400 protein-coding genes, 5 tRNA genes and 26 pseudogenes (1 of these 431 running past the window's edge) are annotated in these 461373 nt (G+C 67.4%); 263 read left to right on the forward strand and 168 right to left on the reverse strand.

The features are described from left to right. Window positions 1-264: 264 nt before the first annotated feature. From BN118_RS07505 to BN118_RS20470, 3 genes are all read left to right on the forward strand, one after another. The gene (locus BN118_RS07505; RefSeq protein ID WP_010930052.1) at window positions 265-924 is read left to right on the forward strand and encodes a thiopurine S-methyltransferase; all 660 of its coding nucleotides are present in this window, start codon (window positions 265-267) and stop codon (window positions 922-924) included. Between the two features lie 93 nt (window positions 925-1017). Next, window positions 1018-1164 carry a hypothetical protein gene (locus tag BN118_RS20465; protein WP_023852837.1) on the forward strand — a complete coding sequence of 49 codons (147 nt, stop codon included), beginning with the start codon at window positions 1018-1020 and terminating at the stop codon, window positions 1162-1164. Window positions 1165-1272: 108 nt separating this feature from the next. Further along, on the forward strand, window positions 1273-1440 hold the full coding sequence (locus tag BN118_RS20470) for a hypothetical protein (RefSeq protein WP_003809770.1): 168 nt from the start codon (window positions 1273-1275) through the stop codon (window positions 1438-1440). A gap of 11 nt (window positions 1441-1451) precedes the next feature. On the opposite strand, the gene BN118_RS07515 is transcribed toward BN118_RS20470, so the two are convergent. Then, entirely contained in the window at window positions 1452-2132 is a 681-nt protein-coding gene (locus BN118_RS07515) for a DUF3313 domain-containing protein (protein WP_010930054.1), read from the reverse strand. A 281-nt stretch (window positions 2133-2413) separates the two neighbouring features. Here BN118_RS07515 and BN118_RS07520 point away from each other — a divergent pair, with 281 nt between their 5' ends. Continuing rightward, window positions 2414-3130 (forward strand): flagellar brake protein, encoded by a 717-nt coding sequence (locus BN118_RS07520; protein WP_010930055.1) that lies wholly within the window; start codon window positions 2414-2416, stop codon window positions 3128-3130. 14 nt (window positions 3131-3144) lie between these two features. Here BN118_RS07520 and BN118_RS07525 read toward each other — a convergent pair whose 3' ends face one another. Next, entirely contained in the window at window positions 3145-4446 is a 1302-nt protein-coding gene (locus BN118_RS07525; RefSeq protein ID WP_010930056.1) for a phospholipase A, read from the reverse strand. Between the two features lie 134 nt (window positions 4447-4580). After that, window positions 4581-6073: pseudogene (gene amaB / locus BN118_RS07530) on the reverse strand (L-piperidine-6-carboxylate dehydrogenase). Window positions 6074-6254: 181 nt separating this feature from the next. Here amaB and BN118_RS07535 point away from each other — a divergent pair. From BN118_RS07535 to hpaH, 24 genes are all read left to right on the forward strand, one after another. Next, window positions 6255-6331 (forward strand) — tRNA-Arg (locus BN118_RS07535). Window positions 6332-6614: 283 nt separating this feature from the next. Further along, window positions 6615-8993: a cache domain-containing protein gene (locus BN118_RS07540; protein WP_227915014.1), complete on the forward strand. Its 2379-nt coding sequence runs from the start codon at window positions 6615-6617 to the stop codon at window positions 8991-8993. Next, the gene (locus BN118_RS20745; protein WP_224019275.1) at window positions 8924-9487 is read left to right on the forward strand and encodes an HD-GYP domain-containing protein; all 564 of its coding nucleotides are present in this window, start codon (window positions 8924-8926) and stop codon (window positions 9485-9487) included. Before BN118_RS07540 ends, BN118_RS20745 begins: the two co-directional genes overlap by 70 nt. A gap of 223 nt (window positions 9488-9710) precedes the next feature. Further along, window positions 9711-11063 (forward strand): MmgE/PrpD family protein, encoded by a 1353-nt coding sequence (locus BN118_RS07545; protein WP_010930057.1) that lies wholly within the window; start codon window positions 9711-9713, stop codon window positions 11061-11063. Window positions 11064-11091: 28 nt separating this feature from the next. Next, window positions 11092-11613, forward strand: coding sequence for an acetyl-CoA carboxylase biotin carboxyl carrier protein (gene accB / locus BN118_RS07550; RefSeq protein ID WP_004568140.1), 522 nt, complete (start codon window positions 11092-11094; stop codon window positions 11611-11613). Beyond that, window positions 11610-13064: a carboxylase gene (locus BN118_RS07555; RefSeq protein ID WP_003819989.1), complete on the forward strand. Its 1455-nt coding sequence runs from the start codon at window positions 11610-11612 to the stop codon at window positions 13062-13064. Before accB ends, BN118_RS07555 begins: the two co-directional genes overlap by 4 nt. Window positions 13065-13098: 34 nt before the next feature. Further along, a complete protein-coding gene (locus tag BN118_RS07560) occupies window positions 13099-13347 on the forward strand; it encodes a DUF4286 family protein (RefSeq protein WP_023852826.1) in 249 nt (82 codons plus the stop codon). A gap of 105 nt (window positions 13348-13452) precedes the next feature. Beyond that, the gene (locus tag BN118_RS07565) at window positions 13453-14328 is read left to right on the forward strand and encodes an amidohydrolase family protein (RefSeq protein WP_019247557.1); all 876 of its coding nucleotides are present in this window, start codon (window positions 13453-13455) and stop codon (window positions 14326-14328) included. A 25-nt stretch (window positions 14329-14353) separates the two neighbouring features. After that, entirely contained in the window at window positions 14354-15409 is a 1056-nt protein-coding gene (locus tag BN118_RS07570; protein ID WP_014905679.1) for an SDR family oxidoreductase, read from the forward strand. Window positions 15410-15421: 12 nt separating this feature from the next. Further along, entirely contained in the window at window positions 15422-16213 is a 792-nt protein-coding gene (locus BN118_RS07575) for a GntR family transcriptional regulator (RefSeq protein ID WP_010930061.1), read from the forward strand. Between the two features lie 32 nt (window positions 16214-16245). Further along, a complete protein-coding gene (gene accC, locus BN118_RS07580) occupies window positions 16246-17616 on the forward strand; it encodes an acetyl-CoA carboxylase biotin carboxylase subunit (RefSeq protein ID WP_014905680.1) in 1371 nt (456 codons plus the stop codon). A 15-nt stretch (window positions 17617-17631) separates the two neighbouring features. Then, entirely contained in the window at window positions 17632-18711 is a 1080-nt protein-coding gene (locus tag BN118_RS07585) for an acyl-CoA carboxylase subunit beta (protein ID WP_023852824.1), read from the forward strand. An 81-nt stretch (window positions 18712-18792) separates the two neighbouring features. Next, window positions 18793-19743 carry an IS481-like element IS481 family transposase gene (locus BN118_RS07590; RefSeq protein ID WP_005012067.1) on the forward strand — a complete coding sequence of 317 codons (951 nt, stop codon included), beginning with the start codon at window positions 18793-18795 and terminating at the stop codon, window positions 19741-19743. After that, the gene (locus BN118_RS07595) at window positions 19743-20216 is read left to right on the forward strand and encodes a carboxyl transferase domain-containing protein (RefSeq protein ID WP_041166160.1); all 474 of its coding nucleotides are present in this window, start codon (window positions 19743-19745) and stop codon (window positions 20214-20216) included. The genes BN118_RS07590 and BN118_RS07595 overlap by 1 nt, the downstream gene beginning before the upstream one ends. A 45-nt stretch (window positions 20217-20261) precedes the next feature. Beyond that, the gene (locus tag BN118_RS07600; RefSeq protein WP_003819994.1) at window positions 20262-20483 is read left to right on the forward strand and encodes a biotin/lipoyl-binding carrier protein; all 222 of its coding nucleotides are present in this window, start codon (window positions 20262-20264) and stop codon (window positions 20481-20483) included. After that, window positions 20480-21205, forward strand: a complete 726-nt coding sequence (locus BN118_RS07605; protein ID WP_014905681.1) for an acetate--CoA ligase family protein — start codon at window positions 20480-20482, stop codon at window positions 21203-21205. Before BN118_RS07600 ends, BN118_RS07605 begins: the two co-directional genes overlap by 4 nt. 7 nt (window positions 21206-21212) lie before the next feature. Then, window positions 21213-22709 (forward strand): acetate--CoA ligase family protein, encoded by a 1497-nt coding sequence (locus BN118_RS07610; RefSeq protein WP_014905682.1) that lies wholly within the window; start codon window positions 21213-21215, stop codon window positions 22707-22709. A gap of 38 nt (window positions 22710-22747) precedes the next feature. Continuing rightward, window positions 22748-23755, forward strand: coding sequence for a TRAP transporter substrate-binding protein (locus tag BN118_RS07615; RefSeq protein WP_014905683.1), 1008 nt, complete (start codon window positions 22748-22750; stop codon window positions 23753-23755). Between the two features lie 138 nt (window positions 23756-23893). Next, entirely contained in the window at window positions 23894-24415 is a 522-nt protein-coding gene (locus BN118_RS07620; RefSeq protein WP_227915013.1) for a TRAP transporter small permease, read from the forward strand. A 17-nt stretch (window positions 24416-24432) separates the two neighbouring features. Then, window positions 24433-25719 (forward strand): TRAP transporter large permease, encoded by a 1287-nt coding sequence (locus tag BN118_RS07625; RefSeq protein WP_003809811.1) that lies wholly within the window; start codon window positions 24433-24435, stop codon window positions 25717-25719. Between the two features lie 12 nt (window positions 25720-25731). Continuing rightward, window positions 25732-26859 (forward strand): MFS transporter, encoded by a 1128-nt coding sequence (locus BN118_RS07630; RefSeq protein ID WP_041166162.1) that lies wholly within the window; start codon window positions 25732-25734, stop codon window positions 26857-26859. Window positions 26860-26959: 100 nt separating this feature from the next. After that, window positions 26960-28192, forward strand: coding sequence for an NAD(P)/FAD-dependent oxidoreductase (locus BN118_RS07635; protein ID WP_014905685.1), 1233 nt, complete (start codon window positions 26960-26962; stop codon window positions 28190-28192). A gap of 98 nt (window positions 28193-28290) precedes the next feature. Next, on the forward strand, window positions 28291-28701 hold the full coding sequence (locus tag BN118_RS07640) for a nuclear transport factor 2 family protein (RefSeq protein ID WP_014905686.1): 411 nt from the start codon (window positions 28291-28293) through the stop codon (window positions 28699-28701). Window positions 28702-28727: 26 nt separating this feature from the next. Further along, window positions 28728-29537: a 2-oxo-hept-4-ene-1,7-dioate hydratase gene (gene hpaH, locus BN118_RS07645; RefSeq protein ID WP_014905687.1), complete on the forward strand. Its 810-nt coding sequence runs from the start codon at window positions 28728-28730 to the stop codon at window positions 29535-29537. 56 nt (window positions 29538-29593) lie between these two features. On the opposite strand, the gene BN118_RS07650 is transcribed toward hpaH, so the two are convergent. After that, window positions 29594-30544: an IS481-like element IS481 family transposase gene (locus tag BN118_RS07650; protein WP_005015810.1), complete on the reverse strand. Its 951-nt coding sequence runs from the start codon at window positions 30542-30544 to the stop codon at window positions 29594-29596. 151 nt (window positions 30545-30695) lie between these two features. Beyond that, on the reverse strand, window positions 30696-31298 hold the full coding sequence (locus tag BN118_RS07655) for a YhbY family RNA-binding protein (protein WP_003809618.1): 603 nt from the start codon (window positions 31296-31298) through the stop codon (window positions 30696-30698). Window positions 31299-31316: 18 nt separating this feature from the next. Between BN118_RS07655 and BN118_RS07660 the strand changes: the two genes are divergently transcribed. Further along, entirely contained in the window at window positions 31317-31949 is a 633-nt protein-coding gene (locus tag BN118_RS07660) for an RlmE family RNA methyltransferase (protein WP_010930175.1), read from the forward strand. 44 nt (window positions 31950-31993) lie between these two features. On the opposite strand, the gene BN118_RS20400 is transcribed toward BN118_RS07660, so the two are convergent. Further along, the gene (locus BN118_RS20400) at window positions 31994-32245 is read right to left on the reverse strand and encodes a hypothetical protein (protein ID WP_162096758.1); all 252 of its coding nucleotides are present in this window, start codon (window positions 32243-32245) and stop codon (window positions 31994-31996) included. Here BN118_RS20400 and ftsH point away from each other — a divergent pair. From ftsH to BN118_RS07680, 4 genes are all read left to right on the forward strand, one after another. Beyond that, a complete protein-coding gene (gene ftsH, locus BN118_RS07665; RefSeq protein ID WP_003809623.1) occupies window positions 32187-34073 on the forward strand; it encodes an ATP-dependent zinc metalloprotease FtsH in 1887 nt (628 codons plus the stop codon). The two genes, BN118_RS20400 and ftsH, sit on opposite strands and share 59 nt — an antisense overlap. Window positions 34074-34091: 18 nt before the next feature. Then, window positions 34092-34934, forward strand: coding sequence for a dihydropteroate synthase (folP, locus tag BN118_RS07670; protein WP_014905688.1), 843 nt, complete (start codon window positions 34092-34094; stop codon window positions 34932-34934). Continuing rightward, a complete protein-coding gene (glmM, locus tag BN118_RS07675) occupies window positions 34931-36289 on the forward strand; it encodes a phosphoglucosamine mutase (RefSeq protein WP_003819875.1) in 1359 nt (452 codons plus the stop codon). The genes folP and glmM overlap by 4 nt, the downstream gene beginning before the upstream one ends. Window positions 36290-36509: 220 nt before the next feature. Continuing rightward, a complete protein-coding gene (locus BN118_RS07680) occupies window positions 36510-37304 on the forward strand; it encodes a GNAT family N-acetyltransferase (protein WP_003809629.1) in 795 nt (264 codons plus the stop codon). Window positions 37305-37534: 230 nt separating this feature from the next. Here the strand turns inward: BN118_RS07680 and ppx are convergent, their stop codons facing one another. Further along, on the reverse strand, window positions 37535-39028 hold the full coding sequence (ppx, locus tag BN118_RS07685; RefSeq protein ID WP_010930172.1) for an exopolyphosphatase: 1494 nt from the start codon (window positions 39026-39028) through the stop codon (window positions 37535-37537). Between the two features lie 235 nt (window positions 39029-39263). Between ppx and ppk1 the strand changes: the two genes are divergently transcribed. The 6 genes from ppk1 to BN118_RS07715 all read left to right on the forward strand — a co-directional run bounded on the left by ppk1 (window position 39264) and on the right by BN118_RS07715 (window position 45548). Beyond that, window positions 39264-41345, forward strand: coding sequence for a polyphosphate kinase 1 (ppk1, locus tag BN118_RS07690; protein WP_010930171.1), 2082 nt, complete (start codon window positions 39264-39266; stop codon window positions 41343-41345). A 194-nt stretch (window positions 41346-41539) separates the two neighbouring features. After that, window positions 41540-42580, forward strand: coding sequence for a phosphate ABC transporter substrate-binding protein PstS (pstS, locus tag BN118_RS07695; RefSeq protein WP_014486066.1), 1041 nt, complete (start codon window positions 41540-41542; stop codon window positions 42578-42580). A gap of 134 nt (window positions 42581-42714) precedes the next feature. Beyond that, a complete protein-coding gene (pstC, locus tag BN118_RS07700) occupies window positions 42715-43731 on the forward strand; it encodes a phosphate ABC transporter permease subunit PstC (protein ID WP_014905689.1) in 1017 nt (338 codons plus the stop codon). A 21-nt stretch (window positions 43732-43752) separates the two neighbouring features. Next, on the forward strand, window positions 43753-44610 hold the full coding sequence (gene pstA / locus BN118_RS07705) for a phosphate ABC transporter permease PstA (RefSeq protein ID WP_003809638.1): 858 nt from the start codon (window positions 43753-43755) through the stop codon (window positions 44608-44610). 44 nt (window positions 44611-44654) lie between these two features. Further along, complete coding sequence (gene pstB / locus BN118_RS07710) at window positions 44655-45431, forward strand: phosphate ABC transporter ATP-binding protein PstB (protein ID WP_010930167.1); 777 nt, start codon at window positions 44655-44657, stop codon at window positions 45429-45431. Window positions 45432-45471: 40 nt separating this feature from the next. Next, window positions 45472-45548, forward strand: a tRNA-Pro gene (locus BN118_RS07715). A gap of 95 nt (window positions 45549-45643) precedes the next feature. On the opposite strand, the gene BN118_RS20145 is transcribed toward BN118_RS07715, so the two are convergent. Further along, window positions 45644-45781, reverse strand: a complete 138-nt coding sequence (locus BN118_RS20145) for a hypothetical protein (RefSeq protein ID WP_158322903.1) — start codon at window positions 45779-45781, stop codon at window positions 45644-45646. Window positions 45782-45798: 17 nt separating this feature from the next. On the opposite strand from BN118_RS20145, the gene BN118_RS07720 reads away from it, so the two are divergent. From BN118_RS07720 to folD, 10 genes are all read left to right on the forward strand, one after another. Beyond that, entirely contained in the window at window positions 45799-46749 is a 951-nt protein-coding gene (locus BN118_RS07720; protein ID WP_005013747.1) for an IS481-like element IS481 family transposase, read from the forward strand. 531 nt (window positions 46750-47280) lie between these two features. Then, the gene (locus tag BN118_RS07725) at window positions 47281-48249 is read left to right on the forward strand and encodes a LysR family transcriptional regulator (RefSeq protein WP_014905690.1); all 969 of its coding nucleotides are present in this window, start codon (window positions 47281-47283) and stop codon (window positions 48247-48249) included. Between the two features lie 321 nt (window positions 48250-48570). Beyond that, entirely contained in the window at window positions 48571-49578 is a 1008-nt protein-coding gene (locus BN118_RS07730; RefSeq protein WP_014905691.1) for a Bug family tripartite tricarboxylate transporter substrate binding protein, read from the forward strand. A gap of 50 nt (window positions 49579-49628) precedes the next feature. Beyond that, window positions 49629-50432 carry an enoyl-CoA hydratase gene (locus tag BN118_RS07735; RefSeq protein ID WP_014905692.1) on the forward strand — a complete coding sequence of 268 codons (804 nt, stop codon included), beginning with the start codon at window positions 49629-49631 and terminating at the stop codon, window positions 50430-50432. Window positions 50433-50584: 152 nt separating this feature from the next. Then, the gene (locus tag BN118_RS07740) at window positions 50585-51472 is read left to right on the forward strand and encodes an HpcH/HpaI aldolase/citrate lyase family protein (RefSeq protein WP_014905693.1); all 888 of its coding nucleotides are present in this window, start codon (window positions 50585-50587) and stop codon (window positions 51470-51472) included. A gap of 29 nt (window positions 51473-51501) precedes the next feature. Then, on the forward strand, window positions 51502-51957 hold the full coding sequence (locus tag BN118_RS07745) for a MaoC family dehydratase (protein ID WP_014905694.1): 456 nt from the start codon (window positions 51502-51504) through the stop codon (window positions 51955-51957). 78 nt (window positions 51958-52035) lie between these two features. Further along, entirely contained in the window at window positions 52036-53268 is a 1233-nt protein-coding gene (locus tag BN118_RS07750; RefSeq protein ID WP_014905695.1) for a CaiB/BaiF CoA transferase family protein, read from the forward strand. A gap of 482 nt (window positions 53269-53750) precedes the next feature. Continuing rightward, window positions 53751-54701 carry an IS481-like element IS481 family transposase gene (locus BN118_RS07755; protein WP_014905696.1) on the forward strand — a complete coding sequence of 317 codons (951 nt, stop codon included), beginning with the start codon at window positions 53751-53753 and terminating at the stop codon, window positions 54699-54701. Between the two features lie 2 nt (window positions 54702-54703). Then, on the forward strand, window positions 54704-55657 hold the full coding sequence (locus BN118_RS07760) for a Bug family tripartite tricarboxylate transporter substrate binding protein (RefSeq protein ID WP_010930975.1): 954 nt from the start codon (window positions 54704-54706) through the stop codon (window positions 55655-55657). Window positions 55658-55684: 27 nt separating this feature from the next. Beyond that, a complete protein-coding gene (gene folD / locus BN118_RS07765) occupies window positions 55685-56536 on the forward strand; it encodes a bifunctional methylenetetrahydrofolate dehydrogenase/methenyltetrahydrofolate cyclohydrolase FolD (protein ID WP_019247213.1) in 852 nt (283 codons plus the stop codon). 5 nt (window positions 56537-56541) lie between these two features. Here folD and BN118_RS07770 read toward each other — a convergent pair whose 3' ends face one another. The 3 genes from BN118_RS07770 to BN118_RS07780 form a co-directional block, all read right to left on the reverse strand. Continuing rightward, window positions 56542-57570, reverse strand: coding sequence for an Ldh family oxidoreductase (locus tag BN118_RS07770; RefSeq protein ID WP_010929099.1), 1029 nt, complete (start codon window positions 57568-57570; stop codon window positions 56542-56544). Further along, on the reverse strand, window positions 57567-58610 hold the full coding sequence (locus BN118_RS07775; protein WP_010930973.1) for a LysR family transcriptional regulator: 1044 nt from the start codon (window positions 58608-58610) through the stop codon (window positions 57567-57569). The genes BN118_RS07770 and BN118_RS07775 overlap by 4 nt, the downstream gene beginning before the upstream one ends. Window positions 58611-58677: 67 nt before the next feature. Beyond that, window positions 58678-59703 carry a dipeptidase gene (locus BN118_RS07780; protein ID WP_014905697.1) on the reverse strand — a complete coding sequence of 342 codons (1026 nt, stop codon included), beginning with the start codon at window positions 59701-59703 and terminating at the stop codon, window positions 58678-58680. 281 nt (window positions 59704-59984) lie between these two features. Here BN118_RS07780 and BN118_RS07785 point away from each other — a divergent pair, with 281 nt between their 5' ends. Genes BN118_RS07785 through BN118_RS07820 form a run of 8 tightly spaced genes read left to right on the forward strand, consistent with a single transcriptional unit; the run spans window position 59985 to window position 69193 of the window. Further along, window positions 59985-61238, forward strand: a complete 1254-nt coding sequence (locus tag BN118_RS07785) for a sarcosine oxidase subunit beta family protein (protein WP_003821029.1) — start codon at window positions 59985-59987, stop codon at window positions 61236-61238. Between the two features lie 10 nt (window positions 61239-61248). Continuing rightward, on the forward strand, window positions 61249-61521 hold the full coding sequence (locus BN118_RS07790) for a sarcosine oxidase subunit delta (protein ID WP_003821030.1): 273 nt from the start codon (window positions 61249-61251) through the stop codon (window positions 61519-61521). Then, window positions 61518-64457, forward strand: a complete 2940-nt coding sequence (locus BN118_RS07795; RefSeq protein WP_014905698.1) for a sarcosine oxidase subunit alpha family protein — start codon at window positions 61518-61520, stop codon at window positions 64455-64457. Before BN118_RS07790 ends, BN118_RS07795 begins: the two co-directional genes overlap by 4 nt. Further along, the gene (locus tag BN118_RS07800; protein WP_227915012.1) at window positions 64450-65064 is read left to right on the forward strand and encodes a sarcosine oxidase subunit gamma; all 615 of its coding nucleotides are present in this window, start codon (window positions 64450-64452) and stop codon (window positions 65062-65064) included. Before BN118_RS07795 ends, BN118_RS07800 begins: the two co-directional genes overlap by 8 nt. Then, window positions 65065-65913, forward strand: coding sequence for a formyltetrahydrofolate deformylase (gene purU / locus BN118_RS07805; RefSeq protein ID WP_010929093.1), 849 nt, complete (start codon window positions 65065-65067; stop codon window positions 65911-65913). A gap of 37 nt (window positions 65914-65950) precedes the next feature. After that, window positions 65951-66937, forward strand: a complete 987-nt coding sequence (locus BN118_RS07810) for a Bug family tripartite tricarboxylate transporter substrate binding protein (RefSeq protein WP_010930968.1) — start codon at window positions 65951-65953, stop codon at window positions 66935-66937. A 15-nt stretch (window positions 66938-66952) separates the two neighbouring features. After that, entirely contained in the window at window positions 66953-68389 is a 1437-nt protein-coding gene (locus tag BN118_RS07815) for an MmgE/PrpD family protein (RefSeq protein ID WP_010930967.1), read from the forward strand. A gap of 12 nt (window positions 68390-68401) precedes the next feature. Further along, window positions 68402-69193 (forward strand): alpha/beta fold hydrolase, encoded by a 792-nt coding sequence (locus BN118_RS07820; protein WP_010930966.1) that lies wholly within the window; start codon window positions 68402-68404, stop codon window positions 69191-69193. Window positions 69194-69253: 60 nt separating this feature from the next. Here BN118_RS07820 and BN118_RS07825 read toward each other — a convergent pair. Continuing rightward, a tRNA-Gly gene (locus tag BN118_RS07825) sits at window positions 69254-69329 on the reverse strand. Window positions 69330-69511: 182 nt separating this feature from the next. Here BN118_RS07825 and murB point away from each other — a divergent pair. Beyond that, on the forward strand, window positions 69512-70567 hold the full coding sequence (murB, locus tag BN118_RS07830) for a UDP-N-acetylmuramate dehydrogenase (protein WP_010930965.1): 1056 nt from the start codon (window positions 69512-69514) through the stop codon (window positions 70565-70567). 36 nt (window positions 70568-70603) lie between these two features. Here murB and dapB read toward each other — a convergent pair whose 3' ends face one another. Next, the gene (dapB, locus tag BN118_RS07835) at window positions 70604-71413 is read right to left on the reverse strand and encodes a 4-hydroxy-tetrahydrodipicolinate reductase (protein ID WP_010930964.1); all 810 of its coding nucleotides are present in this window, start codon (window positions 71411-71413) and stop codon (window positions 70604-70606) included. Further along, window positions 71414-71962, reverse strand: a complete 549-nt coding sequence (locus tag BN118_RS07840) for an outer membrane protein assembly factor BamE (RefSeq protein ID WP_010930963.1) — start codon at window positions 71960-71962, stop codon at window positions 71414-71416. 150 nt (window positions 71963-72112) lie between these two features. On the opposite strand from BN118_RS07840, the gene fur reads away from it, so the two are divergent. Further along, window positions 72113-72532, forward strand: coding sequence for a ferric iron uptake transcriptional regulator (fur, locus tag BN118_RS07845; protein ID WP_003814098.1), 420 nt, complete (start codon window positions 72113-72115; stop codon window positions 72530-72532). A gap of 74 nt (window positions 72533-72606) precedes the next feature. Here the strand turns inward: fur and recN are convergent, their stop codons facing one another. Both recN and BN118_RS07855 read right to left on the reverse strand, forming a co-directional pair. Then, entirely contained in the window at window positions 72607-74268 is a 1662-nt protein-coding gene (recN, locus tag BN118_RS07850; RefSeq protein WP_010930962.1) for a DNA repair protein RecN, read from the reverse strand. 15 nt (window positions 74269-74283) lie between these two features. Beyond that, window positions 74284-75183, reverse strand: coding sequence for an NAD kinase (locus tag BN118_RS07855; RefSeq protein ID WP_010930961.1), 900 nt, complete (start codon window positions 75181-75183; stop codon window positions 74284-74286). A 114-nt stretch (window positions 75184-75297) separates the two neighbouring features. On the opposite strand from BN118_RS07855, the gene hrcA reads away from it, so the two are divergent. The 7 genes from hrcA to dnaJ all read left to right on the forward strand — a co-directional run bounded on the left by hrcA (window position 75298) and on the right by dnaJ (window position 82094). Beyond that, window positions 75298-76302, forward strand: coding sequence for a heat-inducible transcriptional repressor HrcA (hrcA, locus tag BN118_RS07860; protein ID WP_003814090.1), 1005 nt, complete (start codon window positions 75298-75300; stop codon window positions 76300-76302). A 57-nt stretch (window positions 76303-76359) separates the two neighbouring features. Next, window positions 76360-77448: a ferrochelatase gene (hemH, locus tag BN118_RS07865; RefSeq protein ID WP_023853055.1), complete on the forward strand. Its 1089-nt coding sequence runs from the start codon at window positions 76360-76362 to the stop codon at window positions 77446-77448. An 81-nt stretch (window positions 77449-77529) separates the two neighbouring features. Then, window positions 77530-77772 carry a hypothetical protein gene (locus BN118_RS07870; RefSeq protein WP_003814085.1) on the forward strand — a complete coding sequence of 81 codons (243 nt, stop codon included), beginning with the start codon at window positions 77530-77532 and terminating at the stop codon, window positions 77770-77772. A 141-nt stretch (window positions 77773-77913) separates the two neighbouring features. After that, the gene (gene grpE, locus BN118_RS07875) at window positions 77914-78468 is read left to right on the forward strand and encodes a nucleotide exchange factor GrpE (RefSeq protein ID WP_003814083.1); all 555 of its coding nucleotides are present in this window, start codon (window positions 77914-77916) and stop codon (window positions 78466-78468) included. 7 nt (window positions 78469-78475) lie between these two features. Beyond that, the gene (locus BN118_RS07880; RefSeq protein WP_010926991.1) at window positions 78476-78856 is read left to right on the forward strand and encodes a thioredoxin family protein; all 381 of its coding nucleotides are present in this window, start codon (window positions 78476-78478) and stop codon (window positions 78854-78856) included. Window positions 78857-78946: 90 nt separating this feature from the next. Beyond that, complete coding sequence (gene dnaK / locus BN118_RS07885) at window positions 78947-80872, forward strand: molecular chaperone DnaK (protein WP_003814079.1); 1926 nt, start codon at window positions 78947-78949, stop codon at window positions 80870-80872. Between the two features lie 100 nt (window positions 80873-80972). After that, window positions 80973-82094 carry a molecular chaperone DnaJ gene (gene dnaJ, locus BN118_RS07890; RefSeq protein WP_014905700.1) on the forward strand — a complete coding sequence of 374 codons (1122 nt, stop codon included), beginning with the start codon at window positions 80973-80975 and terminating at the stop codon, window positions 82092-82094. Window positions 82095-82262: 168 nt separating this feature from the next. On the opposite strand, the gene BN118_RS07895 is transcribed toward dnaJ, so the two are convergent. Then, entirely contained in the window at window positions 82263-85013 is a 2751-nt protein-coding gene (locus tag BN118_RS07895; RefSeq protein WP_010930957.1) for a M16 family metallopeptidase, read from the reverse strand. Window positions 85014-85345: 332 nt separating this feature from the next. On the opposite strand from BN118_RS07895, the gene BN118_RS07900 reads away from it, so the two are divergent. After that, on the forward strand, window positions 85346-85720 hold the full coding sequence (locus BN118_RS07900) for a hypothetical protein (protein WP_003814072.1): 375 nt from the start codon (window positions 85346-85348) through the stop codon (window positions 85718-85720). Window positions 85721-85757: 37 nt separating this feature from the next. Beyond that, window positions 85758-86300, forward strand: a complete 543-nt coding sequence (locus tag BN118_RS07905) for a GNAT family N-acetyltransferase (RefSeq protein ID WP_010930956.1) — start codon at window positions 85758-85760, stop codon at window positions 86298-86300. 3 nt (window positions 86301-86303) lie between these two features. On the opposite strand, the gene BN118_RS07910 is transcribed toward BN118_RS07905, so the two are convergent. Both BN118_RS07910 and BN118_RS07915 read right to left on the reverse strand, forming a co-directional pair. Beyond that, complete coding sequence (locus BN118_RS07910; protein WP_010930955.1) at window positions 86304-87476, reverse strand: vWA domain-containing protein; 1173 nt, start codon at window positions 87474-87476, stop codon at window positions 86304-86306. Window positions 87477-87497: 21 nt separating this feature from the next. Continuing rightward, the gene (locus tag BN118_RS07915) at window positions 87498-88385 is read right to left on the reverse strand and encodes an AAA family ATPase (RefSeq protein ID WP_014905701.1); all 888 of its coding nucleotides are present in this window, start codon (window positions 88383-88385) and stop codon (window positions 87498-87500) included. A 160-nt stretch (window positions 88386-88545) separates the two neighbouring features. On the opposite strand from BN118_RS07915, the gene BN118_RS07920 reads away from it, so the two are divergent. Next, window positions 88546-88899 carry a c-type cytochrome gene (locus BN118_RS07920; RefSeq protein ID WP_003814065.1) on the forward strand — a complete coding sequence of 118 codons (354 nt, stop codon included), beginning with the start codon at window positions 88546-88548 and terminating at the stop codon, window positions 88897-88899. A gap of 12 nt (window positions 88900-88911) precedes the next feature. Beyond that, the gene (locus tag BN118_RS07925) at window positions 88912-89274 is read left to right on the forward strand and encodes a c-type cytochrome (protein ID WP_003814063.1); all 363 of its coding nucleotides are present in this window, start codon (window positions 88912-88914) and stop codon (window positions 89272-89274) included. 41 nt (window positions 89275-89315) lie between these two features. On the opposite strand, the gene BN118_RS07930 is transcribed toward BN118_RS07925, so the two are convergent. After that, window positions 89316-89741 carry a DUF1841 family protein gene (locus tag BN118_RS07930; protein ID WP_003814061.1) on the reverse strand — a complete coding sequence of 142 codons (426 nt, stop codon included), beginning with the start codon at window positions 89739-89741 and terminating at the stop codon, window positions 89316-89318. A gap of 202 nt (window positions 89742-89943) precedes the next feature. Between BN118_RS07930 and icd the strand changes: the two genes are divergently transcribed. The 3 genes from icd to BN118_RS07945 all read left to right on the forward strand — a co-directional run bounded on the left by icd (window position 89944) and on the right by BN118_RS07945 (window position 93770). Then, window positions 89944-91200 (forward strand): NADP-dependent isocitrate dehydrogenase, encoded by a 1257-nt coding sequence (gene icd, locus BN118_RS07935; RefSeq protein WP_003814059.1) that lies wholly within the window; start codon window positions 89944-89946, stop codon window positions 91198-91200. A gap of 198 nt (window positions 91201-91398) precedes the next feature. Further along, window positions 91399-92379 carry a glycosyltransferase family 9 protein gene (locus BN118_RS07940; RefSeq protein WP_003814057.1) on the forward strand — a complete coding sequence of 327 codons (981 nt, stop codon included), beginning with the start codon at window positions 91399-91401 and terminating at the stop codon, window positions 92377-92379. Between the two features lie 149 nt (window positions 92380-92528). Further along, window positions 92529-93770, forward strand: a complete 1242-nt coding sequence (locus BN118_RS07945) for an O-antigen ligase family protein (RefSeq protein ID WP_005015028.1) — start codon at window positions 92529-92531, stop codon at window positions 93768-93770. Here the strand turns inward: BN118_RS07945 and BN118_RS07950 are convergent. The 7 genes and pseudogenes from BN118_RS07950 to kdpF form a co-directional block, all read right to left on the reverse strand. Further along, the gene (locus BN118_RS07950; RefSeq protein ID WP_005012067.1) at window positions 93767-94717 is read right to left on the reverse strand and encodes an IS481-like element IS481 family transposase; all 951 of its coding nucleotides are present in this window, start codon (window positions 94715-94717) and stop codon (window positions 93767-93769) included. The two genes, BN118_RS07945 and BN118_RS07950, sit on opposite strands and share 4 nt — an antisense overlap. Before the next feature lie 110 nt (window positions 94718-94827). Further along, a complete protein-coding gene (gene kdpE / locus BN118_RS07955) occupies window positions 94828-95523 on the reverse strand; it encodes a two-component system response regulator KdpE (RefSeq protein ID WP_003814052.1) in 696 nt (231 codons plus the stop codon). Window positions 95524-95529: 6 nt separating this feature from the next. Beyond that, a pseudogene (locus BN118_RS07960) lies at window positions 95530-98279 on the reverse strand (DUF4118 domain-containing protein). A gap of 65 nt (window positions 98280-98344) precedes the next feature. Further along, entirely contained in the window at window positions 98345-98944 is a 600-nt protein-coding gene (kdpC, locus tag BN118_RS07965; RefSeq protein WP_003814050.1) for a potassium-transporting ATPase subunit KdpC, read from the reverse strand. 10 nt (window positions 98945-98954) lie between these two features. After that, window positions 98955-101120: a potassium-transporting ATPase subunit KdpB gene (kdpB, locus tag BN118_RS07970; protein WP_010930950.1), complete on the reverse strand. Its 2166-nt coding sequence runs from the start codon at window positions 101118-101120 to the stop codon at window positions 98955-98957. 23 nt (window positions 101121-101143) lie between these two features. After that, the gene (gene kdpA / locus BN118_RS07975; RefSeq protein WP_014905703.1) at window positions 101144-102922 is read right to left on the reverse strand and encodes a potassium-transporting ATPase subunit KdpA; all 1779 of its coding nucleotides are present in this window, start codon (window positions 102920-102922) and stop codon (window positions 101144-101146) included. Beyond that, window positions 102922-103011 (reverse strand): K(+)-transporting ATPase subunit F, encoded by a 90-nt coding sequence (gene kdpF / locus BN118_RS19445; RefSeq protein WP_017685545.1) that lies wholly within the window; start codon window positions 103009-103011, stop codon window positions 102922-102924. Before kdpF ends, kdpA begins: the two co-directional genes overlap by 1 nt. Before the next feature lie 694 nt (window positions 103012-103705). Between kdpF and BN118_RS07980 the strand changes: the two genes are divergently transcribed. Then, window positions 103706-103978, forward strand: a complete 273-nt coding sequence (locus BN118_RS07980; RefSeq protein ID WP_003814042.1) for a DUF4212 domain-containing protein — start codon at window positions 103706-103708, stop codon at window positions 103976-103978. Continuing rightward, on the forward strand, window positions 103978-106044 hold the full coding sequence (locus BN118_RS07985) for a sodium:solute symporter family protein (RefSeq protein ID WP_003814040.1): 2067 nt from the start codon (window positions 103978-103980) through the stop codon (window positions 106042-106044). Before BN118_RS07980 ends, BN118_RS07985 begins: the two co-directional genes overlap by 1 nt. Here BN118_RS07985 and BN118_RS07990 read toward each other — a convergent pair. The 4 genes from BN118_RS07990 to mdeB form a co-directional block, all read right to left on the reverse strand. Further along, the gene (locus tag BN118_RS07990) at window positions 106041-106991 is read right to left on the reverse strand and encodes an IS481-like element IS481 family transposase (RefSeq protein ID WP_005012067.1); all 951 of its coding nucleotides are present in this window, start codon (window positions 106989-106991) and stop codon (window positions 106041-106043) included. The genes BN118_RS07985 and BN118_RS07990 overlap by 4 nt on opposite strands. Before the next feature lie 98 nt (window positions 106992-107089). Then, window positions 107090-107722, reverse strand: a complete 633-nt coding sequence (locus tag BN118_RS07995) for a fimbrial protein (RefSeq protein WP_010930199.1) — start codon at window positions 107720-107722, stop codon at window positions 107090-107092. Between the two features lie 169 nt (window positions 107723-107891). Further along, window positions 107892-110174, reverse strand: coding sequence for an NADP-dependent malic enzyme (locus BN118_RS08000; RefSeq protein WP_014905704.1), 2283 nt, complete (start codon window positions 110172-110174; stop codon window positions 107892-107894). A gap of 154 nt (window positions 110175-110328) precedes the next feature. Further along, the gene (mdeB, locus tag BN118_RS08005; protein ID WP_014905705.1) at window positions 110329-113025 is read right to left on the reverse strand and encodes an alpha-ketoglutarate dehydrogenase; all 2697 of its coding nucleotides are present in this window, start codon (window positions 113023-113025) and stop codon (window positions 110329-110331) included. A gap of 122 nt (window positions 113026-113147) precedes the next feature. Here mdeB and BN118_RS08010 point away from each other — a divergent pair, with 122 nt between their 5' ends. The 7 genes and pseudogenes from BN118_RS08010 (at window position 113148) to zapE (ending at window position 124072) form a co-directional block, all read left to right on the forward strand. Next, the gene (locus BN118_RS08010; protein ID WP_010930202.1) at window positions 113148-113636 is read left to right on the forward strand and encodes an Lrp/AsnC family transcriptional regulator; all 489 of its coding nucleotides are present in this window, start codon (window positions 113148-113150) and stop codon (window positions 113634-113636) included. Window positions 113637-113671: 35 nt separating this feature from the next. Continuing rightward, a pseudogene (locus tag BN118_RS08015) lies at window positions 113672-115722 on the forward strand (OPT family oligopeptide transporter). Between the two features lie 98 nt (window positions 115723-115820). After that, entirely contained in the window at window positions 115821-116771 is a 951-nt protein-coding gene (locus BN118_RS08025) for an IS481-like element IS481 family transposase (protein ID WP_014905706.1), read from the forward strand. A gap of 324 nt (window positions 116772-117095) precedes the next feature. Then, the gene (locus tag BN118_RS08030; RefSeq protein ID WP_003813631.1) at window positions 117096-119966 is read left to right on the forward strand and encodes a 2-oxoglutarate dehydrogenase E1 component; all 2871 of its coding nucleotides are present in this window, start codon (window positions 117096-117098) and stop codon (window positions 119964-119966) included. A gap of 45 nt (window positions 119967-120011) precedes the next feature. Beyond that, complete coding sequence (odhB, locus tag BN118_RS08035) at window positions 120012-121226, forward strand: 2-oxoglutarate dehydrogenase complex dihydrolipoyllysine-residue succinyltransferase (protein WP_010930204.1); 1215 nt, start codon at window positions 120012-120014, stop codon at window positions 121224-121226. A gap of 229 nt (window positions 121227-121455) precedes the next feature. Further along, window positions 121456-122883, forward strand: coding sequence for a dihydrolipoyl dehydrogenase (gene lpdA / locus BN118_RS08040; RefSeq protein ID WP_003813626.1), 1428 nt, complete (start codon window positions 121456-121458; stop codon window positions 122881-122883). 97 nt (window positions 122884-122980) lie between these two features. Beyond that, window positions 122981-124072, forward strand: coding sequence for a cell division protein ZapE (zapE, locus tag BN118_RS08045; protein ID WP_023853245.1), 1092 nt, complete (start codon window positions 122981-122983; stop codon window positions 124070-124072). A 12-nt stretch (window positions 124073-124084) separates the two neighbouring features. On the opposite strand, the gene BN118_RS08050 is transcribed toward zapE, so the two are convergent. After that, the gene (locus BN118_RS08050; protein WP_010930206.1) at window positions 124085-124843 is read right to left on the reverse strand and encodes an SDR family oxidoreductase; all 759 of its coding nucleotides are present in this window, start codon (window positions 124841-124843) and stop codon (window positions 124085-124087) included. Between the two features lie 87 nt (window positions 124844-124930). Between BN118_RS08050 and BN118_RS08055 the strand changes: the two genes are divergently transcribed. After that, window positions 124931-125833: a LysR family transcriptional regulator gene (locus tag BN118_RS08055; RefSeq protein ID WP_003813621.1), complete on the forward strand. Its 903-nt coding sequence runs from the start codon at window positions 124931-124933 to the stop codon at window positions 125831-125833. On the opposite strand, the gene BN118_RS08060 is transcribed toward BN118_RS08055, so the two are convergent. Beyond that, complete coding sequence (locus tag BN118_RS08060) at window positions 125830-126780, reverse strand: IS481-like element IS481 family transposase (protein ID WP_014905707.1); 951 nt, start codon at window positions 126778-126780, stop codon at window positions 125830-125832. The genes BN118_RS08055 and BN118_RS08060 overlap by 4 nt on opposite strands. 17 nt (window positions 126781-126797) lie before the next feature. On the opposite strand from BN118_RS08060, the gene BN118_RS21035 reads away from it, so the two are divergent. After that, on the forward strand, window positions 126798-126920 hold the full coding sequence (locus BN118_RS21035; RefSeq protein ID WP_255033595.1) for a hypothetical protein: 123 nt from the start codon (window positions 126798-126800) through the stop codon (window positions 126918-126920). On the opposite strand, the gene BN118_RS08065 is transcribed toward BN118_RS21035, so the two are convergent. Genes BN118_RS08065 through BN118_RS20755 form a run of 4 tightly spaced genes read right to left on the reverse strand, consistent with a single transcriptional unit; the run spans window position 126910 to window position 129643 of the window. After that, the gene (locus BN118_RS08065; RefSeq protein ID WP_010930207.1) at window positions 126910-127893 is read right to left on the reverse strand and encodes a Bug family tripartite tricarboxylate transporter substrate binding protein; all 984 of its coding nucleotides are present in this window, start codon (window positions 127891-127893) and stop codon (window positions 126910-126912) included. The two genes, BN118_RS21035 and BN118_RS08065, sit on opposite strands and share 11 nt — an antisense overlap. A 54-nt stretch (window positions 127894-127947) precedes the next feature. Continuing rightward, window positions 127948-128670, reverse strand: a complete 723-nt coding sequence (locus tag BN118_RS08070) for an SDR family oxidoreductase (RefSeq protein WP_003813618.1) — start codon at window positions 128668-128670, stop codon at window positions 127948-127950. After that, window positions 128667-129128: a TauD/TfdA dioxygenase family protein gene (locus tag BN118_RS20750; RefSeq protein WP_230306713.1), complete on the reverse strand. Its 462-nt coding sequence runs from the start codon at window positions 129126-129128 to the stop codon at window positions 128667-128669. The genes BN118_RS08070 and BN118_RS20750 overlap by 4 nt, the downstream gene beginning before the upstream one ends. After that, complete coding sequence (locus BN118_RS20755; RefSeq protein WP_230306714.1) at window positions 129080-129643, reverse strand: TauD/TfdA dioxygenase family protein; 564 nt, start codon at window positions 129641-129643, stop codon at window positions 129080-129082. Before BN118_RS20755 ends, BN118_RS20750 begins: the two co-directional genes overlap by 49 nt. A 117-nt stretch (window positions 129644-129760) precedes the next feature. Between BN118_RS20755 and BN118_RS08080 the strand changes: the two genes are divergently transcribed. From BN118_RS08080 to BN118_RS08120, 9 genes and pseudogenes are all read left to right on the forward strand, one after another. After that, window positions 129761-130294 carry a sigma-70 family RNA polymerase sigma factor gene (locus BN118_RS08080; protein ID WP_010926922.1) on the forward strand — a complete coding sequence of 178 codons (534 nt, stop codon included), beginning with the start codon at window positions 129761-129763 and terminating at the stop codon, window positions 130292-130294. After that, the gene (locus tag BN118_RS08085; protein WP_003813612.1) at window positions 130287-131249 is read left to right on the forward strand and encodes a FecR domain-containing protein; all 963 of its coding nucleotides are present in this window, start codon (window positions 130287-130289) and stop codon (window positions 131247-131249) included. Before BN118_RS08080 ends, BN118_RS08085 begins: the two co-directional genes overlap by 8 nt. A 93-nt stretch (window positions 131250-131342) precedes the next feature. Continuing rightward, on the forward strand, window positions 131343-133820 hold the full coding sequence (locus tag BN118_RS08090) for a TonB-dependent siderophore receptor (protein WP_003813609.1): 2478 nt from the start codon (window positions 131343-131345) through the stop codon (window positions 133818-133820). Window positions 133821-133936: 116 nt separating this feature from the next. Next, entirely contained in the window at window positions 133937-134245 is a 309-nt protein-coding gene (locus BN118_RS08095; protein ID WP_003813607.1) for a DUF3649 domain-containing protein, read from the forward strand. Then, window positions 134242-135876: pseudogene (locus tag BN118_RS08100) on the forward strand (PepSY-associated TM helix domain-containing protein). The gene BN118_RS08095 and the pseudogene BN118_RS08100 overlap by 4 nt, the downstream one beginning before the upstream one ends. Before the next feature lie 4 nt (window positions 135877-135880). Further along, a complete protein-coding gene (locus tag BN118_RS08105) occupies window positions 135881-136207 on the forward strand; it encodes a DUF3325 domain-containing protein (protein WP_003813603.1) in 327 nt (108 codons plus the stop codon). A gap of 148 nt (window positions 136208-136355) precedes the next feature. Further along, a complete protein-coding gene (locus tag BN118_RS08110; RefSeq protein ID WP_005013747.1) occupies window positions 136356-137306 on the forward strand; it encodes an IS481-like element IS481 family transposase in 951 nt (316 codons plus the stop codon). A gap of 9 nt (window positions 137307-137315) precedes the next feature. Next, window positions 137316-138671 (forward strand): tryptophan--tRNA ligase, encoded by a 1356-nt coding sequence (locus tag BN118_RS08115; protein ID WP_010930211.1) that lies wholly within the window; start codon window positions 137316-137318, stop codon window positions 138669-138671. Window positions 138672-138769: 98 nt separating this feature from the next. Continuing rightward, on the forward strand, window positions 138770-139720 hold the full coding sequence (locus tag BN118_RS08120) for an IS481-like element IS481 family transposase (protein ID WP_010930742.1): 951 nt from the start codon (window positions 138770-138772) through the stop codon (window positions 139718-139720). An 80-nt stretch (window positions 139721-139800) separates the two neighbouring features. Here the strand turns inward: BN118_RS08120 and tex are convergent, their stop codons facing one another. After that, window positions 139801-142176: an RNA-binding transcriptional accessory protein Tex gene (gene tex, locus BN118_RS08125; RefSeq protein WP_014905708.1), complete on the reverse strand. Its 2376-nt coding sequence runs from the start codon at window positions 142174-142176 to the stop codon at window positions 139801-139803. Between the two features lie 164 nt (window positions 142177-142340). On the opposite strand from tex, the gene BN118_RS08130 reads away from it, so the two are divergent. Then, the gene (locus BN118_RS08130; RefSeq protein WP_014905709.1) at window positions 142341-144416 is read left to right on the forward strand and encodes an ATP-dependent DNA helicase; all 2076 of its coding nucleotides are present in this window, start codon (window positions 142341-142343) and stop codon (window positions 144414-144416) included. Window positions 144417-144477: 61 nt separating this feature from the next. On the opposite strand, the gene BN118_RS08135 is transcribed toward BN118_RS08130, so the two are convergent. After that, on the reverse strand, window positions 144478-145278 hold the full coding sequence (locus BN118_RS08135) for an outer membrane protein assembly factor BamD (RefSeq protein WP_003813594.1): 801 nt from the start codon (window positions 145276-145278) through the stop codon (window positions 144478-144480). A 101-nt stretch (window positions 145279-145379) separates the two neighbouring features. Here BN118_RS08135 and BN118_RS08140 point away from each other — a divergent pair, with 101 nt between their 5' ends. The 11 genes from BN118_RS08140 (at window position 145380) to BN118_RS08190 (ending at window position 155657) form a co-directional block, all read left to right on the forward strand. Then, complete coding sequence (locus BN118_RS08140) at window positions 145380-146342, forward strand: RluA family pseudouridine synthase (protein ID WP_010930214.1); 963 nt, start codon at window positions 145380-145382, stop codon at window positions 146340-146342. Further along, a complete protein-coding gene (gene pgeF, locus BN118_RS08145; RefSeq protein WP_019247742.1) occupies window positions 146330-147085 on the forward strand; it encodes a peptidoglycan editing factor PgeF in 756 nt (251 codons plus the stop codon). Before BN118_RS08140 ends, pgeF begins: the two co-directional genes overlap by 13 nt. Before the next feature lie 107 nt (window positions 147086-147192). Next, entirely contained in the window at window positions 147193-148830 is a 1638-nt protein-coding gene (locus BN118_RS08150) for a PHA/PHB synthase family protein (protein WP_014905710.1), read from the forward strand. 67 nt (window positions 148831-148897) lie between these two features. Continuing rightward, window positions 148898-149635, forward strand: coding sequence for an acetoacetyl-CoA reductase (phbB, locus tag BN118_RS08155; RefSeq protein WP_003813586.1), 738 nt, complete (start codon window positions 148898-148900; stop codon window positions 149633-149635). 102 nt (window positions 149636-149737) lie between these two features. Continuing rightward, complete coding sequence (gene phaR / locus BN118_RS08160) at window positions 149738-150313, forward strand: polyhydroxyalkanoate synthesis repressor PhaR (RefSeq protein WP_003813585.1); 576 nt, start codon at window positions 149738-149740, stop codon at window positions 150311-150313. 172 nt (window positions 150314-150485) lie between these two features. Next, window positions 150486-151022, forward strand: a complete 537-nt coding sequence (locus tag BN118_RS08165; RefSeq protein ID WP_010930217.1) for an iron transporter — start codon at window positions 150486-150488, stop codon at window positions 151020-151022. Window positions 151023-151024: 2 nt separating this feature from the next. Further along, window positions 151025-151369: a cupredoxin domain-containing protein gene (locus BN118_RS08170; RefSeq protein ID WP_003813580.1), complete on the forward strand. Its 345-nt coding sequence runs from the start codon at window positions 151025-151027 to the stop codon at window positions 151367-151369. A gap of 15 nt (window positions 151370-151384) precedes the next feature. Further along, entirely contained in the window at window positions 151385-152230 is an 846-nt protein-coding gene (locus BN118_RS08175) for an FTR1 family iron permease (RefSeq protein WP_014905711.1), read from the forward strand. Between the two features lie 38 nt (window positions 152231-152268). Beyond that, window positions 152269-153648 carry a 4Fe-4S binding protein gene (locus BN118_RS08180; protein WP_003821443.1) on the forward strand — a complete coding sequence of 460 codons (1380 nt, stop codon included), beginning with the start codon at window positions 152269-152271 and terminating at the stop codon, window positions 153646-153648. Window positions 153649-153725: 77 nt separating this feature from the next. Then, window positions 153726-154607 carry a PhzF family phenazine biosynthesis protein gene (locus BN118_RS08185; protein ID WP_003813574.1) on the forward strand — a complete coding sequence of 294 codons (882 nt, stop codon included), beginning with the start codon at window positions 153726-153728 and terminating at the stop codon, window positions 154605-154607. A 99-nt stretch (window positions 154608-154706) separates the two neighbouring features. Next, on the forward strand, window positions 154707-155657 hold the full coding sequence (locus tag BN118_RS08190) for an IS481-like element IS481 family transposase (RefSeq protein WP_005015810.1): 951 nt from the start codon (window positions 154707-154709) through the stop codon (window positions 155655-155657). Here the strand turns inward: BN118_RS08190 and BN118_RS08195 are convergent. Continuing rightward, window positions 155654-156604, reverse strand: a complete 951-nt coding sequence (locus BN118_RS08195; RefSeq protein ID WP_014486105.1) for an IS481 family transposase — start codon at window positions 156602-156604, stop codon at window positions 155654-155656. The genes BN118_RS08190 and BN118_RS08195 overlap by 4 nt on opposite strands. An 86-nt stretch (window positions 156605-156690) precedes the next feature. After that, window positions 156691-157641 carry an IS481-like element IS481 family transposase gene (locus tag BN118_RS08200; RefSeq protein ID WP_005013747.1) on the reverse strand — a complete coding sequence of 317 codons (951 nt, stop codon included), beginning with the start codon at window positions 157639-157641 and terminating at the stop codon, window positions 156691-156693. A 442-nt stretch (window positions 157642-158083) separates the two neighbouring features. Between BN118_RS08200 and BN118_RS08205 the strand changes: the two genes are divergently transcribed. Next, window positions 158084-158491, forward strand: a complete 408-nt coding sequence (locus BN118_RS08205; RefSeq protein ID WP_004568536.1) for a M15 family metallopeptidase — start codon at window positions 158084-158086, stop codon at window positions 158489-158491. Between the two features lie 154 nt (window positions 158492-158645). Here the strand turns inward: BN118_RS08205 and BN118_RS08210 are convergent, their stop codons facing one another. Continuing rightward, complete coding sequence (locus BN118_RS08210; protein WP_004568533.1) at window positions 158646-159044, reverse strand: RidA family protein; 399 nt, start codon at window positions 159042-159044, stop codon at window positions 158646-158648. Between the two features lie 149 nt (window positions 159045-159193). On the opposite strand from BN118_RS08210, the gene BN118_RS08215 reads away from it, so the two are divergent. Continuing rightward, the gene (locus BN118_RS08215) at window positions 159194-160423 is read left to right on the forward strand and encodes an NAD(P)/FAD-dependent oxidoreductase (RefSeq protein ID WP_014905712.1); all 1230 of its coding nucleotides are present in this window, start codon (window positions 159194-159196) and stop codon (window positions 160421-160423) included. On the opposite strand, the gene BN118_RS08220 is transcribed toward BN118_RS08215, so the two are convergent. From BN118_RS08220 to BN118_RS08260, 8 genes are all read right to left on the reverse strand, one after another. Beyond that, window positions 160399-161001 carry a TetR/AcrR family transcriptional regulator gene (locus BN118_RS08220; protein ID WP_003810741.1) on the reverse strand — a complete coding sequence of 201 codons (603 nt, stop codon included), beginning with the start codon at window positions 160999-161001 and terminating at the stop codon, window positions 160399-160401. The genes BN118_RS08215 and BN118_RS08220 overlap by 25 nt on opposite strands. Before the next feature lie 239 nt (window positions 161002-161240). Next, on the reverse strand, window positions 161241-161942 hold the full coding sequence (locus BN118_RS08225; protein WP_003810743.1) for an ABC transporter ATP-binding protein: 702 nt from the start codon (window positions 161940-161942) through the stop codon (window positions 161241-161243). After that, a complete protein-coding gene (locus BN118_RS08230) occupies window positions 161936-162718 on the reverse strand; it encodes an ABC transporter ATP-binding protein (protein WP_003816696.1) in 783 nt (260 codons plus the stop codon). Before BN118_RS08230 ends, BN118_RS08225 begins: the two co-directional genes overlap by 7 nt. Before the next feature lie 184 nt (window positions 162719-162902). Continuing rightward, the gene (locus BN118_RS08240; protein ID WP_005012808.1) at window positions 162903-163853 is read right to left on the reverse strand and encodes an IS481-like element IS481 family transposase; all 951 of its coding nucleotides are present in this window, start codon (window positions 163851-163853) and stop codon (window positions 162903-162905) included. A 98-nt stretch (window positions 163854-163951) separates the two neighbouring features. Beyond that, complete coding sequence (locus BN118_RS08245; RefSeq protein ID WP_014905713.1) at window positions 163952-164689, reverse strand: TerC family protein; 738 nt, start codon at window positions 164687-164689, stop codon at window positions 163952-163954. 189 nt (window positions 164690-164878) lie between these two features. After that, on the reverse strand, window positions 164879-165637 hold the full coding sequence (locus BN118_RS08250; protein ID WP_010926609.1) for an SDR family NAD(P)-dependent oxidoreductase: 759 nt from the start codon (window positions 165635-165637) through the stop codon (window positions 164879-164881). A gap of 46 nt (window positions 165638-165683) precedes the next feature. After that, window positions 165684-166673, reverse strand: a complete 990-nt coding sequence (locus BN118_RS08255) for a Bug family tripartite tricarboxylate transporter substrate binding protein (protein ID WP_014905714.1) — start codon at window positions 166671-166673, stop codon at window positions 165684-165686. 177 nt (window positions 166674-166850) lie between these two features. Further along, window positions 166851-167819 carry a SphA family protein gene (locus tag BN118_RS08260; protein WP_014905715.1) on the reverse strand — a complete coding sequence of 323 codons (969 nt, stop codon included), beginning with the start codon at window positions 167817-167819 and terminating at the stop codon, window positions 166851-166853. A 343-nt stretch (window positions 167820-168162) separates the two neighbouring features. Between BN118_RS08260 and BN118_RS08265 the strand changes: the two are divergent. The 11 genes and pseudogenes from BN118_RS08265 (at window position 168163) to BN118_RS08310 (ending at window position 179927) form a co-directional block, all read left to right on the forward strand. Further along, window positions 168163-169304 (forward strand): annotated as a pseudogene (locus BN118_RS08265) (formylglycine-generating enzyme family protein). Window positions 169305-169359: 55 nt separating this feature from the next. Further along, window positions 169360-170328 carry an AAA family ATPase gene (locus tag BN118_RS08270; RefSeq protein WP_014905716.1) on the forward strand — a complete coding sequence of 323 codons (969 nt, stop codon included), beginning with the start codon at window positions 169360-169362 and terminating at the stop codon, window positions 170326-170328. Window positions 170329-170336: 8 nt separating this feature from the next. Further along, entirely contained in the window at window positions 170337-171278 is a 942-nt protein-coding gene (locus BN118_RS08275) for a DUF58 domain-containing protein (protein WP_010930479.1), read from the forward strand. Next, window positions 171275-171765, forward strand: a pseudogene (locus BN118_RS19465) (DUF4381 domain-containing protein). The gene BN118_RS08275 and the pseudogene BN118_RS19465 overlap by 4 nt, the downstream one beginning before the upstream one ends. Next, window positions 171752-172762: a vWA domain-containing protein gene (locus BN118_RS08280; RefSeq protein ID WP_010930478.1), complete on the forward strand. Its 1011-nt coding sequence runs from the start codon at window positions 171752-171754 to the stop codon at window positions 172760-172762. Before BN118_RS19465 ends, BN118_RS08280 begins: the two are co-directional and overlap by 14 nt. Continuing rightward, window positions 172753-174267 carry a VWA domain-containing protein gene (locus BN118_RS08285; protein WP_010930477.1) on the forward strand — a complete coding sequence of 505 codons (1515 nt, stop codon included), beginning with the start codon at window positions 172753-172755 and terminating at the stop codon, window positions 174265-174267. The genes BN118_RS08280 and BN118_RS08285 overlap by 10 nt, the downstream gene beginning before the upstream one ends. Continuing rightward, on the forward strand, window positions 174264-175610 hold the full coding sequence (locus tag BN118_RS08290; protein WP_010930476.1) for a BatD family protein: 1347 nt from the start codon (window positions 174264-174266) through the stop codon (window positions 175608-175610). Before BN118_RS08285 ends, BN118_RS08290 begins: the two co-directional genes overlap by 4 nt. A 2-nt stretch (window positions 175611-175612) precedes the next feature. Further along, entirely contained in the window at window positions 175613-176647 is a 1035-nt protein-coding gene (locus tag BN118_RS08295; protein WP_010930475.1) for an HAD family hydrolase, read from the forward strand. Window positions 176648-176696: 49 nt separating this feature from the next. Then, entirely contained in the window at window positions 176697-178322 is a 1626-nt protein-coding gene (locus BN118_RS08300; RefSeq protein WP_041166167.1) for an arylsulfatase, read from the forward strand. Window positions 178323-178400: 78 nt separating this feature from the next. Then, on the forward strand, window positions 178401-178895 hold the full coding sequence (locus BN118_RS08305) for a hypothetical protein (protein WP_322746509.1): 495 nt from the start codon (window positions 178401-178403) through the stop codon (window positions 178893-178895). An 81-nt stretch (window positions 178896-178976) separates the two neighbouring features. Continuing rightward, complete coding sequence (locus BN118_RS08310) at window positions 178977-179927, forward strand: IS481-like element IS481 family transposase (protein ID WP_014905499.1); 951 nt, start codon at window positions 178977-178979, stop codon at window positions 179925-179927. Here BN118_RS08310 and BN118_RS08315 read toward each other — a convergent pair. Then, window positions 179924-180397 (reverse strand): Lrp/AsnC family transcriptional regulator, encoded by a 474-nt coding sequence (locus BN118_RS08315; RefSeq protein ID WP_010930538.1) that lies wholly within the window; start codon window positions 180395-180397, stop codon window positions 179924-179926. The genes BN118_RS08310 and BN118_RS08315 overlap by 4 nt on opposite strands. A gap of 140 nt (window positions 180398-180537) precedes the next feature. Between BN118_RS08315 and BN118_RS08320 the strand changes: the two genes are divergently transcribed. Next, window positions 180538-181497, forward strand: coding sequence for a nucleoside recognition domain-containing protein (locus BN118_RS08320; RefSeq protein ID WP_010930539.1), 960 nt, complete (start codon window positions 180538-180540; stop codon window positions 181495-181497). 1 nt (window position 181498) lies between these two features. Here the strand turns inward: BN118_RS08320 and coaBC are convergent, their stop codons facing one another. From coaBC to BN118_RS08340, 4 genes are all read right to left on the reverse strand, one after another. Next, window positions 181499-182707 (reverse strand): bifunctional phosphopantothenoylcysteine decarboxylase/phosphopantothenate--cysteine ligase CoaBC, encoded by a 1209-nt coding sequence (gene coaBC, locus BN118_RS08325; RefSeq protein WP_010930540.1) that lies wholly within the window; start codon window positions 182705-182707, stop codon window positions 181499-181501. 104 nt (window positions 182708-182811) lie between these two features. Continuing rightward, window positions 182812-183318 (reverse strand): signal peptidase II, encoded by a 507-nt coding sequence (gene lspA, locus BN118_RS08330; protein WP_014905718.1) that lies wholly within the window; start codon window positions 183316-183318, stop codon window positions 182812-182814. A gap of 2 nt (window positions 183319-183320) precedes the next feature. Beyond that, window positions 183321-186182, reverse strand: a complete 2862-nt coding sequence (ileS, locus tag BN118_RS08335) for an isoleucine--tRNA ligase (RefSeq protein ID WP_014905719.1) — start codon at window positions 186180-186182, stop codon at window positions 183321-183323. Continuing rightward, window positions 186172-187137 (reverse strand): bifunctional riboflavin kinase/FAD synthetase, encoded by a 966-nt coding sequence (locus BN118_RS08340; RefSeq protein ID WP_010930543.1) that lies wholly within the window; start codon window positions 187135-187137, stop codon window positions 186172-186174. Before BN118_RS08340 ends, ileS begins: the two co-directional genes overlap by 11 nt. A gap of 59 nt (window positions 187138-187196) precedes the next feature. On the opposite strand from BN118_RS08340, the gene purN reads away from it, so the two are divergent. Both purN and BN118_RS08350 read left to right on the forward strand, forming a co-directional pair. Further along, window positions 187197-187874 (forward strand): phosphoribosylglycinamide formyltransferase, encoded by a 678-nt coding sequence (gene purN / locus BN118_RS08345; RefSeq protein WP_014905720.1) that lies wholly within the window; start codon window positions 187197-187199, stop codon window positions 187872-187874. 98 nt (window positions 187875-187972) lie between these two features. Further along, window positions 187973-188923: an IS481-like element IS481 family transposase gene (locus BN118_RS08350; RefSeq protein ID WP_005012067.1), complete on the forward strand. Its 951-nt coding sequence runs from the start codon at window positions 187973-187975 to the stop codon at window positions 188921-188923. On the opposite strand, the gene BN118_RS08355 is transcribed toward BN118_RS08350, so the two are convergent. Further along, a complete protein-coding gene (locus BN118_RS08355) occupies window positions 188920-189294 on the reverse strand; it encodes a hypothetical protein (RefSeq protein ID WP_010930545.1) in 375 nt (124 codons plus the stop codon). The two genes, BN118_RS08350 and BN118_RS08355, sit on opposite strands and share 4 nt — an antisense overlap. A 261-nt stretch (window positions 189295-189555) precedes the next feature. Here BN118_RS08355 and BN118_RS08360 point away from each other — a divergent pair, with 261 nt between their 5' ends. Then, the gene (locus BN118_RS08360) at window positions 189556-190764 is read left to right on the forward strand and encodes a DesA family fatty acid desaturase (RefSeq protein WP_003812548.1); all 1209 of its coding nucleotides are present in this window, start codon (window positions 189556-189558) and stop codon (window positions 190762-190764) included. Next, window positions 190761-193061 (forward strand): UvrD-helicase domain-containing protein, encoded by a 2301-nt coding sequence (locus BN118_RS08365; RefSeq protein WP_003812546.1) that lies wholly within the window; start codon window positions 190761-190763, stop codon window positions 193059-193061. Before BN118_RS08360 ends, BN118_RS08365 begins: the two co-directional genes overlap by 4 nt. A gap of 52 nt (window positions 193062-193113) precedes the next feature. Here BN118_RS08365 and BN118_RS08370 read toward each other — a convergent pair whose 3' ends face one another. From BN118_RS08370 to dapC, 6 genes are all read right to left on the reverse strand, one after another. Further along, window positions 193114-195726: a TonB-dependent receptor gene (locus BN118_RS08370; RefSeq protein WP_010926400.1), complete on the reverse strand. Its 2613-nt coding sequence runs from the start codon at window positions 195724-195726 to the stop codon at window positions 193114-193116. Window positions 195727-196085: 359 nt separating this feature from the next. After that, window positions 196086-198011 carry an ABC-F family ATP-binding cassette domain-containing protein gene (locus BN118_RS08375; RefSeq protein ID WP_003812542.1) on the reverse strand — a complete coding sequence of 642 codons (1926 nt, stop codon included), beginning with the start codon at window positions 198009-198011 and terminating at the stop codon, window positions 196086-196088. Further along, the gene (prmB, locus tag BN118_RS08380; protein WP_010930547.1) at window positions 198008-198904 is read right to left on the reverse strand and encodes a 50S ribosomal protein L3 N(5)-glutamine methyltransferase; all 897 of its coding nucleotides are present in this window, start codon (window positions 198902-198904) and stop codon (window positions 198008-198010) included. The genes BN118_RS08375 and prmB overlap by 4 nt, the downstream gene beginning before the upstream one ends. 6 nt (window positions 198905-198910) lie before the next feature. Beyond that, on the reverse strand, window positions 198911-200050 hold the full coding sequence (gene dapE, locus BN118_RS08385; protein WP_010930548.1) for a succinyl-diaminopimelate desuccinylase: 1140 nt from the start codon (window positions 200048-200050) through the stop codon (window positions 198911-198913). Continuing rightward, window positions 200050-200871, reverse strand: coding sequence for a 2,3,4,5-tetrahydropyridine-2,6-dicarboxylate N-succinyltransferase (gene dapD, locus BN118_RS08390; RefSeq protein WP_014905721.1), 822 nt, complete (start codon window positions 200869-200871; stop codon window positions 200050-200052). The genes dapE and dapD overlap by 1 nt, the downstream gene beginning before the upstream one ends. 25 nt (window positions 200872-200896) lie before the next feature. Continuing rightward, window positions 200897-202093: a succinyldiaminopimelate transaminase gene (gene dapC / locus BN118_RS08395; protein ID WP_014905722.1), complete on the reverse strand. Its 1197-nt coding sequence runs from the start codon at window positions 202091-202093 to the stop codon at window positions 200897-200899. A 45-nt stretch (window positions 202094-202138) separates the two neighbouring features. On the opposite strand from dapC, the gene BN118_RS08400 reads away from it, so the two are divergent. Next, a tRNA-Leu gene (locus tag BN118_RS08400) sits at window positions 202139-202225 on the forward strand. Window positions 202226-202443: 218 nt separating this feature from the next. Here the strand turns inward: BN118_RS08400 and BN118_RS08405 are convergent. Further along, window positions 202444-202773 carry a DUF4148 domain-containing protein gene (locus BN118_RS08405; protein WP_010930549.1) on the reverse strand — a complete coding sequence of 110 codons (330 nt, stop codon included), beginning with the start codon at window positions 202771-202773 and terminating at the stop codon, window positions 202444-202446. A 382-nt stretch (window positions 202774-203155) separates the two neighbouring features. On the opposite strand from BN118_RS08405, the gene phg reads away from it, so the two are divergent. The 5 genes from phg to BN118_RS08430 all read left to right on the forward strand — a co-directional run bounded on the left by phg (window position 203156) and on the right by BN118_RS08430 (window position 206290). Beyond that, complete coding sequence (gene phg / locus BN118_RS08410; RefSeq protein ID WP_010930550.1) at window positions 203156-204412, forward strand: autotransporter Phg; 1257 nt, start codon at window positions 203156-203158, stop codon at window positions 204410-204412. A gap of 74 nt (window positions 204413-204486) precedes the next feature. Beyond that, on the forward strand, window positions 204487-204768 hold the full coding sequence (locus BN118_RS08415) for a membrane protein (RefSeq protein ID WP_003812526.1): 282 nt from the start codon (window positions 204487-204489) through the stop codon (window positions 204766-204768). Window positions 204769-204809: 41 nt separating this feature from the next. Beyond that, a complete protein-coding gene (locus BN118_RS08420; protein WP_003812524.1) occupies window positions 204810-205130 on the forward strand; it encodes a hypothetical protein in 321 nt (106 codons plus the stop codon). 306 nt (window positions 205131-205436) lie between these two features. Continuing rightward, on the forward strand, window positions 205437-205640 hold the full coding sequence (locus BN118_RS08425; protein ID WP_010930551.1) for a cold-shock protein: 204 nt from the start codon (window positions 205437-205439) through the stop codon (window positions 205638-205640). An 83-nt stretch (window positions 205641-205723) separates the two neighbouring features. Next, window positions 205724-206290 carry a DUF924 family protein gene (locus BN118_RS08430; protein WP_003812519.1) on the forward strand — a complete coding sequence of 189 codons (567 nt, stop codon included), beginning with the start codon at window positions 205724-205726 and terminating at the stop codon, window positions 206288-206290. Window positions 206291-206562: 272 nt separating this feature from the next. Here the strand turns inward: BN118_RS08430 and BN118_RS08435 are convergent, their stop codons facing one another. Further along, window positions 206563-207513 (reverse strand): IS481-like element IS481 family transposase, encoded by a 951-nt coding sequence (locus BN118_RS08435; RefSeq protein WP_005012067.1) that lies wholly within the window; start codon window positions 207511-207513, stop codon window positions 206563-206565. Between the two features lie 17 nt (window positions 207514-207530). Between BN118_RS08435 and BN118_RS21040 the strand changes: the two genes are divergently transcribed. Next, the gene (locus BN118_RS21040) at window positions 207531-207665 is read left to right on the forward strand and encodes a hypothetical protein (protein ID WP_257792203.1); all 135 of its coding nucleotides are present in this window, start codon (window positions 207531-207533) and stop codon (window positions 207663-207665) included. 19 nt (window positions 207666-207684) lie between these two features. After that, entirely contained in the window at window positions 207685-207885 is a 201-nt protein-coding gene (locus tag BN118_RS08440; protein WP_010930553.1) for a cold-shock protein, read from the forward strand. 111 nt (window positions 207886-207996) lie between these two features. Here BN118_RS08440 and BN118_RS08445 read toward each other — a convergent pair whose 3' ends face one another. Further along, window positions 207997-208557 carry a TIGR00645 family protein gene (locus BN118_RS08445; RefSeq protein ID WP_010930554.1) on the reverse strand — a complete coding sequence of 187 codons (561 nt, stop codon included), beginning with the start codon at window positions 208555-208557 and terminating at the stop codon, window positions 207997-207999. Window positions 208558-208753: 196 nt separating this feature from the next. On the opposite strand from BN118_RS08445, the gene tig reads away from it, so the two are divergent. The 4 genes from tig to lon all read left to right on the forward strand — a co-directional run bounded on the left by tig (window position 208754) and on the right by lon (window position 214771). After that, a complete protein-coding gene (gene tig, locus BN118_RS08450) occupies window positions 208754-210064 on the forward strand; it encodes a trigger factor (RefSeq protein ID WP_014905723.1) in 1311 nt (436 codons plus the stop codon). A gap of 2 nt (window positions 210065-210066) precedes the next feature. Continuing rightward, the gene (gene clpP, locus BN118_RS08455; protein WP_003812508.1) at window positions 210067-210720 is read left to right on the forward strand and encodes an ATP-dependent Clp endopeptidase proteolytic subunit ClpP; all 654 of its coding nucleotides are present in this window, start codon (window positions 210067-210069) and stop codon (window positions 210718-210720) included. 104 nt (window positions 210721-210824) lie between these two features. Further along, window positions 210825-212129 (forward strand): ATP-dependent Clp protease ATP-binding subunit ClpX, encoded by a 1305-nt coding sequence (gene clpX, locus BN118_RS08460; protein ID WP_010930556.1) that lies wholly within the window; start codon window positions 210825-210827, stop codon window positions 212127-212129. 188 nt (window positions 212130-212317) lie between these two features. Further along, window positions 212318-214771: an endopeptidase La gene (lon, locus tag BN118_RS08465; RefSeq protein WP_010930557.1), complete on the forward strand. Its 2454-nt coding sequence runs from the start codon at window positions 212318-212320 to the stop codon at window positions 214769-214771. Window positions 214772-214894: 123 nt separating this feature from the next. On the opposite strand, the gene BN118_RS08470 is transcribed toward lon, so the two are convergent. After that, complete coding sequence (locus BN118_RS08470) at window positions 214895-215794, reverse strand: LysR family transcriptional regulator (protein WP_014905724.1); 900 nt, start codon at window positions 215792-215794, stop codon at window positions 214895-214897. A gap of 278 nt (window positions 215795-216072) precedes the next feature. Between BN118_RS08470 and BN118_RS08475 the strand changes: the two genes are divergently transcribed. The 15 genes and pseudogenes from BN118_RS08475 to BN118_RS21045 form a co-directional block, all read left to right on the forward strand. Further along, on the forward strand, window positions 216073-217296 hold the full coding sequence (locus tag BN118_RS08475; protein ID WP_014905725.1) for a CaiB/BaiF CoA transferase family protein: 1224 nt from the start codon (window positions 216073-216075) through the stop codon (window positions 217294-217296). A gap of 65 nt (window positions 217297-217361) precedes the next feature. Further along, window positions 217362-218333, forward strand: a complete 972-nt coding sequence (locus BN118_RS08480; RefSeq protein ID WP_014905726.1) for a Bug family tripartite tricarboxylate transporter substrate binding protein — start codon at window positions 217362-217364, stop codon at window positions 218331-218333. Between the two features lie 4 nt (window positions 218334-218337). Continuing rightward, complete coding sequence (locus BN118_RS08485) at window positions 218338-218802, forward strand: MaoC family dehydratase (protein ID WP_003812496.1); 465 nt, start codon at window positions 218338-218340, stop codon at window positions 218800-218802. A 13-nt stretch (window positions 218803-218815) separates the two neighbouring features. Beyond that, complete coding sequence (locus BN118_RS08490) at window positions 218816-219619, forward strand: enoyl-CoA hydratase/isomerase family protein (RefSeq protein ID WP_080019429.1); 804 nt, start codon at window positions 218816-218818, stop codon at window positions 219617-219619. Further along, entirely contained in the window at window positions 219616-220047 is a 432-nt protein-coding gene (locus BN118_RS08495; RefSeq protein WP_003812491.1) for a Zn-ribbon domain-containing OB-fold protein, read from the forward strand. The genes BN118_RS08490 and BN118_RS08495 overlap by 4 nt, the downstream gene beginning before the upstream one ends. After that, a complete protein-coding gene (locus BN118_RS08500; protein ID WP_010930563.1) occupies window positions 220044-221201 on the forward strand; it encodes a thiolase in 1158 nt (385 codons plus the stop codon). The genes BN118_RS08495 and BN118_RS08500 overlap by 4 nt, the downstream gene beginning before the upstream one ends. A 21-nt stretch (window positions 221202-221222) precedes the next feature. Further along, on the forward strand, window positions 221223-221999 hold the full coding sequence (locus tag BN118_RS08505) for an SDR family NAD(P)-dependent oxidoreductase (RefSeq protein ID WP_014905729.1): 777 nt from the start codon (window positions 221223-221225) through the stop codon (window positions 221997-221999). A gap of 2 nt (window positions 222000-222001) precedes the next feature. Further along, a pseudogene (locus BN118_RS08510) lies at window positions 222002-223151 on the forward strand (acyl-CoA dehydrogenase family protein). 21 nt (window positions 223152-223172) lie between these two features. Next, window positions 223173-224167 (forward strand): annotated as a pseudogene (locus BN118_RS21360) (acyl-CoA dehydrogenase family protein). A 44-nt stretch (window positions 224168-224211) separates the two neighbouring features. Beyond that, window positions 224212-224880 (forward strand): 3-oxoacid CoA-transferase subunit A, encoded by a 669-nt coding sequence (locus BN118_RS08520; RefSeq protein WP_014905730.1) that lies wholly within the window; start codon window positions 224212-224214, stop codon window positions 224878-224880. Then, a complete protein-coding gene (locus tag BN118_RS08525) occupies window positions 224873-225514 on the forward strand; it encodes a 3-oxoacid CoA-transferase subunit B (protein ID WP_003812478.1) in 642 nt (213 codons plus the stop codon). The genes BN118_RS08520 and BN118_RS08525 overlap by 8 nt, the downstream gene beginning before the upstream one ends. Window positions 225515-225548: 34 nt before the next feature. Next, the gene (locus BN118_RS08530; RefSeq protein WP_019248063.1) at window positions 225549-226280 is read left to right on the forward strand and encodes a tripartite tricarboxylate transporter substrate-binding protein; all 732 of its coding nucleotides are present in this window, start codon (window positions 225549-225551) and stop codon (window positions 226278-226280) included. After that, window positions 226277-226510 (forward strand): tripartite tricarboxylate transporter substrate-binding protein, encoded by a 234-nt coding sequence (locus tag BN118_RS08535; protein WP_019248761.1) that lies wholly within the window; start codon window positions 226277-226279, stop codon window positions 226508-226510. The genes BN118_RS08530 and BN118_RS08535 overlap by 4 nt, the downstream gene beginning before the upstream one ends. A gap of 564 nt (window positions 226511-227074) precedes the next feature. Next, window positions 227075-228025, forward strand: a complete 951-nt coding sequence (locus tag BN118_RS08540) for an IS481-like element IS481 family transposase (protein ID WP_010930179.1) — start codon at window positions 227075-227077, stop codon at window positions 228023-228025. Next, window positions 227935-229017, forward strand: a pseudogene (locus BN118_RS21045) (BP1793/BB2270 family autotransporter); the annotation flags it as partial. The gene BN118_RS08540 and the pseudogene BN118_RS21045, both read left to right, overlap by 91 nt. On the opposite strand, the gene BN118_RS08555 reads toward BN118_RS21045, so the two are convergent. Continuing rightward, window positions 229014-229964, reverse strand: coding sequence for an IS481-like element IS481 family transposase (locus BN118_RS08555; RefSeq protein ID WP_014905731.1), 951 nt, complete (start codon window positions 229962-229964; stop codon window positions 229014-229016). The pseudogene BN118_RS21045 and the gene BN118_RS08555 overlap by 4 nt on opposite strands. 84 nt (window positions 229965-230048) lie before the next feature. Here BN118_RS08555 and BN118_RS08560 point away from each other — a divergent pair, with 84 nt between their 5' ends. Beyond that, entirely contained in the window at window positions 230049-230405 is a 357-nt protein-coding gene (locus BN118_RS08560) for an autotransporter outer membrane beta-barrel domain-containing protein (RefSeq protein ID WP_257792205.1), read from the forward strand. A gap of 226 nt (window positions 230406-230631) precedes the next feature. Here BN118_RS08560 and lexA read toward each other — a convergent pair whose 3' ends face one another. Both lexA and BN118_RS08570 read right to left on the reverse strand, forming a co-directional pair. Next, complete coding sequence (gene lexA, locus BN118_RS08565; protein ID WP_010930566.1) at window positions 230632-231282, reverse strand: transcriptional repressor LexA; 651 nt, start codon at window positions 231280-231282, stop codon at window positions 230632-230634. Window positions 231283-231410: 128 nt separating this feature from the next. Next, a complete protein-coding gene (locus tag BN118_RS08570) occupies window positions 231411-232613 on the reverse strand; it encodes an amino acid aminotransferase (RefSeq protein WP_010930567.1) in 1203 nt (400 codons plus the stop codon). Window positions 232614-232690: 77 nt separating this feature from the next. On the opposite strand from BN118_RS08570, the gene uvrB reads away from it, so the two are divergent. The 11 genes from uvrB (at window position 232691) to BN118_RS08625 (ending at window position 242267) form a co-directional block, all read left to right on the forward strand. Beyond that, window positions 232691-234727 carry an excinuclease ABC subunit UvrB gene (uvrB, locus tag BN118_RS08575; RefSeq protein WP_014905732.1) on the forward strand — a complete coding sequence of 679 codons (2037 nt, stop codon included), beginning with the start codon at window positions 232691-232693 and terminating at the stop codon, window positions 234725-234727. A 252-nt stretch (window positions 234728-234979) separates the two neighbouring features. Beyond that, window positions 234980-235471 (forward strand): low molecular weight protein-tyrosine-phosphatase, encoded by a 492-nt coding sequence (locus BN118_RS08580; RefSeq protein WP_010930569.1) that lies wholly within the window; start codon window positions 234980-234982, stop codon window positions 235469-235471. A 215-nt stretch (window positions 235472-235686) separates the two neighbouring features. Further along, window positions 235687-236199: a Fe-S cluster assembly transcriptional regulator IscR gene (gene iscR / locus BN118_RS08585; RefSeq protein ID WP_003812463.1), complete on the forward strand. Its 513-nt coding sequence runs from the start codon at window positions 235687-235689 to the stop codon at window positions 236197-236199. A gap of 17 nt (window positions 236200-236216) precedes the next feature. Beyond that, window positions 236217-237428: an IscS subfamily cysteine desulfurase gene (locus BN118_RS08590; protein ID WP_003812462.1), complete on the forward strand. Its 1212-nt coding sequence runs from the start codon at window positions 236217-236219 to the stop codon at window positions 237426-237428. Window positions 237429-237461: 33 nt separating this feature from the next. After that, window positions 237462-237872, forward strand: coding sequence for a Fe-S cluster assembly scaffold IscU (gene iscU / locus BN118_RS08595; RefSeq protein WP_003812460.1), 411 nt, complete (start codon window positions 237462-237464; stop codon window positions 237870-237872). 1 nt (window position 237873) lies between these two features. Then, window positions 237874-238197, forward strand: a complete 324-nt coding sequence (gene iscA, locus BN118_RS08600) for an iron-sulfur cluster assembly protein IscA (RefSeq protein ID WP_003812458.1) — start codon at window positions 237874-237876, stop codon at window positions 238195-238197. A 2-nt stretch (window positions 238198-238199) separates the two neighbouring features. Further along, window positions 238200-238712: a Fe-S protein assembly co-chaperone HscB gene (gene hscB / locus BN118_RS08605; RefSeq protein WP_003812456.1), complete on the forward strand. Its 513-nt coding sequence runs from the start codon at window positions 238200-238202 to the stop codon at window positions 238710-238712. A gap of 129 nt (window positions 238713-238841) precedes the next feature. After that, window positions 238842-240704 carry a Fe-S protein assembly chaperone HscA gene (gene hscA / locus BN118_RS08610; RefSeq protein WP_014905733.1) on the forward strand — a complete coding sequence of 621 codons (1863 nt, stop codon included), beginning with the start codon at window positions 238842-238844 and terminating at the stop codon, window positions 240702-240704. 9 nt (window positions 240705-240713) lie between these two features. Next, complete coding sequence (gene fdx, locus BN118_RS08615) at window positions 240714-241055, forward strand: ISC system 2Fe-2S type ferredoxin (RefSeq protein ID WP_003812453.1); 342 nt, start codon at window positions 240714-240716, stop codon at window positions 241053-241055. Next, complete coding sequence (gene iscX / locus BN118_RS08620; protein ID WP_003812452.1) at window positions 241055-241249, forward strand: Fe-S cluster assembly protein IscX; 195 nt, start codon at window positions 241055-241057, stop codon at window positions 241247-241249. Before fdx ends, iscX begins: the two co-directional genes overlap by 1 nt. 124 nt (window positions 241250-241373) lie before the next feature. Further along, complete coding sequence (locus BN118_RS08625; protein ID WP_010930572.1) at window positions 241374-242267, forward strand: methylglyoxal synthase; 894 nt, start codon at window positions 241374-241376, stop codon at window positions 242265-242267. Window positions 242268-242289: 22 nt separating this feature from the next. Here BN118_RS08625 and BN118_RS08630 read toward each other — a convergent pair whose 3' ends face one another. Next, window positions 242290-243099: an enoyl-CoA hydratase/isomerase family protein gene (locus BN118_RS08630; RefSeq protein WP_010930573.1), complete on the reverse strand. Its 810-nt coding sequence runs from the start codon at window positions 243097-243099 to the stop codon at window positions 242290-242292. Window positions 243100-243299: 200 nt separating this feature from the next. Here BN118_RS08630 and BN118_RS08635 point away from each other — a divergent pair, with 200 nt between their 5' ends. From BN118_RS08635 to BN118_RS08680, 10 genes and pseudogenes are all read left to right on the forward strand, one after another. After that, entirely contained in the window at window positions 243300-244250 is a 951-nt protein-coding gene (locus tag BN118_RS08635) for an IS481-like element IS481 family transposase (RefSeq protein ID WP_005012067.1), read from the forward strand. A gap of 248 nt (window positions 244251-244498) precedes the next feature. Further along, window positions 244499-245522 (forward strand): annotated as a pseudogene (locus BN118_RS21205) (2-keto-3-deoxygluconate permease). After that, window positions 245523-246740, forward strand: coding sequence for a D-threonate kinase (gene dtnK / locus BN118_RS08645; protein WP_014905734.1), 1218 nt, complete (start codon window positions 245523-245525; stop codon window positions 246738-246740). Continuing rightward, a pseudogene (pdxA, locus tag BN118_RS08650) lies at window positions 246737-247792 on the forward strand (4-hydroxythreonine-4-phosphate dehydrogenase PdxA). The gene dtnK and the pseudogene pdxA overlap by 4 nt, the downstream one beginning before the upstream one ends. A 4-nt stretch (window positions 247793-247796) precedes the next feature. Next, on the forward strand, window positions 247797-248699 hold the full coding sequence (locus BN118_RS08655) for a GntR family transcriptional regulator (RefSeq protein WP_003818670.1): 903 nt from the start codon (window positions 247797-247799) through the stop codon (window positions 248697-248699). A gap of 76 nt (window positions 248700-248775) precedes the next feature. Then, complete coding sequence (locus BN118_RS08660; RefSeq protein ID WP_014905736.1) at window positions 248776-249648, forward strand: MOSC domain-containing protein; 873 nt, start codon at window positions 248776-248778, stop codon at window positions 249646-249648. A gap of 130 nt (window positions 249649-249778) precedes the next feature. Next, complete coding sequence (gene panD / locus BN118_RS08665) at window positions 249779-250147, forward strand: aspartate 1-decarboxylase (protein ID WP_003818672.1); 369 nt, start codon at window positions 249779-249781, stop codon at window positions 250145-250147. A 57-nt stretch (window positions 250148-250204) separates the two neighbouring features. After that, the gene (locus BN118_RS08670; RefSeq protein WP_010930577.1) at window positions 250205-251251 is read left to right on the forward strand and encodes a CDP-6-deoxy-delta-3,4-glucoseen reductase; all 1047 of its coding nucleotides are present in this window, start codon (window positions 250205-250207) and stop codon (window positions 251249-251251) included. Between the two features lie 195 nt (window positions 251252-251446). After that, window positions 251447-252703 (forward strand): D-amino acid dehydrogenase, encoded by a 1257-nt coding sequence (locus BN118_RS08675; protein ID WP_010930578.1) that lies wholly within the window; start codon window positions 251447-251449, stop codon window positions 252701-252703. Between the two features lie 4 nt (window positions 252704-252707). Next, a complete protein-coding gene (locus BN118_RS08680; RefSeq protein WP_003810623.1) occupies window positions 252708-254045 on the forward strand; it encodes an extracellular solute-binding protein in 1338 nt (445 codons plus the stop codon). 149 nt (window positions 254046-254194) lie between these two features. Here BN118_RS08680 and BN118_RS08685 read toward each other — a convergent pair whose 3' ends face one another. After that, entirely contained in the window at window positions 254195-255151 is a 957-nt protein-coding gene (locus BN118_RS08685; protein WP_003818676.1) for a LysR family transcriptional regulator, read from the reverse strand. A 96-nt stretch (window positions 255152-255247) separates the two neighbouring features. On the opposite strand from BN118_RS08685, the gene BN118_RS08690 reads away from it, so the two are divergent. The 19 genes and pseudogenes from BN118_RS08690 (at window position 255248) to BN118_RS08780 (ending at window position 277045) form a co-directional block, all read left to right on the forward strand. Next, window positions 255248-256624 carry an acyclic terpene utilization AtuA family protein gene (locus BN118_RS08690; protein WP_014905737.1) on the forward strand — a complete coding sequence of 459 codons (1377 nt, stop codon included), beginning with the start codon at window positions 255248-255250 and terminating at the stop codon, window positions 256622-256624. Continuing rightward, window positions 256617-256976: an AtuA-related protein gene (locus BN118_RS08695; RefSeq protein WP_019247553.1), complete on the forward strand. Its 360-nt coding sequence runs from the start codon at window positions 256617-256619 to the stop codon at window positions 256974-256976. The genes BN118_RS08690 and BN118_RS08695 overlap by 8 nt, the downstream gene beginning before the upstream one ends. Before the next feature lie 47 nt (window positions 256977-257023). Beyond that, window positions 257024-258598, forward strand: a complete 1575-nt coding sequence (locus BN118_RS08700) for an ABC transporter substrate-binding protein (protein ID WP_014905738.1) — start codon at window positions 257024-257026, stop codon at window positions 258596-258598. Between the two features lie 58 nt (window positions 258599-258656). Further along, window positions 258657-259595: an ABC transporter permease gene (locus tag BN118_RS08705; RefSeq protein WP_370511778.1), complete on the forward strand. Its 939-nt coding sequence runs from the start codon at window positions 258657-258659 to the stop codon at window positions 259593-259595. A 17-nt stretch (window positions 259596-259612) separates the two neighbouring features. Next, entirely contained in the window at window positions 259613-260443 is an 831-nt protein-coding gene (locus tag BN118_RS08710) for an ABC transporter permease (protein WP_010930582.1), read from the forward strand. Next, on the forward strand, window positions 260436-262070 hold the full coding sequence (locus tag BN118_RS08715; RefSeq protein WP_014905739.1) for a dipeptide ABC transporter ATP-binding protein: 1635 nt from the start codon (window positions 260436-260438) through the stop codon (window positions 262068-262070). Before BN118_RS08710 ends, BN118_RS08715 begins: the two co-directional genes overlap by 8 nt. Beyond that, entirely contained in the window at window positions 262067-263422 is a 1356-nt protein-coding gene (locus BN118_RS08720) for an amidase (RefSeq protein WP_014905740.1), read from the forward strand. Before BN118_RS08715 ends, BN118_RS08720 begins: the two co-directional genes overlap by 4 nt. A 177-nt stretch (window positions 263423-263599) precedes the next feature. After that, window positions 263600-264332: pseudogene (locus tag BN118_RS08725) on the forward strand (TrbG/VirB9 family P-type conjugative transfer protein). Beyond that, the gene (locus BN118_RS08730) at window positions 264329-265906 is read left to right on the forward strand and encodes a hypothetical protein (RefSeq protein ID WP_014905741.1); all 1578 of its coding nucleotides are present in this window, start codon (window positions 264329-264331) and stop codon (window positions 265904-265906) included. The pseudogene BN118_RS08725 and the gene BN118_RS08730 overlap by 4 nt, the downstream one beginning before the upstream one ends. A gap of 3 nt (window positions 265907-265909) precedes the next feature. Further along, on the forward strand, window positions 265910-267184 hold the full coding sequence (locus BN118_RS08735; protein WP_010930586.1) for a type 4b pilus protein PilO2: 1275 nt from the start codon (window positions 265910-265912) through the stop codon (window positions 267182-267184). 98 nt (window positions 267185-267282) lie between these two features. Continuing rightward, on the forward strand, window positions 267283-268233 hold the full coding sequence (locus BN118_RS08740; RefSeq protein ID WP_005013747.1) for an IS481-like element IS481 family transposase: 951 nt from the start codon (window positions 267283-267285) through the stop codon (window positions 268231-268233). A gap of 97 nt (window positions 268234-268330) precedes the next feature. Then, on the forward strand, window positions 268331-268705 hold the full coding sequence (locus BN118_RS08745) for a hypothetical protein (RefSeq protein WP_010930587.1): 375 nt from the start codon (window positions 268331-268333) through the stop codon (window positions 268703-268705). Then, window positions 268702-270417 (forward strand): ATPase, T2SS/T4P/T4SS family, encoded by a 1716-nt coding sequence (locus tag BN118_RS08750; protein ID WP_014905742.1) that lies wholly within the window; start codon window positions 268702-268704, stop codon window positions 270415-270417. Before BN118_RS08745 ends, BN118_RS08750 begins: the two co-directional genes overlap by 4 nt. Then, complete coding sequence (locus tag BN118_RS08755; RefSeq protein ID WP_014905743.1) at window positions 270410-271543, forward strand: hypothetical protein; 1134 nt, start codon at window positions 270410-270412, stop codon at window positions 271541-271543. The genes BN118_RS08750 and BN118_RS08755 overlap by 8 nt, the downstream gene beginning before the upstream one ends. A gap of 37 nt (window positions 271544-271580) precedes the next feature. Then, entirely contained in the window at window positions 271581-272186 is a 606-nt protein-coding gene (locus tag BN118_RS08760) for a type 4 pilus major pilin (RefSeq protein ID WP_003810661.1), read from the forward strand. Then, complete coding sequence (locus BN118_RS08765) at window positions 272183-273001, forward strand: hypothetical protein (RefSeq protein WP_010930589.1); 819 nt, start codon at window positions 272183-272185, stop codon at window positions 272999-273001. Before BN118_RS08760 ends, BN118_RS08765 begins: the two co-directional genes overlap by 4 nt. Window positions 273002-273072: 71 nt before the next feature. Continuing rightward, complete coding sequence (alaS, locus tag BN118_RS08770) at window positions 273073-275697, forward strand: alanine--tRNA ligase (RefSeq protein ID WP_014905744.1); 2625 nt, start codon at window positions 273073-273075, stop codon at window positions 275695-275697. Then, window positions 275684-275938: a sulfurtransferase TusA family protein gene (locus tag BN118_RS08775; protein ID WP_004568544.1), complete on the forward strand. Its 255-nt coding sequence runs from the start codon at window positions 275684-275686 to the stop codon at window positions 275936-275938. Before alaS ends, BN118_RS08775 begins: the two co-directional genes overlap by 14 nt. 156 nt (window positions 275939-276094) lie before the next feature. Next, entirely contained in the window at window positions 276095-277045 is a 951-nt protein-coding gene (locus BN118_RS08780) for an IS481 family transposase (protein ID WP_014486105.1), read from the forward strand. On the opposite strand, the gene BN118_RS08785 is transcribed toward BN118_RS08780, so the two are convergent. From BN118_RS08785 to BN118_RS08800, 4 genes and pseudogenes are all read right to left on the reverse strand, one after another. Continuing rightward, complete coding sequence (locus tag BN118_RS08785; RefSeq protein ID WP_005012067.1) at window positions 277042-277992, reverse strand: IS481-like element IS481 family transposase; 951 nt, start codon at window positions 277990-277992, stop codon at window positions 277042-277044. The genes BN118_RS08780 and BN118_RS08785 overlap by 4 nt on opposite strands. Before the next feature lie 221 nt (window positions 277993-278213). Then, window positions 278214-279165 (reverse strand): annotated as a pseudogene (locus BN118_RS08790) (IS481-like element IS481 family transposase). Window positions 279166-279263: 98 nt separating this feature from the next. Next, window positions 279264-280229, reverse strand: coding sequence for a Bug family tripartite tricarboxylate transporter substrate binding protein (locus BN118_RS08795; RefSeq protein WP_003816666.1), 966 nt, complete (start codon window positions 280227-280229; stop codon window positions 279264-279266). A gap of 137 nt (window positions 280230-280366) precedes the next feature. Further along, a complete protein-coding gene (locus tag BN118_RS08800; RefSeq protein ID WP_230306699.1) occupies window positions 280367-281185 on the reverse strand; it encodes a LysR family transcriptional regulator in 819 nt (272 codons plus the stop codon). Window positions 281186-281380: 195 nt separating this feature from the next. Here BN118_RS08800 and BN118_RS08805 point away from each other — a divergent pair. The 5 genes and pseudogenes from BN118_RS08805 to BN118_RS08825 all read left to right on the forward strand — a co-directional run bounded on the left by BN118_RS08805 (window position 281381) and on the right by BN118_RS08825 (window position 288832). Next, a pseudogene (locus tag BN118_RS08805) lies at window positions 281381-283632 on the forward strand (DUF3604 domain-containing protein). A 241-nt stretch (window positions 283633-283873) separates the two neighbouring features. After that, entirely contained in the window at window positions 283874-285361 is a 1488-nt protein-coding gene (locus tag BN118_RS08810; RefSeq protein ID WP_014905747.1) for a 3-oxoacyl-[acyl-carrier-protein] synthase III C-terminal domain-containing protein, read from the forward strand. Between the two features lie 10 nt (window positions 285362-285371). Further along, window positions 285372-286568 carry an acetyl-CoA acetyltransferase gene (locus BN118_RS08815; protein WP_014486081.1) on the forward strand — a complete coding sequence of 399 codons (1197 nt, stop codon included), beginning with the start codon at window positions 285372-285374 and terminating at the stop codon, window positions 286566-286568. Window positions 286569-286640: 72 nt separating this feature from the next. Continuing rightward, window positions 286641-287960, forward strand: a complete 1320-nt coding sequence (locus BN118_RS08820; RefSeq protein WP_003816680.1) for a phenylacetate--CoA ligase family protein — start codon at window positions 286641-286643, stop codon at window positions 287958-287960. After that, entirely contained in the window at window positions 287957-288832 is an 876-nt protein-coding gene (locus BN118_RS08825) for an alpha/beta hydrolase (protein WP_014905748.1), read from the forward strand. The genes BN118_RS08820 and BN118_RS08825 overlap by 4 nt, the downstream gene beginning before the upstream one ends. Before the next feature lie 30 nt (window positions 288833-288862). On the opposite strand, the gene BN118_RS08830 is transcribed toward BN118_RS08825, so the two are convergent. The 6 genes from BN118_RS08830 to BN118_RS08855 are packed head-to-tail and all read right to left on the reverse strand — an operon-like array spanning window position 288863 to window position 293699. Beyond that, window positions 288863-290011, reverse strand: a complete 1149-nt coding sequence (locus BN118_RS08830; protein ID WP_014905749.1) for a CaiB/BaiF CoA transferase family protein — start codon at window positions 290009-290011, stop codon at window positions 288863-288865. Between the two features lie 17 nt (window positions 290012-290028). Then, entirely contained in the window at window positions 290029-290343 is a 315-nt protein-coding gene (locus BN118_RS08835; RefSeq protein WP_010930735.1) for a 2Fe-2S iron-sulfur cluster-binding protein, read from the reverse strand. Between the two features lie 21 nt (window positions 290344-290364). Continuing rightward, a complete protein-coding gene (locus BN118_RS08840; RefSeq protein ID WP_003816687.1) occupies window positions 290365-291087 on the reverse strand; it encodes an SDR family NAD(P)-dependent oxidoreductase in 723 nt (240 codons plus the stop codon). Further along, window positions 291087-291905: an enoyl-CoA hydratase/isomerase family protein gene (locus BN118_RS08845; protein ID WP_003816690.1), complete on the reverse strand. Its 819-nt coding sequence runs from the start codon at window positions 291903-291905 to the stop codon at window positions 291087-291089. Before BN118_RS08845 ends, BN118_RS08840 begins: the two co-directional genes overlap by 1 nt. Window positions 291906-291909: 4 nt before the next feature. After that, window positions 291910-292437 (reverse strand): aromatic-ring-hydroxylating dioxygenase subunit beta, encoded by a 528-nt coding sequence (locus BN118_RS08850; RefSeq protein ID WP_003816691.1) that lies wholly within the window; start codon window positions 292435-292437, stop codon window positions 291910-291912. Between the two features lie 5 nt (window positions 292438-292442). After that, a complete protein-coding gene (locus BN118_RS08855) occupies window positions 292443-293699 on the reverse strand; it encodes an aromatic ring-hydroxylating oxygenase subunit alpha (protein WP_010930733.1) in 1257 nt (418 codons plus the stop codon). Window positions 293700-294057: 358 nt separating this feature from the next. Between BN118_RS08855 and BN118_RS08860 the strand changes: the two genes are divergently transcribed. The 4 genes from BN118_RS08860 to BN118_RS08875 all read left to right on the forward strand — a co-directional run bounded on the left by BN118_RS08860 (window position 294058) and on the right by BN118_RS08875 (window position 297968). Further along, complete coding sequence (locus BN118_RS08860; RefSeq protein WP_010930732.1) at window positions 294058-295197, forward strand: ABC transporter substrate-binding protein; 1140 nt, start codon at window positions 294058-294060, stop codon at window positions 295195-295197. Between the two features lie 77 nt (window positions 295198-295274). Further along, window positions 295275-296147: a branched-chain amino acid ABC transporter permease gene (locus BN118_RS08865; protein ID WP_010930731.1), complete on the forward strand. Its 873-nt coding sequence runs from the start codon at window positions 295275-295277 to the stop codon at window positions 296145-296147. 3 nt (window positions 296148-296150) lie between these two features. Continuing rightward, window positions 296151-296936, forward strand: coding sequence for a branched-chain amino acid ABC transporter permease (locus tag BN118_RS08870; protein ID WP_227915008.1), 786 nt, complete (start codon window positions 296151-296153; stop codon window positions 296934-296936). Window positions 296937-297017: 81 nt separating this feature from the next. Then, complete coding sequence (locus BN118_RS08875; RefSeq protein WP_005013747.1) at window positions 297018-297968, forward strand: IS481-like element IS481 family transposase; 951 nt, start codon at window positions 297018-297020, stop codon at window positions 297966-297968. Here the strand turns inward: BN118_RS08875 and BN118_RS08880 are convergent. Continuing rightward, on the reverse strand, window positions 297928-298341 hold the full coding sequence (locus BN118_RS08880; protein WP_047122784.1) for a helix-turn-helix domain-containing protein: 414 nt from the start codon (window positions 298339-298341) through the stop codon (window positions 297928-297930). The genes BN118_RS08875 and BN118_RS08880 overlap by 41 nt on opposite strands. Window positions 298342-298625: 284 nt before the next feature. Here BN118_RS08880 and BN118_RS08885 point away from each other — a divergent pair, with 284 nt between their 5' ends. Next, entirely contained in the window at window positions 298626-298925 is a 300-nt protein-coding gene (locus tag BN118_RS08885; protein ID WP_014905750.1) for a hypothetical protein, read from the forward strand. A gap of 321 nt (window positions 298926-299246) precedes the next feature. Here BN118_RS08885 and BN118_RS08890 read toward each other — a convergent pair. Both BN118_RS08890 and rpoD read right to left on the reverse strand, forming a co-directional pair. Further along, window positions 299247-299325 (reverse strand) — tRNA-Ile (locus BN118_RS08890). 9 nt (window positions 299326-299334) lie between these two features. Continuing rightward, entirely contained in the window at window positions 299335-301617 is a 2283-nt protein-coding gene (gene rpoD / locus BN118_RS08895; protein WP_010930783.1) for an RNA polymerase sigma factor RpoD, read from the reverse strand. 465 nt (window positions 301618-302082) lie between these two features. Between rpoD and BN118_RS19885 the strand changes: the two genes are divergently transcribed. Next, window positions 302083-302277: a hypothetical protein gene (locus BN118_RS19885; RefSeq protein ID WP_124740709.1), complete on the forward strand. Its 195-nt coding sequence runs from the start codon at window positions 302083-302085 to the stop codon at window positions 302275-302277. 25 nt (window positions 302278-302302) lie between these two features. Here BN118_RS19885 and dnaG read toward each other — a convergent pair whose 3' ends face one another. The 18 genes from dnaG to ndk all read right to left on the reverse strand — a co-directional run bounded on the left by dnaG (window position 302303) and on the right by ndk (window position 320997). Then, window positions 302303-304354 carry a DNA primase gene (dnaG, locus tag BN118_RS08900; protein ID WP_014905751.1) on the reverse strand — a complete coding sequence of 684 codons (2052 nt, stop codon included), beginning with the start codon at window positions 304352-304354 and terminating at the stop codon, window positions 302303-302305. Between the two features lie 19 nt (window positions 304355-304373). Then, entirely contained in the window at window positions 304374-304586 is a 213-nt protein-coding gene (gene rpsU, locus BN118_RS08905; protein WP_006218592.1) for a 30S ribosomal protein S21, read from the reverse strand. A 277-nt stretch (window positions 304587-304863) separates the two neighbouring features. Beyond that, window positions 304864-305403, reverse strand: a complete 540-nt coding sequence (locus BN118_RS08910; RefSeq protein WP_003810720.1) for a phosphoribosyltransferase — start codon at window positions 305401-305403, stop codon at window positions 304864-304866. A gap of 113 nt (window positions 305404-305516) precedes the next feature. After that, window positions 305517-306812, reverse strand: coding sequence for an adenylosuccinate synthase (locus BN118_RS08915; protein ID WP_023852902.1), 1296 nt, complete (start codon window positions 306810-306812; stop codon window positions 305517-305519). Window positions 306813-306888: 76 nt separating this feature from the next. Further along, complete coding sequence (locus BN118_RS08920) at window positions 306889-308046, reverse strand: ATP phosphoribosyltransferase regulatory subunit (protein ID WP_010930786.1); 1158 nt, start codon at window positions 308044-308046, stop codon at window positions 306889-306891. Between the two features lie 183 nt (window positions 308047-308229). After that, window positions 308230-309129: a protease modulator HflC gene (gene hflC / locus BN118_RS08925; RefSeq protein WP_010930787.1), complete on the reverse strand. Its 900-nt coding sequence runs from the start codon at window positions 309127-309129 to the stop codon at window positions 308230-308232. An 18-nt stretch (window positions 309130-309147) separates the two neighbouring features. After that, a complete protein-coding gene (gene hflK / locus BN118_RS08930) occupies window positions 309148-310452 on the reverse strand; it encodes an FtsH protease activity modulator HflK (protein ID WP_014905752.1) in 1305 nt (434 codons plus the stop codon). Continuing rightward, window positions 310418-311524, reverse strand: a complete 1107-nt coding sequence (gene hflX / locus BN118_RS08935) for a GTPase HflX (RefSeq protein ID WP_010930789.1) — start codon at window positions 311522-311524, stop codon at window positions 310418-310420. The genes hflK and hflX overlap by 35 nt, the downstream gene beginning before the upstream one ends. Window positions 311525-311611: 87 nt before the next feature. Next, window positions 311612-311848 carry an RNA chaperone Hfq gene (gene hfq, locus BN118_RS08940; protein WP_003810707.1) on the reverse strand — a complete coding sequence of 79 codons (237 nt, stop codon included), beginning with the start codon at window positions 311846-311848 and terminating at the stop codon, window positions 311612-311614. Window positions 311849-311986: 138 nt separating this feature from the next. Beyond that, window positions 311987-313057 (reverse strand): histidinol-phosphate transaminase, encoded by a 1071-nt coding sequence (gene hisC / locus BN118_RS08945; RefSeq protein WP_010930790.1) that lies wholly within the window; start codon window positions 313055-313057, stop codon window positions 311987-311989. 3 nt (window positions 313058-313060) lie between these two features. Next, window positions 313061-314416: a ribosome biogenesis GTPase Der gene (gene der / locus BN118_RS08950; protein ID WP_003810703.1), complete on the reverse strand. Its 1356-nt coding sequence runs from the start codon at window positions 314414-314416 to the stop codon at window positions 313061-313063. Window positions 314417-314442: 26 nt separating this feature from the next. Next, a complete protein-coding gene (bamB, locus tag BN118_RS08955) occupies window positions 314443-315603 on the reverse strand; it encodes an outer membrane protein assembly factor BamB (RefSeq protein ID WP_003810701.1) in 1161 nt (386 codons plus the stop codon). Window positions 315604-315605: 2 nt separating this feature from the next. Next, window positions 315606-316244: a YfgM family protein gene (locus BN118_RS08960; RefSeq protein WP_010930791.1), complete on the reverse strand. Its 639-nt coding sequence runs from the start codon at window positions 316242-316244 to the stop codon at window positions 315606-315608. A 1-nt stretch (window position 316245) separates the two neighbouring features. Then, window positions 316246-317532: a histidine--tRNA ligase gene (gene hisS / locus BN118_RS08965; protein ID WP_003816726.1), complete on the reverse strand. Its 1287-nt coding sequence runs from the start codon at window positions 317530-317532 to the stop codon at window positions 316246-316248. A 58-nt stretch (window positions 317533-317590) separates the two neighbouring features. After that, window positions 317591-318886, reverse strand: coding sequence for a flavodoxin-dependent (E)-4-hydroxy-3-methylbut-2-enyl-diphosphate synthase (ispG, locus tag BN118_RS08970; RefSeq protein ID WP_014905754.1), 1296 nt, complete (start codon window positions 318884-318886; stop codon window positions 317591-317593). A gap of 6 nt (window positions 318887-318892) precedes the next feature. After that, window positions 318893-319399, reverse strand: coding sequence for a helix-turn-helix domain-containing protein (locus BN118_RS08975; RefSeq protein WP_003810693.1), 507 nt, complete (start codon window positions 319397-319399; stop codon window positions 318893-318895). Beyond that, window positions 319396-320544, reverse strand: a complete 1149-nt coding sequence (gene rlmN, locus BN118_RS08980; RefSeq protein WP_014905755.1) for a dual-specificity RNA methyltransferase RlmN — start codon at window positions 320542-320544, stop codon at window positions 319396-319398. Before rlmN ends, BN118_RS08975 begins: the two co-directional genes overlap by 4 nt. A gap of 27 nt (window positions 320545-320571) precedes the next feature. Next, window positions 320572-320997 (reverse strand): nucleoside-diphosphate kinase, encoded by a 426-nt coding sequence (gene ndk / locus BN118_RS08985; protein WP_003810689.1) that lies wholly within the window; start codon window positions 320995-320997, stop codon window positions 320572-320574. Window positions 320998-321319: 322 nt separating this feature from the next. Here ndk and BN118_RS08990 point away from each other — a divergent pair, with 322 nt between their 5' ends. Further along, window positions 321320-324202 (forward strand): valine--tRNA ligase, encoded by a 2883-nt coding sequence (locus BN118_RS08990; RefSeq protein ID WP_010930794.1) that lies wholly within the window; start codon window positions 321320-321322, stop codon window positions 324200-324202. 92 nt (window positions 324203-324294) lie between these two features. On the opposite strand, the gene BN118_RS08995 is transcribed toward BN118_RS08990, so the two are convergent. Continuing rightward, window positions 324295-325050 (reverse strand): MipA/OmpV family protein, encoded by a 756-nt coding sequence (locus tag BN118_RS08995; protein ID WP_023852900.1) that lies wholly within the window; start codon window positions 325048-325050, stop codon window positions 324295-324297. Window positions 325051-325179: 129 nt separating this feature from the next. Between BN118_RS08995 and BN118_RS09000 the strand changes: the two are divergent. The 5 genes and pseudogenes from BN118_RS09000 to BN118_RS09020 all read left to right on the forward strand — a co-directional run bounded on the left by BN118_RS09000 (window position 325180) and on the right by BN118_RS09020 (window position 329995). Further along, window positions 325180-325819: pseudogene (locus BN118_RS09000) on the forward strand (response regulator transcription factor). Next, window positions 325816-327165 carry an ATP-binding protein gene (locus BN118_RS09005; RefSeq protein ID WP_014905756.1) on the forward strand — a complete coding sequence of 450 codons (1350 nt, stop codon included), beginning with the start codon at window positions 325816-325818 and terminating at the stop codon, window positions 327163-327165. Before BN118_RS09000 ends, BN118_RS09005 begins: the two are co-directional and overlap by 4 nt. Window positions 327166-327263: 98 nt before the next feature. Further along, window positions 327264-328214 carry an IS481-like element IS481 family transposase gene (locus BN118_RS09010; RefSeq protein WP_014905674.1) on the forward strand — a complete coding sequence of 317 codons (951 nt, stop codon included), beginning with the start codon at window positions 327264-327266 and terminating at the stop codon, window positions 328212-328214. Between the two features lie 73 nt (window positions 328215-328287). Continuing rightward, entirely contained in the window at window positions 328288-328761 is a 474-nt protein-coding gene (locus BN118_RS09015; protein WP_010930594.1) for a RidA family protein, read from the forward strand. 25 nt (window positions 328762-328786) lie between these two features. Further along, window positions 328787-329995 (forward strand): aminotransferase class V-fold PLP-dependent enzyme, encoded by a 1209-nt coding sequence (locus BN118_RS09020; protein WP_010930593.1) that lies wholly within the window; start codon window positions 328787-328789, stop codon window positions 329993-329995. On the opposite strand, the gene trmD is transcribed toward BN118_RS09020, so the two are convergent. The 3 genes from trmD to rpsP all read right to left on the reverse strand — a co-directional run bounded on the left by trmD (window position 329992) and on the right by rpsP (window position 331814). Beyond that, a complete protein-coding gene (gene trmD / locus BN118_RS09025; RefSeq protein ID WP_003816734.1) occupies window positions 329992-330765 on the reverse strand; it encodes a tRNA (guanosine(37)-N1)-methyltransferase TrmD in 774 nt (257 codons plus the stop codon). The two genes, BN118_RS09020 and trmD, sit on opposite strands and share 4 nt — an antisense overlap. After that, window positions 330765-331388 carry a ribosome maturation factor RimM gene (rimM, locus tag BN118_RS09030; RefSeq protein WP_014905757.1) on the reverse strand — a complete coding sequence of 208 codons (624 nt, stop codon included), beginning with the start codon at window positions 331386-331388 and terminating at the stop codon, window positions 330765-330767. Before rimM ends, trmD begins: the two co-directional genes overlap by 1 nt. Before the next feature lie 165 nt (window positions 331389-331553). Beyond that, the gene (rpsP, locus tag BN118_RS09035) at window positions 331554-331814 is read right to left on the reverse strand and encodes a 30S ribosomal protein S16 (RefSeq protein WP_010926757.1); all 261 of its coding nucleotides are present in this window, start codon (window positions 331812-331814) and stop codon (window positions 331554-331556) included. A 303-nt stretch (window positions 331815-332117) separates the two neighbouring features. Here rpsP and BN118_RS09040 point away from each other — a divergent pair, with 303 nt between their 5' ends. The 3 genes from BN118_RS09040 (at window position 332118) to BN118_RS09050 (ending at window position 334798) form a co-directional block, all read left to right on the forward strand. Beyond that, complete coding sequence (locus BN118_RS09040) at window positions 332118-332699, forward strand: hypothetical protein (RefSeq protein ID WP_014905758.1); 582 nt, start codon at window positions 332118-332120, stop codon at window positions 332697-332699. A gap of 99 nt (window positions 332700-332798) precedes the next feature. Continuing rightward, the gene (locus BN118_RS09045) at window positions 332799-333749 is read left to right on the forward strand and encodes an IS481-like element IS481 family transposase (protein ID WP_005012067.1); all 951 of its coding nucleotides are present in this window, start codon (window positions 332799-332801) and stop codon (window positions 333747-333749) included. Window positions 333750-333847: 98 nt separating this feature from the next. Continuing rightward, entirely contained in the window at window positions 333848-334798 is a 951-nt protein-coding gene (locus BN118_RS09050; RefSeq protein WP_005013747.1) for an IS481-like element IS481 family transposase, read from the forward strand. Here the strand turns inward: BN118_RS09050 and BN118_RS09055 are convergent. Further along, window positions 334795-335130: a tetratricopeptide repeat protein gene (locus tag BN118_RS09055; RefSeq protein WP_003811313.1), complete on the reverse strand. Its 336-nt coding sequence runs from the start codon at window positions 335128-335130 to the stop codon at window positions 334795-334797. The two genes, BN118_RS09050 and BN118_RS09055, sit on opposite strands and share 4 nt — an antisense overlap. A gap of 175 nt (window positions 335131-335305) precedes the next feature. Between BN118_RS09055 and BN118_RS09060 the strand changes: the two are divergent. From BN118_RS09060 to BN118_RS09110, 11 genes and pseudogenes are all read left to right on the forward strand, one after another. Beyond that, window positions 335306-336734 (forward strand): annotated as a pseudogene (locus tag BN118_RS09060) (DUF1800 domain-containing protein). A gap of 23 nt (window positions 336735-336757) precedes the next feature. Beyond that, the gene (locus BN118_RS09065; RefSeq protein ID WP_003811311.1) at window positions 336758-337936 is read left to right on the forward strand and encodes a DUF1501 domain-containing protein; all 1179 of its coding nucleotides are present in this window, start codon (window positions 336758-336760) and stop codon (window positions 337934-337936) included. Between the two features lie 82 nt (window positions 337937-338018). Further along, the gene (locus BN118_RS09070) at window positions 338019-338519 is read left to right on the forward strand and encodes a glutathione peroxidase (protein WP_003811310.1); all 501 of its coding nucleotides are present in this window, start codon (window positions 338019-338021) and stop codon (window positions 338517-338519) included. 109 nt (window positions 338520-338628) lie between these two features. Further along, on the forward strand, window positions 338629-339330 hold the full coding sequence (locus tag BN118_RS09075; protein ID WP_010930296.1) for a glutathione binding-like protein: 702 nt from the start codon (window positions 338629-338631) through the stop codon (window positions 339328-339330). An 11-nt stretch (window positions 339331-339341) separates the two neighbouring features. Further along, window positions 339342-339806, forward strand: a complete 465-nt coding sequence (locus tag BN118_RS09080) for a GNAT family N-acetyltransferase (RefSeq protein WP_010930295.1) — start codon at window positions 339342-339344, stop codon at window positions 339804-339806. Window positions 339807-339820: 14 nt separating this feature from the next. Continuing rightward, the gene (locus BN118_RS20530; RefSeq protein WP_023852802.1) at window positions 339821-340096 is read left to right on the forward strand and encodes a hypothetical protein; all 276 of its coding nucleotides are present in this window, start codon (window positions 339821-339823) and stop codon (window positions 340094-340096) included. Beyond that, entirely contained in the window at window positions 340093-340869 is a 777-nt protein-coding gene (locus BN118_RS09090) for a lipoate--protein ligase family protein (protein ID WP_003811306.1), read from the forward strand. The genes BN118_RS20530 and BN118_RS09090 overlap by 4 nt, the downstream gene beginning before the upstream one ends. A 28-nt stretch (window positions 340870-340897) precedes the next feature. After that, entirely contained in the window at window positions 340898-341725 is an 828-nt protein-coding gene (locus BN118_RS09095) for an RsiV family protein (protein ID WP_010930294.1), read from the forward strand. A gap of 125 nt (window positions 341726-341850) precedes the next feature. Further along, window positions 341851-342321, forward strand: coding sequence for a hypothetical protein (locus tag BN118_RS09100; RefSeq protein WP_010930293.1), 471 nt, complete (start codon window positions 341851-341853; stop codon window positions 342319-342321). A 126-nt stretch (window positions 342322-342447) separates the two neighbouring features. Continuing rightward, window positions 342448-343341: an archaetidylserine decarboxylase gene (asd, locus tag BN118_RS09105; RefSeq protein WP_003811301.1), complete on the forward strand. Its 894-nt coding sequence runs from the start codon at window positions 342448-342450 to the stop codon at window positions 343339-343341. Window positions 343342-343388: 47 nt separating this feature from the next. Further along, the gene (locus BN118_RS09110) at window positions 343389-344570 is read left to right on the forward strand and encodes an alpha-hydroxy acid oxidase (RefSeq protein ID WP_010930292.1); all 1182 of its coding nucleotides are present in this window, start codon (window positions 343389-343391) and stop codon (window positions 344568-344570) included. A 12-nt stretch (window positions 344571-344582) separates the two neighbouring features. Here BN118_RS09110 and BN118_RS09115 read toward each other — a convergent pair whose 3' ends face one another. From BN118_RS09115 to BN118_RS09125, 3 genes are all read right to left on the reverse strand, one after another. Beyond that, complete coding sequence (locus BN118_RS09115; protein WP_003811298.1) at window positions 344583-345398, reverse strand: MetQ/NlpA family ABC transporter substrate-binding protein; 816 nt, start codon at window positions 345396-345398, stop codon at window positions 344583-344585. Between the two features lie 133 nt (window positions 345399-345531). Beyond that, on the reverse strand, window positions 345532-346059 hold the full coding sequence (locus BN118_RS09120) for an RES family NAD+ phosphorylase (RefSeq protein ID WP_010930291.1): 528 nt from the start codon (window positions 346057-346059) through the stop codon (window positions 345532-345534). Next, a complete protein-coding gene (locus BN118_RS09125) occupies window positions 346056-346553 on the reverse strand; it encodes a DUF2384 domain-containing protein (RefSeq protein ID WP_003811295.1) in 498 nt (165 codons plus the stop codon). The genes BN118_RS09120 and BN118_RS09125 overlap by 4 nt, the downstream gene beginning before the upstream one ends. Window positions 346554-346700: 147 nt before the next feature. Here BN118_RS09125 and BN118_RS09130 point away from each other — a divergent pair, with 147 nt between their 5' ends. Together BN118_RS09130 and BN118_RS09135 are read left to right on the forward strand one after the other, a co-directional pair. Then, complete coding sequence (locus BN118_RS09130) at window positions 346701-347078, forward strand: DUF423 domain-containing protein (protein ID WP_003811293.1); 378 nt, start codon at window positions 346701-346703, stop codon at window positions 347076-347078. Then, window positions 347075-347305, forward strand: a pseudogene (locus BN118_RS09135) (EamA/RhaT family transporter); the annotation flags it as partial. The gene BN118_RS09130 and the pseudogene BN118_RS09135, both read left to right, overlap by 4 nt. Here the strand turns inward: BN118_RS09135 and BN118_RS09140 are convergent. Continuing rightward, window positions 347300-348250 carry an IS481-like element IS481 family transposase gene (locus tag BN118_RS09140; protein WP_014905759.1) on the reverse strand — a complete coding sequence of 317 codons (951 nt, stop codon included), beginning with the start codon at window positions 348248-348250 and terminating at the stop codon, window positions 347300-347302. The pseudogene BN118_RS09135 and the gene BN118_RS09140 sit on opposite strands and share 6 nt — an antisense overlap. Window positions 348251-348324: 74 nt before the next feature. Between BN118_RS09140 and BN118_RS09145 the strand changes: the two genes are divergently transcribed. After that, window positions 348325-349008: a DMT family transporter gene (locus BN118_RS09145; protein ID WP_080265467.1), complete on the forward strand. Its 684-nt coding sequence runs from the start codon at window positions 348325-348327 to the stop codon at window positions 349006-349008. A gap of 10 nt (window positions 349009-349018) precedes the next feature. On the opposite strand, the gene BN118_RS09150 is transcribed toward BN118_RS09145, so the two are convergent. Together BN118_RS09150 and BN118_RS09155 are read right to left on the reverse strand one after the other, a co-directional pair. Next, window positions 349019-349657 (reverse strand): glutathione S-transferase, encoded by a 639-nt coding sequence (locus BN118_RS09150; protein WP_014905760.1) that lies wholly within the window; start codon window positions 349655-349657, stop codon window positions 349019-349021. Further along, window positions 349654-350620 (reverse strand): annotated as a pseudogene (locus BN118_RS09155) (PQQ-dependent sugar dehydrogenase); the annotation flags it as partial. The pseudogene BN118_RS09155 and the gene BN118_RS09150, both read right to left, overlap by 4 nt. Between BN118_RS09155 and BN118_RS09160 the strand changes: the two are divergent. After that, window positions 350601-350993: pseudogene (locus BN118_RS09160) on the forward strand (aspartate/glutamate racemase family protein); the annotation flags it as partial. The pseudogenes BN118_RS09155 and BN118_RS09160 overlap by 20 nt on opposite strands. Before the next feature lie 81 nt (window positions 350994-351074). On the opposite strand, the gene BN118_RS09165 reads toward BN118_RS09160, so the two are convergent. From BN118_RS09165 to proC, 7 genes are all read right to left on the reverse strand, one after another. After that, window positions 351075-351776: an ABC transporter ATP-binding protein gene (locus BN118_RS09165; RefSeq protein WP_003811279.1), complete on the reverse strand. Its 702-nt coding sequence runs from the start codon at window positions 351774-351776 to the stop codon at window positions 351075-351077. Then, window positions 351777-352544, reverse strand: coding sequence for a high-affinity branched-chain amino acid ABC transporter ATP-binding protein LivG (gene livG, locus BN118_RS09170; protein WP_003811277.1), 768 nt, complete (start codon window positions 352542-352544; stop codon window positions 351777-351779). Beyond that, window positions 352541-353779, reverse strand: a complete 1239-nt coding sequence (locus BN118_RS09175) for a high-affinity branched-chain amino acid ABC transporter permease LivM (protein WP_010930285.1) — start codon at window positions 353777-353779, stop codon at window positions 352541-352543. The genes livG and BN118_RS09175 overlap by 4 nt, the downstream gene beginning before the upstream one ends. After that, a complete protein-coding gene (gene livH / locus BN118_RS09180) occupies window positions 353779-354705 on the reverse strand; it encodes a high-affinity branched-chain amino acid ABC transporter permease LivH (RefSeq protein ID WP_003811272.1) in 927 nt (308 codons plus the stop codon). The genes BN118_RS09175 and livH overlap by 1 nt, the downstream gene beginning before the upstream one ends. A 102-nt stretch (window positions 354706-354807) precedes the next feature. Next, the gene (locus BN118_RS09185) at window positions 354808-355923 is read right to left on the reverse strand and encodes a branched-chain amino acid ABC transporter substrate-binding protein (RefSeq protein ID WP_010930286.1); all 1116 of its coding nucleotides are present in this window, start codon (window positions 355921-355923) and stop codon (window positions 354808-354810) included. A 270-nt stretch (window positions 355924-356193) separates the two neighbouring features. After that, window positions 356194-356775, reverse strand: a complete 582-nt coding sequence (locus BN118_RS09190; protein ID WP_003811269.1) for a queuosine precursor transporter — start codon at window positions 356773-356775, stop codon at window positions 356194-356196. Then, window positions 356772-357605, reverse strand: a complete 834-nt coding sequence (gene proC, locus BN118_RS09195; RefSeq protein ID WP_003811267.1) for a pyrroline-5-carboxylate reductase — start codon at window positions 357603-357605, stop codon at window positions 356772-356774. Before proC ends, BN118_RS09190 begins: the two co-directional genes overlap by 4 nt. 210 nt (window positions 357606-357815) lie before the next feature. Here proC and ugpB point away from each other — a divergent pair, with 210 nt between their 5' ends. The 4 genes from ugpB (at window position 357816) to BN118_RS09215 (ending at window position 362199) form a co-directional block, all read left to right on the forward strand. Next, window positions 357816-359129 (forward strand): sn-glycerol-3-phosphate ABC transporter substrate-binding protein UgpB, encoded by a 1314-nt coding sequence (ugpB, locus tag BN118_RS09200; protein WP_014905761.1) that lies wholly within the window; start codon window positions 357816-357818, stop codon window positions 359127-359129. A gap of 176 nt (window positions 359130-359305) precedes the next feature. Next, complete coding sequence (gene ugpA, locus BN118_RS09205; protein WP_003811262.1) at window positions 359306-360187, forward strand: sn-glycerol-3-phosphate ABC transporter permease UgpA; 882 nt, start codon at window positions 359306-359308, stop codon at window positions 360185-360187. Window positions 360188-360206: 19 nt separating this feature from the next. Then, the gene (ugpE, locus tag BN118_RS09210) at window positions 360207-361058 is read left to right on the forward strand and encodes a sn-glycerol-3-phosphate ABC transporter permease UgpE (RefSeq protein WP_003811259.1); all 852 of its coding nucleotides are present in this window, start codon (window positions 360207-360209) and stop codon (window positions 361056-361058) included. 52 nt (window positions 361059-361110) lie between these two features. Next, entirely contained in the window at window positions 361111-362199 is a 1089-nt protein-coding gene (locus BN118_RS09215; protein ID WP_010930289.1) for a sn-glycerol-3-phosphate import ATP-binding protein UgpC, read from the forward strand. 110 nt (window positions 362200-362309) lie between these two features. On the opposite strand, the gene BN118_RS09220 is transcribed toward BN118_RS09215, so the two are convergent. Continuing rightward, a complete protein-coding gene (locus BN118_RS09220; protein ID WP_010930290.1) occupies window positions 362310-363437 on the reverse strand; it encodes a branched-chain amino acid ABC transporter substrate-binding protein in 1128 nt (375 codons plus the stop codon). Window positions 363438-363671: 234 nt separating this feature from the next. On the opposite strand from BN118_RS09220, the gene BN118_RS09225 reads away from it, so the two are divergent. Both BN118_RS09225 and BN118_RS09230 read left to right on the forward strand, forming a co-directional pair. Further along, window positions 363672-364283 (forward strand): RBBP9/YdeN family alpha/beta hydrolase, encoded by a 612-nt coding sequence (locus BN118_RS09225; protein ID WP_003811244.1) that lies wholly within the window; start codon window positions 363672-363674, stop codon window positions 364281-364283. Between the two features lie 98 nt (window positions 364284-364381). Then, window positions 364382-365332, forward strand: a complete 951-nt coding sequence (locus tag BN118_RS09230) for an IS481-like element IS481 family transposase (RefSeq protein ID WP_005013747.1) — start codon at window positions 364382-364384, stop codon at window positions 365330-365332. Here the strand turns inward: BN118_RS09230 and BN118_RS09235 are convergent. The 12 genes and pseudogenes from BN118_RS09235 to BN118_RS09290 form a co-directional block, all read right to left on the reverse strand. Continuing rightward, entirely contained in the window at window positions 365329-366885 is a 1557-nt protein-coding gene (locus BN118_RS09235; protein ID WP_014905762.1) for an LTA synthase family protein, read from the reverse strand. The two genes, BN118_RS09230 and BN118_RS09235, sit on opposite strands and share 4 nt — an antisense overlap. After that, a complete protein-coding gene (locus BN118_RS09240; protein WP_227915006.1) occupies window positions 366878-367168 on the reverse strand; it encodes an SDR family NAD(P)-dependent oxidoreductase in 291 nt (96 codons plus the stop codon). Before BN118_RS09240 ends, BN118_RS09235 begins: the two co-directional genes overlap by 8 nt. Beyond that, window positions 367165-368385 carry a capsule biosynthesis protein gene (locus BN118_RS09245; RefSeq protein ID WP_003811233.1) on the reverse strand — a complete coding sequence of 407 codons (1221 nt, stop codon included), beginning with the start codon at window positions 368383-368385 and terminating at the stop codon, window positions 367165-367167. The genes BN118_RS09240 and BN118_RS09245 overlap by 4 nt, the downstream gene beginning before the upstream one ends. Before the next feature lie 13 nt (window positions 368386-368398). Next, a complete protein-coding gene (locus BN118_RS09250) occupies window positions 368399-370456 on the reverse strand; it encodes a capsular polysaccharide biosynthesis protein (RefSeq protein ID WP_014905763.1) in 2058 nt (685 codons plus the stop codon). Further along, window positions 370453-371478 carry an SDR family oxidoreductase gene (locus tag BN118_RS09255; protein ID WP_010930472.1) on the reverse strand — a complete coding sequence of 342 codons (1026 nt, stop codon included), beginning with the start codon at window positions 371476-371478 and terminating at the stop codon, window positions 370453-370455. Before BN118_RS09255 ends, BN118_RS09250 begins: the two co-directional genes overlap by 4 nt. An 11-nt stretch (window positions 371479-371489) precedes the next feature. Continuing rightward, complete coding sequence (tviB, locus tag BN118_RS09260) at window positions 371490-372779, reverse strand: Vi polysaccharide biosynthesis UDP-N-acetylglucosamine C-6 dehydrogenase TviB (RefSeq protein WP_010930471.1); 1290 nt, start codon at window positions 372777-372779, stop codon at window positions 371490-371492. A 22-nt stretch (window positions 372780-372801) separates the two neighbouring features. Beyond that, entirely contained in the window at window positions 372802-373899 is a 1098-nt protein-coding gene (locus BN118_RS09265) for a polysaccharide biosynthesis/export family protein (protein WP_014905764.1), read from the reverse strand. Then, a pseudogene (locus tag BN118_RS09270) lies at window positions 373896-374787 on the reverse strand (capsular biosynthesis protein). The gene BN118_RS09265 and the pseudogene BN118_RS09270 overlap by 4 nt, the downstream one beginning before the upstream one ends. Further along, window positions 374784-376868, reverse strand: a complete 2085-nt coding sequence (locus BN118_RS09275) for a glycosyltransferase (RefSeq protein WP_014905765.1) — start codon at window positions 376866-376868, stop codon at window positions 374784-374786. The pseudogene BN118_RS09270 and the gene BN118_RS09275 overlap by 4 nt, the downstream one beginning before the upstream one ends. 31 nt (window positions 376869-376899) lie before the next feature. Beyond that, window positions 376900-378069, reverse strand: coding sequence for a capsule polysaccharide transporter (locus BN118_RS09280; RefSeq protein ID WP_010930468.1), 1170 nt, complete (start codon window positions 378067-378069; stop codon window positions 376900-376902). Between the two features lie 41 nt (window positions 378070-378110). Beyond that, entirely contained in the window at window positions 378111-378845 is a 735-nt protein-coding gene (locus tag BN118_RS09285) for an ABC transporter ATP-binding protein (protein ID WP_014905766.1), read from the reverse strand. Further along, entirely contained in the window at window positions 378845-379615 is a 771-nt protein-coding gene (locus BN118_RS09290; RefSeq protein ID WP_010930466.1) for an ABC transporter permease, read from the reverse strand. Before BN118_RS09290 ends, BN118_RS09285 begins: the two co-directional genes overlap by 1 nt. Before the next feature lie 324 nt (window positions 379616-379939). Between BN118_RS09290 and BN118_RS19485 the strand changes: the two genes are divergently transcribed. From BN118_RS19485 to BN118_RS09305, 3 genes are all read left to right on the forward strand, one after another. Beyond that, window positions 379940-381256 (forward strand): glycosyltransferase family A protein, encoded by a 1317-nt coding sequence (locus BN118_RS19485; protein ID WP_080019431.1) that lies wholly within the window; start codon window positions 379940-379942, stop codon window positions 381254-381256. A gap of 26 nt (window positions 381257-381282) precedes the next feature. Next, the gene (locus tag BN118_RS09300) at window positions 381283-383367 is read left to right on the forward strand and encodes a glycosyltransferase (protein ID WP_010930464.1); all 2085 of its coding nucleotides are present in this window, start codon (window positions 381283-381285) and stop codon (window positions 383365-383367) included. Window positions 383368-383504: 137 nt separating this feature from the next. Continuing rightward, window positions 383505-385490, forward strand: coding sequence for a hypothetical protein (locus BN118_RS09305; protein ID WP_010930463.1), 1986 nt, complete (start codon window positions 383505-383507; stop codon window positions 385488-385490). 323 nt (window positions 385491-385813) lie between these two features. Here the strand turns inward: BN118_RS09305 and BN118_RS09310 are convergent, their stop codons facing one another. Both BN118_RS09310 and BN118_RS09315 read right to left on the reverse strand, forming a co-directional pair. Continuing rightward, window positions 385814-386314, reverse strand: coding sequence for a Dps family protein (locus BN118_RS09310; protein ID WP_003811209.1), 501 nt, complete (start codon window positions 386312-386314; stop codon window positions 385814-385816). 98 nt (window positions 386315-386412) lie between these two features. After that, window positions 386413-387927, reverse strand: coding sequence for a CoA-acylating methylmalonate-semialdehyde dehydrogenase (locus BN118_RS09315; RefSeq protein WP_014905767.1), 1515 nt, complete (start codon window positions 387925-387927; stop codon window positions 386413-386415). A gap of 98 nt (window positions 387928-388025) precedes the next feature. On the opposite strand from BN118_RS09315, the gene BN118_RS09320 reads away from it, so the two are divergent. Then, window positions 388026-388952, forward strand: a complete 927-nt coding sequence (locus BN118_RS09320; protein WP_019247168.1) for a LysR family transcriptional regulator — start codon at window positions 388026-388028, stop codon at window positions 388950-388952. Window positions 388953-388966: 14 nt separating this feature from the next. Here BN118_RS09320 and BN118_RS09325 read toward each other — a convergent pair whose 3' ends face one another. From BN118_RS09325 to BN118_RS09350, 6 genes and pseudogenes are all read right to left on the reverse strand, one after another. After that, the gene (locus BN118_RS09325) at window positions 388967-389920 is read right to left on the reverse strand and encodes a LysR substrate-binding domain-containing protein (RefSeq protein WP_003811203.1); all 954 of its coding nucleotides are present in this window, start codon (window positions 389918-389920) and stop codon (window positions 388967-388969) included. Window positions 389921-389971: 51 nt separating this feature from the next. Further along, a complete protein-coding gene (gene recG / locus BN118_RS09330; RefSeq protein WP_033446218.1) occupies window positions 389972-392062 on the reverse strand; it encodes an ATP-dependent DNA helicase RecG in 2091 nt (696 codons plus the stop codon). A gap of 15 nt (window positions 392063-392077) precedes the next feature. Further along, complete coding sequence (locus tag BN118_RS09335; RefSeq protein ID WP_010930458.1) at window positions 392078-392464, reverse strand: Rid family detoxifying hydrolase; 387 nt, start codon at window positions 392462-392464, stop codon at window positions 392078-392080. 176 nt (window positions 392465-392640) lie between these two features. Continuing rightward, window positions 392641-394994: pseudogene (locus BN118_RS09340) on the reverse strand (autotransporter outer membrane beta-barrel domain-containing protein). 163 nt (window positions 394995-395157) lie between these two features. Further along, entirely contained in the window at window positions 395158-395961 is an 804-nt protein-coding gene (gene dkgB / locus BN118_RS09345; protein ID WP_010930457.1) for a 2,5-didehydrogluconate reductase DkgB, read from the reverse strand. Window positions 395962-396032: 71 nt separating this feature from the next. Beyond that, window positions 396033-397153: pseudogene (locus tag BN118_RS09350) on the reverse strand (MFS transporter). 101 nt (window positions 397154-397254) lie between these two features. On the opposite strand from BN118_RS09350, the gene BN118_RS09355 reads away from it, so the two are divergent. Continuing rightward, window positions 397255-398157 carry a LysR family transcriptional regulator gene (locus BN118_RS09355; protein ID WP_010930456.1) on the forward strand — a complete coding sequence of 301 codons (903 nt, stop codon included), beginning with the start codon at window positions 397255-397257 and terminating at the stop codon, window positions 398155-398157. Window positions 398158-398221: 64 nt separating this feature from the next. Here the strand turns inward: BN118_RS09355 and BN118_RS09360 are convergent, their stop codons facing one another. Then, complete coding sequence (locus BN118_RS09360) at window positions 398222-398998, reverse strand: ferredoxin--NADP reductase (protein WP_003811187.1); 777 nt, start codon at window positions 398996-398998, stop codon at window positions 398222-398224. A gap of 321 nt (window positions 398999-399319) precedes the next feature. Here BN118_RS09360 and BN118_RS09365 point away from each other — a divergent pair, with 321 nt between their 5' ends. The 3 genes from BN118_RS09365 to BN118_RS09375 all read left to right on the forward strand — a co-directional run bounded on the left by BN118_RS09365 (window position 399320) and on the right by BN118_RS09375 (window position 402953). After that, window positions 399320-400369 carry a Fe(3+) ABC transporter substrate-binding protein gene (locus tag BN118_RS09365; protein WP_010930455.1) on the forward strand — a complete coding sequence of 350 codons (1050 nt, stop codon included), beginning with the start codon at window positions 399320-399322 and terminating at the stop codon, window positions 400367-400369. Window positions 400370-400492: 123 nt separating this feature from the next. Next, entirely contained in the window at window positions 400493-402163 is a 1671-nt protein-coding gene (locus tag BN118_RS09370) for an ABC transporter permease (protein ID WP_010930454.1), read from the forward strand. 4 nt (window positions 402164-402167) lie between these two features. Further along, window positions 402168-402953, forward strand: coding sequence for an ABC transporter ATP-binding protein (locus BN118_RS09375; protein WP_041166174.1), 786 nt, complete (start codon window positions 402168-402170; stop codon window positions 402951-402953). 19 nt (window positions 402954-402972) lie between these two features. Here BN118_RS09375 and BN118_RS09380 read toward each other — a convergent pair whose 3' ends face one another. After that, window positions 402973-403878: a pirin family protein gene (locus BN118_RS09380; RefSeq protein ID WP_010930453.1), complete on the reverse strand. Its 906-nt coding sequence runs from the start codon at window positions 403876-403878 to the stop codon at window positions 402973-402975. Between the two features lie 77 nt (window positions 403879-403955). After that, window positions 403956-404654, reverse strand: a complete 699-nt coding sequence (locus BN118_RS09385; protein ID WP_003811176.1) for a pirin family protein — start codon at window positions 404652-404654, stop codon at window positions 403956-403958. Between the two features lie 159 nt (window positions 404655-404813). Between BN118_RS09385 and BN118_RS09390 the strand changes: the two genes are divergently transcribed. Continuing rightward, window positions 404814-405758: a LysR family transcriptional regulator gene (locus BN118_RS09390; protein WP_010930452.1), complete on the forward strand. Its 945-nt coding sequence runs from the start codon at window positions 404814-404816 to the stop codon at window positions 405756-405758. A 9-nt stretch (window positions 405759-405767) separates the two neighbouring features. Here the strand turns inward: BN118_RS09390 and ntrC are convergent, their stop codons facing one another. The 6 genes from ntrC to rdgB form a co-directional block, all read right to left on the reverse strand. After that, complete coding sequence (ntrC, locus tag BN118_RS09395; protein WP_010930451.1) at window positions 405768-407255, reverse strand: nitrogen regulation protein NR(I); 1488 nt, start codon at window positions 407253-407255, stop codon at window positions 405768-405770. Beyond that, entirely contained in the window at window positions 407255-408322 is a 1068-nt protein-coding gene (gene glnL / locus BN118_RS09400) for a nitrogen regulation protein NR(II) (protein ID WP_041166175.1), read from the reverse strand. The genes ntrC and glnL overlap by 1 nt, the downstream gene beginning before the upstream one ends. 63 nt (window positions 408323-408385) lie before the next feature. Further along, window positions 408386-409798, reverse strand: a complete 1413-nt coding sequence (glnA, locus tag BN118_RS09405) for a type I glutamate--ammonia ligase (protein WP_003811164.1) — start codon at window positions 409796-409798, stop codon at window positions 408386-408388. A 185-nt stretch (window positions 409799-409983) separates the two neighbouring features. Continuing rightward, window positions 409984-411204, reverse strand: a complete 1221-nt coding sequence (hemW, locus tag BN118_RS09410; RefSeq protein ID WP_014905769.1) for a radical SAM family heme chaperone HemW — start codon at window positions 411202-411204, stop codon at window positions 409984-409986. Window positions 411205-411225: 21 nt separating this feature from the next. Beyond that, entirely contained in the window at window positions 411226-412176 is a 951-nt protein-coding gene (locus tag BN118_RS09415) for an IS481-like element IS481 family transposase (RefSeq protein ID WP_005013747.1), read from the reverse strand. Between the two features lie 98 nt (window positions 412177-412274). Continuing rightward, entirely contained in the window at window positions 412275-412925 is a 651-nt protein-coding gene (gene rdgB / locus BN118_RS09420) for an RdgB/HAM1 family non-canonical purine NTP pyrophosphatase (RefSeq protein ID WP_003811159.1), read from the reverse strand. 117 nt (window positions 412926-413042) lie between these two features. Between rdgB and BN118_RS09425 the strand changes: the two genes are divergently transcribed. Continuing rightward, window positions 413043-414845: an EAL domain-containing protein gene (locus BN118_RS09425; protein ID WP_010930448.1), complete on the forward strand. Its 1803-nt coding sequence runs from the start codon at window positions 413043-413045 to the stop codon at window positions 414843-414845. Window positions 414846-414980: 135 nt separating this feature from the next. Here the strand turns inward: BN118_RS09425 and BN118_RS19490 are convergent. Beyond that, a pseudogene (locus tag BN118_RS19490) lies at window positions 414981-416462 on the reverse strand (methyl-accepting chemotaxis protein); the annotation flags it as partial. 34 nt (window positions 416463-416496) lie between these two features. Then, window positions 416497-417402 (reverse strand): LysR family transcriptional regulator, encoded by a 906-nt coding sequence (locus BN118_RS09445; protein ID WP_003811152.1) that lies wholly within the window; start codon window positions 417400-417402, stop codon window positions 416497-416499. A 181-nt stretch (window positions 417403-417583) separates the two neighbouring features. On the opposite strand from BN118_RS09445, the gene BN118_RS09450 reads away from it, so the two are divergent. Further along, window positions 417584-418960 (forward strand): MmgE/PrpD family protein, encoded by a 1377-nt coding sequence (locus tag BN118_RS09450; protein WP_010930446.1) that lies wholly within the window; start codon window positions 417584-417586, stop codon window positions 418958-418960. Between the two features lie 166 nt (window positions 418961-419126). Here BN118_RS09450 and rph read toward each other — a convergent pair whose 3' ends face one another. Next, window positions 419127-419867: a ribonuclease PH gene (rph, locus tag BN118_RS09455; RefSeq protein WP_003811149.1), complete on the reverse strand. Its 741-nt coding sequence runs from the start codon at window positions 419865-419867 to the stop codon at window positions 419127-419129. Window positions 419868-420003: 136 nt separating this feature from the next. Between rph and BN118_RS09460 the strand changes: the two genes are divergently transcribed. From BN118_RS09460 to BN118_RS09475, 4 genes are all read left to right on the forward strand, one after another. Further along, complete coding sequence (locus BN118_RS09460; RefSeq protein WP_003811148.1) at window positions 420004-420930, forward strand: YicC/YloC family endoribonuclease; 927 nt, start codon at window positions 420004-420006, stop codon at window positions 420928-420930. A gap of 272 nt (window positions 420931-421202) precedes the next feature. After that, on the forward strand, window positions 421203-421358 hold the full coding sequence (locus BN118_RS20480; protein WP_010930445.1) for a hypothetical protein: 156 nt from the start codon (window positions 421203-421205) through the stop codon (window positions 421356-421358). A gap of 12 nt (window positions 421359-421370) precedes the next feature. Next, entirely contained in the window at window positions 421371-421499 is a 129-nt protein-coding gene (locus tag BN118_RS21060) for a hypothetical protein (protein WP_010928840.1), read from the forward strand. After that, complete coding sequence (locus BN118_RS09475) at window positions 421496-421780, forward strand: helix-turn-helix domain-containing protein (protein ID WP_010926696.1); 285 nt, start codon at window positions 421496-421498, stop codon at window positions 421778-421780. The genes BN118_RS21060 and BN118_RS09475 overlap by 4 nt, the downstream gene beginning before the upstream one ends. 58 nt (window positions 421781-421838) lie before the next feature. Here the strand turns inward: BN118_RS09475 and BN118_RS09480 are convergent. Then, a pseudogene (locus BN118_RS09480) lies at window positions 421839-423329 on the reverse strand (AMP nucleosidase). Window positions 423330-423573: 244 nt separating this feature from the next. Between BN118_RS09480 and BN118_RS09485 the strand changes: the two are divergent. After that, on the forward strand, window positions 423574-424173 hold the full coding sequence (locus BN118_RS09485) for a C40 family peptidase (RefSeq protein WP_003811137.1): 600 nt from the start codon (window positions 423574-423576) through the stop codon (window positions 424171-424173). A 4-nt stretch (window positions 424174-424177) separates the two neighbouring features. Here BN118_RS09485 and BN118_RS09490 read toward each other — a convergent pair whose 3' ends face one another. Then, window positions 424178-424948, reverse strand: a complete 771-nt coding sequence (locus BN118_RS09490) for an SDR family oxidoreductase (RefSeq protein WP_003811135.1) — start codon at window positions 424946-424948, stop codon at window positions 424178-424180. A 237-nt stretch (window positions 424949-425185) separates the two neighbouring features. Between BN118_RS09490 and BN118_RS09495 the strand changes: the two genes are divergently transcribed. The 5 genes from BN118_RS09495 (at window position 425186) to BN118_RS09515 (ending at window position 430130) form a co-directional block, all read left to right on the forward strand. After that, a complete protein-coding gene (locus BN118_RS09495; RefSeq protein ID WP_010930444.1) occupies window positions 425186-425899 on the forward strand; it encodes a c-type cytochrome in 714 nt (237 codons plus the stop codon). After that, window positions 425896-426813 (forward strand): c-type cytochrome, encoded by a 918-nt coding sequence (locus BN118_RS09500; RefSeq protein ID WP_014905771.1) that lies wholly within the window; start codon window positions 425896-425898, stop codon window positions 426811-426813. The genes BN118_RS09495 and BN118_RS09500 overlap by 4 nt, the downstream gene beginning before the upstream one ends. Before the next feature lie 135 nt (window positions 426814-426948). Then, window positions 426949-427581, forward strand: coding sequence for a guanylate kinase (gene gmk / locus BN118_RS09505; RefSeq protein WP_010930442.1), 633 nt, complete (start codon window positions 426949-426951; stop codon window positions 427579-427581). A gap of 41 nt (window positions 427582-427622) precedes the next feature. Beyond that, window positions 427623-427826: a DNA-directed RNA polymerase subunit omega gene (gene rpoZ, locus BN118_RS09510; protein ID WP_010930441.1), complete on the forward strand. Its 204-nt coding sequence runs from the start codon at window positions 427623-427625 to the stop codon at window positions 427824-427826. Window positions 427827-427850: 24 nt separating this feature from the next. Further along, the gene (locus BN118_RS09515) at window positions 427851-430130 is read left to right on the forward strand and encodes a RelA/SpoT family protein (RefSeq protein WP_010930440.1); all 2280 of its coding nucleotides are present in this window, start codon (window positions 427851-427853) and stop codon (window positions 430128-430130) included. 12 nt (window positions 430131-430142) lie between these two features. On the opposite strand, the gene glnQ is transcribed toward BN118_RS09515, so the two are convergent. From glnQ to BN118_RS09540, 5 genes are all read right to left on the reverse strand, one after another. Continuing rightward, entirely contained in the window at window positions 430143-430871 is a 729-nt protein-coding gene (gene glnQ / locus BN118_RS09520; protein ID WP_003811113.1) for a glutamine ABC transporter ATP-binding protein GlnQ, read from the reverse strand. After that, on the reverse strand, window positions 430868-431527 hold the full coding sequence (gene glnP / locus BN118_RS09525) for a glutamine ABC transporter permease GlnP (RefSeq protein ID WP_003811112.1): 660 nt from the start codon (window positions 431525-431527) through the stop codon (window positions 430868-430870). The genes glnQ and glnP overlap by 4 nt, the downstream gene beginning before the upstream one ends. A 68-nt stretch (window positions 431528-431595) precedes the next feature. After that, window positions 431596-432348 (reverse strand): glutamine ABC transporter substrate-binding protein GlnH, encoded by a 753-nt coding sequence (gene glnH / locus BN118_RS09530; RefSeq protein WP_010930439.1) that lies wholly within the window; start codon window positions 432346-432348, stop codon window positions 431596-431598. 181 nt (window positions 432349-432529) lie between these two features. Further along, window positions 432530-433480 (reverse strand): IS481-like element IS481 family transposase, encoded by a 951-nt coding sequence (locus BN118_RS09535; RefSeq protein WP_005012067.1) that lies wholly within the window; start codon window positions 433478-433480, stop codon window positions 432530-432532. 98 nt (window positions 433481-433578) lie between these two features. After that, the gene (locus BN118_RS09540; RefSeq protein ID WP_014905707.1) at window positions 433579-434529 is read right to left on the reverse strand and encodes an IS481-like element IS481 family transposase; all 951 of its coding nucleotides are present in this window, start codon (window positions 434527-434529) and stop codon (window positions 433579-433581) included. A 104-nt stretch (window positions 434530-434633) separates the two neighbouring features. On the opposite strand from BN118_RS09540, the gene BN118_RS09545 reads away from it, so the two are divergent. Beyond that, window positions 434634-435665 carry a C45 family autoproteolytic acyltransferase/hydolase gene (locus tag BN118_RS09545; RefSeq protein WP_010930622.1) on the forward strand — a complete coding sequence of 344 codons (1032 nt, stop codon included), beginning with the start codon at window positions 434634-434636 and terminating at the stop codon, window positions 435663-435665. Between the two features lie 13 nt (window positions 435666-435678). Here the strand turns inward: BN118_RS09545 and BN118_RS09550 are convergent, their stop codons facing one another. Together BN118_RS09550 and BN118_RS09555 are read right to left on the reverse strand one after the other, a co-directional pair. Continuing rightward, entirely contained in the window at window positions 435679-439302 is a 3624-nt protein-coding gene (locus tag BN118_RS09550) for a hydantoinase B/oxoprolinase family protein (protein ID WP_010930621.1), read from the reverse strand. Between the two features lie 78 nt (window positions 439303-439380). After that, window positions 439381-439893 (reverse strand): winged helix DNA-binding protein, encoded by a 513-nt coding sequence (locus BN118_RS09555; protein WP_010930620.1) that lies wholly within the window; start codon window positions 439891-439893, stop codon window positions 439381-439383. 143 nt (window positions 439894-440036) lie between these two features. Here BN118_RS09555 and BN118_RS09560 point away from each other — a divergent pair, with 143 nt between their 5' ends. The 9 genes and pseudogenes from BN118_RS09560 (at window position 440037) to BN118_RS21210 (ending at window position 447590) form a co-directional block, all read left to right on the forward strand. Beyond that, window positions 440037-440996: a LysR family transcriptional regulator gene (locus BN118_RS09560; protein ID WP_023852806.1), complete on the forward strand. Its 960-nt coding sequence runs from the start codon at window positions 440037-440039 to the stop codon at window positions 440994-440996. A 71-nt stretch (window positions 440997-441067) separates the two neighbouring features. Then, window positions 441068-441769, forward strand: coding sequence for a DUF4286 family protein (locus BN118_RS09565; RefSeq protein ID WP_019247163.1), 702 nt, complete (start codon window positions 441068-441070; stop codon window positions 441767-441769). Window positions 441770-441789: 20 nt separating this feature from the next. After that, a complete protein-coding gene (gene dctP, locus BN118_RS09570) occupies window positions 441790-442755 on the forward strand; it encodes a TRAP transporter substrate-binding protein DctP (RefSeq protein WP_010930618.1) in 966 nt (321 codons plus the stop codon). A gap of 13 nt (window positions 442756-442768) precedes the next feature. Further along, window positions 442769-443260: a TRAP transporter small permease gene (locus BN118_RS09575; protein WP_014905772.1), complete on the forward strand. Its 492-nt coding sequence runs from the start codon at window positions 442769-442771 to the stop codon at window positions 443258-443260. Beyond that, window positions 443253-444553, forward strand: a pseudogene (locus BN118_RS09580) (TRAP transporter large permease). Before BN118_RS09575 ends, BN118_RS09580 begins: the two are co-directional and overlap by 8 nt. Window positions 444554-444816: 263 nt before the next feature. After that, on the forward strand, window positions 444817-445791 hold the full coding sequence (locus tag BN118_RS09585; RefSeq protein ID WP_010930616.1) for a TRAP transporter substrate-binding protein: 975 nt from the start codon (window positions 444817-444819) through the stop codon (window positions 445789-445791). Between the two features lie 6 nt (window positions 445792-445797). Further along, window positions 445798-446298, forward strand: a complete 501-nt coding sequence (locus BN118_RS09590) for a TRAP transporter small permease (RefSeq protein WP_014905773.1) — start codon at window positions 445798-445800, stop codon at window positions 446296-446298. Further along, window positions 446291-447343, forward strand: a pseudogene (locus BN118_RS09595) (TRAP transporter large permease subunit); the annotation flags it as partial. The gene BN118_RS09590 and the pseudogene BN118_RS09595, both read left to right, overlap by 8 nt. Beyond that, window positions 447237-447590: a TRAP transporter large permease subunit gene (locus tag BN118_RS21210; RefSeq protein WP_323755096.1), complete on the forward strand. Its 354-nt coding sequence runs from the start codon at window positions 447237-447239 to the stop codon at window positions 447588-447590. The pseudogene BN118_RS09595 and the gene BN118_RS21210, both read left to right, overlap by 107 nt. Before the next feature lie 25 nt (window positions 447591-447615). Here BN118_RS21210 and fhaC read toward each other — a convergent pair whose 3' ends face one another. The 6 genes from fhaC to fhaB all read right to left on the reverse strand — a co-directional run. Next, window positions 447616-449370 (reverse strand): filamentous hemagglutinin transporter protein FhaC, encoded by a 1755-nt coding sequence (gene fhaC / locus BN118_RS09600; protein WP_010930614.1) that lies wholly within the window; start codon window positions 449368-449370, stop codon window positions 447616-447618. After that, on the reverse strand, window positions 449363-450493 hold the full coding sequence (locus tag BN118_RS09605) for a fimbrial protein (protein ID WP_019247160.1): 1131 nt from the start codon (window positions 450491-450493) through the stop codon (window positions 449363-449365). Before BN118_RS09605 ends, fhaC begins: the two co-directional genes overlap by 8 nt. After that, window positions 450474-453095 (reverse strand): fimbria/pilus outer membrane usher protein, encoded by a 2622-nt coding sequence (locus tag BN118_RS09610; RefSeq protein WP_014905774.1) that lies wholly within the window; start codon window positions 453093-453095, stop codon window positions 450474-450476. Before BN118_RS09610 ends, BN118_RS09605 begins: the two co-directional genes overlap by 20 nt. Window positions 453096-453157: 62 nt before the next feature. After that, the gene (gene fimB, locus BN118_RS09615; RefSeq protein ID WP_010930611.1) at window positions 453158-453892 is read right to left on the reverse strand and encodes a molecular chaperone FimB; all 735 of its coding nucleotides are present in this window, start codon (window positions 453890-453892) and stop codon (window positions 453158-453160) included. A gap of 249 nt (window positions 453893-454141) precedes the next feature. Further along, window positions 454142-454579 carry a protein FimA gene (locus BN118_RS09620; RefSeq protein WP_019247159.1) on the reverse strand — a complete coding sequence of 146 codons (438 nt, stop codon included), beginning with the start codon at window positions 454577-454579 and terminating at the stop codon, window positions 454142-454144. A 75-nt stretch (window positions 454580-454654) separates the two neighbouring features. After that, a protein-coding gene (gene fhaB, locus BN118_RS09625; RefSeq protein ID WP_014905776.1) for a filamentous hemagglutinin/adhesin crosses the window boundary here: on the reverse strand, window positions 454655-461373 show its 3' portion. The gene runs 4036 nt beyond the window's last position; 6719 of the gene's 10755 nt are visible here — the last part of the coding sequence; its start codon lies off the right edge, out of view — the gene reads right to left on this strand; the stop codon is at window positions 454655-454657.

The following is a 461373-nucleotide window of genomic DNA, read 5'->3' on the forward strand; positions in this document are numbered from 1 at the left end:
GCGCGGGCTGCGACCTAACGGCGCGGCGGGGTCACGCGCGGAGTGGCGATGTGCGGTACGAGCATGGGGCGCCTCCGGGTGAGTGATCGTGGATGGGAACGAGGGCCCGTGAGCAGGGCCCAAAGTGCGATCCTAGCAGCGGGTCCGGACCGCGCGCAAGATTCGCCGCCGCCGGCGTTGCGTAATCGACACGGAAGGCGCGTGCCGGGCCGGGCGCGCCGGGTCTCTACAATATGTCCCGACATGATCGATGGAGGATGAGGCATGGACGCGGATTTCTGGCTGGATCGTTGGCGCGAAGGGCGCACGCATTTTCACCAGACGCGGGTGACGCCGCTGCTGCAAAAATACTGGCCGACGCTGGACGTGCCGGCCGGCGGCCAGGTGCTGGTTCCGCTGGCGGGCAAGTCGCTCGACATGGTGTGGCTGGCCGGGCAGGGACTGCGCGTGCTGGGCGTGGAGCTGTCGCAACTGGCGGTCGAGCAGTTCTTCGACGAGAACGACCTGCGCCCCGAGATCCACCAATCTGCGCAGGGCCGCCACTATGTGGCGGGCAACCTCGAACTGATCTGCGGCGACGTGTTCGCGCTGGAAGACGCCACGCTGGCCGCCTGCGCCGGCGTGTACGACCGCGCCGCGCTGGTGGCGCTGCCCGAGCCCATGCGCAAGCGCTACGCGCGCGAGGTCTATGGCCGCCTGGGCCGGGGCTGCCGGGGCATCCTCATCACGCTGGACTATCCGCAGGACCAGATGGAAGGTCCGCCCTTTTCCGTGGACGACGCCGAAGTGCAGGCGCTGTATGCCGGCCATACCGAAGCCCGCCTGATCGACCGGCGCGACATCCTCGACAAGGAGCCCAAGTTCAACCAGCGCGGCGTGGCGCGGCTGGACACGCTGGTATACCGGCTCGAACGCCTGGGCTGAGCGCGGCGATGCTGCGCCTTGTTACCGACATCCATGCCTGGTAGCGATGGGCGAGCCTACACTTGCGCCGTCTCCAACAACAGGAATATGGGCATGAAATCGATACTCGGGCTGTTGCTTGCCGCGGCGCTGCTGGGCGGCTGTGCCGTCTATACCCCGCACGGCGCGGCCGTGGTGGATCCGCCCGACCGCGGCGGCGGCTTCTGTCCGCCCGGCCAGGCCAAGAAGGGCAACTGCTGACTGCGCACGGCTGAGCGCGGCGCGCCGCATGCGCGGCGCCGAAATCGCTACACTGGACGTACGGGCGCGCGCCGGCGCATCGGCCGCGCAGCGCCCAAGGAGGCGATCATGAAATTCTGCATGGCGACATTGATGCTGGCGGCCAGCCTGGCGCTGGCCGGCTGCGCGGGCGGGCAAGGCTCGCAGCCCGGCCCGCCGCATCCCGGCGCGGTCAACCCCTACAGCAGCGGCGGTTTCCACGACGCCGGCCCGGACTACCCCGATACCGGCCGTTGAACCGCGCGGCCTTATTTGCTGCGCACGTAGTTGCGTATTTCACGCGCGACGTTATCGGTCCATTCGTCGATCAGCGGCTTGAGCGCCGAGGCCGGCACCGAGGCCTGGCCCTGGGCGATGGCGCGTACGCGCTCGCCGGTGCCCCCGCGCACCGACGCCCACAGCAGCTGGCCCGTCTGGCTGTCGGTGACCTTGCTTTCGATCGCGATGGTGGCCTGCTGCGGCCGGCCGCCTTCCAGCACGGCCCTGGCGCCGGTGACGGCCAGCGCCACGGGGATGTACTGGTAGGCCGCCAGCGCCTCGCTTTCGCTGCCGACCGCTGTGATCGCGATGCGCGCCTTGGCCACGCCCGGGCCGGGGCCGTTGACCAGGCGGATCTCGCGGCCGATCTTGCGGCGCAGCGACTGGTCCAGGTAGTTCTGCAGTTCGGTCAGCGTTTCCATCGACACCTGCGCCGACGGTTGCGGGCTGGGGTAGTACTCGACCGGCGACAGCCACATGGCGGTGTACTGGCGCGGCTTGAGCGCGGCGTCGCGGTAGATCAGCCGCGCGCCGCCGGGCACCTGCTCCTCGCGCAACTGCGAGTAATCGCCGAGGAAGCCCGACTCCTTCGGAGCGCGCTGGTTGGCGCAGCCGGCCAGCAACAGGGCAGCGGCGCTGAGCGCTGCGATTCGATACAGGGACGACTTCATAGCGGGTTTCCCTACAAAAGAGACGTTGGCCCAGGAGACGGGTGGCCCAGCATACGCGGCGCGGCACCCCCCTGCAACGCGGGCACGCGCGCAACGGCGCCGCTCATCCGTCGGGACGGCTGCCGATGGCCGATCCCGGCCAGGCCCGGCGCCGGGATTCGCGGCATGATCTGGTAAAATAATAAAGATTTCGTAACAAATTGGCAATTTTCGGCGCTGCCCGGCGCCCCGCCAGCTTCCCGGCTGCGTGCCGGCAGTCCTGCCTTGCCCCGACATTCCTTATGCCCGATGCTCACGACCCGTACCTGGTAAGCGGCAGGTTCGAAATCGCCAACCTGCTGCAGACGCTCCAGGCCCGCCAGTGCCTGCTGCTCATGCGCATCCCGGGCCGCCCCTTCAACAGCGTGACCTCCGTGCTGCACGTGGATGCGCAGGCGGGCCAGGTCGTGCTGGACGCGGCCCAGGACGACACCCTCAATCAGCGCCTGGCCGATGTCGGCGATGTGGCTTTCGACACCTCGCTGGACAACATCAGCATTTCGTTTGCCGCCGCGCGCGTGGCGCGCTGCGAGTTCGAGGCGCGGCCGGCCCTGCTGGTCGATCTGCCCGAAACCCTGACCAGGGTGCAGCGGCGCGATACGTTCCGCATCGCCGTGCCGGTGGCGCAGCCCGCGACCTGGGTGCGCGAGGCGGGCGGGGCCGAGCCGCTGGCGCTGTGCGACATCAGCCCGGGCGGACTGGCGCTGGCCGATCCGCTGCAGACGCTGGACCCGGCGCCAGGCAAGATCTACCGCGGCGTGCTGGCCTTGCCGGAGCTGGGCGCGTTCGCCGCGGCGATCCGCGTGGTCCATCACCTGGACGAGGTCCTGGCCAAGGGCAAGACCAGCCGGCGCATCGGCTGCGCGTTCGTCGAGCTCGACAAGGGCACGGGCATCCGCATCCAGGCCTACGTCAACGCCTTGCAGCGCGACCAGATCGCGCGCCAGCGCGGCCTGTAGCCCGCCGCGCCCGCTCAGGGCACCAGCGACAGGCCGATGCGGAACTGCGAGTCGTGGCGCTGGTTGTAGCCCAGCAGCGTCTCGCCGTAGCCGTTGAAGTACTGCAGGTGCAGGTAGCCGTTCATGTCCAGCCAGGTCCGCTTCAGCGGCCAGGCGAAGTCCAGCTGGGTGGTGCGCCGGCTGCTGGCGCCCTGGCGGTACATGGCCGACACCACCGCGCCGCCGTCCTGCGCCCAGCGCAGGTTCCAGTCCACATAGCCGGCATAGTCGGCGTAGTCGAGGTTTTCGCGCGCCACGCCGAAGTAGGTCTTGACCTTGGGCGCGAAGGTCAGCGTGCTGCCGCTGTCGAAGCGGTAGTTCAGCGCCGGCTGCACGTAGGCGTCGTTGAGCGAGCGCGAGTCGTTGCCGCTCTTGCCGTTGGACTGGTGTTCGACGCCGGTGTTCAGGCCGACGCGCCAGTTCTGGCTGGCTGACGACCAGATATTGTCCGATAGCCAGAATGCGCTGGGGTTGAAGGTGGTGTCGATGAAGGGCTTGGAGTCGCCTTCCAGGTCCCACAGCGAAGTCTGGGTGTAGCCGAGGTAGAAGTTCTCGCCGAAGGTGGCCGGACGGTCGCCCTTGGGCGAGAACAGCCGGTATTTGGCGCTGATCTGGAAGCGCGCGGTGGTCTGCTCGCGCGTGCCGATGTCGAAGTACATCGGCTGGTATTCGCTGATGGCGCTGCGGAACACATCGAACGCGCTGGCCGGCTGGAAGGTCTGGCTGACGGCCACCTGCGCCGGCGCCGGGCCGGAGTCGGGCGAGACGCCGGCCGCCGTCACGGCCGCCGGCGGCAGGGGCTGCCCGGTGCGCGCATCGGTCACCGGCACATCGGCCGGCGTGCTGGCCAGCGTATCCTGCTCGCGGCCGGTGGCGTCCAGCGCCAGCATGGTGGACTCGCCCTCGATCGACACCGCCTGCAGGCCGCGCGCGTGCACCGGCACCACGGCGTCCCAGCTCATGCGGGCGAAATTGTTGACGGGGATGTTCAGCGCCGCCTCGCCCGCGGGGCGCTGCGCCAGGCTGCGTATGGTCTGGTCGTCGGCGCCGCGCCACTGCAATACCAGCTGCTGCGGCGCGTTCCACGCCGCGCTGGCCGAACCATCGTTGAAGAACACGGCCTCCAGGCGCACCGTCTCGCCCGGCGCCGCCGCGGGGCGGTCGAGCCGGTAGGAAATGCCAGCGAGAGCGGGGAGCGACATTCCCGCCAGCGCCAGCGCGAGCGCGCCAGCCAGGGCGGGGCGAATGAACGGGGATCGGGGGTCCGGCACTTGCATAGGAAACGACCAGCTATGGTGACGGCGAACTGTAGCATTCGACGCTGTAGCCGTTGAAACGCCATGTAAGGCAGGCTTGCATGCCGCTGGCGAAAAGGCCGAGCCGCCGCGGGCAGGCGGCGGGCTACAAGCGGTTACTCGCCGAACCGGATGCCTTGCGCCAGGGGCAGCGCGCGCGAGTAATTGACGGTGTTGGTGGCGCGCCGCATATAGTGCTTCCAGGCGTCCGAGCCGGACTCGCGGCCGCCGCCGGTTTCCTTCTCGCCGCCGATCTCCGCGCCCGAGGTGCCGATGTTCACGTTGGCGATGCCGCAGTCCGACCCGGCGGACGACAGGAACGCCTCGGCTTCGCGCAGGTCGTTGGTGAAGATGGCGGACGACAGGCCTTGCGGCACGCCGTTGTGCATGGCCAGCGCCGCCGGGAGGTCGCCGTAGCGCATGACATACAGGATGGGGGCGAAGGTCTCGTGGCAGACCACGTCGGTCTGGCCCGGCATTTCGACGATGGCCGGGCGCACGTACCAGGCGTCGGGATACCGCTCGGCCAGCAGGCGCTCGCCGCCGCTGACCTGGCCGCCCTGTTCGCGCGCGGCCGTCAGCGCGGCCTGCATGGCGTCGTACGCAGCGCGGTCGATCAGCGGCCCGACCAGGGTGCCGGGTTGCAGCGGGTCGCCCACCGTCGCGCTGGCGTAGGCCTGCTTCAGGCGCGCGACCAGGGTATCGGCGATATCGGTGTGCGCGATCAGGCGGCGCGTGGTGGTGCAGCGCTGGCCGGCCGTGCCGATGGCGCCGAACACGATGCCGCGCGTGGCCATCTCCAGGTCGGCGCTGGGCGCCACGATGATGGCGTTGTTGCCGCCCAGCTCCAGCAGGACGCGGCCGAAGCGCTGCGCCACGCGCGGGCCCACCTGCCGGCCCATGCGGGTCGAGCCGGTGGCCGAGACCAGCGCCACGTCATGCGAATCGACCAGCGCCTCGCCAAGCTGGCGCCCGCCTATCAGTACTTCGGCCAGCCCGGCCGGCGCCTCGCCGTAGTCCTGCAGGGCGCGCGCCAGCAGCGCCTGGCAGGCCAGCGCGGTCAGCGGCGTTTTTTCGGAAGGCTTCCAGACCACGGCATTGCCGCACACCAGCGCCAGCGCGGCGTTCCAGGACCAGACCCCGCGACCGGGAAGTTGAACGCGCTGATCACGCCGACCACGCCCAGCGGATGCCAGGTTTCCATCATGCGGTGGCCGGGGCGCTCGGACGCGATGGTCAGCCCGTACAACTGGCGCGACAGGCCGACGGCGAAATCGCAGATATCGATCATTTCCTGCACTTCGCCGGCGCCTTCGGCGAGGATCTTGCCGGCCTCCAGCGAGACCAGCCGGCCCAGCGCCTCCTTGTGCTCGCGCAGCACGTCGCCGAACCGGCGCACCAGCTCGCCGCGCCGCGGCGCGGGCACGTCGCGCCATTGCTGGCTGGCCTGGCGCGCGCGGGTGATCGCGGCATGCGCCTGCGCCACGCTGTGCTCGGGAACGCGGGCCAGCAGCGCGCCGTCGATGGGGCTGCGGGCCTGCAGGCTGCCCTGGGCCAGGGCGGCGGGGTCCAGCCCCAGCTTGCGCAAGAGATCGGAAGGCGTATCCATGATTGCTCCTGTAAGCGTGGCAACGGCGGCTTTGAAGCCGGAAAAACAGACACTGTACTACGTCGCCGGCATGCCGTGGGCATCGATCGGCGGGGGCGATTGGGCCGGCCTGCGCCTTCCGGGGTAAAATGCGCGCCCGGCCATGCGCCCGCCGGCATCGCCGCGCCGCGCGCATTCCGTACCGCCCTTAGCTCAGTTGGATAGAGCACAGGTCTTCTAAACCTGGGGTCACAAGTTCGAATCTTGTAGGGCGGGCCACAGCTTTCCCGCGCATTGCGGCCAGACCGGAAATCCCATGCAGATCACTGATTTGCATGGGATTTTTTTCGCTTCGGCGCCGCGGTCGCCCTGGGTTGCCCTCTCTGGAGATAATAATGGTTACTTCGGGTTTTATTTAATGGCATATTGACGCCAGTCCTTCAGGCTTGCCGGAGGGGCCGGAGGGCTGCGCCGGGGCTACCCGCGGCGGTCCGCTTCCCCGATCCAATCGCCGTGCGGCGGCGCGCAGTCCTGCCGCATGGCTCCAGCGAGGGTGTGCAAGATGGGAAATGGTGCTCGACGCTTGCGGGGCTGGCCGGTGCGCCTGCTCATCGCGGGCCTGGCCGTCGCCGCGATTTTCCTGGTCGCGGCCGTCCTGATCGCGCTGAGCTGGATGAACTCGCGCAACCTGCTGCTCGACGCGGCCGCGCGCACCGCCAACGATGCGGCGCAGATCACCTTCGAGCGCACGCGCCGGATGATCGAGCCGGCCTCGGCCACCTTGCGCACCCTGTCGTTCGATCCCATCGTGAGCGCGCCGCGCCTGCAGGACCGCCTGGAGCGCATGCGGCTGCTGGCCGAAGAGCTGGCTGCCAATCCCTTGATTTCCGCGCTGTACGTCGGTTATGACAACGGGGATTTCCTGCTGGCCCGCATGCTCGACGACCCGGGCATCCGCCAGCATTTCGGCGCGCCCGGGCAGGCCCGCTTCCTGGTGCAGACGGTCACCCGCGCGGCCGACGGCACGGCCGAGGGAGATTTCCTGTTCTACGACGGCGGGCTGAGCCCGATTACGCGCCGCAGCGAGGCCGATTACCGGTACGACCCGCGCGAGCGGCCCTGGTATGCGAACGCCGGCGAGGGCGCGGCCTTGACCATCTCCGCGCCCTATGTGTTTTTCTCGACCCGCCAGGTGGGCGTCAGCCTGTCGCGGCGGGCCGAGGGCGGCAAGGCCATCGTGGGCCTGGACATCGTGCTGGACGACCTGGGCAGGATGCTGGACGAACTGCGCATCACGCCGAGCGCCGAGCTTGCGCTGGTCGACGGCAGCGGCGCGGTGGTCGCCTACCGCGACCCGCGGGTCCTCACGGCCAGGGCCCTGGCCGCGGGAGATACGCACCTGCGGCCGCTGGACGACCTGGGGGTCGAGCCCTTGTCGGATCTGCGCCGGATCGCCCGCGACGGCCGACCCGTCTCGTATGACGTCGCAGGACATGAGTGGCTGGGGGTCATGCTGCCTTTCGACGGCTTCGACAATGTGGACATCCGCCTGCTGTTGACGGCGCCCGCCGACGAACTGCTGGGCGACCTGCAGCACGACCGCCAGCGCATGGTCCTGATCACCGGCGGCCTGATCCTGCTGTTCCTGGGCCTGGGGTGGTGGGGCGGCAGCCGCATCGGGCGGGCGCTGGAGCGCACCACCGCGCAGGCCAAGCGCATGTCCGCCTTCGATTTCAGCCGGCCGCCGGATGCGCCGGCATGGCTGCGCGAGACCAGGGAACTCAATGGCGTCATGGACAACGTCAGCAACACGGTCGAGGCCTTCCTGGCGATCAGCGACGTGCTCGGCGCCGAGCCCCGCATCGAAACCATGCTGGCGCAGGTGCTGGAGAAGTTCGTCCATGCCACGCGTTGCCGCAGCGGCGCCATCTACCTGCTGCAGAAGGACTCGCAAACCATGGCCCGGGCGGCCGTTGCCGGCGATGCGCACGGCCTGGAGGAATCGCTGCCGTGCGCCGGCGGCGGCGATGCGGCGCCCGCGGCAGGCGCCGCGGACGGCCTGCAGCGCGTCCAGTTCGAGCTGCGCAGCCGCGCCGGTCGGGTGGAGGGCCTGCTGGTGCTGCGCCACGCCCAGGACCAGGACCACGCCGCGCCGGGGTTCCAGGCCTTTGCGTTTCGCCTGACCGGCATGTTGAGCGCGGCGATCGAGACGCGGCAGTTGATCGAGTCGCAGAAGCAGTTGTTCGACGCGGTGATCCGGGTGCTCGCCGATGCGATCGACGCCAAGAGCCCCTATACCGGCGGCCACTGCGAGCGGGTGCCCGCGCTGGCGATCATGATGACCGACCGCATGTGCGCCGATACCAGCGGCCCCTACGCCGACTTCACGTTCACCGAGGACGAGCGCTACGCGTTCTACCTGGCCGCCTGGCTGCACGATTGCGGCAAGATCACCAGCGCCGAGCACATCGTGGACAAGGCCACCAAGCTGGAGGTCATCTACAACCGCATCCATGAAATCCGCATGCGTTTCGAGGTGCTGTGGCGCGACGCGGAGATCGCGCACCTGCGCGCGTGCCTGGACGGGCAGCCGGCCGCGGCCAGCGCCCAGGCGCGCGACGAACGGCAGGCGCAACTGCAGGACGACTTCCGGTTCGTCGCCGAATGCAACCTGGGCGGCGAGTTTCTCGCCGACGAGGCGATCGAGCGCCTGCGCCGGCTGGGGCAGGCAACCTGGCTGCGCCATTTCGACGATGGCCTGGGCCTGGCCGCGGCCGAGCGGCGCCGCCTCGAGGGCAGCCGCGCCGGCGCGCCGGCGCGCCGGCGCTGCCGGCCATCGAACCGCTGCTGGCCGACAAGCCGCAGCACCGGGTGGAGTGGGGCGACAACAAGCCCGCCGTCGAGCGCGACGATCCGCGCAACGCGCTGGGCTTCGACATGAAGCTGCCGGCGTACCGGCAGGACATGGGCGAACTGCACAACCTGAGCATCAGGCGCGGCACCCTGACCGACGAGGACCGCTTCGCGATCAACGACCACATCGTGCAGACCCTGATCATGCTCAAGCAGCTGCCGTGGCCGCGCCACCTGGAGCGGGTGCCGGACATCGCCGCGAACCATCACGAAAAAATGGACGGCACGGGCTATCCGCGCCGCCTGCCGGGCGAGGCGCTGCACCTGACCGAGCGGGTGATGGCGGTGGCCGACGTGTTCGAGGCGTTGACGGCCGCGGACCGTCCCTACAAGCTGCCCAAAACGCTGTCCGAATCCCTGCGCATCATGGCGGTCATGTGCAAGGAGCGGCACCTCGACACCGAGCTCTATCTGTATTTCCTGCGCAGCCGCATCTGGCTGGCTTACGCGCAGCAGCACATGAACCCGTCGCAGATCGACGACGTGGACATCGAAGCGCTGGCGCGCATCGCCCAGGGCTGACCCGCCTCTTTCATCCCCTGTCCTGAAGCCGGCCATCCGGCCGCCGCGGCGCAAGCCGCGGGCGGCCGGATGGCCGCGCCCATTCCGTTCTCCTCCCCCTGCGCAAGTCTCGCGCCGCTGGCGATGCGGGAAAACACCTAGTCATCTTAGTTAGATATCTATCTTGTACAACTTATATATAGAAGTTTAGAATTCATCGAAACACACCAACAACGGAGACGTCGTGAACATCACGCAAGAAATCGCCAAGCGGGTCGTGCAGACTTCGATCCGGGATCTGCCGGCCGATGCAGTGGGTTACTCCGAAACCTTGGCCATGAGCGCGCTGGGCGCGATGGCCGCCGGCCACCGCAGCGCGGGCGGCCGGGAAATCGTCGATTACGTCAAAAGCGCCGGCGGCGCCGCCCAGGCCACGGTGCTCGGCCACGGCCTGAAGACCAGCATGGAAATGGCCGGGCTGGCCAACGGCACCTTCGCGCACGCGACCGAATACGAGGACGACAGCTTCCCCGAGGCGGTGTCCAGCTACACGCTGTTCCCGGCCATCTTCGCCGTGGCCGAGCACGCCCAGGCAAGCGGCGCCCGCGTGGTGGAGGCCTTCGCCGCCGGCTACGAAGCGCAGGCGCGCATCGGCCTGGCGTGCCGCCAGGCGCGCCGCAACGGCTTCATGGTGCTGAGCCTGGCCGGGTCGATCGGCTGCGCCGCGTCGGCCGCCAAGCTGCTGGGCCTGGACGAGCGCCAGACCACCATGGCGCTCAGCCTTGCGGCCTCGCAAGGGGCGGGTATCGGCTACCAGACCGGCTCGATGGCGCACATCGTGGAAATGGGGTTCGCGGCCCGCAACGGCATCGCCGCCGCCCTGATGGCGGCCCAGGGCATGACCGGGCAGCCGGACGTGCTGGAGGCGCCGCGCGGGCTCATGAACATGATCACCGGCGACCAGGTCGAAGCGCCGGCCGCCATCATCGAGCACTGGGGCAGGCCGTACCGCCTGATGGAAATCGGCATCAAGTCCTATCCCTGCTGCTATCACCTGCAGCGCATCATCGAAACCACCGTGGACCTGCGCCACGCCGAAGGCCTGGCCGCCGCCGACATCGAGGAGATTTCGGTGGAGGTCAACGCGTTCTTCCCCACCGTCGTCCAGCACATGGAACCGCACGACGAGATCGAGGCGCAGTTCAGCCTGCCGCACGTGCTGGCCATCGCCATGCTGGAGGACCAGGTGGTGCCGGCCGGATTCTCCCAGGCGCGCATCGACGACGCGGCGTTCCAGGCATTCCGGCGCAAGGTCAGGCAGGTGGTGCGGGAAGACTGGGGCTGGACCCCCACGGGCTGGACGCCGCGGATCACCTACCGCCTGGCCGACGGGCGGGTGATCGTGCGCGAGCCCGAGCAGGCGCGCGGGCAGCCGCCGGCGCTGCTGACGTTCGACCAGTGCGTGCCCAAGTACCTGGGCTGCGTGCAGGGCATCTACCCCGAACAACAGGTCGAGCGCTCGATCGCGCTGCTGCGCGGGCTGGCCGGGCTGGACAGCGTCGCCGAGCTCATGCGGTGCCTGGCCACGCCCGCCTGATCCGCCGTCTTCCAATCAAAGAGCAAGGATGCTTGTGGTGAAAACAAAATTCTCCGATTTGACGCACGAAGACATTGATCGGATTCTCGAAATCGTGAACCGGGTCGACGACATCGACCTGCAGATCCAGGTCGACGGCCTGGGCCTGCGCGTACGCAAGGGCAATGTCGGCGCGCCGGTCGCGCCGCCGGCCGTGTCCGCGCCGGCCGCCGCCGAGGCGCCGGCTCCCGCGCCATCTCCCGCGCCGGCGGCGCAGCCCGCGGCCGCCCCGGCGGCCGCGCCCGCCGCGCCCGCCGCGGCGCGGCAGGACCTGCTCAGCATCACGGCGCCCATGATAGGCCGCTTCTATGCCAAGCCATCGCCCAACGATCCGGCGTTCGTGGCGCTGGGCAGCCAGGTCGGGCCGGACGACAGCGTCTGCATTCTCGAAGTGATGAAGCTGTTCAACACGGTCAAGGCCGGCGTGGCGGGCGAAATCGTCGAGATCCTGGTGCAGGAGGGCGACATGGTCGAAGAGGGCGATGTGCTGTTCCGGGTGAAGCCGCAATGAGCCGCCGCATAGGAATCATCGACACGACGCTGCGCGACGCCCAGCAATGCCTGTGGGCGACGCGGATGACGGCCGGCATGATGGACCCGATCGCCCAGGCGCTGGACGAGGCGGGGTTCGACATGATCGATTTCATGGCCCCGGTGCAGTTCGATGTGTGCGTGCGCTACCTGCGCGAGGACCCGTTCGAGAAGGCGCGCCACTTCCGCAAGCGCTTTCGCAACACGCCCATGCGCAGCTATTGCCGCAGCAAGAGCCTGGTCGGGTTCAGCATGGTGCCCGACGACATGGTCGAGCTGTGGATCGATTGCCTGGCGGCCAACGGCTTCAGCGCGGTCGGCACGCTCGATTCGCTGCTGGACGTCGACAACATGAAGGTCAGCGTCCGGCGCGCCAAGAAGATCGGCATCAAGTCGATCGGCGCGCTGGTGTTCTGCGAAAGCCCCCTGCATACCGACGCGCTGTATGCCGGCACGGCCGCCGAGCTGGTGCGCTGCGGCGTGGACGGCATCATGCTCAAGGACTCCGGCGCCCTGCTGACGATCGAGCGCATCCGCACGCTCATCCCGGCGCTGCGCGCCGCCGTCGGCGACATCCCGATCGAAGTGCACAGCCACAGCAATACCGGCCTGGTCCAGCGCGTCTACCTGGACGCGGCCGACCTGGGCATCGACCAGCTGCATACCTCGATCGCGCCGCTGGCCGGCGGCGTGGCGCAGCCCTCCATACAGAACATGACGCGCAATCTCGCGCAGCGCGGCTACCGCACCGACGTGGACATGGCGCGGGTCGAGGAGATCAGCGCCTATCTGCACCGGCTGGCGGCCCGCTACGACTTCCCGCTGGGCAAGCCGATGGAATACGACGAATTCCATTATCGGCACCAGATGCCGGGCGGCATGACGGAGAACTGGCGCTTCCAGTTGCGCCAGGCGGGGCTGGAGAACCGCTTCGAGGAAATCCTCGAAGAGATCGGCCGCGTGCGCGAGGACCTGGCCTGGCCGATCATGGTGACGCCGTTCTCGCAGATCATCGGCGTGCAGGCCATGCTCAACGTGGTCAACGGCGAGCGCTACCGCGCCGTGCCCGACGAAGTGAAGATGTACGCGCTGGGCCACTTCGGCAGGCTGCTGGGGCCGGTCGAGCCCAACGCCCTGGACCGCATCGTCGCCAACGGCTCGCCCGATGTCGGCCTGACGCCGCAACCGAAGGATCCCGCCTTGCCGGGGCTGCGCAAGGCCAATCCCGGCATGACCGACGAGGAACTGCTGCTGCGCTACATGTTCCCGGCCGACGACGTCGAGGCGACGCTGGGCTGCAAGCCGCTGAAGCTGACCGTTCCCGCCGGCGGGCCGATCGTCAGGCTGATCGAGGAAATCCTGCCGCGCGCCGGCATACGCCATTTCGAATTGCGCAGCCAGTCCGAACACATTTCGTTCACGCGACCCTGAACCGGTCCCGGTTTCGTTGCCACGGAGAATCCGCATGACACAGCCCGCCGCTTCTTCCCACGCCGTCATCGTGATGTACGACGCGCCCGCCGAACTGGACGCCTGGATGCACGGCGACCACTACCGCGAGGTGCTGGCCACCCCGGGCGTGACGGGCGTGCGCCGCTACGAGGTGCTGGACGGGCCGCAAGCCTGCCGCAAGTACCTCGCCGTGATCGAGACCGACGACCTGGACGCCACGCTGGCGTGGCGCGACAGCGAAGCCGGCGCGCGCTCGCAGTAGGACGCCAACCAGCGCGGCGTCGCCAACCGCCTCGGCCTGACCTGCAGGCGCATCTATTGAGATGCCCGCGACGCGCCCAACCCACCTGACCCAAGGACTACAAGAATGATCATGCCTCCCATCCTCGACATGCGGCTGCGGCCGCCCGTTCCGGCCTGGACCAAGGGTTCGTTGTTCCGCACGGCCATGCACTATCCGCGCCATAACCTGACGTTCAAGGGCGCGCGCTCGGCCTGGCTCGAGGACGTCGGGCTGCTGTTCGAGGAAATGGACTCGGCCGGCATCCGCTATGGCGTGGCCATGGGCCGGGCTTCCAGCGGGGCCGGCAATCTGGGCGGCGTGGCCAACCAGGACATCGTCGACCTGCTGGCCACCTACCCCGACCGCTTTCTCGGTTTCCTGGGCGTGGATCTGGACAACATCGCGGGCAGCTTGGCGGAGATCCGCGAGCTGGCCGGCGCTCCCGGCGTCAAGGAGATTTCCATCGAGCCCGGCTCGGCCCGGGTTCCGCGCTGGTCGGACGACAAGACCCTGGATCCGGTCTACGAACTGGCGCTGGAGCTCAAGCTGCCGGTGTCGATCTCGCTGTCCGGCCTGCTGTCGGCGCTGGCCGGCCACGACATCACCTGGTCCAGCCCGGTGTCGATCCAGCGGGTGGCCCAGCGCTACCGCGACCTGAAGATCGTGGTGTCGCACGCCGCCTGGCCCTATGCCGACGAGATGGTCGTGGTGGCGCTGGCCTGCCCCAACATCTACGTATCGCCGGACCTGTACGCGTCGACGCGCGGCATGATCTGCGCCGACAGCTACGTCAAGGGCGCGAACATGTTCCTGGAGGACCGCACCCTGTTCGGCACCGCGTATCCGGTCAAGGACATCCAGGATTCCCTGCGCGACTTCCTGCAGCTGGGCTGGCGCGAGGACATCATCCACAAGGTGCTGTGGACCAACGCCGCCCGCCTGCTGGGCGTGGACAAGTAACGCGGCGGCCAGGACGGAGAACGACGTGAAGAGGACAGCGCTGATCGCCGGACCGTACGGCATCGTGGGCAACGCGCTCGTGCAGCATCTGGCGCGCGACGCGGCCTGGGATGTCGTGACGATCTCCCGGCGCCAGGAAGCCGCGCTGCCTGGCGTGCGGCATATCGCGGCCGACCTGCTGGACGCGGCCCAGGCCGAGGCCGCGCTGGCCGCCTTCCCCGGCATCACGCATGTCTTCTATTGCGCCTATGCGCCGCGCCCCACCCTGGGCGAGGAGGCCGCACCCAACCTGGCCAGGCTGGCCAACCTGGTGTCGGCGGTGGACAGGTACGCGCGCGGGCTCGAGCGCGTCGTGCTGGTGCACGGAACGAAATGGTACGGCAATCACCTGGGGCCGTTCCGCACCCCGGCGCGCGAGGACGATGCGCGCCACTGCCCGCCCAATTTCTATTACGACCAGCAGGACTGGATCGCCGCGCGCCAGCGCGAGTCCGGACGCTGGAGCTGGACCGCGTTCCGGCCGCACGGCATCTTCGGCTATGCCCTGGGCAGCCCCATGAACCACCTCATGGCCCTGTCCCTGTATGCCTCGGTCATGAAGGCCGTGGCGACGCCCTTGAAGTTCCCCGGCACGCCGGCGGCCTTCGCGGCGCTCAACCAGTGCACCGACGCCCGGCTGCTGGCGCGCGCCATGGCCTGGTCGGTGGATGTCGCGGCCTGCGAGAACGAGGCCTTCAATTTCCACAACGGCGAGCCCGAGCGCTGGGCCAATCTCTGGCCGGCGGTCGCCGAGGCGTTCGGCATGCAGGCGGGGGGCGTGCAGCAGATACGCCTGGCCGCCATGATGCCGGCCAACGAGGCCGCCTGGCAGGCGATCTGCCAGCGGCAGGGGCTGCGTCATTTTCCCCTGGAGGCCTATGTCAACTGGTCGTTTGCCGATTGGGTCTATTCCAACGGCTTCGACCAGGTCTGCAGCCTGTACAAGCTCCGCCGCGCGGGATGGACGGAAATTCTTTTATTTGACGATATGCTCAAGTCTATGCTTTCGGATTTACGGCAACGGAAGCTGCTTCCAGCATAACCAGGACCCACCATGGCTCAAATGAAAGATAACAACGTCTCGAATCGCGCGACCCTCGTCCTGTATGAGAACCGCTCCATCCCGCTCTATCGGATGATCAAGGAGGAGCTGATCCGGTTCGTGCAGAAGAAAGGCATCAAATCCGGCATGGCGCTGCCCGGCGACAACGAACTGGCCAGCCAGTTCGGCGTCAGCGTGGGCACCGTGCGCCGGGCCATTGCCGAGCTGGTCTCGGAGCGCATCGTCATCCGGCAGCAGGGGCGCGGCACCTTCCTGGCCCCCTACGACACCAGCCGCATGCTCAATTCGTTCTGGCACATCGAGCGGCGCGATGGCGTGGTAGACGTGCCGCTGGTGTCGACCCACGGCTTTTCCCAGGCGTCGGCCACCGAGGAGGTGGCGCAGAAACTGGCGCTGCAGCCAGGCGACCCGGTCTTCGTCATCAAGAACTCGATGACGATGCAGGGCACGCCGGTGCTGCTCGACACGATTTATGTTCCGGTGCGCACGTTCGAGGGCCTGACCCGCGAGAAGCTGAGCGCGCGCGACGCCACCATCTATGACTTCTACCGCGAACAGTACGGCATCAATATCGTCAAGACGATAGACCGCGTCAGCGCGACCGTTGCCGACAAGGACACGGCCAAGCGCCTGGGTTGCAAGCTGGGCGCGTCCATGCTGCGCATCCTGCGCGTGGCGTACAGCTTTGGAGATACGCCGATCGAGTATCGCTGCAGCCTGCTCGATTCGGAGAATCACGAATACGTCGATGTCACCGGCGGAGACACCAGCCGCTACGGTTGACATCGGGAACCCTTCATTCAAGAGGCCAATCCATGAAACTGAAAAAGGTATTGATTGCGAACAGGGGAGAGATCGCCCTGCGTATCATCCGCGCGTGCCGGGAGATGGACATACGGACCGTCCAGGTCTACTCCAGCGCGGATGAGGATTCATTGCCTGTCAGGTTGGCCGATGAAGCGGCCCCCATCGGCGGCCCCGAGCCGTCGGCAAGCTACCTGAACATCGCGGCGCTGATCGCCGCCGCGCGCGAGCATGGCTGCGACGCCATCCATCCCGGCTACGGCTTCCTGTCCGAGAACGAAGACTTCGCCCAGGCCTGCATCGACGCCGGCATCGTCTTCATCGGCCCGGACCCCGGCGCGATCCGCATGATGGGCGACAAGGCGCAGGCCCGCAAGATCGCCAAGGAGGCGGGCGTGCCCATCGTACCGGGCTCGCCCGAGCCGGTCAGCGACGTCGAGGAGGCCATCAGGGTGGCCCGCGAGGTCGGCTATCCGTTGCTGGTCAAGGCGGCGGCGGGCGGCGGCGGGCGCGGCATGCGCGTGATCCAGGGCGAGGCGCAGCTGCGCGAGGGGCTGGAGCGCGCGTCGATGGAGACCAAGTCGGCCTTCGGCGACGGCTCCGTCTATATCGAACGCTATATCTCGCCCGTGCGCCACGTCGAGATCCAGGTGTTCGGCGATGGCGAGGACGTCATCCACCTGGGCGAGCGGGAATGCTCGATCCAGCGCCGCCACCAGAAGCTGCTGGAGGAAAGCCCGTCGCCGGTGCTGTCCGACGAAACGCGGCAGCGCATGGGCGAGGCGGCCTGCGCGCTGGCGCGCGCGGTCAAGTATCGCGGCGCGGGCACGCTGGAGTTCGTCATGGACGGCAAGAGCGGCGAATTCTTCTTCATCGAAATGAATACGCGCATCCAGGTCGAGCACCCCGTCACGGAAACCGTCACGGGCGTGGACCTGGTCAGGCTCCAGCTGGCGGTGGCCGCCGGCGGCAGGCTGGGCCTGCGCCAGCAGGACATCGTCATGAAGGGGCACGCGATCGAATGCCGCATCAACGCGGAGGATCCGCAGAAGGCGTTCATGCCCAGCCCGGGCACGGTCAACGATATCCGGCTGCCTTCGGGGCCGGGCGTGCGCATGGATTCGCACGTGTACCGCGGCTACAAGCTGCCGCCGTACTACGACTCGCTGCTGGGCAAGCTGATCGTCTGGGACGAGTCGCGCGAGAAAGCCATCGCCCGCATGCTGCGCGCGCTGGGCGAACTGGAGATCGTCGGCGTGAAGACGACCAAGGAATTCCACGAACGGCTCATGCGAGACGAGGATTTCATCGCCGGCAATGTCAGCACCCAGTTCGTCAAGGAAAAGCTGTACGCCGACCACCCCATGTGCCATTTGCTCTGAGAAGGTAAGCCTCACATGTCACACGAAGAACTGCTTGTCGATTATGCCGCCCGCAAGGACCATGCGCTGGGCATGGGCGGCCCGGCCAAGCTGGAGAAGCGCCGCGCCGAAGGCGTGCTGAACGCGCGTGAACGGCTCGAGCTCCTGCTCGATCCGGGCACCTTCGAGGAAAGCGGCCTGTTCGCGGTGTCGCACCGCAAGGAAGTGGCCGAGCGCACCCCGGCCGACGGCAAGATCGCCGGCTACGGCAAGGTCCAGGCGCGCAAGGTGGCGGTGGTGGCCAACGACTTCACCGTGATGGGCGCATCCAGCTCGGTGGTCAACGGCAAGAAGATCCGCCATATGCGCGAAGTGGCCACCAAAAACGGTCTGCCGCTGATCTTCCTGGGCGAATCCACCGGCGCGCGCATGCCCGACCGCATGGGCGCCGAGGGCCGCGCGATCCTGGGGCAGGATCCCTACGAGTACCGCCGCCTGCGCGAAACCCCCTGGGTGAGCGCGCTGCTCGGGCCGTGCTACGGGTCCTCCACGTGGTACGCCTGCCTCTCGGATTTCGTCGTCATGCGCCGCGGCGCCACCATGGCGGTGGCGAGCGGGCGGGTCACGTCCAAGGCCATCCGCCAGGAGATCGACTCGGAGGAGCTCGGCGGCTGGCGCATGCACACGCAGTCCACCGGCCTGGTCGACGCGCTGGCGGAAACCGACGAGGAAGCGCTGGAGATCGTCAAGAAGTGGCTGGCCTATTTTCCCAGCAACCAGAACGAGCCGCCGCCGCGCCAGGCCGTCACGCCGGAAAGCGTGCCCGACACCGGGGCGATCCTGCAGCACGTGCCGACCGACAGCAACAAGGTCTATGACGTGCGCAAGGCGATCGACTGCATCGTCGACCGCGACAGCGTGATGGAGCTCAAGGCCAGGTTCGGCCGTTCCATCTGCACCATGGTCGCGCGCCTGGACGGCCATCCGGTCGGCATCCTGGCGAGCAACCCGATGTTCAAGGGCGGGGCGATCGACGTGGACGCCTGCAATAAGGCCATCTCGTTCCTGGTGCTGTGCGACTCGTTCAACATCCCGCTAGTTGTGAAGATTCAATAGGTTGTATGCATGGTTCATCCGAACCGGATTTGAGAAACTGGAAATCGCCGACCCCCCAGTTCACTCAAGGAGCCCGGCCGGATGAACACCCATAAGCATGCCCGATTGACCTTCCTACGTCGCCTCGAAATGGTCCAGCAATTGATCGCCCATCAAGTTTGTGTGCCTGAAGCGGCCCGCGCCTATGGGGTCACCGCGCCGACTGTGCGCAAATGGCTGGGCCGCTTCCTGGCTCAGGGCCAGGCGGGCTTGGCCGATGCGTCCTCGCGCCCGACGGTCTCGCCCCGAGCGATTGCGCCGGCCAAGGCGCTGGCTATCGTGGAGCTGCGCCGCAAGCGGCTGACCCAAGCGCGCATCGCCCAGGCGCTGGGCGTGTCAGCCAGCACCGTCAGCCGCGTCCTGGCCCGCGCCGGTCTGTCGCACCTGGCCGACCTGGAGCCGGCCGAGCCGGTGGTGCGCTACGAGCATCAGGCCCCCGGCGATCTGCTGCACATCGACATCAAGAAGCTGGGACGTATCCAGCGCCCTGGCCACCGGGTCACGGGCAACCGACGCGATACCGTTGAGGGGGCCGGCTGGGACTTCGTCTTCGTGGCCATCGATGACCACGCCCGCGTGGCCTTCACCGACATCCACCCCGACGAGCGCTTCCCCAGCGCCGTCCAGTTCCTCAAGGACGCAGTGGCCTACTACCAGCGCCTGGGCGTGACCATCCAGCGCTTGCTCACCGACAATGGCTCGGCCTTTCGCAGCCGCGCCTTCGCCGCGCTGTGCCATGAGCTGGGCATCAAGCACCGCTTTACCCGACCTTACCGCCCACAGACCAATGGCAAGGCCGAACGCTTCATCCAGTCGGCCTTGCGTGAGTGGGCTTACGCTCACACCTACCAGAACTCCCAACACCGAGCCGATGCCATGAAATCCTGGCTACACCACTACAACTGGCATCGACCCCACCAAGGCATCGGGCGCGCTGTACCCATCTCCAGACTCAACCTGGACGAATACAACCTATTGACAGTTCACAGCTAGTGTTCCTGGTCGACCAGCCGGGCTTCCTGATCGGCATCGAGGGCGAGCGGCGCGCCGCGCCGGGCCGGATCATGAACTGGATGAACGCGATCTCGCTGGTCACCGTGCCCAAGATCTCGGTGATCATGCGCAAGAGCTATGGCCAGGCCTACCTGAACATGGGCGGCGGCAGGAACTCCGACGAAGTGCTGGCCTGGCCCAGCGCGGACCTGGGCTTCATGGCGCCCGGCGTCGGCGCCAACGTGCTGTTCGGCGTCAACGAGCAGGACGACCCCGAGCGCTATCGCGAACTGGTGGCGCAACTGTCCAAGGACACCTCGGCCTGGGGGCTGGCCGCCCTGTACGAAACGCATGCGGTGATCGATCCGCGCGAGACGCGCGCGCATCTCATCCGCCTGCTGGACATCCATCGCGGCGCGCAGGGCCGCCGCATCGGACAGCACCTGCTGTCGAACTGGCCCACTACCTATTGAGCGGCCGGCGCGCCGGTCCCAACCTTATCGAGAGTCGAGCACATCATGGCCAATGTAGAAGTGATTTCGGAAGTCAGCGGTTCCGTGTGGAAAGTGCTGGTGGCGGCGGGCGACACGGTCGCCGAAGACCAGGAGATCGCCATCCTGGAATCCATGAAGATGGAGATCCCGGTGCTGGCGCCGTGCGGCGGCACCATCGGCGACCTGCGCCTGGAAGTCGGCGCGCCGGTCAGCGAAGGCGACGTGATCGCGGTGATCAGCGAATGAGCCCCGCGCCCATGGACCAGCGCGAGCTCTCGTCCATCCTGCGCCAGGCCCTGGAGGCGGGGCGCGGCGCGCTCGACGAACCGACCGGCAAGCGCATCCTCGCCGGCCATGGCATCACCGTGCCCAGGTCCGTGGTGCTGCCCGCCGACGCGTCGTTCGCGCAGGTCGAGGGCCAGTTGGCCCAACCCTATGTCCTGAAGCTGATCTCGCCCGACGTGATCCACAAGACCGAGATGGGCGGGGTGCGGCTCAACCTGGCCAGACCGGCGGCGCTGCGGCAGGCGGCCGGCGAGATGCGCCAGCGCGTCGAGCAGGCCGGCGCGCGGGTCGAGGGCTGGCTGGTCGAGGAAATGGCCGAGCCCGGCGTGGAAGTGGTGGTGGGCGGACTGCGCGATCCCGAGTTCGGTCCGATGGTGATGATCGGCCTGGGCGGCATTTTCGTCGAGGTCTTCCAGGACGTGGCGTTCCGCATCTGCCCGGTCACGCGCGAGGACGCGCTCGACATGATAGGGGAGTTGCGAAGCAGCCCCTTGCTCGCGGGCGCGCGCGGCAAGCAGGCGGTCAGCATCGACGCGCTGGTCGAGACCATCCTGCGCGTGGGCGGCGAGGGCGGCGTGCTGCTGGCCGGCCAGCCCGAGGTGGCCGAGCTGGACATCAATCCGCTCATCGTATCGCCGCGCGGCGCCGTCGCGGTCGACGCCCGATTCATCCTGACGCAGTGAGAGCAGCATGACTGAACCCAAGATTCTCGATTCGCTTTTCCAGCCGAAAAGCATCGCCGTTGTCGGCGCGTCGGCCTCGACGGTGTCCGGCGGCAACCGCTTCATCCGCAACCTGCGCGCTTTCGGCTATGCCGGGCCGATCTATCCGGTGCACCCCAGCGCCGGCGAGATCGAGGGCCTGCCGGTCTTCGCGTCGCTGGAGGCCCTGCCGGAGACGGTCGATTACGCCTACGTGGCGACGGCCGCCGAGCGGGTGCCCGGGGTGATACGCAGCGGGCGCGGCAAAGTGCGCGTGGCCCAGGTCATGTCCAGCGGGTTCGGCGAGACCCAGGAAGGCGACGCGCTGCAGCGGGACCTGCTGGCCGCGGCGCTCGACGCCAACGTGCGCGTGGTGGGCCCGAACTGTCTGGGGGTGTATTCGCCGCGCGCGCGCGTCAGCTTCACCCGCCGCGTCACCGACGAGGCGGGCCATGTCGGCGTCATCTGCCAGAGCGGCGGGCTGGGCACCGACATCATCCGGCGCGGCCAGCAGCGCGGCCTGCGTTTCAGCGGCCTGGTCACCATCGGCAACGCCGTCGATGTCAGCGCCTCGGAACTGCTGGAGTATTTCCTGGCGGACGAGCAGACGCGCGTCATAGGCATGTATCTCGAAAGCGCCCGCGACGGACGCCGCCTGTTCGAGGTGCTGCGCCAGGCGGGATGCCGCAAGCCGGTGGTCCTGCTCAAGGGCGGCGGCACCGCGCAGGGACGGCGCGCCGCGTCTTCGCACACCGGTGCGCTGGCCGGCAGCGAGCAGGCCTGGGCCGCGCTGGGCAAGCAGACCGGCATGCCCATCGTCGACACGCTGGACGAGTTCCTCGACGTGCTGCTGCTGTGCCAGTGCCTGCTGCCCCGCTCCCAGCCGACGCGCACCATCGCCTTGTTCGGCAACGGCGGCGGCACCAGCGTGCTGGGCACCGACGCCTGCGGCCGCGCCGGCTTCTCGGTGCCGCCGTTCGCGGCGGACACGCTGGCCGCGCTGGAGGCGCTCAAGCTGCCGGCAGGCTCGTCGGTGCTCAACCCGGTGGACGTGCCGGCCGGCGCCCTGCAGCAGAACGAGGGCAGGGCGGCGACCGACATCGTGCGCATCCTCGCGCAGGACGACAGCATCGACGCCGTCATCATCCACGCCAACATGACGGTGATCACCGACTTCCAGCACGTGGACATGCTGAAGAACATCATCGCCGCCGTGACGCAGGCCAGGCAGCACGGCCGCGGCGTGGCGCACCTGATCCTCGTACTGCGCTCGGACGGCGACGCGGAGATCGAGGAAAGAAAACGCGGTTACCGGCGCGATTCCGTGCAGGCGGGCATTCCCGTGTTCAACGAGATTGCCGAGGCAGCCAAGGCCCTGGCCTGCCTGCGCGTCATCGAGGCCGTGCGTTGCCGGCGTGAGCAACCGTCGATCCCCGTGGATGGGCGGTCGCGGTCCGCGCCGGAGTCTGCAAGCCAGGCGTCCTGACCAAACGGACCCAATACATAAAAACCTAGGAGACAAACATGAAGCTCAAGATGTTGGCCGCGGCCTGCGCCGCGGCGGCGGTGTCGTTGCTTACGCCGGCCTCGGCCGTCCATGCCCAGGGCAAGCCCGCCAAGGTGCTCAAGCTGGCGCATGGCGCCACGGAGAACCAGGCGGTGGGCATGGCCTTCCTCAAGTTCGCCGAGCTGGTCAAGGAGAAGTCCGGCGGCACGCTGGCCATCGAGACCCACCTGGCCGGCTCGCTGTACAACGAGCGCACCTCCATCGAGGCGGTGCTCAATGGCGCGGTGGACCTGGGCGGCGGCTCGAACGCCAACTGGGGGGCGTTCACCCGCACGCTGATTTTCATGGACCTGCCGTACGTGTTCAAGGACGAGGCGGCGTTCGAGAAGGCCATGGCGGGCCAGGTCGGCGAGGAAATCCGCCAGCGCTTCGAGCGCGACGGCTTCAAGCTGCTGATGCTGCTGAACAACGGCGGCTTTCGCCATGTCGTCAATACCAAGAAGCAGCTCAAGGTGCCGGGCGACCTGGCGGGCCTGAAGATCTGCACCACGGCGTCCCCGGTCGAAATCGCCATGTTCAAGAACTGGGGCGCCATTCCCACATCGGTGGACTGGGCCGAGGTTTACAACGCCCTGAGCTCTGGGGTGGTGGACGGCGAGTTCGTGATGCCGACCTGGCTGGCGACGGCCAAGCACTACGAAGTGCTCAAGTACGCCACCGCCAACGACGCGGTGATCGGCGTGCAGACCCTGGTGATGCGCAAGGACCGGTTCGCCAAGCTGCCGGCCGAAAGCCAGCAGGCCATCCTGGAGGCGTCCCGCGAGGCCGAGGCATACGGCAACCGGATCGACCATGACATGGCGGCCAAGGCCCTGGCCTATGCGGAAAGCCAGGGGGTGAAGGTCTACCATCCGAGCGCCGAGGAAATGACGCAGTGGCGCACGACCGGCCAGCAGATCTGGAAGCAGTTCGAGGGCCAGCTGGACAAGACACTGTTCCAGCAAGTCCTGGATGCGCAGAAGTAGCGCCTGGCCCGCCAGGCCTTGCCCAGGCATCCCGCCGGGGCGCCGCGGCATGCGATCCGGCATGCCGCGGCCGGCCCAGACCGCTGACGAGGAGACAAAACCATGGCTGAACTGTCCGAACGACGGGAGTACCGAACCATGAACCGCAAACAGGGCGCCGCCGCGCTGACCACCAGGGTGCTGGTCGGATTGCCCAGGATGGTGCTGGCGGGCCTGCTGGCACTGCTGATCATTTTCCTGGTGATGTCCGTCATCAGCCGCTATTTCATGCAACTGGGCACGCCATGGTCCGATGAGTTCGCCCGGATCCTGTTTGCCTGGATCGTGATGGTGGGCTTTGCCGTTGCCGTGCAGCAGCGCGCCAACGTGGCCGTCGACATCCTGGTCGAACAGGCCGGGCCGCGCATGAAGCGCGCCCTCTACATCCTGCAGGACGCACTGATCCTGGTGTTTTCGGTGGTGTTCACCTACGCCGCCTACCAGACCGTGCAATTCGCAAGCATCCAGACGCTGCCCGGCCTGGGCATCACGATAGGCTGGCTGTACAGCAGCTGCGTGGCCGCCGGGGTGCTGATGGTGGTCTACGCCACCCTGATGCTCATCCAGACGCTGCGGGGCCAGCGCCAGCCGCCCCATTACGAGGCCGGCGGAGATCTCTGATCCCCGGAGGACATCCTATGACTATCGCCATTCTCTCGTTCTCCTTCGTACTGCTGGTACTGGTCGGCATGCCGATCAGTTTCGCCATGGGCATTTCGTCGCTGCTGGCGATGCTCTACCAGAGCGACCTGCCCATCAACCTGCTGGTGCACCGCACCGTGATGGGCATCGATTCGTTCGTCCTGCTGGCCATTCCGCTGTTCATCTTCGCCGGCTCCATCATGGAGCAGGGCGGCATCTCCGAGCGGCTGGTCCGTTTCGCCTATACTTTGCTCGGCCGCTTTCGCGGCGGCCTGCCCATGGTGGTGGTGGGGTCCACCATGCTGCAGTCCGGCATTTCGGGCTCGACCGTCGCGGACGTTTCCGCGATGTCGGCGATGACCCTCAAGCCGCTAGAGAACGAAGGCTATCCACGCCCGTACAGCCTGTCGGTGATCGGCGCATCGTGCGCGTTCTCCATCCTCATCCCGCCCTGCATCCTGATGGTGGTCGTGGCAGCCGTGGCCAATACCTCGGTGGTCGCCGTGTTCGCCGCGGGCGTGGTGCCGGCCGTCGTCATCGGCCTGATGTTCTTCGCCTTCATCCACATCCAGGCACGCCTGCAGAACATGCCGCGCGGCGAAGCCTACTCGTTCGTGGCCATCCTCAAGGGCCTGAAGGACGCGCTGTTCGCGCTGGGCGTGCCCATCCTCATCTTCGGCGGCATACGCATGGGCGTGGCCACCGTCACCGAGATGGCGGCCTTCGCCGTGGTGTACTCGCTGCTGGTGGGCGGGCTGGTCTACCGCCGGCTGAGCTGGCGCGGCATCTACCAGGCGCTGGTCGACACCTGCGTGGCGACCGGCGTGATCTGCCTGCTGATGGGGTTCGCCATGATCTTCGGCTACCTGCTGGCGACCGAAGGGGTGCCGGGCGCGGTGGCGCAATGGATACGCGACAACCACATCAGCCCCTGGGGCGTCATGCTGATCACGGCGCTGATCTTCGTGTTCATCGGCGCGGTGCTCGAGGGCGCGCCCGCCGTGCTGATCTTCGTGCCCATCCTGCTGCCCGTGGTGCGCGAGCTGGGCATCGACGTGGTGCATTGGCTGACCGTCGTGGTGCTGGCCTCGGGCATCGGGCTGTTCGTGCCGCCCACCGGGCTGGCGGTGCTGGTGGCATGCAGCGTGGGACGGGTCAGCATGCAGGCCATCATCCGGCCGCTGATTCCCTTCCTGCTGCTGCTTCTGGCCGGCCTGGCGGTGATCATGGCCTTTCCGGTCATCTCGATCGGCCTGCCGCGCGCCATGGGCATTCCGTGGTAGGGCGCCGCGGCCATGCGCGCGGCTGATCCGGACAGCCCCTACAGCTGGGCGGTGGCGGCGGCCACGCTGGTGCTGGCCTCGCTCAGCTTCGGCGCCGCCAATTCGCTGCCCATGCTGTTTCCCGAGCTCTCGGCCGAGTTCGGCTGGGACGGCGGCAGCGTGGCCTCGCTGTATGGCGCCACCATGGCCGGCGCGGCGGTGTCGTCCTTGCTGATGGGGCGGCTGCTCGATCGCATCGGCTTCTTTCCGATCGGCGTGGTGGCGACGCTGGCGATGTGCGGCGGGATGGCGCTGGCCAGCGTGGCGACGGCGCGCTGGCAGTTCTACCTGATCTACGCGGTGCTCATAGGCGGCCTGCTGGTGCCGCCGCTGCTGCGCGCCGTCAGCGGCGGGCACGGCTGGCGCGACGCGCTGCTGGCCTACGCGGCCGTCGCGGTGGTCGCGATGCTGGCCGCCATGGCGCTGTACATGCCGCGCCCGCCGGTCGGCCTGGGCAGGCCCCGGTCGCTGGCCGGCCCGCCTGCCGGCGCGGCCGCGCCGGATGCCGGCCGGCTGATCGTGTGGCTGGCGCTGGCGCTGCTCCTGGCCAATTCGGCCGCGGCGGGCGTGGCCTCGCACCTGGTTTCGTACGGCGCGCAGGCCGGCCTGTCGCCGGTGCGCGCGGGCGCCCTGATGTCGGCGCACTACGGGCTGGTGCTGGTCGCCCGGCTGGCGATCGGCTATTCGCTCGACCGCCTGGACAAGTACGCCGTGCTGCTGGTGACCACCGCCATCCAGATCGTGGGCGCGCTGCTGCTGCAGTTCACCGACTCCATCGCCATGGTGGTGGCCGGCGCGGCCGCCATCGGCATCGGCTTCGGCGGCTACTACCCGGCCTACGGCGCGCTGGTGCAGGGCCATTATCCCAAGGAGCAGGTCGGCCGGCGCCTGACCGAGCTGTATCTGGCCAGCTTCGTTGCGGCCGGCTTCGGAACCTGGCTGGTGGGCACGCTGTTCGATCTGCGCGGCGACCGTTTCGACCTGGCTTTCTTTGCCGCCTTGCTGCTGAGCGTGCTGGCGCTGGGCATCGTGCTGGCGTGCAAGTCCCGCATTGCCGGGCACGGCGGCGCGAAGCGGCTGGCGCTGCCCGCGCAACGCTAGGCCGCGGGAACAACAGCTGTTCCCGCGGTGGGCTTGCGCCGCAGGCGGCGCGCGCGGCACGATCGCTTCCACGTCGCACGACAGGCACGGGAGGCCAGCCATGGAGCAGCAGCACACCATCGTCATCATCGGCGCCGGGCAGGCCGGCGGCTGGGCCGCGCGGACGCTGCGCGCCGAGGGCTATGCCGGCCGCGTGCTGCTGTGCGGCGACGAAACCGCGCCGCCCTACGAGCGGCCGCCCTTGTCCAAGGAGCAACTGGCGGCGCAGGCGCCGGCCTTGCCCAGCCTGATGGACGCAGCGCAGCTGGCCGAACTGCATATCGACTGGCTCGGTGGCGCGGCCGCCACGCGGATCGACCGCGCCGGCCGCCAGGTGCTGCTGGGCGACGGGCAGGCGCTGCGCTACGACGCGCTGATCCTGTGCACCGGCGGGCGGCCCAGGCTGCCGCCGCTGCCCGGCGTGGACCTGCCCTGCGTCCATACCTTGCGTACCATCGACGATGCCGCCCGCCTGCGCGCGGCCTTCGACGGCGCGCCGCGCGTCGCGGTGCTGGGCGGAGGGTGGATCGGGCTGGAAGTGGCGGCCGCGGCGCGCCAGCGGGGGTGTGAGGTGGTGCTGCTCGAGGCCGCCGACCGCCTGTGCGCCCGCAGCGGCCCGGGGCTGCTGTCCGAGACGCTGGCGCGGCTGCATGCCGGCCAGGGGGTGGACCTGCGCCTGAACGCCCGGGTCCAGCGCATCGACGCGCATGGGCGCGGCTGCCGGCTGGCGCTGGCCGATGGCCAGGGGATCGAGGCCGACATCGTGGTCGCGGGCGTGGGGCTGGTGCGCAACGACGAACTGGCGAGACAGGCGGGGCTGGCCTGCGGCCACGGCGTCATCGTCGACGGCACCTGCCGTACGTCGGACCCGGACATCTACGCCGCCGGCGATGTGGCGGTGATGGCGGGGCCGGATGGAAAGCTGGCGGGCCTGGAGTCCTGGCAGAACGCGCAGGACCAGGGCATCGCGGCCGCGCGCGCCGCGCTGGGCCAGGCGGTCCGCTATGCGCCGCTGCCGTTTTTCTGGTCGCAGCAGTACGACACCTTGGTGCAGATGGCCGGCGCCAGCGAACCGGGCGCCGAGCTGGTGCTGCGCCAGGGCGGGCCGGCGCAGCTGCTCTGCGTGGAGATGCGCGCCGACGGCAGGGCGGCGGCCGTGCTGGGCGTCAATGCGGCGCGCGAGTTCCGCCAGCTGCGCAAATACATCGCCGAAGGCGCGCGCCTGGACGCGCAGTGCCTGGCCGACCCACGCTCGCCGCTGGCCGGCGCCGTGCTGGGCGAGGCCGCCGCATAGCACCGCCGGCGGGAATAACACCTGTTCCATGGCGATGCTTGCCGCCGGCTGGCCGCTGCCGCAACATCCCTTGCCAGACATCCCTGGGGAGACGCGCAATGAACATGGACGAGACCCAAGCGCTGGTTGCCGTGGTCTATCGGTTTTTCAGCGGCCTGGACCGGCGCGACAACGAGGCGGTGGCCGGCCTGATGGCCGATGACGGCGTGTGGAACCGCCAGGGGACGGAACTGGTCGGCCCCGACGCGGTGCGCGCGGCCCTGGCGCAGCGCGACCCGCGCCGCCAGACCGCCCATATCGTCTCGAACCTGTGGATCGAGCAGGCCACGCCGGACAGCGCGCGCGTGCGCTTCTACATGACGGCCTACGAAACCCTCACCTCGCCCGACGGGGTGGTCGGCGAGCCGCGCATGCTGGGCGTGCGCGACTGCGTCGACGAGCTGGTGCGGGTCGGCGGCGCCTGGCGCATCGCGCGCAAGCAGAGCCGCCGCCTGCTGCCGGCGGAATGAATCCCGAACAACCCCGCACCGGAGACATGGCCGTGCTTGATGACGCACTGCTGGACACGCTTGCGCGCGAACTGTACGAAGCCGAACAGACCCACACCCCGATCCGCCAGCTGTCGTTGCGCCACCCGGCGCTGACGATCGAGGATGCCTACGCGATCCAGCGCAAGTGGGTGGCGCTGAAGATCGCCGCGGGCAACCCGCTCAAGGGCCACAAGATCGGCCTGACCTCGCGCGCCATGCAGGCGGCGATCGGCATCGACGAGCCGGACTACGGCGCCTTGCTGGACGACATGTTCTTCGCCGACGGGACGACCATCCCGGCCGGCCGCTTCATCGCGCCGCGGGTCGAGGTGGAGCTGGCCTTCATCATGGGCAGGCGGCTGGAGGGGCCCGACGTCACGCTGTTCGACGTGCTGGAGGCGGCGCGCTATGTCACGCCGGCCCTGGAAATCCTCGACGCGCGCGTGCAGATGGTGGACCCGCAGGCGCGCGCCACCCGCAAGGTGACCGACACCATCTCCGACAACGCGGCCAATGCCGGCGTGGTCCTGGGCGGGCGTCCGGTGCGCGTGGACGAGGTCGACCTGCGCCGCGTCGGCGCGATCCTCATGCGCAACGCCGTGGTCGAGGAAACCGGGCTGGCCGCCGGCGTGCTCAACCATCCCGCCAACGGCGTGGCGTGGCTGGCCAGGAAACTGTCGGCGCACGGCATCGCGCTGGAGAAGGACCAGGTCATCATGGCCGGCTCGTTTACCCGGCCGGTGCACGCGGCCAGCGGCGATACCCTGTCGGCCGACTACGGGCCGTTGGGCACGGTCAGCTGCCATTTCGCCTGACGGCAAGCGCCGATCAGGGGAAACCATGAGGCGCGGCCGGGCGTTGCGCGCTTGGGCTAGATGTGAACTGTCAATAGGTTGTATTCGTCCAGGTTGAGTCTGGAGATGGGTACAGCGCGCCCGATGCCTTGGTGGGGTCGATGCCAGTTGTAGTGGTGTAGCCAGGATTTCATGGCATCGGCTCGGTGTTGGGAGTTCTGGTAGGTGTGAGCGTAAGCCCACTCACGCAAGGCCGACTGGATGAAGCGTTCGGCCTTGCCATTGGTCTGTGGGCGGTAAGGTCGGGTAAAGCGGTGCTTGATGCCCAGCTCATGGCACAGCGCGGCGAAGGCGCGGCTGCGAAAGGCCGAGCCATTGTCGGTGAGCAAGCGCTGGATGGTCACGCCCAGGCGCTGGTAGTAGGCCACTGCGTCCTTGAGGAACTGGACGGCGCTGGGGAAGCGCTCGTCGGGGTGGATGTCGGTGAAGGCCACGCGGGCGTGGTCATCGATGGCCACGAAGACGAAGTCCCAGCCGGCCCCCTCAACGGTATCGCGTCGGTTGCCCGTGACCCGGTGGCCAGGGCGCTGGATACGTCCCAGCTTCTTGATGTCGATGTGCAGCAGATCGCCGGGGGCCTGATGCTCGTAGCGCACCACCGGCTCGGCCGGCTCCAGGTCGGCCAGGTGCGACAGACCGGCGCGGGCCAGGACGCGGCTGACGGTGCTGGCTGACACGCCCAGCGCCTGGGCGATGCGCGCTTGGGTCAGCCGCTTGCGGCGCAGCTCCACGATAGCCAGCGCCTTGGCCGGCGCAATCGCTCGGGGCGAGACCGTCGGGCGCGAGGACGCATCGGCCAAGCCCGCCTGGCCCTGAGCCAGGAAGCGGCCCAGCCATTTGCGCACAGTCGGCGCGGTGACCCCATAGGCGCGGGCCGCTTCAGGCACACAAACTTGATGGGCGATCAATTGCTGGACCATTTCGAGTCGACGTAGGAAGGTCAATCGGGCATGCTTATGGGTGTTCATCCGGCCGGGCTCCTTGAGTGAACTGGGGAGTTGGCGATTTCCAGTTTCTCAAATCCGGTTCGGATGAACCATGCATACAACCTATTGAATCTTCACACCTAGGCGGCCCGCCTGAAACCGGCGGGCCCGTCCAGGCCGGCCAGATCAAGTACTATCGCTTGTTTGCCCGTGCGGGCTTGCGGCCGGCCAGGCCGCCACGCGCTCCGGCGCGCAGGCTCAGCGCGCTGCCGCTGCGGCGCGGAATGGCGTGGCCCGGCGATGCCTTGCGCGTGGACGGACGCGCCGGACGGCCGGCCTGGTTCAGGTCGTCGCGGCCGGGGCGTGCGCCGGCGGCGGGCGCGGCCGCTTCGGCGGCCTTGCGCGCAGGGCGCGTCTTGGTCAGGCGCTTGCCTTCGGCGGCCATCTTCTTGGGCGTATGAGGCTCGGAAGGGCGGCGCTTGGCGGGCGTGTCGGCGGCGGCCTTGGCCGCGGCCGCGCGCAGGTCGGGCCGGAACAGGATCAACGTCTTGCCCAGGTGATGCACCGCGGCGCACGACAGCGTGTCGCAGATCGTGGCCAGCATGGCTTCGCGCGCCTCGCGATCGTCGCCGCCGGCCCGCACCTTGATCAGCTCGTGGGCGGTCAGGGCCAGGTCGATTTCCTTCAGGACGGCGTCGGTCAGGCCGTTGTCGCCGATCAGGACGACAGGGCGCAATGGGTGGGCGGCGGAGCGCAAGTCGCTGCGTTCGCGAGAGGTAAGTTCTAATATAGGCATGCTTGGAATTGTACGGTAATGGCCAAGAATAAATTCTCCAAAGACTGGATTCACCAGCACATCAACGACCCCTATGTGAAACTGGCGCAACAGAAGGGCTACCGGGCCCGCGCCGCCTTCAAGCTGCTCGAGATCCTGGACGCCGAAAAGCTGATGCGGCGCGGCGACGTCGTGGTCGACCTGGGCTCGGCGCCGGGCAGCTGGTCGCAGGTGGCGCGCGAGCGCCTGGCCGGGCCGGGCGGGGTGGTCGACGGGCGCATCATCGCGCTGGACCTGCTGCCCATGGAGCCGGTGGCCGGCGTGGAGTTCATCCAGGGCGACTTCCGCGAGGAAGAGGTCCTGGAGCAGCTCGCCCGGATGGTGGACGGGCAGCCGGTGGACCTTGTGATTTCCGACATGGCCCCCAACTTGTCGGGGGTAGGCGTGGCGGACTCGGCCCGCATCCAGCACGTCTGCGAGCTTGCGCTCGAATTCGCCTGCGCCCACCTCAAGCCCAACGGGGCGTTGATCGTCAAGGCTTTCCACGGCAGCGGGTTTTCCCAGATCGTGCAGTCGTACAAGCAGCGCTTCAAGCGCGTGGTCGAACGCAAGCCCAAGGCGTCGCGGGACAAATCCTCCGAAACCTTTCTGGTCGCCCGCGATCTGAAGTAACCCATCCACGGCCAACTTGTAACGGTTGGCTGGCCATCCACCCCTTATCCAGCGGCGCAGCCCTTGCCATCAGACAGAATCGGGAAAACTCTCAAACCAAACGAAACGAGGCCTCCTTGCGGGGCCGCAAACGCGATCTGCCCCGACAGGGTAGAATGACTCATTGACAAATTTGTTGGCTGCGCCTTGAGCGCGGGGACGCAGCCACCGGTCGGAATCGAGAGCAGGAGATCGACCTTGAACAATTCGTTTTCTAAAGTCGCGGTCTGGATGGTGATCGCGCTGGTGCTGTTCACGGTGTTTAAGCAGTTCGACGGACGTGCACAGACCCAGGACGGCGTCAGCTACACCCAGTTCATGGACGACGCCAAGGCGGGCCGCATCCGCAAGGTCGACGTGCAGGGCGACGTGCTGTATGTCACGCCGGACGCCGGCCGTCCCTATTCGCTGACGTCGCCGGGCGACCTGTGGATGGTGTCGGACCTGCTCAAGTACGGCGTGCAGGTTTCGGGCAAGGCCCGCGAAGAGCCGTCGCTGCTGATGAGCATCTTCGTGTCGTGGTTCCCGATGCTGCTGCTGATCGGCGTATGGATCTTCTTCATGCGCCAGATGCAGGGCGGCGGGCGCGGCGGCGCGTTCAGCTTCGGCAAGTCGCGCGCGCGCATGCTCGACGAGAACACCAACCAGGTGACTTTCGCCGACGTCGCCGGCTGCGACGAAGCCAAGGAAGACGTCCAGGAATTGGTCGATTTCCTGCGCGACCCCAGCAAGTTCCAGAAGCTGGGCGGCCGCATCCCGCGCGGCGTGCTGATGGTCGGCTCGCCCGGCACCGGCAAGACGCTGCTGGCCAAGGCCATCGCCGGCGAGGCCAAGGTGCCGTTCTTCAGCATCTCGGGCTCCGATTTCGTGGAAATGTTCGTCGGCGTGGGCGCGGCCCGCGTGCGCGACATGTTCGAGAACGCCAAGAAGCACGCCCCGTGCATCATCTTCATCGATGAAATCGACGCTGTCGGCCGCCAGCGTGGCGCCGGCCTGGGCGGCGGCAACGACGAGCGCGAACAGACCCTGAACCAGATGCTGGTCGAGATGGACGGCTTCGAGTCGGGCCAGGGCGTGATCGTCATCGCCGCGACCAACCGCCCCGACGTGCTCGATCCGGCGCTGCTGCGTCCGGGCCGCTTCGACCGCCAGGTGGTGGTGCCGCTGCCCGACATCCGCGGCCGCGAGCAGATCCTCAAGGTGCACATGCGCAAGGTGCCGCTGTCGCCCAACGTCGACGCCACCATCCTGGCGCGCGGCACGCCCGGCTTCTCCGGCGCCGACCTGGCCAACCTGGTCAACGAGGCGGCCCTGTTCGCCGCGCGCCGCAACGGCCGCACAGTGGACATGTCCGACTTCGAGAAGGCCAAGGACAAGATCATCATGGGCGCCGAGCGCCGCTCCATCGTCATGCCCGAGGAAGAGCGCAAGAATACGGCCTACCACGAGTCCGGCCACGCCATCGTGGCGCGCATGCTGCCCAAGACCGACCCGGTCCACAAGGTCACCATCATCCCGCGCGGCCGTGCGCTGGGCGTGACGATGCAGTTGCCCGAAACCGACCGCTACAGCATGGACAAGGAGCGCCTGCTCAACACCATCGCGGTGCTGTTCGGCGGGCGCATCGCCGAAGAAATCTTCATGAACCAGATGACCACCGGCGCTTCGAACGACTTCGAGCGCGCCACGGCCATCGCCCGCGACATCGTCACCCGCTACGGCATGACCGACGAGCTGGGCCCCATGGTGTATGCCGAGAACGAAGGCGAGGTCTTCCTGGGCCGCAGCGTCACCAAGACCACGCATGTCTCGGAAGCGACCATGCAGAAGGTCGACAGCGAGATCCGCCGCATCATCGACGAGCAGTACGGCGTGGCGCGCAAGATCCTGGAAGACAACCGTGCCCGGGTCGAAGTGATGACCTCGGCGCTGCTCGAATGGGAAACCATCGACGCCGACCAGATCGACGACATCGTCAACGACCGTCCGCCGCGTCCGCCCAAGACGCCGCAAGGTCCGTCCGATACGTCCGACACCCCGCCCACCGGGCTGGCTGCCGGCGGCAATACGGCGGCCGCGGTCTGAGCCTGCTGCTAAGGTTTCATGGCAAATAACTTCCAGTGCGGGCGCTTTGAGTTCGATCTCGAGCGCCCGCTTGTCATGGGCATCGTCAACGTCACGCCCGACTCGTTTTCCGATGGCGGCGAGCACGCCGATACCGACAGCGCGATCGCCCACGCGCGCCAATTGATCGACGAAGGGGCCCATATCCTGGACCTGGGCGGCGAATCGACGCGGCCGGGCGCGCAGCCGGTCAGCGCGGCCGACGAGCTGGCGTGCATCCTGCCGCTGATCGAAGGGCTGCGCGACTGCGGCGTGCCGTTGTCGATCGACACCTTCAAGCCCGAGGTCATGCGCGCCGTGCTTGACGCCGGCGCCGACATGATCAACGACATCTACGGTTTCCGGCAGCCCGGCGCCATCGACGCGGTGGCGCGCTCGCGCTGCGGCCTGTGCGTCATGCACATGAAGGGCGAGCCGCGCACCATGCAGGAGGCGCCCGAGTACGCCGACCTGATGGGCGAAATCGGGGTCTTCCTGGGCGCGCGCGCCCAGCGGCTGCGCGCCGCGTGGGTCGACCCCCGGCGCATCGTGCTGGACCCGGGCTTCGGGTTCGGCAAGACCATGGATCAGAATTATCAGTTGCTGCGCCGCCTGGCCAGCTTGCGCGTCTCCAGCTACCCCCTGCTGGTGGGCGTCTCGCGCAAATCCATGATAGGCGCGGCCACCGGCAAGCCGGTGGGCGACCGCCTGGCCGGCAGCGTTGCCGCCGCGCTGGCATGCGTGGCGCGCGGCGCCGCCATCGTGCGTGTGCACGATGTCGCCGCGACCGTGGATGCGCTAAAAGTGTGGCAGGCGGCCGAACAAGGAGCAGTCCCTACATGAGTCAACGCAAATATTTTGGTACCGACGGCGTGCGCGGCGAAGTCGGCGGCCCGGTGATCAACGCCGCCTTCGCGCTGCGCCTGGGCTATGCCGCCGGCCGGGTGCTGGCGCGCGAACATCGCGAGCACGCCAGCGGGCGCGGCCGCAACCGGCCCCAGGTCGTGATCGGCAAGGACACCCGCATTTCCGGCTACATGCTGGAATCCGCCCTGGAAGCCGGCCTGTCGGCCGCCGGTATCGACGTGCTGCTGGCCGGGCCCGTCCCGACGCCGGCCGTGGCCTACCTGACGCGCACGCTGCGCCTGGCCGCCGGTATCGTGATCAGCGCCTCGCACAATCCGTACCAGGACAACGGCATCAAGTTCTTCTCCGCCCATGGCATGAAGCTGCCCGACGACATCGAGGCCGCCATCGAGCAGGCGGTGGACGAGCCGCTGGGCTGCGTCGGCTCGGAAGAACTGGGCCGCGCGCGCCGCATGGCCGACGCCCAGGGCCGCTACATCGAATTCTGCAAGAGCACCTTCCCGCACGACCTGGATCTCAACGGGCTGAAGCTGGTGGTCGACGCCGCCCACGGCGCCGCCTACAACGTCGCTCCGCATGTGTTCCGCGAACTGGGCGCCGAGGTGCATGCCATCGGCGTCTCGCCCGACGGCTTCAACATCAACAAGGGCGTGGGCGCGCTGCATCCGGAATCGCTGGCCGAGGAAGTGCGCGCGCGCGGCGCCGACCTGGGCATCGCGCTGGACGGCGACGCCGACCGCCTGCAGATGGTCGACGGCACCGGCCGCATCTACAACGGCGACGAACTGCTCTACGCCATCGTGCGCGAGCGCATGCAGCGCGGTCCGGTGGCCGGGGTGGTCGGCACCCTGATGACCAACTACGGCCTGGAGCGCCAGCTGCAGCAGATCGGCGTGGGTTTCGAGCGGGCCAACGTCGGCGACCGCTACGTGCTGGAGCAGATGCAGGCGCGCGGCTGGCTGTACGGCGGCGAAAGCTCGGGCCACCTGCTGTGCCTGGATTGCCATACCACGGGCGACGGCACGATCGCCGCGCTGCAGGTGCTGACGGCGCTGCGTCGCGCCGACGCCACACTGGCTGAATGGGTGGCCGACCTGCGCATGTATCCGCAGAGGATGATCAACGTGCCGCTGGCTCCCGGCCTGGACTGGAAAACCCACGACGGCCTGGCGCGCGCGCGCGGCGCCGTCGAGGCCGAGCTGGCCGGCCGGGGCCGGGTGCTGATCCGCGCCTCGGGTACCGAGCCCAAGCTGCGCCTGATGGTCGAGGCCGAGGACGAAGCGCTGGCGCAGGCCAGCGCCCAGAAGCTGGCCGACAGCCTGGGCGCCTGAGCAAGGTCCGGACCTGCCCGAAGGCCCGCCTGATGGCGGGCCTTTTTGTTGCGCGGGCGACGCAGGCATGCAAGGCCATGACTCTGTTTGTATCAAATAGTCAAGCGGGGTCGTATGGTCCTCGGTGGGGCGGCGTAAACTTCATAGTCACGTAACATATCGGTCAGATTACTGACATGACGCGCGGCCACACTGGCAGGACATTTAGGAGTTTCGCGCAATGCTCGAACTAGTACGCATCGATACGGGTTCCACTGCCGCCACTGCTTGGCCTGGCGCCGCGCCGCGCACCCTCGCGGTCGGCCTGGCGCGCACCGCGGAGGAGGTCGAGCAGATCCAGCGTCTGCGCTACGACGTCTTCACCGAGGATATGGGCGCCGTGTTTCCCCAGGCACAGGACGGCGTGGAGCAGGACCGCTTCGACCAGTGGTGCGAACACCTGATGGTGCGCGAGCTGGACACCGGGCGGGTGGTGGGTACCTATCGCATCCTGACGCCGGAAAAGGCGCGCGAGGCGGGCGGCTACTACTCGGAATCCGAGTTTGACCTGTCCGGGCTGGGCGCCCTGCGCGAGCAGCTGGTGGAAGTGGGCCGCTCGTGTACGCACGCCGACTACCGCAACGGCGCGGTCATCATGCTGCTGTGGTCCGGCCTGGCCGAATACCTGCGCCGCGGCGGCTACGAGTATGTGCTGGGTTGCGCCAGCGTCAGCCTGCGCGACGACGGCGTGACCGCCGCCGAAGTCTGGCGCAATGTCGCCCGCCACCTCGATGACCCGGCGCTGCCGCGCGTGCGGCCCCTGCACCGCTATCCGATCGAGCGCCTGAACAGCACCCTGCCGGCGCGCGTGCCGCCGCTGATCAAGGGCTATCTCAAGCTGGGCGCCAAGGTATGCGGCGAGCCGGCCTGGGATCCGGACTTCAACGCGGCGGACTTCCCGGTGCTGCTGAGCATGGCCGGCATGGACGAGCGCTACCGCCGCCATTTCGGCCTGGACCGGGAAGCCAGGCGCTGACATGCGTCGCACGCTGCGTCGTCTGCGCATCAGGCTGGTGCGGCGGGTGACCCGTCAGATCCGCCTGGAACTGAAGCAGCTGGAACGGCAGACCGACCTGACCTTGGACTGAGCCGACGGGGTGCTGGGGTGCCTGTCCCCGCGGGGACAGGCACCTTGTATCGGGGCAGGCTCCCCGGAAGTCAGCGGGAGCCAGTCCCCTTCGGGGACAGGCTCCCGGAGATCGGGTTTCAGGTTTCCAGCAATTCGAACGAGAAACCGACCTTGCTCCATTCGCCGTCTTCGGCGCGCAGGGTGAAGTCGCTCAGGGGGTGGCGGTTGAGCCAGGCCTGCTGGGCGCGCACCACGATGGATGTGCCCTTGATGGAGACGGCCAGCGGCAGCGGGGTTATGTCCTCGCGGCGGCGGAACAGCAGCGCGGCCAGGCGCAGGCACAGGATGGCGATCCACTGGCTGCGGTTGGCCACCAGGGATTCCAGCTTGCTCAGCTTGCCGTGATGGCCCAGGGCCAGCAGCGCCAGCAATTCCTGTTCGTCGTTGGAGAAGCCCGGCATGTCGGCGTGCTCGAGCACGTAGGCCGTGTGCTTGTGATAGGCGTTGTGGGCGATCGACAGGCCGACCTCGTGCAGGTCGGCCGCCCAGCCCAGCGCCAGCCGCAGCTCGGCGCGCTCGTGGCCGTCGCCGTCGGGCAGCAGGACGTCGAACAGCGCCAGCGCCGCCTGGCGCACGCGCCGCGCCTGGTTGGCGTCGACGTGGTAGCGCTTCATGAATTGCTGCACGGATTCGTGCCGCTTGTCGTGCTCGTCGTCGCGGCCCAGCAGGTCGTACAGCACGCCCAGCCGCAGCGCGCCGTCGCCGGTATGCATGACATCGATGTTCAGCTCGTCGAACAGGGCGCTCATGATGGCCAGGCCGCCGGGCAGCACGTCGGCGCGCTCCAGCTTGATGCCGGGCAGCTCGGCCGGGATGACGCGGCCCGACCGGATGATGCGGTCTTTCAGCTTGGCCAGGCCGGCGCGCGTGATGCCGCGGGTGGAGAAGCCGCATTCGGTCAGGATGGCGTACAGCGCCTTGGCGGTGCCCGACGAGCCATAGGCTTCCTTCCAGCCGGTCTTGCGGTATTGCTTGGAGATCACTTCGATTTCGCGCCGCGCTGCCAGCTCGGCCTGCTTCATCTGGTGGCTGTCGACCACGCCGTCGCCGAAGAACTGGCGGCTGAAGCTGACGCAGCCCATGTACAGCGAGGACATCAGGTTGGGCTCGACGCCCTTGCCGATGATGACTTCGGTGGAGCCGCCGCCGATATCGATCACCAGGCGGCGGTTTAGCGAGGGCGGCAGGCTGTGCGCCACGCCGGAGAAAATCAGCCGCGCTTCTTCGCGCCCGGCGATGACTTCGATGGGAAAGCCCAGCGCCCGTTCGGCGCGGGGCAGGAAATCGCGCGTGTTGCGGGCGACCCGGAACGTGTTGGTGGCGACCGCGCGCACCCGGCTGGGATGGAAACTGCGCAGCCGCTCGCCGAAGCGCTCGAGCACCGCCAGGGCGCGCGCCAGCGCGTCCTCGCCCAGGTTCTTGTCCTGGTCCAGGCCGGCGGCCAGGCGCACGGTCTCCTTGAGGCGGTCGATCTGGTAGATCTGGGCGGTGCCATCCTGCTGGACGACGCGGCCGATAGAAAGTCGAAAGCTGTTGGAGCCGAGGTCGACGGCGGCCAGAAGATGGTCCATGCGGCAGTTGTATTGGGCAGTCAGTTTGCTGGATTATAGAGATGCCATGTGACAGTCATGCCGATGCGGCGTTTTTCCCTTGCAGAACAAGGCATTGGGGGCCGGCGTGGCCCTTCCATGCGTCCCCGTTTTGGCGTACGCTATGCGGCATGCCGGCATGCGCGCGGCCGGGCGTCATAGAACCGTCACGATATTGCAGTAAAAACAAAAGCTGTCTCCTTTGCCTGGGCCCTGTATGACCTCTCGACCGCCGTCCGAGCCGCTGCTCCTGAATCGTGAACTGTCGCTGCTGAAATTCAATGAACGCGTGCTGGCGATGGCCGAGAATCCGCGTGTTCCCTTGCTTGAACGGCTGCGCTACGTGTGCATCGTCAGCTCCAACCTGGACGAGTTCTTCGAGATCCGCATCTCGACGCTGAAGGAGCAGCAGCGCCAGACCCCGACGCTGGTCGGGCCCGACGGCATGACGGCCGATGAAGCCTTCGAGCGGGTCCAGGTCAAGGTGCACGCGCTGGTGGCGAGCCAATACGCCTTGCTCAACGACGATATCCTGCCGCGCCTGCAGGCCGAGGGCATCGTGCTGCATCACGCCTCCGAATGGAACGCGCAGCAGCAGGAGTGGGCGCGCGAGGTCTTCAATCGCGACGTCATGCCGCTGCTGACGCCGATCGGGCTGGATCCGGCGCATCCGTTTCCGCGCGTCTACAACAAGAGCCTGAATTTCATCGTGGCCCTGTCGGGCGCCGATGCCTTCGGCCGCCAGGCGTCCATCGCCGTGGTGCAGGCGCCGCGCGCGCTGCCGCGCCTGATCAAGATGCCGCCCGAGATCTCCGGCCATCCCGACGGCTACATCCTGCTGACCTCGCTGCTGCGGGCCTTCGTGGGCGAACTGTTCCCCGGCCTGGAAATGCTGGGCTGTTACCAATGGCGCGTGACGCGCAACAGCGACCTGTTCGTCGACGAAGAGGAAGTCACCAACCTGCGCCATGCCCTGCAGGGCGAGCTGTCGCAGCGCAATTTCGGCGCGGCCGTGCGGCTGGAGGTCGACAAGCTGACCCCGCCCGACCTGGAGGCCTACCTGCAGCGCGAATTCTCGCTGGCGCCCGAGGACACCTACCGGGTCAGCGGCCCGGTGAACCTGTCGCGCCTGATGCAGTTGTGCAATTCCAACACCCGGCCGGACCTGCTGTTTCCCGCCTACCTGGCGCCCGTGCCGGCGCCGTTCGACCGCGTGGGCGAGAAGCCGGCCGAGCTGTTCGCCGCCGTGGCCGAGCAGGATCGCCTGCTGCACCATCCCTACCAGTCGTTCCAGCCGGTCATCGACTTCCTGACCGCCGCGGCGCTGGACCCGGACGTGATGGCGATCAAGCAGACCATCTACCGCACCGGCGAGGACTCCGAGCTGATGCAGATCCTGCTGGCGGCGGCGTGCGCCGGCAAGGAAGTCACCGTGGTGGTGGAGCTGATGGCGCGCTTTGACGAGCAGACCAACATCAACTGGGCCGCGCGCCTGGAGGAAGTGGGCGCGCACGTGGTCTATGGCGTGGTCGCGCACAAGACGCACGCCAAGATGGCGCTGGTGCTGCGCCGCGAGAAAGGGCGGCTGCGCCGCTACGCGCACCTGGGCACCGGCAACTACCATCCGCGCACGGCCCGCCTGTACACCGATTTCGGCCTGCTGACCGCCGATCCGCGCCTGTGCGAGGACATGGACAAGGTCTTTACCCAGCTGACCGGCCTGGGGGCGCGGCGCTCGCTCAAGGCGCTGCTGCAGTCGCCGTTCTCGCTGCACGACGGCATGGTCAGCCTGATCCGCGCCGAGACGCGCGCCGCGCGCGCCGGCAAGCGGGCGCGCATCATGGCGAAGATGAACTCGCTGCTGGAAGTGCAGGTCATCGAAGAGCTCTACAAGGCCAGCCAGGCCGGGGTCAAGATCGACCTGATCGTGCGCGGGGTATGCGCGCTGCGCGCCGGCGTGCCCGGGCTGTCGGAGAATATCCGGGTGCGTTCCATCGTGGGGCGCTTTCTGGAGCACTCGCGCGTGTTCTATTTCTATGCCGATGGCGCCGAAACCGTTTACCTGTCCTCGGCCGACTGGATGGACCGCAATTTCTTCCGGCGCGTGGAGATCGCCTTTCCCGTCTACGACAAGACGCTCAGGAAGCGCGTCATCGACGAGGCCTTCACCTACGCGCTGCGCGACAACCAGCTGGCCTGGCAGCAGCAGGCCGATGGCACCTATGCGCGGGTGCGCAACCGGCGCGAGGCCTACGACGTGCAGGAAGCGCTGATCCAGCGCCTGGGGCAGGACGGCTGAGCCGGCCCGCTGCCGCCTGGCCGCCCGCGGGCGGCCATTTTATTTTAAAATATTCAGTTTCTTATGGATAAATTCAAGTTGGGTATGTGACTGTCACTATCCTGTCATTTTGGGCTTCTAAGATGCATGCGTTGGCCGAGACAGGCGCCTTGAAAGCCTGCCGGATTTCCTCAACGAGCACAGAAGGAACCCAGATGTTCAAACGTGTCTTCAAACAGATTTCGATCGGCGCCGCGCTGAGCGCAGCCGTTTTCGCCGCCCAGGCCGCCGATGTGACCGGCGCGGGCGCGTCGTTCCCGTACCCCATCTACGCCAAGTGGGCCTCCGACTACAAGGCTGCCACCAACAACGCCGTCAACTACCAGTCCATCGGTTCGGGCGGCGGCCAGCAGCAGATCAAGGCCAAGACGGTCGACTTCGGCGCCTCGGATGACCCGCTCAAGGCCGAAGACCTGGAAAAGAATGGCCTGCTGCAGTTCCCGGCCGTGATCGGCGGCACCGTGCCGGTGATCAACATCGACGGCATCGCGCCGGGCCAGCTGAAGCTGTCGGGCGCCGTGCTGGCCGACATCTTCCTGGGCAAGGTCAAGAAGTGGGACGACGCCGCCATCAAGGCGCTCAACCCCGACCTGAAGCTGCCCTCGGCCGACATCGTGGTGGTGCACCGTTCGGACGGTTCGGGCACGACCTTCGGCTGGACCAACTACCTGTCGAAAGTGTCGCCCGCCTGGAAAGAGCAAGTGGGCGAGGGCAAGGCCGTCAAGTGGCCCACCGGCCAGGGCGGCAAGGGCAACGAAGGCGTGGCCGCCTACGTGGGCCAGCTGAAGAACTCGATCGGTTATGTCGAGTACGCCTACGCCAAGCAGAACAAGCTGGCCTGGACGCAGCTGCAGAACAAGGACGGCAAGTTCGTCCAGCCCGAGCAGAAGGCGTTCGCCGCCGCCGCCGCCAATGCCGACTGGAAGAGCGCGCCCGGCATGGGCGTGGTGCTGACCAACGAGCCGGGCGCCGATTCGTGGCCCGTGACCGCCGCTACCTTCATCCTGGTGCACAAGAGCCAGGACAAGCCGGTCCAGGGCCGCGCGGTGCTGGAGTTCTTCGACTGGGCGTTCAAGAACGGCGCCAAGTCGGCCGAAGCGCTGGACTACGTGCCGCTGCCCGAGGCCGTGACCACGGAAATCCGCGCCGCCTGGGGTGAAGTCAAGGGCGCCGACGGCAAGGCCGTGTGGCAGTAAGCCCGTATCGGCCAGGGCGCTGTCCGCCCTGGCCGGACCAGTGAACGGCGAGCGATCGCCGTCCTGACTTCGCGGGGCGCCGGGCGCCCCGCCATTGCGCCGACCCCTGGCCCTATCTCAAGGAAAGCCTGTCCATGAGCGCGGTAATGGATAATAGTGTGCCGCTGCCGTCCTCCACGGCCGATTCGACCACTACCGGCACGCCTTCGCCTATGAAGCAAAACAATAACGCGCTGATGGATGCGCTGTTCAAGAACCTCACCCGGACCTTCGCCTTCCTGGTGTTCATCCTGCTGGCCGCCATCATGATCTCGCTGATCTATGGCAGCCGCGAATCGCTGGCCAAGTATGGCCTGTCGTTCCTGTGGCTGAACGACTGGGATCCGGTCCAGCAGAACTACGGCGCGGTCGTGCCCATCATCGGCACGCTGCTGACCTCGTTCATCGCCTTGCTGATCGCCGTGCCGGTGTCGTTCGGCATCGCCATCTTCCTGACCGAGCTGGCGCCCACCTGGCTGCGCCGCCCGCTGGGCACCGCCGTCGAGATGCTGGCGGCCATCCCGTCCATCATCTACGGTATGTGGGGCCTGTTCGTCTTCGTGCCGGTGTTCCAGCAATACGTGCAGCCTGCGCTGATCGCCACGCTGGGCAGCGTGCCCATCATCGGCGGCCTGTTCGCCGGCCCGCCGTTCGGCATCGGCATCTTCACCGCCGGCCTGATCCTGTCGATCATGATCATTCCGTTCATCGCCGCCGTCATGCGCGACGTGTTCGAGCTGGTGCCCCCCATACTCAAGGAGTCCGCCTACGGCCTGGGCAGTACCACCTGGGAAGTCATGTGGCGCGTCGTGCTGCCCTTCACCAAGTCGGGCGTCATCGGCGGCATCATGCTGGGGCTGGGCCGCGCGCTGGGCGAGACCATGGCGGTGACCTTCGTGATCGGCAACGCCTTCCGCTGGTCGGGCTCGCTGTTCTCGCCGGGCAACTCGATCGCCTCGGCGCTGGCCAACGAATTCAACGAGGCAGGCGGCATCCAGAAATCGGCGCTGCTCGAACTGGGCCTGATCCTGTTCCTGATCACCACCGTCGTGCTGGCTTTCTCGAAAATGCTGCTGGTGCGCCTGTCCAGGGCCGAGGGCCGCCAGGCCTGATGCACGAGCAAGGATAACTACATGGCTCAATCGGCAATCTCCATGAACAACGGCGTCTACCGGCGCCGCCACCTGGTCAACAAGGTCATGTTGACTATCTCGCTGGGCGCGCTGCTGTTCGGCCTGTTCTGGCTGTTCTGGATCATCGCGACCCTGCTGGTCAAGGGCGCGCCCGCGCTGTCGTTCACGCTGTTCACGGAAATTACGCCCCCGCCCGGGCAGGCCGGCGGCCTGCTCAACGCCGTGGTGGGCAGCGTGCTGATGGCCGGCGTGGGCACCCTGATCGGCACGCCGGTGGGCATCCTGGCCGGCACCTACCTGGCCGAGTACGGCCAGCGCGGCTGGCTGGCGCCGGCCACACGCTTTCTCAACGACGTGCTGCTGTCGGCGCCGTCCATCATCATCGGCCTGTTCATCTACGCCGTGTACGTGGCCCAGGTCGGCCACTACTCGGGCTGGGCCGGCGCGCTGGCGCTGTCCATCCTGGTGATCCCGGTGGTGGTGCGCACCACCGACAACATGCTGCTGCTGGTGCCCAACAGCCTGCGCGAGGCCACCGCCGCGCTGGGCTGCCCCAAGTGGCGCATGATCACCCTGGTGTGCTATCGCGCCGCCAAGACCGGCATCATCACCGGCGTGCTGCTGGCGATTGCCCGCATCTCGGGCGAGACCGCGCCGCTGCTGTTCACCGCGCTGTCCAACCAGTTCATGTCGCTGAACATGAACGCGCCCATGGCCAACCTGCCGGTCGTCATCTACCAGTACGCCGCCAGCCCCTTCAAAGACTGGAACAACCTGGCCTGGGCTGGCGCCACGCTCATCACGCTGCTGGTGCTGGGCATCAACATCCTGGCCCGCAACCTGTTCCGCAAATCGTGATCGCCGCCGCCGGCGCCCGCGGGGCGCCGGCCATAGGAAGCAAAATGGAAAACACCGCAACCGCTGCCAAAGCCAAGCTGGAAGTCAAGAACCTGAATTTCTACTACGGCAAGTTCCATGCGATCCGCAATGTGAACATGTCGATCCGCGAGAACAAGGTCACCGCCTTCATCGGCCCGTCGGGCTGCGGCAAGTCGACGCTGCTGCGCACCTTCAACCGCATGTTCGAGCTGTACCCCGGCCAGCGCGCCGAAGGCGAGATCCTGCTCGACGGCGAAAACCTGTTGACGTCCAAGACCGATATTTCGCTGATTCGCGCCAAGGTCGGCATGGTGTTCCAGAAGCCCACGCCGTTTCCCATGAGCATCTACGACAACATCGCCTTCGGCGTGCGCCTGTTCGAGCGGCTCAGCAAGGGCGAGATGGACGAGCGGGTCGAGTGGGCGCTGAGCAAGGCGGCGCTGTGGAACGAGGTGAAGGACAAGCTGCACCAAAGCGGCAACAGCCTGTCGGGCGGCCAGCAACAGCGCCTGTGCATCGCGCGCGGCGTGGCCATCAAGCCCGAAGTGCTGCTGCTCGACGAGCCCTGCTCGGCGCTGGACCCGATCTCCACCGCCAAGATCGAGGAACTGATCGCCGAACTCAAGCACGAGTACACGGTGGTGATCGTCACGCACAACATGCAGCAGGCGGCGCGCTGCTCCGACTACACCGCCTACATGTACCTGGGCGAGCTGATGGAGTACGGCGCCACCGACCAGATCTTCGTCAAGCCGGCGCGCAAAGAGACGGAAGACTACATCACCGGCCGCTTCGGCTGAGGCCGGCCGGCGGGCCGATTCTGGTATAGTTGCGATCCTTCGGGGCGTAGCGCAGCCTGGTAGCGCATCTGCTTTGGGAGCAGAGGGTCGCGAGTTCGAATCCCGCCGCCCCGACCAATATCCATGCGGTTCTTGGGATTTTCGCAGTGCACGAAAACCCAAATGTGGACACGAAATGCGGCCATATCCCTGAAATAGCCGCTCCATGCATGTCAAAGCCCCGATACGGATTTCCGGTCGGGGCTTTCGCGTTTCTGCGGGCGTGCTAGGTGTGAAGATTCAATAGGTTGTATGCATGGTTCATCCGAACCGGATTTGAGAAACTGGAAATCGCCACCCCCCCAGTTCACTCAAGGAGCCCGGCCGGATGAACACCCATAAGCATGCCCGATTGACCTTCCTACGTCGACTCGAAATGGTCCAGCAATTGATCGCCCATCAAGTTTGTGTGCCTGAAGCGGCCCGCGCCTATGGGGTCACCGCGCCGACTGTGCGCAAATGGCTGGGCCGCTTCCTGGCTCAGGGCCAGGCGGGCTTGGCCGATGCGTCCTCGCGCCCGACGGTCTCGCCCCGAGCGATTGCGCCGGCCAAGGCGCTGGCTATCGTGGAGCTGCGCCGCAAGCGGCTGACCCAAGCGCGCATCGCCCAGGCGCTGGGCGTGTCAGCCAGCACCGTCAGCCGCGTCCTGGCCCGCGCCGGTCTGTCGCACCTGGCCGACCTGGAGCCGGCCGAGCCGGTGGTGCGCTACGAGCATCAGGCCCCCGGCGATCTGCTGCACATCGACATCAAGAAGCTGGGACGTATCCAGCGCCCTGGCCACCGGGTCACGGGCAACCGACGCGATACCGTTGAGGGGGCCGGCTGGGACTTCGTCTTCGTGGCCATCGATGACCACGCCCGCGTGGCCTTCACCGACATCCACCCCGACGAGCGCTTCCCCAGCGCCGTCCAGTTCCTCAAGGACGCAGTGGCCTACTACCAGCGCCTGGGCGTGACCATCCAGCGCTTGCTCACCGACAATGGCTCGGCCTTTCGCAGCCGCGCCTTCGCCGCGCTGTGCCATGAGCTGGGCATCAAGCACCGCTTTACCCGACCTTACCGCCCACAGACCAATGGCAAGGCCGAACGCTTCATCCAGTCGGCCTTGCGTGAGTGGGCTTACGCTCACACCTACCAGAACTCCCAACACCGAGCCGATGCCATGAAATCCTGGCTACACCACTACAACTGGCATCGACCCCACCAAGGCATCGGGCGCGCTGTACCCATCTCCAGACTCAACCTGGACGAATACAACCTATTGACAGTTCACACCTAGCGCGTCGCGGGCCGGGCGCAGCACCATCAGCGCCGTCAGGACGCAGAAGAAACACAGTCCGGACAGCAGCACCGGCCGGAGCTCGTCGCGGCGAAGGTTGAAGAACGCTGCCAGTCGGGTTTTGTGCGCTGGGCTGATCATCCTGGCGGGCCTGTGCGGGGCGTGTTCGCGAACGGTGGGGCGGCAAGCGGTCGGGAAGGACGCCGGTGCGGGGCATGGCGATCGAGGGCTTGCGGCGTCACGCCCACCGTAGCCGGTTACGCCTTGCGGGGCAAGCATCGCAAGGAATGGCCGTTGCCTGCGGAACTCGAGCTATGCGGACGGATTCCCCAACGGCTACCATCTGCCGGATGAACGGCGCCGAGTATAGGGCGGCGAGGCCATCCGGCCGCCGCAGCGCAGTCTCGATGCGTCCCTGCAATGGCGAATGCCCGGCCGCAGGGCCTGAGCGTCTTTTCCCGACAGCGTGTTTGCACGGCAACTCGAAGCCAGCCCGATGCCGCCCAGTATTCTCCACGGAGAGCGAGCCTGATGAGCACCTTGAGCATTCATACCCTGACCCGCAGAGTGGATTTATTCACGCTGCGCCTGTTCCTGACAGTCGTGGAGGAAGGGCAGATACGCAAAGCCGCGGTCCGCGAGAATATCGCGCCGTCCGCCGCCACCAAGCGGATCCAGGATCTAGAGGAAATCGCCGGATTGCCGCTTTTCGAACGGCAGCCCGCCGGCGTCGTGCCGAACGCAGCCGGCGTCGTACTGGCGCGCTATATCCGGGAACTGTTCGGCAATCTTGAAGAAATGCGCCGTGAACTGGGGGAATACTCGGACGGGGTTCGTGGCAGCCTGACGGTCGCCACGACGGGTTCTCTCATCGTCCAATACGTCGCCAAAGAGATCGGCGAGTTCTCGCGGAATTATCCCCAGATCGATCTGGCGCTGGAGCAGCACCTCAATCCGGACGCGATCCGGGCGGTCGTGTCCGGCGGGGCGGATCTCGCGATTTATCTGGTGGGCATGGACGTGCACGAGGAGGGCCTGGATGTCACCCCGTACCGCACGGATCGCCTGGTGGCCCTGGCGCCCGCCGGCCATCCCCTGGCCGAAAAAGCCGGCGTAACGCTTGCCGATCTGCTGGGCCATGCGTTCATCAGCGTCGAACCGTCAACGGCAATGATGGCGGATATTTCCAAGGCCGCGAAATCCAGCGGTCTCGCGGTCAAGCCGAAATTCCATGTGACGAGCGTGGAGGCGGCGCGCAGCCTGGTGGAAGAGGGGCTGGGCGTCACCATTCAGCCGGAATGCATGCTTCCGGTGGCGTATCAGCGGCGCGTATCGGTGCTGCGCCTCGACGAAGCCTGGGCCTTGCGCAAGGTCCATATTGGCACCAGGCGGGGCCGGGCGCCGACCGCGGCGACGCGCTTGCTCATCGAGCAACTCATCGCGCAGCCCAGAGGGTCGGACGCCACTCTCGAAGCGGGACGGTCCGTGGCTGCTGGATAACCCGCGATTCGTGTTTCGCGAATCCGGCATTCGCCAATGGCTGCTTGAGGGCGGTCGGGCAACTGCATAGCATTGTGTCAGACAAGAGCGGTGAGAACGCACGCAATGCCAGTGGTTGGCGATACCGTGAATCGGTGCGCCGTCCGTCAAGACGGTCCGTACTCATGCGTGGACGAGAAAACGCAGACGCGGCGCTGCAGCGCGCGTGCCTGGGGATCGTTGCGCCGACGGATTGCACCTGTTCACCACTGTTCCTGTCGAGACAGGCGAAATGGGTATCAGCCCATGTAATGCCGACAAAAAACAGCAGAGGAGACAATCATGTCGGGACATTTTGGAGCAAGGGGCAAGCGCGGATCGGTTGGGTCCAGGCTTGCGGCGGCCTCGCTTTTTGCATGCGCGACGGGGCTGGTCGCCGCCAATGTGAGCGCGGCGGACCGGAATGCCGCGCCCATCACGATCGTCGTGCCGTTCGCCTCCGCCACGGCGACAGACGTCGCGGCGAGATACATAGGCCAGAAGATAACCGAGTCCACCGGCAGGGCCGTGGTCGTCGATAACCGGCCTGGCGCCAACGGAATCATCGGCATCCAGACGGCCAAGTCCCTGCCGAGCAGTGCGAACGTCATCTTGATGACCAGCAACACGACCCAGGCGGCGAATCCCAGCCTGTTCAAGGACCTGCCATACGATCCCGTCGCGGACTTCAAGCCGATCACCACGATAACGATTGGCGGCGTCCTGCTGGTTGTGAATCCGGCATCCGGCATCAAGAACGTCTCTGAATTGGTCGAAGCCGCGAAGAAGAATCCCGGCAAGCTGACATTCGGAAGCGGGAATTCCACGTCGCAGGCGGGTGGCGAGATGCTGAAGCAGGCGGCCGGCATCGACATCCTGTATGTCCCGTACAAATCCAGCCCTGCGGCGATGGCCGACCTGATGGGCGGGCAGATCGACATGGCGTTCTCGGATCCGATCTCCGTGAAACCCTTGATTGCCGCGGGAAGGCTGAGGGCTATCGGAGTGACCGCGAAAAAAAGGATTCCGGGGTTCGACGACGTGCCAACCTTGCAGGAGGAAGGCCTCAAGGATTACGACCTGTCCGGATGGATTGCCGCCTACACCCCAAGCACCGCATCCGACGAGCAAGTGCAAAGCTATAGCAAGCTGATCGTCGACATCCTGAAGCTGAAGGAAAGCGAGGCGTTCTTCGGGGAGCGGGGGTGGCGAGTGGTGGCGGACAGCCCGTCTGCGCTTGCGTCGTTCCAGCAAGCCGAAACCGCTCGCTGGAAAACACTGGTCGAGACTTCGGGAATGAAGATCAACTGACCATACGCCGGCCGGCTCCGGAGGCGCTTCGTAATGTCCATTTGAGATCGATGCATCACATGACCCCTGTACTCGTCACCAGCCTGTCCGATGGCATCTTCACCATCAGGCTGAACCGTCCGAATGAGAGAAACGCGTTGAATGACGCCTTGTGCGCGGCATTGGTGCAAGCGTGCGAGCAGGCGGCGCACGACCCGGGCGCGCGCGTGGTGGTGTTGTGCGCTGCAGGTCCGGCCTTTTGCGCGGGCGGAGACGTCAAATCCATGGCCGCGCCCGCCGCGGCGGTGCAAAACAAGGGGGCGCAACGATTCCGCGAAATGAAGCATTTCATGACTGCGGCGAAGCTGCTGAACGAAATGCCGAAGCCGACCGTGGCGCTTGTCCACGGCGCGGCGGCCGGCGCCGGGCTGAGCCTGGCGCTGGCCTGCGATTTCCGCATCGGTACGCCGAACGCCAAGCTGACCACGGCTTTCGCGAAAGTCGGCTTGTCCGGGGACTATGGCGGGACATACTTCCTGCAGCGCATTGTCGGTCCGGCGAAGGCCCGTGAACTGTATTTATTGAGTCCGGTGCTGTCCGGACGCGAAGCGCTGCAGCTGGGGCTGGTGACCAGGGTTTATCCGGAAGCGGAGTTCGAGGCGGAATTGGCGGCCTTCGTGCGTGCCCTGGCCAGTGGCCCGACGACGACGTATGGATTCATCAAGGACAACCTGAACGAGAACCTGATCTGCCCCTTCGATGACGCCCTGGACGGCGAAATCCATCGTCACTTGCGTTGCAAGGACACCGCCGATTACCGGGAGGCGATCTGCGCCTTCGCGGAGAAAAGGGCGCCGGTGTTTCGCGGACATTAGCGCCAGCCGTAGTCCCGGCTGCAGCCGGCTCACGATCGGGCGCCAGCCTGCGGTCCGGCATCGACGCATACGTCTCGAGCCATGCGCCGGCTCGATCCATGCAAAGGTTCCGCGGGAGTTTATCCCATGGAAATTACCAGGTAGAGGTAGACGTGAATACGCGAATAAAACCGGTGCGGTCGTTCCTGTTCGTGCCAGGCAACAAGGAATCCATGCTCGACAAGGCTGCCCAGGCGGGCGCCGATGCGCTGATACTCGATCTGGAAGACAGCGTGCCGAGTCCGGAAAAAACGGCGGCGCGTGCGCTGGTCGCCAAGAAGATTCCCGAGCTCATTGCGCAGAATCAGCGAATCTGGGTGCCCATCAACCGTACTGCACATATCTATGATCTCGACGACATCCTGGCGGTGGCGCCAGCCGGCATCGAGGGCATATATATCTCCAAGCCGGGAGGGCCGGAAGACGTATACATGGCCTCATGCATGATCGCCGAGGCGGAGGCGCGCGCCAACCTGCCGCTGGGATCGATCGGGCTCATTCCCCTGCTGGAAACCGCGCGGTCCATGCAGCTTTGCTACGAAATCGCGCAGATGCCTCGTGTGGCCGGCATCGTCGGCGCCACCGCCAGGAATGCCGACATGGGGCGCGCGCTGAAATTCGTCTGGACTGCCGAAGGCCGCGAGACCGAATACTTGAAATCCCGTGTGGTCATGGCCGCGCGTGCGGCCGGCAAGCAGGCGATAGGCGGGCTCTGGCAGCAGATCAAGGACCTCGACGGACTGGCGAAGTCCTCCGCGTTCGACCGGCAGCTTGGCATGTCGGGGGAGCTGGTCCTGCACCCGATGCAGGTCGAAACGATCAATCGCACCTATACGCCGACGGCCGAGGACGTCGCGTACTACCAGGGGATGATCGAGGCGCTCGACGCGGCCCAGGCCCAAGGGCGGGCATCGGTCATGTACGAGGGTGAACACATCGACATCGCCCACGTCAAGACCGCGCACGAAGTCATTGCGCTTGCGCAATCGTTCGGCAACTGAGCGCGATGGCGTGTATTCGGGAGTGTTAAATGGCTGGTCTGTATTTCGAAGATTTCAAGGCCGGGATGGTCGTGCAGCACGCCATCCGCCGTACCGTTACCGAGACGGACAACGTGCTGTTCTCCGCCCTGACCTACAACTGCGCGCCGCTGCATATCGACGCCGAGTACAGCGCCGACACCATATATGGCCAACGCCTGGTCAACAGCATGTTCCTGCTGGCGCTGGTGGCCGGCGTCACCGTCTATGAAACGACCCTGGGCAATACCCTGGGAAATCTGGGTTTCGGGGAGATCGTGTTTCCCAAGCCCACTTTCCATGGCGACACCATCCGTGTCGAGACGGAAATCCTGCAAACGCGGTTGTCCAGGAGCCGCACGGACTCCGGCATCGTGACTTTCAAGCATGTGGCCAGGAATCAGCGCGACGAGATCGTGTGCACCGCCGTGCGGACAGGCTTGATGATGCTCAGGCCAGCCGCCTGATTCGTCGCTCGGGCAGCGGGCGGCGAACTCGCCATCCGGCCGCCGGCAATCGGCTGCGTGGGGAACAAGGAGACGTTCATGGCAGTAACAGGCCTTCTGGAGGGCATTCGCGTCCTCGACATGACCGTGGCGCTGGCCGGGCCCTACGCGTCGATGCTGCTGGGCGGCCTGGGCGCCGAGGTCATCCGCGTCGAGGCGCCGGGCGGCAGCGACCTGGGCCGCAGCAATCCGCCGTTCGTGGGGCCGGGCGGGGTCAACTTCGGCCAGCAGGGCAGCGACGATGTGTCGCTGACATTGCTGAACCGCGCCCGCAACAAGAAGAGCATCACGCTCAACGTCAAGGATCCGGAGGGGCGGGCGCTGTTCGCCAGGCTGCTGCGCGAAAGCGATGTCTTCATCGAGAACCTGAGCGAAGGGGCCTCGGAGCGCCTGGGCGTGGACTATGCCCGTGTGCGGGAAATCAACGATCGCATCATCTATGCGTCGATCAAGGCCTTTGGCGAGCCCAGCAAGTACCAGAACCTCAAAGGCATGGACATCCTGGTGCAGGCGCTGTCGGGCCTGATGGCGGTGACCGGCGAGGCGTCGGGTCCGCCGATGCGCTGCGGGGTGCCGGTGGCGGACCTGCTGGCGCCGCTGTACATGGTCAACGGCATCCTGGCGGCGCTGATCTACCGGGGCAGGACGGGCAAGGGGCAGAAGATCCAGGTGTCCATGCTCGATTGCCTGTCGTCCTGGGTGGCCGAGGAGCATTTCGATGTGCTGGCCCAGGCGGGTTTCCGCATGCGCACCGGCAACAACCACGAGCGCCTGGTGCCGTTCGGGACCTACGAATGCGTGGACGGCCACATCGCCATCGCGGCGGTGCACCCGGACTGGTTCGCCAGCCTGCTCGATGCCATGGGCCGGGCCGACCTGCAGCGCGACCCGCGCTTTGCCGACCGCGGCACGCGGATGCGCCATGCCGCCGACCTCGCTGCGCTGGTGTCCGAGTGGACCCGGGACAAGACGGTTGCCTTTGTCGAGCAGGCCCTGGTGCAGGAGCGCGGCGTGCCGGCGGCGCGGGTGCGCACGCCGCTGGAGATGCTGGACGATCCGGACCTGCACCGCAGCGGCGCCATCACCGATTTGCAGACCCCCGATGGCGGCACGGTGCGCGGCATGGGGCTGCCCATCGGTTTCTCGGAATGCCACGCGCAATTCGATGTACCGGCCCAGGCGCTCGGCCAGACCAGTGCATCGGTGTACGCGGACATATTGGGCCTTTCCGACGCCGAGATCCGGCGGCTGGAAGAAAAAGGCGTGATCTGACGCGACCGGGCGGAGACGTCTGGACTGCAGCACGTGCCCGCTGGCTGCGGGCACGCGCGCTGCTGCGCGTAAGCGTCGATGCGCTGGCATCCGCTGGCGCAAGCGTGAACCGGCGCGAGGGGGGGCCAAATAATGGCACATGAAGCGCGCATGGCGTGCGCGGCGCGCCGTTTCCTGACCCGGTGCGGGCCAATATTGTGCAGTACATGGTGCTCTATTAAGGAAAGTTTGAGTCGCCATGATTTTTATTTATTCGATGGGGTTGACGCTTGGAAGGGGGCGTGTCCGCCAATACACTCAGACGCGAGCATCGTTCGGGATGCGTGATCCGCGTAGTCGGAAATCACGAAGCGGATGTTGAGCATCGGTAAACCCCAGGGGTAGCTGTGAAGATTCAATAGGTTGTATGCATGGTTCATCCGAACCGGATTTGAGAAACTGGAAATCGCCACCCCCCCAGTTCACTCAAGGAGCCCGGCCGGATGAACACCCATAAGCATGCCCGATTGACCTTCCTACGTCGACTCGAAATGGTCCAGCAATTGATCGCCCATCAAGTTTGTGTGTCTGAAGCGGCCCGCGCCTATGGGGTCACCGCGCCGACTGTGCGCAAATGGCTGGGCCGCTTCCTGGCTCAGGGCCAGGCGGGCTTGGCCGATGCGTCCTCGCGCCCGACGGTCTCGCCCCGAGCGATTGCGCCGGCCAAGGCGCTGGCTATCGTGGAGCTGCGCCGCAAGCGGCTGACCCAAGCGCGCATCGCCCAGGCGCTGGGCGTGTCAGCCAGCACCGTCAGCCGCGTCCTGGCCCGCGCCGGTCTGTCGCACCTGGCCGACCTGGAGCCGGCCGAGCCGGTGGTGCGCTACGAGCATCAGGCCCCCGGCGATCTGCTGCACATCGACATCAAGAAGCTGGGACGTATCCAGCGCCCTGGCCACCGGGTCACGGGCAACCGACGCGATACCGTTGAGGGGGCCGGCTGGGACTTCGTCTTCGTGGCCATCGATGACCACGCCCGCGTGGCCTTCACCGACATCCACCCCGACGAGCGCTTCCCCAGCGCCGTCCAGTTCCTCAAGGACGCAGTGGCCTACTACCAGCGCCTGGGCGTGACCATCCAGCGCTTGCTCACCGACAATGGCTCGGCCTTTCGCAGCCGCGCCTTCGCCGCGCTGTGCCATGAGCTGGGCATCAAGCACCGCTTTACCCGACCTTACCGCCCACAGACCAATGGCAAGGCCGAACGCTTCATCCAGTCGGCCTTGCGTGAGTGGGCTTACGCTCACACCTACCAGAACTCCCAACACCGAGCCGATGCCATGAAATCCTGGCTACACCACTACAACTGGCATCGACCCCACCAAGGCATCGGGCGCGCTGTACCCATCTCCAGACTCAACCTGGACGAATACAACCTATTGACAGTTCACAGGTAGCCATGAAAAGAATTTTCGCTGCAGTCGCCTTCATGATCAGCGCATTTGTCCATGCGGCCAGCCCATATCCAGAAAAATCGATAACCATCGTTAATCCGTTCGGCGCGGGCACGGCCTCGGATACTGTTATTCGCGCCTTGGGAAATCGTCTGGGCTCGGCGCTGAACGTGCCCGTTGTCGTCGAAAACCGTCCGGGTGCAAATGGGATTGTCGGCACGTTGCGGGGTGTGCGGGCGCCGAATGACGGCTATACGATATTCGTCACCACCGGGACCACCGTGTCGCAGAATTCCTGGCTGTTCAAGGACATTAATTATGATCCGATGACCGACTTTGTTGGCATCGCAGTGCTGGGTGGATTTCCTCTGTCTATTGTGGTGCCGCCACAAAGCCCATATCGCGATTTCAAGGAATTAATGCAGGCGATCCACACGAGCACGCAAGGTATCACCTATGCGACGGCTTACGGCATGCAGACCGTGTGCGGGGAACTGCTTGGCAAGGCTGCGAAGGGCAAGGTGCTCGGCATTCCCTATAAATCGACGCCGCCAGCCGTGCTGGACGTGACGGCAGGGCGGGTTGCCTTCGCATGCGGCGAGACGGCAACCACGTTGAGCGCCTTGCAAGGCCGGACACTGCGGGCGCTCGCGGTCATCAATCCTGGCGGATCGAAATACATACCCGGCGTGCCGTCGGTCCAGGAGAGCCTCCCCGATTTTCCGATCATGCAATCCTGGATCGGTCTCGCAGCGCCTCGCGGGATAGATTCGAAGAAGGTGGAACTGCTGTCCAGGGAGATATACAAGATTGCGTCGGATCCTGCGTTTGCAGACTCCCTCTCGGGGCTGGGCTACGCGTCGACGCCGATGGATGCGGCTGCCACTGCCCAGTTCATGAAGAGCGATTTTTCGAGATGGAGAGACCTGATCAAACATGTCGGAATCCAGCCTCAATAACCATTGCATGGACGTAGATTCAAAAAAATGAAGGCCAAGGTCATCGACGGTAGCCGCGCGTCGGCGCGTATCAGGGAGCAATTGAAGGAACGCGTGGCCTGCCTGCGCGCCAGAAACATAAGACCGGGCCTGGCGGTGCTCCTGGTCGGCGAAGATCCGGCTTCGCAGGTATATGTGCGTAATAAGGTGGCGGCCTGCGAGCAAGTGGGGATTCACTCCGTCACGGAGCGCTATCCCTCTGCCTGGACGGAGAATCAACTGCTCGACCGGATTGCCTCGCTTCATGGCGATCCTGCCATCAATGGCATTCTGGTGCAGTTGCCCTTGCCGCCGCATATGAGCGCGCACCGCGTCATCGAAGCAATATCGCCGCTCAAGGACGTCGACGGTTTCCATATCAGCAACGCAGGCCTGCTCATGACAGGGAAGCCGCAATTCCAGCCCTGCACCCCTTATGGGGTAATGAAACTTCTGGAATCCGAAGGGGTATCGCTGCGCGGCGCCGAAGCGGTAATTGTCGGCGCCAGCAATATCGTCGGAAAACCTATGGCGATGTTGCTGCTGGCGGCCGGGGCGACCGTGACGATATGCAATTCGAAGACACGCGATCTGGCCGGGCAGGCTCGCCGGGCCGACGTGCTGATTGTCGCCGCCGGCCGGGCCGGGATTGTCGATGGATCGATGATCAAGCCCGGCGCAGTTGTCATCGATGTCGGCATCAACCGTAGCCCAGACGGCCGCCTGTGCGGAGATGTCGACTATGGCTCGGCTGCCAAGGTCGCAGGCGCGATCACGCCGGTGCCGGGCGGAGTGGGACCGATGACCATTGCAATGCTGCTTGCCAATACCGTCGAGGCGGCGGAACGATCGGCTATCTGAGCCGCTTACATCAAGGCCGATAGCGTTCGATAGGTTTTCTCATCGATGTGCATGCCGTCGCGCTCGGACGCCGCGCGGTTCGCATAGCGCCGGTCCGACGGTAGCCGGGTCTGGCCGGCCGCGTTCAGCATTTCGCAAAGAAGCTGCGTTCGATCGGAGAAATCGCCGCCGGCGGATTTGCTCGCGTCTATCAGGATCACCGTTTGGCCTGCCCTGGACGTCTGAGCGCCGGGGTGGGAGCTTTGGTCTATTTCCGACGAGAATGCGCCGTCCGTGAGTGCAGCGCTCAGTAGCTCGACCATCATGGCCAGGGCCGATCCCTTGTGCGCGCCAAAAGGCAGCAGGCTGCCGCCGGCGATGATCGCCTCGGGGCTCGTGGTGGGTTGGCCTTGCGCGTCCAGGCCATATCCCTGCGGCAGCGACTCGCCGTGCTGGGCGGCCAGGCGGATCTCTCCGAACGCGACAGCGCTGGTGGCCAGATCGAACACGAGCGGGGAGTGGCCCTTCCGAGGCGCGGCAAATGCAAGGGGATTGGTGCCATAGACGGGCGTATTCCCCCCGAACGGCGCCATCCTGGCAACCGCATTCACGGTGGTGATGGCGATGAAGCCCGCTTCGGCAAATGGCTCCACATCCAGCCACAAGGCGCCGAAGTGATGCGAGTTCCGTATCGCCGCCAACGCAATACCGTTCTTCGACGCGCGTTCCATCAAGAGGGCTCTGGCCGCGGCAAGCGCGGGTTGCGCGAAGCCGTTGCGGGCGTCCACGCGCAGAAAACCGCCAGCCACCGCGTCGATGACGGGTTCCGCATGGCCGTCGACATACCCGCTTTTGAGCGAGTCGACGTATCCCGGAACGCGAAAGAGGCCGTGGCTACGGGCGCCGTCGCGGTCGGCACGGGCGACCGTGTCGGCCAGAATGTGCGCCACTGTAGCCGATGTGCCGTTTTTCTCGAAGATCGAGGCCAGCAGCATCTTCAAGTCGTCGAATGCGATGGTCCTGCTTTCAGTGTCCTTGCCGGGATTCGCTGTCATTCGATACCCTCGCTTGAGATGTCTGGTTGACGCCGTGCTCCGGTCGTCTTCGAATGCCCGGCGATTCCCGGCCATTCGCCCATCATTGCATGCCGATCCAGGGATGGATGGATATAGGCCAGGCGTGCAAGGCACTCTTCCTTGAGTACGGACACGGTGATGTCGAACGTGTCCTTGATAAGCGAGTCGAATTCGCCGCCTCTGGCGAGCAGATAAATCGACCTGGAGTCTCCGCTCGACTGCAGGAAACCTATCCCGACCCGTTTGGCGTGCTCTTGCGCCTGCAGCAGGCACAGTGGTGTGGTCAGCGCCCACCCCAGTCCGCCGGCAACCATCGAGGTCAGCGTGTCGGCGGTGTCCACCTCGAGAAACTGTGGAATCTCCAGATCCGCGCGCCGCAGCACGGTTTCGGCCTGTCGGCCCAGGTGGGACTGGCTGCGATACCGGATCATGGGAAGCTGTGCGCTGAGCAGCGCCAGGTTCGTGTTCTCGCGGTCCGCGACCTCCAGGCCAGGCGGGAATATCACCACGAACTGTTCGGTCAATACCCGATAGCGAACCAGGCCATTTTCACGATGCATGGGCTCGCTGGTGATGGCCAGGTCGACCCGGCGATCGATCAGCGCGGCGCCTACGTCGAAAGACAAGCCCGTCTGCAGTTTCAGCTGGGCTACTCTCGGCATTAACTGCTTGATAATGGACGTGCCACAGGTGGTGGCGACGGAGTCCACAAGACCCAAACGGATGGCGGGCCTGACGCCATGCCCCGCCTCAAGCACCGCGCCCTTCAGATTCAATGCGGCCGAAACCAGCTGCTCGCCGCGTTCATACAATACATAGCCGGCGCTGGTGAGCGTCAGCGGCCGGCGGTTGCGATCAAGCAGCTTGATGCCGAATTGTTCCTCGAGTTGTCCGATCGCTTGCGACACGGCCGATTGCGTCAGGCCGAGTTTCGATGCCGCGATGGACATGTTTTGGTCCTTTGCAGCGGCGAGGAATATTCTCAGAGCCTGCATGTCGATGATCTTCGGCGCTGTCATGGCTGGACGCCCTTCGCAGGACAAGGCTTCGTGGGAAGTCGAGAATAGCGTCGCGTCCCGGGCCTGTCTATCCGTAGACCTCCGTAAAGTGGCGCAGCCAGTTACCGCCGATGATGCCGGCCACCTCTTTCTCGGCATAACCCCGATCGAACAGGCCTTGCGTCAGGTTCGGCAGTTGTTTGATGCTGGCGATGCCGAGCGGATAATCCTGAAGATGGAATTCCTCGACGGTGCCGAATATGTCGGGACGCCGGGTGCGCCACAGGCGGCTGGCAGCGGGCATGGTCGATCTATCGCTTTTATAGGCTTCGACGAAATCGAGCCCGAATCCAACGTGGGCGGCATCGATGGTTTTCACCCAGTGGTCGGCATGATCGAGCGGTTCGTTCAACGTCGCATTTTCCGGGTGTACTGTCTTGGGCAACCCGCAGATACCCATGATTCCGCCCTTGGCGCGTATGGCGCGCGCCGTCTCGTCCGTCGTGTTGCGGTCGTTGGGATTGAGGGCATAGGAATTGGAGTGGGTGTACACCGGAAAGCGCGACCTCGCCACCGCTTCTTCCCGTGAACGGTGTCCGACGTGGGACAGATCCAGTATCAAGCCGAGATCGTTGCAGGCGTCGATCAGCTCGATTCCGGCGAAGCTCAAACCCGCGTTCCGGCTCTCGCCGCATCCGTCGGCGAACATGGTGGGTCCCGTATATGCCAGTCCGAAATAGCGCATGCCCAACCGGTGCATGGTGCGCAGGCGATGGAATTCGAGGTCGACCATCGCGGAACCCTGCGTTCCGATAATGACTGCGAGCTTGCCCTGCTTATTCGCGGCGTCGATTTCCTGCCGGTTGGTGGCCAATGCCAGATAAGGGCTGCGCTCGATTTTTTCCAGGCCGGAATCGAAATCGCGCAACACGATATCCCACGGCTGTTCAGTGCCGAACGTGACATTCGTGGCATTGACCCCGGCCGCCAGGCAGTTCTCGGCCCAGGGGTCGTCGATAACGTAGTACATGGACAGGCAGTCGAACACGAAACTGTCTTGCGTGAAACGTGTTGCCATGTCTGTCGCGCTCGGAACCACGATTTTCTTGTGCACGTTGCATCCAGTTTGGTTGTGCGGCCACCCCTGCGGCTGCTGGCTTAGTATCCGGGACACGGGTGGCGCTGACCAGTCGCATGGTCGATTCTTCTTCAAAGTATAAGTGCTGCTAATGCAGGAACCGCCGCAGGGCTGGGTGCGGCCCATGCGCCGGATCCGGGCATGCCGTTCGGCGCAACAATTAACGCAGCTTATGTTCCTTCATGGTTTCTCTCATGAGTATTGCGCTGAGGCATCGGCTCGGTGGTTAATGGCAACGATCAACCAAGGGCCTGCAAATGCGATATTCATTTCCCAATCTGGTTCGCAATTCATTATCCGGGCATCGACGCTGGCCCAAGGCCTGGCGCGATCCAGACCCCAAGCCTCATTACGACGTCATCGTCGTCGGCGGGGGCGGGCACGGGTTGGCCACCGCATACTACCTGGCGAAAAATCATGGTATTCGCAAGGTCGCCGTCATCGAAAAGGGATGGCTGGGCGGCGGAAATACCGGCCGGAATACTACGCTGATTCGTTCGAATTACCTGCTTGCGGGGAATTCCCGGTTTTACGAATGGTCGATGAAGCTCTGGGAAACCATGAGCCAGGAGCTGAACTACAACGTCATGTTCAGCCAGCGGGGGGTGCTGAACCTGGCGCACAACGATGCGCAGCGGGACGCCTTCATGCGTCGCGGAAATGCCATGCGCCTGAATGGCATCGATGCGCAATGGCTGACGCGAGAGCAGATCGAGCGGCGGGTTCCCCTGCTCGATTGCGGGCCGGGCGCCCGCTACCCCGTGGAGGGGGGCTTGCTGCAGCCGCGCGGCGGGGTGGCGCGCCACGACGCCGTTGCGTGGGGCTATGCGCGCGCCGCGGACTCGCTCGGCGTCGACATCATCCAGAACTGCGAATGCACGGGCATCGACATTCGAAACGGGAAGGTGGTTGGAATCGTGACCTCGCGCGGGCGTATCGCCGCGGATCGCGTCGGGATCGCTGTCGCTGGCCATACTTCGCAGCTGGCCCAGATGGCTGGCATTGATCTTCCGATTGAAAGCCATGTCCTGCAGGCCTTTGTGAGCGAACCCGTCAAGCCTGTCCTGGACACGGTCGTCACCTATGGAGCCGGCCACTTCTACGTCAGCCAGTCCGACAAGGGCGAGCTCGTGATGGGCGGCGATCTCGACTTCTACAACAGTTATTCGCAGCGGGGCAATCTGCCGATTCTGCAGCATGCCGTCGAGTGCGCCATGCAGATGTTCCCCTTCATCAGCCGGCTGCGGATGATGCGCCACTGGGGCGGCGTCATGGACATGACGATGGACGGTTCGCCCATCATTTCGAAGACGCCCGTCGACAACTTCTACATCAATGGCGGGTGGTGCTATGGGGGGTTCAAGGCGACGCCTGCTTCGGGCTGGGTATTCGCGCACACCATGGCCAACGACACGCCGCACGAGTTGAACGAGTGTTTCGACATGCGCCGGTTCGAGTCTGGCCGGCTGTTAAACGAAAAGGGCGCGGGTCCTCGCCCGAACCTTCACTGAGCAGACCGCAATGTTGAGACTAGATTGCCCGTTTTGCGGGGTTCGCAGCCACACGGAATTTTCCTATCTCGGCGATGCGACGAAGACTCGCCCGGCTGACGACGCGCCCATTGAAAGCTGGCTGGATTTCGTCTACATCCGCCGCAATCCGAAAGGACGGCACGAGGAATACTGGCAGCATGTTCTGGGTTGCCGCGCATGGGTGCGAGTCACGCGCGACACACTCACGCATGCCATCGAGAACGTCGACCTGACGGCGCCGATCGAGGAGCCTGCAAAATGACGCAGCAATATAGGTTGAATCATGGCGGATTGGTCGACCGTCGTCGTCCGCTGACATTCCGGTTCGACGGCATTCAGTATCAGGGCTACCACGGCGACACGCTTGCCTCGGCGCTGCTGGCAAACGGCGTGCATCTGGTCGGCCGGAGTTTCAAGTATCACCGGCCGCGCGGCATCTATACCGCAGGCGTCGAGGAAATGAATGCGCTGGTCGACGTCCTGAAGGAGGGCCAGGCCGACCCGAACACCAGGGCGACGGTGGTGGAGCTGGAGGATGGCATCGAAGTGTCGAGCCAGAACCGCTGGCCGTCGCTGCGCTTCGATGTGCGCTCCTTCCATGGCATGATTTCCCGGCTCATCCCTGCAGGCTTCTACTACAAGACCTTCATGTGGCCGGCGAAGTTCTGGCCGAAGTACGAACATATGATTCGTCAGGCGGCCGGCCTGGGGCGCGCGCCGCTGGTTCGGGATCGGGACCGCTACGAGAAGCAGCACGCTTACTGCGATGTGCTGGTCGTGGGCGCCGGGACTGCGGGGCTCGCCGCTGCGCGATCGGCCTGCCAGGCCGGCCTGCGCGTGCTGCTGGTCGACGAGAAGAGCCGCGTGGGCGGGACGCTGCCCGGGTCGAACACCGAGATCGAGGGCGTGGCAGGCGCCAAGTGGGCGACTGCGGTGGAGCGCGAACTGCGTGAATCCGGCCACGCCAGCGTCATGCTGAGAACAACGGCCTTCGGGTATTACGACCACGACACGGTAGCACTGGCCCAGCAGTGCGACACCCCGACCAATCCCCACGGCGCCACGCAACGGCTCTGGTACGTGCATGCAAAGCAGGTAGTGCTGGCGGCCGGCGCCATCGAGCGGCCTTGCGTCTTTGCCAACAACGACCTACCGGGCGTCATGCTCGCAAGCGCCGCCCGGACCTATTGCAACGAGTTCGGGGTGGCGGTCGGGCGACGCGTTCTGGTGCTGGCCAACAACGATTCGGCCTACGAGGCGGCTTTGGACCTGAAGCGTGCCGGTATCGACATCGTCGGCGTGGTGGATCAGAGGGAGGCGGTCAGCGCGAGCCTGTCCGAGACGCTGGCAAGCCTGCGCATCCCGCATCATCGCGGCTCGACGATCAAGAAGGCGACGGGACGTCACCGGGTTCGTTGCGCCGTCATTGTCGATCAGTCCGGATTGCGCCAAACCGTCCGTTGCGACACGATACTGGTCTCCGGCGGTTGGACGCCCAGCGTCCATCTCCATTCGCAGTCGGGCGGAAAGGTCGGCTACGACGCGGACCTGAGCACATTCGTTCCCACGAGCACCAAGCAGCACAGCCTGTCGATCGGGGCGTGCGCGGGTCGTCTGCAGCTGTCGGAATGCCTGGCGGACGGCGCGTCCATTTGCGCGCAGATGGATGGAGAAGCGCAAGGGCGCGGGCATCCGGCCACGCCCCCCAAGGCAGAGAAGCTGGTCATTCCGCCTCCCCACCTGGGCTACCGCGCCGGCAAACGTTTCATCGACATACAGGATGACGTAACGGTCGAAGACATCGAGCTGGCCGCCAGAGAGAACTTCCGGTCGGTGGAGCACCTGAAGCGGTACACCACGCTTGGAATGGGAACCGACCAGGGCAAGACGAGCAACGTCAACGGGCTCACCATCATGGGCGCTCTGCGCTCGGAGTCGCCTGGCGCCGTGGGCACGACGACCTTTCGTCCGCCGTACACTCCGATCCGGTTGGGGCTGCTGTCCGGCAGGCATATCGACAAGCATTTCAGTGCGGTTCGCGTAAGCCCGATGCATGAATGGCATGTGCGCAATGGCGCGGTGATGGGACCGGCGAATCTCTGGCTGAGGCCGAAGGCATACCTGCGTGGCAACGAGTCCTATGCGCAGGCGTGGCAGCGCGAATGCAGGAATGTCCGCCAGGACGTGGGTATCGTGGACGTATCCACGCTCGGCAAGATCGAGGTCCAGGGCCCGGACGCAGGCGTCTTCCTGGATCGGGTGTATGCCAATCGGATAAGCACGCTGAAGGTCGGCAAGGCGCGGTATGGCGTGCTGCTCAGAGAGGACGGAATCGTCTTCGACGACGGCACCATCGCCCGCTGGGGAGAGCGGTTGTTCATCCTGTCGACGACGACGGCCAATGCGGCGGCCGTGATGTCTCACTTCGAGTTTCTGTTGGCGACCGCATGGCCCACGTTGCGGGTCCGGGTTACCTCCGTGACGGATCACTACGCCCAGATTGCGTTGGCGGGGCCCAAGAGCCGTGAGGTGCTGGAGCGCCTGCAGATTTCGGCCGACGTGACGGATTCGGCGCTTCCTCATATGGCGGTGTGCGAAACCGTCTGGAACGGCCTGAAGCTGTTGATCTATCGGGTCAGCTTTTCGGGGGAGCGGGCGTATGAGCTTGCGATCGCCGCGGCATACGGCCAAAGGCTGTGGGACCAGCTTCTGGCAGTGGGCGCTCCATTTTCCATCATGCCCTACGGGACCGAGGCCATGGGCGCGCTGCGAATCGAGAAGGGGCACCCCGCCGGTCCGGAACTGGACGGCCGTACGACCGCCGCCGACCTTGGGCTGGGTGGGCTCGTGAAAAAGGAGGGGGCTTTCGTGGGCAAGGCGCTACTGGGCCGCGAGGGACTGCAGGCCGCCGATCGGCCGACGTTGGTGGGCTTGCGCAGCAAGTCCGGCGCCGCGATCCAGTCCGGGTCCATGCTGGTTCTCCGTGCCGAAGTCGGCGCCCAGGAACTGGGCTGGGTGGCTTCCGCCACCTACAGTCCCACGCTGGGCCAGCACATCGCGCTGGGTTTCCTGGTGAACGGCGCAAACGCGCTGGGACGGTCCGTGCTGGCATGGTCTGCGCTGACCTCGTCGCAGGTGGAGGTCGAAGTGGTCAACCCATGCTTCGTCGATATCGAACGGGAGCGTCTCCTTGGATAACTCGCACATGCACTTCGGGCCGGCCAGCGCCATTCCTCAAGTGACTTCGCCTGCCGCAATAAAACTTGGCGCCCAGGGCCTGGTGTTGACGGAGATGGCCGTGGCCAGCATTCAGCTTTCCGGCTTTGGCAGCGGTTCGGCGCTTGCCGCATGGATGGCGTCTGCGTTGAAAGTCGCGCCGCAACCGAACACGTTCGTTTCCGTGGCGGAAGGCCGCGTGGATATCGCAGCCATTGCGCCGGCAACCTGGCTGATGAGCGGCGTCGCCGCGGACCTCGACAGCATCGTCGCCTCCGCCCGCGTCGAACTGGAAGAGGTGGCGGCGATAACCGAGCTGTCCGATGGCAGAAACGTTTTCCTGCAACTTGAAGGCGAGCCGGCGGCAACGGTTCTGAGCAAGTACATCGATATCGATTTCGAAGGCGGCGCGCTTGCGCCCGGCCGGTGCGCGTCGACCGGGATCCACGACACGGCCGTGCTGGTCATCTGCCGCCGGCCCGACCTGTTTCAGATCGTCGTTCATCGCAGCCTGGCGCCCAGCCTGGCGGAAACGCTGGTGGATGGGGCTGCGGAGTTCGGCGTGAACGTTGAACGCTTGGGGGAATGAATGAAGCAGTATGTACTTCTTTTGAAATGCCTGGATCGACCCGGGATCGTGCATGAAATCTCCGGCGGTCTCTTTCAGGAGGGTTGCAACATCGAAGAGAGCGCTCAGTTCTCCGAGAGTGGAACCGCGGTGTTCTACATGCGCGTTCGTTTCTCCGCGCCCGACCGGGCATGCGTGCAAAAAATCGCGACGGCCTTGAAGCGCCTCTACAACGGCGACGAAGCGGGATTGGCGATCCATGACATGGACAAGCGCAGCCGCGTGCTGATCCTGGTGTCGAAGCACGGCCACTGCTTGAACGACCTGCTGTTCCGCCAGCGTAGCGGGCTGCTGAACATGGACGTGGCGGGGGTGGTCTCCAATCATCCCGATTTCAGGGAGCTGGCCGCCAGCTACGACATTCCGTTCCATCATTTCCCGGTCACGCCGCAAACCCGCGCCGAGCAGGAGGGTCGCATACTGGATCTGGTCGCATCGACGCAAAGCGACCTGGTCGTACTGGCACGGTACATGCAGATCCTGAGCGACCGGGCCAGCAATGCCCTGAGCGGTCGGGCCATCAATATCCATCATTCGTTCCTGCCCGGCTTCAAGGGCGCGCGGCCCTATTACCAGGCCTACGATCGCGGTGTGAAGCTGATCGGCGCCACCGCGCACTACGTCACGTCGGAGCTCGACGAGGGCCCGATCATCGAGCAGGACGTGGCCCGCGTAAGCCATTCGCTGGAGCCGCAGGCCCTGACGGACGTGGGAAGGGACGTCGAATGCATGACGTTGGCTCGGGCGGTCAAGTGGCATACCGAGCATCGAATCATTCTGAACGGAAGAAAGACGATCGTGTTTGCTTGAGCGGGACGCCTCGTTCAACACTATCAAGGAGATAAGTGTGAAAAGTAAAAACAGAAAGCTCTTTCTCAGCGGCGCAATTGGCCTGACGGCACTGCTGTCCTTTGGCCGGTCACAGGCCGCGGATGATTATCCGACGAAGCCGATCCGTATCGTTGTCAGCTATGCGCCAGGCGGAGGCACCGATGTCGCGGCCCGGATTTTCGCGACTCAGCTGAGTTCCAGGATCGGGCAGAGCGTCATTGTCGAGAATCGTCCGGGGGCCACAGGAAGAATCGGCACCACGTCCGTGGCCCAGGCGGCACCGGATGGCTACACGCTGTTGTTCGGCACTGCGGCCGAGCTGACCATCGCTTCGGTGACGGCAAAGTCCTTGCCGTATCGGCCAGCGGAGGACTTCGTTCCGATTTCCCTGGTGGGCTGGCTGCCCAACATGCTGGTGGCGTCCGCGAAGTTTCCACCGAATTCCGTGAAGGAATTGATTGCCTACGCCAAGGCACGTCCTGGTGCGGTCAACTACGGTTCGGGCGGAAACTACTCGCAGCCGCACCTGATCGGGCTGCGGTTCAATATTGCCGCCGGTATCGACACCGTCCACGTGCCCTACAAGGGCAGCGGCCCGATGATCACGGATCTTGCCGAGAACCAGATTCAGTATTCGTTCTCGTCCCCCCAGCCCATGGTCGATCTCATCGGCGCCGGGAAGCTCAAGGCTCTGGCGGTGCTTTCGGACAAACGCCTCGACTCGATGCCCGACCTGCCGACGATGAGCGAAAGCGGTCTGCCGGGTTTCGTGGACAGTAACTGGCTTGCGCTGATGGCGCCGCGCGGTACGCCGCCAGCCGTCGTGGAAAAACTTCATCGCGCTTCCGTCGAATCGCTGCAGGCGCCAGCGCTGCTGGAAAGCTGGAAGCGGCTGTACATCGTGCCGTTTGGCAGCTCGCCGCAACAGCTCGCCCAGTTCATCGCCAGCGAAACCGAGAAGTATCGCGATCTGGCACGCAAGATCAACCTGCAGCCCGAATAGGCAAACATCTTGGACATGCAAGATACGGCCCCTGGGCAGGACCTGCGGATCGGCGAGGCGCTGGCCGACTGGATTGCCCGCCGGGCGCATCCGATCGGCCTGGGTACTTTGGCCCGGGCCAGGTGGGCCGTGGTCGATCTGCTGGGCTGCGCCATCGCGGGGCGCCGGGATGCCTCGGTCACCGCGTTGACGCGCTGCGCAAAATATTTGGGAACGGGGGATATCAGCGCGCTGGGAACGGCGTACTGTTATCCGGCGCCGGTTGCCGCGCTCATCGGCGGCACCAGCGCCCACGTGCTGGACTACGACGATACCGGGGCGACCTCGATCGCGCATGTAAGCGCCGTCGCGGTACCTGCCATTCTGGCGCTGGCCGAGCAGGAGCACCGCTCGCTCGATACCGTGCTGGAGGCGTTCGTCGTGGGTTTCGAGGTGACAACGCGGGTCGGCCGCATGCTCAATCCAGAGCATTACGCAGCCGGGTGGTACGCGACGGCGACGGCGGGGCTGCTCGGGGCGACAGCGGCGTGCGCGCGCCTCCTGAAACTGGACGCACGGCAGACTTTGGCCGCGCTCAGCATCGCCACCAACCTGGCGGGCGGGTCGCGGCGGCAAATCGGCTCGACCATGAAGGCGACTCAAGCGGGCATCGCCGCAAAGAACGCCGTACTTGCCGTACGCCTGGCGCAAGCGGGCATCGAAGGCAGCCAGGAACCCTTCCTCGGAGAGGGCGGATGGCTGTCGCTCATGGCCGCGCGCCATGGGCCGGGAGCGGGCGCGGCGGCGCTCGAGGGGCTGGGCTCGGATTATGCGCTGGACGCGCCCGAGCTCATCCAGAAGTTTTTCCCGTGCTGTGCCTCCGCCCACAAAACGCTTGATGCGATTGCCCAATTGATGGCCAGCGGCGAGCTCGACGCGCGCAATGTCGATCGTATCGATACCTGGCTGACGCCCGTGCAACGGCGGAATCTGCGCTTCGATCAACCCGTCGGCGCGATGCAGGCTCGCTTCAGCCTTCCCTATTGCGCGGCCAGGCTGCTGCATGGCGGCTCGCTCAGGTTGGGAGACTTCACGCCGCAGCGGGTCGCCGACCCGCAGCTTGCCGGCATCATGGCGCGGGTCTGTCTCCACGTCCAGGATGTCCCGCAAGGGCAGGCTATATCATCGGGAACGGAGATGACCGCTGCGCTTCGTACCCGCGTGACCTTGTGCGATGGCACCATACTGGAACGCGTAGTGGGTGCTCCCAAGGGCAGTGCGGACAATCCGATGACGCAGGCCGAACGTGTCGCCAAGTTCGTCGACTGTTGCGGGTACGCCGGGTTGGCCGTCGATGGCGGGAATGTCCTGGCACGCATCGACGTGATGTTCGACAGCAATGTCATCGCGCCGATGCTGCTTCGGTATCTGTCGGGCCTCCTGGCCGACGCCGGTTCATCTCATCTCGATTAGGCGGAATCAATCATGCCTCACATGCAGCTTGGCGACGTTCAGATTCACTATGACGTCGTCGGGGACGGCCCCCCGCTGGTCATGACGACGGGCCTGGGCACCGGGCCGCAATCTCGTCAGGAAATGATCGCGCAGCTTGCGCGCGAGTATTCCGTCGTGACATACCACCAGCGCGGGACCGGGAAAAGCAGTCCGGGACCGCAAGGCCAGGCGATCGAGGCGCTGGCCGACGACATCGTCGCTTTGATGGACCACCTCAAGTTCGAGCGTGTCCGTCTGATCGGGCTGTCGACCGGAACCGGAAAGGTCACGGTAGTCGCCGCCCGCCATCCAGGCCGCGTGGAGAAGCTGGTGCTGGCGGCGCCCTGGACGCATGGCGACGATCTGCTCGATCTGATCCAGCACGTTCGGATGGCAGCGGCGGACGGCATGCCTGCCGAGTTGTACGCCCAGTTCAATGCGGTGCTGTTGTATCCGCCGCGCTATCGCCGCGAGCATGCGTCACGGTTCGCCGCCGCGGCGGCCGACGCCGCCGGGATAAAAACGGATGCGGCAGGTTTGCGGGCGCGCCTGGAAGCCATCCTGCGATTCGACGCGCGCCCCTTGTATCCGCTCATCTCGAGCTCGACGCTGGTGATGGCCGCCAGGGACGATCTCGTGATGCCCGCGTGGTTTGCGCAGTCTGCCGCGGCATCGATAAGCGATGCGCGCCTCATCGTGCTCGGCGAAGGAGGGCATATGTTCCCGGAAACCCGCACCGAGGAATTCCTTTCGCTGGTGCTGCCCTTTTTGCGGCGGGCTTGAGCCAGGACGCTCATGCAAAAACAAAAAGGCCCAAACCGAAGTTTGGGCCTTTTTTGAATCTGGAGCGGGAAACGAGTCTCGAACTCGCGACCTCAACCTTGGCAAGGTTGCGCTCTACCAACTGAGCTATTCCCGCGAAATACTGCCTGGTTCTCGCCGATGCCTAGGCAAATGTCATGTTGCTGCCATCTGCCGCTCTCATCGCGAGCCGCGCATTCTACATGAGTTCTTCGAGTTTGTCGCGCCTGGTGAAAGCGCTACTCAAATTCTTGTGTAAGATGAGCGAAGACAAAAACTATAGCATAACCAACCGTGTCCATGTCAACTGTTCCTGCCCGTATCGAGCCCGTCGCGCCCCTGGCGCCCCAGGCGCAGGATTTGCGTTGTTTCAACACCCTGGGCCTGGCGTCCCACGCACCGGCCTTTGTCGCGCTGACCGAGCCCTCGCAGCTGCCGGCGCTGTCGGCGCTGGCGCCGCGCTTTCGCCAGCTGGTGGTGCTGGGCGGCGGCAGCAACGTGGTGTTGCCCGCCAGCATCGACGGCCTGGTGGCGCAGGTGCGCCTGCCTGGCGTGCGCCTGGTGGGGCAGTGCGCCGACGCCTGGGTCGTCGAAGCCGCGGCGGGCGAGAATTGGCACGGTTTCGTCACGGCCTGCGTCGACAATGGCTGGGACGGGCTGGAGAACCTGGCCCTGATCCCGGGCACGGTCGGGGCCGCACCGGTGCAGAACATCGGCGCCTACGGCGTCGAGCTGGCCGATCGCTTCCACAGCCTTACGGCCTGGGACGTCAAGGGCGGGCGCTGGGTGGAGATGGGCGCCGCCGAATGCCGCTTTGCCTATCGCGACAGTTTCTTCAAGCACCAGGAGCCGGGCGCCTGGGTGATCGGCTCGGTGCGATTCGCGCTGCCGCGGCCCTGGCAGCCGGTGCTGGACTATCCCGACCTGCAGCGGCATGCCGCGCTGGACGGCGCCGCGCCGACCGCCCGCGCCGTGTATGACGCGGTGTGTGCGATCCGGCGCGCCAAGCTGCCCGATCCCGCCGTGGTGGGCAATGCCGGCAGCTTTTTCAAGAATCCCTTGGTGGACGCGGGCACGCGGCAGGCGCTGCTTGGCCGTTTCCCCGGCCTGGTTTCGTATCCGCAGCCCGATGGCCGCTACAAGCTGGCCGCCGGCTGGCTGATCGATCAATGCGGGTGGAAGGGGCGCCAGCTGGGCGCCGCGGGCGTGCACGATCGGCAGGCGCTGGTGCTGGTCAATCGAGGCGGCGCGCAGGCGCGCGACATCATGGCGCTGGCGGCCGCCATCCAGGGCGACGTCGAGCGGCGCTATGGAGTGAGGCTCGAGCCCGAGCCGGTCGTGGTGCCGGCCCGCTGAAGGCGGGCGCGGCATGGCGCCGCGCCGCCGCCTGGCTTACAGGCCCAGTACGGCCTGCATGTCGTACAGGCCGTTGTCCTGGCGCGCCAGGAAGCGCGCCGCGCGCACGGCGCCCTGCGCGTACGTGGCGCGGCTGCTGGAACGGTGCGAGATCTCGATGCGTTCGCCCGTGCCGCAGAAGAACACCGTGTGATCGCCGACGATGTCGCCGCCGCGCACCACCGAGAAACCGATGGTGCCGGGCTTGCGCACCCCGGTGTCGCCGTGGCGGGTCCACGTGGCGACGTCGGGCAGGGCGACGTCCCAGGCCGAAGCCACCGTCTCGCCCATGATCAGGGCCGTGCCCGAGGGCGCGTCGACCTTGTTGCGGTGGTGCGCCTCGAAGATCTCGACGTCGTACCCCGAGTTGAGGATGCGCGCGGCCATGTCCAGCAGCTTGAGGGTGGCATTGACGCCCACGCTCATGTTGGGGGCGAAGACGATGGCGATCTTCTGGGCGGCGACCTTGATTTCGGCGCGGCCGCTGCTGTCGAAGCCGGTGGTGCCGATCACCATCTTCACGTCATGCCTGAGGCAGGCCTGCAGGTGCTGCAGCGTGCCTTCGGGCCGGGTGAAGTCGATCAGGCAGTCGGCCTGCGCCAGGGCGTCGAGCTGGTCGGTGATGGTGACGCCGCAGGGGCGCCCCAACGCGGCGCCCGCGTCCTGGCCGATCGAGGGCGAGCCGGCGCGGTCCAGCGCTACGGCCAGTTCGACGCCCTCGGTGTCGAGGACGGCTTCGATCAGCATCTGGCCCATGCGGCCGCTGGCGCCCGCGATGGCGATGCGCTGGGGGGTGGCTTGCGTCATTTACTTGAGCGGTTCGAAGGTTTGGCCCGGCTCGCCCGGGTAGTCGAGGGTGGGGTTGTCCGGCGTCGTGACATCGACATGGGGCCGGACTTTTTCAGCCTTGTCGATGCCTTCCTGGCGCTTCTCGGCCGTATCCACCTGGGCGTCGGCTTTTTCTTCCTGCTTGGCGTTCACTTTCTCGATCTGGAACGGCTGGAGGTCGGGCTGTTCATCCCCGCTCCAGCGTACCAGGTGGTCGTTCTCGAACCACACGGTGAACTGGCGTTCCTGCGCCTTGCCGTAGCCGGGCTTGAAGTAGTAGGGGTAATCCCAGCGATCGGCGTGCAGCACGCTGGTCAGCGTGGGGCTGCCCAGGGCGAAGCGCACCTGTTCGCGCGACATGCCTTGCTGCAGCAGGGCGACCTGCTCTTTGGTGATCCAGTTGCCTTGCTGGACGCCGGCCTTGTAGGGGAATCCCCATTTGCCGGACGAGCAGGCGGTCAGGGCGGAGGCTGCCAGGACAGCCACCGCGAGCCCCTTCAGAGGCCGCAGGGAAATACGTGCGATCATGGACACTAGCGCCCCTATTATTGGAAACGGATAAAACCGTTATCATAAAGGTTTCATAACGATAGTTCCGTGGGGCAGCGGGTGATGGCTACGCTGGCTTGCGTCGACCATCGACCCCCCATGCCACCGCGGATGGAGAGCGATTACACCATGAGCGACCAAAGCGAACTGAAAAACATGGGCCTGAAGGCGACGTTTCCCCGCCTGAAGATCCTTGACATTTTTCGTAAATCCGACCTCCGCCACCTCAGCGCGGAAGATGTCTATCGCGCGCTGATCGCCGAGAATGTGGAAATCGGGCTGGCGACGGTATATCGCGTGCTGACGCAGTTCGAGCAGGCGGGCATCCTCACGCGTAGCCAGTTCGATACCGGCAAGGCGGTGTTCGAGCTGAATGATGGCGATCACCACGATCACCTCATCTGCACCAATTGCGGTACGGTATTCGAGTTTTCGGATCCCGATATTGAGAAGCGTCAATACAAGGTGGCGAAGGACAACGGCTTTGTGCTCGAAAGCCATGCCATGGTGTTGTACGGCATTTGCGGAAACTGTCAGAAGGGCCGCTGATCCTCCGGCTCTACCAACCCTGCCTCCAGGCGCAAGCCTGGAGGTTTTTTTTTGCGGTTTGGTAGCAGGCGCGCTCAGGCCGCCGGCGCGGTATGGCCGCCCAGCATTTCGCGTGCGTGGTCGCGGGTGGTGGCCGTGATCTTGATGCCGCCCAGCATGCGCGCGACTTCCTCGACCCGCGCCTCGGCATCCAGCTCGGCGATGCGCGAGCGCGTGGAACCGCCGCTTTCGACCTTGCTGACGCGATACTGCGCATGGGCGCAGGCCGCCACTTGCGGCAGGTGCGTCACGCACAGCACCTGGTGGCGCTGGCCCAGTTCGCGCAGCAGCTTGCCGACCGCTTCCGCCACCGCGCCGCCCACGCCGCTGTCGACCTCGTCGAAGATCAGGGTGGGCACGCGCGCGGCGCGGCTGGCGATCACCGACAGCGCCAGCGAAATACGCGACAGTTCGCCCCCCGAGGCCACCTTGGCCAATGGCCGCGGCGTGCTGCCCGCGTGGCCCGCGACCAGGAACTCCACCTGCTCGCTGCCATGCGCCGACGGCGCGCCGCCGGTCAGGGCCGCCTCGAAACGCCCGCCCTGCATGGACAGGGTCTGCATGGCCTGGGTGACCTGCTTGCCGAGATCCTTGGCGATCTTGCGCCGCGCGGCCGACAGGCGCGCCGCCGCGGCTTCGTATCGGGCCTGCGCCGCCTCGGCCTGCGCGCGTAGCGCCTGCACGTCGCTGGCGGCCTGCATTTCGGCCAGCTTGCCGTGCAGGGAGTCGCGCAGCGCGGGCAGGTCGTGCGGTTCGCACTTGAACTTGCGGGCGGTCTCGAACACGGCGCTCAGCCGGGCTTCGACATCGGCCAGGCGCTGCGGGTCCAGTTCGACCCGGCTGACGTAGTTGTTCAGGTCGGAGACGGCTTCGGTGATCGCGATGCGGGCCGATTCGAGTTCGTCGCCGATGCCTTGCAGGGCGGGGTCGTGGCGCAGCATCTGCTGCAATTGGTGGGCGGCGCCATTGAGGCGGTGCTGGGCCGAGTCGTGCTCGCCGTCCAGCGCCTCGAGGATGCGCGAGGCCCCGTCCAGCAGCGACTGGGCGTGCGACAGCCGGGTGTGCTCGGTTTGCAGCGCATCCCATTCGTCCGGACCCAGCCCCAGGCGGTCCAGTTCGTCCGACTGCCATTGCAGGCGGTCGCGTTCGGCGGCCAGCGCCTCGGCGTCCTGCTCGGCGGTATCGAGCTGGCGGGCCAGCGCGCGCCATTGCTTCCAGGCCTGCGCCACCGTCTGGCGCAGTTCGGCGTGCCCGCCGTGGGCGTCGAGCAGGTCGCGCTGGGCCTCGGGGCGCATCAGGCTTTGGTGGGCGTGCTGGCCGTGGATGTCGACCAGTCCGTCGCCGAGCTCGCGCAATTGGGCGATCGTGGCCGGCATGCCGTTGATGTAGGCGCGGCTGCGGCCCTGGCTGTCGATGACGCGGCGCAGCGCCAGTTCGTCGCCGCTGTCGAGTTCGCGTTCGGCCAGCCAGTCGCGCAGGGCGGGCGGGGCGTCGAAGACGGCGGTGATATCGGCGCGCGCCGCGCCTTCGCGCAGCATCGAGGCGTCGCCGCGCTCGCCCAGCGTCAGGGCCAGCGCATCGATCAGGATCGACTTGCCGGCGCCGGTTTCGCCGGAAAAGACGGTAAAGCCGTCGCCGAAGTGGAGCTCGGTCTGTTCGACGATGACGAAATCGCGGATATGGAGGGTTCGCAACATGGCGGACGCGACGGGCTACTCAAGGTTGTCGGTGGCCTGCGGCATCAGGTTCCAGTGCAACTTGCGGCGCAGGGTGGAGAAGAAGCTGTAGCCTTCGGGGTGCACGAAGCGGATGATATGCGGGGCGCGCTGCACCGTGATGCGGTCGCCCGGCTGCAGGTCGGACCAGGTCTGCATGTCGAAATGCACGCTGGCGCCGATTTCCACCCGCCCCATGGCCGTCAGCGTCATGTTGAGCACGCCGCTGTCGGGAATGACGATCGGGCGGTTGGAGAGGGTCTGGGGCGCGACCGGCACCAGCACCATGGCATTCATGCCGGGATGCAGGATGGGGCCGTTGGCCGACAGCGAGTAGGCGGTGGAGCCGGTGGGCGTGGCGATGATCAGGCCGTCGGCGCGCTGCGTGTACATGAAGGCGCCGTCGAGTTCGACCCGCACTTCGATCATGCCGCCGCGGCCGGCGCGGTTGAGCACCACGTCGTTGACGGCCGAGGCCGAGTACATCTGCTGCTCGCCGCGCCAGACGCCGCCTTGCAGCAGCATGCGGTCCTCGGCCTGGTAGTTGCCTTCCAGCACGCGGCCCAGCGCGTCGTGGGCATCCTGCAGCGGAATGTCGGTGATGAAGCCCAGCCGCCCGTGGTTGATGCCGATCAGCGGCACGCCGTACGGCGCGAGGTGGCGCGCCGCGCCCAGCACGGTGCCGTCGCCGCCCATCACGACCGCCAGCGTGGCGGTGCGGCCGATTTCATCCCAGTCGGCCACGGGATAGCCGCTGACGCCGGCGTTGCGCGCCGTCTCGGCCTCGACCAGCACGCGGCGGCCGGCCTGCGTCAGCATTTGCGCCAGCGCGGTCAGCGGTGCGTCCAGGCCGGTGTCCTGGTATCTGCCGATCAGGGCGACAATGGGAAAGTACATGGCGAGCCGCGTAAAGTGTGTTTTGAGATGCCGATTTTGCGATTATATGGGGCCGCATATTGCCGTGCTGGACAAAAAACGCCCCTTTGTTGAAAGTTTCCCTAAAATACGCTCATGGATGACCGCGCACGCGCATTGCTCAAGGCGTTGATCGAACGCTACATCGCCGACGGGCAACCGGTCGGCTCACGCACGCTTTCCAAAGTGTTCGATCTGTCGCCGGCCACGATACGCAATGTCATGGCCGACCTGGAAGAGCTGGGGCTGATCCACAGCCCCCACACCTCGGCTGGAAGGGTGCCCACGCCGCGCGGGTATCGCATGTTCGTCGATTCGCTGCTGGCGGTGCGCGCCTACCAGTTCGAGCCCGCCCATATCGGCGAGCTGCTGCCCGTGTCCGAGCCCAGCCGGGCGGTCAACGCGGCGGCGGCGCTGCTGTCCAACCTCACCCAGTTCGCCGGCGTGGTGCTCACGCCCAAGCGGACCCAGATTTTCCGCCAGATCGAGTTCATCCGCCTGTCCGACAAGCGGGTGCTGCTGATCATCGTGACCCCCGAGGGCGATGTGCAGAACCGCATCCTGTCGGCGCAGCGCGACTACACCGAAGCCGAGCTGCTGGAGGCGGGCAATTTCTTCAACGTGCACTTCTCCGGCAAGTCGTTCGATGCCGTGCGCCGCACGCTGTCGACCGAACTGGCGCAACTGCGCGACGATATCTCGCGCCTGATGCAGGCGGCGGTCGAGGCCGGCGCCGAGGCGGCCGACGACGGCGAGGCGGTGGTGATCTCCGGCGAGCGCAAGCTGCTGGACGTGACCGACATCGCTTCCGACATGGACCGGCTGCGCAAGATGTTCTCGTTGTTCGAAAAGAAAACCGATCTGCTGCAGTTGCTGGACGTCTCCAGCCGCGCGCAAGGGGTGCAGATCTACATCGGCGGCGATTCGCAGCTGGTGCCGATGGAAGAAGTGTCGGTCATCACGGCGCCGTATGGCGTGGATGGCAAGGTCATCGGCACGCTGGGGGTCATCGGCCCTACCCGGATGGCGTACGAGCGGGTCATCCCCATTGTCGACATCACTGCGCGCTTGCTGTCCAACGCCTTGAGCCACAACCAATAATCCCATTTCGGGCCGGATACCGCCTGCGCGCGGGGCGGCGCCTTGAGAGGTGTCTTCGTGTTTCTTCGCCTGTTCAAGTACCTTTGGCCCGAACGCTATCTGCCCGAAACCCCCGCGCAGGACCCTTTCGACGAAAACCCGCCGCCATGCGGACCGGGGCGCGTCGGCGTGCTGCTGGTCAACCTGGGCACCCCCGATGAGCCCACGCGCGGCGCGATACGGCGGTACCTGGGCGAATTCCTGTCCGACCCGCGCGTGATCGAGATTCCGCGCTATCTGTGGATGCCCATCCTGCACGGGCTGGTATTGACCATGCGGCCCAAGAAGCTGGCGCCGCGCTATGCCGGCATCTGGATGGAGGAGGGCTCGCCCCTGCTGGTCTACAGCCAGAGGCAGGCCGCAGGGGTGCGCCAGGGCCTGGCCGCGCGCGGAGTGCATGCCGAGGTGGAGCTGGCCATGCGCTATGGCAAGCCGTCGATCCCGGCGGCGATCACGGCCTTGCGCGAGCGCGGCTGCGATCACATCCTGGCCGTGCCGCTGTACCCGCAATACGCGGCCAGCACCACGGCCACGGTGGTCGATGCCGTGACGCGCCACGCGGGGCGCCTGCGCGACCAGCCGGCGCTGCGCTTCGTCAAGCGCTTCCACAACGACCCGGCCTACGTCGAGGCGCAGGCCGGACGCATCGCCGAATTCTGGCAGGCCCACGGCCGGCCCCAGAAGCTGGTCATGAGCTTTCATGGGCTGCCGCGCTATTCGATCGAACTGGGCGACCCCTACTACCGCGATTGCCTCGATACCGCGCGCCTGCTGCGCGAGCGCCTGGGCCTGCGCGAGGACGAGGTCGAGGTGACATTCCAGAGCCGGTTCGGCTCGGCGCGCTGGCTCGAACCCTATACCGAGCCCACCCTGGCGGAACTGGCCCGGCAGGGCGTGACCGAGGTCGACGTGGTGTGTCCGGGGTTCGTGGCCGACTGCCTGGAAACGCTCGAGGAAATCAGCCAGGAATGCCGCGACGCCTTCGTGGCGGCCGGCGGCAGGCAGTTCCGCTACATCCCGGCGCTGAATGACTGCCCGCCCTGGATCGAAGGCCTGACCGACCTGGTCGAACGCCAGTTGCGGGGCTGGCCGACCGGCAATCCCTGAACGCGTACACTGTGGTTGAAGCGGCGGGCGCGAGCGCGCCGGTCCATTCCGCGAATGTGCAGCATTTTCAGGGAGACGGCCATGAATCCTCCTCGCAAGCCCACCATCGGCACCTCGGGTCCGCCCGGGCATGCCAACCTGGAAGAAGACCAGCTCGAGCGCGAACTCGACGAGGCGCTGCTGGAGACCTTCCCCGCCAGCGACCCGATCGCCATCACGTCCGAGGACGAGCGGGACGAGCCCGACGACAAGGTCGACGAGGCGCTGGAGGACACCTTCCCCGCCAGCGACCCGCCCGCGCCGGCCCAGCCCGGGAAAAAATAGGGCCGCAACATCCGGGCGGCGACGCGCCGTCCGGCGGCGTCATGGGAGCCGGGCTTTTTTTCCTGGAAAACCGGACTTGAAATGGGGGCATTCGCCCCCATCGTTGGCGCTTGAAGCCAATTTATATTCTGGAGGACTCCCATGACGGCACCCCAAGAGCCGGTCGATTCGACCCCTGAAAGCGGCGAAAACGCCGCGACGCCCGGTCTCGAGGACGATTTGTCGGCCGAGCTGGCGGCCCTGCGCGCCGAGCTCGAGGCAGCCCAGGCCACCGTCAAGGCTCAGCAGGAGCAGGTGCTGCGCGCCGCGGCCGAAGCCGAGAATGTGCGCCGCCGCGCCCAGGAAGACGTCGCCAAGGCCCGCAAGTTCGGCATCGAATCGTTCGCCGAGAGCCTGGTTCCGGTCAAGGACAGCCTCGAGGCCGCCCTGGCCCAGCCCGACCAGGCGGCGCAGGCCTGGCGCGAAGGCGTGGAAGTCACGCTCAAGCAGCTGACCGCCGCCTTCGAGCGCAATCTGCTCAAGGAAATCGCGCCGGCCCAGGGCGACAAGTTCGACCCGCACCTGCACCAGGCGATTTCCTCGGTGCCGGCCGACCAGCCCGCCAATACCGTGCTGCAACTGCTGCAGAAGGGCTACGTCATCGCCGACCGCACGCTGCGTCCGGCGCTGGTCGTGGTGTCCGCCGGCCAGGGCTGAAGCAGGCATGGCCGCCGCCCCATTCGATCCCGCCGAGGTCTTCCAGGTCTTCGGCATGCGCCGCGTCGACAGCGCCAGCTTCGACGAGCAAGTGGTGCGCGCGCCGGGCGACGACCTGCGCTGCGTGTTCCTGTGGGGCCAGGATTGTTACAACTGTGGCATTTTCAAGCAGACCGCCTTGCTCCAGCGGCAGGCGCTCCTGGCGCTGGAGCTGAGCTGGTTCGAGGCCGACGTCTACGCCGACGAGGCGCTGGGGCGGCGGTTCTCGCTGCATGGCGTGCCGACTTTCGTGCTGTACCGCAGTGGCAAGCGGCTGGGCCGGGTGACCGGCTGGCCCGGATTGCCCCAGTTCAGCGCCGCGATGCAGCGGTTGCGGGACGGGACTTGAAAAACCCTGTGGCCAACTCCAGTTACTGGGGGACTGAGTTTCAAACCCTGATTCCTACCGTATTCAATTCATAGCAAGGTATTTCCCACCATGAGCAAAATCATTGGCATCGACCTGGGTACGACCAACAGCTGCGTGGCTGTCCTGGACGGCGGTCAGGTCAAGATCATCGAGAACGCCGAAGGCGCCCGTACCACCCCCTCCATCGTCGCCTACATGGACGATGGCGAGACGCTGGTCGGCGCGCCGGCCAAGCGCCAGGCGGTCACCAACCCCAAGAACACCCTGTACGCGGTCAAGCGCCTGATCGGCCGCAAGTTCGACGAGAAGGCGGTCCAGAAGGACATCGACCTGATGCCGTACTCGATCGTCAAGGCCGACAACGGCGACGCGTGGGTCGAAGTGCGCGGCAAGAAGCTGGCGCCGCCCCAGGTGTCGGCCGAAGTGCTGCGCAAGATGAAGAAGACCGCCGAGGACTACCTGGGCGAGGAAGTCACCGAGGCCGTGATCACGGTGCCGGCGTACTTCAACGACAGCCAGCGCCAGGCCACCAAGGACGCCGGCCGCATCGCCGGCCTGGAAGTCAAGCGCATCATCAACGAGCCGACCGCGGCCGCGCTGGCCTTCGGCCTGGACAAGACCGAGAAGGGCGATCGCAAGATCGTCGTCTATGACCTGGGCGGCGGTACGTTCGACGTCTCGATCATCGAGATCGCCGACGTGGACGGCGAAATGCAGTTCGAGGTGCTGTCGACCAACGGCGATACCTTCCTGGGCGGCGAGGATTTCGACCAGCGCATCATCGACTACATCATCTCCGAGTTCAAGAAGGAACAGGGCGTCGACCTGTCCAAGGACGTGCTGGCCCTGCAGCGCCTGAAAGAGGCCGCCGAAAAGGCCAAGATCGAGCTGTCGTCGAGCCAGCAGACCGAGATCAACCTGCCGTACATCACGGCCGATGCCTCCGGTCCCAAGCACCTGAACCTCAAGATCACGCGCGCCAAGCTGGAAGCGCTGGTCGAGGAGCTGATCGAGCGCACCATCGAGCCGTGCCGCGTGGCCATCAAGGATGCCGGCGTCAAGGTTTCCGACATCGACGACGTGATCCTGGTCGGCGGCATGACCCGCATGCCCAAGGTGCAGGACAAGGTCAAGGAATTCTTCGGCCGCGAGCCGCGCAAGGACGTCAACCCCGATGAGGCGGTTGCCGCCGGCGCCGCGATCCAGGGTTCCGTGCTGTCGGGCGAGCGCAAGGACGTGCTGCTGCTGGACGTGACCCCGCTGTCGCTGGGCATCGAGACCCTGGGCGGCGTGATGACCAAGATGATCCAGAAGAACACCACGATCCCGACGCGCTACTCGCAGACGTTCTCGACCGCCGACGACAACCAGCCGGCGGTGACGATCAAGGTGTTCCAGGGCGAGCGCGAAATCGCGGCCGGCAACAAGGGCCTGGGCGAGTTCAACCTGGAAGGCATCCCGCCGGCGCCGCGCGGCCTGCCGCAGATCGAGGTCACGTTCGACATCGACGCCAACGGCATTCTGCACGTCTCGGCCAAGGACAAGGGCACCGGCAAGGAAAACAAGATCACCATCAAGGCCAACTCGGGTCTGTCGGAAGACGAGATCCAGCGCATGGTCAAGGATGCCGAGGCCAACGCCGAGGAAGATCACCGGCTGGCCGAGCTGGCGCAGGCCCGCAACCAGGCCGACGCGCTGGTGCATGCCACCCGCAAGTCGCTCACGGAGTACGGCGAGAAGCTGGAAGCCGCCGAGAAGGAGTCGATCGAGGCTGCCATCAAGGACCTCGAGGACATCCTCAAGACGGGTGACAAGGCCGAGATCGACGCCAAGGTGGAAGCCTTGTCGACGGCCTCGCAGAAGCTGGGCGAAAAGATGTACGCCGACATGCAGGCGCAGCAGCAGGCCCAGCAGCAGCAGGCGGCCGACAACGCCAAGCCGGTGGACGACAATGTGGTCGACGCCGACTTCAAGGAAGTCAAGCGCGACCAGTAATGGCCGAACGATGACGTGCGATACGCCCGGTAGCTGATTCCAGCTACCGGGCGCGCGCGTTGATGATTCAGAACATGGCCCGGCGACGGGCCCTCCCACCATGGCAAAACGCGATTACTACGAAGTACTGGGTGTGGCGAAGAATGCCAGCGACGAAGACCTGCAGAAGGCCTATCGCAAGCTGGCCATGAAGTACCACCCGGACCGCAACCCGGACAGCAAGGAAGCCGAGGAAAAGTTCAAGGAAGCCAAGGAGGCCTACGAGGTCCTGGGTGACGAGCAGAAGCGCGCCGCCTACGACCGCTATGGCCATGCCGGGGTCGACCCGAACGCCGCCGGCATGGGCGGCGGCATGGGCGGCGGCTTCGCCGATGCTTTCGGCGATATCTTTGGCGAGATCTTCGGCGCGGGTCGGCGCGGGGGCGGCGGGCCGCAGGTATATCGCGGCGCCGACCTGAAGTACGCGCTGGAAATCACGCTGGAGCAGGCCGCCAGCGGTTTTGACACCGAGATCCGCGTTCCCAGCTGGGAAAACTGCGATACCTGCCACGGCAGCGGCGCCAAGGCCGGCACCTCGCCCAAGACTTGCCGGACTTGCGGCGGTTCGGGCGCGGTGCGCATGCAGCAGGGCTTTTTCAGCGTCCAGCAGACCTGCCCGACCTGCCACGGCACCGGCAAGGAAATCACCGACCCCTGCCCGTCGTGCGACGGCGTGGGCCGTACGCGTCGCAACAAGACGCTGCAGGTCAAGATCCCGGCCGGCATCGACGACGGCATGCGCATCCGCTCCAGCGGCAACGGCGAGCCCGGCATCAACGGCGGCCCGCCGGGCGACCTGTATGTCGAGATCCATATCAAGCAGCACAAGATCTTCCAGCGCGATGGCGACGATCTGCACTGCGAGCTGACCATCCCGTTCACCACGGCGGCGCTGGGCGGCGAGCTGCAGGTGCCGACCCTGGGCGGCAAGGCCGAGATCTCGATTCCGGAAGGCACGCAGTCGGGCAAGACCTTCCGCCTGCGCGCCAAGGGCATCCGCGGGGTGCGCGGCAGTTATCCGGGCGACCTCTACTGCCACGTGGTGGTCGAGACGCCGGTGCGCCTGAGCGACGAGCAGAAGGCCATCCTGCGCCAGTTCGAGGCTTCGCTCAACGACGGCGGCGACCGCCATTCGCCGCAGAGCAAGTCCTGGACCGACCGCGTCAAGGAGTTCTTCAGCTGACGCATGCGGCGCCTGTCCCGCTGGGGGCGGTACCGTCCTGGCAGTCAGCCGTTCATGGCGTAGAGCAGTGTGCCTGTCCCAGCGGGGACAGGCACACTCTGTCGCGGATGTCAGTTTCCATCGGGGGGCAGGCTGGAAGTCAGCCGGTGCCAGTCCCCATGCGGCCCCTCAAGGGGTGGATTTCTTGGTGAAATCCCCCGCCACGGCGGTGCTGAACGCCTCGGGCTTGAGATACTTGCGCAGCGCGGCGTTGACCTGGTCGGGCGTGAGCGCCTCGAGTTTGCGGTCCATGTCGGCCGACCACTGGAAGCTGCGGCCGGTCTGCATGTAGTTCACCCAGGTATCGGCCAGCACGTCATCCTGGGCGCGCGCCAGGTTGCGGTAGTTCAGCAGCGCCACGACGCCGTCGCGGACCTCCTGGTCCGTGAAGCCGTCCTTGAGGGCGCGGGCCAGCTCTTCCGAGATGGCCTTTTCCAGGCGTGCCCGGTTCTGCGGCGCGTAGATGGCGTAGATCGTCCAGTTCGCGGACGGCTCGTACGACGACACCGACAGGTTGCTGCGCACGTTGTACGACAGGCCTTCGGTTTCGCGCACGCGGTGCCACAGGCGCGAGGTTTCCGAGGTGCCGAGCAGGAAGTTGGCCAGGTACAGGGCGGGGTAGTCGGCGTTGGTGTCCTGCAGCTGCAGCGGCATGCGCGAGATGTAGAAGGCGTTGGCCTTGTCGGGCGTGGCGATGTCGAATTGCTGCGCGGGCACGGCGCGGTAGGGATCCGGCAGGCGGGTATAGGCGGGTGCGCTGCGCCAGCCGTCCAGGCCCTTGCGCAGCACGGCCTCGACCGCGGCGGGATCGAATTCGCCCACGGCCGAGAACTTGATCCGGCCGGCGCCGTACAGCTTGCCGCTGACCGCGGCCAGGTCGTCGCGCGACAGGCTGCGCAGCTGCTCCAGGGCTTCGTCGAAGGTGGGCACGTACCGCACGTCGTCGGCCGGCCACGGATTGTTGTGGCGTGCCAGGGCGCGCGAGGCCAGCGCGGTCGGGTCGGTCATCGCGTCCTGCACCATGGTGATGGCCTGGCGCTTGTATTCCTCGACCTGGTCCTGCGGGAAGCTGGCGTTGCGCACCACATCCAGCACCAGCGCCATCACGTCGGGCAGGTTCTTGCCGAGCGTGGAGATGTTGACCACCAGGTTGGTGCCGCTGCCATTGATGGTGGCTTCGGCCTGCAGCTGATCCAGGCGGTCCTGGATGGCCTGGCGCGACAGCTTGTCGGTGCCGCGGTCGAGCAGGGCGGCCGCGGCGGCCAGCGGCACGCGCTGGCCGCGCAGCGCTTCGGCGTCGCCGAACTGGATCAGCAGTTCGGCCTGCACGCGGTCGCCGCGCGTGGCCTTGGGCAGCAAGGCCAGTTCGACCTGGCCGTTGGGCAGGTCGAGCGTGCGCCGCAGGGTGCGCTTGTCGATATTGGCTGGCGACGGATCGAAGGCCTCGACGGCCTTGAAGTTCGGGTCGCCCTTGTAGTCCTTGAAGACGGCCGCCAGGTCGGCGCGCTGCGCCAGCGGCGCGCGCTGCGGCTTTTCGGTGGGAATGTAGCGGCCTTCGGTGCGATTGCTGCGCACCAGGTAGGCGACGGCGGCGCGCTGCACGTCGTCCAGCTTGGCCTCGCGCACGCGGTCGCGCTGCAGGAAGAACAGGCGCCAGTCGCCCGAGGCAATGGCTTCCGACAGGGCCACGCCGACCTTCTCCGGATCGGCATAGGTCTGCTGCCAGGCGGTCAGCCACTTGCTGCGGGCGCGCTCCAGTTCCTCCTGGCTGAACGGTTTGCTGGACAGGGATTCGAGCGTAGCGGTCAGGGTCTGCAGCGCCTTGTCCTGGTCCATGCCGGGTTGCAGCTGGGCGCCGAACATGGCCAGGCCGGGGTCGAGCTGGTCCATGGTGAAGCCGAATACGCCCGACGCCAGCTTGGTGGGGACCAGCGCGTGGTACAGGCGGCTCGACGGCGTGTCGGCCAGGATGGTGGCGGCCAGGTCCAGCCCGACGAAATCGGGGCTGCCGGCGGCGGGCAGGTGGTACATGGCGGCCACCAGCGGGGTGCCGCCGGCGCGGCGCAGCGTCACCGAGCGCTCGCCGTCCTGGACCGGCTCCACGGTGTATTCGGGCGGCAGGGTGCGCTTGGGCTTGGGCAGCTTGCCCAGCGAGGACTGGATATCGGCCAGGGCCGTCTGCGGATCGAACTTGCCCGCGACGATCAGCACGGCGTTGTCGGGCTGGTAATACTCGTGGTAGAAGGCGCGCAATTGCGCGATGTCCACGTTCTCGACGTCGCTGCGCGCGCCGATGGTGCTCTTGCCGTAGTTGTGCCACTGGTAGGCGGCGGCCTGCATCTTCTGCATGAGCACGCGGAACGGGTTGTTCTCGCCGCTTTCCATCTCGTTGCGGACCACGGTCATCTCGGAGTCGAGGTCTTCCTTGGCGATCAGCGAGTTGACCATGGCGTCGGCCTGCCAGCCCAGGTACCACTTGAGGGTTTCGGGATTGGCCGCGAAGCTGGCGAAGTAATTGGTGCGATCCGACGAGGTGGAGCCGTTGGCCTGCAGGCCACGGCGCGAGAACTCGCCCAGCGCGTTGCGGATGGCGGGCGTGCCCTTGAACAGCATGTGCTCGAGCAGGTGGGCCATGCCGGTCTGGCCGTAGTTCTCGTTGCGCGATCCCACCAGGTACGTCATGTTGACCGTGGTGGTGGGCTTGGACGCGTCGGGCGCCAGCAGCACGCGCAGGCCGTTGGCCAGGCGGTATTCGGTAATGCCCTCGATCGAGGACACTTCCGAGACGCCCGCGGGGAGCGACGCGGCGCCGGCCTGGAAAGCCAGGAACGACGACACTAACAATGCATTCAGGCGGCGCGACAGAAGCGGCAGGCGCATGGGGATGACCTCGAAACTAGCGGAATCCGTTGGAGTGTATACGTTTCGATTGGTTCACCCGGGCCGGGACGCGCGCGGAGCCGGCTGGCCGCGCCGCCATGCTGCGGCACGGCATGGATTATGGGGACGGGGGAGTGATTTGAAGACAGGGCTGGCACGGGTGTAAGCTAAATGTCCGATATGGTTTCCCCTAGTCTGACGGGATGCGCGACAGCCTTTCCTGGCTTCCCGTCCTTCGCCCCCACTCCGCCTTCCGTGCGCTGTGCCGGCGCTTGTTTGCTCGCGCCTTCGCAGCCGGCCCGACGCCGGCGCTCACTCCGGAGGATCGATTCATGCTGACCGATATCGTCACGCGCGCCCTGTCCCAGTTGCTTGGCAATTCCCTGTCGGGCGACGTCATCAAAGGGCGCTTTCGCTACGCTTATGCCAGCGATGACGGCCGTTTTGTGGCCATCCTGGGCCATGACCTGACTACTTATGTGGTGGATGTCGATGCACAGCGCTACTTCGCGGAGTGCGCTGGCGTGCCGTGCGGATTCGCCGGGCACGTGCTTGAGATGGAGGGCGCGCAGGAGCATGGCCACCCCTGGCCCGCCGTCAATGATCTGTTCGACCTGGACATGGACGGCGATGAAATCGCCTGGCGCCGCTGTCCGGGAGCCGTGGCCCTGGCGGCGACGCGGCAGGCGCAAAGCCGCGTGGCCTGAGCGGCGGGCGGGGCGCTCGGCTGGCTACAATGCCGGCATGAACGCCACGCCTTCCCCCGCCCCGCTGGTCGACTGCACGCATGACCGCCACGCGGCGGCCATCCTGGATATCTTCAACGACGCCATCCTGACGTCGACGGCGCTGTACGACTACCAGCCGCGCGCGCTGGCTTCGATGGAGGCCTGGTTCCAGGCCAAGCGCCAGGGCGGCTTCCCGGTAGTGGGCTTCGAGGACGCGGCGGGCGTGCTGATGGGGTTCGCCAGCTACGGCACGTTTCGCGCCTGGCCGGCGTACAAGTACTCGGTCGAGCACTCGGTGTACGTGGACCGCCGCTATCGCGGCCGCGGGCTGGGCGAAGCCTTGCTGCGGGCGCTGATCGAGCGGGCCCGCCTGCAGCAGGTCCACGTGCTGGTGGGCGGGATCGACGCCACCAACGCCGGCAGCGTCGCGCTGCACCGCAAGCTGGGGTTCGTGCACGCCGGCACGATCACGCAGGCCGGATTCAAGTTCGGGCGCTGGCTCGACCTGGCGTTCTATCAGCTGACGCTCGACACGTCCCTGCGGCCGGTCGACGGCTGAACGCTATTTGGACAGCTGGCGCATGGCCTGTTCCAGGCCCGCCACGGTGACCGGGTACATGCGGTCCTGCATGATGTCGCGCAGCAGGGCGATCGACTGCCTATAGCGCCAGGACGCGGTGGGCTCGGGGTTGAGCCAGGCGGCCTTGGGCCAGGCGTCGAGCAGCCGGCGCAGCCAGACCGCGCCGGCCTCCTTGTTGTAGTGCTCGACCGAGCCCCCGGGCTGCAGGATTTTGTACGGGCTCATGGTGGCGTCGCCGACGATGATCAGGCGCCAGTCGGCGTTGTACTTGCGCAGGACGTCCCAGGTTTCGAAGCGCTCGTTCTGGCGCCGGCGGTTGTTCTGCCAGAGGTTTTCGTACGGGCAGTTGTGGAAGTAATAGACGTCGAGGTGGCGGAACTCGCTGCGCGCGGCCGAAAACAGTTCCTCCACGCGCGCGATGTGGTCGTCCATGCTGCCGCCCACGTTCAGCAGCATCAGCACCTTGACGGTATTGCGGCGCTCGGGCACCAGCCGCAGGTCGAGGTGGCCGGCGTTGCGCGCCGTGCTGGCGATGGTGTCGTCCAGGTCCAGTTCCAGGTCGGCGCCCTGGCGCGCGAAACGGCGCAGGCGCCGCAGCGCGACCTTGAAGTTGCGCGTGCCCAGTTCGAGCTGGTCGTCGTAGTCGCGGAACTGGCGCATGTCCCACACCTTGACCGCGGTGCGGTTGCCGGCCGAATCGCCGCCGACGCGGATGCCTTCCGGGTGATAGCCGCCGTTGCCGAACGGCGAGGTGCCGCCGGTGCCGATCCACTTGCTGCCGCCCGCGTGCCTTTCCTGCTGTTCCTCGAGGCGTTGCTTGAACAGTTCCATCAGCTTGTCCCAGCCGTGCGCTTCGATGGCGGCCTTTTCTTCGGGCGTGAGGGTTTTCTCGAATTCCTTGATCAGCCAGTCCAGCGGGATGTCGCGGTCGGCGGGCAGGGCGGCGGCGATGCCGCGATAGTAGGCGCCGAATGCGGCGTCATAGCGGTCGTAGAGGCTTTCGTCCTTGACCAGCGCGGTGCGCGCCAGGAAGTAGAAATCGTCGAGCGTGGGCGCCATCAGGCGCTGGCGCAGCGCCTCGAGCAGGGTCAGGTACTCCTGCACCGACACCGGCAGCTTGTGGGCGCGCAGATGATAGAAGAAATCGATCAGCATGGGGCAGGGCCTGGCGTGGCGTCAGCGGCGCTGGGCGCCGCGCGCCATGGCGCCCAGGCGCTCCAGCAGATGCACGTCCTGCTCGTTCTTGAGCAGCGCCCCGGCCAGCACCGGCACGGCGGTGGCCGCGTGGGCGTCGATCTCGGCGGCCGGGATCGCCTCGGCCAGCAGCAGGCGCAGCCAGTCCAGCAGCTCGGAGGTCGACGGCTTTTTCTTCAGGCCCGGCGCTTCGCGCAGCGCGAAGAAGGTATCGAGCGCGGCGCGCAGCACGTCCTGGCGGATGTCGGGGTAGTGCACGCCGACGATATCGCGCATGGTGTCGCGGTCCGGAAAGCGGATGTAGTGGAAAAAGCAGCGCCGCAGAAAGGCGTCGGGCAGGTCTTTCTCGTTGTTGGAGGTGATGATGACCAGCGGGCGGTGCCGCGCTTGCACGGTCTGGCGCGTCTCGTAGACATGGAATTCCATGCGGTCGAGCTCGCGCAGCAGGTCATTGGGGAATTCGATGTCGGCCTTGTCGATCTCGTCGATCAGCAGGACGACCGGTTCGGGCGCCTCGAAGGCCTGCCACAGCGTGCCCTGCACGATGTAGTTGCGGATGTCGCGGACCTTCTCGTCGCCCAGCTGCGAATCGCGCAGGCACGAGACCGCGTCGTATTCGTACAGGCCCTGGTGCGCCTTGGTGGTGGACTTGATGTGCCATTGCAGCAGCGGGCGGTCCAGCGCGCGCGCCACTTCCTCGGCCAGCATCGTCTTGCCCGTGCCGGGCTCGCCCTTGATCAAGAGGGGGCGCTGCAGCGTCAGCGCGGCGTTGACGGCCAGCTTCAGGTCGTCGGTGGCGACGTAGCGGTCGGTACCTTCGAAACGGGCCGATTGGGCGGGGGCGGAAGAGGAGGACGCGGACGTGGGCATGGAGTGGCAGTCAATGAGGCGCGACAGCGCCGAGGCATGATAAGGAATGGTCTTGCGGCAATTATCGTACAATCGCAGGGTTTTGCGACCGGCTAGGGATTTTTACCCGGTGTCTTGAAGAAGAAGTTCTCCTTTCGTATTCAGCCATACAAGAGCCATTATGAAGTTGCGAATTTCGATGACGCGCACGGTTTCCGTGCTGGCAGTATTGGCGTCCTGTGCGATCGCCGGTCCGGCGGCCGCGGCCGACGCGGCGCCGGTCGGCAACGCGCAGAACGCCCGTGACAAGGTGTCGATGTGCATTGGCTGCCACGGCATCCCGGGCTACAAGGCCTCGTTCCCCGAGCTTTATCACGTTCCGATGATCGCTGGCCAGAATGCCAAGTACATCGAAGCGGCGCTCAATGAGTACAGGAAGGGCGCGCGCAGCCATCCGACGATGGACGCGGTGGCCGGCAGCCTGTCCGACCAGGACATCGCCGACCTGGCGGCCTACTACTCATCTCTCAAGTAATCGGGGCAGACCATGAAACGCTTTACGTTTGCCCTTGCGGGCATAGTTCTGGCGACCGCCGGCGTCTCGGCGCAGGCCCAGGATGTGGTGGCCGGCAAGGCCGTGTTCGACAAGTTCAATTGCGCGTCCTGCCACGGCGCCGATGCCAAGACCAGCGTCCAGCCGGAGTATCCGGTGCTGGCCGGCCAGCATGCCGATTACCTGGCGCATGCGCTCAAGGCCTACAAGCGTGGCGCCGCGGGCAGCGCGGCCACGGCCAACGTGCGCAAGAACCCGATCATGGGCGCGTTCGCGGCGCAGCTGTCGGACCAGGACATCCGCAACGTCGCGGCCTGGCTGGCGGCGCAGCCCAGCGACCTGGGCGTGCGCCAGTAAGCGGCGCCGGGCAAGCCCCCGATCCGGGGGCTTTTCCTTTTCTAGCGCTCGGCGCGCTGGCGGATCAGCTCGATGTAGGCGTCGCTGTCGAGCGGCGTACCCAGGCGTTGAGCCTCCCATACCACCTGGCCCAGGCATTCCATGATTTCATGGGCGGCCTGGTGCGCGTCGCCGCGGCCGACCAGGCGCTGGTACGCCGCGCGGATGCCGCGCGGATGGTCGATCGACAACTGCTCGGCGATCGCCAGGTGCATGGACAGGTGCAGGAATGGGTTGGTGCGGCCGTGCTCGACCGGGTACTCGGCGGTCATGGCCTCGGGGCTTTCGAGGTCGCCGTGGTACTCGGGATGTTCGAGGATCCAGTCCAGCGCCATGGATTCGAGCGGGGTCAGGACCTCGGTGGCGCGGTGCTTGCGCCAGGTTTCGATAAAGAATTCGCGAACCTGGTCGCGGGAAGGATTGAACATCGGCGCTTCAAAGACAGGCGGGAAGGATAGGCCATTTTACCGCCTGCCGGACCCCCTGCCGGGCGCGCCGGGCCAATGCGATATAGAATTGAAGGTTGTCCGCCATCCGGCCCGGGTTGCTTTGCGTGGTTACAAACGTGCATCTCCGGCAGAAACACGGTCAGGCGAGCGGTAAAAACCACCCGGAGCAACTGGAGCATTCATGTCCTATCAACATATCAAGGTTCCCACTGGGGGCCAAAAAATCACGGTCAACGCCGATTACTCGCTGAATGTGCCCGATCAGGTCATCATTCCGGTCATCGAGGGTGACGGTACGGGCGCCGACATCACGCCGGTGATGATCAAGGTCGTCGACGCGGCCGTGCAGAAGGCCTATGCGGGCAAGCGCAAGATCCACTGGATGGAAGTCTACGCCGGCGAGAAGGCCACCAAGGTCTACGGCCCGGACGTCTGGCTGCCCGAGGAAACCCTCGACGCCGTCAAGGACTACGTGGTGTCGATCAAGGGTCCGCTGACCACGCCGGTCGGCGGCGGCATCCGTTCGCTGAACGTGGCGCTGCGCCAGCAGCTGGACCTGTATGTCTGCCTGCGCCCGGTGCGCTACTTCAAGGGCGTGCCCTCGCCGGTGCGCGAGCCCGAGAAGACCGACATGGTCATCTTCCGCGAGAACTCGGAAGACATCTACGCGGGCATCGAGTACATGGCCGAGTCCGAGCAGGCCAAGGACCTGATCCAGTACCTGCAGACCAAGCTGGGCGTGACCAAGATCCGCTTCCCGAACACCTCGTCGATCGGCATCAAGCCGGTTTCGCGCGAAGGCACCGAGCGCCTGGTGCGCAAGGCGCTGCAGTACGCCATCGACAATGACCGCGCCTCGGTGACCCTGGTCCACAAGGGCAACATCATGAAGTTCACGGAAGGCGGCTTCCGCGACTGGGGCTACGCCCTGGCCCAGAACGAGTTCGGCGCGCAGCCGATCGACGGCGGCCCGTGGTGCAAGTTCAAGAATCCCAAGACGGGTCGCGAGATCATCGTCAAGGATTCGATCGCCGACGCCTTCCTGCAGCAGATCCTGCTGCGTCCGGCCGAATACGACGTGATCGCCACGCTGAACCTGAACGGCGACTACATCTCCGACGCGCTGGCCGCGCAAGTGGGCGGCATCGGCATTGCCCCGGGCGCCAACCTGTCGGATTCCGTGGCCATGTTCGAAGCCACCCACGGCACCGCGCCGAAGTACGCGGGCAAGGACTACGTGAACCCCGGTTCCGAAATCCTGTCGGCCGAAATGATGCTGCGCCACATGGGCTGGACCGAGGCCGCCGACCTGATCATCGCCAGCATGGAGAAATCCATCCTGTCCAAGAAGGTCACCTATGACTTCGCCCGTCTGCTCGAAGGCGCCACCCAGGTGTCGTGCTCGGGCTTCGGTCAGGTCATGATCGACAATATGTAATTGCTGTAAGGCTTCAACCGCATCAGCCGAGAAACCCGCGCCCCTATGGGGGTAGCGGGTTTTTTGCCGAATGGGCAACGGCCATCCGGGGCCGGCATGACCCTGCCAGGCCCATAGATATGTAACTTTTCGTTGTAAAATTTCCAGTTTTGCGTTTCAAATTTTATCCGGGGGACGTTGGCTCGGACGATAGAGAACATGGCTAAACCTGCTTCCGATATGCCCCCCTACGACAAGGCGGCCGCGCTGCGCGGCCTGGCCGGCGCACGCCGTGTGGCGCTGCTGATGGCGCCACGGCTGGGCGACACGCTGCTGATGATGAACATGGCCCGCAACCTGGCCGCGCACGGCCGCGAAGTCAGCATCTTCGGCGACTATATCCACGGCTTGCGCGACTGGTTCCCGGGCCTGGATATCCGCCCATCGCTGTCCGAGGAGCAGGCCGGCCAGGTGCTGCCCGGCTACGATTGCGCGGCCCAGATGCATGTGGGCTGGCCCTACGCGCTGCATGCGCACCAGCCGAACTATTTCTATTACGACGCGCATGTGGCGATTACCGGGCGCGGCTTCGTGAAGCTGTTCCAGATCCGCGATTTCTGTCGCGAGCAACTGGGGCTGGCGCAGGCCGGCGCCGATAACGGCTTGCGGCCGCCGCCGCAGGTGCAGCCGCACCGCAGCCATCCGCGCCGGGTGGCGCTGCATCCCACGTCGACGGGGGCCCAGCGGTGCTGGGCGCCGCGCCATTTCAAGGAGCTGGGGCTGCGCCTGCTGCACGAGGGCTACGAGCCGAACTACATCGTCGCGCCGCACGAGCGGGCCGAGTGGAGCTGGGTGCTGGACCATGGCCTGCATCTGCCCCAGTTTCCCTCCCTGTCCGAGGTGGCGGGCTTCATCCATGCCTCGGGCTGGTTCATCGGCAACGAGTCCGGCATCGGCCACCTGGCTTCCAACGTGGGCGTGCCCACCCTGTCGCTGACCGGCAGGCCCACCCGCACGCGCGCCTGGCGGCCGGCCTGGTCGACCTCGCGCATCGTCTACCCGGCTCTGATTCCCGGAGGCCGCTGGCGCGATCGCCTGTGGCGCGAGTGGCTCTCGCCGCGCCGCGTCATGTCGGCATTCCACAAGCTGCAGGCGGACGACCGGCGGCAGCCCGTGGGGGTGCCTTGGGGAAAAATCTGAGGCGATGGTGCACTGGCGCCGCGCTCAACGGTCCTAGGTGGATGTGGGATTCCGTTTCGGGTTGAGGCCGGTCCGGTATTTGCTTCTACACTGCTGCGGCGCTCAGTGCCCGATATGAAAGCGTCCCCTGTTTTTCTGCTCTTGATGCCATGCCTGTTGTCCAATTGAAAATCTTCGCCGTTCTTGCCCTGTTGATACCTGCGCTGGCGCTGGTCAGCAAAGGCGGGGGCGTCGCCGTGTTCTACACGCTAGCCGTACTGACGTCGCTCGCAATCATGGTCTACGCCGGCCGTGGTCGCGCACAGCCGTCCTGGCGCGACCTGGCCTGGCCCGGCGCGGTGCTGGCGGTGCCCTTGCTGTCGATGCTGGTCACCAACGCCTACCTCGGTATCTGGAGCGGTTCCGAGTTCGAGAAACTGCTGCGGTTCGCGCTGGCGCTTCCCCTGTTCTGGGTACTGCTGTGCGTGCCGCGCCCATGGCTGCAACAGATCCAGTGGAGCCTGCTGTTCAGCGCCTATGCCGGCGCGATCATGCTTTATGTCATCGTCGGCTGGTACGGCGGGCGCATGCAGGTCAGCTTCTACGGCGCCGAGTACAACGCCGTGGCCTTCGCCAATCTGACGCTGTTCTTCGGTTTCGCCTCGCTGTTGACGCTGGGCTGGCGGCTGACGCCCTGGCCCGGCCTGGAAGCGCTGTTGAAGGTGGGGGCGGCATGCGCCGCGGTGTATGCGGCCCATGTATCGGAGACGCGCAGCAGCTGGATGCTGCTGCCGGTTTTCGGGCTGGTGTTCCTCATGTCCCGCCGTGTCTGGAGCCTGCGCAGGAAACTGGCCGTGGGCCTGGTGCTGGTCGCGGCGCTGGCGGTGCTGGCGGGGGTGATGCTGTCCTCGCAGGGAAACCGGATGCACAAGATCCTGACGGATCTACAGCGCTATACCGTGCAGAACGATCGCAATACGTCCGTGGGCATACGCCTGCAGCTGTGGCATGCCTCGTGGATGATCTTCCAGGAGGCGCCGGTGCTGGGGGTGGGGCCGCGCAATTTCCGTGCCGAGCTGGCCAAGCTGCGCGACCAGGGCGTGGTCACGCCGGAGGTCGCCAGCGGGTACGGCGAACCCCACAATGATTTCATGGCGGCCATGGCCGGCTACGGCCTGCTCGGCCTGCTGAGCATCCTGTTGCTGTATCTCGCGCCGGCCTGGGTGTTCCTGCGCCGCATGGCCAGCGACGACCGCGTCATACGGACGGGCGCGCAGATCGGCCTGTTGTTCTGCCTCGGTTATTGCGCTTTCAGCCTGACCGAGATGATGTTCCGCAACATGCGCAGCGTGCCCATCTACAGTGCCACGCTGGTGCTGCTGCTGGCGCTGACCGCGCCGCGCGCAGCCTAGCTGTGAACTGTCAATAGGTTGTATTCGTCCAGGTTGAGTCTGGAGATGGGTACAGCGCGCCCGATGCCTTGGTGGGGTCGATGCCAGTTGTAGTGGTGTAGCCAGGATTTCATGGCATCGGCTCGGTGTTGGGAGTTCTGGTAGGTGTGAGCGTAAGCCCACTCACGCAAGGCCGACTGGATGAAGCGTTCGGCCTTGCCATTGGTCTGTGGGCGGTAAGGTCGGGTAAAGCGGTGCTTGATGCCCAGCTCATGGCACAGCGCGGCGAAGGCGCGGCTGCGAAAGGCCGAGCCATTGTCGGTGAGCAAGCGCTGGATGGTCACGCCCAGGCGCTGGTAGTAGGCCACTGCGTCCTTGAGGAACTGGACGGCGCTGGGGAAGCGCTCGTCGGGGTGGATGTCGGTGAAGGCCACGCGGGCGTGGTCATCGATGGCCACGAAGACGAAGTCCCAGCCGGCCCCCTCAACGGTATCGCGTCGGTTGCCCGTGACCCGGTGGCCAGGGCGCTGGATACGTCCCAGCTTCTTGATGTCGATGTGCAGCAGATCGCCGGGGGCCTGATGCTCGTAGCGCACCACCGGCTCGGCCGGCTCCAGGTCGGCCAGGTGCGACAGACCGGCGCGGGCCAGGACGCGGCTGACGGTGCTGGCTGACACGCCCAGCGCCTGGGCGATGCGCGCTTGGGTCAGCCGCTTGCGGCGCAGCTCCACGATAGCCAGCGCCTTGGCCGGCGCAATCGCTCGGGGCGAGACCGTCGGGCGCGAGGACGCATCGGCCAAGCCCGCCTGGCCCTGAGCCAGGAAGCGGCCCAGCCATTTGCGCACAGTCGGCGCGGTGACCCCATAGGCGCGGGCCGCTTCAGGCACACAAACTTGATGGGCGATCAATTGCTGGACCATTTCGAGTCGACGTAGGAAGGTCAATCGGGCATGCTTATGGGTGTTCATCCGGCCGGGCTCCTTGAGTGAACTGGGGGGGTGGCGATTTCCAGTTTCTCAAATCCGGTTCGGATGAACCATGCATACAACCTATTGAATCTTCACACCTAGCTGGGCGGCTATTCGCCCGCGTAGCGGTAGCCCACGCCGATTTCCGTCAGCAGGTAGCGCGGCCGGGCCGGATCGGCTTCCAGCTTCTGCCGCAGGTGGCCCATGTAGATGCGCAGGTAATGGTGGCTTTCCACATGGGACGGCCCCCATACCTCGCGCAGCAGTTCGCGGTGCGTCATGACCTTGCCGCGCGATGCCACCAGCGCGGCCAGCAGCCGGTATTCGATCTGGGTGAGGTGTACGTGCTCGCCCGCGCGGGTGACGACGCGTCGGGCCAGGTCGATCTGCACGTCGCCGAAACCGGCCTGCGCGGCATTGCCGGCGCCGCCGCGGGCGTGCCGGCGCAACAGCACGCGCAGGCGCGCCAGCAGTTCGCCGACGCCGAACGGCTTGGTCAGGTAGTCGTCGGCGCCGGCATCCAGGGCAGCGATCTTGTCGCCTTCGCTGCTGCGCGCCGACAACACCAGCACCGGCAGTTCGGTCCAGCCGCGCAGTTCGCGCAACAGCGCCATGCCATCCTCGTCGGGCAGGCCCAGGTCCAGCACCACGGCATCGGGCTGGCGCGTGCCGGCCTCGATCAGCCCCCGTCTCACGGTGTCGGTCTCGTGGACCTCGCAGCCTTCGGCTTCGAGCGCGCTGCGCACGAAGCGGCGGATATGGGCATCGTCTTCGACGATCAGTACGGTGGGGCGGTAATCGGGCATGGCGGGTCAGGCGGGTTCGGGGGGCACGGCCGGCGGCGGGGTCAGCGGCAGCGCGAAGACGAAGCAGGCGCCGCGCAGGCGCCGGGCTGGCTCGACCCAGATGCGGCCCTGGTGGGCGTCCAGGATGGCGCGGCATACCGCCAGCCCGAGGCCTGCGCCGGGGGGGGGGCCGACTCGCGCTGGCCGCGCGCGAATTTCTCGAAGATCCGCTGGCGGTCGGCCTGCGCGACGCCCGCCCCGTCATCGGCCACCCGTACCTGCAGGGTATGGGCGTCGGCCAGGGCGTCGATGTGGATGGCACTGCCGGGCGGCGTGTATTTGGCGGCATTTTCCAGCAGGTTGCACAGCACCCGTTCGATCAGGATGCCATCGCATTTCACCAGCGGCAGGGCAGAAAGCGGCGCGACCGTGACGGGGCGATCCTGCAGCGCGGCGTTCATGGCCGCCAGGGCCGAGCCCACCAGTTCCTCGACCGATTGCCATTGGCGCCGCAGCGGCGCATCGTGGCTTTGCAGCCGCGCCATGTCCAGCAGGTTGACGACCAGCGCGTGCATGCGCCGCGCCTGGTCCTGCATGGCGGCCACGGTTTCGAGCGCGGCCGGCGTCATGGCGGCGGGCGAGCGCTGCAGGGTCTCGGCCATGCCGAGCAAGCTGGTCAGCGGCGTGCGCAGATCGTGCGAGACCGCCGCCAGCAGGGCGTTGCGCAGGCGTTCGGATTCGATACTGAGCAGCGCCTGCTGGGCGACTTCCACATAGTGCAGCCGTTCGATGGCGATGGCGATCAGGGTGGCGTAGGCGTCGAGCTGGCGGCGCGCCGGCGCCGCGCTGTAGAGCGGCGGGCCGGCGTGGTGCAGGGCCAGCACGCCGCGCACCCGCATGGGCGCGCGCAGGGGCAGGTACAGCACGGGGCTGTTCGACAGGGTGTCGGTGCCGGCGCCGCAGGCCTGGCCGTGGTCGAAGGCCCATTGCGCCAGCGTGGGTTCGAGTGCCGCGTCGCCAGCGCCGGGCGCCAGCCGCAGCCGGTCGTCCAGGCCCAGTATGTAGAGGGCGCCGCGGGCGCCGAACGCGGCGTTCAGGAATGCCGAGGCCGCGCCGGCGATTTGCTCCGGCTGCAGGGCCGCGGACAGCTCCCGCGCGAATTCGTAAAGGCCGCGCGCATCGGCCTCGCGCCTGGCGGCGGCCCGGGCCTGCTGGCGCAAGCCGGCGGTCAGCTGGCCGATCAGCAGCCCGACCGTCAGCAGGACGGCGAACGTCAGCAGGTACTGCACGTCCGAGACGGCGAACGAGGCCAATGGCTGCACGAAGAAGAAATCGAACAGCGCGACGCTGACCACCGAGGCCAGCGCCGCCGGCCCGCGTCCGTGGCGCAGGGCCGCCGCCACGACCGCCAGCAGGAAGATCATGACGATATTGGTCTGGTGCAGAACCGGAAAGGCCAGGCGCGAGGCCAGGGTGGCCGCCGCGCAATAGGCCAGGGCCCACAGATAGGCGCCGGCGGCGGCGTGGCCGGCGGGCGCGGAAGCGTTGCGCCACGAACGCGGGTCGCGCCGTGGCGCGGCCGTGGCCGCCGACGGCGCGCCGACCCTCACGATGTCCGCTTCCGGGCAGGCCGACGCCAGGGCATCGGCGAAGCTGCGCCGGCGCAGCAGCCGGCCCGGCGTCAGGGCGGCATCCAGCAGGCCCGACAGGCCGCGGCGGCGCCACGCGTCGCGCCCGACCACGGCCTTGGTGATGTTGTGGCGGCGCATGTAGCGGGTCGCGGCGTCGACCATGTCGGTGCCGGCCACGGTCTCGACATGCGCGCCCAGCGTCTCGGCCAGCGCCAGCGCCTGGTCCAGCCGCGCCCGGCCGGCGCGCGGCAGGGGCGCGACCCGCGGCGCCTCGATGGTGATGGCATGCCACTCGCAGTCCAGTTGCTGGGCCAGCCGGTGCGCGCTGCGCAGCACATGCTCGGCATGCGGGTCGGCGTCGATACAGGCGACCACGGCCTCGCGCGTGCGCCAGACCGGCTCGATCGCGCGTTCGTGGCGGTACGCGCGCACATCGTCGTCGACGTGTTCGGCGGTGCGGCGCAGCGCCAGTTCGCGCAGGGCGATCAGATTGCCCTTGCGGAAGAAGTGCCGGCTGGCGTGGCGGGCCTGTTCCGGCACATAGACCCGGCCCTCGCGCAGGCGGCGCAGCAATTCGTCGGCCGACAGGTCCACCAGGATGATCTCGTCGGCGGCATCGAATACCGAGTCTGGCACGGTTTCGCGCACGCGCACTCCGGTGATGCCGCCGACCGCCTCGTTCAGGCTTTCCAGGTGCTGGACGTTGAGGGTGGTCCAGACGTCGATGCCGGCCGCCAGCAGTTCCTCGACGTCCTGCCAGCGCTTGGCGTGGCGCGCCCCGGGCGCGTTGGTGTGCGCCAGTTCGTCGAGCAGCAGCAGGCGGGGCCGGCGCGCCACGGTGGCCTGCAGGTCGAATTCGCGCAGGCGGCGTCCCTGGAAGTCGAGCGTCTGCAGGGGCAGGGCCGGCAGCGTATCGAGCAGCGCGGCGGTGTCGGCGCGGCCGTGGGTTTCGACCAGCCCCGCCACGACATCCACGCCCTGCGCGGCCTGGGCGCGCGCCGCGGCCAGCATGGCATAGGTCTTGCCTACGCCGGCGCAGGCGCCGAAGTAGATGCGCAGCCGCCCGCGCCGGGCGTCGGACTGCGCCTGCTCCAGGGTCTGGAGCAGGCGGTCGGGGTCGAGGCGGTCGTTGCCGGGGTCGGCCATGGGGTGGGTGTGTCGCGTCGGGAAGGGTCGCGCGCAGGCGGCACGCATACTATACGCGCGCCGCTTCAGCGCAGGCGGTCCAGCGCCAGGTTGAGGGCAAGCACATTGACGACCGGTTCGCCCAGGATGTCCGGCACCGGGCGTTCCGTGTGCCGGGCGATGAGCTGCTCCACCGTGGCGGTGGGCAGGCCGCGGGCGCGCGCCACGCGGGCGGCCTGGTAGCCGGCCGCCGCCGGGCTGATGTGCGGATCCAGGCCGCTGCCCGAAGCGGTGGCGAGATCCACCGGAATCGGCGCCGGATTGCCGGGATCGGCCGCCCGCAAGGCGGCGATGCGCGCCCGGACGGCCTGCGCCAGCGCCGGGTTGGCGGGGCCCAGGTTCGATCCGCCCGAGGCGGCGGCGTTGTAGGGCATGGGCGCGGTGGCCGATGGCCGGCCCCAGAAATAGCGCGGATCGGTGAACGACTGGCCGATCAGCGCCGAGCCGACCACGCGGCCGTCCTGCTCGAGCAGCGAGCCGCCGGCCTGGAAGGGCCACAGCAGGCGGGCCACGCCGGTGGTGGCCAGCGGATAAAGCAGTCCGACCAGCACGGACAGCGCCAGGAAGATCACCAGGGCGGCGCGCAGGGGGCGCCCGGCGGGGGGAAGCGGAGGGTGCATGGTCATGCTCCTTTTGTCAGGTCCAGCCCAGGGCGGCCAGCGCCATGTCGATCAGTTTGATGCCGGCAAAGGGCGCCAGCAGCCCGCCCAGTCCATAGACCAGCAGGTTGCGGCGCAGCAGCACCGCCGCGCCGAGCGGGCGGTAGCGCACGCCCTTGAGCGCCAGCGGAATCAGGGCCACGATGATCAGGGCGTTGAAAATGACGGCCGAAAGAATGGCCGAGGCGGGGGTGGCCAGGCCCATCACATTGAGTTGCGCCAGCTGCGGGTACACCGCCATGAATGCCGCGGGAATAATGGCGAAGTACTTGGCGACGTCGTTGGCGACGCTGAAGGTGGTGAGCGCGCCGCGCGTCATCAGCATCTGCTTGCCGATTTCGACGATTTCGATCAGCTTGGTGGGGTTGGAGTCCAGGTCCACCATGTTGCCGGCCTCCTTGGCGGCCTGCGTGCCGGAGTTCATGGCGACCGCCACGTCGGCCTGGGCCAGCGCCGGCGCATCGTTGGTGCCGTCGCCCGTCATGGCCACCAGATGGCCGTCGGCCTGGCAGGCGCGGATCAGTTCCAGCTTGGCTTGCGGGGTGGCTTCGGCCAGGAAGTCGTCCACGCCGGCCTCGGCGGCGATGGCGGCCGCGGTCAGGGCGTTGTCGCCGGTGATCATGACCGTCTTGATGCCCATGCGGCGCAACGCGGCAAAGCGCGGCTGGATCCCGGGCTTGACGATGTCCTTGAGCTCGATCACGCCCAGCGCCTGCCCGCCTTCGGCGACCACCAGGGGCGTGCTGCCGCGGCGCGCCACGTCGTCCACGTCGCGCGCCACGGCGGCGGGCAGGCCGCCCTGTCCTTCGCCCAGCCAGCGTGCCAGGGCGTCGGCCGCTCCCTTGCGGATAAGGCGGCCGTCGAGGTCCACGCCGCTCATGCGCGACTGGGCGGAGAACGGCACGAAGCGCGCGCCGGCGGGCGCCTCGCTGCGGGTGTCCAGGATGCGCTCGGCCAGGGCGACGATGCTGCGGCCCTCGGGCGTTTCGTCGGCCAGCGACGCCAGCCGCGCGGCCTCGGCCAGCACCGCCGGGGATACGCCCGGCGCGGGGACGAAGGCCGCGGCCTGGCGATTACCAAACGTGATCGTGCCGGTCTTGTCCAGCAGCAGGACGCTGACATCGCCGGCCGCCTCGATCGCGCGCCCCGAGGTGGCGATGACGTTGGCCCGCATCATGCGGCTCATGCCCGCCACGCCGATGGCCGACAGCAGGCCGCCGATGGTGGTGGGGATCAGGCAGACCAGCAGGGCCACCAGCACGGTGATCGACACAGCCTGCCCCGCGCCCGAGGCGGACACCGCGTACATCGAGAACGGCAGCAGACTGGCCACGACCAGCAGGAACACCAGCGTCAGGCCCACCAGCAGGATGGTCAGCGCCAGCTCATTGGGGGTTTTCTGGCGGCGGGCGCTTTCCACCATGGCGATCATGCGGTCGAGGAAGCTGTCGCCAGGGTCGGCCGCGATGCGCACGAAGATCCAGTCGGACAGGACGCGCGTGCCGCCGGTGACCGAGCAGAAATCGCTGCCGGCCGCGCGGATCACCGGCGCCGATTCGCCGGTGATGGCGCTTTTGTCGACCGAGGCGATGCCGGCGATCACCTGCCCGTCGCCCGGCACGGTTTCGCCCGCTTCGATCAGGACCACGTCGTCCCTGCGCAGCGCGCCCGAGGGGCGCGAGGTGGCGCGCGAGCGCCAGTACGGCGGCAGTGCTGCGGCGGCGTCGCTATCGCGAAAGCCTGTCAGCACCCGCGCCTCGATGGTGGTGCGCAAGCCGCGCAGGGCGGCGGCCTGCTGCCTGCCGCGCCCCTCGGCCAATGCCTCGGCGAAGTTGGCGAACAGCACGGTGAACCAGAGGCCGGCCGCGACGGCGAGGATGAAGCCCGCGGGGGCCTCGGCCAGGCCGGCCAGGGCCAGCAGCCACAACAGGGTGGTCAGGATGCTGCCGGCGTAGACGACGAACATGACGGGGTTGCGCAACTGGGCGGCCGGCGACAGTTTGCGCAGGGTGTCGCGCAGGGCGGGGCCGGCCAGCGCGCGCGACCACAGGCCGAACGCGCGATGCGGCGTGGCCGCCGGCAGGGAGGGGCTTGCAGCCGGCAGGCCGGCCTGGGCGGACAGGGGGGTAGGGGAGTTGGCCATGGAGCGTTCTCGGTTCGGAAGCGTCAGGGTTGCAGGTGTTCGGCCACCGGGCCCAGCGCCAGCGCCGGCACATAGGTCAGGGCGCCGACCAGCAGCACGGCGCCGACCAGCAGCGCGACGAACAGCGGGCCGGTGGTCGGCATGCCGCCGACGCTGGCCGGCAGCCGCGGCTTGGCGGCCAGCGAGCCGGCCAGCGCCAGGATGGCGACGATGATGGTGTAGCGGCCGAACCACATGGCCAGGCCCAGCAGGACGTTGTAGAAAGGGGTGTTGGCCGACAGGCCGGCGAACGCGCTGCCATTGTTGTTGGCGGCCGACGACATGGCGTACAGGATTTCCGAGAAACCATGCGCGCCGGGATTGAGCACGCCCGCCCTGCCCGCATCGGCCAGCACGGCGACGGCCGTGCCCGCCAGCACCAGCGCCGGCGTGGCCAGGATCACGAGGGCCACCATCTGCATGTCCAGGGCTTCGATCTTCTTGCCCAGGTACTCGGGCGTGCGGCCTATCATCAGCCCGGCGATGAACACCGCGAGAATGGCGAAGGCCAGCATGCCGTACAGGCCCGAGCCCACGCCGCCGTAGATCACCTCGCCCAGCTGCATCTGCAACAGCGGCGTGACGCCGCCCAGGGCGCTGAATGAATCGTGCATGCCATTGACCGCGCCGCACGAGGCCGCGGTGGTGACGGTGGCGAACAGCGCCGTGGCGGCCACGCCGAAGCGGGCTTCCTTGCCTTCGAGATTGCCGCCGTCGGCCAGCAGCGCCGCTTCGGCCTGGCGCAGGGCAGGCGTGGGCTGCTGCTCGAAATACGCCGCGCTGGCGGCGAATCCGGCAAACAGCACCGTCATGGCCGCCAGGATGGCGACGCCTTGCCGGCGGCTGCCGACCATCTCGCCGAAGGTCCAGCACAGCGCCGCCGGGATCAGGAGAATCGCCAGCATTTCCAGCAGGTTGGACCAGGCGTTGGGGTTTTCGTACGGGTGGGCGGAATTGGCGTTGAAAAAGCCGCCGCCGTTGGTTCCCAGCAGCTTGATGGCCTCTTGCGAGGCGACCGGGCCCATGGGCAGGGTCTGCACGCGGGTGACGACGGTGTCGGTCAGGGGTTGGCCGGCTGGTCCGGTCATGGGCTGGCCCTGCGCGTCCAGCCGCGCGGTCTCGTACTGCTGCGCCTGCACGGTTTGCGCTTCGACGTACGGGTCCAGGTTCTGCACCACGCCCTGGCTGACCAGCGCCAGGATGAACGACAGCGGCAGCAGCACGTACAGCGTGGCGCGCACCAGGTCGGCCCAGAAATTGCCCAGCGTGGCGGCGCTGTGGCGGGCCAGTCCGCGTACCAGGGCGATCAGCACGGCGATGCCGGTGGCGGCCGAAACGAAGTTCTGCACCGTCAGCGCCAGCATCTGCGTCAGGTAGCTCATCGTGCTTTCGCCGGCGTAGCCTTGCCAGTTGGTGTTGGTCACGAAGCTGATGGCCGTATTGAGCGCCGAGTCGGGCGCGACGCCCGGCAGCCCGGCGGGATTGAGCGGCAACCAGCCCTGGAGGCGTTGCAGGGCGTAGACGGCCAGCACTCCCAGCACGTTGAAGACCAGCATGGCCACGGCATAGCGGCGCCAGTCCATTTCGGCGGCGGGGTCCACCCCCGCCAGGCGGTAGAGTCCGCGCTCCAGTGGCTGGCCCCAGGCGGTGAGCCAGGTGCGCTCGCCGTTTATGGCCTGGCGGATGTGGCGCCCGAGCAGCGGCGCGGCGCACAGCAGGATCGCCAGGTACAGCAGCAGCAAACCGAGGAAATCGGCGTTCATCAGAATTTCTCCGGATTGAACAGCGCGTAGGCCAGGTAGGCGAAGAGCAGCGCGGCCGTCAGGCCGCCGAGCCAGTAAAGCGCGGTCATGGGCGGCCTCTCGCGAACAGTCGGGCGCACAGGCGCAGTTGCGTGCCGGTCAGGGCCGCCATGGCGGCAAAGACGGCCAGGTAAACCAGATCCATGTAGCGTTCTCCTTGGGCGCGGGGCCGCGGGGTTGGGCCGGTGGTGCGTTGTGCACGGAGCACCGGCGGACGCTGGCAGGTTACGGATCGGCGGATAAAAACGGGGTAAATGTTCCGAGGCCGGGCGTAAACGCGGCGTAAAAAAACCCCTTGCCGGCCGGGCGTCCATGCACACGTGTGGGGCGTTGGTGGATTCACCGCTTTTTAAAAAAACAAGTGCACGTTTGGCAATTTCGATGGCGAATTCACCGAAAATTGGCGAAAATCGGCGATGTAAGCCTCAGAAAATGGTTTTTTGCACCATGTTGGTGCATTTTATATGCATATGCGTGCGCCTTCTTAGGGCATTCCCCTAGTGTTGCCGGCCCGCTTATGGTGCAGAATCTCGTCCCATGCAGGTGAGGAGACAAAGCCCTGCATGGGCATAACCGGCGGCACCGGTATACAAATAGAAAGCGAAGCAGTACCCAAAAAAAAGCAAAACGCACAACGGCTGGCACCTCACGGGCCAGCCGTTGTCGCTTAAAAAGCCGTCGCTGACAGGCTGACCGGCACGAAGGGCTTTTCAAGTGCTGCGTTTCGCGATATTCAGGTAAGCCATGCCGGAATCCCGCGTCAAATCCGAGCCGTCCCCCGCGCCATACTGGCGCCGCAATGTGCGGCTGATCGTGCTGCTGCTGGCCTGCTGGGCCGGGCTGACCTTCGTGCCGGCCTATTTCGCGCGCCAGCTTGCCTTCGACTTCATCGGCTGGCCCTTCTCGTTCTGGATGGCTGCCTATGGCGCCCCGCTGGCCTATTTGATCCTCATCGTGATCTATGCGCTGGTCATGAACCGGTTCGATGCCCGCTCGCGCACCCGGCGGGACGACTGATGCCCTTTACCGGCAATACCCCCCAGGAATTCGAACAGCGCCTGCGCCGTATCTACACGCTGTATACGCTGGGCTTCATCCTGCTGGTGCTGCTGCTGGCGCTGGCCGAGCTCATGGGCATGGCCCGCAGCTGGATCGGCTATGTGTTCCTGCTGGTGACGGTCAGCCTGTACGCCTGCATCGGCATCGTGTGCCGGACTTCCGACCAGGTCGAATACTACGTCGCGGGCCGGCGCGTGCCGGCCTTCTACAACGGCATGGCGACGGCGGCCGACTGGATGTCCGTGGCGTCGTTCATCGGCGTGGCGGGCACGCTGTACCTGACCGGCTACGGCGGGCTGGCCTACATCATGGGCTGGACGGGCGGCTATGTGCTGGTGGCGCTGCTGCTGGCGCCCTATCTGCGCAAATTCGGCCAGTACACCATTCCCGATTACCTGGGCGCGCGCTACGGCGGCAAGCTGCCGCGCCTGGCGGGGGTGTTCTGCGCCATCCTGTGCTCGTTCACCTACCTGGTGGCGCAAATCTACGGCGTGGGCATCATCACCACCCGCCTGACCGGCATCTCGTTCGAGCTGGGCATCTTCGTGGCCCTGGGCGGCATGCTGGTGTGCTCGTTCCTGGGCGGGATGCGCGCGGTGACGTGGACCCAGGTCGGCCAGTACATCATCCTGGTGATCGCCTACCTGGTGCCGGTGGTCTGGCTGTCGGTCAAGCATACCGGCATGCCGGTGCCGCAATTGTCGGCCGGCACGGTGCTGCAGGAGATCACCGAAAAGGAAGTCTATCTGGCCCACGACCCGGGCGAGCGGGCGGTGCGGCAGTTGTGGCGCAGCCGCGCCGACGAGATGGACGAGCGCCTGCGGGCCTTGCCCGACTCGCTGGCGCACGAGAAAGACCGGCTGCGCGGCCGCCTGGCGCAACTGAACGCCAGCGACGCGCCCATGGTGGAGATCCGCTCGCTGGAGCGCGAGCTGGCCAGCTACCCGGCCACGGTGGAGGAGGCGCGCACGCTCTGGTCGCAGGCGCGCGCCGCCTTCGAGGCGCGCGCCACCCCGCCGGTGCCGCACGCGGAGCCGTTTCCGGCCGAGGATCCGCGCGAGCGCGAGAACATGCGCATCAACTTCCTGGCGCTGGTGCTGTGCCTGATGCTGGGCACGGCCGGCATGCCGCACATACTGATGCGCTCATACACCACGCCATCGGTGGGCGAGGCGCGCCGCTCGGTGTGCTGGTCGCTGCTGTTCATCCTCCTGCTGTATTTCATGGCGCCGGCGCTGGCCCTGCTGGTCAAGTACGAGGTGTACACGCAGGTGGTCGGCACCAGTTTCCTCAGCCTGCCATCGTGGGTGCACGCCTGGAGCGCGGTCGACATCCATTTGCTGGACGTGCTTGACGTCAACCGCGACGGCATCGTGCAGCTGGGCGAAATCAGCATGGGGGCCGATGTGGTGGTGCTGGCCATGCCGGAGATCGGCGGGCTGCCCTACGTCGTGTCCGGCCTGGTGGCCGCCGGCGGGCTGGCCGCGGCGCTGTCCACCGCCGACGGGCTGCTGCTGACGCTGTCGAATTCGCTGTCTCACGATACCTGGTACCGCGTCGTGTCGCCGCGCATGTCGGCCGGCCGGCGGGTGATGGTGTCCAAGATCCTGCTGCTGCTGGTCGCGTTCGGCGCGGCCTGGGTGGCCGCGCGCAAGCCGGCCGACATCCTGTTCATGGTGTCGGCGGCGTTCTCGTTCGCGGCGTCGTCGTTCTTCCCCGCGCTGGTGATGGGGGTGTTCTGGCGGCGCGCCAACAAATGGGGCGCCACGCTGGGCATGTTTGCCGGGCTGGCCGCCACCTTCGCCTACATGGCGCACACCCATCCGTGGCTGCGCGAATGGGTGTTCGGCGTGACGCGCGCCGAGCCGGTGGACCTGTGGTGGGGCATCCAGCCGGTGGCCGCCGGCGTGTTCGGCGCGCCGATGGCGTTCCTGACGATTATCGTGGTGTCGTTGCTCACGCCGCGCCCGGACTCCGCCACCGAGGCCCTGGTCGACTATCTGCGCGAGCCCGGCGGCCGCTAGCTGTGAACTGTCAATAGGTTGTATTCGTCCAGGTTGAGTCTGGAGATGGGTACAGCGCGCCCGATGCCTTGGTGGGGTCGATGCCAGTTGTAGTGGTGTAGCCAGGATTTCATGGCATCGGCTCGGTGTTGGGAGTTCTGGTAGGTGTGAGCGTAAGCCCACTCACGCAAGGCCGACTGGATGAAGCGTTCGGCCTTGCCATTGGTCTGTGGGCGGTAAGGTCGGGTAAAGCGGTGCTTGATGCCCAGCTCATGGCACAGCGCGGCGAAGGCGCGGCTGCGAAAGGCCGAGCCATTGTCGGTGAGCAAGCGCTGGATGGTCACGCCCAGGCGCTGGTAGTAGGCCACTGCGTCCTTGAGGAACTGGACGGCGCTGGGGAAGCGCTCGTCGGGGTGGATGTCGGTGAAGGCCACGCGGGCGTGGTCATCGATGGCCACGAAGACGAAGTCCCAGCCGGCCCCCTCAACGGTATCGCGTCGGTTGCCCGTGACCCGGTGGCCAGGGCGCTGGATACGTCCCAGCTTCTTGATGTCGATGTGCAGCAGATCGCCGGGGGCCTGATGCTCGTAGCGCACCACCGGCTCGGCCGGCTCCAGGTCGGCCAGGTGCGACAGACCGGCGCGGGCCAGGACGCGGCTGACGGTGCTGGCTGACACGCCCAGCGCCTGGGCGATGCGCGCTTGGGTCAGCCGCTTGCGGCGCAGCTCCACGATAGCCAGCGCCTTGGCCGGCGCAATCGCTCGGGGCGAGACCGTCGGGCGCGAGGACGCATCGGCCAAGCCCGCCTGGCCCTGAGCCAGGAAGCGGCCCAGCCATTTGCGCACAGTCGGCGCGGTGACCCCATAGGCGCGGGCCGCTTCAGGCACACAAACTTGATGGGCGATCAATTGCTGGACCATTTCGAGTCGACGTAGGAAGGTCAATCGGGCATGCTTATGGGTGTTCATCCGGCCGGGCTCCTTGAGTGAACTGGGGGGGTGGCGATTTCCAGTTTCTCAAATCCGGTTCGGATGAACCATGCATACAACCTATTGAATCTTCACAGCTAGGGGTAGACCACGGAAAAACCCACATAAGTGGTGATGGCGCTGGCTTCGACGTCGCCGTTCTTTTTGACGTAGGAGGCCAGGTAGCGCATCGTGACGGTTCTGCTGGTCCCACCGGTCTGCACTTCGGGGTCGAAGCCTGCCGCCTGCTGGGTCGCCTCGTTCGCACCCATGGTGATCTTGGAGTCATTGAGATTGGAAATCCGTACCTGCACGCCCTGGGCCTCGGTTGCGGCGGTGATGTTGCTCAGCTGGGTTTGCGGATTGGTGGCATAGACCATCTTGTATGCCCGCAAGTCGCCGGTGCTGTAGTCAGTGGTCGGGCCCGGTTCGAAATAGGCCTTGACGCCGTTGCCCAGGCTGGACGGGCAATCCTTCAGCTTGATGATGAAAGGGGTACGGCCGGCCTGGTCGCCGTTGGCCTTCAATGCGTTCTTGGAGATTTTGGGTAGCTGTACGACCTTGGTGTGATTCGGGCCTGAGGGGTCCTCGATGACGCAGGTGGTGTCGGTGATGGTGCCGGTGATGACGATGGTGCCGTCGTCGGCGTGCGCCGCGGACGCAATGGCCGCCAGAGCGGCCCGCAAGCACAGGCGCAGGGCGCGTTGGAAAGGGATTTGCATGGGTAACACGGGCGTCTTGGCGCCAGAAGAGTTATGGAGCCACGATCTTAGGTCTTAGGGGGGGGGGGAGGGCTGATTCCGATGTGGGAAACAGTCCTTTTGCATGCGGCTTTTATCGGGACTGGACCCGTGCATGCAGGGCCCGGCGCCATGGCGGCGCCGGGCCGGCGCATCAGCGTCAGCCTTCGGCGGCTTCCTGCTGCGCGTCCACCACTGCCAATGCCGTCATGTTGACGATGCGGCGCACGGTGGCGCTGGTGGTCAGGATGTGCACCGGGCGGGCCGAACCCAGCAGGATCGGGCCCATCGCAATCCCGTTGCTGCCGGTCATCTTCAGCATGTTGTAGGTGATGTTGCCGGTATCGAGGTTGGGCATGACCAGCAGGTTGGCGCGACCCTTGAGCGTGCTGTCCGGGTAGGCCTGCAGGCGGATCGACTCCGACAGCGCGGCGTCGGCGTGCATCTCGCCATCGACCTCCAGATGCGGCGCGCGCTCGGCCACCAGCTTGCGGGCATGGGCCATCTTGCGCGACGAATCGGTGGGCCGGCTGCCGAAGTTGGAATGCGACAGCAGCGCGATTTTCGGCATGACGCCAAAGCGCAGCATCTCCTCGGCGGCCTGGATCGTGATGTTGGCGATTTCGTCGGCCGACGGGTTCTCGTTGACGTGCGTGTCGGTGACGAACAGGGTCTGGTTCGGCAGCATCAGCACATTCAGCGCGCCGTAGGTCTGGCCGGGCTTGCGGCCGATCACCTCCTCCACGTACTTGAGCTGGTTGTCGTACTTGCTGGCGACGCCGCACAGCAGCGCGTCGGCATCGCCGCGACGCAGCAGCATCGCGCCGATCAGCGTGTTGTGCTTGCGGATCATCGCCTTGGCGATGGCCGGTGTCACGCCTTCGCGGCCGCGCAGCTGATAGTAGCCATTCCAGGTGTCGTTGAAGCGGCTGTCGTCCTCGGGGTCGACGATCTCGACGTTCTGGCCCGGCACCATGCGCAGGCCGAACTTCTTGATGCGCATCTCGATCACCGACGGGCGGCCGACCAGGATGGGCTCGGCCAGCTTCTCGTCGATCACGGTCTGTACCGCGCGCAGCACGCGCTCGTCTTCGCCGTCGGCATACACCACGCGCTTGGGCGCCTGCTTGGCCTGCTGGAACAGCGGACGCATCAACTGGCCGGAGTGATACACGAAGCCCATCAGCTTCTGGCGATAGGCCTCGATGTCCTCGATCGGACGGGTGGCGACGCCGGAGTCCGCGGCGGCTTGGGCCACGGCCGGCGCGATCTGCACGATCAGGCGGGGATCGAACGGCTTGGGAATGATGTAGTCGGGGCCGAAGCTGAGCTCCTGGCCGGCATAGGCGCGCGCTACTTCGTCGTTCTGTTCGGCCTGGGCCAGCTCGGCGATGGCCTTGACGCACGCCAGCTTCATTTCCTCGGTGATGCGCGTGGCGCCGGCATCCAGGGCGCCGCGGAAAATGAAGGGGAAGCAAAGCACGTTGTTGACCTGGTTCGGGTAGTCCGAACGGCCGGTGGCGACGATGCAGTCGGGCCGCGCCGCCTTGGCGAGCTCGGGGCGGATTTCCGGCTCAGGGTTGGCCAGCGCCAGGATCAGCGGCTGCGCCGCCATGGTCTTGACCATTTCCGGCGTCAGCACGCCGGCGGTCGAGCAACCCAGGAACACGTCGGCGCCGTTGACCACGTCGGCCAGCGTACGGGCCTCGGTCTTCTGCGCGTAGCGGCGCTTGTTGGGCTCCATGTTCTCGTCACGGCCTTCCCAGATGACGCCGCGCGAGTCCACCACGTAGATGTGTTCGCGCTTGATGCCCAGGTGCACCAGCAGGTCCAGGCAGGCGATCGCGGCGGCGCCGGCGCCCGAGCAGGCCAGCTTGACCTGGCCGATGTCCTTGCCGACGACTTTCAGGCCATTGAGGATGGCCGCCGACGAAATGATGGCGGTGCCATGCTGGTCATCGTGGAACACCGGGATGTTCATGCGCTCGCGCAGCTTCTTCTCGATATAGAAGCACTCGGGCGCCTTGATGTCCTCGAGGTTCACGCCGCCCAGCGTCGGCTCGAGCGCGGCGATGATGTCGACCAGCTTGTCGGGGTCGTTCTCGGCCAGCTCGATATCGAACACGTCGATGCCGGAGAATTTCTTGAACAGGCAGCCCTTGCCTTCCATGACCGGCTTGGCGGCCAGCGGGCCGATGTTGCCCAGGCCCAGCACGGCCGTCCCGTTGGTGATCACGCCGACCAGGTTGGAGCGCGACGTGTATTTCGATGCTGCGTCATTGCCCTGGTCGAAAATCGCCATGCAGGCCGCGGCCACGCCGGGCGAGTAGGCCAGCGACAGGTCGTCCTGATTGGCCAGCGTCTTGGTCGGGGTAACCGAGATTTTGCCCGGGGTGGGATAAGCGTGGTAATCCAACGCCAGTTTGGTGAGATTTTCGTCCATGGGTGCACAACCTTTGCGGCGCAAACTGAGGGAAATAACGGAAAAGCTGAAACCCGAGGGGAACCCCCCTATTTCAACAGAAAGCGCCGTGCTGTGCTTGCTGCACCGCAGCGAAGACGGCATCGGCCGGGCCACGTCCCGGCCGATGCGGCCGTCACGACTGCCAGGAGGGGACGTTGCGCGTGGCAGCCTGCAATTGCTCGCGCCGGGCCTGCAGCGCAGGCTGCCAGGCGCTGTCCTCGCGCGCCAGCAGGTCCAGCGCGTGCAGGACGATCCAGGGCGCGCCGACCTCGAAGAAGTCGCGCAACCGGGCGCGCGTGTCGCTGCGGCCGAAGCCGTCGGTGCCCAGCACGCGGTACGGGCCGGGGACCCAGGCGCGGATCTGCTCCGGCACGGCGCGGACATAGTCGCTGACGGCAACCACCGGGGTGGCCTGGTCGCCCAGGCATTGCGCCAGCCAGTTGCCGTCGGGGCAGGGCAGTCCCAGCGCCTGGGCGCGCTCGGCGCCGCGCCCGCCGCGCGCCAGCTCCGAAAAGCTGGTCACGCTCCAGACTTCCGCGTCCACGCCGTGCTCATCGCGCAGCAATTGCGCCGCGCGCATGGCCTCGTCGAGCATCGGACCGGCGCCCAGCAGGCGCACCTGCGGGGTGGCGTCGGCGGCCCGCACGCGGTGCATGCCGCGCAGGATGCCCGTGCGCGTTTCCTCGCCCTCGGGCATGTCGGGCTGGGCCAGGTTTTCGTTGGTGACGGTCAGGTAGTAGAACTCATCGCACTGTTCGTCGAGCATGCGCTGCATGCCGTGCTCGACCAGGACGGCCACTTCGTACGCATAGGCGGGATCGTAGGCGCGGCAATTCGGCACCGCCGCCGCGGCCAGGTGGCTGTAGCCGTCCTGGTGCTGCAGGCCTTCGCCGCCCAGCGTCGTGCGCCCGGACGTTGCGCCGATGAGAAAGCCCCGCGTGCGCTGGTCGGCCGCCGCCCAGATCAGGTCGCCGATGCGCTGGAAGCCGAACATCGAGTAATAGATATAGAAAGGCAGCATGGGCAGGCCATTGACCGAATAGCTGGTGCCGGCCGCGGTCCAGGACGAGATCGCGCCGGCTTCGGTAATGCCTTCTTCCAGGATCTGGCCGTCGCGCGCTTCGCGGTACGCCAGCACCGAGCCAATGTCTTCCGGTTCGTACAGTTGTCCCTGCGCCGAGTAGATGCCTACCTGGCGGAACAGGTTGGCCATGCCGAACGTGCGCGCTTCGTCGGCCACGATGGGCACGATGCGCGGCCCCAGTTGCGGGTCCTTCAGCAAGGCGGTGAGCATGCGCACGATGGCCATGGTCGAGGACATTTCCTTGCCCGCGGCCTGCAGCGCGAACCGGGCCCAGTCGGCCACCGGCGGCGGCGCCAGGCGCGGGGCTTCGGTGCGGCGCCGCGGCAGGTAGCCGCCCAGGGCCGCGCGGCGCGACTCCAGGTAGCGCAGCTCGGCGCTGTCCTCGGCCGGCTTGTAGAACTTCAACGCCAGGCAGTCGGCGTCGGAGATGGGCAGCGCGAAACGGTCGCGGAACGCCAGCAGGGCTTCGTCGTCCAGCTTCTTCTGCTGGTGCGTGGTCATCTTGCCCTGTCCGGCGGTGCCCATGCCGAACCCCTTTTTGGTCTGCGCCAGGATGACGGTGGGCTGGCCGCGGTGGTGCGTGGCGCGGTGATAGGCGGCGTGGATCTTGACCATGTCGTGGCCGCCGCGGCGCAGGCGGTCGATCGCCTCGTCGGACCAGTCCGCCACCAGCGCGCTCAGCCGCGGATCCTGCCCGAAGAAGTGCTGGCGGTTGTAGGCGCCGTCATTGGCGGCGAAGGTCTGGAACTGCCCGTCCACCGTGTGCGAGAACGTGCCGGCCAGCACGCCATCGGGATCGCGCCGCAGCAGGGCGTCCCAGTCTCCGCCCCAGACCAGCTTGATGACATTCCAGCCGGCGCCGGCGTACAGCGTTTCCAGCTCGTCGATGATGCGGCCATTGCCGCGTACCGGGCCGTCGAGGCGCTGCAGGTTGCAGTTGATCACGAACACCAGGTTGTCCAGGCGCTCGCGCGCGGCCAGCGTCAGCGCGGCGATGGATTCGGGTTCGTCCATTTCCCCGTCGCCGAAAATGCCCCAGACCTTGCGGTCCGAAGGCATGGCCAGCGAACGGTGTTCTAGGTAGCGCATGAAGCGGGCCTGGTAGATGGCATTGATGGGGCCGATGCCCATCGAGCCGGTGGGGAATTGCCAGAAGTCCGGCATCAGCCAGGGGTGCGGATAGGAAGACAGGCCTCGCAGTCCCTGTGCCCCGGCCGTGATTTCCTGGCGGAAATGCGCCAGGTCGACGTCGTTCAGGAAACCTTCCAGATAGGCGCGGGCATAGATGCCCGGCGCCGAGTGCGGCTGCATGTAGACCAGGTCGCCGCCGAAGCCGGGCGCGGGCGCGCGGAAGAAATGGTTGAAACCCACTTCGAACAGGTCGGCCGCCGACGCATAGCTGGCGATGTGGCCGCCCAGTTCGCCATGGGCCTGGTTGGCGCGCACCACCATGGCCAGCGCGTTCCAGCGGTTGATGGAGGCGATGCGCTCTTCCAGCGACAGGTTGCCGGGAAAGGGCGGCTCCTGGTCGGCCGCGATGGTGTTGAGATAGGCCGTACGCGTGATGCCCGGCGCGCGCACCCCCAGCGCGGTGGCCCGCGCCAGCAGTTGCTGCAGCACATAGGCGGCCCGTTCGGGGCCGCCGGCCTGGGTCAGCGAGTCCAACGCCTCGCACCATTCGGCGGTTTCGACGGGGTCGGGATCCGGGATCTGTGGCGGCGTGGCGCCGGCCTGGGCGTTGCACATGGCGTTGTCTCCTATTTGCATCCATGCTAGCGCTTTAGTGCTGGCATGAGTCATCGAAAATGCGCCAAAATGCCGATTCATTAGGCATGAAATGCTGTGATTGACATTTTATGGAGCTTAATATGCCGCCACACGCGCTGGATGCCATTGATCGCCGGATCCTGGACCTGTTGCAGACCGATGCCAGCCTCACCAACGTCGAGCTGGCGCGCCGGGTGCATCTGTCGCCCTCGCCGTGCCTGGCCCGCGTCAAGGCCCTGGAGGCCGCCGGGATCATCCGCGGCTATGTGGCGCTGGCCGATCCGGCGCAACTGGGCCTGAACCTGAATGTGTTCATCCAGGTCAGCCTGGAGAAGCAGGTCGAAAGCGAGCTGGAGCGGTTCCAGGGCGCCATGGCCGACTGTCCCGAAGTGATGGAGTGCTACCTCATGACGGGCGATGCGGACTATCTGCTGCGGGTGGTGGTGGCCGACATGCCGGGACTGGAGCGCTTCATCGTCAATCGCCTGTCGCGCATTCCTGGCGTGAAGAACATCCGCTCCGGGTTCGCGCTCAAGCAAGTCAAGTACCAGACGGCCCTGCCGCTCAGGCAGGGAAGCGGGCCGCAGTAAAATTGCGGGTTTTCCCTTTATGTTCCGGATCGCTCATGGCTGATGCAACCCGCATTCCCGATAGCGTGACCCTGCCCGAGCTGACGCTGCGCGGCGTCTTGCTGGGGGCGCTGATCACCGTCATCTTCACGGCTTCCAATGTCTTTCTGGGCCTGAAGGTCGGCCTGACGTTTTCCTCGGCGATCCCGGCCGCGGTGATCTCCATGTCGGTGCTGCGGATGTTTCGCGACGCCAACATCCTGGAGAACAACATGGTGCAGACGCAGGCCTCGGCCGCCGGCACCTTGTCGGCCATCATCTTCATCCTGCCCGCCCTGGTCATGATGGGGCACTGGCAGGGCTTCCCGTTCTGGCAGACCCTGGCCATCTGCGGCGCCGGCGGCATGCTGGGGGTGATGTTCACGATTCCGCTGCGCCACATCATGGTGGTGCAAAGCGACCTGCCTTACCCCGAAGGCGTGGCGGCGGCCGAAATCCTGCGGGTGGGCAGCGCCGAGGCGCCTGACACGGCCCCGGGCCGCCGGGGCGCATCCGGCATGGGCGACATCCTGGCGGGCGGCGGCGTGGCCGCGCTGGTCAGCCTGGCCACCGGCGGCCTGCGGGTGCTGGGCGACAGCTTCAGCTGGTGGGGCCAGCTCGGCGCGTCGGTGTTCCGCCTGCCCATGGGCTTTTCGCTGGCATTGCTGGGCGCCGGCTATCTGATCGGCATCGTCGCCGGCGTGGCCATGCTGGTCGGGCTGCTGATCGCCTGGCTGGTCGCGGTGCCCGTGCTGACCGCAACCACGCCCATGCCGGATGGCCAGTCCATCAGCGCCTTCGCCAACAGCCTGTGGGCGTCGCAGGTGCGCTTCATCGGCGCCGGCGTCATCGGCGTGGGGGCCATCTGGACGCTGGCCACGCTGTTCATGCCCATGGTGCGCGGCGTGCGTACGTCGTTCGCGGCCTTTGGCCGCAGCGGGGAGGCGGCCTATGGCAGCGCCCCGCGCACCGAGCGCGACCTGCCCTCGCGCTGGATCTCGCTCATCACCCTGGCGCTGGTCGCCGTGCTGGTAGGCGTGTTCGCCGCTTTCCTGCAGCCGGCCGTGCTCTCGCCGGGCGCGCGCTGGGGGCTGGTGGCCTACGCCGTGGTGTTCGCCTTCGTCTTCGGGTTCCTGGTGGCGGCGGCCTGTGGCTACATGGCGGGGCTGATCGGCTCGTCGACCAGCCCGATTTCCGGCGTCGGCATCGTGGCGATCGTGCTGGTGTCGCTGCTCATGCTGGCCATCCAGCGCGGCGATGGCCTGCTGGCCACGCCGCAGGGGCTGCAGATGGGCATCGCCCTGGCGATCTTCACGACCTCGGCCGTGGTGGCGGTGGCCTCCATTTCGAACGACAACCTGCAGGACCTCAAGACCGGCTGGCTGGTGGGGGCGACGCCCTGGCGCCAGCAGGTCGCGCTGCTGATCGGCTGCGTCGTCGGGGCGGCGGTCATCTCGCCCGTGCTGGAGCTGCTGTACAACGCCTATGGCTTCGGCGACGCCCTGCCGCGCCCGGGCATGGATCCGTCGCAGGCGCTGGCGGCGCCCCAGGCGACGCTGATGCTGGCCATCGCGCAAGGCATCTTCACCCATCAGTTGAACTGGACCATGATCCTGATCGGCATGGGCGTGGGCGTGGCGCTGATCGTGATCGACCAGGTGCTGCGGCGCACCTGCCGGGTGGCGCGCCTGCCGGTGCTGGCGGTGGGCATCGGCATTTACTTGCCGCCGTCGGCCAGCGCGCCCATCGTGGTCGGGGCGGTGCTGGCCTGGCTCCTGGAGGGCGCGCGCTGCGCCGCCGGGCCGCCGCCGCCGGGCAGGACTACGAGCGCTATGCCGAAGGGCCCAATCGCCGCGGCGTGCTGGTGGCGTCCGGCTTGATCGTGGGCGAGAGCCTGGTTGGGGTGCTGCTGGCAGCCGTCATCGGCGCCACCGGCGACGAGGCGCCCCTGGCCGTGGTCGGCGCGGGCTTCGGCCCGACCGCGGAATGGCTGGGTTTCGTGGTTTTCGCGGCCGTGGCCGTATGGATTTATCGCCGGGTAGTGCGGACCCGGCCGGAACAGGCCTAGCTGTGAAGATTCAATAGGTTGTATGCATGGTTCATCCGAACCGGATTTGAGAAACTGGAAATCGCCACCCCCCCAGTTCACTCAAGGAGCCCGGCCGGATGAACACCCATAAGCATGCCCGATTGACCTTCCTACGTCGACTCGAAATGGTCCAGCAATTGATCGCCCATCAAGTTTGTGTGCCTGAAGCGGCCCGCGCCTATGGGGTCACCGCGCCGACTGTGCGCAAATGGCTGGGCCGCTTCCTGGCTCAGGGCCAGGCGGGCTTGGCCGATGCGTCCTCGCGCCCGACGGTCTCGCCCCGAGCGATTGCGCCGGCCAAGGCGCTGGCTATCGTGGAGCTGCGCCGCAAGCGGCTGACCCAAGCGCGCATCGCCCAGGCGCTGGGCGTGTCAGCCAGCACCGTCAGCCGCGTCCTGGCCCGCGCCGGTCTGTCGCACCTGGCCGACCTGGAGCCGGCCGAGCCGGTGGTGCGCTACGAGCATCAGGCCCCCGGCGATCTGCTGCACATCGACATCAAGAAGCTGGGACGTATCCAGCGCCCTGGCCACCGGGTCACGGGCAACCGACGCGATACCGTTGAGGGGGCCGGCTGGGACTTCGTCTTCGTGGCCATCGATGACCACGCCCGCGTGGCCTTCACCGACATCCACCCCGACGAGCGCTTCCCCAGCGCCGTCCAGTTCCTCAAGGACGCAGTGGCCTACTACCAGTGCCTGGGCGTGACCATCCAGCGCTTGCTCACCGACAATGGCTCGGCCTTTCGCAGCCGCGCCTTCGCCGCGCTGTGCCATGAGCTGGGCATCAAGCACCGCTTTACCCGACCTTACCGCCCACAGACCAATGGCAAGGCCGAACGCTTCATCCAGTCGGCCTTGCGTGAGTGGGCTTACGCTCACACCTACCAGAACTCCCAACACCGAGCCGATGCCATGAAATCCTGGCTACATCACTACAACTGGCATCGACCCCACCAAGGCATCGGGCGCGCTGTACCCATCTCCAGACTCAACCTGGACAAATACAACCTATTGACAGTTCACACCTAGCCAGGCTGCCTGCCTGGCGTCGTTTTCGCGACACAGGGCGGGATGATCCGGCTTGCGCCGATTGCCGATATTGCCCGGCAATCGGCGCGACATGCGCGGTGTTGCGAGAGGTATTCTGGGCGGGAATGAGGGCATGCCGCAAGCTCGGTCCTGTCATGCCGTTGCAGCAAGACGGCCGCAGACTCAAGGGGTATACTGCGGCTATACGGCTTTCGAGGCTTGTACGTGCCTTCTGCCCCTGCTATCCGCTAAACGGGAAGCCCGTGTCGCGGAAGGCTTTCCTGCATCGTATCGAGTGAAGCACTCGTCAAGGTGAAGCGATTTATGTCTACGGAATCAGAATCCCTATCCACGTCCTATTTGTTCGGGGGTAACGCCCCGTACGTCGAAGAGCTCTACGAATCGTATCTCGACAATCCCGGCTCGGTGCCCGACAACTGGCGTGAATACTTCGACCAGCTGCAGCACTCGCCCGCCACCGATGGCCAGGAAGCCACCCGCGACCAGGCCCACGCTCCCATCGTAGAATCGTTTGCGCAACGCGCCCGCGCCAATGCCTTCGTGCAGCGCGTCGCCGAGCCCGACCTGTCGGTAGCCTCCAAGCAGGTGTCGGTGCAGTCGCTGATCGCCGCCTACCGCTCGCTGGGTTCCCGCTGGGCCGACCTGGATCCGCTCAAGCGCCAGGAGCGTCCCGCCATCCCCGAACTGGACCCGGCGTTCTACGGCCTGACCGAAGCCGACCTGGACCAGGTCTACTCCGCCACCAACACCTACTTCACGACCGCCAGCACCATGACGCTGCGCGACATCCTGAAGGCGCTGCGCGACACGTATTGCCGCTCGGTGGGCGCGGAGTTCATGCATATTTCCGATCCGGCCGCCAAGCGCTGGATCCAGCAGCGCCTCGAGTCGACCTTCAGCGCGCCGGTGTTCTCCACCGAGGAAAAGCGCCACATCCTGCAGCAGCTGACCGAATCCGAAGGGCTCGAGCGCTTCCTGCACACCAAGTACGTGGGCCAGAAGCGTTTCTCGCTGGAAGGCGGCGAGAGCTTCATCGCCTCGATGGACGAGGTGGTCAACCACGCCGGTGAATCGGGCGTGCAGGAAATCGTGGTCGGCATGGCCCACCGCGGCCGCCTGAACCTGCTGGTCAACATCATGGGCAAGATGCCCGGCGACCTGTTTGCCGAGTTCGAAGGCAAGCACGCCGAAGGCCTGACCGACGGCGACGTGAAGTACCACAACGGTTTCTCGAGCGACTTGTCCACCCGTGGCGGTCCGGTGCACCTGTCGCTGGCCTTCAACCCGTCGCACCTGGAAATCGTCAACCCGGTGGTCGAGGGCAGCGTGCGCGCGCGCCAGGAACGCCGCGGCGACGGCGAGGGCAAGCAGGTGCTGCCGGTGCTGGTGCACGGCGACGCCGCCTTCGCCGGCCAGGGCGTGGTGATGGAAACGCTGAACCTGGCGCAGACGCGCGGTTACGGTACGGGCGGCACGCTGCACATCGTCATCAACAACCAGATCGGTTTCACCACCTCGGATCCGCGCGACTCGCGCTCGACGCTGTATTGCACCGACGTGGTCAAGATGATCGAAGCGCCGGTGTTCCACGTCAACGGCGACGATCCCGAGGCCGTGGTGTTCGCCACCCGCCTGGCGCTGGACTACCGCATGCAGTTCCGCCACGACGTGGTGCTCGACATCGTCTGCTTCCGCAAGCTGGGCCACAACGAGCAGGACACCCCCTCGCTGACGCAGCCGCTGATGTACAAGCGCATCGGCCACCACCCCGGCACCCGCAAGCTGTACGCCGACAAGCTGACCACGCAGGGCGTGCTGGCCGAGGGCGATGCCGACCAGCTGGTCAAGGATTACCGCCAGCTGATGGAAGACGGCCAGCGCACCATCGAGCCGGTGCTGACCGACTACAAGAGCAAGTACGCCATCGACTGGTCGCCGTTCCTGGGCGCCAAGTGGACCGACCAGGCCGATACCGCCGTGCCGCTGGCCGAGCTCAAGCGCATCGGCGAGCGCATCACCACCGTGCCCGAGGGCTTCACGGTGCACCCGCTGGTCGCCAAGCTGCTCAATGACCGCCGCAACATGGCCAAGGGCGAGGTCAACCTCGACTGGGGCATGGGCGAGCACCTGGCCTTCGCCACGCTGGTGGCCTCGGGCTACGCCGTGCGCATCACCGGCCAGGACTCGGGCCGCGGCACGTTCACGCACCGCCACGCCGTGCTGCACGACCAGAACCGCGAGCGCTGGAACGACGGCTTCTACGTGCCGCTGCAGAACGTCTCGGAAGGCCAGGCGCCGTTCACCGTGATCGACTCGGTGCTGTCCGAAGAGGCGGTGCTGGCATTCGAATACGGCTACTCGTCGGCCGAACCTAACACGCTGACCATCTGGGAAGCCCAGTTCGGCGACTTCGTCAACGGCGCGCAGGTCGTCATCGACCAGTTCATCACCGCCGGCGAAGCCAAGTGGGGCCGCCAGTCGGGCCTGACCCTGATGCTGCCGCACGGCTACGAAGGCCAGGGTCCGGAACACTCGTCGGGCCGCATCGAGCGCTTCCTGCAGCTGTGTGCCGACCACAACATCCAGGTGGTGCAGCCGACCTCGGCCGCGCAGATCTTCCACCTGCTGCGTCGCCAGATGATCCGCCCGTTCCGCAAGCCGCTGGTCATCTTCACGCCCAAGTCCCTGCTGCGCAACAAGGATGCCGGCTCGCCCCTGACCGATCTGGCCGGCGGCAGCTTCCGCCCGGTGATCGGCGAGGTCGACGAGTCGATCAAGGCCGCCTCGGTCAAGCGCGTGCTGGCCTGCTCGGGCAAGGTCTACTACGACCTGGTCAACGCCCGCCGCGAGCGTGGCGCCGACCACGTGGCGATCGTCCGCGTCGAGCAGCTGTATCCGTTCGCGCACAAGGCGTTCGAGACCGAGCTGCGCAAGTACCCCAAGGCCACCGAGGTGATCTGGGTGCAGGACGAGCCGCAGAACCAGGGCCCGTGGTTCTATGTGCAGCACCATTTGTACGAAAACATGGCCGACGGCCAGAAGCTGGGCTACGCGGGCCGCGCCGCTTCGGCCTCGCCGGCGGTGGGCTACCTGGCCAAGCACCAGGAGCAGCAGAAGGCGCTCATCGAGCAGGCCTTCGCCGCCAAGTACAAGGGCTTCATGCTGACCAAGTAACAACAGCCGCTGACATAGAACACTAACTTTACGGAATTCATCACTATGGCTATTACCGACGTTCTCGTCCCTCAACTGTCCGAATCGGTTTCGGAAGCCACGCTGCTGACCTGGAAGAAGCAGGCGGGCGCCGCGGTCGAGGCCGACGAAATCCTGATCGAAATCGAGACCGACAAGGTGGTGCTGGAAGTGCCGGCCCCGTCGTCGGGCGTGCTGTCCGAAATCGTCATGGGTGACGGCAGCACCGTGACCTCGGGCGAAGTCATTGCCCGCATCGACACGGCCGCCAAGGCTGCTGCGGCGCCTGCCGCCGCTGCCGAAGCGCCCGCCGCTGCTGCTGCGCCGGCCGCCGCCGCGCCGGCCGCGGCCAGCAGCGCCGCCAGCGGCGTGGCCTCGCCGGCCGCCGCCAAGATCCTCGCCGAGAAGGGCGTGGACGCCGCCAGCGTGGCCGGCACCGGCCGCGACGGCCGCGTCACCAAGGGCGACGCCCTGGCCGCGGGCAACGCGCCCGCCGCCAAGGCCGCCGCGCCGGTGGCACCGCCCACGCTGTCGCTGGACGGCCGCCCCGAGCAGCGCGTGCCGATGAGCCGCCTGCGCGCCCGCATCGCCGAGCGCCTGCTGCAATCGCAAGCCGAGAACGCCATCCTGACGACGTTCAACGAAGTCAACATGCAGGCCGTGATGGACCTGCGCGCCCGCTACAAGGACAAGTTCGAGAAAGAGCACGGCGTCAAGCTGGGCTTCATGTCGTTCTTCGTCAAGGCCGCCGTCGCCGCGCTGAAGAAGTACCCGGTGCTCAACGCCTCGGTCGACGGCAAGGACATCATCTACCACGGCTACTTCGACATCGGCATCGCCGTCGGCACCCCGCGTGGCCTGGTGGTGCCCATCCTGCGCAACGCCGACCAGCTGACCATCGCCGAAATCGAGAAGACCATCGCCGACTTCGGCAAGCGCGCCGCGGACGGCAAGCTGGGCATCGAGGAAATGACCGGCGGCACGTTCTCGATCTCCAACGGCGGGGTGTTCGGCTCGATGCTGTCCACGCCCATCATCAACCCGCCGCAGGCGGCCATCCTGGGCATCCACGCCACCAAGGAGCGCCCGGTGGTCGAGAACGGCCAGATCGTCATCCGGCCGATCAACTACCTGGCCATGTCCTATGACCACCGCATCATCGACGGCCGCGAAGCCGTGCTGGGCCTGGTGGCCATGAAGGAAGCGCTGGAAGACCCGCAACGCCTGTTGCTGGATCTGTAATCGGCGTCAAGGCGAGAGAAGAATGCCTTCTTCTGTCGCTGCCGCCAAGGGCCGGGCCGCCATCGCGGCCCGCCCGGCGGCCCTGCCGGTTTCGTCGAATCCGGTTCGATCAGCCTGCCCGTCCGAGCCGCGCCATACGCGCGGCTGTCCGGATCCAACAAACCAGCGGATCTGCGTCCTGGCGGCCGCGCGGTAGGCGGTTTCAAATTTCTCTCATCGCGAGAACACTATGTCCAAACAATTCGACGTCGTCGTCATCGGTGCCGGCCCCGGCGGGTACATCGCCGCGATCCGCGCTGCCCAACTCGGTATGTCGGTGGCCTGCATCGACGCCTGGCAGAACGGCCAGGGCGGCCCCGCTCCCGGCGGCACCTGCACCAACGTGGGCTGCATTCCGTCCAAGGCGCTGCTGCAGTCGTCCGAGCACTACGAACAGGCCAACCACCACTTCGCCGAGCACGGCATCGAAGTCAAGGGCGTCAGCCTCAAGCTGGACACGCTGATCGGCCGCAAGAACACGGTGGTCAAGCAGAACAACGACGGCATCCTGTACCTGTTCAAGAAGAACAAGGTCACGTATTTCCACGGCAAGGGCGCGTTCGCCGGCCAGGTCGACGGTGGCTGGTCCATCAAGGTCACCGGCACCACCGACGCCGACCTGGTCGCCAAGCACGTCATCGTGGCCACCGGCTCGTCGGCGCGCGAGCTGCCCGGCCTGCCCTTTGACGAAAAGAACATCCTGTCCAACGACGGCGCGCTGAACATCGGCGCCGTGCCCAAGAAGCTGGGCGTGATCGGCGCGGGCGTGATCGGCCTCGAAATGGGCAGCGTGTGGCGCCGCCTGGGCGCCGAAGTCACCATCCTGGAAGCGATGCCCGAGTTCCTCGCCGCCGCCGACCAGCAGGTGGCCAAGGAAGCCCTCAAGTCCTTCGCCAAGCAGGGCCTGGACATCCAGACCGGCGTGAAGATCGGCGAGATCAAGGCCGCGGCCAAGTCGATCACCGTGCCGTACGTCGACGCCAAGGGCGCCGAGCAGAAGCTGGTGGTGGACAAGCTGATCGTCTCCATCGGCCGCGTGCCGTACACCGGCGGCCTCAATGCCGAAGCCGTGGGCCTGAAGCTGGACGAACGCGGCTTCGTCGCCGTCGACGAAGACTGCAAGACCAACCTGCCCAACGTGTGGGCGGTGGGCGACGTGGTGCGCGGCCCGATGCTGGCGCACAAGGCCGAGGAAGAGGGCGTCGCGGTGGCCGAGCGCATTGCCGGCCAGCACGGCCACGTCAATTTCGCCACCGTGCCGTGGGTGATCTACACCTCGCCGGAAATCGCCTGGGTGGGCAAGACCGAGCAGCAGCTCAAGGCCGAAGGCCGCGAGTACAAGGCCGGCTCGTTCCCGTTCATGGCCAACGGCCGCGCGCGCGCGCTGGGCGACACCACCGGTTTCGCCAAGGTGATCGCCGATGCCAAGACCGACGAAGTCCTGGGCGTGCATATCATCGGCCCGATGGCCTCGGAGCTGATCTCCGAAGCCGTGACCATCATGGAGTTCCGCGGCGCCGCCGAGGACATCGCCCGCATCTGCCACGCTCACCCGACCCTGTCGGAAGCGGTCAAGGAAGCCGCGCTGGCTGTCGACAAGCGTACCCTGAACTTCTGATCAGGCGTCCCGGGGCCAGCAGGTCCCGGGGCTTCCCGGCTTGGCCTGGGGCGGGTTGTGCAATCCGCCCCTTTGTTTTGGATTTTCCGGTTGCGACATGAACGTCCGCGAATACTACGAACACGCCCTGGCGGAACGCGGGTATCAGCCCGACGAGGCGCAATTGCAGGCCGTCGAACGCCTGCAGCGCTACTACGATGAATGGGTCCGCTTCAAGGCCTTGCGCTCCAACGCCCTGAAGAAACTGCTCAACCGCCTGGACGTACCGCGCGGCGTGTATCTGTGGGGCGGCGTGGGGCGCGGCAAGAGCTTCCTGATGGATGCCTTCTATGCCACCGTGCCGGTGGTGCGCAAGACGCGCCTGCATTTCCACGAATTCATGCGCGGGGTGCACCGCGAGCTGGAAGAGGTCAAGGGCACGCAGGACCCGCTGGACGAAGTGGCGCGCCGCCTCGCTCGCCGTTACCGCCTGATTTGTTTCGACGAGTTCCACGTCTCGGACGTCGCCGACGCGATGATCCTGTACCGCCTGTTGCTCAAGCTGTTCGAGCACGGCACCTCGTTCGTGATGACGTCCAACTACGAGCCGTCCACCCTGTATCCCGACGGCCTGCATCGCGACCGCATCCTGCCCGCCATTGCGTTGATCCAGGGCCGCATGGACGTGCTGAACGTGGACGCCGGCATCGACTACCGGCGCCGTTCGCTGGAGCAGGTGCAGTGCTATCACACGCCGCTCGACGCCCAGGCCCGCCAGGCGCTGGAACACGCATTCGCGCAGTTGTCCGACACCGCGCCGCAGGATCCGGTGCTGCATATCGAGCATCGCGAAATCCGCGCCCAGGCGCTGGCCGGCTCGGTCGTGTGGTTCGACTTCGCCACGCTGTGCGGCGGCCCGCGCTCCCAGAACGACTACCTGGAGCTGGCCAACCGGTTCCATGCGGTGATCCTCTCGGACGTGCCGCGCATGGGGCCGCGCCAGGCGTCCGAGGCGCGGCGCTTCACGTGGCTGATCGACGTGTTCTACGACCACAAGGTCAAGCTGATCATGTCGGCCGAAGTCGAGCCCGAGCAACTCTATACCGAAGGCGCGCTGGCCAACGAGTTCCATCGCACGGTGTCGCGCATCCTGGAGATGCAATCGCGCGAATACCTCGAGGCCGAGCGCCGTCTTGCCGTGACGCTGTAGCGGCGCGGCGTCCTACAACATGAAGCTGCCGCCATTCACGTCGATGGTGGCGCCCGTGGTGTAGCCCGCGCCATCGGAAGCCAGGAAGGCCACCGTGGCGGCGACTTCCTCCGGCAGGCCCAGGCGGCCCAGCGGCACCGTGGCCGAATGGCTGGCGTTGACCGCGCCGCCGACCTCGGCCGTCATGGCCGACTGGATGCGGCCCGGCGCCACGCAATTGACCGTGATCCCGTGTTCGGCCACCTCTCCGGCCAGCACCCGGGCCAGGCCCGTCATGCCGGATTTGGTCGCCGAGTAGTGGGCGCCCGGCACCGGCGTGCGCGTGCGCGCCGCCTGGCTGGTGATCATGATGATACGGCCCCAGCCGGCGGCGATGAGCGCCGGCAGGCACGTCTGCGTGACCAGGAACGTGCCGGTGAGATTGACATCCAGTACCCGGCGCCATTCGTCCAGCGGCATGTCCGCCACCTTGCGTTTGCGTCCCTCGTGCTTGGGCGAAATCCCGGCATTGTTCACCACGATGGCCAGGTTCTCCCACCACTGGCCGCATCGCCGGGGCAGGTCGCGTACCGCCTGTTCATCCGCGATGTCCAGCCGCATGCCGTGCGCGCGCAGGCCGCGGCCGGCCAACGCGCGCGCGCTGGCTTGCACGTCGGGGCTGGCATCGAGCATGATGACCGGGTGGCCATCCAGCGCCAGGCGGGTGGCGATCGCAAGGTCGATGCCGCGCGCGGCGCCGGTGACCAGGGCTGTTCGGTTGGCAGCCGTCATGGATAACTCCTCTCAGTATGGGTGGGCGGCGCAGGGGCCGCTGTGGTTAAATGCATTGCCCTAGTTCCAGCCGTTCGGTGGCCTGCCATGGAATTGCGCCATTTGCGCTATTTTTTGATGCTCGCGGAGACCCTGCACTTTGGCCGGGCCGCCAGCAGGCTGGGTATCGCGCAACCGCCGTTGTCGCGCCAGATACGCGACCTCGAAGAGCAGGTCGGCGCCACGCTGTTCTACCGCGGCACGCGCGGCGTCTCGCTCACCGATGCGGGCGTGGCGTTCGCCCAGCGCGCCGCGCAGATCGTCGCGGCCGCCGACGAGGCGGTCTTCGAGGCCCGCGAGGCCGGGCAGGGGCGCACGGGCCGTATCGTGATCGGTTTTGTCCATTCGCTGGCCTATTCCCTGCTGCCCAGGGTGCTGCCGGGCTTCAGGCAGAAACATCCGGGCATCGCCGTCTCGCTGCGCGAGGTCACGGTGGCCGACAAGGAAAGCGCGCTGCTTTCCGGCCAGATCGATACCGGCATCTATCGGCCCACCGTGCGGCATCCGGAAATCGCTACGCTGCCCATCTTCGAGGAGGGCTTCGTCCTGGCCCTGCCCAGCGGGCACCCGCTGGCGCGCAAGCGCCGCGTGTCGGTCCACAGCCTGCGCGACCAGCCGCTGATCCTGTTTCGCGCCCTGCGTGGCGACGTGGGCCTGCACGGCACCATCGCCGCGTTCCTGCGCGCGCACGACGTGCCGGTCAAGGCTTGCGAGGAAGTCGGCACGATCCATGCGGGCATGGGCCTGGTGCTGGCCGGGGTGGGGGTATGCATCATTCCGGAAACCTCGCGCATGGTTCATATCGAGGGCGTCGTCACGCGCCCGTTCGCCGAGGCCACCACGCGCGTGAGCTCCACGGTCTGCTGGCGCCACCAGGACTCCAGCCGCAGCCTCGACGCATGGGTGCGGCATGTGCGCGAACTGATCCGCACCGGCGAGAGCGCCGGCTAGCTGTGAACTGTCAATAGGTTGTATTCGTCCAGGTTGAGTCTGGAGATGGGTACAGCGCACCCGATGCCTTGGTGGGGTCGATGCCAGTTGTAGTGGTGTAGCCAGGATTTCATGGCATCGGCTCGGTGTTGGGAGTTCTGGTAGGTGTGAGCGTAAGCCCACTCACGCAAGGCCGACTGGATGAAGCGTTCGGCCTTGCCATTGGTCTGTGGGCGGTAAGGTCGGGTAAAGCGGTGCTTGATGCCCAGCTCATGGCACAGCGCGGCGAAGGCGCGGCTGCGAAAGGCCGAGCCATTGTCGGTGAGCAAGCGCTGGATGGTCACGCCCAGGCGCTGGTAGTAGGCCACTGCGTCCTTGAGGAACTGGACGGCGCTGGGGAAGCGCTCGTCGGGGTGGATGTCGGTGAAGGCCACGCGGGCGTGGTCATCGATGGCCACGAAGACGAAGTCCCAGCCGGCCCCCTCAACGGTATCGCGTCGGTTGCCCGTGACCCGGTGGCCAGGGCGCTGGATACGTCCCAGCTTCTTGATGTCGATGTGCAGCAGATCGCCGGGGGCCTGATGCTCGTAGCGCACCACCGGCTCGGCCGGCTCCAGGTCGGCCAGGTGCGACAGACCGGCGCGGGCCAGGACGCGGCTGACGGTGCTGGCTGACACGCCCAGCGCCTGGGCGATGCGCGCTTGGGTCAGCCGCTTGCGGCGCAGCTCCACGATAGCCAGCGCCTTGGCCGGCGCAATCGCTCGGGGCGAGACCGTCGGGCGCGAGGACGCATCGGCCAAGCCCGCCTGGCCCTGAGCCAGGAAGCGGCCCAGCCATTTGCGCACAGTCGGCGCGGTGACCCCATAGGCGCGGGCCGCTTCAGGCACACAAACTTGATGGGCGATCAATTGCTGGACCATTTCGAGTCGACGTAGGAAGGTCAATCGGGCATGCTTATGGGTGTTCATCCGGCCGGGCTCCTTGAGTGAACTGGGGGGTCGGCGATTTCCAGTTTCTCAAATCCGGTTCGGATGAACCATGCATACAACCTATTGAATCTTCACAGCTAGCGGCTGGCGGTTGCCAGCCGCAGCGCCTCACGGCTTGACGATATTGGCGGTCTTGACCACCTTGGCCCATTTCGCGGTGTCGTCCTTCATGATGGTCGCGTATTCCTGCGGAGAGTTTGTCTTCGGCGTCGCGCCCAGCTCGCTCAGCCGCTTGCTGACCTGCGGACTGTGCACCACCTCCTGCACGGTCTTGTTCAGCTTCTGCACCACGTCGGCGGGCGTGCCGGCGGGCGCGAACAGGCCGAACCAGGTCACCACGTCGAAGTCGGGATAGCCCGACTCCTTCACGGTGGGGATATCCTTGGCGCTGCTTTCGCGGTCCGGGCCGGTGACGGCCAGGGCGCGCAGCGATCCGTCGCGCACCAGGGCGATGGCCGAAGGCATGTTGTCGAACATGACGACCGGGCCGGTGCCGCCGACCAGGTCTATCAGCGCCGGGCCGCTGCCCTTGTAGGGCACATGTTCCATGTGCAGGCCGGTCGCCATATTGAACAGTTCGCCCGTCAGGTGGGTGGTCGAGCCGACCCCGGAAGAGGCGAAGAACACGGTCTTGGGGTTCTCCTTGGCCCAGGCCACGAACTCCTTCGTGGTCTGGGCGGGAACGGTCTTGTTGACCACCATCAGGTTGGGCAGGGTGGCGATCAGGGAGATCGGCTGGAAGTCCTTGTTCGGGTCGAACGCCATGTCCTTGTAGATGGCCTGGTTCACCGTCATGTTGCCTGCCGTGCCCAGCAGCAGGGTGTATCCGTCCGGCGTCGCGCGTGAGACCTGCTCGGTGCCGATGTTGCCGCCCGCGCCGGCCTTGTTCTCGACGATGACGGGCTGGCCCAGCTTGGTGCCCATGTGCTGGCCCACCAGTCGCGCGATCAGGTCGGTGGTGCCGCCGGCCGCGTACGGCACGATGAGGCGGATGGGCTGCGCGGGGTAGCCGGCGGCCATGGCGCCGCTCGCGCCAGCCAGGGCAAGCAGGGCGGCAAGACAGGCTTGCGCCCGAAGCGTGATGAAGGTCATGACGTGTCTCCTGAGGTGGTTTTGTTATGTCCTGCCTGGCGGACGCCAGGCTCCCTACAGTTTGATCTGGCTGATACTCGCGCCGCCGCAGACGAACAGGGTCTGCCCCGTCGTGTAGGCCGCGTGGGGCGCGAGGAAGTAATCGACGGCGTGGGCGATCTCCTCCGGCGTGCCCAGGCGCGCCACCGGTATGGCCTCCACCAGCGCGCGGCTGCGCGCCAGCTCGGGCGGATTGTTGCGTTGGAACATTTCCGTGGCCACGGGACCTGGCGCCACGCAGTTGACCGTAATGCCGCGCGTGGCCAGCTCGAGCGCCCAGGACCGGGTCAGGCCGACCATGGCGGCCTTGGCGGCCGAGTAGACGCTGCCGCCGGGCCGCGCCAGCAGGGAACGGCTGGCGATATTGACGATGCGCCCCGCGCCGGCCTCGGTCATGCCGGGCAGCACCGCCTGCGCGGCATCGATGGCAACGGCAATGTTCAGTTCCAGGATCGCCGACGTGGCGGCGTCGGTGATCTCGCCCAGCGGCTGCATTTGATTGAAGCCGGCGTTGTTGACCAGCCGCAGCACGCCATGCGAGGCTGCTTCGCGCAGCACTTCGCGCCGCTGGGCGGCATCGAGCAGGTCGGCCTGCAGCAGCGGGCCGGGAAAGCCGGCGTCGCCGCTGCGCGCAATGCCCATGACCGGCTCGCCGCGGGCCGCCAGCAAGTCGGCGATGGCGCGGCCGATGCCGCGCGTGGCGCCGGTGATCAGTGTGTACCCCTGCGCCCGCGTCATTGCGGACGGCCGCCGGCGATGGTCATGCGATGCATTTCGCGCCGCTTGCCCTGGTAGTCGTTGCAGGCATAGTGCATGGTGCAGCGGTTGTCCCAGAAGGCCAGCGAGCCCTTGCGCCAGCGGAAGCGGCAGGCAAATTCGGGTCGCGCCGCGTGGGCGTACAGCTGATGCAGCAACGGCAGGCTTTCCTCGCGGCTCAATCCTTCGATTTGCCACGTGAAGGGAAAATTGACGTACAGGCACTTGCGGCCGGTTTCCTCGTGCGTGCGCACCATGGGGTGGAGGGCCAGGTTCTCCTTGGCGTCGGCGTCGGCCTTCAGGCGGGTCGAGCGGCCCGCATTGCGTTCGCTGATGCGCGAGGTGAGGTAGCGGTCGGAATGGTAGGCCTGGCGGCCGTCGATCATCTGCCTCAAGGCCTCGGGCAGCAGGTCATAGGCCAGGTACATATTGGCAAACAAGGTGTCGGGATGTCGCGTCCGTAGAGCACCGAGCCCAGGGGAGGCTCCTGCATATAGGACATGTCGGAGTGCCAGGTATCGCCGATGTTGTAGCGGTCGTTCGGCTCTTTTATGACCGGCATGATGTCCGGATAGCCTTCCACATGGGTGTACACCGGGTTCACGACCACTTCGCCGAACTGGCGGGTGAAGGCGCGATGCTGCTCGGGCGTGAGGGTCTGCTCGCGAAAGAAAATGACGTTGTGGTCCAGCAGCGCCTGGCGTATGGCCTTGACGGATCGGCGGACAGCGCTTGCGAAAGATCGACGCCGAAGAGTTCGGCGCCGCAGGAGCCGGTCAGGGGCCTGACTTCCAGGGCAGTTTGCGTATTCATGTCTTTGTGGTCTCCTCGATCGAACTTGCGGGGTGCGAGCAAAGATTAGGATCAATTCTCCTGGGCGTCCAATATTAATTATGTGCTTTCTGGATACCTTAAAGGTATTAATGTGGCGCGGCGCGCAACCCGGCGCCGGCACGCCTTGGGCGGTTTGCGGCGGGGCTGGCTGCCAATCGATATTGATAATGCAAGTAGTTATCAATTAATATCCAACGTTTGATCGTCCATTCATCGCCGCCCCGATGGTATTGCCGTTGTGCCTGCCAGCCTGATCACTTCGCCCTCCGCCCGTCCCGCCGCCGACACCGCCGCGGTGGAGGGCCTGTACCGCCAGCACCGGTCGTGGCTGGCCGGGTGGCTGCGGCGGCGGCTGGGCTGTCCGCACCGCGCCGAGGATCTGACGCAGGATGTGTTCGTGCGCGTGATCCAGGGGCGCAAGGCGGTACGCATGGAGCAGGCGCGCGCCTTGCTGGCCACCATCGCCAAGGGACTGGTCATCGATCACCAGCGCCGTGCGGCGCTGGAGCACGCTTATCTGGAATACCTGGCGGCGCAGCCGTCGGGGCACGCGCCTTCGCCGCAACAGCAGGCCGAGCTGCTGCAGGCGCTGGTCGAGCTCGATCGCCTGCTCGAAGGCTTGCCGCCGCGCGCCCGCGCGGTGTTCCTGATGTCGCAGCTCGAAGGGCTGGGCTATGCCGAGATCGCGCAACGCCTGCGCATTTCGCTCAGTTCGGTGCAGCAATACATGCTGCGCGCCATGAGCGCTTGTTACATGGCATTCCATGAGTAGGCCGGCGGCGCCCGACGCGGTCGCCCAGCAGGCCATAGCCTGGTGGGTGCGGCTGCAGTCCGGCTGCGCCGCCGCCGCCGAACACGAGGCCTGTCGCGCCTGGCTGGCGCGCGACAAGGCGCATCAGCGTGCGTGGGACCGCGTCGCGACCCTGGCGGCAGGCATCCGTCGCGCGCCGGCGGCGCCGGCGCTGGCCATCCTGCCCGATCTGGCCAGTCGCGGCCCGTCGCGCCGGCAGGCGTTGCGTCTGCTGGCGGGCCTGGGCGTCGGCGCTGCGGCCGGCGCCGGCGCGTATTCCTGGGCGCCCTGGCAGCGGTTGGTGGCCGATGCCAGTACCGGCGTGGGCGAGCGGCGCCAGATCGTGCCCGGTCCCGGCGTGCGCCTGGTGCTTGCCAGCGACAGCGCGGTCCGCCTGCGTATCGACGCGACGCGGCGCGCCATAGCGCTGCTGCGTGGCGAAATGCTGGTGGATGTGCACAGTGGCGCGGCCCAGCCGGCGCTGCAGGTCGATACCGGGTACGGCATGGCATTGGCCGAGCAGGCGCGCTTCGGCGTGTGCCGCGCGGGCGGTTCGGCGCGCATCGGCGTGTATGCGGGCAGCGTGCAGGTAGCCAGTGCGCCGCACGCGCCATGGCACCGCGGCGAGGCGGGCGAGTCGCTGCGTCTCGATGGCGCAGGCGTGCCGCGGCGCGGCCGCGTCGCTGCCGACGAAAGCGCCTGGGAGGATGGCCTGCTGGTGGTGCATGGCTGGCGGCTGGATCGCCTGGCGGCGCAATTGGCGCGCTACCGGCTCGGTGTCATCCGGGTCGACCCGGCGGTGGCCGGGCTGCGCCTGTCGGGCGTGTTTCCGCTCGACGACGCCGAGCGCGCGTTGGCCGCCGTGCGCCAGAGCCTGCCCATCGAGATCCGTCGCCACACCGCTTACTGGCTCAGCGTGACGCCGCGCGCGGCCTGAGCGCGGTTACAAAACAATCGCCGCCGTCCTTGCAGATTCGGCTTTCCCGCGCGGAATAGCTCATGGAAGAAGCTAACGCATAGGAGAGTTCCCGTGTTTTCTCGCAGTCAGAAGCATCCGTCCTGGCGCCTGTCGCCATGCGTACTTGCGGCCGCCTTGTGCGCCGTCGCGGTCGGTAGCGCGGACACCGCCCGCGCGCAGGCGCCCGCCGCCAGCGCCCAGCATTATGAAATCGCGGCCGGACCGCTGGCCGACGCACTGACCCGCTTCGCGCGCCGTGCCGGCGTGGTGCTGTCGTTCGACCCGGCCCTGGTGCAGGGGCGCAGCACGGCGGGCCTGCAGGGCGTGTACGGCGTGCGCGACGGGTTCGCGGCGCTGCTGGCCGGCTCGGGCCTGCAGGCGCGCGCCGGCGGCGGCAACAACTGGTCGCTGGCGGCGCTGCCGCGCGGCGGCGATGCGCAGACGCTGGCGCCGGTGACGGTGCTGGGCCTGGAGGGCGCGCTGGCGCCCACGGTCGGCTATGTCGCCAGTGCCAGCCTGAGCGGCACCAAGACCGATACGCCGCTGATCGAAACGCCGCAATCGATTTCGGTGGTGACTCGCGACCAGATAACCGAGCAGGGCGCCCAGACGCTGAACCAGGTGCTGCGCTATACCGCCGGCGTGGCGACCGAGACGCGCGGCGCGACCGCGACGCGGCTGGACCAGTTCAGCGTGCGCGGTTTCTCCGCCGCCACCTATCTGGACGGCATGCGCGTGTTCGGCGGCCGGGACGCCTTGCCCCAGGTCGACGCCTACCGGCTCGAACGGGTCGATGTGCTCAAGGGGCCGGCTTCCGTGCTGTATGGCCAGGGCGGCCCGGGCGGCGTGGTCAACCAGGTCAGCAAGCGTCCCCTGGACGAGCCTTTGCGCGAGATCGAAGTGCAGGCGGGCAATTTCGATTTCCGGCGGGTCAACATGGATTTTTCCGGCCCGGTGGACGAGGACCGGCGCTTCCTGTACCGGGTAACCGGCGCGGCCTATATGTCCGATGGCCAGGTGGATCACACCAGGGAGCGCCGCTACTTCGTCTCGCCGTCGTTCACGTGGCGGCCCAGCGCGGATACCACGCTGACCGTGCTGACCAACTTCCAGCGCGACCCCGACATGGGTTCGTACGGATCGATCTCGGCCATGCGCACGCTGCTGTCGGCGCCCGACGGCAGGCGGCTGGGCCCGAACCACTACGACGGCGACGCCGATTTCGAAAAGAGCGACCGCCGCAGCTATTCGCTGGGCTATCAACTGGAGCATCGCTTCAACGATACCTTCAAGGCCTCGCAGAACCTGCGTTTCCAGCATGCCGAGGGCGTCTATCGCAGCATCTACGGCGCCAGCAACAACAATTACGGCTATCTCGACAAGGACTACCGCTACTCGCAGCGCGGCCTGGCCATCAGCGACGTGGACGTGGATGCGTTCACGATCGACAACAACCTGCAGGCGCGCTTCGATACCGGGGCGCTGGCGCATACGGTGCTGGTGGGGTTCGACTACCAGCGCGTGCAGACCGACACCTTGTCGGGCTATGGCAGCGCGCCGCCGCTCGACGTGTTCGATCCGGACTATCACATGGGTATCGAGCGGCCGCCGTTTACGTCCGATCAGACCCAGTACAACTACCAGACCGGCCTCTACCTGCAGGACCAGATCAGGCTGGATCGCCTGTCGTTGCTGCTGGGCGGGCGCTACGACTGGTCGCGCACCCACACCGGCACCGACAACCTGGCCAACGGCTCGCACAGCAGCTCGGCGCTCGCCGCCGAGGCGTTCACCGGCCGGGTCGGGGCGATCTACAACTTCGACAACGGCGTGGCGCCGTACGCCAGCTACTCGGAGTCGTTCGAGCCGCAGACCGGCACGGGCTGGAACAACACGCCGTTCAAGCCGACCGAAGGCAAGCAGTATGAGGTCGGCGTGAAATACCAGCCGCCGGGCTCGGCCACGCTGCTCACGCTGGCGGCCTTCGACATCCGGCGCAAGAACCTGCCCACCACCGACCCGGATCCCACCCATATGTGCGGCGTTTCGCGCTGCTCGATACAGGCCGGCGAAGTGCGCACCCGCGGCATCGAACTGGAGGCCAAGACCGAACCGCTGCGCGGCCTGAGCCTGATCGCCGCCTATTCGTACCTCGACAACGAATACGAGAAGGCCTATCCGAACACGACCGGGTTGGACCTCAAGGGCAAGAAGCCGGTGGCCGTGCCGGCGCACCAGGCGTCGGCCTGGGCCCGCTATCAACTGCAGGAGGGCCCGCTGGCCGGCCTGGGCATGGGCGCGGGGGTGCGCTACATCGGCAGTTCGTACGCCAACGAAACCAACACGCTCAAGGTGCCATCGGTGACGCTGGTGGACATGATGCTCGACTACGACCTGGGCCGGGCCAGCCCCGCGCTCAAGGGCATGCAGGTGGCGTTGAACGTCTCCAACCTGTTCGACAAGGAATACATCGGCTCGTGCCTGTCCGATTCGTGGTGCTGGTATGGCTACCAGCGTTCGATCAAGGCCAGCTTGCGCTATCGCTGGTGATGCATGGCCCGTCATCCGAAGAATGCGATTAAGAATGATTATAATTTCTTAAATTTTCCAATCATCGGCGCGCATCGCGAAGGGCGCGCCACCGCTGGGTCAAGAAGGAGGTTGACATGAAAGCGCCCGCTGCCGGTGCCCACATGCTGCATTACCGGTTCGCCGTGACGTCGCGCGCCCTGGCCGCCATCCTGGGCGGCTACGCCCTATCCAGCGCGGCGGCAGCCTGCCTGGCTGTCTGGCTGCCCATGCGCCGCGTCGACGCGGTCGTGGCCGCGTTGATGCTGTCGTTCGTCGTCTATACGTGCGCCGTGCTGTGGGTGTTCGCCACCCGCAACGCCTGGCGCGCATGGGCCGGAGTGCTGCTGCCCGCGCTGGCGCTGCTGATGCTGTACTGGCTGGGCAAGGCCGCGGGAGGAGCATGAAACCGGCGCGTACCAAGGCGGCGGGCGAGGAGGGGCTGCGCCAGTCCATGTCGTGGCTGCACACCTGGTCGGGGTTGATCTTCGGCTGGGTGCTGTTCGCGATGTTCCTGACCGGCACGCTGGCGTTCTTTCGGCCCGAGATCACGCGCTGGATGCAGCCCGAGATCGATGTCGCTCCGGTGTCGGCCGGGCAGGCCAGCGCGGTGGCGCAGCGCTATCTGCAGGCCCACGCGCCCGATGCGCGGCGCTGGTTCGTGACCCTGCCTACCCAGCGCGCGCCCGCCATCCAGCTGTCGTATCCGGCTGCCAAGCCCAAGCCGGGCGAGCGCGGCTTTACGCGCGTGTCGCTCGACCCCGCCACCGGAGACGCGCTGCATGCGCGCCAGACGCGCGGCGGCGATTTCTTCTACCGCTTCCATTTCGAACTGGAGATGGCCTTCCCCTGGGGGCGCTGGCTGGCCAGCATTGCCGGGATGTTCATGCTGGTGGCCATCATCAGCGGCATCATCACCCACAAGAAGATATTCACCGATTTCTTCACTTTCCGGCCGCGCAAGGGCGGCCAGCGCGCCTGGATGGACGGGCACAATGTGTTGTCGGTGCTGGGGCTGCCGTTCCATCTCATGATCACCTTCAGCGGGCTGGTGATTTTCATGTACATGTTGATGCCGGCCGGCGTCCTGGCCGCCTATGACAACGAGCGCGCCTTCTTCGACGAGATGTTCCCCGCCTTCACCCAGACCGCGCTCCAGGCCAATCCGGCGCCGCTGGCGCCGCTGGCCGGGCTGGCGGCCCGGGCGCGGGCCGAGTGGGATGGCGGCAGGCCCGGCCGCATCGTGGTCAACAATCCGGGCGACGCCTCGGCCACGGTCAGCGTGACGCGCTCGACCAGCGAGCGCATCGCCTATGGGCGCATGGCGCCGACCATCACCTTCGACGGCGTGACCGGGCAACTGCGCAGCCAGGACGCCAAGGAAAGCGCCGTGGCGGCCACCGCCGGCACCATCGTCGGACTGCACCTGGGCCTGTTCGCCGAACCCGTGCTGCGCTGACTGTATTTCCTGGTGAGCCTGGCGGGAACCGCCATGGTGGGGACCGGCCTGGCGCTGTGGATCGCCAAGCGCCGCCAGAAGGCGGCGGGGCGCGAGTCGTTTGCGCTGCGGCTGGTCGACGCCCTGAACGCCGGCAGCATCGCGGGCCTGTGCGTGGCCGTGGCGGCGTTCTTCTGGGCCAACCGGCTGTTGCCGGCGGCGCTGCCGCAGCATGCGCAATGGGAAGTCCGGATCTTCTTCGGCGCATGGCTGCTGTGCGGCCTGTATGCGGCGGTGGCGCGCCGGCGCAAGTGGCGCGACCTGCTGGCGCTGGCCGCGTTCATGGCCGCCGCGCTGCCGGTCCTGAACCTGTGGACGACCCAGCGCCACCTGGGGGTGTCGCTGCCGGCGGGCGACTGGGTCATGGCGGGCTTCGATCTGACCGCCCTGGCGTGCGCCGCCTTGCTGGGCTGGATGGCATGGCGGGCGGCACGCAAGGCGGCCGCCGCCGCCGTGCCACCGCGCGCCCGGCCCGCACCCGCATCGCGCCGGGTGCCCGCGCGCGATGCGGCGGCCGCCGCAATTGGCGAGACGAGGTGACCGCATGCTGAACGCCACTGCCTTCTGCCTGGCCTACGCGGGCTTTGCCGCCCTGTCGCTGGGCATGGACCGCCATTACGAAGACGTCTTCGACCGCGCGCTGCCCAGGCGCCGCCGCCTGGCGCTGCGCAGCCTGGGGTGGCTGGGCCTGGCGCTGTCGCTGTGGGCATCGGCGGGCGCTTGGGGATGGAACTACGGCACGGTCGAATGGATCGGCATCCTGAGCCTGGCCGGGTTGCTGCTGATCTGGCTCCTCACGTTCTGGCCGCGCGCGGCCCTGGGCGCAGGCGGCGCCTGCGCATTGGCGGCGCCCGTGCTGGCGCTGCTTTGAATGCGGTTGCCGGGGGCACGGTAAACTGTGTCCTTCGATCCACAGCCTAGCTGTGAAGATTCAATAGGTTGTATGCATGGTTCATCCGAACCGGATTTGAGAAACTGGAAATCGCCGATCCCCCAGTTCACTCAAGGAGCCCGGCCGGATGAACACCCATAAGCATGCCCGATTGACCTTCCTACGTCGACTCGAAATGGTCCAGCAATTGATCGCCCATCAAGTTTGTGTGCCTGAAGCGGCCCGCGCCTATGGGGTCACCGCGCCGACTGTGCGCAAATGGCTGGGCCGCTTCCTGGCTCAGGGCCAGGCGGGCTTGGCCGATGCGTCCTCGCGCCCGACGGTCTCGCCCCGAGCGATTGCGCCGGCCAAGGCGCTGGCTATCGTGGAGCTGCGCCGCAAGCGGCTGACCCAAGCGCGCATCGCCCAGGCGCTGGGCGTGTCAGCCAGCACCGTCAGCCGCGTCCTGGCCCGCGCCGGTCTGTCGCACCTGGCCGACCTGGAGCCGGCCGAGCCGGTGGTGCGCTACGAGCATCAGGCCCCCGGCGATCTGCTGCACATCGACATCAAGAAGCTGGGACGTATCCAGCGCCCTGGCCACCGGGTCACGGGCAACCGACGCGATACCGTTGAGGGGGCCGGCTGGGACTTCGTCTTCGTGGCCATCGATGACCACGCCCGCGTGGCCTTCACCGACATCCACCCCGACGAGCGCTTCCCCAGCGCCGTCCAGTTCCTCAAGGACGCAGTGGCCTACTACCAGCGCCTGGGCGTGACCATCCAGCGCTTGCTCACCGACAATGGCTCGGCCTTTCGCAGCCGCGCCTTCGCCGCGCTGTGCCATGAGCTGGGCATCAAGCACCGCTTTACCCGACCTTACCGCCCACAGACCAATGGCAAGGCCGAACGCTTCATCCAGTCGGCCTTGCGTGAGTGGGCTTACGCTCACACCTACCAGAACTCCCAACACCGAGCCGATGCCATGAAATCCTGGCTACACCACTACAACTGGCATCGACCCCACCAAGGCATCGGGCGCGCTGTACCCATCTCCAGACTCAACCTGGACGAATACAACCTATTGACAGTTCACACCTAGCAGTCCTCCATGAATACCCGAGTCCTCACCGGCATCACCACCACCGGCACGCCGCACCTGGGCAATTACGCGGGCGCGATCCGCCCCGCCATCCAGGCCAGTACCCAGCCGGGCGTGGACGCGTTTTTCTTCCTGGCCGACTATCACGCGCTGATCAAGTGCGACGATCCGGCGCGGGTGGCGCGTTCGCGGCTGGAGCTCGCCGCCACCTGGCTGGCCGCGGGGCTGGACCCGGAACGCGTCACGTTCTATCGCCAGTCGGACATCCCGGAAATCACCGAGCTGTGCTGGCTGCTGACCTGCGTGACCCCCAAGGGCCTGATGAACCGGGCGCACGCCTACAAGGCGTCGGTGGACCAGAATGCCGCCAAGGGCGTCGAGCCGGATGACGGCGTGACCATGGGACTGTTCTCGTATCCCGTCCTGATGGCCGCCGACATCCTGCTGTTCAACGCCAACCAGGTGCCGGTCGGGCGCGACCAGGTCCAGCACCTGGAAATGGCGCGCGATATCGCGCAGCGTTTCAACCACCTGTATGGCCGCGAATTCTTCGTCCTGCCCGAAGTGGTGATCGCCGAGGAGGTCGCGACCTTGCCGGGCCTGGATGGCCGCAAGATGTCCAAGAGCTACAACAACACCATTCCGCTGTTCGAAGGCGGAGCGGCGGGCCTGCGCAACGCCACGCAGCGCATCGTCACCGATTCGCGCCTGCCGGGCGAGCCCAAGGACGCCGAGGCCTCGCACCTGTACATGCTGTACCGCGCCTTCTCCACGCAGCAGGAATCCATGGCGTTTCGCCGCCAGCTCGAAGAAGGCATGGGCTGGGGCGACGCCAAGCAGGCCTTGTACGAACGGCTGGAGCGCGATCTCGCGCCGATGCGCGAGCGCTATGTCGAACTGATTTCCAACCCCGGCCTGATCGAGGACATCCTGCAGGTCGGCGCCGCCAAGGCGCGCAAGCTGGCGCAACCGCTGGTCCGCACGCTGCGCGATGCGGTGGGCCTGGGCGTCTTGCAGCCGGCTGCGGCCAAGGCCGCCCAGCCGGCCCGCAAGGCCGCCAAGGACGCGCGTTTCGTCAGCTTCCGCGACGAGGATGGCAGTTTCCGTTTCCGGCTGCTTGCCGCCGACGGGGAAGAGTTGCTGTGCTCGGTGCCTTTCGCCAATCCCAAGGAAGCGGGCGCGCTGATGCGCCGCCTGCAGGACGAGGCGCCCGAGCAGGCCTTGCGCGGCCACGATGACGTGTCGTATGCGGCCTGGCTGGATGGCAAGGAAGTGGCGTACGGACCGCAAGCCGCCGATGCCGGCGCGCGCGATGCGCTGCTGGCCAAGGCCCGCGAGGCCCTGGCCCAACTGGCTGCAGCCTAGGTGTGAAGATTCAATAGGTTGTATGCATGGTTCATCCGAACCGGATTTGAGAAACTGGAAATCGCCGACCCCCCAGTTCACTCAAGGAGCCCGGCCGGATGAACACCCATAAGCATGCCCGATTGACCTTCCTACGTCGACTCGAAATGGTCCAGCAATTGATCGCCCATCAAGTTTGTGTGTCTGAAGCGGCCCGCGCCTATGGGGTCACCGCGCCGACTGTGCGCAAATGGCTGGGCCGCTTCCTGGCTCAGGGCCAGGCGGGCTTGGCCGATGCGTCCTCGCGCCCGACGGTCTCGCCCCGAGCGATTGCGCCGGCCAAGGCGCTGGCTATCGTGGAGCTGCGCCGCAAGCGGCTGACCCAAGCGCGCATCGCCCAGGCGCTGGGCGTGTCAGCCAGCACCGTCAGCCGCGTCCTGGCCCGCGCCGGTCTGTCGCACCTGGCCGACCTGGAGCCGGCCGAGCCGGTGGTGCGCTACGAGCATCAGGCCCCCGGCGATCTGCTGCACATCGACATCAAGAAGCTGGGACGTATCCAGCGCCCTGGCCACCGGGTCACGGGCAACCGACGCGATACCGTTGAGGGGGCCGGCTGGGACTTCGTCTTCGTGGCCATCGATGACCACGCCCGCGTGGCCTTCACCGACATCCACCCCGACGAGCGCTTCCCCAGCGCCGTCCAGTTCCTCAAGGACGCAGTGGCCTACTACCAGCGCCTGGGCGTGACCATCCAGCGCTTGCTCACCGACAATGGCTCGGCCTTTCGCAGCCGCGCCTTCGCCGCGCTGTGCCATGAGCTGGGCATCAAGCACCGCTTTACCCGACCTTACCGCCCACAGACCAATGGCAAGGCCGAACGCTTCATCCAGTCGGCCTTGCGTGAGTGGGCTTACGCTCACACCTACCAGAACTCCCAACACCGAGCCGATGCCATGAAATCCTGGCTACACCACTACAACTGGCATCGACCCCACCAAGGCATCGGGCGCGCTGTACCCATCTCCAGACTCAACCTGGACGAATACAACCTATTGACAGTTCACACCTAGGCTTCGTCCGCGGCCCGCCCGCGGATCGGGGCAACGACGCAGGCGCCGCACCCGATGACGGGGCGGCGCCTGCGTTGCGATCAGCGCTTGAGTTTGGCGAAGGCGTCGGCCATGGCGCTGTTGGCCGGCGCGCCCTTGCCGTTGTCCGCCTGCGGACGGCGGGCGCCCCGATCGGCGCCGCGCGCGGCCCCGGCTCCCGCGCCATTGCCACGGCGGGCCGGCTCGGCGGCATCGTTCAGGCGCATGGTGAGGGCCACGCGCTTGCGCGCCACGTCGACCTCGAGCACCTTGACGGTCACGGTCTGGCCCACGCGCACGACGTCGCGCGGATCCTTGACGAATTTCTCGGCCAGCGCCGAAATATGGACCAGCCCGTCCTGGTGCACGCCGATGTCCACGAAGGCGCCGAAATTGGCGACGTTGGTCACCACGCCTTCGAGCACCATGCCGGGGAACAGGTCGTTGAGGGTTTCGACGCCTTCCTTGAACTGCGCGGTCTTGAATTCCGGGCGCGGATCGCGGCCGGGCTTTTCCAGCTCGGCGAAGATGTCGCGCACCGTGGGCAGCCCGAAGCGCTCGTCGGTGAAGTCGCTGGGCGACACGCCCTTGAGCGCCTCGCGCTGGCCGATGATGTGCCGTACGTCGGCCTTGATGCGCGCGACGATGCGCTCCACCACGGGATAGGCCTCCGGGTGCACCGCCGAGGCATCGAGCGGATTGTCGCCGTTGGGAATGCGCAGGAAGCCGGCGGCCTGCTCGAAAGCCTTCTCGCCGAAGCGCGGCACCTTGCGCAGCATGTCGCGGGTGGGGAAGGCGCCGTTCTCGTCGCGCCAGGCCACGATGTTCTTGGCCAGCAGCGTGTTCAGCCCCGAGACGCGCGCCAGCAGCGCCGCCGAGGCGGTGTTGACGTCCACGCCCACGGCGTTCACGCAGTCCTCGACCACCGCATCCAGCGAACGGGCCAGCTCGCGCTGGTTGACGTCGTGCTGGTACTGGCCCACGCCGATCGCCTTGGGATCGATCTTGACCAGTTCGGCCAAAGGATCCTGCAGGCGGCGGGCGATCGAGACGGCGCCGCGCAGCGTCACGTCCAGGTCGGGGAATTCGAGCGCGGCCGTTTCCGAGGCCGAGTACACCGAGGCGCCGGCCTCGGAGACCACCACGCGCGTCAACGCGAGGTCGGGAAAGCGGGCCATCATGTCGCCGACCAGCTTTTCGGATTCGCGCGAGGCGGTGCCGTTGCCGATGGCGATGAGCTCGACCTTGTGGCGCGCCGCCAGGGCCGCCAGCGTCTTGATGGTGCCTTCGCGGTCACGGCGCGGCTCGAACGGGTAGACCGTGGCCGTATCGACGACCTTGCCGGTGCGGTCGATGACCGCCACCTTGCACCCGGTGCGGATGCCGGGGTCCAGCCCCAGTACCGTCTTGGGGCCCGCCGGCGCGGCCAGCAGCAAATCCTTCAGGTTGGCGGCGAACACGCGGATGGCCTCGGCTTCGGCGCTTTCGCGCAGGCGGCCGAACAATTCGCTTTCGAATGCCGTCAGCAGCTTGACGCGCCACGTCCAGCGGCATACCTCGCCCAGCCAGCGCGCGCGCGGCGTGGCGTCCAGGGCGAACAGGCCGTTGCCCAGCTTGAGAAACGAGGCGATGCGCGCCACGCAGGGGTGGGGCGTCTCGGCCTCGAGGTCGGCTTCCAGGCCCACGCGCAATTCCAGCACGCCTTGCTGGCGGCCGCGCATCAGCGCCAGGATGCGGTGCGAAGGCAGCGTGCGCAGCGGCTCGTTGAAATCGAACCAGTCGCGGAAGTTCGCGCCGTCGGTTTCCTTGCCCTCGACCATTTTCGAATAGAGCAGGCCGGTGCTCCACAGATGCTCGCGGATGTCGGCCAGCAGGTCGGCGTTCTCGGCATGGCGCTCGGCCAGGATATCGCGCGCGCCGTCGAGGGCCGCCTTGGCGTCGTTGATCGAGGCTTCCGGGTTGAGGTACTGCGCCGCCAGCGCCGCGGGATCGCAGGCCGGATCGGCCAGGATGGCGTCGGCCAGCGGCTCGAGGCCGGCTTCGCGGGCGATCTGGGCGCGCGTGCGGCGCTTGGGCTTGTAGGGCGCGTACAGGTCTTCCAGGCGCTGCTTGGTCTCAGCCGTGGCGATTTCCTGCTGCAGTTCGGGCGTCAGCTTGCCCTGCTGCGTGATGGACTCCAGGATCGCGCCGCGGCGCTCTTCGAGTTCGCGCAGGTAGCCCAGGCGCACCTCTAGGGTGCGCAGGGCGCCGTCGTCCAGCCCGCCGGTGGCTTCCTTGCGGTAGCGGGCAATGAACGGCACGGTGGCGCCGTCGTCCAGCAGTTCCACGGCCGAGGCGACCTGCGAGGCTCGGGCGCCGATTTCGGTGGCCAGTTGGGCAATGATCCGGGCGTGATCGACGCCCGGTGCGGCGTTCGTGGTAGCGGAGGTTTCAGGCATCTCGATACGACGGCAAAGGGAAAACAAGGGGCGGATTGTGCCACAAGCCACTGTTACCAGATATGGCGGGTGGCGCGTTTATGTCACGGCGGCATGCGCCAGCCGGCCGGCTGCGTAGGCCGGAGGCGCTATTATGTCAGCCACTTTAGCGCATGGCTTGATCAATGCTGGACCTCGACATTTCGGAATTCTTCGCGGACGACGGCCCGCTGGCGCGCGCCATGCCGGGCTACCGGCCGCGGCAGTCGCAGGTCGAGCTGGCGCAGGCCATAGACAGCGCCATCGCGGCGCGCGCCACCCTGGTGGCCGAGGCCGGCACCGGCATCGGCAAGACCTGGGCCTATCTGGTGCCCGCCTTCGCGCAAGGCGGCAAGGTGCTGATTTCCACCGGCACGCGCACCCTGCAGGACCAGCTGTTCGCGCGCGACCTGCCGAAGGTGCGGCAGGCGCTGGCCGCGCCGGTGACGGCCGCGCTGCTCAAGGGGCGCGGCAACTATGTCTGCCACTACCACCTCGACCGCCTGCAGGGCGACGACCGCGCCTTGAAGTCGCGCGCCGAGATCGGCCAGCTGCGCCAGATCCAGGTGTTTGCCGGCATCAGCAAGACCGGCGATCGCGCCGAGCTGGCGCAGGTGCCCGAAGACGCCGATATCTGGCAACGCGTGACCTCCACGCGCGAGAACTGCCTGGGCCAGGAGTGCCCGCGCATCCGCGACTGCTTCGTGGTCAAGGCGCGCCGCCAGGCGCAGGAGGCCGACGTGGTGGTCGTGAACCATGCGCTGTTCATGGCCGACCTGGTGCTGCGCGAGGAGGGCGTGACAGACTTGCTGCCCGAAGTGGATACGGTGATTTTCGACGAGGCGCACCAATTGCCCGATACCGCGACCCGGTTCCTGGGCAGCAGTGTGTCGACTCACCAGTTGCTGGACTTCGCCCGCACGCTGGAGGCGGCCGGCCTGGCGTACGCGCGCGAAGCCGCCAAATGGAGCGATGTCGGCCGGCAGGTCGAGACCGCCGCGCGCGAGCTGCGGCTGGCCTGCGCGCCGCTGGAGCGGCTGCCCGGGCGCAAGGCGACCTTCGAGGCCATGCCGGACCCGGATGAATTCGACGCCGCGCTGGCCAGCCTGCGCGAGGTCCTCGACGCCGCGGTGCGGGCGTTGAGCGGCGTGGCGGAAAAACATCCGGACCTGGCCGCCGCCGCTCGCGCGGGCGCCGAAATTTCGGTGCGCCTGTCCCGTTGGGCCACGCCGCCGCGCCACGCGGCCCAGGCCGCCGAGCACGATGAAGGCTGGGGCCGCGACGACCAGGGCGTGGCGGTGGCCGCGCCGTCCGAGGCGCTGTTGGCCGAGGCGGCGGCCGCCGCCAACTGGAGCGGGCCGGCGGTGCGCTGGGTCGAGCATGGCCAGCATCATGTGCGCCTGCATGCGGCGCCCTTGTCGGTGGCACAGGCATTCTCGCGCTATCGCAAGCCCGGCCAAGCGTGGATTCTGATGTCGGCAACGCTATCTGTTTATGGTGATTTCGGCCATTTCACGCGGCAGCTTGGCTTGGAGGATGCCCGCACCGGACGTTGGGAGTCGCCATTCGACTACCCCGCGCAGGGCTTGCTGTTCGTGCCGCGCGATATGCCCGAGCCGCAGTCGCCCCGCTTCGTCGAGCGCTTCGTCGAGAATCTGCTGCCCTTGCTGGAAGCCAGTCCGGGCGGCGCGCTGGTGCTGTGCACGACGCTGCGCGCGGTCGACAAGGTGGCGCAGTTGCTGACCGACGCCTTCGCGGACGCGGGACACGACTGGCCGCTGTTGCGCCAGGGCGAGGCCACCCGCCGCGATCTGCTGGAACGCTTTTGCAAGCTGGAGCATCCCGTGCTGGTCGGCAGCGCCAGTTTCTGGGAGGGCATCGACCTGCCGGGCGATGTGCTGACGCTGGTGGCGATCGACAAGCTGCCGTTCGCGCCGCCCGACGACCCGGTCATCGAGGCCCGCCTGCGCGCCTGTCGGCTGCGCGGCGGCAATCCGTTTGCCGAGTACCAGTTGCCCGAGGCCGCCATTTCGCTCAAGCAGGGCGCGGGCCGCTTGATCCGCACCGAAACCGATTGGGGCGTGCTCATGGTGGGCGATGCCCGCCTGGTCGAGAAGCCTTATGGCAAGCGCCTGTGGCGCGGCCTGCCGCCGTTTGCCCGCACCCGCGACATGAACGAGGCACTGGCTTTCTACGCCCGCATGGGCGAGGCCGAACCATAACGGCCGCGCAAAAGGAAAACCCGGCCTGGGGCCGGGCTTTCCTTGGACTGCGCGAGTGGCGTCAGCGCCACGAGAACGGGTTCCACCAGCTCTTGTCGGCCGACAGGCCTTGCGTCTTGAATTTGCTGTTGGGATAGTTCTGGTCGAGCACGCGTTCGGCGTCGCCCTTCAGTTCGGTCATTCCCAGCTTGTCATACGACTCGACCATGATATAGAGCGCTTCTTCCGAGGCGGGGGCCCCCTCGAAATCGGTGATCACGGTCTGCGCCCGGTTGGCGGCCGCCACGTAGGCGCCCCGCTCGTAGTAGTAGCGCGCCACGTGGACTTCGTTCATGGCGATGGCGTTGACCAGCCAGGTCATGCGCTTCTGCGCATCGGGCGTGTACTTGCTGTTGGGGAAGCGCTGGACCAGTTCGTTGAACGCATCGTAGGACGCGCGCAGGCCCTTGGGATCGCGCTCGGCGGGGTCCTGGCCGGTCAGGTTGCTCATGAAGGCGCTGGCCGGCGTGAAGTTGACCAGCCCCTTCAGGTACAGCACGTAGTCCGTGCCCGGGTGGTTGGGATAGAGCTGCTGGAAGCGGTCGATGGCGGCCAGCGCCTGTTCGTTCTCGCCGTCTTTCCAGTTGACGTAAGCCAGTTCGATCAGGGCCTGCTGGGCGTACGTGCCGAACGGGTAGCGGCTTTCGATGGCGGTCAGGCGCTCCCGGGCATCGGTCCAGTTGCCCGCCGCGACTTCCTGCTTGGCGTCGGCGTACAACTGTTCGGCGCTCCAGCCCGCGGTCTTGTCGTATTTGGTGCTTGACGAGCCGCAGCCGGCCACGATCAGAATGGTTGACAGCGCGATCGCCGCGCGCAGGGCCACCCCGCGGCGGGAGGCGGGCTTCGAGAGTGCAGCGGGACGGTGAGTCACGTGAGTCCTATCCTTGGTGTTAGCATGGCAGGCTGATTATATGATTTGTCTTCATGTCTGATACAGCCGCCAGTGTAGACCTGCTTTCCGACGACGAACCGCTGCTGCTCACGGTGCCGCCGGATACCCCGGCAGACCGCCTGGACAAGGTGCTGGCGGGGCTGTTGCCGGGCCATTCGCGCAGCCGGCTGCAGGGCTGGATCGAGGCCGGTTACGTTTTGGTAAACGGCGCCCAGGCCAAGGTGCGCCAGGCGGTCGGCCCCGGCGACGTCCTGTCGGTCTGGGAGCAGCCGGCCCCGGAAAGCCGGGCTTTCGCGCCCGAACCGGTGGCTTTCGACGTGGTGGCCGAAAGCCCCGATTGGATCGTGGTGGACAAGCCGGCGGGGCTGGTGACGCATCCCGGGGCGGGCAACTGGAGCGGCACGCTGCTCAACGGCCTGCTGCACCGTTATCCCGAACTGGCGCGCGTGGCGCGTGCCGGCATCGTGCACCGGCTCGACAAGGACACGTCCGGCCTGATGGTGGTGGCGCGCAACGAACGGGCCCAGACCCACCTGGTACGCCAGCTGCAGGCGCGCACCATGGGCCGCCAGTACATCGCGCTGGCGCATGGCTGGCTGGGCGCCGCCGGTACCGTCGACCGTCCCATCGGCCGCGATGCGCGGGTTCCGGTACGGATGAGCGTCGAACGGCCCATCGCGCCCAAGCCGGCGGTCACGCATTTCGACCCGCGGCGGCGCGGCTGCGCCGAAGGCGGCGCCCGGGTGAGCGAGGTGCTGTGCCGGCTGGAAACCGGCCGTACCCACCAGATCCGCGTGCACCTGGCCAGCCTGGGGCATCCCCTGCTTGCCGACACGCTGTACGGCGGCAAGCCGCTGGCCGGCGCCACGCGCCAGATGCTGCACGCGCGGGCCCTGCATTTCGATGATCCGGGCGGCGCGGGCGAAGTCAGCTTCGAGGCCGGCGTGCCCGCCGATATGTCCGACGTCCAGGAAGCCTTGGCATGGAACGCCTGATACACGATCTGCCCGTCATCACCGGTCCGCAATGGGCGGGAGTGAACTATTTCTGCACCACGCGCGCCGGCGGGGCGGGCGTCGCGCCGCACGATACCCTCAACTTGGGGCTGCGCGCGGGCGATCGTCCCGAAACGGTGGCCGAGAATCGCCGCCGGGTGCGCGCCGCGGTGCCGGCCGAGCCCCTGTGGCTGCGCCAGGTACACGGCCACGAGGTGGTCGACGCCGACGCCGGCCCGCCGCATGAACCCGCCGCCGATGCCAGCGTCACGGCCGCGCCCGGGCGCGTGCTGGCCATCATGGTTGCCGATTGCCTGCCCGTGGTCATCGCCGACCAGGACGGCACCGTGCTGGGCGCGGCGCACGCCGGCTGGCGCGGCCTTGCCGGCGGCGTGCTGGAAAACACCTTGCGCGCCATGCAGGCCAAGGTGCCGGACGCGCGCGGCTGGCGCGCCTGGATCGGGCCCGGCATCGGGCCGGCGGCATTCGAGGTGGGGGCCGATGTGCTGCAAGCCTTTGCGGCCGACGGCCCCGAGGCCGCGGCCCTGTTCGCGCCGCGCCCGGGCCTGCCGGGCAAATGGCTGGCCGACCTGCCCGGACTGGCGCTGCTGCGCTTGCGGCGCGCTGGCGTACAGGCGCAATCCTGCGGTTTGTGCACGGTGCAGGACTCGCGATTTTTTTCGTATCGGCGAGATCGGGAAACCGGCCGGATGGCTTTGCTGGCCTGGCTCGACGCCCGGTAATGCGACTTCGGTATGCTTGCCGGATGGCTCCTAGGTATACCCGCATTGACAGTAAAAATGGCGGCATGCACCATCAATTCGCGCAGTTCCGATAACAAGGTGTCGAAGTGAACGCCCATCTTTCCGCTGCATGGCCCGTCCCGGTGAGCGTGGCACCGGACGCTCTGGCAGAAATCCAGGCCGATTTCTCTCGCGAATGGCTGCGCCTGTGTGACGAGGCCAAGCGTGGCGTACTGGGCGCTCCGGCCGACAAGCGCTTTGCCGGCGCAGCCTGGCTGGACGACCGCCAGCGCCTGCTGATGGCGCATGCCTATCTGCTGTCGGCCCGTGCAATGGCGCGCCTGGTCGAGGCGGCGCAGGTCAGCGAACCCATGCGCAACCGTTTGCGCTTCTCGGTCATGCAATGGGTCGATGCCATGTCGCCGGCCAACTTCCTGGCCTTCAATCCGGATGCGCAGCGCGCCATCGTCGAAAGCGCCGGCCGCACCTTGCAGGAAGGCATGGCCAACCTGCTCAACGACATCCAGCGCGGCCGCATCAGCCAAACGGACGAGACACAGTTCGAAATCGGCCGCAACGTGGCCACCACGCCCGGCCATGTGGTGTTCGAGAACAGCCTGATGCAGCTCATCCAGTACGCGCCGCAGACCGCCAAGGTCTGCGAGCGGCCGCTGGTGATCGTGCCGCCGAACATCAACAAGTACTACATCCTCGACCTGCAGCCCGAGAACTCCTTCGTCCGGTATGCGGTGGAGCAGGGCCATACGGTGTTCATCATCTCGTGGCGCAATCCGCTGGCGGCCGATACCGACGGCGTGGATACCGCCACCTGGAGCGAATACCTCGACGACGCGGTGCTCAAGGCGCTGGCGGTGGCCAGCGACATCAGCGGCCAGCCGCAGGTCAACGCGCTGGGCTTCTGCGTCGGCGGCACCATGCTGGCCTCGGCGCTGGCGCTGGCCCAGGTGCGCGGCGAGCGTCCGGTGGCCTCGCTCACGCTGCTGACCTCGCTGCTGGATTTCCACGATACCGGCATCCTGAAGGTGTTCGTCGACGAGGCGCATGCCTTGCTGCGCGACCACCAGTACGGACAGCGCGGCTTGATGCCTGCCCGCGATCTGGCCACCACGTTTTCGTTCCTGCGCCCCAACGAACTGGTCTGGAACTACGTCGTCTCCAATTACCTGAAAGGCAAGACACCGCCTGCGTTCGACCTGCTGTTCTGGAATGCCGACAGCACCAACCTGCCGGGGCCGTTCTTCGCCTGGTATTTCCGCAACACGTATCTCGAGAACAATCTCAAGGTGCCCGGACGGGCGCGTGTCGCGGGCGTGCCGCTGGACCTGACCCGGCTCGACATGCCCGCCTACCTGTACGGGTCGCGCGAGGACCACATCGTGCCCTGGCCGTCGGCCTACGCATCGACGCAATTGCTGCGCGGTCCCATGCGTTTCGTGCTGGGCGCTTCCGGCCATATTGCCGGGGTGATCAATCCGCCGGCCAAGCAGCGGCGCAGCTATTGGGTGAATGAATCGGCCGGCGCAGTGTCCCACGACCTGCCTGGCGATCCCAACGCCTGGCTGGCCGGCGCGGTCGAGCACGCGGGCAGCTGGTGGCCCGACTGGACCGCCTGGCTGGCCGGGCATGGCGGCAAGCAGGTCGCCGCGCCCGCGCAGGCGGGCAACAAACGGTTCCGGCCGATCGAGCCGGCGCCGGGACGTTATGTGAAAGTAAGAGCGGTTTGAGTACGCGCGCGGGCCGCAAGGCCGGCATTCTTGGCGGGCGTTCGCCGTGAAAACAGGAGGAAGTCAAATGAGCGGAAAATTGGCATATGTGACGGGCGGCATGGGCGGTATCGGTACCGCGATCTGCCAGCGGTTGGCCAAGGACGGCTTCCGGGTGGTGGCGGGGTGCGGCCCCAGCCGCAACTATCAGCAGTGGCTCGACGAGCAGGCGGCCCAGGGCTATACGTTCTACGCATCGGTGGGCAACGTGTCCGACTGGGAGTCCACCGTCAAGGCTTTCGAGCGCGTCACGGCCGACCTGGGCCAGGTCGACGTGCTGGTCAACAACGCCGGCATCACGCGTGACGGCCTGTTCCGCAAGATGTCGGTGGACGACTGGCGCGCGGTGATCGACACCAACCTGAACAGCCTGTTCAACGTGACCAAGCAGGTGCTCGACGGGATGGTGGAGCGCCAATGGGGGCGCATCGTCAACATCAGCTCGGTCAATGGCCAGAAAGGGCAGTTCGGCCAGACCAACTACTCGACCGCCAAGGCGGGTATCCATGGTTTCACCATGGCCCTGGCCCAGGAGGTCGCCAGCAAGGGCATTACCGTCAACACCATTTCGCCGGGCTACATCGGGACCGACATGGTGCGGGCCATCCGTCCCGACGTGCTGGAGAAAATCGTCGCGACGATTCCGGTGCGCCGGCTGGGTACGCCCGAGGAAATCGCGTCCATGACGTCCTGGCTGGCGTCGGATGAATCGGGTTTTGCCACGGGCGCGGATTTCTCGCTCAATGGCGGCCTGCACATGGGTTGAGGCCGCATTCGGAGGGGGCCGGGGTCCGGGGGGAAGCGGACGCCCGGTATTACACGTAAAATGATTGAAAGTTAAAGAGATCTCCCGATCTCGGGGACAGACATGACGCAAGCACAAACTGGCGCCGCCCTGCGCCTGATCAAGAAGTATCCCAACCGCCGGCTGTACGACACGCAAACCAGCACCTACATCACGCTAGCCGATGTCAAGCAGCTGGTTCTGGCCAACGAGAACTTCCAGGTTGTCGATGCCAAGAGCGGAGAGGATCTCACGCGCAGTATCCTGCTGCAGATCATTCTCGAAGAGGAAAGCGGCGGCATGCCCATGTTCTCGTCCAACATGCTGGCGCAGATCATCCGCTTCTACGGCCACGCCATGCAGGGCATCATGGGTTCGTACCTGGAAAAGAACATCCAGGCGTTCATGGAAATCCAGCAGCGCATGGCCGAGCAGTCCAAGGGGCTGTACGGCAGCCAGTTCGGGCCCGAGGCCTGGACGCAGTTCATGAACGTGCAGACGCCGATGCTGCAGAAGATGATGAACAACTACATCGACCAGAGCAAGAACCTGTTCGTCCAGATGCAGGACCAGATGCAGGATCAGACCCGGGCGATGTTCTCGAATTTCCCGTTCACGCCGCCGGGCGGCGATGGCCCGCAAGGCGGGCGCGGCAAGTAGCGCCAGCGAAGCTGGCTGAAGGAAAAGGGGCGCCCACGGGCGCCCCTTTTCCGTATGAGTCCTGAAATTGGGGTCGGCTTAAGGGATCTGTAAGCCGAACCGAACTACATTAATGAAAACGGTTCTTGTTTGTGTTTCTTCGAGCCGTTTTTTCAGTTAAGAGGACTCGTACATGATGAAGAAAGCCTTGCTACTTGCGCTTGCCCTGAGCCTGCCTGGCGCCGCGTTCGCGGCCGAGTATCCGATCGGCAAGCCGGCCGAGAAGGGCGGCATGGAAATCGGCGCGGTCTATCTGCAGCCCATCGAGATGGATCCCCCCGGCATGATGCGCGCCGCCAAGGACTCCGACGTCCACCTGGAAGCCGACATCCACGCCACCGCGGGCAACGCCACGGGCTTTCCGGAAGGCGAGTGGGTGCCTTACCTGGTCGTCAAGTACGAAGTGCAGAAGGTCGGCAGCGACAAGGTCCAGAAGGGCACCTTCATGCCCATGGTGGCCAACGACGGCCCGCACTATGGCGACAACGTCAAGCTGGACGGTCCCGGCAAGTACAAGCTGAAGTACACCATCATGCCGCCGACCGCCGACAAGATGAACCACTTCGGCCGCCATATCGACAAGGAAACCGGCGTGGGCCCGTGGTTCGAGCCGTTCGACCTCGAGTATGAATTCGTCTTTGCCGGCACCGGCAAGAAGGGCGGGTACTGATCGTGCGTGCTCCGGCGGCGGCCTTGCTGGCCATGGCATTGGGGCTGGGCGCGCCGCTGGCGGCGCGCGCCGCCGACCTGCCTACGTTCACCCTGACGTTCCAGCCCGACGGCACGTTCGAGCCGGCCCGCCTCGAGGTGCCGGCGGGGCGCTTCAAGATCGAACTGATCAACGCCAGCAACGAACCGGTCGAATTCGAAAGCATCCCGCTGCGCAAGGAGAAGGTGCTGGGCCCAGGCGTGAAGTCGTTCGTCGTCATCACCATCTCGCGCCCGGGCGAGTATCCCTTTTTCGACGACTTCCACCAGGACGTGAAGGGCACGCTGGTCGTCAAGCCCAAGGACTGAGCCACCGGGTCGGATATGGAACAAGTACTTTTCATCGTATGGCGCGAAAGCGTCGAGGCCCTGCTGGTGGTGGGCATTCTCTATGCCTGGCTGCGGGCCACGCCCGCCGGGCGGCGCGGCATGCCCTACCTGTGGGGCGGCGTGGCGGCGGGCTTGGCGTTGGCGCTCCTGCTGGCGCTGGTGCTGCTGGGCGTCTCCTCGTGGCTGAGCGACGAAGGCCAGGAGTGGTTCCAGGCCGGCATGTCGCTGGTGGCTTGCGCGCTGGTGGTCCAGATGGTGATCTGGATGAAGCGCCATGGCCGCACGCTCAAGCGCGAGCTCGAGGGCGGGGCGCGCGCCTCCATCGAACGCGACAACTGGTGGGGCCTGCTGGTGCTGGTCATGATCGCCGTGGCGCGCGAAGGCAGCGAGACGGTGGTGTTCCTGTACGGCACCGTGGCCGCGGCGGCCGGGCAGGCCGGGGATGCGGCGTTGCTGGTCCTGGCCGGCGCGGCGGGTTTCCTGATCGCACTGCTGACGTTCTGGCTGCTGCAATTGGGTGGCAAGCTGATCACCTGGCGGCGCTTCTTCCGCGTTACCGAAATCCTGCTGCTCCTGCTGGCCGGCGCCTTGCTGGTGGGCGGCCTGGACCATCTGATCTCGCTGGACGTGCTGCCCACGCTCATCGATCCGGTCTGGGACAGCTCATGGCTGCTCGACGACAGCAGCGGGATGGGCAAGGTCCTGGCCGATTTCGCCGGCTATCGCGCCTATCCGGCCTTGATCTCGGTATTGCTGTGGCTGGCCTATTGGCTGGTGGTATGGCTGCTGCTGCGCCGCGCCGATGGCGCAGCGGCGGTTTCGGCGCGTTCGGCCGCCTGAGGATACCCAGGCGCCGCGCCACGACATGAAGGTTTGACATGGCATCTGTACTCGGGCGGGCGACCGCCCGCTTTGCCGACGTGCTTCGCGACCATGCCCCTTTGCTGCGCAAGCTGCAATGGGGCATCGTCGCTGCGTATGCGTTCCTGTTGATCGTGCCGGTGTTCCTGCCCTTGCCGGACAACGCCGCGTCGGTCTTCGACAATCTGACCGTGCTGGCGCAATTCGCGTTCTGGGGCGTGTGGTGGCCGTTCGTCCTGGTTTCCATGCCGCTGTTGGGGCGCGCCTGGTGCGGCTGGTTCTGTCCCGAGGGCATGCTCACCGAGTGGGCCAGCGAGCGCGGCCAGGGCCGCGCCATTCCGCGCTGGATGCGCTGGGGCGGCTGGCCGTTCGTGGCCTTTGCCCTGACGACGATCTACGGCCAGCTGGTCAGTGTCTATCAGTACCCGCTGGCGGCGCTGGCGGTGCTGGGCGGCTCGACCGTGGCGGCGATGATCGTCGGCTGGCGCTATGGCCGCAGCAAGCGCGTCTGGTGCAAGTACCTGTGTCCGGTCAATGGCGTGTTCAACTTGCTGGCCAAGCTGGCGCCCTGGCATTTCAAGGTGGACGAGGAAAAATGGCGCCATCCGGTCATTCGCGTCGAGGCGATCAATTGCGCGCCGCTGGTGCCGCTGCGCCACATGAAGGGCGCGGGCGACTGCCATGTCTGTGGCCGCTGTAGCGGCTATCGCGGGGCGATTGCCCTGGCGCCGCGCTCGCCCGAAACCGAGATCGTGGAGGTCGCCGACGGCGACGGCTGGCAGACCGCGCTGATCTGTTTCGGGCTGATGGGCGTGGCGGTGGGGGCCTTCCTGTGGAGCGCCAGCCCCTGGTACGTGACGATCAAGCAGTGGGCGGCCGCCTGGCTGGTCGAGCATGACATCATCTGGCCGCTGCTGGACAATGCGCCGTGGTTCGTGCTGACGCATTACCCGGACGTCAACGACAGTTTCTCCTGGCTGGACGGCGCGGGCATCCTGCTGTTCGTGGCCGGGGCGACCCTGGCCGTGGGCTTGCCGGCATTCGCCGCATTGTGGCTGGCCGACCGCGTTGCGCCGCTGGCTGCGCGTGCGGGCCGGCTGGCAGGCGTGCACAAGCTGGCGCAGGGGTTGATTCCCTGTGCCGGGATCGGCGTGTTTCTCGGCCTGTCCGCCACCACGCTGACCCTGCTGCGGCACGAAGGGGTAGGTACGGGCTGGGCCAATCCGGTGCGCTTTACCTTGTTGGCGCTCGCCGTGCTGTGGTCGCTGCGCCTGGTATGGCGTCTGCTGGCGCGTCGTCCGGCCGGTCTTGCGCGGCGCGGGCTGGCCTGGCTGGCGGCGGCGGCGGGGCTGGCGCCGTTCTGCCTTTCGTGGGTGCTGTTCTTCGCCATCTGGTAGCGCGGCCACGCGCGGCGCGGTATGGTGGCGGTCCCGCCACCTCTGCCGAGCGCTGTCCGCGCCTGGTTCCGCCCGCCATGACGTCCTACGCTTTCCGCCTGCTCAATGTGTTCGCCGAATCCTGTTTCGGCGGCAACCCGCTGTGCGTGTTCGAGGACGCGCGCGGTTTGCGGGACGAGGAGATGCAGGCGCTGGCCCTGCAGTTCAATCTGTCCGAGACCACATTCATCCTGCCTGGCGGCGAAGGCGCCGATGCGCAGGTGCGCGTTTTCACGCCCGACGCCGAGATGCGTTTTGCCGGCCATCCTGCCCTGGGGACGGCGCGGGTGGTCAGCGAGTTGCTGGGGCTGGGGGCGTCGGTGCGCCTGGGTTTCAAGGCCGGCGTCGTGCCGGTGCGCGAGCACGACGGCGCATGGACTTTCACGGCGCCGTCGTCCGGCATGCCCAGGACGGCGCGTGCGGCTTTGGCCGCGGGCGAGATCGCCGGCCTGCTGGGCCTGGACCCTGCGGATCTGCATGACGAGCCGCTATGGGTGGACACCGGTTCCGACCAGCTGCTGGTGCCGCTCAAGACGCCGGAGGCGGTGATGCGCGCCGCGCCGCACGCCGCATGGCCCGCGCGCTGGCCCGCCAACAGCCTGGGCCGCAAGACCGCCTATGTCTTTGCATTCGGGCCGCAGACCGGCGCAGGCGCGCGGCGCATCGTGCAGTCCCGCTACTTTCATGCGCGCGCAGGCGGCGGCGTGGCCGAAGACCCCGGCACCGGCTCGGCATGCGCCAACCTGGGCGGCTGGCTGCTGGCGCGCGGCGCGCCCTTGCCCGCCCATATCCTGGTCGAACAGGGAGACCTGGTGCGCCGGCCGTGCCGGCTGCGGCTGGACGTGGATGATGCCGGCGCCATCCAGGTGGGCGGCGGCGTGATCGAGATCGGACGCGGCGAGATCCGCCTGCCGCGCTAGTTGTGAAGATTCAATAGGTTGTATGCATGGTTCATCCGAACCGGATTTGAGAAACTGGAAATCGCCACCCCCCCCAGTTCACTCAAGGAGCCCGGCCGGATGAACACCCATAAGCATGCCCGATTGACCTTCCTACGTCGACTCGAAATGGTCCAGCAATTGATCGCCCATCAAGTTTGTGTGCCTGAAGCGGCCCGCGCCTATGGGGTCACCGCGCCGACTGTGCGCAAATGGCTGGGCCGCTTCCTGGCTCAGGGCCAGGCGGGCTTGGCCGATGCGTCCTCGCGCCCGACGGTCTCGCCCCGAGCGATTGCGCCGGCCAAGGCGCTGGCTATCGTGGAGCTGCGCCGCAAGCGGCTGACCCAAGCGCGCATCGCCCAGGCGCTGGGCGTGTCAGCCAGCACCGTCAGCCGCGTCCTGGCCCGCGCCGGTCTGTCGCACCTGGCCGACCTGGAGCCGGCCGAGCCGGTGGTGCGCTACGAGCATCAGGCCCCCGGCGATCTGCTGCACATCGACATCAAGAAGCTGGGACGTATCCAGCGCCCTGGCCACCGGGTCACGGGCAACCGACGCGATACCGTTGAGGGGGCCGGCTGGGACTTCGTCTTCGTGGCCATCGATGACCACGCCCGCGTGGCCTTCACCGACATCCACCCCGACGAGCGCTTCCCCAGCGCCGTCCAGTTCCTCAAGGACGCAGTGGCCTACTACCAGCGCCTGGGCGTGACCATCCAGCGCTTGCTCACCGACAATGGCTCGGCCTTTCGCAGCCGCGCCTTCGCCGCGCTGTGCCATGAGCTGGGCATCAAGCACCGCTTTACCCGACCTTACCGCCCACAGACCAATGGCAAGGCCGAACGCTTCATCCAGTCGGCCTTGCGTGAGTGGGCTTACGCTCACACCTACCAGAACTCCCAACACCGAGCCGATGCCATGAAATCCTGGCTACACCACTACAACTGGCATCGACCCCACCAAGGCATCGGGCGCGCTGTACCCATCTCCAGACTCAACCTGGACGAATACAACCTATTGACAGTTCACATCTAGCTGTCGATTCTCAATAGGTTATTCACATCTGGGATACGCGTGATGGGTGGCTGATGTCCGAGAGCGGAGTGTGGCCGATACCAGTTGTAGCGGTCAATGAAGGGCTGCAAGGCAGCCTGTCGTTCGGCTGAGCTCGTGTAGGGCCTGGCGTATGCCCACTCCCGTAAGCAGGTCTGCACGAGGCGCTCGGCCTTGCCGTTGGTCTTGGGGGTGTAGGGGCGGGTGCGGATGTGACGGATTCCCAGCTCCACGCACACCGCCCGAAAGGTCCTGGAGACGTAGCCGCTGCCGTTGTCGGTCATCACGCGGTCGATGCGCACGCCCAGACTGGCGTAGTAGGCGGTGGCTTGGCGCAGGAACTCAGCGCACTGATCGCCGCCTTCATCGTCGAGGATGCGAGCAAAGGACACGCGCGAGAAGTCATCGATGGCCAGGTGCACAGCGTCCCAGCCAATGCCGCGGTTGCGGTTCTGGGCCCGATCGCCGGTGATGCGATGGCCCACGCCCCGGATGCGGCCCAGCCGCTTGGTGTCGATGTGCAGCAGCTCGCCTGGGCTGGCGCGTTCATAGCGGCGCACCGGCGCCGGCGGCTCCAACGAGGCGAGTCGACTCAGGCCGATGCGTTCCATATACCGCGCCACGGTGGCCAGGCTGCGGCCGGCTTCACGCGCGATGCGCCACAGCGGCAGACGCTGGCGGCGCTGCTGGGCGAAGTGCTCAACCTGCTCGGGCGCACAGGCCTTCGGGCTGCGGTGCGGGCGAGAACTGCGGTCAAGCAGGCCGTCCAGACCTTCGCTTCGGAAGCGGGCAAGCCACTTGTAACCGGTGCGCAGGCTCACCCCTGCCGCCTGGCTGGCCTGCCTCATCGTCCAGTTCTGTTGCATCACCCTGTTAACAAGAAGGGCTCGACCTAGGCGGGTCAATCGCGCATGCTTATGGTTGTTCATCCAGTGTCCTGCCCTGAGTTGCGATGGCGTGGTAACCACAGCATCCCAGGTCCGGCCTGGATGAACAACCTATTGAGACATCACAGCTAGGTGTGAACTGTCAATAGGTTGTATTCGTCCAGGTTGAGTCTGGAGATGGGTACAGCGCGCCCGATGCCTTGGTGGGGTCGATGCCAGTTGTAGTGGTGTAGCCAGGATTTCATGGCATCGGCTCGGTGTTGGGAGTTCTGGTAGGTGTGAGCGTAAGCCCACTCACGCAAGGCCGACTGGATGAAGCGTTCGGCCTTGCCATTGGTCTGTGGGCGGTAAGGTCGGGTAAAGCGGTGCTTGATGCCCAGCTCATGGCACAGCGCGGCGAAGGCGCGGCTGCGAAAGGCCGAGCCATTGTCGGTGAGCAAGCGCTGGATGGTCACGCCCAGGCGCTGGTAGTAGGCCACTGCGTCCTTGAGGAACTGGACGGCGCTGGGGAAGCGCTCGTCGGGGTGGATGTCGGTGAAGGCCACGCGGGCGTGGTCATCGATGGCCACGAAGACGAAGTCCCAGCCGGCCCCCTCAACGGTATCGCGTCGGTTGCCCGTGACCCGGTGGCCAGGGCGCTGGATACGTCCCAGCTTCTTGATGTCGATGTGCAGCAGATCGCCGGGGGCCTGATGCTCGTAGCGCACCACCGGCTCGGCCGGCTCCAGGTCGGCCAGGTGCGACAGACCGGCGCGGGCCAGGACGCGGCTGACGGTGCTGGCTGACACGCCCAGCGCCTGGGCGATGCGCGCTTGGGTCAGCCGCTTGCGGCGCAGCTCCACGATAGCCAGCGCCTTGGCCGGCGCAATCGCTCGGGGCGAGACCGTCGGGCGCGAGGACGCATCGGCCAAGCCCGCCTGGCCCTGAGCCAGGAAGCGGCCCAGCCATTTGCGCACAGTCGGCGCGGTGACCCCATAGGCGCGGGCCGCTTCAGGCACACAAACTTGATGGGCGATCAATTGCTGGACCATTTCGAGTCGACGTAGGAAGGTCAATCGGGCATGCTTATGGGTGTTCATCCGGCCGGGCTCCTTGAGTGAACTGGGGGGTTGGCGATTTCCAGTTTCTCAAATCCGGTTCGGATGAACCATGCATACAACCTATTGAATCTTCACACCTAGTCAGGCTCGCGTGGCGCCCTGGATTCTGCCGCAGGTGCAAGTCCTTCCGCAGCCGCCAGCAATGGCGGCTGTTTTCTCTTCCGGCGCCTGCGCAGCCCGGGAGTCTTGATTCTCTCTGATTGCCGCCCGCGGTTCTGACGCATGGAACGCGAGCGTTGCCTATTCCACTAATCGGGCACGGATGACGGCACGGGCCATCGGGCACGCGTCGCCGTACGGGTAGCCCGGCATCCCGCCGCTATCCATAACGGTTCGAGGGCATATCGATGTCAGCGTTGATGCTTTTGCGTGGCTGTGCTCTACGGCATGGCCCAGGCGTGCCGCAAGCAGGGCGTTGAGCATGGGGTTTCAGCTTTCCGCGCGCGATCGCCAGCGCCTGGCCGGGGTGTCCCCGGACCTGGCGGCCGTGGTGGAGGCGGCGGCCGGTGCATACAACGGGCGGTTCACGGTCCTGGAGGGCGCGCGCTCGGCGCAACGCCAGTCCAGGCTGCTCGCTCAAGGCGTCAGCCAGACGCTGCGCAGTCTGCACATACCCCAGCCGGACGGTTGGGCCCATGCCGTGGATCTGGCGCCGCTGGTGGAGGGAACTATTCCCTGGGAGGACTGGGCGTCGTTCAAGCGGTTGGCGGAGGTGATGAAGGAGAGCGCGGCCAGGCTGGAGATACCGCTGGAATGGGGCGGCGACTGGACGACGCTCAAGGACGGGCCGCATTTCCAGCTGCCGCGCGGTTGGCGGGGGAAGGCGTGAGCGTCCCGTTCAGGGGAGGCGCGCGCCGTACCTGCTCGGCGCCGGCGCCGTGGCGGACGGGCCTGCGTGGGCAAAGCAGTGAAGCTGGCTGACCGCGCAGCGATGCGCGCCGAGCGCAAGGCCGAGCAGGACAGGTTGAATGCAAAGAAGTAGCTCAGTCCAGCATGGCTTCGGCCTCGATCTCGATCAGCCATTCGGGTAGCGACAGGCCGCTGACGATGATCCAGGAGGAGGGCGGCGGGTTGACCGGAAAGCGGCGGCGCAGCGCGGCGGCGATGACTTCCTGATCGCCGCGCGCGTCTTCGCAGATGTAGATGCGCAGCATGATGATGTGCCGCATCGCGGCGCCGGCGGCCGCCAGCACGCGTTCGATGTTGTCCAGCGCGGCGTCGGTCTGTTCGTTCAGACCGGGGCCCACGGTGCGTTCCTGGGCGTCGACGCCGACCTGGCCGGACAGCATGATGCGGCGCTGCCCTGTGACGATCAGCCCCTGGCTGAAGCCGTATTGCAGGGAGTCGAAGACGGTGTCGGGGTTGAGGGCGGTTCTGGACATGCCGGCTCCTGTCTGTGCCTAGGGGTGTGAGGGCATTCTATTGCGTCCCGGCGTGGCGGCCGTGCGGGCGACGCAACGCGGATATTGCAATCCGGCATGGCGTTCTTATAATAATCAGATCGGTCGATTAATTAATTACGGGAAACGCTATGGCCACGGACAGTATCGCAATCATTGGCGCCGGACAGGCGGGCGCGGCGTTGGCGGCCCGCCTGCGCCAGGCCGGTTTCCAGGGCGGCATCGACGTTTTTGGCGCCGAGAGCGCGCCGCCTTACCAGCGGCCGCCCCTGTCCAAGAAATACCTGGCGGGCGACTGGGAGCAGGAGCGTTTGTGGCTGCGTCCGGCGCAGTTCTGGCGCGAGCAGGGCATTGCGCTGCACCTGGGCGGCACGGTCGAGGCGCTGGACCTGGCCTCGCGCACGCTGCGCTGCGGCGGCCAGCGCCATGGCTGGCGCAAGCTGGCGTTGACCACGGGCGCCGCGCCGCGCCCTTTGCCGGCGGCGTTCGCGGGCCGCAGCAATGTGTTCGAGCTGCGCAATCTGGCCGATGTGCAGCGCTTGCAGCCGGCGTTCCTGGCCGGGCGCAGGCTGCTGGTGCTGGGGGGCGGCTATATCGGGCTGGAAACGGCCGCGGTCGCCGCGCAGGCGGGGTTGTCGGTGCAGGTGGTGGAGCGCGCGTCCCGGGTCCTGGAGCGGGTGGCGTGCCCGGCCACGGCCGCGGCCATCCGCGCCCTGCACCAGCGCCACGGGGTGCTCATCCATGAGGGGCGCACGGTGGCGGGTACCGAAGGCGACGAGGCCCTAACCGGTGTGGAGCTGGACAATGGGCTGCGCATTGCCTGCGACCTGGTGGTGGCCGGGGTGGGGGTGGCGCCGCAAACGGCGCTGGCCGAGGCGGCCGGGATCGATTGCGACGACGGGATCCTGGTCGATGCGTACGGACGTACGTCGGCGCCGGATGTCTGGGCGGCGGGGGATTGCGCGCGGTTCGTGCTGGGCGGCGAGCCGGCCCGTCTCGAGAGCGTGCAGAACGCCATCGACCAGGCCGAGGCGGTGGCCGACGATATGCTGGGGCAGGGGCGGCCGTATCAGCCCGTCCCGTGGTTCTGGTCGGATCAATACGACATGAAGCTGCAGATCGTCGGGCTGAACCGCGGCTACGACGCGGTGGTCAGCCATGCGTCGGCCAAGGGCGAGTCGCATTGGTACTTCCGCGCCGACCGCTTGATTTCGGTCGATGCGCTCAATGACGGGCGGGCGTATATGGTCGGCAAGAAGCTGCTGGAAGCCGGGCGCGCGGTCGGCCGTGGCGAGGTCGAGCGGCCCGGCTTCGAGCCGATGCAGTTGCTGCGCGATCAGGCCGAGGGCAGGTTGAGGTAGCCGTCCAGGAACAGTTGCACGGTGCGCTCGGCGAGCGCATCGGGCGAGACGCTGCCATCGGCCTTGTACCAGGTGTAGGTCCAGTTGATCATGCCGAAGAACAGCATGGTGTCGACGTGGGCCAGGGTGCGGTTGGCGGCCATGTCGGGGCGCAGTTGCAGAAGCGCGTCGCGCACATAGGCGATCAGTTCGCGCTGCTTGGCGATCAGCGCCTTGCGCTGGTCTTCGGGCAGGGCGTCCAGGCAGGTCAGCATCACGACGTGCCGGTCGCGCGACGTGGCGTAGATCTCGAGAAACAGCTTTACGATCTGGAGAAAGCGCGTCTTCGGTTCGTTCGAGCCGTACAGGACCTGGCGGCAGCGTTCCAGCAGGGAGTCGACGTGCGTGGTGAGCATGTCGCGCAATACCGCTTCCTTGCTGTCGAAGTAATGGTACAGGCGCGATTTCGAGCACTCGCAGGCCCGGGCGATATCGCCAATGGATGTTTCCGAGTAGCCTTGGCGCGCAAACATTGCCGCCGCGCGCTCGATGATGGTGTCGCGGATATTCTCGTAATCCGCAGATCTCGTACGGGCCAAAACACCTCCGATGACGCGAGTGCCGCGATGGCTGTTCGTCGTGCCGCTGTTCGTCGTACACTCGCCGCCTGCAGTGGGCGGTGCCTGGCATAGGCAGGACGCGCCCGCTTAAAGACGCTGCCCGATGCCAAGCAACGACAGCGCGTGAACTCATGACTGAGGCAACCGCTAATTGTAGGGCCACATGGCCCCGGCGGCAATGCGCGGGCCGGCCCGCGCCGCAGGGTTCACCGCATGGTTCATATCCCCAGGTAGGCGGCGCGTATGCGCGGGTCGGCGATCAAGGCGCTGGCCGCGCCTTGCATGGTGATGTTGCCGGTTTCCATGACGTAGCCGCGGTCGGCGATCTGCAGCGCGCCGTAGGCATTCTGTTCGATCAGCAGCACGGTGACGCCGAGCGCCTTCAGCCCGCGGATGACGTCGAAGATCTGCTGCACGATGATCGGCGCCAGGCCCATCGAGGGCTCGTCCAGCAGCAGGCAGGACGGCCTGCCCATCAGGGCGCGCGCCATCGCCAGCATCTGCTGCTGCCCGCCCGACAGGCCGCCTGCGGCCAGATGGCGTTTTTCGCGCAGGATGGGGAACATCTGGAAAGCGTCGTCCATGTCGCGTTCGACCCGGTCGTCGGCGTACAGGTAGGCGCCCAGCCGCAGGTTTTCCTCGACGCTGAGGTTGGTGAAGATCTGCCGGCCTTCGGGCGAGTGCGCCAGCCCGCGCGCCAGGCGGCGATGGGCGGGCACGGCGGCCAGGGCCTCGCCGCGGAAGGTAATGGCGCCGGCCGAGACGGGCTGCACGCCGGACAGGCAGCGCAGCAAGGTGGTCTTGCCCGCGCCATTGGCGCCGACGACGGTGACGATCTCGCCGCTGTCGACTTGCAGGTCGATGCCGTGCAGCACTTCGATGCGCCCGTAGCACGAGCGTAGTCCTTGCACGGTCAGCATGGGCGGTCTCCCGGCTGGCTGTCGGTGCCCAGGTAGGCGGCGATGACCGCCGGGTCGCGGCTGATGGCGTCCGGCGGGCCTTCGGCGATTTTCTCGCCGTGATCGAGCACGACGATGTGGTTGGAAATGCGCATGACCATTTTCATATCGTGTTCGACCAGCAGGATGGCGACGCCCGTGGCGGCGACCTCGGCGATCAGGTGGTCGATTTCCTCGGTTTCGACCGCATTGCAGCCGGCGGCCGGTTCGTCCAGCAGCAGCACCTTGGGCTGCAGGGCCAGCGCGCGGGCGATCTCCAGCCGCTTGAGCGAGCCGTAGGAGAGGCTGGCGGCCTCGCGTTCGGCCGCGCGTTCCAGGCCCACGCGCTGCAGGAGCGCGCGGGCGCCTTCTTCGGCGCGCCGGGCGCGGGCCCGCGAGGCGCGCAGGTTGAAGAGGTCGGACAGCAGCGCGCCTTGCTCCTGCAGGTGAAAGCCCGCGATGGCGTTCTCCAGCACGGTCATGTTCTGGAAGATCTGCAGGTTCTGGAAGGTGCGCGACATGCCGCGCCGCGCCAGGCGGAACGGCGCCATGCCGGTGACGTCGTCGCGGTCCAGCACGACGCGGCCGGCGCCGGGCCGGTAGATGCCCGAGATCATGTTGAACAGGGTGGTCTTGCCCGCGCCGTTGGGCCCGATGACGGACACGATCTCGCCCGGCTCGACGCTGAAGGCGACGTCGTGCACGGCGCGCAGGCCGCCAAAGGTAATGCCCAGGCCGTGGATTTCCAGCAGGCTCATTTTTTCCTTCCTCGTATCGTGCGCATGATGGACGGAACCAGGCCTTCGGGCAGGAAGATCATGACCAGCATCATGGTCAGGCCCAGGATGAGGGGTTCGTAGTCGGCGAACACCGTCAGCACCTGCGGAAGCAGGGTCAGCAGGCTCGCGCCGAAGATCGCGCCGGCGACCGAGCCGACGCCGCCTAGTTGTGAACTGTCAATAGGTTGTATTCGTCCAGGTTGAGTCTGGAGATGGGTACAGCGCGCCCGATGCCTTGGTGGGGTCGATGCCAGTTGTAGTGGTGTAGCCAGGATTTCATGGCATCGGCTCGGTGTTGGGAGTTCTGGTAGGTGTGAGCGTAAGCCCACTCACGCAAGGCCGACTGGATGAAGCGTTCGGCCTTGCCATTGGTCTGTGGGCGGTAAGGTCGGGTAAAGCGGTGCTTGATGCCCAGCTCATGGCACAGCGCGGCGAAGGCGCGGCTGCGAAAGGCCGAGCCATTGTCGGTGAGCAAGCGCTGGATGGTCACGCCCAGGCGCTGGTAGTAGGCCACTGCGTCCTTGAGGAACTGGACGGCGCTGGGGAAGCGCTCGTCGGGGTGGATGTCGGTGAAGGCCACGCGGGCGTGGTCATCGATGGCCACGAAGACGAAGTCCCAGCCGGCCCCCTCAACGGTATCGCGTCGGTTGCCCGTGACCCGGTGGCCAGGGCGCTGGATACGTCCCAGCTTCTTGATGTCGATGTGCAGCAGATCGCCGGGGGCCTGATGCTCGTAGCGCACCACCGGCTCGGCCGGCTCCAGGTCGGCCAGGTGCGACAGACCGGCGCGGGCCAGGACGCGGCTGACGGTGCTGGCTGACACGCCCAGCGCCTGGGCGATGCGCGCTTGGGTCAGCCGCTTGCGGCGCAGCTCCACGATAGCCAGCGCCTTGGCCGGCGCAATCGCTCGGGGCGAGACCGTCGGGCGCGAGGACGCATCGGCCAAGCCCGCCTGGCCCTGAGCCAGGAAGCGGCCCAGCCATTTGCGCACAGTCGGCGCGGTGACCCCATAGGCGCGGGCCGCTTCAGGCACACAAACTTGATGGGCGATCAATTGCTGGACCATTTCGAGTCGACGTAGGAAGGTCAATCGGGCATGCTTATGGGTGTTCATCCGGCCGGGCTCCTTGAGTGAACTGGGGGATCGGCGATTTCCAGTTTCTCAAATCCGGTTCGGATGAACCATGCATACAACCTATTGAATCTTCACAGCTAGCCGCCCGGCGTGGTGGAGGCCGATTCGTCGTGGGTCGGCCGGGCATGGCGGCGGCGGGCCGCCAGCCACTTGCCGGCCGCCACCACCACCAGCGCCCCGGCGGCTTCCACGGCCAGCTTCAGCATGGGCGCGGGCTCGCCCCAGCGCTCGACCACGTAGATGTCGGTGATGAGCATGCCGCCGGCGATCCAGCCCAGCAGGCCGGCGCCCAGGGTGACGACCAGCGGGAAGCGGTCGATCAGCTTGAGCGCCAGCGTGCTACCCCAGACGATGATGGGCACGCTCACGCACAGCCCGAAGATCACGTAGTACAGCTGGTGGTCGGCCTGCGCGTTCTGGGCCGCGCCGGCGATGGCGATGACGTTGTCCAGGCTCATGGCGAAATCGGCCAGGATGATGGTGCGGATCGCGGCCAGCACCGAGGTGCCGCCGGTGATGTTGCCGTGCGCGTCCTCATGCGGGGCCAGCAGCTTGACGCCTATCCAGACCAGCAGCAGGCAGCCCAGGGCCTTGAGAAACGGAATGTCGAGCAGGACCAGCGCGAAGGCGATCAGCAGCACGCGCAGCAGCACCGCGCCGGCCGTGCCCCACAGGATGCCCTTGATGCGTTGCCGGTGCGGCAGGTTGCGACAGGCCAGCGCGATCACGACGGCGTTATCGCCGCCGAGCAGGATGTCGATCAGAACGATCTGGAATATGGCGCCCCAATGGAACGTCTCGATGGCCTCGACCATAAGTAGTCCGCCGAAAGGACGATGGAGCGCCGCATCGACGCGGCCCGCAGGCCGCTCCCTTGAAAGACACGCTCCTGCCGATTCTAGGCAGGGCGGCGGGCGGATCGGCCAGTACCGGTGACGCGCTCAGGGTTACTGGGCCGGGGCGCGGCGCGCGCCGGTCGTCGCGGCGCGGCCGTTGCGCGGTTCTTACGCGGCCGCGGCGCGCCCGCCGTCGATCTGGAAGATCGAGCCGGTCACGTGGCGCGATTCCTCGCTGGCCAGGAACACCGCCATCGCGGCGATTTCGTCTGGTTCGGGCAGGCCCAGCAGGTGGCGCGACACCGCCGCGGCCACGCGCGGATCCTCATCGATGAAGCGCGCCATGCGCTCGGACAGCACGGCGCCGGGCGCGATGGCGTTGCAGCGCACGCGTTGCTCGGCGAACTCCACCGCCATCGAGCGCGTGAGCGCATGCACGCCGCCCTTGGCGGCCGTGTAGGCGTCGCGCCCTTTCAGGCCGCGCAGGGCCGCGATCGACCCCATGTTGACGACCGCGCCGCCGCCGGCCGCGGCGATGCGCGGGATGGCATGGCGGCAGCACAGCACGGTGCCCAGCAGGTCGATGTTGATGGCGCGCCAGAATTCCTCCAGCGCGAATTCCACCACCGAGCGGTCGTTCAGGCTGGAGCCGCCGGCGTTGTTGACCAGGATGTGCAGCGGCCCATGCTCGGCCTCGGCCAGCTCCATCGCTTGCCGCACGCTGTCCTCGTCGGTCACGTCCAGGCGCGCGAAACGCGCACGCGCGCCGGTTGCGGCCAGCTCCGCGGCCAGCGCCTGGCCGCGCTCGGCATCGATATCGCCCAGCAGCACGCTCGCGCCCTCGGCGCAGAAGCGGCGCGCCATGGCCGCGCCGATACCGACGGCCGCGCCGGTGATGAGGGCGTTGCGCCCCGAAAGTCGTCCCATAGTGTGTCCTGGTGAGGGCCGGGCCGCTTCGGCCCGGCCCGATGGTTCATTCGAGCCGGGTGCCCGAGCGCTTGACGATCTCGTCCCAGCGGGCGATCTCGTCCTGGATGAACTGGCCGAAGGCCGGGCCATCGAGCGTCTTGATGTCCATGCCCAGCGCTTCCAGGCGCTCGCGGATGGCCGGCTGCTGCACGGCGGCGATCATATCAGCCGACAGTTTCTCGGCGATCGGCGCGGGCGTGCCCGCCGGAGCCAGCACGCCGAACCAGGCGCGCACGTTGAAGCCTTCCAGCCCTTGCTCGGCCACCGTGGGCAGATCGGGGAAGGCCGACGAGCGATGCGCGGCGGTGACCGCGATCGGGCGCACCTTGCCGCTCTTGATGAAGGGCAGCGCCGCGGGCACGTCGACGAACATCAGCTGCACCTGGCCCGACACCAGGTCGGTCAGCGCCGGCACGCTGCCGCGATACGGCACGTGCAGCAGCTCGACGCCGGCGGCCAGCTTGAACAGCTGGCCCGACAGGTGCTGCGAGCTGCCGTTGCCGGCAGACCCATAGGCGACCTTGCCGGGGTTGGCGCGCAGGTATTCGATCAATGTCGGGATCGAGGTTACCGGCAGGTCGTTGTTGACCAGCACGATATTGGTCTGCTCGGCCAGCAGGGCCAGCGGGGTGAAAACCTTGATCGGATCGTAGGGCAGGCGCTCGCCATAGAGCGCGGGGTTGATGCCGTGGGTGGCGATGGTGCCCATGCCGATGGTGTAGCCATCGGGCTTGGCGCGCGCCAGCAGGTCGGTGCCGATATTGCCGCTGGCGCCGGTGCGGTTTTCCACCACGATCGACTGACCGTAGCGGGTGGACAGTTCGCTGGCCATGGTGCGCGCCAGCGTGTCCAGCACGCCGCCGGTGGAGAACGCCACCAGCAGGTGAATCGGCTTGTCGGGGTAGGTACCGGTACTGGCGGCCGCCGGGGCGGCCAGGAATCCAGCCGAGCCCACCACGGCCAAGGCATGGGCAAATCGGCGAATCAATCGCATGCGAGTCTCCATCTTGTTGTCGTGACTGAAGGCAGGCGACGATCTCGCCCGCGCCAGGCGCACATTAAGGCAGACCCGGGCGGGCAAAACCAAATCTTTTTATGGATTCAGCAGAATATTTTATGAATGCGCGCGGCCGCGCGGCGCGGCCTGGAAGGTCCGCGAGATCCCGCCCTGTCAGAAGATCAGCGCGACGGTGCCCAGCACGGTGCTGTCGCTGTCGAGCCGGCGCGTGCTGCTGACGGTGGGGGTCCAGCGCAGGCTGAACGACAGCGAGCGCTGGTCCGCCAGCTTGCGGTCATAGGTGAGGATGGGGCCGAGCGCCCAGTCGCGGCCCTCGAAGCCGTTGAGGCGGTCGGCCGTCGGGCCCTTGTCCGGTCCCAGCTGCTGCTGGGTGCCGACGATGAGCCCGGCGCCCATGCCGTTGCCGAACAGCTTGCGACCCATCAGCTCCAGGCCGAAGATCGGCGCGTTGCGGTAGTCGGTGGCCGTATTGCGGGTATAGAACTGCACGTTGGCCACGGCGTCGAGCTGCAGGCCGTGTTCGGGGAACATGCCGGTATAGGCGACCTGCGGAATGAAGGTCCAGTTGTTCAGGCTGGGGTTGGCCAGCGCGTCGGCGTCGTACTTGCCGGTGGGCGCCCAGATGCTCAGGCTCAGGGCCAGGTGCTGGGTCTCGGAGAAGTGGTAGCCGGCGATCAGGGGCGTGAAGTTCAGGTCGAACAGATTGGACGCGATGTCGCTTTCGCGGGCCGCGCGCCCGCGCTCGCCGGCCAGCGTGGCGGTGGTCTTGAGCCACAGGTAGGGGACGGTCAGGCTGGAGGCGAAGTTCCAGCGTCCGGGGCCGGTGTCCCAGGTCTTCATGAGCGTGGCCAGGGTCAGGGCCATTTCGGCGTCCAGGCCCAGCGAGGTCTTGCCCGCCACGGGCACTTCGCGGCTGCCGCCTATCCTGCCGTCGAGATAGAGCTGGCCCAGACTCAGCACCGTAATGGGTTGCGGCGACACCACGCCGGCATTGGGCTGCACCGTCGTGCCCGTGACCAGCCTGCCCAGCGCGCCCTCGGTGGCGCGTGCCGCGCCGGGCAGGGCGGCCAGCGCCAGGGCCAGACCGGCGTTGCAAAAGCGCCATGCAAACCTGCTGCGCATATTGTCTCCACGATCGCTGCGTAGGAAGCCGGACGGACGAGCAGCCAGGCGGCGGATGGCATCCGGAGCATGAGGGGCTGGTCGGTGGATGCGCGCTGGCTCGCTGCCTGCCCGCCGAGTTTCTGCCGATTCCCCAGGGCCGTCAAGCCAGCGCGCAAGGTTACCGATTGCCCCAAAGTTGATGACAACCGAAAACAAAACTGGGTATCCTGCCAGGGTCGAATATCTCCCTGGGCGCGGATCGGGGGACATTCAGCTGGATCTGGCAAGCCTTGGCGGTACCGTGTTGGCGCTGGCGCCTCTATGGGGCGCTCCGTTCTCAGACGCGTGACGGAGAAGGGCAGTGAAGCAGCAGCTGAAGATCGCATTGGCCATGGCGGCCATCGTGGGCGCCGCGGGCGCGCTGGGCGCCTATGTGGCGAGCACGTCCGATGCGCCGCAGGCGCCCGCAGTCAGGCTGGGCGACGGCAAGGCGGGGCCGGCCGACATGGCCTGGATTCCCGGCCACCAGTTCCTCATGGGCAATGACCACAAGCTGTCGCAGCCCAATGAGCGGCCCGCGCACCAGGTGCGGGTCAGCGGGTTCTGGATGGACGTGCACGACGTCACCAACGCGCAGTTCCGTCGCTTCGTGCAAGCCACCGGCTACCTGACGACCGCCGAACGCAAGCCGCGCTGGGAAGACCTGCGGCCGCAGCTGCCACCCGGCACGCCGCGTCCGGACGACAGCCAGCTGGTGCCCGGCGCCATGGTGTTCGTGGGCACCCAGAGCGAGGTCTCGCTGCGCGACTATTCGCGCTGGTGGCGCTTCGTTCCGGGCGCCAGCTGGCGCCATCCGCAAGGGCCGGGCAGCGGCATCGACGGCAAGGACGACCACCCGGTCGTGCAAGTGTCGTACGGAGACGCGCAAGCGTATGCCCGCTGGGCCGGCAAGCGCCGCCCACCGAGGCCGAATGGGAATTCGCCGCGCGCGGCGGGCTGGAGCAGGCCACCTACACCTGGGGCGACGAGCTGCTGCCGCAGGGCCAGGCCATGGCCAACATCTGGGATACCCGCCAGCAGCAGCCGTTTCCGGTCGTCAAGGACGAGAAAGTGCAGGTTGGCACGACGCCGGTGGGCAGCTTCGCGCCCAATGGCTATGGCCTTTACGACATGGCCGGCAATGTGTGGCAATGGACGGCCGACTGGTACCGGGCCGACGCGTTCCGGATCCAGGCCCAGTACCGCGAACCCCCGCTCGATCCGGCCGGCCCCGCCGACAGTTTCGACCCGGACGACGGCAATGTGCCGGCCGCCGCGCCCAAGCGCGTGACGCGCGGCGGTTCCTTCCTGTGCAGCGACACCTATTGCATCAGCTACCGCGCCAGCGCGCGGCGGGGCACCGATCCGCTCAATCCCATGTCGCACCTGGGCTTTCGAACGGTGATGACGCCCGAGCAATGGAAGCTGGCCCAGGCCCGCCAAGGCCGCGTCGCCAGCCGCTGAGCCGGCGCGCGCCGGTCGCCGGCGCGGGCCGTTTCGGATACACACAGGAGCATGCATGGCCAATCGTGATGGCATTGTGGCGTTGGAACAGGCGGTGTCCGCGGCGGTGCTGGGGCAGGCGGCGGTGATCCGCCATGTGCTGGTCGCCCTGCTGGCCGACGGCCACGTATTGCTCGAAAGCCTGCCGGGCCTGGCCAAGACGCGCACGGTCAAGGCGCTGGCGGCGCACCTGGACGCGACCATGCGGCGCATCCAGTTCACGCCCGATCTGCTGCCTTCGGACATCACCGGCGCCGACGTGCTGCAGCAGGACGCCGACGGCCGCCAGCGCATCGAATTCCAGCAGGGGCCGCTGTTCGGCAACCTGGTGCTGGCCGACGAGATCAACCGCGCGCCGGCCAAGGTGCAATCGGCCCTGCTGGAGGCGATGGAAGAGCGGCAGATCACGGTGGGCGGGGTGACGCGGCCGATGGCGCCGCTGTTCATGGTGCTGGCCACCCAGAACCCCATCGAGCAGGAGGGCACGTATCCGCTGCCGGAAGCGCAGATGGACCGTTTCCTGATGAAGATCCGGCTGGATTATCCGGCCGCCGACGACGAGATCGCGATGCTGGCCTTGCTGCGCGCCGCGCCCCAGCCCGGCGCGGCCGGCGCGACGCGGCTCGCGCAGGAGGAATTGTTCGCCTGCCGGGACGCGGCGGCCGCCCTGTATGTGGCGCCGGCGGTCGACCGCTACATCGTGGACCTGGTCAACGCGACGCGGCGGCCGGCCGACTACGACGCCGAGCTGGGCCGCTGGATACAGATCGGCGCCAGCCCGCGCGGCGCCATCGCGCTGGACCGCGCGGCGCGCGCGCATGGCTGGCTGGCCGGCGCCGACTTCAGTTCGCCCGACGATGTGCGCGCCGTGGCGCATCCCGTGCTGCGCCATCGCCTGCACCTGTCGTACGACGCGGTGGCCGACGGCGTCACGGCCGAACAGGTCATCGACCGGCTGCTGGACACCGTGGCCGTGCCCGCCTAGGAACGCCGATGCCGCGCGCCGCCCATCCCGTCCACCCGCCGTTGCCCGAACTGATGGCGCTGGAAGAGGCCGTGGGCGGCCTGTCGTTCGTGGCCGGCCAGCCGCTGGGCAGCGTGCTGGCGGGCCTGCACGGCTCGCGGCTGCGCGGCCGCGGGCTGGACTTCGCCGAACTGCGGCGCTATGTGCCGGGCGACGACTTGCGCCAGCTCGACCCGCGCGCGTCGCTGCGCTACGGCAAGCCGTACGTGCGCGCCTATACCGAGGAGCGCGACCGGCCCGCGATGATCGTGGCGGACCAGCGCATGAGCATGTATTTCGGGTCGGTGCACGCCTTCAAGTGCGCGGTGGCGGCCCGTCTGGCGGCGCTGGCGGCCTGGACCGCCTATCGCGGCGGCGACCGTGTCGGCGGCCTGGTGTTCGACGACGACGGCGTGCGGGCGTTTAAGCCGCTGCGCAGCCGCGACCGGGTGCAGGCGCTGCTGGCGGAAGTGGCGCGCGCCAACGCCGGGCTGTCCGCGGGGCGGCCCGAGCGGCCGGCGGGCGCCGGACTGAACGCGGCGCTGCGCGGCGCGCTGGCGCATGCGCCGCACGATTGCCTGGTGTGCATCGTGAGCGACTTCGCCGGCGCCGACGCCGAGACCTTGCGCACCCTGCGCCTGCTGGCGCGGCATAACGACGTGGTGGCGATGCTGGTGTTCGATCCCATGGCGCAGGATCTGCCGCGCCGCGGCCGGCTGGTGGTGACGCAGGGCGAATTGCAGCTGGAGATCGCCGTGGGCCGGCAGCGCGAGCGCCAGCCGCTGGCCGACTTCTTCAGCGGCCGCCTGCGCGAAGTGGCCGACCTGCTGCGGCGCAGCCGCGTGCCGCTGCTGTCGATCGACACGGCCGAGGACGAAGTGGTGCAACTGCGCCGCGCGCTGGGGCGCCTGCAGACGGGAGCACGGCGATGAGCGACGCGCTGCCCGGCCTGGACCAGTTGCAGGAGCTGCCGCTGCCGGCGGCGGTGCCGTATTGGCCGCAGACCTGGGGCTGGGCGGTGCTGGCGGCGCTTGTGCTGGCCGGCGCGGCATGGGCCGGCTACGCGGGCTGGCGGCGCCGGCGGCGCAACCGGTACCGGCGCCAGGCGCTGGCCGAGCTGCAGCGGCTGGCGCGCGCCGCGGCCGCCGATCCGCTGGCCGCGCGCGCCTTGCCGGGCCTGCTCAAGCGGACCGCGCTGGCGGCCGGCCAGCCGGCCGTGGCGCCGCTGGGCGGCCAGGCGTGGCTGGCGCGCCTCGCGCAGGATGCCGCAGGCGCCGCGTTCCCGGACGACAGCGCGCGCATGCTGGCGCTGCTGGCCTATGCGCCCGATGCCGTCGTGCGGGCACTGGACGCGCCGGCGCTGGCGCGCCTGTTCGCGGCCAGCGCCGCTGGGTGGAGAGCCATCATGTGGCGGCTTGAGTATCCCTGGCTGCTCGCCGCCGCGCCGCTGGCGCTGGCGGCCTATCGCTGGCTGCCGGCCTACGTGCAGGGCCGGCAGGCGTTGCGCCTGCCTTTTTTCGACGCCATGGCCACGCTGACCGGCAAGTCGCCCACGCGCCCGGGCGTGCAGCGCGGCCGGGCCCAGTTGTGGCTGAACGTCGCCGTGTGGCTGCTGCTGGCGCTGGCGCTGGCGCGTCCGCAATGGGTCGAGCCGCCGCTCACGCACGTGGAGCCCATGCGCGACATCCTGCTGGTCGTGGATATCTCGCAGTCCATGGACAGCGAGGATTTCCGCGATGCGCAGGGCCGGCCGGCGTCGCGCTGGCAGGCGGTCCAGGCGGTGGTGGGCGACTTCATCGACAAGCGGCCGGACGACCGGCTGGGGCTGATCGTGTTCGGCGCCGGCGCCTACCCGCAGGCGCCGCTGACGCGCGACCACGCCGCGCTGCGCCTGCTGCTGCAGCGCACGGCGGTGGGCATGGCCGGACCCAACACCGCGCTGGGCGACGCCATCGGCCTGGGCATCCGCATGCTGGACCACGCCGGGGAGCGCGACAAGATACTGATCCTGCTGACCGACGGCAATGACACGGCCAGCGCCGTGCCGCCGGCGCGCGCGGCCGAGCTGGCCGCGCAGCATCGGGTCGTGGTGCACACCATCGGTATCGGCGACCCCGCCGCCAGCGGCGAGGACCGGGTGGATTTCGACGCCTTGCGCGACATCGCGCGCATCGCCGGCGGGCGTTTCTTCCGCGCCCGCGACCAGGCGTCGCTGCAGGAGGTGTACGCCACGCTGGATCGCATCACGCCGCACGAAGTGCGCACGCTGCGCCACCAGCCCAAGCGCGAGGATTTCTGGATGCCGCTGGGCGCGGCGCTGGCGTTGCTGGCGCTGTGGCATGGCGGGGCGGCCCTGGCCGCCTGGCGCTCGGCGCGCCCGGACCGGCGGGCGCGCCGGGAGGACGCATGGACATAGACCTGAGCGCCTTCCATTTCCTGCGCCCGTGGTGGCTGCTGGCCGTGCCGCTGGCCGCGCTGCTGTGGTGGGCGCGGCGCGGCGAGCGCGGCGCGCCCGGGCGCGACCTGCGCATCGCGCCGGCGCTGCTGCCGTATCTGGTGCTGCGCACGCCGGGCAGCCGCGGGCCGCGTCCCATCGATGCGCTGGCGCTGTTCCTAGCGCTGGGCGGCGTCGCCGCGGCGGGGCCCGCCTGGCAGCGCGACGAGCCGGCCTACCTGGACAACGTGGCGCCGCTCATCGTGGCGCTGGATCTGTCCGCTTCCATGGACGGCGCGGACGTGCCGCCCACGCGGCTGGAAGCGGCCAGGCGCGTGCTGCGCGACCTGGCGGCGCGGCGCGCGGCCGCCCGCACCGGGTTGATCGCCTATGCGGGCAGCAGCCATCTGGTGCTGCCGCCCACCGACGACGCGGCCTTGCTGGACCTGTTTGCGCAGGCCCTGGCCACCGGCCTGATCGAGCGCCCGGGCCGCGACGCCGACGGCGCGATTGCGCTGGCCGCACAGGCCCTGGCGGCCGAGCGCGCCGGCGGCACCTTGCTGATCCTGACCGACGGCGCCGACCGCGCGCGCATGGACGCCGTGCGCCGGCAGGCCCAGGCCGCGCGCGACATGCAGGTGCTGGTCATGGCGGTGGGCGTGAACGGCATCGATACGCAGGCCCTGCAGGAGCTGGCGCGCGCCGCCGGCGCGGCGTTGGGCAGCCTGACGGGCGGGCCGGACGACCAGGACTGGATCGCGCTGCATGCGCAGGCGCATTTCCGGGCGGTGCAGGATGCGCAGTCCGGGCCGGTGCATTGGAAGGACGCGGGATACTGGCTGTGCTGGCCATTGGCCTTGCTGGCCCTGCTGGCGGTGCGCCGCGGCTGGAGCGTGGCCTGGAGCGCCGGCGTGCTGGTCGTGGCCATGGCCGGCATGCCGCAGCCGGCGCGCGCCGATGCGCTGGCCGATGCCTTCCTGACCGCCGATCAGCAGGGCCGCCGGGCCTTCGAGCACGGACGCTACGACGCAGCGGCGCGGCATTTCCATGATCCGAACTGGAAAGGCCGGGCGGCCTACCAGGCCGGCGATTACAGGGCCGCGCTGGCGGCATTCTCGACCCTGCCCAGCGCCGAGGGCTATTTCTATGTCGGCAATACCCAGACGCGCCTGCATCGGTACGACGCCGCGCTGGCGGCCTACGACAGGGCGCTGGCGCTCAGGCCGGGCTGGCAGCCGGCCGTGGTGAACCGCGGCATCGTCGCGCGCCTGCTGGCCGCCATGGCGCAGACGCAGCAGGACCAGCCGGCCGAGCCGCCGGACCGGACGATTGCCGACCGGAGCGCGCAGGCGGGCAAGATGAGCCAGGCGCCGGTGGCGCAGGCCGGCTCGGAAGAGGCCTGGCTGCGCAATCTGACGCTGTCGCCGGCGCGTTTCCTGCGCAGCAAGTTCGCCGTCGAGGACGCGGCGGCCGGAACGCGGCCATGAGGCGCTGGCTGCCGCTCGCCTGCGCGGCCTTGCTGGCATTGGGGCTGGCCGGCGCGCCGCGCGCCCAGGACGCGCCGCCGCTGCGCGTGACGGCGCGCCTGCCCGCAGGCGCGCAGGCGCAGGCTGGCGCCACGCTGCGTCTGGAGCTGGATGTGATGACCACCACCTGGTTCACACAGCCGCCGCGGCTGCCCGCGCTGACGCTGCCGGGCGTGATGGTGACGCCGCCGTCGGGCGAAGGCGAACTGGTGCGCGCCGAACACAACGGCGTGGCGTACAGCGGGCTGCGCTACACCTATCTGCTCAGTCCCACCGCCGCGGGCCAGGTGCAGGTGCCGGCGCTGGCGGTCAGCGCCGAGGTGGGGCCGGGCAAGACGCCGGCCAGCGCCAGCAGCGCGCCGCTGTCGTTCACCGTCGGCGGCGCGGCGGGCGCGCAGCCGGCGCCGCACGGCGCGCTGACGGTGTCGCAGGACTTCGCGCTGGCGCCGGACCCGCTGGTGGCCGGCGGCCGGGTGACGCGCAGCATTACGCAGCGCGCCGAAGGGGTGCAGGCCATGCTGCTGCCGCCGGCGCCGTTGGCCGATGCGCCCGGTTTCAAGCGCTATGCGCGCGAACCGGAGGTGACCACGCTGACCGATGGCCGTGGCGGTTTCGTGGGCGGGCAACGTATCGATCGCGCCGATTACGTGGCCGAGCAGGCCGGCGAGCTGAGCCTGCCAGCGGTGACGCTGGCCTGGCGCGACGGCGCCGGCGGGCAGCCGCGCCAGCAGGCGCGGCCCGGCCGCACCTTCGCGGTGGCGGCCGCGCCGGCCGTCGCGCCGCCGTTCTCGCTGACCGACGATCTGGCCCGGCTGCGCCACGGCTTGCGCTGGGTGCTGCCGGCGGCCTGGCTGGCCTGGGCCGCCGGCGGTGCGCTGGCCTTGCTGGTGCTCTGGCTGGGCTGGCCCTGGTGGCGCCAGGGCCTGTGCCGGCTGCGCGCGGCGGCGCTGCGCCGGCGGGCGCGGCGGCGGGCCGGCGAGCCTTGGCACTGGCGCGCCTGGCGCCGCGAGGCGCGGCGCGACAGCGGCACGCTGAGCGCGTTCTACCGCTGGCTGGCGCTGGCCGCCGGCGCGCCCGATCTGCGCGGCGCCACGGCGACGCTGGACGAGGCGGCGCAAGGCGCGGCGGCAGCCGCGCTGCGCGACGCCTATGGCCGCGCCCCGGCCCGGGCCGGCTGGCGGGTCCGCCTGGGCATGGCGTCACGGCAATGGCGCGGCAATTGGCGGGCGCGCCGCGCCGCCGCGCCGGCGCATGGCCTGCCCGAGGTTCTCAACCCCGCGCGCGCCGCGCGCCCAAGGAGCTGACGATGGACAGACATACGACCGAGGGCTGGCGCCGCTGGGCGGCGCGCCTGGGCGCGGCCGCCATGGCCCTGCTGCTGGCCGCCTGCGCGGCGCCGCGCCAGCAGGCCGCGTCCGTCGACGAGCTGCCGTCCTGGAACGACGGACCGTCGCGCACGGCCATCGTCGAGTTCGTGCGCGCGGTCACGCGCTCCGGCGGGCCGGATTTCGTCGCCGCCGACGAACGCATCGCCGTGTTCGACAACGATGGCACGCTGTGGAGCGAGCAGCCCATGTATTTCCAGATGCTGTTCGCGCTGGACCGCGTCAAGAGCATGGCCCCGCGCCATCCCGACTGGGCGCGCCGCCAGCCGTTCAAGGCCGCGCTCCAGGACGACCACGCGGCGCTGGCCAAGGGCGGCGACGTGGCGTTGATGAAAATCGTCGGCGCCACGCACACCGACATGAGCACTGACACCTTTACCCGCAGCGTCAGGTACTGGGCCTCGACCGCCCGCCATCCGCGCTTCGACCGCCTCTATACGGAGCTGACCTTCGCGCCCATGCGCGAACTGCTGGACTACCTGCGCGCCCACGGCTTCAAGACCTACATCGTCTCCGGCGGCGAGACCGAGTTCATGCGGTCCTGGACGCAGCAGGCCTACGGCATCCCGCCCGAGCAGGTCATCGGCTCCAGCTTTGTCACGACTTATGGCGTGCGCGACGGCGAGCCCACGCTGTGGCGCCACGGCAAGCTGGAGTTCAACGACGACGGACCGGGCAAGCCGGTGGCGATCCAGCGCTACATCGGCCGGCGCCCGATCCTGGCGTTCGGCAATTCGGACGGCGACCTGCAGATGCTGCAATGGACCGCGGCCGGCGACGGCAAGCGTTTTGCCGGCCTGGTGCATCACACCGACGCGCAGCGCGAGTGGGCCTATGACCGCGACTCCAGGATCGGGCGGCTCGATCGCGCGCTGGACGAGGCGCGGCGGCAGGACTGGACCGTGGTGGACATGAAGACGGAGTGGAAGCGCGTATACGCATTCGAACAACCCTGAAGTTTGTTGACTTGGCGGCACAAGGCCCTGTCGGGCGAGGAGAGCAGTCATGAATGCAAGACGATGGTTGACGGCGGCGCTGGTGGCCGCCGGAGGGCTGGCCATGGCGGCCGGCGCGCACGCACAGGCCCAGGGCGAGGCGGCCAAGCCGCAAGCCTCCGGCAAACCGCCCAATATCCTGGTGATCTTCGGCGACGATATCGGACAGGCCAACATCAGCGCGTATACGCGCGGCGTGGTCGGATACACCACGCCCAATATCGACCGTATCGCCAAGGAAGGCATCATTTTCATGGACTACTACGCCGAGAACAGCTGCACGGCGGGCCGGTCCTCGTTCATCACCGGCCAGTCGCCGCGGCGCACCGGCCTGTCCAAGGTCGGCGTGCCCGGCGTCGACGTGGGCCTGCAGGACCGCGACGTCACCATCGCGCAGGCGCTCAAGGCGCACGGCTACGTGACCGCGCAGTTCGGCAAGAACCACCTGGGCGACCGCGACGAATACCTGCCCACCAAGCACGGCTTCGACGAATTCTTCGGCAACCTCTATCACCTCAACGCCGAGGAAGAGCCCGAGCGGCCATACTGGCCCCAGGACCCCAAGGATCCGGTGGTCAAGGCGTACAAGCCGCGAGGCGTCATCAAGGCCAGCGCCGACGGCAAGATCGAGGACACCGGCGCGCTGACCTCCAAGCGCATGGAGACCATCGACGACGAAACCGTGGGCGCCGCGCTGGACTACATCGACAAGCACGGCAAGGGCGACAAGCCATTCTTCGTGTGGATGAACACCACGCGCATGCACATCTATACGCATATCCGGCCCGAGCACCAGGGCAAGAGCGGGATGCCCGGCAACGACTACGCCGACGGCATGTGGGAGCATGACCAGGACGTCGGCAAGCTGCTCAAGAAGCTGGACGACCTGGGCATCGCCGACAACACCATCGTCGTCTACACGACCGACAACGGGCCCAACCAGTTCAGCTGGCCGGACGCCGCCACCACGCCGTTTCGCAACGAGAAGGACTCGAACTGGGAAGGCGCGTTCCGGGTGCCGGCCATGGTGCGCTGGCCCGGCCATATCCCGGCGGGCGTGACCAAGAACGGCATGGTGTCCGGGCTGGACTGGTTCCCGACGCTGCTGGCCGCGGCGGGCGAGGGCGACATCAAGGAAAAGCTGCTCAAGGGCTGGAGCGCCGGCGGCGGCAAGGATTACAAAGTGCACCTGGACGGCTACAACCAGCTCGAGTACCTGACCGGCAAGAGCGACAAGAGCGCGCGCAACGACTTCTATTACTTCAACGACGACGGCCTGCTGGTCGCCATGCGAATGGAGAACTGGAAAATCGTGTTCTGCGAACAGCGCGCGCCCGGCGGCTTCGACGTGTGGAAGGATCCCTTCGTGTGCCTGCGGGTGCCCAAGGTGTTCAACCTGAGGATGGACCCCTACGAGCGCGCCGATATCGTGTCCGACCAGTACTACGACTGGCTGTCCAAGAACGCCTACCTGGCTTTCATCGGCTCGGCCAAGGCCTCGGAATTCCTGGAGACCTTCGTCGAGTGGCCGCCCAGCCAGCGTCCTGCCAGCTTCAGCGTGGACCAGGTGCAGGAGGAGGTGGATCGCAAGATCATGCAGTACTTCGAAGAGCAGAAGAAGAAGCAGGGCAAGTAGGCGCGGGCGGGCGCGGGCGGGCCCCGCGCCCGCTTGCGTCGCGCACGCCATGGGCATGTCTTTTACGGATCACTCGACATGAGCAGTACACCCTTGCGGGCCGGGCGCGCGGCGGCGCCGCCGCGCGCCGAAGCGCGGCCGCTGGCCGGACTGTGGGCGCCGGCCCTGTTGCTGGCGCTGTCCGGCACCGCGGCGCTGATATTCCAGATCCTGTGGATCAAGCAGTTGTCGCTGATCGTCGGCGTGGAAGTGCACGCCATCGCGCTGGCGCTCAGCGCCTTCTTCCTGGGACTGGCGGCCGGCGGCTGGTGGCTGGGGCGCCGGGCCGACCGCAGCCTGCGCCCGCTGCGCCTGTACGCGGCCATCGAGGCCGGCGTGGCGGTCCTGGCGCTGGCGGTCACGCTGGCGCTGGCGCGCGCCGCGCCGCTCTTCGTGCAGGGCGAGCAGTACAGTCCCTGGCTGGCCTGGCTGGCGGTGCTGCTGCTGGTGGGCGCCGCGCCGTTTCTCATGGGCGGCACCTTGCCGGTGCTACTGCGTATTGACAGTTCACAGCTAGCTGTGAAGATTCAATAGGTTGTATGCATGGTTCATCCGAACCGGATTTGAGAAACTGGAAATCGCCAACCCCCCAGTTCACTCAAGGAGCCCGGCCGGATGAACACCCATAAGCATGCCCGATTGACCTTCCTACGTCGACTCGAAATGGTCCAGCAATTGATCGCCCATCAAGTTTGTGTGTCTGAAGCGGCCCGCGCCTATGGGGTCACCGCGCCGACTGTGCGCAAATGGCTGGGCCGCTTCCTGGCTCAGGGCCAGGCGGGCTTGGCCGATGCGTCCTCGCGCCCGACGGTCTCGCCCCGAGCGATTGCGCCGGCCAAGGCGCTGGCTATCGTGGAGCTGCGCCGCAAGCGGCTGACCCAAGCGCGCATCGCCCAGGCGCTGGGCGTGTCAGCCAGCACCGTCAGCCGCGTCCTGGCCCGCGCCGGTCTGTCGCACCTGGCCGACCTGGAGCCGGCCGAGCCGGTGGTGCGCTACGAGCATCAGGCCCCCGGCGATCTGCTGCACATCGACATCAAGAAGCTGGGACGTATCCAGCGCCCTGGCCACCGGGTCACGGGCAACCGACGCGATACCGTTGAGGGGGCCGGCTGGGACTTCGTCTTCGTGGCCATCGATGACCACGCCCGCGTGGCCTTCACCGACATCCACCCCGACGAGCGCTTCCCCAGCGCCGTCCAGTTCCTCAAGGACGCAGTGGCCTACTACCAGCGCCTGGGCGTGACCATCCAGCGCTTGCTCACCGACAATGGCTCGGCCTTTCGCAGCCGCGCCTTCGCCGCGCTGTGCCATGAGCTGGGCATCAAGCACCGCTTTACCCGACCTTACCGCCCACAGACCAATGGCAAGGCCGAACGCTTCATCCAGTCGGCCTTGCGTGAGTGGGCTTACGCTCACACCTACCAGAACTCCCAACACCGAGCCGATGCCATGAAATCCTGGCTACACCACTACAACTGGCATCGACCCCACCAAGGCATCGGGCGCGCTGTACCCATCTCCAGACTCAACCTGGACGAATACAACCTATTGACAGTTCACAACTAGCGCGGCGCCGCGGGCACGGCGACCACGGGCTCGTCCTTGACGGTCTGCATCACGATGTGGGTGTAGAACGCCTGCACGTTGTCGTCCTGGTCGAACAGGCGGTCGGCGAACGCCAGGTATTCGTCCATGTCGCGCATGTGCACGATCAGTACGCACGAGACCTCGCCGGTGACCATATAGCATTGGGTGACGGCGGGCTCGAGCGCGACCTGCTCCATGAAGGTGCGGCGGTATTCCGAGCCATGGCGGGCGAATTCCAGGGTGACGATGGCCGAAAGCGGGCGCTCGACGCGGGCCGGGTCCAGCACGGCGACGATACGGCGGATGACGCCGTTTTCCTTCAGCCGGGCCACGCGCCGCAGGCACGCCGAGGCCGACAGCCCGACGCGCTCGGCGAGCACGGCGTTGGAGATATCGGCGTCGCGCTGCAAAATCCCAATAATGCGGTGGTCTATGGCATCAAGTTGCATGGTTATGCAATTTTATTCTGCTGTTGTCCATATGATCGTTGATTCGGCTGCTTGCAGGCAATAAATCGCTGCCTCATTGTGTCGCATCCGGGCTATGCTGTCAGCTGTCATTTCCGTTCATTCAGCCCTGTTCATTCATCGTGCCATATCTGTCGGGTCTCATGCGGCGCAGCGGCCGCCTGTTCTTAACTTTGGTCAAGGTCATGCTGCCTGTCATGATCGCCGTCCAGGCAGCGCAGGCGTGGGGCTGGATCGATATCCTGGGCCAGGCGTTCGCTCCGGCCATGGGTTTGCTGAATCTGCCCGCCGAGGCCGGCATGGTATGGATGACGGGCGCGTTCGTGGGGATCTACGGCGCCATCGCGGCGCTGATCAGCTTGGCGCCGGCGCTGGAGCTGACCGGCGGCCAGTTCAGCGCCCTGTGTTCCATGCTGCTGTTCGCCCATGCTCTGCCGGTGGAGCAGGCCATCGTGCGGCGCGCCGGCGCCAGTTTCTGGGCCACGGCGGCGCTGCGCGTGGGGGCGGCGCTGGGCTACGGCGCGGCGGTCTCGTGGTTCTGCCACGCCACCGGATGGCTCGATGAGCCGGTGTCGCTGCAATGGCTGCAGTCAACCGCGCTGGCCGGCGAGCAGGCCGGCGGCATATGGGCCTGGGTGCGCGGCACCGCCGTGTCGCTGTCGTTCACCTACCTCATCATCCTGGCGCTGCTGGTGGCGCTGGACGTCATGGAACGCACCGGCATTACCCGCGCCATCACGGTGGCGCTCACGCCGGTGCTGCGCGTTTCGGGCCTGGACCCGCGCGTCACGCCGGTCACCATACTGGGCGTGCTGCTGGGGCTGTCCTACGGCGGCGCGCTCATCATCGAAGAGGCGGAGAAACAGCAACTGGAAGCCCGGCCGCGCTTTCTGGCGCTGGCCTGGCTGTCGCTGTCGCATTCGCTGATCGAGGATACGGTGCTCTTGATGGCGCTGGGCGCCAACGGCTGGATCGTGCTGGTCGGCCGCCTGCTGGTGACGCTGGTGGTCGTGGCCATCCTGGCGCGGATGCTGGGCGGGGGCGGCGCGGCGCGCCGGCCCCTGGGCGCGCCGGCAGGCTGACTCAGGGCCTGGCCGGGGCGGGCAGGCGCGCGGCGATCTCGGCGATCAGGCGCCGCGCCGCATCCAGCTTGGCCGCGGCGGGCAGGGGGTGCACCCCGTGCTCGTCGAACAGCACCAGCTCGGTGGTGTCGGCGTCCATGACCTTGTGCGCCAGGTTGCCCACCAAGAGCGGAATGCCCTTGCGCAGGCGCTTGGCTTCCGCATGCTCGGCCAGCTTTTCGGTTTCGGCCGCAAAACCCACGCACCAGGGCCCGCTCGCCAGCTTGGCGACCTCGGCCAGGATGTCCGGGTTGGGTTCGAATTCCAGCGCCGGCGCGCCGCCGCCTTCGGTGGTCTTCTTCAGCTTCTGCTCGCTGACGTTCTTGACGCGCCAGTCGGCCACGGCCGCCACGGCGACGAAGATGTCGGCGTCGTTGGCGTTGGCCATGACCGCGTCGTGCATCTGCCGCGCCGTGGTCACGTGCAGAGCCGTGACGCCGCGCGGAATGGCCAGCGCGGTGGCGCCGGTGATCAAGGTGACCCGGGCCCCCGCTTCGTGGGCGGCGCGCGCCAGGGCGTAGCCGGTCTTGCCGGACGAGCGGTTGCTCAGCACGCGCACCGGATCGACGGGTTCGGAGGTGGGGCCGGCCGTCAGCAGCATGTGGCGGTCCGCCAGCACCTTGGGCTGGAACGAAGCGATCAGGTCGGCGAGCAGTTCGTGGGCTTCCAGCATGCGGCCGGTGCCGGTTTCGCCACAGGCCTGTTCGCCGGCGGCCGGGCCCAGCACGGTAATGCCGTCGGCGCGCAACTGCGCCGCATTGCGCTGGGTAGCCGGGTTGGCCCACATTTCACGGTTCATGGCGGGCGCCACCAGCAAGGGGCAGGCGCGCGCCAGGCACAGCGTCGAGAGCAGGTCGTCGGCCAGGCCGTGCGCCAGCTTGGCCATGAAGTCGGCGCTGGCGGGGGCGATCAGCACGGCGTCGGCGCCGCGCGTCAGGTCGATGTGCGCCATGTTGTTGTCGACGCGGGCATCCCAGGCGTCGACGAAAACCGGCCGGCCGGATAGCGCCTGCATGGTGACCGGCGTAATGAAGTGCGTGGCGGCCTCGGTCATGACGACATCGACGACCGCACCCTGTTCGGTCATGCGGCGCACCAGTTCGGCGATTTTGTAGCAGGCGATGCCGCCGGTCAGGCCGAGGACAATGCGTTTGCGGGCGAGATCGAGCATGGCGGGAAAAGGGCGCGGCGGCGCCGCCTGTCAAAGTGGTGGAGGAAAGGGCGGTTGGACCGATTTTATGCGCTTTGCCGCGGCGACGGGGCCGGACGCCCCGGTCAGTCCTGCGCGGTCGGCCGCTTGCGCGCCCGCAGCAGCTCGTCGACGACCAGCAGCACGGCGCCGCAGGTGATGGCCACGTCGGCCAGGTTGAATGCGGGATAGTGCCAGTCGCGCCAGTAGAACAGCAGGAAGTCCACGACATGGCCGTAGGCCACGCGGTCGATCACATTGCCCAGCGCGCCGCCCATGATCAGCGTCAGGGCCAGGCTGAAGCGCGGCTGGCCGGCGGTGCGGCGCAGCAGCCAGACGATGACGATCGAGGCGCCCACGCCCAGCGCGGTGAAGAACCAGCGTTGCCAGCCTTCCTCGGAAGCGAGAAAGCTGAATGCCGCGCCCCGGTTGTACAGCAGCGTGAAGTCGAAGAACGGCAGTACGTTGAGGCGTTCGCCGTACTGGAAGGCGCCGTCGAAGTACAGCTTGGTCGCCTGGTCCAGCACGATGATGAGGGCGGCCGCGGCCAGCCAGGGGGCCAGTCGCGGCGCGGCGGCGCGGGCCTGCGTCATGGTCAGGCCCGCGTGCGCGGCTCGCCGGCGCCGAACAGGTTGCTCACGCAGCGGCCGCAGATCTCGGGATGGTCGGCGTCCTGGCCGACGTCCGGGCGCCAGTGCCAGCAGCGCTCGCACTTTTTGTGCCCCGACGCGGCGATCTCGATGCGCAAGTCGTCGGCGTCGGCATGCACGGTGGCGCGCGAGACGATCAGCACGAAACGCAGGTCATCGCCCAGGCTGGCCAGGATGTCGTGGTCGGCCGCGTTGGCGTACAGGTCCACTTCGGCCTGCAGCGACGAGCCGATGGCGCCGGCCGAACGCACCTCTTCCAGCTTGCGCTGCACCTCCGCGCGGATGGCGCGCAGGCGCGTCCACTTGGCGGTCAGGGCCTCGCCGTCGGCAAATGGCGGCAACGCGTGATAGACCTCGGTGAAGATGGTGACGCGCGGGGCGTCGGCCTGCTTGGCCAGCGCCGAGCCGGCCAGGATCTTCCAGGCTTCCTCGGCGGTGAACGAGAGGATGGGCGCCATCAGCTTGAGCAGCGTCTGGGTGATGTCGAGCAACGCGGTCTGCGCCGAACGGCGCGCGGCGCTGCCGGCAGCCGTCGTGTACAGGCGGTCTTTCAGGATGTCCAGGTAGAACGCGCCGAGGTCTTCCGAGCAGAACGTCTGCAGGCGGGAGACGGCGGGATGGAAATCGTAGCGTTCGTAGTGGCCCTGGACTTCGGCCTGCATCTGCGCGGTCATCGCCAGCGCGTAGCGGTCGATTTCGAACAGCTCGCCATACGGCACGGCCTGGCCGACCGCGTCGAAGTCGGCCACGTTGGCCAGCAGGAAGCGCAGCGTGTTGCGGATGCGGCGATAGCTTTCGACCACGCGCTTGAGGATCTCGTCGGAGATCGACAGCTCGCCCGAGTAGTCGGTGGAGGCGACCCACAGGCGCAGGATCTCGGCGCCGAGCGAATCGGACACTTTCTGCGGCGCGATGACGTTGCCGACCGACTTGCTCATCTTGCGGCCCTGGCCGTCGACCACGAAGCCGTGCGTGAGCAGGCCCTTGTAGGGGGGATGGCCGTACAGCATGCAACCGGTCAGCAGCGACGAGTGGAACCAGCCGCGGTGCTGGTCCGAGCCTTCGAGGTAGAGGTCGGCGGGCCAGGCCAGTTCGGCGCCGTGCGAGCCGCCCAGCACGCCGTCCTTGCCGCCCAGCACCGTGGCATGGGTCGAGCCCGAGTCGAACCACACGTCCAGCGTGTCGCGGTTCTTTTCGTACAGCTCGGCTTCGTCGCCCAGCAGTTCGCGCGGATCGAGCGATTGCCAGGCCTCGATGCCGCCTTTCTCGACGCGCTGCGCGATTTGCTCCAGCAGCTCGACGGTGCGCGGGTGCAGCTCGCCGGTTTCCTTGTGCACGAAAAAGGCCATCGGCACGCCCCATTGGCGCTGCCGCGACAGCGTCCAGTCGGGGCGGTTGGCGATCATCGCATGCAGGCGCGCGCGGCCCCAGGCGGGGTAGAAGGCGGTGGCGTCGATGCCGGCCAGGGCGCTTTCGCGCAGGCTCGGGCCGCCGTCGCGCGGCTTGACGTCCATGCCGGCAAACCATTGGCTGGTGGCGCGGTAGATGACCGGCGTCTTGTGGCGCCAGCAATGCATGTAGCTGTGCGACAGTTTCTGGACCAGCATCAGCGAGTCGGCCAGCTTGAGCGCTTCGACGATCCTGGGATTGGCGTCCCAGATCGACAGGCCGCCGAACAGCGGCAGGCTGTCGACGAACTTGCCGTCGCCCATGACCGGGCCGAGGATGTCGCTGTCCACCAGGCCGTGTGCCTTGCACGACACGAAGTCTTCGATACCGTAGGCGGGCGCCGAGTGCACGACGCCGGTGCCGGTGTCCAGGGTGACGTAGTCGCCCAGGTAGATGGGCGAGGTGCGGTCGTACCCTTGGGCGGCGGCGGCCAGCGGATGGCGAAAGCGCAGGCCTTCGAGGGCCTCGCCCTTGGCGGTGGCGATGATCTCGCCTTCCAGCCCCCACGCCTTCAGGCTGGGTTCGACGCGTTCCTGCGCCAGCAGCAGCAGCGGACCGTGCACCGGCGCGGGCGTGACGCGCACCAACGCGTAGTCGATCTCGGGGTGCACGTTGAGCGCCTGGTTCGACGGAATGGTCCAGGGAGTGGTGGTCCAGATGACAATGGCGCCGGCGTCGACCTCGTCCAGGCCGAAGGCGCGCGCCAGCGCGCCGCGGTCGGTGAACGGAAAGGCCACATCGATGGCCGGATCGACCCGGTCGGCGTACTCGACCTCGGCCTCGGCCAACGCCGAGCCACAGTCGAAACACCAGTTGACCGGTTTCAGGCCGCGGAACACATAGCCTTTTTCCAGAATGCGGCCGAGCACGCGGATCTCGTCGGCCTCATTGCTGAAGTTCATCGTCAGGTAAGGGTTGTGCCAGTCGCCCAGCACGCCCAGGCGCTTGAAGTCCTTGCGCTGGCGATCGATCTGTTCGAGGGCGTAGGCGCGCGCCTTGGACTGGACCTCGGTGACTGGCAGGTGCTTGCCGTATTTCTTTTCGATCTGGATCTCGATCGGCATGCCGTGGCAGTCCCAGCCCGGCACGTAGTGCGCGTCATAGCCCGCCATGTTGCGGCTCTTGACGATGATGTCCTTGAGGATCTTGTTGACGGCGTGGCCGATGTGGATGTCGCCGTTGGCATAGGGCGGGCCGTCATGCAGCACGAAGCGCGGACGGCCGCGGCTGGCGGCGCGGATGGCCTGGTAGACCTGGGTTTCTTCCCATTCGGCAACCCAGCCAGGCTCGCGCTTGGCCAGGTCGCCCCGCATCGGGAAGGGAGTGTCGGGCAGATTGAGGGATTTTTTATAGTCCATGAACGGCAAAATAGGCGCGCGCGTTTTGCGCGTCTTGAGCGATGGCGGCAGTCAGGGAGGGGAGATCGGCGAATTTTTCTTCGTCCCGCAGCTTGTGCAGGAACTCGACTCGCACGAGTTTACCGTATGCGTCGAGGCTCTCGTCGAGCAGGTGGGCTTCGAGCAGCACCCGGCCGCGGTCTTCGACCGTCGGACGCACGCCCAGGCTGGCCACCGCCGGCAAGGGCCGGTCCTGCAGGCCGAGCACGCGCACCACGTAAATGCCCGAGCGGGTGGCGCAGCGCGGCGCCACCCGCAGGTTCATGGTCGGGAAGCCCAGTTCGCGGCCCAGTTTCTGGCCATGGATGACATGGCCGCTGATATGGAACGGCTGGCCCAGCAGTTGCGCGGCGCGGTCCAGGTCGCCCACCGCCAGGGCGGTGCGCACCTCGGAGCTGGAAATGCGGTGGCCCTGGCGGTCGGTGATGTCGGCCAGGGTACAGACTTCGAAACCGTGCGTCAGGCCCGCTTCGCGCAGCAGGTCGATGTCGCCGCTGCGCTTGTGGCCATAGCGGAAATCCTCGCCGACCAGCAGCCAGCGGGTCTGCAGGCCGGCCACCAGCAGGTCTTCGATGAAGGCGTTGGCCGACATTTCGGCCAGCCGGGCGTCGAAGCGCTCGACCACGACCTGTTCGATGCCGGCGGCCGCCAGCGCCTGCAGCTTGTCGCGCAGCCCGGAAATGCGGGTGGGCGCCAGTTCGGGGCGGCGGTTCAGGGTGGCGAAGTACTCGCGCGGGTGCGGCTCGAAGGTCATGACGGCGGGCACCAGGCCGCGCGCGCGGGCCTCCTGGCGCACGCGCGCCAGGATGGCCTGATGGCCGAGATGGACGCCGTCGAAATTGCCGATCGTCAGGGCGCACGGCGTGCGTTGCGAGGGCGGGGGCGGGTAGCGGTAGATGCGCAGCGATGGTTTCACGACCGAGAGTTTACAATTTTGGGTTGACCCGCTTTTGGAAAGTTTTCATCTTGCCGCAAATGTCCAATCCCAAGCGCCGCCTCGTCATCCTGATTTCCGGGCGCGGCAGCAACATGCAGGCCCTGGTGCAGGCGTGCCGCGGGCAGTCCTGGCCGGCCGAAGTGGCCGCCGTGATCGCCAGCCGCCCGGACGCCGCCGGCCTGGATTGGGCGCGCCAGCAAGGCATCGCCACCGCGGCCCTCTACCACAAGGACTACCCCAGCCGCGAGGCGTTCGACGCCGCGCTGGCCCAGGAGATCGACCGCCACGCGCCCGATTACGTGCTGCTGGCCGGATTCATGCGGGTGCTCACGCCGGGCTTCGTCAATCACTACGCGGGCCGGCTGGTCAATATCCATCCTTCGCTGCTGCCGGCGTTTCCCGGCCTGCATACGCATACGCATACGCATACGCATACGCATGCGCAGGCCCTGGCCACCGGCGTGCGCGCGCATGGTTGCACGGTGCATTTCGTGACGCCCGTGCTCGACCACGGCCCCATCATCGCGCAGGGCTGCGTGCCGGTGCTGGCGGGCGATACGCCCGAGGCGCTGGCCGGGCGCGTGCTCGAGGTCGAACACCAGGTCTATCCGGCGGCGGCGCGCTGGCTGGCCGAAGGAAGGGTCAGCCTGACCGCCGACCAGCGCGCCGACCGGCCTCGCACCCCGATTGCGGTCATTCGTATCGACCAGGTCTAGCTGTGAAGATTCAATAGGTTGTATGCATGGTTCATCCGAACCGGATTTGAGAAACTGGAAATCGCCGATCCCCCAGTTCACTCAAGGAGCCCGGCCGGATGAACACCCATAAGCATGCCCGATTGACCTTCCTACGTCGACTCGAAATGGTCCAGCAATTGATCGCCCATCAAGTTTGTGTGCCTGAAGCGGCCCGCGCCTATGGGGTCACCGCGCCGACTGTGCGCAAATGGCTGGGCCGCTTCCTGGCTCAGGGCCAGGCGGGCTTGGCCGATGCGTCCTCGCGCCCGACGGTCTCGCCCCGAGCGATTGCGCCGGCCAAGGCGCTGGCTATCGTGGAGCTGCGCCGCAAGCGGCTGACCCAAGCGCGCATCGCCCAGGCGCTGGGCGTGTCAGCCAGCACCGTCAGCCGCGTCCTGGCCCGCGCCGGTCTGTCGCACCTGGCCGACCTGGAGCCGGCCGAGCCGGTGGTGCGCTACGAGCATCAGGCCCCCGGCGATCTGCTGCACATCGACATCAAGAAGCTGGGACGTATCCAGCGCCCTGGCCACCGGGTCACGGGCAACCGACGCGATACCGTTGAGGGGGCCGGCTGGGACTTCGTCTTCGTGGCCATCGATGACCACGCCCGCGTGGCCTTCACCGACATCCACCCCGACGAGCGCTTCCCCAGCGCCGTCCAGTTCCTCAAGGACGCAGTGGCCTACTACCAGCGCCTGGGCGTGACCATCCAGCGCTTGCTCACCGACAATGGCTCGGCCTTTCGCAGCCGCGCCTTCGCCGCGCTGTGCCATGAGCTGGGCATCAAGCACCGCTTTACCCGACCTTACCGCCCACAGACCAATGGCAAGGCCGAACGCTTCATCCAGTCGGCCTTGCGTGAGTGGGCTTACGCTCACACCTACCAGAACTCCCAACACCGAGCCGATGCCATGAAATCCTGGCTACACCACTACAACTGGCATCGACCCCACCAAGGCATCGGGCGCGCTGTACCCATCTCCAGACTCAACCTGGACGAATACAACCTATTGACAGTTCACAGCTAGTTGCGCGGCACCACCACGATGGCGGCGCTGTCGCGCCGGGACGCGGGCTGGCGGGGTTGATGGGTGACCTCCCAGACCACCGTGTCCTGGCCCGGTTGCGTGCCCCGGTACACGATCTGCGTCACGGGCACCGCCGTGTGCGCGCAGCGCCCGCCCGGGCCGCTGTTGCCCTGGGACTGCACGACGGTGGCAGTGCCCAGGCGCGGCGGTTGCACGATGCGCACCAGCGGCGGGCGCAGCGACGCGCAATCGGCGCCGCGGATCTGGTAATACGATGCCAGCGTCACGTTGTCGCCCACCTGCACGGTGGGGCCGGCGGCCCAGGCGGCGGGCACGGCGAGGGCGAGAAGGGCGGGTAATAGGCGTAACATCGAGAATGGCCGGTGCGGATCAGGGTGTCAGCATACAGGTAGCCGGTTCTTTGTAGCAAAATGTATTATTGCTATGGTGCTGGCGGCCCTGCACCCTCATCTACAGGGTGGGCCAGTGGGCGGCAGGGGCTGCGCGCAACCCGACCAGATGCAGCTTAGTGCTTGATTTCCCTCAAAAACTATTTTGAAACCACGCTGTCATAAGGGCATCAGGTAGACTAAACTTTCAGCCACTTTACAAGTGAGGCTCCAAAAAGCTTTATGGATTCCATCCTTTCTTTCATTTCCGGCGGTCTGACCCAAGCCACTTGGTGGCAGATCGTGCTGTTCACCCTGGTCGTGACGCACATCACCATTGTGTCGGTCACGGTGTTCCTGCACCGCAGCCAGGCGCACCGCGGCCTGGACCTGCATCCGGCAGTGATGCATTTCTTCCGCTTCTGGCTCTGGATGACCACCGGCATGGTCACCAAGGAGTGGGTCGCCATCCACCGCAAGCACCATGCCAAGTGCGAGAAGGAAGGCGATCCCCATTCGCCGATGCTGTTCGGCATCTGGAAGGTGCTGTTCCGCGGCGCCGAGCTGTATCGCGAGGAGTCCGCCAACAAGGAAACCATGGCCAAGTTCGGCCACGGCACGCCCGATGACTGGCTCGAACGCAACATCTATTCCAAGCACAGCCTGGCCGGCGTGCTCACCATGCTGGCCATCGACCTGGCCCTGTTCGGGGCCGTCGGCCTGACGGTCTGGGCGGTGCAGATGGCCTGGATCCCGTTCTGGGCGGCCGGCGTGGTCAATGGCATCGGTCATTACTGGGGCTACCGCAACTACAACAGCCCGGACACCAGCACCAACGTGTTCCCGTGGGGCATCATCATCGGCGGCGAAGAGCTGCACAACAACCACCACGCGCACGGCACCTCGGCCAAGTTCTCGGCCAAGTGGTACGAGCTGGACATCGGCTGGGGCTATATCAGCATCCTGAAGTTCTTCGGCCTGGCCAAGGTCAAGAAGGTTGCGCCCAAGCTGAAGCTGGAATCGGGCAGCAAGGGCATCGACCTGAGCACGCTGCAAGGCGTGATCACGCACCGCTACGAAGTCATGGCCCGCTACGGCGACCTGGTCAAGCGCGCCGCGCGTGAAGAGCTGAGCAAGCTGAAGTCCTCGCGTCAGCAGGACGCCGCCAATTGCCGCTGGACCACGCTGCGCCGCGTGCGCCGCTGGCTGCACCGCAACGAGGAAGTCCTGCAGCCCGAGCAGCGCGCCGAAGTCGACCAGGCCATCGCCCAGAACCAGTCGCTGTCGACGCTGGTGCAGATGCGCCGCGAACTCGGCCGTCTCTGGGAAAGCTCCAGCGCCAGCAGCGAGCAGCTGTTGCATGACCTGCAGGCCTGGTGCCAGCGCGCCCAGCAAAGCGGCATCGCCGGGCTCGAGCAATTTGCTCTGCATCTGCGCCGCTACGCGGCATGATGCTGGAAAAGCTCAATCCTGAACAACGCGCTGCAGTAACGCTCGAACCGCAACACGCCCTGGTTCTCGCCGGGGCGGGCAGCGGCAAGACCCGCGTACTGACGACCCGGATGGCCTGGCTGATTCAAACCGGCCAGGCCAGTCCATTTGCGCTGTTGGCAGTCACCTTTACCAACAAGGCGGCGCGTGAAATGCTCACGCGCATGTCGACCCTGTTGCCGATCGACACGCGTGGCCTGTGGATCGGTACCTTCCACGGCCTGTGCAACCGCATGCTGCGCGCGCACCATCGCGACGCGGGCTTGCCGCAGGCATTCCAGATTCTCGATACCACCGACCAGCTGGCCGCCATCAAGCGCCTGCTCAAGGCGGGCAATATCGACGACGAGAAGTACCCGCCGCGCGATGTGCAGCGTTTCATCAACGGCGCCAAGGAAGAGGGGCTGCGTCCCGGCGACGTCGAGGCCTACGATCCGCACCGGCGCAAGCTGATCGAGATCTACCAGCTGTACGAGGCGCAGTGCCAGCGCGAGGGCGTGGTCGATTTCGCCGAGCTGCTGCTGCGCGCGTACGAGCTGCTGTCGCGCAACGCGCCGGTGCGAGAGCATTACCAGCGGCGCTTCCGCCATATCCTGGTCGATGAGTTCCAGGACACCAACACGCTGCAGTACAAGTGGCTGCGTCTGCTGGCGGGCACCGGGGCGGCGATTTTCGCGGTCGGCGACGACGATCAGTCCATCTATGCGTTTCGCGGCGCCAACGTCGGCAACATGGCCGACTTCGAACGCGATTACGCACATGGCCGTGTCATCCGCCTGGAACAGAACTACCGCTCGTACGGCCACATCCTGGATTCGGCCAATGCCCTCATCGGGCACAACACCGGACGCCTGGGCAAGAACCTCTGGACCGAACAGGGCGAGGGCGAGCCGGTGCGCGTCATCGAGCAGCCCTCCGACGGCATGGAGGCGCAATGGCTGGTCGACGAGATCCGCGCGTTGATCAACGACGGCCGCATGCGCAGCGAAATCGCCGTGCTCTACCGCAGCAACGCGCAATCGCGCGTGCTCGAGCATGCGCTGTTCTCGGTGGGCATCCCCTACAAGGTGTACGGTGGCCTGCGCTTCTTCGAGCGCCAGGAAATCAAGCACGCGCTGGCCTATCTGCGCCTGATCGCCAATCCGAACGACGACACCTCCTGGATGCGGGTGGTCAACTTTCCGACCCGCGGCATCGGGGCGCGCACGCTCGAGCAGCTCAGCGACGCGGCGCGCGCGCACGACACCAGCCTGTTCGGCGCGGTGGCCCGCGTCGGCGGCAAGGGCGGCTCGAATCTGGCGCAATTCGCGCAGCTGATCGGACAGATGGCGCACGACACGCGCGAGCTGCCGCTGCCAGAACTGGTGGACCATGTCATCGAGGCCAGCGGCCTGAAGGCCCACTACCAGACCGAACGCGAAGGCGCCGAGCGCCTGGAGAACCTCAACGAACTGATCACCGCTGCCACGGTGTTCGCGGCCGAGGAAAACTTCGAAGGCTTGCCGGCCGGCGTCGTGCCCGATCACGATGTGAGCGGCGCCCTGATGCCGGGCGTCGTCGATGCCCCGCAACCCGATACGCTGGGCGGCCTGACACCGTTGGCGGCTTTCCTGTCGCATGCGGCGCTGGAAGCCGGCGACAATCAGGCGCAGGTGGGCCAGGACGCGGTGCAGCTGATGACCGTGCACGCCGCCAAGGGCCTTGAGTTCGACGCCGTGTTCATCACCGGCCTGGAGGAAGGGCTGTTCCCGCACGAGAACAGCATCATGGAGCCCGCCGGCCTCGAGGAAGAGCGGCGCCTGATGTACGTGGCGATCACCCGGGCCCGGGAAAGGCTGTATCTCAGCCTGGCGCAAAGCCGCATGCTGCACGGCCAGACGCGTTACGCCATGCGTTCGCGTTTTCTCGAAGAAATTCCCGAGCAGCATCTGAAGTGGCTGAGCCCGCGCGCCGGCCTGCATCAGGGCGGCGGCTTCGGCGGCGCGGCGCCGGCCTGGAGCAGTCGCGGCGACGCCTTTGGCCGCAAGCCTACCGGCACTGCCGCACCTCGGCAGCCGCGTGGCATGGCCAGCGGCGTCACCGTGGGCGAGCAGCAGTTCCGGGTGGGGCAGGGCGTGCGCCACGCGCGCTTTGGCGACGGCACCATCATAGGCCTCAGCGGTTCGGGGCAGGACGCCCAGGCCCAGATCCAGTTTCGCGACGTGGGCGCCAAGACGCTGGCGCTGGGCATCGCCAAGCTGGACATCATCACGGCCTGAGCTTCGCGTCTTGCGCCCGCATCGGCTGGCGCAAGACGCGGCAGGGCCATTCTCAATAGCGGTATCCCACCTGCAGCCAGATCTCGCGTCCGGTGCGATAGCGCCGCGCATCGATCAGGCTGTCGCGCGGGTTGGTCGTCAGCGCCGCGATGCGGTTGAGCACATTGAGCACGTCCAATGCCAGGGTGACCTGGCGCGCGAACGGGGGTTGCCAGATAAGGCGGGTGTCCCAGCTCCAGTACGAAGGGGCGGAAAGCGATTCGTACATGTCGAGGTACTCGGGGGCGGGCCCTGTGTCCACGAACGCGATTTCCTTGCGCCGCCCGTGCCAGTTCACGGTGTTGCTCCACGTCAGTCCGTGGCGCGGCCAATGGCCGGTGAGATCCAGCGAGACCTTGTGCGGCAGGTTGAAGTTGCTCGGCGGCAAGTTCGCTGCCGGGATCCGCTTGCCGTTGTAGTACACATAATCGGCCCGTTCCACAGGCGATGATTCATAGCCCTCGGCCAGGTTCAGGTTGCGCTTGTTGCGCTGGTAGCCCCAGCTGGCCTGGGCATGCCACAGCGTTTCGCCCAGCCGCCACGCCTCTTCGTTGGCCAGGGTGAGATTCCAGCCGTCGGTACGCGAGTTGCCTTCGTTGGTATAGCGATAGCCCACGCGCGAATCGCCGCGGCGCGTGACCTGGTCGCGGCCGTTGCGGTGCACGAACGTCAGCACGCCGCGTATGCCGTAGGCGCGCTGCGCCAGCGAGAAGGCCCATTCGTCGTCGTAGGGGCTGCGCAGGCCGTCGTAGTTCACGCGCGTGATTTTGCGTCCATTGGGCACGGGATCGCCGTGGTGGTCCAGCACTTGCTCGCTCAGGCGGCTGAACTCTTCCTGCATGGCGATCTTGAGGACATGCCCGCCGTAGTAGCGTGACCAACCCGCGCTCAGGACGGTGTCGTCGCTGCCCAGCACATCCCAGTCCAGGCGCGCCCGGGGCGCGAGCGTGCGGTGGTGCAGGAAGTTGTCCCTGTCATAGCGCAGGCCGGCGTTCAAGGTCCAGCGCCGCCACGTGAGTTCATCCGACGCATACAGCCCCAGCCTGGTGTAGTCGAGCGTAACCGAGCCCGGCAGGTGGCGGACCTTGCTGAAGTGTTTTTCGGTGCCGTCCTCCCGGTGCACGGCCCGGTACGAGTACGACTGGTTGTAGCGCTTGAAGCGCGCGCCGGTGTGCTCGACCTGCAAGCCCACATAGGAGGCATGGCTGACCGGGCCGGTCTGGATGGGCGCCAGGTCGAGCCGCGTGGCCAGCGTCAGGTTGCGCTGGCCCTTTTCGTCCTTGCCATATCCGCCGCTGGCGAATCCGGGCCGACCGTCGACGAAGTCGTGCTGCACGAATTCGGTATGGGCAGAGTTGCGGTGGCTGTCGAACCGGTCCCATCCCAATTGCGCCGACAGCTTGCCGCCGCGCAAGGTATGTTCGATATTCCAGACCGCGCCCTGCGCGCCGTGCCGATTGCGCCAGTCCGTATCGCGGAAGAAATTGCTCACCAGATGTTCGCGCCGATCGGCGTACTTCAGGCTCAGGTCCGTGATCGTGTCGGCATCCAGGCGCAGGCTGAACTTGCCCAGCAGGTTGTCGACGCGGTCCAGGGAGTCGTCGCGCTCGGGACGGTCCAGGTGGCCCACCGCGCCCAGGCGCCAGCGTTCGATCCGGGAAATGCGCCGTGACAGGCCCAGCACCAGGCCGGCGCGTTCGCCGAGCGCGATGTCGGCGGACGCGGTATGGAAGCGCTTGCGCCAGGACGGCGTGAAATCCGGGGTGCCCTGCAGCCAGTCTTCGGCGTTGCCGGGCGCGATCTTCTGCCGTGTCAGGTTCGAGCCGTTCCAGCGATAGTCCAGCTTCACGTGGTTTTCGCCCGACGGCCGGCGCAGGCGCGCATCCACCACGCCGCCGTTGAATGCGCCATACTCGACCGGAATGCTGTTGTCGAAGACGCGCACTTCGCCCAGCAGCGCAGTGTCCAGAAAATAGGCTTGCGGGTTGCTGGGAACGTCGGTGAAGTTGCGGCTCTTGTTGGCCGGGTCGACCCGGCTGGTGGCGCCGACGCCGTCGATGAGAAACAGGTTCTGGTAGGGGCTGGCGCCGTGGATGGAGATGTCCTCCACGTTCAGCGTTCCCCGGTTGGCGCCGTCCTCGGCGGTGCCGCTTTCGCGTATGGCGGGATGCGTGGCGATCAGCGCGCTGAGGTCTCGGTTGGAGGCCGGCGTGGCGGCGATCTCCTGCTCGGTATAGACGCGCTCGCGCGTTGCGTCGCCGTACACGCGCACCGGTTCGAGCGGCCACGCCGCGGCCGCGTCGGCGGCGCGCACGACGGCATAGCGGTTCGCGCCCGCGGCGCGCCATGTCAGGCCGGAGCCGCGCAGCAGGTGTTGCAGCGCGGCCTGCGCAGTCATCGTGGCGCGCAGCGCCGGCGCCTGTTTACGCGCGGCCTCGCGAGCATCGAACGAGAGCGCCACGCCGGCTTGCCGGGCGTATGCCCGCAGGGCCGCGTCCAGGGGTTGGGCGGGAAGATCGAAGGCGAGGGCGGGGGATTGCGTCGCCGCGTGGGTCGCCGCGGCGGTGCAGAGCAGCAGCGCGGCCAGAGTTGTGCGTTGGCGCTTCTTGAGGATGGGTTTCGACATGCGTGCCTTCCGGACTGAGTGAAATACAGTCGTGCAAGAGCATGCATATCGGACGCGAGGACGATACCGGGCGCGGGGGGCAAGGTGGCCGTGTATCCGGGCTCATGGGGCGTTCAGGAAATCCAGCAGTGCCTCGATCTCGCCGGGGCTCGGGTCCGGCGGGCGCAGCCAGCCGCCCATCGGCGCGCCGCGGTAGCGGCGGTGCCGTGATGCTGGGGGGATACGTCCGTGTGCGAAGACATGGCGCCGGCGCGGTACTGCGCGGTCAGAGTCGAATTCGCGGCGGAGTATAGGAGATAATGCGTCTCGCTGGTTTTACGCTGCGCGGATTCCTACGCCAAGGTGCGCGGGCGCCGCGCTCAGGCGGCGTTGTCCTGCTCGATCTCTTCGAGTGCCTGCTGGATCTCCAGCCATTGCTCCTCGAGGTCATTGAGGCGCTTGCCGGATTCGCCGTGTTCGGTCATCACTTGCTGGCGTTCGGTGCGTCGCGCGTCGGAATAGAGATCGGCGTCGGCGATCACGGCATCCAGTTCCTGCAGGCGGGCGCGGGCGCGCTCCATGTCGGCCTCAACCTTCGCCAGTTTGGCGGCCAGCGGCTTGCGCAGCGTGGCCAGGCGTTGCCGCTGCTCGGCTTCGAGCCGGCGCTGGGCCTTGCGATCGACGGCCACGCCCGGCTCGCCGGCGGCGGCCTCGCGCGCGGCGGCGCGTTCGCCGGCGTTGCGGGCGGCCAGCCAGTCCCGATAGTCTTCGAGATCGCCGTCGAACTCGCGCACGCCGCCGTCGGCCACGATCCAGAAGCTGTCGACCGTGGTGCGCAGCAGGTGCCGGTCGTGCGATACCAGCAGCATGCTGCCGGAGAATTCCGCGAGCGCCGTGGCCAGCGCCTCGCGCGTCTCCACGTCCAGGTGGTTGCTGGGTTCGTCGAGCAGCAGCAGGTTGGGTTTTTGCCAGACGATCAGCGACAGGGCGAGACGGGCTTTCTCGCCGCCGGACATGGGGCCGACCTTGCTCAGCACGGTGTCGCCGGAAAAGCCGAAGCCGCCCAGGTAGTTGCGCAGCTCCTGCTCGCGCACTTCCGGAGCCAGCCGCGCGAGGTGCGCGAGCGGCGTGCTGTCGAGGTCCAGCATGTCGAGCTGGTGCTGGTGGAAATAGCCGATCGCCAGCCCGCGCGACGCGCGCCGCGTGCCGGCATGCGGGGCCAGCTCGTCGGCCAGCGTCTTGATCAGGGTGCTCTTGCCCGCGCCATTGGCGCCCAGCACGCCGATACGGCTGCCGGCTCGCACCATCAGCGTGACGTCGCGCAGAATGGGCTCGGCGCCGCCGTAGCCGGCATCCATGTGTTCCATGGCCAGCAGCGGGTCGGGCATGTGGTCGGGCGAGGGGATGCGGATATCGATGCCCGATTCGGCATGGATAGGCGCCAGCGCTTCCATGCGCGCGAGCGCCTTGACGCGGCTTTGCGCCTGCTTGGCCTTGGAAGCCTTGGCCTTGAAACGATCGATGAAGCCTTGCAGGCGCGCGGCTTCGCGCGTCTGGCGTTCGTAGGCGATATTGGCTTGGCGCAGGCGTTCGGCGCGCTGCAGCAGGAAGTCCTGGTAGCCGCCGCGATAGCGCTGCAGCTTGGCCTGGTCGAAGTGCAGGATGGCGCGCGCCACCGCGTCCAGGAATTCCGTGTCGTGCGAAATCAGCAGAACCGTACCGGGATAGGCGGTCAGCCATTTCTCCAGCCACAGCATGGCGTCAAGGTCCAGGTGGTTGGTTGGCTCGTCCAGCAGCAACAGCTCCGACGGCGCCATCAGCGCGCGCGCCAGCGCCAGCCGCATGCGCCAGCCGCCGGAAAAGCTGCGCACCGGCTGCATCCATTCGGATGGCTTGAATCCCAGGCCCGCGAGCAACTGCTCGGCGCGCGAGGCCGCGCTCCAGGCGCCCGCCTCGATCAGCGCCGCTTCGGTTTCGGCGATCTGCGTGCCCTGGTCGTCGGTCAGCGCGGCGCGCTGGGCCTGCAGTGCGCGCAGGTGGGTGTCGCCGTCGATGACGAATTCGCGCGCCGCTTGCGCGTCGGCGGCAATCTCCTGCTGCACGCTGGCGATGCGCCAGCCCGCGGGCAGGTCCAGGTTGCCGGCGTCGGGGTCCAGCGCGCCGGTCAGCAGCGCGAACAGCGACGATTTGCCCGCGCCGTTCTTGCCGACGATGCCGACGCGTTCGCCGGGATGCACAACGAAATCGGCGCCGTCGAGCAGCACTTTGGTGCCGCGGCGCAGGGTCAAGCCAGAAGCGCGTATCACGTGTTCAATTGTTCGCGGGTAAGCAGCAGAATCTGGTCCGAGGATTCCGCGGTGTCCAGCCATACCGGCTGCAGATCAGGGAAGGCCGCCTCGAAATGATCGCGCTCGTGGCCGATTTCCAGCACCAGCACGCCGTCGGCGGACAGGTAGCCGGGGGCCGCGGCCAGGATGCGGCGCACCAGATCCATGCCATCGGCGCCGCCGGCCAGCGCCAGCGCCGGCTCGTGGCGGTATTCCTGGGGCAGGGCGCCCATCGAGGCCTGGTTGACGTAGGGCGGGTTGCAGACGATGACGTCATAGGCGGCGGCCGGCAGGGCCTCGAACAGATTGCCCTGGCGCAAGGTCAGGCGGTCCTGCAGACCGTACTCGGCAACGTTGCGCGCGGCGACTTCCAGCGCATCGGACGAAACGTCGACGGCGTCGACTTGCGCAACGGGAAAAGCCAGCGCGGCCAGGATGGCCAGGCAGCCCGACCCGGTGCACATGTCCAGGGCGCGCTCGACCTGCAGCGGATCCCGCACCCAAGGCGCCAGCCCCTCGTCGAGCAGTTCGGCGATCGGCGAGCGGGGCACGATCACACGGCGGTCGACATGGAACCGATGGCCGCGCAGCCAGGCCTCGCCGGTCAGGTAGGCGGCCGGCAGGCGCTCGGTGACGCGCCGGTCTATCAGGTCGAGCACGCGGCTGCGTTCGCTCGGCAGGACGCGCGCATCCAGGAACGGATCGAGCGTATCGGGCGGCAGATGCAGGCCGTGCAGCACCAGGTAGACCGCTTCGTCCCAGGCGTTGTCGGAGCCGTGGCCCAGCGCGACACGGGCCGCGTTCAGGCGCGACACCGCGTAGCGGATCAGGTCGCGCAGGGTCTGCAGCTCTTGGCGATTATTGTTTTGCATGGAGGATCAGTCGGCCAGCAGCAGGTTTTCCAGCGTGCGGCGGTAAATGTTCTTCAAGGGCGCGAGGCTGGACAGTTCGATGCGCTCGTTGACCTTGTGGATCGTGGCGTTGCAGGGGCCGAACTCGATGACCTGCGGGCAGATCCTGGCGATGAAGCGGCCATCGGATGTGCCGCCGGTGGTCGAGAGTTCGGCCTGCAATCCGGTTTCGGCCTGGATTGCCGACACCAGCGCATCGGTCAGCGAGCCGCGCGGCGTCAGGAAAGGTTCGCCGCCCAGCTCCCAGTCGAGCTGGTACTCCAGGCCGTGGCGGTCCAGCACCTCATGCACGCGCGCCTTGAGCTGGCCGGGCGTGCTGGCGGTGGAAAAGCGGAAATTGAACAGCGCCACCGCCTCGCCCGGCACGACGTTGGTCGCGCCCGTGCCGGCGTGCAGGTTGGAGACCTGGAACGTGGTGGGCGGGAAGTACTCGTTGCCCTGGTCCCATTCGATGGCGACCAGTTCGGTCAGCGCCGGCGCCAGTTGATGGACCGGGTTGCGCGCCAGGTGGGGGTACGCGACATGGCCTTGCACGCCCTTGACCAGCAGGCGTCCGGACAGCGAACCGCGGCGTCCGTTCTTGCATACGTCGCCCAACGCCTCGGTGGAGGTCGGTTCGCCGACGATGCAGTAGTCGAGCTGTTCGCCGCGCTGGCGCAGCTCGTCGCAGACGATCACCGTTCCGTCGACTGCCGGCCCCTCTTCGTCGGAGGTGATCAGCAGGGCGATCGAACCCGGGTGTTCGGGGTGCACCGCCACGAACTCCTCGGCCGCCACCACGAAGGCGGCGATCGAGCTTTTCATGTCGGCGGCACCCCTGCCGTACAGGAACCCGTCGCGCTCGGTCGGCACGAAGGGGTCGCTGTCCCACTTGTCGCGCGGACCGGGCGGCACCACGTCGGTATGGCCGGCGAACACCGTCAGGGGCGCGCCGGCGCCGCGTCGCGCCCACAGGTTGGTCACGCCGCCGCGCGCAATCGTTTCGCATTGGAAACCGATGCGCTCCAGGCGCTGCGCCAGCAGCATCTGGCAATCCACATCGTCGGGCGTGACCGAGGGACGGGCGATCAGATCCTTGACCAGATCCAGTACGGCAGATGCGGTCATCAGGCCCTCAGCAGGTCATTGATGTTGGTCTTGGCGCGGGTCTGCGCGTCGACGCGCTTGACGATCACCGCGCAGGCCAGGCTGTGCGAGCCATCCTCGGACGGCAGCGAGCCGGGAACCACGACCGAGCCCGACGGCACGCGGCCGTACGAAACCTTGCCGGTGGCGCGATCGTAGATCTTGGTGCTTTGCGACAGGAACACGCCCATCGCCAGCACCGAGTTCTCCTCGACCACCACGCCCTCGACGACTTCCGAGCGCGCGCCGATGAAGCAGTTGTCCTCGATGATGGTGGGGTTGGCCTGCAGCGGTTCGAGCACGCCGCCGATGCCCACGCCGCCGGACAGGTGCACGTTCTTGCCGATCTGCGCGCACGAGCCCACGGTGGCCCAGGTATCGACCATGGTGCCTTCATCGACATAGGCGCCGATGTTGACGTAGGAGGGCATCAGCACCACGTTGCGGGCGATGAAAGCGCCGCGGCGCGCCACGGCCGGCGGCACCACGCGGTAGCCGCCGGCCTTGAACGCGGCTTCGCCGTAGCCGGCGAACTTGGTCGGCACCTTGTCGTAGAACTGCAGCGGGCCCTGGCCCATGACGGCATTGTCGTGCAGCCGGAACGACAGCAGCACGGCCTTCTTGATCCATTGGTGCACGATCCATTGATCGTCGATTTTTTCGGCCACGCGCAGGCGGCCCAGATCCAATCCGTCGATCGTGTGTTCGACGGCATCGCGCACTTCGGCGCTCGCGTCGACGGGCGACAGGTTGGCCCGGTTTTCCCAGGCTTGTTCGATGGTGGTCTGCAGGTCGAGAGTCATGACGGCTCAGCTATTCCAGGGTTGATCAAATGGAGGTTCTTGCAAAATGGGCGATGCGCTCGGCGGCCTGTACGCATTGGTCCAGTGGCGCCACCAGCGCGATCCGTATGCGGCCTTGGCCGGGGTTGGCATTGTGCGCTTCGCGCGCCAGCAGGCTGCCCGGCAGCACCGTGACGCCGGTACGGCCATAGAGCTCGCGCGCAAACGCCGTATCCGAGCCGGGCGTGCCCGCCCACAGGTAGAACGAAGCCTGTGGCGCGCGCACATCCAGTACGTTCTGCAGGATGGGCAGCACGGCTTCGAACTTGGCGCGATACTGGCGCCGGTTTTCCTGCACATGCGTCTCATCGGACCACGCAGCGATGCTGGCGGCCGAAACAACCGGGCTCATGGCGCTGCCATGGTAGGTGCGGTACAGCAGGAAGCGCGCCAGCAGCGCGGCGTCGCCGGCCACGAACCCCGAACGCATGCCGGGCACGTTCGAACGCTTGGACAGGCTGGAGAACGCCACCAGGTTCGTGTAGCGATCGCGCCCCAGGCGGCGCGCCGCCTGCAGGCTGCCCAGCGGGGGGGTATCCTCGTCCAGATAGATTTCCGAGTAGCACTCGTACGCGGCGATCACGAAACCATGGCGATCGGACAGCTCGAACAGGGTGCGCCATTCTTCCAGGCTCATCACGTTGCCGGCGGGATTGCCCGGCGAACACACGAACACCAGTTGGGTCCTGCGCCAGACCTCGTCGGGCACGCGCGCCCAGTCGCAGCCGAAATCGCGTGCCGGGTCGGCGTTGACGTAATAGGGGGTGGCGCCGGCCAGCAGGGCCGCGCCCTCGTAGATCTGGTAGAACGGATTGGGACACACCACCAGCGCGCCGGCCGAGGGATCGATGACGGTCTGGGCGAAGGCGAACAACGCCTCGCGCGAGCCCAGCACCGGCAGCACTTCGCTCTCGGGATCGGGCGCGGGAATGCTGTAGCGGCGCGACAGCCATTGCGAGATCGCCTGGCGCAGGGCCGGCTCGCCCTTGGTCGACGGATAGACCGACAGGCCCGCCAGGTTGGCGGCAATGGCCTGGCCTACACAGGCCGGAGCCGCGTGCTTGGGCTCGCCGATCGACAGGTTGATGGGAGGCAGGTCGTGCGTCGGCTTACCAGCGTCCGCTAGCAAGGCCCGCAATTTTTCAAAAGGATAAGGATGCAAGGCATCGAGGCGCGGATTCATGGGGCATGATTTTAACAAGCAAGCTACAATAGCGGGCTTGGCTTTGCGAAGGTGGCGAAATTGGTAGACGCACCAGGTTTAGGTCCTGACGCCGTAACAGGTGTGCGGGTTCGAGTCCCGCCCTTCGCACCAACTCATTGACACCCGTTGATCGCTATTATCAATTCTTTTTGAATCAACGGGTTGGCCGGCACCTTCCCCTGCCTTTCTGGCCGCGCGGCGCGCTTGCCCGGTGTCGCATCCATCGCCGCTTCCCCCATCCGTAAAAAGAACTGCCGTCATCCCTTGTGGGGATGGCGGCAGTTCGACTGCGCACGCGAACGCCGGCCGGGGGGGGGGCCGGCCGATGCTCAGTTGCGGGGCGGGTAGTCGAGTTCGCCGAAGGTGTATTGGCCGCTGGCCTTGGCCTGGGCCAGTTCTGCCTTGACCTGGTCGCGGCTCGGGGCGGCGGTGCTGCCGGTCTGCGCGGCGGGATATTCCAGCTCGCCAAACGTGTATTGGCCGTTGGCCTTGGCTTGCGCCAGTTCGGCCTGCACCTGGGCGCGGGTCGGCGCATTGGCGTCGGTCTGGCCGTAGACGCCCTGGTAGGGCAGGTTGTTGGGTTCGGCGTTGGGCGCGGCCTGGGCGCCTGCGCTCAGCGGGCCGAGCGACAGCATCAGGGCGGTAGCAAGGGTTTTCATGGCAATTCCTCCGGTTCACTTGGATGTGGGACTCCGGACACGGCGGGCTTTCTGTTCCGTCGTAGTTCGTTGTTTCGTTTCCCAATGGCCGAATTGTGCGCGCTCGTGACATCCGGATAAACCCTGGTTTTTGGTAAAGATTATTCCATTTTTAGGCCTAATTTCTTGGAATAAACCAGATCATTGCATGAATGTAATGATCGACTAGGGCAGGACGACGACTTGCGGGGAGCGGGCGAGCCACGGCCACGGGCAGGCGATTTCGCGATCTGGGCCGGAATTGCCCTGGTTTCCGTCCCTTTGGCGGCTGGCTTACTTTTTAAAATTCGATTTTGTATTTTGTATCGAAAATATTTCGAGTTTTGACAAGGCGGCACCTGCAATGAAACCGACTTCCATCCTGGCACGTTTGCCCCGCTATCTCGGCGCCTGCGCGCTGGCCGCGCTGGCCGCGCTGGCTGTCGCGCCGCTCGCGCCGGCGCAGGCACAGACTCCGCTGCCCGCGGGACTCGGCGCCGCCGAGGTGCGGCAGTATTTGTCCGGCCTGCCGTCCGATGCCCTGCGCCAGCAGGCGTCGTGGCTGGCGCCGGCGCTGTTGCGCCCCTATCTGTCAGGCCTGACGGATGCGCAATTGCGGCAATATGTGCAGGCGCTGACACCCGGGCAGATCACGCAGGGGCTGGCGGCGTTGACGCCTGCGCAGCGTGCGCGGCTGCAGCGCGAATTCGAACGGCAGGCGCGCCGGCAGGTGCAGCAGGCGGTACGGGCCGAGGTCGCCGCGCGCAGCGCGCGGGCGGTGGCGATGGGGCAGAGCGCATCGATGCTGCTGCTCGACGCCGAGATGGGAACCCTGGCGCAACGCCAGGGCGATCTGCGCCGCGGCCACGACGAGGGCGCCTTCTGGGCGCGCGGCAGCGCGAACCGCTTCAAGGTCGATACGCCGGACACACCGGCGTTCGACCTGCGCGTGGAGTACCTGACGCTGGGCGCCGACCATGGCTGGCGCCTGGACACGGGGCGGCTCTATCTGGGCGCCTACGCCGGCGTCTCGCGCGCCCGCATGGATGACAACGACATCATGCACGGCCGGATCGAAAGCCGGTTCCTGGGCACGTACCTGACTTATGTGGACAACGGCGGGTTCTACGTCGATGCGGTCAGCAAGCTGGGGCGTATCGACGAGTCCGTGTCGTTCGACCTGCCGCTGGGGCTGGGCGACTACGACGACGATATATCGCATACAACGTATACGGGCAGTGCCGAGGCCGGCTATCACTTCAAGTTGCCGCAACGCTGGTTCGTCGAGCCGCAGGCGCAGGTGATCTACTCGCGCAGCAGCCAGACGTCGGTGCAGGGGCGGGCCGGCGTGCGCGCCGGCCGGGATTTCACCCTGGCCGGCGGCGCGACCTTGCGTCCTTATGTCAGCGCCTCGTACCTGCACGAGTTCTCGCACGACGACTCGGTCGATTTCGGCGGCAAGTCGTACGATGCCGAACTGCCCGGCAGCCGCTGGCAGCTGGGTGCCGGCGCGGCGCTGGACGTGGGGGCGCATCGCGCCTACGCGGATCTGCGCTATGGGCACGGCGCCAACATCAGTCAGGACCTGTCGCTGAACATCGGCTACGCGTACCGCTTCTAGCGCGCCGGGCCGCGCCGCGGGGCCGCCTATAATGGCGGCCCGTTGGTCTTCCCAGGCGTCCGCCTTTCGATCTCATGGTCTACGAGGATTTTTTCTGGTTCATGGCCGCGCTGGTGGCGTTGGCCCTGGTCGGTGGCGCGCTGTTCGGACGCCTGGGCCGGCTTGCCCACAGCGTCATCGCGATGCTGGGCCTGGCGATCGCGGTCGGCGTGGCGGTGCTGCTGGGCGCGCGAGGCGAGGACGTGGGCCCCTACGCGCCCCTGCTGGCGATCGCCGCGTTCATGTTCTGCCTGATGATCGGCGGCGCGGCAACACTGGTTACGCGCCGCGTAAGGCGGCGCCATCTGACGCACTGAGCGCGCCATCGGGCGCGCCGGCTTTTTCTTGGACAATCATCATGGATATTTCCAGCCACCTGCTTGCCGAACTCGCCAATGGCGTTTGCCTGGAAACCCGCGTGGATGGCCAGACCATCGGCACCTATGTGGTGCTGGGGCCTGCCGATCTGGACGCCATCGCGGACATCGTGCCGCGCCAGCGCGTGGAGGAGGGGGCCGACATTCACGCGGCGGCGGTCGACAGCGTCGACGGGGCGCAAATGGAGATCGATCAGGTCATCGAGAATATGAATCCCGGCGACGTCGCGGTGTTCTTCTGCGCCGACGGCGACTGCTATGGCGCCGCGCTGGACCTGCTGGGCTTGCCGGTCGACGAGTAGCCGCCGCAGGCGGGCCGAGGGTCATGCGCACACCTTATAAGCACATTACCGAGACGCAAATATTTGCGCAAAAAATAAGCATCGTGGCACGGCAGTTGCTCTTTGTTGCAATATTGGCACGCGTTTTTTAGGATTATGTTGACTTGTGAGGGGAACCTGACGATAGTGTCGGCACACACGAAATCAAGCGTTGCAATGTTTGTTCAGTGCCGTGCCTTCTCCGGCGTCCGCGTTATTGTTCTACTGCCCCTCCTTGATTGATTCGTGGTCCCGGGTCTCGGCCCATTAATTTCTAGGAAATACAGTATGGAAACCGGCGTCGTTAAGTGGTTCAACGCGGAAAAAGGTTATGGCTTCATCACCCCGGAAGCGGGCGGCAAGGATTTGTTCGCGCACTTCTCGGAAATCCAGGCCAATGGCTTCAAGTCGTTGGAAGAGAATCAGCGCGTCAGCTTCGTGACGGCGATGGGCCCGAAGGGTCCTCAGGCGACGAAGATCCAGATTCTGTAAGAATCTGAGCGCGTCCATAAAAGCCCCCGCCAGGGGGCTTTTTCATTGCTTGGCCCAAGCGGCCAATTCCGCAGGAGCACGACATGTCCGATTCGATGGCCGGCCCGGCAGCCTTGCCCGATGCGGCGACCGTTCTCGCGTTCTGGCGCGAGGCGGGACCCGCCCGCTGGTATGCCAAGGACGAGCAATTCGACCGTACGTTCACCATGCGTTTCGAAGCCGCGCACATGGCGGCGGCGCGCGGGGAATTGATGGCCTGGTCCGCCAGCGCCGAGGGGGTGCTGGCATTGCTGATTCTGCTGGATCAATTCCCGCGTAACGCCTATCGCGGTACCGGCCATATGTTTGCCACCGACGGGCTGGCGCGGCAGATCTGCGAGCAGGCGATCGCGGCCGGGCTGGACCGGCAGGGGCCGGAAGATTTGCGGCAGTTCTATTACATGCCGCTCGAACATGCCGAAGATTTGGCGGCCCAGGAACAGTGTGTAAGCCTGATGGCGCCGCTGCACGCCGAAACCTTGCGTTGGGCGGAAATCCACCGCGATATTATTGCTCGCTTTGGGCGTTTCCCGCATCGAAATACTGTCTTGGGCCGCGCCACGACCGCCGAGGAACAGCAGTTTCTGGACCAGGGCGGATTTTCCGGCTGAGGGCTTCGCATATTCAGTCGTGATGCTGAAAAACCGCGTTTTCTGGCCGAGTTCCCCCAATTTTGTATGCTGTTGTAACGTCGCTTTCTGGCGTGGAATTTTCCGCTTTCGGCGGGCTTGCCGGGCTGGCCGCAAGCGCACGTTCATGCGCGCGGGGAAGGCCGCGATCCGGTGCGTAAGGCCGATTGACCTGTCGGGGCATCACTCCTACACTGAACTGGCGAGATCTTCAAGCGACGCGGTGTCTTGTGTTCTGGTCGCCGTAGCTCCGTTTAGCTGTGAACTGTCAATAGGTTGTATTCGTCCAGGTTGAGTCTGGAGATGGGTACAGCGCGCCCGATGCCTTGGTGGGGTCGATGCCAGTTGTAGTGGTGTAGCCAGGATTTCATGGCATCGGCTCGGTGTTGGGAGTTCTGGTAGGTGTGAGCGTAAGCCCACTCACGCAAGGCCGACTGGATGAAGCGTTCGGCCTTGCCATTGGTCTGTGGGCGGTAAGGTCGGGTAAAGCGGTGCTTGATGCCCAGCTCATGGCACAGCGCGGCGAAGGCGCGGCTGCGAAAGGCCGAGCCATTGTCGGTGAGCAAGCGCTGGATGGTCACGCCCAGGCGCTGGTAGTAGGCCACTGCGTCCTTGAGGAACTGGACGGCGCTGGGGAAGCGCTCGTCGGGGTGGATGTCGGTGAAGGCCACGCGGGCGTGGTCATCGATGGCCACGAAGACGAAGTCCCAGCCGGCCCCCTCAACGGTATCGCGTCGGTTGCCCGTGACCCGGTGGCCAGGGCGCTGGATACGTCCCAGCTTCTTGATGTCGATGTGCAGCAGATCGCCGGGGGCCTGATGCTCGTAGCGCACCACCGGCTCGGCCGGCTCCAGGTCGGCCAGGTGCGACAGACCGGCGCGGGCCAGGACGCGGCTGACGGTGCTGGCTGACACGCCCAGCGCCTGGGCGATGCGCGCTTGGGTCAGCCGCTTGCGGCGCAGCTCCACGATAGCCAGCGCCTTGGCCGGCGCAATCGCTCGGGGCGAGACCGTCGGGCGCGAGGACGCATCGGCCAAGCCCGCCTGGCCCTGAGCCAGGAAGCGGCCCAGCCATTTGCGCACAGTCGGCGCGGTGACCCCATAGGCGCGGGCCGCTTCAGGCACACAAACTTGATGGGCGATCAATTGCTGGACCATTTCGAGTCGACGTAGGAAGGTCAATCGGGCATGCTTATGGGTGTTCATCCGGCCGGGCTCCTTGAGTGAACTGGGGGGTCGGCGATTTCCAGTTTCTCAAATCCGGTTCGGATGAACCATGCATACAACCTATTGAATCTTCACATTTAGCGGGGTCAATGCCATCCTTGATTATCTGGCGCCCCGAGCAACCGCTCTAAACAGGTTCAAGGACATTTCATGGCAACCGGTATCGTCAAGTGGTTCAATGCCGAAAAGGGCTATGGATTCATCATGCCCGATGACGGCAGTAAAGATCTTTTTGCACATTATTCCGAGATCTGCAGCGAGGGCTACAAATCGCTGCAGGAGAATCAGCGCGTATCCTTCGAGGTGGGACAAGGGCCCAAGGGCCCAAGGGGCCAAGCGCCAAGAACATAAAAGTCATCGCCTGACGGCCCCGTTGTCGCCGCGGCCGGCGCAGTTCCGGCGGGCCGCATGAAAAAAGCCCCATTGCCTCGCGGCAGTGGGGCTTTTTGTTGCGCGCCGTATTCAGTGCGACGGATGGGCGCCGTGCCCGACGGACTGGCTGGTCAGGCGGTCGACATACGCGATGCCGATCGCCGACAGGATGAAGACCACGTGGATGATGGTCTGCCACATCACGCCGGTTTCGGTGAAGCGGGAATTGGGCGAGCCCAGGTTGCTCGCCTCGATGAAGGTGCGCAGCAGGTGGATCGACGAGATGCCGATGATGGCCATGGCCAGCTTGACCTTGAGCACGCTGGCGTTGACGTGGCTGAGCCATTCCGGCTGGTCGGGGTGGTCTTCCAGGCGCAGGCGCGAGACGAAGGTTTCGTAGCCGCCGACGATGACCATCACGAGCAGGTTGGAGATCATGACCACGTCGATCAGGCCCAGCACGATGAGCATGATTTCCTGCTCGCCGAAGGACAGGGTGTGGGTGACCAGGTGCCACAACTCCTTCAGGAAGAGCAGGACGTATACGCCCTGGGCGACGATCAGGCCCAGGTAGAGCGGCAGTTGCAGCCAGCGCGAACTGAAGATCAGCGCGGGCAGCGGGCCGAGGCGGGGTTCTTGGATGGGATGCATGGGAGGTTTGCGAGCCATGGTTGTGTGGAGAATTCGGGCGGGCGAAATTCTACCGTCCCCGGATGCGCCGTGCGCGGCCCGTCGCGGCTGCTCGCCGGGCGCTTCCCGGGGCGCTCCGGTCCCCGGCGAGTTTCCGGTAAAATGACCTGTTTATCCGCTATATCATCTCCCTCTTTCTCGGAAAATAGGTCTCTTAATGCAGCCTGTGGTTGAAACCCTCTCCGGCCTGGAGCGCCGTGTTGATCTGGCCGTCTCGGTCGCCGAAGTCGAAAAGGAAGTCCAGGCGCAATTGAAGCGCGTGGGCCGCACGGCCAAGGTCGCCGGCTTTCGTCCCGGCAAGGCGCCGCTGGCGATGCTCGAGCGCAGCCATGGCCCCGGCATCCGCTACGACGTGATCAACAGTCTGGTCGGCCGCGCTTTCGAACAAGCCGTCGACGGCGCCAAGCTGCGCGTCGCCGGTTCGCCCACCCTCACTCCCAAGACCGAAGGCGTCGCCGAGGACACGCTGGCGTTCACCGCCACGTTCGAGGTGTACCCGGAAGTCACCGTGCCGGACCTGTCGGCGCTGGCCGTCACCCGTTACGACACCCCGGTCACCGACGCCGAAGTCAACCAGACGCTCGACGTGCTGCGCAAGCAACGCGCCAAGTTCGAAACCCGCGAAGGCCGCGCCTCGCAGGACGGCGACCGCGTCGTGCTGGACTTTGCCGGCACGATCGACGGCGTGCCCTTCGAAGGCGGCAAGGCCGAGGACTTCCCGTTCGTGCTGGGCCAGGGCCGCATGCTGCCCGAATTCGAGGAAGCCGCGCTCGGCCTGAAGGCCGGCGAGAGCAAGGTGTTCCCGCTCAAGTTCCCTGACGACTACCAGGGCAAGGAAGTCGCCGGCAAGACGGCCGAGTTCACCATCACCGTCAAGGAAGTCGCCGAAGGCGTGCTGCCCGAGGTCGATGCCGAATTCGCCAAGTCGCTCGGCCAGGCCGAAGGCGATGTCGAAAAGCTGAAGGCCGACATCCGGACCAACATCGAACGCGAAGTCAAGGCGCGCCTGCAAGGCCGCACCAAGGGCAGCGTGATGGATGCGCTGGTCGAGGCCGGCAAGTTCGACGTGCCCAAGGCGCTGGTCGACAGCGACGTGGAAGGCCGTATCGCCGCTGCCCGCGAAGAGCTCAAGCAGCGCGGCGTGCCCAATGCCGATTCCGTGCCGATGCCGGCCGAGGTGTTCTCGACCGAGTCCGAGCGCCGTGTGCGCCTGGGGCTGCTGGTCTCCGAACTGGTCAAGCAGGCCCAGCTGCAGGCCAAGCCCGAGCAGGTGCGCGCGCGCATCGAGGAGTTCGCGCAGAATTACGAACAGCCGGCCCAGGTCGTCAGCTACTACCTGGCCGACCGCCAGCGCCGCGCTGAAATCGAGGCGATCGTGCTCGAGGATAACGTGGTCGCCCACGTGCTCGAGAACGCCAAGGTCGCCGACGAGAAGGTGCCTTTTGATCAGTTGATGGGGATGGCATAACCATGCAGCGTTTCACCGATTTCTATGCGGCAATGCACGGCGGGTCGTCGGTGACGCCCACCGGCCTGGGCTACATCCCGATGGTCATCGAGCAATCGGGCCGGGGCGAGCGTGCCTATGACATTTACTCGCGGCTGTTGCGTGAGCGCCTGATCTTCCTGGTCGGGCCGGTCAACGACAACACGGCCAACCTGGTCGTGGCCCAGTTGCTGTTCCTGGAATCGGAGAACCCCGACAAGGACATCTCGTTCTACATCAACTCGCCCGGCGGGTCGGTGTACGCGGGCATGGCCATCTACGACACCATGCAGTTCATCAAGCCCGATGTGTCGACGCTGTGCACCGGGCTGGCCGCCAGCATGGGCGCATTCCTGCTGGCGGCGGGGAAGAAGGGCAAGCGGTTCACGCTGCCCAATTCCCGCATCATGATTCACCAGCCCTCGGGCGGCGCCCAGGGGCAGGCCAGCGATATCCAGATCCAGGCGCGCGAAATCCTGGATCTGCGCGAGCGCCTGAACCGCATCCTGGCCGAGAATACCGGCCAGCCGGTCGAGCGCATCGCGGTAGACACCGAGCGTGACAACTTCATGTCCGCCGAAGATGCGGTATCGTATGGTCTGGTGGACAAGGTTCTGACCTCTCGCGCGCAGACCTGATCGGCGCGCTTGCAGGACCCTGGCACTGCCGTCATGTTCGATAAGCGTTGATCGCGCCGGCCCTCATCCGGCTGGCGCGTCTTCACCAGAGATACGAAACACTTATGCCTGAAAAAAAGGGATCGGCAGACGCAAAAGTGCTGCATTGCTCGTTTTGCAACAAGAGCCAGCACGAAGTCCGCAAGCTGATTGCAGGTCCTTCGGTATTCATCTGTGATGAGTGCATAGACCTTTGCAACGACATCATCCGCGAGGAAGCGCAGGCTACCGCGCGCGCTGCCATTCGCTCCGAGCTGCCCACCCCGGCCGAAATCAAGACCTTTCTCGACCAGTACGTGATTGGCCAGACCAGCCCCAAGCGCATGCTGGCGGTGGCGGTCTACAACCACTACAAGCGTATCCGCCACGGCGAGATCAAGGGCGACGAAGTCGAGCTCTCCAAGAGCAACATCATGCTGATCGGCCCGACCGGGTCGGGCAAGACGCTGCTGGCGCAGACGCTGGCGCGCATGCTCAACGTGCCGTTCGTCATGGCCGATGCCACGACCCTGACCGAGGCCGGCTACGTCGGCGAGGACGTCGAGAACATCATCCAGAAGCTGTTGCAGAACTGCAACTACGATGTCGAGAAGGCGCAGCGCGCCATCATCTACATTGATGAGATCGACAAGATTTCGCGCAAGTCCGACAACCCGTCGATCACCCGCGACGTATCGGGCGAGGGCGTGCAGCAGGCGCTGCTCAAGCTGATCGAAGGCACGGTCGCTTCGGTGCCCCCGCAGGGCGGCCGCAAGCATCCCAACCAGGACTTCGTCCAGGTCGACACCACCAACATCCTGTTCATCGTCGGCGGCGCCTTCGACGGCCTGGAAAAGGTCATCCGCGACCGCACCGAGAAATCGGGCATCGGGTTTTCGGCGGCGGTGCGCGCCAAGTCCGAGCGCGGCGTGGGTGAGCTCTTCAGCGAGGCCGAGCCCGAGGACTTGATCAAGTTCGGCCTGATCCCCGAACTGGTCGGCCGCCTGCCCGTGGTCGCCACGCTGGACGAGCTGGACGAGGCCGTGCTGGTGCAGATCCTGACCGAACCCAAGAACGCGCTGGTCAAGCAGTTCCAGAAGCTGTTCGCCATGGAAGGCGCGGAACTCGACGTGCGCCCGGATGCGCTGAAGGCGATCTCCCGCAAGGCGCTCAAGCGCAAGACGGGGGCGCGCGGCCTGCGCTCCATCCTGGAGGGCGCGCTGCTGGACACCATGTATGACCTGCCGTCGCAAGGCAACGTCAGCCGCGTGGTGCTCGAGGCCAATGCCGTCGAGGGCGTCGGCAAGCCCCTGTTGATCTACGCCGACGAATCCGAAGCCGCCTCTGGCGAGAAGGCCGGGCGTGGCGAGGTCCGTGACGCGGCGGCTTGATCTTCGATCCCGGCCGCCATTGCAAGAAAACCCGTTTGTAACGGGTTTTTTTGCATCTTCCCGCTATCTGGATGCCGAGCGCTTGAATTTTCGGCTATTGTTCCCATATCAGACGTAACCGACGTGGAGACCTGGGTCTGCCCTTGCCCCGTCCCCCATTACGCCGAGTCATACCGAGGAACCCCCCTATGTCTGCCAGTCAGACCCTGTCTTCCGACCCGATTGACCTGCCGTTGTTGCCGCTGCGCGATGTTGTCGTGTTTCCGCACATGGTTATTCCGCTGTTTGTCGGCCGCCCGCGCTCGATCCGCGCGCTGGAGGTGGCGATGGAAGCGGGCAAGAGCATCATGCTGGTGGCGCAGAAGTCCGCCGGCAAGGATGACCCGACTCCCGAGGACGTCTATGAGATCGGCTGCGTGGCGAGCATCCTGCAGATGCTCAAGCTGCCCGACGGCACCGTCAAGGTGCTGGTCGAGGGCACCCAGCGCGCCCGCATCGACAGCATCGAAGACGTCGATTCGCATTTCACCTGCCAGGTGACGCCGATCGAGCCCGATACCCTGCAGGGTTCGGAGACCGAGGCGCTGCGCCGCGCCATCGTCGCGCAGTTCGAGCAGTATGTGAAGCTGAACAAGAAGATTCCGCCCGAGATCCTGACCTCGCTGGCCGGTATCGACGACGCCGGCCGCCTGGCCGACACCATCGCCGCGCATCTGCCGCTCAAGCTGGAGCAGAAACAGAAGATGCTCGAGGTCGTCGTGACCGCCGAGCGCCTGGAAGGGCTGCTGACCCAGCTGGAAACCGAGATCGACATCCTGCAGGTCGAGAAGCGGATCCGCGGGCGCGTCAAAAAGCAGATGGAGAAAAGCCAGCGCGACTACTACTTGAATGAGCAGGTCAAGGCCATTCAGAAGGAGTTGGGCGAAGGCGAGGAAGGCGCCGACATCGAAGAGCTCGAGAAGAAGATCATCGCCGCGCATATGCCCAAGGAGGCGCGCAAGAAGGCCGATGGCGAGCTCAAGAAACTGAAGCTGATGTCGCCCATGTCGGCGGAAGCGACGGTGGTGCGCAACTACATCGATACGCTGATCAACCTGCCCTGGAAGAGAAAGAGCAAGATCAACAACTCGATCGGCAATGCCGAGCGGGTGCTCGACGACGACCACTACGGGCTGGAAAAGGTCAAGGAACGCATTCTCGAGTACCTTGCCGTGCAACAGCGCGTGGACAAGGTCAAGGCGCCGATCCTGTGCCTGGTGGGCCCCCCGGGCGTGGGCAAGACCTCGCTCGGCCAGTCGATCGCCAAGGCGACCAACCGCAAGTTCGTGCGCATGGCGCTGGGCGGCGTGCGCGACGAGGCCGAGATCCGTGGCCACCGCCGTACCTATATCGGTTCGATGCCGGGCAAGATCCTGCAGAACATGTCCAAGGTCGGCGTGCGCAATCCGTTGTTCCTGCTGGACGAGATCGACAAGCTGGGCATGGACTTCTGTGGCGATCCGTCGTCGGCGCTGCTCGAGGTGCTGGATCCGGAGCAGAACCACACGTTCCAGGACCACTACATCGAGGTCGACTTCGACCTGTCCGATGTGATGTTCGTGGCCACCAGCAATACCTTGAACATCCCGCCGGCCCTGCTGGACCGGATGGAAGTGATCCGCCTGTCTGGCTACACCGAGGAAGAGAAGATCCACATTGCTCGCGACCACTTGCTGCCGAAGCTGATGAAGAACAACGGCGTCAAGGACAACGAGCTGACGGTGGACGATTCCGCGCTGCGCGATATCGTGCGCTACTACACCCGCGAGGCGGGCGTGCGGGCGCTGGAGCGCGAGGTCGGCAAGATCTGTCGCAAGGTCGTCAAGCAACTGCTGATCAAGAGCGATGAAGCCAAGGCGGCCGGGAACAAGACCGCCGAGGCGCAAACGGTGCTGGTCAACGGCGACAACCTCAACGATTTCCTGGGCGTGCGCCGCTATACCTTCGGCATGGCCGAAAAGGAAAACCAGATCGGCCAGGTGACCGGCCTTGCATGGACCGAAGTGGGCGGCGATCTGCTCACCATCGAAGTCGCGGACATGCCCGGCAAGGGCAATATCCAGCGCACCGGTTCGCTGGGCGACGTCATGAAGGAGTCGGTCGAGGCCGCACGCACCGTGGTGCGTTCGCGGGCGCGCCGGCTGGGGTTCGCCGACAGCGTGTTCGAGAAGCACGACATGCACGTCCACGTGCCCGAGGGCGCCACGCCCAAGGACGGCCCGTCGGCGGGTATCGCCATCACCACCGCCATGGTGTCGGCGCTGTCGCGCATTCCGGTGCGCGCCGACGTCGCCATGACGGGCGAGATCACGCTGCGCGGCGAGGTGTTGCCCATCGGCGGCCTGAAGGAAAAGCTGTTGGCCGCGCATCGTGGCGGTATCAAGACGGTGCTGATTCCCGAGGAGAACGTCAAGGATCTGGCCGAGATTCCGGATAACGTGAAGAACTTCCTGGAGATCGTTCCGGTGCGCTGGATCGACAAGGTGCTGGAGCTTGCGCTGGAGCGCATGCCCGAGCCGCTGTCCGAGGAAGAAGCCGTCAAGGAAGCCATCGTGGCCAAGCCCGCGGAGGCCGGCGCCGCCGATCCGGTCATGAAGCACTGAGCCGACGCCGGCTCAGGCCAGCGACCCGCAAAACCGGGCCCGGATCATCCGGGCCCGGTTTTTTTCGGCTATCCGCGGGTTCGGCGGTTCCAGCCTGGCAATGCGTGGCCGGCGGGGGCGGGTTCAGTCGTCGCCGAAGCAATGCAGCGCGACTTCGCGAAAGCGCTGCGCCGCGGCGCTGGATGGCTCGGGCAGCAGCAGGGCCAGGCCGATTTCGGCCGCCGGCGAGACGTCGGCGATGGCCCGGTAGGCCACGCGCGGGCTGGGGTTGTATTGCATGACCGCCGGCACCAGCGCCACGCCCAGGCCGCTTTCGACCAGCGACAGCACGGTCTGCACCTGCGTGGCCTCTTGCGTGACCCGGGGCAGGAAGCCGGCCCGTTGGCAGGCCAGCATGGCCGTGGCGTGCAGGCCGGCGGCGTCTTCGCGGGAATAGAACACGAACGATTCGGTCGCCAGTTCTTCCATCCTGATGTCGGCCTTCTGCGCCAGCGGATTGCCCAGCGGCAGGGCCGCGACGAAATCTTCGGCCAGCAGCGGCGCCAGGTGCGCGCGCGACGGCGTCAACAGCGGCGTGCGCACCAGCCCGACGTCGAGATCGCCGCTGTCGACGCGCTCGGCGATGCGCACCGAGGTGCCTTCCTTCAGCACCAGCTCGACGCCAGGATACTCGGCGCGGAACAGTCGCACGATGCGCTGCAGCACGCCGTTGGTCGTGGAGCCCACGAAGCCCACTTTCAGGGCGCCGCCGGTGCCCGAGGAGGCGGCGCGCGCCGCCGCCAGCAACTGGGCGTTATGAAACAGCAGCCGGCGCGCCTCGGCCAGGGCCGCATGCCCGCCTGGGGTGAGCGAGACGCCGCCCGAGCCCCCGCGCTCGAACAGGCGGGTGCCGAGCTCGGCCTCGAGTTTCTGGATGGCCACGGTCAGCGGCGGCTGGGTCATGTGCAGCCGGTCGGCGGCGCGCCGGAAATTCAGCGTCTCGCCCAGGGTCACGAATTGGCGTACCCGCCGCAAGTCCAGCATGGGGTCGGCGGGCGCGTCGCCCGCGCCGGCCGGTATGGTCGGATCGGTCATGGGAGCCCCTTCGGGGTGGGCGATGCGTACTCAATATCACTTTGGCTGAGTTGATACCTGGATGGCATGCGAGTAGTTCCCGTGATCAGCAGAAATCAGCGGATAGAAGTGTAGATCACCAGATATTTGATATGCAACGTATATCAAATTTGATTGAAATAATATTAGACTTGGATGGGATGCCGTTCCTAAGATGAGCGCCAACGAATCATGGAGGCGACACAGACATGGACACGGCGCTCGGACACATCAAGGTCCTGGACTTGATCCGCATCCTGGCCGGCCCCTGGGCGACCCAGACGCTGGCGGACATGGGCGCGGAGGTGGTCAAGGTCGAACGCCCGCGGGTGGGCGATGACACCCGCGCCTGGGGGCCGCCGTTCCTGAAGGACAGCGAGGGGAACGAGACCGCCGATTCGTCGTATTTCCTGGCCGCCAACCGCGGCAAGAAATCCATCACGGTGGACCTGGCGCACCCGGACGGCCAGGCCCTGATCCGCGACCTGGCCGCCACGGCCGACGTGGTGGTGGAAAACTACAAGGTCGGGACCCTGGCGCGCTACGGCCTGGACTACGAAAGCCTGAAAGCGATCAACCCCCGGCTGGTGTATTGCTCGATTACGGGCTTCGGCCAGGACGGTCCCTACGCCTCGCTGCCGGGCTATGACTTCGTCTTCCAGGGCATGGGCGGGTTGATGAGCATTACCGGCCAGCCGGAAGGCACGCCGGGCGACGAGCCCATGAAGGTCGGCATTGCCATCAGCGACTTGCTGACGGGCATGTATGCCACGACCGCCATCCTGGCCGCGCTGGAGCGCCGGCACGTCAGCGGGACGGGGCAGCATGTCGATATGTCCTTGCTCGATTGCGTGGTCAGCATCAGCTCGTATCAGGCCATCAACCACTTCCTGTCGGGCAAGATTCCGCGGCGCATGGGCAATGCCCACTCGAACATGGTGCCGTACCAGGTATTCCGCTGCAAAGAGGGCGATGTCATCGTGGCGGTGGGCAACGATGGCCAGTACCGCGCCCTGTGCAAGCTGATCGAGCGCGACGACCTGGCCACGGACGAGCGCTACGCCACGCCCGGACAGCGCAACCGCAACCGCGACACGCTCATTCCCGAAATTGCCCAGGCCATGCTGGCGCGCACCATGCAGGAGTGGGTCGCGCTCATGGAAGCCGCCAATGTGCCTTGCGGCCCCATCTACAACATGCAGCAGATGTTCGAAGACCCGCACGTGCAGCATCGCGGCATGCGTTTGTCGTTGCCGCACAGCGCCGGCGTGCAGGCGCCTGCGGTGGCCAGCCCCATACGCCTGTCCGACACCCCGATCCAGTACGGCCGCTCCGCCCCGTTGCTGGGCGAGCACACCGACAGTGTGCTGGCCCAGCGGCTTGGCCTGGCGCCGGCGCGCATTGCCGAATTGCGGGCGCGGGGCGCGATCTGAGCCCGCGCGCCATCGCCGCGATCCGGCGGTTTTCCCGTGTTTCACCAAAGAAAAAAGGAGACAGTATGCTGCGACACACCTTCATCCGCGCGGCCCTGGCGGCCGCGTTGGCGGTCTGCGCCGCGGGCGCGCACGCCCAGGCCAAACCCTCGTCGATCCGGCTGGTGGTGCCTTACCCGGCGGGCGGCGCCGCCGATCAGATTGCCCGGCTGGTGGCCAACGATGCCGGCGCCATCCTGGGCACGCCCATCGTCATCGAGAACAAGGGCGGCGCGGGCGGAATGATCGCCGCCGAATCCGTCCTGCAGGCGGCGCCGGACGGCGCGACCTTCTTCGTGGGCTCCAACGCACCCATCGTCATCAATCAGGCCATCTATGAAAAGATGTCCTATGACCCCGCCAAGGATTTCGTTCCCGTCGCCGGCATGGGCAAGGCGCCGCTCCTGCTGGTGACGCGCAAGGACCTGGGCACCGCCGACGTGAAGGCCCTGGCCGAGCTGGGCAAGCGCGAGGCCGGCAAGCTGACCATGGGCTCGGCCAGCAGCGGCAACATCACCCACCTGGCGGGCGAGTACGCCGCCAGCCAGATGGGCTTCAAGGTGACGCACGTGCCGTTCAAGGGCAGCGCGCCCGCCATCACCAGCCTGATGGGCGGGAACATCGACATCATGTTCGACGCCTTGCCGTCGTGCATGGCCCAGGCCGAGTCGGGCCGCATCGTGCCGCTGGCGATCCTGGACGATCAGCGCTTTCCGCAGCTGCGCGACGTGCCCACCGCGAAGGAACTGGGTTATCCCGGCCTGGAGGCCGCGGCGTGGTTCGGCGTGATGGCGTGCGCCGGCACGCCCGATTCGTCCATCGGCGCGATGAACAAGGCGATCAACCAGGCACTGCAAAAGCAGGAACTGATCGACAAGCTGCGCCGCATCGGTGCGCAGCCCATGCCGGGCTCGCAGCAGGATTTCGCCCGCTTCATCGATGCCGAGCGCAAACAGTGGGTGCCGTTGGCCAAGTCGCTCGGCGTACGGGCGGATTGATGCCATGAAAAAAATCAGCTTCGATTCCATCGCGGCCCTCAAGGCCTTTGCCGGACAGCCGGCGGCCGTGGGCCAGCCCATCGTCGTCGATCAGTCCGCCATCGATACGTTCGGCGACGTCGTGCACGACAGGCAGTGGATCCATGTGGACCCGGTCCGGGCCGCCGCCGAGTCGCCGTTCGGCACCACCATTGCCCACGGCTTGCTCACGCTTTCGTTGATCACGGGGTGGTACCACCAGCTGTTCGAGTTTCCCGGCCGCAAGCTGGCGCTGAACTACGGCTTCGACAAGGTGCGGTTTCCCGCGCCGGTGCCCAGCGGTTCGGCCCTGGTCGGCAGCTTCCGGTTGGCGCGGGTCGACGACCTGGGGCCGGACGAAGCGCGGTGCCTGTGGGAGGTCGACGTGCGCGTGGCGGGCGCCGAGCGGCCGGCGATGGTGGCCGAGTGGCTGATGCAACTGCGTTATTGAGCGCGCGGCGGGAGTGATCATGTCTGTACTGGAAATTTCCCGCGTCGGCGCCTGCGCCGTGCTGACCTTGAACCGGCCGGCCGCGCGCAACGCGCTCGACATGGATTTGCGCAACGCCCTGGCCAAGGCGCTGCCCGAGATCCGCGACGATGTGACGGTGTGCGCGGTGGTGCTGACCGGCGCCGGCGGGCATTTTTGCGCCGGCGGCGATATCCGCGCGATTGCGGCCGGGCAGGGCAATGCCGACGTCTTCGAAGGCCGCAACCGCATCCTGAGCATGCAGCGCTGGTTCGACGGCCTGGTGGACCTGGAGAAACCGGTCATTGCCGCCGTCGACGGCGTGGCCTTCGGCGCGGGCCTGTCGTTGGCGCTGGCCGCCGATTTCGTCCTGGCCTCGCCACGCGCGACCTTCTGCGCCGTGTTCGCGCGTCTGGGGTATGTGCCGGACCTGGGCGGCATGTATTTGCTGCCACGGGCGGTGGGCCTGGCGCGCGCCAAGGCGCTGGCATTTTCGGCCCGGGTGGTGGGCGCGCCCGAGGCGCTGGAGATGGGTATCGCGCACCAGTTGGTCGACGACCGGCCGGTGCTCGATGCCGCCCTCGAGCTGGCCGGGCGCTTCGAGCAGGCGCCGGCGGGCGCGCTGGGCATCGTCAAGTCGGTGATGAACCACGCGTTCGAGTCCGACCGCCGTACCGTTTACATGCAGGAAGCGCTGGCGCAGGCGCTGTGCCGCGAAAGCGCTTTTCATCAAGAGGCGGCGCGTCGTTTCCTCGACAAGCAGGCGCCGCTGTACCAATGGCCCCAGGAGCAACAATGACCGAGCATCCCCAAGCCGCATCCGCGCTGCTGCCGCAGCAGGAGTATTTCGCGCATCTGGCCGACGGCCGCTTCATGATCCAGCGTTCGCGCAGCAGCGGCGAATACGTGTTCTACCCGCGCGTGGCCGCGCCGCGCACCGGCGCGCAGGACCTGGAGTGGGTGGCGGCCTCGGGCCGGGGCACGGTCTATGCCACCACGGTCATGCGGGTGCGCCCGCCGGCCGCGCCTTACAACGTCTGCCTGGTCGAACTCGAGGAAGGCCCGCGCATGATGAGCCGCGTCGAGGGCATCGGGCCCGAGGACGTGCAGGTCGGGATGGCGGTGCGCGCGCGCATCATCCGCGACGACGCCGGCGAGCCGCTGGTGGTATTCGAACCGGCCGGCCCGTCCGATGCCGGCATCGGCCAGGGGAGGGCGGCACAATGATCCAGGAGCGCTTTCCGCGCGGCAAGACCGCGATCGTGGCTTGCGCCACCTATGGCATCGGCGAGTCGCCGGGTCTGTCGTCGCTGGACCTGGCGGTGCGCGCCAGCGTGCAGGCGCTCGACAGCGTGGGCTTGACGCCCGCCGATGTCGATGGCCTGTTCATCGGCCTGCCCGACGATTTCGTGTCGGGCCTGAGTTTCACGGAGTACCTCGGCATCTCGCCGCGCCTGACCGACAACAACCGCACCGGCGGTTCGTCCTTCCTGACCCACGCGATTCACGCCGCCCTGGCGCTGGAGGCGGGCCTGTGCGACGTGGCGCTCATCGCGTACGGCAGCAACCAGCGCAGCGGGGCGGGCAAGCTGGTCAGCTCGATGCGTCCATCTCCCTACGAGGGGGCATACAAGCTGGCGCGCCCGGTGGGGGCATACGCGCTGGCGGCGTCGCGCTACGCGGCCCAGTATGGACTGCAGAAAGAGCAGCTGGGCGCCGTGGCGCTGGCGGCGCGGCAGTGGGCGCAGAAGAATCCCGAGGCCTACATGCGCGCCCCGCTGACCATGGACGAATGCCTGGCGTCGCGCCTGGTATGCGACCCGTTCTCGGTGCGCGACTGCTGCCTGGTCACCGATGGCGCCGCCGCCGTGGTGATGGTGCGCGCCGATCGCGCCCGGGACCTGGCGGCGCGGCCGGCCTATCTGCTGGGCGGGGCCGCCGCGGCCTGGCACAAGGACATCACCAACATGCCGGACCTGACGGTGACCGCCGCCTCGCTCAGCGGCCCGCGCGCCATGGCGCAGGCGGGCGTGACGCCGGCCGACATCGACGTGCTGGAGCTCTACGACGCCTTCACCCTGAACACCATCCTGTTTCTCGAAGACCTGGGCTTCTGCGCCAAGGGCGAGGGCGGCGCCTTCGTCGAGGACGGCCGCATCGCGCCCGGCGGGGCGCTGCCCGTCAATACCAACGGCGGCGGGCTGTCGTGCGTGCATCCCGGCATGTATGGCCTGTTCACGATGGTGGAGGCGGCCCAGCAGTTGGCCGGCGCGGCCGGCGAACGCCAGGTTGCGCAGGCCCGGCTGGCGCTGGCGCACGGCAACGGCGGCGAGCTCTCCAGCCAGGCCACGCTGATACTGGGCACCGAGGAAACGATCTGAGCACTCATGAAGTAGACAGCCATGCAGGACAAACTTTTGACGCTGGAGAACCGCCAGGTCATCGTGACCGGGGCGGGGCAGGGCATCGGACGGGCGCTTGCCAGCGCCATCGCGGGACTGGGTGGTCGCGTCGTGGCGGTCGACCTGAACGCCGACGCGCTGGCTGCCCTGCGCGAGGCGCTGGGCCACGAACGCTGCGTCACGGTGGCCGGCAACGTGGCCGATCCATCGCTGGCGCAGCAGGCGGTGGATGCGGGCGTGACGGCCTTTGGCGGCGTCAACGGGCTGGTCAACAACGCCGGCGTGACCCGTACCGCCATGATCGACAAGATGTCGATCAGCGACTGGCAGCAGGTCATCGACGTGCATCTGTCCGGGTCGTTCTATTTCCTGCAGGCGCTGGGCAGGCATTTGCTGGGCCGCGCCAAGGCGGGCGGCGATGGCGCGGGGGCGATCGTGAACATTTCTTCCGACGCCGGCCGGCGCGGCACCATCGGACAGATCAACTACGGCGCCGCCAAGGCCGGGGTGCTGGGCCTGACCATGTGCGCGGCGCGCGAATGGGCCCGGTACGGCATCCGGACCAATACCGTCGGTTTCGGCGTCGTCGAGACGCCCATGACCGAGACCATACGCGGCGAGAAATTTCGCGACACGTATCTCAGCCAGATTCCGTTGGGCCGTTGGGGCGAGGCCGATGAGGTGGTGCGCCCCGTGTGCTTCCTGCTTTCGGACGCGGCTTCCTACGTGACCGGACAGCACCTGTCGGTCAACGGCGGCTACACCATCGGACTGTGATCGTGAGCGCACTGATAGACCGATTCGAACTCGCCGAACTGCCGGCGCGGGCGCAGGCGTTTCGCCAGGACGTCCAGGCCTTTCTCAAGGCCGAATTGCCGCCGCTGCCGGCCGACCGGCGCGCGCGTTCGTGGATGGGCTTTGACGCCGGCTTCAGCCGCAAGCTGGCGGCGCGCGGCTGGGTCGGCGTGACGTTGCCGCGCGCGTATGGCGGCGCCGAGATGGACGCGTTCTCGCGCTTCGTCCTGATCGAGGAGCTGCTGTGCGCCGGGGCGCCGGTGTCGGCCCACTGGATCGCCGATCGGCAAAGCGGTCCCCAGATCCGCAAGTTCGGCAGCGAGGCGCAGCGCAGCTTCTATCTGCCGCGCATTTGCCGCGGCGAAGCCTTCTTCTGCATCGGCATGAGCGAACCGAATTCCGGCTCGGACCTGGCCAGCGTGGGGACGCGGGCCACGCGCCGTGCAGACGGCGGCTGGACGCTTTCGGGGCGCAAGATCTGGACCACCAACGCCCAGCATTGCCATTACATGATCGCGCTGGTGCGCACCTCCGGCACGCCGCAGGACCGCAATCAGGGCCTGTCGCAATTCATTGTCGATCTGTCGTTGCCCGGTGTCACGGTACGGCCGATCTCCGACCTGGCGGGCGACGCGCATTTTTCGGAAGTGTTTTTCGACGATGTGCAGCTGTCCGACGAGGCGCTCATTGGCCAGGAGGGCAGTGGCTGGGAACAGGTCACCGCCGAGCTGGCATTCGAGCGCAGCGGCCCCGAGCGCATTTATTCCAGCATGGTGCTGCTGGACGGGTGGATCCAATGGCTGCGCGGCCGTGGCGACGTCTCGCAGACGGCGGCGGTCGGCCGTTACGCCACCCACCTGGCGGCGTTGCGCAATTTGTCGCTGTCGGTGGCTTGCCGCCGGCGAGAGCCCGGTCGTGGAGGCCGCCCTGGTCAAGGAACTGGGCACCACCTTCGAACAGGAAATACCGGCTGCCATCGAGGCGGCGCTGGGCTCGGATCCGGGCGCCGATATCGACGCCGAATTGCTGCGCACCTGCGCCTATGTGAACCAGGTGTGTCCCACTTACTCGCTGCGGGGCGGCACGCGCGAGATCCTGCGCGGCATGATCGCGCGCGGCCTGGGCCTGCGTTGAAGGCGATGGAGCAGAACCGCAATGTATAGCGACGCTTTTGAAGATTTGCTGAAGGGCCGGTGCGAGCCGGCGGTGGTGCGCGCCATCGAGGCCGGCGGCGATGTCCAGGCCCTGTGGAATGCCATCGTGCAATCAGGTTTCCTGGATCTCATGGCGCCCGAGCAGGCCGGCGGCGCCGCGGCCGATCTGGCCGACGCCTTGCCCTTGTTCACGGCGCTGGGCGCTTATGCGGTGCCGCTTCCGGTGGGCCAGGCGATTGCGCTGCGCACGCTGCTGCCGGCCAGCATGGAGGTGCCCGGCGGACTGCCCAGCTTCGCGCCCGTTTTGCGTACCGGGCCGGACGGAGCGCTGCGCGCGCCGCGCGTGCCCTACGGCATGCTGGCGGGGCCGGTGCTGGGCGAGCTGGATGGCGCGCTGTGCCTGCTGGATGCGCGGGCGGCGCAGCGGCGCGACTGCGGCCTGCATGGCGAGCCGACCGCCGACCTGAGCTGGGACGCCGGCGTGCGCCAGGATGCCGTGCGCCGGCTCGATGACGCGGGCGGCGCGCCTGGCCGTCTGGCGGCCTGGGGGCGGCGCTGCATGCCGCGCTGCTGACGGGCGCGATGACTCGCTGCTTCGAGATGAGCCTGCAGTATGGCAACGACCGCACGCAGTTCGGCCGCTCCATCGGCAAGTTCCAGGCCGTTCAGCATCAGTTGGCGGTCATGGCCGAGCATGTCGCCGCCGCGCGTATCGCCACGGCAGCCGCGTTTCGCGCCGGCCTGGCGCAACCGGCCCTGCTGCCGGCGGCCATCGCCAAGGCGCGCGCCAGCGAAGCCGCGGCCCTGGCGGCGAACACCGCGCATGCCGTGCACGGCGCCATCGGCGTAACCGAGGAATACGACCTGCAGCTCTACACGCGCCGGCTGCATGGCTGGCGGCTGGCGCACGGCTCGGAAGCCTATTGGCACCAAGTGGTCGGCGCGGCATTGATGGGTAGCGGGGACGGGGCGGTGCAGTTCGTGCGCGGGCTATGACCGCCGGCACATCAACGCATTTCAACCAGGTAAACGGGGTAGGCATGCTCAACAAGACCTGCGAGTCCGCCGACGAGGCGGTCAGTGTCGTGGAAAGTGGCGCAACAATCCTGATCAGCGGCTTCGGGGACATCGGCTTGCCGTTCGAACTGTTGCATGCGCTGGCGCGCACCTCGGTCAAGGATCTCACCATCGTCTCCAACAATGCCGGGACGGGCGAACTGGGGTTGTCGCGGCTGTTCAGGAACCGCCAGGTTTCGCGCCTGATCGCTTCTTTTCCGTCGCAGCCGGAGTCGCACCATTATTTCGCCGCGTACCAGGAAGGACTGGTGGACCTGGAGCTGGTGCCGCAGGGCACGCTGGCCGAACGCATCCGCGCGGCGGGCGCCGGCCTGGCCGGGTTCTTCACGCCCACCGGCTACGGCACCGAGCTGGCGCAGGGCAAGGAGTGCCGGATGTTCAAGGGCAAGGGATATGTCTTCGAGGAAGCCCTGCCAGGCGATTTCGCCTTCATCAAGGCGCACGTCGCCGATGCCTACGGCAACCTCCGGTATCGCCGCGCCAGCCGGACTTTCAATCCCATCATGGCCATGGCGGCGCGCACGACCATCGCCGAGGCCAAGCAGATGGTTCCCGTCGGCAGTATCGATCCCGACGACGTCCATACGCCCGGCGTATTCGTCGACCGGATAGTGGAGGTGCGAGATGAGTAAGGGTTGGTCGAATGATGAGATCGCCGCCCGGATAGCGGTGGATTTGCCCGAACATGCCATCGTCAACCTGGGAATCGGCTTGCCCATCCTGGTTGCCAACCATATACCGGAAGGCAAGACCATTTTCTTCCACTCGGAGAACGGCATCATCGGCCTCGGTCCGGTGCCCGCGCCCGGGCAGGAAGACCCGGACATCGTCAATGCCGCCAAGAAGCACGCCACGCTCATCGCGGGCGCTTCCATCGTGCACCATGCGGACTCGTTTTCGCTGATCCGCGGCGGGCGGCTGGACTACTCCGTCCTTGGCGGGCTGCAGGTGTCCTCGGGCGGGGACATCGCCAACTGGAAGGTGCCGGGGCAAAAGGGCGGCGGTGGCGTGGGCGGGGCAATGGATCTGGCGGTGGGGGCCAGGAATGTCCTGGTCATGATGCGCCACCAGGACAAGACAGGCGCCTCGAAGCTGGTCAAGTCGTGCACGTTTCCGCTGACGGCCGTCAGCGCCGTCACGCGCGTCTATACGGAACTGGGGATATTCGAATGCGCGGGCGATGCCTTCATCGTACGCGAATCGGCGCCAGGGATCGGCAAGGACGAACTGCTGCGGAAAACGGAAGCCGCGCTGACGTTTCCGTAGTGGCGGACAAACAGGATAACAAGGAGGATAAGCCGTGAAGACCAAGATCAAAATCGTGACGCTGGCCCTGTGTGCATTTTCCTCGGCGGTGTTCGCGTCGTCGTTTCCCAGCAAGCCGATCAACCTGATCGTTCCCTACCCGCCGGGCGGCGCCGTCGATCCCATCGCGCGTCTTTACGCCGAGAAGATTTCCCAGAGCTGGGGCGTCCCGGTGATCGTCCTGAATCGCCCGGGCGCCGGCACGACGATCGGCCTGAACCAGGCCGCCAGGGCCGAGCCGGATGGCTATACCGTCGTCCTCGGCACGGCCAGCATTACCAGCAACGCGCCGCTGTACCGTTCGCTGCCCTACGACACGCTCAAGGATTTCACCTACCTCAGCATGGCGGGAATGATTCCGCTGGCGATCACAGCCAACCCTCGCACGGCCGTCAACAGCATGGACGAGCTCGTCGGTCAGCTCAAGAAGAAGCCGGGCTCGCTGACCTATTCGTCGTCGGGCAACGGAACGATCATCCACCTGGGCGGCGAGCTGTTCAAATCGCTCGCGGGCGTCGACATGGTGCATGTGCCCTACAAGGGCAGCGGCCCCTCGGTCATGGCCGGCGTGGCGGGCGAGGTCGACCTGACGTTCGACTCCGTCTTCCTGATGGACCCGCAGGTCAAGGCGGGCAAGCTGAAGTACATCGCGGTGGCAAGCGAGAAACGGCTGAAGTCGCTACCCGAGGTGCCTGCCATCGGTGAAAGTATCCTGGTTATTTCGTGACGTCGTGGGTCGGGTTCATGGGACCGGCCGGCATTCCCGCGGATATCACGGCGGCCTGGGCCAAGGAAATCGCCCGCGTGGCTGCCTTGCCGGATGTCAGCGAAAAACTGGCTACCCTGGGCGTCGAATCGGTATCCAGCACGCCGCAGCAGTTCTCCGCTTTCGTCGAGAGTGAAATCAGGAAGTGGGAGAAGGTGGTGCAGGACGCGCACATTCCCCCGGTACAGTAAGCGCGCGAGCCTTCAGCGCGGCGTGGCCGGCGGCCACGTTGTATTGCCCCACCGATCTTCGGGATTGGTACTACATCATGTAGTTGTTGGTGGGTAGGAAAAATCAACATCAGGGAGATCTGACCACTGGCTTTCAGGGGATGTGGCGTTGGCGAGACTACGCCCACGCCGCACTGTTCGGCCGGGTGGCGGCGAGATCGTGATGCACCCGGCGCATAGCAATCCTGCGGCGGCTGCGCTTCTTGCCGGCGGTGCTGCATGGATGTCACCCCCCTTCTACCCATGCTCTCAGACTCATCTATCTCATGCAAATCCCGATCAATGGCTCTGGCACGGCGGCGCCTGGCTTGGCCCGGCGTATGCGGCGCATTGTCGCTGGCGGCCTGGCTGGCGCCGGCGCAGGCCCAGAGTGCCATGGCTGCGTCCGGGCCGCAGGATGCGCCCGCCGTCAGCATACCCGTGTTAGATGTGAAGATTCAATAGGTTGTATGCATGGTTCATCCGAACCGGATTTGAGAAACTGGAAATCGCCACCCCCCCAGTTCACTCAAGGAGCCCGGCCGGATGAACACCCATAAGCATGCCCGATTGACCTTCCTACGTCGACTCGAAATGGTCCAGCAATTGATCGCCCATCAAGTTTGTGTGCCTGAAGCGGCCCGCGCCTATGGGGTCACCGCGCCGACTGTGCGCAAATGGCTGGGCCGCTTCCTGGCTCAGGGCCAGGCGGGCTTGGCCGATGCGTCCTCGCGCCCGACGGTCTCGCCCCGAGCGATTGCGCCGGCCAAGGCGCTGGCTATCGTGGAGCTGCGCCGCAAGCGGCTGACCCAAGCGCGCATCGCCCAGGCGCTGGGCGTGTCAGCCAGCACCGTCAGCCGCGTCCTGGCCCGCGCCGGTCTGTCGCACCTGGCCGACCTGGAGCCGGCCGAGCCGGTGGTGCGCTACGAGCATCAGGCCCCCGGCGATCTGCTGCACATCGACATCAAGAAGCTGGGACGTATCCAGCGCCCTGGCCACCGGGTCACGGGCAACCGACGCGATACCGTTGAGGGGGCCGGCTGGGACTTCGTCTTCGTGGCCATCGATGACCACGCCCGCGTGGCCTTCACCGACATCCACCCCGACGAGCGCTTCCCCAGCGCCGTCCAGTTCCTCAAGGACGCAGTGGCCTACTACCAGCGCCTGGGCGTGACCATCCAGCGCTTGCTCACCGACAATGGCTCGGCCTTTCGCAGCCGCGCCTTCGCCGCGCTGTGCCATGAGCTGGGCATCAAGCACCGCTTTACCCGACCTTACCGCCCACAGACCAATGGCAAGGCCGAACGCTTCATCCAGTCGGCCTTGCGTGAGTGGGCTTACGCTCACACCTACCAGAACTCCCAACACCGAGCCGATGCCATGAAATCCTGGCTACACCACTACAACTGGCAGCGACCCCACCAAGGCATCGGGCGCGCTGTACCCATCTCCAGACTCAACCTGGACGAATACAACCTATTGACAGTTCACAGTTAGATGGCTGGCCCGTCGACGATGAAAACGGCTGGACAACGATAGATCTCGATGGCACGGCCATCGACGATGGCTGGACCCACATCGATATTCCGCGTCCCGAGCTGGACGGCGCTCCCGTCGATAGCGAGGACGGCCGGTTGCCTTCGCCGCCCGAAGAGGCGCCTCAGGCGGGGCCCGACGCGTCCAAGCAGCGGCCGGAGGGCCTGCCCGCGCCCGATGCCAATCCCCAACCCGATGCAAAGCCCGGAGCTGAGATGAAACCCCGGCCTGGGGTGGAACCCGGACCTGAGGCGGAACCTGGTCCGCAGGGGCAGCCTGGCCCCCAGCCTGGAGCCCGGCCGCAGGACGAGCCGCACGCGCAGCCGCTGCCGCCCGCCGGCAACCCCGGCGCTGGGATTTACATGCCCCGCAGCGGCATCTTGACCGCACCGGTTCTGGCCGTGCTGGGCACGGCCAGTGCGCCGCAAGGTATCTGGCAGGCAGAGATGAACGCCCTGAGCAAGCGCATGGGTGAATTGCGGCTTACGCCGGCAGCCGGCGGCGTGTGGGCACGCTCGTTCGCGCAACGCCAACGCCTGGACAATCAGGTGGTGGACAGGTTCACCCAGACCGTGGGCGGGATCGAGATTGGCGCCGACACGGCCTTGCCGGCGGCCGAGGGGCGCTGGCATGTAGGCGCGGTGGCCGGCTACAGCCGTGCGCGCCGCAAGCTGGCGCACAGCGCCCGTGGCAACAGCGACAGCCTGCATGTGGGCGCCTATGCGACGTATATCGGCGACGGCGGCTTCTACCTCGACGGGATTGTGCGGGTGAACCGCTACGAGCACGATTTCAGGGCTGACGGCCAGCGCGGCGCGCGCGTGACGGGCAAGTATCGCGCCAATGGCATCGGGCTGTCGCTGGAGACCGGCAGGCGTTTCACATGGGCCGGCGACTGGTTCGTGGAACCGCAGGTCGAAGTGGCGTTGTTCCGTTCGGGCGGGGCAGACTACATGTGAACTGTCAATAGGTTGTATTCGTCCAGGTTGAGTCTGGAGATGGGTACAGCGCGCCCGATGCCTTGGTGGGGTCGATGCCAGTTGTAGTGGTGTAGCCAGGATTTCATGGCATCGGCTCGGTGTTGGGAGTTCTGGTAGGTGTGAGCGTAAGCCCACTCACGCAAGGCCGACTGGATGAAGCGTTCGGCCTTGCCATTGGTCTGTGGGCGGTAAGGTCGGGTAAAGCGGTGCTTGATGCCCAGCTCATGGCACAGCGCGGCGAAGGCGCGGCTGCGAAAGGCCGAGCCATTGTCGGTGAGCAAGCGCTGGATGGTCACGCCCAGGCGCTGGTAGTAGGCCACTGCGTCCTTGAGGAACTGGACGGCGCTGGGGAAGCGCTCGTCGGGGTGGATGTCGGTGAAGGCCAAGCGGGCGTGGTCATCGATGGCCACGAAGACGAAGTCCCAGCCGGCCCCCTCAACGGTATCGCGTCGGTTGCCCGTGACCCGGTGGCCAGGGCGCTGGATACGTCCCAGCTTCTTGATGTCGATGTGCAGCAGATCGCCGGGGGCCTGATGCTCGTAGCGCACCACCGGCTCGGCCGGCTCCAGGTCGGCCAGGTGCGACAGACCGGCGCGGGCCAGGACGCGGCTGACGGTGCTGGCTGACACGCCCAGCGCCTGGGCGATGCGCGCTTGGGTCAGCCGCTTGCGGCGCAGCTCCACGATAGCCAGCGCCTTGGCCGGCGCAATCGCTCGGGGCGAGACCGTCGGGCGCGAGGACGCATCGGCCAAGCCCGCCTGGCCCTGAGCCAGGAAGCGGCCCAGCCATTTGCGCACAGTCGGCGCGGTGACCCCATAGGCGCGGGCCGCTTCAGGCACACAAACTTGATGGGCGATCAATTGCTGGACCATTTCGAGTCGACGTAGGAAGGTCAATCGGGCATGCTTATGGGTGTTCATCCGGCCGGGCTCCTTGAGTGAACTGGGGGGTTGGCGATTTCCAGTTTCTCAAATCCGGTTCGGATGAACCATGCATACAACCTATTGAATCTTCACAACTACACGGCCAGCAATGGCGTGCGCGTCGACGTGGCAAGCACCAAGTCGTTGCTGGGCCGGGCAGGCCTGCAGGTGGGACGCAAGCTGGATCTGGGCAACGGCAAACTGGTGCAGCCGTACGCCAAGCTGAGCTGGTTGCAGGAGTTCGATGGCGTGGGCAAGGTGCGCACCAACGATATCGGCCATGACGTCAAACTGCGGGGCGGGCGCGCCGAACTCGACTTGGGCGTGGCCGCGGCGCTTGGCAGGCACAGCAGCCTGTTTGCTTCGTACGAGTACAGCAAGGGCAGCCGCTTGACCATTCCGTGGAGCTTTCACGTCGGCTATCGATACGCCTGGTAAGCCAAACGCGTCGTGCCACCGCGCGCCGGAACACCCGGCGCGCGGTTTTTTTTGCCGCCGGGCCGCCCCAAGGCAAAAAAGCCCCCTCGGGGGGCAGCAAGCCCGCATAGCGGGCGCAGCGTGGGGGCACTACTTTGCCGCTGGGCCGCCCCAAGGCAAAAAGCCCCCTCGGGGGGCAGCAAGCCCGCGTAGCGGGCGCAGCGCGGGGGCTTCTTTCTCCGTTGGCTCAGTGCAGGGGCTGGGTGCGGATCAGGCCGACCGCGATGCCTTCGAGCGCGAATTCGTCGGTGTTGGCCACGACGATGGGAGCAAAGTCGGGGTTCTCGGGCAGGAGCTCGATGCGGCCGTTCTGGCGCTGCAGGCGCTTGACCGTGACCTCGTCGCCCAGACGGGCCACCACGATCTGGCCGTTGCGGGCCTCGGCGGCGCGCTTGACGGCGAGCAAGTCGCCTTCGAGGATGCCGGCGTCGCGCATGCTCATGCCGCGCACCTTCAGCAGGTAGTCGGGCGTCTGGGCAAACAGCCCGGGATCGACGCCGACCTCGCGCTCGACGTGCTCGCTGGCCAGGATGGGGCTGCCTGCCGCCACGCGGCCCACCAGCGGCAGCACGAGCTGCGCCAGCAGCGGATGCGTAAGCTGGGCCGAGGGCGTTGCGCTGTCCGGCACCTTGAGACGGATGCCGCGGGAGGCGCCAGCGGTCAGTTCGATCGCGCCCTTGCGCGCCAGCGCCTTGAGATGGTCTTCGGCGGCGTTGGGCGACCGGAAGCCAAGCGCCTGGGCGATTTCGGCCCGGGTGGGCGGAAAGCCGGTGCGCGCCACGGTCTGGCGGATGAGATCGAGGATTTCCTGCTGGCGTTCCGTGAGTTTGGTGGCCATGGCGATGACCCGCTTTTGCGGACTGTATGGATATACAGCGCCATTCTGGAGGACCCACGGGAAAAAAGCAAGCCGCAAAAGAAAAGCGGAGCCATGGGCTCCGCTTCTCGATGCCGGCCGTGCCGTGCCTACTTCAGCACCGCGGCGATGCCGGCCGCGACCGCGTCGATGTTGCGGCTGTTGAGCGCGGCCACGCAGATGCGGCCGCTGGAGACCGCGTAGATGCCGTGCTCTTCGCGCAGGCGATCGACCTGGGCGGCGGTCAGGCCCGAGTACGAGAACATGCCGCGCTGCGCCAGCACGAAGCTGAAGTCCTGCGCCACGCCCTGGGTCTTGATCTTCTCGACCAGCTCCTTGCGCATCAGGCGGATGCGGTCGCGCATGCCGGCCAGTTCATTTTCCCAGAGCGCGAACAGCTCGGGTGTGTTCAGGACCGTGGACACCACGGTGCCGCCGTGGGTGGGCGGGTTGGAGTAGTTGGTGCGGATCACGCGCTTGAGCTGGCTGAGCACGCGGGCGGCCTCGTCCTTGCTGCCGGCCACCACGGTCAGGGCCCCGACCCGCTCGCCATACAGCGAGAAGGACTTGGAGAACGACGAGCTGATGAACATGGTCAGGTCGAGCGCGGCGAACATGCGCACCACGGCGGCGTCCTGCTCCAGGCCTTCGCCGAAGCCCTGGTAGGCGATGTCGAGGAACGGCACCAGGTTGCGCGCCTTGACCACGGCGGCGATCTGTTCCCACTGTTGCGGCGTGGGATCGACGCCGGTCGGGTTGTGGCAGCAGGCGTGCAGCACCACGATGGTCTGTTCGGGCGCGGCCTGCAGGGCGGCCAGCATGGCTTCGAAGTTCAGGCCATGGGTGGCGGCATCGTAATAAGCGTAGGTCTCGACCGGGAAGCCGGCGCGCTCGAACAGGGCGCGGTGGTTTTCCCAGCTGGGGTCGCTGATGAGGACCTTGGACTGCGGCAGCAGCTGGCGCAGGAAGTCGGCGCCGATCTTCAGCGCGCCGGTGCCGCCCAGGGCCTGCGCGGTCAGCACGCGGCCTTCGGCGGCCAGCGGCGAGTCGGCGCCCAGCAGCAGCGCCTGCGCACCCTTGTTGTACCCCGCGATGCCTTCGATCGGCAGATAGCCGCGGGCGGCGGCGGCTTCGATGCGGGCCACCTCGGCCTTGCGCACGGCCTGAAGCAGCGGGATGCGGCCTTCGTCGTCGTAGTACACGCCCACGCCCAGGTTCACTTTGCCGGGACGGGTATCGGCGTTGTACTGTTCGTTCAGGCCAAGAATGGGGTCGCGCGGCGCGAGTTCGACGGAAGCGAAAAGAGTGCTCATGGGTGTAGGGAAGGGTGGGTGGACGCGGTAGGAAGGGCTGTGGATAATGGGGGGTTTACCCTGAGAGACAGTCTATCATGACCGCTCCTGGATTCGTCGAATTCCCCGATAGCCCGTTTCACCTCTATCAGCCGTACCCTCCCGCGGGCGACCAGCCGGGAGCGATCGACGCGTTGACCGAGGGCGTCTCGGACGGCCTGATGTTCCAGACGCTGCTGGGCGTGACGGGCTCGGGCAAGACCTACACCATGGCCAACATGATCGCCCGCCTGGGCCGTCCGGCCCTGGTGCTTGCGCCCAACAAGACCCTGGCCGCCCAGCTGTACGCCGAAATGCGCGAATTCTTCCCCCGCAACGCGGTGGAGTATTTCGTGTCGTACTACGACTATTACCAGCCCGAAGCCTACGTGCCGACCCGCGACCTCTTCATCGAGAAGGATTCGTCGATCAACGAGCACATCGAGCAGATGCGCCTGTCGGCCACCAAGAGCCTGCTGGAGCGCCGCGATACGGTCATCGTGGGCACCGTCTCGTGCATCTACGGTATCGGCAATCCGGGCGACTACCATGCCATGGTCCTGATCCTGCGCACCGGCGACCGGATTTCCCGGCGCGAGGTGCTGGCGCGGCTGGTGGCCATGCAGTACACCCGCAACGACGCGGACTTCACGCGCGGCGTCTTCCGGGTGCGCTGCGAGACCATCGACATCTTCCCGGCGGAAAGCCCCGAGCTCGCGCTGCGCCTGACGCTGTTCGACGACGAAATCGAGTCGCTGGAGCTGTTCGATCCCCTGACCGGGCGCGTGAGGCAGAAGCTGCCGCGCTTTACGGTATACCCGGGCTCGCACTACGTGACGCCGCGCGAAACCGTGCTGCGCGCGATCGAGACCATCAAGGAAGAACTGCGCGAGCGGCTGGCCCAGCTGATCGCCGACGGCAAGCTGGTGGAGGCGCAGCGGCTCGAACAGCGCACCCGCTTCGATCTGGAAATGCTGCAGGAGCTGGGCTTTTGCAAGGGCATCGAGAACTATTCGCGGCACTTGTCCGGCGCGGCGCCGGGCGAGCCGCCGCCCACCCTGATCGATTACCTGCCGGCCGACGCGCTGATGTTCATCGACGAAAGCCACGTCACCATCGGGCAGCTCGGCGGCATGTACCGTGGCGACCGTTCGCGCAAGGAAACCCTGGTGCAGTATGGCTTCCGGCTGCCGTCGGCGCTGGACAACCGGCCCCTGCGCCTGGAGGAGTTCGAGGCGCGCATGCGCCAGTGCGTGTTCGTGTCGGCCACGCCGGCCGCCTACGAGCAGGAGCACGCCGATAACGTGGTCGAGCAGGTGGTGCGGCCGACCGGGCTGGTCGATCCGATCGTCGAGGTGCGTCCGGCGCACACCCAGGTCGACGACCTGCTGGGCGAGATCCACAAGCGGGCGGCGCTGCAGGAGCGCGTGCTGGTCACGACGCTGACCAAGCGCATGGCCGAGGACCTGACCGACTTCCTGTCCGAGCACGGAGTGCGGGTGCGCTACCTGCATTCGGACATCGATACCGTCGAACGGGTGGAAATCATCCGCGACCTGCGGCTGGGCGTCTTCGACGTGCTGGTGGGCATCAACCTGCTGCGCGAGGGCCTGGATATCCCCGAGGTGTCGCTGGTGGCCATCCTGGATGCCGACAAGGAAGGCTTCCTGCGATCCGAGCGCAGCCTGATACAGACGATAGGCCGGGCCGCCCGCAACCTGAATGGCCGGGCCATTCTCTACGCCGACCGCATAACCGACTCGATGCGGCGTGCCATCGACGAGACCGAGCGGCGCAGGGCCAAGCAGATCCAGCACAACACCGACCACGGCATCACCGCGCGCGGGGTCAGCAAGGCCGTGCGCGAACTGATCGATGGGGTGATGGCGCCGGCCGGCCATGACGCGCTGGAATCCGCCGTGCCCGCCGAGGTGCTGACCGACGAGAAAGCCATGGCGCGCGAGATCCGGCGCCTGGAAAAGCTGATGATGGATCACGCCCGCAACCTGGAATTCGAGCAGGCCGCCGCGGCACGCGATGCGCTCAACGCTCTCAAGAGTCGGTTGCTGCTTGATGGCGTAGGTTGGTCTGGTTAAACGTGTGAAAGACGGAAATTAGCGGAGAAAATTCGCTCGTTACAAACAGGCTGGCGCGTTCTTGCGGCATAGCGGCAAAAGCGTTACACACTCGTCGTGAAAAGGCGCTCTAAAACCTCATGTATTTTCTTGAAAATCAAATTAATTGCATGATTTAAAAGGGAAAAATTATTTTTCCGCGGCACTGCTCCGGAATGGTGAAACTGCAAAAAATACTTGCTATATTCCGGGTTTTCCCGCACACTTACACCCATGATGACCAAGGTACTTTTCGTTTGCATGGGCAATATCTGTCGCTCGCCGAGCGCAGAAGGTGTCTTCCGCTATCTGGTGAATGATGCCGGGATGGGCGATGTCGTGCGGGTCGATTCCGCGGGCACGCATGCCTTCCACATTGGCGAGGCGCCTGACGCCCGGGCCCAGGCCGCCGCCCGCAAGCGCGGCTACGATCTCACGCACTGCGCAGCGCGTCAGGTGACGGCGGACGATTTCCGCGAATTCGACCTGATCCTGGCCATGGATTGGGACAACCTGGCTGCCCTGCAGCAGCAGTGCCCCAAGGCCTATCAGCACAAGCTGATGCTGCTGATGCGGTTTGCCAACGAGTTCGAGGAAGCCACGGTGCCCGACCCCTATTATGGCGGCCCCGAGGGTTTCGGCAAGGTGCTCGACTATCTGGAAGACGCCTGTCAGGGCGTGCTGGAACTGGTGCGCAAGCGCGCCACGCAATACCAGGCGGCCTGATCCGTCGCCGTCCGCGGCGCTGGGGCAAGTGGGGGGATCCGCAATGGGTCCGTACCCCAAAATGAGAAAACCGCGCGACTGCGCGGTTTTTTCCGACCGAGATACTTAGCGTTTTACTCGGGAATTTGCTATACTTGACCCAATTACTCGGGTATTGATGCCCGGTCCAGCGCCCGATGCGTCGGGTTTTCTTCCGGATTCACAGGAAACACACCATGCGGTTAACTACCAAAGGGCGTTTCGCCGTGACGGCCATGATCGATTTGGCGATGCGGCAGCATAGCGGCCCGGTCACTCTCGCGGCGATCAGCCAGCGCCAGAATATCTCGCTCTCCTACCTCGAACAGCTGTTCGGCAAGTTGCGCCGCCACGAGCTGGTCGACAGCGTGCGCGGGCCCGGCGGCGGCTATTCGCTGGCGCGCCTGGCGCGCAATGTCACGGTAGCCGACATCATTTTCGCGGTCGACGAACCCCTGGACGCCACCAGCTGTGGCGGCAAGCGCGATTGCACCAGCGGCAACGACGGCAAGCCGGGCAAGTGCATGACCCACGAACTGTGGACCACGCTGAATCGCAAGATGGTCGACTACCTGGACTCGGTCTCGCTGCAGGATCTCGTCGATCAGCAGCGCGTGCGCCAGTTGCAGGAAGCGGCCAACCAGGCGCAGGGCTGTTCGGCCGTGCGCGTGAACCGGTCGACGCCCGTCGCCGCCAACGCCACCGCATAAGTTAGGAGCAGTACAACATGAGCAATCGCCCCATCTACCTGGACTACTCGGCTACCACGCCGGTCGACCCGCGCGTGGTCGAGAAAATGATTCCCTGGTTGTACGAGAGTTTCGGCAATCCGGCCTCGCGCAGCCACGCCTTTGGCTGGGAAGCCGAGGACGCGGTCGAGAAGGCCCGCGAGGAAGTTGCCAAGCTGGTCAACGCCGATCCGCGCGAGATCGTCTGGACTTCCGGCGCTACCGAGTCGGACAACCTGGCCATCAAGGGCGCGGCGAATTTCTACGCCGAGCGCGGCAAGCACATCATTACCGTCAAGACCGAACACAAGGCGGTGCTGGATACCTGTCGGGAGCTCGAACGCCAGGGCTTTGAAGTGACCTACCTGGATGTCCAGGACGATGGTCTGCTCAGCCTCGATGCGTTCAAGGCTGCGCTGCGCCCGGATACCATCCTGGTGTCGGTGATGATGGTCAACAACGAGATCGGCGTCATCCAGGACATCGCCGCGCTGGGCGAGATCTGCCGCGAGAAGGGCATCATCTTCCACGTGGACGCGGCCCAGGCCACCGGCAAGGTCGAGATCGACCTGCAGAAGCTGAAGGTGGACCTGATGTCGTTCTCGGCGCACAAGACGTACGGCCCCAAGGGCATCGGCGCGCTGTATGTGCGGCGCAAGCCGCGCGTGCGCATCGAGGCGCAGATGCACGGCGGCGGCCACGAACGGGGCTTCCGGTCGGGCACGCTGGCCACGCACCAGATCGTCGGCATGGGCGAGGCGTTCCGCCTGGCGCGCGAGGAAATGGGCACCGAGAACGAGCGCGTGCGCATGCTGCGCGACCGCCTGCTGGCCGGCCTGACGCAGATCGAGGAAGTGTATGTGAACGGCAGCATGGAGCACCGCGTGCCGCACAACCTGAACATCAGCTTCAACTATGTCGAGGGCGAGTCTCTGATCATGGCGATCAAGGAGCTGGCCGTTTCCAGCGGTTCGGCCTGCACGTCGGCCAGCCTGGAGCCGTCCTATGTGCTGCGCGCGCTGGGCCGCAACGACGAGCTGGCGCACAGCTCCATCCGCTTTACCCTGGGCCGCTTCACGACCGAACAGGAAATCGACTTCACGATCGAACTGATCAAGAGTCGTGTCGGCAAGCTGCGCGATATGTCGCCGTTGTGGGAAATGGCCCAGGAAGGCATTGATCTGAATTCCGTGCAGTGGGCCGCGCACTGAGCGCCCGCGCCGACCAAATAGTGGAGAAACATCATGGCTTACAGCAGCAAAGTTCTGGATCACTACGAAAACCCCCGCAACGTCGGCTCGTTCGACAAGGGTGACGACTCGGTCGGCACCGGCATGGTCGGCGCGCCCGCCTGTGGCGACGTGATGAAGCTGCAGATCAAGGTCAACGAGGCCGGCGTCATCGAGGACGCGCGCTTCAAGACCTACGGCTGCGGCTCGGCGATCGCCTCCAGCTCGCTGGTGACGGAGTGGGTCAAGGGCAAGACGCTGGACGAGGCGATGAACATCCGCAACACCCAGATCGCCGAAGAACTGGCCCTGCCGCCCGTGAAGATCCACTGCTCGATCCTCGCCGAGGACGCGATCAAGGCTGCCGTGCAGGACTACAAGACCAAGCACGGGGCCGAGACGCCCGAGGCCGTCGCGGCGAACTGACATGGCGGTTACGTTGACTCAATCGGCCGCCAACCACGTCGGCCGCTACCTGCAAAAGCGCGGCAAGGGCATCGGCCTGCGCCTGGGCGTGCGCACGACCGGCTGCTCGGGCATGGCCTACAAGCTGGAGTACGTCGACGAGCAGGCCGCTGACGACGTGGTGTTCGACAGCTTCGGGGTCAAGGTTTTCATCGACCCCAAGAGCCTGGCGTACCTGGACGGCACCGAGCTGGATTACGCGCGCGAGGGCCTGAACGAAGGGTTCAGGTTCAGCAACCCCAACGAGAAGGCGACCTGCGGCTGCGGCGAGTCGTTCACGGTGTAGTCTTGGCGGCAGACGACCATTTCAGCCTGTTCGGCTTGCCGACCCGGTTTGCGTTGGATCCGGTCCAGCTCGAACAGGCCTGGCGCGCCGTGGCGGCGCGCGTGCATCCCGATCGTTATGCCACGGCCAGCGCCGCCGAGCGCCGGGTCGCCATGCAGTGGGCGGCGCGCGCCAACGAGGCCTACCGGCAGTTGCGCGACCCCATGCTGCGCGCCCGCTACCTGTGCGAGCAGGCGGGCGTGGACCTGCAGACCGAAAGCAATACCGCGATGGATCCGGCTTTCCTGATGCAGCAGATGGAATGGCGCGAAATGCTCGACGATGCGCGCCGCGATCCGGCCGCTTTCGCGGCCCTGCGCGCCGAGCTGGAACAGGCGCGGCTGCGGATGCAGCAGACGCTGTCGGAGCTGATCGACGAGCGCGGCGACTACCAGCAGGCCGGCACCAAGGTGCGCGAATGGATGTTCGTGGAAAAACTGGCGCAGGAGCTGAGCGCGGCGCAACCCATGCAATAGCCCTGGCTCGGGGCGGCGGCGCGTGGCGCGTCCACGCGGCGGCGGCCGGCCCGATGCGCGGCAACCGATGACCCGCTTGTGCGGTGCCGCGTCCGGCATCGCCAGGCACCAGAGATTCTCAAGCACAACATGGCTTTATTGCAGATTTCCGAGCCGGGCGATTCGCCCGCCCCGCACCAGCGCAAGCTGGCCGTGGGTATAGACCTGGGCACGACCAATTCGCTGGTGGCCGCGGTGCGCAGCAGCGTGCCCGAAGTGCTGGCCGACGCGCAAGGGCAGGTCCTGCTGCCGTCGGCCGTGCGCTACCTGGACGGCGGCGCGGTGCGAATCGGCCGCGAGGCCCTGCTGGAGCAGGCGCGCGATCCGCTGAACACCATCGTCTCGGTCAAGCGCTTCATGGGCCGCAGCGCGGCCGACGCCGTGGCCAGCGGCGCGCCGTACGAGTTCGTCGACGCGCCCGGCATGGTACGCCTGCGCACGGTCCAGGGCGATCTCAGCCCGGTCGAAGTCTCGGCGCAGATCCTGGCCGTGCTGCGCCAGCGCGCCGAAGACGTGCTGGGCGACGACCTGGTGGGCGCGGTGATCACCGTGCCGGCGTATTTCGACGACGCGCAGCGCCAGGCCACGCGCGATGCCGCGCGGCTGGCCGGCCTGAATGTGCTGCGCCTGCTCAACGAGCCGACCGCGGCGGCCATCGCCTATGGGCTGGACCAGGCCGCCGAAGGCATTTACGCGGTGTATGACCTGGGCGGCGGCACGTTCGATATTTCCATTCTGCGCCTGACCCAGGGCGTGTTCGAAGTGATTGCCACGGGTGGCGATACGGCGCTGGGCGGGGACGATTTCGACAGCGCCATCGTGGCCCATGCCTGCGCCGGCGAGGACGTGGCGGCATTGCCGGTGGCCGACCGGCGCGCGTTGCTGGTGGCCGCTCGCGCCGCGCGCGAGGCGCTGACCGACCAGGCGCAGGCGCCGTTCGAGGTGACGTTGCGAGACGGTCGCGCCATCCAGGCGACGCTGACCCGCGCGCAGTTCGAGCAGCTGGCCGAGCCGCTGGTCGGACGCACGCTGGACAGCGCGCGGCGCGCCCTGCGCGATGCCGGACTGGCGGTCGGCGACGTGCGCGGCGTGGTGATGGTGGGCGGGGCGACCCGCATGCCGGTGGTGCGCCAGCAGGTCGGCGCGCTGTTCGGCACCGAGCCGCTGACCAACCTGGACCCCGACCAGGTGGTGGCGCTGGGCGCCGCCCTGCAGGCCAACCTGCTGGCGGGCAACCGCGCGCTGGGCGAGGACTGGCTGCTGCTGGATGTCATTCCGCTGTCGCTGGGCCTGGAAACCATGGGCGGGCTGGTCGAGCGCATCATTCCGCGCAACAGCACCATCCCCGTGGCGCGCGCGCAGGAATTCACCACCTTCAAGGATGGCCAGACCGCCATGAGCGTGCATGTGGTGCAGGGCGAGCGCGATCTGGTGTCCGATTGCCGCTCGCTGGCGCGCTTCGAGCTGCGCGGCATTCCGCCCATGGTGGCGGGCGCGGCGCGCATCCGCGTCACGTTCCAGGTCGATGCCGATGGCCTGTTGAGCGTGACGGCGCGTGAGCAGAGCACCGGGGTCGAGGCGGCGGTAGCGGTCAAGCCCTCGTACGGCCTGTCCGATGACGAGATTGCCCGCATGCTGGCCGATAGCGTCACCCAGGCCGACAGCGACGCGCGCGCGCGCATGCTGCGCGAGCAGCAGGTCGAGGCGCGCCAGCTGGTGGAGTCGGTGGGCGCGGCGCTGGCCGCCGATGGCGACCTGCTGGATCCGGCCGAGCGCGCCACCGTGGACCAGCGCCTGCAGGCGGCGGCGCAGGCGCAGTCGCTCGACGACGTCGAAGCCGTTCGGGCCGCGGTGCAGGCGCTTTCGGATGCCACAGAAGAATTCGCCGCGCGGCGCATGGACCGCAGCATCCGCTCCGCGCTGGCCGGCCGTAAACTCGATGAACTCGCCTGACTGGACACCATGCCGAAACTAACTGTATTGCCTCACCCCGACGTCTGCCCGGAGGGTGCCGTCATCGAGGACGCGCCCAAGGGCGTGTCGATCTGCCGGGTGATGCTGGATAACCATATCGAAATCGAACACGCTTGCGAGCTGTCCTGTGCCTGCACCACCTGCCACGTGGTCGTGCGCCAGGGTTTCAATTCGCTCGAGGACGCGACCGACGACGAAGAGGACCTGCTGGACAAGGCCTGGGGCCTGACCTCGACGTCGCGCCTGTCGTGCCAGGCGCTGATCGGCGAGGAAGACCTGACCGTGGAAATCCCGAAATACACGATCAACCACGCCAAGGAGCAGCACTGATGAAGTGGACCGACATCTACGAGATTGCCGCCGCCCTGGCCGATACGCACCCCGACGCGGATCCGCAGACCGTGCGCTTCACGCAGTTGCGCGAGTGGGTGCTGGGCCTGCCGGGTTTTGCCGATGATCCCGCGCATTGCGGCGAGAAGATCCTCGAGGCCATCCAGATGGCCTGGATCGAGGAAATGGACTGAGCCGCCGGCCGGCGCGCCGCCCGGACAAGGGCCCCGTCATGGACGGGGCCCTTGTCGTTTCGGGGCCGCGCGGCCGGGGTATCATCGGTCCTGGCATTTTGCTTTCAACCGGACCGATCGCCCCATGACGACTGCTTCCCTGCGCTTCGGCCTTGCCGCCAATCGCCTGCACCACGAAACGCCCGACGCGGCCCTGTTTACCTGGCTGCGCGCCTGCTCGGCCACGATCCGCGAGATGGGCATCCAGTTGCATACGGTGGGCCGCACGCACGATGCGATCGTGCGCGAGGGCATGCTGCAGGGCTACAGCGGACTGGTGCGCTATCCGTATGGGCGCGAGGGCGGCCTGATGAAGCTGGTGGCGCGCGTGACCGAGGGCCGCGATGGCGACGCCCCGTTCGATGGCGCCATCTACCTGATCGACCCGGTGGACCCGTCGTCGATCTTTCCCGAGGCGCTGGCACTCAAGCGCCAGTGCATCACGCACGGCCGGCCGTTCATCTCGACGCTGGCGGGCGCCATCGAGTGGATCGAGGTCGAGCGGGTGCTGGCCGGCCTGGCGCCGGACGCCACCGCGGCGCGGCTGTTCGATTTCACCGGCCAGACCCTGGCCTTGATTTCCCACGATGCGCTCAAGGAAGATATGGTGGCGTTTGCCGCCGAGCATTTCGACCTGCTGTCGCAGTTCGCGCGGCGCGTGGCCACCGGCACGACCGGCGGTCTGCTCAATGACCTGGCCTGGTCGCGCGGCTGGCCCAAGGATCGCCCGTGGGTACACCGCTACCTGAGCGGGCCCTTGGGCGGCGACGCGCAGATCGCCGAACTGGTGCTGGAGCATCAGTGCCAGCGCGTGATCTTCTTCGAGGACCCGCACGTGGCGCGCCAGCACGAGGCCGATATCCAGTTGCTGGAGCGGGCCGTGCGCGTGGTGACCGCCTCGGCCACCTGCGCTACCTCGCCGTCGGTGGCGCGCCGCTGGGCCCAGGCGGTACAGCGCCGGCAGGCCGGCCGCGCCTAGGTCGCGCGCGGCCCGGACGGCCTCAGGCGCCGGTGAAGCGGGGCGGGCGTTTGGCCAGGAAGGCCTGCACGCCTTCGGCGAAGTCGGCGCGTCCGGCCGCCGCCAGGAAGGCGGCGGCTTCATCCTCGAGCTGCTGTTCCAGCGATGTGGCTGGCGCCTGGCGCAGCAGGCGCTTGGCGGCGGCCACGTCGTGCGGCGCATGGGCGGCCAGTTCGCGCGCATAGGCCAGCGCCTGGTCGGCCCGCTCGGCTGCCGGCGCCACGCGATCGACCAATCCCCACTGCAGCGCCTGCGCGGCGTCGATGGGTTCGGCGCGCAGCAGCAGCGCCAGCGCGCGGCGGCGGCCCAGCAGATGGGCCAGCGCATGGGTCATGCCGGCATCGGGCGTGGCGCCCAGTTTCAGGTAGGCCGTGACCAGCCGCGCGTCGTCGGCGGCGATCGCCAGGTCGCAGGCCAGCGCCAGGGACAGGCCCGCGCCGGCGGCCACGCCGTGCACATCGGCCAGCCACAGCTGGTCCATGGCGGCGATGCGCGCCACGCAATCGTTGAGCGGCGTGAACAGCGCCCGCAGGCTGGCGCGGATCTCCTCGGGCGGGCCCTGGAACAGGGCGATGTCGCCGCCGGCGCAAAAGGCCTTGCCGGCGCCGCGCAGCAGCACCACGCGCAGCGCCGCGCGGTCTTGCAGCCAGCGGGCCGCGGCCTGCAGGTCGCGCGCCATGGCGATGTCGATGGCATTGAGCGCGGCGGGGCGGTCCAGGGTAAGGATGGCGAGCGCGCCATCGGTCTGCAAGGTCAGGGTGCCATAGCGCGGCGGCTGGTCGGCGGCGGACATGGTTCGGTCTCCGTATGGGGTAAATACCAATTCTTGATTCAAAAACCGCGATGCTATGTTGCGAACCAAGCGCTTGCTCGGTTGGGAGATCGACCCGGCTAGGTGTGAAGATTCAATAGGTTGTATGCATGGTTCATCCGAACCGGATTTGAGAAACTGGAAATCGCCACCCCCCCAGTTCACTCAAGGAGCCCGGCCGGATGAACACCCATAAGCATGCCCGATTGACCTTCCTACGTCGACTCGAAATGGTCCAGCAATTGATCGCCCATCAAGTTTGTGTGCCTGAAGCGGCCCGCGCCTATGGGGTCACCGCGCCGACTGTGCGCAAATGGCTGGGCCGCTTCCTGGCTCAGGGCCAGGCGGGCTTGGCCGATGCGTCCTCGCGCCCGACGGTCTCGCCCCGAGCGATTGCGCCGGCCAAGGCGCTGGCTATCGTGGAGCTGCGCCGCAAGCGGCTGACCCAAGCGCGCATCGCCCAGGCGCTGGGCGTGTCAGCCAGCACCGTCAGCCGCGTCCTGGCCCGCGCCGGTCTGTCGCACCTGGCCGACCTGGAGCCGGCCGAGCCGGTGGTGCGCTACGAGCATCAGGCCCCCGGCGATCTGCTGCACATCGACATCAAGAAGCTGGGACGTATCCAGCGCCCTGGCCACCGGGTCACGGGCAACCGACGCGATACCGTTGAGGGGGCCGGCTGGGACTTCGTCTTCGTGGCCATCGATGACCACGCCCGCGTGGCCTTCACCGACATCCACCCCGACGAGCGCTTCCCCAGCGCCGTCCAGTTCCTCAAGGACGCAGTGGCCTACTACCAGCGCCTGGGCGTGACCATCCAGCGCTTGCTCACCGACAATGGCTCGGCCTTTCGCAGCCGCGCCTTCGCCGCGCTGTGCCATGAGCTGGGCATCAAGCACCGCTTTACCCGACCTTACCGCCCACAGACCAATGGCAAGGCCGAACGCTTCATCCAGTCGGCCTTGCGTGAGTGGGCTTACGCTCACACCTACCAGAACTCCCAACACCGAGCCGATGCCATGAAATCCTGGCTACACCACTACAACTGGCATCGACCCCACCAAGGCATCGGGCGCGCTGTACCCATCTCCAGACTCAACCTGGACGAATACAACCTATTGACAGTTCACAGCTAGGGCCGCGCGGCCTTCGGGCCGGCCTGCGTTTGGCTTGAGCCCCGCGAACCCCCGCGGGGTTTTTTTATGGCCCGCTCAGACCGCGCCCGTGCGCGCCGTGGCCCGGGATCGAGAAAAAACGGTGACAAATCAGTGTGTTGCAGATTTGTACGTACAGGTTGTACGTATAGGATTAGAATGGCGCTTTTCCCAGCAGCTGTGTTCCCTCTGATGCATAAGCAAAGCAAATCCTACGGAGACAACCTGTCATGACTACCGAAGTTTCCCGCGTACCGTTCTACACAACCATGATGAAAGTGCCGGGCGGCCTCATGCTGCTGCCGCTGATCCTCGGATCGCTGCTGGGTACGTTCGCGCCGGACGCGCTGGCCATCGGCGGCTTTACCACCGCACTGTTCAAGAACAGCGCGCTGCCGCTGATCGCGCTGCTGATCTTCGCCACCGGCACGCAGGTCAACATGCGCACCGGCGGTCCGATCCTGGCCACGGCCGGCACCATCCTGCTGATGAAGACGCTGGTGCCGGCCACGCTGATCATCCTGCTGGGCCATTTCGTCGGCCTGGACGGCGTGCTGGGCATTTCCATCCTGGCCATGCTGGCCGCCTTCGACAACAGCAACGGCGGCCTGTGGCTCGCCTACACCGGGCAATACGGCGACAGCCGCGATCGCGGCGCCTACGTCGCCAGCGCGGTCAACGACGGCCCGTTCTTCAGCCTGCTGTTCCTGGGCGCCTCGGGCCTGGCGGATATCCCGACCATCGCACTGGTGGCGGCGCTGGTGCCGTTCCTGCTGGGCGTGGTGGTGGGCAACCTTGGACATCGAATGGCGCAACGTGCTCAAGCCGGTGCCCAACATCGTGATCCCGTTCTTCGCCTTTGCGCTGGGCACCGGCATCAACCTGGGCGCGGTGATCTCGGGCGGCATGAGCGGCCTGGTCTTGGGCCTGCTGATCAGCCCGATCACCGGCGCGCTGGTGTACTTCGGCTACCGCTACATCCTGCGCCGCGGCGGCAAGAGCGGCCTGGGCTTTGCCGCCGGTACCACCGCCGGCAACGCCATCGCCACGCCGGCCGTGGTGGCCGCCGCCGATCCGTCGTTCCAGCCCTATGTCGCGACCGCGACCGCCCAGGTGGCCGCGTGCGTGCTGATCAGCTCCATTCTTGCGCCGGTGCTGGCGTCGTACTTCCTCAAGCGCGCCGGCGAACTCAAGCCGGTGGAGCAGGAGCCGCAGGACGAGCGCACCGGCCAGCCCGCCGAAGTGAGCCTCTGAATGGGCGGGCCGTACATAGGCATCGTGGCCGACGATCTGACCGGGTCGGGCGACACCGCGGTGCAGTTCGTGCGGGCCGGCTGGGCGACCCAGCTGTCGGTGGGCGGCGCCGAGCAGGCGCTGGCCGATCCGGCCGTGCGCCAGGCCGAGGTGCTGGCGGTCACGACGCACAGCCGCCCCTTGGCGGCGGCGGATGCCGCCGCCGTGGTGCGCGGCGAGGTCGAGAGGCTGCGCGCCGCCGGCGTGCAGCGCCTGTACAAGAAGGTCGATTCGACCTTGCGCGGCGCCTTCAAGGCCGAGATCGACGCCGCGCGGCTGGCTTGGGGCGAGGGTGCCATCGCGGTGGTCTGCCCGGCGTTTCCCGTCACCGGCCGCACGGTGCGCCAGGGCGTGCTGTACGTGAGCGATCGGCCGGTCACCGAGACCTCGGCCGCCACCGACCCCGTGACGCCGGTGACCGAGTCGCACATTCCCACCCTCTTGGGCTGTGCCCAGCTGGCGGCGCAGGCGGGGGAAACCCCGGCCGAACTGGCGCGGCGCATCGCCGCCGCCGCTCCGGTGGTCGTGGTCGATGCCCTGGACGACGCCGATGTGCAGCGGCTGGCGCGCGCCATCGGCGTGCTGGGCCAGCGCGCCGTGCCCGTCGGCTCGGGCGGGCTGGCCGCGCCGCTGGCGCGGGTATGGGCCGGCGGGCAGGCGGCCGGCCCGGTGCTGGTGGTCGTGACTTCGCAGCACAGCGCGGCGCGCCAGCAGGCCGCCGCGCTGCAGCAGGCCGGCGCGCGCACCTGGGCGCCGACGCTGGCGCAACTGGCCGATGACCGCAACTGGGCGGCCTGGACCGCCGAGGTCGAGGCGGCCGAGCACGGCATGCCGGCGGTCGACGCCCTGATGCTGCTGGCGCCCGAAGGGCGCCTGGCCGGGCTGGACGCAGACAGCGTCGCGCGCAGGCTGGGCGAGCTGGCCGCGCGCCTGGTGCTGGCGCACGGCGCGGCCGGCGTGGTGGCCACCGGCGGCGACGGCGCCAGCGCCGTGCTGGCGGCATTGCAGGCCAGCGGTATTGCGCTGGTCGACGAAGTCACCGGCGGCGTACCGCTGGGCACCCTGACCGGTGGCCAGGCGGCAGGGCTGCCGGTCGTGACCAAGGCCGGCGGCTTTGGCGAGCAGGATGTATTGATCCGGGCCGCGCAGGCGATCCGGGAACGGAGATTCACGAAATGACGCAAGACGCTACCCCCTCCCGCATTCCCACCCTGGCGGTGACGCTGGGCGACGTGGCGGGCATAGGCCCGGAAATCACCGCCAAGATGCTGCTCGGCCACGACGAGCTGCGCCAGCGCGCCCGGCTGCTGGTGGTCGGCGACGCCGCCGTGCTGGCCCAGGCCGTGCAGGCCGTGGGGGGCGATCCGGCGCGGGTACGCGTCATCGCGACGCCGGCCGAGGCCACCAACCAGCCCGGCAGCATCGAAGTGATCCAGGCCGGCCCGTCGCTGGCGCACGTGCCGCCGGGCCAGTTGAGCGCCGAGGCTGGCGACGGCTCGGTGCGCTACGTCACCACGGCCTGCGCGCTGGCGCGCGACGGCTTGATCGACGGTATCGTCACCGCGCCGCTGAACAAGGCCGCCATGCACATGGCCGGCCACAAATGGCCGGGCCATACCGAACTGCTGGCGCACGAGTTCGGCGTCAAGACCTTCTCGCTGGTGCTGTCGGCCGGCGACCTGTATATCTTCCACGCCACCACCCATGTGTCGCTGCGCCAGGCCATCGAGGATGTGAATCCGCAGCGCATGCGCGCGGTGCTGCGCCTGGCCGGCTCGTTCGCGCGCGCGCTGGGCCGCGCCGACCATCCGGTGGCGGTCGCGGGCCTGAACCCGCATGCCGGCGAGAACGGCATCTTCGGCACCGAGGACGCCGAGATCCTGGCGCCGGCGGTGACGCAGGCCAACAATGCCGAGGGCATCCTGGCGGCCGGCCCGATTCCGGCCGACGTGCTGTTTCCGCAGGCCGTGCGCGGCAAGTGGAAATTCGTCATCGCCTGCTACCACGACCAGGGCTATGCGCCGTTCAAGTCGGTCTATGGCGACGACGGCGTCAACATCACGGTGGCCTGCCGGTGGTGCGCGTGTCGGTCGACCACGGCACCGCGTTCGACATCGCCGGCAAGGGCATCGCGCGAGGACAGCCTGGTGCTGGCCGCCGAGCGCGCGGCGCAGCTGGCGCCGGGTTGGCATCAAGTATGGGAAACTGCGCGCTCCACGACTGGAGGCTGATCGCATGGCGTTGTCCGCCATTGAACCCTTTGCGCTGGACCGTTCCGGCGCAACGCCCCTGCATGCGCAGGTGGCGGACGCAATCCGCAACCATATCCGCGATCACCGGCTGACCGCCGGTACCGTGCTGCCCAGCGAAGCGGCGCTGTGCCACAGCTTCGGCGTGGCGCGCAGCGTGGTGCGGCAGGCCCTGGGCGCCCTGGTGGCCGAAGGGCTGATCCGTCGCGACCCGGGCCGCGCGCCGGTGGTGGCGCCGCCGCGCGAACACCGGCGCATGGTGCAGCGCTCGGCCGGCCTGTACGAGCAGTTCGCCGGCCTGGGCGTGGCGCTGCGCACGCGCGTGCTGGCCTGCCGGCCCGCCGAGCCGCCGCCCGAGGTGGCGGCCTTCTTCGGCACGACCGAGACGCTGCTGCTGGAGCGTTTGCGCAGCGTCGACGCCCAGCCGCTGGCCTACGTGCGCACCTGGCTGCCGCGCGCGGCCATCGCCGGGTTGGCGGCGGACCACCTGCAGGACGCCTCGCTGCACCGCGTGCTGGCGCAGCGCTTCGGCCTGCGCCCGGGACGCGGCCGCAACCGCATCCGGGCCGTGGCCGCCGAAGCGGCGCTGGCGCAGGCGCTGGACGTGGCGCCAGGCAGCCCGCTGCTGATGCTGGAAGGGCAGGGGCTGGACCAGGACGGCCATCCGCTGGAGTGGTTCACCACCTGGCATCGCCCCGAGAACCTGGTGTTCGACGTGGACGTGGGGCAGGAGCGGGAAAGCGTGCAGCCCGCGCTCACCTGCGGCACGGCCGCCGTGGCGCCGCCGGCGGTGGCCGCGCCGCCGTCCGGCGCGCTGGACGCCGTCGAACAGTCGCTGCTGCAGGCGCTGCAGGCCGTGCGGCGGGCCCGCGAGGACCAGCAGGAGTAGGGCGGGCGCGCGCCATTTCGTGCCGGCCGGCGTCAACTGCTATTCTTGACGCCTTCTCCTGCCAGGTCGCCTCGCCATGTCCACCCGCATCCGCAGTCTGCATATCTATCCCGTCAAGTCCTGCGCCGGCATCGACCTGGCCGAATCGATCGTCGATCGCGCCGGCCTGGCGCACGATCGCCGCTGGATGGTGACGACGGCCGCCGGCCAGTTCATGACCCAGCGCCAGTACCCGCAGATGGCGCGCATCCGCACCGCGCTCGAGGACGGCATGCTGGTGCTGCGCGCCCCGGGCATGGAAGACTTGCGCATACCGGCCGATGGTTCGGAGCTGGCCGAGCGCACCCAGCCCGTGGGCGTGTGGCGCGATACGGTGATCGCCCGCGCCGAGCATCCGCGCAGCGCCGAGTGGCTGAGCCGCTTCCTGGGGCTGCCGTGCCGCCTGCTCAAGATCGACCTGCGGGCGGACCGCACGGCCAATCCCGAATGGGTCGATACCTGGCTGGAGCGCCACCCCGAGTGGGCCGAGGATTTCGCGGGCGACCATTTCTTCGGCTTTGCCGACGGATTTCCGCTGCTGGTGGCCAACCAGTCGTCGCTGGACGAGCTGAACGAACGCCTGGCGGCGCGCGGCCAGGCGCCGGTGCCGATGAACCGCTTTCGCGCCAATATCGTGGTCGAGGGCGACTGGCCGGCCTGCGAGGAGGACCAGACCGCCTGCATCGTGGCCGGCGGCGTGCGCATGGCGTTCGTCAAGCCGTGCACGCGCTGTCCCATGTCCAATGTGGACCAGGTCACCGCCGAGGTATACGACGAGCTCGGCCTGACGCTGACGACCTTCCGCTCGCTGGAGATCGGCGTGGTGTTCGGCCAGAACGCCATCGTCGACCGTACCGCCCCGGCGCCCTTGCGCGTGGGCGACGCGGTCGAGATCGAACTGGATTTCTAGCCCCGCGCGCCGCGGCGCGCGCGTCGGCGGCGGCAAAAAATATAGAATGTGGGTTTGCGCGGGCACAGCCGGATGCCGGGCGCATTCGAGCACGCTTGCGCGGTCCGGCCCGCGCGCCAGGAAATTTGCTATGCAACGCATCATGCTGCGGGCGAAGCTGCACCGCGTTACGGTCACCGAGGCCGATCTGCACTACGAGGGATCGTGCGGCATCGACGAAGACCTGCTGGACGCCGCCGGCATGCGCGAGTTCGAACGGATCGAGCTCTACAACGTCACCAACGGCGAACGCTTCGACACCTACATCATCAAGGCGGCCCGCGGCAGCGGCGCGATCTCGCTCAACGGTGCCGCGGCGCGGCGCGCGCAGGTCGGCGACCTGCTGATCATCTGCACCTACGGCCCGATGTCGGAAGAGCAGTCGGCCGCGCACAAGCCGCAGGTCGTGCTGGTCGACGACGCCAACCGCGTCAAGGAAATCCGTAAATTCCCGGCCTGACGGCCGTTGCGCGCGCGCCCGGCAAGGGCGCCGCGGTCACTTCCGATTCGTATCGCTATGAGTTTCCAGGTCACTATCGAACCCAGCAAGCACCAGTTCCAGGCCGAGGCCGGCCAGACGGTCCTGGATGCGGCCCTGGCGGCCGGCATTGTGCTGCCCTATAGCTGCCGTACCGGCGCGTGTTCGACCTGCAAGGGCAAGGTTGTCGCCGGCGAGGTGGATGCGGGGCCCTATCCGGCCCAGATCCTGTCGCCCGAGGACCTCGCGCAGGGCTACACGCTGTTCTGTCAGGCCAAGCCGCAAAGCGACCTGGTGGTCGAGTCCACCGAAGTGCGGCTGGCCAGCGACATCCAGATCCGCAAGCTGCCTTCGCGGGTGCAGACGATAGAGCGCGTCGCGCCCGACGTCGCGGTGCTGAAGCTGCAATTGCCGGCTTCCGAGCAGTTCCGCTACTACGCCGGCCAGTACATCGAAGTCATCCTCAAGGACGGCAAGCGCCGCAGCTACTCGATGGCCGGCGCGCCGCATACCGGCAGCCCGCTCGAACTGCATATCCGCCACATGCCGGGCGGGCTGTTCACCGACCACGTATTCGGCGCGGGCGATACCCAGATGAAAGAGCGCGAGATCCTGCGCCTGGAGGGGCCGTTCGGCTCGTTCTTCCTGCGCGAGGACAGCGACAAGCCCATCGTGCTGCTGGCCAGCGGCACCGGGTTCGCGCCGGTCAAGGCCATCGTCGAGCACATGATCCACAACCAGATCCAGCGGCCTGTCGTGCTGTACTGGGGCGGACGGCGCCCGCGCGACCTCTACCACGACGCCTTGGCGCAATCGTGGGCCGGGAGACTGCCGGGCTTTCGCTATGTGCCGGTGGTTTCCGACGCGCTGGACGAGGACGGCTGGAGCGGCCGCACCGGCTACGTGCACGAAGCGGTCATGCAGGACCTGCCCGACCTCTCTGGTTACGAAGTGTATGCATGCGGCACGCCGCTGATGGTCGACGCGGCGCGGCGCGAATTCAGCGCGCAGTGCGGCCTGCCCGCCGAGGCGTTCTATGCTGACGCCTTCACCTCGGAAGCCGATCTGGCCAAGGCCACGCCCTGAGGGCGGGCCGGCGCGGGAACCCGGGGCGGCATCCTCACACGCGGCGCGTGCAAATGGATACCGCCCTTTTTTTAATGTCATAGGCGCGCCTGGCGCGCCGGAGTAAACTGCCGGCCAGCATATTGACCGGTCATGCGGCCGCGGTGCGCAGGTCGGGCCTGCCGATCCGACCCGCACCCAGGGAGCGATTCAGGAATGAAAGTAGCGGTATTGGGCAGTGGCATCATAGGAGTCTCGAGCGCCTGGTGGCTGAGCCAGGCAGGCCACGATGTCGTGGTCGTCGATCGATGCACCGGCGCGGCGCAGGAAACCAGCCTGGCCAACGGCGCGCAGATATCCGTGTCGTACGCCGAGCCCTGGGCCAACCCGCAGGCGCCGTTCAAGCTGCTGAAGTGGATGTTCCAGGACGACGCGCCGCTGCTGTTCCGGCCGCAGCTCGATTGGCGCCAATGGCAATGGGGCCTGGCCTTCCTGCGCGAATGCCTGCCGTCGCGGCTGGCGCCCAATATCCGCGCCATGGTGCGCATGGCCGAATACAGCCGCGCCACGCTGCAGGGCATGCGGGCCGAACTGGGCATCCAGTACGACCATCTCGAGCGCGGCATTCTCAATTTCTACCGCGACCAGCGCGAGTTCGAGACCTCGCAGCGCGCCGCCGGCCTGATGCGCGACTTCGGCGTCGAGCGGCGGGTGATCAACGCCGACGAGGTGGTGGCCATCGAGCCGGCCCTGGCCCCGCATCTCCAGACCATCGTCGGCGGCGACTATACGCCCGAGGACGAAAGCGGCGACGTGCATCTGTTTACCGCCGCGCTGGCCCGACGCTGCGAGGCCGCCGGCGTCGAGTTCCGTTTCTCGACCCGGGTGACGCGCCTGCTGGGCGAAGGCGGGCGCGTGCAGGGCGTGGAGCTGATCGAACCCGACGGCCGCTACGGCCGGCTCGATGCCGACGCCTTCGTGGTGGCCATGGGCAGCTTCAGCGCGCAACTGGTGCGTCCGCTGGGCGTGCCCTGCATGGTGTATCCGGCCAAGGGCTATTCGGCGACCTTCCCGGTGCGCCCGGGCGCGCTGGCGCCGGTGGTCAGCCTGACCGACAGCAGCCACAAAGTGGTGTTCTCGCGCCTGGGCGAGCGCCTGCGCATGGCTGGCACGGCCGAACTGTCGGGCTATTCGCGCGGCCTGAATACCGGCCGCTGCGAAGCCATGACGCGCCTGGCGCGCGAACTGTTTCCCGATGCGCTCGATTTCGAGCGCGTCAGCTACTGGTCGGGCCTGCGCCCGTCCACACCTTCCAACGTGCCCCTGATCGGCCGTACCAGCGTATCCAACCTGTACCTCAATACCGGACATGGTACGCTGGGCTGGACGATGGGGGTGGGCTCTGGCCGGGCCCTGGCCGACCTGCTCAGCGGGCGGCGGCCGGAACCGGAATTTCCCTTTCTTGGTCTGTGAACCTATGAAGAAACTGCAAATGACGGGCTTTGCCCGCGCGATGCGCGCCAGCCGGCGCGCTTGTGTGCTGGGCTTGGCGATGGCCGCGATGGGCGTGGCGCAGGCCGCCGACTCGGTCGAAATCCAGGTCTGGCATACGCTGTCGGGTCCCAACAAGGCCGAATTCGAGAAACTGGCCAAGCAATTCAACAAGGAGCAGGGCGACGTCGTCGTCAAGCTGCGCGATTTCGGCAACCAGGACGACCTGAAGAAGGAGGCCGTTTCGGCCGTCAAGTCCAAGAAGGGACCGAACCTGGTGCAACTGGCGGACAACCACTCGCCGGAAGTGGTCGCCGAGCACAAGTCCATCCTGCCGCTGCATCAACTGCTGGCCAAGTACCCGGTCAAGGACCTGAACTGGTTCCTGCCGTCCACCACCAGCTTCACGCGCGACGGCAAGGGCCGCCTGCTGGCCTTCCCGTGGATGGCCGAAGTGCCGGTGATGTTCTACAACACCGCGTACTACAAGAAGGCGGGCCTCGACCCCAACAAGCCGGCGCGTACCTGGGCCGACCTGCAGGCCGAGCTGCTCAAGCTGCGCGACGTGGCCAACATCGATTGCCCGTATGCCACCAGCGACCAGGTCACGGTGCACCTGGAGAACCTGGCGCCGGTCAACAACCAGTTGTACGCCACCCTGAACAACGGTCTGGACGTCGCCAAGAAGGGCTCGCCGTCCATGCAGTTCGACACGCTGTACATGCGCCACGTCTCGCTGATGGTGAGCTGGAAGCGTTCGCTGCTGTTGACCGCGTATTCGGACGACAACAAGAGCGACCAGTTGTTCGCCAAGGGCGAGTGCGCCGTGCTTACCACCAGCTCGAGCGCGCTCGGCCAGTTCCTCAACACCCGTTCGCTGTCGTTCGGCGTGGCGCCGCTGCCGTACTACGACCAGGTCACCAAGACCGGCGGCCGGCCGTTCGTCAGCGGCTCGGCGCTGTGGGCCATGGAAGGCCATCCGCAGGCCGAGGAAAAGGCCACCGCCAAATTCCTGGCCTGGCTCTCCAAGCCCGTGATCGCCGCCGAATGGCACCAGCGCACCGGCTACCTGCCGCTGACCGAGGCGGCCTTCCGCGCTTCGGATGTGTCGTTCTACAACAAGGTGCCCGGCGCCCAGCAACTGGTCGAGCTCATGCGCAACCCGCCGGCCGCCACCAGCCGGGGCTTTCGCATCGCCAACTACGAGCGCATCGAACCGGTGCTCAACACCCAGCTGACCGCAGCCTTCGACGGCAAGACCCCGCCGGTCGCGGCGCTGAACAATGCCGCCTCGCAGGCGCGCTCGCTCGCCGCGCAACGCTGAGCGTTCAGGCGACGCAACAGACCCGGGCCGCTGGCCCGGGTTTTTTTTGGCGTACGGCGCGGTGCCTGTGCCCGCAGAGGGAGCGACACCCGCGGCCAGGGTGCCCCGCCGGAGGCACTCCGTCATGGCGCCGTGAATGCGCCTGGCGTTCAATCGCGCTTCTCGGTGCGCCGCCGCCGCGGCCTGGCCGGGGAAGCCGCCGGCGTGCCCAGTTTCGCGACCACCAGGTCGTACAGCGCCTGCGCGGCGATCGACAGCCTTTCCTCCTGCCGGCGGACGATGTAGATCTGGCGCGTCAGGCCGGGCAGCGAGATGGGGCGGATGAGCAGGCCGGGTCGTTCGAACTGGTACAGCGTGAAGGTCGGCACGACGCTGATGCCCAGCCCGGCTTCGATCATGCCCGCCACGGTCGCGAGCTGCGCGACCTCCAGTATCGTTTTCGCGACCTGCGGGCGCAGCGCCGCTTCCACCGTCTGGCGTACGCTGCTGTTGCGCGTGAGATGGATGAAAGGCCACGGCGCCAGGTGCTTGAGGGTAAGGCGCGGCTCGCGCGCCAGCGGATGGTCCTTGCGGCAGATCAGGTGGAACGTGTCGCTGCACAGCTCGCGCGCATGCAGGACCGCGGGGTCCGAGGCGCGGATGCCGCGCGAGGCAAGCGCGAAATCGGCCTGGCCGCTGCGCACCAGTTCGATGCACTCGTCGGACAGGACATCCGAGAGCATGAGTTCGATGTCGGGGTGCTCGGCGTGGAACTCATGCAGGACTTTCGGCAGCCATCCCGCCGCCAGGGAGGGAAGGGCGGCGACATGGACGCGCCCGCGCCGCAACTCGACGAAGCTGGCGATGTGCGTCATGGCGTGGCCAAGGTCGGCCAGCAGCCTGCGCGCCAGGGGCTCGAACAGCTCGCCTTCCTGCGTCAGCACCACCCGCCGCGTACTGCGATCGAACAGCTGCATGGCCAGCGTCGCCTCCAGGGACTGGATCAGTGCGCTGAATGCGGGCTGGGACAAATGGCATGCCTGCGCGGCCTTGGTGAAGTGGCGCAGGTCGGCAAGCATGACGAAGGCGCGCAATTGGCGGGTGGACAGATCGGCCTGTGGTCTCATTGATTTGAGGTATCTATTAATCAATCCAAAAAATCGATTTTTCTTATCGTACTGCCGATTCTAAACTGGCTGCCATCGTCACTTCGTGATTTCGCAATGCGTTCACTCCCTTCCCTGTTGATCGGCTGCGCCGCAGGCTTCTCGGGCGACCGTGTCGACGCCGCCGGCCCGGTGGTCGATACGCTGATCGCCCGCCTGGGCGGCGTTTCCGCCAACGGCCGAGCCTTCCTGATTTTCGAGACCCTGGCCGAACGCACCCTGGCGCTTGCGCAACTGCGCAAGCGCGCCGATGCCCAGGCGGGGTACGAGCCGCTGCTCGAGGACATGCTCGGACCGGTGCTGGCGCGCTGCCTGGCGCACGGCATACGCATCGTCAGCAACTTCGGGGCCGCCAATCCGGAAGGCGCGGCGCGCCATATCCTGCGCATGGCCGCGCGGCTGGGCTTGCGCAAGCCGCGCATCGCGGTGGTCAAGGGCGACGATGTCTCCGGCGCGCAGCATGCCGGCATGCTGGCCGAGTACCTGGGCGAGCAATACGATCCCTCCAGCATCGTCAGCGCCAATGCCTATCTGGGAAGCGAACAGATTCGCGACGCGCTGGACCATGGCGCGGAAATCGTGGTGTGCGGCCGCGTGGCGGACCCGTCGCTGACGGTGGGCCCCGCGATGTCCTATTTCGGCTGGCAAGCCGACGACTGGGACCGCATCGGGCGCGCCACCATGGCCGGGCATCTGCTCGAATGCGGCGCGCAGGTCTGCGGCGGCTACTACGCCGACCCCGGCTACAAGGACGTGCCCGGGCTGGAGCAGGTCGGCTTCCCAGTCGCCGAGATCGACGAGGACGGCCATTGCATCATCGGCAAATCCGATGGCACGGGCGGCCTGGTCGACGAGGCCACCGTCATCGAGCAGTTGCTCTACGAAGTCCATGATCCTGCCGGCTACCTGACGCCCGACGTGGTTGCCGACATTTCGCAGGCCGAGGTCCGGCGCGTGGCGGACAACCAGGTCCGGCTCACCGGCGTGCGCGGCCACCCCCGGCCGGCGGCGTACAAGGTCAACGTGTGCCTGGAAGGCGGCTGGCTGGCCGAGGGCGAGATTTCATACGCGGGCCCGCGCGCCGAGGCGCGCGCGCGCCTGGCCGCCGAGGTCGTGTGCAAGCGGCTGGCCGACCTGCGCATCCGTACCGACCTGATCGGCCGCGTGAGCATTTTCGGCGACGACGCCGGACGCCTGCTGGCCGGCGCGCCGGCGGGCGATGGCGAGGACGTGCGCTTGCGCCTGGCGGCGCACGCCGTCACGCGCCAGGACGCCATGCGCCTGACGCGCGAAGTGACCGCGCTTTACTGTTGCGGCCCGGCCGGCGGCGGCGGTGTGCGCACCACGCTGACGCCGCGGCTCGACATGGTTTCATGCCTGCTGCCGCGCGACCTGGTGCGCGCCGGATTCGAAATGGTGGATGCCGATGTCTGATGTGCTTGTTCCCCTGTTTCGCGTCGCGCACGCGCGCACCGGCGACAAAGGCGATCGCTCGAACATCAGCGTGATCGCCCGGGATCGCGCCTTGTATCCCTTGCTGGTCGAGCAGCTGACGCCCGAGGTGGTGCTGGCGCAATTCGCGCATCGGCGGCCGGCCGGGGCGCAGCGCTACCTGCTGCCCAAGCTGGGCGCCATGAACTTCGTGCTGGACGCCGTGCTCGACGGCGGCGTCAATGGCGCGCTCAACCTCGACGCGCACGGCAAGGCGCTGTCCTATTTGATCCTGAAGACGGAAATCGCCGTTCCGTCCGACCTGGTCTGCCGCCTGGCCGGTTCGCCCGGCTGAAAGCGGTCAGTCCGCTTATAACAACTCAACTGATAAGGGGCCCCCTGATGCGATACCTGAAAAGTACCTATGCAGCCGTCCTGCTGGCTATCGGCACGGCCGTGCCGCACGCGACCACCCTGGCGCAGGAAGTCAAGGTTGCGGCCGAGGCGCCATTGAGGCTGCTGGACCCGGTGGGCACGACTGCGTATATCACGCGCAACCACGCCTACATGGTCTATGACACGCTGTTTGCGCTGGATGCGCAGCTCAAGCCGCAGCCACAGATGGTAAGCACCTGGAGCGTGAGCCCCGACAAGCTGGTTTACCGCTTCACCTTGCGCGACGGGCTGAAGTTCCATGACGGCAGTCCGGTCACCGCGGCCGACTGCGTCGCGTCGATCAAGCGCTGGGCGCAACGCGACCTGACCGGCTTGCGCATGATGGCCGCCGCCAAGGAAATCACCGCCAAGGACGACAAGACGTTCGAGATCGTGCTGGAGCAACCCTTCGGCGCCGTCATCGAAGGCCTGAGCAAGGCCAGTTCGCTGCCGGCCTTCATCATGCCCAAGCGCATCGCCGATGCGCCGGCCAGCCAGGCGATCACCGAGGTGATCGGGTCCGGGCCGTTTCGCTTCGTGGCGTCGGAGTACCGGCCCGGCCTGCAGGTCGTCTACGAGCGCAACACCGACTATGTTCCGCGCAGCGAGCCCCCCAGCGGCCTGGCCGGCGGCAAGGTCGTGAACGTGGACCGCGTCGTCTGGCTGTCGCTGCCCGACATCCAGACCGAGGCCAATGCGCTGGCCAAGGACGAGGTGGACTATGTGCAGACCGTGTATCCCGACGTGGTGCAGACGCTGGAGGCCAGCAAGGATGTCGTCATCCAGAAACTGGCCAGCACGACCACGCCGACCCTGCGCCTGAACTGGCTGCAGCCGCCGTTCAACAACCAGAAGGTGAGGCAGGCGCTGCTGCATGCCGTGAGCCAGCGCGACTACATGGATGCGCAGGTCGGCGACCCCAAGGCCTATCGCGTGTGCTGGGCCATGTTCGGCTGCGACTCGCCGCTGGCCAGCACGGCGGGCGTGGTGTCCCAGGACGACGAGGCCGATCTCAACGCCGCCAAGGCCTTGCTCAAGGAAAGCGGCTACAAGAACGAGAAGGCGGTCGTGCTGCACGCCACCGACTATCCGCCCACCTCGGCCATCTCGCCTTTCACGGCGCAGATCCTGCGCTCCATCGGCATGAAGGCGGAAGTCCAGTCCATGGATTGGGCGACCTTCCTTACCCGGCGCGGCAAGCAGGACCCGGTGGAGAAGGGCGGCTGGAGCGTGGCCTACGGCAGCTGGAACACCCTGGACCTGATGTCGCCCATCGCCAACCTCAACCTCGATGGCCGCGGCAAGGAGGGATACGCGGGCTGGACCGAGAGCGCCGAGATGGAGTCGCTGCGCACGCAGTACGCGCAGGCCACTGAGCCCGCCAGCCGCCAGCAGATCGCCGCGAAGATACAGCAGCTGGCCTATGACCAGGTCTTCTATATTCCGCTGGGTACCTACAGCAATTACGCCGCCCGCCGCAGCAACGTGACGCCGCTGCTGGACGCGCCCGTGACGGTATTCTGGGGAATATCCAAGAACTGAGTCGCCGCGCGGCGCCGCCATGGCGCCGCGCAGCACGTAGGAGATCGTTTTCGTGCAAATTCTGAGGTTGCTGTTCCTGCGCCTGGCCAGCGCCATTCCCGTGGTGCTCGTGGTGGTGACGGTGGTTTTCCTGCTGGTCAGGCTGACCGGCGATCCCGCCACGATTCTCGCCGGCGACATGGCCAGCCCCGAGGTGGTCGCCAGCGTGCGCGCCGACCTGGGGCTGGACCGCCCCTTGCTGGGCCAGTATGCCCAATGGCTGTGGGATCTGTTGCAGGGCAACCTCGGCACATCCATCGTCACCAAGCAGCCCGTGGCGACGCTGATCGGCGAGCGCCTCGAATCGACCCTGGTGCTGTCGCTCAGCGCGCTGGTGGTCACGGTGCTGCTGGCGGTGCCGCTGGGCGTGCTGGCGGCCTGGCGCCACAACACGCTGGTGGACCGGGTCGTGATGATCTACGCGGTCATCGGCTTCTCGCTGCCCAGCTTCGTGGTGGGGTACCTGTTGATACTCATGTTCTCGGTCTGGCTGGGCTGGCTGCCGGTGCAGGGATACGTCAGCATCACCGACGATATCTGGCTGGCCGCGCAGCACCTGGTATTGCCCACCCTGGCGCTGGCGATCTTCTACATGTCGCTGATTTCGCGGGTGACGCGCGCCAGCGTGCTGGAAGTCCTGAACGAGGATTTCGTGCGCACCGCCAAGGCCAAGGGGGTGCCGCCGCTGCGCATCCTGTCGCAGCACGTGCTGCGCAACGCCGCGATTCCCATCGTCACCGTCATCGGCATCGGGCTGGCCTTCCTGATCAGCGGGGTGGTGATCACCGAGAGCGTGTTCAACCTGCCCGGGCTGGGCCGCCTGACCATCGACGCCGTGCTGTCGCGGGACTACCCCGTGGTCCAGGGCGTCATCCTCTTTTTCGCCTGCGTCTACATCCTGGTGAACCTGTTGATCGACATGCTGTACGTGGTCATCGATCCACGGATCCGCTACTGACGATCCGGAGACGAGGCATGACATCCATTCTTCGCCACAACAGACTGGCGCTGCTGGGAGGCGGCGTGCTGCTGCTGATGGTCGCCATCAGCGTCGCGGCTTCCTGGATCGCCAGCACGGACCCTGCGATGATGCAGCCGCGCATGCGCCTGACGCCGCCGGGAGAGGCCTTCCTGCTGGGCACCGATGCGCTCGGGCGCGACGTGTACTCCCGCGTCGTGCATGGCAGCCGCATGTCCCTGGCCATCGGCGCGCTGGTGGTCCTCATCACGATTGCGATCGGCACCCTCATCGGCCTGGTGGCCGGGGCCTCGCGCATCATGGACCGCGTCCTCATGCGGATCATGGACGGCGTCATGGCCATTCCCGGCATCCTGCTGGCGGTGGCCCTGGTATCGCTGTTCGGCGCCAGCCTGGCTTCGGTCGTGATCGCGATCGCCGTGCCCGAGATTCCGCGCGTGGTGCGCCTGGTGCGCAGCGTGGTGCTCTCGGTGCGCGAAGAGCCCTACGTCGAGGCCGCGGTCGGGCTCGGGGTGCCGTATCCCAAGGTCGTCTGGCGGCACATCCTGCCCAATTGCTTCGTGCCGCTGATCGTGCAGGCCAGCTACGTGTTCGCCGCAGCGATCCTGCTCGAGGCCGTGCTGGGCTTTCTGGGCGTGGGCTTCCCGCCCGAGATCCCCACCTTCGGCAACATCCTAGCCGAGGCGCGGCCGGTCTTCCAGCGCGCGCCGTGGGCCACCGTGGCGCCCGGCCTGCTGCTGGCCGTCACCGTGCTGGCGGTGAACCTGCTGGGCGATGGACTGCGCGACAGCCTGGACCCGAAACTCGCGAGGCGCGCAAATGACTGAGAACACACCGAAGCAACGGGTGCTGGAGGTGTCCGGCCTGGCCATCCGCGCCGGCGCGCGGACACTGGTGCAGGACGTCACGCTGAGCCTGGCCCAGGGAGAAATCCTGTGCCTGGTGGGCGAATCGGGGTCGGGCAAGTCGCTGACGGCGTCGGCCGTCATGGGGCTGCTGCCGGGCAACCTGGGCGTGGGCGCCGGCAGCATCCGGCTCGATGGCGAAGACCTGACCGCGGCGTCGCCGGCGCGCATGCAGGCGCTGCGCGGCGACCGCATGGCCATGGTGTTCCAGGAACCCATGACCTCGCTCAATCCGCTGATGCGCGTGGGACGCCAGATCGCGGAGGTGTTGCAGGTGCACCGGCCGGACCTGGGCGCCGGGCAAGTGCGGGCACGGGTGCTGGAGCTGATGGGCGATGTGCACCTGCTCACCCCCGAGGCGCTCATGGACGCCTTCCCGCATCAGTTGTCGGGCGGGCAGCGCCAGCGCATCATGATCGCGATGGCGCTGGCGCTGGAGCCTGCGCTGATCATCGCCGACGAACCCACCACGGCGCTCGACGTCACGACCCAGGTGCAGGTGCTCAAGCTGTTTCGCCAGTTGCTGGCCAAGCATTCGAGCGCGGTGCTGTTCATCACGCATGACTTCGATGTGGTGCGCGATATCGCCGACCACGTGGCCGTGATGCAGCTGGGCCGCATCGTCGAACAGGGGCCGGCCGGGCAGGTGCTGGACGCGCCCCGCCACGACTACACCCGCAAGCTGCTGGTCGCGGTGCCGAGCGGCGTGCCCAAGACGCAGCAGAACGCGTCGTCCGATGAACTGCTGTCGGTAAGCGGCCTGAACCTGGTCTACGAGTCGCGCGGCCTGCTGGGCCCGGCGCGGCGCACGCATGCCGTCGCCGATGTCGGCTTCACGCTGAAAAAGGGCGAGACCCTGGGCGTTGTCGGCGAGTCGGGCTCGGGCAAGTCCACCCTGGGGCGCTGCATCACGCGGGCGCATGCCCCCACGTCGGGCCGGATCGTCTTCGACGGCGTGGACATCGCGGGGCTGTCGGGCAAGGCGCTGCGGGCGGTGCGCCGCCGCGTGCAGATGGTGTTCCAGGATCCCTACCGGTCGCTGAACCCGCGCCGCAGGATTCTGCATGCCTTGATCGAAGGCCCGATCGAAAGCGGGGTGGACCGCAAGACGGCCTGCGCGCGCGCGGCCGAGCTGATGGCCCTGGTGGGCTTGCCGGCCGACGGCCTGCAGCGTTATCCGCACCAGTTCTCGGGCGGGCAGCGGCAACGCATCTGCATTGCGCGCGCCCTGGCGATGGAGCCCGACCTGATCGTCGCGGACGAGGCCGTGTCGGCGCTGGACGTGTCGGTGCAGGCGCAGGTGCTGGAGCTGTTCGAAGACCTCCAGAAGCGGCTGGGATTCGCCATGATCTTCATTACCCACGACTTGCGCGTGGCCGCGCAGGTCTGCGACCGCATCGGCGTGATGCAGAAAGGACGCCTGCTCGAGCTGGGCCCGGTGCGGCAGGTCATCCATGCGCCCCAGCACCCCTATACCCGCCACTTGTTCGATTCGCTGCCCGGCCGCGTGGGCCAGACGGCGGAACCCGCCATGGAGCTACAGGCATGACCAGTACTGACCAGCATATCGCCCGGGCCGGCGTCGCCGAGCTCGCCAGGGGGATCGCCCGGGGCGCGTTCACGCCCACCGAGGTGACCGACGTCTTCCTGCGTCGCATCCAGGACCTGAATCCCGCGATCGGGGCGTTCGTGGCCGTCTACGAGGACGAGGCCCGGCACGCGGCCCGCCAGGCCACGCAGGCGCTGGCGCAAGGACAGCGCCTGAGCCCGTTGCACGGCATTCCGTTCGCCGTGAAGGACATCGTCGACGTGGCCGGCAAATTCACGACCTACGGCTCGCGCACCGGCGCGGGGCGGCAGGCCGGCGCCACCGCTGAGTACGTGCGTGCGCTGCTCGATGCCGGGATGATCCTGCTGGGCAAGACGCACACCGTGGAATTCGCATTCGGCGGCTGGGGCACCAACCAGCGCATGGGAACGCCGCGCAATCCGCTGCGCGCGGACGTGCCCTGCGCGACGGGCGGATCGAGCAGCGGATCGGGGGCCGCGGTCGGCGCGCAGATGGTGCCCTTCGCGGTAGGCACGGACACCGGCGGCTCGATCCGCATTCCTTCGGCGTTCTGCGGGCTGACCGGCATGCGGCCCAGCATGGGACGCCACAGCGGCGCGGGCGTCATGTCGCTCAGCCACACCCTGGACACCATCGGACCGCTGGCGCGCACCGTCGAAGACGTGCAGATGCTCGACGACCTGTTGACCGGCAAGACCGCCACGGACACCGCGCAGCCGGGTTCGCAGGCCGTGGCGCGCGTGCGCGACGCGCGTATCGGCGTGCTCGGCGCGCAATGGCTGGGCGCCATCGAGCCCGAGGTGGCGCACGCCTATGCGCAAAGCCTGCGGGCCTTCGAGGCGATGGGCGCGACGCTGGTCGAGCTGGCGCTGCCGTTCGACCGGGAGGCGTTCGCCCAGTTGACCTCGACGCTGATCGCCTGCGAAGGCCTGCAGTTCGCCGGGAAGTACGCCCACGACCCACTGTCCGGCATGGACGAGGACGTGCGCGCGCGCTTCCTGGTGGGCGACCAGTACGATGCCGAGGCCTATGCCGGATTGCTGGGGCGCCGCAGCGCGATGATCGATACGTTCACGCAGGCGATGGCCGGCGTCAAGGCCTTGCTGATGCCCACGACGCCGTGCGTGGCGCAGCCGCTTGCGGGGCTGGAGCAGTCGCCGTACAACCCGGCGGTGTACACGCGCCTGCCGGCGTGGCTCGGCTGCTGCGCGTTGGCGGTGCCCAACGGCACGGGGGCGCACGGCTTGCCGACCTCCCTGCAGATCGTCGGCCTGCCCGAATCGGACCGGCTGGTGATGTCGCTGGGGCGCGCCTACCAGGAATACGCGTAGGGCGCGACGCGCTGCGGGCCGGCCGCTGGCCGGCCTTTTTTATGGCCATGCAGATCGCCTGGCAAGGCATGGTGCCCGATTGATCCATGCGTACATGTCGGTCTAGGCGCGCCCCGCCGGCTGCGTCACCATGCCTGGCATCCCGCGGCCGTCGCGCCGCCTTGCCAGGAAAGTCGCATGGTTCGATCGCTGTCCATAGTGTGCCTGCTGGCCGTCTTGCAGGCCTGCGCGGGCCCGCGCCCGGCCGCCGTCGCGGCCGCCTGGGACGAGGCGCCGGCCGGCCAGTACCGCTTCGACTGGCAGCTGTCGGGCGACCCGGCGGTGGCGCCGTTGCAGGTGTTCGACGATGCGCGGCGCATCTGGCTGCAGTTCGCGCCGGGCCAGCCGATACCGGCCATCTTCGCGCACGGCGCCGGCGGCGAACGCCCGGTGCCGTACCTGCGCCGCGACCCCTACATCGTCGTGGACGGCGCCTGGCCCGCGCTCAGCCTGCGCGGCGGCCGCTATGTCGCGCGCATACAGCGCAGCGGCGCGCCGACGGCGGCGGGCGCGCCGGCCGTCCGCGCCGAGGCGCCGGCCCCGGCCACGCCAGCCGCCGTCGCGGCCTCCGCCGCCGCGCTTTCGGGCCGCGCCGCCCGACCTGACCTTGCGGGCCGTGCTGGCGCGCTGGGCGCGCGCCGCGGGCTGGACGTTCGAGGCCGAACACTGGGCCCTCGACGTCGACATTCCGCTGGCGGGCAAGGCCGAACTGCCGGGTGATTTCAAGACCGCCGTGCGCGCGCTGCTGGCCGCCACCGAATTGTCCGAGCGGCCGGCGCAGCCGTGCTTCTACGCCAACCGGGTACTGCGCGTCGTGCCGCTGGCGCAAGCCTGCGACCGCACGCGCGCCGCCGCGCCGGGGCTGACATGAAGGCGCGGCGCCTGGCCATGGCGGGTCTGTCGCTGGCGCTCGGCGGCTGCTCGCTGTCGCAGCAGATGCAGGCCATGCGCGACGCCGCGACGTCCCTGCGCGCACGCCTGCTCGAAGGGCAGCAGGCCGTGGGCCGGGCCGGCGAGCGGCCGGCGCGCGAAGCCGCCCAGGACGTCGCGCGGCCCTGGCTGGCCGGGCGCGCCCAGCCGCTGGCACGCGAGGTGCTGCTGCCGCCGGCGCTGCGCGCCGATGTCGATACGACCCTGCTGTTCGCGGGCAAGGCCACGCTGCCCGTGCTGGCCGAGCGCCTGCATCGCGCCACCGGCATCGCCGTGCGCGTGCATCCCGACGCGCTGCTGCCGCGCGCCGCCTTCCTGCCGCGCCTGGCGGGGCAGGCCGAGCTGGCGGCCGAGCCTCCCGCCCAGGCCGAACTGCGGGCCGGGCCGCGTCCGCTGGCCGACACGCTCGACGCGCTGGCCGCGCAGCTGTACGTGCACTGGCGCTACCATCGCGGCGCCATCGAGTTCTACCGCACCGAAACGCGGGTCTTCGATGTGCGCACGCTGGCGCTGGCCGCCAGCGCGCAGGCTCGGCTGGGCCGCGCCGGCAGCGGCGAGACGGGCAGTTTCGACCATGCCTCGAGCACGGTGCTCAGCGCCGACGCCGGCAAGGCGCTGCAGGCCGTGCGGGACCGCGTCGCCGCTTTCCTGACGCGCGCCGGCGTCATCGCCGAGATCGAGGCGGGCGGAAGCACGCTCGCGGTCACGGATACGCCGGAGGCGCTCGCGCGCATCGAAAAATACCTGCAAGGCGAGAACCGCGCCCTGACGCGCCGGGTACGCCTGGTGTTCGAAGAGCTCACGGTGCGCACCACGGTCGCCGCCGAAGGCGGCATCGATTGGCAGGCGGTCTACGCCAGCGCGCGCGCCGCGGCGTCGTACGCCATGCCCGGCGGGGCCGGCGCGGCAGGCGCGCTCGGGGCCCGCGTGCTGGCCGGGCCCTGGCGCGACGCGCGCGCCCTGATCGCCGCGCTGAGCACCATGGGAGCGGTACTGCGCCATCGCAGCATACCCATGCTGACGCTGAACCGGCGCGCCGTCACCCACGCCGTGCGCACCACGTTTTCCTACGTGGACCAGGTGCAGCGCCTGAGCCCGACCGCGGCGGCGCCCGGTGGGCGCGATGCCGTGCCCGGGCTGGCGGTGCAGCAGAAGCGCGAGACGGTGGGCACGTTCCTCACGCTGTTGCCCGAGGCGCGCGATGACGGCCGCATCCTGCTCTCCATTTCCTATGACAACACCATTGCCCAGCCGCTGCGCACCCTGACCTTCGGCGAGGGCGGCCAGCAAGTGTCGCTGCAGCAGATCGCCATCGACGGCAGCGGCATCGTGCAGCAGGTCGAGCTGCTGCCCGGCCAGCCCGTCATCCTGTCGGGCTTCGACCACAGCGAAGACCAATACGAACGCCACCGCCTGTTTCCCGATGCGCCGCTCGCGGCCGGCGGGCACGACCGCACGGCGCGCGAGCGGGTCACGACCGTGGTCATGGTCACCGCGCAGATCGACGAGGGTTGAGCCATGCGCGCCGCCACGCATCCGCCGCTGGTGCTGCAGCAGACGCAGGGCGGGCCCATGCTGGCCTTCGGGCTGACATGGTTCGCCGTGCTGGGCAGTCACGCCGCGCTGCAGGGGCGGGCCCGCGCCCGCGCCTTGCGCGCCACGCACTACGTGGTGGGCGGCCGGCACGCGGTTGCCGCGGGTTGCGCGCGCCTGCCTCGCCGCTATGGCGCGATGGCGATCCACAGCGCGGCGCAGGCGTACGCCAGTCTGCATCCGGATGGCGCGCAGGCGGGCGTGGCCAGCCTGCCGGACGGGCAGGGCTGGCTGATCGCCGTGCAGGACGGCGCCGTGCTTGCCAGCGCCGACCGGCTCTTTGCGGATGCCGCGCAGGCGCAGGCCTGCCTGCGCACGCTATTGGCGCAGCGTCCCGACCTGCGCGAGGTGCCGGCGCAGGCCGCGCTGGATACCTTGCTGGCCAGGCCGGATCCCTCCGCGCGCCTGGCGCCGCTGGCCTCGCGCTGGTCGCGTGCGCCGGTAGCGGCGCGAGCGGTCGTGCTGGCGCTGGCGGTGGCCGGCGGCGCCTCGCTGTGGCGCGGCCTGGGCCAGGCGCCGCCGCCCGCCGCGCCCGATCCGCGGGCCGTCTGGCGCGCCGCCCAAGCGGAGTTCCTGCGCGGCTGGCCGGTGCATACCAGCAGCGAGCTGGCGCGGGTGCTCGATACCTTGCAGGCCTTGCCGTTGCAGGTCGCCGGCTGGGCGCTGCGGCAGGCGCAATGCGTGCCGGGCCCGGCGTGGCACTGCGACGCCGACTACCACCGCGTCGATGCGGCGGCCACCAGCCTGGCGTTTGCCGCCGCGGTTCCGCCCGGCTGGCGGATGCGGCTGCATACGCTGGAGCATACGCGCGTGGCCTGGACGCTGGCCGGCGACCAGCACGGGCTGGATCGCACCGCGCCGGCCTCGCCGGCCGACACGCTGGCGCTGGCCGCCACGCTGCAGCGTGCCAGCGCCGCCTTCACGCATGTCTCGGTGGGCGCCGCGCAAGCGCTGGCCGGCCCGGCCTGGGATGGTCCGCCCGAGCTCGCGCCGCCTGCCGCGCCCGAGCTTCACCGGCGCGAGGTCGTGCTCGACGGGCCGCTGCGTTCGCTGGCGCTGGTGTGGCCGCTGCCGGCGCCCATCGGATGGACCGCGGTGTCCCTGCGCGTGGTCCCGGACGCGATCGCGACGCTGCGCGCCAGCGTGCTGTCGCTGCATCTTCAAGGATCCCTCTATGAGCAGACGACTTCCCGTTCCTAGCTGTGAAGATTCAATAGGTTGTATGCATGGTTCATCCGAACCGGATTTGAGAAACTGGAAATCGCCACCCCCCCAGTTCACTCAAGGAGCCCGGCCGGATGAACACCCATAAGCATGCCCGATTGACCTTCCTACGTCGACTCGAAATGGTCCAGCAATTGATCGCCCATCAAGTTTGTGTGCCTGAAGCGGCCCGCGCCTATGGGGTCACCGCGCCGACTGTGCGCAAATGGCTGGGCCGCTTCCTGGCTCAGGGCCAGGCGGGCTTGGCCGATGCGTCCTCGCGCCCGACGGTCTCGCCCCGAGCGATTGCGCCGGCCAAGGCGCTGGCTATCGTGGAGCTGCGCCGCAAGCGGCTGACCCAAGCGCGCATCGCCCAGGCGCTGGGCGTGTCAGCCAGCACCGTCAGCCGCGTCCTGGCCCGCGCCGGTCTGTCGCACCTGGCCGACCTGGAGCCGGCCGAGCCGGTGGTGCGCTACGAGCATCAGGCCCCCGGCGATCTGCTGCACATCGACATCAAGAAGCTGGGACGTATCCAGCGCCCTGGCCACCGGGTCACGGGCAACCGACGCGATACCGTTGAGGGGGCCGGCTGGGACTTCGTCTTCGTGGCCATCGATGACCACGCCCGCGTGGCCTTCACCGACATCCACCCCGACGAGCGCTTCCCCAGCGCCGTCCAGTTCCTCAAGGACGCAGTGGCCTACTACCAGCGCCTGGGCGTGACCATCCAGCGCTTGCTCACCGACAATGGCTCGGCCTTTCGCAGCCGCGCCTTCGCCGCGCTGTGCCATGAGCTGGGCATCAAGCACCGCTTTACCCGACCTTACCGCCCACAGACCAATGGCAAGGCCGAACGCTTCATCCAGTCGGCCTTGCGTGAGTGGGCTTACGCTCACACCTACCAGAACTCCCAACACCGAGCCGATGCCATGAAATCCTGGCTACACCACTACAACTGGCATCGACCCCACCAAGGCATCGGGCGCGCTGTACCCATCTCCAGACTCAACCTGGACGAATACAACCTATTGACAGTTCACACCTAGCGGGGCATTCCTGCCAGCGCTGGTATCGGCCCTGACGGTCCATGCCGCGCAGGCCCAGCCGGCCGCGCCGCCCGAGCCCTGGCCGCACGCCGATACCGTGCGCGAGCTGCTGCGGCGCGAAACCCTGGCGGCCGCGCAGCCGCCGCGACCGGCAGCCCCGGCGCCGTGGAGCGACGCGCCAGCCGCGCGCAAGGCAGCGCCGGGCCCGCGCGCCGACCGCATCGTATTGCTGGCCATCTACGGCGTCGGCGCTGCGCTGCGCGCGGAGGTCTCCATCAACCGGCGCCATTGGCGCTACCTGGCGGGCCAGCGCAGGCCGTTCGGCCAGGCGCCCGAGGCCCGCTACCAGCTCGAAGCCATAGCCGCGCCATGCGTGCACTTGCGCAGCGGCGCGGTCCGCCGCACCGCCTGCCTGGCTCCGGCCGCGAGCCTGGACAACGGCGCGGCGTCCGCCGCAGGGGCCGCGCCATGAGAATCCGATCCCACAGGCCGGCCTTGCACAGCCCATGCACCACGCTTGCTCCCTTCGTGGCCGACCACGAGGCGCTGGGCCGCCTGCGTCCGGCGTTCGTGCGTGCGCTGGCGCGGGAGTTCGACCTCGGCGCCCTGGCGGGACGCCTGTGCCCGGTGCTGCTCGAAGGTAGCTACGCCGCCTTGTTCGCGCTGGCCGACTACGTACATGGCGACCAGGCCGACGAACTCGAGCGCCTCATGCGCAAGCGCGGCTACCGGCTGGCGGCGCCGGCGCGCTATGTGTTGCCGTCGCCCTTGCTGCTGGCCGTGGCGCGCGAGGCGGCCGGCGCCCCGGGCCTGCATGCGGCCGACCATCCCGCGCAACGGCGCACGGCGCTGCAGGCGCTGTTCTTCGACATGGTGCGCTGGGGCGTGCGCCACGGCGCCAGCGATCTGCACCTGCACGCCGACCGACGCGCCGCCACCGCGCAGGTTCGCTATACCGTGGGCGGCGCCTACGTGGCCGCGCCATGCTTCAATGGCCTGTCGCATGCCTGCCTGCTCGAAATCCTCGCGGTGGCCTGGATGGACGTGCGCGCGGGCAACGGCGCGGTGTTCGATCCGCGTGCCGAACAGCAGGGACGCATCGCGCTGCAGGTCGACGAGGTGCCGGTCGTGCTGCGCTGGGCCTCCCTGGCCACGGATCACGGTCCGTCCGTATGCCTGCGCATCCTGCGCCAGGACCCGCCGCAAGGCGGGGCCAGCCTGGCGGAACTGGGCTATCTGCCGGCGCAGGTCGCCACGCTCGAGCGCGCCTGCCAGCGCGCCGGCGGGGCGGTGGTGCTGGCGGGCACGGTGGGGGCAGGCAAGTCCACCACCATCGCCACCATGCTGCGCGGCCTGCCGGCCGAGCGCAAGCTGGTCACCCTGGAAGACCCGGCCGAGTACGCCATCGCCAACGCCCTGCAGAACAGCGTGAGCCGTTCGCTGGACGGAGAGGCCGGCGCGCCGTTCGATGCCAAGCTGCTGACCATCAAGCGCTCGGCCATGCACGACCTGTACCTGGGCGAGGTCCGAGATCGCCAGACCGGACGCGTCTTCACCGACCTGGCCGGCTCCGGGGTCAGCCTCTACACCACGACGCACGCCGGCTCCGCCTTGCTGATTCCGGAACGCCTGGCATCCGACTTCATCGGTGTGTCGCGCGACTTCCTGGCCACGCCCGGCGTGCTCAAGCTGCTGGTCTACCAGACCTTGCTGCCGCGCCTGTGTCCGGCATGCGCCTTGCCCCTGGCCGTGCTGTGGCGCCGCGGCGCCGGCTGGTCCCACGCGCAGCGCCTGGCGTGGCGTTGCTGGGCCGCGCGCCTGCGCCGCGCCGGCGTGGCGCTGGCGCAGGCGCGCGTGCGCAATCCCGCCGGTTGCGCGGCCTGCGCGGGCGCCGGTTTGCCGGCCCTGCGCGGCTACGCGGGGCGCACCGTGGTCGCCGAACTGCTCGAACCGGAAACCGACGCCGTCCTGCTCGATCTCATCCGCCGGCGCGACAATCCGGCGCTGCGCCGCTTGCTGGGGCGGCGCGCACGCCGGCAGCCGCCCGACGCGCCGCTGCGGGCAGTCGATTGCGCCTGGCGCAAGGTCGAAGCAGGCGCGGTGGATCCGCGCCTGGTCGAACGCTGTTTCGCGCTGCCACCCGCCTTGCGCACGCCGGCGGGCGCCGAGGACGGCCATGGCTGAGCACGCGGCGCTGGCGTCGGCGTGGCGCGCGGCCGGCGCGCTGGGCCAGCGGCTCGACGCATGGCGCTTCGGCGCCGAGCGGGGCGACTACTACGAATACCTGGCCGACATGCTGGAAGGCCTGCAGGGGCGCCAGACCCTGCGCGACATCTTCGAGACCGACGCGGCGCGCCATGGCGAGGCGAGCGTGCGCGGCCGCTTGGCGCGCCGCTGGCTGCACCGCTACCAGGATTGCGGCGGCGACCTGCGCGCCACCTGGGCCCGTTGCCTGCCCGAAGGCGATTGCACGCTGCTGGCGCTGGCGCAGGCGGCGGGCGGCGGCGCGCTGGGCATCGTGTTGCGCGACCTGGCGCACCTGACCCGCCTGACGCAGGGAATGCGGCGCGAGTTCTGCGTGACGATCGCCGCCGGCTTGGTCGCCATGACGGTGGCCTGCGCCTTGCTGGCGGCCGTGCCGGCCTTCAGCGCGCCGCGCCTGCGCCTGGTATTCCAGGCCGTGCCGCCGGATTACCACGGCGCCTGGTCGGCCGGCCTGTTCGCGCTGGCCAGGTACGTCGAGGCGGCCTGGCCCGCGGCGGTGGCGGCATTGACAGCGGCGGTGGCGCTGGTGTGCTGGTCACTGCCCCGCTACGCCGGGCGCGCGCGCGTGTTCCTGGACCGCTGGCAGCCATGGCGCCTGTACCGCGATATGCAGGCGATCCGCTTCCTGGCGCTGGCCACCGTGCTGTTGCGCCAGCGGGGCAACATCGACACGCGCCTGCGCACCGCGCTGCTCGTCCAGGGGGCCGACGCGCCGCCGTGGCTGGCCTGGCACCTCGAGCGCATGCTGCTGCGGGTCGACGCCGGGGTGGTCGATGCCAGCGTGTTCGATACCGGGCTGTTCGAACCCGCGCACGCCTGGTTCATGGCCGACATGGTCGCCGCGCATGGCCTGGCCGACGGCTTGGCACGGGCGCGCACGCGGGTCGAGGCGCACATGCTGCCGCGCCTGCGGCGCCAGGCGCAGGGCCTGCGCTGGGCACTGCTGCTGGGCGCGGTCGGGGCGGTGCTGGCCCTGGCGTTGTGGCATTACGCCGCCATCGACGATCTACGGCACGCATTGGTCAGTTTCTACGCCAGCCAATAAGCCTCGGCAGGCGTTTCTTCACGCAGGAGGATTCTTCATGTCACACACGATTCTGTCCGGCCGCCAAGCCGGCTTCTCCCTGGTCGAGGTGTCCATCGTCACGGCCATCGTCTTGCTGGTGGCCATCATCGGCATTCCCGCCATCGGCTCGTATGTCATCGAAAGCAAAGTGCCCCGGGTCGGAGAGGAACTGCAGCGTTTCGTGGCGCGGACCAAGGCCAATGCGCAAGGCGATGGCGCGGCGCCCTATACGGGCATCGGCACGGCGTCGCTGGCGCATGCGCTGCGCGATTCCAGCGTGGTGTCGGTGCGCGGCGAGGGCGCGTCGGCGACGGTCGCGCACGGCCTGGGCGGGCAGGGGGCTGGCGCCCATGGCGTCATCAGCGTGGCGCCGGCCGCGCCGGGCGGCGCGCCGCCCGGTTCGGCGTTCACGCTGACGCTGACCAATGTCAACGGCGCGGCCTGCCCGGCGCTGGCCTCGGTCATGCAGCGCGTATCCGACATCATCGCCGTGCAGGGCAAGGCGGGGCCGGTGGTGGTCAAGAATGCGCTGGCCGTCCCGGCGTTGCCGTACCGCGCGCAGGCCGCCCAGGCGCAGTGCGTGGCGGGCGATCGAAATACCTTCGTGTTCACGGCGCGATGAGATCCGCGCACGCCCAGGGCGGCCTGGCCTTGCTGGAACTGGCCGTGGCCGCCGCGCTCGCGGCCATGGCGGCGGTGTGGGCCGCCAACCGGCTGGTGCAGGATGCGCAGGACGCGGCCGCACGCGGTGCCGGCGTCTGGCTGGGCGAAATCCAGCGCGGCCTCGACCAACTGCTGCAGCGGCATTTCGACACGCTGGCCGATGGGCTGGCGCCGCGCGATGAGCGCGGGCGCGCGCTGTTTCGCGATGCCTGGCGTCCGACGCTGCCCGAGCTGCAGGCCGCCGGCCTGCTGGCGCGTTCCCTGCCGAGGCACTCGCCCCTGGGCACGGGGGTAATCATGCTGGTCCGGCGCGATCCGCATTGTCCGCGGGCGGGCTGCCGGCTGGACGCGCTGGCCTGGCTGGACCGCCCCTTGCTGGATGGCCACGGCCAGGTCGACCTGATGCGCATGGCGCCCCTGGTGGCCGCCACCGCCGGCCGTGGCGGCTTCGCCGTGGCCGGCGGGGTGCGCGGCGCGGCGTTTCGCTTCGCCAATCCGCCCTGGCCGGGCGTGGCGCGGCTGCCCGCCGGCACGCCGCTGGCCTGGGCCGGCCTGGCGGCGGGCAAGGCATCGCCGGCGTTCGGCGGCGCCTATTCGGTGAACTCCCACGTGGGCTGCCGCTCGTACAGCGGCCATACCAGCCGCAATCCGCTCACCGGACAGTGTTCGTGCCCACCGGGTTACGCGTCGGTCATCATGGCGCAGGCCATCGACCGCGTGGACGGCGCGCCGGGGTTCACCAGCTTCGTCTGCGTGCGTCCGGGCAAGGAGTAGGGCGGCGGCGCTGGCATCGGCCTGCCGACCCTCTATAATCAAAAATTCGCCAAAATCCCGATTCATCCACGATGAAATCCTCTGAGATTCGCCAGAAGTTCCTGCAATTCTTCCAGTCCAAGGGCCACACGATCGTTCCGTCGTCGTCCCTGGTGCCGGCCAACGACCCCACGCTGCTCTTTACCAACTCGGGTATGGTGCAGTTCAAGGACGTATTCACCGGCAAGGAAGCGCGCGCCTACAAGCGCGCCACGTCGTCGCAGCGCAGCGTGCGCGCCGGCGGCAAGCACAACGACCTCGAGAACGTGGGCTACACCGCCCGCCACCATACGTTCTTCGAGATGCTGGGCAACTTCAGCTTCGGCGACTACTTCAAGCGCGAGGCCATCCAGTACGCCTGGGAGCTGCTGACCCAGGTCTACAAGCTGCCGGCCGAGAAGCTGTGGGTCACGGTCTACCAGGAAGACGACGAGGCCTACGACATCTGGGCCAAGGAAGTCGGCGTGCCCGCCGAGCGCATCATCCGGATCGGCGACAACAAGGGCGCCCGCTATGCGTCCGACAACTTCTGGCAAATGGCGGACACCGGCCCCTGCGGCCCGTGTTCGGAAATCTTCTACGACCATGGTCCGGAAATCTGGGGCGGCCCTCCGGGCTCGCCCGAGGAAGACGGCGATCGCTACATCGAGATCTGGAACCTGGTGTTCATGCAGTTCGAGCGCGACGCCGCCGGCAACATGGAACGCCTGCCCAAGCCCTGCGTGGACACCGGCATGGGCCTGGAGCGCATCGCGGCGGTGCTGCAGCACGTGCATTCCAACTACGAGATCGACCTGTTCCAGAAGCTGATCGCCGCCGCCGCGCGCGAGACCGGCGTGAAGGATCTGGCCGATAACTCCCTGAAGGTCATCGCCGATCACATCCGCGCTTGCGCCTTTCTCATCGTCGACGGCATCATTCCCAGCAACGAAGGCCGCGGCTACGTGCTGCGCCGCATTGTGCGCCGCGCCCTGCGCCATGGCTACAAGCTGGGCCAGACCAAGTCGTTCTTCCATCGCCTGGTGCCGGACCTGGTGGCCGAGATGGGCGAAGCCTATCCCGAGCTGGCCCAGGTGGCCGAGCGCGTGGCGCAGGTGCTGCGCCAGGAAGAAGAACGCTTCGGCGAAACGCTCGAACACGGCATGAAGATCCTGGACGGCGCGCTGGCCAAGGTCGCCAAGGGCGACCCGCTCGACGGCACCACGTTGTTCACGCTGTACGACACCTACGGCTTTCCGGTTGATCTCACCGCCGACATCTGTCGCGAGCGCGAGGTCGAGGTGGACATGGCCGGCTTCGAGGCGGCGATGCAACGCCAGCGCGAGCAGGCGCGCGCCGCGGGCAAGTTCAAGATGGCCGAGGGCCTGAGCTACGAAGGCGCCGAGACGCGCTTCGAAGGCTACGAGAACCTCGAATTGAGCGGCGTCAAGGTGACGGCGCTGTATGTCGAGGGTACCCAGGTCGAGCAGGTGTCGGCGGGCCAGGACGCGGTCGTGGTGCTCGATGCCACCCCGTTCTATGCCGAGTCCGGCGGCCAGGTGGGCGACACCGGCCTGCTGGAGGCTGGCGGCGTGCGGTTCGCGGTGGCCGACACCCTCAAGATCCAGCCCGGCGTGTTCGGCCATCACGGCACGCTCGAGGCCGGCGCGCTGAAGGTCGGCGATACCTTGCTGGCGCGCGTGGATGCGGTGCGTCGCGCCCGCACGGTGCGCAACCACTCGGCCACGCACCTGATGCACAAGGCCTTGCGCGAAGTGCTGGGCGCCCACGTGCAGCAGCGCGGCTCGCTGGTCGACCCCGACAAGACCCGCTTCGACTTCGCGCACGACGCGCCCATGACGGCCGAGCAGATCGCCCGCGTGGAAGCCATCGTCAATGCCGAGGTACTGGCCAACCAGGCCACAGAGGCCAAGATCATGGCCTACGACGACGCCGTCAAGGGCGGCGCGATGGCGCTGTTCGGCGAGAAGTACGGCGATACCGTGCGCGTGCTCGACATCGGTTTTTCGCGCGAACTGTGCGGCGGCACGCACGTGCGGCGCACCGGCGACATCGGCCTGTTCAAGGTGGTGTCCGAAGGCGGCGTGGCGGCGGGCGTGCGTCGCATCGAAGCGATTACCGGCGACAACGCGCTGGCCTGGGTGCAGGACCAGAACGCGCTGTTGCAGCGCGCCGCCGGTGTGCTGCGCGCCCCGGCGCACGAGCTTCCCGAGCGCATCGCCCAGGTGCAGGAACAGCTCAAGGCGCTCGAGAAAGAGCTCGAGCAGGCGCGCACCAAGCTGGCCGCCAGCGCCGGCAACGACCTGGCCGCCACGGCCACGGTCGAGGTCAAGGGCATCAAGGTGCTGGCCGCCAGCATCGGCGATGTGGATCCCAAGGCCTTGCGCGGCATGGTCGACAACCTGAAAGACCGCCTCAAGCCCGCCGTGGTCCTGCTGGCCGCCGGCTCGGCCGATGGCAAGATCAGCCTGGTGGGCGGCGTGACGGCCGATCTCACCGGCCGCATCAAGGCCGGCGATCTGGTTGGCTTCGTGGCCGGCCAGGTGGGCGGCAAGGGCGGGGGCCGTCCCGACATGGCGATGGGCGGCGGCACCGATCTGGCGGCTCTGCCGGCTGCCGTGGCCAGCGTACAGAAGTGGGTCGATGAGCGCCTCTGATACCGGCGGCCTGCCGTCCTACCAGCACGAAGTCGATGCCAGCGGGCTGACCTGTCCGCTGCCCATCCTGCGCGCCAAGAAGGCGCTGGCGCAAATGGAAAGCGGCCAGGTGCTGCGGGTGGTCACCACCGATCCCAACGCCATCCGCGATTTCCAGGCCTTCGCGCGCCAGACCGGCAACACCTTGCTGGCGCAACGCGAGGCCGAGGGCCGCGGCGAGCACTTCCTGCAGCGGCGCTGAGCGCCTGCCGGCAAGCAAACGGCCCGCGCAAGCGGGCCGTTTGTCTTGGCGCGAGCGTGCGTGGGGCTAGCTGTGATGTCTCAATAGGTTGTTCATCCAGGCCGGACCTGGGATGCTGTGGTTACCACGCCATCGCAACTCAGGGCAGGACACTGGATGAACAACCATAAGCATGCGCGATTGACCCGCCTAGGTCGAGCCCTTCTTGTTAACAGGGTGATGCAACAGAACTGGACGATGAGGCAGGCCAGCCAGGCGGCAGGGGTGAGCCTGCGCACCGGTTACAAGTGGCTTGCCCGCTTCCGAAGCGAAGGTCTGGACGGCCTGCTTGACCGCAGTTCTCGCCCGCACCGCAGCCCGAAGGCCTGTGCGCCCGAGCAGGTTGAGCACTTCGCCCAGCAGCGCCGCCAGCGTCTGCCGCTGTGGCGCATCGCGCGTGAAGCCGGCCGCAGCCTGGCCACCGTGGCGCGGTATATGGAACGCATCGGCCTGAGTCGACTCGCCTCGTTGGAGCCGCCGGCGCCGGTGCGCCGCTATGAACGCGCCAGCCCAGGCGAGCTGCTGCACATCGACACCAAGCGGCTGGGCCGCATCCGGGGCGTGGGCCATCGCATCACCGGCGATCGGGCCCAGAACCGCAACCGCGGCATTGGCTGGGACGCTGTGCACCTGGCCATCGATGACTTCTCGCGCGTGTCCTTTGCTCGCATCCTCGACGATGAAGGCGGCGATCAGTGCGCTGAGTTCCTGCGCCAAGCCACCGCCTACTACGCCAGTCTGGGCGTGCGCATCGACCGCGTGATGACCGACAACGGCAGCGGCTACGTCTCCAGGACCTTTCGGGCGGTGTGCGTGGAGCTGGGAATCCGTCACATCCGCACCCGCCCCTACACCCCCAAGACCAACGGCAAGGCCGAGCGCCTCGTGCAGACCTGCTTACGGGAGTGGGCATACGCCAGGCCCTACACGAGCTCAGCCGAACGACAGGCTGCCTTGCAGCCCTTCATTGACCGCTACAACTGGTATCGGCCACACTCCGCTCTCGGACATCAGCCACCCATCACGCGTATCCCAGATGTGAATAACCTATTGAGAATCGACAGCTAGCTGTGAACTGTCAATAGGTTGTATTCGTCCAGGTTGAGTCTGGAGATGGGTACAGCGCGCCCGATGCCTTGGTGGGGTCGATGCCAGTTGTAGTGGTGTAGCCAGGATTTCATGGCATCGGCTCGGTGTTGGGAGTTCTGGTAGGTGTGAGCGTAAGCCCACTCACGCAAGGCCGACTGGATGAAGCGTTCGGCCTTGCCATTGGTCTGTGGGCGGTAAGGTCGGGTAAAGCGGTGCTTGATGCCCAGCTCATGGCACAGCGCGGCGAAGGCGCGGCTGCGAAAGGCCGAGCCATTGTCGGTGAGCAAGCGCTGGATGGTCACGCCCAGGCGCTGGTAGTAGGCCACTGCGTCCTTGAGGAACTGGACGGCGCTGGGGAAGCGCTCGTCGGGGTGGATGTCGGTGAAGGCCACGCGGGCGTGGTCATCGATGGCCACGAAGACGAAGTCCCAGCCGGCCCCCTCAACGGTATCGCGTCGGTTGCCCGTGACCCGGTGGCCAGGGCGCTGGATACGTCCCAGCTTCTTGATGTCGATGTGCAGCAGATCGCCGGGGGCCTGATGCTCGTAGCGCACCACCGGCTCGGCCGGCTCCAGGTCGGCCAGGTGCGACAGACCGGCGCGGGCCAGGACGCGGCTGACGGTGCTGGCTGACACGCCCAGCGCCTGGGCGATGCGCGCTTGGGTCAGCCGCTTGCGGCGCAGCTCCACGATAGCCAGCGCCTTGGCCGGCGCAATCGCTCGGGGCGAGACCGTCGGGCGCGAGGACGCATCGGCCAAGCCCGCCTGGCCCTGAGCCAGGAAGCGGCCCAGCCATTTGCGCACAGTCGGCGCGGTGACCCCATAGGCGCGGGCCGCTTCAGGCACACAAACTTGATGGGCGATCAATTGCTGGACCATTTCGAGTCGACGTAGGAAGGTCAATCGGGCATGCTTATGGGTGTTCATCCGGCCGGGCTCCTTGAGTGAACTGGGGGGGTGGCGATTTCCAGTTTCTCAAATCCGGTTCGGATGAACCATGCATACAACCTATTGAATCTTCACAACTAGCCTTTCGATAATTCGCATAATGTATATTATGTAAAGTACGAGGTGGGCGCGCCGGCGGATCGACTGTTGCCCGCATGCATGCCGCTTCGCTGCCCGCCCTGGCCAGCCATCAGGCCCGGCTAGATGTGAACTGTCAATAGGTTGTATTCGTCCAGGTTGAGTCTGGAGATGGGTACAGCGCGCCCGATGCCTTGGTGGGGTCGATGCCAGTTGTAGTGGTGTAGCCAGGATTTCATGGCATCGGCTCGGTGTTGGGAGTTCTGGTAGGTGTGAGCGTAAGCCCACTCACGCAAGGCCGACTGGATGAAGCGTTCGGCCTTGCCATTGGTCTGTGGGCGGTAAGGTCGGGTAAAGCGGTGCTTGATGCCCAGCTCATGGCACAGCGCGGCGAAGGCGCGGCTGCGAAAGGCCGAGCCATTGTCGGTGAGCAAGCGCTGGATGGTCACGCCCAGGCGCTGGTAGTAGGCCACTGCGTCCTTGAGGAACTGGACGGCGCTGGGGAAGCGCTCGTCGGGGTGGATGTCGGTGAAGGCCACGCGGGCGTGGTCATCGATGGCCACGAAGACGAAGTCCCAGCCGGCCCCCTCAACGGTATCGCGTCGGTTGCCCGTGACCCGGTGGCCAGGGCGCTGGATACGTCCCAGCTTCTTGATGTCGATGTGCAGCAGATCGCCGGGGGCCTGATGCTCGTAGCGCACCACCGGCTCGGCCGGCTCCAGGTCGGCCAGGTGCGACAGACCGGCGCGGGCCAGGACGCGGCTGACGGTGCTGGCTGACACGCCCAGCGCCTGGGCGATGCGCGGCTTGGGTCAGCCGCTTGCGGCGCAGCTCCACGATAGCCAGCGCCTTGGCCGGCGCAATCGCTCGGGGCGAGACCGTCGGGCGCGAGGACGCATCGGCCAAGCCCGCCTGGCCCTGAGCCAGGAAGCGGCCCAGCCATTTGCGCACAGTCGGCGCGGTGACCCCATAGGCGCGGGCCGCTTCAGGCACACAAACTTGATGGGCGATCAATTGCTGGACCATTTCGAGGCGACGTAGGAAGGTCAATCGGGCATGCTTATGGGTGTTCATCCGGCCGGGCTCCTTGAGTGAACTGGGGGGGTGGCGATTTCCAGTTTCTCAAATCCGGTTCGGATGAACCATGCATACAACCTATTGAATCTTCACACCTAGTCGACCTTGGCTTTCGCCTGCCTGACGATGGGCACCCATTTGTCGATATCCGCGTTGACCCGCTTTGCCATATCGCCGGGCGAGCCCTGTTCGAAGACCTCGAATCCATAGTTCTTCAGGGTCTCTTGCAGCTTCGGCTGCGCCATGGCGGCGTTGGCGGCCCGGTTCAGCTTGAGAACGACGTCATCCGGCGTGCCCGCCGGCGCCAGCAGGCCGAAATCCACCGACATCACATAGCCGGCCACCCCCGCCTCCATCATGGTCGGGACCTCCGGCAGCATCGGCGTGCGTATCGTTCCGGTCGCCGCCAGCGCGCGCAGCTTGCGCTCCTTGACCAGGCTGGACACGCTGGGCGTGTTGTAGAACCCGAAGTCGGTTTCGCCCGCCATGACCGCGCTGACGCCCTGGGGCGCGCCGCCATACGGGATGTGCATGGCCTGCGTATCCGTCAGGGACTTCAGCAGTTCCGAGGATAGGTGATGGGTGGTGCCGTTGCCGCCCGAGGAATACGTCAGTTTCCCGGGCGCCGCCTTCATCGCGGCAATCAGCGCGGCGACCGAGGTGTACGGGCTGCTCGGCTTGACGATCAGGATGTTCGAGCCGCCCGCCAGATACGCGACCGGGGCGAAATCCTCGACCGGCCGATAAGGCAGCTTCTCGTACAGGCCCAGGTTGATCGCCCATGTGCCATTGGACCCCATGACGATGGTATAGCCATCGGCGGCCTGCTTGGCGACATAGCTCATGGCGAGCTGGCCGCCCGCGCCCGGACGGTTTTCCACCACCACGGTCTGGCCCAGCGCCTTGCTCAGGCCCGGCTGTATGGCCCGCGCCAGGATATCGGCCGTACTGCCCGCCGCCAGCGGCACGACCAGCGTCACCGGGTGGGTGGGAAACTCCGCGGCCAGCGCGCCTTCAGACAGGACGCTGGCCAGCAGCGCCATCCATAACACGTTCTTCATGCACTTCCCCTTGTTTGTCGTCGGGCGCCATCGCCGTATCGGGTGGCACGCCTGCAAGGCAGGTTATCCGAAGGTCTGTGCGTGAAATAGGCGTGAAGCGCTATAGCGTCATGTCGTCATGTAATGGCCCGGCTGCGTCAAAACCGGCGCAGCACGTCGCGCGCGATCGCGGCAAAGGCCTGCGCCGCCGGGGAAAGCGGATGGTTCGACAGCCGCACCAGCGAAATCGGCCAACTCAGGAACGGGTTGCGGATCGGCACCGCCCGCACGCCGCGCGGCGCCTGCGCCGCCGCCGCATGCGGCAGCATGGCCACGCCCATGCCCGCCTGGATCATGCCCACCGCGGTCGACACCAGCACGACGCGCTGGTCCACACGCGGGTGGATGCCGTTGGCCACCAGCAGGCGGCTGATCACCAGCCAGGGCGGCGCGTTGGGGTTGAGCTGGATACAGGGCAGCTCGGCCAGTATCGCCGCGTCGATCGCTTCGCGGTCGGCCAGATAATGGTCGTCGCGCATGAACAGCGACACCCCGCCGTCCCACAGCAGCTCGGTCGACAGGCGCGAATCGTCGCTGCCGACCACGGCGCCCAGGCCGACGTCGGCCTCGTGGGACAGCAGCTTGTTGCGGATCTGTTCGACCACGCAATCGACCACGATCAATTCGATATTGGGGTGCCGCTGATTGAAGGCCACCAGGATGCGCGGCAGCAGCGTGGCGGCGCTGACGTGGCCGACGGCGACGCTGACCGAGCCGGACTTGAGCGCCGACTGGTCGCGCGATTCGCGCACCGCGCCGTCGATGGAGAGGATCGCCCGGCGCGCGATATCGGCCAATGCCTGGCCCTGGCCCTGGCCCTGGCGCGTCAGCGTCACCTCGCGGCCGCGCACCACCAGCGTTTGCCCCACCTCGGCCTCGAGGCGCCGGATGAGATGGCTGACGGACGGCTGCGACATGCCGAGCTGCTCGGCCGCGCCGGTGAAGCTGGCCGTATCCCCCGATGGAGACCAGGGCGCGCAACTGACGCAGGGAAACCGTTTCGATAGCATCCATCATAACGTCGCATCATGCAGGAATAGCTCGAATACTATAGCAATATGGGCGTGACCTCCATAGCATGGCAAAAACCCCTCCTGTACACCGAGACCGCCATGCCGCACTCCAACTACGCCCGCCACCTCATGGGCTCCGCCACCATAGATCCCACCGGCGCCTTCGAGGCGGGCAGCTTCGCCAGCTTCACCCTCACCTACACCGCCGGCTACTTCGGCATCGACGACACCGGCTCGATCAAGATCGTGCACCGCTTCGCCAGCGACATGGGCAAGCCGCAGTTCACCGATCCGCAGGGCTGGAACTACACCACCGTCGAAGCCGGCAATGGCGCGGTGCTGCACGTCGAGTACGACGGCAAGCGCAATATCCGCCCGTGGGACAAGACCCTGTTCATCCGCGTCGTGCGCGGCTATCTCGAGGAAGGCGAACAGATCATCGTGCGCTTCGGCGATACCCGCCAAGGCTCGCCCGGCATGCGCGTGCAGACCTTCCACGAGCCGACCTTCGAATTCAAGGTGCTGTGGTGGACGCTTTCGCCACGTACAACTATGTCGAGATCGAGGCCTCGCCGACGATCTCCGTGGTGGCCGGCCCCCCTGTCCGGTACAAGGCCGTGCTGCCCAGTCTGTCGCTGGCCGGCCAGCCGCTGCGCCTGGGCTTCAAGGGCGAGGACAAATGGGGCAACCCCTCCGACCAGGCGCAGAGCCGCTACACCCTGCGCAGCAACCTGCGCATGGCGCGGATGCCCGAGTCCTTCGAAATGGCCGCCGGCGCCTATGCCCACGCGATCGAAGGCATCGTCGCCGCCGAGACCGGCGACCTGCGCCTGGAAGTCCTGCACGGCGACCGGGTCGTGGCGCGCAGCAACCCGTGCCGCGTCGCCGCGCAGGCGGCGCGCAACCACTACTGGGCCGACCTGCACGGCCAGTCGGAAGAGACCATCGGCACCAACTCCGCCGAGGAGCTCATCCTGTTCGCGCGCGACCGCGCCTTCCTGGACGCGATGAGCCACCAGGGCAACGATTTCCAGATCACCCAGGAATTCTGGGAGCACCTGAACGCCCTGACCGCCCGCTACGACGAACCCGGCCGCTTCGTGATCTTCCCCGGCTACGAATGGTCGGGCAATACCGGCCTGGGCGGCGACCGCAACGTGCTGTACCTGCACGAAGGCCGTCCGCTGCACCGTTCGTCCCACGCCCTGGTGGACGACCTGTCCGACCTGGACTCCGACGCCAACAGCGCCGATGCGCTGTTCCAGGCCATCAAGGACGAGGACGCCGTCGTCTTCGCGCACATCGGCGGCCGCTACGCCGACATCACGCTGTCGCACGACCCGCGCATCGAACGCTCCATCGAAATCCACTCCGACTGGGGCACGTTCGAATGGCTGCTCGAGGACGCCTTCAAGCAGGGCTACCGTGTCGGCATCCTCGCCAACAGCGACGGCCACAAGGGACGCCACGGCGCCAGCCATCCCGGCGCCTCGCTGTTCGGCGCCTACGGCGGACTGAGCTGCCTGATCGCCGACACGCTGAGCCGCCAATCGCTGGCCGAGTGCCTGCGCCAGCGCCGCCACTACGCCACCACCGGCTGCCGCGCCTACCTGGACGTGGCGGCGCACTTCGATGCGCCGGCGCGCCGCTACGCCGAAGATCCCAGGCTCGCCCCCGATGCCGCGAGCACGCAGGTGCGCAGCGCGGACATGGGCGCCATCCTCGCCTGCGACACCGGCATGGTCGAGTTCGAATTCGACCTCGCCACCGAGGCGCCGATCGAATCGGTGGAAGTGCGCAACCGCATGGACGTGGTCCAGACCCTGCGTCCCTTCAAGCCAGCCGACCTGGGCCGCCGCATCCGCATCGTCTGGGAAGGCTCGGAGTACCGCGGCCGCGGCCGGCAGACCGTATGGGACGGCAGCGCCACGCTGCAAGACAACGCCTTTGTCGACCCCAAACCCATCAATTTCTGGAACCTCGACAAGACGCTGCAACAGCCGCAGCCCAACCACCTGTGCTGGCAGTCGCTGACCACGGGCGGCTTCAGCGGCGTGGACGTGATGCTCGAAGACGCCGGGCGCGGCACGCTGTGCATCGACACCGAACTGATCCAGGCGCGCATCCCGGTGGCCGACATCGGCCTGGAGCCGCTGGTCTTCGAGAACGGCGGCATACGCCGGCGCCTGCAAGTGTTCCGCCTGCCCGACGAAAACCCCGCCTGCCACCTGAAGGCGCGCGTGCAGGTCCCCTTGCATACGGGACAGGACAACGCCCTGTACCTGCGCGCCACGACGGAAGACGGGTTCTTCATCTACTCCAGCCCGATCTATATAGAACGAAAGGCGTAACGCCGCCCCGCCCGGCCGCCGCCCCGGCGGCCGCGGCATTGCCGCGCATCCGCGCCGACCGGCGCGGCGCCACGGCCATCGTTTCCGCGCCTGGTCGGCACGGGATTTCCAGGCGGCCATCGGCGCGCCCGCCGGGCGCCGCACGCACCGGGTCCGGCCCGCCCCCCCCCATTCAAATTTCTTTCTTCCCGATTCCGTTTCCTGTATTATTAATTGACCGGTCATTCTGACTATTATTTAAATGGATGTGCTGCCAGGCCGCCCTCGCGCCCGGCGGCGCCGACGCAGGAGACAATCGCGTGCCAACATTCTGGCTATCGGGGTCCATCTCCCGCGGCTGCGCCTGTCCCGCGGGGCCATGGCAAACGCGCTGGGCTGGCTGAGCGGCGGCGCGGGCGCCGGCAAAGGCAGCCGCACCCTGGCCTACTGGGACGAAGACAGCGTCACCATGGCCGTGGCCGCGGCGCGCCACGCCCTGGCCCGCCAGGCCGCCCCCGCCATCGACGCCTTGCAGTTCGCCAGCACCACGCCGCCGTTCGCCGAACCGCAGAACGCGGCCTTCGTGCGCGCCGCCTTGCGCCTGCCGGCGACCACCCTGACCCAGGATGTCCACGGCACGCCGCGCGCCGGCCTGCTTGCCTTGCACATGGCCCTGGAGAGCGGCACGCGGACCCTGGTCGCGGCGGCGGACCTGCCCACGGCGCTGCCGGGCAGCACGGCCGAGGCGCGCGCCGGCGATGGCGGCGCCGCAGTGCTGACCGGCGACGAACCGGGGCTGTTGCGCTACCTGGGCGGCGCCAGCCTGAGCGCGCCGTTCACCGACCGCTACCGCGCCGCCGGCCACGACTACCCGCAGGAATGGGAGGAGCGCTGGCTGCGCGAAGCCGGCTACCTGGAGCTGGTCCATGACGCCATCGGCCGTGCGCTGCAGGCGGCGTCGCTGCGGCCCGAACAGGTCGACCATTTCGTGCTGCCGTGCCCGGTGCCCGGCGTGGCGGCGGCCGTCGCCGCCAAGGCCGGCCTGGGCCAGGCGCGCCTGGCCAGCGCCCTGGCCGAGAACTGCGGCGACACCGGCGCGGCGCATGCCTTCGTCATGCTGGGCCGCGCGCTCGAAGATGCCGCGCCCGGCCAGAAGGTGCTGGTCGCCCAGTTCGGCCAGGGCGCGACCGCGCTGCTGTTCGAGGCCGACGAGGCGGTGGCCGGCCTGGCCGCGCCGGTCTCGCCCGCCCTGCGGGACGGGCTGGCCGAGGACAACTACATGAAGCTGCTGGCCTTTCGCGGCCGCATCGCCTGGGACCGCGGCCTGCGCGGCCGTTTCCTGGTCAACGAAGCCTTGAGCACGGCCTGGCGCAACGCCGATGCCTTGCTCGGCTTCGTGGGCGGACGCTGCCGCGAAACGGGCCAGGTCCAGTTCCCGCCCACGCGCCTGGCCGCCACGGGCGGCTTCCATCTCGATACCCAGGAACCCTGGCCGCTGGCGGACCGGGGCGGACGCATCGCCACCTTCACCGCCGACCTGCTGGCATTTTCGCCGTGCCCGCCGAATTGCTACGGGCTGGTCGACATCGATGGCGGCGGGCGGGTGCTGATGGAGTTCACCGACCCGCAGGCCAGCCAGCTCGAGGCCGGCGCGGCCGTGGCGTTCGCCTTGCGCATCAAGGATCTCGACCCGCAAACCGGCTACCGCCGCTATTTCTGGAAAGCGCTGGCCGCGCCGACGGCCGACTGAGGACAGACTGATGGCTACAGGAATCAAGGATCGCGTCGCCATTCTGGCGATGGGCTGTTCCCGTTTCGGCGAACGCTGGGACGTGGGCCAGGAAGAATTGATGGTCGAGGCCTACGCCGAGGCGCTCGCGAGCGCCGGCATCGAGCCGCGCGCCATCGAGGCGGCCTGGTACTCGTCGCACTATGACGACATCGGCGCGGGCAAGGCCGGCACGCCCATGGCCATGGCCCTGCGCCTGCCCGACATCGGCGTGACGCGCGTGGAGAACTTCTGCGCCGGCGGCACCGAGGCGTTTCGCGGCGCCGTCTACGCGGTCGCCTCCGGCGCCGCGGACATCGCGCTGGCGCTCGGGGTGGAAAAGCTGAAAGACACCGGCTTCGCCGGTCTGCCGCTGGCCTCGCGCGGCACGCTGGCGCCCATGTACCTGCCCACGCACAGCAACCCGGGCAACTTCGCGCAGCTGGCCCGTGCCTACCAGGCCCGCCACGGCGTGGCCCGGGAGGACCTCAAGGCGGCCATGGCCCATACCTCGATGAAAAGCCATGCCAACGCCTTGCACAATCCCAAGGCGCACCTGCGCAAGGCCATCAGCCGCGAACAGGCCGCCGGCGCGCCGCTGGTGGCCGACCCCATCGGACTGTTCGATTGCTGTCCGGTGTCGGACGGCGCCGCCTGCGCCATCGTCACCACCCCCGAGATCGCCCGCAGCCTGAACCGCGGCCCGCTGGTCCTGGTCAAGGCCATCCAGCTGGCCACGTCCAACGGCTGGGAGCTGCAGCAATCGGACTGGGACGGCTCGTACGTGCACACCACCCGCGTGGCGGCGCGCAAGGCGTACGCCGAAGCGGGCATCGACGATCCGCGCGCGCAGCTCAGCCTGACCGAATTGCACGACTGCTTCTCGATCACCGAACTGGTGACGCTGGAGGACATCGGCCTGGCCGAGCCCGGCACGGCCTGGCGCGGCATGCTCGACGGCCGCTTCGATGCCGACGGGGCGCTGCCCTGCCAGATAGACGGCGGCCGGAAATGCTTCGGCCATCCCGTGGGGGCCTCGGGGCTGCGCATGCTCTACGAGGCCTGGCTGCAACTGAGCGGCCGCGCCGGCGCGCGCCAGCTGCCCGCGCCCTCGCTGGCCCTGACCCACAATCTGGGCGGCGCGCCCGCGCAGAACGTGTGTTCGATCACAATACTCGGCGCGGCTTGACACCGGGCCGCGCCGGCCCGCGGGGGCCGCGCACAATTATCAACACCATCCTGCCCACAGGAGGAGACTGACATGCTTCACCCTGAGATAGAACTGCTGGACCGAGACGGCATCCTCAAGATCCAGCGCGAGCGGCTGGCCCGATTGGGCCAGCGCCTGCAGCACAGCCCGCAATGGCGCGAGCATTTCGCCAGCGTCGGCATGACGCCCGGCGACCTTGCCTCGCCGGACGCCTTCGAACACCTGCCCTTCCTGCAGAAGGCCGACCTGCGCCAGCAGTATCCCTACCCGTTCCTGACCGTTCCCCTCGAAGACGTGGAGCGGTTCGTCGCCACCTCGGGCACCACCGGCCTGCCGGTGATGTTCGGCCTGACGCGGCGCGACCTGCACGAGCTGCTGCCCAGCCAGACCGCGCGCCTGCTGGCCGCGGCGGGCGTGCGCCGCGGCGCGCGCGCCTACCAGGGCTACGGCTACGGCCTGTGGATCGGCGGCCTGGCGCTGGACCAGGGCTTCAAGGCAATGGACTGCGTCAACTTCCCGCTGGGCCCGGGCCGCGGCGACCTGGCGGCGCGCTGGATGCGCGACCATGCCTACGAAGTGGCCTCGATGTCGCCGCTGTGGCTGATGAGCCTGGCGCAGGCCGCGCGCGCCCAGGGCATCAACCCCAAGACCGACTGGGCGCTGCGCACCGCCATCCTGGGCGGCCAGTCGGTCTCGGCCGAATTCCGCGCCCAGCTGGAAGCGGAAATGCCCGAAGGATTCGTGTCGCACAACATCTACGGCACCACCGAGGCGGGCGGCCCGATCCTGGCCATCTCGACGCCGTACACGCACGCCGACGACGAACTGCATCTCATCAATGAAGACACGGTGCTGACCGAGATCCTGGATCCGGTCACGCTCAAGCCGGTCTCCGAAGGGGAAGTGGGCGAGATCGTCATCACCACCCTGACCAAGGAAGCCTCGCCCGTGATCCGCTGGCGCACGCATGACCTGGTCAGGCTGTCGTCGCACCCCTACGACTGCCCGTCGGGACGGCGCGGCATGCGCAAGATCGGACGCATCATCGGGCGCTCCGACGACATGATCAAGTTCAAGGGCGTGATCGTTTTCCCGTCGCAGATCGAGGACGTCATCACCGGCGTCGCCGGCGTGGTCAAGGAAGCCTGGCAGATCTATATCGACAAGGAATGCATGACCATCGGCACCATGACCGTGGCGATCGAGGCGTCCGCCCAGGCCGGCCGCCCGGCCGAACAGCTCAGCAATGAAGTGGGCCGGGAAATCCACGCGCGCCTGGGCATGAAGGTCTGCGTCGAATGCCATCCCGAAGGCACGCTGCCGCGCTACGAAGCCAAGGCCGTGCGCGTACTGCATCGTCCCGAAGCATGACCGCGCGCGATCCGCTGGCCGCCATCCGCGCCCGCCTGGCCGAGGTCACGGCCTGCTGGCAGGCGGCCGAGTCGCTGGCGCAGATCCGCGCCAGCTTCGCCGACTACCTGGCCGAGGTGGGGCCGCGCGGCGCGGCGATGGCCCGCCCCCGGCCCCAACCCCTGGCGCCGGCGCTGGCCGGCGCCTGGATCGGCCAGGGTGCGCGGCGCGCGCTGTACTGCCATGGCGGCGGTTTCCAGATCGGCGGCATCGCCTCGCACGCCAGCCTGATCGCCCGGCTGGCCGAGGCCGGCCAGGCCCGCATCCTGGCCGTCGAGTACCGGTTCGCGCCCGAACACCGCTATCCGGCGGCGATCGACGACGCCTTCGCGGCCTACCAGTGGCTGCTGGCCAACGACGGCGCGCCAGCGGCCATCATCGGCGACTCCGCGGGCGGCGCCCTGGCGTTGCAGACCGCGCAGCGCGCGCGCGATGCCGGCCTGCCGCTGCCGCGCTCCCTCGTGCTGCTCTCCCCCTGGCTCGATCTGTCCATGCAAGGCCGCAGCTACGTGGAGCTGGCCGAACAGGACATTTTCTCCAAGCCGGCACAGCTGCGCGCGATGGCGCGCAGCTATCTGGGACACCTCGGCCCGCCGCCGGCCTCGCCGCTCTGGGACGATCTGTCAGGCTTGCCGCCCATCGTCGTGCACGCCGGCGCGCACGACATCACGCTGGACGACTCGCATACGCTGGCCGCACGCGTGCGCGCCGCCGGCGGGCAGGTGCAACTGCAGGTCTTTCCCGGCATGTGCCATCACTTCCAGATCTACGAAGCGCTGGCCGAAGCGCAGGAGTCGATCGACGCGCTGGGCCGCCATCTGCGGCAGGACTAGCGCCAGGCGGCGCGCAAGGCGCGCCGCTCCTCATGCCTGGACGATCAGCCCGCTATCGAGCGCGCCGGCCACGCGCTCGGGCGCCAGGCCCCATTCGTGCAGCACCTCGACCAAATGCGCGCCCACTGCGGGCGCGGCGGCGGGCTGGCGCGCCGGCGTGGCGCTCAGGCGCGGCGCCGGCGCCGGCTGCGTCACCCCCTCGACGTCGATATAGCCCGCGCGGGCCGCCGCATGCGGATGATGGGCGGCTTCGCGCCAATCCAGGACGGGCGTCACGCAGGCGTCGCTGTCCTCGAACAGCGCCGCCCAATGGTCGCGCGGCCGGGTGGCGAACAGCGCCGCCAGCCGCGCGCGCAAGGCCGGCCATTGGGCAGGATCGCGATCGTGGGTATACACGGCCGGGTCCAGGCCCAGCCGTTCGACCAGCAGGTCATGAAAGCGCCGTTCGACGCAGGCCACGGCCAGAAAGCGCCCGTCGGCGCAGGCATAGGTGGCGTAGAAATAGGCGCCGCCGTCCAGCAGGTTGCCCTCGCGCCGGTCGGACCAGCCGCCGCCGGCGCGAAAGCCCCAGAACATCGCAGCCAGCAGGCCCGCCCCGTCCACCATGGCGGCGTCGACGACCTGGCCCGGCGCCCCGCCACGCACCGCCAGCAAGGCGGCCAGCATGCCGAACGCCAGCAGCATGCCGCCGCCGAAATCCGCCACGTAGTTCAGCGGCACCGACGGCGGACGGTCGGCCGGCCCGATGGCGTGCAGCGCCCCGGTCAGGCCCAGGTAGTTCAGATCATGTCCGGCCTGGCGGGCCAGCGGTCCCTGCTGGCCCCAGCCCGTCATGCGCCCGTACACCAGCCGCGGCTGGCGCCGCAGGCATTCCTCGGGCGCCAGGCCCATGCGCTCCATCACGCCGGGCCGGAAACCTTCGATCAACCCATCGGCGGCGCCGACCAGCTCCAGCAGCAGATCGCTGGCGCCGGGCGCGCGCAGATCCAGCGCCAGCGAGCGGCGGCCGCGCGCCAGCACGTCGAAGCGGCTGTCCAGCAAGGGGAAGTCCCCCTTCCTGTGCGCCGCATGGACGCGCACCACGTCGGCCCCGTGATCGGCCAGCATCATGGCCGCGAACGGCGCCGGCCCCAGTCCCACCATTTCGATGATGCGCAAACCCTGTAAGGCCGGCGCCATGCCCTCTCCTTGCGCCGTCACTGCGGCGCGACCCTGACGGTCAGCCCTTCCAGCGCCGGCGCGACCGTAATCTGGCAGGAAAGACGCGACTCGGCGCGGACATCGTTGGCGAAGTCCAGCATGTCGCGCTCCATGTCGCCGGGTTCGCCCACGGCCTGCATCCATTCCTGTCCCACATGCACATGGCAGGTGGCGCAGGTGCACGCGCCGCCGCACTCGGCCGCGATGCCCGGCACATTGGCGCGCCGGGCGCACTCCATCAGGCTCAATCCGTCGTCCGCCTGGACGATGTGGCGAGCCTCATTGGAGGCGATGAAAATAATCGTTGTCATACGAGGCGTTCCCGTCGTGTATCAAGCGCCGCAGCCCATCCCGCCGGAGACGCCCAGCGCCTCGCCGGTGATGAAGCCGGCGGCTTCGGAGCATAAAAACGCAATCGCCGCGGCGACCTCCTCGGGCCGGCCCAGGCGGCGCAGCAGCGTCAACGCCTCCAGGTCGGCGCGCATCTGCGCGCCCGCGACGTCGACGGCGCGCGCCAGCATCGGCGTGTCGACCGGTCCAGGCAGCACGGCATTGGCGGTCACGCCGTAGCGCGCGTTCTCGCGCGCAATCGAGCGGGTGAATCCGAGCAGGCCCGCCTTGGCGGCGGCGTAGACCGCCCCGCCGCGCGAACCCAGGCGGCCCGCCTCGGACGACACATTGACGATGCGGCCGAAGCGCGCCGCCTGCATGCCGGGCAGCACGCCCAGCGTGAAGGCGAACGCACTCTCCAGGTTGACGGCCAGCAGCGCGCGCCAGTCCTGCGGGGTCGTCCGGGAAAAGAACGCGTGCTGGTCGGCGCCGACATTGTTGACCAGGATGTCGAACGGCGCGGCGCCGGCGCAGAATCCGGCCACCGCCTCGGCGTCCGTGGCGTCGAGCGCGACAAAGCGGGCGCCGGTGGCCTCGGCCACGCTGGCGCCCGCCTGCGCGTCGCGATCGCAGAACGTGACGCGCAGGCCGTCGCGGCATAGCTGCGCGACGGTGGCCGCGCCGATGCCGTTGGCGCCGCCGGTAACGAGCGCGTGCCGCGGCATCAGTGCCTCCGGAAAACCGGCTGGCGCTTCCCGATCACCGCCGCCAGCCCTTCCCGGCTGTCGGCCGTGGCCGACAGGGTCGATACGGTACGGGCCTCCTCGGGCAGGGCCCGTTCGACCTGCAGCGTGTTCCACAACAGGCGCTTGGTCGCCGCCTGCGCCAGCGGCGCTCCGGCGGCGTAGGTCGCGGCCAGGCGGGCTGCGCTCTCGTCCAGCTCGGCGTCGGCGACCACCTGGTTGACCAGGCCCATCTCGAGCGCCTCGTCGGCGCCCACCGTGCGGTTCGACAGCATCATTTCCATGGCGCGGCGAAAACCGATCAGATGCGGCAGGATGACCGAGCTGCCCGCGTCCGGCGCCATGCCCACGCGCGTGGCGCCGGCCAGGAACCTGGCGCCCTGCGCGGCGACGACGATGTCGGCCGCGCATACCAGGCCCAGGCCGCCGCCGCCGGCCGCGTAGCCCTGCACCTGCGCCACCACGACGGCGTCCAGCCTGATCAGCGCGCCGATGGCCATTTGCAGCCAGGCGGTCACTTCGCGCAGGAAGTCGCCCAGGCCCTCGCCCTTGCTGGCGAACTCGCGCACATCGCCGCCGGCGCAGAAATGCTTGCCCGCGCCGCGCAACAGCACCACGCGCACATCGGGCTCGCGGTGGCAGCGCATCACCGCTTCGTGGAAAGCCTTCATAAATTCGATATTCATGCCGTTGGCCGCATCGGGGCGGTTCAACGTGATGCGGGCCACATGGTCCGCATAGTCCAGCAGCACAGGACCCTCGCCAATCCAGGTCTCGGGGTTTGCAGTCGTCATCGTCATCTCCTCATACCAGGAAGGACAGGGTGAAAATCGGTTTGGCGCTATTGACCAGGGCAATCTTCTTGCGCACCAGGCGGAAGGCGCCATCGACCAGCCGGAGCCGGTACTCGTTGCGCGCGGCCCAATGCGTTTCGCCGCGCAGGTTGTCCTCGTAGATCAGCACATTGGCCAGCGCCGTCACTTCCTGCCCCGCGACATCGACGATCTCGATGTTGGAAATCAGGCGCGCCAGCGCCGAGCGCGGCGTCTGCGTATGGCGGCGGCCGGTCAGCAACTGTTCGATGCGGACACGGATGCGCGACCGGTTGTCGTAGATCACCGACATCTTCTGCTCGGGATCGATATCGTCGCCATTGGCCGGGATCCAGTAGATGGCGTCGTCCTCCCAGAGCGACTCCCAGCCCTGGTAGTCGTGCGTGTCCTGCAGCCGGGCCTCGTGATAGAGAAACTGCGACACCCGATGGTGCAGCGTCAGTTCGTCCAGCGCCTGCAGATCGTCAGCGGCCGGACGGGTTTCGGGACGTGCGGTCATCCGGATTACTCCTGCATCAGCTTGAAATAGTGGCGCCAGATCCCGCGCTGCGGGACCTCGTCGGTCGAATGCCCGACGGTGTAGCCGTTCTCGTCCTTGCGCTCGCGATGCAGGCCGCGGGTCAGCATCAGCCATTCGGGGTCGCGGATCTTCGCGCCGCGGTGGTTGCGCTCGTACATCTCCGTATCGTCGGCCAGCAACAGGCCGGCCGGCCCGACCGAACCCATGGTCTGCTGGCGCAGCCGGCGGTTGATGTCGGGCGCGTCCTTGAACTGCACCGCCGTCACGTGCTGGATGGTTTCCTCCACCGACACCGGCTGCAGCACGAAGATCTGGATCTCCGCGATGAACAGATTGGGGAAGATCATCGTGTGCGGCGAGCCGTCGATCATGATCTGGCGCGCCCGCTCGGCGCCGTAGGCCTGGTCCATCGCGACGGCGTAGTCCGCCATCCGCTCGACCGACGAGCCGAACCAGTACAGCGGCTTGTCGATGCGCCGCCACTCCGGCCGCAGATCGAACTCGGTATGGCCATTGCCGTAGTCGCGCGTCAGCGCGGTCGAATCCTTGCCGTAGAGATTGGCGATCGGACTGTTGGTGACCTGGAAGATGGAACCATGCACGAAACCGGGGTGGTAGCCGTCGGTCTCGTTCTCCAGCATGAACTTCCAGTTGGCCTTGGCCCGGTGCTGCAGGAACCCGGCGCGCAGGTCCAGCTCGCCGTTGGGCGAGTTGTCGCACAACTGGTCGATGGCGGCCTTGGCCCCGCCCAGGTGCTCGTCCAGGCTCGGGCCGGTTTCGGCGAACGATCCGAACACGAAGCCGCGATAGATGCCGATCCGCGCCACCTTGCCGAGCCCGACGCCGGCCTTGGAGGCGCCCTCGTAGCCGTCGGCCAGCGCGTACCCCATCAGGTCGCCGGTGTTCGAGAAAGTCCACGAGTGGTACGGGCACGTGAAAGTGCTGCGGTTGCCTTCCTTGTAGGCGCACAGCTGGTTGCCCCGGTGCGGACACTTGTTCAGCAACAGGCGGATCTCGCCGTCCCGGTCCCGCAGCAACAGCACGGGCGTCGTGCCGATGCTCTTGGTCACGTAGTCGTTCTTGTTGGGCACTTCGCTGACGTGACCCACGTATACCCAGGTCCTGTGCCAGATCTTGTCCAGCTCCTCCTGGAAGATCTCCGGATCGACGTACAGGCGGCTATTGATCCGCGTGGGCTCGATCAGCGCCCGGTAGTCGATCTCGTTCCTGATGAAAGACATCGCCCTCACCTCCGATGGTTTGTGAATTATTTAATAATCCGAATGATCGTTCGATTTATAAATGAGGAGGCGGCGGCATGTCAAGCACAGATTTTTATAACCAACCGACTATTCGGTTTTTACAACAATTTCCAGGAATCGAATCAGGGGAAACCATTAGGGCGTTTTCTTAAAATCACCTTAAAAGAAAACATATCCAATTGATTTATAAGTGTTTTTACAAAACACCAGGCCGCCGACAGGGTGTCGGAAAAGCGCGGAACCGGCTATAGCCAAGCCTCTCAAGCCCTGATAAATTACACGAACGGTTGTTCAATAATAGGCTCAGACCATATCGAGCCGCCACACAGGAGGAGTCATGAACACAAGCAAGGCAATCGTCGCGGGCTTGCTCGCACTGGGCTGCGCCCTGCCCGCCGCGGCCGAGATCCGGCTCGGCGCCTCGGTCTCGGCCACCGGCCCGGCCGGCATCCTGGGCGACCCCGAAGCCCGCACCCTGGAACTGCTCGTGCAGGAACTGAACGCGCGCGGCGGCGTCAAGGGCGAGAAGATCAAGCTGGTGCTCTACGACGACGGCGGCGACGCCAACAAGGCGCGCACCTTCGCCACCCGGCTGGTCGAGGACGACGAAGTGCAGGCCATCATCGGCGGCACCACCACCGGCACCTCGATGTCCATCCTGTCGGTCGCCGAAGAAGCCAAGGTGCCGTTCATCTCGCTGGCCGGCGCCATCGACATCATCGACCCGGTCAAGCCCTATACCTTCAAGACGCCCCATACCGACCGCATGGCATGCCAGAAGGTGTTTGCCGACATGCGCAAGAACGGCTGGACCAAGGTGGCGCTGATCGGCTCCACGGACGGCTTCGGCGCTTCCATGCAGGCGCAGTGCAAGGCCGTGGCCGGCCAGTACGGCATCGAACTGGTGGGCAGCGAAACCTACGAGCCCAAGGACGCCGACATGACGGCGCAGCTGACCAAGATCCGGGGCATCCCCGGCGTGCAAGCAGTCCTGAACCCGGGGTTCGGCCAAAGCGCGGCGGTGCTGGCGCGCAACTACCGCCAGCTCGGCATGAGCCTGCCGTTCTACGCCTCGCACGGCGTCGCCTCGCAAGGCTATATCGACCTGGCCGGCGCCGACGTCGTCGAAGGCTTCCGCCTGCCGGGAACCGCGCTGCTGGTGGCGGACCTGCTGCCCGCCAGCGACCCCCAGGCCGCGCCGTCCATCGCCTACAAGAAGGCCTTCGAAGCCAAGACCGGCGCCCCCGTGGGCACCTTCGGCGGCTATGCGCACGACGCCTTCCTGATCCTGGTCGATGCGCTGAACCGCGCCGACTCGACCAAGCCCACCGCGATCCGCGACGCGATCGAGAAAACCAGCAAGCTGGCCGGCACCACCGGCGTCTATACCTTCTCGCCGACCAATCACCTGGGCCTGGACCTCTCGGCCTTCCGCGTGCTCGAGATCCGCGGCGGCAAGTGGAAAGTCGTCGACTGAGCGCCTGAACGGCGGCCCGTCGCCGGCGCACCGAGCGCGGGCCCGCCATCCCAGTCCAGACAAACGCCGGAGTGCCCATGTCGGAATTCATGCAGTTCATTTTCTCGGGGGTGACCGTGGGCGCGGTCTACGCGCTCGTCGCCCTCGGGTTCGCGATCATCTTCAACGCGACCGGCGTGGTGAACTTTGCCCAGGGCGAGTTCGTCATGCTGGGTGGCATGATCACTGTCTTCGCGCACGGCGCGGGCCTGGCGCTGCCGCTGGCCGCGCTGCTCGCCATCGCCGTGACCGCCGCGACAGGCGTGGCGTTGAACCGCCTGGCGATCGAGCCGGCGCGCGGCGCCCCCGTCGTCTCGCTCATCATCATCACCATCGGCGCCTCGATCTTCATCCGGGGCGCGGTGCAAAGCCTGTTCGGCAAGCAGATCCACAGCCTGCCCGCGTTCTCGGGCGACGACCCGATACACGTGCTGGGCGCCACCATCCTGTCGCAAAGCCTGTGGATGATCGGCGGCGCGGTGGCGGTATTCATCGTCCTGTGGCTGTTCTTCACCAGGACACTGATAGGCCGCGCGGTGCTGGCCACCTCGAACAACCGCCTGGCGGCCCGCCTGGTCGGGATCAACACCCGATTCATCATGACCCTGTCGTTCGCGCTGTCGGCGGCCATCGGCGCCCTGGCCGGCGTGCTGATCACGCCGATCACGCTGACCTCGTACGACGTGGACCTGACCCTGGCGCTCAAGGGCTTTGCCGCCGCCATGCTGGGCGGCATGGGCAGCCCCAAGGGCGCGCTGGCCGGCGGCATCCTGCTCGGCCTGCTGGAATCCCTGACCGCCGGCTACCTGTCGTCGCAGTACAAGGACGCGGCGGCCTTCCTCACCATTCTCGCGGTGCTGTTCTTCATGCCGCAGGGACTGTTCGGACACAAGTCCACGGATCGCGTATAAGCCATGCGGATATCATCGAAACACTGGACGCTGATCGTCCTGGCCGCGCTGATCGCCATCGCCCCGCTGTTCTTCCCCTCCGGCTATTACTTCCGCGTGGGCTCGACGATTTTCGTCAACGCGCTGGCGGTCACCGGCATCGTCATCCTGACCGGCTACGCCGGCCAGATCAGCCTGGGACACGCGGGATTCGCCGGCATCGGCGGCTATGCCTGCGCGCTGGCGCCGGTGCACCTCGGGCTGCCCTCGGCGCTGTCGGTGGTGCTGGGCGCGGCCGTCTCGGGCGCGCTGGCGTGGCTGGTCGGCCGCCCCATCCTGCGCCTGAAGGGCTACTACCTGGGCGTGGCCTCGCTGGGCTTCGGCATCCTGGTGGCCATGGTGCTGAACAACGAACGCCAGCTCACCAAAGGGCCGGACGGCATCGCCGTGCCCGACCCCGGCCTGCGCAGCCTGATCAAGGGCTGGGGCCTGGACCTGTCCAATGGCCAGTTCTGGTACGCCATGACGGGCATCGCGCTGGTGATCGGCGCCTGGCTCGCGCTCAACCTCTACCACAGCCCGACAGGGCGGGCGCTACGCGCGCTGCACGGTTCGGAGATCGCCGCCGGCACCGTCGGCATCGACGTGGCGGGCGCCAAGCTCAAGGCGTTTGTCGTATCGGCCGTGTACGCCTCGGTCTCGGGCTCGCTGCTGGCGCTGCAGAACCGCTTCATCACGCCGGACATCGCGGGCTTCATGCACTCGATCGAAATGGTGACCATGGCGGTGCTAGTTGTGAAGATTCAATAGGTTGTATGCATGGTTCATCCGAACCGGATTTGAGAAACTGGAAATCGCCGATCCCCCAGTTCACTCAAGGAGCCCGGCCGGATGAACACCCATAAGCATGCCCGATTGACCTTCCTACGTCGACTCGAAATGGTCCAGCAATTGATCGCCCATCAAGTTTGTGTGCCTGAAGCGGCCCGCGCCTATGGGGTCACCGCGCCGACTGTGCGCAAATGGCTGGGCCGCTTCCTGGCTCAGGGCCAGGCGGGCTTGGCCGATGCGTCCTCGCGCCCGACGGTCTCGCCCCGAGCGATTGCGCCGGCCAAGGCGCTGGCTATCGTGGAGCTGCGCCGCAAGCGGCTGACCCAAGCGCGCATCGCCCAGGCGCTGGGCGTGTCAGCCAGCACCGTCAGCCGCGTCCTGGCCCGCGCCGGTCTGTCGCACCTGGCCGACCTGGAGCCGGCCGAGCCGGTGGTGCGCTACGAGCATCAGGCCCCCGGCGATCTGCTGCACATCGACATCAAGAAGCTGGGACGTATCCAGCGCCCTGGCCACCGGGTCACGGGCAACCGACGCGATACCGTTGAGGGGGCCGGCTGGGACTTCGTCTTCGTGGCCATCGATGACCACGCCCGCGTGGCCTTCACCGACATCCACCCCGACGAGCGCTTCCCCAGCGCCGTCCAGTTCCTCAAGGACGCAGTGGCCTACTACCAGCGCCTGGGCGTGACCATCCAGCGCTTGCTCACCGACAATGGCTCGGCCTTTCGCAGCCGCGCCTTCGCCGCGCTGTGCCATGAGCTGGGCATCAAGCACCGCTTTACCCGACCTTACCGCCCACAGACCAATGGCAAGGCCGAACGCTTCATCCAGTCGGCCTTGCGTGAGTGGGCTTACGCTCACACCTACCAGAACTCCCAACACCGAGCCGATGCCATGAAATCCTGGCTACACCACTACAACTGGCATCGACCCCACCAAGGCATCGGGCGCGCTGTACCCATCTCCAGACTCAACCTGGACGAATACAACCTATTGACAGTTCACACCTAGGCGGCGCCGGCGACCGGATCAAACTTTCGGCCGGGATGCCCAATTCGGTATGCAAGCGCCAGATCATGGGCAAGGTAAGACCGCGCTTGCGGTTCAAGACCTCGTAGACCCGGTTGCGCTTCCCGATCATGGGCTCCAGGCCCTTGGGAGTCAGGCCACCCTGCTCCATGCGGAACTTGATCGCCTCGACCGGATCCGGCAGGTCGATCGGGTAATGCCGCGCCTCATAGGCCTGCACCAGCGTGGCCAGCACGTCCAGCCGATCGCCATCGGGCGTACCCAGCTCAGGGTCCGACTCCATGAGCCGAGAAATTTCCTTCAGAGCCGACTTGTAATCGGCCTCGGTGCGTACGGGGCGGATTTCCATGTTCACTCCATCAGGCCACCTTGTACTGGGCGCTCGGTCCCTTGAAGAAGAAGGCCAGCAATCCAGCACGATCAAATGCCGTACCGAATTCGTCGCAGGCTTGCCCCAGTTGCGCCACGGCCTTCTTGCGCCGCACTTTTCTGGCAAATCTAGTTCGCATTTCCTAGGGCAGCGCGAGATAGAACGTCTTGAAGTCGGGAGCAGGTGTGGATATCTCCATTGAGACGGCCGCCCCCAATCGGATAGGATCGAAATCCCACATACCAACCATTTCCGAGAGAAGATTGGCCATGAATCGAATTGGCGGCGTCGGTATCGCCTGGTACCGAAAAGAGGATTACGAGCGGGTGCGCGCTATCTCGAACGACGTCCATACATTCCCCGATACCTTCGAGGACTGGGAGAAGCGTGCCGAGGAAAGGAGGGAAGAAATTCTCAAGCTGGGACACGTCGTCATCAAGGCATACATCGACCCAGATACATTCCCCGCCTGGTGCCGCGCCAACAGATACAAAGTCGACGCCAAAGGACGTATGGCATTCGCATCCGCCGAGGCGCATCGGGTCACGTCGCACGTGCACAAGGACTGATATCGACATCACGCGCCGCCTCCTGCCACTCTGCCAACTCGGCCCAGACGCGGGACCAATCGTCACGCAAGGCCTAACGGCGGATCTGCCTGGCGGTGCCCCCCCAAAGCCTCCCGCAGCTGTCCGGCGAAGAGACACGCCCTTTGTGGCGCATCCGCCATTGGCGGATCAACACAGAGTACAAAACGCTATGCCCACTTGGCCACGGACAGTTTGCGGGATGCGCTGGTGAGAATCGGAGCTACCAAGAGGCCTGCCCAAAAATCCCCCACCACCAAAACAAAACGGGCCTCGGATTGCTCCGAGACCCGCATGTTTACTTGGTAGGCCCCCCGAGAGTCGAACTCGGCACCAACGGATTATGAGTCCGCTGCTCTAACCAGGCATGAGCTAGAGGCCCAGGAAATGTTTACTGCCCTTCGAGGAAGCTCTTCAGCTTGTCGGCGCGGCTGGGGTGGCGCAGCTTGCGCAGCGCTTTGGCCTCTATTTGACGGATGCGCTCGCGCGTGACGTCAAACTGCTTGCCCACCTCTTCCAGCGTCTGGTCGGTGCTCATTTCGATGCCGAAACGCATGCGCAGCACCTTGGCCTCGCGCGGGGTGAGCGAGTCTAACACTTCTTTGACCACATCGCGCATCGAGCCGTGCAGCGCCGCGTCGGAAGGCGCCAGGGTGGCGGTGTCTTCGATGAAATCGCCCAGGTGCGAGTCGTCGTCGTCACCGATGGGCGTTTCCATGGAGATCGGCTCCTTGGCGATCTTCAGGATCTTGCGGATCTTATCCTCGGGCATGTCCATCTTCTGCGCCAGGGTCGCGGGATCCGGCTCGGCGCCGGTTTCCTGCAGGATCTGGCGGCTGATCCGGTTCATCTTGTTGATCGTTTCGATCATGTGGACCGGAATCCGGATGGTGCGCGCCTGGTCGGCGATGGAGCGCGTAATGGCCTGGCGGATCCACCACGTGGCGTAGGTCGAGAACTTGTAGCCGCGCCGGTATTCGAACTTGTCCACCGCCTTCATCAGGCCGATGTTGCCTTCCTGGATCAGGTCCAGGAACTGCAGGCCACGGTTGGTGTACTTCTTGGCGATGGAGATCACCAGGCGCAGGTTGGCCTCGGTCATTTCGCGCTTGGCCTTGCGGGCCTTGGCTTCGCCGGTGGCCATGCGCTTGTTGACGTCCTTGAGGTCCTTCAGCGGCAGCACGACGCGCGTCTGCAGGTCGATCAGCTTCTGCTGCAGTTCCTGTACGGCCGGGATCTGGCGTTCGAGGGTTTCGCTGTAGGCATGGGCGGCGGCGACTTCGTCCAACACCCACTGCAGGTTGGTCTCGTTGCCGGGGAAGGCCTTGAGGAAGTGCGAACGCGGCATGCCGGCGCGGTCGACGCAGGTATGCAGCACCGCGCGTTCGAGCTGGCGTACTTCCTCGACCTGGGCGCGCAGGGTGTCGGCCAGCTTCTCGACCATCTTGGCCGTGAAGCGGATGCCCATGAGTTCGGTCTGGATGATGTCCTGGGCCTTGAGATAGGCGTCCGACTTATAGCCTTCCTTCTCATAGGACTGGCGCATCTTCTCGAACTGCTTGCTCACCTCGTCGAACTTGGCCAGGGCCTTGACGCGCAGGTCTTCCAGCTGCTTGCTGGACATGCCGCCGGCCGGGCCGTCATCGCCTTCGTCCTCGTCGGCGGTCACGCCGGCGCCGGCGTATTCCTCGCCGTCTTCGGGGTCGACCAGGCCATCGACCACTTCGTCGATCTGGGCCTGGCCTTCACGCACGCGCGTGATGTGGGCGAGGATTTCGTTGATGGTGGTGGGACAAGCCGAGATGGCCATCACCATGTGCTTGAGGCCGTCCTCGATCCGCTTGGCGATTTCGATTTCGCCTTCGCGGGTGAGCAGCTCGACCGAGCCCATTTCGCGCATGTACATGCGCACGGGGTCGGTGGTCCGGCCGAAGTCGGAGTCCACGGTGGTGAGGGCAGCCTCGGCCTCGTCCTCGACATCGTCGTCGTTCGAGGCAACCGGCGCGTTCTCGCTCATCAGCAGGGTTTCGGCGTCGGGGGCCTGGTCATAGACCGCGATCCCCATGTCGCTGAAGGTGCTGATGATGCCGTCGATCGCTTCGGCGTCGACCAGGTCGTCGGGCAGGTGGTCGTTGATTTCGCCGTAGGTCAGGTAGCCGCGGTCCTTGCCCAGCTTGATCAGCTGCTTGAGGCGATTGCGGCGCGCTTCGTATTCTTCGGGCGAGACGGGGCCACGGGCGATCAGATCCTTGGGATCGGCCTTGCCGCGCTTGCCGCCGCGCTTGGGCGGCTTCAGGTCGGGCAGCACTTCGCCTTCGCCGTCCATGGAGTCGTCGAAAGCATCGCTATCGTTGTTGGCGTTCTTCGCGGGGCGGCCGGGACGGCGGCCGCTGGGCGCCGGACGCGCGGCGCCGACCAGGTCGGCCAGCTTGTCTTCGGCCTTCTTGGCGCGCGCCTTGGTGGTCTTGGCCGGCTTGTCGGCGGCAGCCGTCTTGGCCGCGACCGTCTTGGTGGCCGTCTTCTTGGCGGCCGTCTTGGCAGCGGGCTTGGCGACCTTCACCGCAGTCTTGGCAGGGGCCTTTTCCGCCGCCATGCTTGCAGCACGCTTGGCCGTCGTGGATTGGGCAGTTGCCGCATCGATTGCAGAGGGGGATTTGCCTGTGGATTTGGTCATAGTCGCTTCCGTGGTCGTCGCAACCCATTGGGGTCATTGCACCGCATGAACGCGTTTTCGAGCATCGCACGAAACACGTTGACATCGGGTAAAACAAGGCCGGTTCGCCGGCACGACGCGCTGCGCTGGTGTCGCAGCCCGGCCCGCCTGCGGGCCGTGGCGCGTCCTTTCTGGCCCTTGGGCCCAAAGACGCGCCGGTACGCCATGCCACCTGGCGGGCATGCCGGGCAACGCGCGGGGTTGTCTCGCCTGTTACAGGCCTGGTCAGCTCAATGGGCACTGCCCTTCGCTGCTCTCCAAACACAACACCCGACTGCAATGCCGCGGGACGATGTCCACGCCAGACTGCTTAACCTGCCTCCTGCTAATACGTTTGTAACATATCAGGGACGGACCTCAGGGCTGCCGCGCCGCAAACCGCAAAAGGCCATGCGCCGGCCCGGCACATGCATGCCGCCACCCGCCATGACCCTGCGCACCGCGCGTCAGCCGGTACTCGTCCATCCCTGCACACCCGCGCCAGACGCCAAGCGCCCGCTCGCCAGTGCCATGCATTCCATTCAATTCGATGCCGCCACTTCCGTCCGCATTCCGCGGGTCAGAAAAACACCCGGCGCGGCACCCGAAGGGCAACACTCAAAACCGCAATTTCGCCTTTAAGCGAAAACCCTCGATCTTACCGCAATTACTGTGCCCCGGCATTCTTTAAGACCATGATTCTGCTCGACAGTTCCAGGTAGCGACGGCGCGCCTCGTCGGTCGCCAGGCCGCTTTCGGCCAGTTTCGCCATTTCGGCGCGAGCCGCGTCGAACTCCATGCGCCGCAGCGCGTCGTCCCATTCGGTCTGCGGGTGCGGCAGGTCTTCCTGGGCCAGGACATCGGCGCGCAGGCCCTTGAGCACCACGTAGAGATCGGAATCCGGGTCGGCAGCCTCCATCAGCGCGCCCACATGGCGCGCGCCACTGGTCTGCGCCAGCAGGATCAGGTCCCTTACCAGTCCTAAATGGGGGCCATGGTCGATAACTTCAAGCTGCTGGTCACCCATGGTATCGACCAGCTCGGGGTGGGCCAGCAGCAGGCACAGCAGCCGCCTGGCCAGCGACGGCATGGTACGGCGGCCTTCGTAACCACCCGTATCATTGTCGCGGCGCCCCTTCCAGTCGCCCTTCTTGCCTTTCCAGTCGCCCTTCTTGCCTTTCCAGTCGCCCTTCTTGCCCTTCCAGTCGCCGCCCTGCCTGCCCTTGCGCTCCTGCCAGCCGCCCGCGGCCGGCATGCTCGGCTCCCCGTCGACGGCGCCAACGGAATAGGCATCGGGTTCGAAGTCGTGCACCGGCTCGAACGCCCAGTCCGGCGGCGCCTCGTCGGCATGCCCCGGCCCGCCCTCGCGGCCAGCAGCCGGCGCGGACGCCTGGGCCGGCGCGGCGGCCGAAGCGAGCGGCCGGGCGGGTTGCTGGGCCAGCACCTGGGCCATTTCCTCGGGCGTGAGCTGCACCAGGCGCGCCAGCTCGCGTTCGATCTGCACGCGCAGCGCGCACTCGGGGATGGCGGCCAGCAGCGGCTTGGCCTCGTGCAGGCAACTGGCCCGCCCCTCGGCCTCGCCCATGGTATGGCGCGAGGCCAGCTCGTCGAGCAGAAAGCGCGACAGCGCCACGGCTTCGCCCAGGCGGGTACGAAACGCTTCGGCGCCCAGCTCTCGCACATACGAGTCCGGATCGTGCTCGGCAGGCAGGAACAGGAAGCGGATGGCGATATCGTCGCGCAGCACCGGCAGGCAGGCCTGCAGGGCCCGCCAGGCGGCACGCCGGCCGGCGGCGTCGCCGTCGAAGCTGAAAATCACCTTGTCGCTGGCGCGCAGCAGCTTCTTCACATGGTCGGGCGTGGTCGACGTGCCCAGCGTGGCCACCGCGTTGGCGATGCCCTGCAGCGCCAGCCCCACGACGTCCATGTAGCCCTCGACCACCACGACCTGGCCCTCCTGGCGTATGGCCAGGCGAGCCTCCCACAGGCCATAGAGTTCATGGCCCTTGGAAAACAGCGGGGTCTCGGGCGAGTTGAGGTATTTGGGCTCGCCCTTGCCGATGATGCGCCCGCCAAAGCCGATCAGGCTGCCGCGCGCATTGCGGATGGGAAACATCACGCGTTCGCGGAAGCGGTCGTAGCGCCGCCCGTCCTCCGACTCGATCACCAGGCCGGCTTCCACCAGCACGGGATCCTCGTAGTTGTCGAACACATGGGACAGGCCATGGCGGTCGGTGCCCGACCAGCCCAGCCCGAAATGGGCGGCGATCTCGCCGGTCAGCCCGCGCTGCTTGAGGTAGGCAATGGCTTGCGGCGAGCCGCGCAACTGGCGCAGGTAGTGCGCCTGCGCGGCGTCGAGCACCTGCGTATGGCGCGACACCTCGGCCTTGCGGCGGGCCGATTCGGCCTGCTGGCGAGGACTGCGGTTTTCTTCGGGAACCGTGAGCCCCACGGCGGCCGCCAACGTGCGTACGGCCTCGGGGAAACTCGCGCCCGTATGCTCCATCAGGAAGGTGATGGCACTGCCGTGGGCGCCGCAACCGAAACAGTGATAGAACTGCTTGGTCGGACTGACAGTGAACGACGGGCTTTTTTCGTTGTGAAACGGGCAAAGACCAAGCAGGTTGGCCCCACCCTTGCGCAGCTGCACATATCGCCCGACGACGTCAACGACGTCGACCCGGGCGAGCAAATCCTGGATGAATGATTCTGGAATCAATAGATTCGGGAATCAGGCATCAATACAGGCGCGGGGGCAGTTGCTGGCTACGAATCCGCTTGTAGTGGCGCTTCACCGCGGCGGCGTGCTTGCGCTTGCGCTCGGCCGTGGGCTTCTCGTAGAACTCGCGCGAACGCAGTTCGGTGAGCAAGCCGGTTTTCTCGATGGTGCGCTTGAAGCGACGCAGCGCGGCTTCAAACGGTTCGTTTTCCTTCAGTCGAACGATAGGCATAAAGTGGTTGGCCTTTATGGATAGCAATAAGTGGGTAACGGGTTGACCACTAACCTGGCTTGGCTGCCGCGGCTATGCGCCCATGGCGACAAGCTAAGACAACTTGCCGCATCAGTAGCACAGCCCAACCAGCGTTTCCCGCCACCCCTGGTATTACCAGGAAACAAGACGCCAGGTTCGGTTTAGCGATAACCAGCGATTCTAGCACGATTGACGCCATTCTGCCCAGGGGCAGCCCCTGAGGGGCCCTGGCTGGGCGGCCCGGCCGGGCCGCCTTCTATTTGTAGCCTTTCCGGATCCAGGCTTCAAGCTGGTGCGGACGCAGGCTGTCGTAGTCCTCGAATGGCTGGTGGATCCACGGGTTGGTGGGCAATTTGTCGACAAAGTAGTCGGGCGTGGCCTGCGAATGCCCCTTCCACCACAGCACGGCGCTGCGCAACTCGGAAATGGCGGGGAACTGCTCGCTCAGATGGGTATGCACTTTGTTGAAGGTATGGCCGGTATCGACCATGTCGTCCACCAGCAACACCCGCCCGGACAAGGTGCCGCGCGTGATGGTGATGAACTGGGCGATATCCAGGTCGCCCTGCTTGGTGCCGGCCGCCTCGCGATAGCTGCTGGTGGCCAGAATGCCCAGCGGCACGTCGAAAATCCGGGACATCACATCGCCGACCCGCACGCCGCCGCGCGCCAGGCACAGGATCTGGTCGAATTGCCAGCCGGACTGGTACACCTGCAGCGCCAGACGCTCGATCAGGCGGTGGTAATCATCCCAGGTCACCCACAAATGGCTATCGTCACTGCTCGGCGAGCTCATAGGCGGATATCTCCCTGCAAAAGAAAATGACAAGGCCGCCTGCGGAACGACCCGCGGCGGCCTGGCGAATAATAACCGAGGCCGCGCCACAACGGGGCGCGGCCCGCGGCGCCCTACCCCTTGAAGGGGTGGCGCAGCACGATGGTTTTGTTGCGGTCGGGCCCGGTCGACACCAGGTCGATCGGCACGCCACACACTTCGGCCACGCGCTCGAGATAGCGGCGCGCGTTGACCGGCAGCTTGCTGTACTCGGTGATGCCGACGGTGGACTCGGTCCAGCCCGGCAGTTCTTCGAGCACCGCCTGCGCCTGCGCCACGGCGTGCGCGCCGTACGGCAGCACGTCGCGGAATTCGCCGTTGACGCGATAGCCCACGCCCAGCTGGATGGTTTCCAGGCCGTCGAGCACGTCCAGCTTGGTGATGCACAGGCCGGAAATGCCGTTCAGGCGCACCGAGCGCTTCAGCGCGGCGCCGTCCAACCAGCCGCAACGGCGCGGACGGCCGGTGACCGAACCGAACTCCTTGCCGATGGTGGCCAGGCGCGCGCCGATCTCGTCGACCAGCTCCGTGGGGAACGGCCCCGATCCGACGCGGGTCGTGTAGGCCTTGGTGATGCCCAGCACGTACTGCAACGCTTGCGGACCGACGCCGGCGCCGGCCGACGCCGCGCCCGCCACACAGTTGCTGCTGGTGACGAAGGGGTAGGTGCCGTGGTCGACGTCGAGCAGCGCGCCCTGCGCGCCTTCGAACAGCAGGTTCTTGCCTTCCTGCTGGAGCGCGAACAGGTTGCTCGAGACATCGCGCACCATGGGCGCGAGGGCCGGCGCCAGGGCCATGGCCTGATCGCGCACTTCGTTGGCCGACACGGGCTCGGCGCCCAGGTACTGGGTCAGCACGAAGTTGTGGTAATCGAGCACCTCGGCCAGCTTCTCGTCGAACAGCGCCGGGTTGAAGAGGTCCTGCACCCGCAGGGCGCGGCGCGCGACCTTGTCTTCGTAGGCCGGGCCGATGCCGCGGCCGGTGGTGCCGATCTTGCCCTCGCCCTTGCGCGCCTCGCGCGCCTTGTCGACGGCCACGTGGTACGGCAGGATCAGCGTGCAGATCTCGGAGACCTGCAGGCGCGAACGGACGTCCAGGCCGGCCGCCTCGAGCTCTTCGATTTCCCTGAGCAGCGCTTCGGGCGACAGCACCACGCCATTGCCGATGAAGCACGTGACGCCGTCATGCATGATGCCCGACGGGATCAGGCGCAGAATAGTCTTCTTGCCGTTGATCCACAGCGTGTGGCCGGCATTGTGGCCGCCCTGGAAGCGCACCACGCCCTGCACGGACTCGGCCAGCCAGTCGACGATCTTGCCTTTGCCCTCGTCACCCCACTGGGTGCCGATCACAACTACGTTCTTGCTCATTTTACGAATCAATATCGAGTTTCTCGGGAAATCCGGAAATCTCCCCGCGGCCCTCCCGTTGCCGGGAGGGAGTTAGTCACAGCGTTCTGACCGTCCAGGCGCCATCCTGCAGCGCCAGCTCGCGATCGCAAACGAATTCGTCCAGGCCCTGCTCGTGACCGGGCAGTACCTGAACGACGATTTCGCCCGACCGGCGCAAACGACGCACCGCGTCGGTCAGGGCGGGGTCTTGTCCCCAAGGGGCGCGCACGGCGCGCGCCGGCTCGGCAGGCGTCAGGCCCGCCGCCAGCTTGCGCAGGTCGAGACTGAAACCGGTGGCCGGACGGGCCCGGCCGAAAGCGCAGCTGACATCGTCGTAGCGGCCGCCGCGCACCAGCGCGTCGTGCCAGTCTTCGCCGTACACCGCGAAGGTCACGCCGGAGTGATAGCCATATCCGCCGACGTCGGCCAGGTCCACGCTGAGCGTGACGCCAGGCATGGCATCGACCAGGGCCTGCAGGGCGTCCAGCGCCTGCGCCATGCCGGGCACCGCCGGCAGCTCGCGCCGCGCCCGGGCGATGATCTCGGGCCCGCCATACAGCGTGGCCAGCGCCTGCAGCGCGCGCACGGTATCCTCGCCCAGCCCGTCGACACGGCTCGCCAGTTCGGCCAGCCCCGGCACGTCCTTCTCGCGCAGCAGCGTGCACAGGTCGCCGGCATGGCGCGAGGCCTGCGGGTCGGCGTCGAAAATGGCGCGCATCACACCCGAATGGCACAGGTCCAGGCGGGCATTGCGCACGCCGGCGGTGGCCAGCGTGTCCATGACCAGCTGGATGATTTCCAGGTCGGCCTCGAAGCCGGCATGGCCGTAGATTTCGGCGCCGATCTGCAGCAATTCGCGGCTCGACAGCAGGTCGGCCGGACGCGCGTGCAGGACGCTGCCGCAGTAGCACAGGCGCGTCACGCCGGCACGGTTGAGCAGATGGGCGTCGATGCGCGTGACCTGCGAGGTCATATCCGCGCGTACGCCCAGGGTGCGACCGGACAGCTGGTCGACCAGCTTGCAGGTGCGCAGATTCAGATCGCTGCCGGTACTCGACAGCAGCGAATCGATGTATTCGACCAGCGGCGGCGCGACCAGCTCGAAACCGTAGGTACGGTAGAGATCGAGCAATTCGCGACGCAGTTCCTCAATGCGCCGGGCCTCGGCCGGTAGAACGTCGGCAAGGCCTTCGGGCAGCAACCAGTTACCCATGGATTTCTATACCTGAATCACGCCCGGAACATGCGCGGGCGTTGCCCAAACGAAAAACGGCTGAGAGGGCGTAAGCCCGCTCAGCCGTATGCGGAATGTTTTCTAGCTTACGCGGTATTGTACATGGATCGGCACCCTGTTCCTAGGGGTTGTCCCGAACCGCCCTACTTTACCGCGCCGGCGTCAATTCGCCGGTGCCGGGGCGCCCGCCGCGCCCTTGCCGGGGTTCTTGAAGAACTGGAAGAACTCCGACGTCGGATCGACCACCAATACGTCACCGGTTTTGCCGAACGCGGCGCGATAGGCTTCCAGGCTCTTGTAATAGGTGTAGAACTCGGTATTGCGGCCGAAGGCCTGGGCGTAGATGCTGCCGGCCTGGGCGTCGCCCTCGCCCATGATGCCCTGGGCGCGCGCATAGGCCTGGGCCACGATGACCTCGCGCTGGCGGTCGGCCTCGGCGCGGATCTTCTCGCTTTCGGCCGCGCCGATCGAACGCAGCTCGTTGGCCACGCGGGTGCGCTCGGCTTCCATGCGGCGATAGACCGACTCGGAAATCTCGGGCGCGAACTCGATGCGGCGCAGGCGCACGTCGACCACCTGCACGCCCAGCGGCTCGGCGCGCTTGACGACGTTGGTGAGGATTTCGGCCATGACCTTGTCACGCTCGGCCGAGACCACGTCCTTGACCGTGCGCACGTTGACCGCCGCGTTCAGCGCGTCGCGGATCTGCGCCTGCAGACGCTCCTGGGCGGCGCGCTCGTTGCCGCCGAAGGTCACGTAGTACAGGCGCGGATCGGCGATGCGCCACTTGACGTACGAGTCGATCAGCAGGTTCTTCTTCTCGGAGGTCTGGATGCGCTCGGCATCGCTGGACTCGATGGTGAGGATGCGCTTGTCCAGCGTGACGACGTTCTGGAACGGCGGCGGCGCCTTGAAATACAGGCCAGGCTCGCTGATGACCTGGCGCACCTCGCCCAGCGAGAACACCAGGGCGTAGTCGCGCTCGCGGACCACGAAGACGCATGAAGACAGGACGGCCAGGACGACGAGCAGTCCGACCAGGATGGGCATGAGACGTTGCATGTTGGGGACTCCTCCGGGTTAGCGCGACATGCGGTCGCGAGGCAGCGTGTTGCTGGTGCTGCTGCCGGATGAAGACTGGCCGCTGGCCGAACCGCGCGCCGGCGCCTGCGGAATCGCCGGCTGGTTCGCGCCGGGCAGGCCCAGGCTGGAGGAGGACGGCTTGCCGGCGTCTTGCGCGGCCTGCTGCATGATCTTGTCCAGCGGCAGGTACAACATGTTGTTGCCGCCCTTAGTATCGACCATGACCTTGCTGGCGCGAGTGAAGACTTCCTGCATGGTTTCCAGGTACAGGCGTTCACGCATGACCTGGGGCGCCTTCTCGTACTCGTTGAGGATGGACGAGAAGCGCGAGGCATTACCCTGCGCATCGCCGATCACCTTGGCCTTGTAGCCCTCGGCCTGCTCGATCATGCGCGAGGCCTGGCCGCTGGCCAGCGGCACGACCTGGTTGGCGTACGCCTGGCCTTCGTTGATCTGGCGCTCGCGGTCCTGACCCGCCTTGACGGCGTCGTCGAACGCGGTCTGCACCTGTTCGGGCGGCTGGACGTTCTGGATGGCGACCGTGCTGATCTGGATGCCGGCGCTGTAGCGGTCCAGGATCTGCTGCATGAGATTCTGCACTTCGGTGGCGACTTCGGTACGGCCTTCATAGAGCACGAAGTCCATCGGCTTCTTGCCGACGATTTCGCGCATGGCGGTCTCCGCCGCCTGGCGCACGGACTCGTCCGGGTCGCGCATCTTGAACAGGTAGTCGGGCGCGCCGTCGGCGCGCAGGCGGTACTGCACCACGAATTGCATGTCGACGATGTTCTCGTCGGTGGTCAGCATCAAGGCCTCAGGCAGCACCTTGTTGCGCGAACCGCCGCGAAAACCCACCTCGAACGTGCGCAGCTGCGACACGTTGACCATTTCGTGGTTCTGGATCGGGTAAGGCATGCGCCACTGGAAGCCCGCCGGCGCGGTGCTCTTGTACTTGCCGAACTGGGTAACGACCGCGACCTGGCCTTCCTGGACGATGAAGAATCCGCTGGCCAGCCACAGCAGCACCAGCACCAGGGCGATGATGCCCAGGCCGATGCGGGCGCCGCGCGGCGAAGGCGGCGTCATGCCGCCGCGGTTGTTGGGACGATTGTTGCCCCCTCCGCCCTTGCGGCCGAACAATGCGCCTATGCGATTGTTGAAGTCGCGCCAGACCTCGTCGAGATCGGGTGGACCGTCGCCGCCGCCCTGTGGACGTCGCGGCGGCTCGGAGCCGTTGCCGTTATTGTTGCCACGGCCCCAGCCGGGGTCATTCAGATTGAAGAGTTTGGTGATTCGAGACATTGTTTCCCACAATCTGGCCGATCTCTGCAATTGCCCCGCGCAACGCATCCAGACCGGCGCGCTCGGTAGCGCTTACGAATACTCGCGCAATCGTACCATGGGCGTCGCGGTCGACCCGTGGCTCCAGGCCCGCGCGGTCAATCTTGTTGTATACCAGAATGGTCGGAATCTGCGCCGCGCCGATCTCGGCCAGCACTTTGTCGACCTCGGCGATCTGCTCGTCGCGCTGCGCGCTGGCCGCGTCGACCACGTGCAGCAACAGGTCGGCATACACGGTTTCCTCGAGCGTGGCACGGAATGCCGCGATCAGGTTGTGAGGCAGGTCGCGGATGAACCCGACCGTGTCCGACAGCACCACCGACCCGGCGCCGTCGATCCAGATGCGCCGCGTGGTGGTATCCAGGGTGGCGAACAGCTGGTCTGCGGCATAGGCGCCGGCGCGCGTCATGGCGTTGAACAGCGTGGACTTGCCGGCGTTGGTATAGCCCACCAGCGAGACCGACAGCGCGCCGCCGCGCGCCCGCGCCCGGCGCTGCGTGACCCGCTGGCGCTCGACCCGATCCAGGCGCTCGCGCAGCACCTTGACCTTGGCGCCGATCATGCGGCGGTCCATTTCGAGCTGCGCCTCGCCCGGGCCGCGCATGCCGATACCGCCGCGCTGCCGCTCCAGGTGGCTCCACATGCGCGTCAGGCGCGTGGCCAGGTGCTGCAGCTGGGCCAGCTCGACCTGCAGCTTGCCTTCGTGGCTCTTGGCGCGCAGCGCGAAGATATCCAGGATCAATGCCACGCGATCGACCACGCGCAGGTTGAATTCGCGCTCGAGGTTGCGCTGCTGCGCCGGCGACAGCGGCTGGTCGAACAGGATGATGTCGGCCAGCAGCGCGCCGGCCATCGCCACGCCCTCCTCGACCTTGCCTGAACCGATGAAGAACTTGGCGTCGGGCCGGTCGCGCCGCGCCGTCAGCGTGCCGACGATCTCGGCGCCGGCGCCCTTGGCCAGCATGGCGAACTCCTCGGCGTGGGCCGGGTAGTCAGGATTGCCGAGATCGACGCTGATGATCAGTGCGCGCATACATGCACCATTTTGGAGCCAAAGCGAAAATGCCCGCCGGCGCTGGCCGCGCGGCGGGCAATCAAGGGTAATGCTGGAGCGAGGCGATTATTCAGCGGGAACTTCCACCTGGAAATTGACGGCGCGCGCCGGCACCACGGTGGAGATGGCATGTTTGTACACCATCTGGGTCACGGTATTGCGCAGCAGCACGACATACTGGTCGAACGATTCGATCTGCCCCTGAAGCTTGATGCCGTTTACCAGGTAGATGGACACGGGCACGTGTTCCTTGCGCAGCGTGTTCAGAAACGGATCTTGCAAAGTTTGCCCTTTATTGCTCATTGGCCAGGCTCCATTTGTTTGTTTTAAGTGACGGCACAGTGCGCCGAAATCAGTACTCTACAGGGTTTTCCCGGGCGGTGCCACTTGCGATATACGCAAATATGACACCAGAGTTTTCAGGAAATTCCCCGGTGCGTGTCACAACGAAAAAATTTTCTTCAGCGCGCCGATCAACGCCTCGCATTGGGCGTCCGTACCCACCGTGATACGCAGGAATTGATCGATACGGGCCTGCCGGAAGTAGCGCACCAGGATGCTGCGCTCGCGCAGCCGGGCGGCCAGTTGCGCCGCGTCATGCTCCGGGTGCCGCGCAAACACGAAATTGGCCGCCGAAGGCAGCACGTCGAAACCCAGCGCCCGCAGATCGGCGCTCATGCGCTCGCGCGTGGCCATCACGGCCTGACGCGTCCGGTCGAAATACGCCTGGTCCTGCATGGCGGCCTGCGCGCCCGCCGACGCCAGCCGGTCTATGGGGTAGGAATTGAAGCTGTTCTTGACCCGCTCCAGGCCGTCGATAAGCGCCCGGTTGCCCACCGCGAAACCGACGCGCAGGCCGGCAAGCGAGCGCGACTTGGACAGGGTCTGGACCACCAGCAGGTTGTCGTGGCGATCGACCAGCGGCGCGACCGACTCGGCGCCGAAGTCGACATAGGCCTCGTCCACCACCACGACGGTATCGGGGTTGGCGGTCACGATGCGCTCGACCTCGTCGCGCGTGAGGGCGCGTCCGGTCGGGGCATTGGGATTGGGGAAGATGATCCCGCCCGCGGCCTGGCCGCCGGGCTGGTAGTCGGCCGGATCGATGCGGAAGTCATCGGTCAGCGGCACGACCTGATAGGGAATCTCGTACAGGCCGCAGTAGACGGGATAAAAGCTGTAGCTGATATCCGGGAAACGCACCGGCCGGCCGTGCCTGAACAGCGCCATGAAGACGTGCGCCAGCACCTCGTCCGAACCATTGCCCACGAATACCTGGTCGGCCTGCACCCCGACGGCCGCGGCAATCGCGCCGCGCAGCTCGTCCGAGGCCGGATCCGGATACAGCTTGAGCGTGTCGCCGGCCGCCGCGGCGATGGCCTGCAGCACCTTGGGCGACGGCCCGTACGGGTTCTCGTTGGTATTCAGCTTGATCAGGTCCGGCAGCTTGGGCTGCTCGCCTGGGACATAGGGACTGAGCGTCCCGACCACGGGACTCCAGTAGCGGCTCATGGATCAGTTTTCCTGGACGTAGGGGTTGCGCGACGACTTGAACTCGATGCGCAGCGGCGTACCGGCCAGGTCGAAGGCATTGCGAAAGCGCGTCTCCAGATAGCGGCGGTACGAATCGGGCACCGCGTCCAGCGCGTTGCCATGGATCACGATCAGGGGCGGGTTCTGTCCGCCCTGGTGCGCGTAGCGCATCTTGGGCCGGAAAATACCCTTGCGCGGCGGCGGCTGCTGCTCGACGGCGGCCTGCAATTCGCGCGTCAGCCGCGGCGTGGACAGTTTGGCGAAAGCCGCCGCGTGCGCGGCGTTGACGGACTTCAGCAAGGGCTTGACGCCCTGCCCCTTGAGCGCCGAAATGGTGTGCATGCGCGCAAAGCCGAGGAAGCGCAGCTTGCGCTGGAATTCCCGTTCGATGCGCTCGCGCTGGTCGCTGTCCAGGCCGTCCCACTTGTTGATGGCCACCACCACGGCGCGGCCGGTCTCCAGCACGAAGCCGGCGATGTGGGCGTCCTGTTCGGACACTTCGGCCTGCGCGTCGATCATCAGCAGCACCACGTTGCTGGCCTCGATGGCCTGCAGCGTCTTGATGACCGAGAACTTCTCGATCGCCTCGAACACCTTGCCGCGCTTGCGCAGGCCGGCGGTGTCGATCAGGGTGTACTTCCTGCCGTCGCGCTCGAAGTCGATCTCGATCGCGTCGCGCGTGGTGCCGGGCATGTCGAAGGCGATCACGCGCTCTTCGCCCAGCAGCGTATTGATCAGGGTGGACTTGCCCACGTTGGGCCGGCCGACGATGGCCAGCTTGATGCGGTGGTCGACGACATCCTGCTCGAGCTGTTCGCCGGTGTCGGCCGGCGGCGCGACCAGGCCGCTCAAGGCGATCTCGATCAGGTCGACGATGCCGTCGCCGTGCGCGGCAGAAATCGGATGCGGCTCGCCCAGGCCCAGCTCGTGGAAATCGCCGGTGGCATTGCCCACGCCCATGCCTTCGGCCTTGTTGACCGCCAGCAGCACGCGCTGCTGGCCGGACTTGCGCAGCAGGCGCGCGATCTCGTGGTCGTGCGCATTGACGCCCGCCCGCGCATCGACCAGGAACACCACCACGTCGGCTTCGGCGATGGCCTGGCGCGTCTGGCGCGCCATCTCGGCCAGGATGCCGTCCTTGGCGACCGGTTCGAAGCCGCCCGTGTCGATCACCAGGAAGGGCGTGTCGCCCACCCTGCCCTCGCCGTAGTGGCGGTCGCGGGTCAGGCCGGAGAAATCGGCCACCAGCGCCGCGCGAGAGCGCGTCAGGCGGTTGAAGAGGGTCGACTTGCCCACATTGGGACGGCCGACCAGGGCAACGACAGGCTTGAAAGACACGGTATGAGGCTTGCTATAGGAAAAGTTCAGTTGGCGCGAACCATCACCAGGCTGCCATTGCCGGTTTGCACCAGCACGCCCTGGGAGGTGGTCTGCGGCGGCGAGACGATGGCGCCCCCGCCCACCGACAGCCGCGCCAGCAGGCGGCCGTCGCTACGCGACAGGAAATGGACATAGCCTTCGAAATCGCCCACCGCCACGGCCTCGCCGAGCAAGGCCGGCGCGGTCAGCAGGCGATTCTTCAACTCGGCCTGTTTCCAGACGTTGTTGCCGCTGTCCAGCGCGAAGGCGCTGACCACGCTGCCCTGGTCGGGCGCGTAGGCGAAGCGGTCGTCGATGACCATGCCGCTGGCGCTGGAGAAATCCTTGGCCCAGATGGGGCGTCCGCCCGCCGACACGTCGAAGCACACGATACGGCCCTGGTAGGCGACCGCGCACATCAGGCGGCCGGCGATGCGCGGCGCGCCCACCACGTCGGTCAGGCGCTCCAGGTCACTGGCGCCGCGCGGCGTGGCCACCGTGCCTTCCCATTGGACGTTGCCGGTGGCGCTGTTGATGGCCAGCAGCTTGCCGCCCGGCAGGCCGCTGATGACCAGGCCTTCGGCCAGCACCATCTGCGCGGCGCTGCGCAGCGCCAGCGCCGGACCCGGCCGCTGCATGCTCCACATGCGCTCGCCGTTCTCGGCGTTGAAGGCCTGGATGCGGTAATCGCCGCTGCGCACCACGACCACCCCATAGCCGACCACCGGCGGGATGGCGACGTCGCTGGTGGCGCGGGCGCGCCATTTGATCTTGCCCGTATCGTCGAAGGCGATGACCTCGCCGTCGGGCGTGGCCACCGCGGTGGTCTGGCCGTCGCTGCCGGCGCCCGCCGACAGCTTGGCGTCGGCCGAGGACTTCCAGATGGCCCGGCCGCTGAGCAGGTCGAACTTGCCGACCGACCCGTCAGGCGTGGCGGCGTAGATCGACTCGCCCAGCACCGTGGGCGCGAAGCCCAGGCCCGAGCCGCTGCCGACCGAGGCCGTCCAGGCGGTGCGCACCGACATGCCGGGCGCATATTGCGTGAGCTCGGCCGGTTTGTAGCGATCGTCGTCGCTGGAGAACATCGAGCAGCCGCTCAGGGCCAGCAGGCCCGTCAGCACGACGGCGCCGCGCCATGCGCGGCCGGGGCGGGAATTACGCATCAAGATCAGGCTCCGCTCAAGGCATCGAGTTTCAGTTGCACGACCTGCGTCAACGGGTTGCTGGTTCCCAGCCCGTCGATCGCGCTTTGCCACGCCGCGCGCGCTTCATCGCGCTTGCCCTGCGCGGCCAGCACGTCGCCGCGCCGGTCGGCGAACAAGGCCGCGAAGGACGCCGGCGGGTTGTTCAGCTGCGCGAGCGCAGCGTCGTACTGCTTCTGGTCCAGCAGGATGCCGGCCAGGCGCAAGCGGGCCACCGGCTGCAGGGCCAGCTGCTTGGCCTGCGCGGCCAGCCATTCGAGCTGCTCGCGCGCGCCGTCGACGTCCTGCTGGCTCTGCAGCGCCTGGGCCGCGATCAACGCGCCGCGGCCGGCGTAGCCGGTGGCCGGATAGTCGGTGCGCAGCGTGGCGGCCGCGGCCTTGATGCGCGTGGCGGCATCGGCGCCGCCCAGGCGGGCGGCGTCCTCGAGCGCCTCGAAATAGCCCATGGCCTGGTTGGCGCGGTAGTTCTGGTAGGCCTTCCAGCCCGACCAGCCGCCCCATGCCAGCACCACCAGCGTGGCCAGCGTCAGGATCAGCGTGCCGTAACGCGCCCACCAGGCCCGGATTGCGTCGAGTTTTTCCTGTTCTTCGAGATCGTATGCCATGCTAACCCTTGGATTTCAAAACATCGGCCAACTGCGCCAGCGGCACCTGCTGCTGCGCCGCGTCGGCGCCGACCGGCCCGCGCAAGTGCTTGATGCTGGCGGTGCGGCTGGCCACTTCGTCGCCGCCAAGAATAACCGCAATACGCGCGCCGCTGGCGTCGGCGCGCTTGAATTGCGCCTTGAAGCCGGCCGCGCCCGCGTGCACGATGACATCCAGGCCGGCGTCGCGCAGCTGTTCGCCCACCCGGGCCGCCAGCCGCTGGCCTTCCTCGCCCTGGTGCACGATGTAGACCTCGCACTCGGCCGGCTGTTCGATCTCGACGCTTTGCTCCCAGAGGTCGAGCAGGCGCTCCATGCCGATGGCGAAGCCCACCGCCGGCGCCGGCTTGCCGCCCAGCAGCTCGACCAGGCCGTCATAGCGCCCGCCCCCGCAGACCGTGCCTTGCGCGCCCAGGCGATCGGTCACCCACTCGAACACGGTCAGGTTGTAGTAATCCAGCCCGCGCACCAGGCGCGGATTGAGGCGGTATTCGATACCCGCGTCGGCCAGGCGCTGGCACAGGCCGTCGAAATGGCTGCGCGATGCCTCTCCGAGGAAATCGAACAAGCGCGGAGCGCTATCAGCCATTTCCTGCATGGCAGGGTTCTTGGTGTCCAGCACCCGCAAGGGGTTGCTGTACATGCGGCGCCGGCCGTCCTCGTCGAGGACGTCCTGGTGGCGCTCCAGATGCTCGATCAGTGCGGCGCGGTGGGCGGCGCGCTCGGCCGGCTGGCCCAGCGAGTTCAGCTCCAGGCGCACGTCCTGCAGGCCCAGCAGCTTCCAGAGCCGGGCCAGCATGACGATCATTTCGGCATCGACATCGGGGCCGGCAAAGCCCAGCGCCTCGACATCGATCTGATGGAACTGGCGGTAGCGCCCCCGCTGCGGACGCTCGTGGCGGAACACGGGGCCGATCGCGTAGACCCGGTGCGGCCGGTCGTACAGCATGTTGTGTTCGATGCTGGCGCGCACGATGCCGGCGGTCATCTCGGGACGCATCGTCAGCGAGTCGCCGTTGAGCGCGTCCGTGAAGGTGTACATCTCTTTTTCGACGATGTCCGTGACTTCGCCGATGCCCCGGGCAAACAGCCTGGTGTGCTCGAGCACCGGCGTGCGCACATTGCGATAACCGTAGCTGCGCAGCCAGCCACGCACGATCTCTTCGAATTTTTCCCAGCGGGCGCTGGGCCCGGGCAGCACGTCGTTCATGCCCCGGATGGCGGAGACTTTCTGGAAAACTTGCGTCATCTTCGTCATGCCCACCACACCCGCATCGAAGAGGGCCTGGCTGCTTGGTCCCTTATTCCTAATGAGTGATGCCGGCGCCGTAGCGGCGCGCGACGTAGTCTTCGACGATGGCCTGGAATTCTTCGGCGATATGGTCGCCCTTGAGCGTGACCGTGCGCTCGCCGTCGATGAAAACCGGCGCGGCGGGCACCTCGCCCGTGCCGGGCAGGCTGATGCCGATGTCGGCGTGCCGGCTCTCGCCCGGTCCGTTGACCACACAGCCCATCACCGCGACATTCATGCTCTCGACGCCGGGGTAGCGCGTGCGCCACAGGGGCATCTGCCGGCGCAGGAACGACTGGATGCTGTCGGCCAGTTCCTGGAAGAAGGTGCTGCTGGTACGCCCACAGCCCGGACACGCCACGACCATGGGCGTAAACGCGCGCAAGCCCATGGTCTGCAGGATTTCCTGCGCCACGATGACTTCGCGGGTCCGGTCTCCGCCCGGTTCGGGCGTGAGCGAGATGCGGATGGTATCGCCGATGCCCTCTTGCAGCAGCACCGCCAGCGCCGCCGTGGAAGCGACGATGCCCTTGCTGCTCATGCCGGCTTCGGTCAGGCCCAGGTGCAGCGGATAGTCGCAGCGCGCGGACAGGTCGCGGTAGACGGCGATCAGGTCCTGCACATGGCTGACCTTGCACGACAGCACGATGGCGTCGGAGCGCAGGCCGAGCTCCTCGGCGCGGCGCGCATTGCTGATGGCCGACACCACCAGGGCGTCGCGCATGACGGCCTGGGCTTCCCAGGGCTGCGCGCGCCGGCTGTTCTCGTCCATCTTGCGCGCCATCAGCTCGTGATCGAGGCTGCCCCAGTTCACGCCGATGCGCACGGGCTTGTCGTGGCGGCACGCCACTTCGATCATCTGGGCGAAATTGTCGTCGCGTTGCTTGCCGCCGCCCATGTTGCCCGGGTTGATGCGGTACTTGGACAGCGCCTGCGCGCACTCGGGAAACTGCGTCAGCAGCTTGTGGCCGTTGTAGTGGAAATCGCCCACCAGCGGCACCTCGACGCCCATGCGATCGAGCTGTTCGCGGATGGCGGCGACTTCGCGCGCGGCCTCGGGAGTGTTGACGGTAATGCGCACGATCTCGGAGCCGGCCTGGGCCAGTTCCTTGACCTGGATGGCGGTGGCCACCGCATCGGCGGTGTCGGTATTGGTCATGGACTGCACGACCACGCTGGCATTGCCGCCCACGGTGACCGTGCGCCCGCCCCACTGCACCCGCACGGCGCGCGTGGCGCGGCGCGGCGCCGCGCCGACGTCCGGCGGCGACGCGTCCTGGCAGGGCATAGAGCTATCTTGCATGTATCGCACCCGTTGTTACTGGGTCACCGGAGAAAACCATTGCGCCGGCAGCCACTCCTGCGGCAGCCAGCCTTGCCAAAAAGCATAGGCCACTGCGGCGGCGACCACCACGAGGATGGCGAGCAGCCATCCCCAGGAGCCGGAGGAGCGCTCGTCGTCGACGGAGATGTTGACGCCAGCCGGACGCAGGCCTTGTCCGCCACGCGGCGCCGGCCGGGCCGGCGCGGGCGTGCGTGCCGCCTCGAGATCGAGCGAATCGACCACGGCCTGGGCGTCGGCGCCCAGCATGCGGGCGTAGTTGCGCACCAGGCCGCGCAGCGACACGCCCTTGGGCAGGGATTCCCAGCGCTCTTCTTCGAGCGCCTGGATCATGCGCGTCGAGAACTTGATGCGGCTGGAGACCTCTTCGAGCGACCACCCCTTGGCCTGGCGCAGCGCCCGCAGCGCCGAACCCACCGTAGGCGCCGCGGCACCGGGAGCGATTGCGGCGGGCGAAGCGGCCGAAGCGGGATCCTGCGTCATGCGTGCACCTGTTGAATGGGAATGGTTCGGGTGGCGTTGCGTTCAGTGATGCGCGTGCGATCGCGCACTTCGCCGGCCAGCTGGCCACAGGCCGCGTCGATATCGTCGCCGCGCGTCTTGCGCACCGTGGTGACGATGCCGGCATCCATGAGGCGCTGGACGAATACCCTGACGCGCGCCGACGGCGAGCGCTTCAGGCCGGAGGCCGGGAAAGGATTGAAGGGAATCAGGTTCAGCTTGCAGCGCACCTGGCGCGCCAGCTGGATCAGTTCCCGGGCGTGCTGGTCGGTATCGTTGATGCCGTCCAGCATGCAGTATTCGAAGGTGATGAAGTCGCGCGGCGCATGGGCGAGATAGCGCTCGCAAGCAGCCAGCAGCGCGTTCAAGGGGTATTTCTTGTTGAGCGGGACCAGCTCGTCGCGCAGCGCATCGTTGGGCGCGTGCAGGGACACGGCCAGCGCCACCGGGCAATCCTGGGACAGGCGGTCCATCATGGGCACCACGCCCGAGGTCGAGACAGTGACGCGCCGCCGCGACAGGCTATAGGCGTTGTCGTCGAGCATCAGGCGCAGCGCGGGCAGGACCTGGTCGTAGTTGAGCAGGGGTTCGCCCATGCCCATCATGACCACGTTGCTGATGACGCGCGTGTCCTCGCCGGCCTTGCCGCCGGGCAGCCGGGCGGTATCCGCCGCCGCCTCGAGCACGCGCTTGGCCCACCACAGCTGGCCGATGATCTCGCTGGCGCGCAGGTTGCGGTTGAAGCCCTGGTGGCCCGTGGAGCAAAAGCGGCAGTTCACCACACAGCCGGCCTGGCTGGAAATGCACAGGGTGCCGCGGTCGTCTTCGGGGATGAAAACGGTTTCGATGGCATTGCCCTGGCCGACATCGAACAGCCACTTGCGCGTGCCGTCGGACGAACGCTGCTCGGTATTGACCGGCAGCGCCTCGATCACGCAGTCCCGCGCCAGTTGCGCGCGGAAATCGCGCGCCAGGTCGGTCATGGCATCGAACGAATCGGCGCCGCGCTGGTGCACCCAGCGCTGCAATTGCCGGGCGCGAAACGGCTTGCCGCCCCACTGCCCCACCAGCTCGGACAATGCGGCGCCATCCAGGCCCAGCAAATTGACGCGTTCGACGGCTTCCATGATCGGTTCAGGCGTTATATCCGGGAATCAACGGCTGTGGATGTTGATTTCGGGAAAGAAGAAAGCCACTTCGACGGCGGCCGTCTCGGGCGCGTCCGAGCCGTGCACGGCGTTGGCATCGATGCTGTCGGCGAAGTCGGCGCGGATGGTGCCCGGCGCGGCCTTCTTGGGATCGGTGGCGCCCATCAGGTCGCGGTTCTTCTGGATGGCGCTTTCGCCTTCGAGCACTTGCACGAAGACCGGGCCCGAGACCATGAAGTCGACCAGGTCCTTGAAGAAGGGGCGCTCTTTGTGCACGGCGTAGAAACGCTCGGCGTCGGTGCGCGACAGTTGCTGCATGCGGGCGGCAATCACTTTCAGGCCGGCCTGCTCGAAGCGGGCGACGATCTGGCCGACGACGTTCTTGGCGACGGCATCGGGCTTGATGATCGAAAGGGTGCGTTCGATGGACATGAAAACTCCAGGATCTGACTAAAGAATATATTTCCGAGGGGCTATGACGCTCAAATCCGCGCAGCCTGCTGCCCGGGCACCCGGGGCGCGCCGCCGCGGGCGGCCTGCGCTATGGGCGCGCGAAACGCCCGAAAGGCTCGGGCCGAACGTCAAAGCAAGGATTCGCGACTGCATACCGATCAGATTTTCCCAATGAAAACAGGCACTTCTAAAAGGTTTACAGTAACCGGGTATTCTAACACGCCGGCAAGAACGTATTACATCTTAAAATCGACCGTTTGCTTGCCCCCTATTCTTCCCAGGCTGACCGCCGGAACCCGCAATGACTGACGCCGCACCCAATCAACCCGTGAACGAATCCCAGGAACTGTCCAAGAGCTTTGAACCCGCCGAAATCGAAACCCGCTGGTACGACGAGTGGGCCAAGCGCGGCTACTTCGACGCCGGCCGGCACGTAGAAACGGGGACCGACCCCCAGCCCTACGTCATCCAGTTCCCGCCCCCCAACGTCACGGGCACCCTGCACATGGGCCATGCCTTCAACCAGACCATCATGGATGGCCTGGTGCGCTACCACCGCATGCTGGGCGACGACACCGTATTCGTGCCCGGCACCGACCACGCCGGCATCGCCACCCAGATCGTGGTCGAGCGCCAGCTCGATGCCCAGAAGGTTTCGCGCCATGACCTCGGCCGCGAGAAGTTCGTGGAAAAGGTCTGGGAGTGGAAAGAACAGTCCGGCAGCACGATTACCGGCCAGGTGCGCCGCCTCGGCGCCTCGGCCGACTGGCCGCGTGAGTATTTCACGATGGACGCGCGCATGTCGCGCGGCGTGGCCGAGACGTTCGTGCGCCTGTATCAGCAAGGGCTGATCTACCGCGGCAAGCGCCTGGTCAACTGGGATCCCAAGCTGCTGACGGCCGTGTCGGACCTTGAAGTACAGTCCGAGGAGGTGGATGGCCACATGTGGCACATCCTCTACCCCTTCGTCGACGGCCCGCAGACCATCACCGACCAGGACGGCAACACCGTCACGCTGCGCGGCATGACCATCGCCACCACGCGCCCGGAAACCATGCTGGCCGACGGCGCGCTGTGCGTGCACCCCGACGATCCGCGCTACAAGCACCTGCTCGGCAAGCTGGTCGAGCTGCCCCTGTGCGACCGCAACATTCCCATCATCGCGGACGACTTCGTCGACCCCGATTTCGGAACCGGCTGTGTCAAGATCACCGGCGCGCACGACTTCAACGACTACGCGTGCGCGCTGCGCCACGACATTCCGCTGATCGTCATCTTCACGCTCGACGCCCACATCAACGAGAACGGCCCCAAGCAGTTCCAGGGACTGGAGCGCTACGAAGCGCGCCAGGCCGTGGTGGCCGAGCTGCAGGCGCAGCAGTACCTGGTGAAGGTCGAGCCGCACAAGATGATGCAGCCCAAGGGCGATCGCACGGGCGTCGTGCTCGAGCCCATGCTGACCGACCAGTGGTTCGTCGCCATGAGCAAGCCCGCCCCGGCCGGCACGCTCAACCCCGGCAAGAGCATCACCGAAGTGGCGCTGGAGGCGGTGGCCGACGGCCGCATCGCCTTCTACCCCGAGAACTGGACCACGATCTACAACCAGTGGCTCAACAACATCCAGGACTGGTGCATCTCGCGCCAGCTCTGGTGGGGCCACCAGATCCCGGCCTGGTACAGCGAAGACGGCCAGGTGTTCGTGGCTCGCTCCGAGGAAGAGGCGCAGGAGCAGGCGCGCGCCGCCGGCGTGAGCGGCCCGCTGACGCGCGACCCGGACATCCTCGACACGTGGTTCTCGTCGGCCCTGGTGCCCTTCACCACCTTCGGCTGGCCCGAGGACACGCCCGACCTGCGCCGCTACCTGCCCTCCAGCGTACTGGTCACCGGCTTCGACATCATCTTCTTCTGGGTCGCGCGCATGGTCATGCTGACCATGCACATGACCGGCAGCGTGCCGTTCAAGCATGTGTACGTGCACGGACTGATCCGCGACGCCGACGGCCAGAAGATGAGCAAGTCCAAGGGCAATACGCTCGACCCGGTCGATCTCATCGACGGCATCGATCTGAAAGGCCTGGTGCGCAAGCGCACCTTCGGCCTCATGCACCCCAAGCAGGCCGGCGCCATCGAGAAGGCCACGCGCCGCCAGTACCCGGACGGCATTCCCGCGTTCGGCACCGACGCGCTGCGCTTCACCATGGCGGCCTATGCCACCCTGGGACGCAACATCAACTTCGACCTGAAGCGCTGCGAAGGCTACCGCAACTTCTGCAACAAGCTGTGGAACGCCACCCGCTTCGTGCTGATGAACACCGAAGGACACGCGCTGGACGGCGACGGCGGCGAACTCTCGTTTGCCGACCGCTGGATCGTCAGCCAGCTGCAGGCGCTGGAAGCCGAGGTCGAGCGCGGCTTCGCCGACTACCGGTTCGACAACGTGGCCAACGCGCTGTACCGCTACGTGTGGGACGAATACTGCGACTGGTACCTGGAGCTGGCCAAGGTGCAGATCCAGCAGGGCACGCCGGCCCAGCAGCTGGGCACCCGCCGTACGCTGATCCGCGTACTGGAGGCGGTGCTACGCCTGGCCCATCCGGTCATCCCGTTCATCACGGAAGAACTGTGGCAGAAGGTTGCGCTGGTCGCCGGCAAGCGGACCGCCGGCGCCGTGGCCAGCGTCAGCGTGCAGCCCTACCCGCGCGCCAATCCGCAGGCCGTCGACGCCGAGGCGGAAGCCGCGGTGGCCGAACTGAAGTCCCAGGTCGAGGCCGTGCGCGCGCTGCGCGGCGAAATGAACCTGTCGCCGGCCCAGCGTGTCCCGCTGGTCGCCGAAGGCCCCACCGACGTCCTGTCGCGCAATACCCCTTACCTGGCGGCGCTGGCCAAGCTGAGCGAGGTCGAGGTGGTGGCCGCCCTGCCCGACGCCGGCGCGCCGGTGCAGGTAGTGGGCGACGCGCGCCTGATGCTGCATGTCGAAATCGACGTGGCGGCCGAATGCGCGCGCCTGGACAAGGAGATCGCGCGCCTGGAGGGCGAAATCGCCAAGGCGAACGGCAAGCTGGGCAACGCCAGCTTCGTCGAGCGCGCGCCGGCGGCCGTGGTCGAACAGGAGAAGGCGCGCCTGGCGCAGTTCAGCGAAACGCTGGAGAAGGTACGCGGCCAGCGCGTCAAGCTGGGCGTCTGAACGCAAGGGCCCCCCGGCGCGGCCGGGGGTTCCTGCCCATGGCAAGCGCAATGGACACAGCGGCGCGAGCGCACAGGCGGCGCCGGCACGGTTCAGAACGCGTAGGTCAGGCCCACGCCGCCGAAGTAGTTGGTCGAGCGCTCGCTCACGGGGCTGTCGCGCGCATCGCCGAACAGGGTATTGACCCCCGCCGTGGCGTTGACGGCCCAGCTCTGGTCCAGGCGGTGCGTCCAGGACGCGAAGATCCCGCCGGACTTGAATCCCGACGAGGCCGAGTAGCGGCGCAACCCGGCCTCGCTGCGGGCGGCCTGGGAGGCGCTGATGCCGTACCAGGTGCGCATGTAGTCGTCGCTGGCCCACTCGGTGCGCGCGCCCACCGAGACGCTGTCGCGCCCGGTCTGCCACACGCGGTAGGTAGCGCGCAGCTCCCCCACGCCGCCGTAGCCGCTGCGCGCGGCCTGGCGGTATGCGGCGCCCAGGCCCAGCGCGCCATACTGCCATTCGATGTAGGCGCCGTAGGTCGCGTGCATATCGATGTCGTCCAGGCCATGGAGAATGTCCGAATCGTCGGCGTCACGCCCCAGGTGCGCGCCGACGAACACGCCGGCATGCACATGTTCGCCGAGCTGCCACTTCAGGCCGGCGCTGGGCAGCCCGGCGCGCGGCGAAATGAAGAAAGGCCCGTTCTCGTAATGGATGAGCGGCACCGGCAGGAAGCGGTAGTCCTTGGCGCCCTCGTAGCGCGGCGCCACCGCCGCCGATATGCCGATGTAGTTCTGGGCCTGCGCCGCCGTGCCCAGCGTGCCGGCCAGGCACACGACGGTCGCGCGCCACCATGCGTGCTTCATTGTCATTCCTTGGGAAACCGGGGCGCCGCCCAGGCGGCCTGCCCCAACGGCGCGATTGTGCGCGCCGCGTTTTAAATTCTTTTTAATCGGCGGCTGCGACACTGGACGCGGATAGCCCGGCGACACGACATGACTCATTTGCTATTGGTGGAAGACGACCCGATGCTGGGCGACGCGCTGCAGACCGCGCTGCAGCGCGAACTCGGCGCGCGGGTCGATTGGGTGCAGGCGCAGCTTGCGCTGGTCGACCACGCCTACCAGCTGATCCTGCTGGACATCGGCCTGCCCGGCCAGTCCGGCTTGGCGCTGCTGCGCGCGCTGCGCGAGGGCTACGACACCACCCCGGTGCTGCTGGTGACCGCGCGCGACCAGCTCAGCGACCGCATCCGCGGCCTGGACGGCGGCGCCGACGACTACATCGTCAAGCCGTTCGAACTGGACGAACTGCTGGCGCGCCTGCGCGCCGTGCTGCGCCGCAGCCACAACCAGGTGGCGCCGCTCATGCGGCATGGCGAGCTACTGGTGGACCCGGCGGCGCGCCAGCGTCGCGCTCAGCCAGAGCGAATACCGCACGCTGCTGGCGCTGATGCAGCGGCGCGGCCGCACGGTCTCGCGCGAGCAGCTGGAGCACGATGTCTACGGCGCCAGCGTGGCGCTGGAAAGCAACACGGTCGCCGTGTACGTGCACCAGTTGCGGCGCAAGCTGGGCGACGACCTGATCGAGACGGTGCACGGCTACGGCTATCGCATCGGCCAGGAAGGCGCATGAAATCGCTCAAGCGACGCATCCTGACCGCGGTACTGGCCGCGCTGCTGCTGAACTGGGAAGTCTGGCTGGGCTGGCAGACCTTCGAAATGGGCCGGCGCGAAACCGGCACCTGGGACGCCCGGCTGCGCGATGTCGCCAGCCAGGCCGTGCTGTCCATGCCGCTGGACATCATGGAGCGTTCGGAGCCGACCGGCTTTCGCCTGCCCGAGCCGGTGCAGACCAGCGAGCTGCGCATGAGCTTCCAGATCTGGAGCATGGCGTCGCGCCGCCAGATCGTGCACAGCGTCAACGCGCCGCCCGGCCCGCTCAACCCGGCCTTCGCCGACGGCTATGCCGACGTCGAACTGGATGGAGAGCCGTGGCGCGTCTACAGCGTGACCGACGCCGAGGGCCGGATACAGGCGCAGGCCGGCCATTCGCTGGCCGCGCGCCGCGGCGACATCCTGCAATGGCTGGGCGCCAGCCTGAAGGCCTCGGCCCTGCTGTTCCTGTTCCTGGCCCTGAGCATCCTGCTGGCGATCGACCGCGCCATGCGGCGCCTGGACCGTGTCGGCCGCGCCGTCCAGCAACGCGATCCGCTGGATCTCGCACCCCTGCCCGACGGCGACGTGCCGGCGGAACTGCGGCCGCTGATCACGGCGATCAACCGGCAGTTCGGGCGTGTGCACACGGCGCTGGCGCGCGAACGGCGCCTGATCGCCGACGCGGCCCACGAACTGCGCACGCCCCTGGCCGCGCTGAAGATGCAGGCGGAAGTCGCGCTTGGCGCGCGCCACGCCGACGAACGGCACAGCGCGCTGTGCAAACTGCTGGACGCGGCGCGGCGCGCCGCCCGCCTGTCCGAGCAGTTGCTCGACCAGGCGCGCCTGGACGCCATGGAAGCCACCGTGCCTGGCGGCGAAGTGGATCTGGCCACGCTGACCGCCATGATCATCGCCGACCACCAGGCGCGCGCGCAGGCGCGCCATCAACGCATCCAGCTCGACGCCCGGCCCGCCTTCGTGAGCGGCGACCTGGATTCGCTCGGCATCCTGGTGAGCAACCTGGTCGACAATGCCCTGCGCTATACGCCCGAGGGCGGCCGGGTCGTCGTGTACTGCGGCCCGCTGGAGAACGGCGCGGTCGGCCTGCGCGTGCTGGACAACGGGCCTGGCGTGCCCGCCGACCGGCACGAGCGCATCTTCGAGCGTTTCTATCGCCAGCCGGGCCAGGCGCAGCGCGGCGGCGGCATCGGCCTGTCGCTGGTGGCCCAGATCGCCCGCCTGCATCGTGCCCGGATCGACTGCGGCGCCGGCCTGGACGGCCGCGGCTTCGGCATCGCCGTGGGCTTCGCGCCGCGCGGCTAGCTGTGAAGATTCAATAGGTTGTATGCATGGTTCATCCGAACCGGATTTGAGAAACTGGAAATCGCCACCCCCCCAGTTCACTCAAGGAGCCCGGCCGGATGAACACCCATAAGCATGCCCGATTGACCTTCCTACGTCGACTCGAAATGGTCCAGCAATTGATCGCCCATCAAGTTTGTGTGCCTGAAGCGGCCCGCGCCTATGGGGTCACCGCGCCGACTGTGCGCAAATGGCTGGGCCGCTTCCTGGCTCAGGGCCAGGCGGGCTTGGCCGATGCGTCCTCGCGCCCGACGGTCTCGCCCCGAGCGATTGCGCCGGCCAAGGCGCTGGCTATCGTGGAGCTGCGCCGCAAGCGGCTGACCCAAGCGCGCATCGCCCAGGCGCTGGGCGTGTCAGCCAGCACCGTCAGCCGCGTCCTGGCCCGCGCCGGTCTGTCGCACCTGGCCGACCTGGAGCCGGCCGAGCCGGTGGTGCGCTACGAGCATCAGGCCCCCGGCGATCTGCTGCACATCGACATCAAGAAGCTGGGACGTATCCAGCGCCCTGGCCACCGGGTCACGGGCAACCGACGCGATACCGTTGAGGGGGCCGGCTGGGACTTCGTCTTCGTGGCCATCGATGACCACGCCCGCTTGGCCTTCACCGACATCCACCCCGACGAGCGCTTCCCCAGCGCCGTCCAGTTCCTCAAGGACGCAGTGGCCTACTACCAGCGCCTGGGCGTGACCATCCAGCGCTTGCTCACCGACAATGGCTCGGCCTTTCGCAGCCGCGCCTTCGCCGCGCTGTGCCATGAGCTGGGCATCAAGCACCGCTTTACCCGACCTTACCGCCCACAGACCAATGGCAAGGCCGAACGCTTCATCCAGTCGGCCTTGCGTGAGTGGGCTTACGCTCACACCTACCAGAACTCCCAACACCGAGCCGATGCCATGAAATCCTGGCTACACCACTACAACTGGCATCGACCCCACCAAGGCATCGGGCGCGCTGTACCCATCTCCAGACTCAACCTGGACGAATACAACCTATTGACAGTTCACAGCTAGCGCATGAGGAATTGGCCAGCATGCGCCGCAACCGCTAGGATGTAGGACTCACTCTCTGAACAGGTGTACGACAATGACTGCTTCGATCTCCGTCCGCGTCGCCGAACTCGGCCTGACTCTCGAGCCGGCCAACGCCCCGGCCGCCAATTACGTGCCGTTCGTGCGCGACGGCAACCTCCTGTACATCTCGGGGCAGGTGCCGCGCGTGGACGGCAAGCCCGTCCACCTGGGCCGCCTTGGCGACAGCGTGAGCGACGAAGAAGGCGTGCAGGCCGCGCGCCAGGCCGCGCTGGGCGTGCTGGCGCAACTGGCCGCCGCCACCGGCGACCGCCTGCAGGGCGTGGCGCGCATCGTGCGCCTGGGCGTATTCGTGGCCGCCGCGCCGGACTTCAATCGCCACAGCGCCATCGCGAACGGCGCGTCGGACCTGATGGTCAATGTGTTCGGCGAAGCCGGCCGCCATGCGCGCAGCGCGGTGGGCGTGGCCTCGCTGCCCAACGGCGTCGCCGTCGAAGTCGAGGCCGTGGTCGCGCTGGCGCAGGCCTGAGCCGCCCCGACGCCAGGATCGCACCATGCCCGCCACGCTGACCGATGAGCTCGTCGCCGCCCTGCGTGCCCGCACACCGGGCGCGCAAGGCGCATTCATCCACTTCAACCACGCGGGCGCTTCGCTGCCCTCGGCCGGCACCTTGCAGGCCATCAAGGCGCATCTGCGCCTCGAGGCCACGCAGGGGCCCATGGAGGCCGGCGTACAGGCGCGCGAACAGGCCGAGCGCGCACGCCTGCTGGCCGCGCGCCTGCTCAACGCCCAGCCAGCCGAGGTTGCGCTGACCACGGGCAATTCGGCGGGCTGGGGCGCGGCCTTCGCCGCGCTCGGACCCTGGCGGGCCGGCGACCGCATCCTGGTCGCCCGCCACGAATGGGGCGGCAACCTGGCGGCCATGCGCCTGGCCGCGCAGCGCGCCGGCGCGACGATCGGAACCATTGCCTCGGACGAGAGCGGCGCGGTGGACCCCGGCGCCTTGCAGGCCATGCTGGACGAGCGGGTGCGCCTGATCGCGCTGACATGGCTGCCGGCCAATGGCGGATTGGTCAATCCGGCTGCCGCCGTCGGGCGCATTGCGCGGCGCCACGGTATCGCCTATTTCGTCGATGCCGCGCAGGCCGTCGGACAATTGCCCATCGATGTCGCCGAGGTCGGGTGCGACGTCCTGAGCGGCGCGGGCCGCAAGGCCTTGCGCGGACCGCGCGGCACCGGGCTGCTGTATGTGCGCCAGGCCTTCCTGGAGCGGCTGGCGCCGGCCTGGGTCGATACCTGGTCGGCGCCGCTGGGCGAGGATGGCTGCCCCATCGTGCGCGGCGACGCCGCCCGTTTCGAGTCGGCCGAAAACAGCGTGGCGCTGCGCTGCGGACTGGCCCACGCGCTGCACGAAGCGCTGGAGCTGGACATCGCGTCGATCCGCGCGCGCATCGACGCCGTGGCCACGCGCCTGCGCACGCGCCTGGCCGCGCTCGACGGCATCACGCTGCTGGACCAGGGACGGGTGCGATCCGGGCTGATTGCCTTCGATGTGGCAGGCTGGCAGGCCGACGCGGTGCAACGCGAGCTGGCGCGCCAGGGAATCGCGCTGGGCTGCAACGGGGTGGCCTATACGCCGCTGGACATGCAGGCGCGCGGGCTGCGGCAAATCGCCCGCGCTTCGGTCAGCTACCTGACCACCGAGGCCGAGATCGATGCGCTGCTCGACGCGCTGGCCGCGCTGGCGCGCCGCGCGCCCTAGCTTTCGCGCTCGCCCGCCAGGCTGGCCAGGAAGCGTTCGTCGGCCTTGCTGAGCCGGCCCTCGCCGCGCGCGCGCTCGATCAGCTCGGGGCGGCGGCTGGCGGTCAGCCGCAGGGACTGCTCGCGGCGCCAGCGCGCGATGTTGGCATGATGGCCGCTGAGCAACGGCTGCGGCACCGGCACGCCTTCGTAGACTTCCGGACGGGTGTAATGCGGGCTGTCGAGCAGGCCGTCGAGCGCCGCGTTGAAGGAGTCCTGCAGCGCGGAGTCGCCATCGTTGAGCACGCCGGGCAGCAAGCGCACCGCAGCGTCCATCATGGCCAGGGCGGCCAGTTCGCCGCCCGACAGCACGAAATCGCCCAATGACAGCTCATGCGTGACACAGCGCTCGATGAAGCGCTGGTCCACGCCTTCGTAGCGTCCGCAGATGAAAATCGCGCCCGTGCCCGCCGCCAGCGTGGTGGCTTCGGCCTGGTCGTAGCGCCGACCTGCCGGCGACAGCAGGATCACCGGCGCGGCCTGCAGGCCCTGCGCGGCGCGGGCGGCCTGTGCGGCCGCCACCGCGGCTTCCAGCGGCGCGGCCATCATCACCATGCCTGGGCCGCCGCCGTAGGGGCGGTCGTCGACCGTGCGATGCACGTCGTGGGTGAAATCGCGCGGGTTCCAGGCGTGCAGCGCCCACAGGCCCTGCGCATGGGCGCGCCCCGTCACGCCCTGGTCGCGCACCAGGCCGAACATGTCGGGAAACAGCGTGACGACGTCGAAGCGCATCAGTAGTCCAGTGGCCAGTCGCTGTCGATGCGGCGCGCGGCCAAGTCGACATGCCGGATATGGGCGCGCACGAACGGCACCAGCTCTTCGAGCGGCCGGCCCTTGGGGTCGAGTAGCGGCACCGGCCCGGGCTGGCCGGGCTGGATCTGCTGGCGCAAGACCTTGAGGACCGCGTGCGCGCCGTTGTCGAACACCTCGTCGACCACGCCCAGCAAGCGGGGCTCGCCGTCCGCATCGCTGTAGAGCGCGCAGCCGATCAGGTCGACCCAATAGTATTCGTCGTCGGCGGGCGCCGGAAAGGCGCTGCGCGCCGCCTGGACGAAGCAACCGCGCAAGGCCTCGGCCTGATCGCGGTCGTCGATGCCTGCCAGCTGGGCCACCACCGCGCCGCCATGGACGCGCGCCTGCAGCACCTGATAGGCGCGCGGCACGGACGCGACAACGCCCCGGGCCGCTTGCGGCGCGGGGCGAGTCAGCCACCAGTGAGAGACGGTGCGCAACACTTCGGCCTGCGCCGAGTGGGGCTGCACCTTTACCCAGCCTTTGACACCGTAGGCCGATGCAATGCGGCCCAGCTCGACCAGATCCGCGGGCGCCGCGCCGGAATGTGCGGCTTCAGACATGTGTCGTGTGTAGCAAAGTTGCGGACAAAGAAAGCGCTGGCATAGGCAGCGCTTTCAAGAAATGCAGGCGCTGGCGGGCATGGCAAAGCCCCGGCCAGACGCGCACGGGGGCACGGCCGGGGGTACGCTTACGCGCGCCCGCACCCGCCGCACCCGGCAGCGGGCTCAGGCAGCAGCCGAAACCTTGGCCGAGTATTCCTTGACCAGGCGCTCGACGGCGGGCGACAGCAGCGCGCCGTTGCCGGTCCAGTATTGCACGCGGTCCAGGGCGATGCGCAGATTCTCGGTGCCTTCAGCGGCAACCGGGTTGTAAAAGCCAACGCGCTCGACGAAACGGCCATCGCGACGATTGCGCGAATCGGTAGCTACCAGGTTGTAAAACGGACGCTTCTTCGAGCCACCGCGGGCCAGACGAATCACCAGCATAGGTAATCCCTTGAATTGGTTGTGAAAAATGGGAAATTCTAGCACTTAAAGTTGCCTGGTGGCAACTGAAGTTGCGTTTTTCCCCTATGGACAGACAAAAAAATGGGACGAATGCCCAACTGCGCTGAACGCCGCCCGCGCCACAGGCGTATGCTTGCGTGACGCAATCGGGGGGCGGCCACGCGGGCGGCCCGAAGGCCCCTCGCAAGCGGCGCGCCGGCCTGCCTGCAAAGGCAGCCGGCCCGGCAGGTATGCAAGCATACACCGCCCGCTGTTTCATCGCATCGACAGGAGCTTTCCATCATGAAGCATTGTTCGATTCTTGCCCCGCTTACCCGCCTGGCCGCCTGCGGCGCCCTGGCCGCCGTCCTGGCGGTGCCCCTGCCGGCGGCCGCCCGGGTCGGCGACGCCGCCCTGGTTTCGGTCACAGGCCAGATCACCGCGGTGGACCCCGCCACGCGCACGGTGACGGTGCGCGGCCCGCAAGGCAACGAAGTTCCCCTGCAGGCCGGCCCCGACGTGCGCAATTTCGACCGCATCAAGGTAGGCGACACCATGCGTGTGGACTACTACGAATCCGTGTCGATCGCCACGCGCGCCAAGGGCAGCGGTGTACCGGAAGTCCGCAGCGAGACCGTCGCCACCCGCGCCAAGGAAGGCGCCCTGCCGCAAGGCGCGGTGGGCCGCAGCACGACCATCACGGCCGAAATCTGGCACATCGCCAAGGACGGCCGCACGGTCATCCTGCAAGACCCGCAGGGCGGCCGCGAGACCTTCCATTTGCGCAGCGCCGCGGCGCAGGAAAAACTGCGTACCCTCAAGGAAGGCGACCTGGTCGACTTCACGGTGACGCGGGCGCTGGCCGCCGCCGTGCGCAGCCGCTAGCTGTGAAGATTCAATAGGTTGTATGCATGGTTCATCCGAACCGGATTTGAGAAACTGGAAATCGCCACCCCCCCCAGTTCACTCAAGGAGCCCGGCCGGATGAACACCCATAAGCATGCCCGATTGACCTTCCTACGTCGACTCGAAATGGTCCAGCAATTGATCGCCCATCAAGTTTGTGTGCCTGAAGCGGCCCGCGCCTATGGGGTCACCGCGCCGACTGTGCGCAAATGGCTGGGCCGCTTCCTGGCTCAGGGCCAGGCGGGCTTGGCCGATGCGTCCTCGCGCCCGACGGTCTCGCCCCGAGCGATTGCGCCGGCCAAGGCGCTGGCTATCGTGGAGCTGCGCCGCAAGCGGCTGACCCAAGCGCGCATCGCCCAGGCGCTGGGCGTGTCAGCCAGCACCGTCAGCCGCGTCCTGGCCCGCGCCGGTCTGTCGCACCTGGCCGACCTGGAGCCGGCCGAGCCGGTGGTGCGCTACGAGCATCAGGCCCCCGGCGATCTGCTGCACATCGACATCAAGAAGCTGGGACGTATCCAGCGCCCTGGCCACCGGGTCACGGGCAACCGACGCGATACCGTTGAGGGGGCCGGCTGGGACTTCGTCTTCGTGGCCATCGATGACCACGCCCGCGTGGCCTTCACCGACATCCACCCCGACGAGCGCTTCCCCAGCGCCGTCCAGTTCCTCAAGGACGCAGTGGCCTACTACCAGCGCCTGGGCGTGACCATCCAGCGCTTGCTCACCGACAATGGCTCGGCCTTTCGCAGCCGCGCCTTCGCCGCGCTGTGCCATGAGCTGGGCATCAAGCACCGCTTTACCCGACCTTACCGCCCACAGACCAATGGCAAGGCCGAACGCTTCATCCAGTCGGCCTTGCGTGAGTGGGCTTACGCTCACACCTACCAGAACTCCCAACACCGAGCCGATGCCATGAAATCCTGGCTACACCACTACAACTGGCATCGACCCCACCAAGGCATCGGGCGCGCTGTACCCATCTCCAGACTCAACCTGGACGAATACAACCTATTGACAGTTCACAGCTAGCTGTGAAGATTCAATAGGTTGTATGCATGGTTCATCCGAACCGGATTTGAGAAACTGGAAATCGCCACCCCCCCAGTTCACTCAAGGAGCCCGGCCGGATGAACACCCATAAGCATGCCCGATTGACCTTCCTACGTCGACTCGAAATGGTCCAGCAATTGATCGCCCATCAAGTTTGTGTGCCTGAAGCGGCCCGCGCCTATGGGGTCACCGCGCCGACTGTACGCAAATGGCTGGGCCGCTTCCTGGCTCAGGGCCAGGCGGGCTTGGCCGATGCGTCCTCGCGCCCGACGGTCTCGCCCCGAGCGATTGCGCCGGCCAAGGCGCTGGCTATCGTGGAGCTGCGCCGCAAGCGGCTGACCCAAGCGCGCATCGCCCAGGCGCTGGGCGTGTCAGCCAGCACCGTCAGCCGCGTCCTGGCCCGCGCCGGTCTGTCGCACCTGGCCGACCTGGAGCCGGCCGAGCCGGTGGTGCGCTACGAGCATCAGGCCCCCGGCGATCTGCTGCACATCGACATCAAGAAGCTGGGACGTATCCAGCGCCCTGGCCACCGGGTCACGGGCAACCGACGCGATACCGTTGAGGGGGCCGGCTGGGACTTCGTCTTCGTGGCCATCGATGACCACGCCCGCGTGGCCTTCACCGACATCCACCCCGACGAGCGCTTCCCCAGCGCCGTCCAGTTCCTCAAGGACGCAGTGGCCTACTACCAGCGCCTGGGCGTGACCATCCAGCGCTTGCTCACCGACAATGGCTCGGCCTTTCGCAGCCGCGCCTTCGCCGCGCTGTGCCATGAGCTGGGCATCAAGCACCGCTTTACCCGACCTTACCGCCCACAGACCAATGGCAAGGCCGAACGCTTCATCCAGTCGGCCTTGCGTGAGTGGGCTTACGCTCACACCTACCAGAACTCCCAACACCGAGCCGATGCCATGAAATCCTGGCTACACCACTACAACTGGCATCGACCCCACCAAGGCATCGGGCGCGCTGTACCCATCTCCAGACTCAACCTGGACGAATACAACCTATTGACAGTTCACACCTAGCCGCCGTGCTGCGCGTCTTCGCGCGCCAATCGCCGCAGGAAAACCTGCAATTCCTTGACCACTTGCTGGTCGCCGCGCGACTGCGCGGCCGCCAGTCCGCTTTCCCAGGCCTGGCGCGCGCCGGCGCGGTCGCCCTGTCCCTGCAGCGTCTTGCCCAGCCACTTCCAGGCGACCGAGTACGTGGGATCGAAATCGAGCGCCGCGCGCAGGTGCGGCAAGGCCGCGTCGAATTGTTCGTGTTCGGCGTAGGTCTTGCCCAGCGTGAAACGCAACAACATGTTGTCGGTACCCTGCGCCAGCATGGCTTCCAGGCGCTCGGTCATGGCTTGCATAAGGCCCTCTCCGGCAAAGGCGCCCCAAGGCGCCGCGTTCGTTCATGATAGGCCAGCTCCCGCCGCGACGCCCGCATGTCCGCGTTCCGACAGGGGAAAACCGTCTGTGTCGGTGCGTATCAAATCGATGTGCAGGGCGAATTATTCCGCCATAGTGCGATCCGATACCTGAACAATGCAGGAACCCACTGTGCCATCGATCGTGCTGTTTCCATCGTGGATGAAAGTCTGGCGCCGGCTGGCCTGCGCCGCCGCCAGCGCGCCGGCCGCGCCGGCCGCCGCGCAAGCCGCCCCGGCCGGCCCGCAACGCCTGGCCGCCCAGGTCGACCGCGTCAGCTGGGGCGTCACCCCCGCCGAACTGGCCCGCGCGCAGCGGCTGAGCTGGACCGTCTATCTGCAGGAGCAGTTGCGGCCGCGGCCGGCCGCGCTGCCGCCGGCGGTGCAGGCCCGGATCGACGCGCTGTCGATCACGCGCGTGCCGGCGCGCGACGCGCTGCTGGCGCAACGCGCGCGGACCGCGAAAATCCGCCAGATCGAAGATCCCGCCCGCAAGCTGGCGGCCTCGCGCGAGAACCGCATGGTGTCGCGCCAGCGCGCCAACGAAACCATGCAGCGCGCCGTCTGGCTGGCGCTTTATTCCCCCAACCAGTTGCAGGAGCAGATGACCTGGTTCTGGATGAACCACTTCAGCGCCTACGAAGACCAGGCCATACGGCCGCATGCGCTGGGCAAGTTCCGCGACCTGCTGGCCGCCACCGCCCGTTCGCCCGCCATGCTGATCTACCTGGACAACATCCGCAACAGCGCCGGCCACATCAACGAGAACTACGCGCGCGAACTGCTGGAGCTGCACACCCTGGGCGTGCAAGGCGGCTACAGCCAGCGCGACGTGCAGGAACTGGCGCGCGTGCTCACGGGCGTGGGCCTGAACCAGACCGGCGAGGCGCCGCGCGTCAAGCCCGCGCAGCGCGAGCAGCTGGTCGAAGACGGCCTATTCCTGTTCGAACCGGGGCGCCATGACCACGGCGACAAGACCGTGCTGGGCCACACCATACGCGGCGGGCGCGGCCTGGCCGAACTGGACGAGGCGCTCGACCTGCTGGCGCGCCATCCCGCCACGGCCCGCCACGTCAGCCGCAAGCTGGCGCAGTACTTCGTGGCCGACCAGCCGCCCGATGCGCTGGTGCAGCGACCCGGCCCACTACCTGTACTCGGCCCTGCGCCTGGCCTACGACGGCAGGGAACCGCTGCGCAATCCCGACGCCGCGCTGGACTGGCTCAAGCGCATGGGCCAGCCGCTCTACCAGCGGCTGACGCCGGACGGCTATCCCATGAACGAATCCGATTGGGCCGGTTCCGGACAGATGACCACGCGCTTCGAGGCGGCGCGCGCCATTGCCGCCGCACCCGCGACCTTCTACCGCGCCGACCGCGACGACAGGCCGCGCGTGCCGCCCCTGCCGCCCCTGGTCCAGGCCTATGGCGCCGGCGCGGGGCCGTTCTCGGCGCTGTCGCCGGCCACGCGCCGCGCCATCGAATCGGCCCCCAACGTCCGCGACGCCAATACCTACCTGCTGGCCTCGCCGGAATTCATGCGCCGCTGAACGCCCGCATTCCAGGAATCGCCATGCACCGACGCCAACTGCTCAAACTGGCCGCCGCCGCCCCGCTCACCCTGTACGGCACCCGCCTGCTGGCCGCCGGCCCGCCCGACACCCGCCTGCTGGTGGTGTTCATGCGCGGCGCCTACGACGCCGCCAGCCTGCTCGTGCCCACGACCAGCGAGTTCTATTACGAGTCCCGTCCGCACATCGCCATTGCCCGCGACGCCGCCGCCGCGCTGTCCGACGGCTGGGCCCTGCACCCGGCCGTCAAGGACAGCCTGCTGCCGTTCTACCAGCGCGGCGAGCTGGCCTTCGTTCCTTTCGCCGGCACCGACGACGCCAGCCGCAGCCACTTCGAGACCCAGAACCGCATCGAGCTGGGCCGCGCCGGCGGCAGCGGCGCCGCGCCCGCCTCCGGCTTTCTCAACCGGCTGGCCGCCCAGCTCGACGGCAAGGCCGGCAGGCCGGCGGCCTTCACCGAGGACGTGCCGCAGATCTTCCGCGGCCAGGCGCGCGTGCCCAATATCGACCTGGGCGGGGCCAAGCGCAAGTCGCGCCTGACGGCCGACAGCAGTAGCGCCATCGCCCAGATGTACCAGGGCACCGGCCTGGATGCCTCGGTCAACGAAGGCCTGGCCGCCATGGGCCAGGCGCGCGCCGCGCTGGAGGCCGAAATGCGCGAGGCCAACGGCGGTGCCGGCAGCACCGAGAAACTGGAGCAGGAGGCGCGCCGCATCGGCACTTTCATGGCCGAGCGCTACAACCTCGGCTTCGTGGACGTGGGCGGGTGGGATACTCACGTCGGCCAGGGCGCGGCCAACGGCGTGCTGGCCACCAAGCTGGGCCAGCTGGGACGCGCGCTGGCCGCCTACGCGCAGGCGATGGGCCCGGCCTGGCGCCATACCACCGTGGTCGTCATCAGCGAGTTCGGCCGCACCCTGCGCGAGAACGGCAACAAGGGCACCGACCACGGCCATGGCAGCGTGTACTGGGTGCTGGGCGGCGGGGTGCGCGGCGGACGCATCGCCGGCGAGCAGGTGGCGGTCAAGCGCGACACCTTGTTCCAGGATCGCGACTACCCCGTGCTGACCGACTACCGCGCGCTGTTCGCGGGCCTGTTCGGCCGCCTGTATGGCCTCGACGCGCAACGCCTGCAGGCCGTGTTTCCGGGCGCGCGTCCGCTCGACCTCAAGCTGGTCTGACGCGCACGCCACGGACGGCGCGCTGGCGCTACACTGGCCACGCAGGCCGCTGCGGCCTGAACCGTCCCCCTGGAGAGCCTGCATGAACACCATGTACGACTTCAGCGCCCCCACCATAACGGGCGCGGAACGCGCGCTGGCCGATTTTCGCGGCCAGGTGGCGCTGGTGGTCAATGTCGCCTCGCGCTGCGGGTTCACGCCCCAGTACTCGGGCCTGGAAGAACTGTACCGCTCGTACCGCAACGAAGGCTTTGTCGTCCTGGGATTTCCGTGCAACCAGTTCGGGCGCCAGGAGCCGGGCGACGAGGCCGCCATCGCGCAGTTCTGCGAAACCCAGTACGCCATCAGCTTCCCGCTGTTCGCCAAGATCGACGTCAACGGCGCCCACGCCCACCCGCTGTACCGCTGGCTGAAGGCACGCAAGCCCGGCCTGCTGGGCACCCGCGCCATCAAATGGAATTTCACCAAATTCCTGGTCGGGCGCGACGGCCTGCCGCTGCGGCGCTACGCGCCCGCCCACACGCCCGAATCGCTGCGCCACGACATCGCGCGCGCCTGCGCCGCGCCCGGCCCGACGCCCTAGCGGCGCCCCTGCCCGACCCGCTGACGTGGACATGGCGCGCCCGCGCGGCGCGACCCGCTATCATGACGGCTGCCCGCCGGCTCCGCCCGGCATTCGCTCAGGACGCGCCATGATCGATCTCTACTACTGGACGACTCCCAACGGCCACAAGATCACGCTCTTTCTCGAAGAGACCGGCCTGCCTTACCGCATACACCCCGTCAACATCAGCAAGGGCGAGCAGTTCCAGCCGGAATTCCTGGCCATCGCGCCCAACAACCGCATCCCGGCCATCGTCGATCAGGCGCCGGCCGATGGCGGCACGCCGATCCCGCTGTTCGAGTCCGGCGCCATCCTGCTGTACCTGGCCGAGAAGACCGGCCAATTCATCCCCGCCGACCTGCGCGGGCGCGCCGACGTGCTGCAGTGGCTGTTCTGGCAGATGGGCGGACTGGGCCCCATGGCCGGCCAGAACCACCACTTCTCGGCCTATGCGCCCGAGCGCATCCCCTACGCCATCGAGCGCTACGTCAAGGAAACCAACCGCCTGTATGGCGTGCTCGACCGCCAGCTGGCGCAGCGCGAGTTCGTCGCCGGCGACTACTCGATCGCCGACATGGCGGCCTATCCCTGGATCGTGCCGCACGAGCGCCAGGGCCAGGACCTGAACGAGTTTCCGAACCTCAAGCGCTGGTTCGAGGCCATCGGCGCCCGCCCGGCCACGCAGCGCGCCTACGCGCTGGCCGACCGGATCAACACCAAGCCGTCGGTCGACACCGAGGAGTCCCGCCGCGTGCTGTTCGGCCAGACCGCCGCCAACGTGCGCCGCTGAGCGAGGCCGCCATGACCGCCACGCTCAGCTTCCGCCGCGCCGCCGCGACCGACCTGCCGGCCATCATCGCGCTGCTGGCCGACGACGCCTTCGGCCAGCAGCGCGAAGACCCGACCATGCCGCCGCAGCCGGCCTATCTGGCGGCCTTCGGCGCCATCGACCGCGATCCCAACCAGCTCCTGGCGGTGGTCGAGCGCGCCGGCCAGATCATCGGCTGCCTGCAGCTCAGCTTCATTCCCGGGCTGTCGCGCCGCGGCCTGTGGCGCGGGCAGATCGAAAGCGTGCGGGTGGCGGCCAGCGAGCGCGGCGCGGGCACCGGCCGCGCGCTGTTCGAGTGGGCCATCGCCCAGTGCCGCGACAAGGGCTGCGGCCTGGTGCAGCTGACCACCGACAAGCAGCGCGCCGACGCCCGGCGCTTCTATGAATCCCTGGGTTTCAAGGCCACGCACGAGGGCATGAAACTGGACCTGGCATGAAAGGAATCCCGGCCATGCATGGCGAATACAAAGTTCCCGGCGGCAAGCTGGTCGTCATAGACCTGGAGGTCGCGCAGGGCCGCCTGCGCCAGGTGCGCCTGTCGGGCGACTTCTTCCTCGAGCCGCCCGAGGCGCTGGAGGCCATCAACCGCGGCCTGGACGGGCTGCCGGCCGACGCCGGCGCCGAAGGCATCGCGCAGGCCGTGCGCGCTGCATTGCCGGCCGAGGCCGAGCTGTTCGGCTTCAGCCCCGAGGCGGTGGCCGTGGTCGTGCAGAGGGCGCTGTCATGAACCGCACCGCCTGGACCGACTACGACTGGCAACTGATCCACCCGGGCCCGCTGCCGCCGGCGCTGCACATGGCGCTGGACGCCGCCATCACCGACGAGGTCGGCGCGGGCCAGCGTCCGCCCACGCTGCGCATCTGGGAATGGTCGCAGCCGGCCGTCATCATCGGGCGCTTCCAGTCGCTCAGGAACGAGGTGGACCCCGACGGCGCGCGCCGCCACGGCGTGACCGTGGTGCGCCGCGTCAGCGGCGGCGGCGCGATGTTCGTCGAGCCGGGCAACACCATCACCTATTCGCTGAGCGTGCCGCAGGCGCTGGTGGCCGGCATGAGCTTCCAGGAATCGTATGCCTTCCTGGATGCCTGGGTCATCCGCGCCCTCCACGAGCTGGGCATCAAGGCCTGGTACCAGCCGCTCAACGACATCGCCTCGGACGCGGGCAAGATCGGCGGCGCCGCCCAGGCGCGCCGCGCCGGCGCGGTGCTGCATCACGTCACCATGTCGTACGACATCGACGCCGACAAGATGGTCGAGGTGCTGCGCATCGGCCGCGAGAAGCTGTCCGACAAGGGCACGACCAGCGCCAGGAAGCGCGTGGACCCGCTGCGCAGCCAGACCGGCCTGGCTCGCGATACCATTATCGAACGCATGCTGCAGACCTTTGCCGGCATGTGCCGCCTGACGCCCGCCGAGATCGGCGCGGCCACCCTGCAGGCGGCGCAACGCCAGGCCGAGGAAAAATTCTCCAGCCCCGAGTGGACCGCCCTCGTTCCCTGATGCCTTCCGCCCTCTTGGAGCAACGCCCATGAAGTACCGCGCGACCGCGCTGCCCCCGCCCCGCCTGAAACTGCTTTGCGCCGCCGGCGCGCTGGCCTTGCTGGCCGCCTGCGGCAGCGCGCCGCCGGCCGACATCACGCTGGCCGGCGCCGCTCCCGCCGCGGCCGGCGCCGAGCCGGCCACCATCGGCGACGTGCGCACCGAGCGCATCCAATGGGCCAGCGCCAAGCCGGGCTGCACCGGCGAATGCCCGCGCGTCGAGATCGACAGCGTGTCCTTCCCCGGCATCCCGGCCCTGAGCGAGCTGGTCGACCGCCAGCTGGCCGCCATGACCGGCGTGGACCAGAACCTGCGCGGCCGCTACCAGACGCTGTCCGAATACACGCAGTACTTCTGGAAAACCGCCCAGGCGCGCGACGCCACCTACTTCAAGGCCAGCGTCAAGGACGTGGTGGGCGACATCGTCGCCGTCGAGCTGGGCACCACCCAGTTCCTGACCGGCGCGGCGCACGGCATCCCCGCCACGCATTACCTGAACTGGCAACGTAGCCAGGGCCGCCCGCTGACGCTGGACGAGGTCCTGATCCCCAGCCGCAAGGCCGAGTATGTCGTCGCCATGCGCGAGGCACACCAGCGATGGCTGGCCGCCAACGAAGACGCGCAGCACGACCGCGCCGCCTACGACCGCATGTGGCCGTTCCAGGAAACCACCAATTTCGCCCTCACCCGCCAGGGGCTGGTGGTCAAGTACGACGCCTATACCATCGCGCCGTATTCGCACGGACAGCCGGAAATCCTCATTCCCTACGAGCGCCTGCGCGGCGTTCTGCGCCCCGAGTTCATCCCGGCGGGCTGAGCGCCGGCGGCGGGCGCCGCCGAACAACGCGGCGCAAGGCCCGTTGTTCGCGCCTTTGCCGCGCGCCGGCCGCGCCTATCATGCGGCTGCCGCGCAGCGAGCGCCCCTCTACGACCGCACCGCCCATGACCGAATCCGCCCGTCCCACGCCCGCCACCATCCTGCTGTACACCGAGGAGCAGCGCGGCAACCAATGGGTCGAGTCCATCGTCGTGGGCATGCTCTCGGATATCTCGGGCGCCGACAAGCTGGTGGTCATCAAGGATCCGCACAGCGGCATCAAGTTCGTCTATCGCGTCGAACACGATTGCAACAACCTGGACGCGGCCGCCATCACCGAGCTCGACGAGACCCATTTCGACGGCAAGCGCACCACCGCCATCAACGGCATGAACTACCGGATGGGCAACCCCGACAGCGCCATGAAGCTGCTGCGCGCCAAGCCGCGCTGGATCCAGGACAAGGGCGCCGTGCTGTCGGTGCTGTTGCGCAACGCCGCCGCGCGCAGCACCAGCTTCGTCAGCCGCCGCATCGACCGCGAGCGCCTGACGCGCGTGCCGGCCGACGCGCCGGTCGAGCGCCTGCCCCAGCCCTGACCAACGCGGGCGCGCGCCCATTCCACGTTACAATTGCCGCCTGTCGCCACGGACGCCGCGCGCGGCCCGTCTGTATCCGTTCCCACCAGTGCGGCGCCTGCCCGGCGCCGTTCGCCGAACCCATACATGCCCTTCAAAGACCAGCTTTTTCTCGCCAGCCAGTATCTCGCTCCGCATCACCTGGTCTCGCGCCTGATGGGCCGCGTGGCGGATTGCCGCGCCCCCGAAATCAAGAACCGCATGATTGCGCGCTTCGTACGCCGCTACAACGTCGACATGAGCGAAGCCCTGGTCGAGGACCCGCTGGCCTACGCCAGCTTCAACGACTTCTTCACGCGCGCGCTCAAGCCGGACGCCCGCCCGCTGGACGACGAGCCCGGCGCGGCGCTGTGCCCGGCCGACGGCGCCATCAGCCAGATCGGCGCCATCGACAACGGCCGCATCTTCCAGGCCAAGGGCCACAGCTTCGGGCTGACCGACCTGCTGGGCGGCGACGCCGAGCGCGCCGCGCCGTTTGCCGGCGGCCAGTTCGCCACCATCTACCTGTCGCCGCGCGACTACCACCGCGTGCACATGCCCCTGGCCGGCACGCTGCGCGAAATGGTGCACGTGCCCGGCCGCCTGTTTTCCGTGAACCCGCTGACCGCGCGCAGCGTGCCGGAACTGTTCGCGCGCAACGAACGCGTGGCCTGCCTGTTCGACACCGAGCATGGCCCCATGGCGCTGGTGCTGGTCGGCGCCATGATCGTCGCGTCCATCGAAACCGTCTGGGCCGGCCTGGTGACGCCGCACAAGCGCCAGGTGCGCAGCGTCCGCTACGACGCCGCCGCCCGTGCGCCCATCCATCTGGACAAGGGCGCCGAAATGGGCCGCTTCAAGCTGGGCTCCACCGTCATCGTGCTGTTCGGCCCCAAGCGCTTGCGCTGGCTGGACCTGCCCTCGGTACGCGGGCCGGTACGGATGGGCGAAACCCTGGCATTGCCCGCCAGCACCGCCATTTCATTTCCAGAAAGCGAATAAACATCTCATAATAAATTCGCTTTATCGATACATGAGGGCTTGCTAGATTGCGGCCTGGCCATCGCCGCCGTTTCTGGAGCTCTCATGTCGTCTTCCGCACTGCCCCTGTCCGCCGCCTCCGCCGCCCGCGCCGCCGCCTGCCGCGGCCGATTTTCGGCTACGTGGCGGGCGCGGCCGAGGACAACCAGGCACACGACGACAACCGGCGCGCCTTCGCCGAATACGGATTCCTGCCGCGCGTGCTGGTGGACGTCTCGGCGCGTCATACGCGCACCGAGCTCTTCGGCCAGGAATGGGCCGCGCCCTTTGGCGTCGCCCCCATGGGCATCAGCGCCCTGTCGGCCTACCGCGGCGACATCGTGCTGGCCCGCGCGGCGCGCGCGGCGGGCATCCCCGCCATCATGAGCGGATCGTCGCTCATCCCGCTCGAGGAAGTGGCGCGCCAGGCGCCGGGCACCTGGTTCCAGGCCTACCTGCCCGGCGACCCCGGGCGCATCGACGCGCTGGTCGAGCGCGTGGCGCGCGCCGGCTACTGGACGCTGGTGCTGACCGTGGACATTCCAGTCTCGGCCAACCGCGAGAACAATGTGCGCACGGGCTTCTCCACCCCGCTCAAGCCTGGCCTGCGGCTGGCTTGGGACGGCCTGAGCCGCCCGCGCTGGCTGGCCGGCACCTTCCTGCGCACCCTGCTGGCGCACGGGATGCCGCATTTCGAGAACTCGTTCGCCACGCGCGGCGCGCCCATCCTGTCGGCCAACGTGCTGCGCGATTTCTCGGCGCGCGACCACCTGGACTGGAGCCATGTGCAGCGCATCCGCCGGTCCTGGCGCGGCGAGCTGGTCATCAAGGGCATCATGCATCCGCGCGACGCCGCCCTGGCGCGCGCCCATGGGGCCGACGGCATCATCGTCTCGAACCACGGCGGGCGCCAGCTCGATGGCGCCTGCGCGCCCCTGCGCGTGCTGCCCGACATCGCCGAGGCGGCCGGCGCCATGGCCGTCATGATGGACAGCGGCATCCGGCGCGGCGGCGACGTGCTCAAGGCGCTGGCGCTGGGGGCGCGCTTCGTGTTCCTGGGCCGGCCCTTCAACTATGCCGCCGCGGTGGGCGGCGAAGCCGGCGTGGCGCACGCCATCGGCCTGCTGCGCGAGGAGATCGACCGCAACATGGCCATGCTGGGCGTGACGCGCTGCACCGCCATGGCGCCCGGGCTGCTGCGCCGTCTGTAAGGCGCGGTCCCCTCACTCCCAGGGGAAGTCGATCAGTTCGCCATACAGGCGGCGCAGGGTCGCCTTGACCTCGGGCGAGGACTGGTAGATGCGGATGAAGGCCAGCAAGCGCGGATCCTGCGCCCGCTCGGGCGTGGCGACCCAGCGGATGGCGTAGCGGCGCACCGTCTCGGGGTCGGTGTTGTCGAATGCCAGCCCGTCCTTTTCGTCGATGCCCGCGTGCTTGGCGAAGGTGGTGTAGGTGACCGAGGCCGTCACGTCGTCGAAGGTGCGCGCCGACTGCGAGCCTTCCAGCTGCACCAGCTTGATGCGCCGCGGATTGTCGGTGACATCCTGCAGCGTGGCCTGGTGCCCGGCGCCGGGCTTGAGCCCGATCAGCCCGATCGAGGCCAGCAGCTGCAGCGCGCGCCCGGTATTGACCGGGTCGTTGGGCACGGCGATGGTCGCGCCCTGCGGGATGGCATCGCCTTTCTTCAGTTTCTTCGAGAACAGGCCGATGGTGGTGGAATAACCGTACGCGATCGGCGTGAGGTGCGTGCCCCGGCTGCGGTTGAACAATTGCAGGAAAGGCTCGTGCTGGAAGAAATTGGCGTCGATCGAGCCTTCGGCCGCGGCGATGTTGGGCATGACCCAGTCGTTGAACTCGATCAGCTTGACCTCCAGCCCCTGCGCCCGCGCCTGCGCGATGGCGATCTCGGTGGCCTCGTTGGCCACGCTGGCGATCACGCCTATGCGCAGCGGCGCCTGCTGGGCCGCGCCCGCGCCGGCCGCCGCGCACCACAGCGCCAGCGCGCCCAACCATTGCATCCAGCCGCTTCGAATCCGCATTGCCGCCTCGCCTTGCGCCAAAAATCCCATTGTGCCGCACGGGCCGCGCGGCCGGGCCGGTAGCCCTGCGCCCGGCAAGGGGATCAGGCTGCCGCGGGACGGGTACAGGACGTGGCGCCGCGGGGCATGGCCCTCACTGGCGCGGCCCGCCGGGCGCCAGGCGCGGATCGTAGATGAACTTCTCGCGCCGCGCCACCCGCACGCTCGCGGCATCGGGATGCTGCGGATTGATCAGCAGATTGCAGTCCGGCACCCCGCGGCACGGCACGATGGCGCTGGGCAGCTGCAGCAGGGCCGAGCCGTTGCCGCGCACCCAGGCGTCGCCGATGCGCTGCGACACTTCGGCAAACGGCACCGCGTCCCAGAAGGGATGGCGCTTGTGCAGCGCGTCGACCTCCAGGACCTGGCGCGCCTCGTACACCGCGCGCGGCACCACGATCTCGATCAGGTAACGGTTGGCCTGCGCGGTGGCCGGCGCGGCGAAATGCACCACGGTCTCCAGCACCGCCAGCGCCACGCAGGACGAGGCGTACACCACGGCGGTGCCCGGACTGTTGTAGCGCCCGCCCACCGCCGCCGCGCCGGCGCCGGCGCCGCTCAGGTCGTCGGCGCGGTACTTGCCCGCCGTGGTGGCGATGCGCCACAGCGATACATGGCTCAAGCGTAGACCCCGGCGGCGGCGCGGGCCAGGGTATCCTCGACGATGCGGCTGCTGGCGTCCGAGGTCAGCAGCGACAGCGGCTTGACGTTGCCCAGGGCGGGCACCGGCGTATTGAGCCATTGCACCGCTTCGGCGTCGCCGCCCAGCACCTGGCGCGCCACCTTGGTCACGCGCGCCACCCGCGCCAGGCGGTCCGACTCGCCCAGGGGCAGCGCCTGCCCGTCGCGCATCCAGCGCGACAGCGAGGCTGCCTTCACCTCGGTGATGGCCATGATCTCGGACTTGGGCACTTGCAGGTAATCGGCCGCGTCGTCGAGCAGGCGCGGCGACAGCCCGCGCTGCACGCCGTGCGCCATGGCGATCAAGGGACTGTCGACCAGGTCGGCGAAGGAATCGACGCGCGCCTCTTCCTCGAGGGCGCGCTTGCGCGCCGCCGGCGCGCGCCGCTTGGGCGCGCCCCGGGCGGGGCTTTTCTCGGCGATGGCAATGCTCATGGCGGCCTCCTGCACAGGACAGTTAACTCCATTTAGAACATATTATATTCCATATGAAACCCCATCGCAAGACCGGGCGCGCCGCGCGCGGGAGCGCCGGCCCCTTATCATAGGCATCTTTCGTATCCCGCAATTCAAGGAAACCTCATGACGGATCGGCAACTCATCGTGCTGGCGGCGCTCAATATCATGGTCGCCGTAGGCGCCGGCGCGTTCGGCGCACACGGCCTCAGGCGCGTGGTCGACCCCACCCTGCTGGCCATCTGGCACACCGGCGTGCTCTATCACCTCATCCACGCGCTCGGCCTGTTCGTCGTCGCCCTGCTGGGCGCGCGCTTCGGCTCGCCGCTGCTGTCGATGGCCGGCCTGGTCATGTTCATCGGCATCCTGCTGTTCTGCGGCAGCCTGTACGTGCTGGTACTGACCGGCACCCGCTGGCTGGGCGCCGTCACCCCGCTGGGCGGCGTGGCGTTCCTGGCGGCATGGGCGATGGTCGCCTGGGCGGCCTGGCGCGCGCCCGCATGATCGCAACCGCGAACACGCGCGCCGCCTCGCCGCTGGTCGGCATCGCCTGCGTCGCGGTGGGCATCTTCTGTCTTACCCTGAGCGACGCCCAGGCCAAGTGGCTGGGCGAGCGCTACAGCCCGGTGCAGATCCTGTTCCTGCGCGCCCTGATCGCCATGCCCGTCGTGCTGGCGCTGACCGCGTCGCTGGGCGGGCAGCGCGCCCTGCGCACGCAGTATCCGCTAGTTGTGAACTGTCAATAGGTTGTATTCGTCCAGGTTGAGTCTGGAGATGGGTACAGCGCGCCCGATGCCTTGGTGGGGTCGATGCCAGTTGTAGTGGTGTAGCCAGGATTTCATGGCATCGGCTCGGTGTTGGGAGTTCTGGTAGGTGTGAGCGTAAGCCCACTCACGCAAGGCCGACTGGATGAAGCGTTCGGCCTTGCCATTGGTCTGTGGGCGGTAAGGTCGGGTAAAGCGGTGCTTGATGCCCAGCTCATGGCACAGCGCGGCGAAGGCGCGGCTGCGAAAGGCCGAGCCATTGTCGGTGAGCAAGCGCTGGATGGTCACGCCCAGGCACTGGTAGTAGGCCACTGCGTCCTTGAGGAACTGGACGGCGCTGGGGAAGCGCTCGTCGGGGTGGATGTCGGTGAAGGCCACGCGGGCGTGGTCATCGATGGCCACGAAGACGAAGTCCCAGCCGGCCCCCTCAACGGTATCGCGTCGGTTGCCCGTGACCCGGTGGCCAGGGCGCTGGATACGTCCCAGCTTCTTGATGTCGATGTGCAGCAGATCGCCGGGGGCCTGATGCTCGTAGCGCACCACCGGCTCGGCCGGCTCCAGGTCGGCCAGGTGCGACAGACCGGCGCGGGCCAGGACGCGGCTGACGGTGCTGGCTGACACGCCCAGCGCCTGGGCGATGCGCGCTTGGGTCAGCCGCTTGCGGCGCAGCTCCACGATAGCCAGCGCCTTGGCCGGCGCAATCGCTCGGGGCGAGACCGTCGGGCGCGAGGACGCATCGGCCAAGCCCGCCTGGCCCTGAGCCAGGAAGCGGCCCAGCCATTTGCGCACAGTCGGCGCGGTGACCCCATAGGCGCGGGCCGCTTCAGACACACAAACTTGATGGGCGATCAATTGCTGGACCATTTCGAGTCGACGTAGGAAGGTCAATCGGGCATGCTTATGGGTGTTCATCCGGCCGGGCTCCTTGAGTGAACTGGGGGGTCGGCGATTTCCAGTTTCTCAAATCCGGTTCGGATGAACCATGCATACAACCTATTGAATCTTCACAGCTAGTGCACCTGGTGCGTGGCGCCATCAACGTCATCTCGGCCACTTTTTTCTACCTGGGCCTGCAGGCGCTGCCGCTGGCCGAGAACGCCGCCATCGCGTTCGCGGCGCCGCTGTTCGTCACCGCGCTGTCGGTGCTGGTCCTGAAGGAGCGCGTGGACGCGGCGCGCTGGCTGGCGGTGGCGGCAGGCTTTGCCGGCGTGCTGGTCATCGTGCGCCCCGGCTCGGCCAGCATCCAGGCCGCGGCGCTGTGGCCGCTGGCCACGGCGCTGCTGTACGCCGTGATGATGCTGACCGCGCGCGCCATCGGCCGCGGCGAAAGCATGCTGACCACGATGTTCTACATCGTGGCAGGCCAACTGGTGTGCAGCGCCGTGGCCGTGGCCTGGTTCTGGACCACGCCGGTCTGGGCCGACCTGCCCTTTTTCGCCGGCGTGGCGCTGTTCAGCACGCTCGGCCTGACGCTGATCACCCAGGGCTTTCGCATCGGGCCGGCTTCGGTGGTCGCGCCGTTCGACTACACCGGACTGCTGTGGGCCACGCTGCTGGGCTGGCTGTTCTGGCACGAAACGCCGGACCTGCTCGACTGCGTGGGCGCGGCATTCATTGCCAGCAGCGGCCTGTACATCGCCTGGCGCGCCACCAGCCGGCGCCGCAGCTAGGCGCCACCGGCTATTCCAGCGGCGGGTCGAAATGGCGCCGCAGCACCTGCGCCACGTTGGACTCCTCGGCCGCGCGGCGGGCCGCCGCCGCCAGCCTGGGACAGACGCTCTGAAACCATGGCGGCCCCGGCCGCCAGCGCGTCATGACCACGACATACAGGTCCAGCGCGCTGAAACGGCGGCCCAGCACGTGCGGCGCGCCAGCCCCGCGTTCGATCTCCTGCCACAGCTGCGCGCGCCGGTCGTGCACGCGCGTGCGCAGCAGTTCGGCCGCATCGCCCGGCAAGGTCCACTTGGCCGGATCGTCGCCGTAGGTGAAGGTGGCATACACGCCCGCCACCAGGCGCACCAGCGTGTTCCAGAAGCGCGCCCGTTCGGCGCTGCCGGGCGGCGGCGCCAGGCCGGCAGCCGGCGCCACATCGTGCAGGTGCATGACGATGGCCGCGCTTTCGGTCATGACTTCGCCATCGGGCAGCACCAGCGTCGGCACCTGGCCGGTCACGTTCAGGCTCAACAGCCGGTCGCGGCCCGGCCCCGGCTTCAGATAGGGCAAGTCCGTCAGGGTATAGGGCACATTGGCCAGCGCCAGGGCCATCTCGACGATGGCCGACCCGCACCCGCGCGAGCCGATCAGTTCGTACGTGCTCATGATCCGCCTCCTGAAACCGCGGCCGGCGCGACGCGCCATAGCGCGCCCTTGGCCGCATCGGTCAACACATAGATCCCGCCGTCGGGCCCCTGGCGCACATCGCGGATGCGCGCCTTGCGCTCGCCCAGCAGGCGCTCCTCGCTCGCCGTCGAGCTGCAGCCGGATCAGTTCTTCGCTGCCCAATGCGCCGATGAACAGCGAACCGCGCCATTGCGGATACCGGTCCGAGGTGTAGAACGCCATGCCGCTGATGGCCGGCGAGCGCCGCCACCAGTACCGCGGCTCCTGTCCGCCGGGCAGCGTGTCCCCCTTGGCCTCCGGAATCGGCAGGCCCGAGTAATTGATGCCGTGCGTGGCCAGCGGTCAGCCGTAATTGGCGCCGCGCACCACCACGTTGATTTCGTCGCCGCCGCGCGGACCATGCTCGTGCTCCCACAGCTGGCCGTTCCAGGGATTGAGCGCCATGCCCTGCGGATTGCGATGGCCGTACGACCAGATTTCCGGGCGCGCCCCGGCGTGGCCCACGAAGGGATTGTCGGCCGGGACCGATCCGTCGGCATGCAGGCGCACCACCTTGCCCTGCAGCTTGTCCAGGTCCTGCGCCGTGGGCCGGTCATTGTTCTCGCCCAGCGCGACGAACAGGAACCCCTGGCGGTCGAACACCAGGCGCGCGCCGTAGTGCTGGCCGCGCGACAGCTTGGGCTGCTGGCGGAAGATCACGGTGAAGTCGTCCAGCCGCGTCAGGTCGGCCGACAGCCTGCCACGCCCGACCGCCGTGCCGCTGCGGTCCTCGCCGGCCTCGGCGTACGACAGGTAGACCAGGCGGTCACGCGCGAAATCCGGCGACAGCGCCACATCGAGCAGGCCGCCCTGCCCCTGGGCCGCGACCTTGGGCACGCCCTGCAGCGGCGCCGACAGCGCGCCGCCGGGCGCCAGGTGGCGCAGGCGCCCGGGCCTGCACGGCGGACGCATCGGCCTGATGGGCACCTCGGCCACGCTGGCGCTGGGGCTGTACCAGCAGACGCTGCAGCGCCAGGGCTACAGCTGCATCATTCCCGAGCCCGACGAAGTCGAGCGCTACTGCATGGGTTCGATCCGCGCCGTCAAGGCCAACCGCCTGGACCTCGCCTACGAGCCGGCCGCCGAATGCATCGCCCACCTGAAAGCGCGCGGCGCCGATGCCGTGGTGCTGGGCTGCACCGAGCTGCCCCTGGCCGTCCCGCACGCCCTGCGGCCGGGCCTGGGAATCAGGCTGACCGACTCCATCGACGCGCTTGCCCTGGCCGCCATCGAACACTACGAGGCCGACCAGCAGGCGCAGAAGCTGGTCGCGTAACGCTGCGCGCGGGTGCCTGTCCCGGCGGGGACAGGCACCCGCGCCACGGGTCGCTCCCCGTGCGGGAAGCGACACCTCGGCCTACCCGCCCAGATAGGCCTTGCGCACCTGGTCGTTGACCAGCAGGTTGGCGCCCGTGTCGTGCAGCACCACCCGGCCGTTCTCCAGCACGTAGCCGCGGTCGGCCACTTGCAGGGCCTTGTTGGCGTTCTGCTCGACCAGGAACACCGTGACGCCCTGCTCGCGGATGGTGCGGATGATGTCGAAGATCTGCGCGATGATCAACGGCGCCAGGCCCAGCGTGGGTTCGTCCAGCAGCAGCAGCCGAGGCTGCGTCATCAAGGCGCGGCCGATGGCCAGCATCTGCTGCTCGCCGCCCGACATGGTGCCGGCGCGCTGGCCGGCGCGCTCCTTCAGGCGCGGAAACAGCGTGTAGACGTGCTCCAGGCCGGCGTCGACTTCCTCGCGCCTGGAGAAAAAGCCGCCCATCATCAGGTTCTCGGCCACGGTCAGGTCCTTGAAGACCCGCCGCCCCTCGGGCGAGATGGCGATGCCGCTGCGCATGATGTGGTGCGTCTCGGCATGCGTGATGTCCTTGCCCTCGAAGGTGATGACGCCTTCGCGCGCGCGCGGGTTGCCGCATACCGTCATGAGCAAGGTGGTCTTGCCCGCGCCGTTGGCGCCGATCAGGGTGACGATCTCGCCCTGCTTGACCTCCACCGATACGCCGTTGAGCGCCTGGATGGCCCCGTAGTAGGTGTGGATGTTTTCCAGCTTCAGCATTTATTCTTCCCCCAGGTACGCCTTGATGACGCGCGGGTCGTTGCGCACCTCATCGGGGATGCCGGTCGTGATGGGCTTGCCGTGTTCCATGACAAGGATGCGGTCGGATATTCCCATGATCAGGCTCATGTCGTGCTCGATCAGCAGCACCGCGACGCCGAACTCGCGCCGCAACTGATCGATCAGCGACTGCAGGTCGCGCTTTTCCTGCGGGTTCAGGCCGGCGGCCGGCTCGTCGAGCATCAGCAGGCGCGGCTTGGTGATCATGCAGCGCGCGATCTCCAGGCGGCGCTGGTGGCCGTACGCCAGGTTGCCCGCCTCGCGGTTGGCGAATTCGCGCAAGCCCATGAAGTCCAGCCATTGGGCCGCTCGCGTCAGCGCCTCGGCTTCGGCCTGCCGGTAGGATTTCAGCTTGAGCAGGCCCGGCAGCAGGCGCGCCTCGACCTGGGTGTGCTGCGCCACCAGCAGGTTCTCCAGCACCGTCAGCTGCTTGAACAGCCGCACGTTCTGGAACGTGCGCACCAGGCCATGGCGCGCCACCTTGTGGCTGGGCATGCCGGTAATCGGCTTGCCGTCCATCACGATCTCGCCGGCGGTCGGCTTGTAGAAGCCACCCACGCAGTTGAACACCGTGGTCTTGCCGGCGCCGTTGGGGCCGATGATGGCGAACACTTCGTCGCGCCTGACCTCGAAGGCCACGCTGTCGACGGCCAGCAGGCCGCCGAAGCGCATGGTCAGTCCGGATACTTTCAACAGGGTTTCGCTCATTTGCGCAGCTCCACATGCGGACGCTTCATGGGCAGCAATCCCTGCGGACGCCACATCATCATCAATACCATCACCAGGCCGAACATCAGCATGCGGTATTCGGCGAACTCGCGCGCCAGCTCCGGCAGCACCGTCAGCAGGATCGCCGCCAGGATCACCCCGATCTGCGAGCCCATCCCGCCCAGCACCACGATGGCCAGGATCAGCGCCGATTCGATGAAGGTGAACGACTCGGGGTTGACCATGCCCTGGCGGGCCGCGAAGAAGGCGCCGCCGAAACCGGCGAACATGGCGCCCAGCGTGAAGGCCGACAGCTTGATGCGCGTGGGGTTCAGGCCCAGCGAGCGGCAGGCGATCTCGTCTTCGCGCAGCGCCTCCCAGGCGCGCCCCACCGGCATGCGGATCAGCCGCGTGGAGACGAACAGCGTCGCCAGCGCCAACGCCAGCGCCATCAGGTACAGGTAGATCACCATGTGCTGGTTCTGGAAAGTCCAGCCCATGATCTCATGGAAGGTCTGGCCGCCTTCCGTGCTGGCGCGGCGCGCCATTTCCATGCCCAGCACGCTGGGCTTGGGCAGGCCGGATATGCCGTCCGGGCCGCCGGTCAGCATGTTCAGATTGATGAGCAGCAGGCGGATGATTTCGCCAAAGCCCAGCGTGACGATGGCCAGGTAGTCGCCGCGCAGGCGCAGCACCGGAAAGCCCAGCACGAAGCCGAACAGCGCCGCGACCGCGCCCGAGAACGGCAGCGCTTCCCAGAAGCTCCAGCCGCCCCAGTGGTAAAGCAAGGCGTAGGTATAGGCCCCGACCGCGTAAAAGCCCACGAAGCCCAGGTCGAGCAGGCCGGCGAAGCCGACCACGATGTTCAGCCCCAGGCCCAGCATGACGTAGATCAGCACCAGCGTGGCGATGTCCACCGAGCTGCGCCCGCTGAAGAACGGCCAGATCACCGAGACGGCGATCAGCAGCACGACCAGCCATTTGTGGCCGCGCGCCAGCGCCGACGGCAGCGTCGGCAGGCCTGTTTTCAGCGCCTTGAAGGGCTTGGAAATCCACGGGCGCAACAGTTGGAACGCAAAAACCAGCGCGCAGGCCAGCGCGACCAGGTCCCAGCGCGGCTCCATCAGGGTGCGCGCGCCCTGGCGCACCAGCTGCAGGCCGAAGATCGGCGTCACGATGACGGCGGTCATGACCGCGGCGATCGTGGCATTCTTGAGAGGACTTTGTTGGGTCATCAGACTTTTTCCACCTCAGGTTTGCCGAGCAGCCCGGTGGGACGGAACAGCAGGATCAGCACCAGCAGCGCAAAAGCCACGATGTCCTTGTATTGCGATGAGATGTAGGCGGCCGCGAAGGTTTCGGCCAGGCCCAGCAGCACGCCGCCCAGCATCGCGCCGGGAATGCTGCCGATGCCGCCCAGCACCGCGGCGGTGAACGCCTTGATGCCCGCCAGGAAGCCGATGAACGGATTCAGCTTGCCGATGGTGATGGCGATCAGCACGCCTCCCACCGCGGCCAGCATGGCGCCCAGCACGAAGGTGAAGGAAATCACCCGGTTGGTGTCGATGCCCAGCAGGTTGGCCATGTGCATGTCCTGCGAGCAGGCGCGCGAGGCGCGCCCCATGCGCGAATACTTGATGAACAGCGTGAGCGCCACCATCAGCACCACAGTCACCACGATGATCATGATGCGCGAATACGGTACGGTGACGTCGAAGCTGGAACCCATGTGGAACTGCACCGCGCCCGAGACCAGCGCCGGCACGGCCATGTCGCGCGCGCCCTGCCCGAGGGCGACCCAGTTCTGCAGGAAGATCGACATGCCGATGGCCGAGATCAGCGCCACCAGGCGGGGGCTGCCGCGCACGGGCCGGTACGCCACGCGTTCGACGCTATAGCCGTAGACGCCGGTCACGAAGATGGCGACCACCAGCATGGCGGCGATGATGAAAGGCAGCGGCAGGCCGCTGTTGGTGCCGATGGCCGTCAGCGTGACCAGGCCGACGTAGGCGCCGATCATGTAGATCTCGCCGTGGGCGAAGTTGATCATACCGATGATGCCGTAGACCATTGTGTAGCCAATGGCAATCAACGCGTAGATCGCCCCCAGGGACAGTCCGTTGAAGAACTGCTGGGTAAGTTGTGGGATGAGGTCTGACATGTTTACTCGTGCTCCAAATGGCTCCGGCTCCGGTAGTGCGACCCGGAGCCGGAAACCTGGGCGTACGTTGAGGCGCCGGCGGATAGCCGGCCCGTCGCGTGTTTACAGCTGGGTCTTCTTGCCGTTCTTGTCCCACTTGAAGACGGCGAACTCGAAGTCCTTCAGGTCGCCCTTGGCGTCGTACTCGACCTTGCCGATGGCGGTGTTGAAGGTGTTCTTGTGCAGGTGGTCGGCCACCTTGGCGGGGTCTTCGCCCACCGCGTTGATGCTTTCGGCCAGTAGTTGCACCGCGGCATAGGCCGGCATCTGGAACGCGCCGTCGGGGTCGCGCTTGGCGTCCTGGAACGCCTTGACCACCCCTTCATTGCCAGGCAGCTTGGTGAAGTCCGACGGCAGCGTCACCAGCAGCCCGTCGATGGCCGGGCCGGCGATGGCCACCAGGTCCTGGTTGGCGGTGCCTTCCGGTCCCATGAACTGCACGTTCAGGCCCTGTTCGCGCGCCTGGCGCAGCAGCAGGCCCAGCTCGGGGTGGTAGCCGCCGAAGTAGACGAAGTCCACGCCGGCCGACTTCAGCTTGGTGATGATGGCCGAGTAGTCGCTGTCGCCGACGTTGATGCCCTCGAACAGCGCCACGTTGACCTTGTTGCGCTCCAGCGTGTCCTTGACCTGGGTCGCCACGCCCGAGCCGTAGGTCTGCTTGTCGTGCAGCACGGCCACCTTCTTGGGCTTGATCGTGTTGGCGATGTAGCGGGCGGCGAACGGGCCCTGCTGGTCGTCGCGGCCGATGGTGCGGAAGAAGAAATGCGGCTTGATGGTGTCGGTCACCAGCGACGAGGTGGCGCCCGGGGTGATGGCGACGATGCCTTCCTGTTCGTAGACGTTGACCGCGGCCACCGTCACGCCCGAGCATGCATGCGCCACGGCGAACTTGGCGCCCGAGTTGACCACGCGGTTGGCCGCCGGCACGGCCTGCTTCGGTTCGCAGCCGTCGTCGATCAGGATGGGCTCCAGCTTCTTGCCCTTCACGCCGCCCTTGGCGTTGATGGTTTCGATCGCGGTGAGCGCGCCGGCCTGGATCTGGTCGCCGTATTGGGTATTGGGACCGGTCATGGGCTGGGGAATGCCGATCTTGATCGTGTCGGCGGCATGCACGGCGCCCGCAAAGGCGAGTGCGCCGAGTGCAACGGCAAGCGGGGTAAAGCGTTGCGAAAACTTCATGCGGAATTCTCCCGGCTAGAGGTTTTGAGCGGCTTTGCATCGGACTGCGCAACAGGGTGGGCTGCGCATCGCAACGGGCATTGCCGGCTTCTTGGGCAAAAAAGCAATGTGGCCGGTATTCTGCGAGCTAGGAAGAAGCGTGTCACTGCGTGTAATCCCCAATGTTTGGGACCCCGTCGAAATGCGTGACACATGACGCCGTGAATTGCCGCGTGAGCCTTATACGACGCGGCTTTCACGAAACTTACGCCGCGTCGTCCCAGACCCGGTTCAACGCCCCGTCGAGGCCTGGGCGGGCCGCGCCTCGGCCGGCCGCGCCAGGTTCCACATCAGCGCCCGGAACGGCGCCAGCATGCTGATATTGACGGCCAGCTTGATCGCCAGGTCGCCCAGCATCCAGGTGACCCAGGGCGTATCGGAGCCGGCGAACGCCACGCTGAAGAACACCGCCGTGTCCGCCACCGCTCCGATCACGCCGGAGATCAGCGGGGCGCGCCACCAGCGCTGGTCGCGCAGCCGGTCGAACACCCGGATATCGATCAACTGCGCGCACAGGTAGGCCAGGCCCGAAGCCAGCGCGATACGCGGCGAGGCCACCCAGACCGACACCGCCAGCGCCGCGGCGAAGCCGAACCAGGCCACCCGGCGCGCCGCGTCCGGCCCGTAGCGCCGGTTCAGCACGTCGGTGACCAGGAATGCCACCGGATAGGACAGGCCGCCCCAGGTCAGCCAGTCGTTCAGGGGCACCTGCACCAGGATATTGGACCCCACCACCACCAGGCCCATGCAAAACACCGCCAGCAGGAACGGGCCGCTGCGCAGCGGCTCGTAGCGGCGCGACGCCGAACTCATCGGCCGAACTCCTCGGCCAGCTCGCGCGACCGGCGCGCGGCGGCCTGCATGGCGCGCTCGACCAGGCCGGCGAAGTCGCCCTGGGCGTACACGTCCAGCGCGGCGGCGGTGGTGCCTCCCTTGGAGGTGACCCGCTCGCGCAGCACGGCCGGCGGTTCATCCGATTGCGCTGCCAGCCGCGTGGCGCCGGCCAGCGTGCCCAGCGCCAGCTGGCGCGCCTGCTCGTCGGTCAGCCCGACGGCGCGGCCGCCGGCGATCAGCGCCTCGATGAACAGGAACACATAGGCCGGGCCGCTGCCCGACAGCGCGGTCACGGCGTCCAGCCCGGCGTCGCCGTCGACCCAGACCACCTCGCCCACCGAAGTGAGCAGCTGGCCGGCCAGTTCGCGGTCCTGCGGGGTCACGCCCGGCAAGGCGGCCAGGCCGGTCATCCCCGCCCCCACCAGCGCCGGCGTATTGGGCATGCAGCGCACCAGGCGCTGCCATGGCTGGCCCGGTTCGCCCAGCCAGCCGGCCAGCGTATCGGCGCGGATGCCCGCCGCCACGCTGACGATCAGCGTGTCCGGGCGCAGCCACGGGCGCGTGCCGGCCACGGCCTCGCGCATATGCTGCGGCTTGACCGCATAGACCCACACCCGGCAGCCTGCCAGGGTGGCGTCCGGCGCCGCCGCGGCGCTCATGCCGCGGGCGCGCCAGCCGGCGTGCGAGTCCGCATTGATGTCGACGACATGGATATTGGCTGCCGGGCAGACCTTGCCGGCCAGGCCGCTGGCCAGGGCAGCGGCCATGTTGCCGCCGCCGATGAACGCGATGGAGAGATCGTTTTTCATAGTGCCGTGATTGTAAACCGCCGCCCCAGGATGCAGAATGGCCTCACCGGGCGATCGGCCCTGGAAGGCAGGCCGGGCGCGGCCCGGCGTTTGACAGCACCGGGCTGTGGTGTAAAAGTCACGCCTTTGTCACAAACAATTCATAAGGTGTCACACTTTCGCATTGCGCGAACCGCCGATGCGATGGTCTACAACCGGAGGAACCCCTTCATGAGATCCCAACGTCTAGCGCTCACTTTCGCCGCCGTCATGGCCGCGCTCGCCGGTGCCTCGGCGCACGCCGCCACTGAAATCCAGTTCTGGCACTCGATGGAAGGCGCGCTCGGCGATCGCGTCAACGGCCTGGTCGAGGAGTTCAACAAGCAGAACGCCGACTACCAGATCAAGGCGGTCTACAAGGGCAACTACGGCGAATCGATGAACGCCGGCATCGCGGCCTTTCGCGCCGGCAACGCGCCGGACATCCTGCAAGTGTTCGAAGTCGGCACCGCCACCATGATGTACGCCAAGGGCGCCATCAAGCCGGTGCAGCAGATGTCCGAGGAAGTGGGCGACCCCATCGATCCCAAGCAATTCATCGGCGCGGTCGCGGGGTACTACTCGTCGCCCGAGGGCAAGCTGGTATCCATGCCCTTCAACAGCTCCACCGTGGTGTTCTACTACAACAAGGACGCCTTCAAGAAGGCCGGCCTGGACGCCGACAAACCGCCCAAGACCTGGGAAGAGCTGGCCGCCGTCGGCCAGAAGCTGAAGGCAGCCGGCCAGGAATGCGGCTACACCACCTCCTGGCCGTCCTGGGTGCAGCTGGAGACCTTCTCGGCCTGGCACAACGTGCCCTATGCCACCAAGGACAACGGCTTCGCCGGCCTGGACGCCCGCCTGGCGGTCGACACGCCCCTGCACGTGCGCCATCTCGACAACCTCGCCAAGCTGGCCAAGGAAGGCATCTTCATGTACGGCGGGCGCGGCGACGAGCCCAACTCGCTGTTCATCAGCGGCAAGTGCGCCATGATCACCGGCTCGAGCGGCCTGCGCGCCAACATCGCCAAGAACGCCAAGTTCGAGTTCGGCACCTCGACCCTGCCCTACTACAGCGACGTGCAGGGCGCGCCGCAGAACACCATCATCGGCGGCGCCTCGCTGTGGGTCTTCGCCAACAAGAAACCCGAGACCTACAAGGGCGTGACCAAGTTCTTCAAGTTCCTGGCCAGCCCCGAGATCGCCGCCCGCTGGCACCAGCAGACCGGCTACGTGCCGGTGACCAAGGCCGCCTACGAACTGACGCAGAAGCAGGGCTTCTACGACAAGAATCCCGGCACCGACGTCGGCGTCAAGCAGCTGAACGTGGAAACCACCGCGCAGTCGCGCGGCCTGCGCCTGGGCTACCTGCCGCAGATCCGCGAGATCGAGGACGCCGAGATCGAACGCATCGTCGCGGGCAAGGTGCCGGCCAAGGACGGCCTGCAGAGCATCGTCAAGCGCGGCAACGAGCTGCTGGAGAAGTTCGAGAAAAGTGTAAAGTAGCGGGCTTTTCGCCCGGCGCCAGGCGGCCTGGCGCATGATGCGTCATGCGCCGCCGCAAACGGGCCCTGACTTCGCGGCATGAGCGGGTTCGGAGCCTCGTGCGTTTGGCCTGTGCCTGTAGCGGCCGGCCGGCATTACCGGCCGGCCGCCTGTATTCTCACCTGGACTTCCGCTCCATGGAAAAACGCGTCGTATTCGGCCACAAGACACTGCCCTACCTGCTGCTGGCGCCGCAGATCATCATCACCATCGTCTTCTTCTTCCTGCCGGCGGGCCAGGCCATGTGGCAATCCCTGCGCCTGGAAGATGCCTTCGGACTGTCGTCGGAGTTCGTCGGGCTGGCCAACTTCGCCGACCTGTTCTCGCAGCAAAGCTATCTGGACTCCTTCCGCGTCACCGCCGTGTTCTCGGCGCTGGTGGCCTTCGTCGGGCTGGCGGTCTCGCTGCTGCTGGCCGTGATGGCCGACCGCGTGCTGCGCGGCGCCGGCCTGTACAAGACCCTGCTCATCTGGCCCTACGCCGTGGCGCCGGCGGTAGTGGGCGTGCTGTGGCTGTTCCTGTTCTCGCCTTCGGTCGGCATCCTGGCCGTGGCGCTCAACGGCATGGGCGTGAACTGGAACCCCCGCCTCGATGGCGACCAGGCCCTCATCCTGGTGCTGATCGCCGCGGTGTGGAAGCAGATCTCGTACAACTTCCTGTTCTTCCTGGCCGGGCTGCAATCGATCCCGCGCTCGCTGATCGAGGCGGCCGCCATCGACGGCGCCTCACCCGCGCGCCGCTTCTGGACCATCGTGTTTCCCCTGCTCTCGCCCACCACCTTCTTCCTGCTGGTGGTCAATATCATCTACGCGTTCTTCGATACGTTCGCGGTCATCGACACGACCACGCAGGGCGGCCCCGGCACGGCCACTTCCATCCTGGTCTACAAGGTCTACAGCGACGGCTTCCGCGGGCTGGACCTGGGCTCCTCGGCGGCGCAGTCCGTCGTGCTGATGGCCATCGTGGTGGCGCTCACCGTGCTGCAGTTCCGCTACATCGACCGCAAGGTCCAGTATTGAAAGCAGAAGGTCAACAACCATGGTAGAACGTCGTCCCTGGCTGGACATCCTGGCCCACTTCATCCTGCTGTGCGGGGTGGCGCTGGTGGCCTTCCCGATATACGTCACCTTCGTGGCTTCCACGCAGACGGCGCAGGAAGTCGCCTCGGCGCCCATGTCGCTGATTCCCGGCAAGCATTTCGTCGACAACTACATGCAGGCGCTGTTCGCCGGTTCGGGCGGCGGCTCGTACGGCGCGCCGGTGGGCCGCATGATGTATGTAAGCCTGATCATGGCGCTGGCGATCTCGCTGGGCAAGATCGCCATCTCGCTGCTGTCGGCGTTCGCGGTGGTGTATTTCCGCTTCCCCGGCCGCATGTTCTTCTTCTGGATGATCTTCGTCACGCTGATGCTGCCCGTGGAGGTGCGCATCGCGCCCACCTACAAGGTGGTGGCCGACCTGGGCCTGCTCAACAGCTACGCCGGCCTGACGCTGCCGCTGATCGCCTCGGCCACGGCCACCTTCCTGTTCCGCCAGTTCTTCCTGACCGTGCCCGACGAACTGGTCGAGGCCGCGCGCATCGACGGCGCCGGCCCGATGCGGTTCTTCCGCGACGTGCTGCTGCCGCTGTCGCGCACCAGCATCGCGGCCCTGTTCGTGATCCAGTTCATCTATGGCTGGAACCAGTACCTGTGGCCGCTGCTGATCACCACCCAGGAAGACATGTATCCCGTGGTCATCGGCATCAAGCGCATGATCAGCGGGGGCGACAGCGTCACCGAATGGAATATCACCATGGCCACCGCGATCCTGGCCATGATCCCGCCCGCGCTGGTGGTCATCCTGATGCAGAAATGGTTCGTCAAGGGCCTGGTCGACACCGAGAAGTAAGCCGCCGCCCGCCCGCCTTCCGCCCCAGAATCACGCAGACGATTACATCCGTATGGCTACTCTCAGCTTTCGCAACGTCAAGAAAACCTATGCCGGCAACGTGCCGGTGATCCACGGCATCGACATGGACGTCGCCGATGGCGAGTTCATCGTCATCGTCGGCCCGTCGGGCTGCGGCAAATCCACCCTGATGCGCATGGTGGCCGGCCTGGAAACCGTCACCGAGGGCGAGATCCTCATCGACGACAAGGTCGTCAACACGCTGGAGCCGGCCGAGCGCGATATCGCCATGGTGTTCCAGAACTATGCGCTCTACCCGCACATGAGCGTGTTCGACAACATGGCCTACGGCCTGAAGATCCGCAGGCTGCCCAAGGACGAGATCCGCAAGCGCGTCGAGGCCGCCGCGCAGATCCTCGAGCTGGGCAAGCTGCTGGACCGGCGCCCGCGCGCCCTGTCCGGCGGCCAGCGCCAGCGCGTGGCCATGGGCCGCGCCATCGTGCGCGAACCCAAGGTATTCCTGTTCGACGAGCCGCTGTCCAACCTGGACGCCAAGCTGCGCGTGGCGATGCGGCTGGAAATCCTCAAGCTGCATCGCCGCCTGAACACCACCAGCCTGTACGTCACGCACGACCAGGTCGAGGCCATGACGCTGGCGCACCGCATGGTGGTGATGTACCAGGGCGTGCCCGAGCAGATCGGCACACCGATGGAGGTGTTCGAGAAGCCGGCCTCGACCTTCGTGGCGGGCTTCATCGGCTCGCCGCCCATGAATCTGCTGGAAGTCGCCGTGGGCGGCGACGGCATCGTGCATACCAGCGATGGCATCGCGCTCGACATTTCGCCGCTGGCCGTGCCGCAGCAGGTGCGCGGCCGCAAGGTCGTCATGGGCCTGCGTCCCGAGCACATGCTGCTCAACGCGCAGGGCCTGGCCGCCGAAATCGAAATGGTCGAGACACTGGGCTCCGAGCAACTCGTCCATGGCCGCTGCGGCAAGCACATGGTGGTGGTGCGCTGCAGCACCCGCCAGTTTTCCGAGACGCCCGCCCGGGTCGGCGACACGCTGACCATCGGCCCCGACGGCCGCCACCCCCTGCACTGGTTCGAGGCCGATACCGGCCGCCGCGTCGAAGGGCTCTGACGTATTCGGTGCCTGTTCCCGCCGGGCCAAGGTGCCTGTCCCCGCGGGGACAGGCACCCTTGCCGCAGCGGGGACAGGCGCCCGTGCGCGGCGAGCCGCGCGCATGCGCCTTACTTGTACGACGTCTTGCTGCCGTCCTTGTGCCAGGTGAACACCTCGAACTCGAACGCGTTCAAGTCGCCCTGCTTGTTCCACGAGGTCTTGCCGATCGGCGTCTGGAAACTGTTGGCGTGCAGGTACTGGGCCACCTTGGTGGGATCCTCGCTGCCGGCGCCCTTGATGCCGTCGGCGATCACCTGCGTGGCCGCGTAGGCGGTCAGCTGGAACGCGCCGCTGGCGTCGCGCTTCTTGTCCTTGAACGCCTTGACGATCTCGGCGTTGACCGGGTTGAGCGTGAAGTCGGCCGGCAAGGTCAGCAGCATGCCTTCGACGGCGGGACCGGCGATGGCGTTGATGTCCGGGTTGCCCACGCCTTCCGGCCCCATGAACTTGGCATCCAGGCCCTGCTCGGCGCCCTGGCGCAGCAGCAGGCCCATCTCGGGGTGATAGCCGCCGTAGTACACGAAGTCGACCTTGGCGGCCTTCAGCTTGGTGATCACCGCCGAATAATCGCTGTCGCCGGCGTTGATGCCTTCGAAGATGACGACCTTGGTGCCGTTCTTCTCCAGCGTGTCCTTGACGGCGGTGGCGATGCCCTGGCCGTACGACTGCTTGTCGTGGATCACGGCCACCGTCTTGGGCTTGATCTTCTCCAGGATGAACTTGGCCGCCGCCGGGCCCTGCTGGTCGTCGCGGCCGATGGTACGGAAGATGAACTCGTAGTTCTTGCCGTCGGTGACCGCCGGCGAGGTGGCCGAAGGCGTCACCATGACCACGCCTTCATTGTTGTAGATCTCGGTGGCGGCGATGGTCGCGCCCGAGCATACGTGGCCCACCACGAAGCCGATCTTGTCGTTGACCACGCGGTTGGCGGCCACCGGGCCCTGCTTCGGTTCGCAGCCGTCATCGATGACCACGGCCTCCAGCTTCTTGCCGTTGACGCCGCCGGTGGCGTTGATACGCTCGATCGCCGTATCCACGCCCTCGCGCACCATGTCCCCATACTGGGTGACCTGGCCGGTGGTGGGGCCGACCACGGCGATCTTGATCGTCTGCGCGTGGGCGCCGGCCGACATGGCGATACCTGCCGCCATGCCCAGCGCCGCGATCACCGGCGTGAAACGAAATGCCTTGTTCATATGCCTGCTCCTTGGCTTTTAATCATTGATATCGACCGGCCTGGCGCGTGGACCGGCAATGCCCGCCCGCGCCCGGCCTATAGCAGGGCAAGCATACACTGAAAGGCCCTGTTTCCGGGCATGTTGCGGCGCGTCCCGGAAGCCTCGCGCAGCCGTTCGTTATACCCGCGCGCGTATATGCAATGGAGCATTTCTTCGTTTGCGTTCATAAGCGGCGACGGCATCATCACGCCCATGAGACTCCAACCCATCATCGTCCCCGGATGGCAAGGTTCCGGCCCCGGACACTGGCAGACGCACTGGAGCCGCACGCTGCCGCATGCCGTGCGGCTGCAGCAACGCGACTGGCACCAGCCGCAGCGCGCCGAATGGGTCGCGGCCCTGGCCGCCGCCGTCGACGCCGCGCCCACGCCGGTGCTGCTGGTCGCCCATAGCCTGGGCTGCTTGGTCAGCGCGGCGCTGCCGATCGCGCTGCGCGCCAAGGTGGCGGGCGCCCTGCTGGTGGCGCCGGCCGATGTCGAGCGGCCCGGCGCGCCCGCCGCCATCGCCGCCTTCGGCCCGGTGCCGCGGCAATCGCTGCCTTACCAAAGCGTGGTGATCGCCAGCGACGACGATCCCTACTGCCGGCTGGAGCGCGCGCGCCAGTTCGCCCAGGACTGGGGCAGTCGGCTGGTGGTGCTGCAGGGCGCCGGCCATATCAACGCCGACAGCCAATTGGGCGCATGGCCGCAGGGCTTGAAACAACTGGCCGCGCTGCGCCGGCGCGCCTGCTGGCGCATCAGCCCGCCAGCCGAGAAAATCCCGCCAGTGCCCGCCGGCATCATGGCGCCGCCGCGCTACGGCTAGCTGTGAAGATTCAATAGGTTGTATGCATGGTTCATCCGAACCGGATTTGAGAAACTGGAAATCGCCACCCCCCCAGTTCACTCAAGGAGCCCGGCCGGATGAACACCCATAAGCATGCCCGATTGACCTTCCTACGTCGACTCGAAATGGTCCAGCAATTGATCGCCCATCAAGTTTGTGTGCCTGAAGCGGCCCGCGCCTATGGGGTCACCGCGCCGACTGTGCGCAAATGGCTGGGCCGCTTCCTGGCTCAGGGCCAGGCGGGCTTGGCCGATGCGTCCTCGCGCCCGACGGTCTCGCCCCGAGCGATTGCGCCGGCCAAGGCGCTGGCTATCGTGGAGCTGCGCCGCAAGCGGCTGACCCAAGCGCGCATCGCCCAGGCGCTGGGCGTGTCAGCCAGCACCGTCAGCCGCGTCCTGGCCCGCGCCGGTCTGTCGCACCTGGCCGACCTGGAGCCGGCCGAGCCGGTGGTGCGCTACGAGCATCAGGCCCCCGGCGATCTGCTGCACATCGACATCAAGAAGCTGGGACGTATCCAGCGCCCTGGCCACCGGGTCACGGGCAACCGACGCGATACCGTTGAGGGGGCCGGCTGGGACTTCGTCTTCGTGGCCATCGATGACCACGCCCGCGTGGCCTTCACCGACATCCACCCCGACGAGCGCTTCCCCAGCGCCGTCCAGTTCCTCAAGGACGCAGTGGCCTACTACCAGCGCCTGGGCGTGACCATCCAGCGCTTGCTCACCGACAATGGCTCGGCCTTTCGCAGCCGCGCCTTCGCCGCGCTGTGCCATGAGCTGGGCATCAAGCACCGCTTTACCCGACCTTACCGCCCACAGACCAATGGCAAGGCCGAACGCTTCATCCAGTCGGCCTTGCGTGAGTGGGCTTACGCTCACACCTACCAGAACTCCCAACACCGAGCCGATGCCATGAAATCCTGGCTACACCACTACAACTGGCATCGACCCCACCAAGGCATCGGGCGCGCTGTACCCATCTCCAGACTCAACCTGGACGAATACAACCTATTGACAGTTCACACCTAGCCGGGCGGGGCCAACCCCATGTGCCGCAGGAACACCTGCGCCAGCTCGTCGACGCGACGCAGGCCGGGTGCGGCGCCGCCCTGGCCGCCGGCCTGCCAGATCAGGTAATCGGTACGGCCGTCCGGCTCGCCCAGGCGCCGGTACACCTCGGCCATGATGGGCACATGGTCGCCATACACGCACAGGCCTGCCGGGCGCGACAGGCCGCGCATGGCCGCCGCCAGTCCGGTGAACATGGCGTCGGCATTGCGCAGATGCCGCGCATACGCCACCAGGTCGGCGCAGCCAGGCGCAAGCGGCCCGTCCAGCACCGCCGCGGCGTCGGCCGCGTCGACGCTTTCCCAATGCAGCGGACCATAGTTCTCCATGGTGATGACATGCACGTACAACGGCTGGCTGCCCTGCCCGGCCAGCCGCTCGGCCACGTAGCGCGCCAGCGCCGCGTCGGCCACATAGGGCCCGGCGCGCGGCGCGTCGGCGAAGGCGTCCAGGTGCACGAACTCGTCGAAGCCCAGCCAGGGCATGACCCGGTCACGGCCGTAGAAGCTGGCGTGGAAGGGATGCACGCACACCGTGCGGTAGCCGCGCTGGCGCAGATGGCTGGCCAGGCTGGGCTGCGGCTGGCGCAGGCGCCGGTACGGGTTGTAGCGGTGCACGCCCAGCGCCGACGCGGCCAGCCCGGTCAGGAAGGCGAATTCGGTGCGCACCGTATTGGCGCCCCAGGCCGCCACCTCGAGCTGGCCGTGCTCCAGGGCCTCGGCGCGCAGCGCATCCAGGCCGGCCAGCACCTCGGGCTTGAGCGTCCCGAACACGCGCCGCGCGTCGAAGAATGACTCGCTCTGCACGCTGACCAGGTGCGGCAGCGGGCCGGCGCCTGCCGCCGCGGGCGCCGCGCCGAACGGACCGGATCGCATGGCGGGCGTCCAAGGCTGGCGCTCGGCCCTTCCATACAGCCACAGGGTGGCCACCAGACCCAGGCGCCGCAAGTCCTGATCCGCCTCGTAGGTCAGCCCGGCGTCGCGGTGGCCGGCCAGCACAGCCAGCGCCGCGCCGGCAGCCGCCAGCGCCAGCGTGGCGCCCCAGAACGGGGCCGGCGCAGCATGGGCGGCCCAGGCCGCCGTGCGCGCCCCGGTAGCCGAGGACTCCAGCGCCAGTCCGGCCCACAACGCCAGGCCGTACCCGCACGCCAGCAGCAGCGCCGCCGGCCACCCCAGGAACGGCAGGTACAGGCGCGGATGGCGCAGCGCATCGGTGAAGTATTCGAAATCGCTGTAGACGAACGGCTCGCGCAGCACGCGCGCCTTGGCGGCGCTGACCAGCACCAGCACCGCCTCGATGGCCAATACGTTGATCGCGCCGAAGTGCGGCCGGCGAAACAGGGCCAGCTCGAGCGCGAACAGCAGGGTCCAGACGCCGGCATGCAGCAGCAGCATCCAGGCCGGCCGCCGCCATGGCGGCTGCACCGGCGGACGCAGCAATGCCTCCAGCGCCCACGACAGCACCAGTCCGCCGGCCCAGGCGGGCGCCAATGCCAGCCAGAACGTCTCAGCCACCGTAGCCCAGCCAGCGCAGCAGGCGGCTGGAGACCGCCGGGTGCGTAGCGTTCACCTCCTCCAGCCACGCCAGCAGGCGCTCGGTGGCGCGGATGTCGAAAGCCGCCACGCTGAGGGTGGCGCCGCGCTCGCGGCACAGCCCGACCAGCTCGTCGAGCCGCCCCAGGCGCCGGCCTTGCAGGATCAGCCGCACGCCGGGCGCGGCGTACTCCAGCGCCAGCGCCCGGCCAATCTCGCCGCTGGCGCCGGTCAGCAGCACGCATGCCGGCCAGTTCGATCTCATAGCAATTCCTCCAGGGCCGAGCGCGGCGCCGTCAGGCGTCCCACCGCATTGGCCACCGCCAGGTCGATGCCCGGCGCGCAATAAAAGCCGCCGTTGACCTGGGTGGCATGGATCACCACGGCCTGGAACGCGGCGAACAGGGCCGCCTGTGGCGGCGTGGGGTCGCGCCAGAAATCGTCCAGCGTGTGCTGGCAGGTAAGTCCCGGCATGGCGTAGATGGGCTGGCTCAGCGCCAGCGTAGCGCAGCCGGCCGCCAGCGCCGCGCTGCCCACGGTGCTGTTGACCGTCACCACGCCGGCGGCGTGCGCCAGCAAGCCGGGCAGATGCCCGGTCTCCAGGTAGCGCACGCGCCGCTGCAGGCCGTGGCGCCGGGCGGTTTCCGCGGTAACCCGGCGCTGGTCGACGAAGCCCGGATCGAGCGGGTGGTTCTTGACCACCAGCAGGCAGTCCGGCGGCGCGTGGCGCGCGAACGAGGCCATCACCGCATCCTGGACCTCGCGCATATCGCCGTAGGGAGAGTGGTCGCGGATCTGCGCGTCGCTGTCCAGCTGCAGCGGCAGCAGGAAGAAGCGCGCGCGCCGCGCCGCCAGGTCGGCCATGGCGCGGGCGTCCTCGGCGCGCCGGGCGCGCAAGCGCAGGGCCCGCCGCACATAGGCGGCGTACTCGCGCGCCGCGCCATGCGGCGCGTGCGTGCGATAGCGCGGAAACAGCAGCGGGTTCCAGGCGTTGCATGCGTGGTAGGCCACGTCGTGCCAGGCGCGCAGCCAGAACGGCGACCTGAACGCGCGCGGGCTGGCCTGCGGCACGCGCGCGGCGCTGGCGCGATACCACGCCGGATCGCGCGGCAGCGACGAATGCGCGTTCACGCCGCCGCGCTCCAGCGTCACCCAGTGCGGCCGGAAATAACCCTCTTCGAACACATGCACGCGCACGCCGCTCGCGCGGGCCAGCGCGACCGCCGGCCGATGCACCGGCCGGCGGTCGCCGAACAGCACGATGTCGCTGACGGCGTGGCGCTCCAGCAATTCGGCGTAGAAATCGCCGCAGGCCTGCGCCGCGCCGCGATAAGCGTACGCCTGGCCGCCGCGCCAGTACGCCGCGTCGCCCACCGTGTAGTTGACGCGGCGCACCGCATGGCCGCGTTCGCGCAGCGCCCGCCCCAGGCGATCGAAGAACGGCGAGCAGACGCCCTGCAGGAACAGGAACGAGGCGCTCATGCCATGCTCCGGCTCATCGGGCCAGCCACAATGTCTGCAGCTTGCGCACCTGGCGGCGCGCATAGCCGGCGCGCAGCCCTTGCAGGCGGCCTTCGCGCTGCAGGCGTTCGCGCGTCTCGAAAATATGCGTCAGCACCGCCTCGCACGTGGTGTATCCGCGCAGTTCCCAATCCCAGTACAGCGGATAGCGCAGCAGCGTGCCGGCGACCAGCTCGTCCAGGCTCAGCCGGCGGGTGCGCCGGTCGCGCGGCCAATCGGCGGCGCGGTCCTCGGTCAGGCCCCAGCCGGCATAGAACGGCTTGCCGTACGTCACCACGCGCTTGCCGCGCAGCAAGGCGTCGAAGCCCGTCAGCGAGGTCATGGTGTGCACCACGTCGCACGCCTGGATGCAGCTGACCACCGACAGCGCGGACTCGACATGATCGGCATGGCGGCGCGCCTCGCGCAGCGCCACGCGGCCGCGGCGGTTGCGACTGACCACGTCCGGATGCGGCTTGTAGACGATGTAGGCGTCGGGATGCGCGGCGCGCGCGGCCGCCAGCAGGTCCAGGTTGGTGCGGACTTCGTCGCAGCCCAGCCGCACCGACGCATCGTCCTCGACCTGGCCGGGCACCAGCACGATCTCGCGCCCGCGCGCCGGCCAGTCGGCCGGCTGGGGCTGCGCCACGTTGTACTTGGTGATGCCGTGGGCGACCACCAACGCGCGGATGCGCGCCGCGCTGGCCAGCTCTCCCGGGCTGAACCCGCCCCGGTTCAATTCATGCTCCAGATCGCTGGGCTGGCGGGGATCGAAGTAGATGCCCCGCCCGTCCAGCGCCAGGCTCAGCGGCCGGATCAGGTCCGACCCCAGGCCGACCGACCGCAGGAAGCCATCCTCCACGGCCAGCACCGCGCAACCGCTCTGTTCGGCCAGCTCGGCCACGCCGGCGGGCGCCCGGGCGCCCCAATGCACCAGGGCGTCGCCCGCGGCCTGCCGCAGGTCCCGCGCGCGGGCGGCGTCGGCGGCGAACACCGCCTGGCCGGGCTTTAACGCCAGCATGGGCGCCAGCGCGGCCGCCTTCCAGCGGCGCATGCCCACGCCGATCACGCGCGACGGCAGGCGTTGCGCCATGTCGCGCTGGCGCGTCAGCCAGTCGATCACGTCGAAGATCGTGCCGCGGCGATGCAGCACCGGATCCAGGTAGCGGGTGTAGTGGAAATACGCGCCGGCGAACAGCTCCTCGACGCTGCGCGCGCGGCCGCGCCGCTCGCAGCGCTGGCGATCGTCGGTCACGCCCCAGCCGGCATACCAGGGCATGCCGAAGCAGGTCACGGGCTTGTCCAGCATCAGGGCTTCGAACCCCATCTGCGAACTGACCACATAGACCCGGTCCATCTGTTCCAGCAAGGCCAGGGGATTCATGTCGTGGCGCAGCGCCACCGTATCGGCGTCGTCGGTAACCCGCGACAGATAGCCCGACTTGTCGCCGGCCGCCACCTCGGGATGCGTCTTGACGCAGATCAGCGCGCCAGGGCTCTCCGCCCGCGCCGCCGCCAGCATGGCCTCGAAGGTGGCCGCCTCGGCGCAACCCAGGGTCACGCTCATGTCGCCTTCGGTCTGGTCCACCACCAGCACCCGGCGCCGGCCGTCGGCCGGCACGCCGGTGGCCAGGAAGCAGCCCTGGTTGTACTTCGACAGGCGGCGTTCGCGCACCAGCTCCATGGCTTCGGGCACGGCGTCCTCGATGCCGTCGAGCAGCGTGCGCGACGACGCCAGCAGGCACTCCAGCTCGGATTCGCGCGTCGCGTCGTAGTAGATGCCCAGGCGATCGACCACCAGCGACAGAGGCGGAAAATGGCGCCCGGTGCCGAACGAGCGCAGGAAACCGTCTTCCAGCGCAATGTAGGGCACGCCCAGCGAACGGGCGCGGCGCCGCGCCGGCGCGGCGCTGGGGCGCGCGCCCCATCCCGCCACCGCGCGCGGCGCCGCGCCGCCCGGCGGCCAGAAGCGCCGGTAGCGGGTGACCGGCGCGCCCAGCAGCTCCGTCAGGTACGGAATACGCGCGATGCCTGACGAATGAAGCTCGATCATCGCAGGAATTGCGTGTACCAGGGCATGGCGGCTTCCAGCCCGCGCAGGATGTCGTAGGCCGGCTCGTAGCCCAGCAGCTTGCCGGCCTTGCCGATGTCGGCCTGCGAGTGGCGCACGTCGCCGGCGCGGAATTCCGCGTACACCGGCGCCTTCTCGTACGACACGCCCTGCCCGGCCAGCGTGCGCCGCAGGTGCTCGAACAGCTCGGTCAGCGTCGTGCGCGCGTTGTACGCCACGTTGTAGACCTGGTTCGCGCCTTCCGGTGCGGCCATCGCCGCCAGCAGGTTGGCCTGCACCGCGTTCTCCACGAAGCAGAAGTCGCGGCTGGTCTGGCCGTCGCCGTTGATCACGACGTCCTCGCCCTTGATCATCGCCGCCGTCCACTTCGGAATCACCGCCGCGTACGCGCCGTCCGGGTCCTGGCGCTTGCCGAACACGTTGAAGTAGCGCAGCCCCACGCTGGAAAACCCGTACGAGCGCGCGAACACGTCGGCGTACAGCTCGTTGACGTACTTGGTCACCGCGTACGGCGAGAGCGGATTGCCGATGCGCTCCTCCACCTTGGGCAGGTCGGGATGGTCGCCGTAGGTCGAGCTCGAGGCCGCATAGACGAACGCCTGGACCTGCGCATCGCGCGCGGCCACCAGCATGTTCAGGAAACCGCCGATGTTGACCTCGTTGGTCGTGATCGGGTCTTTCAGCGAACGCGGCACCGAACCCAGCGCGGCCTGGTGCAGCACCCGGTCCACGCCCTGCACGGCGCGCTGGCAGGCCGCCAGGTCGCGGATGTCGCCTTCGATGAAGGTGAAGCGCGCCCATTGCTCGGGCGTCACCGCCGCGCGCACCTCGTCCAGGTTGTGCTGGTGTCCCGTGGCGAAGTTGTCCAGCCCCACCACCGCCTGGTCCAGCCCGAGCAACGTCTCGAGCAGGTTCGAGCCGATGAAGCCGGCGCAGCCGGTCACCAGCCATTTCTGGGGTTGGGCCCGCAACTGCGCGCACGTGGTCTCAAAGCGATTCGTCATGGAGTTCCTTCTTACAGCCTCAGGTCGGCCTGCTCGGGGGCCAGCACGTACTTCAGGTCGTACAGGATGTGCTCGGCCTTGCCGAACTTGCGGATCGCCTCGGCGCCCATCTCGACGAACTGGTGGTGCGACACCGCCAGGATGATCGCGTCGTACGCCCCGGCGGCCGGCTTGGCGACCGGCGTGATGCCGTACTCGTGCTCGGCCTCGGCCGGGTCCACCCACGGGTCGTACACGTCCACGTCGACGTGGTACTCGCCCAGCTCGCGCACGATGTCCACCACGCGCGTGTTGCGCAGGTCGGGGCAGTTTTCCTTGAACGTCAGGCCCATCAGCAGCACGCGCGCGCCCTCGACGTGGATGCGGCGCTTGGCCATGGCCTTGACCAGCTGCGAGACCACGTAGCCGCCCATCGAGTCGTTCAGGCGGCGGCCCGCCAGGATGATCTCAGGGTGGTAGCCGATGGCCTGCGCCTTGTGCGTCAGGTAGTACGGATCCACGCCGATGCAGTGCCCGCCCACCAGGCCCGGACGGAACGGCAGGAAGTTCCACTTGGTGCCGGCGGCCTGCAGCACGGCCTCGGTGTCGATGCCCATCTTGTTGAAGATCAGCGCCAGCTCGTTGATCAGCGCGATGTTGACGTCGCGCTGCGTGTTCTCGATCACCTTGGCGGCCTCGGCCACGCGGATGCTCGAGGCCTTGTGGGTGCCGGCCGTGATGATCTCGTTGTACAGCTGGTCGACCAGCTCGGCGACTTCCGGCGTCGAGCCCGAGGTCACCTTCTTGATGGTGTTGACGCGGTGCGCCTTGTCGCCCGGGTTGATGCGCTCGGGGCTGTAGCCGGCGTAGAAGTCCTGGTTGAACTTCAGGCCCGACACGCGCTCGAGCACCGGCACGCAGTCTTCCTCGGTGGCGCCCGGGTACACGGTCGATTCGTAGATCACGATGTCGCCGCGCTTGAGCACCGCGCCGATGGTCTCGCTGGCCTTGACCAGCGGCGTGAGGTCGGGCTGCTTGTACTCGTCGATCGGCGTGGGCACGGTGACGATGAACACATTGGCCTTGCCCAGTTCCTCGCGCTCGGCGGTGTAGCTGAGCTGCGCGGCCCGGGCCAGTTCGTCGTCCTCGACTTCCAGGGTGTGATCGTGGCCGGCCTTGAGCGCGGCGATGCGGCGCTCGTTGATATCGAAGCCGATCACCGGGCGTTTCTTGCCGAACTCCACGGCCAGCGGCAGCCCCACGTATCCGAGGCCGACAACGGCGAGATGAACATCTGCAGGATTGGAAAACTTCTTCGGCATTGGTGCTACCTTCCAGTGAAAATTAGTAAGTACCCACGCGTTGGCCCACGATCAGGACCTGCACGATAGGCGTAATGATCTTTTCCCATTCGTACATGGGCGCATTACTGACATACACCACGTCCTCCGGCAGCAGCTCGAATTGCTTGGCCAGGAACATGGACTCCGGATTGCGCATATTCAGCCTGAACACCATGGGCCGCGGGCGGCCATCGGCGTTGCGGCCGTCCAGGCGAAAAACGAATACCCCGGTGGCGTCGGCCGCGCGGTCGTTCAGGCCTCCGGCCACGCCCAGGGCGTCGAGCAGATTGGTCTGGTTCGACGGCAGTTCGTGCAGGCCCGGCTTGGTAAGGGCCCCCATCGCCACGAAACGCTTCAGGTTCGGTTCGACCACCAGTTCGGAGCGCGGCTCCACCGCCACGTTGCGGCCGTTGAGCAATTGCTGGTAAGGAATGCGCTGCACCTTGCTGCCAGTCCGGATCACTACGTCGGCCTGGTAAGCCGGCAGGGTCGAGCCGCCCGCCTGCGTGATCGCATCCAGCGCCGTCAGCGGGCCCTTGTTGCCGCCGAAGCGTCCCGGGCGCGGCACCGCCCCGGCCACCAGCACCGAATTGGAGCGGTCGTCGGCCAGATCCACCATGACCTGCGGCTGCACCGCCGCGGTATTGCGCAGGCTGCCCTTGACGAGCTGCTCGATCTGCGCCAGCGACTTGCCCTGCACTTTCAGGCGGCCCGCATAGGGCAGCGAGATGCTGCCGTCGGCCGCGACCCGCACGGCTTCGAACACCGTGCCGCCGGCGGCCAGCGGCGCGAACAGTCCGGTCTCCATGCTGTCGGCTACCAGGATGCGCAGCACATCGCCCGGCATCACGCGCATATTGCCCACGTAGCCGTCCGAGGTGGCGCCATCCTTGGACACCGCCTTGACCAGCACATAGGGCGCAATGGTGTCGGCGCGCAGGTCCACCAGGTCGTAGGAGCCGAGCTTGGCGCCGGTCGCGTCGGTCGACCCGCCGTCCATGATGGCCGATCGCGTCGGGCCCGACCCGAAGAGAATGCTGCAGCCCGACAGCAGGGCCAGCAGCGCGATGCTCAGGCAACGTATGAGTCTATGGTTCATGGTCCGTCTTGGTACTCCGGTAGAAACTGGGAAGGCGCCAGCGCGCCGCTCGAAGCGGCCAGCGCGGCCCGGATGCGCGTATGCATGTACCCGGCCAGCACCGGCTCGAACTCCGGCGAATAATGGTTCATGTCGGCGCCGTCGCTGGCCAGCAGGCGCGCTGAAGGCCAATCGGGCGCGGCATCCAGCGGGTCGATCACGTGCACCTGGTGCAGTCCGCGCGCGGCGGCCTTGATGCGCGCCACGTGGCGGACCCGCGCGGCGATGCGGCGCCCGTCGGCGCGCTCGGCGTCGACGTGGGTCACCACCAGCACGGGCTTGCCCAGGCGCAGCGCCAGGTACATCAGGTCGGCGCGCACCACGGCCTCGCTGTCCTCGGCGCAGCGCGCCTCGCGCAGCACGCGCAAGCCGCCCGCCAGCACCGTCTCCTCGGCCTGGTCTCGGTACAGGCCGGCCACGGCCTCGTAGGCTTCGGGCGCCACTTCGCCGGCGCGCACCAGCGAGCGCCACCAGTTGCGGCCTTCGTCGCCCAGCTCGCGCACCAGGTGCTTGACCCACCAGGTTCTTCTGCAGGAACACGCCATTGACGCTCACGCTGCGCTCCGAAGCCGCCTCGACCAGCACCGCGTCGGCCTGCGCCAGTTCGTCGGCGCGCGCCGGCGTCACCACGGGCGTGCGGCCGGCCGGAAACATGAACGGCAGCAGCTGGGAGTCGGGACGCGTCCGGTCGGCCAGCCATTGCACGCGCTGCACCGCCTCGCGCGTACTGTGGATGTAGCCGCTTATCCCGGCCGTCAGCGGCTGCACCAGGCCGCCGTCGTGCAGCAGGCGCGCCGGCCGGTGCACACGGCAACTGCCCAGCACGAAGAGTTTGGGTGGCATGGTCATGGCATCTGGTAGCACCGGACCGTCGATGCAATCATCTGGTTGAGCGAAAAACGCGCCGAGGCCCAGTCGGCCGCCTTGCGCGCGATCCCCGGGTCGGCCGCGCACATGTCGTGGATGCGCGCCAGCGCCTCGGCCACGTCCGGCGCGGTCACCGTGTCGGCCGGCAGGGTAAGCCCCGTCACGCCTTCCTGCACCGCCTCGCCGGCGCCGCCGGCCAGCGTCGTCACCACCGGCACGCCCGAGAACTGCGCCTCGATCAGCACATTGGGCAGCCCTTCGAAGCGCGACAGCAGCAGGAACGCGTTGAACTGTGTCAGCCAGTAGCCCACCCGCCTGGACAGGCCGGTAAACAGGATGCGCTCGCCCATGCCCAGCCGCTGCGCGAACTCCCGCACCGACTCCAGCAGCGGCCCGCCGCCCACCATGATGAAGCGGACATGCGGGTGGCTGGCGGCAAAGCGCTGCGCCGTCTCCACCCACAGGAACGGGCGCTTGTTGTCGTCGACCCGCATGACCGTGCCGACGGTAAAGCGCGCGTCCGAAGTGCGGGCGTCGAACTGCGCCATCATGGCGGTGCAGGCGTCGTCCTGCACCGACTTCAGCGGCGCCAGCCCGTTGTAGACCACCGGAATGCGCCGCTCGTCCACGCCCAGCCAGTCGGCATAGCGATGCGCGGCGAATTGCGAATTGGAACTCAGCGCCACGCCGCGCATCTTCAGCAGTTCCGAATAAATGATGTCGTACTCGACGCGATAGCGGTCCGGCCGGTCCACCGGCGGCATGGTGCGCACCGACAGCACGATGCGCGGCACGCCGGCCAGCAGCGCCGCCAGCGCGCAGGCGAAGATCGAACCGTCCTGCCAGATATGCACCACGCTGGGCACCGACGACCGCATCACGTCGGTCAGCTTGGTCGTTCCCTCGATGATCTGCTTGGGCAGGAAGCGCAGGTACTCGCGGTACGGCGCCAGCAGCGACGAGAACTCGCAGCCGCCCCATGCCTGCATGTCCGAATAGACGGAAACCGGGATGCCGGCGTCGCGCAGCGTGGCGGCGAAGAAATCGGCGCCTTCGCGGCTGCGCAGCGAGCGGCACACGACCTGCACCGGACCCAGCACGCCGTAGCCGGCAATCGATTGCCCCTGCTGGATGGCGCTTTGCATGGCCACGGCGGTGTTGACGAATTGACGCTCGGCGCCGCCGGCGCCCAGCGAGCCATTGATCATCAGCACCGGACCGACGAACGATTCCGGCCCGGCATCGTATTCCGCATTGCGGCGCCGGCCGATCTCCTGCAGCATTTTCTCCAGCACCAGGATGCTGACCGGCACATCGCGCCCATCGCCCTCCACGCCCAGGCGCCGCAACGCGGCCAGGTCGGCATTCAGGTCCACCAGCCGCCGCGTCAGCTTGCGCGCGCCGTCGCCGATGGCGTCCAGCCCCGCCTGCAGCACATCGCGGGCGCGCCACAGCGCGCCGCGGCGCGTCAGCGACTGCGCCCAGCCGACATAGCCGTTCTCGAACTCGGGGTGTTGCCGGGACAGCCGCTCGAAGCAGGCGTCGGCCTGCTCGCTCTGCCCGATTTCGTCCCAGCTCTTGGCTTCCAGCAGGATCTCCCGTGCGCTGCTGCTGCCGCCGGAGAAGTACAGTTCGATCTCGGCGCGCCCGGCTTCGATGCCCTGCTGGCGCTTGACGCCGCGCAGCATGAGGATGAAAGCCTCGGAAGAGTCGGGAAAGCGCTGATGGATGCCGCGCCATACCGCCAGGCCTTCATCGCTGCGGTGGGCCGCCTCCAGCGCCCGCGCCACCAGCACCTGGAACAGCTCGGTATGCGGATAACGCCGGACGTAATCCAGCAGTTCGGGCAAGGCGGCCGCCGGCTTGTGGACCGCCGCATGGCGCTCCAGCACCTGGCGCGCCTGCTGCAACAGCTCGCGGCCGGCTTCTTCCGACTCGCCCGGCTCGGCCAGCGCGGCCTCGAGCAGGTCGAGAATCGTCGGCCCGGACGCCGGGCCGCCGGTCGGGCCGGCCGCGGTATCGGCGCGGCGCGGCTTGCGGATGCGGGACAGAAACGAAAACATGGCGTGATCTCGTTGACGGTTGAACGATGGCTCAGGCGTGGTCCTTGACGGCGTAAACCACCAGCACCGCCACGATCCACAGAATGAAAAGACCCAGCAGGCCCAGCGCGGTATCGGTGAAGCGGCGCGGGTACAGCGACTCGTCGGCCAGCTGCGGCTGCGAGGCGATCACCGTGTACAGCACCTGGCGCGCCGCCAGGCCGCGGGCGTCCTCGAGGGTTTTCAGGGCGCCGGTGTAGTACGCCTCGGCGAATTGCCGCTCGGTCTCGGCCGACTCGTACTCGCGCAGCAGCTTGGACAGCGTGTTGCCGTTCTCGCTGCGCCCACCGCTGATCTGATGGTCATTGAGGTCCTTGAGCTGGCGCATCAGCGCTTCGTGGCGCGCCTTGACGCGCTCGTAGGCCGGGCCGCTGCGCAGCCCGCCACGCCCCATCGCGTCCAGTTCCGCGGCCGCGGTGGCCACGTCGCCGCGCACCTTGGCCGCCAGCTGCAGATTGGCCTCCGCCTCCTTGACGGGGTCCAGCACGCCCGTGCGGGCCCGCAGGTCCTGGACCTGCACCCGTGCCTGCGCCAGGCGCTTTTCGGCGATGCCGACCTCGACGCGGGCGAAGTCCACGCTGTCCTCGCGCGACTTGGCCGACATCTGGTTGACCAGCTTCTCGCTGGCCTGCAGGATCGCCTGGGCCAGTTGCAGCGATTCCTCCGGCGAGAAGGCCCGCACCCGCAGGATGATCGCGCCGGTGGACATGTCGAATTCGATGTCCACCATGCGATTCCATTGCCGCCACAGGCCTTCCTCGGTCTCGTCCTGGTTCATGCCGTACCAGAAATCGATCATCGGCTTGGACCACATCTCGCGCAGGTTCAGTTCCTTGTCCAGCTCCTGTACGATCTGGCGCGATTTCACATAATCGACCACGGCGAACGAATCGACGAACAGCTCGGTCGCCATCGCGCCGCTGCCCATCGACGAATGCCCGTCGCGGTTGGCGCTGGCCTGCTGCATCTGCGAGCCCGCGCGCAGCCCGAAGCGCGCCTCCGAGACATACTGGTCGGACGCAATGAAGAACAGGTACAAGGCCAGCAGCACGCCGGAAATGCCGATCAGCGCGATGGCGGACCAGCGCAGGTAATTGGCGGGCTTGCCCGGCGTCATGCCGGGCAGGCGCGGCCCTGTATAGGTTTTCTCCGTACTAGTCATAGTCGCTTCTGGATTCAGGTGAATTGCCGATCGAATCGGGCTCAGGATTGCTCAGCGTCGACCGTGTCGACGGCCGGCTCGGCCTCGGCCGCCGGCGCGGGCGCGCTCTGCGTGTAGCGCGCGATGGTTTCGTCCAAGGGGCCGTAGTGCGCCATGGCGCCGTGCTGCATGATCACGCCGTGGCTGCAGAAGCGCCGCACCGTGGTGGGCGCGTTGGCCGCCATGATGATGGTGGCGCCGCGCGAGCGCTCGGCGAACACCTCGAGACATTTGCGCTTGAAGTTCACGTCGCCGACCGCGGCCATCTCGTCGACCACGTACACATCGCAGCGCAGCGCCATCGATATGCCGTAGGACAGCCGCGCGCGCATGCTGTTGGCGTAGGTGACCACAGGCAGGTCGAACGACCGCCCCAGTTCAGAGAAGTCGTAGACGAAGCGCTCCACGTCCGGGACATCGCAGCCGTAGATGCGCGCGATGAAGCGCACGTTGTCGCGGCCGGTCATGTTCGAACTGATGCCGCCGGCGAACCCCAGCGGATACGAAATGCTGACCGCCCGCTGCACCGTGCCCGAGTCGGGCAGCTCCATGCCGCAGATCATGCGCAGCAGCACCGATTTTCCCGAGCCGTTGCCGCCCAGGATGGCCAGGTTCTCGCCGCCGCGGAAATCGAACGACACGTCATCGAGAATGCGCCTGATGCCTTTCTTGGAGCGATAGCCCTTGCAGACATTGCGCAGCGAAATGATGGTGTCCTGGTCCATGGCCGTCTCCATCAACGGGTGTGCAGCCGGCGGCGCATGGCGCGCTCCAGGCACAGCCCCAGCACGACGCTGCCCACGGCCCACTTGATCAGATAGCCGCGGTCCAGCGTCAGCGAGCTGAAATGGGTGAAATACCCGGCGCGGAACCACTCGATGGCATGCACCAGCGGATTCCAGACCAGCACGCGGCGCGCCTGCTCCGGCAACGCATCCACCAGGTAGAAGACGCCCGACAGCAGGTACAGCGGGCGGGTCAGCGCCGAATAAAGGTGCTCCCACGACTTGAACAGCATGTTCAGCACCGCGTTGATCAGGCCCATGCCGAAACCCAGCAGGAATGTGAACAGCGCGGCGGCGGCGCACTCTTCCAGGCGCTGCGGCAGGATCAGCTTGCCGCCCAGCATCACCAGGAACAGCAGGATGGCGAACACCGCCACCCAGGTCAGCGCCTGCAGCAAGGCCTTGGCGAACACGATGTCCATGTTGGTGATCGGCGGCAGCCGCAGCAGCGACGCATTCGACGAAATCGACCGTGCCAGCCGCGACGACGTGTGGCTGAACAGGAAGAACGGCATGATGCCGGTGATGAAGAACATCTGCAGGTTGCCGACCGGCGCCTGCCGGCCCCACACCACGTAGATGGTGGACAGCACCGCCACGTGCAGGATCGGCTCGATCAGCGCCCACAGATAACCCAGGCGCGTGCCGCCGAAGCGCACCCGTGTTTCGCGAAATATCAAAGACCCGATCACCCGCGCCTGTACCGTCAGCGCCGAGCTCAAACCTGGGCTCCCGATGCCTGCATCCTTCGCTCCCTTGCGGCGCGCTTAATAACCCGATGGATTATCGGCGCGCCACTTCCATATAAACAAAAACAAAACCGCCCAAAATGTCGGACGGCAGTCGGAACGGGAGAATGATAATTTCGGGGCACCGGCCGTTGATTTCAACATATATCAAATCAACACCATCCATGCGGCGATCAATCGCTTCACAAAAATGGTGTATTGGCGGCCTATAATCCAGGTGCATCACAACCGGGATGTTCCCGGCAAACCAATGCCGCGCATCCGTCGACGGCCGGGCGGCACACTTGCAAGGCCGCCATGCTGCGCACCGCACTGCTTATTAATATTTATCAGAAAAGAGTACAAGCGCTTACCAGCCGCCTGCCGCTGGCGCAGTTGCTGGCGCGCGCCGCCGATAATCCCGCCCTGCTCAACCGGCTGGGTCTGTTCCAGAGCGCCGCGGCCGTCCCGGCGCGCGGCGCCGAACAGGGACTGTGCCGGGCGCGGGCCGCGCTGGAATGCAGCCACGCGGCCCGCCGCCCCGATCCCGCGCGGCTGCGCGCCCGCGTCTCCGACCATGCGCGGCGCCAATACGCCCTGACGCTGGCGCGTCACGACCCCGAAAGCGCGCGCCAATGGCTGGCGCCAACCGACTGGGAACTCGATCTCGCCCTGGACCTGGCTGCCGGCCGCGCTGACCTGGCCTTACACAAGGCAAGGAAATCTGCGAGCAATATTAGTAAATCAAAGAATTTGCATGAAATTCTTGCTGCAGCGCACACCTGCCTGGGGGATTTCTCTGCGGCCAGAAATAATTTATCGCAGCTACTGACAGATTCGCGCATTTACGTGCTGCCCGGCGACACGCCGCTGCGGCCCGCCGATTTCATTGGCCTGGCGCCGATTTCCCCCCGGCCCGTCGCCGCCGGCGCCCCGCTGATAAGCGTCATAATCTGCGCCCGCGACGCCGCGCCTTATATCAACAATGCGCTGCAATCCATACAGGCGCAAACCTATCCTAATATTGAAATCATTGCGATAGATGACGGCTCGACCGATAACACATTTCAACATCTGAGCGCCGCCGCCGCTCAAAATTCGCGTATAAATATCGCCAGGACGAAAAACCACGGCGTATATGCGGCTCGCAATATGGCCCTGCAGCGGGCAAAAGGCGAATTCATTACCTTTCTCGATGCCGACGACATAATGCTGGCCACCCGCCTGCAGGATCAGGCGGCCCTGCTGCAGGCAAGCGGCGCCTGCGCCGCCGTCAGCCGCCTGCTGCGCCTGACGGCCGACGGACAACTGGCCGCCCCGCGCGTGTTTCCCTTCGTCCGGCACAACCCCTGCTCGCTGATGATCCGGCGCGACGCGCTGGCCGTCATCGGGCAGTTCGAGGAAATGCGCTTCGGCGCCGATGAGGAGTACGAGCATCGCATGCAGGTTCTTTTGGGTTTCCACAGCATCGCCCGCAGCCGCGCGGTCCAGACCGTGGCCTTGCACCGGCCGCAGTCGCTGACCCAGCACGGCGCGACCGGCCTGGGCTCCGACCAGGGCAGACAGCGGCGGATCGCCTACCGCGAGACCTGGATGCGGCGCCACGCCAGCCTGGCGCCGCTACGCACGCCCTGACGCCACGCACCACTTTCTTTGCGCCCATGGAACACGACAACAATACCGTACGCCACATGCCCGCCCCGGCCGCTCGCCGGGCGGCCGCGCCGGACCGCCTGCGCCAGCTGACCCAGGAGAACGAGCTGGCCTACTCCCGCCTGGAACAGGAGCGCGCCGCGCGCGTGCAGGCCGAGAAAGACCTCGCCGGCGTCAAGGCGCTGCTGCGCGAAACCAACCAGCAGCTCGCCAAGCAGCGCCGCACGCTGACCTGGCAGTTCGGCGAGGCGGTCACGCGCGCGCGCACGCTGAAGGATTACGTGCTGCTGCCCTACCGCCTGATCAAGCTGTCCGAAGACCATCGCCGCCAGAGCCGCCACGCGCCCGTGGTGCGCAAGCACGCCTCGGCCGCACTGCCCGCCGAAACCGCCAGCGCCATCAAGGAGGCGCTGGAGTACGTCAAGCGGGTGCGCAGCCCCGAGGTCATCCTGTGGATCGGACGCCAGCCGTGGCCGGCCGAAGTACGCGCCAAGGTCTTCTGCGAAGTGGCCAAATGGGCCCGCACCAGCTATCCGCAGATCGCCGAGCAAATCGTCCAGCAACTGCTGGGGCTCGACCCCGCCGCGCCGCACGTGCGCCAGCTCGCATTCAGCCTCTATGACGCCGGCATCGTCGACGCGTCGGCCCAGCTGCTGCGCGCCGCCCGCACCGCCGGGGCCACCTTCAGCACGGCCGAGCGCCTGCGCGCCGAGCGCATCGAACATGCGCAAGGCATCCTGGCCCAATCCATCGAACCCGCCGCGCGCGGCGACTACACCTTCGATTTCGACGCGCAGGGCCCCATCGTCATCCTCTCGCCCGTCTCCATCCTGCAAGGCCGCAACGCCGCCAGCAACGCGCTGCACCGCTTCGCGCTGAGCATGCAGGCCCGCTACGGCGACACCATGGTCATCAGCCTGGCCGCTCAGCACGCCGAATCCGCCGACGCCGCGCCCGGCCAGCAGGCCGACGCCGCGCTGCATGCGCGCACCGGGCTGGTCGTCGATGGCGTCGCGTACCGCCATGCGCCGGCCATATCGCGCCAGACGCCGTCGTTCCAGGACGTGTGCGCGGCCATGGCCGAAACGGTGCTGGCCGCCACGGTGCGCCAGCAGCCGCGCGCGGTGCTGGCCTGGGACGACGCCTATTGCGCGCTGGGGGCCAGCGCGGCGGCCCAGACCCTGCGCGTGCCCTATGGACTGGTGCTGCAAAGCCTGGACTTCTTCCAGAAGACGGCGGCCAACCATCTGCTGTCCGAGCGCGCGCGCGTCGACCTCAATCTGTTGACCCTGGCGGCGCGCCAGGCGGATCTGCTGGCCTTGGGCTCCCCGGCGCTGCAAGGCGCGCTGGAGAACCTGCTGGACGGCTCGCGCCCGGTCGCGCTGGTGCCGCCGCTGCCCCTGCCGCCGATGAATCACCGCAAGGAAGCTCCCCCGGACCTGGCCGCCACGCTGCGCCGCCTGGAGGGCAAGCGGGTGTTCGCCGTGACCGAGGACGAGCCGGCCGTGGCGACGGCGCGCGCGCTGATCGATCTGTATGCGGAAATCTCGTTCGTGCAGCCCGATGCCGTCTTGCTGGTCATGTCCAACGGCAAGGCTGCCGCCGCGATGCGCCACCATGCCGTGGCGATCGGCCTGCAGGAAGGCCAGGTGGTATTCGCTCCGCCGGCCAGCGACGCCATCTCGCGCGAGCAATTGCTGCGGCGCGTCGAGATCGCCCTGTTCCCCTACGTCGACAACCGCGCCGAAGTCAGCCTGGTGCCGTCGGCCGCGGCCCTGCTCGAATGCATGGCGCTGGGCGTGTGTCCCGCCGTCGGCCCGGCGCCCGCCTACGCCGCCCATGTGGAGGCTGGCCGCAACGGCGTGCCGATCGACCTGAACGCGCCCGCCGCCGAAACCGCCGCGCACCTGCAGCAGGTGCTGGGCGAGGCCGGCGAGCTGGGCAAGCGCGCGCGCGAAAGCGTGCAGCGCGATCTGCCCTGGCACGACTACGACGAGGCCATCGGCGCCCTGCTGCTGCAGGCCGCCACGCCGCAGCCGCACATACTCGGCCGGCGCGCCGAACCGCAATTGCTGCACCTGAAGGTGTCGTAAGCCATGCCAGCCCCGAGCCCCGCCATGCGTCGCGCCGGACCGGCCCAAGGCAAAAGCCCGTCCAGCACGACGGCGCCCGCGCGGCGGGCACGGCGCGGGGCCTCTTTTTCCCTGCTGTTAAGAAGGAGTATTGACCCGTGATTATTTCAACAATAGGTTCGTGCCGCGTGGCCGGCCCCGTGACCAAGCTCCAGGCGCAGCGTAGTTTCGTACTGGATAACCGGCTGTTGTACGGATTCACCCACAACACCAAGGAAACCATCCAGGCCATCCGCTTCATGCGCGGCGAGCTGCGCTTGCCCGAAAGCCTGTGGCCCTTCATTTCTGACCAGCCGTTTCGCAACGGCAACAGCACCCCGCCCCCCCAGGACGCCCATTACGTGGTCGAGATCAGCTCCGTGAAGGTGCTCGAGCTCGACGGCCTGTACCTGCAGCTGGTGCGCTTCAAGGAAGCGCTCAGCGTCTGCCCGGACCTGCGCAAGATCTTCTTCGACCACCCTGGCGCCGATCAGCGCGGCCAGCGCCTGCAGCTGCTGCAGGCCACGCCCTCGTTCGCCCGCCTGGCCACCCATATCCAGCATGCCCTGACGCACACCGTCGTGCGCAGCCAGACCGCCGCCGAGATCGAGGAAGACCTGCACGCCATCGCCCAGCTGCTGGGGCCGAAGCTGGTGCTGGTGACGCATTGCAATGCCAAGAACGCCACCGGCGAACTGATCGCCGAACGCGCCAAGATGGTGGCCCGCGTGGCCCAGGCCGCCGCCCGCCTGGGCCTGGTCTCGGTCGACCCGGGCGCGCTGCTGGCCGGCTTCGGCCAGGAACGTGGCATGCCCGACGAAGGCCTGGACACCGCCCACTACACACCGGCCTTCGCCAAGCTGGTGGGCAAGGAAATCAGCGACAAGCTGCTCGGCCCCGCCATCACCGACGATGCCGCCGACAGCCTGCACAACCTGGACTTCCGCGCGTGCATGGAGCGCTCCAAGCAGTCGGCCCAGGCGCACGAATGGGACCTCGCGCTGCTCTTCGCCAACCGCGCCATCGAGCTCAAGCCCGGCAGCGGCTCGGCCTACGTGCTGCGCGCGCGCGCCGTCACGGCGCTGGACCAGACCGAGGACATGCTCGAAGCCTGGTCTCTGGCCCTGGCCACCGACAGCAACCGCACCCCGTACGTGCTGCGCCAGGCCGCCGAGGCCGCGTTCTACATGCGCGACCATGAGCGCGCCCGCGAATGGGCCGAAGCCTCGCTGCAGAAAGAGGACGACGACAAGACCGCCCTGCTGCTGGGCCGCATCTATACCCGCCTGGGCATGAACACGCAGGCCGAACAGGTGTTCCGCCGCTGCGCCGCCAGCGATCCGGCCCGCAGCCTGCGCTTCGCCGCGCGCGCCCATACCCCGCTGGCCGACGCCGCCAGCATGGTCAATGCCCTGACCACCACGCCGGCGGCCGATCCCGGCAGCGTCGACGGCGTGCGCCAGACGGTGCTCAAGCGCGCCACGCGCGAAGTCCGGCACGCCGGACGCGCCGGCGCCCTGCTGCCCTCGCTGGGCGCCTTCTACGCCGTGCGCACCCTGCCCTCGGAACATGGCGCCGCGCACGACGCCGACCTGATCAACCAGGCCTACCGCCGCCTGCTGCGGGCCTACGAGGACACGCCCGAGTACCAGAACAGCGACGAAGCCATCGCGCTGCTTGCCGACCTGGCGGCGCTGCCGGAGGTCGATCCGCGCTACATCCAGCGCGCCGCCAAGATGCTGCACGCGCACGGCCGCAAGCAGGCCGCCACCAAGTGCTGGGAGCACCTCGCCGGCGCCGAGCTGCCGGCCGGCCGCGATACCGTGGCCCTGGCCGCCAGCAAGCTGTCGCAACTCGAGGCGCACCGCACCGCCGCCTCCGTGTACCGCCGCCTGGCCAACAGCGGCGCCATGGACACGGCCACGGCCCAGGAGTACATCGACAAATGCCTGCGCGCCCTGGCCCGCAGCGTGCGGGCATGCATCACCGAGGAACGCCTGCGCGACGCCGAGCAGGCCGGCGGCTTTCGCTCAAATTGCCGGTGCGCAGGTTCTGCACTGCAAGCTCGATGTTGGCGTCGCGGTCCAGCGGGCTGGCCTCGATGATGCGCTGGGCGCTGGCCATGAGGTCTGCCGGGGTGGCCTCCTGCGCCCGCTGCGAACGGAATTCGCGCTTGTGGGCTTCGGACAGCGAGCGTTGCAGCGAGGTCAGGCCGGCGTAGCCGGGGTCGATTTCGCGGATCGACGCCCCAAGCATCCTGGAGCGCTTCCTGCAAAGTGCGCCCGCCTGAGTCCTGGCTCGGCGCGTTCGTCCCCCATGCGGGGGCAGGCGTGAAGTTTGCGGGTGCCAGTCCCCATGCGGGGACAGGCACCCGGCAAGAAAAAAGCCGGCATCTCTCGATGCCGGCTTTTCTTCTGCGCGCCGCGCGTTACTGCAGCAGGCTGCGCAGCATCCAGGCGTTCTTCTCGTGCACGTCCAGCCGCTGCGTGAGCAGATCGGCAGTGGGCTGGTCGTTGGCCGCGTCGGCCTTGTCGAAGGCCGCCCGCGCCGTCTTGGCCACGGCTTCGTTGCCCTTGACCAGCATGCGCACCATCTCCAGCGCGTCGGGCACGGAATCGGGCTCGGCGATCGACGACAGCTTGGCGTACTCCCGATACGTGCCGGGCGCGTAATGGCCCAGCGCGCGGATACGCTCGGCGATGCTGTCCAGCGCGTTCCATTCTTCGGTGTACTGCGCCATGAACATGTTATGCAGCGTATTGAACAGCGGCCCGGTCACGTTCCAATGGAAGTTGTGCGTCATCAGGTACAGGGTGTACGAGTCGGCCAGCAGCTTGGACAGTTCGCCGGTGATGGCAGCGCGGTCCTTGTCGGAAATGCCGATATTGATACGCGGCGCGGCGCTGCTGTTCTTGGTCGGTTTTGCCATGTAGTGCTCCTTGTCCAGGGGATGGAAACATGTCAAGAATACCACCGAGGAACGCAACAAGGCAGCCCGGCGCGGCGCCCGGCCGCGCCGGCGCGCGCTCAGCCCGAACGGGGCATGGCGAACGACATCCCGGCGGCCTTGGCGGCCCAGCGCTGCATCACGCTCTTCTGGCGCGTGTAGAAGCGCACGCCCTCTTCGCCGTACACGTGCAGATCGCCGAACAGCGACTGCTTCCAGCCGCCGAAGCCCTGCCAGGCCGCCGGCACCGGGATGGGCACGTTCACGCCCACCATGCCCACCTCTATGCCCTGCACGAAGGCGCGCGCGGCCGTGCCGCTATCGGTGTACAGGCTGACGCCGTTGGCGAAATCATGGCCGTTGATCAGGTCGATGGCCTGCTCCAGCGTCTCCACGTGCACGCACGCCAGCACCGGGCCGAAGATTTCCTCGCGATAGATGCGCATCGAGGGCTGGACCCGGTCGAACACCGTGGGACCCAGCCAATAGCCGTTGCCGCAGCCCTCGCCGCAGTCGGCCGCGGCGATCTCGCGGCCGTCGAGCAGCAGGCTGGCGCCCTCATCGACACCCGAGGCGATATACGCGGCGATACGGTCGCGCGCCGCCGCGCTCACGATGGCGCCCATCTCGGCGTCTTCCTGCATGCCGCGCCGGACCTTCAGCGCGCGCGCCTTGCGCAGGATATGCGGCATGACCGCCTCGGCCGCGCCGCCCACGAATACCGCGACCGAGATCGCCATGCAGCGCTCGCCCGCGCTGCCGAACGCCGCGCCCACCAGCGCATCGGCGGCGCCCTCCGGATCGGCGTCCGGCATCACCACCAGATGGTTCTTGGCCCCGCCCAGGGCTTGCACGCGCTTGCCCTCGCGGGCGCTGCGCTCATAGATCTGACGCGCCACCGCGGTCGATCCGACAAACGAGACCGCCTTGACATCGGGGTGGTCGATCAAGGCATTGACCGCCTGCACGCCGCCCTGCACCACGCTCGCCACGCCCGCCGGCAGGCCCGCCTGGCCCAGCATCTCGGCCAGCGCCAGCGACGGCGATGCGTCCAGCGGGCTGGGCTTGAGCACGAACGCGTTGCCGGTGGCCAGCGCCATCGGCATCATCCACAAAGGAACCATCACCGGGAAATTGAACGGCGTGATGCCGGCCACCACGCCGAGCGGTTCGCGCTGCACCCAGTTATCGATCCCCCCGCCCACGTTGATGGACATCGCCCCTTTCATGAGTTCGGGCGCGCCGCAGGCGAATTCGACCACTTCGATCCCGCGCATGACTTCGCCGCGCGCATCCGAGATCACCTTGCCGTGCTCGCGCGAAATCATGCGCGCCAGCGTCTCCTTGTTGTCTTCCAGCAAGGCCAGGAAGCGGTTGAGCACCCGCGCCCGATGCAGCGGGCTCTTGGCCGCCCAGGCCGGCTGCGCGGCACGGGCCGCCGCGACGGCTTGCGCCACCGTGTCGCCGCCGCCCAGCCCCACCTGCGCCGCCACCTCGCCGGTGGCCGGATCATTAATGTCCTGCAGGCCATGTTCGGCGCCATACGCGGCTTGTCCGCCGATCCAATGCGCCACCTGCGCGGTCTGATTCGCCATGCTTCGCTCCCACTGAGAAAGAAGCCTCAGTCTAGGCAAGACACGCCGCCGCAGTAATCCCTTATAGTTGGAAAGACTGTTTATCTGGTTAAACAATAATGAGCACCCCTGCTTTCGACCGGCTGGCCGACCTGAAAATGCTGGCGGTATTGGCCGACACGCGCAGCTTTACCGCGGCCGCCCAGCGCCTGGGCGTCTCCAAGTCCCTGATCAGCCTGCGCATGAAGGCCCTGGAGCAGGAGCTGGGGGTCAGCCTGCTGCTGCGCACGACCCGCTCGGTGCGTCCGACCGAAGCCGGAGCCCTGCTGGTCGAGCGGGCCCGCCCGGCGCTGGACACGCTCGAGGACAGCCTGGGCGAAGTGCGCAATCTCGCCCGCGCACCGCGCGGCCGCCTGCGCCTGACCGCCCCCGTGGCATTGGGCCGCCAGCACCTGGGCATCTGGCTGGCGCGCCTGGGCCAACATTTCCCGGACATCGCGCTGGAAGTCTATTTATCGGACCGCTTCGTCAACCTGCGCCAGGAAGGGTACGACTTCGCCTTAAGGCACGCCGACCAGGTCTCCGATGCCTACGTGAGCAAGCGCCTGTGCGCCACCCGTGCCCACCTGGTAGCCAGCCCCGCTTATCTGGCCCGCCATGGCCGTCCTGCGCACCCATCGGAACTGGCCCGCCATCGCTGCCTGCTGTACCGCGGCGACGAGCGCAGCCCGCAGTGGTCGTTCGCCCCCAGGCAGGGGCGCGGCGCGGCCGTGCACGTCAAACCGGTGGACTGCCTCAGCGTCAACAACAGCGAGCTGCTGCGCGAGAGCGTGGCCCACGGCCTGGGCATCGCCATGGTGCCGGACTTCAGCCTGGGCGATTGCGCGGACCTGGAGCCGGTCCTGCCGCAGTGGGACTGCTATGCGGGATTCGGGCGCTCGCTTTACCTGCTCAAGCCGTTCTCGGCCACGCCCACCGAGGCGCACCGCGTGGTCGAGCAAGCCCTGGCCGAGCATTTCCGGCCGGGCTTCGCCACGCCGGCCTGACCAGGCCGCTGCCCTCAATCCACCTGCGCGCTGGCGGCCTCTTCGTCGAGCATGCGCACGCCCGGCAGGCCACACGCATACACCGCCTGGGCCAGCGCCTCGATGGCCGCCAGGCGCGGAAAACTGCGCCGCCACGCCAGCACCACGCGGCGCTCGGGCGTCTCGCCATCGAACGGCAGGTAGCGCAACAGGCTCTTGGGCTGCGGCGGATTCGGCACCGCGGTGAACGGCAGCACCGTCACCCCGATCCCGGCCGCCACCATGTGGCGGATGGTCTCCAGCGAGGAGCCTTCGAAGGTGCGCTGGATGCCGTCGCTGGAAGCGGAAAAGCGCGACAGCTCCGGACACACTTCCAGCACCTGGTCGCGGAAACAGTGGCCGCTGCCCAGCAGCAGCATGGTCTGCTGCTTGAGATCCTGCGCGTCGATGGCCTTGCGCTGCGCCCATTCGTGGTCATGCGGCACGGCCACCACGAACGGTTCGTCGTACAGCGGCTGCATGACCAGGCCGGCTTCTGGCAGCGGCAAGGCCATGATGGCGCAATCGATCTCGCCCTGGCGCAGCAGCTCGACCAGCCGCACCGTGAAGTTCTCCTGCAGCAGCAAGGGCATCTGCGGTGTGCGCGCGATCTGCTCGGGCACCAGGCGCGGCAGCAGGTACGGGCCGATGGTGTGGATCACGCCCACCCGCAGCGGCCCGGCCAGCGGATCGTGGCCCTGGCGGGCGATCTCCTTGATGCTGGCGCTTTCCTCCAGCACTTTCTGCGCCTGCGCCACGATGCGCTGGCCGATGGGCGTCACGCCCACCTCGGTGCCGCCGCGCTCGAACAGGGTCACGCCCAGCTCGTCCTCCAGCTTGCGGATCGCCACCGACAGGGTCGGCTGGCTGACGAAACAGGCCTCGGCCGCACGGCCGAAATGCCGTTCGCGCGCCACCGCGACGATGTATTTGAGTTCGGTCAGTGTCATAGCGCCACTCGCTCCAGGTATGCCGCGCCGCCCCGTGTCGGCGCCGGCCCTTCAAGTACGTAGAAAATCCTCGCGCCCCCGCATCCAGCGCGCCAGGTGGGCGGCCACCGCCTCGGGATGCTTGGCGCGCAGCCACACCGCCGCCTCGCGCGCCTGCTCGGCGATGGCCACGTCGGCCTCCAGGTCGGCAAAGCGCAGCAAGGCCAACCCGGACTGGCGCGTGCCGAGGAATTCGCCCGGCCCGCGCTGCTCCAGATCGCGCCGCGCGATTTCGAATCCGTCGCTGGTCTCGAACATGGCGCGCAGCCGCTGGCGCGCCACCTGCGACAACGGCGCCTGGTACAGCAGCACGCAGATCGACTCGGCGGTGCCGCGCCCGACCCGGCCGCGCAGCTGGTGCAGCTGCGCCAGCCCGAAGCGCTCGGCATGCTCGATGACCATCAGCGACGCGTTCGGCACGTCGACTCCGACTTCGATGACCGTGGTGGCGACCAGCAGGTCGATCTCGCCCTCGCGAAACGCGCGCATGACCTCGGCCTTCTCGGCCTGCGGCAGGCGTCCGTGGACCAGCCCGATGCGCAGGTCGGGCAAGGCGGCGCGCATCGCCTCGTGGGTATCGACCGCCGTCTGCAGCTCCAGCGCCTCGCTCTCTTCCACCAGGGGACAGACCCAGTACGCCTGCCGTCCCTGGCGCGCCGCATGGGCGATATGGCCGATGACCTCTTCGCGTCGGGCATCGGCCACCAGCTTGGTGACCACCGGCGTGCGGCCGGGCGGCAATTCGTCGATCACCGAGACGTCCAGATCGGCGAAGAAGGTCATCGCCAGCGTGCGCGGGATGGGCGTGGCGCTCATGTTGAGCTGGTGCGGCACGATCACCCCGCGCCCGGTCTCCCCCTTGCGGCTCAGGGCCAGCCGCTGGCCCACGCCGAAGCGGTGCTGTTCGTCGACGATGGACAGGCCCAGCCGCTGGAACATGACGTGATCCTGGATCAGCGCCTGCGTGCCGACCACCAGCTGCACGCTGCCATCGGCCACGGCGGCGGCAGCCTCGCGGCGCGCCTTGGCGCTCAGGCTGCCGCTCAGCCAGGCCACGGCTACGCCCAGCGGCTCCAGCCAGCCCACCAGCTTGCGGAAATGCTGTTCGGCCAGGATTTCGGTGGGCGCCATCAACGCCACCTGGGCCTCGCAGGCAATGGCCTGCGCGGCGGCGATGGCCGCCACCACGGTCTTGCCGCTGCCCACGTCGCCCTGCAGCAGGCGGTGCATCGGATAAGGCTGCGCCAGATCGGCGGCGATCTCGGCCACCACGCGCTGCTGCGCCCCGGTCAGCGCAAACGGCAAGGCCTCGTACAGGCGCGCCACCAGCCCGTCCTCGTCCTGGCTGGCCGGCAAGGGCTCGGCACGCTTGACCCGGCGCGCCGCGCGCGCGGCCGCCAGCGACAGTTGCTGCGCCAGCAGCTCGTCGAACTTGATGCGGCGCCAGGCGGGATGGATGCGCTCCATCAGCTCGTGCTCGGCCGCATCCGGCGGCGGCGCGTGCAGCAGGCGCACGGCGGGCGCGAATTCGGCCAGGCCATAGCGCCGGCGCGCCTCCTCGGGCAGGGTATCGGAGAGATCGGCCCGCGCCAGCGCCTGGCCGATGGCCTTGCGCAGCGTGGGCTGTGGCAGGCCGTCGGTGCTGGGATAGACCGGCGTCAGCGACGCCGGCAATGGCTGGTCGGCGCTGCTCATGCGCGGGTGCACCATCTCGCGGCCGAACAATCCGCCGCGCACTTCACCGCGCGCCCGCAGGCGCCGCCCCACCGTCAGCTGCTTCTGCTGGCTGGGATAGAAGTTCAGCCAGCGCAACTGCAACTCGCCCGTGTCGTCGGCCAGTACGGCAGTCAGTTGCCGGCGCGGCCGGTACAGCACCTCGGAGCGCAGGATCTCGCCTTCGACCTGCGCGGCGAACCCCGGCCGCAAGGACGATACCGGCGTCACGCGGGTCTCGTCCTCGTAGCGCAACGGCAGATGCAGCACGAAATCCTCGGGCACGACCAAGCCCAGATTATGGAGCTTGCGCTCGGTATCTGTGGGTCGGGCCGCGCCGCTGGCCTTGGCGGCCGGCTTGGGCGCGGCAGGCGCGTCGTTACTGCTGATGGGCGGCTCCCGGCGTTACAGCACCAGCACCGCTTCCATTTCGAACTGAGCGCCCTTGGGCAGGCTGGCCACGCCTACCGTCGAGCGGGCCGGGAACGGCTGCGGGATCAGCTCGGCCATGATGGCGTTGGCGGCGGCGAACTTGTTCAGGTCCGTCAGGAACAGCGTCAGCTTGACGATGTCGTCCAGCGTGCCGCCCGCTTCCTTGATGACCGCCTGCATGTTGGCGAACGCCTGGCGCACCTGGGCGTCGAAATTCTCGGACACCAGGTCGCCGGTGCCCGGCTCCAGGCCGATCTGGCCCGACAGGTAGACCGTCTTGGCGCCGGTGGCGGCGACCGCCTGGGAGTACGGGCCGACCGCGGCGGGCGCGGCGTCGGTATGAATGATCTGCTTGCTCATGGGGACAGTCCTCGTGATAGGGAACATCGACTATCGGAGTTTAATCAGCAATAGGCATTTGCGAAAGTGGCCCGCCCTCAACCATTTGGACGAGCCTCGCGTGCCATTGCGCCATGAGCGGATGGTACAGAGGCCGGGCAGCCGCCGGCAATGCGCGACCGCCATTGCGGACCGGTTTACCAAGCGTAGCGGTAACCCAGCTGCACGGTCCACGGCAGGCTGAGCCTGGGCCCGTGCGCGTACTCGTACGACGCGTACAGATTGTGGCCCTTGCCCAGCGCGGCCGCCACGCCCAGTCCCAGTTCGACGCGGCCCGCGCCCAGGTCGGTACGGTGCGCGATGCCGTTGGTGCGCACCGTGCTCACGCCCTTGAGTTCCTGCACCCAACTCAGCTGCGCGTAGGGCTGCACCACCGCGCCGCCGCGCAAGTCGAAGCGGCGGCCGGCTTGCGCGCCTACCCGCGCCTGCAGCGACGTGCCGCCGTCATCCTCGATACGCAGGCCATTGCTGGCCGTGTACGTACCGCCGCCGGCACGAAACCACGCCAGTTCGGCCTGCGGCTCGACGAACCAGTGCCGGTCCAGCGCCAGACGCCGGCCGGCCTCCAGCGTCACGCCCACGCCATTGGCGCGGTAGCTGCCGGACACGGTGCGCCCCGCCCAGCCAGGTGCGTCGAACGAATTCTCGAAGCGGCTGGCGCGCAGCGTGGCATCGGCGTACACGCCATTGGCGCCGATATAGGTGGCATAGCCGCCCACGTGCACGCTGTCGGTGTGCCCCTTTCCCTGGCCGGAAAACCCGCGTGACGCGCGCGTGTAGCCCAGCAACCAGCCCGCATGCCAACGGCCGCCGGCCACGGGCCAGGCCCGGTCGGCGCCCAGCTCGATGCCGCTGACGCCTTGCTGGAAATGCCGGCCCGCGCGCGGACTGATGCGCTGGCGCTGGCTGAACGCCCGGCCCCAGGCGCCGCCGGCGTCCGGGTTCAGGCGCAATTCGCCCATGCGCTTGCCCAACGCGTTGGATTCGGCATACCACAACCCCTGCACCGCGCCCAGTCCGCCGGTATCCAGCGCCGCGGCGGCGGTGGACGAATACCCCGTCCTGACTAGGCCCCAGGCGCCGCCCGGCTGCTGCGCCAGCCCGTAGCGATAGGTGCCGAAGTCGGCCCTGCCGTCGCTGCCGTCGAGTTCGAAACTGGCCTTGCCGTCTGCGGGCGCGCGCACCAGCACGGCCTGTGCCTTCGACGGCTCGGCGCCGGCCGGCGCGCGCAACCACACGCGATGCCGCCCTTCGGCCTGGTCGGTCACCACCAGTTGATCGGCATGCTCCAGCGCGGCGTCCGCACGCATCTCGAACGAACCGGCGCCCGCCAGGGTGCGCACCGTCAGCGTTTGAAAACCCGGTCCGGCCGCATCGCCGAACACGACGGCCGCGCCAGGCTCCATGCTCAGTTCGCCCACGCTGGATGCCGCGCTCATGCGCCATTGGCCGCCCGCGCCCAGGGCCAGCCTGTCAAGCGACTGAGTCGCGCCATGCCACTGCGCGCCGTCGGCCACATCGAGCTCGAGCGGCGCCTGGTCCAGCCCGACGCGCAAGCCCGGCCGCACGGGCGTGCCGAACCCATCCTTCTCCGGCGCCGTCTCGGGCGCGCGCACGACATCGCCCTGCGCGACCGCCGCGCCGCGCAGGACGAGCCGCACCGGCACCGGCGTGGTCTGGCGCAACAGCTGCGCGCCGCCAGCGACCCGCCACTCAGGTCGGCCCGCCCACCGCTACTCAGAAGCAGGCCCGAGCGGCCGCTGAACCGGGTGTTGCGCGCCGCCAGCTCGCCATCGCCATCCATCCTGGCCGCCCGCTCGCCCAGCACCTCACTGTCAGCCAGACTGGCCTTGGCGGCGTACTTGATCGACAAGCCCGTGGCATGCAGGCCACGCACGGTACTGCGCACAATATCCGCCCGGGCCCTGCTGACCAGCTGCATGCCCTGCTCCCCTTCGACCGTGCTGTCGGACAGGATCAGCGACGCATCCGGGCCGGCGACACGCAAGGCCAGCGGCCGACGGCTCCAGTCGCCGGCACTCGAACCGTACCGGTTGCGGATGGTCGTGCCGCGCGCGGTCAGCGCGCCGGCCCGCACCATCACCGTGCCGCGCGGCTAATAACTGCTATCCAGGCCGAGGTCGCCGCTGGAAGTGATCGCGGCCTCCTCCAGCGTCAGCGAAACGCCGGTCTTGTCCAGCAATACGCCCACCCCTCGCGCGCCGGTGGTTTCCACCGTCATCTTGCGCGCGACCCAGGGCCCGGTATGCAAGGCCGCGGTCTTGTCCGGAACCTCGATGCCGATCTCGCCCTGGCCGGTCTTCTTGATCGTGGCGCCGGACCAATGCTCCGCACGGGCCAGCGGCGCCCCGATCATCGCGCCGCCCAGCGCCGCGGCAAGCACCGGCCGCGCTGCGCTTGCGACCATTCGGACCGGTTGGCGGCGCCCGGAAACAGGCAAGGAAAACAACGGTGAAACAGACCTGAGCATGGCATCCTCTTGCGAACGCTGCATCCCTCATGCAGCAATCCGCGCAGTCTGCCGACCGTCCATATACAGGCCTATCAGCTCTTACCGTGGCATCTGGCGAAAAGCCCCAACGTCTCGCCTGTCTTGCCAGCAACCCTGGAACATTTCCCAGCACTCCGATCGTTCAGTCCCACGCCGGAGCCAGGCCCTCGGGATCGACTTCGCGACCGTTACGCTCCAGCGCGGCAATCCGCGCCATGTCGTCGGCGTCCAACGCCAGGCCGCGGGCCAGCAGATTGCTCGCCAGGTTCTCGCGCTTGGTCGAGGACGGGATCACCGCATAGCCCTGTTGCAGGGCCCAGGCCAGCGCCACCTGCGCCACGGTCGACCGATGCTTGTCCGCGATCCGCGCCAGCACCGGATCCTTCAGTACCTTGCCGTAGGCCAGGGTCATATAGGAAGTCACGGCAATACCCTGCTCCCTGAGGAAAGCCGTCAGCCTGGCGCTCTGCAGATAGGGGCTGAGTTCGATCTGGTTGGTGGCGATCTCGCCCTGTCCCACCGCCGCGATGGCCTGCCTGGTCAGCGCGATGTTGAAATTGGAAATACCGATCCGGCGCGTCAGGCCCAGCGCCTTGGCCTCGGCCAGCGCCTCCATGTGTTCGGGCAAGGCCACGCCGTTGCCCGGCGCGGGCCAGTGGATCAGCGTCAGGTCCACGTAGTCGGTGCGCAGTTTTTCCAGGCTGGCGCGCAGGCTGGGCAGCAGCTTGGCCCGGGCGTAGTTGTCGGTCCAGATCTTGGTGGTCACGAACAGTTCGGAACGCGCCACGCCGCTTTCGGCGATAGTCTGGCCGACCTCGGTTTCATTGCCGTAGATCTGCGCCGTGTCGACGGCGCGATAGCCCAGGTCGATGGCGTTGCGGACCGAGTCGATCACGGTCTGGCCGGTCAGGCGGAAGGTACCCACGCCAAAGGAAGGGATGGTCATGCGAAGACTCCTTGAATGCAAGACGGATGAATATGAAGGTTGTCGACGGCCTGCCGGCGGCGCCGGCCCGCTCAGGCGCCCTGCGCCACCCGGCGGCGGCCGGCATTGCCCAGCCAGACCAGGCCCAGGCCGCCGGCGGCCAGCGCCGCGCCGACCAGGGGCACGGATGCATAGCCCAGGCCCTGGCCGATGGCCGCGCCGCCCAGCGCCGCGCCCAGCGCGTTGCCCAGGTTGAACGCGCCGACGTTGACCGACGAGGCCAGGCCCGGCGCCTGGGCCGCCGCCTGCATGACCCGCATCTGCACCGGCGGAACGATGCCGAAGGCCGCGGCCGCCCACACCACCAGCCCGATGGCCGCGCCCGCATGGGTGGTCAGCAGCAGCGGCAGCACGGCCATGATGACCGCGAGCAGCCCCAGGATCAGCTTGGTGGCGCCGTCGAGCGACCAGTCGGCCAGGCGGCCGCCCAGCGTATTGCCCAGCGTGAAGCCGATGCCGATCAGCACCAGGGCGAAGGCCACGAAGTTGGGGCTGGCGTGGGTCAGGTCGGCCAGGACCGGCGCCACATAGGTGTAGAGCGCGAACATGGCGCCCGCGCCCAGCACCGTGGTGCCCATGGCCAGCAGGACCTCCGGGCGCGTGAGCACCCCCAGCTCGCGGCGCACGTCCGGACGCTTGCCGGGCTCGCCCTTGGGCCGCGCCAGCCACAGCGCGGCGATGGTGACCAGGCCCAGGGCCGCCGTCCCGCCGAAGGCAAGCCGCCGATATTGGCCAGGGTCAGGCCCATGAACATGGCCGCGATGGCGCTGGCCTGCTTTTCGCGCGGCACCAGGCTGGCCGCCACCACGGCCCCGATGCCGAAGAAGGCGCCATGGTTGAGGCTGGTGATCAGGCGCGACAGCAACAGGGTCGAGTAGCTCGGCGCGAACGCCGAGAGCAGGTTGCCGACGGTGAAGATCAGCATCAGCGACATCAGGGCCGCGCGCTTGCCGAAACGGGCAAACAGCAGGGTCATGACCGGCGCTCCGAGCATCACGCCCACCGCGTAGGCCGAGATCAGCATGCCCGCGCTGGGAATGCTTACCTGCACACCGTCGGCGATGACGGGCAGCAGCCCCATCGGCGTGAACTCCGTGGTGCCGATGGCGAATGCGCCGGTGGCCAGGGCAAACAATGCGGCCGAGGATTTCATCGCCGCTTCTCCTTGAAAAAGTCCAATGGCGACAGTGTGCCGGGTTTATATTTGCGGATTAAGCTCTGTATGAACCAAATTCTTTTGATTTGAATTCAACAATGAAAACCACCCTGGACGAATTGCAGGCCTTCGTGGCCGTCGTGGACACGGGTTCGATCACCGCGGCCGCGGAACAGCTCGGGCTGACGGTCTCGGCCGCCAGCCGCACGCTGGGCCGGCTGGAGGAAAAGCTGCAGACCACCCTGGTGCGCCGCACGACCCGCCGGCTCGAGCTGACCGAGGAAGGGGCCGCTTTCCTGCAGCATGCGCGCGCCATCCTGGCCTCGGTCGGCGAGGCCGAGGAACAGATGGCGGCCCGCCGCATGCGCCCGGCCGGACGGCTGCGGGTCGACGCGGCCACTCCGTTCATGCTGCATGTGCTAGTACCGCTGATAGCAGGCTTTCATGCCCGCTACCCCGAGGTGGAGCTGGAGCTCAATTCCAACGAAGGCATCGTCGATCTGATCGAAAAGCGCACCGACGTGGCGTTTCGCATCGGCGTGCTGAAAGACTCCACCCTGCACGCCCGCGCCGTCGGCACCAGCCGCCTGCGGGTGCTCGCCAGTCCCGCCTACCTCGAGCGTCGCGGCGCGCCCACCCGCACCGCGCAACTCGCGCAACATGCCCTGCTTGGCTTCACCCAGCCCGAGACGCTGAACGACTGGCCCTTGCGCGATGCGGACGGCGCCGTCCTGCGCATCCGGCCGACCATCGCCTCGTCCAGCGGTGAAACGCTGCGCCACATGGCCCTGGCGGGCCTGGGCATCGTCTGCCTGTCGGACTTCATGACCGGCGAGGACCGCCGCGCCGGCGCACTGGTGCAACTGTTCGCCAGGCAGACTCTGGACGTGCGCCAGCCGGTCAACGCGGTCTACTACCGCAACACCGCGCTGGCCGCGCGCATCACCTGCTTCGTGGACCACGTGATCGAGACGCTGGGCGCCCGGCCGTTCGACGCATGAACGGCGCCGGCGCGCGGCCAAAGAAAAACCGCCCGAAGGCGGCTTTTCCTGGCGGCGCACGGCCTTATTTGTCCACGAACGCGCGCTCGAACACGTAGTCGCCCGGCTCGCCCACGCCCGGCGAAACCTCGAACCCGCGCTTGTCCAGCATGGCGCGGATATCGGCCAGCATGTGCGGGCTGCCGCAGATCATGGCGCGGTCGACCGCCGGGTCCAGCTGCGGCAGGCCGATGTCGGCGCACAGCTTGCCCGAGTCGACCAGCTGCGTGATGCGGCCCTGGTTGCGGAACGGTTCGCGCGTCACGGTGGGGTAATAGACCAGCTTGTCGCGCACGATGTCGCCGAAGAACTCGTTGCCGGGCAGTTCCTTCTCGATGAAATCGGCATAGGCCAGCTCGCTGGCCCAGCGCACCCCGTGCACCAGCACCACTTTCTCGAACCGCTCGTAGACCTCGGGATCCTTGATGATGCTCATGAACGGGGCCAGGCCCGTGCCGGTGCCGAACAGATACAGGTGCTTGCCCGGCTTGAGATCGTCGACCACCAGCGTGCCCACCGGCTTGCGGCTGACCAGGATGGTGTCGCCTTCCTTGAGGTGCTGCAGCCGCGAGGTCAGCGGCCCGTTCTGCACCTTGATGCTGAGGAACTCGAGGTTTTCCTCGTAATTGGCGCTGGCGATGCTGTAGGCGCGCATCAACGGCTTGCCTTCGATTTCCAGGCCGATCATGACGAAATGGCCATTGTGAAAGCGCAGCGCCGCATCGCGGGTGGTGGTGAAGGAGAAAAGGGTGTCGTTCCAGTGGCGCACGCTGAGGACGCGCTCGGTATTGAAAGCTGCCATGTCGTTGTAAATTACGGCGCCTTCCAGCGCACAAAGGAAGAAACGGGAAGAGGCCTCGCCGCGCGCAACGCATGGGCGAACCTAGGGTTAATCCTGATTTTAACGCAAGTAGCTGAGAACTGCTCTTATTAATCGTAATACCCATATGCCGTTTGATCGGGGTCAATTCCCACCCCGCCGCGCCCGCAAACTGACCTTTCAAGAAGTTGAACAGCGGTCCGCTTCCTGTTATTGTGCCCGTCTCAGTTGATAATCATTTTCGTTAGCGCACGCAACTGCAATCCGCATCGGCGTGCGTTCCTGTCCTGCCGGAGTCATTCCATGCCGTCGACCAAGCGTTCCTCCCTGATCCCGCTGCTGCGCGCCCTGGCGCTCGCGGGCGTTGCCACGTTCTCCGCCCAGGCGCTGGCCTCCGATGAGGTCAGCCTCTACACCACGCGCGAACCCAAGCTGATCCAGCCTCTGCTCGACGCCTTCGCCAAGGACAGCGGCATCAAGGTCAACACCGTCTTCGTCAAGGACGGCCTGCTCGAACGCGTCAGGGCCGAGGGCGACAAGTCGCCGGCCGACGTGCTGATGACGGTCGACATCGGCAACCTGATCGACCTGGTCAATGGCGGCGTCACCCAGAAAATCCAGTCGCAGACGCTCGACAGCGTGGTGCCCGCCAACCTGCGCGGCGCCGAAGGCAGCTGGTACGCCCTGTCGCTGCGCGACCGGGTGCTCTACGTCGAGAAAGACCTCAAGCTGGACAGCTTCCGCTACGGAGACCTGGCCGACCCCAAATGGAAGGGCAAGGTGTGCATCCGCTCGGGCCAGCACCCCTACAACACCGCGCTGGTGGCGGCCATGATCGCCCATGACGGCGCCGAGGCCACCGAGAAATGGCTGCGCGGCGTGAAGGCCAACCTGGCCCGCAAGGCGGCCGGCGGCGACCGCGACGTGGCGCGCGACATCCTCGGCGGCATCTGCGACATCGGCCTGGCCAACGCCTACTACGTCGGCCACATGAAGAACGCCGAGCCGGGCACCGACGCCCGCAAGTGGGGCGACGCCATCAAGGTAGTGCGCCCGACCTTCGCCACCGCCAAGGATGGCGGCACCCACGTCAACATCAGCGGCGCCGCGGTCGCGGCGCACGCGCCCAACAAGGCCAACGCCGTCAAGCTGCTGGAGTACCTGGTCTCCGAGCCTGCCCAGACGCTGTACGCCCAGGCCAACTACGAGTACCCGGTGCGCGCCGGCGTCAAGCTGGACGCGGTGGTGGCCAGCTTCGGCCCGCTGAAGGTCGATACCCTGCCCGTGGCCGAGATCGCCAAGTACCGCAAGCAGGCCAGCGAACTGGTCGACAAGGTGGGCTTCGACAACTGAGCCGCGCTACACTCACGCCCGCCACGCCATTGCGGCGGCGCGGGCGTTGCCTGGCGCACGGCATGAACTGCCTTGTTTGTCGGCAAAGCGGCCATCCGGCCGCTTTGCATTTTTCCCCGTAGCATGCACACCACTTTCTTGCCGCGCAGCGCGCGGACCCGCTTCAGCGAACGCGGCTCCGGCTGGCTGGCCGGCGCGTCCCTCATCGCGCTGGCGGTGCTGGCGCCGGTGGCGGCGCTGGCATGGTGGGCCCTGCACGCCGACCTGTCGCACTGGACCCACCTGACCCGCTACGTGCTCCCGCAGGCCATGGCCAACACCATGATCCTGCTGGCCGGCGTGGGCGTGCTGGTCACGATGCTGGGCACCGGCGCGGCCTGGCTGGTCACCGCCTACGAGTTCCCGACCCGCCGCACCCTGACCTGGGCCCTGCTGCTGCCGCTGGCCGTGCCCACCTACATCATCGCCTTCGCCTATCTCGACCTGCTGCATCCGATCGGGCCGGTGCAGGGCGCCATCCGCGCCGTGCTGGGATACGACAGCCCGCGCCAGTTCCGCCTGCCCGACCTGCGCTCGATCTACGGCGCCATCTTCGTGCTGGGCTTCGTGCTGTACCCCTACGTGTACCTGAGCACGCGCGTGATGTTCATGACCCAGGCCGCCAGCCTGCTGGAAGCCGCCCGCACACTGGGAGCCGGCCGCGTCGGCGTGTTCCTGCGCGTGGCCCTGCCCATGGCGCGGCCGGCCATCGCGGTCGGCGTCAGCCTGGCGCTGCTCGAGACGCTCAACGACATCGGCGCCTCCGAATTCCTGGGCGTGCAGACACTGACCGTATCCGTCTACACTACCTGGATCACCCGCTCCGACCTGGCCAGCGCGGCGCAGATCGCGCTGACCATGCTGGTGTTCGTCATTGCCCTCATCCTGCTCGAACGCCACGGCCGCAAGCGGCAGCGCTACGCCAACACGCAGCGCATGCGCGCCATGCAGCCACGCCGGCTCCATGGTCCGGCCGCCGCGCTGGCCGCCGTGCTGGGCTGGATTCCCGTGGTGCTGGGCTTCGTGGCGCCTGCCCTGTACCTGATCGTCGAAACCTACAAGCGCCTGCATCTGGTGGGCGGCGTCTCGGACCAGCTCTGGGCCGGGCTGCGCAATACGCTGATGGTGGCCGCCCTGGCCACCATCGTCACGCTGCTGTGCGGCCTGGTCGTGGCCTGGGCCGGCCGCAGCCTGCGCGAGAGCGCCTCGTTCAACCCCGGCCGCACCTGCGGGCGCATCGCCAGCCTGGGCTATGCCGTGCCCGGCACGGTGCTGGCCATCGGCCTGCTGGCGCCCTTCGCCTGGCTCGACCACACCATGTCCACGCTGTTCGGCTGGAACGGCCTGCTGCTGATAGGCACCACGGGCGCGCTGGTATGCGCCTACACCATCCGGTTCCTGGCGATCTCTACCGGTGGCATCGAAGCCGGCCTGGCGCGCATTCCCGCCTCGCTGGAACAGGCTTCGCGGCTGCTGGGCGAGACCTCCGCCGGCACGCTGCGCCGCGTCCACCTGCCATTGCTGCGCCCCGCCCTGGCGGCCAGCGCGCTGCTGGTGTTCGTGGACACCATGAAGGAACTGCCCGCCACGCTGCTGCTGCGCCCGCTCAATTTCGAGACGCTGGCCACCTGGCTGTACGCGGAGGCGGCGCGCGGCACCTACGAAGAAGGAGCGGTCGCCGCGCTGGCCATCGTCGCGGCCGGTCTGATCCCGGTCATCCTGCTGGCGCGCACCAATCTGAAGATGGGACACTGATACCTTGGCCGACCTGCTAGAACTCGATCACATCCGGCTGGGCTACGACACGCCCCAGGGCCTGAAGACCATCATCGACGATCTGTCGCTGAGCCTGCCCGCCGGCCACATCGGCTGCCTGCTGGGCGAATCCGGCTGCGGCAAGACCACCGTGCTGCGCGCCATCGCCGGCTTCGAGCCGGTGCTGGCCGGGCACATCGCGCTGGACGGCGCCGTCATTTCGTCGCCCGACGTGCAGGTGGCGCCCGAACTGCGCCGCGTCGGCATGATGTTCCAGGACTACGCCCTCTTCCCGCACCTGAGCGTCAGCCAGAACGTGGCCTTCGGCCTGCGCCGGCTGTCGCGCCCGGCGCGCGCGGCGCGCGCGCAGCGCGTGGCCGAAATGCTGGAACTGGTCGGCCTGGCGCAATCGGCCGACAGCTATCCGCACGAGATCTCCGGCGGCCAGCAGCAGCGCGTGGCGCTGGCGCGGGCCATGGCGCCCTCGCCCGACCTGCTCCTGCTCGACGAGCCGTTTTCCAATCTCGACGTGGATACGCGCGAACGCCTGGCCTTCGAGGTGCGCGAGATCCTCAAGCGCACCGGCCACACCGCCATCCTGGTCACGCACAACCAGGCCGAGGCCTTCGCCATCGCCGACCGCATCGGCGTCATGGCGCGCGGCCATATCGAGCAGTGGGACACCCCGTACAACCTGCACCAGCACCCGGCCAGTCCGTTCGTGCGCGATTTCATCCGCCGCGAAGCCCTGGTGGAACAGCGCCTGCAGGCGTTCGACCGCGGACGCTAGCAGGGACGCGGCGGACCGCTCAGGAGCGCGGCGGCGGCAAGGGGATGAACTCGGTTTCGTCGCCCGGCACGACCTGGCCGAAGCGGTTCCTGGTCCAGTCTTCCTTGGCCTGTTCGATGCGGTCCTTGCTGCTGGAGACGAAGTTCCACCAGATGAAGCGCGGGCCGTCCAGGGGCTCGCCGCCCACCAGCGCCATGCGCGCCGCCGTCTGCGCGCGGATCGTCACCGCCACGCCCGGCGCGAACACGATCAGGAGGCCGGGTTCGTACGCCTGCCCCTCGATGTCCACCGTCCCCTCGACCAGGTAGGCGGCGCGCTCTTCGTGCTCGGGCGGCACCACCACCGTGGCCCCGGCCTGCAGCTGCACGTCGCCGTAGAACAGCGGCGACAGCGTGCGCACGCCGGAGGTCTGGCCAAACAGCGAGCCGGCGATCACCTGGGCGCGCACGCCCTCGCCTTCGACCACCGGTTGCGCCTGCGTGCCATAGTGCACGAAACCCGGGTCGGTTTCCTCGTGCTCCTTGGGCAGGCCCACCCACATCTGCAGGCCATACATGCGCAGCGGAGCCAGCCGGCTTTCCGGCGCGGTGCGCTCAGAATGCACGATGCCGCGGCCGGCCGTCATCCAGTTGACCTCGCCGGGCAGGATGGTCTGGACATTGCCGGCCCCGTCCCGGTGCACCAGCGAGCCCTCGTAGAGATAGGTCACCGTGGCCAGCCCGATATGCGGGTGGGGCCGCACGTCCATGCCCACGCCGGCGGGAAACTGCACCGGGCCCATCTCGTCGAGGAACACGAACGGCCCCACCGAGCGCTGCTGCGCCGACGGCAAGGCGCGGCGCACTTCGAATCCGCCCAGGTCGCTGGTGCGCGGCACCACGATGGTCTGTACCGCCGACTGCGGCGCATTGTTCAAAATCGACATGGCTCTCCTCCTGTACCGGCTGGCCGCGCGGCCGCGCCGTGGAAAAATGGGCGCCGGCTGGCGGCGCCCGTCTCACTTTACGGCAAATCGAATACCAGGACTTCGGCGCCTTCGCCGTCGCCCAGCCGCACCGCGGCCTCGTCCTGCAGCGCCAGGCCATCGCCCGCGCCCAGCCTCTGGCCATTGACGACCAGGCTGCCGCGCGCCACGTGCACCCACGAGCGGCGTCCGGCCGCCAACGGCAGCTCGGCGCTTTCCGTGCCGTCGAACAGGCCCGCGTACAGGCGCGCATCCTGGTGGATGCGCAGCGATCCGTCGGCGCCGTCGGGGGAAACCAGCTGGCGCAGCCGGCCGCGCTTGTCAGCCTCGGGAAAACGCTTCTCTTCGTACTCGGGCGCAATACCCGCCACATCGGGCTCGATCCAGATCTGCAGCATATGGGTCGCGGCATCCGGCTGCGGGTTGAACTCCGAATGCATCACGCCGCGGCCGGCGCTCATGCGCTGCACATCGCCGGGGCGGATGGTCGAGCCGCTGCCCATGCTGTCCTTGTGCGCGATCGCGCCGTCCAGCACATAGGTGATGATTTCCATGTCCCGGTGGCCGTGCGTGCCGAAGCCCCGGCCGGCGGCGATGCGGTCATCGTTGATCACACGCAGCGGCCCGAAGCCCATATGGGCCGGATCATAGTAATTGGCGAAGGAAAACGTATGGTGCGTATCGAGCCAGCCGTGGTTGGCATGGCCGCGTTCGGCGCTGCGACGCAGGGTAAGCATGGCGAACTCCTTATTTCAATAATATGAATGTTCCGTACATCGGCCGGATGCCGAGTGCAGGCATTCACAACATGGGCCCATTGTGCCCCTCCCCCGGCGCCTTGATGAGGGATGGATTTGATGACATCATTCAATTAATTTGAATGAGTGGAGGCCGCCATGCCCCGTCCACGCGCCGCCCCGCCCCCCGGCCAGCCCATCACGCCCGACCTGCTCGTCATGGTCGACGCCATCGCCCGCCATGGCAGCTTCGCCAAGGCGGCGCGCGAACTGGGCAAGGTGCCTTCGGCCGTCACTTACGCCATCCGCAAGCTGGAAGACGGACTGGACATGCTGCTGTTCGACCGCAGCGGCCATCGGGCCGCCCTCACGCCCGCCGGCCAGGCCCTGCTGGCCGAAGGCCGCCACGTGCTGCAATCGCTCGACGCGCTGGCCAGCCGCGTCAAGCGCGTCGCTACCGGCTGGGAAGGCGAATTGCGCATCGCCGTCAGCGCCGTGCTGCCCTGGACGCCGCTGTACGATCTGATCGAGGATTTTCGCGCCCTGGCCGGCGCCACCACCTTGCGCTTTTCCGCCGAAGTGCTCAGCGGCAACTGGGATGCGCTGGCCTCCGGCCGCGCCGACCTGCTGATCGGCGCCGACGCGGCGGGCGCGCCGTCGGGCGCCTACCGCACCCAGGCCATGGGGCAGACCCAGTTCGCCTTCTGCGTGGCGCCGCATCATCCGCTGGCCGCGTTGGGGCGCCCCCTGAGCGCGCGCGACATCGCGGCCTATTGCGCCATCGTGGTGGCCGACACGTCGCGCGACCTGCCGCCCCGCACGCGCGGCCTGCTGCGCGAACAGCCCGTGATCGTCATGCCCACCATGCAGGCGAAGATCGACGCCCAGGTGCGCGGCATCGGCGTGGGGCACCTGCCCCTGACCCTGGCCGCGCCCTACCTCGCCCAGGGCCTGCTGGCGACCTGCCCCACCGACGACGTCGTGCCGCTCACCGAGCAGGTGGTCTACGCCTGGCGCGATCCCAACCCCGGGCGGGCCTTGCAGTGGTGGCTGGAGCGGCTGCGCTCGCCCCGGCTGTGCGAAAGCCTGCTGGGCGTGTCGTGAAGGTTGGCGCTATTCGTCGTCGATACCCAGCTCGCGCAGCTTGCGCGTGATGGTATTGCGGCCGATGCCCAGCCGCGATGCAGCCTCCACCCGCCGCCCCCGGCTCGCATCCAGGGCGCTTTGCAGCAGGATCTTCTCGAACTGGCGCGTCAGCGTCGCCATGACCGCCGGCTCGCCGCGCTCGAGGCGGAACTGCGCATCGCGCAGCAAGGCTGCGTGCCAGTTGCGCGGCGCGGCATCCGGCGCCTCGGCCGGGGCCGGCGCCGTCCCGGCCGCGGCAGCCGCGGCAGCCGGTTCGGCCTGCCGGGCCGCCGCCTGCTGGTGTTCGACCGCCCGGATTTCGGGCGGCAGGTCGTTGCGATCGATCGTCTGCCCCGGAGCCATGACCGTCAGCCAATGGCAGAAGTTCTCCAGCTGGCGCACATTGCCGGGAAAATCGAAACGCGCCAGCACGGCCAGCGCGTCGGGCGTCAAGCGCTTGACCGGCACGCCCAGCGCCCGGGCGCTGGTGGCCAGGAAGTGCTGGGCCAGCGCCGGAATATCCTCGACCCGTTCGCGCAGCGGCGGCAGGCGCAGGCGGATCACATTGAGACGATGGAACAGGTCCTCCCGGAACAGGCCCTGCTCGACGCGCTGTTCGAGCGGCTGGTGGGTGGCCGCGACGATGCGCACATCCACGCGCACCGGTTGCGCCCCGCCCACGCGGTAGAAACTGCCCTCGGCCAGCACGCGCAGCAGGCGGGTCTGCAACTCGATCGGCATATCGCCGATCTCGTCGAGGAACAGCGTGCCGCCATGCGCCTCCTCGAAGCGTCCGCGCCGCAGCGTATTGGCTCCGGTGAAGGCGCCACGCTCGTGCCCAAACAACTCGGCCTCCAGCAGGTCGCGCGGAATCGCCGCGGCGTTCAGCGCAACGAACGGCCCGCCGGCGCGCGCGCCGTGCCCATGCAGGGCCCGCGCCACCAGCTCCTTGCCGGTGCCGGACTCGCCGGTGATCAGCACCGTCACCTTGGACTGGGCCAGCCGGCCTATGGCGCGAAACACTTCCTGCATCGCGGTGGACGAGGACTGCGTCATCACCCAGCGCTCGCCGTTCTGCGCCGGCTCGCCCGCCGCGCCCGCGTCGGCCGCCGGCTCGCCCTCCTGCATGGCGCGCTGGATCAGCGCCACCGCCTCGTTGACGTCGAATGGCTTGGCCAGGTAATCGAACGCGCCGCCCTGGAACGCCGACACCGTGCTGTCCAGGTCGGCGAAGGCGGTCATGACGATCACCGGCAGCCCGGGATTGCGCTCCTTGATCTGGCGCAGCAGTTCAAGCCCATCGCCGCCCGGCATGCGGATGTCCGACACCAGCACCGACGGCACGTCGGCCGCCAGCGCCTGCAGGACATCGGCGGCCCGGGAGAAGCTGCGGGTGGCGATGCCGGCCCGCGCCAGGGCCTTCTCGAGCACCCAGCGGATAGCCTGGTCGTCGTCGACAATCCAAACGGGTTTCATCAAAGTGGGGGCTCCATCGGTAATACCAACCGGAATTCGGTGTGCCGCGCACGGGACTCGAATTCGATGATGCCTCCGTGCTGCTGCACGAAATCCTGGGCCAGGCTCAGGCCCAGCCCGGTGCCGCCGGCGCGCGCGGTCACCAGCGGATGGAAAATGCGCTCGCGGATGTGCTCGGGCACGCCCGGCCCGTTGTCCAGCACCGACACGACCAGCGCCAGCCGGTGCTGCCGGTACGCCAGCATGACCTGGCGCGCCACCCGCGTGCGCAGCACGACGCGCGGCGCGGGCACGTCGGCGCCCGGCTTCTGCTGCACCAGCTCCTGCGCCGCGTTGCGCGCCACATTCAGCACCGCCTGCATCAGCCTGGCCGCGTCGCCGCGCAGCTCGGGCACCGACGCGTCATAGTCGCGCACCAGTTCGACCGCGTCGCGGAACTCGGCCTGGATCAGCGCGCAGACGCGCTCGCAGATTTCATGGATGTTCACCGGCCGCGCGGCCAGCGGCACGCGCTGCGGACCGCTCAGCCTGTCGACCAGCGCCTGCAGCCGGTCGGCCTCGGTGATGATGACCTGGGTATATTCGGCCAGGGCCGCGCTGGGCAGCTCGGCTTCCAGCAGCTGGGCCGCGCCGCGCAGGCCGCCCAGGGGGTTCTTGACCTCGTGCGCGAGATTGCGCAGCAATTCGCGATGCGATTCGATTTCGTCGACCAGCCGCTGGTTGCGATCGGCCAGCACGCGCTGCTCGATCTCGCGCGTCTCGATCAATACCGGCCAGGCCTGGCCGGACAGCGACACCGTCGTGACGGTGACCTCCACCGACTCGACCACCCGCCGCAGCGAGGCCAGCTGGCGCACGTCGGCAAACTTGCCGGCGGCCGCGCTGTCGATGGCCGATTGCAGGTCTTCGGGATTGTCGAACAGCGTCGCGGCCGACAGGCCTCGCAACTGCTTGCGGGAACGGCCGAACAGGTCCTCGGCGGCGGCATTGGCGTATTCGATATGCCCGCGCTCGTTCAGCAGGAAGACCGATGTGGCCAGCAGATCAAAAGCATCGACATTCGTCATAGGAGGCAACCGGGACGGCGCGGCGGGCGGGCCGCGAGGCCCGCCGCCGCACAGCCTCCCGGATTACAGGCTGTAGTACATGTCGAATTCGACCGGATGCGTGGTCATGCGCAGACGCGTGACTTCGCCCATCTTCAGTTCGATGTAGGCGTCGAGCATGTCGTTGCTGAACACGCCGCCACGGGTCAGGAACTCGCGATCCTTGTCCAGCGCGGCCAGGGCCTCTTCCAGCGACGCGCAGACGGTCGGGATCTTGGCGTCTTCTTCCGGCGGCAGGTCGTACAGGTTCTTGTCGGCCGGGTCGCCCGGGTGGATCTTGTTCTGCACGCCGTCCAGGCCGGCCATCATCAGGGCCGAGAACGCCAGGTACGGGTTGGCCAGCGGATCCGGGAAGCGCGTCTCGATGCGGCGCGCCTTGGGGTTGCCGACGTACGGGATGCGGATCGAGGCCGAGCGGTTGCGGGCCGAATAGGCCAGCTTCACCGGCGCCTCGAAGTGCGGCACCAGGCGCTTGTACGAGTTGGTGCCCGGATTGGTGATGGCATTGAGCGCGCGGGCGTGCTTGATGATGCCGCCGATGTAGTACAGCGCGAACTCCGACAGGCCGGCGTAGCCGTTGCCCGCGAACAGGTTCTGGCCGTCCTTCCAGATCGATTGGTGCACGTGCATGCCCGAGCCGTTGTCGCCGACGATGGGCTTGGGCATGAACGTCGCGGTCTTGCCGTATACGTGCGCCACGTTGTGGATCACGTACTTCATGACCTGGTTCCAGTCCGCGCGTTGCACCAGCGTGCTGAACTTGGTGCCGATTTCCAGCTGGCCGGGCGCGGCCACTTCATGGTGGTGCACTTCGACCGGCACGCCCATCTGCTCGAGCAGCAGGCACATTTCGGAACGCATGTCCTGGAACGAATCGACCGGCGGCACGGGGAAGTAGCCGCCCTTGGGGCCCGGACGATGGCCCATGTTGCCGCCTTCGAATTCCAGGCCGCTGGACCACGGCGCCTCTTCCGACTTGATCTTGACGAAGGTGCCCGACATGTCGGTGTTCCAGGTCACGCCGTCGAACACGAAGAACTCGGGTTCCGGACCGAAGTAGGCGGTATCGCCCAGGCCGGAGGACTTCAGGTAGGCTTCGGCGCGCTTGGCCAGCGAACGCGGGTCGCGGTCATAGCCCTTCAGGTCCGACGGCTCGACCACGTCGCAGCTCAGGATCAAGGTCGGCTCTTCGCGGAACGGGTCCAGGTTGGCCGTGTCCAGGTCGGGAATCAACAGCATGTCGGAGGCTTCGATGCCCTTCCAGCCCGGGATCGACGACCCGTCGAACGCCTGCCCGCTCTCCAGCTTGTCCTCGTCGACAGCCGAGGTGGGAACGGAAACGTGGTGCTCGCGCCCGAGCGTATCGGTGAAGCGGAAATCCACGAACTTGACTTCGTTGTCGGCGATCTGCTTGAGAACGTCTTTGGGGCTTGCCATGTCATCTCCATAAGATAAAAGCGTCGAGGGCCTTGGTTGCCCGACTGGCAATAAACAGGCAAGCAAAATGCGTGCCAGGTCCCGCACTCCTGGAAGGAGGCGGCCGCGGAATGCGAAAACAGGAATTCAGCACCATTATGGTGCAAAACACGGGGCGCTGGTTGCCCTATTTTGGTGCGCAGCGATTACAGGAACATTTCCTGCAGATCGTTCAGGAAGCGCCAGCCCAGTGCGGTGGCGCGCAGGCGGGTCGGATCGGCGTCGAGCAGGCCGCGCCGGGTCGCTGCTTCCAATTGGTGCGCGATGGCCGCCAGCGACAGGCCAGTGCGCTCGCCAAACGAGGGCGCGGCCACGCCTTCTTTCAGGCGCAGCGCATTGAGCATGAACTCGAACGGCAGTTCGCCCGCCCCGACGACCCGGCTTTCGGCCACATGGCTGCCATCGCGCGCCATGGCGCGCTGCATCCAGGAATCCGGATTGCGCAGGCGCGCCTGGCGTTCGATGCGGTCGTGAAACGACAGCTTGCCATGGGCGCCGGGCCCCAGGCCCAGGTAGTCGCCGAACTCCCAGTAATTGAGATTGTGCCGGCAACGCGCGCCCCGGCGGGCATAGGCCGAGACCTCATAACGCGCCAGCCCGGCCTGGGCCAGGGTCTCCTCGACCATGTCCTGCATGGCGGCGCTGGCATCGTCGTCCGGCAATTCCGGCGGGTATTTGGCGAAAACCGTATTGGGTTCCAGCGTCAGGTGATACAGCGACAGGTGTTCCGTGCCGAAGGCCAGCGCCTGGCGCAGGTCCGCGCGGCACTGCTCGAGCTCCTGGCCCGGCAAGGCGAACATCAGGTCCAGGTTGACGCGCTCGACCGTCTGCTGCGCCATGGCGATGGCCGCGCGCGCCTGGGCCGCGTCATGGATGCGGCCCAGCCTGGACAGCTGGGCATCGTCAAAGCTCTGGATGCCCAGCGACAGCCGCGTCACGCCGCTGGCCGCGTAATCGCGGAAGCGTCCGGCCTCGGCAGTGCCCGGGTTGGCCTCCATGGTAATTTCGGCGTCCGGCAGCAGGTTCAGGCAGGCGCGCAGCATGGCCAGCAGCTCGTCCAGCCCCGCCGCCGACAGCAGGCTGGGCGTGCCGCCGCCGATGAAGACGGAAATGACCTGGCGCCCCCATACCTCGGGCACGGCCTGCTCCAGGTCGGCGAGCAGCGCGTCCAGGTAGGCGCGTTCGGGAATCTCGCCCGGCGCGGCATGCGAATTGAAGTCGCAATAGGGACACTTGCGCACGCACCAGGGCACGTGCACATAGACCGACAGCGGCGGCAGGCTGGTCAGCGTGGCGCCGGCCGGCGCGAGGACGCGCGCGCCGGCGGCCGGCCCGCCCAGGTTGCGGATGGGAATCGTGATGGCCATGCGCGTAGTCGCCTCGACCGGCTAGGTGTGAACTGTCAATAGGTTGTATTCGTCCAGGTTGAGTCTGGAGATGGGTACAGCGCGCCCGATGCCTTGGTGGGGTCGATGCCAGTTGTAGTGGTGTAGCCAGGATTTCATGGCATCGGCTCGGTGTTGGGAGTTCTGGTAGGTGTGAGCGTAAGCCCACTCACGCAAGGCCGACTGGATGAAGCGTTCGGCCTTGCCATTGGTCTGTGGGCGGTAAGGTCGGGTAAAGCGGTGCTTGATGCCCAGCTCATGGCACAGCGCGGCGAAGGCGCGGCTGCGAAAGGCCGAGCCATTGTCGGTGAGCAAGCGCTGGATGGTCACGCCCAGGCGCTGGTAGTAGGCCACTGCGTCCTTGAGGAACTGGACGGCGCTGGGGAAGCGCTCGTCGGGGTGGATGTCGGTGAAGGCCACGCGGGCGTGGTCATCGATGGCCACGAAGACGAAGTCCCAGCCGGCCCCCTCAACGGTATCGCGTCGGTTGCCCGTGACCCGGTGGCCAGGGCGCTGGATACGTCCCAGCTTCTTGATGTCGATGTGCAGCAGATCGCCGGGGGCCTGATGCTCGTAGCGCACCACCGGCTCGGCCGGCTCCAGGTCGGCCAGGTGCGACAGACCGGCGCGGGCCAGGACGCGGCTGACGGTGCTGGCTGACACGCCCAGCGCCTGGGCGATGCGCGCTTGGGTCAGCCGCTTGCGGCGCAGCTCCACGATAGCCAGCGCCTTGGCCGGCGCAATCGCTCGGGGCGAGACCGTCGGGCGCGAGGACGCATCGGCCAAGCCCGCCTGGCCCTGAGCCAGGAAGCGGCCCAGCCATTTGCGCACAGTCGGCGCGGTGACCCCATAGGCGCGGGCCGCTTCAGGCACACAAACTTGATGGGCGATCAATTGCTGGACCATTTCGAGTCGACGTAGGAAGGTCAATCGGGCATGCTTATGGGTGTTCATCCGGCCGGGCTCCTTGAGTGAACTGGGGAGTTGGCGATTTCCAGTTTCTCAAATCCGGTTCGGATGAACCATGCATACAACCTATTGAATCTTCACAGCTAGGGCCGGTCCACCGGCCCGGTTGCGCGCAGCTTGTCCAGCAGCTGCGCCAGGGCCTGCGCCCGGTGGCTGATGCGGTTCTTGTGCTCCGGCGCCAGTTGGGCGGCGGTGCAACCCTGCTGCGGCAGATAGAAATGCGGGTCGTAGCCGAAGCCATGCTCGCCGGCCGGCGCATCGACGATCTCACCGTGCCAGAGCCCTTCGCCAATGAGCGGACAGGGATCGTTCTCGGTGCGCACCAGCGCCAGCAGCGCCACATACCAGGCGCGCCGGTCGCCGGCCGCGGCCAGCTCGCGCACCAGCAAGGCGTTGTTGGCCGCGTCGCTGCGGGCGCCGCCGGGCTGCTGGGCGTAGCGGGCCGAATGCACGCCCGGCGCCCCGCCCAGCGCCACCACGCACAGGCCCGAATCGTCGGCCAGGGCCGGCAGGCCGGTATGCCGGCTGGCGTGGCGGGCCTTGGCCAGCGCGTTCTCGACAAAGGTGGCGTGAGGCTCCTCGGCCTCCGAGACGCCCAATTCGCTTTGCGGCACCAGTTCTATCCCAAGCGGGGCGAACAGGGCCGAGAATTCGCGCAATTTGCCGGCATTGTTGGATGCAAGCACCACGCGACGCAAGTTTGGATTGAGTATTTCTGCGGACATGGGCAACATTGTAGAACGGGATGCGGCCGCCTCGGCGCGACTGGCGAACCTACGCAACATCGCGGCAATAATGACTCGTCATGATATTGACCCCGGCCTGCCTGGCCCTTTGCGCATACGCCCAGCATGATCTCGTCTTCCGCAGCAGACCTCCATGCCGACGCCGGCCTGGCCGCCATTCTCCAGGGCGGCCTGCTCAATCCCTGCTACCAGCCGGTGGCCGACCTGGCGCAGGATCGTATTTTCGGCCATGAAAGCCTGATCCGAGGGCCGCACCAAAGCGTGCTGCACATGCCCGACGCCCTGTTCGCCGCGGCGCGCCGCGACGGCCTGCACGCCGAACTCGAACTGGCCAGCCTGCAGGCCGGCGCGCGCCGCTTCATCGAGCTGGATTCGCCCGGCAACCTGTTCCTGAATCTCTCCGGCGCCGTCCTGGTGGCGTGCTGGCGCCACTACGGCAGCGGGCTGCCGGTCATGCTGCTGGCCGACAGCGGCCTGGCGGCCGACCGCGTGGTCATCGAGATCACCGAATACGATCCGGTGGGCGGCGACCTGCCGGCCCTGAACCAGGCCCTGGCCTGCCTGCGCGCCAGCGGCATGCGGGTGGCGCTGGATGACTACGGCGTCGGCAACGCCAGCCTGCAGCTATGGGCCGAACTGGCCCCCGACCTGGTCAAGATCGACCGCTACTTCTTCAATGGCATCAGCCGCGACGAGCGCCGCCTGCAACTGGTGCGCTCCATGGTGTCGACGGCGCGCCAGCTCAACTCCACCCTGGTGGCGGAGGGCATCGAGAATGCCGACGACCTGCGCACGGTCTACGAGCTGGGCACACGCTACGCGCAAGGCTGGTTCCTGGGCCGTCCCGAGAACGAGCCGCGCACCGACCTGCCCACGGCGGCGCGCGCCTCGCTGCAGCCAGCCTGTGCGACGCAACCCACGCGCATCCCGGGCCACACGGCGCTGGCGCTGCGGGTCGAGGCGCCGCCGGTCATGCTGGCGCGCCACACCAACGACGACGTGCAGCGGCTGTTCCAGGAGCATCGCCACCTGCATGCCGTGGCGGTGCTGGACACCGACAGCCGGCCGGTAGGCATCATCAACCGGCGCGACTTCTCCGAGCACTACGCCCAGCGCTATACCCGCGACCTGTTCGGGCGCAATCCATGCTCGACGTTCATGAACCCCGACCCTGTGCTGGTGGACGTGCATACGTCGATCGACCAGCTCAGCCACGTGCTGCTGTCCGACGACCAGCGCTATCTGGCCGATGGCTTCGTCATCACGCGCGGCGGCCGCTACGACAGCCTGGGCACCGGCGAAGCGCTGGTGCGCTCGGTCACCGAAATGCGCCTCGAAGCCGCGCGCTACGCCAACCCGCTGACCTCGCTGCCGGGCAACATCCCCATCAGCCAGCACATCGCCCACCTGCTTGACCATGCGCTCGACTTCGTCGTCTGCTACGCCGACCTGGACAATTTCAAGCCGTTCAACGATGTCTACGGCTACTGGCGCGGCGACGACATGATCCGCCTGTGCGCCGACAGCATCAAGCGCCACTGCGACGCGCGCCGCGACTTCGTCGGCCACGTCGGCGGCGATGACTTCGTCGTCATGCTGCGCAGCACCGACTGGCGCCTGCGGATCGAGCGTATCATCGCCGAGTTCAACCTGCGCGCCCTCGACCTGTACGACGACCAGGGCCGCCACGACGGCGGCATCCGCGCCGAAGACCGCTACGGCGTGCTGCGCTTTTTCCCCTGCGTCACCCTGGGCATCGGCGCGCTGGAGGTCAGCCCGGTCGAACTAGGCAGCCACGTTCGCCCGGAGAACCTCGCCTCGGCCGCCGCCCGCGTCAAGCAGCAGGTCAAGCACGGCAACCTGGCGCTGCTGGTCCAGCGCTACCAACTGCCCGCCCGCGCCGCCTGAACGCGGCGCCGCGCCGGCCAACCGGAACACCGCCACCGCCTGGCGCAAGGCCTGCGCCTGCGCTTCCAGCGAGGCCGCCGCCGCCGCGGTCTGCTCGGCCATGGCGGCATTCTCCTGCGTGGCGCGCTCGGCGTCCGCCACGGCCAGGTTGACCGAGGCAATGCCCGCGGCCTGCGTGGCGCTGGCCTCCGAAATACCGGCCACCAGTTGCGTCACACGGTCGATCGATTGCACGATCTCGCCCATGGTGGCGCCCGCCAGGTTGACCTGCTGCACCCCGCTGGCCACGCGCGCCGACGAATCGTCGATCAAGCCCTTGATCTCGCGCGCCGCCTGGGCGCTGCGCTGGGCCAGCGACCGGACTTCCCCGGCCACGACGGCGAAACCCCTGCCCTGCGGCCCGGCCCGCGCCGCCTCCACCGCCGCGTTCAAGGCCAGCACATTGGTCTGGAACGCCAGGCTGTCGACCAGCCCCACGATCTCGGCGATACGCTGCGCGCCGCTTGCGATGTCGCGCATGCTGGCGACCACCTGCGCGACCGCCGTTCCGCCCTGGCGCGCCAGCTCGGTGGCGCCGGCCGCCTGCCGGCTGGCCTGGTCGGCGTGCTCGGCGGTGGCGCGTACCGTGCCGGCCAGCTCCGCCATGCTGGCGGCGGCCTCCTGCAGCGCGCCCGCCTGGCGCGCCGTGCGGCCGGACATCTCCACGCCGCCGGCGGCGATCTCGCCCGAACCGGTGTGGATCTCCTCCACGCCATGGCGTACCGATTCGACCGCGCGGGTCAGCCCGCCCTGCATGCGTCGCATCGCCGAATACAGCACGCCGATCTCGTTGTCGCCGCGCGCCGCGATCGCGGCGGTCAGGTCGCCATCGGCGATGCGGTCGAAATGGCGGCCGGCCTCGGTCAAGGGCCGCAGCATCGCGCGGCGAAAGCCCAGCCGGATCACGACGGCCAGGACGGCCACCAGCGCCAGCAAGGCCGCCGCGCCCAGCACCATGCGTTCGAGCACGCGCGCGGCATCGGCCACGGCGGCGCGCCCCTGCTCCCTCGCATAGCCCTGGAAGGCATCGACCGCCTCGATGTAGCGCTCGGCCGCCTGCGGCAGCGCGCGTTCGGCCAGCCGGTTGGCCTCGATGCCGTTCCAGCCCTTGAGCGCGGCATGCAGCGGCGCCAGCGCCTGGACCGCCAGCGCGTCGTAGCCGGCCAGCACCTCGTCATACAAGGACGCGCCCTGCGCGGCCATCTCGGGGTTGGCGCGCAGGCGCTCCTGGCTGGCGCGGACCTGCTCCAGCAGCGTGGCCGCCTGCGCCAGGGCCGCGTCGCGCTGCTCCTCCAGCCCGCCTTCCATATACGTCTTGGCGTCGGCCAGCACGGCGCGGGCCTGGAACAGCCAGCTGGTCGTATCGCCCAGGTCGCTGGCGCGTTCGATATTGCCGCGGCCCAGGGCTTCGATGGCAGCCTGGTTGTCGCGCAGCACCGCCACGCCCGCGCCGGCCGCCGCGGCGAACAACAGCACGAAAAATGCCAGCGTGGCCGACAGCGCGGCCGCAAGTTTGAGTTTCTTTCGCATCGGGATCCGCAAGTGAGGCTGAGCCGCGCATGGCGGCGTCGCCGCCATTATGGGCAGGCAGTCTTGCAGATTGTTGACACGCTCAGCCGGCCGCGTCCCCGTCGGCCACCAAGGTTTCCACCAGCTCGCGCGCGAAAACCGGCAGGCTGTCCAGGTTCTTCACGCAGATCTGCAGCTCGCGCACGGCCCACTCGTCGGTCAGCCCGACCAGCGCGATATCGAGGTTGCGCGCGTAGCGCAGCGCGGCCGACTCCGGGATCACGCCGATGCCCACGCCGCTTTCGATCATGCGGCAGACCGCTTCGAAATTGCCCACCTCGACGCGGAACTTGAAGGTGCGCCCCAGGCTGGCGGCCGCCTGCACCAGGAACGGATGGATGGCGCTCCACTCGGACAAGCCGACATAATCGTCGGCCAGCGTATCGGCGAACGCCACCGACTCCTCGGCCGCCAGCCGGTGGCCGGCCGGCGTCACGACCACCAGCCTGTCCTTGCGGTACGGGATGAACTGCAGTTTCTGGTCCGGAGCGCAGCCGGCGACCACGCCGATATCGGCCGAGCCATCGGCCACCGCCCGCACCACCAGGTAGCTCAGCCGTTCGCGCAGCTCGACGTTGACGTCCGGGTGCGCCGCCAGGTAGCGCGCCAGCACGGCGGGCATGAACTCGGTCATCGCCGTCGTGTTGGCCAGCACGCGCACATGTCCTTTGACGCCGCGCGCGAACTCCTGCATGTCGCCGCGCATCTGCTCGACCTGCTGCATGACCGTGCGGGCATGGCGCAGCATGGCCTCGCCCGAGGGCGTCAGGGTCACGCCCTGGCTGGTGCGGTACAGCAACTGGGTGCCGAAATGCTCTTCGAGGTTCTTGACCCGCGTGCTGGCCGCCGGCAGCGACAGGTGCGACTTCTCGGCGCCGCGCGTCAGGCTGTGCCAATCGCCGATATGCACCAGCAGCTGCAGGTCGGTCAAATCGAAATGCGCGGCCATGCGCCCCCCTCCTTCGGTAATCCATAACCCGGTGTTCGGCAATCGTAAATTGGCAGGGCGCCGGGCTTGGGGCACAGTGCTCGATTACGTTTCCGCAAACCCCATCATAAAAGAAGACGCAGCCCCTGGTCCTGCCCTACGTCGCCGGGCACGTGCTGGGCATGCGTCGCTCCTTCCGACCATGACCATGATCCCTTCCCCATCCGATCACCCCAGCGCCCGGCTGGCCGAATTCACCGCTGGCCTGCGCTACGAGGACATCCCGCCTGCCGTGCTCCGGCGCGCCGAAGACCTGTTCCTCGACAGCCTGGCTTCGATCCTGGCCGGCGCCGGCGCGCCACCAGTGCAGGCCATCGCGCGCTATGCCGCCGCCATGGGCCCGGCCGACGGTCCCTCCCAGAACCTGGTCACGCGCACCGGCACCACGCCGCTGTTCGCCGCCATGGTCAACGCCGCCGCCTGCCACGTGGTCGAACAGGACGACGTGCACAACGGCGCGGTGTTCCACCCCGCGGCGGTGGTATTCCCGCCGGCGCTGGCGGTCGCGCAAGCGCTTGGCCGCAGCGGCCGCGACCTGCTGACCGCGGCGGTGGCCGGCTATGAGGCCGGCATCCGCATCGGCGAATTCCTCGGCCGTTCGCACTACAGGATCTTCCATACCACCGCCACGGTCGGCCCCCTGGCCGCCGCCGTCACGGTCGGCCATCTGCTGCGGCTCGACGCCGCGCAGATGCTGCATGCCCTGGGCTCGGCGGGCACGCAATCGGCCGGCCTGTGGGAGTTCCTGCGCGATGCCGCGGACTCCAAGCAACTGCACACCGCGCACGCCGCCGCCGCGGGCATCACGGCGGCCTACCTGGCGCAGGACGGCTTCACCGGCGCGCAGCGCATCCTCGAGGGCGCGCAGGGCCTGGCCGCCGGCATGTCCAGCGACGCCGACCCCAGCCGGCTGCTCGACGGCCTGGGCCAGCGCTGGACCCTGGCCGAGACCTCGTTCAAATACCACGCCTCGTGCCGCCACACCCACCCGGCGGCCGACGCCTTGCAGCACGTGATGCGCGAACATGGCCTGCGCGCCGCCGACCTGGCGGCGGTCGAAACCCTGGTGCACCAGAGCGCCATCGACGTGCTGGGGCCGGTCACCGCCCCCGCCACCGTCCATCAATCGAAGTTCTCGATGGGCACCGTGCTGGCGCTGATCGCGCTGCGCGGCCACGCCGGCCTCACCGAATTCGACGCCGCCCCGGGCGACGCCGAGGTGGCGGCGCTGCGCGACAAGGTGCGCATGACGCTGGACGACGAGGTGGACCGCGCCTACCCCAGGCGCTGGATCGGCAAGGTCAACGTCACCACCACCGACGGCCGCCGCCTCCACGGCCGCGTCGACGAGCCCAAGGGCGACCTCGGCAACACCCTCTCGCGCCCCGAAATCGAAGACAAGGTCGCGCGGCTGGCGCGCTACGGCGGACACGCCACCGAAAGCGAAGTCCGCGCCCTGATCGACCGGGTATGGCGCATCGCCGAGCAGGAGCGCGTGGGCAAGCTGTTGAGCGAGTAAGGCAGTGGCCAGGACGGACGACGGGGTGCCTGTCCCGGCGGTCGAGTGCGCATGGCATGCCACGGTGTGCCTGTCCCAGCGGGGACAGGCACACCAGGTCAGCGGGGAGGACAGGCACCCCGGATTCAGCGCGTGCCAGTCCCCGTGCGGGGACAGGCACGCGGGTTTACTGCAGTGCCTCGCGCTGCGCCCGCACGAGCTGGGCGATGCCGCCTTCGGCCAGCCCCAGCATCGTGTCGAGTTCGCCGCGCGTGAAGGTGGCGCCCTCGCCGGTGCCCTGCACTTCGACGAATGCGCCGCTGCCGGTCATCACCACATTGACGTCGGCCGCGCAGGCCGAATCTTCCTGGTAATCCAGGTCCAGCACCGCGCGTCCATCCACCAGGCCGACCGACACGGCGGCGACCGCGTCGCGGATCGGGTTGTGCGCCAGGTCGCCGCGCTGCATCAGCAGCGCCACGGCGTCGGCGGCGGCCACCCAGGCGCCCGTGATGCTGGCGCAACGCGTACCGCCGTCGGCCTGCAGCACGTCGCAATCCAGGTGCAGGGTGCGTTCGCCCAGCAGGCGCAGGTCGAACACCGCGCGCAGGCTGCGGCCGATCAGGCGCTGGATTTCCTGGGTGCGGCCGCTTTGCTTGCCGCGCGCGGCCTCGCGGTCGCCGCGCGTATGCGTGGCGCGCGGCAGCATGCCGTACTCGGCGGTCACCCAGCCTTCGCCGCGTCCCTTCAGAAACGGCGGCACCTTCTCGAGCACGCTGGCCGTGCACAGCACATGCGTATTGCCCGCGCGCACCAGCACCGAGCCTTCGGCATAACGCGTGAAGCCGCGCTCCAGGCTGAACGGCCGCAAGGCGTCGACGGCGCGGCCGGACGGACGGGAAAGAGTATCGGCGGCGGAAGTGCTCACGGTTATCGGCTCCTGGAAATCTGACAATAGCGGGATTGTACGTGCCGGCGGCGCGCGCGCATCGGTTATCCTGCAAGCATCCTGCCGCCGGCCTGCGCGCGGCGGGCCTTTCATCGAATCACCTGGAATCCTCCCCATGATCCGCAGCATGACTGCCTTCGGCAACGCCCGCGCCGACCTCGAGCAGGGCTCGCTCGCGCTCGAGCTGCGCAGCGTCAACAGCCGTTATCTCGACCTGTATTTCCGCCTGCCCGACGAGCTGCGCCACGTCGAGACGCCGCTGCGCGAATTGCTGACCGCCAAGCTGGCGCGCGGCAAGGTCGAAGTGCGCGTGTCGTATACCCGCGCCGCCTCCACCGAACTCTCCACGCTGGACCCGCAATGGCTGCGCTCGCTGGCCGCGCAACTGGACAACGCGCGCGCCGTCCTGCCCGAAGTCGCCGCGCCGCGCCTGGTCGAACTGTTCAACTGGCCCGGCCAGCGCGGCAACGACGCGCTCGATCCGCAGGCCTGGGGCGCGGCCTGCATGCAGGCCGCCCAGCAAGCGCTGGCGCAGATGCAGGAAGGCCGCGCCCGCGAAGGCGAGCGCCTGGCCGCGATGATGCGCGAATGCGCCGACGGCGTGGGCCGCATTGTCGACGGCGTCGAAACCCACCTGCCCCAGCTGCTGGCCGATCACCGCGAGAAGCTGGCGCTCAAGCTGCGCGAAGCGGTCGAATCGGCCTTCCCCGGCGGCTTCGCCCACATCACCGGACCGGAGCTGTCCGAGCGCCTGACTCAGGAAGCCACCCTTTTCGCGTTGCGCATCGACGTCGCCGAAGAACTCTCGCGCCTGCGCTCGCACCTCGAAGAATTGCGCCACCTGCTGGGCGACGGCCCCGCCAAATCCGACGCCAAGCGCGGCGGTAGCGCCGGCAAGCGCCTGGACTTCCTGTTCCAGGAAATGAACCGCGAGGCCAACACCCTGGGTTCCAAGGCCGGCAGCCTGGAAGTCACGCGCGCGGCGATGGATCTCAAGCTGCTGATCGAGCAGATGCGCGAACAGGCGCAGAACCTGGAGTGAGGCGACGGGAGGGCCCTGGCCTTCCCCCTGCCGCGTTGCCGCATCCGCCGTCACAGACTCCGAAGCGCCGCCTGATTGCCGCAAGAGACATTGCCCAATCGACCCAGAAATGGGTGACAAATTCGTCTCGGGCTCCTCAATCAGCCGGGTAGGTCTCAATACCAATGCAACCGACAGCATCGCCCCCGGCATAGACCGGTGCCCCTGAAATCCTTTTCAGTCGTTGTTGTTTCAACTAATCCATTGGATTAGAATGGAACATCTACGAAATCATGCACGGCATTGCCGAACTGCCCACCTACATTCGCTTGGCCGGCAAGCTCTTGGGCCCGCAAGAGCGCCAAGACCTGATCGGCTATCTGGCCGTACATCCTGAAGCCGGAGACATCATGGAAGGCACGGGCGGCGTGCGCGTCATCTACTACTAGCACGATGACCTCATGCCACTGTATCTGCTGGCGCTCTTTGCCAAGGGCGACAAAGCCAATCTGACCAAAGCCGAGCGTAATGAGCTGGCCGGCCTGGTCGATGTGTTGGTGAACATCTGGAAAGGACGAGCGAAATCTTGAGCACTGCATTCAACAACATTAGGCAGGGCCTGTCGGAAGCGATCGCTCACGCCAAGGGCAATGTTCATGGCATGCGCGTGCATCGCCCCCGCCAGGTCGATGTCAAGGCCGTGCGTGCCAAAGTGGGCATGACCCAGGAACAGTTCGCCGCCCAGTTCGGCTTCTCGCCCGCAACCCTGCGGCACTGGGAACGTGGCGACCGCACTCCCCGGGGGGCCGCGCTGGTTCTGCTCAACGTGATCGACCGGAATCCCCAGGCGGTGATCGAAGCGCTGGCCTGACTGTCACCGTTGGCGTGCGAGGAACCGCCGGCTTTATCGCAGCGCCCGCCGGCCGCGCCTACTGGAACGCCGTTTCCATGAAGGTGCGCAGCTTGCGCGACTGCAGCCGCTCGGGCGGCATTTCGCGCAGGCGCTCCAGCGCCCGGATGCCGATCTCCAGGTGCTGGTTGGCCTGGCGCCGGTAGAAGGCGCTGGCCATGCCGGGCAATTTGAGCTCGCCGTGCAACGGCTTGTCGGACACGCACAGCAGCGTGCCGTACGGCACCCGGAAACGGAAGCCGTTGGCCGCGATGGTGGCCTATTCCATGTCCAGCGCGATGGCGCGCGATTGCGCGAACCGCTGCACCAGTTCGCCCTGGTCGCGCAGCTCCCAGTTGCGATTGTCGATGGTGGCCACCGTGCCGGTGCGCATGATGCGCTTGAGCTCCCAGCCGGACAGGCCCGCCACTTCCTCGACTGCCTGCTCCAGCGCCACCTGCACCTCGGCCAGCGGCGGCACCGGCACCCAGGTAGGCAGGTCGGCGTCCAGCACGTGGTCCTCGCGCACGTAGCCGTGCGCCAGCACGTAATCGCCCAGGCGCTGCGAATCGCGCAGGCCGGCGCAATGGCCCAGCATCAGCCAGGCATGCGGGCGCAGCACGGCGATGTGGTCGGTAATGGTCTTGGCGTTGGACGGCCCCACGCCGATATTGACCAGCGTGATGCCCGAATGATTGGGGCGCACCAGGTGGTACGCCGGCATCTGCGGCAGGCGCACCGCCGCCGCCTCCACCGGCGCCTGGTCGCCGCGCCGCGTGATGCGGTTGCCCGGCTCGATCAACGCGTCGTAGTCGCCGCCGCCGCTGGCCATCAGCCCGCGCGCCCACACGCAGAATTCGTCCACATAGAACTGGTAGTTCGTGAACAGCACGAAATTCTGGAAGTGCGTGGGCGCGGTGGCCGTGTAGTGCTGCAGGCGATGCAGCGAATAATCCACCCGCGTGGCCGTAAACGGCGCCAGCGGCCGGGGCTCGCCGGGCTGGCCGCGCCACGAGCCATTGACGATGGCGTCGTCGGTGACCGCCAGGTCGGGCACGTCGAACAGATCGCGCAGCGGCCGCCGCAGGTTCTCGATATGCTCGCCTTCCACGTAGGTGCCGTCCGGAAAGGCGAAATGCAGCGGAATCGGCATATCGGATTCGCCCACCTCCACCGGCACGCGGTGGTTCTGCAGCAGCAGGCCGATCTGCTCGATGAGATAGTCGCGGAACAGATGCGGCTGCGTGATGGTGGTCTGGTACTCGCCCGGCTCGGCCACGTGCCCGTACGACAGGCGCGAATCGATCGGATCGTAGGTCTGCACGCCGATGCGGATGGCCGGGTAGTAGGCGCGCACCCGTCCGGACAACTCACGCCCGCCCACCACCTCGTGGAACAGCTCGCGCACGAACCCGGTATTGCGGCGGTACAGCTCGATCAGGCGGTCGGTGGCGGCGACCGCGCTGTCGAAGGCCTCGAAGGGCACCGGGTCCGGGCAATGCAGTTGAGCGATCGAATAGTCGGAGGGCATGGGCGGGACGGATTCCGTAGTGACACGACAGCTTGTCTGTTGCGTCGATTATGCCCCACCGGCGTGTCGCCGGCCGGACACCGGCGCGGCTACATGCGCTTGCCTCGATGCTGCAAGCCTTTGCAAATGTAATGGAATATTATTCCATTACAATGCAGCGCAGGCGTTCCCTCGCGGACCGTCTTCGCCGCCGGCGCGCGCCTTGTCCAGCCATGCCGTCCACTGTCTTTCCCGAAGTGCCGTAATGACTCCCCCTACGCGAAAAGCCCGACTCCTGTCGCTGTCCCTGCCCGCCTTCCTGACCGCCCCGCTGCTCGCGCTGGGCCTGTCGCTCTCCCCCGATACCGCGCAAGCCGCGCTCTCGCCCAAGGCCCGCCCTTCGCTGCAGGGCCTGCGCCTGGCCGGCGAACCCACCGTTCCCACGCTGCGCGACCGCGTCGTCCAGGCCGGCCTGGACGCCATCGGCACACCCTACAGCTGGGGCGGCGACGACCCCGCCGATGGCTTCGATTGCAGCGGCCTGGTGCTGTTCGTGTACCGCCACACCGCCGGGCTGGAGTTGCCGCGCACCGCGCGCGCGCAGCGCGGCGCCGGGCGCACCGTGGCCCGCAAGAACCTGCGGCCGGGCGACCTGGTGTTCTTTGCCACCCGCGGCCGCGGCGTGACCTCGCATGTAGGCATCTATATCGGCCAGGACCAGTTCGTGCACGCCCCCACGCGCGGCTCCAAGGTCCGCGTCGACAGCATGGACAACCGCTACTGGAACAAGCGCTTCGTCGGCGCGCGCCGCTATCTCGACACGCCCGCCGCCGGCGGCACCCTGCTGGCCGCCAGCGAGAACTGAAACCTCAGCCGCGTCCCACGAACGGCATGTTGGTGGCCATGATGGTCATGAACTGCACGTTCGTGTCCAGCGGCAGGCGGGCCATTTCGGCCACGGCGTGCGCGACATGCGCCACGTCCATGCGCGGCTCCTGGCGGGTGCTGCCATCGGCCTGCAGGATACCGGCGGCCATGCGCTCGGTCATCTCGGTGGCGGCGTTGCCGATATCGATCTGCCCGCAGGCGATGCCGTAGGGCCGGCAATCCAGCGAAATCGACTTGGTCAGGCCCGTGACCGCATGCTTGGTCGCGGTGTAGGCGATCGAGAACGGCCGCGGCGCATGCGCGGAAATCGAACCGTTGTTGATGATGCGCCCGCCCTGCGGCTGCTGCGCCTTCATCAGGCGGATCGCCGCCTGCGCGCACAGGAACATGCCGGTCAGGTTGGTATCCACCACGTCGCGCCAGGTCTCGACCGGCAACTCCTCGATGGGCACGGCCGGCGCGCCGCGCCCGGCATTGTTGAACAGCACATCCAGCCGGCCATAGGCGCGCTGCGTCTCGTCGAACAGCTCGCGCACCGATTCCTCGCGGGCCACGTCGGTCGGCACCACCAGCGCGCGCACGCCATCCTCGCCGGCGGCGATGCGGGTCTGCTCCAGCGGCTCGCGGCGCCGGCCTGCCAGCACCACGCGATACCCCTGCGCCAGGAATTCCAGCGCCACGGCACGGCCGATACCCGTGCCCGCCCCCGTCACCAATGCGACCTTGACGCCCGAATTAGCGTTGGCTTGCATGCCCCTCTCCTCTTTGTGTCACGTGTTCGGCGCATCCTAACCCAATCGTCGGATAGCTGCTGCAAGTGCCCGTGACTTTTTCGGACGAGTCCGTTCGACCAGGATGAACGACATTGCCCCTGTTAGGGACTGGTCAGCCAACGCCTTATATAATTTTTGGGTATTTACTTATTACCCCAAGCGGATTGGCCCCGGATACCGGCAGCGCCAGATGCGCTTACCAAGGAGCAGTCACCCATGCACCCACACCGGCTTGTCCGTTGCCGCTGGCCCGTCCTGTCGGCGCTGGCCGTCGCGGCCCTCTGTAGCCCGGCGGCGCACGCGCAGGCCCCCGCCCCCGCCGACGCCGCCCGCATCGCCAGCCAGGGGGCCGACGGCGTGGCCGCCTGTGTCACCTGTCATGGCGCCAAGGGCGAAGGCAACCCGGCCGCCGGTTTTCCGCATTTGGCGGGCCTGGGTTCGGGCTATCTGTACGAGCAGCTCACCGCCCTGGCCAACGGCTCGCGCGCCAACCCGGTCATGGCGCCCGTTGCGAAAGGGCTGAGCGACGCGCAGCGCCAGGCCCTGGCCGAGTACTACGCCGGCCTGTCCGCCCCCTTCGATGCCGACCGACTGGCCGCCACCCACCTGGGCGAGCCCGCCAAGGCCGATACCGGCGCCTGGCTGGCGGTGCGCGGCGCCTGGGACAGGAACGTACCCGCCTGCAACCAGTGCCACGGACCCGGCGGCATCGGGGTAGGCACGGCCTTCCCGGCGCTGGCCGGCCAGTCGGCCGCCTACATCGCCGGCCAGTTGCGCGCATGGCGCCAGGGCCAGCGACCGCCCGGCCCGCTGGCCTTGATGCCCGCCGTCGCCACCCGCCTGAGCGATGCCGAGATCGACGCGGTCTCGGCCTATTACGCCAACCTTCCCAAGCAGGCCGCCGCGCCGCGACCGGAGGCCGCCAAATGAAGCACGCACTGATCCACCGCCTTGCGCTGGCCTCGCTGCTGGCCGCCGCCTTGCCGGCCGCGCCAGCCCTGGCCGCCGACGCCCCGCCCGCGTTCACGCCGCCCGCGGCCGACGCCATTCCCGATAACGAGTTCGGCAAAGTGGTGCGCGAGGAAGAGCAGATCTTCCTGCATACCCCGCAGCGCGCCGCCAAGTTCGTCGGCAACGACCTGACCTGCGCCAGCTGCCACCTGGACGCGGGCCGGCGCGCCGATTCCGCGCCCATGTGGGCGGCCTACGTGCTGTATCCGGCCTACCGGGCCAAGAACGGGCACGTCAACACGCTGGCCGAGCGCCTGCAGGGCTGTTTTCGCTACAGCATGAATGGCGAATCCCCGCCGGCCGACGACCCCACGCTGGTCGCCCTGCAGTCGTACATGTACTGGCTGGCGAGCAAGGCCCCGACCGGCGTCAAGCTGGCGGGCCGGGGCTATCGCAAGCTGCCGGCGCCGCCGCAAAAACCCGACTACCTGCGCGGCAAGACCGCCTACGCGCAATATTGCGCCGTCTGCCACGGCGCCGAAGGCCAGGGGCAGAAAAACGGCCGGCACTGGGTCTTCCCCGCGTTGTGGGGCGAGCACTCGTTCAACTGGGGCGCGGGCATGCACCAGATCGGCAACGCGGCCGGCTTCATCAAGGCCAATATGCCGCTGGGCCAGGCCGGCCTGCTGAGCGACCAGGAAGCCTGGGACGTGGCGTACTTCATGAACGCCCACGAACGCCCGCAGGACCCCCGCTACCAGGGCTCGGTGGCGCAGACGCGCGCCAAGTACCACGATTCGGACGACTCCCTGTACGGGATGGAAGTCAACGGCCATCTGCTGGGCAGCGCAGCGCCGCCGTCCGGCGGCAAGCTGCGGGCGGCCGGCAAGTAGGCGGCGCGAGGGCTTGCTGGCCCCGGGGGCTTTTCCGCCCTCGGGCCGCCCCCAAGGCGAAAAAAAGGCCGGCCGCTCCCGGCGCGCCGGCCGATTTGCTATTCTTCGGTTCTGCCCCTTGTGTCGTTTTTGTCCATGTCCGCACCCTCCGGCAATGTATTCATGGTCGTCGCTCCCAGCGGCGCCGGCAAGTCCAGCCTGGTTCGCGCCCTGCTCGACCGCGATCCCTCTCTCGTGCTGTCCATTTCGTGCACCACGCGCGCGCCGCGCCCCGGCGAGCAAGACGGCCGCGAGTACCGCTTCGTCGACCAGGCCGAATTCGCCCGCCTGCGCGATGCGCAACAGCTGCTCGAATGGGCCGAGGTGCACGGGAATTTCTATGGCACCCCGCGCGACCGCATCGACGAGGCCACCCGCGCCGGCCATGACGTCCTGCTGGAAATCGACTGGCAGGGCGCGCGGCAGGTCAAGCAGCGCTACCCCGAGGCCATCGGCATATTCGTCCTGCCGCCTTCCATCGACGAGCTGGAAAGCCGCCTGAAGGCCCGCGGCCAGGATGCGCCCCAGGTCATCGCGCGCCGCCTGCTGGCTGCCGGCGGCGAGATCGCGCACGCGCCTGAATGCGAATATGTTATTATTAATCAAGAATTTAGCGTAGCCCTGACGGAACTGGTGCAAATCATCAGTGCCGCGCGGCTGCGTTTTTCGTCCCAGGCCGTGCGCAATGCGCAGTTGTTCTCGCAACTGGGCATACCCGCCGCGCACTGAGGCGAACTCCCTTCACTTTCCGTCAGCTCCAGGTATTTTCCATGGCCCGTATCACTGTCGAAGACTGTCTGAACCAGATTCCCAACCGCTTCAAGCTCACGCTGGCGGCGACCTATCGCGCCCGCGAGCTGGTCCAGGGCCACGCGCCGCGCCTGGACAGCAAGGACAAGCCCACGGTCACCGCGCTTCGGGAAATCGCCTCCGGTCTCACCGGCCTGGAAATGCTGCGCAAAGTCCCGACCTGATACCTACCCAGGGAGGCGGTGGCAATGGCTTTTCCCGGGCTGAAGTACGCCTCTTCAGGATTGCTTGCCGCGTTGCGCCTGGGACGGCGCACCGGTAAGAAAGGCCGCACGCCTCCCTCTCCGTCTCCCGGCGCCCAGGAAGCCGTCGACGCGGCCGCCTCGCCGGTCGCCTCGCTGGCGCCGCTGACCGAGATCATCAGCACCTACCTCGACCCCAAAGAGGTCGAACGCGTGCGCGAAGCCTACCGCTTCGCCGACCAGGCCCACCTGGGCCAGTTCCGCGCCAGCGGCGCGCCGTACATTTCCCACCCCATCGCCGTTACCGAAATCTGCGCCGGCTGGAAGCTGGACGCCAATGCGCTGTCGGCCGCCCTGCTGCACGACGTGATGGAAGACCAGGGCGTGGGCAAGCATGAGCTGGCCGAGAAGTTCAGCCCCGAAGTCGCCGAACTGGTCGACGGCCTGTCCAAACTGGACCGGCTGGACTTCGCGACCAAGGCCGAGCAGCAGGCCGAGAGCTTTCGCAAGATGCTGCTGGCCATGGCGCGCGACGTGCGCGTCATCCTGATCAAGCTGGCCGACCGCCTGCACAACATGCGCACGCTGGACGCGGTCAACCCCGAGAAGCGCCGCCGCATCGCCCGCGAAACCCTGGAAATCTACGCGCCGATCGCGCACCGGCTGGGCCTGAACCTGTTGTTTCGCGAACTGCAGGACCTGTGCTTCGCGGCGATGTACCCCAACCGCTACCAGGTACTGTATCGCGCCGTGCTGGCGGCCCGCGGCAACCGGCGCGAAGTCATCAGCAAGATCGAGGACGCCGTGCGCGCGGCGCTGCCGGCCGCCGGCATCGAGGCCGAGGTGACCGGCCGCGAGAAGACGCTGTACGGCGTCTACCGCAAGATGACCGAACAGAAGAAATCGTTTTCCGAAGTCCTGGATATCTACGGTTTCCGCGTCATCGTCCATACCCTGCCCGAGTGCTACCTGGCGCTGGGCACGCTGCACCAGCTGTACCGGCCCGTGCCGGGCAAGTTCAAGGACTACATCGCCATCCCCAAGGTCAACGGCTACCAGTCCTTGCACACCACGCTGGTGGGTCCGTATGGCACGCCGGTGGAGTTCCAGTTCCGCACGCGCGACATGCACCACATCGCCGAGGAAGGCGTGGCCTCGCACTGGCTCTACAAGGATGCCGACCTGACGCTCAACGAGCTGCAGAAGCGCACCCACCAGTGGCTGCAGTCGCTACTCGACATCCAGAGCCAGACCGGCGATTCGGGCGAGTTCCTCGAACACGTCAAGGTCGACCTGTTCCCCGACGCGATCTATGTCTTCACCCCGCGCGGCAAGATCATTTCCCTGCCGCGCGGCGCCACGCCGGTCGATTTCGCCTACGCCATCCATACCGACATCGGCAACCAGGCGGTCGCCGCCAAGGTCAATGGCGAGTTCGTCCCGCTGCGCACCGAGCTCAGCAGCGGCGACACGGTCGAAATCATCACTTCGCCGGCCTCGCGCCCGAACGCGCAATGGCTCAATTACGTGCGCACCGGCCGCGCCCGTTCCGAAATCCGCCATTACCTGCGAACCGTCAAGTACGAGGAGTCCGTGGCCTTCGGCGAGCGACTGCTTGAACAGGCGATGATCGAGCTGCACCTGCCCGTGCCCAGCACCGACGACCCGCAATGGGACAAGCTGGCGCGCAGCTCGGGCACCAGCTCGCGCGATGAAATCCTGGCCGATATCGGCCTGGGCAAGCGCCTGGCCGCCGTGGTGGCGCGGCGCTTCGCGCCCGAACACGATCTCATCGCCACCACCGCCGCCGCCGTGGACCAGATCACCTCGGCGCGCGCCGCGCCCATCCTGATCCAGGGCAGCGAAGGCCAGGCGGTCCAGCTGGCGCCATGCTGCGGCCCGCTGCCCGGCGACCCCATCATCGCCGGCATGCGGCTGGGCCACGGCCTGGTCGTGCATACCTCCGATTGCCCGGTCGCGCTGCGCGCCCGCGCGCGCGAGCCCGAGCGCTGGATCAACGTGGCCTGGGACGCCCAGACCGCCAAGCACCTGCCCACGCGCCTGGATATCGTCACGCGCAACGAGCGCGGCGTGCTGGGCCGGCTGGCGGCCGAAGTCACGGCGGCCGACGCCAATATCGTGCATGTCACGATGCACGACGACGCGGTTTCCACGGTCTCGCTGCACCTGACGGTGCAGGTGGACAGCCGCAAGCACCTGGCGCAGGTCATCCGCGCCATCCGGCACGTGCCGCAAGTCCAGAAGATCGTACGCGTCAAGGGCTGAGCGGTTCGCCGCTCAGGATACGTGCTGCAGGAAGTCCTTCAGCCGCTGACTGGGCGGATTGGACAGCAGTTCGGCCGGCGGCCCATCGTGCGCGATCTTGCCGCAATCGATGAAGATCAGGCGGCTGCCCACCTTGCGCGCGAACTCCATTTCGTGCGTGACCACGATCATGGTCATGCCCTCCTCGGCCAGGTCGCGCATCACCTTCAATACTTCGTGGCGCAGCTCCGGGTCGAGCGCCGAAGTCGGCTCGTCGAACAGCATCAGCTTGGGCTTGATGGCCAGCGCGCGGGCGATGGCCACGCGCTGTTGCTGGCCACCCGACAGCTCGGACGGATAGTGGTTCATGCGTTCGGCCAGCCCCACCTTGCCCAGCAGCTCCTCGGCCTGCCGGCGCGCCTCGGCGCGCGCGGCGCCGCGCGTATGCACCGGGCCGAACATGACGTTCTCCAGCGCCGTCATCTGCGGAAACAGATTGAACTGCTGGAACACCATGCCCGCCTCGCGCCGGATCTCGCGCACCTGGGCGGCATCGCCCTTGACGCTTTGCCCGCCGACCAGCAGGTCGCCGTCGTTGATGGTCTCCAGCACGTTGATGCAGCGCAGGAAGGTGGACTTGCCCGAGCCGGACGGCCCGACCACCACCACCACTTCGCCCGCGTCGATATCCAGCGTGATGCCGTCGAGCACCGTCGAATCGCCGAACTTCTTGGTGACATTGTGGAATTCGACCATGCTCATAGTATGCGCATCCTTTTTTCCAGCATCCGCAGGCCCAGGGCCATCGTCCCGGTAAGGATCAGGTACACGATGGCCACGGCCGACCAGATCTCGACCGCGCGGAAATTGCTGGCCATGATTTCCTGGCCCTGGCGCGTCAGTTCGGCCACGCCGATCACGATGAACAGGGATGAGTCCTTCAGGCTGATGATGCACTGGTTGCCCAGCGGCGGAATCATGCGGCGGAAAGCGACCGGGCCGATGATGTACAGCAGGATCTTGTAGAACGGCAGGCCCATCGCCTGCCCGGCCTCCTTCAGGCCCTTGTGCACCGACAGCAGCGAGCCGCGCACGATCTCGGCGATGTACGCCCCGGAGTTGATGATCAGCGTGGCGATCGCCGCCGCCACGGCGTCGACGCGCATGCCTTCGATCATCAGCGGCAAGGCGAAGTAGATGAACATCACCTGCACCACGATGGGCGTGCCGCGGATCACGGCCACGTACACCTGCGCCAGCCCCGCCAGCCACAGCGGCCCGTAGGCCCGTGCCACGCCGATCAGGGCGCCCACCACGAAGCCGCCCACCAGCCCCCAGAAAGTGATCTTGACGGTCATCAACGTGCCGTCAAGCAGATTGGGCAATGCCGTCCCGATTACCGACCAATCGAAATCCACAGTCTTCCCCCTGCCAGCGGATACGGGTCAGGCCGGCGCCATGCGCCGGCCCGCGGATGCCAGCCGGCTCAGGGCTGCTTGCCGAACCACTTGGTGTAGATGGCGTCGTACTGGCCGTTGGCTTTCAGCGTGGCCAGCGCCTTGTTCACCTGCGGCACCAGTTCGCTGCCCTTGGGGAAGGCGATGCCGTAGAAGTCGCCGCTCTTGACCGTGCCGACCACCTTCACGCGGCCCTTGCCCGCCGTGTTGGCGTAGTACTGCACGTTGGGCGTGTCATGCACCGCCGCGTCGACGCGGCCGGTGGCCAGTTCGAGATAGGCGTTGTCGATATTGGGGAACAGTTTCAGCTTGGCGTCGGGCACCTGCGACTTCATGAAGTCGACCGTGGCGGTGCCGGTTTTGACGGCCACGCTCTTGCCGGAGAGGTCCTTGGCCGCCTTGATGCTGTCGTTCTTCTCGCTGACCAGGATGGCCAGGCCGCTCTCATAGTAGGGATCGGAGAAGTCGATGACCTTCTTGCGGTCGTCCCGGATCGTGATGCCGGCAAGCGCCGCATCGATGTTCTTGGTCTGCAGGCCGGGGATGATGCCGTTGAAATCCATGGGCTGCAGCTTGTACTTCAGGTTCAGCTCCTTGGCGATGGCCGCCCACAGATCAATGTCGAAGCCGGTATAGGTGTTGCCCTGCTTGAACTCGAACGGTACGAACGCGGTGTCGGTGGCGACCACCAGTTCCCTGCCCTGGGCCGATGCCGTGGACACGGCGCCCAGCAGGGCCGCCGACGCGCCGATCAGTACGGCCGCAACTTTCGCTTTGATCATGGAACTCTCCTCTTGGGGTCTGCTCAGGCCCCAGCCATTTGTTGTAAGGGGCTACCATCTCCGAGTCCGTGCCGCATGGGTAATCCGGCGCGGACCTGCGGATCATCTTAACGCATACGTCCCCCGCCGCCATCCCCCCGCGGGTCATTACAATCAAACCAGAAGCGACCCACGACAGGAGCTAGCTGTGAACTGTCAATAGGTTGTATTCGTCCAGGTTGAGTCTGGAGATGGGTACAGCGCGCCCGATGCCTTGGTGGGGTCGATGCCAGTTGTAGTGGTGTAGCCAGGATTTCATGGCATCGGCTCGGTGTTGGGAGTTCTGGTAGGTGTGAGCGTAAGCCCACTCACGCAAGGCCGACTGGATGAAGCGTTCGGCCTTGCCATTGGTCTGTGGGCGGTAAGGTCGGGTAAAGCGGTGCTTGATGCCCAGCTCATGGCACAGCGCGGCGAAGGCGCGGCTGCGAAAGGCCGAGCCATTGTCGGTGAGCAAGCGCTGGATGGTCACGCCCAGGCGCTGGTAGTAGGCCACTGCGTCCTTGAGGAACTGGACGGCGCTGGGGAAGCGCTCGTCGGGGTGGATGTCGGTGAAGGCCACGCGGGCGTGGTCATCGATGGCCACGAAGACGAAGTCCCAGCCGGCCCCCTCAACGGTATCGCGTCGGTTGCCCGTGACCCGGTGGCCAGGGCGCTGGATACGTCCCAGCTTCTTGATGTCGATGTGCAGCAGATCGCCGGGGGCCTGATGCTCGTAGCGCACCACCGGCTCGGCCGGCTCCAGGTCGGCCAGGTGCGACAGACCGGCGCGGGCCAGGACGCGGCTGACGGTGCTGGCTGACACGCCCAGCGCCTGGGCGATGCGCGCTTGGGTCAGCCGCTTGCGGCGCAGCTCCACGATAGCCAGCGCCTTGGCCGGCGCAATCGCTCGGGGCGAGACCGTCGGGCGCGAGGACGCATCGGCCAAGCCCGCCTGGCCCTGAGCCAGGAAGCGGCCCAGCCATTTGCGCACAGTCGGCGCGGTGACCCCATAGGCGCGGGCCGCTTCAGGCACACAAACTTGATGGGCGATCAATTGCTGGACCATTTCGAGTCGACGTAGGAAGGTCAATCGGGCATGCTTATGGGTGTTCATCCGGCCGGGCTCCTTGAGTGAACTGGGGGGTCGGCGATTTCCAGTTTCTCAAATCCGGTTCGGATGAACCATGCATACAACCTATTGAATCTTCACAGCTAGCTGTGAACTGTCAATAGGTTGTATTCGTCCAGGTTGAGTCTGGAGATGGGTACAGCGCACCCGATGCCTTGGTGGGGTCGATGCCAGTTGTAGTGGTGTAGCCAGGATTTCATGGCATCGGCTCGGTGTTGGGAGTTCTGGTAGGTGTGAGCGTAAGCCCACTCACGCAAGGCCGACTGGATGAAGCGTTCGGCCTTGCCATTGGTCTGTGGGCGGTAAGGTCGGGTAAAGCGGTGCTTGATGCCCAGCTCATGGCACAGCGCGGCGAAGGCGCGGCTGCGAAAGGCCGAGCCATTGTCGGTGAGCAAGCGCTGGATGGTCACGCCCAGGCGCTGGTAGTAGGCCACTGCGTCCTTGAGGAACTGGACGGCGCTGGGGAAGCGCTCGTCGGGGTGGATGTCGGTGAAGGCCACGCGGGCGTGGTCATCGATGGCCACGAAGACGAAGTCCCAGCCGGCCCCCTCAACGGTATCGCGTCGGTTGCCCGTGACCCGGTGGCCAGGGCGCTGGATACGTCCCAGCTTCTTGATGTCGATGTGCAGCAGATCGCCGGGGGCCTGATGCTCGTAGCGCACCACCGGCTCGGCCGGCTCCAGGTCGGCCAGGTGCGACAGACCGGCGCGGGCCAGGACGCGGCTGACGGTGCTGGCTGACACGCCCAGCGCCTGGGCGATGCGCGCTTGGGTCAGCCGCTTGCGGCGCAGCTCCACGATAGCCAGCGCCTTGGCCGGCGCAATCGCTCGGGGCGAGACCGTCGGGCGCGAGGACGCATCGGCCAAGCCCGCCTGGCCCTGAGCCAGGAAGCGGCCCAGCCATTTGCGCACAGTCGGCGCGGTGACCCCATAGGCGCGGGCCGCTTCAGGCACACAAACTTGATGGGCGATCAATTGCTGGACCATTTCGAGTCGACGTAGGAAGGTCAATCGGGCATGCTTATGGGTGTTCATCCGGCCGGGCTCCTTGAGTGAACTGGGGGGGTGGCGATTTCCAGTTTCTCAAATCCGGTTCGGATGAACCATGCATACAACCTATTGAATCTTCACAGCTAGCCATGGCTTTCAAACCCGTCAGCATCACCGGCACGCGGCGCCAGACCGGCCAGGCCCTGGGCAAGCTGGCGCGTCCGCTCATGGCCACCTACCTGGAGCAGAGCACCGTCTGGGCTGCGTTGCGTCCCTGGCGCGGCCACGCCTACCTGGAGGCCCTGGCGCACGAAGCCAGCCAGGCCTTGCCGGAAATCTGGGACGAGCTCGAAGGGCTGGCCGAAGGCCTGCGCATGCCGCTGGTGGACATACTGCTGTGGAACTGCCGCGGCGACCTGCTGCACAAGACCTCGGACGGCTGCACGTCGATCGCATGGCGCGGCGACGAAGACACGCGCTGGATCGCGCACAACGAAGACGGCGATCCGTTCCTGTACGGCCGCTGCCACATGGTGGACGTGCGGCCCGACGACGCCCCCGGCTACATCAGCTTCTACTATCCCGGCTCGCTGCCCGGCCACACCTTTGCCGCCAACCGCGCCGGGCTGGTGCAGACGATCAACAATGTGCGCATCCGCCAGCGGCACGCCGGCGTACCGCGCATGCTGCTGGCCCGCGCGGTGCTCGACTGCGCCACGCTGGACGACGCGCTGGCGGTGCTGCGCGATCATCCGCGCGCCGGCGGCTTTCACCACACGCTGGGCGCGGCCGGCGAGCCGCGCCTCTACAGCGTCGAGGCCTCCCCGGCGGCCTGCTCGATCGGCGAAGTCGCGCGCGGCAACGGGCACGCCAACCACCTGGTGCACCCTGGCAGCGAGGCCATCGGCCAGATCGTGACCGATTCGTCGCGCAGCCGCCAGCGCCACATCGAGAACCTGATGGACCACTGGCAGCCGCCCGTCGATGGCGCGCGCCTGGTGGCCACGCTGCTGGATCGCGAAGGCGAGCTGCCCATCCTGCGCTGCAGCGCCGACGACCCCGACGAGGAAAACACGCTGGCCACCGCCTTGTTCGAAATGCGCGATGGCGGGCTGACCCTGCAGGTGCATGACCGGCGCGACCAGCCCGCCTTGCGCGTGACGGTGTGCCCGGCCGCGTGACGCCGGCGCCCGCTCAGGCCGGGCCGTAGCCTCCTCCGCCGGGAGTCTCGACGACGAACACGTCGCCGGCGGCCAGTTCCGCGCTGTCCTGCGGGCCCAGGGGCTCGACGCGGCCGTCGGCGCGCTCCACGTAGTTGCGTCCCATCGCCCCGGCCTCGCCGCCCGCCAGGCCGAACGGCGCATGGCGGCGGTTGTTCGACAGGATGGCGGCCGTCATGGGCTCCAGGAAGCGCACTCGGCGCACGCCCCCGTCGCCGCCGCGATAGCGGCCGGCTCCGCCCGACCCATGGCGGATCTCGTACGACTCCAGCCGCACCGGAAAGCGCAGCTCCAGCACTTCGGGATCGGTCAGGCGCGAATTGGTCATGTGCGCCTGCACCACCGACGTGCCGGCAAAACCGGCATCCGCGGGGCCCGCGGCGTCGATGCGCAGCGGCCCGGCGCCCGTGCCGCCCGAGATGGTCTCGTAGTATTGGTAGCGTGCATTGCCGAACGTGAAGTTGTTCATGGTGCCCTGGCTGGCCGCCAGCACGCCCAGCGCGCCATACAGCGCATTGACGATGCACATCGAAGTCTCGACGTTGCCCGCCACCACCGACGCGGGCGGGTTCGGGCGCAGCATCGACCCCTCCGGGATGATGATCTCCAGCGGCTTGAGGCAGCCTGCGTTCAGCGGGATCTCGTCATCGACCAGGGTCCGGAACACGTACAGCACCGCCGCCACCGCGATCGCGCCCGGCGCATTGAAGTTGTTCTCCAGCTGGCCCGAGGTGCCGGTGAAATCGACGACCGCGCTGCGCGCCTGGCGGTCGACGCGCACGGCCACCTCGATGACCGCGCCGTTGTCCAGCCGATAGGTATAGCGCCCGTCCTTCAGCACCGAAATCACGCGCCGCACCGCCTCCTCGGCGTTGTCCTGCACGTGCCCCATGTAGGCCCGCACCACGTCCAGGCCGAAGTGGTCGCACATGCGCAGCAGCTCCTGCACGCCCTTCTCGTTGGCGGCGATCTGCGCGTGCAGGTCGGCGATGTTCTGGTCCGGATTGCGCGCCGGCCAGCGCCCCGAGGCCAGGATCTCGCGCGCCTCGCGGTCGCGGAACTCGCCGTTGCCGACCAGCTGGAAATTGGTGAACAGCACGCCTTCGTCTTCCACCGTCCGGGAGTCCGGCGGCATCGAGCCCGGCGTCGTTCCGCCTATGTCGGCATGGTGGCCGCGCGAGCCGACAAAGAACAGGATGTCCTGGCCGGCGCGGTCGAACACCGGCGTGATGACGGTCACATCGGGCAGGTGCGTGCCGCCGTGGTACGGATCGTTGACCACATAGGCGTCGCCCGGCCGCATGCGCGACGCATTGGCGCGCATCACCGTCTTGATCGATTCGCCCATCGAGCCCAGGTGCACCGGCATGTGCGGCGCGTTGGCGATCAGGTTGCCCTCGGCGTCGAAGATGGCGCAGGAGAAGTCCAGGCGCTCCTTGATGTTGACCGAGTAGGCGGTGTTCTGCAGCCGGTACCCCATCTGCTCGGCGATCGACATGAACAGATTGTTGAAGACCTCGAGCATGACCGGGTCGGCCTGCGTGCCGATGGCGCGGCGCTGCACGCGCGCCTGCACGCGCCGAAGCACCAGGTGGTCGCGCGGCGTGACCTCGGCCTGCCAGCCCGGCTCGATCACCGTCGTCTGGTTCGGCTCGGAGATGATGGCCGGTCCGGCCATCATGTCGCCGGGCGCCAGGTCTTCGCGCACGTACAGGGGGGTCTCGCGCCATTGTCCGGCGCTGAACATGCGTATCGTGCGGCGCGCCGCCAGCGGCGCGGCGCGCGTGCGCGTCACCGGCGCCTCGGTGGCGGCCTCGCCGCCGCCCGTGGCCTCGACCGAAATGGTCTCGACCACCAGTTCGCGGCCGGGCATCAGGAACGAGTAGCGCTGGCGGTAGCCCGCCTCGAACGCGGCGCGCACCTGCTCCAGCGGGCCGAACGCGACCTCCAGCGCGGTATCGGTGCCGCGGTACTTCAGGTGCAGGCGCCGCTGCACCGCCACCTTGTCGGCCGGCACGTGCTGGCGCAGCAGCTCCGCGCTGGCCTGTCCGGCGAGCTCGTCCAGGCCGGCCTCCAGTTGCGCCATCAGCGCGGCGTCGAGCACCTGCTCCACCGTCTTCTGGCGCATTTCCGTCTGGTCGGCCAATCCCATGCCATAGGCTGACAGCACGCCGCCCAGCGGGTGGGCGAACACCGTCGTCATGCCCAGCGCGTCGGCCACCAGGCAGGCATGCTGGCCGCCGGCGCCGCCGAAAGTAGTCAGCGCATACTCGGTCACGTCGTGGCCGCGCTGCACCGAGATGCGCTTGATCGCCTCGGCCATGTTGCCCACGGCGATCTCCAGGAAACCTTCGGCCAGCTGCTCGGCGCTCATCTCGCGCCCCGTGGCCGTCCGCACCTCCTCGGCCATGGCCGCGAAGCGCGCGCGCACCGCCGCCACATCCAGCGGCTGGTCGGCATCGGGGCCGAACACGCTGGGGAAGAAGTCGGGCTGGATCTTGCCCAGCAGGACGTTGCAGTCGGTCACCGCCAACGGGCCGCCGCGCCGGTAGCACGCGGGCCCCGGATTGGCGCCGGCCGAATCGGGGCCGACGCGCAGCCGGGCGCCATCGAAATGCAGGATGGATCCCCCACCGGCCGCCACGGTATGGATGCTCATCATCGGCGCGCGCATGCGCACGCCGGCCACCAGCGTCTCGAACTCGCGCTCGAACTCGCCGGCGTAATGCGACACGTCGGTGGACGTGCCGCCCATGTCGAAGCCGATCACGCGGTCAAAGCCCGCCAGCTCGCTGGTGCGGACCATGCCGACGATACCGCCGGCCGGGCCGGACAGGATGGCGTCCTTGCCGCGGAAACGGTGCGCGTCGGTCAGGCCGCCGCTGGATTGCATGAACATCAGGCGCACGCCCGGCAACTCGCTGCCCACCTGCTCGACATAGCGCATGAGAATGGGCGACAGATAGGCATCGACCACCGTGGTGTCGCCGCGCGAGACAAACTTGATCAGCGGACTGGCCTCGTGCGAGGTCGACACCTGCGTAAAGCCGATCTCGCGCGCGATGGCGGCGGCGCGCTGCTCATGCACGCCCTCCTTCCAGGCGTGCATGAACACGATGGCGACGGCGCGGATGCCATCGTCGAACACGCGCCGCAGGTCGGCGCGCAGGCCGTCCTCCGCCAGCGCGCGCACCACCGTGCCGTCGGCAGCGAGCCGTTCGTCGGCCTCGACCACCGCCTCGTACAGCATCTCGGGCAGCTGCACGTTGCGGTCGAACAGGCGCGGCCGACTCTGGTAGGCAATGCGCAGCGCGTCGCGGAATCCCCGCGTGGTCACCAGCAGGGTGCGCTCGCCCTTGCGTTCGAGCAAGGCATTGGTCGCCACCGTGGTGCCCATCTTGACGCACTCGACTTGGTCGGCCGGCACCGGCTGGCCCGGCGCGATGCCCAGCAGCTTGCGGATGCCGGCCACCGCAGCGTCGCGGTACTGCTCGGGGTTCTCCGACAGCATCTTGGCGGTCACGGTGGCGCCGTCTGGCCGGCGCGCCACGATATCGGTGAACGTGCCTCCACGGTCAACCCAGAATTGCCACTTCATAGCGTCCTCGGATTAGCAGGCGTAACAGGGGGAAAGGCCGCGCCCCGCCCGGCGGGCGCGCGCCGATGCATGATGGATTTACAGTGAGGTGGCCGCCCGCGCGGCCTGGTCGTACAGCCCCGACAGCGAGCGCAGGGTATGCGCCAGCTGGCGCGTGAACTCCAGCCCGCCGGCTGCGCCCGCCTCCAGCCCATCGAGCAAGCATTGCTCGCGCACCTCGGCATAGCGCTTGATGATTTCGGCTCCTTTCGGCGTAACGCTGTAGAACACCTCCTTGCCGCTGCGATCGCCGCGCACCACGTCGTGGCGCTCCAGTTTCTTGAGCGAATAGCTGACGATGTGCGTATCCTCGACGTTCAGCGTGAAGCAGATGTCGGCCAGTTTCTTGGGACGCTGCCGGTGGTACACGTGGTGCATCACCATGACGTCGTTGGCGGTGAGGTCCGGCAGGCCGACCGCCGCCATGCAGCGCACCGTCCAGCGGTTGAAGGCATGGCTGGCGATCATCAGGCCGAACTCGACCTCGGACAGATCGGGCGCGCGGCCGCTGGCCAGATGGGCGGAGGAAGCGATCAGGGGCGTGCTGCTCATGACGGGTGGCCGAAAGTTCTTGTAGACGAAATACTAATAATTTATCTATATTTCATCAACAAAAAACACACAACAACGCCCGGCCGGCGCACTGGGGATTACCCGCGCAACCCGGCCGCCGCGACTCGCGCACGGGGAACGCCATGAATATCCGCTTTCTCGAAACCTTTATCTGGGTCGCCCAGCTGCGCAGCTTCAAGGCCGCCGCGGGCAAGCTGCACCTGACCCAGGCCGCGATCTCGGGGCGCATTGCCGCGCTCGAGAACGACCTGGGCGAACTGCTGTTCGAGCGGGGCAGCCGCGACACGCGGCTGACGCCGGCCGGGCGCACCCTGCTCGACTACGCCCAGCGCATGCTCGATACCGACCACGCCATGCGCCAGGCCCTGCGCGGCAGCGGAACCTTGCGCGGCCGCGTGCGCCTGGGCGTGGTCGAATCCATCGTCCATACCTGGTTCACGCCATTCATCCGCCGCCTGTCGCAAACGCACCCGGAGCTGGAGATCGAGCTGACCGCCGAATCGACCCGGCGGCTGCAGGACCTGCTCAAGCACGGTAGCATCGACGTCGCCCTGCAGACCGACCCCATCGTGGGCGACGATGTGCGCAACCGCGACATGGGCATGCTGAAAATGGGCTGGATCTGCAGCCCCGCGGCGGGGATTCCCGCGCAGGCCAGCGTCGCCGAACTGGCCACCCATCCCCTGGTCACCTTTCCGCGCCATTCCCAGCCGCACCTGCAGCTGCTCGACGTGCTGGACGCGGCGGGCGTGCAGGCCGGGCGCATCCATTTCGTTTCATCCATCGCCGCGTGCACGCAGTTCATCGAGGCGGGCCTGGGCGCGGCCACGCTGCCGCTGGCGGCGGTGCGTCCCGGCCTGGCGGCCGGAGGACCGCGTGGCCGGCCTGGCCGAGGCGGTGGTACGGCTGGCCCTGGACGAGATGCGCCTGTACGCTCAGCACAACGACGACGCGCTGCCGCCGCTCGACAGCGGCGTGCTGGCGCTGTGACGCCGGAGCGCGCCGCCTTCGGGGTTTTCCCCAGCGCGCCCAGGCTTCCCGCCACGCCGGCGGCGGCGCCGCGCGGGCCGCGCGCGCGATAACTTTTTCTTAATCCGCCGCACCGGAATAAACCATTTGCCGCTGTCGGGGCCGATGCCGAGAATCAGCCTCCATGACGGCCCATCCAGGCCGCGCGATGGAGAAACACGTGGCAGCACCAATCCGGCACGACCGCGACGCCATGGGCGAACTGTTCATCTGGACGGACATCGACCCCGCGCACGAAGAAGACTTCAACCAGTGGTACGACCGCGAACACATGGCCGAGCGCGCCGGCATCGCGGGCTTTCGCTGGGCCCGCCGCTATCGCTCGCAGCACGGCCGGCGGCGCTACCTGGCGCTGTACCGCACCGAGGACCTTCATGTATTCGGCAGCGCCGCGTACCGGCAGGCGTTCGAACGCCAGACGCCGTGGTCGCTGGCCAATTTCGCGCGCATGCGCGACACCCATCGCCGCGTCATGGTGGTATCGCCGCTGGCGGGCGCCGGCACCGGCGCGGCGCTGGGCCTGCTGCGCCTGGGCAGCGTCGAACTCGCCGCCCGCGCCGCCGCGCTGGCGGCCAGCGCGCAGGAGATCGAAGGCGTCCTGGCGCTGCGCGTGCTGACCCCCGATCCGCAGCTGTCCACCCCGCTGCCTTCCGAAGACCCCGCCGCGCGCGTGCTCGACCCCGTCCTGATCATCGACGCGACCACCGAGCCGGCCGCCGCCGCCGCCCGCTCGCTGGCCGAACAGCTGGAACTGCCCACCGACGGCATCCAGACCTTCCACTTGCTGTGGGACCTGCGCGCCGACGATCTGCGCGCCGCCCCTTGAACCTGCCCCAGGAGTCCGACATGAAAACGACCTTCGCCGTACTTGCCGCCGCCCTCGCCCTCTCGACCGGCGCGCAGGCCGCCACCAGCTGGACCATGACGGCGGAGCAGCCCGACGCCAACTACCTGACCCAGAACGCACGCCAGTTCGCCGACGAGGTCAAGGCCGCCACCGCCGGCGCGCTGGAGATCAAGGTGCAGTCCAACAGCACCCTGCTCAAGCGTCCCGAAGTCAAGCGCGGCGTGCAGCAAGGCGTGGTGCAGATCGGCGAGGTGCTGGTCTCGGCACTGGGCAACGAAGACCCCTTGTTCGAAATCGACAGCGTCCCGTTCCTGGCATCCTCGTTCAACGAGTCGGAAAAACTGTGGAAAGCGACGCGACCCCTGCTGGCCCAGCGCCTGGACAAGCAAGGCATCGTGCTGGTGTACGGGTCGCCCTGGCCCCCGCAGGGCATCTACACCAAGAAGCCGGTCGCCGCGCTGGCCGACCTGAAGGGCACGCGTTTCCGCGCCTACAGCGCATCGACCAGCCACATGGCCGCCCTGATGGGCGCGGTGCCCACCACCGTGCAGACGCCCGAGGTCCCGCAGGCCTTTTCGACCGGCGTGATCGACGCCATGCTCACCTCGCCCGCCACCGGCGTGGACAGCCAGGCCTGGGACTACGTCAAGTACTACTACGATGCCCAGGCTTTCATCCCCCAGAGCTTCGTCATCGCCAACAAGCGGGCCTTCCAGCGCCTGCCCGCCGAAGTGCGGCAGGCGGTGCTGGATGCCGGCGCCAAGGCCGAAATCCGGGGCTGGCAGACCGCGCGCGCCAAGACTCGCGAACTCACCGACACCCTGGCGCGCAACGGCATGAGCGTCGAGCCGCTGCCCCCGCAACTGGCCAAGGAGCTGCAGGCCATCGGCGCCACCATGGTCTCGGACTGGAGCAAGAAAGCCGGCGCCGACGGCCAGCAGCTGCTCGATGCCTACCGCAAGTAAGCCGGACGACGCCATGCCCATACTCGATCGCATCGCCGTCGCCAGCGGCGCCGTGGCCGCGCTGTTCCTGGCGCTGATCGGCGCCATCGTCGCCGCGCAGATCGCCAGCCGCCTGATCGGCATGCAGATCCCCGCGGCCGACGACTTCGCCGCCTGGTCGATGGCGGCCTCGGTGTTCCTGGCCCTGCCCTACGCCATGCTGCGCGGCGACCATATCCGCGTGCCCCTGTTGCTGCAGTTCCTGCCCAAGACCGCTCACCGTCCCTACGAGCTGGCGGCCACGGCCCTGGGCCTGGCGCTGTCGGCCTGGGCCGCGTGGCAGACGGCCGGCTTCGTCCACGAATCGTTCGCCTACGACGAGGTGGCCCAGGGCATGCTGCGCGTGCCGCTGTGGATTCCGCAGATCTGCATGCCCATCGGCCTGGCCCTGCTGACGCTGATGCTGGCGCGGCGCCTGGCCATGGTGGCGCGCGGCCGGCAACCCGAGGAGACGGCCCATGGGTGAGCTCGCGCAAAGCCTGGTGCTCATCGCCAGCCTCCTGCTGTTGCTGGCCGCCGGCGTATGGGTATCGCTGGCGCTGGTGGCCAGCGGCCTGGTGGCCTTGCTGCTGTTCACCGACGCGCCGGCCGGCATCATCTTCGCCACCAAGAGCTGGGACGCCTCGGCCAACTGGGCGCTGACCGCGCTGCCGCTGTTCATCTGGATGGGCGAAATCCTCTACCGCACCCGCCTGGCCGAGGACATGTTCAGCGGACTGGGCCCCTGGGTGCGCCGCCTGCCGGGCCGCCTGGTGCATGTCAACGTGCTGGGCTGCGGGATCTTCGCCGCGGTCAGCGGCTCGTCCGCCGCCACCGCCGCGACCATCGGCCGCATCTCGCTGCCGGAGCTCAAGGCGCGCGGCTACGACGACGGCCTGGCCATCGCGGGTCGCTGGCCGGCGCCGGCACGCTGGGCCTGCTGATACCGCCTTCCATCGTCATGATCGTCTACGGCGTGGCGGCCCAGGTCTCGCTCATCAAGCTGTTCATCGCCGGCATCCTGCCCGGCCTGCTGCTGATGGCGCTGTTCTCCGGCTACATCGGCGTATGGTCGCTGCGCAACCCCGCGCGGGTGCCGCCGCGCGAGCCCGCGGTGCCCTGGCTCACCATGCTGGCCCGCCTGCGCCTGCTGCTGCCGGTGGTGGCGTTGATCGCCGGGGTCATCGGTTCGATCTACGCCCGCATCGCGACCGCCACCGAGGCCGCCACGATCGGCGCCATCGGCGCCCTGGCGATCGCCGCCTGGGGCAAGTCGCTCAACCGCAGGTCGTTCATCGACAGCCTGATGGGCGCGACCCGGACTTCGTGCATGATCTCGTTCATCCTGCTGGGCGCGGCCTATCTCACCAGCGCGATGAGCTTCACCGGCCTGCCGGCCAACCTGGCCGAGTGGATCTCGTCGCTGGGCCTGAGCCAGTATGGACTGATCGCGGTGCTGACCGTCTTCTTCATCCTGATGGGCGCCTTCCTCGATGGCATATCCATCGTCGTGCTGACCACCGCCGTGCTCATACCGGCCATCCAGGCGGCGGACATCGACCCGATCTGGTTCGGCATCTACCTGATCCTGGTGGTCGAAATGGCGCAGATCACCCCACCGGTGGGCTTCAACCTGTTCGTGATCCAGGGCATTACCGGACGCGACCTGTTCGAGCTGGTGCGCATGGCCTTTCCGTTCTTCCTGCTGCTGGTGCTGGCCACGACGATCATCACGATATTTCCGGCGATCGTGACCGCGCTGCCGCTGGCGATGCGGTAGGCGCGAACAGCGGCGCCTGCCCCAGGGCAAGGCGCCGCCGCGCCGCCACGACCATCCAAGCCTAAAGCAATTCGGCCGATCGGCCAACTTACCTAGGAATTACCCCTAAAGCCCGCGCGGGACCGTGTAGCGGCGCGCACAGGGATTTAGAATTGCAGCGTTTCAAGGGCGCGGCTTCCATCGCCCGCCCGTGGTTGCCCATGCCTTGCGGTGTGCTCCGCGGTATGCCGCAATTCGAAAATCCCATTACGAAGGACGTCTCCATGTACAAGAAGCTCTCCTTGCTGGCCGGCACCATTGTTCTCGCCTTCGGCGCGGGCGCGCAAGCCCAGACCAAATGGGATCTGCCGACCGCCTATCCCGCCAGCAACCTGCATGTCGAGAACCTGACCCAGTTCGTCAAGGATGTCGACAGCCTGTCGGGCGGCAAGCTGAAAATCACGCTGCACAACAATGCGTCGCTCTACAAGGCGCCCGAAATCAAGCGCGCGGTCCAGGGCAACCAGGCCCAGATCGGCGAAATCCTTCTCACCAACTTCGCCAACGAAGACCCGGTCTACGAACTGGATGGCCTGCCGTTCCTGGCCACCGGCTACGATGCCTCGTTCAAGCTGTACCAGGCGCAGAAACCCTTCCTCGAGAAGAAGCTGGCCTCGCAGGGCATGATGCTGCTCTATTCGGTCGCCTGGCCGCCCCAGGGCATTTTCGCCAACCGCGACATCAAGCAAGTGTCCGACATGAAGGGCCTCAAGTGGCGCGCCTACAGCCCGGTGACGGCCAAGATCGCCGAACTGGTCGGCGCGCAGCCGGTAACGGTGCAGCAGGCCGAATTGGCGCAGGCGATGGCCACCGGCGTGATCGACTCGTACATGTCGTCCGGCTCGACCGGTTTCGACACCAAGACCTACGAGTACATCAAGAAGTTCTACGACACCGAGGCCTGGCTGCCCAAGAACGCGGTGCTGGTCAACAAGAAGGCCTTCGACGCGCTCGACCCCGCCACCCAGCAAGCCCTCAAGAAGGCCGGCGCACAGGCCGAGGAGCGCGGCTGGAAACTGTCGCAGGAGAAGAACAGCTGGTACAAGGAGCAACTGGCCAAGAACGGCATGGCCATCATCGCGCCCACCGCCGAACTCAAGAGCGGCCTGACCGAGGTCGGCAAGCGCATGCTCGACGACTGGCTCAAGAAAGCCGGCGCCGACGGACAGGCCATGATCGACGCCTATCGGAAGCAATAAAGCACGATGCGCCGTTTCCTGGATCGCTTGTACGGCGCGGCCGGCCTGCTGGCCGGCCTGTGCACCATCGGCGTGCTGGTTTCCGTGCTGGCGGCCATCATCGCCCGCCAAGTGGGCCTGAACATACCCGGCACCGACGCCTATGCCGGGTATTTCATGGCAGCCGCCGGCTTCCTGGCCCTGGCCAGCACCCTCAAGCATGGCGAACACATCCGCGTCACCCTGCTGCTCAACGCGCTCCCGGCGCCCGGCCATCGCCGGCTCGACATCTTCGCGCTTTGCGTCGGCGCCATCCTGGCGGCGGCCTTCGCCTGGTTCAGCGTAAAGCTGGCCCACAACTCCTGGCTGTTCAACGACATCTCCACCGCCAACGACGCCACGCCGCTCTGGCTTCCCCAGCTGACCATGGCCGCCGGCACCATCCTGTTCTTCATCGCCCTGCTCGATGAACTCGTGCGGCGCGTCCGTGGGCAGGGCTTCGCAAAATCGCAGCAAATCCATGAATGAAATCCTGATCGTCACCCTGCTGGTCGTCTCGATCTTCGCGCTGCTGGGTTGCGGAGTCTGGGTTGGCCTCACCCTGGCCGGCACGGCCTGGATCGGCATGGAAGTCCTCTCCAGCCGGCCGGCCGGCGACGCCATGGCCGTCACGATCTGGGGCGCCTCGTCGAGCTGGACGCTGACCGCCCTGCCGCTGTTCCTGTGGATGGGCGAGATCCTGTTCCGCACCCGCCTGTCCGAGGACCTGTTCAAGGGCCTCGCGCCGTGGCTGAACCGGCTGCCCGGCCGGCTGCTGCACACCAACGTCATCGGCTGCGCCATCTTCGCCGCGGTTTCCGGCTCGTCGGCCGCCACCTGCGCCACGGTGGGCAAGATGACCATCCCCGAACTGACGCGGCGCGGCTATCCGGAGGACAAGATCCTCGGCACGCTGTCCGGCGCCGGTACCCTGGGCCTGCTGATTCCTCCGTCCATCATCATGATCGTCTACGGCGTGGCGGCCGACGTCTCCATCGCCAAGCTGTTCATCGCCGGCATTTTCCCCGGCCTCCTGCTGGCGCTGCTGTTCATGGGCTATATCGCCTGGTGGGCCATCCGGCACCCCGGCGCCGTGCCTGCCGCCGATCCGGGCATCTCGTTCATGCAGAAGCTGAAGCAGTCCCGCCACCTGATCCCGGTGCTGCTGCTCATCGGCGCGGTGCTGGGCTCCATCTACACCGGCATCGCCACCGCCACCGAGGCGGCGGCCGTGGGCGTGGTCGGCGCGCTGATCCTGTCGGCCCTGCAGGGCTCGCTCACACGCACCAGCTTCATGACCTCGCTGCTGGGCGCCACGCGCCTGTACTGCATGATCGCCCTCATCCTGGCCGGCGCCCAGTTCCTCCCTGGCCATGGGCTACATCGGCCTGCCCCGCGCGCTGGCCGAGTGGATCGGCGGGCTGGGCCTGTCCCAGTTCGGCCTGATCATGGCCTTGATGGTGTTCTTCGTCGTGCTGGGCTGCTTCCTGGACGGCATTTCCATCGTCGTCCTGACCATGGGCGTGCTGCTGCCCACCGTGCAGGCCGCCGGCATCGACCTGATCTGGTTCGGCATCTTCATCGTGTTCGTGGTTGAGATGGCGCAGATCACCCCGCCCGTCGGCTTCAACCTGTTCGTGCTTGCCGGCATGAGCGGACGCGAGCTGCCCTACATCGCCCGCGCCTCGCTGCCGATGTTCATCCTGATGATCGTGGCCGTGCTGCTGCTGTACTACGTGCCCGGCATCGCCACCTGGCTGCCGCAGCACATGACGCTGTAGCGTCGCGGCCGCGTTCTCGCCGGGCTCAGAAACTGAGGCCGGCGTTGATGTATAACCAGACCGGCGCGCGCGGCGCGCCGCCGGGCTGCGCGCCCACGGGCTTCGAGTACGTGAACGACATCCGCGCATACGGCAGGTCGAACCGCACGCCGGCCGCCAGGCCCGCCATGCGTATCGTGCGCGCGTCGGGATGATTGCTCTTGAGCGCTCCGACATCCGCGCCCACGAACGGCGCCACCGACGCCTGCTTGCCGAGCAGGCTGAACTGCACCGGCACCGTCAGCGTATTGCTCAGGTACACGCCGCTGTCACCGCTTTGCGACGTCCTGAGGTTGTATCCGCGCACCGTGTACTCGTCTCCCACGGTGATCTGGTAGCTGTTGAGCAGCTGTTGGCGCGAGTACTGGAACCCCAGTTGCGACGCCCACTGTATCGGCTGGCCGGCCAACGCCATGTAGCGCGTCCAGGCCAGGCTGCCGTTGAACCGCGACACATTGCCCTGCGGGCCGCGCTCATCGTAGGCGGCATACTTGCCGTTGTTGACGCCTACCCCGCGCGTGAAAGACAGGTCGCCGAAATAGGCGTTGGCGCCTCGCTGGGTGGAGTATTGCATCCCCACCGTGACGTCGCTGTAATGCTTGCTGCTGACGTCCAGGCGCGTGCCGGCCAGATAGTTCTTGTTCTGGCGCAGCTTGAGACCGCCATACACGCTGAACTGCGACCGCGTATCGCGGTAAAGCAGGCGGGTGGCCTTCAGTCCGAAACTGCGCGAGTTTCCGGCGGACTGGTATTGCCCGTAGCGGGTCTTGAGCAGATTGCGATAGGTACTGTAGCCGGTCTGAAGATCCAGGCGCGTACGCCCCAGCGGCACGCTGTACATCAGATCGTAATTGCGCTCGGCGTCATGGCCGGCGTCGCGATAGTAGCGGTTGCCGATATACAGGCCCAGCGTGTCGTTGAGGCCCAGCAGGTCGTTGGCCGTCACCGAGGCGTTGTACTTGTAGCGGCCGTTCTCGGGCGTGCCGGGGCCGGAATTGTCCATGCCCAGCGAGACGCGGGGCAGCGCGCGCCGCTGCAATTGCAGATCGAGATAGGAATAGCCGTATTCGTCCGCGGGAACGATGGTGATGTTGCCGGTCTTGCCGCCATTGTTGATGTTGTAGATCGCCTGGTCGATATCGAATACGTTCAGCACCTTGTCCTGCCAGCCCGGCATGGCCGAGAACACCATCATGCGGTCGCGTGTCCCCTCCAGCGGCTTGCCGTCGATCAGCCATCCCTTGATGCGGCCCCACTCCACCTTCAGCTTGAGCACGCCATCCACCACGCCTGGCGGCACGAACGTCACGATGCTGGTCGCGTAGCCGCGGTCGTACAGGGCCGCGCTCAATGCCTTGACCAGCAGGAACAGCTGCTCGTTGTCCAGCGGGCGGTTCAGGTAGTCCTGAACCAGCGGCGCGGGGTCGAACAGCCGGCCCTCGACGCCGAAGTCCAGGTCCACGGCATGTACCGTCACGGTGTGGCCGGACGTAGCGTCCGGCTTGCGCGCCGGCGCAGCGGCCTCGGACTGCGGATTCAATTCCACCGGAGGCCGCGTCAAGGCGCGCTCGATATCGCGCTGCAGCTGCTCCTTGCGCTGGCGATCGTCGATACGGTTGAGGTCGCGCGCGCCCGGCAGCAGCTGCGCCTGCGCACAGGCGGCCACGGCGAACAGCAGGCCTGCCCGGACCAGCGCCCGACCAACCAGGCCCGGCCGGAAACGGTTCGTTGCGTCAGTCATAGTTCAAGGTCACGGCGTAGGTGACGGACAGCTTGCCCGCCGAGGTTGAAGTGGAGGTCTGGTAGTACTGCGCCTTCATGGGCAGCGAGAACGTCGCCGACTCAGTCTGCTGCGCCTCGGGCAAGGCGATCTTGCCCTGCAGGCCCAGCTTGACCGGCTGCTGCGTCTTGCCGTTGATCAACTGGACGCCTACGCCGCTGGCCATGCCGGCCGCCTGGCCGGTCGCCGGCAACGCCACGCCGTCTACGCCGGTCTGCGTCTTCGTCGCGCTCATGTACACCGATACCTTTGGCCAGCCATAGCACCAGAACGGCATCTGGAAATCGGTCATCCCCAGGGTCGTACCGACGCCGGTCAACGCGGAACGCTGGATGATGGGCAGGCTGACCGTCTGCGAGGTATAGCGGCAGGTTTTCAGGTCGATGGTGCTGGTGGCGACGTCGGTGTCGATGGTCCCCTGCGCCAGCACGCGCTCCTGGCTGGTCCCGCGCATGAAAACCCACTTGTAGGTGAACAGGTTCGGAAACTGCGACAGCACCAGCTTGCGCGGCCGCTTGAGTGGCCCGACCTTGATCGCCTGATAGCGAACCTCCGCGTTGTCGCCGTTGATGGTGAGCACGTCGAAAAGCACTTCGCCTTTCTGGGGATACAGCCACTGCCGTTCGCCGACCTTCTGCATCGGCGAACTGCCGAAATCGATATAGATGGCGATGCCGGTCTCCTCCGTGGAGCCGGACGGCAAGTCGACCACGATGCCCGGATGGCCATAGGACTGCGGCCGGATCTTGTAGTTACTGCCCAGTTCCAGCACGATGTCGACCGGTTCGCCGTCATGGTTGTCGCTGAGGTCTTCCTTGATGTCGTCCGGCACCTTGCAGCTCTTGGACAGCAGGGACCGCCCGACCACGGGCTTGCCGATCAGCGTCCCATCGGGTGTCTGGTCGGAGATGAGCGAGGCGCTCGACCAGAAATGCAAGCCTAGCGCCCGGCCGCAGTCCACCGGCGGATCGACGGCCATGGCGGGCTGCACGGCCAGGCCTGCCCAGACGGCAAGCGCGGCCCCGCAGAAGGAAATTACGCGCGCGGGCACGGCGGCCCGGCGGTCAGCGAATATCTGGCTCATGATCTTTACCCGAAATGGAGATAGCTGATGGCTGCGCCACGACCTGGCCCGCCGCCCGCGCACCACGTTCGCCGCCGCCTTGCGGCGCGCACGCCAGCGCAATGCGCGGCAGGCCATGCACGGCTTGCCCGGCCGATTTCAAGTCGTACGTGGCGCGGCATATCGAACCGTCTGCGCGCGTCACCTCCAGCGTGCCCGATGCCGACACGCCTCTGACCAGCGCGCTTGCGCCCTGGCCGGCCACGCCCACCACCTTGCCGGCGCCGTCGCGCACTTCGGTGCCGAATACCAGCGCGCCTTCGCTGCCGGGTTCGGCAACCAGCATGGCGGCGACGTCATGGCGCGTCGGAAAGCGCAGCGCCACGACGGCGCCCGCCCGCGGGATGACTTGCTCCACCGTGGACTCCAGCTGAACGTCCAGGGGCAGGTCCTGCGGAGACAGTTCGACCTCGTTGAGGGAATACGGCGTCAGCGACACCAGCCCATAGCCGCTGCGGTCCACGGCGGCGTTGCGCGTATTGACGACCTTTGCGCCTGCCGCCGCCTCGGCCTGGATCAGGCCGATGGTGCCCGCCTGGTACTGGCCGAAGGTCACGCCGCCCGCGTGCGCCACCAAGCCGCCGCTGCCGTTGATCTGGTACTGGCTGTAGCTGCGCCCATGGGTGAGCTGTCCGCTTACCTCCCCGTACGTGCCTGACCAGGAGCCGTTCAACGCGTACTGCGCGCTCGTGCCGGCGCGCTGCACGCCCAGGCCATAGGTGTACTGATCGCGCTCGCCCGACATGCCGCTGTAGTTGACGCTTTGCTGTACGGGCGCCGAGCCGGTACGCGCCAGCGATCCCGTCACCACGCCGCTGGAGGTCGCGCCATAAAGCGGAATGGACAGATTCAGCATGACCTGATGCTCGGTGCTGCGACGATTCTCCGTACGCGAGACATCCAGGTTCACGCCTACGCGGCCGACCTGGGTCGAATAGCCCAGCTGGGTCTGCTGGTCGACCCGCGACGAACCCCAGTAGGTCCGCCGCAGCGCCGACACGTACAGGCTGCCGTATCCACCCAGCGGTTGGCTCAGCGTGACGCTGAAATCGCCGCGCGGCCGCTCGCGGCCCAGCAGCGAATAGAGTCCGAACCGCCCGTTGCGCCCGTTCGTCTCGACCGGGCCGGCATTGACCGCATCGGCGAAATTCCAGAACCCGCTCGACGAGTAGCGCAGCGTAGCCAGCCGGATCGCCGTGTTGGTGCCGGACAAGGTCTTGCTGTAGGAGAACCGCAGGCTCGACCCGTTGGCATTGCCGGTGGTGGACAGCTGGCTGCGCGACAGCGTGGCGTCCGCCGCCATTGCCCCCCAGGGCGTGTTCCAGCTCAGGCCGGCCAGGCCGGCCTGGTACGCCTGGGCGATCAGCAGGCCGCCGTACAGGTTGACGCCGTCGGCCACGCCATGGCGGCCCGTCAGCTGGGTCACCCAGGGACGGTCCTGCCCATCGTTGCGATAGTTGCGATAGCGCCCGGCGCTGAACGACCACTGCGTCTGGCCCGGCAGGATCAGGCGCACCGCGCTGGCGTACGGCACGGTGAACGTCTGGACCGCGCCATTCGCCTCGGTCACCACCACCCGCAGGTCGCCGCCATACGAGGCCGGACTGTAATCGTCGATCGCGAACGGCCCGGGAGGCACGGCGTCCTGGAAAACCAGCACGCCGGCCTGATACACCTTGACGTTGGCCCGAGTGCGCGCAACGCCGCGTATGGTCGGCCGGTACAGGCGCTCCGAGTACGGCAGCATGGCGGTATCGCTGCCGACCAGCATGCCGCGCATCGAGTACGGCGCGAAGTACTCGCCGCTGGAGAACACGTCGCCGAACACCAGGCGCGCCCGCCAGGACGGGATATCCGTCTGCAGGCTGGTGCGCTGGCTGCGGCGCGTGAAGCGGCCCTGGCCCCATCCCAGCGTCGAGCTGTTGCGCAGGTACCAGCCCTTGAAATTGAACCCGCTGTAGAGGTTCAGGTCCAGCCGCCGCCCCGCGCGCAAGCCGCCGATGTAATCGGCATAGTTGTACTGGTATCCCAGGCGGAACGCAGTAATGCCGCTATCCCACTCATCGGGCGAGATGTCGCGCCGGAAGCGGTTGATCGTATAGGCTTGCGGAATGCTGACTTCCAGGCGGTTCTCGCCGAAATCGAACGACTCGCGGCTATCCGGGAACAGCTTGCCCAGCACCTCGCAGCGCCCGCTGGATTTGAGGTCGGCGACCAAGGCCGGATCGAGCGCGCGCAGCCGGACCTGCATCGCTTCCAGCTGGCCATAGGTGAAACACGCCACCGCCGGCGCCGTCTTCAAGCCCTGCCCGGACGTCTGCGCCGCGACGAATCGAACCTGCTGCCGGATCAGCGGATAGTTGTTGGCGTAAATGTCGACGATGTAGTTGCCCGGCCGCAGCGCGTTGCTGTAGTTGAATCGGCTCAGATCCGCGCCATTGGCGCCGCCCCACAGCATGGCCGAGTCGAAGTTGACCGCCGCCTGCATATCCGGCGCGGATTCGCCCTTCGCCGCGGCGGCGAAGGCAAGGCTCATCGCGAGAATCAGTGGTATCTGTTTCATGATTCAGCGTCGGTTTCGGCAACGTCCCCATGACGCGCGCCAGTCCCGGTGCCCCCGTCTTGTCAGTCCGCTATGGCCGCCTGATATGGCGTCACGCCGCCGAAGTCGTCGATGGCCCAGTACTGCACCGACTTGGCCCCCGTCCCTTTCAGGCGCAGCTCGTCCGAGGAAAGCGGCGCCAGCATCCACGGCGTCTTGCTGCCGTGCGCGCCGTTCTCGCCCACCTCCAGCTTTTGCAGGTTCACGTAGTACGGCGTCGGGTTGTGCACCTCCAGCACGCCGTTGGGCTTGCGCTTGAAGGTCAGGTCGGCGGCGGCCGTCAGCGGGTTGCCGGACAGGCCCTTGGGCCGATAGAACAGCTTCAGGCGCGAGCGGATGGTCAGCTGCAGGACCCCGTGGCCTTCCTCGGGCGTCGCCTTGGGCGGCACTTCGAGAACGTTCAGCCAGAAGACCGATTCGCGGTCGGACGGCAGCGTCTTGCCATCCGGGTAGCCATTGAAGAAAATGCGCAAGGTCTGCCCCTTGCCCGGGTCCACCCGCGCCAGCGGAGGCGTCAGGAAGAACGGCACCTGGACTTCGTCCGGCTTCGCCTCGGCATTGCCGTCATCGATCCATGCCTGCATCAGCGCGGGGGCCTGCCCCTCGTTGCTCATCTTCACCGTGGTCTCGGGCGAGCCCGCGTTGTAGATCACGCGCGTACCCGTGATGACGAGGCTGGCCCGGGCGGCCGGCGCCAGGCTCGCCAGCATGGCGGCGCCCAGCGCCGCGACGCCCAGCCGCCGGCGCCAGCGCGCCATGCCGCCTTGCCGCTTTACCGTAAATGCAGGCGTAAACCATCCCTGGGGCCGGCTCTGCGCGAGCGCCCCGTCACAAGCGTATGTATTCATGATTCAAGAATCGCGGCCGTTCGTAGCTATCGATGCTTTGCATGCATCAAGCCGGCGCTGCGACCGAGTGAAAAGAAAGAAATGGAAAACAAGAATCTCGTGACAAGCCGACCATCCCGTACCGGGGCCCCCCGCAGTGGGTGACCCCTCTTTCACGGGCTACGGATACATCACGGAGAACCCCACCTGACTGCGGAGATTCCCCGCAACAATGGAACCAGCGCCCGAACGGATGTAGCATGCCAGATAGCGCAGGGTCGCCCCGTACGTCGACGACCCAGCCGTCTGCGATACCAGAAACGTCTGAGCAGCCTGCGCACCCTTGTTGCGGCCCAAATGAATGGCGGAACCATCCAGATTGGCTTGCACGTTGTCGGCTTTCGTCTGCGGTACCTGTTCGACGCCCTGACTATCGGCCCGATACGCAAACAGGTTTCCCGACGTATAGTCAACCGTGCCACCAGATTCGAAGAACAATCCCACTTGCTGACCATTCAATGCCTGCGGACACTCGGTCAGTTTCACGTCAAAAACTGTCCCGCCTGCCGTCGACCCTACGTCCTTGAGCGCGGTACGCGAAATGGTCGGCAATTGCACCGCTATCCGGCATTGGCCGGCGCATGAGAACCCTGCGAATCCCCATGCGCCGAGCCGGCGGCAGGCCGCGACTACCTATTTGTTGGTTTCATAGAAGACCCGGTAGTTCTTGCCGCCGATATCCTCGACCCGCAGGCGGAAGGTCTGCTCCAGGCCCAGTGTCGTCTTGGTGGACAGCACCTTGCCGTTGAGCTTCATCAGATCCTCGCGCCGGTTGATCGTATACGTCTGCGGCTTGCCGTTCTCGTCGGTCAGCTTCACGGTGACCGGCTTGGGCAGCTTCCCGCCAGGCAGGCTCTTGGTGTTGTTGATGTCACTCGCTTGCCGCTGCAAGACCTGCACCTGCTGTTGCACCACGTGGCGCCCGCTCAAGGGCGTCGTTTTGCCCGGCTTCGGACGCTCGGCCTTGGGCTTGGGCTTGGGCTTCGGTGCAGGCGCGGGCTGCTTGGCCACCGGGGCCGGCTTGGGCGGCGCACTCTGCACCTGCACCGTCGTGACCGTAGCCTTGCCCACCTCAGCCACGGGGCCGGGGGTCGCCTTCTGTGGCTTGACCGGCGGCAGCGGCTGGGCGGTCTCCACAACCGGCGGCGGCGCTTTCGTCACCTTCGCCACCGGCAGCGGCTTGGGCAACGGCTTGGTGGTTTCGGGCTTCACCGGCTGCACCGTCTCCACCTTGGCAAGCTGGGGCTGGACCGCCGGCGTCGTCACCTTCTCGGCCACCACCGGCCGGGGCGGAAGCGGCTGAGCCGTTTCAACCTTCGGCCGCGGCACGACTTCCACCTTGGCGACCTCCACCTTGGGAGGCGTCACCGGCACGACCTGGGCCGCCACCGGCCGAGGCGGAAGCGGCTGAGCCGTTTCGACCTTCGGCCGCGGCACGACTTCGACCGTGGCCACGGACACCGGCGGCGGCGAACTGACCTCGACCGTCGCGCGGATCGGCTGCGGCGACGCGGGCGGCGTGGTGGGACGGCTAGGCGGTCCATCCACGACATCCGGCGTCGGCGTCTCCACCGGGCGGACCTGGTTCTTCTTCTTCAGTGACTTGCCAGCCACCGAGAATTCCGACCCGCCTCCGGCCCAGTGCTTGTTGCGCTGAACGACCGTGGCCTGCGCGGCGTCCTGATTGAGGGTACCCTTGACGCCGCCGCCGACCTGCAGGCGCGCGGGATCCTTGGTTTGACCGACGTCAATCGTGGCGCGCTGCTCGGCCTGATAATCCTCTCCGGCCACCCTGCCGAACGCCACGCCCACGGTGGGCGCCAGCGTGGTCGACGAGATGCCCACGTTCAGGCCGCCGCTGCCGCCGTCCTTGTCGCGGTAGTCTTTCAGGTTCTGCGCGTTGACCGCGCCGTCGACCTTGAGATTGCCCTTGCCCGACAAATCGGCAATGGTCGCGCCGGTCAGGTTGGCGTCGCCTTTCACATGGCCCGTCAACCCGTCGCTGGCAACGACACCCGCCGCCCCGTCATTGGTCAGGCGCGAATTGTCGTGTTCCGTATTGAAATTGAAGCCGGCAGACCCCACGGGCGCAACCAACGTGCGGTTCTGAATCGCCACCCCTGCCGAGGCGTCCCAACCGCCACCGCTGGAGTTGTAGTTGCGTTCATCCTGCTTGCTGGTCGCATTGATATCGCCCTCGACATCCAGGACAACATGCTTACCCCGCACGCGGGACCCGGAAAGGTTCAGATCCTTGCCTGCATCGATCGACACGTTCGCCGCATCCACCGAGGTTCCGGCATAGGTCTTGCCGGTTTCGTTGGTAATCTGATGCGACGTCCCCATACCCGCAGTCAACCCCAGGCCAACGGCGCCCTGCACGGCGTTGGCGCCAAGGTTCGCGTCGGCGGAGGCGTGGAAGTTGTGGCTCTCCGAGTACGATTCGAAGGTCGATTCGGCCGCCATGAGGTTCACGCTCTTCGCTGCCTTCAAGCTGACCTGGTCGCCACCGCCGAACTTCGCGCCCACCAGCGTCGCATCGCCCTCGGTGGCCTCGATGGACAAGTTTCCGCCCAGATATTGGGTATTCTGCGAGGTGGAGCGGCTGTGGCTGCTGTCGAAGTCGGCGCTGATTCCGGCACTCAGTGCCACCGCCGCCGTGTCGGCGGTTACCAGTTGCGTGGCCTCCGCGGCGACTTGCGCAGCCATCAGCTCGCCGCGGATCTCGCGGCCGTCCTCGACATTCTGCGCCACGCTGTCGCCCAGGCGCGTGGCGGCCGTCAGCAGGCTGGAACGGGCACTGGCCGTCGATGCCACCTCCACGCTCCAGCCGGAGCTCTGGCTCGTCTGCTCGCTGACGTACTTGGTGGACTCGACCTTCTTGGCGCGCATGCGCAAGGCCTCCTCGGTCCCGGCGTTCCCCTTCGCGGCGCCGCCGTACCGGTTCCGGTTGATGTCGGCGCCGCCGATATCCAGGACATTGCCAGCCTCGACGGAGCCTCCACCGAAATTGAGGTTCGCGTTGCGATAGGACTTTTCGGTTTCCGAGGACTGTTCGTGCGATGCCCGATAACCTACCTTGACTTCAGCGCCCGCGGTCATACCGCGGCCGGCGTGCGCTTCCAGACCGCTTTCGCTGCCCAGGCTGAAGCCCGCCTCGTAGCCGCCCGCCCCCACCTTGGCACCCAGGGACAGTTGGCGCACATCCTTCTCATGCTCGGCGTGCGCGAAATCCGCGGCGGCCTTGAACCTCGCGTCGCGGGCCACGGACAGGTCCGTATGCGCGGCATCGACCGAACCGCCTTCGATCTCCAGGTTCTGCATCTTTCCTTCCAGCGTACCGGCTTCGATGCGCGTACCGTAATGGTTCGCGTGTGCCGACTGGTTGGTTTCCGTCGTCGACGACAGGATGGCGAACAGGCTGCCCAGCGGCGTCGAGCTCTTGTTCTCGTAGCTGGACCCCGCCTCGTACACGCCGCCCAACTTGACGTCATCGACATCCAGCTTCACCTTGCCGCCCTTGAGCGTCGCACCGGCCGTCTCCAGGCGCTTGGCCTCGATATGCAGCTGGCCGCCTTGCGCATCCAGGGCGCCGTCGCCGCGCGCCGCCAGCCTGCCCTTGTCGTCGTAACGCATCGAGGTCGCGACCTTGACCGTGTCGGCCTTGAGCCTGACATCCTTGCCGCGCAGCTTGCCGCCCTCGATGCCGATATCCCGGCCTGAGACGTCGACCTCGTCATCGGCCTCGATGCCGCCGCCCGCCCCCTTGCTGTCGGCCACCACGACCTTGCCCTTGCCCGCGTCCACCTTGACGCTCCTGCCCTGGATCAGCCCGTTGACCGAACTGACGTCATGGCCGTCCGTATTGACAGTTACGTCGCCGCCGGAGGCAATCAGCGCCCCGCCGCCGGCGTACTGATCCATGATGCCCTGGCGCGTCGCCTCGGTCAGGTACAGCCGGGGAGCGAGAACCTTCTGGCCGTCGATCACGGTATCCACGTACCAGACGAAATCGCGGTCGGCCTGCTTGAGCTGCTGCGCGGTCGGCGCGACACCCACCTTCAGGCCCAGCGCCTTGCCGACCGTCCCGGCCGAATCCATCAGCTTGGCCACCAACGCGACACCGCGCACGGGCAGGCGGCTTTCATAGCCGCCCAGGGCGCGCCGCACCTGCTCGCGCACCAGCGTGGTATCGAAATAGTTGTCGCCCGCCACCCGCGCGGCGCGATCGGGCTTGTAGCCGATCTGCTCGAAGAAATAACGCGAGCCGTAGAATTTGCTCTGGTCGATAAACTTGATGCGGGTTTCGAACAGCGGCCGCGGCAACGCGACGGCTGGCGGCGCGACCCGGACCGTCGCGACAGGCTGGTCGACCTGGTCCCCCGTGACAGGCTCCACGCCGACATCGGCCGCCCCGACGGCCGGCGCCCCGACGGCCGGCGCCGCGACGGCGCTCGGCCCGGCGAGCCCGGCGTCGGCCACCTGCGCATTGCGCCTGCCGGATACCTCCAGCCCTTGCGCCGCGTCCAAGCTGGCCAGGGAAGCGAGCGCATCGGCGCTGCCCAGCCCTCGCGCATCCACCATGCCGTCGGTCTCCGGCGCTTGCCTGGCCTGGCGCGCCAGCGCCGGCCCGGCGGCGCCGTCGGCAAGGGATGTCTGAGCCGCCCCGATCCGCGTGAAAATATGCGGATTCACGAGCACGGCAGCCAGCGCATCGTCGATATCCAGCCGCTTTTCCAGCCCCACGTCGCGCAAGGCGTCGAACGAGCCGCTCACCGAAGTCGCCGAATGTGCGCCGATTTTCAGGCCTTCCGGCCGGCCGCGATTCTGCGCGGCGTTCTCGCCGTTGTGGATCGCCCCGTTGGACAGGGTCAAACCGGCGCCGGCGGCCAGCACGGTTTGTTCCTTGGGATAGAACGCGATTTCCGCGCCGCGCTTGCCCGCCTTGAAATCCTTCCAGCGCTGCATCAATTGGGAGTGACCCAGCGCGCGCCAGTCGGCGCCCAGCGCCGCCGACAGCGCCTTGGCCAGCGTGACCCGGCCAGGCTGGATCGCCTGCAGCCGCACCGCGTCGATCTGCGACTTGTAGCGCTGGGCGACCTTGTCCGTCTCTGCGTCGATGGTCGCCTGGTCGGCCTGCTTCGCATAGACCGTTCGCAGATCCGCGGCGAACTCCTGGATGATGCCGTCGACCTCCTTGGTCTCGGCATCCATGCCGCCCAGGGCCTTACCATAACGTTGGCCCAGCTGATCATGGACGCGCCGAGTAGCCTCGCCGTAAGCCTCCACGGCCTGGACGGCCATCTTCGCCTTCTCGTACTCGCCTTGCAGCTTCTTGTACTCGCCAAAGATCTTCCGGCCTTCGGCCGACTCCAGCGTATGGCCACGCAGGTCGAGTTCGGGAGCCTTGGGCATCGGCGGCGCAGTGGGAGCCGGCTTGGCCTGGTAGCCCAGGTCGAGGTTCTTCAGCGTATTCACCGACCATTCGGTGTAGGTCTGATACAGCCCCCAAATGTACTCGTAGCGATTCTGGTCCAGCAGATAATCCAGGAGTTCATACGTGGACTGGAAGTTCCAGGTCGCCGGAGACAAGCCGGCACGATTGTCCAGGGCAGTCAGGCTCACCGGAAGAGGCGTCTTGAAATACTCCATGGCGGACACGGTGCGCACCACCGACCGGTTGTCCACGTCGCCGCCGATGTGGCCATGGCCGCCCGCCTGGATCACGCCTTCATTGAGCAGATGGCGATGTTCGTCCTTGCGCGCCCCGGCATTCAGATAGAGATCCTTGCCGACCTCGATGAGCGACTGCTCCGCCGTCAGATCACCGCCATACCACGGCGCGGCGATGGTTCCCGCCTTCTTCCCATTGCCGGCGCGCAACCAGTAGTTGACATAGCCGATACCGCTCCAGCGGCCGTGCTCGCCTCCCCCGACGTCCTGCACGCCTTTGCGTTGCACCTCGCCGCTCAGTTTCGCGGTGTTCTCGATGCGCGGCGCATCCAGGTGCATGTCCTCGCCCGCGCGAATGCGGCCCAGCTTGTTGAGCAAGGCAACGGCCGCCGTCAGCCGGGCGTTGCCGCCCGCCTCGATCAGCGCGGCCCGTTTATTGGTGATGTTCTGCGCCTTGACGGTCAGCTCCCCGGCGGCCCACAGCAGCGCGTTCGCTTCGTTGGCCACGTTGCCGTGCGCCGAACTCAGCGTCAGGTCCTTGCCGACGACGATGGCCTGCTTGTTGTCGATATTTTCCTGCACCTCGGCGATCAGGCTGCCGGGATTGCCGGTCTCGATTTCGGTGGTCAGCGACTTGGCCTTGACGCGTAACGTCCCCTCCGCCACCGGCAGGATATGATCCTGGTCCACCACCAGATCGCGCTGCGTGCCTTGCGCAAGCGTCAGCGTCGCGTCATGCTCGGCGTAGAGGGATCCCGTGTTGGTGAAATCCGCCACATCCAGAGCGATGTCGTTGCGCGCATCCACGCGCCCGGTGTTCTCCAGCTTGGCGCTGTTGATGATATGGATGTCGTGCCCGGCTACGACCTGGCCCGTATTGCGCAGGTGCGGCGCCTTCAGCGTGGCGTCGTGGCCGGCGGCCATGGTTCCGCTATTGTCGATACGCTGGGCCTGCACCGTGAAATCGTGGCCTGCCTTCAGGCTGCCCCGGTTGTCCGCCTGCCCGCTCGCCGTGACCGTCAGATCATGCTTGGCGTCGAGAACCCTGCCATTGCTGAACTGTTCCGTCTTGATGACGATGTCCTTGTTGGACTCCATCTTGCCTTCGTTATCGAATCCTCCGCGCGAGGTAACAGTGATATCCTTGCCGGCCGTGAACGTGCCGGGATTGGAAACGCTGGCGGCAACGATCGTGGCGGCCTCCTTGACCTGCATCTTGCCCGCGTTGCGCGCGGCCCCGGAAGTCGTCAGCGTGGCGCTCTTGGCCATGACCTCGGCCCCGGTCTCGTTGTCGAACGACGCCGCCGTTACGGTCACGCCCTCGCGCACTTTCAGATTGCCGGTATTGGACACCGCGCCGCCGGCGTTGACCTGCAACGGCCCCATCAGGCGAATCTTGTTGGAGAAACGGGTGTCGTGCCGCGAGGTCAGGTTCGCGGCGCCTCCGCGCTGGGTGACCTGCGCCGCCAGCGCGATGGCGTCGGCCGAGACGGTGTAATCGCCCTGTATCGAAACCTCGCCGTGCTCGGCATAGCGCCCGGCCACCGTGACCTGCGCGCCGCCCTTCTTGATATCCAGGCTTCCCGCGTTGTCCCAGCTTGCCACGTCGACGCTCAGCTTGTTCGCGCTGGTCGTCGCCTTTGCGCCGGCGGTGACGGTCGGAGACCCGCCGCCCTTGC

The organism is Bordetella pertussis 18323 (genome assembly GCF_000306945.1).
Classification (GTDB): Bacteria; Pseudomonadota; Gammaproteobacteria; order Burkholderiales; family Burkholderiaceae_B; genus Bordetella; species Bordetella pertussis.

Coding starts and splice junctions, on each gene's coding strand:
- BN118_RS08715 (WP_014905739.1), top strand. CDS start 260,436: ATGACTGAGAACACACCGAAGCAACGGGTGCTGGAGGTGTCCGGCCTG.
- BN118_RS08525 (WP_003812478.1), top strand. CDS start 224,873: ATGAGTAAGGGTTGGTCGAATGATGAGATCGCCGCCCGGATAGCGGTG.
- BN118_RS08205 (WP_004568536.1), top strand. CDS start 158,084: ATGGGGTTTCAGCTTTCCGCGCGCGATCGCCAGCGCCTGGCCGGGGTG.
- BN118_RS07610 (WP_014905682.1), top strand. CDS start 21,213: ATGACTGAACCCAAGATTCTCGATTCGCTTTTCCAGCCGAAAAGCATC.
- BN118_RS07625 (WP_003809811.1), top strand. CDS start 24,433: ATGACTATCGCCATTCTCTCGTTCTCCTTCGTACTGCTGGTACTGGTC.
- BN118_RS08820 (WP_003816680.1), top strand. CDS start 286,641: ATGCTTCACCCTGAGATAGAACTGCTGGACCGAGACGGCATCCTCAAG.
- BN118_RS07760 (WP_010930975.1), top strand. CDS start 54,704: ATGAAAAGAATTTTCGCTGCAGTCGCCTTCATGATCAGCGCATTTGTC.
- BN118_RS08810 (WP_014905747.1), top strand. CDS start 283,874: ATGGATGTGCTGCCAGGCCGCCCTCGCGCCCGGCGGCGCCGACGCAGG.
- BN118_RS09585 (WP_010930616.1), top strand. CDS start 444,817: ATGTACAAGAAGCTCTCCTTGCTGGCCGGCACCATTGTTCTCGCCTTC.
- BN118_RS09555 (WP_010930620.1), bottom strand. CDS start 439,893: ATGAGCAGCACGCCCCTGATCGCTTCCTCCGCCCATCTGGCCAGCGGC.
- pstC (WP_014905689.1), top strand. CDS start 42,715: ATGAGCGCGGTAATGGATAATAGTGTGCCGCTGCCGTCCTCCACGGCC.
- fhaC (WP_010930614.1), bottom strand. CDS start 449,370: ATGACTGACGCAACGAACCGTTTCCGGCCGGGCCTGGTTGGTCGGGCG.
- BN118_RS08435 (WP_005012067.1), bottom strand. CDS start 207,513: ATGAACACCCATAAGCATGCCCGATTGACCTTCCTACGTCGACTCGAA.
- rpsP (WP_010926757.1), bottom strand. CDS start 331,814: ATGCTGGTGATTCGTCTGGCCCGCGGTGGCTCGAAGAAGCGTCCGTTT.
- BN118_RS09150 (WP_014905760.1), bottom strand. CDS start 349,657: ATGAGCACGTACGAACTGATCGGCTCGCGCGGGTGCGGGTCGGCCATC.
- glnH (WP_010930439.1), bottom strand. CDS start 432,348: ATGATCAAAGCGAAAGTTGCGGCCGTACTGATCGGCGCGTCGGCGGCC.
- BN118_RS07775 (WP_010930973.1), bottom strand. CDS start 58,610: ATGACAGCGCCGAAGATCATCGACATGCAGGCTCTGAGAATATTCCTC.
- BN118_RS09130 (WP_003811293.1), top strand. CDS start 346,701: ATGACGGATCGGCAACTCATCGTGCTGGCGGCGCTCAATATCATGGTC.
- BN118_RS08420 (WP_003812524.1), top strand. CDS start 204,810: ATGGATATTTCCAGCCACCTGCTTGCCGAACTCGCCAATGGCGTTTGC.
- BN118_RS09320 (WP_019247168.1), top strand. CDS start 388,026: ATGAGCACCCCTGCTTTCGACCGGCTGGCCGACCTGAAAATGCTGGCG.
- BN118_RS08120 (WP_010930742.1), top strand. CDS start 138,770: ATGAACACCCATAAGCATGCCCGATTGACCTTCCTACGTCGACTCGAA.
- BN118_RS09080 (WP_010930295.1), top strand. CDS start 339,342: ATGACCGCCACGCTCAGCTTCCGCCGCGCCGCCGCGACCGACCTGCCG.
- BN118_RS08855 (WP_010930733.1), bottom strand. CDS start 293,699: ATGTCTTTCATCAGGAACGAGATCGACTACCGGGCGCTGATCGAGCCC.
- BN118_RS08915 (WP_023852902.1), bottom strand. CDS start 306,812: ATGAGCAAGAACGTAGTTGTGATCGGCACCCAGTGGGGTGACGAGGGC.
- BN118_RS07660 (WP_010930175.1), top strand. CDS start 31,317: ATGGCCAAGAATAAATTCTCCAAAGACTGGATTCACCAGCACATCAAC.
- BN118_RS20530 (WP_023852802.1), top strand. CDS start 339,821: ATGCATGGCGAATACAAAGTTCCCGGCGGCAAGCTGGTCGTCATAGAC.
- BN118_RS09495 (WP_010930444.1), top strand. CDS start 425,186: ATGCACCCACACCGGCTTGTCCGTTGCCGCTGGCCCGTCCTGTCGGCG.
- rlmN (WP_014905755.1), bottom strand. CDS start 320,544: ATGGAAGCCGTCGAACGCGTCAATTTGCTGGGCCTGGATGGCGCCGCA.
- BN118_RS08675 (WP_010930578.1), top strand. CDS start 251,447: ATGAAAGTAGCGGTATTGGGCAGTGGCATCATAGGAGTCTCGAGCGCC.
- mdeB (WP_014905705.1), bottom strand. CDS start 113,025: ATGTGCAACGCCCAGGCCGGCGCCACGCCGCCACAGATCCCGGATCCC.
- ndk (WP_003810689.1), bottom strand. CDS start 320,997: ATGTCCATCGAACGCACCCTTTCGATCATCAAGCCCGATGCCGTCGCC.
- BN118_RS07750 (WP_014905695.1), top strand. CDS start 52,036: ATGGCAGTAACAGGCCTTCTGGAGGGCATTCGCGTCCTCGACATGACC.
- BN118_RS08070 (WP_003813618.1), bottom strand. CDS start 128,670: ATGACGCGGGCGCAGGGGTACACACTGATCACCGGCGCCACGCGCGGC.
- BN118_RS08055 (WP_003813621.1), top strand. CDS start 124,931: ATGGAATTGCGCCATTTGCGCTATTTTTTGATGCTCGCGGAGACCCTG.
- BN118_RS07725 (WP_014905690.1), top strand. CDS start 47,281: ATGAGCACCTTGAGCATTCATACCCTGACCCGCAGAGTGGATTTATTC.
- fdx (WP_003812453.1), top strand. CDS start 240,714: ATGCCGAAACTAACTGTATTGCCTCACCCCGACGTCTGCCCGGAGGGT.
- BN118_RS08635 (WP_005012067.1), top strand. CDS start 243,300: ATGAACACCCATAAGCATGCCCGATTGACCTTCCTACGTCGACTCGAA.
- BN118_RS09385 (WP_003811176.1), bottom strand. CDS start 404,654: ATGCTTACCCTGCGTCGCAGCGCCGAACGCGGCCATGCCAACCACGGC.
- rpoD (WP_010930783.1), bottom strand. CDS start 301,617: ATGACCAAATCCACAGGCAAATCCCCCTCTGCAATCGATGCGGCAACT.
- BN118_RS07980 (WP_003814042.1), top strand. CDS start 103,706: ATGCCGGAATCCCGCGTCAAATCCGAGCCGTCCCCCGCGCCATACTGG.
- BN118_RS09055 (WP_003811313.1), bottom strand. CDS start 335,130: ATGCAAGCCATGACCGAGCGCCTGGAAGCCATGCTGGCGCAGGGTACC.
- dkgB (WP_010930457.1), bottom strand. CDS start 395,961: ATGACCATCCCTTCCTTTGGCGTGGGTACCTTCCGCCTGACCGGCCAG.
- BN118_RS08755 (WP_014905743.1), top strand. CDS start 270,410: ATGGCTGAGCACGCGGCGCTGGCGTCGGCGTGGCGCGCGGCCGGCGCG.
- BN118_RS08630 (WP_010930573.1), bottom strand. CDS start 243,099: ATGTCCGCCGCCGACCAGCCGCCGCGCTATGGCACCCTGACCTTGCAG.
- BN118_RS09165 (WP_003811279.1), bottom strand. CDS start 351,776: ATGCTGAAGCTGGAAAACATCCACACCTACTACGGGGCCATCCAGGCG.
- BN118_RS07930 (WP_003814061.1), bottom strand. CDS start 89,741: ATGTTCAATCCTTCCCGCGACCAGGTTCGCGAATTCTTTATCGAAACC.
- BN118_RS07920 (WP_003814065.1), top strand. CDS start 88,546: ATGAAGTTGCGAATTTCGATGACGCGCACGGTTTCCGTGCTGGCAGTA.
- BN118_RS09575 (WP_014905772.1), top strand. CDS start 442,769: ATGCCCATACTCGATCGCATCGCCGTCGCCAGCGGCGCCGTGGCCGCG.
- BN118_RS08350 (WP_005012067.1), top strand. CDS start 187,973: ATGAACACCCATAAGCATGCCCGATTGACCTTCCTACGTCGACTCGAA.
- hscA (WP_014905733.1), top strand. CDS start 238,842: ATGGCTTTATTGCAGATTTCCGAGCCGGGCGATTCGCCCGCCCCGCAC.
- BN118_RS09310 (WP_003811209.1), bottom strand. CDS start 386,314: ATGGCAAAACCGACCAAGAACAGCAGCGCCGCGCCGCGTATCAATATC.
- folD (WP_019247213.1), top strand. CDS start 55,685: ATGAAGGCCAAGGTCATCGACGGTAGCCGCGCGTCGGCGCGTATCAGG.
- dapE (WP_010930548.1), bottom strand. CDS start 200,050: ATGACCGCATCTGCCGTACTGGATCTGGTCAAGGATCTGATCGCCCGT.
- BN118_RS08990 (WP_010930794.1), top strand. CDS start 321,320: ATGACTGACGCCGCACCCAATCAACCCGTGAACGAATCCCAGGAACTG.
- BN118_RS08570 (WP_010930567.1), bottom strand. CDS start 232,613: ATGAGCACTCTTTTCGCTTCCGTCGAACTCGCGCCGCGCGACCCCATT.
- BN118_RS07590 (WP_005012067.1), top strand. CDS start 18,793: ATGAACACCCATAAGCATGCCCGATTGACCTTCCTACGTCGCCTCGAA.
- BN118_RS08185 (WP_003813574.1), top strand. CDS start 153,726: ATGACGTCCTACGCTTTCCGCCTGCTCAATGTGTTCGCCGAATCCTGT.
- trmD (WP_003816734.1), bottom strand. CDS start 330,765: ATGCGCTTCGACGTCGTCACGCTGTTTCCCGACATGTTCGGCCTGGTG.
- ileS (WP_014905719.1), bottom strand. CDS start 186,182: ATGGACTATAAAAAATCCCTCAATCTGCCCGACACTCCCTTCCCGATG.
- BN118_RS08270 (WP_014905716.1), top strand. CDS start 169,360: ATGGCCAATCGTGATGGCATTGTGGCGTTGGAACAGGCGGTGTCCGCG.
- BN118_RS08175 (WP_014905711.1), top strand. CDS start 151,385: ATGGAACAAGTACTTTTCATCGTATGGCGCGAAAGCGTCGAGGCCCTG.
- BN118_RS08215 (WP_014905712.1), top strand. CDS start 159,194: ATGGCCACGGACAGTATCGCAATCATTGGCGCCGGACAGGCGGGCGCG.
- BN118_RS21060 (WP_010928840.1), top strand. CDS start 421,371: ATGCCACTGTATCTGCTGGCGCTCTTTGCCAAGGGCGACAAAGCCAAT.
- BN118_RS08865 (WP_010930731.1), top strand. CDS start 295,275: ATGTCGGAATTCATGCAGTTCATTTTCTCGGGGGTGACCGTGGGCGCG.
- BN118_RS07985 (WP_003814040.1), top strand. CDS start 103,978: ATGCCCTTTACCGGCAATACCCCCCAGGAATTCGAACAGCGCCTGCGC.
- BN118_RS09070 (WP_003811310.1), top strand. CDS start 338,019: ATGAACACCATGTACGACTTCAGCGCCCCCACCATAACGGGCGCGGAA.
- BN118_RS07565 (WP_019247557.1), top strand. CDS start 13,453: ATGATCATGCCTCCCATCCTCGACATGCGGCTGCGGCCGCCCGTTCCG.
- BN118_RS08580 (WP_010930569.1), top strand. CDS start 234,980: ATGATGACCAAGGTACTTTTCGTTTGCATGGGCAATATCTGTCGCTCG.
- BN118_RS08000 (WP_014905704.1), bottom strand. CDS start 110,174: ATGGACGAAAATCTCACCAAACTGGCGTTGGATTACCACGCTTATCCC.
- BN118_RS08195 (WP_014486105.1), bottom strand. CDS start 156,604: ATGAACAACCATAAGCATGCGCGATTGACCCGCCTAGGTCGAGCCCTT.
- BN118_RS08720 (WP_014905740.1), top strand. CDS start 262,067: ATGACCAGTACTGACCAGCATATCGCCCGGGCCGGCGTCGCCGAGCTC.
- ugpA (WP_003811262.1), top strand. CDS start 359,306: ATGGAAAAACGCGTCGTATTCGGCCACAAGACACTGCCCTACCTGCTG.
- BN118_RS07540 (WP_227915014.1), top strand. CDS start 6,615: ATGGGAAATGGTGCTCGACGCTTGCGGGGCTGGCCGGTGCGCCTGCTC.
- lpdA (WP_003813626.1), top strand. CDS start 121,456: ATGTCCAAACAATTCGACGTCGTCGTCATCGGTGCCGGCCCCGGCGGG.
- BN118_RS08060 (WP_014905707.1), bottom strand. CDS start 126,780: ATGAACACCCATAAGCATGCCCGATTGACCTTCCTACGTCGACTCGAA.
- BN118_RS08260 (WP_014905715.1), bottom strand. CDS start 167,819: ATGCGCAGCAGGTTTGCATGGCGCTTTTGCAACGCCGGTCTGGCCCTG.
- BN118_RS07815 (WP_010930967.1), top strand. CDS start 66,953: ATGCAAGATACGGCCCCTGGGCAGGACCTGCGGATCGGCGAGGCGCTG.
- dapD (WP_014905721.1), bottom strand. CDS start 200,871: ATGACTCTCGACCTGCAGACCACCATCGAACAAGCCTGGGAAAACCGG.
- BN118_RS08085 (WP_003813612.1), top strand. CDS start 130,287: ATGAGTAGGCCGGCGGCGCCCGACGCGGTCGCCCAGCAGGCCATAGCC.
- uvrB (WP_014905732.1), top strand. CDS start 232,691: ATGACCGCTCCTGGATTCGTCGAATTCCCCGATAGCCCGTTTCACCTC.
- BN118_RS07680 (WP_003809629.1), top strand. CDS start 36,510: ATGCTCGAACTAGTACGCATCGATACGGGTTCCACTGCCGCCACTGCT.
- ppx (WP_010930172.1), bottom strand. CDS start 39,028: ATGGACCATCTTCTGGCCGCCGTCGACCTCGGCTCCAACAGCTTTCGA.
- BN118_RS08695 (WP_019247553.1), top strand. CDS start 256,617: ATGTCTGATGTGCTTGTTCCCCTGTTTCGCGTCGCGCACGCGCGCACC.
- BN118_RS09360 (WP_003811187.1), bottom strand. CDS start 398,998: ATGGCAGCTTTCAATACCGAGCGCGTCCTCAGCGTGCGCCACTGGAAC.
- hfq (WP_003810707.1), bottom strand. CDS start 311,848: ATGAGCAATAAAGGGCAAACTTTGCAAGATCCGTTTCTGAACACGCTG.
- BN118_RS08710 (WP_010930582.1), top strand. CDS start 259,613: ATGACATCCATTCTTCGCCACAACAGACTGGCGCTGCTGGGAGGCGGC.
- proC (WP_003811267.1), bottom strand. CDS start 357,605: ATGAAAAACGATCTCTCCATCGCGTTCATCGGCGGCGGCAACATGGCC.
- BN118_RS09285 (WP_014905766.1), bottom strand. CDS start 378,845: ATGGAGACGGCCATGGACCAGGACACCATCATTTCGCTGCGCAATGTC.
- BN118_RS07730 (WP_014905691.1), top strand. CDS start 48,571: ATGTCGGGACATTTTGGAGCAAGGGGCAAGCGCGGATCGGTTGGGTCC.
- BN118_RS08305 (WP_322746509.1), top strand. CDS start 178,401: ATGAGCAGTACACCCTTGCGGGCCGGGCGCGCGGCGGCGCCGCCGCGC.
- BN118_RS07945 (WP_005015028.1), top strand. CDS start 92,529: ATGCCTGTTGTCCAATTGAAAATCTTCGCCGTTCTTGCCCTGTTGATA.
- BN118_RS09315 (WP_014905767.1), bottom strand. CDS start 387,927: ATGGCGAATCAGACCGCGCAGGTGGCGCATTGGATCGGCGGACAAGCC.
- BN118_RS08190 (WP_005015810.1), top strand. CDS start 154,707: ATGAACACCCATAAGCATGCCCGATTGACCTTCCTACGTCGACTCGAA.
- BN118_RS08240 (WP_005012808.1), bottom strand. CDS start 163,853: ATGAACACCCATAAGCATGCCCGATTGACCTTCCTACGTCGACTCGAA.
- BN118_RS07855 (WP_010930961.1), bottom strand. CDS start 75,183: ATGTACTTTCCCATTGTCGCCCTGATCGGCAGATACCAGGACACCGGC.
- BN118_RS08660 (WP_014905736.1), top strand. CDS start 248,776: ATGTCCACCCGCATCCGCAGTCTGCATATCTATCCCGTCAAGTCCTGC.
- BN118_RS08210 (WP_004568533.1), bottom strand. CDS start 159,044: ATGTCCAGAACCGCCCTCAACCCCGACACCGTCTTCGACTCCCTGCAA.
- kdpB (WP_010930950.1), bottom strand. CDS start 101,120: ATGGCCAACTCCCCTACCCCCCTGTCCGCCCAGGCCGGCCTGCCGGCT.
- BN118_RS07505 (WP_010930052.1), top strand. CDS start 265: ATGGACGCGGATTTCTGGCTGGATCGTTGGCGCGAAGGGCGCACGCAT.
- BN118_RS07555 (WP_003819989.1), top strand. CDS start 11,610: ATGAGCCGCCGCATAGGAATCATCGACACGACGCTGCGCGACGCCCAG.
- BN118_RS09390 (WP_010930452.1), top strand. CDS start 404,814: ATGCCCCGTCCACGCGCCGCCCCGCCCCCCGGCCAGCCCATCACGCCC.
- gmk (WP_010930442.1), top strand. CDS start 426,949: ATGTCCGCACCCTCCGGCAATGTATTCATGGTCGTCGCTCCCAGCGGC.
- BN118_RS09500 (WP_014905771.1), top strand. CDS start 425,896: ATGAAGCACGCACTGATCCACCGCCTTGCGCTGGCCTCGCTGCTGGCC.
- dapB (WP_010930964.1), bottom strand. CDS start 71,413: ATGACGCAAGCCACCCCCCAGCGCATCGCCATCGCGGGCGCCAGCGGC.
- BN118_RS07940 (WP_003814057.1), top strand. CDS start 91,399: ATGGCTAAACCTGCTTCCGATATGCCCCCCTACGACAAGGCGGCCGCG.
- BN118_RS08625 (WP_010930572.1), top strand. CDS start 241,374: ATGACGACTGCTTCCCTGCGCTTCGGCCTTGCCGCCAATCGCCTGCAC.
- BN118_RS08110 (WP_005013747.1), top strand. CDS start 136,356: ATGAACACCCATAAGCATGCCCGATTGACCTTCCTACGTCGACTCGAA.
- BN118_RS08415 (WP_003812526.1), top strand. CDS start 204,487: ATGGTCTACGAGGATTTTTTCTGGTTCATGGCCGCGCTGGTGGCGTTG.
- BN118_RS09450 (WP_010930446.1), top strand. CDS start 417,584: ATGACCATGATCCCTTCCCCATCCGATCACCCCAGCGCCCGGCTGGCC.
- BN118_RS09565 (WP_019247163.1), top strand. CDS start 441,068: ATGACGGCCCATCCAGGCCGCGCGATGGAGAAACACGTGGCAGCACCA.
- BN118_RS08920 (WP_010930786.1), bottom strand. CDS start 308,046: ATGGGTAACTGGTTGCTGCCCGAAGGCCTTGCCGACGTTCTACCGGCC.
- BN118_RS07650 (WP_005015810.1), bottom strand. CDS start 30,544: ATGAACACCCATAAGCATGCCCGATTGACCTTCCTACGTCGACTCGAA.
- BN118_RS08480 (WP_014905726.1), top strand. CDS start 217,362: ATGCTGCGACACACCTTCATCCGCGCGGCCCTGGCGGCCGCGTTGGCG.
- BN118_RS08505 (WP_014905729.1), top strand. CDS start 221,223: ATGCAGGACAAACTTTTGACGCTGGAGAACCGCCAGGTCATCGTGACC.
- tviB (WP_010930471.1), bottom strand. CDS start 372,779: ATGCCGAAGAAGTTTTCCAATCCTGCAGATGTTCATCTCGCCGTTGTC.
- BN118_RS08995 (WP_023852900.1), bottom strand. CDS start 325,050: ATGAAGCACGCATGGTGGCGCGCGACCGTCGTGTGCCTGGCCGGCACG.
- BN118_RS07905 (WP_010930956.1), top strand. CDS start 85,758: ATGAACGCCACGCCTTCCCCCGCCCCGCTGGTCGACTGCACGCATGAC.
- BN118_RS08690 (WP_014905737.1), top strand. CDS start 255,248: ATGCGTTCACTCCCTTCCCTGTTGATCGGCTGCGCCGCAGGCTTCTCG.
- BN118_RS07745 (WP_014905694.1), top strand. CDS start 51,502: ATGGCTGGTCTGTATTTCGAAGATTTCAAGGCCGGGATGGTCGTGCAG.
- BN118_RS08315 (WP_010930538.1), bottom strand. CDS start 180,397: ATGCAACTTGATGCCATAGACCACCGCATTATTGGGATTTTGCAGCGC.
- BN118_RS08250 (WP_010926609.1), bottom strand. CDS start 165,637: ATGGGACGACTTTCGGGGCGCAACGCCCTCATCACCGGCGCGGCCGTC.
- BN118_RS08680 (WP_003810623.1), top strand. CDS start 252,708: ATGAAGAAACTGCAAATGACGGGCTTTGCCCGCGCGATGCGCGCCAGC.
- tex (WP_014905708.1), bottom strand. CDS start 142,176: ATGCCTGAAACCTCCGCTACCACGAACGCCGCACCGGGCGTCGATCAC.
- BN118_RS08735 (WP_010930586.1), top strand. CDS start 265,910: ATGCGCGCCGCCACGCATCCGCCGCTGGTGCTGCAGCAGACGCAGGGC.
- alaS (WP_014905744.1), top strand. CDS start 273,073: ATGAAATCCTCTGAGATTCGCCAGAAGTTCCTGCAATTCTTCCAGTCC.
- BN118_RS08115 (WP_010930211.1), top strand. CDS start 137,316: ATGAATACCCGAGTCCTCACCGGCATCACCACCACCGGCACGCCGCAC.
- asd (WP_003811301.1), top strand. CDS start 342,448: ATGCCCTTCAAAGACCAGCTTTTTCTCGCCAGCCAGTATCTCGCTCCG.
- kdpF (WP_017685545.1), bottom strand. CDS start 103,011: ATGACCGCGCTTTACTGGCTCGGCGGCCTGACGGCCGCGCTGCTCTTC.
- BN118_RS07785 (WP_003821029.1), top strand. CDS start 59,985: ATGCGATATTCATTTCCCAATCTGGTTCGCAATTCATTATCCGGGCAT.
- BN118_RS07915 (WP_014905701.1), bottom strand. CDS start 88,385: ATGCCCACGTCCGCGTCCTCCTCTTCCGCCCCCGCCCAATCGGCCCGT.
- BN118_RS19485 (WP_080019431.1), top strand. CDS start 379,940: ATGCTGCGCACCGCACTGCTTATTAATATTTATCAGAAAAGAGTACAA.
- BN118_RS08760 (WP_003810661.1), top strand. CDS start 271,581: ATGTCACACACGATTCTGTCCGGCCGCCAAGCCGGCTTCTCCCTGGTC.
- BN118_RS08130 (WP_014905709.1), top strand. CDS start 142,341: ATGCTGGACCTCGACATTTCGGAATTCTTCGCGGACGACGGCCCGCTG.
- BN118_RS09515 (WP_010930440.1), top strand. CDS start 427,851: ATGGCTTTTCCCGGGCTGAAGTACGCCTCTTCAGGATTGCTTGCCGCG.
- BN118_RS09335 (WP_010930458.1), bottom strand. CDS start 392,464: ATGAGCAAGCAGATCATTCATACCGACGCCGCGCCCGCCGCGGTCGGC.
- BN118_RS08300 (WP_041166167.1), top strand. CDS start 176,697: ATGAATGCAAGACGATGGTTGACGGCGGCGCTGGTGGCCGCCGGAGGG.
- BN118_RS19885 (WP_124740709.1), top strand. CDS start 302,083: ATGACCCTGCGCACCGCGCGTCAGCCGGTACTCGTCCATCCCTGCACA.
- BN118_RS08975 (WP_003810693.1), bottom strand. CDS start 319,399: ATGACGCAGGATCCCGCTTCGGCCGCTTCGCCCGCCGCAATCGCTCCC.
- BN118_RS09425 (WP_010930448.1), top strand. CDS start 413,043: ATGATCTCGTCTTCCGCAGCAGACCTCCATGCCGACGCCGGCCTGGCC.
- BN118_RS07640 (WP_014905686.1), top strand. CDS start 28,291: ATGAACATGGACGAGACCCAAGCGCTGGTTGCCGTGGTCTATCGGTTT.
- BN118_RS08310 (WP_014905499.1), top strand. CDS start 178,977: ATGAACACCCATAAGCATGCCCGATTGACCTTCCTACGTCGACTCGAA.
- purN (WP_014905720.1), top strand. CDS start 187,197: ATGTCCAATCCCAAGCGCCGCCTCGTCATCCTGATTTCCGGGCGCGGC.
- BN118_RS08655 (WP_003818670.1), top strand. CDS start 247,797: ATGGCGTTGTCCGCCATTGAACCCTTTGCGCTGGACCGTTCCGGCGCA.
- clpX (WP_010930556.1), top strand. CDS start 210,825: ATGCCTGAAAAAAAGGGATCGGCAGACGCAAAAGTGCTGCATTGCTCG.
- BN118_RS09370 (WP_010930454.1), top strand. CDS start 400,493: ATGCACACCACTTTCTTGCCGCGCAGCGCGCGGACCCGCTTCAGCGAA.
- rimM (WP_014905757.1), bottom strand. CDS start 331,388: ATGTCTGAAGCCGCACATTCCGGCGCGGCGCCCGCGGATCTGGTCGAG.
- hisS (WP_003816726.1), bottom strand. CDS start 317,532: ATGACGCAAGTTTTCCAGAAAGTCTCCGCCATCCGGGGCATGAACGAC.
- dapC (WP_014905722.1), bottom strand. CDS start 202,093: ATGAATCCGCGCCTCGATGCCTTGCATCCTTATCCTTTTGAAAAATTG.
- BN118_RS09050 (WP_005013747.1), top strand. CDS start 333,848: ATGAACACCCATAAGCATGCCCGATTGACCTTCCTACGTCGACTCGAA.
- lexA (WP_010930566.1), bottom strand. CDS start 231,282: ATGGCCACCAAACTCACGGAACGCCAGCAGGAAATCCTCGATCTCATC.
- BN118_RS20465 (WP_023852837.1), top strand. CDS start 1,018: ATGAAATCGATACTCGGGCTGTTGCTTGCCGCGGCGCTGCTGGGCGGC.
- lon (WP_010930557.1), top strand. CDS start 212,318: ATGTCTGCCAGTCAGACCCTGTCTTCCGACCCGATTGACCTGCCGTTG.
- hflK (WP_014905752.1), bottom strand. CDS start 310,452: ATGTCTCGAATCACCAAACTCTTCAATCTGAATGACCCCGGCTGGGGC.
- BN118_RS09090 (WP_003811306.1), top strand. CDS start 340,093: ATGAACCGCACCGCCTGGACCGACTACGACTGGCAACTGATCCACCCG.
- BN118_RS08910 (WP_003810720.1), bottom strand. CDS start 305,403: ATGAGCTCGCCGAGCAGTGACGATAGCCATTTGTGGGTGACCTGGGAT.
- BN118_RS07720 (WP_005013747.1), top strand. CDS start 45,799: ATGAACACCCATAAGCATGCCCGATTGACCTTCCTACGTCGACTCGAA.
- BN118_RS07615 (WP_014905683.1), top strand. CDS start 22,748: ATGAAGCTCAAGATGTTGGCCGCGGCCTGCGCCGCGGCGGCGGTGTCG.
- BN118_RS09095 (WP_010930294.1), top strand. CDS start 340,898: ATGAAGTACCGCGCGACCGCGCTGCCCCCGCCCCGCCTGAAACTGCTT.
- BN118_RS08165 (WP_010930217.1), top strand. CDS start 150,486: ATGATGAAGAAAGCCTTGCTACTTGCGCTTGCCCTGAGCCTGCCTGGC.
- BN118_RS08425 (WP_010930551.1), top strand. CDS start 205,437: ATGGAAACCGGCGTCGTTAAGTGGTTCAACGCGGAAAAAGGTTATGGC.
- BN118_RS07950 (WP_005012067.1), bottom strand. CDS start 94,717: ATGAACACCCATAAGCATGCCCGATTGACCTTCCTACGTCGACTCGAA.
- hisC (WP_010930790.1), bottom strand. CDS start 313,057: ATGAGCCGCTACTGGAGTCCCGTGGTCGGGACGCTCAGTCCCTATGTC.
- BN118_RS07795 (WP_014905698.1), top strand. CDS start 61,518: ATGACGCAGCAATATAGGTTGAATCATGGCGGATTGGTCGACCGTCGT.
- BN118_RS07770 (WP_010929099.1), bottom strand. CDS start 57,570: ATGACAGCGAATCCCGGCAAGGACACTGAAAGCAGGACCATCGCATTC.
- BN118_RS08355 (WP_010930545.1), bottom strand. CDS start 189,294: ATGTTACGCCTATTACCCGCCCTTCTCGCCCTCGCCGTGCCCGCCGCC.
- BN118_RS07925 (WP_003814063.1), top strand. CDS start 88,912: ATGAAACGCTTTACGTTTGCCCTTGCGGGCATAGTTCTGGCGACCGCC.
- BN118_RS09485 (WP_003811137.1), top strand. CDS start 423,574: ATGACTCCCCCTACGCGAAAAGCCCGACTCCTGTCGCTGTCCCTGCCC.
- BN118_RS09220 (WP_010930290.1), bottom strand. CDS start 363,437: ATGAACAAGGCATTTCGTTTCACGCCGGTGATCGCGGCGCTGGGCATG.
- BN118_RS08815 (WP_014486081.1), top strand. CDS start 285,372: ATGGCTACAGGAATCAAGGATCGCGTCGCCATTCTGGCGATGGGCTGT.
- BN118_RS09380 (WP_010930453.1), bottom strand. CDS start 403,878: ATGTCGATTTTGAACAATGCGCCGCAGTCGGCGGTACAGACCATCGTG.
- BN118_RS20470 (WP_003809770.1), top strand. CDS start 1,273: ATGAAATTCTGCATGGCGACATTGATGCTGGCGGCCAGCCTGGCGCTG.
- BN118_RS08365 (WP_003812546.1), top strand. CDS start 190,761: ATGATGCTGGAAAAGCTCAATCCTGAACAACGCGCTGCAGTAACGCTC.
- BN118_RS09190 (WP_003811269.1), bottom strand. CDS start 356,775: ATGAGTTCGGCGTCGCGCCGCTACGAGCCGCTGCGCAGCGGCCCGTTC.
- BN118_RS08230 (WP_003816696.1), bottom strand. CDS start 162,718: ATGAGCCTGCTGGAAATCCACGGCCTGGGCATTACCTTTGGCGGCCTG.
- BN118_RS09365 (WP_010930455.1), top strand. CDS start 399,320: ATGCCGTCGACCAAGCGTTCCTCCCTGATCCCGCTGCTGCGCGCCCTG.
- BN118_RS08830 (WP_014905749.1), bottom strand. CDS start 290,011: ATGGCGCCGGCCTTACAGGGTTTGCGCATCATCGAAATGGTGGGACTG.
- hflX (WP_010930789.1), bottom strand. CDS start 311,524: ATGCGCGCACTGATCATCAGCGTCGATCTCGGCAATCCTGACTACCCG.
- BN118_RS07900 (WP_003814072.1), top strand. CDS start 85,346: ATGCTGACCGATATCGTCACGCGCGCCCTGTCCCAGTTGCTTGGCAAT.
- BN118_RS07870 (WP_003814085.1), top strand. CDS start 77,530: ATGAATCCTCCTCGCAAGCCCACCATCGGCACCTCGGGTCCGCCCGGG.
- BN118_RS08105 (WP_003813603.1), top strand. CDS start 135,881: ATGCTGAACGCCACTGCCTTCTGCCTGGCCTACGCGGGCTTTGCCGCC.
- BN118_RS07840 (WP_010930963.1), bottom strand. CDS start 71,962: ATGATCGCACGTATTTCCCTGCGGCCTCTGAAGGGGCTCGCGGTGGCT.
- BN118_RS08800 (WP_230306699.1), bottom strand. CDS start 281,185: ATGTCGCAGCCGTCCGTCAGCCATCTCATCCGGCGCCTCGAGGCCGAG.
- BN118_RS09265 (WP_014905764.1), bottom strand. CDS start 373,899: ATGAACCATAGACTCATACGTTGCCTGAGCATCGCGCTGCTGGCCCTG.
- hrcA (WP_003814090.1), top strand. CDS start 75,298: ATGGATGACCGCGCACGCGCATTGCTCAAGGCGTTGATCGAACGCTAC.
- purU (WP_010929093.1), top strand. CDS start 65,065: ATGAAGCAGTATGTACTTCTTTTGAAATGCCTGGATCGACCCGGGATC.
- BN118_RS08360 (WP_003812548.1), top strand. CDS start 189,556: ATGGATTCCATCCTTTCTTTCATTTCCGGCGGTCTGACCCAAGCCACT.
- BN118_RS08370 (WP_010926400.1), bottom strand. CDS start 195,726: ATGTCGAAACCCATCCTCAAGAAGCGCCAACGCACAACTCTGGCCGCG.
- BN118_RS08845 (WP_003816690.1), bottom strand. CDS start 291,905: ATGACGATGACGACTGCAAACCCCGAGACCTGGATTGGCGAGGGTCCT.
- rdgB (WP_003811159.1), bottom strand. CDS start 412,925: ATGTTGCCCATGTCCGCAGAAATACTCAATCCAAACTTGCGTCGCGTG.
- iscX (WP_003812452.1), top strand. CDS start 241,055: ATGAAGTGGACCGACATCTACGAGATTGCCGCCGCCCTGGCCGATACG.
- BN118_RS09115 (WP_003811298.1), bottom strand. CDS start 345,398: ATGCGGATTCGAAGCGGCTGGATGCAATGGTTGGGCGCGCTGGCGCTG.
- BN118_RS08065 (WP_010930207.1), bottom strand. CDS start 127,893: ATGACCTTCATCACGCTTCGGGCGCAAGCCTGTCTTGCCGCCCTGCTT.
- BN118_RS08835 (WP_010930735.1), bottom strand. CDS start 290,343: ATGACAACGATTATTTTCATCGCCTCCAATGAGGCTCGCCACATCGTC.
- BN118_RS08025 (WP_014905706.1), top strand. CDS start 115,821: ATGAACACCCATAAGCATGCCCGATTGACCTTCCTACGTCGACTCGAA.
- accB (WP_004568140.1), top strand. CDS start 11,092: ATGCTTGTGGTGAAAACAAAATTCTCCGATTTGACGCACGAAGACATT.
- livH (WP_003811272.1), bottom strand. CDS start 354,705: ATGTCAGACCTCATCCCACAACTTACCCAGCAGTTCTTCAACGGACTG.
- phg (WP_010930550.1), top strand. CDS start 203,156: ATGAAACCGACTTCCATCCTGGCACGTTTGCCCCGCTATCTCGGCGCC.
- BN118_RS09045 (WP_005012067.1), top strand. CDS start 332,799: ATGAACACCCATAAGCATGCCCGATTGACCTTCCTACGTCGACTCGAA.
- BN118_RS09610 (WP_014905774.1), bottom strand. CDS start 453,095: ATGAAACAGATACCACTGATTCTCGCGATGAGCCTTGCCTTCGCCGCC.
- BN118_RS09015 (WP_010930594.1), top strand. CDS start 328,288: ATGACTGCTTCGATCTCCGTCCGCGTCGCCGAACTCGGCCTGACTCTC.
- BN118_RS07525 (WP_010930056.1), bottom strand. CDS start 4,446: ATGCAAGTGCCGGACCCCCGATCCCCGTTCATTCGCCCCGCCCTGGCT.
- BN118_RS08775 (WP_004568544.1), top strand. CDS start 275,684: ATGAGCGCCTCTGATACCGGCGGCCTGCCGTCCTACCAGCACGAAGTC.
- pstA (WP_003809638.1), top strand. CDS start 43,753: ATGGCTCAATCGGCAATCTCCATGAACAACGGCGTCTACCGGCGCCGC.
- BN118_RS08670 (WP_010930577.1), top strand. CDS start 250,205: ATGAGTTTCCAGGTCACTATCGAACCCAGCAAGCACCAGTTCCAGGCC.
- ppk1 (WP_010930171.1), top strand. CDS start 39,264: ATGACCTCTCGACCGCCGTCCGAGCCGCTGCTCCTGAATCGTGAACTG.
- ugpE (WP_003811259.1), top strand. CDS start 360,207: ATGGTAGAACGTCGTCCCTGGCTGGACATCCTGGCCCACTTCATCCTG.
- rpsU (WP_006218592.1), bottom strand. CDS start 304,586: ATGCCTATCGTTCGACTGAAGGAAAACGAACCGTTTGAAGCCGCGCTG.
- iscU (WP_003812460.1), top strand. CDS start 237,462: ATGGCTTACAGCAGCAAAGTTCTGGATCACTACGAAAACCCCCGCAAC.
- BN118_RS08700 (WP_014905738.1), top strand. CDS start 257,024: ATGCGATACCTGAAAAGTACCTATGCAGCCGTCCTGCTGGCTATCGGC.
- BN118_RS08290 (WP_010930476.1), top strand. CDS start 174,264: ATGAGGCGCTGGCTGCCGCTCGCCTGCGCGGCCTTGCTGGCATTGGGG.
- BN118_RS07910 (WP_010930955.1), bottom strand. CDS start 87,476: ATGCTGATCGATTTCTTCTATCATCTGCGCGCCCACAAGCTGCCGGTG.
- BN118_RS08010 (WP_010930202.1), top strand. CDS start 113,148: ATGCCGCCACACGCGCTGGATGCCATTGATCGCCGGATCCTGGACCTG.
- BN118_RS07735 (WP_014905692.1), top strand. CDS start 49,629: ATGCATCACATGACCCCTGTACTCGTCACCAGCCTGTCCGATGGCATC.
- iscR (WP_003812463.1), top strand. CDS start 235,687: ATGCGGTTAACTACCAAAGGGCGTTTCGCCGTGACGGCCATGATCGAT.
- folP (WP_014905688.1), top strand. CDS start 34,092: ATGGCAAATAACTTCCAGTGCGGGCGCTTTGAGTTCGATCTCGAGCGC.
- BN118_RS08180 (WP_003821443.1), top strand. CDS start 152,269: ATGGCATCTGTACTCGGGCGGGCGACCGCCCGCTTTGCCGACGTGCTT.
- BN118_RS08850 (WP_003816691.1), bottom strand. CDS start 292,437: ATGACCGCACGTCCCGAAACCCGTCCGGCCGCTGACGATCTGCAGGCG.
- kdpE (WP_003814052.1), bottom strand. CDS start 95,523: ATGCCCGATTACCGCCCCACCGTACTGATCGTCGAAGACGATGCCCAT.
- BN118_RS09240 (WP_227915006.1), bottom strand. CDS start 367,168: ATGAGATCGAACTGGCCGGCATGCGTGCTGCTGACCGGCGCCAGCGGC.
- BN118_RS07880 (WP_010926991.1), top strand. CDS start 78,476: ATGGCCGCCGCCCCATTCGATCCCGCCGAGGTCTTCCAGGTCTTCGGC.
- dnaK (WP_003814079.1), top strand. CDS start 78,947: ATGAGCAAAATCATTGGCATCGACCTGGGTACGACCAACAGCTGCGTG.
- BN118_RS09590 (WP_014905773.1), top strand. CDS start 445,798: ATGCGCCGTTTCCTGGATCGCTTGTACGGCGCGGCCGGCCTGCTGGCC.
- prmB (WP_010930547.1), bottom strand. CDS start 198,904: ATGCAAAACAATAATCGCCAAGAGCTGCAGACCCTGCGCGACCTGATC.
- BN118_RS07790 (WP_003821030.1), top strand. CDS start 61,249: ATGTTGAGACTAGATTGCCCGTTTTGCGGGGTTCGCAGCCACACGGAA.
- icd (WP_003814059.1), top strand. CDS start 89,944: ATGTCCTATCAACATATCAAGGTTCCCACTGGGGGCCAAAAAATCACG.
- pstS (WP_014486066.1), top strand. CDS start 41,540: ATGTTCAAACGTGTCTTCAAACAGATTTCGATCGGCGCCGCGCTGAGC.
- BN118_RS20480 (WP_010930445.1), top strand. CDS start 421,203: ATGCACGGCATTGCCGAACTGCCCACCTACATTCGCTTGGCCGGCAAG.
- dctP (WP_010930618.1), top strand. CDS start 441,790: ATGAAAACGACCTTCGCCGTACTTGCCGCCGCCCTCGCCCTCTCGACC.
- BN118_RS08225 (WP_003810743.1), bottom strand. CDS start 161,942: ATGCTGACCGTGCAAGGACTACGCTCGTGCTACGGGCGCATCGAAGTG.
- BN118_RS09255 (WP_010930472.1), bottom strand. CDS start 371,478: ATGACGAATCGCTTTGAGACCACGTGCGCGCAGTTGCGGGCCCAACCC.
- recN (WP_010930962.1), bottom strand. CDS start 74,268: ATGTTGCGAACCCTCCATATCCGCGATTTCGTCATCGTCGAACAGACC.
- BN118_RS07600 (WP_003819994.1), top strand. CDS start 20,262: ATGGCCAATGTAGAAGTGATTTCGGAAGTCAGCGGTTCCGTGTGGAAA.
- iscA (WP_003812458.1), top strand. CDS start 237,874: ATGGCGGTTACGTTGACTCAATCGGCCGCCAACCACGTCGGCCGCTAC.
- BN118_RS08885 (WP_014905750.1), top strand. CDS start 298,626: ATGAATCGAATTGGCGGCGTCGGTATCGCCTGGTACCGAAAAGAGGAT.
- BN118_RS09185 (WP_010930286.1), bottom strand. CDS start 355,923: ATGAAGTTTTCGCAACGCTTTACCCCGCTTGCCGTTGCACTCGGCGCA.
- BN118_RS09535 (WP_005012067.1), bottom strand. CDS start 433,480: ATGAACACCCATAAGCATGCCCGATTGACCTTCCTACGTCGACTCGAA.
- BN118_RS09250 (WP_014905763.1), bottom strand. CDS start 370,456: ATGATCGAGCTTCATTCGTCAGGCATCGCGCGTATTCCGTACCTGACG.
- BN118_RS08440 (WP_010930553.1), top strand. CDS start 207,685: ATGGCAACCGGTATCGTCAAGTGGTTCAATGCCGAAAAGGGCTATGGA.
- BN118_RS09550 (WP_010930621.1), bottom strand. CDS start 439,302: ATGAAGTGGCAATTCTGGGTTGACCGTGGAGGCACGTTCACCGATATC.
- dtnK (WP_014905734.1), top strand. CDS start 245,523: ATGGGCGGGCCGTACATAGGCATCGTGGCCGACGATCTGACCGGGTCG.
- BN118_RS09230 (WP_005013747.1), top strand. CDS start 364,382: ATGAACACCCATAAGCATGCCCGATTGACCTTCCTACGTCGACTCGAA.
- panD (WP_003818672.1), top strand. CDS start 249,779: ATGCAACGCATCATGCTGCGGGCGAAGCTGCACCGCGTTACGGTCACC.
- BN118_RS07895 (WP_010930957.1), bottom strand. CDS start 85,013: ATGCGCCTGCCGCTTCTGTCGCGCCGCCTGAATGCATTGTTAGTGTCG.
- BN118_RS08140 (WP_010930214.1), top strand. CDS start 145,380: ATGTCTGATACAGCCGCCAGTGTAGACCTGCTTTCCGACGACGAACCG.
- BN118_RS07585 (WP_023852824.1), top strand. CDS start 17,632: ATGTCACACGAAGAACTGCTTGTCGATTATGCCGCCCGCAAGGACCAT.
- pstB (WP_010930167.1), top strand. CDS start 44,655: ATGGAAAACACCGCAACCGCTGCCAAAGCCAAGCTGGAAGTCAAGAAC.
- BN118_RS08405 (WP_010930549.1), bottom strand. CDS start 202,773: ATGAAAACCCTTGCTACCGCCCTGATGCTGTCGCTCGGCCCGCTGAGC.
- BN118_RS09605 (WP_019247160.1), bottom strand. CDS start 450,493: ATGAGCCAGATATTCGCTGACCGCCGGGCCGCCGTGCCCGCGCGCGTA.
- BN118_RS08280 (WP_010930478.1), top strand. CDS start 171,752: ATGTGGCGGCTTGAGTATCCCTGGCTGCTCGCCGCCGCGCCGCTGGCG.
- grpE (WP_003814083.1), top strand. CDS start 77,914: ATGACGGCACCCCAAGAGCCGGTCGATTCGACCCCTGAAAGCGGCGAA.
- BN118_RS08785 (WP_005012067.1), bottom strand. CDS start 277,992: ATGAACACCCATAAGCATGCCCGATTGACCTTCCTACGTCGACTCGAA.
- BN118_RS08540 (WP_010930179.1), top strand. CDS start 227,075: ATGAACACCCATAAGCATGCCCGATTGACCTTCCTACGTCGACTCGAA.
- BN118_RS08795 (WP_003816666.1), bottom strand. CDS start 280,229: ATGAAGAACGTGTTATGGATGGCGCTGCTGGCCAGCGTCCTGTCTGAA.
- glmM (WP_003819875.1), top strand. CDS start 34,931: ATGAGTCAACGCAAATATTTTGGTACCGACGGCGTGCGCGGCGAAGTC.
- glnA (WP_003811164.1), bottom strand. CDS start 409,798: ATGGCAAGCCCCAAAGACGTTCTCAAGCAGATCGCCGACAACGAAGTC.
- BN118_RS08685 (WP_003818676.1), bottom strand. CDS start 255,151: ATGAGACCACAGGCCGATCTGTCCACCCGCCAATTGCGCGCCTTCGTC.
- BN118_RS07655 (WP_003809618.1), bottom strand. CDS start 31,298: ATGCCTATATTAGAACTTACCTCTCGCGAACGCAGCGACTTGCGCTCC.
- BN118_RS07990 (WP_005012067.1), bottom strand. CDS start 106,991: ATGAACACCCATAAGCATGCCCGATTGACCTTCCTACGTCGACTCGAA.
- BN118_RS08430 (WP_003812519.1), top strand. CDS start 205,724: ATGTCCGATTCGATGGCCGGCCCGGCAGCCTTGCCCGATGCGGCGACC.
- BN118_RS08740 (WP_005013747.1), top strand. CDS start 267,283: ATGAACACCCATAAGCATGCCCGATTGACCTTCCTACGTCGACTCGAA.
- accC (WP_014905680.1), top strand. CDS start 16,246: ATGAAACTGAAAAAGGTATTGATTGCGAACAGGGGAGAGATCGCCCTG.
- BN118_RS09100 (WP_010930293.1), top strand. CDS start 341,851: ATGACCGAATCCGCCCGTCCCACGCCCGCCACCATCCTGCTGTACACC.
- hpaH (WP_014905687.1), top strand. CDS start 28,728: ATGGCCGTGCTTGATGACGCACTGCTGGACACGCTTGCGCGCGAACTG.
- BN118_RS08875 (WP_005013747.1), top strand. CDS start 297,018: ATGAACACCCATAAGCATGCCCGATTGACCTTCCTACGTCGACTCGAA.
- BN118_RS08500 (WP_010930563.1), top strand. CDS start 220,044: ATGATCCAGGAGCGCTTTCCGCGCGGCAAGACCGCGATCGTGGCTTGC.
- BN118_RS09545 (WP_010930622.1), top strand. CDS start 434,634: ATGGCTTTCAAACCCGTCAGCATCACCGGCACGCGGCGCCAGACCGGC.
- zapE (WP_023853245.1), top strand. CDS start 122,981: ATGAACGTCCGCGAATACTACGAACACGCCCTGGCGGAACGCGGGTAT.
- BN118_RS07755 (WP_014905696.1), top strand. CDS start 53,751: ATGAACACCCATAAGCATGCCCGATTGACCTTCCTACGTCGACTCGAA.
- BN118_RS09460 (WP_003811148.1), top strand. CDS start 420,004: ATGATCCGCAGCATGACTGCCTTCGGCAACGCCCGCGCCGACCTCGAG.
- BN118_RS07560 (WP_023852826.1), top strand. CDS start 13,099: ATGACACAGCCCGCCGCTTCTTCCCACGCCGTCATCGTGATGTACGAC.
- ugpB (WP_014905761.1), top strand. CDS start 357,816: ATGAGATCCCAACGTCTAGCGCTCACTTTCGCCGCCGTCATGGCCGCG.
- BN118_RS09540 (WP_014905707.1), bottom strand. CDS start 434,529: ATGAACACCCATAAGCATGCCCGATTGACCTTCCTACGTCGACTCGAA.
- BN118_RS09175 (WP_010930285.1), bottom strand. CDS start 353,779: ATGACCCAACAAAGTCCTCTCAAGAATGCCACGATCGCCGCGGTCATG.
- glnL (WP_041166175.1), bottom strand. CDS start 408,322: ATGACGAATGTCGATGCTTTTGATCTGCTGGCCACATCGGTCTTCCTG.
- BN118_RS09275 (WP_014905765.1), bottom strand. CDS start 376,868: ATGTTTTCGTTTCTGTCCCGCATCCGCAAGCCGCGCCGCGCCGATACC.
- phbB (WP_003813586.1), top strand. CDS start 148,898: ATGAGCGGAAAATTGGCATATGTGACGGGCGGCATGGGCGGTATCGGT.
- livG (WP_003811277.1), bottom strand. CDS start 352,544: ATGAGCGAAACCCTGTTGAAAGTATCCGGACTGACCATGCGCTTCGGC.
- kdpC (WP_003814050.1), bottom strand. CDS start 98,944: ATGACCATGCACCCTCCGCTTCCCCCCGCCGGGCGCCCCCTGCGCGCC.
- glnQ (WP_003811113.1), bottom strand. CDS start 430,871: ATGAGCATGGTCGAATTCCACAATGTCACCAAGAAGTTCGGCGATTCG.
- BN118_RS09560 (WP_023852806.1), top strand. CDS start 440,037: ATGAATATCCGCTTTCTCGAAACCTTTATCTGGGTCGCCCAGCTGCGC.
- BN118_RS08555 (WP_014905731.1), bottom strand. CDS start 229,964: ATGAACACCCATAAGCATGCCCGATTGACCTTCCTACGTCGACTCGAA.
- BN118_RS08255 (WP_014905714.1), bottom strand. CDS start 166,673: ATGCGATTGATTCGCCGATTTGCCCATGCCTTGGCCGTGGTGGGCTCG.
- BN118_RS09225 (WP_003811244.1), top strand. CDS start 363,672: ATGAGACTCCAACCCATCATCGTCCCCGGATGGCAAGGTTCCGGCCCC.
- BN118_RS08030 (WP_003813631.1), top strand. CDS start 117,096: ATGTCTACGGAATCAGAATCCCTATCCACGTCCTATTTGTTCGGGGGT.
- fimB (WP_010930611.1), bottom strand. CDS start 453,892: ATGGCGCGCTGGCGCCGGCGGCTGGGCGTCGCGGCGCTGGGCGCCGCC.
- BN118_RS08825 (WP_014905748.1), top strand. CDS start 287,957: ATGACCGCGCGCGATCCGCTGGCCGCCATCCGCGCCCGCCTGGCCGAG.
- BN118_RS09415 (WP_005013747.1), bottom strand. CDS start 412,176: ATGAACACCCATAAGCATGCCCGATTGACCTTCCTACGTCGACTCGAA.
- BN118_RS09020 (WP_010930593.1), top strand. CDS start 328,787: ATGCCCGCCACGCTGACCGATGAGCTCGTCGCCGCCCTGCGTGCCCGC.
- rpoZ (WP_010930441.1), top strand. CDS start 427,623: ATGGCCCGTATCACTGTCGAAGACTGTCTGAACCAGATTCCCAACCGC.
- BN118_RS08295 (WP_010930475.1), top strand. CDS start 175,613: ATGGACAGACATACGACCGAGGGCTGGCGCCGCTGGGCGGCGCGCCTG.
- BN118_RS08780 (WP_014486105.1), top strand. CDS start 276,095: ATGAACAACCATAAGCATGCGCGATTGACCCGCCTAGGTCGAGCCCTT.
- BN118_RS08840 (WP_003816687.1), bottom strand. CDS start 291,087: ATGCCGCGGCACGCGCTCGTTACCGGCGGCGCCAACGGCATCGGCGCG.
- dnaJ (WP_014905700.1), top strand. CDS start 80,973: ATGGCAAAACGCGATTACTACGAAGTACTGGGTGTGGCGAAGAATGCC.
- BN118_RS08495 (WP_003812491.1), top strand. CDS start 219,616: ATGACCGAGCATCCCCAAGCCGCATCCGCGCTGCTGCCGCAGCAGGAG.
- BN118_RS09215 (WP_010930289.1), top strand. CDS start 361,111: ATGGCTACTCTCAGCTTTCGCAACGTCAAGAAAACCTATGCCGGCAAC.
- BN118_RS08200 (WP_005013747.1), bottom strand. CDS start 157,641: ATGAACACCCATAAGCATGCCCGATTGACCTTCCTACGTCGACTCGAA.
- BN118_RS08095 (WP_003813607.1), top strand. CDS start 133,937: ATGAAAGCGCCCGCTGCCGGTGCCCACATGCTGCATTACCGGTTCGCC.
- BN118_RS09125 (WP_003811295.1), bottom strand. CDS start 346,553: ATGAGCATTGCCATCGCCGAGAAAAGCCCCGCCCGGGGCGCGCCCAAG.
- murB (WP_010930965.1), top strand. CDS start 69,512: ATGTCAACTGTTCCTGCCCGTATCGAGCCCGTCGCGCCCCTGGCGCCC.
- clpP (WP_003812508.1), top strand. CDS start 210,067: ATGCAGCGTTTCACCGATTTCTATGCGGCAATGCACGGCGGGTCGTCG.
- BN118_RS07515 (WP_010930054.1), bottom strand. CDS start 2,132: ATGAAGTCGTCCCTGTATCGAATCGCAGCGCTCAGCGCCGCTGCCCTG.
- BN118_RS09245 (WP_003811233.1), bottom strand. CDS start 368,385: ATGAGCGCCTCGTTCCTGTTCCTGCAGGGCGTCTGCTCGCCGTTCTTC.
- BN118_RS09445 (WP_003811152.1), bottom strand. CDS start 417,402: ATGGCCGCGCATTTCGATTTGACCGACCTGCAGCTGCTGGTGCATATC.
- BN118_RS09490 (WP_003811135.1), bottom strand. CDS start 424,948: ATGCAAGCCAACGCTAATTCGGGCGTCAAGGTCGCATTGGTGACGGGG.
- BN118_RS09140 (WP_014905759.1), bottom strand. CDS start 348,250: ATGAACACCCATAAGCATGCCCGATTGACCTTCCTACGTCGACTCGAA.
- BN118_RS09065 (WP_003811311.1), top strand. CDS start 336,758: ATGCACCGACGCCAACTGCTCAAACTGGCCGCCGCCGCCCCGCTCACC.
- coaBC (WP_010930540.1), bottom strand. CDS start 182,707: ATGCTCGATCTCGCCCGCAAACGCATTGTCCTCGGCCTGACCGGCGGC.
- BN118_RS09010 (WP_014905674.1), top strand. CDS start 327,264: ATGAACACCCATAAGCATGCCCGATTGACCTTCCTACGTCGACTCGAA.
- phaR (WP_003813585.1), top strand. CDS start 149,738: ATGACGCAAGCACAAACTGGCGCCGCCCTGCGCCTGATCAAGAAGTAT.
- BN118_RS08750 (WP_014905742.1), top strand. CDS start 268,702: ATGAGAATCCGATCCCACAGGCCGGCCTTGCACAGCCCATGCACCACG.
- hemW (WP_014905769.1), bottom strand. CDS start 411,204: ATGGCCATCACGATTCCCATCCGCAACCTGGGCGGGCCGGCCGCCGGC.
- hflC (WP_010930787.1), bottom strand. CDS start 309,129: ATGCAACGTCTCATGCCCATCCTGGTCGGACTGCTCGTCGTCCTGGCC.
- BN118_RS09355 (WP_010930456.1), top strand. CDS start 397,255: ATGAAAACCACCCTGGACGAATTGCAGGCCTTCGTGGCCGTCGTGGAC.
- BN118_RS08470 (WP_014905724.1), bottom strand. CDS start 215,794: ATGCTGGACTTGCGGCGGGTACGCCAATTCGTGACCCTGGGCGAGACG.
- BN118_RS09300 (WP_010930464.1), top strand. CDS start 381,283: ATGGAACACGACAACAATACCGTACGCCACATGCCCGCCCCGGCCGCT.
- lspA (WP_014905718.1), bottom strand. CDS start 183,318: ATGACGCAGGCCCGCGCCGCCGCGCCGCGACTGGCCCCCTGGCTGGCC.
- odhB (WP_010930204.1), top strand. CDS start 120,012: ATGGCTATTACCGACGTTCTCGTCCCTCAACTGTCCGAATCGGTTTCG.
- ntrC (WP_010930451.1), bottom strand. CDS start 407,255: ATGAAACCCGTTTGGATTGTCGACGACGACCAGGCTATCCGCTGGGTG.
- BN118_RS07575 (WP_010930061.1), top strand. CDS start 15,422: ATGGCTCAAATGAAAGATAACAACGTCTCGAATCGCGCGACCCTCGTC.
- BN118_RS08730 (WP_014905741.1), top strand. CDS start 264,329: ATGAAGGCGCGGCGCCTGGCCATGGCGGGTCTGTCGCTGGCGCTCGGC.
- BN118_RS08590 (WP_003812462.1), top strand. CDS start 236,217: ATGAGCAATCGCCCCATCTACCTGGACTACTCGGCTACCACGCCGGTC.
- kdpA (WP_014905703.1), bottom strand. CDS start 102,922: ATGAACGCCGATTTCCTCGGTTTGCTGCTGCTGTACCTGGCGATCCTG.
- tig (WP_014905723.1), top strand. CDS start 208,754: ATGCAGCCTGTGGTTGAAACCCTCTCCGGCCTGGAGCGCCGTGTTGAT.
- BN118_RS07635 (WP_014905685.1), top strand. CDS start 26,960: ATGGAGCAGCAGCACACCATCGTCATCATCGGCGCCGGGCAGGCCGGC.
- BN118_RS08275 (WP_010930479.1), top strand. CDS start 170,337: ATGCCGCGCGCCGCCCATCCCGTCCACCCGCCGTTGCCCGAACTGATG.
- BN118_RS09040 (WP_014905758.1), top strand. CDS start 332,118: ATGAAGCATTGTTCGATTCTTGCCCCGCTTACCCGCCTGGCCGCCTGC.
- BN118_RS09005 (WP_014905756.1), top strand. CDS start 325,816: ATGAAATCGCTCAAGCGACGCATCCTGACCGCGGTACTGGCCGCGCTG.
- BN118_RS08445 (WP_010930554.1), bottom strand. CDS start 208,557: ATGCATCCCATCCAAGAACCCCGCCTCGGCCCGCTGCCCGCGCTGATC.
- BN118_RS08285 (WP_010930477.1), top strand. CDS start 172,753: ATGGACATAGACCTGAGCGCCTTCCATTTCCTGCGCCCGTGGTGGCTG.
- BN118_RS08050 (WP_010930206.1), bottom strand. CDS start 124,843: ATGACGGCTGCCAACCGAACAGCCCTGGTCACCGGCGCCGCGCGCGGC.
- BN118_RS07605 (WP_014905681.1), top strand. CDS start 20,480: ATGAGCCCCGCGCCCATGGACCAGCGCGAGCTCTCGTCCATCCTGCGC.
- fur (WP_003814098.1), top strand. CDS start 72,113: ATGAGCGACCAAAGCGAACTGAAAAACATGGGCCTGAAGGCGACGTTT.
- BN118_RS07820 (WP_010930966.1), top strand. CDS start 68,402: ATGCCTCACATGCAGCTTGGCGACGTTCAGATTCACTATGACGTCGTC.
- BN118_RS09325 (WP_003811203.1), bottom strand. CDS start 389,920: ATGACACTGACCGAACTCAAATACATCGTCGCGGTGGCGCGCGAACGG.
- BN118_RS08870 (WP_227915008.1), top strand. CDS start 296,151: ATGCGGATATCATCGAAACACTGGACGCTGATCGTCCTGGCCGCGCTG.
- pgeF (WP_019247742.1), top strand. CDS start 146,330: ATGGAACGCCTGATACACGATCTGCCCGTCATCACCGGTCCGCAATGG.
- BN118_RS07520 (WP_010930055.1), top strand. CDS start 2,414: ATGCCCGATGCTCACGACCCGTACCTGGTAAGCGGCAGGTTCGAAATC.
- BN118_RS08765 (WP_010930589.1), top strand. CDS start 272,183: ATGAGATCCGCGCACGCCCAGGGCGGCCTGGCCTTGCTGGAACTGGCC.
- BN118_RS08485 (WP_003812496.1), top strand. CDS start 218,338: ATGAAAAAAATCAGCTTCGATTCCATCGCGGCCCTCAAGGCCTTTGCC.
- BN118_RS08520 (WP_014905730.1), top strand. CDS start 224,212: ATGCTCAACAAGACCTGCGAGTCCGCCGACGAGGCGGTCAGTGTCGTG.
- BN118_RS08960 (WP_010930791.1), bottom strand. CDS start 316,244: ATGGCATACGATCTCGAAGAACAGGAAAAACTCGACGCAATCCGGGCC.
- BN118_RS09280 (WP_010930468.1), bottom strand. CDS start 378,069: ATGACTAGTACGGAGAAAACCTATACAGGGCCGCGCCTGCCCGGCATG.
- BN118_RS08245 (WP_014905713.1), bottom strand. CDS start 164,689: ATGGTCGAGGCCATCGAGACGTTCCATTGGGGCGCCATATTCCAGATC.
- BN118_RS07620 (WP_227915013.1), top strand. CDS start 23,894: ATGAACCGCAAACAGGGCGCCGCCGCGCTGACCACCAGGGTGCTGGTC.
- BN118_RS07630 (WP_041166162.1), top strand. CDS start 25,732: ATGCGCGCGGCTGATCCGGACAGCCCCTACAGCTGGGCGGTGGCGGCG.
- BN118_RS08475 (WP_014905725.1), top strand. CDS start 216,073: ATGGACACGGCGCTCGGACACATCAAGGTCCTGGACTTGATCCGCATC.
- BN118_RS08860 (WP_010930732.1), top strand. CDS start 294,058: ATGAACACAAGCAAGGCAATCGTCGCGGGCTTGCTCGCACTGGGCTGC.
- BN118_RS09075 (WP_010930296.1), top strand. CDS start 338,629: ATGATCGATCTCTACTACTGGACGACTCCCAACGGCCACAAGATCACG.